At 62.5% G+C, this 461,373-nt stretch carries 419 protein-coding genes, 8 tRNA genes, 1 pseudogene and 2 riboswitches (2 of these 430 only partly in view); of the genes and pseudogenes, 293 read left to right on the top strand and 135 right to left on the bottom strand.

Going from position 1 to position 461,373, the window contains the following annotated elements:
* The 13 genes from mnmG to O0881_RS19325 form a co-directional block, all read left to right on the top strand.
* Positions 1-1,148 carry the 3' portion of a tRNA uridine-5-carboxymethylaminomethyl(34) synthesis enzyme MnmG gene (gene mnmG / locus O0881_RS19385; RefSeq protein ID WP_251349586.1) on the top strand. It extends 790 nt beyond the left edge of the window, so 1,148 of the gene's 1,938 nt are visible here — the last part of the coding sequence; its start codon lies off the left edge, out of view; it ends in the stop codon at positions 1,146-1,148.
* Complete coding sequence (gene rsmG / locus O0881_RS19380) at positions 1,145-1,789, top strand: 16S rRNA (guanine(527)-N(7))-methyltransferase RsmG (protein WP_289912566.1); 645 nt, start codon at positions 1,145-1,147, stop codon at positions 1,787-1,789. The genes mnmG and rsmG overlap by 4 nt, the downstream gene beginning before the upstream one ends.
* A 158-nt stretch (positions 1,790-1,947) precedes the next feature.
* Complete coding sequence (locus O0881_RS19375; RefSeq protein ID WP_034752687.1) at positions 1,948-2,718, top strand: AAA family ATPase; 771 nt, start codon at positions 1,948-1,950, stop codon at positions 2,716-2,718.
* A 64-nt stretch (positions 2,719-2,782) separates the two neighbouring features.
* A complete protein-coding gene (locus O0881_RS19370) occupies positions 2,783-3,667 on the top strand; it encodes a ParB/RepB/Spo0J family partition protein (RefSeq protein WP_289912565.1) in 885 nt (294 codons plus the stop codon).
* A 270-nt stretch (positions 3,668-3,937) separates the two neighbouring features.
* Entirely contained in the window at positions 3,938-4,306 is a 369-nt protein-coding gene (locus O0881_RS19365) for an ATP synthase subunit I (RefSeq protein WP_035823464.1), read from the top strand.
* 51 nt (positions 4,307-4,357) lie between these two features.
* Positions 4,358-5,167: a F0F1 ATP synthase subunit A gene (atpB, locus tag O0881_RS19360; RefSeq protein ID WP_046681851.1), complete on the top strand. Its 810-nt coding sequence runs from the start codon at positions 4,358-4,360 to the stop codon at positions 5,165-5,167.
* A gap of 59 nt (positions 5,168-5,226) precedes the next feature.
* Positions 5,227-5,505, top strand: coding sequence for a F0F1 ATP synthase subunit C (atpE, locus tag O0881_RS19355; protein WP_034752695.1), 279 nt, complete (start codon positions 5,227-5,229; stop codon positions 5,503-5,505).
* 43 nt (positions 5,506-5,548) lie between these two features.
* Positions 5,549-6,019 carry a F0F1 ATP synthase subunit B gene (locus O0881_RS19350; protein ID WP_034752697.1) on the top strand — a complete coding sequence of 157 codons (471 nt, stop codon included), beginning with the start codon at positions 5,549-5,551 and terminating at the stop codon, positions 6,017-6,019.
* A 2-nt stretch (positions 6,020-6,021) separates the two neighbouring features.
* Positions 6,022-6,567, top strand: a complete 546-nt coding sequence (locus O0881_RS19345; protein WP_034752699.1) for a F0F1 ATP synthase subunit delta — start codon at positions 6,022-6,024, stop codon at positions 6,565-6,567.
* 78 nt (positions 6,568-6,645) lie between these two features.
* Positions 6,646-8,187: a F0F1 ATP synthase subunit alpha gene (gene atpA / locus O0881_RS19340; RefSeq protein WP_034752701.1), complete on the top strand. Its 1,542-nt coding sequence runs from the start codon at positions 6,646-6,648 to the stop codon at positions 8,185-8,187.
* A 63-nt stretch (positions 8,188-8,250) separates the two neighbouring features.
* Positions 8,251-9,126: a F0F1 ATP synthase subunit gamma gene (atpG, locus tag O0881_RS19335; protein WP_034783836.1), complete on the top strand. Its 876-nt coding sequence runs from the start codon at positions 8,251-8,253 to the stop codon at positions 9,124-9,126.
* Positions 9,127-9,155: 29 nt separating this feature from the next.
* Complete coding sequence (atpD, locus tag O0881_RS19330) at positions 9,156-10,556, top strand: F0F1 ATP synthase subunit beta (protein WP_034752705.1); 1,401 nt, start codon at positions 9,156-9,158, stop codon at positions 10,554-10,556.
* A gap of 62 nt (positions 10,557-10,618) precedes the next feature.
* Positions 10,619-11,038 carry a F0F1 ATP synthase subunit epsilon gene (locus tag O0881_RS19325; RefSeq protein WP_077398374.1) on the top strand — a complete coding sequence of 140 codons (420 nt, stop codon included), beginning with the start codon at positions 10,619-10,621 and terminating at the stop codon, positions 11,036-11,038.
* A gap of 59 nt (positions 11,039-11,097) precedes the next feature.
* On the opposite strand, the gene rsgA is transcribed toward O0881_RS19325, so the two are convergent.
* The 7 genes from rsgA to O0881_RS19290 form a co-directional block, all read right to left on the bottom strand.
* Positions 11,098-12,165: a ribosome small subunit-dependent GTPase A gene (gene rsgA, locus O0881_RS19320; RefSeq protein ID WP_289912564.1), complete on the bottom strand. Its 1,068-nt coding sequence runs from the start codon at positions 12,163-12,165 to the stop codon at positions 11,098-11,100.
* Positions 12,166-12,429: 264 nt separating this feature from the next.
* The gene (locus O0881_RS19315; RefSeq protein WP_289905984.1) at positions 12,430-12,984 is read right to left on the bottom strand and encodes a hypothetical protein; all 555 of its coding nucleotides are present in this window, start codon (positions 12,982-12,984) and stop codon (positions 12,430-12,432) included.
* A gap of 63 nt (positions 12,985-13,047) precedes the next feature.
* Positions 13,048-13,419 (bottom strand): adenosylmethionine decarboxylase, encoded by a 372-nt coding sequence (gene speD / locus O0881_RS19310; RefSeq protein WP_289912563.1) that lies wholly within the window; start codon positions 13,417-13,419, stop codon positions 13,048-13,050.
* Positions 13,420-13,421: 2 nt separating this feature from the next.
* A complete protein-coding gene (locus O0881_RS19305; protein ID WP_157814714.1) occupies positions 13,422-13,592 on the bottom strand; it encodes a hypothetical protein in 171 nt (56 codons plus the stop codon).
* On the bottom strand, positions 13,589-15,052 hold the full coding sequence (locus tag O0881_RS19300) for a DUF4178 domain-containing protein (protein ID WP_289912562.1): 1,464 nt from the start codon (positions 15,050-15,052) through the stop codon (positions 13,589-13,591). Before O0881_RS19300 ends, O0881_RS19305 begins: the two co-directional genes overlap by 4 nt.
* Positions 15,053-15,062: 10 nt before the next feature.
* Positions 15,063-16,103: an SPFH domain-containing protein gene (locus tag O0881_RS19295; protein WP_289912561.1), complete on the bottom strand. Its 1,041-nt coding sequence runs from the start codon at positions 16,101-16,103 to the stop codon at positions 15,063-15,065.
* Positions 16,104-16,130: 27 nt separating this feature from the next.
* Positions 16,131-16,517 carry a DUF350 domain-containing protein gene (locus O0881_RS19290; RefSeq protein ID WP_034783828.1) on the bottom strand — a complete coding sequence of 129 codons (387 nt, stop codon included), beginning with the start codon at positions 16,515-16,517 and terminating at the stop codon, positions 16,131-16,133.
* 39 nt (positions 16,518-16,556) lie between these two features.
* On the opposite strand from O0881_RS19290, the gene O0881_RS19285 reads away from it, so the two are divergent.
* Together O0881_RS19285 and O0881_RS19280 are read left to right on the top strand one after the other, a co-directional pair.
* Positions 16,557-18,089, top strand: a complete 1,533-nt coding sequence (locus tag O0881_RS19285; RefSeq protein WP_289912656.1) for a polyamine aminopropyltransferase — start codon at positions 16,557-16,559, stop codon at positions 18,087-18,089.
* Positions 18,089-19,720 carry an NAD(P)-binding protein gene (locus tag O0881_RS19280; RefSeq protein ID WP_289912560.1) on the top strand — a complete coding sequence of 544 codons (1,632 nt, stop codon included), beginning with the start codon at positions 18,089-18,091 and terminating at the stop codon, positions 19,718-19,720. The genes O0881_RS19285 and O0881_RS19280 overlap by 1 nt, the downstream gene beginning before the upstream one ends.
* 48 nt (positions 19,721-19,768) lie before the next feature.
* On the opposite strand, the gene mmsB is transcribed toward O0881_RS19280, so the two are convergent.
* The 3 genes from mmsB to chvE all read right to left on the bottom strand — a co-directional run bounded on the left by mmsB (position 19,769) and on the right by chvE (position 23,704).
* Positions 19,769-20,983, bottom strand: a complete 1,215-nt coding sequence (gene mmsB / locus O0881_RS19275) for a multiple monosaccharide ABC transporter permease (protein ID WP_289912559.1) — start codon at positions 20,981-20,983, stop codon at positions 19,769-19,771.
* A complete protein-coding gene (mmsA, locus tag O0881_RS19270; protein ID WP_289912558.1) occupies positions 20,973-22,514 on the bottom strand; it encodes a multiple monosaccharide ABC transporter ATP-binding protein in 1,542 nt (513 codons plus the stop codon). The genes mmsB and mmsA overlap by 11 nt, the downstream gene beginning before the upstream one ends.
* A gap of 113 nt (positions 22,515-22,627) precedes the next feature.
* Positions 22,628-23,704 (bottom strand): multiple monosaccharide ABC transporter substrate-binding protein, encoded by a 1,077-nt coding sequence (gene chvE / locus O0881_RS19265; protein WP_289912557.1) that lies wholly within the window; start codon positions 23,702-23,704, stop codon positions 22,628-22,630.
* 376 nt (positions 23,705-24,080) lie between these two features.
* Between chvE and O0881_RS19260 the strand changes: the two genes are divergently transcribed.
* The 15 genes from O0881_RS19260 to gabD all read left to right on the top strand — a co-directional run bounded on the left by O0881_RS19260 (position 24,081) and on the right by gabD (position 41,178).
* Entirely contained in the window at positions 24,081-25,241 is a 1,161-nt protein-coding gene (locus O0881_RS19260) for a fumarylacetoacetate hydrolase family protein (RefSeq protein ID WP_289912556.1), read from the top strand.
* Positions 25,242-25,409: 168 nt separating this feature from the next.
* Complete coding sequence (locus O0881_RS19255; protein ID WP_289912555.1) at positions 25,410-26,177, top strand: SDR family oxidoreductase; 768 nt, start codon at positions 25,410-25,412, stop codon at positions 26,175-26,177.
* On the top strand, positions 26,174-27,961 hold the full coding sequence (locus O0881_RS19250) for an IlvD/Edd family dehydratase (RefSeq protein ID WP_289912554.1): 1,788 nt from the start codon (positions 26,174-26,176) through the stop codon (positions 27,959-27,961). The genes O0881_RS19255 and O0881_RS19250 overlap by 4 nt, the downstream gene beginning before the upstream one ends.
* A gap of 119 nt (positions 27,962-28,080) precedes the next feature.
* The gene (gene xylF, locus O0881_RS19245; protein WP_034752745.1) at positions 28,081-29,082 is read left to right on the top strand and encodes a D-xylose ABC transporter substrate-binding protein; all 1,002 of its coding nucleotides are present in this window, start codon (positions 28,081-28,083) and stop codon (positions 29,080-29,082) included.
* 110 nt (positions 29,083-29,192) lie between these two features.
* Complete coding sequence (gene xylG, locus O0881_RS19240) at positions 29,193-30,764, top strand: D-xylose ABC transporter ATP-binding protein (RefSeq protein WP_289912552.1); 1,572 nt, start codon at positions 29,193-29,195, stop codon at positions 30,762-30,764.
* Positions 30,761-31,903 carry a sugar ABC transporter permease gene (locus O0881_RS19235; RefSeq protein ID WP_034783811.1) on the top strand — a complete coding sequence of 381 codons (1,143 nt, stop codon included), beginning with the start codon at positions 30,761-30,763 and terminating at the stop codon, positions 31,901-31,903. Before xylG ends, O0881_RS19235 begins: the two co-directional genes overlap by 4 nt.
* Before the next feature lie 32 nt (positions 31,904-31,935).
* Positions 31,936-33,135 carry a DNA-binding transcriptional regulator gene (locus tag O0881_RS19230; protein WP_289912551.1) on the top strand — a complete coding sequence of 400 codons (1,200 nt, stop codon included), beginning with the start codon at positions 31,936-31,938 and terminating at the stop codon, positions 33,133-33,135.
* Positions 33,132-33,905, top strand: coding sequence for a hypothetical protein (locus O0881_RS19225; protein WP_289912550.1), 774 nt, complete (start codon positions 33,132-33,134; stop codon positions 33,903-33,905). Before O0881_RS19230 ends, O0881_RS19225 begins: the two co-directional genes overlap by 4 nt.
* 84 nt (positions 33,906-33,989) lie before the next feature.
* The gene (locus tag O0881_RS19220; protein WP_289912549.1) at positions 33,990-35,003 is read left to right on the top strand and encodes a 2-dehydro-3-deoxygalactonokinase; all 1,014 of its coding nucleotides are present in this window, start codon (positions 33,990-33,992) and stop codon (positions 35,001-35,003) included.
* The gene (gene araD, locus O0881_RS19215) at positions 35,000-36,730 is read left to right on the top strand and encodes an L-arabinonate dehydratase (RefSeq protein ID WP_289912548.1); all 1,731 of its coding nucleotides are present in this window, start codon (positions 35,000-35,002) and stop codon (positions 36,728-36,730) included. The genes O0881_RS19220 and araD overlap by 4 nt, the downstream gene beginning before the upstream one ends.
* A gap of 14 nt (positions 36,731-36,744) precedes the next feature.
* On the top strand, positions 36,745-37,638 hold the full coding sequence (locus O0881_RS19210; RefSeq protein WP_289912547.1) for an SMP-30/gluconolactonase/LRE family protein: 894 nt from the start codon (positions 36,745-36,747) through the stop codon (positions 37,636-37,638).
* 13 nt (positions 37,639-37,651) lie between these two features.
* Complete coding sequence (locus tag O0881_RS19205; protein WP_289912546.1) at positions 37,652-38,305, top strand: bifunctional 2-keto-4-hydroxyglutarate aldolase/2-keto-3-deoxy-6-phosphogluconate aldolase; 654 nt, start codon at positions 37,652-37,654, stop codon at positions 38,303-38,305.
* A 64-nt stretch (positions 38,306-38,369) separates the two neighbouring features.
* Positions 38,370-38,792, top strand: coding sequence for a CoA-binding protein (locus O0881_RS19200; protein ID WP_289912545.1), 423 nt, complete (start codon positions 38,370-38,372; stop codon positions 38,790-38,792).
* On the top strand, positions 38,789-39,631 hold the full coding sequence (locus O0881_RS19195) for a PPK2 family polyphosphate kinase (RefSeq protein WP_152257844.1): 843 nt from the start codon (positions 38,789-38,791) through the stop codon (positions 39,629-39,631). The genes O0881_RS19200 and O0881_RS19195 overlap by 4 nt, the downstream gene beginning before the upstream one ends.
* Before the next feature lie 92 nt (positions 39,632-39,723).
* Positions 39,724-41,178 (top strand): NADP-dependent succinate-semialdehyde dehydrogenase, encoded by a 1,455-nt coding sequence (gene gabD / locus O0881_RS19190; RefSeq protein ID WP_289912544.1) that lies wholly within the window; start codon positions 39,724-39,726, stop codon positions 41,176-41,178.
* A gap of 157 nt (positions 41,179-41,335) precedes the next feature.
* Here gabD and O0881_RS19185 read toward each other — a convergent pair whose 3' ends face one another.
* Complete coding sequence (locus tag O0881_RS19185) at positions 41,336-42,463, bottom strand: poly(3-hydroxybutyrate) depolymerase (protein WP_289912543.1); 1,128 nt, start codon at positions 42,461-42,463, stop codon at positions 41,336-41,338.
* A 180-nt stretch (positions 42,464-42,643) separates the two neighbouring features.
* On the opposite strand from O0881_RS19185, the gene O0881_RS19180 reads away from it, so the two are divergent.
* Together O0881_RS19180 and O0881_RS19175 are read left to right on the top strand one after the other, a co-directional pair.
* Positions 42,644-43,237, top strand: coding sequence for a glutathione peroxidase (locus O0881_RS19180; protein WP_289912542.1), 594 nt, complete (start codon positions 42,644-42,646; stop codon positions 43,235-43,237).
* Positions 43,238-43,353: 116 nt separating this feature from the next.
* Positions 43,354-43,713, top strand: coding sequence for a DUF1428 domain-containing protein (locus tag O0881_RS19175; protein ID WP_099665920.1), 360 nt, complete (start codon positions 43,354-43,356; stop codon positions 43,711-43,713).
* Positions 43,714-43,797: 84 nt separating this feature from the next.
* Here the strand turns inward: O0881_RS19175 and pabB are convergent, their stop codons facing one another.
* The 3 genes from pabB to O0881_RS19160 form a co-directional block, all read right to left on the bottom strand.
* Positions 43,798-45,642 (bottom strand): aminodeoxychorismate synthase component I, encoded by a 1,845-nt coding sequence (pabB, locus tag O0881_RS19170; protein ID WP_289912541.1) that lies wholly within the window; start codon positions 45,640-45,642, stop codon positions 43,798-43,800.
* Positions 45,643-45,663: 21 nt separating this feature from the next.
* Positions 45,664-46,239, bottom strand: coding sequence for a nucleoid occlusion factor SlmA (gene slmA / locus O0881_RS19165; protein WP_099665918.1), 576 nt, complete (start codon positions 46,237-46,239; stop codon positions 45,664-45,666).
* A gap of 102 nt (positions 46,240-46,341) precedes the next feature.
* Entirely contained in the window at positions 46,342-47,076 is a 735-nt protein-coding gene (locus O0881_RS19160) for a pyrimidine 5'-nucleotidase (protein WP_289912540.1), read from the bottom strand.
* A 95-nt stretch (positions 47,077-47,171) separates the two neighbouring features.
* Between O0881_RS19160 and O0881_RS19155 the strand changes: the two genes are divergently transcribed.
* Complete coding sequence (locus tag O0881_RS19155) at positions 47,172-48,041, top strand: TraB/GumN family protein (RefSeq protein ID WP_289912539.1); 870 nt, start codon at positions 47,172-47,174, stop codon at positions 48,039-48,041.
* Positions 48,042-48,186: 145 nt separating this feature from the next.
* Here the strand turns inward: O0881_RS19155 and O0881_RS19150 are convergent.
* Positions 48,187-48,261, bottom strand: a tRNA-Thr gene (locus O0881_RS19150).
* A gap of 65 nt (positions 48,262-48,326) precedes the next feature.
* A complete protein-coding gene (gene argB / locus O0881_RS19145) occupies positions 48,327-49,220 on the bottom strand; it encodes an acetylglutamate kinase (protein WP_010393729.1) in 894 nt (297 codons plus the stop codon).
* Positions 49,221-49,451: 231 nt separating this feature from the next.
* Here argB and O0881_RS19140 point away from each other — a divergent pair, with 231 nt between their 5' ends.
* From O0881_RS19140 to O0881_RS19130, 3 genes are all read left to right on the top strand, one after another.
* The gene (locus O0881_RS19140) at positions 49,452-49,649 is read left to right on the top strand and encodes a cysteine-rich CWC family protein (protein ID WP_289912538.1); all 198 of its coding nucleotides are present in this window, start codon (positions 49,452-49,454) and stop codon (positions 49,647-49,649) included.
* 95 nt (positions 49,650-49,744) lie between these two features.
* Entirely contained in the window at positions 49,745-52,801 is a 3,057-nt protein-coding gene (locus O0881_RS19135) for a response regulator (RefSeq protein WP_289912537.1), read from the top strand.
* A gap of 31 nt (positions 52,802-52,832) precedes the next feature.
* Positions 52,833-53,984, top strand: a complete 1,152-nt coding sequence (locus O0881_RS19130; protein WP_289912536.1) for a two-component system response regulator — start codon at positions 52,833-52,835, stop codon at positions 53,982-53,984.
* Here the strand turns inward: O0881_RS19130 and O0881_RS19125 are convergent.
* Together O0881_RS19125 and O0881_RS19120 are read right to left on the bottom strand one after the other, a co-directional pair.
* Positions 53,977-55,230 carry a PHB depolymerase family esterase gene (locus O0881_RS19125; protein ID WP_289912535.1) on the bottom strand — a complete coding sequence of 418 codons (1,254 nt, stop codon included), beginning with the start codon at positions 55,228-55,230 and terminating at the stop codon, positions 53,977-53,979. The genes O0881_RS19130 and O0881_RS19125 overlap by 8 nt on opposite strands.
* 54 nt (positions 55,231-55,284) lie before the next feature.
* The gene (locus O0881_RS19120) at positions 55,285-55,698 is read right to left on the bottom strand and encodes a CopG family transcriptional regulator (protein ID WP_034752801.1); all 414 of its coding nucleotides are present in this window, start codon (positions 55,696-55,698) and stop codon (positions 55,285-55,287) included.
* Positions 55,699-55,975: 277 nt separating this feature from the next.
* Between O0881_RS19120 and O0881_RS19115 the strand changes: the two genes are divergently transcribed.
* The 3 genes from O0881_RS19115 (at position 55,976) to O0881_RS19105 (ending at position 58,193) form a co-directional block, all read left to right on the top strand.
* Positions 55,976-56,209 carry a DUF1289 domain-containing protein gene (locus O0881_RS19115; protein WP_289912534.1) on the top strand — a complete coding sequence of 78 codons (234 nt, stop codon included), beginning with the start codon at positions 55,976-55,978 and terminating at the stop codon, positions 56,207-56,209.
* Between the two features lie 8 nt (positions 56,210-56,217).
* On the top strand, positions 56,218-57,141 hold the full coding sequence (locus O0881_RS19110) for an MBL fold metallo-hydrolase (RefSeq protein WP_289912533.1): 924 nt from the start codon (positions 56,218-56,220) through the stop codon (positions 57,139-57,141).
* Between the two features lie 98 nt (positions 57,142-57,239).
* Positions 57,240-58,193: a nitronate monooxygenase family protein gene (locus O0881_RS19105; protein ID WP_289912532.1), complete on the top strand. Its 954-nt coding sequence runs from the start codon at positions 57,240-57,242 to the stop codon at positions 58,191-58,193.
* Between the two features lie 48 nt (positions 58,194-58,241).
* On the opposite strand, the gene O0881_RS19100 is transcribed toward O0881_RS19105, so the two are convergent.
* The 9 genes from O0881_RS19100 to O0881_RS19060 all read right to left on the bottom strand — a co-directional run bounded on the left by O0881_RS19100 (position 58,242) and on the right by O0881_RS19060 (position 67,602).
* A complete protein-coding gene (locus O0881_RS19100; protein WP_099377742.1) occupies positions 58,242-58,823 on the bottom strand; it encodes a hypoxanthine-guanine phosphoribosyltransferase in 582 nt (193 codons plus the stop codon).
* A gap of 63 nt (positions 58,824-58,886) precedes the next feature.
* Positions 58,887-60,143, bottom strand: a complete 1,257-nt coding sequence (locus tag O0881_RS19095; RefSeq protein WP_289912531.1) for an AMP-binding protein — start codon at positions 60,141-60,143, stop codon at positions 58,887-58,889.
* Positions 60,140-60,499: an MmcQ/YjbR family DNA-binding protein gene (locus tag O0881_RS19090; protein ID WP_289912530.1), complete on the bottom strand. Its 360-nt coding sequence runs from the start codon at positions 60,497-60,499 to the stop codon at positions 60,140-60,142. The genes O0881_RS19095 and O0881_RS19090 overlap by 4 nt, the downstream gene beginning before the upstream one ends.
* Positions 60,500-60,514: 15 nt before the next feature.
* The gene (locus O0881_RS19085; protein ID WP_289899648.1) at positions 60,515-61,360 is read right to left on the bottom strand and encodes an ABC transporter ATP-binding protein; all 846 of its coding nucleotides are present in this window, start codon (positions 61,358-61,360) and stop codon (positions 60,515-60,517) included.
* Between the two features lie 68 nt (positions 61,361-61,428).
* Positions 61,429-62,748: an ABC transporter substrate-binding protein gene (locus O0881_RS19080; protein ID WP_289912529.1), complete on the bottom strand. Its 1,320-nt coding sequence runs from the start codon at positions 62,746-62,748 to the stop codon at positions 61,429-61,431.
* Positions 62,749-62,811: 63 nt separating this feature from the next.
* On the bottom strand, positions 62,812-63,870 hold the full coding sequence (locus tag O0881_RS19075; RefSeq protein ID WP_034752817.1) for a branched-chain amino acid ABC transporter permease: 1,059 nt from the start codon (positions 63,868-63,870) through the stop codon (positions 62,812-62,814).
* Between the two features lie 54 nt (positions 63,871-63,924).
* Positions 63,925-64,821, bottom strand: a complete 897-nt coding sequence (locus O0881_RS19070; protein ID WP_198521486.1) for a branched-chain amino acid ABC transporter permease — start codon at positions 64,819-64,821, stop codon at positions 63,925-63,927.
* 19 nt (positions 64,822-64,840) lie between these two features.
* Entirely contained in the window at positions 64,841-65,656 is an 816-nt protein-coding gene (locus tag O0881_RS19065) for an ABC transporter ATP-binding protein (RefSeq protein ID WP_251349535.1), read from the bottom strand.
* Positions 65,657-65,670: 14 nt separating this feature from the next.
* Positions 65,671-67,602: an AMP-binding protein gene (locus O0881_RS19060; protein WP_289912528.1), complete on the bottom strand. Its 1,932-nt coding sequence runs from the start codon at positions 67,600-67,602 to the stop codon at positions 65,671-65,673.
* Between the two features lie 255 nt (positions 67,603-67,857).
* Here O0881_RS19060 and O0881_RS19055 point away from each other — a divergent pair, with 255 nt between their 5' ends.
* The 7 genes from O0881_RS19055 to O0881_RS19025 all read left to right on the top strand — a co-directional run bounded on the left by O0881_RS19055 (position 67,858) and on the right by O0881_RS19025 (position 74,861).
* Complete coding sequence (locus O0881_RS19055) at positions 67,858-68,481, top strand: Crp/Fnr family transcriptional regulator (RefSeq protein ID WP_251349718.1); 624 nt, start codon at positions 67,858-67,860, stop codon at positions 68,479-68,481.
* On the top strand, positions 68,468-70,522 hold the full coding sequence (locus O0881_RS19050) for a DUF4132 domain-containing protein (protein WP_289912527.1): 2,055 nt from the start codon (positions 68,468-68,470) through the stop codon (positions 70,520-70,522). The genes O0881_RS19055 and O0881_RS19050 overlap by 14 nt, the downstream gene beginning before the upstream one ends.
* Positions 70,523-70,586: 64 nt before the next feature.
* Positions 70,587-72,410, top strand: a complete 1,824-nt coding sequence (locus O0881_RS19045) for an aminopeptidase P family protein (protein ID WP_289912526.1) — start codon at positions 70,587-70,589, stop codon at positions 72,408-72,410.
* Positions 72,410-72,664: a hypothetical protein gene (locus O0881_RS19040; protein WP_077398459.1), complete on the top strand. Its 255-nt coding sequence runs from the start codon at positions 72,410-72,412 to the stop codon at positions 72,662-72,664. Before O0881_RS19045 ends, O0881_RS19040 begins: the two co-directional genes overlap by 1 nt.
* Positions 72,665-73,405, top strand: coding sequence for an MgtC/SapB family protein (locus O0881_RS19035; RefSeq protein ID WP_099665898.1), 741 nt, complete (start codon positions 72,665-72,667; stop codon positions 73,403-73,405). It begins immediately after the preceding gene.
* 16 nt (positions 73,406-73,421) lie between these two features.
* Positions 73,422-74,009, top strand: coding sequence for a DUF924 family protein (locus O0881_RS19030; protein ID WP_289912655.1), 588 nt, complete (start codon positions 73,422-73,424; stop codon positions 74,007-74,009).
* 9 nt (positions 74,010-74,018) lie between these two features.
* The gene (locus O0881_RS19025) at positions 74,019-74,861 is read left to right on the top strand and encodes a Rossmann-like and DUF2520 domain-containing protein (RefSeq protein ID WP_289912525.1); all 843 of its coding nucleotides are present in this window, start codon (positions 74,019-74,021) and stop codon (positions 74,859-74,861) included.
* Between the two features lies 1 nt (position 74,862).
* Here the strand turns inward: O0881_RS19025 and O0881_RS19020 are convergent, their stop codons facing one another.
* Positions 74,863-76,320 carry a sensor domain-containing diguanylate cyclase gene (locus O0881_RS19020; RefSeq protein ID WP_289912524.1) on the bottom strand — a complete coding sequence of 486 codons (1,458 nt, stop codon included), beginning with the start codon at positions 76,318-76,320 and terminating at the stop codon, positions 74,863-74,865.
* Positions 76,321-76,585: 265 nt separating this feature from the next.
* Here O0881_RS19020 and O0881_RS19015 point away from each other — a divergent pair, with 265 nt between their 5' ends.
* Positions 76,586-76,948, top strand: a complete 363-nt coding sequence (locus tag O0881_RS19015; RefSeq protein WP_077398469.1) for a hypothetical protein — start codon at positions 76,586-76,588, stop codon at positions 76,946-76,948.
* Between the two features lie 143 nt (positions 76,949-77,091).
* Here O0881_RS19015 and O0881_RS19010 read toward each other — a convergent pair whose 3' ends face one another.
* On the bottom strand, positions 77,092-77,673 hold the full coding sequence (locus O0881_RS19010; RefSeq protein WP_289905939.1) for a molybdopterin-dependent oxidoreductase: 582 nt from the start codon (positions 77,671-77,673) through the stop codon (positions 77,092-77,094).
* Between the two features lie 225 nt (positions 77,674-77,898).
* On the opposite strand from O0881_RS19010, the gene O0881_RS19005 reads away from it, so the two are divergent.
* Positions 77,899-78,480, top strand: a complete 582-nt coding sequence (locus O0881_RS19005) for a porin family protein (RefSeq protein ID WP_099665893.1) — start codon at positions 77,899-77,901, stop codon at positions 78,478-78,480.
* A gap of 170 nt (positions 78,481-78,650) precedes the next feature.
* On the opposite strand, the gene ettA is transcribed toward O0881_RS19005, so the two are convergent.
* Both ettA and rarD read right to left on the bottom strand, forming a co-directional pair.
* Complete coding sequence (ettA, locus tag O0881_RS19000) at positions 78,651-80,318, bottom strand: energy-dependent translational throttle protein EttA (RefSeq protein ID WP_289912523.1); 1,668 nt, start codon at positions 80,316-80,318, stop codon at positions 78,651-78,653.
* Between the two features lie 97 nt (positions 80,319-80,415).
* Positions 80,416-81,300, bottom strand: a complete 885-nt coding sequence (gene rarD / locus O0881_RS18995) for an EamA family transporter RarD (protein ID WP_251349527.1) — start codon at positions 81,298-81,300, stop codon at positions 80,416-80,418.
* Positions 81,301-81,538: 238 nt separating this feature from the next.
* On the opposite strand from rarD, the gene O0881_RS18990 reads away from it, so the two are divergent.
* On the top strand, positions 81,539-83,416 hold the full coding sequence (locus O0881_RS18990; RefSeq protein ID WP_077398475.1) for a potassium transporter Kup: 1,878 nt from the start codon (positions 81,539-81,541) through the stop codon (positions 83,414-83,416).
* A 145-nt stretch (positions 83,417-83,561) separates the two neighbouring features.
* On the top strand, positions 83,562-84,038 hold the full coding sequence (locus O0881_RS18985) for an FKBP-type peptidyl-prolyl cis-trans isomerase (RefSeq protein ID WP_289912522.1): 477 nt from the start codon (positions 83,562-83,564) through the stop codon (positions 84,036-84,038).
* Positions 84,039-84,104: 66 nt separating this feature from the next.
* Here O0881_RS18985 and O0881_RS18980 read toward each other — a convergent pair whose 3' ends face one another.
* The 3 genes from O0881_RS18980 to O0881_RS18970 are packed head-to-tail and all read right to left on the bottom strand — an operon-like array spanning position 84,105 to position 86,198.
* Positions 84,105-84,776 (bottom strand): diphthine--ammonia ligase, encoded by a 672-nt coding sequence (locus O0881_RS18980; RefSeq protein ID WP_289912521.1) that lies wholly within the window; start codon positions 84,774-84,776, stop codon positions 84,105-84,107.
* Positions 84,773-85,249, bottom strand: coding sequence for a GNAT family N-acetyltransferase (locus O0881_RS18975; protein ID WP_289912520.1), 477 nt, complete (start codon positions 85,247-85,249; stop codon positions 84,773-84,775). The genes O0881_RS18980 and O0881_RS18975 overlap by 4 nt, the downstream gene beginning before the upstream one ends.
* A 40-nt stretch (positions 85,250-85,289) precedes the next feature.
* On the bottom strand, positions 85,290-86,198 hold the full coding sequence (locus tag O0881_RS18970) for a LysR family transcriptional regulator (protein ID WP_289912519.1): 909 nt from the start codon (positions 86,196-86,198) through the stop codon (positions 85,290-85,292).
* Positions 86,199-86,301: 103 nt separating this feature from the next.
* On the opposite strand from O0881_RS18970, the gene O0881_RS18965 reads away from it, so the two are divergent.
* On the top strand, positions 86,302-87,138 hold the full coding sequence (locus tag O0881_RS18965) for a type 1 glutamine amidotransferase domain-containing protein (protein WP_289912518.1): 837 nt from the start codon (positions 86,302-86,304) through the stop codon (positions 87,136-87,138).
* Between the two features lie 59 nt (positions 87,139-87,197).
* Here O0881_RS18965 and O0881_RS18960 read toward each other — a convergent pair whose 3' ends face one another.
* Entirely contained in the window at positions 87,198-87,623 is a 426-nt protein-coding gene (locus O0881_RS18960) for an organic hydroperoxide resistance protein (protein ID WP_034783746.1), read from the bottom strand.
* 286 nt (positions 87,624-87,909) lie between these two features.
* On the opposite strand from O0881_RS18960, the gene O0881_RS18955 reads away from it, so the two are divergent.
* Entirely contained in the window at positions 87,910-89,175 is a 1,266-nt protein-coding gene (locus O0881_RS18955; protein ID WP_289912517.1) for a histidine kinase, read from the top strand.
* Positions 89,162-89,944, top strand: coding sequence for a LytTR family DNA-binding domain-containing protein (locus O0881_RS18950; protein WP_289899635.1), 783 nt, complete (start codon positions 89,162-89,164; stop codon positions 89,942-89,944). Before O0881_RS18955 ends, O0881_RS18950 begins: the two co-directional genes overlap by 14 nt.
* A 6-nt stretch (positions 89,945-89,950) precedes the next feature.
* Here O0881_RS18950 and O0881_RS18945 read toward each other — a convergent pair whose 3' ends face one another.
* The 7 genes from O0881_RS18945 to O0881_RS18915 form a co-directional block, all read right to left on the bottom strand.
* Positions 89,951-90,994 carry a histone deacetylase family protein gene (locus O0881_RS18945; RefSeq protein ID WP_099665884.1) on the bottom strand — a complete coding sequence of 348 codons (1,044 nt, stop codon included), beginning with the start codon at positions 90,992-90,994 and terminating at the stop codon, positions 89,951-89,953.
* Between the two features lie 25 nt (positions 90,995-91,019).
* The gene (gshA, locus tag O0881_RS18940; RefSeq protein ID WP_289912516.1) at positions 91,020-92,621 is read right to left on the bottom strand and encodes a glutamate--cysteine ligase; all 1,602 of its coding nucleotides are present in this window, start codon (positions 92,619-92,621) and stop codon (positions 91,020-91,022) included.
* Positions 92,622-92,836: 215 nt separating this feature from the next.
* Positions 92,837-93,667 (bottom strand): peptide chain release factor N(5)-glutamine methyltransferase, encoded by an 831-nt coding sequence (prmC, locus tag O0881_RS18935; RefSeq protein ID WP_289912515.1) that lies wholly within the window; start codon positions 93,665-93,667, stop codon positions 92,837-92,839.
* 11 nt (positions 93,668-93,678) lie between these two features.
* Positions 93,679-94,149: a disulfide bond formation protein B gene (locus O0881_RS18930; RefSeq protein WP_077408913.1), complete on the bottom strand. Its 471-nt coding sequence runs from the start codon at positions 94,147-94,149 to the stop codon at positions 93,679-93,681.
* A gap of 185 nt (positions 94,150-94,334) precedes the next feature.
* Positions 94,335-95,411 (bottom strand): peptide chain release factor 1, encoded by a 1,077-nt coding sequence (gene prfA, locus O0881_RS18925; RefSeq protein WP_077398497.1) that lies wholly within the window; start codon positions 95,409-95,411, stop codon positions 94,335-94,337.
* A gap of 84 nt (positions 95,412-95,495) precedes the next feature.
* Entirely contained in the window at positions 95,496-96,770 is a 1,275-nt protein-coding gene (gene hemA / locus O0881_RS18920; RefSeq protein ID WP_077398499.1) for a glutamyl-tRNA reductase, read from the bottom strand.
* A gap of 81 nt (positions 96,771-96,851) precedes the next feature.
* A complete protein-coding gene (locus O0881_RS18915) occupies positions 96,852-97,541 on the bottom strand; it encodes a response regulator transcription factor (RefSeq protein ID WP_099665880.1) in 690 nt (229 codons plus the stop codon).
* A gap of 169 nt (positions 97,542-97,710) precedes the next feature.
* Here O0881_RS18915 and O0881_RS18910 point away from each other — a divergent pair, with 169 nt between their 5' ends.
* Positions 97,711-98,220 (top strand): hypothetical protein, encoded by a 510-nt coding sequence (locus O0881_RS18910; RefSeq protein ID WP_289912514.1) that lies wholly within the window; start codon positions 97,711-97,713, stop codon positions 98,218-98,220.
* 5 nt (positions 98,221-98,225) lie between these two features.
* Here the strand turns inward: O0881_RS18910 and ptuB are convergent, their stop codons facing one another.
* The 6 genes from ptuB to metE form a co-directional block, all read right to left on the bottom strand.
* The gene (ptuB, locus tag O0881_RS18905; RefSeq protein ID WP_289912513.1) at positions 98,226-98,858 is read right to left on the bottom strand and encodes a retron Ec78 anti-phage system effector HNH endonuclease PtuB; all 633 of its coding nucleotides are present in this window, start codon (positions 98,856-98,858) and stop codon (positions 98,226-98,228) included.
* On the bottom strand, positions 98,851-100,299 hold the full coding sequence (locus tag O0881_RS18900) for an AAA family ATPase (protein WP_289912511.1): 1,449 nt from the start codon (positions 100,297-100,299) through the stop codon (positions 98,851-98,853). Before O0881_RS18900 ends, ptuB begins: the two co-directional genes overlap by 8 nt.
* Positions 100,300-100,416: 117 nt before the next feature.
* On the bottom strand, positions 100,417-100,668 hold the full coding sequence (gene minE / locus O0881_RS18895) for a cell division topological specificity factor MinE (protein WP_034752886.1): 252 nt from the start codon (positions 100,666-100,668) through the stop codon (positions 100,417-100,419).
* A 1-nt stretch (position 100,669) separates the two neighbouring features.
* Positions 100,670-101,485, bottom strand: coding sequence for a septum site-determining protein MinD (gene minD / locus O0881_RS18890; protein ID WP_034783730.1), 816 nt, complete (start codon positions 101,483-101,485; stop codon positions 100,670-100,672).
* Positions 101,486-101,522: 37 nt separating this feature from the next.
* Positions 101,523-102,272 (bottom strand): septum site-determining protein MinC, encoded by a 750-nt coding sequence (gene minC / locus O0881_RS18885; RefSeq protein ID WP_035828495.1) that lies wholly within the window; start codon positions 102,270-102,272, stop codon positions 101,523-101,525.
* Positions 102,273-102,628: 356 nt separating this feature from the next.
* Positions 102,629-104,941: a 5-methyltetrahydropteroyltriglutamate--homocysteine S-methyltransferase gene (gene metE / locus O0881_RS18880; RefSeq protein ID WP_289912510.1), complete on the bottom strand. Its 2,313-nt coding sequence runs from the start codon at positions 104,939-104,941 to the stop codon at positions 102,629-102,631.
* Positions 104,942-105,059: 118 nt separating this feature from the next.
* Here metE and O0881_RS18875 point away from each other — a divergent pair, with 118 nt between their 5' ends.
* From O0881_RS18875 to O0881_RS18855, 5 genes are all read left to right on the top strand, one after another.
* Positions 105,060-105,968, top strand: a complete 909-nt coding sequence (locus O0881_RS18875; protein WP_099665877.1) for a LysR family transcriptional regulator — start codon at positions 105,060-105,062, stop codon at positions 105,966-105,968.
* A 128-nt stretch (positions 105,969-106,096) separates the two neighbouring features.
* Entirely contained in the window at positions 106,097-106,582 is a 486-nt protein-coding gene (locus O0881_RS18870; protein ID WP_077398509.1) for a phasin family protein, read from the top strand.
* A 222-nt stretch (positions 106,583-106,804) separates the two neighbouring features.
* On the top strand, positions 106,805-107,983 hold the full coding sequence (locus O0881_RS18865) for an acetyl-CoA C-acetyltransferase (RefSeq protein WP_034783723.1): 1,179 nt from the start codon (positions 106,805-106,807) through the stop codon (positions 107,981-107,983).
* Positions 107,984-108,122: 139 nt separating this feature from the next.
* Positions 108,123-108,863, top strand: a complete 741-nt coding sequence (phbB, locus tag O0881_RS18860; protein WP_035823615.1) for an acetoacetyl-CoA reductase — start codon at positions 108,123-108,125, stop codon at positions 108,861-108,863.
* A gap of 117 nt (positions 108,864-108,980) precedes the next feature.
* Positions 108,981-110,405 carry a hypothetical protein gene (locus tag O0881_RS18855; protein WP_289912509.1) on the top strand — a complete coding sequence of 475 codons (1,425 nt, stop codon included), beginning with the start codon at positions 108,981-108,983 and terminating at the stop codon, positions 110,403-110,405.
* On the opposite strand, the gene O0881_RS18850 is transcribed toward O0881_RS18855, so the two are convergent.
* Entirely contained in the window at positions 110,342-110,962 is a 621-nt protein-coding gene (locus O0881_RS18850; RefSeq protein WP_251349515.1) for a LysE family translocator, read from the bottom strand. The two genes, O0881_RS18855 and O0881_RS18850, sit on opposite strands and share 64 nt — an antisense overlap.
* A gap of 153 nt (positions 110,963-111,115) precedes the next feature.
* Here O0881_RS18850 and O0881_RS18845 point away from each other — a divergent pair, with 153 nt between their 5' ends.
* The 4 genes from O0881_RS18845 (at position 111,116) to O0881_RS18830 (ending at position 113,684) form a co-directional block, all read left to right on the top strand.
* Positions 111,116-111,598 (top strand): Lrp/AsnC family transcriptional regulator, encoded by a 483-nt coding sequence (locus O0881_RS18845; RefSeq protein WP_034752896.1) that lies wholly within the window; start codon positions 111,116-111,118, stop codon positions 111,596-111,598.
* A 78-nt stretch (positions 111,599-111,676) separates the two neighbouring features.
* Positions 111,677-112,633, top strand: coding sequence for a prolyl aminopeptidase (gene pip / locus O0881_RS18840; RefSeq protein WP_077398515.1), 957 nt, complete (start codon positions 111,677-111,679; stop codon positions 112,631-112,633).
* 112 nt (positions 112,634-112,745) lie between these two features.
* On the top strand, positions 112,746-113,186 hold the full coding sequence (locus O0881_RS18835; RefSeq protein ID WP_034783716.1) for a DUF2721 domain-containing protein: 441 nt from the start codon (positions 112,746-112,748) through the stop codon (positions 113,184-113,186).
* Between the two features lie 42 nt (positions 113,187-113,228).
* Complete coding sequence (locus O0881_RS18830) at positions 113,229-113,684, top strand: hypothetical protein (RefSeq protein WP_099408108.1); 456 nt, start codon at positions 113,229-113,231, stop codon at positions 113,682-113,684.
* 2 nt (positions 113,685-113,686) lie between these two features.
* Here O0881_RS18830 and O0881_RS18825 read toward each other — a convergent pair whose 3' ends face one another.
* Positions 113,687-114,268: an SRPBCC family protein gene (locus O0881_RS18825; RefSeq protein ID WP_289899628.1), complete on the bottom strand. Its 582-nt coding sequence runs from the start codon at positions 114,266-114,268 to the stop codon at positions 113,687-113,689.
* A gap of 160 nt (positions 114,269-114,428) precedes the next feature.
* Between O0881_RS18825 and O0881_RS18820 the strand changes: the two genes are divergently transcribed.
* The gene (locus O0881_RS18820; protein WP_289912508.1) at positions 114,429-116,474 is read left to right on the top strand and encodes an NADPH-dependent 2,4-dienoyl-CoA reductase; all 2,046 of its coding nucleotides are present in this window, start codon (positions 114,429-114,431) and stop codon (positions 116,472-116,474) included.
* Between the two features lie 57 nt (positions 116,475-116,531).
* On the opposite strand, the gene ybaL is transcribed toward O0881_RS18820, so the two are convergent.
* The 3 genes from ybaL to O0881_RS18805 form a co-directional block, all read right to left on the bottom strand.
* Positions 116,532-118,244, bottom strand: a complete 1,713-nt coding sequence (gene ybaL / locus O0881_RS18815) for a YbaL family putative K(+) efflux transporter (protein ID WP_176381492.1) — start codon at positions 118,242-118,244, stop codon at positions 116,532-116,534.
* Positions 118,245-118,454: 210 nt separating this feature from the next.
* On the bottom strand, positions 118,455-119,576 hold the full coding sequence (locus tag O0881_RS18810; protein WP_289912507.1) for a beta-ketoacyl-ACP synthase III: 1,122 nt from the start codon (positions 119,574-119,576) through the stop codon (positions 118,455-118,457).
* A gap of 187 nt (positions 119,577-119,763) precedes the next feature.
* Positions 119,764-121,206, bottom strand: coding sequence for a S41 family peptidase (locus O0881_RS18805; protein ID WP_099665870.1), 1,443 nt, complete (start codon positions 121,204-121,206; stop codon positions 119,764-119,766).
* Between the two features lie 324 nt (positions 121,207-121,530).
* Between O0881_RS18805 and O0881_RS18800 the strand changes: the two genes are divergently transcribed.
* The 3 genes from O0881_RS18800 to O0881_RS18790 all read left to right on the top strand — a co-directional run bounded on the left by O0881_RS18800 (position 121,531) and on the right by O0881_RS18790 (position 126,611).
* The gene (locus O0881_RS18800) at positions 121,531-122,118 is read left to right on the top strand and encodes a hypothetical protein (protein WP_289912506.1); all 588 of its coding nucleotides are present in this window, start codon (positions 121,531-121,533) and stop codon (positions 122,116-122,118) included.
* A gap of 153 nt (positions 122,119-122,271) precedes the next feature.
* Positions 122,272-124,347, top strand: a complete 2,076-nt coding sequence (locus tag O0881_RS18795) for a M13-type metalloendopeptidase (RefSeq protein ID WP_289912505.1) — start codon at positions 122,272-122,274, stop codon at positions 124,345-124,347.
* A gap of 188 nt (positions 124,348-124,535) precedes the next feature.
* Positions 124,536-126,611, top strand: coding sequence for a M13-type metalloendopeptidase (locus tag O0881_RS18790; protein ID WP_289912503.1), 2,076 nt, complete (start codon positions 124,536-124,538; stop codon positions 126,609-126,611).
* Between the two features lie 137 nt (positions 126,612-126,748).
* Here O0881_RS18790 and O0881_RS18785 read toward each other — a convergent pair whose 3' ends face one another.
* On the bottom strand, positions 126,749-127,312 hold the full coding sequence (locus O0881_RS18785; RefSeq protein ID WP_099665866.1) for a c-type cytochrome: 564 nt from the start codon (positions 127,310-127,312) through the stop codon (positions 126,749-126,751).
* Between the two features lie 199 nt (positions 127,313-127,511).
* Here O0881_RS18785 and O0881_RS18780 point away from each other — a divergent pair.
* Positions 127,512-127,587 (top strand) — tRNA-Arg (locus tag O0881_RS18780).
* A gap of 107 nt (positions 127,588-127,694) precedes the next feature.
* On the opposite strand, the gene O0881_RS18775 is transcribed toward O0881_RS18780, so the two are convergent.
* Positions 127,695-128,372, bottom strand: a complete 678-nt coding sequence (locus O0881_RS18775) for a type 1 glutamine amidotransferase domain-containing protein (protein WP_289912502.1) — start codon at positions 128,370-128,372, stop codon at positions 127,695-127,697.
* Positions 128,373-128,673: 301 nt separating this feature from the next.
* On the opposite strand from O0881_RS18775, the gene O0881_RS18770 reads away from it, so the two are divergent.
* From O0881_RS18770 to O0881_RS18690, 17 genes are all read left to right on the top strand, one after another.
* Positions 128,674-131,331 (top strand): TonB-dependent receptor, encoded by a 2,658-nt coding sequence (locus tag O0881_RS18770; protein ID WP_289912500.1) that lies wholly within the window; start codon positions 128,674-128,676, stop codon positions 131,329-131,331.
* Between the two features lie 113 nt (positions 131,332-131,444).
* Positions 131,445-132,797: an MFS transporter gene (locus O0881_RS18765; protein WP_289905915.1), complete on the top strand. Its 1,353-nt coding sequence runs from the start codon at positions 131,445-131,447 to the stop codon at positions 132,795-132,797.
* A gap of 24 nt (positions 132,798-132,821) precedes the next feature.
* A complete protein-coding gene (locus tag O0881_RS18760) occupies positions 132,822-133,769 on the top strand; it encodes a glycoside hydrolase family 43 protein (protein ID WP_289912499.1) in 948 nt (315 codons plus the stop codon).
* Positions 133,770-133,786: 17 nt separating this feature from the next.
* Complete coding sequence (locus O0881_RS18755; protein ID WP_289912498.1) at positions 133,787-134,857, top strand: aldose epimerase family protein; 1,071 nt, start codon at positions 133,787-133,789, stop codon at positions 134,855-134,857.
* Between the two features lie 196 nt (positions 134,858-135,053).
* Positions 135,054-136,796: an IlvD/Edd family dehydratase gene (locus O0881_RS18750; protein WP_289912497.1), complete on the top strand. Its 1,743-nt coding sequence runs from the start codon at positions 135,054-135,056 to the stop codon at positions 136,794-136,796.
* 12 nt (positions 136,797-136,808) lie between these two features.
* Positions 136,809-137,801, top strand: coding sequence for an AraD1 family protein (araD1, locus tag O0881_RS18745; RefSeq protein ID WP_289912496.1), 993 nt, complete (start codon positions 136,809-136,811; stop codon positions 137,799-137,801).
* 2 nt (positions 137,802-137,803) lie between these two features.
* Positions 137,804-139,375, top strand: coding sequence for an aldehyde dehydrogenase (NADP(+)) (locus tag O0881_RS18740; RefSeq protein WP_289912654.1), 1,572 nt, complete (start codon positions 137,804-137,806; stop codon positions 139,373-139,375).
* Between the two features lie 86 nt (positions 139,376-139,461).
* Complete coding sequence (locus O0881_RS18735) at positions 139,462-140,229, top strand: SDR family oxidoreductase (RefSeq protein ID WP_289912495.1); 768 nt, start codon at positions 139,462-139,464, stop codon at positions 140,227-140,229.
* A gap of 208 nt (positions 140,230-140,437) precedes the next feature.
* A complete protein-coding gene (locus tag O0881_RS18730; protein WP_289912494.1) occupies positions 140,438-141,988 on the top strand; it encodes an alpha-L-arabinofuranosidase C-terminal domain-containing protein in 1,551 nt (516 codons plus the stop codon).
* A gap of 67 nt (positions 141,989-142,055) precedes the next feature.
* On the top strand, positions 142,056-143,090 hold the full coding sequence (locus tag O0881_RS18725; protein ID WP_289912493.1) for an arabinan endo-1,5-alpha-L-arabinosidase: 1,035 nt from the start codon (positions 142,056-142,058) through the stop codon (positions 143,088-143,090).
* A 9-nt stretch (positions 143,091-143,099) separates the two neighbouring features.
* Positions 143,100-145,457 (top strand): glycoside hydrolase family 127 protein, encoded by a 2,358-nt coding sequence (locus tag O0881_RS18720; protein ID WP_289912492.1) that lies wholly within the window; start codon positions 143,100-143,102, stop codon positions 145,455-145,457.
* A gap of 162 nt (positions 145,458-145,619) precedes the next feature.
* A complete protein-coding gene (locus O0881_RS18715; RefSeq protein ID WP_077398584.1) occupies positions 145,620-146,594 on the top strand; it encodes an ABC transporter substrate-binding protein in 975 nt (324 codons plus the stop codon).
* Positions 146,595-146,603: 9 nt separating this feature from the next.
* Positions 146,604-148,157 (top strand): sugar ABC transporter ATP-binding protein, encoded by a 1,554-nt coding sequence (locus tag O0881_RS18710; protein ID WP_289912491.1) that lies wholly within the window; start codon positions 146,604-146,606, stop codon positions 148,155-148,157.
* A gap of 47 nt (positions 148,158-148,204) precedes the next feature.
* Complete coding sequence (locus O0881_RS18705; RefSeq protein WP_289912653.1) at positions 148,205-149,236, top strand: ABC transporter permease; 1,032 nt, start codon at positions 148,205-148,207, stop codon at positions 149,234-149,236.
* Positions 149,233-150,207: a galactofuranose ABC transporter, permease protein YjfF gene (gene yjfF, locus O0881_RS18700; RefSeq protein WP_251349493.1), complete on the top strand. Its 975-nt coding sequence runs from the start codon at positions 149,233-149,235 to the stop codon at positions 150,205-150,207. Before O0881_RS18705 ends, yjfF begins: the two co-directional genes overlap by 4 nt.
* Positions 150,208-150,211: 4 nt before the next feature.
* Complete coding sequence (locus O0881_RS18695) at positions 150,212-151,186, top strand: glycoside hydrolase family 43 protein (RefSeq protein WP_289912490.1); 975 nt, start codon at positions 150,212-150,214, stop codon at positions 151,184-151,186.
* Between the two features lie 93 nt (positions 151,187-151,279).
* Positions 151,280-152,221 carry a LysR family transcriptional regulator gene (locus O0881_RS18690; RefSeq protein ID WP_289912489.1) on the top strand — a complete coding sequence of 314 codons (942 nt, stop codon included), beginning with the start codon at positions 151,280-151,282 and terminating at the stop codon, positions 152,219-152,221.
* On the opposite strand, the gene O0881_RS18685 is transcribed toward O0881_RS18690, so the two are convergent.
* From O0881_RS18685 to O0881_RS18670, 4 genes are all read right to left on the bottom strand, one after another.
* The gene (locus O0881_RS18685; RefSeq protein WP_289912488.1) at positions 152,218-153,483 is read right to left on the bottom strand and encodes a DUF6445 family protein; all 1,266 of its coding nucleotides are present in this window, start codon (positions 153,481-153,483) and stop codon (positions 152,218-152,220) included. The genes O0881_RS18690 and O0881_RS18685 overlap by 4 nt on opposite strands.
* 219 nt (positions 153,484-153,702) lie before the next feature.
* Positions 153,703-154,434, bottom strand: a complete 732-nt coding sequence (locus O0881_RS18680; protein WP_289912487.1) for a hypothetical protein — start codon at positions 154,432-154,434, stop codon at positions 153,703-153,705.
* 35 nt (positions 154,435-154,469) lie between these two features.
* On the bottom strand, positions 154,470-155,291 hold the full coding sequence (locus O0881_RS18675) for a hypothetical protein (protein ID WP_289912486.1): 822 nt from the start codon (positions 155,289-155,291) through the stop codon (positions 154,470-154,472).
* 85 nt (positions 155,292-155,376) lie between these two features.
* Positions 155,377-156,759, bottom strand: a complete 1,383-nt coding sequence (locus tag O0881_RS18670) for a caspase family protein (protein ID WP_289912485.1) — start codon at positions 156,757-156,759, stop codon at positions 155,377-155,379.
* A 187-nt stretch (positions 156,760-156,946) separates the two neighbouring features.
* Here O0881_RS18670 and O0881_RS18665 point away from each other — a divergent pair, with 187 nt between their 5' ends.
* From O0881_RS18665 to O0881_RS18605, 13 genes are all read left to right on the top strand, one after another.
* Entirely contained in the window at positions 156,947-157,711 is a 765-nt protein-coding gene (locus O0881_RS18665; RefSeq protein ID WP_289912484.1) for a hypothetical protein, read from the top strand.
* Positions 157,708-158,742, top strand: coding sequence for a hypothetical protein (locus O0881_RS18660; RefSeq protein WP_289912483.1), 1,035 nt, complete (start codon positions 157,708-157,710; stop codon positions 158,740-158,742). The genes O0881_RS18665 and O0881_RS18660 overlap by 4 nt, the downstream gene beginning before the upstream one ends.
* A 27-nt stretch (positions 158,743-158,769) precedes the next feature.
* Positions 158,770-159,645 carry a hypothetical protein gene (locus O0881_RS18655; protein WP_289912482.1) on the top strand — a complete coding sequence of 292 codons (876 nt, stop codon included), beginning with the start codon at positions 158,770-158,772 and terminating at the stop codon, positions 159,643-159,645.
* Position 159,646: 1 nt separating this feature from the next.
* A complete protein-coding gene (locus O0881_RS18650) occupies positions 159,647-161,251 on the top strand; it encodes a hypothetical protein (protein ID WP_289912481.1) in 1,605 nt (534 codons plus the stop codon).
* Positions 161,226-162,137, top strand: coding sequence for a glycerophosphodiester phosphodiesterase family protein (locus O0881_RS18645; RefSeq protein ID WP_289905894.1), 912 nt, complete (start codon positions 161,226-161,228; stop codon positions 162,135-162,137). The genes O0881_RS18650 and O0881_RS18645 overlap by 26 nt, the downstream gene beginning before the upstream one ends.
* A 28-nt stretch (positions 162,138-162,165) precedes the next feature.
* Positions 162,166-162,753, top strand: coding sequence for a hypothetical protein (locus O0881_RS18640; protein WP_289912480.1), 588 nt, complete (start codon positions 162,166-162,168; stop codon positions 162,751-162,753).
* Positions 162,754-162,912: 159 nt separating this feature from the next.
* Complete coding sequence (locus O0881_RS18635; protein WP_289912479.1) at positions 162,913-163,938, top strand: LacI family DNA-binding transcriptional regulator; 1,026 nt, start codon at positions 162,913-162,915, stop codon at positions 163,936-163,938.
* On the top strand, positions 163,938-165,425 hold the full coding sequence (locus O0881_RS18630; RefSeq protein ID WP_289912478.1) for a sugar ABC transporter ATP-binding protein: 1,488 nt from the start codon (positions 163,938-163,940) through the stop codon (positions 165,423-165,425). Before O0881_RS18635 ends, O0881_RS18630 begins: the two co-directional genes overlap by 1 nt.
* Positions 165,406-166,431 (top strand): ABC transporter permease, encoded by a 1,026-nt coding sequence (locus O0881_RS18625; RefSeq protein WP_289912477.1) that lies wholly within the window; start codon positions 165,406-165,408, stop codon positions 166,429-166,431. Before O0881_RS18630 ends, O0881_RS18625 begins: the two co-directional genes overlap by 20 nt.
* An 88-nt stretch (positions 166,432-166,519) precedes the next feature.
* Positions 166,520-167,455: a substrate-binding domain-containing protein gene (locus O0881_RS18620; RefSeq protein WP_257219067.1), complete on the top strand. Its 936-nt coding sequence runs from the start codon at positions 166,520-166,522 to the stop codon at positions 167,453-167,455.
* A gap of 46 nt (positions 167,456-167,501) precedes the next feature.
* The gene (locus O0881_RS18615; RefSeq protein WP_289912476.1) at positions 167,502-168,554 is read left to right on the top strand and encodes a sugar phosphate isomerase/epimerase; all 1,053 of its coding nucleotides are present in this window, start codon (positions 167,502-167,504) and stop codon (positions 168,552-168,554) included.
* Positions 168,555-168,563: 9 nt separating this feature from the next.
* The gene (locus O0881_RS18610) at positions 168,564-169,715 is read left to right on the top strand and encodes a Gfo/Idh/MocA family oxidoreductase (RefSeq protein WP_289912474.1); all 1,152 of its coding nucleotides are present in this window, start codon (positions 168,564-168,566) and stop codon (positions 169,713-169,715) included.
* A gap of 9 nt (positions 169,716-169,724) precedes the next feature.
* Positions 169,725-170,021, top strand: coding sequence for a 2Fe-2S iron-sulfur cluster-binding protein (locus O0881_RS18605; protein ID WP_099665838.1), 297 nt, complete (start codon positions 169,725-169,727; stop codon positions 170,019-170,021).
* Position 170,022: 1 nt separating this feature from the next.
* On the opposite strand, the gene O0881_RS18600 is transcribed toward O0881_RS18605, so the two are convergent.
* On the bottom strand, positions 170,023-170,334 hold the full coding sequence (locus O0881_RS18600) for a hypothetical protein (RefSeq protein ID WP_070258491.1): 312 nt from the start codon (positions 170,332-170,334) through the stop codon (positions 170,023-170,025).
* Positions 170,335-170,426: 92 nt separating this feature from the next.
* Here O0881_RS18600 and O0881_RS18595 point away from each other — a divergent pair, with 92 nt between their 5' ends.
* Both O0881_RS18595 and O0881_RS18590 read left to right on the top strand, forming a co-directional pair.
* Entirely contained in the window at positions 170,427-170,696 is a 270-nt protein-coding gene (locus tag O0881_RS18595; protein WP_289912473.1) for a MoaD/ThiS family protein, read from the top strand.
* Between the two features lie 4 nt (positions 170,697-170,700).
* Entirely contained in the window at positions 170,701-171,807 is a 1,107-nt protein-coding gene (locus O0881_RS18590) for an exo-alpha-sialidase (protein WP_289912472.1), read from the top strand.
* Here the strand turns inward: O0881_RS18590 and O0881_RS18585 are convergent.
* Entirely contained in the window at positions 171,780-172,403 is a 624-nt protein-coding gene (locus O0881_RS18585) for a TetR/AcrR family transcriptional regulator (RefSeq protein ID WP_289912471.1), read from the bottom strand. The genes O0881_RS18590 and O0881_RS18585 overlap by 28 nt on opposite strands.
* A gap of 169 nt (positions 172,404-172,572) precedes the next feature.
* Here O0881_RS18585 and O0881_RS18580 point away from each other — a divergent pair, with 169 nt between their 5' ends.
* Entirely contained in the window at positions 172,573-173,616 is a 1,044-nt protein-coding gene (locus tag O0881_RS18580; protein WP_289912470.1) for an MBL fold metallo-hydrolase, read from the top strand.
* A 7-nt stretch (positions 173,617-173,623) separates the two neighbouring features.
* On the opposite strand, the gene O0881_RS18575 is transcribed toward O0881_RS18580, so the two are convergent.
* A complete protein-coding gene (locus O0881_RS18575) occupies positions 173,624-173,956 on the bottom strand; it encodes a hypothetical protein (protein WP_289912469.1) in 333 nt (110 codons plus the stop codon).
* 452 nt (positions 173,957-174,408) lie between these two features.
* On the opposite strand from O0881_RS18575, the gene O0881_RS18570 reads away from it, so the two are divergent.
* Entirely contained in the window at positions 174,409-175,419 is a 1,011-nt protein-coding gene (locus tag O0881_RS18570; RefSeq protein WP_077398629.1) for a substrate-binding domain-containing protein, read from the top strand.
* A 53-nt stretch (positions 175,420-175,472) separates the two neighbouring features.
* On the opposite strand, the gene O0881_RS18565 is transcribed toward O0881_RS18570, so the two are convergent.
* Positions 175,473-179,069: an indolepyruvate ferredoxin oxidoreductase family protein gene (locus O0881_RS18565; RefSeq protein WP_289912468.1), complete on the bottom strand. Its 3,597-nt coding sequence runs from the start codon at positions 179,067-179,069 to the stop codon at positions 175,473-175,475.
* Positions 179,070-179,263: 194 nt separating this feature from the next.
* Complete coding sequence (locus tag O0881_RS18560; protein WP_289912467.1) at positions 179,264-180,205, bottom strand: LysR substrate-binding domain-containing protein; 942 nt, start codon at positions 180,203-180,205, stop codon at positions 179,264-179,266.
* Between the two features lie 138 nt (positions 180,206-180,343).
* Between O0881_RS18560 and O0881_RS18555 the strand changes: the two genes are divergently transcribed.
* The gene (locus O0881_RS18555) at positions 180,344-181,570 is read left to right on the top strand and encodes an HD-GYP domain-containing protein (RefSeq protein WP_289912466.1); all 1,227 of its coding nucleotides are present in this window, start codon (positions 180,344-180,346) and stop codon (positions 181,568-181,570) included.
* Here the strand turns inward: O0881_RS18555 and O0881_RS18550 are convergent.
* Positions 181,567-182,613 carry a GGDEF domain-containing protein gene (locus O0881_RS18550; protein WP_099665830.1) on the bottom strand — a complete coding sequence of 349 codons (1,047 nt, stop codon included), beginning with the start codon at positions 182,611-182,613 and terminating at the stop codon, positions 181,567-181,569. The genes O0881_RS18555 and O0881_RS18550 overlap by 4 nt on opposite strands.
* A 481-nt stretch (positions 182,614-183,094) precedes the next feature.
* Here O0881_RS18550 and O0881_RS18545 point away from each other — a divergent pair, with 481 nt between their 5' ends.
* From O0881_RS18545 to O0881_RS18480, 14 genes are all read left to right on the top strand, one after another.
* On the top strand, positions 183,095-183,277 hold the full coding sequence (locus tag O0881_RS18545) for a Flp family type IVb pilin (protein ID WP_034752975.1): 183 nt from the start codon (positions 183,095-183,097) through the stop codon (positions 183,275-183,277).
* A 54-nt stretch (positions 183,278-183,331) separates the two neighbouring features.
* Entirely contained in the window at positions 183,332-183,865 is a 534-nt protein-coding gene (locus O0881_RS18540; RefSeq protein WP_289912465.1) for an A24 family peptidase, read from the top strand.
* Positions 183,866-183,958: 93 nt separating this feature from the next.
* Positions 183,959-185,332, top strand: coding sequence for an ATP-binding protein (locus tag O0881_RS18535; protein WP_289912464.1), 1,374 nt, complete (start codon positions 183,959-183,961; stop codon positions 185,330-185,332).
* Positions 185,329-186,186, top strand: coding sequence for a Flp pilus assembly protein CpaB (gene cpaB, locus O0881_RS18530; protein ID WP_289912463.1), 858 nt, complete (start codon positions 185,329-185,331; stop codon positions 186,184-186,186). The genes O0881_RS18535 and cpaB overlap by 4 nt, the downstream gene beginning before the upstream one ends.
* 38 nt (positions 186,187-186,224) lie before the next feature.
* On the top strand, positions 186,225-187,655 hold the full coding sequence (locus tag O0881_RS18525; protein ID WP_289912462.1) for a type II and III secretion system protein family protein: 1,431 nt from the start codon (positions 186,225-186,227) through the stop codon (positions 187,653-187,655).
* A 16-nt stretch (positions 187,656-187,671) separates the two neighbouring features.
* Positions 187,672-187,974 (top strand): hypothetical protein, encoded by a 303-nt coding sequence (locus tag O0881_RS18520; protein ID WP_251349467.1) that lies wholly within the window; start codon positions 187,672-187,674, stop codon positions 187,972-187,974.
* On the top strand, positions 187,964-189,391 hold the full coding sequence (locus tag O0881_RS18515) for a pilus assembly protein TadG-related protein (protein WP_289912461.1): 1,428 nt from the start codon (positions 187,964-187,966) through the stop codon (positions 189,389-189,391). Before O0881_RS18520 ends, O0881_RS18515 begins: the two co-directional genes overlap by 11 nt.
* Complete coding sequence (locus O0881_RS18510) at positions 189,388-189,870, top strand: TadE/TadG family type IV pilus assembly protein (RefSeq protein ID WP_289912460.1); 483 nt, start codon at positions 189,388-189,390, stop codon at positions 189,868-189,870. Before O0881_RS18515 ends, O0881_RS18510 begins: the two co-directional genes overlap by 4 nt.
* On the top strand, positions 189,860-190,468 hold the full coding sequence (locus O0881_RS18505) for a TadE/TadG family type IV pilus assembly protein (RefSeq protein WP_289912459.1): 609 nt from the start codon (positions 189,860-189,862) through the stop codon (positions 190,466-190,468). Before O0881_RS18510 ends, O0881_RS18505 begins: the two co-directional genes overlap by 11 nt.
* A 52-nt stretch (positions 190,469-190,520) precedes the next feature.
* On the top strand, positions 190,521-191,690 hold the full coding sequence (locus O0881_RS18500) for an AAA family ATPase (protein WP_077398652.1): 1,170 nt from the start codon (positions 190,521-190,523) through the stop codon (positions 191,688-191,690).
* Positions 191,691-191,740: 50 nt separating this feature from the next.
* Positions 191,741-193,087 (top strand): CpaF family protein, encoded by a 1,347-nt coding sequence (locus O0881_RS18495; protein WP_099668285.1) that lies wholly within the window; start codon positions 191,741-191,743, stop codon positions 193,085-193,087.
* Positions 193,088-193,099: 12 nt separating this feature from the next.
* Positions 193,100-194,077 (top strand): type II secretion system F family protein, encoded by a 978-nt coding sequence (locus O0881_RS18490; RefSeq protein ID WP_099665821.1) that lies wholly within the window; start codon positions 193,100-193,102, stop codon positions 194,075-194,077.
* Positions 194,078-194,196: 119 nt separating this feature from the next.
* Positions 194,197-195,135, top strand: a complete 939-nt coding sequence (locus O0881_RS18485; RefSeq protein ID WP_289899582.1) for a type II secretion system F family protein — start codon at positions 194,197-194,199, stop codon at positions 195,133-195,135.
* An 11-nt stretch (positions 195,136-195,146) separates the two neighbouring features.
* Entirely contained in the window at positions 195,147-196,229 is a 1,083-nt protein-coding gene (locus O0881_RS18480; protein WP_289912458.1) for a tetratricopeptide repeat protein, read from the top strand.
* Between the two features lie 69 nt (positions 196,230-196,298).
* Here O0881_RS18480 and O0881_RS18475 read toward each other — a convergent pair whose 3' ends face one another.
* Positions 196,299-197,288 carry a PEP-CTERM sorting domain-containing protein gene (locus O0881_RS18475; RefSeq protein WP_289912456.1) on the bottom strand — a complete coding sequence of 330 codons (990 nt, stop codon included), beginning with the start codon at positions 197,286-197,288 and terminating at the stop codon, positions 196,299-196,301.
* Positions 197,289-197,499: 211 nt separating this feature from the next.
* Positions 197,500-197,874 (bottom strand): hypothetical protein, encoded by a 375-nt coding sequence (locus O0881_RS18470; RefSeq protein ID WP_099665817.1) that lies wholly within the window; start codon positions 197,872-197,874, stop codon positions 197,500-197,502.
* A 162-nt stretch (positions 197,875-198,036) separates the two neighbouring features.
* On the opposite strand from O0881_RS18470, the gene O0881_RS18465 reads away from it, so the two are divergent.
* Positions 198,037-198,348 (top strand): hypothetical protein, encoded by a 312-nt coding sequence (locus tag O0881_RS18465; RefSeq protein ID WP_289912455.1) that lies wholly within the window; start codon positions 198,037-198,039, stop codon positions 198,346-198,348.
* A 40-nt stretch (positions 198,349-198,388) separates the two neighbouring features.
* Here the strand turns inward: O0881_RS18465 and O0881_RS18460 are convergent, their stop codons facing one another.
* The 7 genes from O0881_RS18460 to petA all read right to left on the bottom strand — a co-directional run bounded on the left by O0881_RS18460 (position 198,389) and on the right by petA (position 203,125).
* Positions 198,389-198,595, bottom strand: a complete 207-nt coding sequence (locus O0881_RS18460) for a dodecin (protein WP_071325761.1) — start codon at positions 198,593-198,595, stop codon at positions 198,389-198,391.
* 219 nt (positions 198,596-198,814) lie between these two features.
* A tRNA-Thr gene (locus tag O0881_RS18455) sits at positions 198,815-198,890 on the bottom strand.
* Between the two features lie 26 nt (positions 198,891-198,916).
* Positions 198,917-199,429, bottom strand: a complete 513-nt coding sequence (locus O0881_RS18450) for a ClpXP protease specificity-enhancing factor (RefSeq protein ID WP_034783599.1) — start codon at positions 199,427-199,429, stop codon at positions 198,917-198,919.
* Positions 199,430-199,568: 139 nt separating this feature from the next.
* Complete coding sequence (locus O0881_RS18445) at positions 199,569-200,180, bottom strand: glutathione S-transferase N-terminal domain-containing protein (protein ID WP_010394154.1); 612 nt, start codon at positions 200,178-200,180, stop codon at positions 199,569-199,571.
* A gap of 120 nt (positions 200,181-200,300) precedes the next feature.
* A complete protein-coding gene (locus tag O0881_RS18440; protein ID WP_099665814.1) occupies positions 200,301-201,065 on the bottom strand; it encodes a cytochrome c1 in 765 nt (254 codons plus the stop codon).
* Between the two features lie 36 nt (positions 201,066-201,101).
* Positions 201,102-202,514, bottom strand: a complete 1,413-nt coding sequence (locus O0881_RS18435) for a cytochrome bc complex cytochrome b subunit (protein WP_099668284.1) — start codon at positions 202,512-202,514, stop codon at positions 201,102-201,104.
* Between the two features lie 2 nt (positions 202,515-202,516).
* Positions 202,517-203,125, bottom strand: coding sequence for a ubiquinol-cytochrome c reductase iron-sulfur subunit (gene petA, locus O0881_RS18430; RefSeq protein WP_034783594.1), 609 nt, complete (start codon positions 203,123-203,125; stop codon positions 202,517-202,519).
* 414 nt (positions 203,126-203,539) lie between these two features.
* On the opposite strand from petA, the gene mscL reads away from it, so the two are divergent.
* From mscL to O0881_RS18410, 4 genes are read left to right on the top strand one after another with little or no spacing between them, the layout of a single operon-like run.
* On the top strand, positions 203,540-203,989 hold the full coding sequence (mscL, locus tag O0881_RS18425) for a large conductance mechanosensitive channel protein MscL (RefSeq protein ID WP_077398674.1): 450 nt from the start codon (positions 203,540-203,542) through the stop codon (positions 203,987-203,989).
* Between the two features lie 39 nt (positions 203,990-204,028).
* Positions 204,029-205,189, top strand: a complete 1,161-nt coding sequence (locus O0881_RS18420; protein WP_180278647.1) for a Do family serine endopeptidase — start codon at positions 204,029-204,031, stop codon at positions 205,187-205,189.
* A 21-nt stretch (positions 205,190-205,210) separates the two neighbouring features.
* Complete coding sequence (locus tag O0881_RS18415) at positions 205,211-205,903, top strand: DUF2461 domain-containing protein (RefSeq protein WP_289912454.1); 693 nt, start codon at positions 205,211-205,213, stop codon at positions 205,901-205,903.
* A 15-nt stretch (positions 205,904-205,918) separates the two neighbouring features.
* Positions 205,919-206,263: a cupin domain-containing protein gene (locus O0881_RS18410; protein ID WP_289899575.1), complete on the top strand. Its 345-nt coding sequence runs from the start codon at positions 205,919-205,921 to the stop codon at positions 206,261-206,263.
* Between the two features lie 14 nt (positions 206,264-206,277).
* Here the strand turns inward: O0881_RS18410 and O0881_RS18405 are convergent, their stop codons facing one another.
* From O0881_RS18405 to O0881_RS18385, 5 genes are all read right to left on the bottom strand, one after another.
* Entirely contained in the window at positions 206,278-207,318 is a 1,041-nt protein-coding gene (locus O0881_RS18405) for an NAD(P)H-dependent glycerol-3-phosphate dehydrogenase (RefSeq protein ID WP_289912453.1), read from the bottom strand.
* A 68-nt stretch (positions 207,319-207,386) separates the two neighbouring features.
* Complete coding sequence (locus O0881_RS18400) at positions 207,387-207,848, bottom strand: SH3 domain-containing protein (protein ID WP_099665810.1); 462 nt, start codon at positions 207,846-207,848, stop codon at positions 207,387-207,389.
* An 84-nt stretch (positions 207,849-207,932) separates the two neighbouring features.
* Positions 207,933-208,409 carry a protein-export chaperone SecB gene (gene secB, locus O0881_RS18395; protein WP_077398684.1) on the bottom strand — a complete coding sequence of 159 codons (477 nt, stop codon included), beginning with the start codon at positions 208,407-208,409 and terminating at the stop codon, positions 207,933-207,935.
* A gap of 160 nt (positions 208,410-208,569) precedes the next feature.
* Positions 208,570-208,836 (bottom strand): glutaredoxin 3, encoded by a 267-nt coding sequence (grxC, locus tag O0881_RS18390; protein WP_070220900.1) that lies wholly within the window; start codon positions 208,834-208,836, stop codon positions 208,570-208,572.
* 25 nt (positions 208,837-208,861) lie between these two features.
* Positions 208,862-209,278, bottom strand: coding sequence for a rhodanese-like domain-containing protein (locus O0881_RS18385; protein ID WP_251349454.1), 417 nt, complete (start codon positions 209,276-209,278; stop codon positions 208,862-208,864).
* 106 nt (positions 209,279-209,384) lie between these two features.
* Between O0881_RS18385 and gpmA the strand changes: the two genes are divergently transcribed.
* From gpmA to O0881_RS18300, 17 genes are all read left to right on the top strand, one after another.
* The gene (gpmA, locus tag O0881_RS18380) at positions 209,385-210,131 is read left to right on the top strand and encodes a 2,3-diphosphoglycerate-dependent phosphoglycerate mutase (RefSeq protein ID WP_176381555.1); all 747 of its coding nucleotides are present in this window, start codon (positions 209,385-209,387) and stop codon (positions 210,129-210,131) included.
* Positions 210,132-210,207: 76 nt separating this feature from the next.
* A complete protein-coding gene (locus O0881_RS18375) occupies positions 210,208-211,671 on the top strand; it encodes a peptidoglycan DD-metalloendopeptidase family protein (RefSeq protein WP_099665807.1) in 1,464 nt (487 codons plus the stop codon).
* Positions 211,672-211,722: 51 nt separating this feature from the next.
* Entirely contained in the window at positions 211,723-213,216 is a 1,494-nt protein-coding gene (locus tag O0881_RS18370) for a S41 family peptidase (RefSeq protein WP_289912452.1), read from the top strand.
* A gap of 8 nt (positions 213,217-213,224) precedes the next feature.
* Positions 213,225-213,986 (top strand): molybdopterin-synthase adenylyltransferase MoeB, encoded by a 762-nt coding sequence (gene moeB, locus O0881_RS18365; RefSeq protein ID WP_099665806.1) that lies wholly within the window; start codon positions 213,225-213,227, stop codon positions 213,984-213,986.
* 93 nt (positions 213,987-214,079) lie between these two features.
* Complete coding sequence (gene gspG, locus O0881_RS18360) at positions 214,080-214,532, top strand: type II secretion system major pseudopilin GspG (RefSeq protein WP_035823835.1); 453 nt, start codon at positions 214,080-214,082, stop codon at positions 214,530-214,532.
* A gap of 12 nt (positions 214,533-214,544) precedes the next feature.
* Positions 214,545-215,039, top strand: coding sequence for a GspH/FimT family pseudopilin (locus O0881_RS18355; protein ID WP_051959291.1), 495 nt, complete (start codon positions 214,545-214,547; stop codon positions 215,037-215,039).
* Positions 215,036-215,419, top strand: coding sequence for a type II secretion system minor pseudopilin GspI (gspI, locus tag O0881_RS18350; RefSeq protein ID WP_034783570.1), 384 nt, complete (start codon positions 215,036-215,038; stop codon positions 215,417-215,419). Before O0881_RS18355 ends, gspI begins: the two co-directional genes overlap by 4 nt.
* On the top strand, positions 215,419-216,042 hold the full coding sequence (locus O0881_RS18345) for a prepilin-type N-terminal cleavage/methylation domain-containing protein (protein ID WP_289912451.1): 624 nt from the start codon (positions 215,419-215,421) through the stop codon (positions 216,040-216,042). The genes gspI and O0881_RS18345 overlap by 1 nt, the downstream gene beginning before the upstream one ends.
* The gene (gene gspK / locus O0881_RS18340) at positions 216,039-217,013 is read left to right on the top strand and encodes a type II secretion system minor pseudopilin GspK (protein WP_289905859.1); all 975 of its coding nucleotides are present in this window, start codon (positions 216,039-216,041) and stop codon (positions 217,011-217,013) included. The genes O0881_RS18345 and gspK overlap by 4 nt, the downstream gene beginning before the upstream one ends.
* Before the next feature lie 19 nt (positions 217,014-217,032).
* The gene (gene gspL, locus O0881_RS18335; protein ID WP_289912450.1) at positions 217,033-218,262 is read left to right on the top strand and encodes a type II secretion system protein GspL; all 1,230 of its coding nucleotides are present in this window, start codon (positions 217,033-217,035) and stop codon (positions 218,260-218,262) included.
* Complete coding sequence (locus tag O0881_RS18330; RefSeq protein WP_251349449.1) at positions 218,259-218,792, top strand: type II secretion system protein M; 534 nt, start codon at positions 218,259-218,261, stop codon at positions 218,790-218,792. Before gspL ends, O0881_RS18330 begins: the two co-directional genes overlap by 4 nt.
* Positions 218,789-219,565 (top strand): type II secretion system protein N, encoded by a 777-nt coding sequence (locus tag O0881_RS18325; protein WP_289912449.1) that lies wholly within the window; start codon positions 218,789-218,791, stop codon positions 219,563-219,565. The genes O0881_RS18330 and O0881_RS18325 overlap by 4 nt, the downstream gene beginning before the upstream one ends.
* Positions 219,562-221,802, top strand: coding sequence for a type II secretion system secretin GspD (gene gspD, locus O0881_RS18320; protein ID WP_289912448.1), 2,241 nt, complete (start codon positions 219,562-219,564; stop codon positions 221,800-221,802). The genes O0881_RS18325 and gspD overlap by 4 nt, the downstream gene beginning before the upstream one ends.
* Before the next feature lie 10 nt (positions 221,803-221,812).
* On the top strand, positions 221,813-223,234 hold the full coding sequence (gspE, locus tag O0881_RS18315) for a type II secretion system ATPase GspE (protein ID WP_077398708.1): 1,422 nt from the start codon (positions 221,813-221,815) through the stop codon (positions 223,232-223,234).
* Between the two features lie 10 nt (positions 223,235-223,244).
* Complete coding sequence (gene gspF, locus O0881_RS18310; protein WP_099665799.1) at positions 223,245-224,465, top strand: type II secretion system inner membrane protein GspF; 1,221 nt, start codon at positions 223,245-223,247, stop codon at positions 224,463-224,465.
* A gap of 15 nt (positions 224,466-224,480) precedes the next feature.
* The gene (locus O0881_RS18305; RefSeq protein ID WP_289905855.1) at positions 224,481-225,038 is read left to right on the top strand and encodes a type II secretion system protein N; all 558 of its coding nucleotides are present in this window, start codon (positions 224,481-224,483) and stop codon (positions 225,036-225,038) included.
* Positions 225,039-225,096: 58 nt separating this feature from the next.
* A complete protein-coding gene (locus O0881_RS18300) occupies positions 225,097-227,355 on the top strand; it encodes a patatin-like phospholipase family protein (protein WP_289912447.1) in 2,259 nt (752 codons plus the stop codon).
* Here O0881_RS18300 and O0881_RS18295 read toward each other — a convergent pair.
* Positions 227,328-228,104, bottom strand: a complete 777-nt coding sequence (locus tag O0881_RS18295; RefSeq protein ID WP_180278646.1) for a helix-turn-helix transcriptional regulator — start codon at positions 228,102-228,104, stop codon at positions 227,328-227,330. The two genes, O0881_RS18300 and O0881_RS18295, sit on opposite strands and share 28 nt — an antisense overlap.
* 167 nt (positions 228,105-228,271) lie before the next feature.
* On the opposite strand from O0881_RS18295, the gene O0881_RS18290 reads away from it, so the two are divergent.
* Positions 228,272-228,886 (top strand): outer membrane beta-barrel protein, encoded by a 615-nt coding sequence (locus O0881_RS18290; RefSeq protein WP_099665796.1) that lies wholly within the window; start codon positions 228,272-228,274, stop codon positions 228,884-228,886.
* A gap of 68 nt (positions 228,887-228,954) precedes the next feature.
* Here O0881_RS18290 and O0881_RS18285 read toward each other — a convergent pair whose 3' ends face one another.
* From O0881_RS18285 to O0881_RS18250, 8 genes are all read right to left on the bottom strand, one after another.
* Positions 228,955-229,149: a hypothetical protein gene (locus O0881_RS18285; protein WP_099665795.1), complete on the bottom strand. Its 195-nt coding sequence runs from the start codon at positions 229,147-229,149 to the stop codon at positions 228,955-228,957.
* A 15-nt stretch (positions 229,150-229,164) separates the two neighbouring features.
* Entirely contained in the window at positions 229,165-230,517 is a 1,353-nt protein-coding gene (hslU, locus tag O0881_RS18280; protein WP_289912446.1) for an ATP-dependent protease ATPase subunit HslU, read from the bottom strand.
* 136 nt (positions 230,518-230,653) lie between these two features.
* Positions 230,654-231,190, bottom strand: a complete 537-nt coding sequence (gene hslV / locus O0881_RS18275) for an ATP-dependent protease subunit HslV (protein WP_289912445.1) — start codon at positions 231,188-231,190, stop codon at positions 230,654-230,656.
* 210 nt (positions 231,191-231,400) lie between these two features.
* A complete protein-coding gene (dksA, locus tag O0881_RS18270) occupies positions 231,401-231,853 on the bottom strand; it encodes an RNA polymerase-binding protein DksA (RefSeq protein ID WP_034753066.1) in 453 nt (150 codons plus the stop codon).
* Positions 231,854-232,334: 481 nt separating this feature from the next.
* Positions 232,335-233,417 (bottom strand): GTP-binding protein, encoded by a 1,083-nt coding sequence (locus O0881_RS18265; protein WP_289912444.1) that lies wholly within the window; start codon positions 233,415-233,417, stop codon positions 232,335-232,337.
* 135 nt (positions 233,418-233,552) lie between these two features.
* Positions 233,553-234,500: a tyrosine recombinase XerC gene (locus O0881_RS18260; RefSeq protein ID WP_289912443.1), complete on the bottom strand. Its 948-nt coding sequence runs from the start codon at positions 234,498-234,500 to the stop codon at positions 233,553-233,555.
* 7 nt (positions 234,501-234,507) lie between these two features.
* Positions 234,508-235,185: a DUF484 family protein gene (locus tag O0881_RS18255; RefSeq protein ID WP_099665791.1), complete on the bottom strand. Its 678-nt coding sequence runs from the start codon at positions 235,183-235,185 to the stop codon at positions 234,508-234,510.
* Positions 235,186-235,364: 179 nt separating this feature from the next.
* On the bottom strand, positions 235,365-236,432 hold the full coding sequence (locus O0881_RS18250; protein WP_289905849.1) for a porin: 1,068 nt from the start codon (positions 236,430-236,432) through the stop codon (positions 235,365-235,367).
* Between the two features lie 415 nt (positions 236,433-236,847).
* On the opposite strand from O0881_RS18250, the gene O0881_RS18245 reads away from it, so the two are divergent.
* On the top strand, positions 236,848-238,350 hold the full coding sequence (locus tag O0881_RS18245) for a hypothetical protein (protein WP_289912442.1): 1,503 nt from the start codon (positions 236,848-236,850) through the stop codon (positions 238,348-238,350).
* Positions 238,351-238,362: 12 nt separating this feature from the next.
* Here the strand turns inward: O0881_RS18245 and dapF are convergent, their stop codons facing one another.
* From dapF to O0881_RS18230, 3 genes are read right to left on the bottom strand one after another with little or no spacing between them, the layout of a single operon-like run.
* Complete coding sequence (dapF, locus tag O0881_RS18240; protein ID WP_289905847.1) at positions 238,363-239,226, bottom strand: diaminopimelate epimerase; 864 nt, start codon at positions 239,224-239,226, stop codon at positions 238,363-238,365.
* A gap of 11 nt (positions 239,227-239,237) precedes the next feature.
* A complete protein-coding gene (locus O0881_RS18235; RefSeq protein WP_077398734.1) occupies positions 239,238-240,113 on the bottom strand; it encodes a lipid A biosynthesis acyltransferase in 876 nt (291 codons plus the stop codon).
* Entirely contained in the window at positions 240,110-240,979 is an 870-nt protein-coding gene (locus tag O0881_RS18230; RefSeq protein ID WP_077398736.1) for a lysophospholipid acyltransferase family protein, read from the bottom strand. Before O0881_RS18230 ends, O0881_RS18235 begins: the two co-directional genes overlap by 4 nt.
* A 188-nt stretch (positions 240,980-241,167) precedes the next feature.
* On the opposite strand from O0881_RS18230, the gene metK reads away from it, so the two are divergent.
* The 4 genes from metK to metF all read left to right on the top strand — a co-directional run bounded on the left by metK (position 241,168) and on the right by metF (position 245,346).
* Complete coding sequence (gene metK, locus O0881_RS18225; protein ID WP_034783537.1) at positions 241,168-242,334, top strand: methionine adenosyltransferase; 1,167 nt, start codon at positions 241,168-241,170, stop codon at positions 242,332-242,334.
* 123 nt (positions 242,335-242,457) lie between these two features.
* Positions 242,458-242,526, top strand: a riboswitch (S-adenosyl-L-homocysteine riboswitch).
* Between the two features lie 27 nt (positions 242,527-242,553).
* Positions 242,554-243,978, top strand: coding sequence for an adenosylhomocysteinase (gene ahcY / locus O0881_RS18220; protein ID WP_034783536.1), 1,425 nt, complete (start codon positions 242,554-242,556; stop codon positions 243,976-243,978).
* A gap of 194 nt (positions 243,979-244,172) precedes the next feature.
* Positions 244,173-244,529, top strand: coding sequence for a phage holin family protein (locus tag O0881_RS18215; protein WP_099665786.1), 357 nt, complete (start codon positions 244,173-244,175; stop codon positions 244,527-244,529).
* The gene (gene metF, locus O0881_RS18210; RefSeq protein WP_034783533.1) at positions 244,516-245,346 is read left to right on the top strand and encodes a methylenetetrahydrofolate reductase [NAD(P)H]; all 831 of its coding nucleotides are present in this window, start codon (positions 244,516-244,518) and stop codon (positions 245,344-245,346) included. The genes O0881_RS18215 and metF overlap by 14 nt, the downstream gene beginning before the upstream one ends.
* Positions 245,347-245,361: 15 nt before the next feature.
* Here the strand turns inward: metF and O0881_RS18205 are convergent, their stop codons facing one another.
* Positions 245,362-245,889: a 5-formyltetrahydrofolate cyclo-ligase gene (locus O0881_RS18205; protein WP_289912441.1), complete on the bottom strand. Its 528-nt coding sequence runs from the start codon at positions 245,887-245,889 to the stop codon at positions 245,362-245,364.
* Between the two features lie 137 nt (positions 245,890-246,026).
* On the opposite strand from O0881_RS18205, the gene O0881_RS18200 reads away from it, so the two are divergent.
* The 4 genes from O0881_RS18200 to O0881_RS18185 all read left to right on the top strand — a co-directional run bounded on the left by O0881_RS18200 (position 246,027) and on the right by O0881_RS18185 (position 250,622).
* Complete coding sequence (locus O0881_RS18200; RefSeq protein WP_289912440.1) at positions 246,027-247,982, top strand: lytic transglycosylase domain-containing protein; 1,956 nt, start codon at positions 246,027-246,029, stop codon at positions 247,980-247,982.
* A gap of 12 nt (positions 247,983-247,994) precedes the next feature.
* The gene (locus tag O0881_RS18195) at positions 247,995-248,711 is read left to right on the top strand and encodes a glutathione S-transferase family protein (protein WP_289912439.1); all 717 of its coding nucleotides are present in this window, start codon (positions 247,995-247,997) and stop codon (positions 248,709-248,711) included.
* Positions 248,712-248,723: 12 nt separating this feature from the next.
* Positions 248,724-249,821 carry a multifunctional CCA addition/repair protein gene (locus O0881_RS18190; RefSeq protein WP_289912438.1) on the top strand — a complete coding sequence of 366 codons (1,098 nt, stop codon included), beginning with the start codon at positions 248,724-248,726 and terminating at the stop codon, positions 249,819-249,821.
* An 87-nt stretch (positions 249,822-249,908) separates the two neighbouring features.
* Positions 249,909-250,622, top strand: a complete 714-nt coding sequence (locus O0881_RS18185; protein WP_099665781.1) for a GNAT family N-acetyltransferase — start codon at positions 249,909-249,911, stop codon at positions 250,620-250,622.
* Here the strand turns inward: O0881_RS18185 and O0881_RS18180 are convergent.
* Positions 250,614-251,138, bottom strand: a complete 525-nt coding sequence (locus tag O0881_RS18180) for an Lrp/AsnC family transcriptional regulator (protein WP_034753092.1) — start codon at positions 251,136-251,138, stop codon at positions 250,614-250,616. The two genes, O0881_RS18185 and O0881_RS18180, sit on opposite strands and share 9 nt — an antisense overlap.
* 125 nt (positions 251,139-251,263) lie before the next feature.
* Between O0881_RS18180 and hppD the strand changes: the two genes are divergently transcribed.
* From hppD to kefC, 9 genes are all read left to right on the top strand, one after another.
* Complete coding sequence (hppD, locus tag O0881_RS18175) at positions 251,264-252,391, top strand: 4-hydroxyphenylpyruvate dioxygenase (protein WP_099665780.1); 1,128 nt, start codon at positions 251,264-251,266, stop codon at positions 252,389-252,391.
* A 196-nt stretch (positions 252,392-252,587) separates the two neighbouring features.
* Positions 252,588-256,184 (top strand): indolepyruvate ferredoxin oxidoreductase family protein, encoded by a 3,597-nt coding sequence (locus O0881_RS18170; RefSeq protein WP_289912437.1) that lies wholly within the window; start codon positions 252,588-252,590, stop codon positions 256,182-256,184.
* Positions 256,185-256,307: 123 nt separating this feature from the next.
* Positions 256,308-257,807, top strand: a complete 1,500-nt coding sequence (locus O0881_RS18165) for a S41 family peptidase (RefSeq protein WP_289912436.1) — start codon at positions 256,308-256,310, stop codon at positions 257,805-257,807.
* A gap of 163 nt (positions 257,808-257,970) precedes the next feature.
* Entirely contained in the window at positions 257,971-260,691 is a 2,721-nt protein-coding gene (locus O0881_RS18160; protein ID WP_289912435.1) for a TonB-dependent receptor, read from the top strand.
* Between the two features lie 125 nt (positions 260,692-260,816).
* Positions 260,817-262,637, top strand: coding sequence for a M14 family metallopeptidase (locus O0881_RS18155; protein WP_289912434.1), 1,821 nt, complete (start codon positions 260,817-260,819; stop codon positions 262,635-262,637).
* A 61-nt stretch (positions 262,638-262,698) separates the two neighbouring features.
* Positions 262,699-263,841: an ankyrin repeat domain-containing protein gene (locus O0881_RS18150; RefSeq protein WP_289912432.1), complete on the top strand. Its 1,143-nt coding sequence runs from the start codon at positions 262,699-262,701 to the stop codon at positions 263,839-263,841.
* A 99-nt stretch (positions 263,842-263,940) separates the two neighbouring features.
* Positions 263,941-265,083 (top strand): glycosyltransferase, encoded by a 1,143-nt coding sequence (locus O0881_RS18145; RefSeq protein WP_289912431.1) that lies wholly within the window; start codon positions 263,941-263,943, stop codon positions 265,081-265,083.
* A 10-nt stretch (positions 265,084-265,093) separates the two neighbouring features.
* On the top strand, positions 265,094-265,666 hold the full coding sequence (locus tag O0881_RS18140) for a dual specificity protein phosphatase family protein (RefSeq protein ID WP_289912430.1): 573 nt from the start codon (positions 265,094-265,096) through the stop codon (positions 265,664-265,666).
* Between the two features lie 63 nt (positions 265,667-265,729).
* The gene (gene kefC / locus O0881_RS18135) at positions 265,730-267,556 is read left to right on the top strand and encodes a glutathione-regulated potassium-efflux system protein KefC (RefSeq protein ID WP_289912429.1); all 1,827 of its coding nucleotides are present in this window, start codon (positions 265,730-265,732) and stop codon (positions 267,554-267,556) included.
* 43 nt (positions 267,557-267,599) lie between these two features.
* On the opposite strand, the gene pepF is transcribed toward kefC, so the two are convergent.
* The 4 genes from pepF to O0881_RS18115 all read right to left on the bottom strand — a co-directional run bounded on the left by pepF (position 267,600) and on the right by O0881_RS18115 (position 271,871).
* Positions 267,600-269,483, bottom strand: a complete 1,884-nt coding sequence (gene pepF, locus O0881_RS18130) for an oligoendopeptidase F (RefSeq protein WP_289912428.1) — start codon at positions 269,481-269,483, stop codon at positions 267,600-267,602.
* A 179-nt stretch (positions 269,484-269,662) separates the two neighbouring features.
* A complete protein-coding gene (gene ttcA / locus O0881_RS18125) occupies positions 269,663-270,625 on the bottom strand; it encodes a tRNA 2-thiocytidine(32) synthetase TtcA (RefSeq protein WP_289912652.1) in 963 nt (320 codons plus the stop codon).
* 5 nt (positions 270,626-270,630) lie between these two features.
* Complete coding sequence (locus O0881_RS18120) at positions 270,631-271,029, bottom strand: dihydroneopterin aldolase (RefSeq protein ID WP_046682033.1); 399 nt, start codon at positions 271,027-271,029, stop codon at positions 270,631-270,633.
* Between the two features lie 53 nt (positions 271,030-271,082).
* The gene (locus O0881_RS18115) at positions 271,083-271,871 is read right to left on the bottom strand and encodes an SDR family oxidoreductase (RefSeq protein ID WP_289912427.1); all 789 of its coding nucleotides are present in this window, start codon (positions 271,869-271,871) and stop codon (positions 271,083-271,085) included.
* A gap of 74 nt (positions 271,872-271,945) precedes the next feature.
* Between O0881_RS18115 and O0881_RS18110 the strand changes: the two genes are divergently transcribed.
* From O0881_RS18110 to rpoC, 17 genes are all read left to right on the top strand, one after another.
* Positions 271,946-273,097: an SAM-dependent methyltransferase gene (locus O0881_RS18110; RefSeq protein WP_289912426.1), complete on the top strand. Its 1,152-nt coding sequence runs from the start codon at positions 271,946-271,948 to the stop codon at positions 273,095-273,097.
* A 149-nt stretch (positions 273,098-273,246) separates the two neighbouring features.
* A complete protein-coding gene (locus O0881_RS18105) occupies positions 273,247-274,338 on the top strand; it encodes a DnaJ domain-containing protein (RefSeq protein ID WP_289912425.1) in 1,092 nt (363 codons plus the stop codon).
* Positions 274,339-274,401: 63 nt separating this feature from the next.
* A complete protein-coding gene (locus O0881_RS18100) occupies positions 274,402-275,997 on the top strand; it encodes a DUF3369 domain-containing protein (protein ID WP_289912424.1) in 1,596 nt (531 codons plus the stop codon).
* A 133-nt stretch (positions 275,998-276,130) separates the two neighbouring features.
* The gene (locus O0881_RS18095) at positions 276,131-277,777 is read left to right on the top strand and encodes a response regulator (RefSeq protein ID WP_289912423.1); all 1,647 of its coding nucleotides are present in this window, start codon (positions 276,131-276,133) and stop codon (positions 277,775-277,777) included.
* 222 nt (positions 277,778-277,999) lie between these two features.
* Positions 278,000-278,084: transfer RNA gene (locus O0881_RS18090), tRNA-Tyr, on the top strand.
* A 62-nt stretch (positions 278,085-278,146) separates the two neighbouring features.
* Positions 278,147-278,220: transfer RNA gene (locus tag O0881_RS18085), tRNA-Gly, on the top strand.
* Between the two features lie 43 nt (positions 278,221-278,263).
* Positions 278,264-278,338, top strand: a tRNA-Thr gene (locus O0881_RS18080).
* Positions 278,339-278,426: 88 nt separating this feature from the next.
* Positions 278,427-279,617: an elongation factor Tu gene (gene tuf, locus O0881_RS18075; protein ID WP_077398776.1), complete on the top strand. Its 1,191-nt coding sequence runs from the start codon at positions 278,427-278,429 to the stop codon at positions 279,615-279,617.
* 66 nt (positions 279,618-279,683) lie between these two features.
* Positions 279,684-279,759 (top strand) — tRNA-Trp (locus tag O0881_RS18070).
* A gap of 32 nt (positions 279,760-279,791) precedes the next feature.
* A complete protein-coding gene (secE, locus tag O0881_RS18065; protein ID WP_010394308.1) occupies positions 279,792-280,175 on the top strand; it encodes a preprotein translocase subunit SecE in 384 nt (127 codons plus the stop codon).
* The gene (gene nusG / locus O0881_RS18060) at positions 280,175-280,801 is read left to right on the top strand and encodes a transcription termination/antitermination protein NusG (RefSeq protein WP_077398778.1); all 627 of its coding nucleotides are present in this window, start codon (positions 280,175-280,177) and stop codon (positions 280,799-280,801) included. The genes secE and nusG overlap by 1 nt, the downstream gene beginning before the upstream one ends.
* A 115-nt stretch (positions 280,802-280,916) precedes the next feature.
* A complete protein-coding gene (rplK, locus tag O0881_RS18055) occupies positions 280,917-281,351 on the top strand; it encodes a 50S ribosomal protein L11 (protein WP_034753131.1) in 435 nt (144 codons plus the stop codon).
* On the top strand, positions 281,351-282,046 hold the full coding sequence (gene rplA / locus O0881_RS18050; RefSeq protein ID WP_034753134.1) for a 50S ribosomal protein L1: 696 nt from the start codon (positions 281,351-281,353) through the stop codon (positions 282,044-282,046). Before rplK ends, rplA begins: the two co-directional genes overlap by 1 nt.
* A 320-nt stretch (positions 282,047-282,366) precedes the next feature.
* Positions 282,367-282,906 carry a 50S ribosomal protein L10 gene (gene rplJ / locus O0881_RS18045; RefSeq protein ID WP_034753621.1) on the top strand — a complete coding sequence of 180 codons (540 nt, stop codon included), beginning with the start codon at positions 282,367-282,369 and terminating at the stop codon, positions 282,904-282,906.
* A gap of 67 nt (positions 282,907-282,973) precedes the next feature.
* A complete protein-coding gene (rplL, locus tag O0881_RS18040; RefSeq protein WP_070223390.1) occupies positions 282,974-283,345 on the top strand; it encodes a 50S ribosomal protein L7/L12 in 372 nt (123 codons plus the stop codon).
* 232 nt (positions 283,346-283,577) lie between these two features.
* The gene (gene rpoB, locus O0881_RS18035; RefSeq protein WP_077398780.1) at positions 283,578-287,684 is read left to right on the top strand and encodes a DNA-directed RNA polymerase subunit beta; all 4,107 of its coding nucleotides are present in this window, start codon (positions 283,578-283,580) and stop codon (positions 287,682-287,684) included.
* Between the two features lie 109 nt (positions 287,685-287,793).
* Positions 287,794-292,035: a DNA-directed RNA polymerase subunit beta' gene (rpoC, locus tag O0881_RS18030; RefSeq protein ID WP_034753138.1), complete on the top strand. Its 4,242-nt coding sequence runs from the start codon at positions 287,794-287,796 to the stop codon at positions 292,033-292,035.
* Between the two features lie 67 nt (positions 292,036-292,102).
* Here rpoC and O0881_RS18025 read toward each other — a convergent pair whose 3' ends face one another.
* A complete protein-coding gene (locus O0881_RS18025; RefSeq protein WP_289912422.1) occupies positions 292,103-293,548 on the bottom strand; it encodes an FAD-dependent oxidoreductase in 1,446 nt (481 codons plus the stop codon).
* Between the two features lie 80 nt (positions 293,549-293,628).
* Here O0881_RS18025 and O0881_RS18020 point away from each other — a divergent pair, with 80 nt between their 5' ends.
* From O0881_RS18020 to O0881_RS18010, 3 genes are all read left to right on the top strand, one after another.
* On the top strand, positions 293,629-294,279 hold the full coding sequence (locus O0881_RS18020) for a TetR/AcrR family transcriptional regulator C-terminal domain-containing protein (RefSeq protein ID WP_289912421.1): 651 nt from the start codon (positions 293,629-293,631) through the stop codon (positions 294,277-294,279).
* Positions 294,280-294,502: 223 nt separating this feature from the next.
* On the top strand, positions 294,503-295,183 hold the full coding sequence (locus tag O0881_RS18015; protein ID WP_289912420.1) for an ArsR family transcriptional regulator: 681 nt from the start codon (positions 294,503-294,505) through the stop codon (positions 295,181-295,183).
* 76 nt (positions 295,184-295,259) lie between these two features.
* Positions 295,260-296,099, top strand: coding sequence for an HDOD domain-containing protein (locus O0881_RS18010; RefSeq protein ID WP_099668278.1), 840 nt, complete (start codon positions 295,260-295,262; stop codon positions 296,097-296,099).
* Between the two features lie 73 nt (positions 296,100-296,172).
* Here O0881_RS18010 and O0881_RS18005 read toward each other — a convergent pair whose 3' ends face one another.
* From O0881_RS18005 to O0881_RS17990, 4 genes are all read right to left on the bottom strand, one after another.
* Positions 296,173-297,984 (bottom strand): DUF885 domain-containing protein, encoded by a 1,812-nt coding sequence (locus tag O0881_RS18005; RefSeq protein ID WP_289912419.1) that lies wholly within the window; start codon positions 297,982-297,984, stop codon positions 296,173-296,175.
* 260 nt (positions 297,985-298,244) lie between these two features.
* Entirely contained in the window at positions 298,245-299,342 is a 1,098-nt protein-coding gene (locus O0881_RS18000; protein ID WP_289912418.1) for a M48 family metallopeptidase, read from the bottom strand.
* Positions 299,339-300,505, bottom strand: coding sequence for an HPP family protein (locus tag O0881_RS17995; protein WP_099665761.1), 1,167 nt, complete (start codon positions 300,503-300,505; stop codon positions 299,339-299,341). The genes O0881_RS18000 and O0881_RS17995 overlap by 4 nt, the downstream gene beginning before the upstream one ends.
* Before the next feature lie 79 nt (positions 300,506-300,584).
* Complete coding sequence (locus O0881_RS17990; RefSeq protein WP_289912651.1) at positions 300,585-300,875, bottom strand: DUF3349 domain-containing protein; 291 nt, start codon at positions 300,873-300,875, stop codon at positions 300,585-300,587.
* 154 nt (positions 300,876-301,029) lie between these two features.
* Between O0881_RS17990 and O0881_RS17985 the strand changes: the two genes are divergently transcribed.
* Positions 301,030-301,542, top strand: coding sequence for a thioredoxin family protein (locus tag O0881_RS17985; RefSeq protein ID WP_289905824.1), 513 nt, complete (start codon positions 301,030-301,032; stop codon positions 301,540-301,542).
* Positions 301,543-301,558: 16 nt separating this feature from the next.
* Here O0881_RS17985 and O0881_RS17980 read toward each other — a convergent pair whose 3' ends face one another.
* Together O0881_RS17980 and O0881_RS17975 are read right to left on the bottom strand one after the other, a co-directional pair.
* Positions 301,559-303,559 carry a methyl-accepting chemotaxis protein gene (locus O0881_RS17980; protein ID WP_289912417.1) on the bottom strand — a complete coding sequence of 667 codons (2,001 nt, stop codon included), beginning with the start codon at positions 303,557-303,559 and terminating at the stop codon, positions 301,559-301,561.
* A gap of 189 nt (positions 303,560-303,748) precedes the next feature.
* Entirely contained in the window at positions 303,749-304,246 is a 498-nt protein-coding gene (locus O0881_RS17975; RefSeq protein ID WP_289912416.1) for an Lrp/AsnC family transcriptional regulator, read from the bottom strand.
* A 154-nt stretch (positions 304,247-304,400) separates the two neighbouring features.
* On the opposite strand from O0881_RS17975, the gene O0881_RS17970 reads away from it, so the two are divergent.
* Both O0881_RS17970 and O0881_RS17965 read left to right on the top strand, forming a co-directional pair.
* Positions 304,401-306,428: an aminotransferase class V-fold PLP-dependent enzyme gene (locus tag O0881_RS17970; protein WP_289912415.1), complete on the top strand. Its 2,028-nt coding sequence runs from the start codon at positions 304,401-304,403 to the stop codon at positions 306,426-306,428.
* 342 nt (positions 306,429-306,770) lie between these two features.
* Positions 306,771-315,461: a glucoamylase family protein gene (locus O0881_RS17965; protein WP_354670219.1), complete on the top strand. Its 8,691-nt coding sequence runs from the start codon at positions 306,771-306,773 to the stop codon at positions 315,459-315,461.
* On the opposite strand, the gene O0881_RS17960 is transcribed toward O0881_RS17965, so the two are convergent.
* The gene (locus O0881_RS17960; RefSeq protein WP_251349415.1) at positions 315,458-315,673 is read right to left on the bottom strand and encodes a hypothetical protein; all 216 of its coding nucleotides are present in this window, start codon (positions 315,671-315,673) and stop codon (positions 315,458-315,460) included. The genes O0881_RS17965 and O0881_RS17960 overlap by 4 nt on opposite strands.
* A 113-nt stretch (positions 315,674-315,786) precedes the next feature.
* The gene (locus tag O0881_RS17955; protein WP_034753160.1) at positions 315,787-316,362 is read right to left on the bottom strand and encodes a TMEM165/GDT1 family protein; all 576 of its coding nucleotides are present in this window, start codon (positions 316,360-316,362) and stop codon (positions 315,787-315,789) included.
* Positions 316,363-316,371: 9 nt separating this feature from the next.
* A riboswitch (yybP-ykoY riboswitch) is annotated at positions 316,372-316,553 on the bottom strand.
* 145 nt (positions 316,554-316,698) lie between these two features.
* Here O0881_RS17955 and O0881_RS17950 point away from each other — a divergent pair.
* The 4 genes from O0881_RS17950 to O0881_RS17935 all read left to right on the top strand — a co-directional run bounded on the left by O0881_RS17950 (position 316,699) and on the right by O0881_RS17935 (position 323,202).
* Entirely contained in the window at positions 316,699-319,092 is a 2,394-nt protein-coding gene (locus tag O0881_RS17950; RefSeq protein ID WP_289912414.1) for a M1 family aminopeptidase, read from the top strand.
* 118 nt (positions 319,093-319,210) lie between these two features.
* The gene (locus O0881_RS17945) at positions 319,211-321,070 is read left to right on the top strand and encodes a M1 family metallopeptidase (protein WP_289912413.1); all 1,860 of its coding nucleotides are present in this window, start codon (positions 319,211-319,213) and stop codon (positions 321,068-321,070) included.
* Positions 321,071-321,092: 22 nt separating this feature from the next.
* The gene (locus tag O0881_RS17940) at positions 321,093-322,730 is read left to right on the top strand and encodes a serine hydrolase (protein ID WP_289912412.1); all 1,638 of its coding nucleotides are present in this window, start codon (positions 321,093-321,095) and stop codon (positions 322,728-322,730) included.
* A gap of 277 nt (positions 322,731-323,007) precedes the next feature.
* Entirely contained in the window at positions 323,008-323,202 is a 195-nt protein-coding gene (locus tag O0881_RS17935; protein WP_289905813.1) for a hypothetical protein, read from the top strand.
* A gap of 56 nt (positions 323,203-323,258) precedes the next feature.
* Here the strand turns inward: O0881_RS17935 and O0881_RS17930 are convergent, their stop codons facing one another.
* Both O0881_RS17930 and O0881_RS17925 read right to left on the bottom strand, forming a co-directional pair.
* Positions 323,259-324,086, bottom strand: a complete 828-nt coding sequence (locus O0881_RS17930) for a methyltransferase (protein WP_289912649.1) — start codon at positions 324,084-324,086, stop codon at positions 323,259-323,261.
* An 88-nt stretch (positions 324,087-324,174) separates the two neighbouring features.
* The gene (locus tag O0881_RS17925) at positions 324,175-324,882 is read right to left on the bottom strand and encodes a pyridoxamine 5'-phosphate oxidase family protein (protein WP_305060586.1); all 708 of its coding nucleotides are present in this window, start codon (positions 324,880-324,882) and stop codon (positions 324,175-324,177) included.
* 60 nt (positions 324,883-324,942) lie between these two features.
* Here O0881_RS17925 and O0881_RS17920 point away from each other — a divergent pair, with 60 nt between their 5' ends.
* The gene (locus O0881_RS17920; RefSeq protein WP_289912410.1) at positions 324,943-326,415 is read left to right on the top strand and encodes a PLP-dependent aminotransferase family protein; all 1,473 of its coding nucleotides are present in this window, start codon (positions 324,943-324,945) and stop codon (positions 326,413-326,415) included.
* A gap of 10 nt (positions 326,416-326,425) precedes the next feature.
* On the opposite strand, the gene O0881_RS17915 is transcribed toward O0881_RS17920, so the two are convergent.
* From O0881_RS17915 to O0881_RS17880, 8 genes are all read right to left on the bottom strand, one after another.
* Positions 326,426-327,205, bottom strand: coding sequence for a spermidine synthase (locus O0881_RS17915; protein WP_289899536.1), 780 nt, complete (start codon positions 327,203-327,205; stop codon positions 326,426-326,428).
* 59 nt (positions 327,206-327,264) lie between these two features.
* Positions 327,265-327,789 carry an FxDxF family PEP-CTERM protein gene (locus O0881_RS17910; protein WP_099665750.1) on the bottom strand — a complete coding sequence of 175 codons (525 nt, stop codon included), beginning with the start codon at positions 327,787-327,789 and terminating at the stop codon, positions 327,265-327,267.
* A gap of 238 nt (positions 327,790-328,027) precedes the next feature.
* Positions 328,028-329,344, bottom strand: coding sequence for an ATP-binding protein (locus tag O0881_RS17905; protein WP_289905807.1), 1,317 nt, complete (start codon positions 329,342-329,344; stop codon positions 328,028-328,030).
* A 14-nt stretch (positions 329,345-329,358) separates the two neighbouring features.
* Entirely contained in the window at positions 329,359-330,711 is a 1,353-nt protein-coding gene (locus O0881_RS17900; RefSeq protein WP_289912409.1) for a sigma-54 dependent transcriptional regulator, read from the bottom strand.
* Between the two features lie 28 nt (positions 330,712-330,739).
* A complete protein-coding gene (locus O0881_RS17895) occupies positions 330,740-331,978 on the bottom strand; it encodes an FtsX-like permease family protein (RefSeq protein ID WP_289912408.1) in 1,239 nt (412 codons plus the stop codon).
* Positions 331,979-332,006: 28 nt separating this feature from the next.
* Positions 332,007-333,329: an ABC transporter permease gene (locus tag O0881_RS17890; protein WP_289912407.1), complete on the bottom strand. Its 1,323-nt coding sequence runs from the start codon at positions 333,327-333,329 to the stop codon at positions 332,007-332,009.
* A gap of 9 nt (positions 333,330-333,338) precedes the next feature.
* Positions 333,339-334,055 (bottom strand): ABC transporter ATP-binding protein, encoded by a 717-nt coding sequence (locus O0881_RS17885; protein WP_289912406.1) that lies wholly within the window; start codon positions 334,053-334,055, stop codon positions 333,339-333,341.
* A gap of 35 nt (positions 334,056-334,090) precedes the next feature.
* Positions 334,091-335,356 (bottom strand): efflux RND transporter periplasmic adaptor subunit, encoded by a 1,266-nt coding sequence (locus O0881_RS17880; RefSeq protein ID WP_289912404.1) that lies wholly within the window; start codon positions 335,354-335,356, stop codon positions 334,091-334,093.
* A gap of 207 nt (positions 335,357-335,563) precedes the next feature.
* On the opposite strand from O0881_RS17880, the gene O0881_RS17875 reads away from it, so the two are divergent.
* Entirely contained in the window at positions 335,564-337,129 is a 1,566-nt protein-coding gene (locus O0881_RS17875; RefSeq protein ID WP_289912403.1) for a DNA mismatch repair protein MutS, read from the top strand.
* A 9-nt stretch (positions 337,130-337,138) separates the two neighbouring features.
* On the opposite strand, the gene O0881_RS17870 is transcribed toward O0881_RS17875, so the two are convergent.
* Positions 337,139-339,064, bottom strand: coding sequence for a phosphoethanolamine transferase (locus tag O0881_RS17870; RefSeq protein ID WP_289912402.1), 1,926 nt, complete (start codon positions 339,062-339,064; stop codon positions 337,139-337,141).
* Between the two features lie 18 nt (positions 339,065-339,082).
* Here O0881_RS17870 and O0881_RS17865 point away from each other — a divergent pair, with 18 nt between their 5' ends.
* From O0881_RS17865 to O0881_RS17835, 7 genes are all read left to right on the top strand, one after another.
* Complete coding sequence (locus O0881_RS17865) at positions 339,083-339,277, top strand: hypothetical protein (RefSeq protein WP_289912401.1); 195 nt, start codon at positions 339,083-339,085, stop codon at positions 339,275-339,277.
* Between the two features lie 212 nt (positions 339,278-339,489).
* Positions 339,490-339,873 carry a 30S ribosomal protein S12 gene (gene rpsL / locus O0881_RS17860; protein WP_010394376.1) on the top strand — a complete coding sequence of 128 codons (384 nt, stop codon included), beginning with the start codon at positions 339,490-339,492 and terminating at the stop codon, positions 339,871-339,873.
* A 152-nt stretch (positions 339,874-340,025) separates the two neighbouring features.
* The gene (gene rpsG, locus O0881_RS17855; protein ID WP_010394377.1) at positions 340,026-340,496 is read left to right on the top strand and encodes a 30S ribosomal protein S7; all 471 of its coding nucleotides are present in this window, start codon (positions 340,026-340,028) and stop codon (positions 340,494-340,496) included.
* A gap of 108 nt (positions 340,497-340,604) precedes the next feature.
* Entirely contained in the window at positions 340,605-342,710 is a 2,106-nt protein-coding gene (gene fusA, locus O0881_RS17850) for an elongation factor G (RefSeq protein WP_077398827.1), read from the top strand.
* Positions 342,711-342,782: 72 nt separating this feature from the next.
* A complete protein-coding gene (gene tuf / locus O0881_RS17845) occupies positions 342,783-343,973 on the top strand; it encodes an elongation factor Tu (RefSeq protein ID WP_077398776.1) in 1,191 nt (396 codons plus the stop codon).
* A gap of 178 nt (positions 343,974-344,151) precedes the next feature.
* The gene (gene rpsJ / locus O0881_RS17840) at positions 344,152-344,469 is read left to right on the top strand and encodes a 30S ribosomal protein S10 (RefSeq protein WP_010394389.1); all 318 of its coding nucleotides are present in this window, start codon (positions 344,152-344,154) and stop codon (positions 344,467-344,469) included.
* A 213-nt stretch (positions 344,470-344,682) separates the two neighbouring features.
* Positions 344,683-345,528 carry a DUF817 domain-containing protein gene (locus O0881_RS17835; protein WP_077398829.1) on the top strand — a complete coding sequence of 282 codons (846 nt, stop codon included), beginning with the start codon at positions 344,683-344,685 and terminating at the stop codon, positions 345,526-345,528.
* Between the two features lie 18 nt (positions 345,529-345,546).
* On the opposite strand, the gene O0881_RS17830 is transcribed toward O0881_RS17835, so the two are convergent.
* Positions 345,547-346,095 (bottom strand): tetratricopeptide repeat protein, encoded by a 549-nt coding sequence (locus O0881_RS17830; RefSeq protein ID WP_099665741.1) that lies wholly within the window; start codon positions 346,093-346,095, stop codon positions 345,547-345,549.
* Between the two features lie 175 nt (positions 346,096-346,270).
* On the opposite strand from O0881_RS17830, the gene creB reads away from it, so the two are divergent.
* The 33 genes from creB (at position 346,271) to dsbD (ending at position 366,941) form a co-directional block, all read left to right on the top strand.
* A complete protein-coding gene (creB, locus tag O0881_RS17825) occupies positions 346,271-346,996 on the top strand; it encodes a two-component system response regulator CreB (protein ID WP_289905797.1) in 726 nt (241 codons plus the stop codon).
* Positions 346,993-348,414 (top strand): two-component system sensor histidine kinase CreC, encoded by a 1,422-nt coding sequence (gene creC, locus O0881_RS17820; RefSeq protein ID WP_289912400.1) that lies wholly within the window; start codon positions 346,993-346,995, stop codon positions 348,412-348,414. Before creB ends, creC begins: the two co-directional genes overlap by 4 nt.
* Before the next feature lie 86 nt (positions 348,415-348,500).
* Complete coding sequence (gene creD / locus O0881_RS17815) at positions 348,501-349,892, top strand: cell envelope integrity protein CreD (RefSeq protein ID WP_289912399.1); 1,392 nt, start codon at positions 348,501-348,503, stop codon at positions 349,890-349,892.
* A gap of 241 nt (positions 349,893-350,133) precedes the next feature.
* Positions 350,134-350,322: a hypothetical protein gene (locus O0881_RS17810; RefSeq protein ID WP_289912398.1), complete on the top strand. Its 189-nt coding sequence runs from the start codon at positions 350,134-350,136 to the stop codon at positions 350,320-350,322.
* A 366-nt stretch (positions 350,323-350,688) separates the two neighbouring features.
* Complete coding sequence (rplC, locus tag O0881_RS17805) at positions 350,689-351,345, top strand: 50S ribosomal protein L3 (RefSeq protein ID WP_010394393.1); 657 nt, start codon at positions 350,689-350,691, stop codon at positions 351,343-351,345.
* A gap of 3 nt (positions 351,346-351,348) precedes the next feature.
* A complete protein-coding gene (gene rplD, locus O0881_RS17800; protein WP_034753197.1) occupies positions 351,349-351,969 on the top strand; it encodes a 50S ribosomal protein L4 in 621 nt (206 codons plus the stop codon).
* A complete protein-coding gene (gene rplW / locus O0881_RS17795; protein WP_010394398.1) occupies positions 351,966-352,283 on the top strand; it encodes a 50S ribosomal protein L23 in 318 nt (105 codons plus the stop codon). Before rplD ends, rplW begins: the two co-directional genes overlap by 4 nt.
* Entirely contained in the window at positions 352,283-353,110 is an 828-nt protein-coding gene (rplB, locus tag O0881_RS17790; RefSeq protein ID WP_034753198.1) for a 50S ribosomal protein L2, read from the top strand. The genes rplW and rplB overlap by 1 nt, the downstream gene beginning before the upstream one ends.
* A 10-nt stretch (positions 353,111-353,120) precedes the next feature.
* Positions 353,121-353,396, top strand: coding sequence for a 30S ribosomal protein S19 (rpsS, locus tag O0881_RS17785; RefSeq protein WP_008444295.1), 276 nt, complete (start codon positions 353,121-353,123; stop codon positions 353,394-353,396).
* A complete protein-coding gene (gene rplV, locus O0881_RS17780) occupies positions 353,393-353,725 on the top strand; it encodes a 50S ribosomal protein L22 (RefSeq protein WP_170840583.1) in 333 nt (110 codons plus the stop codon). Before rpsS ends, rplV begins: the two co-directional genes overlap by 4 nt.
* A gap of 9 nt (positions 353,726-353,734) precedes the next feature.
* Entirely contained in the window at positions 353,735-354,559 is an 825-nt protein-coding gene (gene rpsC / locus O0881_RS17775; RefSeq protein WP_034753199.1) for a 30S ribosomal protein S3, read from the top strand.
* A 2-nt stretch (positions 354,560-354,561) separates the two neighbouring features.
* Positions 354,562-354,981, top strand: coding sequence for a 50S ribosomal protein L16 (gene rplP / locus O0881_RS17770; RefSeq protein ID WP_034753201.1), 420 nt, complete (start codon positions 354,562-354,564; stop codon positions 354,979-354,981).
* Between the two features lie 12 nt (positions 354,982-354,993).
* The gene (gene rpmC, locus O0881_RS17765; protein ID WP_010394412.1) at positions 354,994-355,185 is read left to right on the top strand and encodes a 50S ribosomal protein L29; all 192 of its coding nucleotides are present in this window, start codon (positions 354,994-354,996) and stop codon (positions 355,183-355,185) included.
* Positions 355,182-355,454, top strand: a complete 273-nt coding sequence (rpsQ, locus tag O0881_RS17760; protein ID WP_010394415.1) for a 30S ribosomal protein S17 — start codon at positions 355,182-355,184, stop codon at positions 355,452-355,454. The genes rpmC and rpsQ overlap by 4 nt, the downstream gene beginning before the upstream one ends.
* A gap of 253 nt (positions 355,455-355,707) precedes the next feature.
* Positions 355,708-356,076 (top strand): 50S ribosomal protein L14, encoded by a 369-nt coding sequence (gene rplN / locus O0881_RS17755; protein WP_008444317.1) that lies wholly within the window; start codon positions 355,708-355,710, stop codon positions 356,074-356,076.
* 9 nt (positions 356,077-356,085) lie between these two features.
* On the top strand, positions 356,086-356,400 hold the full coding sequence (gene rplX / locus O0881_RS17750) for a 50S ribosomal protein L24 (protein ID WP_034753204.1): 315 nt from the start codon (positions 356,086-356,088) through the stop codon (positions 356,398-356,400).
* A gap of 6 nt (positions 356,401-356,406) precedes the next feature.
* The gene (gene rplE / locus O0881_RS17745) at positions 356,407-356,946 is read left to right on the top strand and encodes a 50S ribosomal protein L5 (protein ID WP_010394421.1); all 540 of its coding nucleotides are present in this window, start codon (positions 356,407-356,409) and stop codon (positions 356,944-356,946) included.
* A gap of 2 nt (positions 356,947-356,948) precedes the next feature.
* On the top strand, positions 356,949-357,254 hold the full coding sequence (gene rpsN / locus O0881_RS17740; RefSeq protein ID WP_010394423.1) for a 30S ribosomal protein S14: 306 nt from the start codon (positions 356,949-356,951) through the stop codon (positions 357,252-357,254).
* Positions 357,255-357,268: 14 nt separating this feature from the next.
* Entirely contained in the window at positions 357,269-357,664 is a 396-nt protein-coding gene (rpsH, locus tag O0881_RS17735) for a 30S ribosomal protein S8 (protein ID WP_034753208.1), read from the top strand.
* Positions 357,665-357,674: 10 nt separating this feature from the next.
* Entirely contained in the window at positions 357,675-358,208 is a 534-nt protein-coding gene (gene rplF, locus O0881_RS17730; protein ID WP_034778281.1) for a 50S ribosomal protein L6, read from the top strand.
* A 13-nt stretch (positions 358,209-358,221) separates the two neighbouring features.
* Positions 358,222-358,584, top strand: a complete 363-nt coding sequence (gene rplR / locus O0881_RS17725) for a 50S ribosomal protein L18 (RefSeq protein ID WP_010394431.1) — start codon at positions 358,222-358,224, stop codon at positions 358,582-358,584.
* Positions 358,585-358,593: 9 nt separating this feature from the next.
* Positions 358,594-359,112: a 30S ribosomal protein S5 gene (gene rpsE / locus O0881_RS17720; protein ID WP_010394433.1), complete on the top strand. Its 519-nt coding sequence runs from the start codon at positions 358,594-358,596 to the stop codon at positions 359,110-359,112.
* Between the two features lie 10 nt (positions 359,113-359,122).
* Positions 359,123-359,302 (top strand): 50S ribosomal protein L30, encoded by a 180-nt coding sequence (rpmD, locus tag O0881_RS17715; RefSeq protein WP_010394435.1) that lies wholly within the window; start codon positions 359,123-359,125, stop codon positions 359,300-359,302.
* Between the two features lie 30 nt (positions 359,303-359,332).
* Entirely contained in the window at positions 359,333-359,764 is a 432-nt protein-coding gene (rplO, locus tag O0881_RS17710) for a 50S ribosomal protein L15 (RefSeq protein ID WP_034753211.1), read from the top strand.
* Positions 359,765-359,796: 32 nt separating this feature from the next.
* Positions 359,797-361,131, top strand: coding sequence for a preprotein translocase subunit SecY (secY, locus tag O0881_RS17705; protein ID WP_010394438.1), 1,335 nt, complete (start codon positions 359,797-359,799; stop codon positions 361,129-361,131).
* A gap of 18 nt (positions 361,132-361,149) precedes the next feature.
* Entirely contained in the window at positions 361,150-361,368 is a 219-nt protein-coding gene (gene infA / locus O0881_RS17700) for a translation initiation factor IF-1 (protein ID WP_005663428.1), read from the top strand.
* Positions 361,369-361,410: 42 nt separating this feature from the next.
* Positions 361,411-361,524 carry a 50S ribosomal protein L36 gene (rpmJ, locus tag O0881_RS17695; protein ID WP_010394471.1) on the top strand — a complete coding sequence of 38 codons (114 nt, stop codon included), beginning with the start codon at positions 361,411-361,413 and terminating at the stop codon, positions 361,522-361,524.
* 14 nt (positions 361,525-361,538) lie between these two features.
* Positions 361,539-361,904 (top strand): 30S ribosomal protein S13, encoded by a 366-nt coding sequence (gene rpsM, locus O0881_RS17690; protein ID WP_046681666.1) that lies wholly within the window; start codon positions 361,539-361,541, stop codon positions 361,902-361,904.
* Between the two features lie 17 nt (positions 361,905-361,921).
* On the top strand, positions 361,922-362,326 hold the full coding sequence (rpsK, locus tag O0881_RS17685; protein ID WP_010394475.1) for a 30S ribosomal protein S11: 405 nt from the start codon (positions 361,922-361,924) through the stop codon (positions 362,324-362,326).
* Positions 362,327-362,584: 258 nt separating this feature from the next.
* Entirely contained in the window at positions 362,585-363,208 is a 624-nt protein-coding gene (gene rpsD / locus O0881_RS17680) for a 30S ribosomal protein S4 (protein ID WP_010394478.1), read from the top strand.
* A gap of 106 nt (positions 363,209-363,314) precedes the next feature.
* Positions 363,315-364,292: a DNA-directed RNA polymerase subunit alpha gene (gene rpoA / locus O0881_RS17675; protein ID WP_008444343.1), complete on the top strand. Its 978-nt coding sequence runs from the start codon at positions 363,315-363,317 to the stop codon at positions 364,290-364,292.
* Between the two features lie 133 nt (positions 364,293-364,425).
* A complete protein-coding gene (rplQ, locus tag O0881_RS17670) occupies positions 364,426-364,818 on the top strand; it encodes a 50S ribosomal protein L17 (protein WP_034753219.1) in 393 nt (130 codons plus the stop codon).
* A 248-nt stretch (positions 364,819-365,066) separates the two neighbouring features.
* Positions 365,067-366,941, top strand: a complete 1,875-nt coding sequence (gene dsbD, locus O0881_RS17665) for a protein-disulfide reductase DsbD (protein WP_289912648.1) — start codon at positions 365,067-365,069, stop codon at positions 366,939-366,941.
* Between the two features lie 71 nt (positions 366,942-367,012).
* Here the strand turns inward: dsbD and O0881_RS17660 are convergent, their stop codons facing one another.
* Positions 367,013-367,546, bottom strand: a complete 534-nt coding sequence (locus O0881_RS17660) for a Spy/CpxP family protein refolding chaperone (RefSeq protein ID WP_289905793.1) — start codon at positions 367,544-367,546, stop codon at positions 367,013-367,015.
* A gap of 186 nt (positions 367,547-367,732) precedes the next feature.
* On the opposite strand from O0881_RS17660, the gene O0881_RS17655 reads away from it, so the two are divergent.
* From O0881_RS17655 to O0881_RS17635, 5 genes are all read left to right on the top strand, one after another.
* A complete protein-coding gene (locus O0881_RS17655) occupies positions 367,733-368,461 on the top strand; it encodes a response regulator (RefSeq protein ID WP_034753223.1) in 729 nt (242 codons plus the stop codon).
* The gene (locus O0881_RS17650; RefSeq protein ID WP_099665736.1) at positions 368,458-369,816 is read left to right on the top strand and encodes an ATP-binding protein; all 1,359 of its coding nucleotides are present in this window, start codon (positions 368,458-368,460) and stop codon (positions 369,814-369,816) included. The genes O0881_RS17655 and O0881_RS17650 overlap by 4 nt, the downstream gene beginning before the upstream one ends.
* 88 nt (positions 369,817-369,904) lie before the next feature.
* Positions 369,905-371,077: an efflux RND transporter periplasmic adaptor subunit gene (locus O0881_RS17645; RefSeq protein ID WP_099665735.1), complete on the top strand. Its 1,173-nt coding sequence runs from the start codon at positions 369,905-369,907 to the stop codon at positions 371,075-371,077.
* Complete coding sequence (locus tag O0881_RS17640; RefSeq protein ID WP_289912397.1) at positions 371,074-374,184, top strand: efflux RND transporter permease subunit; 3,111 nt, start codon at positions 371,074-371,076, stop codon at positions 374,182-374,184. The genes O0881_RS17645 and O0881_RS17640 overlap by 4 nt, the downstream gene beginning before the upstream one ends.
* 271 nt (positions 374,185-374,455) lie before the next feature.
* Positions 374,456-375,343, top strand: a complete 888-nt coding sequence (locus O0881_RS17635; protein WP_289912396.1) for a hypothetical protein — start codon at positions 374,456-374,458, stop codon at positions 375,341-375,343.
* 79 nt (positions 375,344-375,422) lie between these two features.
* Here the strand turns inward: O0881_RS17635 and yihA are convergent, their stop codons facing one another.
* Positions 375,423-376,166 (bottom strand): ribosome biogenesis GTP-binding protein YihA/YsxC, encoded by a 744-nt coding sequence (yihA, locus tag O0881_RS17630; RefSeq protein ID WP_289912395.1) that lies wholly within the window; start codon positions 376,164-376,166, stop codon positions 375,423-375,425.
* A 186-nt stretch (positions 376,167-376,352) separates the two neighbouring features.
* Between yihA and O0881_RS17625 the strand changes: the two genes are divergently transcribed.
* The 5 genes from O0881_RS17625 to O0881_RS17605 all read left to right on the top strand — a co-directional run bounded on the left by O0881_RS17625 (position 376,353) and on the right by O0881_RS17605 (position 382,338).
* Positions 376,353-377,024: a c-type cytochrome gene (locus tag O0881_RS17625; protein WP_289912394.1), complete on the top strand. Its 672-nt coding sequence runs from the start codon at positions 376,353-376,355 to the stop codon at positions 377,022-377,024.
* Between the two features lie 185 nt (positions 377,025-377,209).
* Complete coding sequence (locus tag O0881_RS17620; RefSeq protein ID WP_289912393.1) at positions 377,210-379,306, top strand: cytochrome c biogenesis protein ResB; 2,097 nt, start codon at positions 377,210-377,212, stop codon at positions 379,304-379,306.
* 49 nt (positions 379,307-379,355) lie between these two features.
* Positions 379,356-380,507 carry a c-type cytochrome biogenesis protein CcsB gene (gene ccsB, locus O0881_RS17615; RefSeq protein ID WP_034753239.1) on the top strand — a complete coding sequence of 384 codons (1,152 nt, stop codon included), beginning with the start codon at positions 379,356-379,358 and terminating at the stop codon, positions 380,505-380,507.
* Positions 380,508-380,697: 190 nt separating this feature from the next.
* On the top strand, positions 380,698-381,675 hold the full coding sequence (msrP, locus tag O0881_RS17610; RefSeq protein WP_289912392.1) for a protein-methionine-sulfoxide reductase catalytic subunit MsrP: 978 nt from the start codon (positions 380,698-380,700) through the stop codon (positions 381,673-381,675).
* A 9-nt stretch (positions 381,676-381,684) separates the two neighbouring features.
* Positions 381,685-382,338 (top strand): protein-methionine-sulfoxide reductase heme-binding subunit MsrQ, encoded by a 654-nt coding sequence (locus O0881_RS17605; protein ID WP_289912391.1) that lies wholly within the window; start codon positions 381,685-381,687, stop codon positions 382,336-382,338.
* Here the strand turns inward: O0881_RS17605 and O0881_RS17600 are convergent.
* Positions 382,335-382,559, bottom strand: coding sequence for a lipoprotein (locus tag O0881_RS17600; RefSeq protein ID WP_289912390.1), 225 nt, complete (start codon positions 382,557-382,559; stop codon positions 382,335-382,337). The two genes, O0881_RS17605 and O0881_RS17600, sit on opposite strands and share 4 nt — an antisense overlap.
* Between O0881_RS17600 and cyaY the strand changes: the two genes are divergently transcribed.
* Positions 382,558-382,887, top strand: a complete 330-nt coding sequence (gene cyaY / locus O0881_RS17595; protein ID WP_289912389.1) for an iron donor protein CyaY — start codon at positions 382,558-382,560, stop codon at positions 382,885-382,887. The genes O0881_RS17600 and cyaY overlap by 2 nt on opposite strands.
* 66 nt (positions 382,888-382,953) lie before the next feature.
* Here cyaY and O0881_RS17590 read toward each other — a convergent pair whose 3' ends face one another.
* Positions 382,954-385,299, bottom strand: a complete 2,346-nt coding sequence (locus O0881_RS17590) for a penicillin-binding protein 1A (protein ID WP_289912388.1) — start codon at positions 385,297-385,299, stop codon at positions 382,954-382,956.
* A gap of 302 nt (positions 385,300-385,601) precedes the next feature.
* Here O0881_RS17590 and pilM point away from each other — a divergent pair, with 302 nt between their 5' ends.
* The 10 genes and pseudogenes from pilM to O0881_RS17540 all read left to right on the top strand — a co-directional run bounded on the left by pilM (position 385,602) and on the right by O0881_RS17540 (position 399,550).
* Positions 385,602-386,234, top strand: coding sequence for a pilus assembly protein PilM (gene pilM, locus O0881_RS17585; protein WP_289912387.1), 633 nt, complete (start codon positions 385,602-385,604; stop codon positions 386,232-386,234).
* Complete coding sequence (locus tag O0881_RS17580) at positions 386,231-386,779, top strand: PilN domain-containing protein (RefSeq protein WP_289912386.1); 549 nt, start codon at positions 386,231-386,233, stop codon at positions 386,777-386,779. Before pilM ends, O0881_RS17580 begins: the two co-directional genes overlap by 4 nt.
* Positions 386,780-386,794: 15 nt before the next feature.
* Positions 386,795-387,826 carry a pilus assembly protein PilP gene (locus O0881_RS17575; protein ID WP_289912385.1) on the top strand — a complete coding sequence of 344 codons (1,032 nt, stop codon included), beginning with the start codon at positions 386,795-386,797 and terminating at the stop codon, positions 387,824-387,826.
* Between the two features lie 86 nt (positions 387,827-387,912).
* A pseudogene (locus O0881_RS17570) lies at positions 387,913-389,244 on the top strand (type IV pilus secretin PilQ family protein); the annotation flags it as partial.
* A gap of 55 nt (positions 389,245-389,299) precedes the next feature.
* Complete coding sequence (locus O0881_RS17565) at positions 389,300-391,537, top strand: Ig-like domain-containing protein (protein ID WP_289912383.1); 2,238 nt, start codon at positions 389,300-389,302, stop codon at positions 391,535-391,537.
* Between the two features lie 12 nt (positions 391,538-391,549).
* On the top strand, positions 391,550-393,196 hold the full coding sequence (aroKB, locus tag O0881_RS17560; protein ID WP_289912382.1) for a bifunctional shikimate kinase/3-dehydroquinate synthase AroKB: 1,647 nt from the start codon (positions 391,550-391,552) through the stop codon (positions 393,194-393,196).
* 1 nt (position 393,197) lies between these two features.
* Positions 393,198-394,346: a deoxyguanosinetriphosphate triphosphohydrolase gene (locus tag O0881_RS17555; protein WP_289912381.1), complete on the top strand. Its 1,149-nt coding sequence runs from the start codon at positions 393,198-393,200 to the stop codon at positions 394,344-394,346.
* A 145-nt stretch (positions 394,347-394,491) separates the two neighbouring features.
* On the top strand, positions 394,492-395,202 hold the full coding sequence (dsrO, locus tag O0881_RS17550) for a sulfate reduction electron transfer complex DsrMKJOP subunit DsrO (RefSeq protein WP_289905775.1): 711 nt from the start codon (positions 394,492-394,494) through the stop codon (positions 395,200-395,202).
* 3 nt (positions 395,203-395,205) lie between these two features.
* Positions 395,206-396,318, top strand: a complete 1,113-nt coding sequence (nrfD, locus tag O0881_RS17545) for an NrfD/PsrC family molybdoenzyme membrane anchor subunit (protein ID WP_289899517.1) — start codon at positions 395,206-395,208, stop codon at positions 396,316-396,318.
* Between the two features lie 10 nt (positions 396,319-396,328).
* Positions 396,329-399,550, top strand: a complete 3,222-nt coding sequence (locus O0881_RS17540) for a molybdopterin dinucleotide binding domain-containing protein (RefSeq protein WP_289912380.1) — start codon at positions 396,329-396,331, stop codon at positions 399,548-399,550.
* Here O0881_RS17540 and O0881_RS17535 read toward each other — a convergent pair.
* Genes O0881_RS17535 through mutM form a run of 5 tightly spaced genes read right to left on the bottom strand, consistent with a single transcriptional unit; the run spans position 399,547 to position 405,934 of the window.
* Positions 399,547-400,170: a response regulator gene (locus O0881_RS17535; protein WP_289912379.1), complete on the bottom strand. Its 624-nt coding sequence runs from the start codon at positions 400,168-400,170 to the stop codon at positions 399,547-399,549. The two genes, O0881_RS17540 and O0881_RS17535, sit on opposite strands and share 4 nt — an antisense overlap.
* Positions 400,167-401,972 (bottom strand): sensor histidine kinase, encoded by a 1,806-nt coding sequence (locus O0881_RS17530; protein ID WP_289912378.1) that lies wholly within the window; start codon positions 401,970-401,972, stop codon positions 400,167-400,169. The genes O0881_RS17535 and O0881_RS17530 overlap by 4 nt, the downstream gene beginning before the upstream one ends.
* A complete protein-coding gene (mutY, locus tag O0881_RS17525) occupies positions 401,972-403,135 on the bottom strand; it encodes an A/G-specific adenine glycosylase (protein WP_289912377.1) in 1,164 nt (387 codons plus the stop codon). Before mutY ends, O0881_RS17530 begins: the two co-directional genes overlap by 1 nt.
* 38 nt (positions 403,136-403,173) lie before the next feature.
* A complete protein-coding gene (locus tag O0881_RS17520) occupies positions 403,174-405,075 on the bottom strand; it encodes a dynamin family protein (RefSeq protein ID WP_289912376.1) in 1,902 nt (633 codons plus the stop codon).
* Positions 405,076-405,097: 22 nt separating this feature from the next.
* Positions 405,098-405,934, bottom strand: coding sequence for a bifunctional DNA-formamidopyrimidine glycosylase/DNA-(apurinic or apyrimidinic site) lyase (gene mutM / locus O0881_RS17515; protein ID WP_289912375.1), 837 nt, complete (start codon positions 405,932-405,934; stop codon positions 405,098-405,100).
* A gap of 167 nt (positions 405,935-406,101) precedes the next feature.
* Here mutM and O0881_RS17510 point away from each other — a divergent pair, with 167 nt between their 5' ends.
* From O0881_RS17510 to O0881_RS17415, 20 genes are all read left to right on the top strand, one after another.
* Positions 406,102-407,886: a tetratricopeptide repeat protein gene (locus O0881_RS17510; RefSeq protein ID WP_289912374.1), complete on the top strand. Its 1,785-nt coding sequence runs from the start codon at positions 406,102-406,104 to the stop codon at positions 407,884-407,886.
* 73 nt (positions 407,887-407,959) lie between these two features.
* The gene (locus tag O0881_RS17505; protein WP_289899511.1) at positions 407,960-408,598 is read left to right on the top strand and encodes an outer membrane lipoprotein LolB; all 639 of its coding nucleotides are present in this window, start codon (positions 407,960-407,962) and stop codon (positions 408,596-408,598) included.
* Positions 408,595-409,479 (top strand): 4-(cytidine 5'-diphospho)-2-C-methyl-D-erythritol kinase, encoded by an 885-nt coding sequence (ispE, locus tag O0881_RS17500; protein ID WP_289912373.1) that lies wholly within the window; start codon positions 408,595-408,597, stop codon positions 409,477-409,479. Before O0881_RS17505 ends, ispE begins: the two co-directional genes overlap by 4 nt.
* A gap of 78 nt (positions 409,480-409,557) precedes the next feature.
* Positions 409,558-409,634, top strand: a tRNA-Gln gene (locus tag O0881_RS17495).
* Between the two features lie 150 nt (positions 409,635-409,784).
* Positions 409,785-410,735 (top strand): ribose-phosphate pyrophosphokinase, encoded by a 951-nt coding sequence (locus O0881_RS17490; RefSeq protein WP_034753270.1) that lies wholly within the window; start codon positions 409,785-409,787, stop codon positions 410,733-410,735.
* 166 nt (positions 410,736-410,901) lie between these two features.
* Entirely contained in the window at positions 410,902-411,510 is a 609-nt protein-coding gene (locus O0881_RS17485) for a 50S ribosomal protein L25/general stress protein Ctc (protein WP_077408940.1), read from the top strand.
* A gap of 116 nt (positions 411,511-411,626) precedes the next feature.
* The gene (gene pth, locus O0881_RS17480) at positions 411,627-412,211 is read left to right on the top strand and encodes an aminoacyl-tRNA hydrolase (RefSeq protein WP_289912372.1); all 585 of its coding nucleotides are present in this window, start codon (positions 411,627-411,629) and stop codon (positions 412,209-412,211) included.
* 216 nt (positions 412,212-412,427) lie between these two features.
* A complete protein-coding gene (ychF, locus tag O0881_RS17475; protein WP_086145737.1) occupies positions 412,428-413,519 on the top strand; it encodes a redox-regulated ATPase YchF in 1,092 nt (363 codons plus the stop codon).
* A gap of 6 nt (positions 413,520-413,525) precedes the next feature.
* Entirely contained in the window at positions 413,526-414,554 is a 1,029-nt protein-coding gene (locus tag O0881_RS17470) for a glycosyltransferase family A protein (RefSeq protein ID WP_289912371.1), read from the top strand.
* A gap of 55 nt (positions 414,555-414,609) precedes the next feature.
* Positions 414,610-415,161 (top strand): dTDP-4-dehydrorhamnose 3,5-epimerase family protein, encoded by a 552-nt coding sequence (locus tag O0881_RS17465; RefSeq protein WP_289912370.1) that lies wholly within the window; start codon positions 414,610-414,612, stop codon positions 415,159-415,161.
* Between the two features lie 21 nt (positions 415,162-415,182).
* Positions 415,183-416,595, top strand: a complete 1,413-nt coding sequence (locus O0881_RS17460; protein ID WP_289912369.1) for an oligosaccharide flippase family protein — start codon at positions 415,183-415,185, stop codon at positions 416,593-416,595.
* A gap of 121 nt (positions 416,596-416,716) precedes the next feature.
* The gene (locus O0881_RS17455) at positions 416,717-417,235 is read left to right on the top strand and encodes a sigma-70 family RNA polymerase sigma factor (RefSeq protein WP_251349364.1); all 519 of its coding nucleotides are present in this window, start codon (positions 416,717-416,719) and stop codon (positions 417,233-417,235) included.
* Positions 417,236-417,238: 3 nt separating this feature from the next.
* On the top strand, positions 417,239-418,219 hold the full coding sequence (locus O0881_RS17450) for a FecR domain-containing protein (protein WP_289912368.1): 981 nt from the start codon (positions 417,239-417,241) through the stop codon (positions 418,217-418,219).
* Positions 418,220-418,322: 103 nt separating this feature from the next.
* On the top strand, positions 418,323-420,089 hold the full coding sequence (locus O0881_RS17445) for an ABC transporter ATP-binding protein (RefSeq protein ID WP_289912367.1): 1,767 nt from the start codon (positions 418,323-418,325) through the stop codon (positions 420,087-420,089).
* On the top strand, positions 420,083-421,876 hold the full coding sequence (locus O0881_RS17440; RefSeq protein WP_289912366.1) for an ABC transporter ATP-binding protein: 1,794 nt from the start codon (positions 420,083-420,085) through the stop codon (positions 421,874-421,876). The genes O0881_RS17445 and O0881_RS17440 overlap by 7 nt, the downstream gene beginning before the upstream one ends.
* A complete protein-coding gene (locus tag O0881_RS17435; protein WP_289912365.1) occupies positions 421,873-422,829 on the top strand; it encodes an iron chelate uptake ABC transporter family permease subunit in 957 nt (318 codons plus the stop codon). The genes O0881_RS17440 and O0881_RS17435 overlap by 4 nt, the downstream gene beginning before the upstream one ends.
* Positions 422,826-423,776 (top strand): iron chelate uptake ABC transporter family permease subunit, encoded by a 951-nt coding sequence (locus O0881_RS17430; RefSeq protein ID WP_289912364.1) that lies wholly within the window; start codon positions 422,826-422,828, stop codon positions 423,774-423,776. The genes O0881_RS17435 and O0881_RS17430 overlap by 4 nt, the downstream gene beginning before the upstream one ends.
* Entirely contained in the window at positions 423,773-424,543 is a 771-nt protein-coding gene (locus O0881_RS17425) for an ATP-binding cassette domain-containing protein (protein WP_289912363.1), read from the top strand. Before O0881_RS17430 ends, O0881_RS17425 begins: the two co-directional genes overlap by 4 nt.
* A gap of 1 nt (position 424,544) precedes the next feature.
* Positions 424,545-425,528: a siderophore ABC transporter substrate-binding protein gene (locus O0881_RS17420; RefSeq protein ID WP_289912362.1), complete on the top strand. Its 984-nt coding sequence runs from the start codon at positions 424,545-424,547 to the stop codon at positions 425,526-425,528.
* Between the two features lie 106 nt (positions 425,529-425,634).
* Positions 425,635-428,088 carry a TonB-dependent receptor gene (locus tag O0881_RS17415; protein WP_289912361.1) on the top strand — a complete coding sequence of 818 codons (2,454 nt, stop codon included), beginning with the start codon at positions 425,635-425,637 and terminating at the stop codon, positions 428,086-428,088.
* Positions 428,089-428,103: 15 nt separating this feature from the next.
* On the opposite strand, the gene O0881_RS17410 is transcribed toward O0881_RS17415, so the two are convergent.
* Together O0881_RS17410 and O0881_RS17405 are read right to left on the bottom strand one after the other, a co-directional pair.
* Entirely contained in the window at positions 428,104-428,940 is an 837-nt protein-coding gene (locus O0881_RS17410; protein ID WP_289912360.1) for a MipA/OmpV family protein, read from the bottom strand.
* Positions 428,937-429,431: a hypothetical protein gene (locus O0881_RS17405; protein WP_289912359.1), complete on the bottom strand. Its 495-nt coding sequence runs from the start codon at positions 429,429-429,431 to the stop codon at positions 428,937-428,939. Before O0881_RS17405 ends, O0881_RS17410 begins: the two co-directional genes overlap by 4 nt.
* Positions 429,432-429,564: 133 nt before the next feature.
* Here O0881_RS17405 and O0881_RS17400 point away from each other — a divergent pair, with 133 nt between their 5' ends.
* The 3 genes from O0881_RS17400 (at position 429,565) to O0881_RS17390 (ending at position 432,834) form a co-directional block, all read left to right on the top strand.
* On the top strand, positions 429,565-430,659 hold the full coding sequence (locus O0881_RS17400; protein ID WP_099665695.1) for a type II asparaginase: 1,095 nt from the start codon (positions 429,565-429,567) through the stop codon (positions 430,657-430,659).
* A gap of 128 nt (positions 430,660-430,787) precedes the next feature.
* Positions 430,788-431,639, top strand: a complete 852-nt coding sequence (locus O0881_RS17395; protein WP_289912358.1) for an MOSC N-terminal beta barrel domain-containing protein — start codon at positions 430,788-430,790, stop codon at positions 431,637-431,639.
* Positions 431,640-431,673: 34 nt separating this feature from the next.
* Entirely contained in the window at positions 431,674-432,834 is a 1,161-nt protein-coding gene (locus O0881_RS17390) for a DUF484 family protein (RefSeq protein WP_289912357.1), read from the top strand.
* Here O0881_RS17390 and O0881_RS17385 read toward each other — a convergent pair whose 3' ends face one another.
* A complete protein-coding gene (locus O0881_RS17385; protein ID WP_289905731.1) occupies positions 432,835-434,814 on the bottom strand; it encodes a monovalent cation:proton antiporter family protein in 1,980 nt (659 codons plus the stop codon).
* 108 nt (positions 434,815-434,922) lie between these two features.
* Here O0881_RS17385 and O0881_RS17380 point away from each other — a divergent pair, with 108 nt between their 5' ends.
* The 8 genes from O0881_RS17380 to O0881_RS17345 all read left to right on the top strand — a co-directional run bounded on the left by O0881_RS17380 (position 434,923) and on the right by O0881_RS17345 (position 441,611).
* On the top strand, positions 434,923-435,933 hold the full coding sequence (locus tag O0881_RS17380) for a KpsF/GutQ family sugar-phosphate isomerase (protein ID WP_289912356.1): 1,011 nt from the start codon (positions 434,923-434,925) through the stop codon (positions 435,931-435,933).
* Positions 435,933-436,466 (top strand): HAD hydrolase family protein, encoded by a 534-nt coding sequence (locus O0881_RS17375; RefSeq protein WP_289912355.1) that lies wholly within the window; start codon positions 435,933-435,935, stop codon positions 436,464-436,466. The genes O0881_RS17380 and O0881_RS17375 overlap by 1 nt, the downstream gene beginning before the upstream one ends.
* 42 nt (positions 436,467-436,508) lie before the next feature.
* Positions 436,509-437,120 (top strand): LPS export ABC transporter periplasmic protein LptC, encoded by a 612-nt coding sequence (gene lptC / locus O0881_RS17370; protein WP_289912354.1) that lies wholly within the window; start codon positions 436,509-436,511, stop codon positions 437,118-437,120.
* A 25-nt stretch (positions 437,121-437,145) separates the two neighbouring features.
* Positions 437,146-437,727, top strand: coding sequence for a lipopolysaccharide transport periplasmic protein LptA (gene lptA, locus O0881_RS17365; protein ID WP_099665690.1), 582 nt, complete (start codon positions 437,146-437,148; stop codon positions 437,725-437,727).
* On the top strand, positions 437,727-438,482 hold the full coding sequence (lptB, locus tag O0881_RS17360; RefSeq protein ID WP_077398949.1) for an LPS export ABC transporter ATP-binding protein: 756 nt from the start codon (positions 437,727-437,729) through the stop codon (positions 438,480-438,482). Before lptA ends, lptB begins: the two co-directional genes overlap by 1 nt.
* Positions 438,483-438,486: 4 nt before the next feature.
* Entirely contained in the window at positions 438,487-439,965 is a 1,479-nt protein-coding gene (locus O0881_RS17355) for an RNA polymerase factor sigma-54 (RefSeq protein ID WP_289912353.1), read from the top strand.
* 69 nt (positions 439,966-440,034) lie between these two features.
* Positions 440,035-440,397 carry a ribosome-associated translation inhibitor RaiA gene (gene raiA, locus O0881_RS17350; RefSeq protein ID WP_034778388.1) on the top strand — a complete coding sequence of 121 codons (363 nt, stop codon included), beginning with the start codon at positions 440,035-440,037 and terminating at the stop codon, positions 440,395-440,397.
* A 128-nt stretch (positions 440,398-440,525) separates the two neighbouring features.
* On the top strand, positions 440,526-441,611 hold the full coding sequence (locus O0881_RS17345) for an enoyl-CoA hydratase/isomerase family protein (RefSeq protein ID WP_289912352.1): 1,086 nt from the start codon (positions 440,526-440,528) through the stop codon (positions 441,609-441,611).
* Here the strand turns inward: O0881_RS17345 and rapZ are convergent, their stop codons facing one another.
* From rapZ to ilvA, 5 genes are all read right to left on the bottom strand, one after another.
* Positions 441,612-442,475, bottom strand: coding sequence for an RNase adapter RapZ (gene rapZ / locus O0881_RS17340; RefSeq protein ID WP_099665687.1), 864 nt, complete (start codon positions 442,473-442,475; stop codon positions 441,612-441,614). It lies immediately after the preceding gene.
* A gap of 220 nt (positions 442,476-442,695) precedes the next feature.
* Positions 442,696-443,631: an HPr(Ser) kinase/phosphatase gene (gene hprK / locus O0881_RS17335; RefSeq protein WP_034753337.1), complete on the bottom strand. Its 936-nt coding sequence runs from the start codon at positions 443,629-443,631 to the stop codon at positions 442,696-442,698.
* A gap of 36 nt (positions 443,632-443,667) precedes the next feature.
* The gene (locus O0881_RS17330) at positions 443,668-444,150 is read right to left on the bottom strand and encodes a PTS sugar transporter subunit IIA (protein ID WP_071079718.1); all 483 of its coding nucleotides are present in this window, start codon (positions 444,148-444,150) and stop codon (positions 443,668-443,670) included.
* 333 nt (positions 444,151-444,483) lie between these two features.
* On the bottom strand, positions 444,484-445,326 hold the full coding sequence (gene queF, locus O0881_RS17325; protein WP_289912351.1) for an NADPH-dependent 7-cyano-7-deazaguanine reductase QueF: 843 nt from the start codon (positions 445,324-445,326) through the stop codon (positions 444,484-444,486).
* A gap of 82 nt (positions 445,327-445,408) precedes the next feature.
* On the bottom strand, positions 445,409-446,944 hold the full coding sequence (ilvA, locus tag O0881_RS17320) for a threonine ammonia-lyase, biosynthetic (protein ID WP_289912350.1): 1,536 nt from the start codon (positions 446,942-446,944) through the stop codon (positions 445,409-445,411).
* Positions 446,945-447,145: 201 nt separating this feature from the next.
* Here ilvA and O0881_RS17315 point away from each other — a divergent pair, with 201 nt between their 5' ends.
* From O0881_RS17315 to aspS, 14 genes are all read left to right on the top strand, one after another.
* Positions 447,146-447,637, top strand: coding sequence for a YqaA family protein (locus O0881_RS17315; protein WP_077398959.1), 492 nt, complete (start codon positions 447,146-447,148; stop codon positions 447,635-447,637).
* Positions 447,638-447,906: 269 nt separating this feature from the next.
* Entirely contained in the window at positions 447,907-451,947 is a 4,041-nt protein-coding gene (locus O0881_RS17310) for a DUF3683 domain-containing protein (protein WP_289912349.1), read from the top strand.
* Positions 451,947-452,396 carry an HIT family protein gene (locus O0881_RS17305; protein ID WP_289912348.1) on the top strand — a complete coding sequence of 150 codons (450 nt, stop codon included), beginning with the start codon at positions 451,947-451,949 and terminating at the stop codon, positions 452,394-452,396. The genes O0881_RS17310 and O0881_RS17305 overlap by 1 nt, the downstream gene beginning before the upstream one ends.
* A 9-nt stretch (positions 452,397-452,405) precedes the next feature.
* Positions 452,406-452,858 carry a DUF971 domain-containing protein gene (locus tag O0881_RS17300; RefSeq protein WP_289905722.1) on the top strand — a complete coding sequence of 151 codons (453 nt, stop codon included), beginning with the start codon at positions 452,406-452,408 and terminating at the stop codon, positions 452,856-452,858.
* Positions 452,859-452,953: 95 nt separating this feature from the next.
* On the top strand, positions 452,954-453,298 hold the full coding sequence (locus O0881_RS17295; RefSeq protein ID WP_289912347.1) for a YciI family protein: 345 nt from the start codon (positions 452,954-452,956) through the stop codon (positions 453,296-453,298).
* A gap of 2 nt (positions 453,299-453,300) precedes the next feature.
* Positions 453,301-454,542 (top strand): sigma-70 family RNA polymerase sigma factor, encoded by a 1,242-nt coding sequence (locus O0881_RS17290; RefSeq protein ID WP_289912346.1) that lies wholly within the window; start codon positions 453,301-453,303, stop codon positions 454,540-454,542.
* A gap of 29 nt (positions 454,543-454,571) precedes the next feature.
* Positions 454,572-455,306 (top strand): bifunctional demethylmenaquinone methyltransferase/2-methoxy-6-polyprenyl-1,4-benzoquinol methylase UbiE, encoded by a 735-nt coding sequence (ubiE, locus tag O0881_RS17285; RefSeq protein ID WP_034753359.1) that lies wholly within the window; start codon positions 454,572-454,574, stop codon positions 455,304-455,306.
* Positions 455,307-455,348: 42 nt separating this feature from the next.
* The gene (locus O0881_RS17280; protein ID WP_289912345.1) at positions 455,349-456,293 is read left to right on the top strand and encodes a Tim44-like domain-containing protein; all 945 of its coding nucleotides are present in this window, start codon (positions 455,349-455,351) and stop codon (positions 456,291-456,293) included.
* A 152-nt stretch (positions 456,294-456,445) separates the two neighbouring features.
* Complete coding sequence (locus tag O0881_RS17275) at positions 456,446-457,084, top strand: SCP2 sterol-binding domain-containing protein (protein ID WP_289912344.1); 639 nt, start codon at positions 456,446-456,448, stop codon at positions 457,082-457,084.
* A complete protein-coding gene (gene ubiB / locus O0881_RS17270; protein WP_289912343.1) occupies positions 457,081-458,652 on the top strand; it encodes a ubiquinone biosynthesis regulatory protein kinase UbiB in 1,572 nt (523 codons plus the stop codon). Before O0881_RS17275 ends, ubiB begins: the two co-directional genes overlap by 4 nt.
* An 18-nt stretch (positions 458,653-458,670) precedes the next feature.
* Positions 458,671-459,273 (top strand): methyltransferase, encoded by a 603-nt coding sequence (locus O0881_RS17265; protein WP_289912342.1) that lies wholly within the window; start codon positions 458,671-458,673, stop codon positions 459,271-459,273.
* A 79-nt stretch (positions 459,274-459,352) separates the two neighbouring features.
* A complete protein-coding gene (locus tag O0881_RS17260; protein ID WP_077398979.1) occupies positions 459,353-459,661 on the top strand; it encodes an FmdB family zinc ribbon protein in 309 nt (102 codons plus the stop codon).
* 40 nt (positions 459,662-459,701) lie between these two features.
* Positions 459,702-460,343, top strand: coding sequence for a DUF502 domain-containing protein (locus O0881_RS17255; RefSeq protein ID WP_077398981.1), 642 nt, complete (start codon positions 459,702-459,704; stop codon positions 460,341-460,343).
* A gap of 63 nt (positions 460,344-460,406) precedes the next feature.
* A protein-coding gene (aspS, locus tag O0881_RS17250; protein WP_180278639.1) for an aspartate--tRNA ligase crosses the window boundary here: on the top strand, positions 460,407-461,373 show its 5' portion. 836 nt of this gene lie beyond the right edge of the window; the window shows 967 of its 1,803 coding nt (coding positions 1-967); it begins with the start codon at positions 460,407-460,409; its stop codon lies off the right edge, out of view.

Raw genomic sequence — 461,373 nt, 5'->3', positions numbered from 1 at the left:
CCATGTACACGGGCGTCATCGAAGGCGTGGGCCCCCGCTATTGCCCCTCGATTGAAGACAAGATCCACCGTTTTTCGGGCAAGGAATCGCACCAGATCTTCCTCGAGCCGGAAGGCTTGACGACGCATGAGTTCTATCCGAACGGGATCTCCACGAGCTTGCCGTTCGACGTGCAGATCGCTCTGGTGCAATCGATGAAGGGCATGGAAAACGCGCACATCCTGCGTCCCGGCTATGCCATCGAATACGATTATTTCGACCCGCGCGGCTTGAAGGCCTCGCTGGAAACGAAGGCCGTCGCCGGCCTGTTCTTTGCCGGCCAGATCAACGGCACCACGGGCTACGAGGAAGCGGCCGCGCAAGGCATGCTGGCGGGCCTGAATGCGGCCTTGCTGACGCAGGACAAGGAAGCCTGGGTACCGGGCCGCTCCGAGGCCTATCTGGGCGTGCTGGTCGACGATCTGATCACGCAGGGCGTGCAGGAACCGTATCGCATGTTCACCAGCCGCGCCGAGTACCGTTTGAGCCTGCGCGAAGACAATGCCGACATGCGCCTGACGGAAATCGGCCGCGCCCTGGGCTGCGTGGGCGACGCCCAATGGCAAGCGTTTGAAACGAAGCGCGAAGCGGTGGCGCGCGAGCTTGAGCGCCTGCGTTCCACGTGGGTCAACCCGCGCATCCTGGCAGCCGCCGAATCGGAACGCATCGTCGGCCAGGCCATCGAGCGCGAGTATTCGCTGGCGGACTTGCTGCGCCGTCCGAACGTCGCCTACGACACCTTGATGAGCATGACGGGTATCGAAGGCCAGGCCCTGGCCGGCCCCGGCGTGGAGGATGCGGCCGTGCGCGAGCAGGTGGAAATCCAGCTCAAATACGCGGGCTACATCGAGCGCCAGAGCAAGGAAATCGAGCGCCACGAACACTATGAAAACCTGGCCTTGCCAGAGGGTTTCAATTACCTGGACATCGGCGCGCTGTCCGTCGAAGTGCGGCAAAAACTCGACAAGCAGCGCCCGGAAACCCTGGGCCAGGCTTCGCGCATTTCCGGCGTGACGCCGGCGGCGATTTCGCTGCTGCTGGTCCACCTGAAAAAGCGCGGCTTCGGTGCCGCGCAGACCACCACTTTAAAGGACGAGGTTGTTGAATGAAGCAGTTTGACCGGGCCGCATTGGCCCAGATTTTGAATGACGGCATCGCCGCGCTGGGGCTGGACCTGAGCGCGGATCAGACGGAAAAACTGCTCGATTACCTGGCCTTGCTGGCCAAATGGAACAGCGTGTACAACCTGACGTCGGTGCGCGATCCGCTGCAGATGCTGACCCTGCACGTGCTCGATTCGCTGGCCGCCGTGCCGGCGTTCGCGCAGGCGAAAAACGTGCTCGACGTGGGCGCCGGTGGCGGCTTGCCGGGCATGGTGCTGGCCATCGCGCGGCCCGATGTGAAGGTGTCGATGATCGACACGGTGCATAAAAAGACGGCATTCCTGACGCAAGTGAAGGCCGAACTGGGCCTGGCCAACGTGACCGTGTACACGAAACGCGTGGAACAGTTGGAAGTGCAGCAGAAATTCGACGTGATCACCTCACGCGCCTTTGCCGACCTGTCCGACTTCGTCAACTGGTCGAACCACGTGCTGGCCGAGGGCGGGCAATTCATCGCCTTGAAAGGGGTGGCACCGCCAGACGAGCGCGAGAGACTGCCGGCAGACTGGCAAGTGACGGAATTGCGGCCTATCCAGGTGCCAGGGCTAAATGCAGAGCGTCATCTGGTTTTTATAGCAAGAATTTAAAAAACGGAAATTAAACGGTATAAATCATATAAACAGTTTATACGGTATAAACGATATAAATGATTTATATCGTATAAACGAAATAAATAATATAAATCGTTTCGGCCGGATGCCGGGGCGCACGATGAAGTTTGCATCTCTTTACAACTAGAAGATACATGGCCAAAATTTTTTGTGTAGCAAATCAAAAGGGTGGTGTTGGTAAAACAACAACAAGTGTCAACCTCTCCGCCGGTCTGGCCAAATTGAACCAGCGCGTGCTGCTGGTCGACCTCGACCCGCAGGGCAACGCGACCATGGGCGCCGGCATCAACAAGGCCGGCCTGAAGGCGTCGACCTATGAAGTGATGCTGGGCGAATCCGATGTCAAGACGGCACGCCAGCGTTCGGAAGCGGGGCGCTTCGATGTCTTGCCGTCGAACCGCGAGCTGGCCGGCGCGGAAGTGGAGATGGTCGAACTGGACAACCGCGAACGCCGCCTGAAGGATGCGCTGGCCGAAGTGGACGGCGAATACGACTTCATATTAGTAGATTGCCCACCGGCATTATCGATGCTGACCCTGAACGGCCTGTGCGCCGCGCATGGCGTGATCATCCCGATGCAGTGCGAGTACTACGCGCTGGAAGGTTTGTCCGACCTGGTCAATACCATCAAGAAGGTGCATGCCAACCTGAACCCGGATCTGAAGATCATCGGCCTGTTGCGCGTGATGTTCGATCCGCGCATGACATTATCGCAACAAGTGTCGGCGCAGCTGGAGCAGCACTTCGGCGACAAGGTATTCAATACCATCATCCCGCGCAACGTCCGCCTGGCCGAAGCGCCATCGTACGGCTTGCCCGGCGTGACCTTCGACCCCAGCTCGAAAGGTGCCCAGGCGTACATCGCCTTCGGCGCCGAGATGGTCGAACGCATCAAACATATGTAAACAAAGGGCGAGCGCCTGCACATTGTGATGTAAGCGCTTACTCTGAAAACACGATTAGGACAGCATGGCTACGAAAAAATTAAAAGGACTGGGTCGCGGACTCGACGCCCTGTTGGGCGGCGGCGGCGACTTTGCCAGTCCGGACACGAATCAACCGTCGAACTTGCCCGTGTCGCAAATGCAAGCCGGCAAATACCAGCCGCGCACGCGCATGGACGAGGGGGCCCTGAATGAACTGGCCGCCTCGATCAAGGCGCAGGGGCTGATGCAGCCGATCCTGGTGCGGCCGATCGGGCAGGATACCCTGAGCGGCATTATCAAATATGAAATCATCGCCGGCGAACGCCGTTTCCGCGCCTCGCAATTGGCCGGCCTGACAGAAGTGCCGGTATTGGTGCGCGACGTGGACGATCTGGCGGCCGCCGCCATGGCGCTGATCGAGAACATCCAGCGCGAAGACTTGAATCCGCTGGAAGAGGCGCAGGGCATCCACCGCCTGATCGCCGACTTCAGTTTTACGCATGAGCAAGCGGCCACTGCGCTGGGACGCTCGCGCAGCGCAGTGTCGAACCTGTTGCGTTTGATGAACCTGGCCAATCCAGTGCAGACCATGCTGATGGCCGGCGATATCGACATGGGCCATGCGCGCGCGCTGCTGGCCGTCGACGCGGCCAGCCAGATCACCCTGGCGAACCAGGTGGTGGCCAAGCGCCTGTCGGTGCGTGAAACGGAAAAGCTCGTTACCCGCACGGTCGAGGAAGCGGCCAACCCGGTCGAGCCGCGGCAGAAGGAAAAGTCTGGCGACATCGCGCGCCTGGAAGAAGAGTTGTCCGATGCGCTGGCCACGCCCGTGGTGTTCAAGATGGGGAATAAAGGCCGTGGCCAATTGGTGATTGATTTTGCCGATCTTGACGTGCTCGATGGTTTGTTGACCCGCTTGCGTGGTTAAATAGCAAGCTGCAAAGACAGGGGCCATGGGGGTGTGGACGATCCGGCCATGCTTTCCAGATGCACCACGTGATTCCTTGATAACACGGCTGGAAGCGGCCAGACAAGCGACTTTGCCATATAGTGGTGCAAAAGGCGGCGAATAGTCGGTAAAGCGTCAGTTTCACGCAGCAATTGCCCTGCTGCGGTGCAGCAACGTTTGACTCTATAGATCAAAGCCAACTATAATCCCGTGTCTTTGCGTGTGTAGATTTTTCTGGGAACTTGGCAATTGAGTGATTCACAACAAAGTATTGCCAAGCCAGTCTACAAAGTAGTTGCATTGCAGCTAGCAATCGCTATCAGCTTTGCCACGGTCACCCTGTTTTTTGGTGGCAATGTCAGAGGCTGGTCCGCCGCATACGGCGGCGCTATCGCAGTCATAGGTAGCCTGGTGTATGCCCTGTTGGTGGTTCGCGGTTCTAGCGACGCCAATAAGGCATTCCGGGCGCATTTGCGCGCAGAAGTGGTGAAAATATTTATCACAGCGGTGCTGTTTATATTGGCACTGGTGTTGTTTCAGTCGGCCGCCTGGTTATGGCTGATCTTGGGTTTCGCGGTGGCAACCTTAGCATACTGGTTTTCATTGCTCGCTGTTTAATCATTGGTTTTGGGGCCTGTTGAGCTCTGAAACGACAAATCTAAATTCATTATGACCACAGAACACGCTATTGAAGCGGGCCATGCTGCCCCGGCCAACGCCACAGAATACATCAGTCACCATCTGGCCCACCTGAGAAGTGCCGACGGCATGATCAATCTGGATACGTTCTGGATTTCGGCCATTCTGGGCTTTGTTTTCCTGGCTGTTTTCTATATGGCGTCGCGCCGCGCGACGGCTGGTGTCCCTGGCAAGTTGCAAAACTTCGTCGAAATGGTCATGGAAATCGTCAATGACACTATTAATGGGGCCTTCCACGCGAAAAGCAAGGTCATCGCGCCGCTGGCCATCACTATTTTTGTGTGGGTCTGGTTGCTTAACGCGATGGACTTCCTGCCGGTTGACCTGTTGCCGAAGATCCTGAGCTGGTTTGGCGTGCATAAACTGCGCGCCGTGCCGACCGCCGACGTCAACCACACCTTCGCCATGTCGCTGTCGGTCGTGCTGTGCGTGATCGCCTTCTCGATCAAGGCCAAGGGCCTGGGCGGCTGGATCAAGGAACTGTTCACGGCACCGTTCCATGCGAGCGGCCTGATCGGCACGATCGCCCTGGCACCTGTCAATTTCCTGCTGCAAATGGTTGAGCTGGTTGCAAAACTGATCTCCCTGTCGCTGCGACTGTTCGGCAATATGTATGCCGGCGAACTGATTTTCATCTTGATCGCGTTGTTGCCTTGGTGGGCACAGTGGGCGTTGGGTGGTCCATGGGCAATTTTCCATATCTTGATTGTAACTTTGCAAGCTTTTGTGTTTATGGCGTTGACGGTTGTGTATCTGAGCCTTGCGGTTGAGAAACATTAATCATTAACTTTATATTTTGTTTTTTTAGTATCTTTCGTTTTTAAATTTAGGAGAATTTTATGCAAGCTCTGATCGCACAAGTACAAAGCATGACCGTTCTGGCAGCAGCAATCATCATCGGCCTGGCCGCAATCGGCACCGCTCTGGGCTTCGCTATCTTGGGTGGCAAATTCCTGGAAGCTTCGGCACGTCAACCAGAACTGATGCCACAACTGCAAACCAAACTGTTCGTTATCGCTGGTCTGCTGGATGCTATCTCGATGATCGGCGTTGGTGTTGCTCTGCTGTACACGTTCGCTAACCCGTTCCTGTCCGCTCTGACGGCTGTTGCTCAGTAATTCGCTCCAACCCTAGGAGAAACTTTTAGTTAGGAGCAAAGGTATGGACATCAATATGTCGCTCATCGGCCAGATGATCACCTTCGCGGTGTTGGTCTGGTTCTCGATGAAGTTCGTATTTCCAGCGCTGAACAACGCGCTGGATGAGCGTGCCAAACGAATCGCGGATGGATTGGCTGCGGCCGATCAAGGTCAGGCTTCGATGGCAGTCGCTGAAAAGCGTGCGCAAGAGGCATTGAACAGTGCACGTGAAGAAGCGTCGCAACGCGTTGCGGACGCTGAAAAGCGCGCGCAGCTGGTTGCTGAAGAGATCAAGCAAAATGCACAAGCTGAAGCTGCGCGTATCATTGCGCAAGCCCAGTCGGACGCCGAACAGCAACTGTCGAAAGCACGCGAACAATTGCGCGCTCAGGTGGCTGACCTGGCTGTCAAGGGTGCCGAGCAGATCTTGAAGCGTGAAGTAAACGCTACGGCTCACGCCGAAATGTTGCAGCGTCTTGCTGTCGAGCTGTAATCATGGCAGAACTCGCAACCGTCGCCCGTCCCTACGCGGAAGCTTTGTTCCGCGTAGCCCAAGCTGGTAAGGAGTCAAGCAACCTCGCGGCGTGGTCCGAACTGGTGTCCGAACTGGCACAGATCGGTAGCCACCCCGAGGTACAGGCGTACGCGCGCAATCCGAAAGTTTCGGAAAGCGACGTCGCCGCCACCATCCTGTCGTTGTTGAAATCGCCGCTCAATGAGGAAGTGAAAAACTTCGTCACGATGTTGATCGAAAATGGCCGCATCAGCCTGCTGCCGGAAATCGGCGCGCAATTCCATGCCTTGAAAAATGGCCTGGAAGGTGCGGCTGACGCCGAGATCACGAGCGCTTTCGATCTGAGCGAAGGCCAAACGGCCGAGCTGGTCGCAACGCTGGAAAAGAAATTCAGTCGTAAGCTCAACCCTGCCGTCACAGTGGATCCATCGCTGCTCGGCGGCGTGCGCGTGGTTGTTGGCGACCAAGTGCTCGACACCTCGGTGCGCGCCAAGCTGCAGCAACTGCACGCTGCACTGGTGTCGTAAGACACGCGCTTCGGCAGGCCAGCTTAGACAGACCCTTACCCCTCGCGCAAGCTGAGAGAAACACTTTTAGGAGTTAGTATGCAACTCAACCCATCTGAAATCAGCGAGTTGATCAAGAGCCGGATCCAAGGTCTTGACGGCGGCGCTGAAGTGCGTAATCAAGGCACGGTTATTTCCGTCGCCGACGGTATCTGCCGCATCCACGGTTTGTCGGACGTGATGCAAGGCGAGATGCTGGAATTCCCAGGCAACACGTTTGGCCTGGCCATGAATCTGGAACGCGACTCCGTCGGTTCCGTGATTCTGGGTGCCTACGAGCACATCTCCGAAGGCGACACGGTGAAATGCACCGGCCGTATTCTGGAAGTGCCAGTTGGTCCTGAGCTGCTCGGCCGCGTTGTCAACGCGCTGGGTCAGCCGATCGACGGCAAAGGCGCCATCGAGACCAAACTGACGGCCGCGATCGAAAAAATCGCTCCGGGCGTGATCGCCCGTGAATCCGTTTCGCAACCGATGCAAACCGGCCTGAAGTCGATCGATGCGATGGTTCCAGTTGGCCGCGGCCAGCGCGAACTGATCATCGGCGACCGTCAAACCGGCAAGTCGGCTGTGGCGATTGATGCGATCATCAATCAAAAAGGCCAGGGCATGAAATGTATCTACGTCGCGATTGGCCAAAAAGCCTCGTCGATCAAGAACATCGTGCGCTCGCTGGAACAGCACGGCGCGATGGAATACACCATCGTTGTCGCCGCTTCCGCTTCGGAATCGGCCGCCATGCAATACATCTCGCCGTACTCCGGTTGCGCCATGGGCGAATACTTCCGTGACCGCGGTGAAGATGCACTGATCGTCTACGATGATCTGTCCAAACAAGCTGTTGCATACCGTCAAATCTCGCTGCTGCTGCGCCGTCCACCAGGTCGCGAAGCGTACCCAGGCGACGTGTTCTACCTGCACAGCCGCCTGCTGGAACGCGCAGCACGCGTGAACGCCGACTACGTCGAGAAGTTCACCGACGGCGCCGTCAAAGGCAAGACCGGTTCCCTGACGGCACTGCCGATCATTGAAACGCAAGCTGGCGACGTGTCCGCATTCGTTCCAACCAACGTGATTTCGATTACCGACGGTCAGATCTTCCTGGAAACCTCGCTGTTCAACGCCGGTATCCGTCCTGCAATTAACGCCGGTATTTCCGTATCGCGCGTCGGTGGCGCCGCCCAGACCAAGGTCATCAAAAACCTGTCCGGCGGTATCCGTACCGACTTGGCGCAATACCGTGAACTGGCCGCGTTTGCGCAGTTCGCTTCGGACCTGGATGAATCGACCCGCAAGCAGCTGGACCGCGGCGCGCGCGTAACGGAATTGCTCAAGCAAGCCCAGTACTCGCCACTGTCGATCTCGCTGATGGCCGTATCGCTGTTCTCGGTGAACAAAGGCTTCATGGACGACGTGCCAGTCAAGCAAGTGCTGTCGTTCGAAGCTGGTGTCCACGCTTACATGAAGACCAAGCAAGCTGCTCTGCTGGCCAAGATCGAAGAAACCAAGCAACTCGACAAAGACAGCGAAGCAACTCTGTCGGCGGCCATTGCTGATTTCAAGAAATCCGGCGCATATTAAGCGGCCAGGCGGTGCCCACCTTTGAGTGAGGCGCCGCCCTACGCGCAGAAGGAGTAAGGACTCATGGCATCAAGCAAAGAGATACGAGGCAAGATCAAGAGCGTAGAGAATACGAAGAAGATCACCAAGGCGATGGAAATGGTCGCCGCGTCCAAAATGCGCAAGGCGCAAGACCGGATGCGGGCCGCCCGTCCCTACAGTGACAAGATTCGGAATATCGCCGCCAATCTGGCGACCGCCAATCCGGAATACACGCACCCGTTCCTGGCAGCTGCCCAGGGTACGCAAGCGAAGGCAGTGGGTTTCATCGTTGTCACGACCGACAAGGGTCTGTGCGGCGGCATGAACACCAACATCCTGCGCCAGGTGACGTCGAAGTCGCGCGAGCTGGAAGCAGCTGGCAACCGGGTTGAAGCAGTTGCCATCGGTAACAAGGGTTTGGGTTTTTTGAATCGCATCGGCGTCAAGATCATTGCGCACGCCATTCAAACCGGTGATACGCCCCACCTGGACAAACTGATCGGACCCGTCAAGGTCATGCTCGAAGAGTTCCAGGCAGGCAAGATCGATGCAGTGTACCTGTGCTACACCAAATTCATCAACACGATGAAACAGGAACCAGTCGTGGAGCAATTGCTGCCCCTGACGGCCGACAAGATGGTCGCCGACAAGGGCGCCCACTCGTGGGATTACATCTACGAGCCGGACGCGCAAAGCGTGATCGACGAATTGCTGGAGCGCTATGTAGAAGCGCTGGTGTACCAGGCAGTCGCGGAGAATCTGGCGTCCGAGCAATCGGCACGGATGGTCGCGATGAAAGCTGCAAGCGACAACGCGGGTAGTGTGATCGGCGAATTGAAGCTGATCTACAACAAGACCCGTCAAGCTGCGATTACCAAAGAACTCTCCGAAATCGTCGCCGGTGCGGCTGCGGTTTAAACGAATTTAACTATATTGAAGGAACGAACATGGCTGATGGCAAAATCGTTCAGTGTATCGGCGCTGTGGTGGACGTTGAGTTTCCCCGCAACGCGATGCCTAAGGTATTTGATGCCTTGAAGATGGCAGGCTCGGAACTGACCCTGGAAGTACAACAGCAGTTGGGCGACGGCATTGTCCGTACCATTGCACTCGGCTCGTCCGATGGCCTGCGTCGCGGCATGATGATCCAGAACACCGGCAAACCAATCATGGTGCCAGTCGGTAAAGCAACTCTGGGTCGCATCATGGACGTGCTGGGCAACCCGATCGACGAATGCGGCCCAGTGTCGCACGAGCAGATCGCGTCGATCCACCGCACCGCTCCTGCATACGACGAACTGTCGCCATCGCAAGAACTGCTGGAAACCGGCATCAAGGTGATCGACCTGGTGTGCCCGTTTGCAAAAGGCGGTAAAGTTGGTCTGTTCGGCGGCGCTGGCGTAGGCAAGACCGTGAACATGATGGAACTGATTAACAACATCGCCAAGGCACACAGCGGCGTGTCCGTGTTCGCCGGCGTTGGTGAGCGTACCCGTGAAGGTAACGACTTCTACCACGAGATGGCTGACGCGAAAGTGGTCGATCTGGAAAACCCAGAGAACTCCAAAGTGGCGATGGTCTACGGTCAGATGAATGAACCGCCAGGTAACCGTCTGCGCGTTGCGCTGACCGGCCTGACGATCGCTGAATCGTTCCGTGATGAAGGCAAGGACGTTCTGTTCTTCGTCGACAACATCTACCGCTTCACGCTGGCCGGTACCGAAGTATCGGCACTGCTGGGCCGTATGCCATCGGCTGTGGGTTACCAACCGACCCTGGCGGAAGAAATGGGCCGTCTGCAAGAGCGTATCACGTCGACCAAGACCGGTTCGATCACCTCGATCCAGGCCGTCTACGTTCCAGCCGATGATTACACCGATCCGTCGCCTGCTACCACGTTTGCTCACTTGGATTCGACCGTTGCGCTGTCGCGTGACATCGCTTCCCTGGGTATCTACCCAGCCGTGGACCCACTGGATTCGACCTCGCGTCAGCTGGATCCGTTGATCGTTGGTCAAGAGCACTACGACACCGCGCGTGCCGTGCAAACGACCCTGCAACGCTACAAGGAATTGCGCGACATTATCGCGATTCTGGGTATGGACGAGCTGGCACCGGAAGACAAACTGCTGGTCGCCCGCGCACGTAAGATGCAGCGTTTCCTGTCGCAGCCTTTCCACGTCGCTGAAGTCTTTACCGGCGCGCCTGGTAAATACGTTTCGCTCAAAGACACGATCAAGGGCTTCAAAATGATCGCTTCGGGCGAACTCGATCACCTGCCGGAACAAGCGTTCTACATGGTCGGCACGATCGAAGAAGCAATCGAAAAAGCCAAGAAACTTAACTAAGTTAAGTCTGGGCCTAACCCCGCCCGTTACACGGCGGGGTTCTTCAACCCGATAGGACACACATGGCACACACAATTCACGTTGACGTGGTTTCCGCTGAAGAACTGATTTTTTCAGGCGAAGCAGAATTCGTCGCGTTGCCGGGTGAACAGGGCGAGCTGGGTATCTACCCACGCCACACGCCTTTGATTACCCGCATCCGTCCGGGCGCGGTCCGCATCAAGGTAGTCGGCCAGGCTGAAGAAGAGTTCGTCTTCGTTGCCGGCGGCCTGCTGGAAGTGCAACCGGATACCGTGACCGTCCTGGCCGATACCGCCATCCGCGGTCACGACCTCGACGAAGCGAAAGCGCTGGAAGCGAAGAAGTTGGCGGAAGAAAATATCCACAACAAGGATTCGGGCATCGACTACGCGCAAGCGCAAGCCGAGCTGGCCAGCGCGATTGCGCAGCTGGCAGCGATCCAGAAGCTGCGCAAGCTGTAATCAGCGAGCCAGCAACAAGAAAGGCAGCCTTCGGGCTGCCTTTTTTTATGCTTTGACGGCTATTCCTGGCGCTTCTGCCTGCTCCTTTCCTGCCCCGCCTTCAATATCGTCTTCCACTTGGCGCGCGCGGCGATGCGCTCGAGCGGCGTTTCCTCGCCGCGCCGGGCGTCGCGCAGCAGCTTGTGATAATTGCGCAGCCGATCCGCATCGACGGCGCCGCGCACCTGGCAGCCTGGTTCGCTGGCGTGCTGGCAGTCGCGGAACTGGCACGTCGAGGCGAGCGCCGCGATGTCGTCAAACGTGGCCGCCAGGGTCTGCGCATCGGCGTCGGCCTGCCAGCTGCGCAAGCCCGGCGTATCGATGATGCAGGCGCCGCTGGCGCACAGGTGCAGCGAGCGCGCCGTCGTCGTATGCCGTCCGCGCCCATCGCCATGGCGCACGCCGTTGGTGGCCTGCTGCGCCGCAGACAGGGTATTGGTCAGGCTGGACTTGCCGGCGCCCGATGAACCGAGCAGCACCAGGGTCTGGCCGGCACCCAGCCACGGTTCCAGGATGGCCACGTCATACGCATGGCGCGTATCGATGGCAAACAGGGGCACGTGGGACGGCAGGCGCTGTTTGAGCTGCGCCAGCTTGCCCGGCACGTCGTCGGCCACGTCGGCCTTGCTCAGCACCACCACGGGGCTGACCTGGGTCGCCAGCACGATGGCCAGATAGCGTTCCAGCCGGCGTGGGTTGAAATCCCCGTCCAGTCCCATTACCAGCAGGGCCGTATCGACATTGCTGGCGAGCACTTGCCGCCGGCCGTCATTGCCGCGTCGGGCGATTTGTGTGACTGGGGATAAGTGCGCCGTTATCCACAGCGCGCCGTGAGCATCGTGTTCGGCGGCGACCCAGTCGCCGACCGTGAGGACGGTGTCTTGCGCCAGCAGCTCGTGCAACAGGCGCGGCAGTACCTGCGCCGGGTGTTCCCGGCTGCCGTCGTGCACGAGAATGCTGTCGCGGTGGACGGCGCTCACGCGCAGCAGTTGTGCGGCAGGGGATGATAAGTCGAGTTGGGTGGCTGCGCCGGCGATGGCCTGCTGCAGCCCGATAAGGCGTAGTTGCGCAAAATCGAATGCGATCATGGTAGCGTGATTCCAAATTCTGTCGTCCGCGTGCGGACATGAAGCCTGCGCGTGCAGGCACCGCCAGTCGTTATGACTGGCACGAAAGAAAGGGAAGTCGGCTACGCGATCACGCGTATGGGCAATTGCGGGCTAAGGGTCTTAGCGGGGAAAGACCGTGATCAGGCAGCCGACAGCACGGCAGTATCCGAATGGCGCATGTTGTCTACTCCTGTTGTGTGAGGGAAAACGCCAGTGTGCCAGCGGCGCGCGCCGCCGTCAACATTAGCTGCACATGCCGTAAGCGCTGCGCTCGGGGAAATAGCGGTACGTAAACGTGCGCACCGGGTAGCGCTTGCCGGCGACGAGCATGTCGGGCATGGATAAATCAAAGCGCTGCGGCAGCTGGCGCGGCAGTTGCAGGCGCAGGCGCCACTGGGTTTCGGCGCTGGAACCGACGGCGGAAAACATGATGGGCAGCTGCTCGATGACGTCGACGATTTCCGCCTTGCGGTTCATGCCGCGCTGGTAGATGGTCAGCACCTTGGCTTCGGCGAAGGGCTGCTGTTTTGGTTCTTCCAGCAGGAAGGACAGACGCGTGAAGCTGGCTTGCGTGCCGATGGGAAGAGTAAAAATCAGCGCCAGCTCGGTGCCGCCATCCTTCAGGGTGACAGGCGGTGTGGCATATACGCTGATACCGCGCGGCAGCTCGAAGCGTGAACCCTCCGTCCACGTCTTGCACTCGGGCGTGGTGGCCTGGTACAGGCTGGGCGCCGTGTAGTCGTTGCAGGCGGAGACCAGCAGCAGCAGGGGCAGGGCAAGGAGGGCGGAACGGCGCATGGGAGTCACGGTTGGGATATGAGCCGACAGTGTAAGCGATCCCCCCGCGATCCACCAGCGGCGCTAGGAATGCCCGGGTGGCGCGCGCCGCACCGATTGCAGCTGGCAGTGCGTCGCCTGCAGCGCATCCTTGATGGCGTCGAGCGCCAGTTGCGGCCGGGCTGCGCCGCACATGAAGATATCGACGGCGGCAAAGCCGCATTCCGGCCAGGTGTGGATGGAGATGTGCGATTCGGCCAGCAGCACCACGCCCGTGACGCCCTGGCCGGCGCCAAAGCTGTGGAAATGGCTGTGCAGCACCTGGGCGCCGGCCGCGACGGCCGCGTCGCGCAACAGGCGATCGAGCGCGGCGCCATCGCGCAGGCGTTCCGGTGCGATGCCCGACAGGTCCGCCAGAAAATGGGTGCCTAGGGGCAGATGCGGTGTGGCTGTCATGCTTACTTGTGGCTGCCGCCGCTGGAGCCGCCGCCATAGCTGCCGCCGCCGCTGCCCGTACGCGAACTCCAGCTGCTGCCGCTGCTACTGCCGGCCACCTTGAACATGCGCACCCAGTTGGCGGCGGTGACACTGAAGGTCACCATCAGGGCGTAGATCACGTATTTACTCATGGGGGATTCTTTGCATTCTTGTCGAGAAAAGCGGCCGGTAGGAATAGCGCCAGGCAGCCCAGCAAACTCCACATCAGGGTGCTGGAGAATGAGACAAACATGGGGATCGCATTCAAGACCAGCACGATGACGATGAAGACCTTGGCGATGCCGCGATGACTGAGCTGGATATTCTGCACGTTGGCGCCGCCATGGAAGGCGCTGCCGAACCAGGCGGCCATCTGGTCATGGGCGACGGGCGCGGAGCGCGACCAGGTCATTTCCTCGCCGGTGAGCTCCGCCGCCAGTTTGGTCTGTCCCTGCTCGAATTCAAACACGCGCGTGCTGTCGCCGACGGCCACCTTCCAGTTGAAGGCACCCGCCGCATACACGACCTGCGAGCCGTAGTCATACAGTTTGCGGTAGGTGGCGCCATCGAGCGTGCAGGTATCGGCGTCCAATGAGGCCCAGTTGGGCCAGTTCGGCAGCACGTTCGAGCGCGACCAGCCATCGTCGGTTTCCACCAGCCAGAAGAAGCCGGCGCGCGCGCCATACAGCAGGTATTCGTTCCACTCGCTGCCTTCGTCGTCGGCGCGGCGCATCATGCCGATCACCGTGAAATCCACATTGTTGATCTTCGCGCTGGCGCCCAGCTCCAGGGTGAGGTCGGCGTTGTCGTGCACCTGCTTGCCGATGGCCAGCACCTGCGCTTCCGGACCGCTGGCGTCGAGTTGCGCATGGCAGGCGGGACACACCAGCTGCGCTGCAGCGCCGGGCACATATTGGATGCCGCTGCCGCAGGACGGGCAGTCGAGGGCATCGAGCTTGCCGCGGTACTTGCCAGCGCTCCTGGCGATGGTATCGTCGTCGCGCAGCAGCTGGCACTTCAAACTGTCCAGGGTGACGGCCACGCCCTGGTAGACGATGGGTTGCGGGCCATCCGTATAGTCGAGCGTGACAAAGCTGGCGTAGTTGCGGAAGTCCGCCACCTGGATGCGCCAGCCAGCGCCCACCTTGAAGGGCAATTCTCCCTGGCCGGCGATGCATTCGGCGCTGCGGATCTCGGCCGCCGTGTACGGTTCGCCGCAGATCGTGTAGCGCCTGCCCGGCGCCAGCTCGGCAAAGGCAGGCAGCGCGTCTTGCGTGCTGCGTACGCGCGTCAGGGTGTACAGGCCGGACGAGTCGCCCAGCCACGCCGTGCTGGCGTCGTCGAACAGCAGATACCACTCGTTCCACGTACCGGCGCTGTAGCGCTGCTGGATGCGCCCGACGACGGTGAAGTGCACGCCATCGTGCACGCCGGCCGTGCCGATCTGGATCGGCGAATAGTCTTCCAGGACGGCCGACATCTTGCCCACGTCCCTGACGGAATCGGCGTCCTTGAGGATGGTGCTGTGGCAGTACTCGCACACGGCGAGTACGGAAGCGTGCGAGCGGAAGCGGACTTCCGCGCCGCAGCTGGGACAGGAAACAGTTTGCATGCAGTCGCGCTTAGCCGATCAGTTTTTTCAGCAGTTCAGCCTTGGCGCCGTCGTAGTCGGCCGGCGAAATGAGCCCCTTGTCGAGCAGACCCTTGAGCTTTTCCAGGCGCGCCTCGATCGGTTCTTCCGCGGGGGCCGGTGGCGCTGCCGGAGCTGGCGCTGGGGCGGGCTGCTGCAGCGCATTGCCCATACTTTGCGCCATCACCTGGCCGATCGACAGTCCGGCACCGAGACCGGCGCCGATGCCGGCCATGCCGCCTTCGTTCTGCGCCGCCAGCGGGATCGCGTTGGCCACCTGGAATTTCGTGTAGCCGCTCATCTTGTCGGCGCCCAGGCCGCCCTTCATGCCGGCGGAAATACGTTCGTCGAGCGCCGCCTGCAATTCCTCGGGCAGGCTGATGCTGGCCACGTTGAATTCATCGAGGCCCACGCCGTAGCGGGAAAACGCCTGCGCTAGGCCATCCTTGACCTCCTGCGCCATCAGCGCCTGGTTGGCCGCCATGTCGAGGAAGGGGACATTCGCGCCGCCCAGCGAGCTGGCCATGCTCGACATCAAAATGCCGCGCAATTGATCTTCCACTTCGTCGCGCGTATACACTTCGCGCGTGCCGCTGATTTCGGTGAAGAAGGTGCGGGCGTCGGCGATGCGGTACGAATACATGCCGAAGGCGCGCACGCGGATCATGTCGAAATCCTTGTCGCGGATGGTGATCGGCTGTGGCGTGCCCCACTTGCGGCCCGTCTGCACGCGGGTGCTGAAGTAATACACGTCCGACTTGAAGGGCGAATCGAACAGCTTGTCCCAGTTTTTCAGGTTGGTCAGCAGCGGTAGGGTTTGCGTCGTCAGCTTGTGCGTGCCGGGACCGAAGACGTCGGCGATCTTGCCTTCATTGACGAAGACGGCCACTTGCGATTCGCGCACATTCAGGATGGCGCCGTTCTGAATCTCGAAATCCTGCATGGGAAAACGCCAGGCCAGCACGCCTTCCGTCTCTTCGTTCCACTGCAGTACGTCGATAAACTGCTTCTTGATAAAGCTGCCGAGGCTCATGATGGTGTCCTTGAATGAGGTAAAACGTCAGGAAATGCAAGCGGCGTTGATGGCGCCGATCGACAGGGAAATGGCGGCCAGCAGGCCGCCGAAGGCACTGTTGTTCGATTCGATCTGGTCTTTCGACATGCGCAGCAGGCGCGTGGTGACCACATAGGCGAGCAATTGCACCACCATGGCGCCGAAGGCCCAGGCGAAGAACTGCTGATAGTCGGCCGTGTGCATCAGGGACGAGGCGATCGTGGCGGAAAAGCCCAGCATGGCGCCGCCCAGCGACAGGGCTGCCGCCTGATTTCCTTGGCGGATCAGCAGCACTTCGTTATACGGCGTGACGCGCGTGTAGATGATAAAAAATACAATCAGCAGCCCGGCGGCCAGTAAAAGATGGATCAGATAGTTTAGGATGGCGGGCACGGCATTCCTTACAATGAGTATTTGATAACGTCAACGCATATTAGAACAAAAAAAAGCCCCATGAACAAAAAGATTCTGATTTTGTCCGTCTTCGTGGTCGCCTCCTGCGGCCTCGCGTATGAGCTGATCGCCGGAGCCATGTCCAGCTACCTGCTCGGCGACTCCATTCTGCAGTTTTCCACCATCATCGGCTGCTACTTGTTCGCAATGGGTGTGGGCGCTCACTTTTCAAAATATGTACGCGACGACGACGTGCTCTCGCGTTTCGTCGACATCGAACTAGCCGTGGGCTTGATCGGCGGCCTGTCGGCCGCCATCCTGTTCATGACCTTTTCGTGGATGGCCGCGCCATTTCGCACCTTATTGTATGTGATGGTGTTCCTGATCGGCGCACTGGTCGGCATGGAAGTGCCGCTGGTGATGCGCGCCCTGAACTCGCGCCAGACGGAGTTTTCTGAGCTGGTCAGCCGCGTGCTGACCTTCGATTACCTGGGCGCGCTGGCCGTTTCCCTGCTGTTTCCGCTGGTGCTGTCGCCGTACCTGGGACTTGTGCGCACGGGTTTCCTGTTCGGCATGCTCAACGTGGGCGTGGGCCTGTGGACGATCTGGGTGTTCCGCGCGGAACTGAAGAACCTCACGGGGCGCTTCCTGCGCGCTTGCGCCGTGATGCTGGTGCTGGTGGCCGGCTTTGCCATGTCGGACCGCATGGTGGCCTGGGGCGAGCACGGCCTGTTCGGCGACCAGATCGTGTACTCGACCACCACGCCCTACCAGCGCCTGGTGATCACGCGCTGGAAGGACGATACGCGGCTGTACATCAACGGCAACCTGCAGTTTTCTTCGCGCGACGAGTACCGCTATCACGAGGCGCTGGTGCACCCCGTGCTGGAAGCGTTGCCCTGGGCGCGCCGCGTGCTGGTGCTGGGCGGCGGCGATGGCTTGGCCCTGCGCGAAATTCTGCGTTATCCCCACGTCGAACACGTCACCGTCGTCGACCTCGACCCCGCCATGACGGCCGCGTTTACCACGCGCCCGGAACTGGCAAAGCTGAACAACAATTCGTTCTCGGACAAGCGGGTTACCGTAGTTAATGCCGATGCCGCCGTCTGGCTGCGCAACAACGGCGACATGTTCGACGCGGCAATCGTCGATTTCCCCGATCCGTCCAGCTTCGCGCTCGGAAAACTGTATTCGGTGCCGTTCTACGACCTGGTGAAAAAACACCTGGCCGCCAAGGGCTTGATGGTGGTGCAATCGACGTCGCCGTTCTTTGCGCCGCACGCCTACTGGACCATCAATTCGACCCTGCGCGAAGTGGGCATGCGCACCTGGCCCTATCACGCCTACGTGCCCTCGTTCGGCGAATGGGGATTTATCCTCGCTTCACCCCAGCTCGACTACAAACCGCCCACCAACTATCGCCTGCCCATGCGCTACCTGAATGCGGACACCACGCGCGAAATGTTCATCTTCCCGCCCGACATGCAGCCGTTGCCCATGGCGCCGAATCGCCTGAATACCCAGTCGCTCGTGCATGAATTCGAGCAGGACTGGAACCGGGTGATCCGCTGATGCAGCGCCGTTCCTTCATGCTGTGGGCCGCCGGCGGCACGGCAGCGGCCGTCGCTGGCATCGGCAGCATCGCCGCGTATCTGCGCTGGCAGGAAATCACGCCCAAGGTGCTGTATCCGGGCCGCAGCGAGGGGCATTATTTGCGCAAGCTGCTGCGCGAGCGCACGGCGCTGCCGGCGCCCTCGGCAACCGTCACCACCGACGTGGCGATTCTCGGCTCCGGTATCGCCGGCCTGACGGCCGCCTGGCGCTTGAATAAACTGGGTGACCAGGACTTCCTCATGATCGATGGTCCCCAGCCGTACGGCAACGCGGCCGGTGGGCAGTTCGGCGACCTGGCCTATCCGACAGGCGGCCACTATCTGCCGCTGCCTTCGCCCGAATCGACCCATGTGCGCGAGATCCTGTTCGACCTGGGTATCATCCAGCGCGACCCCATGGCGGAAAAGCCGACTTACGACGAGCGTTACATCCTGCACGCGCCCGAGGAGCGCCTGCTGTTCAACGGCCACTGGCAGGATGGCTTCATTCCCACCGAAGGCGTTTCTGCCGAAGAACTGGCGCAACACGAGCGTTTCTTTGCCGAGGTGCGGCGCCTGCGCCAGGCGCATGGCAACGACGGCAAACGCGTCTTCGTGTTCCCGACAGTGGCATCGTCGCAAGACCCGGCCTGGCAGGCGCTGGACAGCATCACCTTGAAGCAGTGGATGGAGCGCGAAGGCTATACCTCGCCCACTCTGCACTGGTATTTGAATTACTGCTGCCGTGACGATTACGGCACGCGCTACGACCAGGTCTCGGCCTGGGCCGGCCTGCATTACTACTGCAGCCGCTGGGGACAGGCTGCCAATGCCGGCAACGGCGCCTGGCTGACCTGGCCGGGCGGCATGCAACCGGTCGCCACGGCCATGGAGCAGGCGTCGGGTGTCAAACGTCATGCAGGCACGGTAGTTTCCGTGCAGACGACGGAACAGGGCGTGGAGGCGCTGTGCCTGGACCTGGTCGACGGCCAGCCGCGCACCTACCTGGTCAAGGCGCGCAAGGCCATCTGCGCCATGCCCTTGTATGTGGCGGCGCGCGTGGTCAACGACATCGCCAGCTATGGCTTCGACCTCAAACGCGATACGCCCGCGTATGCGCCGTGGTTGGTGGCGAATTTTTTACTGAAACGCTTTCCCGACGAATTGCCGCATGCGCCGCTGTGCTGGGACAACGTGGTGTACCAGGAACCGGGCCTCGGCTATGTCGTCTCCACGCACCAGGACATCCGCGTTCGCCCGCCCGAGAAAACCGTCTTCAGCGCCTATGTGGCCCTGTCCGACCGCACGCCGCAGGAAGCGCGCAAGTGGTTAGATGTGGCCACGCCCGAGCAATTGCTGGCGCTGGCCAGCATCGATTTGAAGACGGCGTATGGGCGCGACTTTGTCAGCTGCGTGGAACGTGTCGACATCACCGTGCGTGGCCACGCCATGGCGGCACCGTTGCCAGGATTTCGCAGCAATGCGGGCTTGAAGGCGCTGCGCGAGCACGATGGCGCAATTCTGTTTGCGCATGCGGATTTGTCGGGCTTTTCCGTGTTCGAGGAAGCGGCGTGGTGGGGGGACCGCGCGGCGCGCCTGGCGGCCAAATAAAAAGGCCGGCGCGAACGCCGGCCAGAGCCCCCTAAGGCTCGAACCGGTCTACTTGTTCTTGTTGATGACGTCGATGAACACGGCCGCCAGCAGCACCAGGCCCTTGATTACCTGTTGGTAGTCGATGCCGATGCCCATGATGGACATGCCGTTGTTCATCACGCCCATGATGAAGGCGCCGATGACGGCGCCCATCACCTTGCCCACGCCGCCCGAAGCCGAGGCGCCGCCGATGAAGCAGGCGGCGATCACGTCCAGCTCGAAACCTGTTCCCGCTTTCGGCGTGGCCGTGTTCAGGCGCGCCGCGAAGATCAAACCGGCCAGCGCGGCCAGCATGCCCATGTTGACGAAGGTGTAGAAGCTGACCCGTTCCGTCTTGATGCCGGACAGGCGCGCCGCCTTCTCATTGCCGCCCACCGCATACACGCGGCGTCCCAGTACGGTGCGGTTGGTAATGAAGGTGTAGGCGACGATGAGCAGCGACATCACGGCCAGCACGTTGGGAAAGCCGCGGTACGACGCCAGCAGGTAGCTGAAATACACCATCACGGCGGCGAAGATGGCGTTTTTCAGCAGGAAGAAGGCGCGCGGCTCGTTTTCCATGCCGTGTTTCAGTTGCTTGGTGCGGCTGCGCAGCGAGGTGATGATCAGCGCCGCTGCGGCGATCACGCCCAGCAGCAGGGAAAAGCCGCGCAGGTTTTCGCCGCCGAACGGGTCGGGCAGGAAGCCCGAGCTGAGCATCTGGAAGCCTTCCGGGAAGGGGCCGACCGACTGGCCAGCCAGCAGTGCCAGGGTCAGGCCCTTGAATACCAGCATGCCGGCCAGGGTGACGATGAAGGAGGGGATTTTGAAGAAGGCGACAAAATAGCCTTGCGCGCCGCCGATGACGGCGCCGGCCAGCAGGCAGATGATGCTGGCGGCGACAAAGTTCATGTTGTAGTTGACGATCAGGACGGCAGCCAACGCACCGACGAAGCCGACCACCGAACCGACGGACAAATCGATATGGCCGGCCACGATGACCATCAGCATGCCCAGTGCCATGATGACGATGTAGCTGTTTTGCAGCACCAGGTTGGTCAGGTTCAGCGGCTGCATCAGGGTGCCGTCGGTCATGTACTGGAAAAAGCCCATGATGACGATCAGGGAGAGCAGCATGCCGTAGTCGCGCATATTGTTCTTCAAAAAGCCGGCATAGCTTTTCACTTGCGGTGCGGCCGCTGGCGCGCCTGCCGCCGTTCCCGCTGTCAGTTTATTGTCCATTGTTTTCTCCGTGTGTAACGATCGCGCGCATGATTCGCTCTTGCGATGCTTCTGCTGCGCTCAGTTCTGCCGCGAAGCGGCCTTCGTTCATGACATAGATCCGGTCGCACATGCCCAGCAATTCCGGCATTTCCGACGAAATCATGATGATGCATTTGCCTTCGGCGGCCAGCTCGCTGATGATGCTGTAGATCTCGTATTTGGCGCCCACGTCGATACCGCGGCTCGGTTCATCGAGGATCAGGATGTCGGGGCGCGAAAACAGCCACTTTGCCAGCACCACTTTCTGCTGATTGCCGCCGGACAGGTTGACCACTTTCTGCGCCACGCTCGAGCAACGGGTCTTGAGCTTGCGGCGGAACTCCTCGGCCACGCTGAATTCACGCTGCTCGTCGATCACCATGCGCTTCGAAATTGCGTCCAGGTTGGCCAGGCTGGTATTCTTCTGGATGTCCTCTTCCAGGATCAGGCCCAGGCCCTTGCGGTCTTCCGTGACATACGCAAGGCCATGCGCGATCGCCTTGCCGATGGTGCTGACGTCGATTTCCTGGCCGTTCTTCAGCACCGTGCCGCTGATGCGCTGTCCGTAGGCGCGCCCGAAAATGCTCATCGCCAGTTCCGTGCGCCCGGAGCCCATCAAGCCGGCGATGCCGATGATCTCGCCCTTCCTGGCGTGCATGTTGATGCCCTTGATGACAGGGCGCTCGGCATGCTCGGGATGGAACACGCGCCAATCGCGCACTTCGAAAATGGTCTCGCCGATGGTGGGCGTGCGCGGTGGATAGCGGTCGGCCATCTCGCGCCCGACCATTTTTTCGATGATGCGGTCTTCGCTGACTGGCTCCATGCGGCAGTCGAAACTGTCGACCGTGTTCCCGTCGCGCAGCACCGTGATGGCATCGGCGACTCTGGAAATTTCATTGAGCTTGTGCGAGATCAGGATGGAGGCGATGCCCTGGGCTTTCAGGCCCAGCAGCAGGTCGAGCAGGGCTGCGCTGTCGCTCTCGTTCAGGCTGGCCGTCGGCTCGTCGAGGATCAGCAGCTTGACGTCCTTGCACAGCGCCTTGGCGATTTCGATCAGTTGCTGCTTGCCCACGCCCAGGTTGGTGATCAGGGTGTCCGGGGACTCTTTCAGGCCGACTTTGTGCAGCAGTTCGCGCGTCTTCGCTTGCGCGTATTCCCAGTCGATGACACCCATGCGGGCCGGCTCGTTGCCGAGGAAGATATTCTCGGCGATCGACAACTGGGGCACCAGCGCCAGTTCCTGGTGGATGATGATGATGCCGATTTCTTCGCTGTCCTTGATGCCGCGGAAGTGCCGCGTCTGGCCCAGGTAATCGATGTCGCCCGTATAGCTGCCATGGCCGTAGACGCCGCTCAGCACTTTCATCAGGGTCGATTTGCCGGCGCCGTTTTCGCCGACGATGGCGTGGATTTCGCCGCTGCGTACCCGCAGGTTGACATTGTCGAGCGCAACGACGCCCGGGAATGTTTTGCGTATCCCGCGCATTTCCAGGATAGTGTTCGTCATATAACCTCTCTGGCACGGCCGCGCTGGTCGGCGCCGGTCGTGCGGCAGTCTTGTTCTTGATCGTGCATGAAGCGAAAGGCCCGGCAGCGCCGGGCCTTCAGTACCGTCGATGCTTATTTCACTTGCGCTTCCGTGTAGTAGCCGCTGCCGGTGACGAGTACCTGCTTCCAGTTCGCCTTGTCGACGGTGACCGGTTTTAACAGGTAGGACGGCACGACTTTCACGCCGTTGTTATAGGTCTTGGTATCGTTGACGGTCGGGACTTTGCCCGACATCATCGCGTCGACCATGTTGGCCGTCACCTTGGCCAGTTCGCGCGTGTCCTTGAACACGGTCGATGCCTGTTCGCCGCGGATGATCGATTTCACCGACGGGATTTCCGCATCCTGGCCTGTCACGACGGGGAACGGTTGTTTCGGCGTGCCGTAGCCGACGCCCTTGAGCGACGACAGGATGCCGATGCTCAAGCCGTCATACGGCGACAGCACCGCGTCGACGCGCGCATTGCCGTAGTATGCGCTGAGCAGGTTGTCCATGCGCGCCTGCGCCACGGCGCCGTCCCAGCGCAGGGTGGCGACCTTTTCCATGCCCATCTGCTTCGAGCGCACCACCAGCTTGCCGCTGTCGATGTAGGGTTTCAGCACCGACAGCGCGCCGTTGTAGAAGAAGTGCGCGTTGTTGTCATCGGCCGAGCCGCCGAACAGCTCGATGTTGAACGGGCCCTTGCCTTCCTTGAGTTTCAGCGCCGATTCGATATAGCCCGCTTGCAGCACGCCGACCTGGAAATTGTCGAAGGTGGCGTAGTAGTCGATGTTTTTCGTGCCGCGGATCAGGCGGTCATACGAAATGACCTTGATGCCCTTGTCGGCCGCCTTTTGCAGCACGTTCGACAAGGTGGTGCCGTCGATGGCGGCGATCACCAGCACCTTGGCGCCCTTGGTGATCATGTTTTCCACCTGCGCCAGCTGGTTCGGGATATCGTCGTCGGCAAACTGCAAGTCCGTCTTGTAGCCGCGCTCCTTGAATACCTTGACCATGTTGTCGCCATCGGCGATCCAGCGCATGGATGACTTGGTTGGCATCGAGATGCCGATCGCGCCCTTGTCGGCGGCGCTTGCCATGGGCATTACGGCCATGCCGGAGATGGCCAGCGCCAGGCTCGCGGTCAGCATTTTCATTGTTGTTTTCATTTCAGGTCTCCACCGTCTTCGATAGTTGAATGTGCCAGGGCCGTCGTCCCAGTGGGCGGGCTCCGTGCGGATGGCCGATTGCAGGCCACGGCTGATACTAGTTTGTCCATCCATCCCTCACCAATCACTTTTTTCGCATTGGCGATATCCAAAACGATATCGATCGATCAATTGATGCAATGCGCCATAACCCTGCTTCCCGCCTGCTGACAGGGCAGAAACGGGGACCGCGCGGCGGCTTTTTTTGGTGCACTGCAATACCAATAATCATCATTCAATTTGGTGATTTTCGTAATTGCGGCGACACAGGGCGGCGCGCAGAATCGCTCCGAACTTGACCGATTGCCTTCCCATCACGTCCCTTTGAAAGCTTGCCATGCAGCCGATTTCCCCCGCCTCCCTGTTGCCCGCCGACCTGGCGCAGGCCCTCCTCATCGGCCGCATCTGGCGTGACGGCCCTTGCGTCGTCGTCGTGCGCGGTGGCGAGGTGGTCGACCTCACGCAAACGGTGGCGACGGTGGCCGAGCTGTTCGAGCGTAGCGATGCGCTCGATATCGCCCGCCATGCGCCCGGTATTGCGCTCGGCCCCGTGCAGGAACTGCTGGAGCAGGCACTGGCCGCGCCGGCCGGCGCGCCGCTGCTGTTGGCGCCGTGCGACCTGCAGGCTGTCAAGGCATGCGGCGTGACCTTCGCCGTCAGCTTGCTCGAACGGGTGATCGAGGAACAGGCGGGCGGCGACGCGGCACGCGCGGCGAGCCTGCGCGCCGCCCTGCAAATGACCCTGGGCGGCGACTTGTCCGCATTGAAGCCCGGCTCGGACGCGGCGCAGCGCTTGAAACAGCAGCTGCAGCAGCGCGGGGCCTGGTCGCAGTACATGGAAGTGGGCATCGGCCCCGATGCGGAAGTGTTTACCAAGGCGCAGCCGATGTCGTCGGTGGGCTGCGGCGCGCAGGTGGGCTTGCTGCCATCGTCCGCCTGGAACAACCCGGAGCCCGAGATCGTCCTGGCCGTCAACAGCCGCGGCGAGGTGCTGGGGGCGACCTTGGGCAATGACGTCAACCTGCGCGACATCGAAGGGCGCAGTGCCCTCTTGCTGGGCAAGGCCAAGGATAACAACGGTTCCTGCGCCATCGGCCCCTTCATCCGCCTGTTCGACGAACACTTCACGCTCGACACCGTGCGCCAGGCGGAAGTGTCGCTGCTGATCGAAGGCGCGGCCGATGGCTTTGTGCTCGAAGGCGCCAGCTTTATGCGCGAGATCAGCCGTGACCCACTGGACCTGGTGCGGCAAACGGCAGGCCAGTACCACCAGTATCCGGACGGTTTCATGCTGTTCCTGGGGACCATGTTCTCGCCCGTGAAGGACCGCGGCGCGCAGGGCGGCGGCTTCACGCACCACCTGGGCGACCGGGTGACGATTGCCAGCGCCGCGCTGGGCGCGCTGGTCAACGAAGTGCAGCGCTGCGATGCGATTCCTCCCTGGACGTTCGGCGTGCGCGCGCTGTACCAGAACCTGGCCCAACGCGGTTTGCTTTGATTATTTATTAACTAAGAACGCTTAACAAAACCGTAGCGAGCGGATGAGAGTTGTGGCTGAGTAGCGGAGCTGTGCGCATGCACGGGGACGCCGAGTCAGTGAGCATCGGAGGCCGCAAATCTCGACGCGCAGTAGGTTTGGTTATGCGTTCCTAAAAAGAGAGACACCATGCAACATGCAATCTACCCCAGCCTGGCAGGCCAGCGCGTCGTCATCACGGGCGGCGGCACCGGCATCGGCGTGGCCATCGTCGAGGCGTTCGCGCGCCAAGGCGCCTACGTCACCTTTCTCGACATCGCCCGCGAAGCGTCGCTGGCGCTGCAGGAAAAGCTGGCCGACCTGCCGCAGCCGCCCGTTTTCCGCTACTGCGACCTGACGGATCTGGGCGCCCTGGTCGCCACCTTCGCCGAGATCGAACACAGCGCGGGCGCTACGGATATCCTTATCAACAACGCGGCCAATGACGACCGCCACCAGCTGCAGGACGTCACGCCCGCCTACTGGGACGAGCGCATTGCCGTCAACCTGCGCCACCAGTATTTCTGCGCCCAGGCTGTGGCGCCGGCCATGCGCGCCAAGGGCGGCGGCGTGATCCTCAACCTGGGGTCGATTTCCTGGCACCTGGCGCAAGCGCGCCTGTCGATCTACATGACGGCGAAAGCCGGTATCGAGGGCTTGACGCGCGGTCTGGCGCGCGACCTGGGCGTCGACGGCATCCGCGTCAATTGCATCATTCCCGGCGCCGTGCGCACGCCGCGCCAGGAAAAACTGTGGCATACGCCGGAGGCGGAAGCCGTGATCCTGCAGGGGCAATGCCTGCAGCTGCGCGTGGAGCCGGAAGACGTGGCGGCGCTGGCGCTGTTCCTCGCGTCGGACAACGCGGCCAAGTGCGCCGGCCGCGAATACTATGTCGACGCAGGCTGGTACGGCGCATGAGTACCCCAAACAATCGCCAGTCGCGGCGCTTCCGCTCGCAGGACTGGTTCGACAATCCCGACCACATCGACATGACGGCGCTGTACCTGGAGCGCTTCATGAACTACGGGATCACGGCCGAGGAGCTGCGTTCGGGCCGGCCCATCATCGGTATTGCGCAAAGCGGCAGCGATATCAGCCCCTGCAACCGCATCCACCTGGAACTGGCCCAGCGCGTGCGCGACGGCATCCGCGATGCGGGCGGCATCCCGATGGAATTCCCGCTGCACCCGATCTTTGAAAACTGCCGCCGTCCGACGGCCGCGCTGGACCGCAACCTGGCGTATCTGGGCCTTGTGGAAATCCTGCATGGTTACCCGATCGACGCCGTGGTGCTGACGACGGGTTGCGACAAGACCACGCCGGCCCAGCTGATGGCCGCCGCCACGGTGGACATTCCCGCCATCGTGCTGTCGGGCGGGCCCATGCTCGATGGCTGGATGGACGGCGAACTGGTGGGTTCTGGCGCGGCCATCTGGAAGGGCCGCCGCCAGCTGTCCGCCGGCCTGATCGACAACGACAAATTCCTGCAGATCGCCGCCGCCTCGGCGCCGTCGGCCGGCCACTGCAACACCATGGGCACGGCATCGACCATGAATGCGCTGGCCGAGGCGCTGGGCATGTCCCTGACGGGCTGCTCGGCCATTCCCGCGCCGTACCGCGAACGGGGCCAGATCGCCTACGAAACGGGGCGTCGCATCGTCGGCATGGCGCATGACGACGTGCGCCCGTCGAGCATCCTCACGCGCGAGGCGTTTTTGGACGCCATCATCGTCAACGCCGCCATCGGCGGCTCCACCAACGCCCAGCCGCATCTGATGGCCATGGCGCGCCATGCGGGCGTGGAATTGGCGTCAAGCGACTGGATGGCGCATGGCTACGACGTGCCGCTGCTGTTGAACATGCAGCCGGCCGGCAAATACCTGGGCGAGCGCTTCCACCGCGCCGGCGGCGTGCCGGCCGTGATGTGGGAACTGCTGCAGGCGGGGTTGTTGCACGCGCAGCGCGCCACCGTCACGGGCCGGAGCATGGCGGAGAACCTGGCCGGGCGCGAAAGCGCGGACCGCGAGATGATCCGCCCGTTTGCCGCGCCGCTGAAGGAAAAGGCCGGTTTCATGGCCTTGCAGGGCAACCTGTTCGATTTCGCCATCATGAAGACCAGCGTGATTTCGCCCGCCTTCCGCGAGCGCTACCTGTCGCGCCCCGGCAGCGAAGGCGTGTTCGAGGCGCGCGCCATCGTCTTTGATGGTTCGTCCGACTACCACGCGCGCATCAACGATCCGGCGCTTGGCATCGACGACAGCTGCATGCTGGTCATGCGCGGCGCCGGTCCCGTGGGCTGGCCCGGTTCGGCCGAAGTGGTCAACATGCAGCCGCCCGATGCCCTTCTCAAGGCCGGCATTCTGAACCTGCCGACCCTGGGTGATGGGCGCCAGTCGGGCACCTCGGACAGTCCCTCGATTTTGAACGCCTCGCCGGAAAGCGCCGTGGGCGGCGGCTTGGCGCTGCTGCGCACGGGCGACATGATCCGCGTGGACTTGAATGGGGGCCAGTGCGACATGCTGGTCGATGCGTTTGAACTGGCGCGCCGCGCCAAAGAGCTGCCGCCGCCGGTCAACGACAGCGCCACGCCATGGCAGGAAATCTACCGCGCCAGCGTGGGCCAGCTGGAAACGGGCGCCTGCATGGAGCTGGCGCTGAAATACCGCGCCGTGGGACAGACCCTGCCCCGTCATAACCATTAGTCGCACGTAGGTCGGGTTAGCGCTTCGCGCGTAACCCGACAACACCAGCATCACCAAATTTTTCAGCAGTACCCCGTAGTGAAAAAACGTTGTTAATAAAATCCACAAGGAGACACACAATGAACAAGATCATCAGTGCAGCCATCATGACCGCCATGCTGGCATTGAGCAGCAGCGCCGCCCTGGCCGATGCAAAAAACCCGAAGATCGGCTTTTCCATCGATGACTTGCGCGTGGAGCGCTGGACGCGCGACCGCGATTTCTTCATCGCCGCCGCCGAAAAGCAGGGCGCCAAGGTCTTCGTGCAATCGGCCGACGCCAGCGAGCAGCGTCAGATTTCGCAAATCGAAAACCTGATCTCGCGCGGCGTGGACGTGCTGGTGATCGTGCCGTTCAATGCGACGGTATTGAACAACACCGTCAAGGAAGCGAAAAAGGCAGGCATCAAGGTGCTGTCGTATGACCGATTGATCCTGAACGCCGATATCGACGCGTATATCTCGTTCGACAACGAGAAAGTGGGCGAGATGCAGGCCGAAGGCGTGACCAAGCTGCAACCGAAGGGCAATTACTACCTGCTGGGCGGCTCGCCGACCGACAACAACGCCAAGATGCTGCGCGAAGGTCAGATGAAGGTGCTCAAGCCGTTCATCGACAAGGGCGATATCAAGATCGTCGGCCAGCAGTGGGTGAAGGACTGGAGCGCCACCGAAGCGCTGTCCATCGTGGAAAACGCGCTGACGGCCAACGGCAACAAGATCGACGCCATCGTCGCCTCGAACGACGGCACGGCCGGCGGCGCCATCCAGGCCCTGGCCGCGCAAAAACTGGCAGGCAAGGTGCCTGTTTCGGGCCAGGATGCCGATCTGGCGGCGGTGAAACGCGTGATCGCCGGCACGCAGTCGATGACGGTCTACAAGCCGCTGAAAACCATCGCCGCCGAAGCGGCCAAGCTGGCCGTGCAACTGGCGCGCAATGAAAAGCCGGCCTACAACTCCAGCTATGACAACGGCTTGAAAAAAGTCAGCACGGTGCTGTTGAAACCTACGCCCTTGACCAAGGCGAACGTGAACATTCTTGTCGACGACGGCTTCTATACCAAAGCTCAGTTGGGCAACTAAAAGCTGGGGTCAGGCCCGCCGGGGGAGTACGCCCCAATGGGGCGCACTCCGATCCCACAGGGACTGACCCCTGATTTCTCTTGCTTCTTGGTGAATGAATGTGAGCTCAGATGTCTGAATATCTGCTTGAAATGAAAGGCATCGTCAAACAGTTTGGCGGTGTCCGCGCGCTTGACGGCATCGACCTGCAGGTGCGGGCCGGCGAGTGCATCGGCCTGTGCGGCGAGAATGGCGCCGGCAAGTCGACCCTGATGAAGGTGCTGTCCGGTGTGTACCCGCATGGCACCTGGGACGGCGACATACTGTGGGATGGCCAGCCCCTGCGCGCGCAATCGATCCGCGACACGGAAGACGCGGGCATCATCATCATCCACCAGGAGCTGATGCTGGTGCCGCAGCTGTCCGTGGCCGAGAATATCTTCATGGGCCGCGAGCTGACCCTGCCGGGCGGACGCATGCATTACGCAGCCATGTACAAGCGCGCCGACGAGCTGTTGCGCGAACTGAAAATTCCCGAATTGAACGTGGCGCAGCCCGTGATGAATTACGGCGGCGGCCACCAGCAACTGGTGGAAATCGCCAAGGCGCTCAACAAGAATGCACGCTTGCTGATACTCGACGAGCCGTCATCGTCGCTGACGGCGTCGGAAATCGCCGTGCTGCTCGATATCCTGCGCGCGTTGAAAGCCAAGGGCGTCACCTGTATCTACATTTCGCACAAGCTCGATGAAGTGGCGGCCATCTGCGACACTATCGTCGTCATCCGCGACGGCAGGCATATCGCGACCACGCCGATGGCGCAGATGAACGTTGAACGCATCATCGCGCAGATGGTGGGCCGCGAAATGAGCCAGCTGTATCCGCAGCGCGCGCAGCCGCCGGCCATTGGCGAGGTGTTGTTCGAGGCGCGCCATGTGACTTGCATCGACGCCGACAACCCGCAGCGCAAGCGCGTCGACGATGTGTCATTCACCCTGCGCAAGGGCGAGGTCCTCGGCATCGCCGGTCTGGTGGGGGCGGGGCGCACGGAGCTCGTCTCGGCCCTGTTTGGCGCCTACCAGGGGCCGTGCGAGGCCGAAGTGTGGCTCGATGGCCGGAGAATCGATACCGGTTCGCCGCAAAAGGCCATCGCCAAGGGCCTGGCGATGGTGCCGGAGGACCGCAAGCACTACGGCATCGTGCCGGACCTCGACGTGGGGCAGAACATCACCCTGGCCGTGCTGGAGCAATTCGCGCGCGCCACGCGCATCGATGGCGAGGCGGAATTGACGGCCGTGCGCGGCGAGATCGCCCAGCTGGAGCTGAAGGCGGCCAGCCCGTCGCTGCCCATTACGAGCCTGTCGGGCGGCAACCAGCAAAAGGCCGTGCTGGCTAAGATGCTGCTGACGCGCCCGCGCGTCCTGATCCTTGACGAGCCCACGCGCGGCGTGGACGTGGGCGCCAAATATGAAATCTACAAATTGATGCTGGCGCTGGCCGACCGGGGCGTGGCCATCATTATGGTCTCGTCGGAACTGGCCGAAGTGCTGGGCGTGTCCGACCGCGTGCTGGTGATGGGCGAGGGCCGCCTGCGCGGCGACTTTATCAACGATGGCCTGAGTCAGGAAACCGTGCTGGCGGCGGCGCTGGACCAGCGCCCGGCACCCGCCGCCAACACCGCAAACAAGGAACCCGCAGCATGAAACCGCACAGTATCAAACAGCTGTTCACCCAATACAAGATGCTGGCCCTGCTGATCGCCGTGGCGCTGATCTGGGCCTTCTTTTCGTGGAAGACGGAGGGCAGTTTCCTTACGCCGCGCAACCTGTCGAACCTGCTGCGCCAGATGTCCGTCACCGGCATCCTCGCCTGCGGCATGGTGCTGGTGATTATCGCCGGCGAGATCGACCTGTCGATCGGCTCCCTGCTGGGGCTACTCGGCGGCATCGCCGCCGTGCTGGACGTGACGCAGCACTGGCCGCTGGCGTTGAACCTGGCGGCGGTACTCGGCTGCGGCCTGGTGATCGGTTTGCTCAACGGCTACCTGACGGCGTACCGGGGTATCCCGTCCTTCATCGTGGGACTGGGGGGCATGCTGGCGTATCGCGGCATTTTGCTGGGCATCACGGGCGGCATCACGATCGCGCCCGTCTCCGAGCCGATGGTCTACTTGGGACAGGGCTACCTGCCCGCGGTGCCCGGCATCGTGCTGGGCATCGGCCTGTTCCTGCTGGCCGCTTTCCTGACGTGGCGCGCGCGTGCCAGCCGCGCGCAGCATGGCTTGCCGCAGACGGCGCCCTGGGCCGACGGCTTGCGCCTGGCCGTCATCGGCGCCGTGCTGTACGCCTTCGTGCAAACCCTGAATGGCTATGAAGGCATCCCGCTGCCCGTGCTGTTGCTGCTGGCCTTGCTGGGGCTGTTCAGCTACATCACCAGCCAGACCGTGTTCGGCCGCCGCATCTACGCTGTCGGCAGCAATATGGAAGCGACGCGCTTGTCCGGCATCAATGTGAAAGCCGTCAAGCTGTGGATCTTCGGCATCATGGGCCTGATGTGCGCGCTGGCGGGTCTGATCAACACGGGTCGCCTGGCGGCCGGTTCGCCGTCGGCCGGCACCTTCAGCGAACTCGATGCCATCGCCGCCTGCTTCATCGGCGGCACTTCGATGCGCGGCGGCTCGGGCACCGTGTATGGCGCCCTTATTGGCGCGCTGGTGATGGCCAGCCTGGATAACGGCATGTCCATGCTGGACGTGGACACCTACTGGCAGATGATCGTAAAAGGCAGTATCCTCACCCTCGCCGTGTGGGTCGATGTCAGCACGCGTGCCGGACGCCGCTAGCCGTGAAACGATCTGGCACGGGAGGAGACACCATGAAGATGCCGACCGCGCACCGGATCGCGCTGCTGTTTAACGGGAATAAAATCTATGACCGCGACATCATCGCGGGCATCGCCGCCTACCTGAACACCACGCGTGTGTCGTGGGACCTGTTCCTGGAAGAGGATTTTCGCTGCCGCCTGCCGGGCATCGAACGCTGGCAGGGCGATGGCATCATCGCCGATTTCGACGATCCCGCCGTCTGCGCGGCGCTGGCACACAGCCGCCTGCCGGTGGTGGCCGTAGGCGGCTCGTATGCGCGTGCGGAGGATTATCCGGCCGGCATCCCGTACGTGGCGACCGATAATTTCAAGATCGTCAAGCTGGCCTATGAACACCTGGTGGAAGCGGGATTGAGCCGCTTTGCCTGTTTCAGCCTGCCCGAGGCCGATGTCAACCGCTGGGCGCAGGAGCGCGAAACGGCATTTTGCGCCTTGATGCAGCGCGACCACATGCGCGCCGACGTGTACCGGGGCGTCGCCACCAGCGCGCCGTCATGGGACGAAGCGGTGGAGCAGCAGATCGCCTGGCTCAACAGCCTGGAAAAACCCGTCGGCATCATCGCCGTCAGCGACGCGCGCGCGCGCCAGTTGCTGCAAGCGTGCATGCACGCGGGCATCGCCGTGCCGGAGCAGGTCGCCCTGATCGGCATCGACAACGACCCGCTGGCGCGCATGCTCACGCGCATTCCCTTGAGTTCCGTGATCCAGGGCACGGAGGAAATGGGCCGCACGGCGGCGCATCTGCTGCACCAGATGCTCAACGGCGCGCGCCTGTCCGGCACGCGCATCCTCGTGCCGCCGGCCGGCCTGAACGTGCTCGCCTCCACGCGCCACCAGCCCTTCCAGCATCCGCAGGTGATGCAGGCGCGCCACTTCATCCGCCAGTACGCCTGCCAGGGCATCAAGACGGAGCAGGTGGCCGATTACGTGGGCGTGTCGCGCTCTTCGCTCGAAGCGCACTTCCGCCACGAACTGGGGCGCAGCGTGCACGATGAAATCCTGCATTTCAAGCTCGATGCGGCCAAGACCCTGCTGGCGCGCGGGCCGGGGCAGGTGGCCGAGGTGGCCGTGCGTTGCGGTTTTACCACGGTGCAGTACATGCATGCCGTCTTCAAGCGCGAACTCGGTTGCACGCCGCGCGAATTCCAGCAGCGCAGCCGGCCGCCGCCAGCCCCCGGGCAGGCGCCATGATGCATCTGCTGCGTAACGCGCGCGGCATGCGCGTAGCCATCGATGCGCACGATGCCAGCGTGCGGGCCTGGTGGGCGCCCGACCGCTATGGCCGGCTGGCCGATGTGCTGGACGCGGCGCCCCCAGCGGCGCGGTCCTCCGCGGGCTGGCAGTGCGCATCGCCCGGCGACGGCCACTTGCAGTTGCAGCTGGCGCAAGACGGCCTGTCGGTACGCCTGACCTACCGGTTTGACGACGACGGCAGCCTGCACCTCGACTGCGACGCCACATCCGATACTGTTTCCCGTTTTGCGCTTGCCGCGCCCCGCTTCAATCTGCAGGGCCACCATGCCAGCGTGGGCGACCATGTGCTGCGCATGGCTGCCGACCATTACTGGCCTTGGCCTGGTGGCTGTGAGGGTGGCGCGCCGCTCGATGTGGCGGGCAGCGCCTTCGACTTCCGCCAGCCGGCGCCGCTCGCTTCGCGTCTGGCCTGGCCCGCGCTGGCCCACTTGCCGGGATTTCGGCATGACTTTTACTGGACGGGCAGCGGCCAGCTGCGCGAGGCGGCGCGGGTTGCCGACCCCGCGTCGGGCCGGGTCTTGCGTTTTTCCAGCACCCAGGACTGCTGCCATCTGTATTCCGATGCGCGCTGTTTTTCCCTGCTGGCGCAGGGTGTAGAAATGCAGCCGGGACAGGCGATGCGCTTCAAGCTCGCCTACCGTCTGGGCGTGCAGGATCTCGACGCGTTTGACATATCCGAACCGGTATCAATGATGTCAAATAAGTGATTGGTCAGATATGCGGGGCAGTTCTACCATGGGGTAGTTTTTCCCTCATTTATTTTTGTCCTGACCGACGCTGCGAACCCGCCCATGAACATACTCACCATCGATGCCGGCACCACCAATACGCGTACCTTGTTGTGGCGCGCAGGCGCCGTCGTCGCCCAGGCGCAGCTGGAAACGGGCGTGCGCAATACCGCCATCGATGGCCATAACGGCGCGCTGAAACAGGCGCTGCGCGACACCATTGCCTGCGTGCTGGCCAGCGCGGACATTGCGCCGTCCGAGGTGGACCTGGCGCTGGCGTCGGGCATGATCACCTCGCCCATGGGAGTGCGCGAAGTGCCGCATTTGCCGGCGCCCGCCGGCCTGGCCCAGCTGGCGCAAGGCATGCAGGCGGTGGACTTGCCCGACGTGCTGGCGCAGCCCTTGTGGCTGATTCCCGGCGTGCGTAACCAGCATGGCGCCGTCGGCCTGCATAACGTCGAGGCGATGGACATGATGCGCGGCGAAGAGACGGAAGTCGTCGCGTTGCTGGAACGCCTGCAATTGCGGGGCGCGGCAACCTTGATCATGCCCGGCTCGCATACCAAATTGATCAGTGTGGACGAGCAGCGCCGCATCCTCGGCTGCAGCACCACCATTGCGGGCGAACTGCTGCAGGCGATCACGCAGCATACCCTGATCAAGCAATCGGTCGATGGCGGTTTTGCGCAGACCCTGGTGCCGAAAATGCTGCTGGCCGGCGCGGCGGCGGCGCAAAAAACGGGGCTGGCGCGCGCCTGCTTCAGCGTGCGCACCCTGGGCCAGTTCAGCGCCGTCGAATGCAACGAGCGGGCCAATTTCCTGATGGGCGCCGTCCTCAGCGGCGACTTGCTGGCGCTGCGCAACAGCACCGCCATCCAGATGCGGCCCGATACCCCGCTCGTCATTACGGGCAAGCCCATGCTGCGCCAGGCGCTCGGGCTGCTGATCGAAGAACACGGATTTTTTTATGGCAAGCGCATCATCGTCGACGACCAGCAGCAAGCCAATCTGGCCGGTCACGGTGCGCTGCTGATCGCCGCCGCGCGCGGCTTGATTTCCCCGCAGGAGACAGTATGAGTGACAACAAGAACAAGCGTCCCTTGCGTTCGCAAGCGTGGTTTGGCGGCGACGACAAGGACAGTTTCATTCACCGCAGCTGGATGAAGAACCAGGGCTATCCCAGCGACGCCTTCGATGGCCGTCCCGTCATCGGCATCTGCAATACCTGGTCCGAACTGACCCCCTGCAATGGCCATTTCCGCGACCTGGCCGAGATGGTCAAGCGCGGCGTGCTTGAAGCGGGCGGTTTTCCCGTCGAATTCCCCGTGATGTCGCTGGGCGAGACGAACCTGCGCCCGACGGCCATGTTGTTCCGTAACCTGGCCAGCATGGATGTCGAGGAATCGATCCGCGCCAATCCGATCGACGGCGTGGTGCTGCTGACGGGCTGCGACAAGACCACTCCGGCCCTGCTGATGGGCGCGGCCAGCGTGGACTTGCCGACCATCGTGCTGTCGGGTGGTCCCATGTTGAACGGTAACTACCGCGGCAAACCGATCGGCTCCGGCACGGACGTGTGGAAGTTTTCCGAGGACGTGCGCGCCGGGCGCATGACCTCAAACGAATTCAAACAGGCCGAATCGTGCATGTCGCGCTCCGCCGGCCACTGCATGACCATGGGCACGGCTTCCACCATGGCCAGCATGGTCGAGGCACTGGGCGTGACCCTGCCCGGCAACGCGGCCATTCCCGCCGTCGATGCGCGCCGCAAGCTGCAGGCGCAGCTGACGGGCCGGCGCATCGTCGACATGGTGCATGAAGACCTGAAACTGTCGCAGATCCTCACGCGCGAAGCGTTTGAAAACGCCATCATGGTCAACGGCGCCATCGGCGGCTCGACCAATGCCGTGATCCACCTGCTGGCCATCGCAGGGCGCATCGGCGTGGACATGCGCCTGGGCGACTGGGACCGCCTGGGGCGCGACATTCCCTGCCTGCTGAACCTGATGCCGTCGGGCCAGTACCTGATGGAAGATTTTTACTATGCGGGCGGCTTGCCCGTGATCATCCGCGACTTGCTGGGCAAATTGCATGGCGAGGCGCTCACCGTCACGGGCGCCAGCATGGCCGTCAATGTGGCCGAAGCGGAAAATTTCAATCCCGAGGTGATCACGCCGCTGGCGCAGCCATTCAAGGACGAGGGCGGCATCGCCGTCCTGCATGGCAACCTGGCTCCGCGCGGTGCCGTCATCAAGCCTTCCGCTGCTTCGCCGGAACTGATGCAGCACCGTGGCCGCGCCGTCGTCTTCAACAGCATCGAGCATTATAAAAAGCGCGTCGACGATCCCGCGCTCGATATCGACGCCAGCTGTGTGATGGTGCTGCAAAATTGCGGCCCGCAGGGTTATCCGGGGATGGCCGAAGTGGGCAATATGGGATTGCCGAAAAAACTGCTGGAGCAGGGCGTGCGCGACATGGTGCGCATCTCGGATGCGCGCATGAGCGGCACGGCCTACGGCACGGTGGTACTGCACGTGGCGCCGGAAGCGGCCGTGGGCGGGCCGCTGGCGCTGGTGCGCGATGGCGACATGATTGAACTGGACGTGGCGGGACGGCGTTTGCACCTGGACGTCGACGAGGCCGAGCTGGCGCGCCGCCGCGCCGAGTGGACAGCGCCGCAGCCGGCTATGAAGGGCGGCTACCAGTCGATGTACATCAAGCACGTGACGCAGGCCGACGAAGGCGCGGACCTCGACTTCCTCGTCGGTTGCCGGGGCTCCGCGGTGCCGAGGGAATCACATTGAAAGAAGGAACAGACATGGGAACACGGGCCCAATTACTGGTCGATGCGCAGAATTTTCTCGGCGAGGGCGTGCGCTGGTGCGAACGCAGCGGCCGCGTTTTCTGGACGAATATCGAAGGCTGCCAGCTGCATGCGCTGGTGCTGGCCACGGGCGAGCGCCAGACGTGGGCCATGCCCGAGCGCCTGGCGTGCTTCGCGCTGACGGACAGCGACGACGTGTTGCTGCTGGGACTGGCTTCGCGCCTGGCCTGGTTTGATGCGCGCAGCGGGGCCGTCACGCCCTTGCACACGGTGGAGGGGGACTTGCCCATGACGCGCCTGAACGATGGCCGCTGCGACCGCCAGGGACGCTTTGTCTTCGGCACGCTCGATGAGCGCCCTTGCCGCGATGCCGTCGCCAGCTTCTACCGCCTCAACCTGGACTTGACCCTGGAACGCCTGCCGCTGCCGCAGATCGCCATCTCGAACAGCATCTGCTTCAGCGTCGATGGCACGGCCATGTACTTCTGCGACTCGATGAAGAAGGCGATCTACCGCTGGGACGATTATCTGGGGGGCGACGCCAGCCGGGTGCGCGTGTTTGCCGTGCTCGATCCGGGCCCCGGCGCCGCCGATGGCGCCACCATCGATGCGGATGACTACCTGTGGAGCGCGCAATGGGGGGCAGGCCGGGTCTTGCGCTTCGCGCCGGACGGCAGCGTCGAGCGCAAGATCAGCCTGCCCGTCTCGCAGCCCAGCTGCGTGAGCCTGGGCGGCCCGCGCTACGACGAATTGTTCGTCACCACGGCGCAGGAGAGCTTGAGCGCGGCCCAGCTGGCGAGCGAACCGCTGGCCGGGGGATTGTTTCATGCGCGCCAGGTGGACGTGCACGGTTTGCCGGAAGTGCGCTTTGGCGCCTTACCGGCCTGACAGGAGAGAGCATATGCAAAAACATACGGTTTTCGAGGGCATTATCGAGCGGGGTATGGTCGGCATCGTGCGTGACCCTTCGGCGCAGGCGGCCGTGCAGATTGCCGAGGCGTGCATTGCCGGCGGCATCACGGCGCTGGAAGTGGCATTCACCACGCCCGATACCCTGGGTGTGCTGCGCACTCTGCGCGAACGCCATGGCCATGACGTGCTGCTGGGCGCGGGCACGGTACTCGACACGGAGACGGCGCGCGCCGCCATCCTGGCCGGCGCCCAGTTCATCATCTCGCCCGGCGTGAACGTGGAGACCATCACGCTGTGCCAGCGCTACCAGGTGCTGTCCATGCCGGGGGCGATGACGCCGACGGAGATCGTCACGGCTCTGCAGGCCGGCGCCGACATCGTCAAGGTCTTCCCTGCCGAGATGTTCGGTCCCGCCTACATCAAGGCCCTGCGCGCGCCCTTGCCGCAAGCGCCGTTGATGCCGACGGGCGGCGTGACGGTGGAGAACTTGCATGAATGGTTTGCCAGCGGCGCCGTGGCCGTGGGCATCGGCAGCAGTCTGAGTGGTCCGGGCGCCACGGGAGACTACGCGGCCGTGACGGCGCGCGCGCAGGCCTTCGTGGCGAAGATGGCGGCCGTGCGGACGGCTAAGTCTTCTGGCTAGCTCCCACCGGGACGGGAATCTGCTACGCTAAAGGAGCAATGTCGCACGCCTCATAGACCAGAATATGTCCAACATCGCCCGCATCCTGCAAGACAGCCGCATCATCGCCATCGTCGGCATGTCCGACAAGCCCGAACGCGCCAGCCATGAAGTGGCAGATTACCTGCTGCGGCATGGCTATCGCGTGTTGCCCGTCAATCCGGCCCTCACCGGGCGCGATGTGCTGGGGCAGCGCGCTTACGCCACCCTGACGCAGGCCGCGGCGGCTGTCGCGCCGGCGCGCATCGACATCGTCGACTGCTTCCGCAAGTCAGAAAATATTCTGCCCATCGCCGAGGAAGCCATCGCCGTCAAGGCTGGCTGCCTGTGGCTGCAGCTCGACGTAGTCAACGAGCAGGCGGCGCAGCTGGCGCGGGCGGCGGGCCTGGAGGTGGTGATGGACCATTGCACAAAAATCGAGCACCGCAAGCTGGCGGTGGCGGCATGAAGGCGCGCACGCAGTTCCGTGCCGGGAAGGACTTCGACCTGAACGAGGATTTCGCCGGCAAGCGCCTGCTGGGCGCCGCCACCAAGGCGGCGAACAAGAAGCTGACGGCAGCCCAGTGCAAGGCCCTGGACCGCGAGGAAACCGTGGCCCTGACGGCGCAGATCGCCGAGTGCCAGAGCATGCTGTACGCGCAGCACAAAAAGAAGGTGCTGCTGGTCTTGCAGGGCATGGACACGTCGGGCAAGGATGGCACGGTCAAGGCCATCTTCAGCAATATCAACCCGATGGGCATCCGCGCCGTGGCGTTCAAGGGACCCACCGATATCGAACTGGCGCACGATTACCTGTGGCGCGTGCACCAGCACGTGCCCGTGAAAGGCGAAATCGCCATCTTCAACCGCAGCCATTACGAGGATGTGCTGATCACGCGCGTGCAGGACATGATCGACAAGGCAGAATGCCAGCGCCGCTATGCGCAGATCCGCGATTTCGAGCGCATGCTGAGTGAAACGGGCACCGTCATCCTGAAGGTCTTCCTGCATATCTCGAAGGATGAACAGCGGGGACGGCTGCAGGAGCGGCTCGATGATCCCGACCGCCAGTGGAAGTTCGATCCCAACGATATCGCCCAGCGCAAGAAGTGGGATGGCTACCAGCGCGCCTATGAAACGGCGATCCGCGAGACGGATGCCGACCACGCGCCGTGGTACGTGGTGCCATCGAACTCCAAGACGCAGCGCAACCTGGTGGTGGCGTCCCTGCTGCTGGAAACCCTGCAGGGCATGAAACTGGAATACCCGGCACCGGACCCGAAACTGTCGTCTTTCAAGGTCGAGTAGAGCTTGGGGCAGTTCAGCGCCGCGCCTGCGAAATCTGCCGCGCTGTGGCATAGTATCCCTCGTCGATAATTCAAACCAGACCGGAGATGCATATGCTGCAGTTGAAAGATCCTACCTTGTTGCGTCACCAGGCTTACGTAAATGGAGCCTGGGTCGATGCCGATGGTGGCCAGACGATTAATGTGAGCAATCCCGCCACGGGCGAGCATATCGGCACGGTGCCCCTGATGGGCGCCGCCGAGACGCGCCGCGCCATCGAGGCGGCCAATGCCGCCTGGCCTGCCTGGCGCAAGAAGACGGCCAAGGAGCGCGCGGCCGTGCTGCGCCGCTGGCATGACCTGATTCTGGAAAACGCCGACGACCTGGCGCTGATCATGACCACCGAGCAGGGCAAGCCCCTGCCGGAAGCGAAGGGCGAAGTGCAGTTCGGTGCCTCGTTCATCGAGTGGTTTGCCGAAGAAGGCAAGCGCGTTGCGGGCGATACGCTGCAGTCGCCGTGGCCGGATCGCCGCCTGGTCATCACCAAGGAGCCGATCGGCGTGTGCGCCGCCATCACGCCGTGGAACTTCCCCGCTGCCATGATCACCCGCAAAGTCGGCCCGGCCCTGGCCGCCGGCTGCCCGATGGTCCTGAAACCGGCTGAAGCAACGCCGTTTTCCGCGCTGGCGCTGGCCGTGCTGGCCGAGCGCGCAGGCGTGCCTGCTGGCGTGTTCAGCATCGTCACGGGTGCGCCGAAAGAAATCGGCGGCGAAATGACGTCGAACCCGATCGTGCGCAAGCTGACGTTTACGGGTTCGACCCAGGTGGGCCGCCTGCTGGCGGAGCAGTGCGCGCCAACGATCAAGAAACTGTCGCTGGAACTGGGCGGCAATGCGCCGTTCATCGTCTTCGACGACGCGGACCTGGATGCGGCCGTGGAAGGCGCCATCGCCTCGAAATACCGCAACGCCGGCCAGACCTGCGTGTGCGCCAACCGCCTGTACGTGCAGGACAGCGTGTATGACGCGTTTGCCGACAAGCTGGTGGCGGCCGTGGCCAAGCTGAAGGTGGGCAATGGCATCGAGGTGGGCGTCACGCAAGGCCCGCTGATCGACGCCAAGGCCGTCGCCAAGGTGGAAGAACACGTGGCCGACGCGCTGGGCAAGGGCGGCCGCCTGCTCGCTGGCGGCAAGCGCCATGCGCTGGGCAACGGCTTCTTCGAGCCGACCATCATCGCCGACGTGACGAACGACATGCGCGTGGCCACCGAGGAAACCTTCGGCCCGCTGGCGCCCCTGTTCCGCTTCAAGACGGACGATGAAGTCATCGCCCTGGCCAACAACACGGAATTCGGCCTGGCCGCCTACTTCTATTCGCGCGACATCGGCCGCATCTGGCGTGTGGCCGAAGGCCTGGAAACGGGCATGGTCGGCGTCAATACGGGCCTGATCTCGAACGAGATCGCCCCCTTCGGCGGCGTCAAGCAATCGGGCCTGGGCCGTGAAGGGTCGACCTACGGTATCGAAGACTATCTCGTCATCAAGTACATCTGCATGGGCGGTATCTAGGATGCTTGATTAAATCTACTGCGCGGCGCGCTTTCCGGCCTGCGATGCGCGCTGCCTCGGCGGCCCCGTACTCAGTACAGCTGCGCTTCTTAGCCAGATGGGGGCGCCGAGCCTCGTTGCCGCTCGCTACGATTTTCTTAAGCATTCGTGACGTCCGTTATCGACGGCTGTTACGAACCGATCCTAACCTGTCCAGCATGCCCTTGACCGCTTCCATCTGCGTGCCGCTCTTGCGGTAGAAGTCCGGGTCGATCGGATTGATGCTGGTGTAGCCCCAGAAATCCCAGCAGCCTTTCGGGTTGTACGGGTAGACGGGGCTCGGTTCGGCCTGCGGATACAGCACGATGATCTTGTTGGCGTCCGCCACCTGGTTGTAGCCGGTGCTGGTATAGAAACGGTCGCCGATGGCTTGCGTCGTTTGCAAGCAGCCGTGGAAGACCACGTGCACGCGGCAGCTCTCGCTGTCGCAGGCTTTCGGGATGTAGGCGTAGCCCGTATTGTTCATGCTCGAGTACGCGTTCTGGATGAAGCTGCGCTGGTTGAAGGCAATCAGCTTGCCCGTCAGCGTGGTCGACGCGGGCTGCAGGTCCGGATACAGGTGCTGCAGGATGTCGCGCGCCTGCACGAAGTCGCAGTCATTGATGAAGGGCGACGCCGTTACATCGCAAGCCTTGTCCTGATTGTTGTCCGTGATGATGGCATGGCCTGCGCCGATATTGTCGACGAAGAGGATCTGCTCGGCCGGCGTGCCCGCCAGCGCATAGAATTTCCCTACCTGTTCCACTACCGGCCGCGTCACGGTCTGGTCTTTTGTTCCGCTGAACAGATACACGCGCTGGCGTTTCAGGTTGGCCGTGTCGTCGATGAGGCGGGCGCGCGCGAAGTCGTTCGCCGCGCGCAGCAATTCGCTGGCGACAGGCGGCGCCACCTGCGCGCTGCCCGGATTCATGCAGGTGGTCAGGGCATTCGTCAGATAGGGGATGTAGGGGAAGCGGCCCGGCTGGCCCGAGCAGAAATACGGGCCGCCCGCGATGATGCCGGCGCCGGCCACCGTGGCCGAGTAGGCGACGGCAAACTGCGCCGCCATGAAGCCGCCCGAGGACAGGCCGGACACGGTGGTCTGGCTCAGGTCAGCCTGGTAGCCGGGCAGGGCGGGAGCATCCCTGGTCGCGGCGGGCTTGGCAGCTTTGGCGGCCGTGGCGGCGAGCGCGCCGCCTGGCGCCAGGGTGAGCAGGCTGGCGGCCAGCAGGGCGGTGGGTAATGCGGTCAGGTGCGGGAAGGGCATGGCGACTCCACAAGGCAAGAAATGGGATAGGAAGGCCGAGCATAGGTAAAAAAACTGTGCGATGGGCAAGTACTGCACTATCGTTGATGTCGCTCAAGCAATTGCTGTTCTTGTGGCCCTTATGCGCGCGCGCGGCGTTTGACATAGAATGGTTTTTTCCGTTCAACCATGGTGCCCTTCATGTCCAAGACTCTTGCCCAGCTGTTTGCGCTCACCACCCTTGCCGCCGGCGCCAGCCTGGCCATGCCGGCCCATGCCGCTGAAACCGCTACAGCTGCCGTCGCGCCTGCCGCCTGCCCCGCGATTCTCAAGCAGACCTTCAACCGCCTGCAGGATGAAGCGCCGCAAAACCTGTGCCAGTACGCGGGCAAGGTGGTGCTAGTGGTCAATACGGCAAGTTATTGTGGTTTTACCAATCAATATGAAGGGCTCGAGGCGCTGTACGCCAAGTACGGCAGCAAGGGCCTGGTGGTGCTGGGCTTCCCGTCGAACGATTTCGGCAAGCAGGAGCCGGGCAACAGCAAGGAAATCGCCGATTTCTGCTACAACACCTATGGCGTGAAGTTTCCCATGTTCGCCAAATCGGTGGTCTCCGGCCCTGCGCCGAATCCGCTGTACGTGGACTTGATCAAGCAGACGGGCAAGACCCCGGCCTGGAATTTCCACAAATACCTGATCGACCGCCACGGTAAAGTGGTGGAAAGCTTCCCCAGCAAGGTGACGCCGGACGACAAGAAACTCGTTGGCGCGGTGGAAAAAGCGCTGGCGCTGTAAGTTGCCGACACGCAAGCAGGCTTGATCGCCTGCTTTTTTTTTAATGCCGCGCTTGTCGTCTTGCCATCATTGTCCTAAGCTGGTTGTTCGCGTTTGTCACAACCAAGGAGAACATCATGGCGTATGTCGATGGATTTGTGGTGCCCGTACCGAAAGCCAAGCTCGAAGCCTACCTGGCCATGTCGCGCAGTTGCGGCGCCATCTGGCGCGAGTACGGCGCGCTGGAATTTCGCGAATGCGTGGGCGACGATGTCAAGCCAGGCAAGCTGACGTCGTTCCCGCAAGCGGTGGACTTGCAGGATGGCGAAGTGGTGGTATTTTCCTGGATCGTGTATGCGTCGCGCGCCAAGCGCGATGAAATCAACGACAAGGTCATGAAAGACCCGCGCCTGGCCGAGATGATGGATCCGGCCAAGCTGCCGTTCGATGGCAAGCGGATGATTTACGGTGGTTATGAAATGCAGGTGGATCTCTAGCGGCTGAAACAGTCCATGGTGGCGTTGCAATGCCTCGTCGTGCAGTTGCACTGCCTTCGGCAATGCGCCTTGCCTTGAACTGTTTCAGGCGCTAGCGATAATATGCGCCGGTAACGCCCCGCGCAGCGCATTGCACACGACGATCGCTTCGGCCTGTGCCAGCATGGCCCGCGTGATGATGGTTTCCTGCGCATCCCAGGCGGGATCGGCCAGCATGGCGGCGCGTTGCACGCCGGGCAGCAGGCCGCAGGACAGGTGCGGCGTATGCCAGCGGCCATCGAGGCGGACGAAGACATTGCTGCGCCCGCCTTCCGTCAGTTCGCCCCGTTCGTTAAAGAACAGCATGTCGAAGCTGCCTCGCGCCTCGGCTGCGCGCCAGGCCGCGTCGTAGCGTGCGCGCACGCTGCTCTTGTGACGCAGGAACAGGTCGCCGGCAGTCGTGGCGTCGGGTGCCAGCAGGATGGTTACCGTGTCCGGCAGGGCGGTGAGGGGGCCGCTTTGCGTCGTGCACTGGCCATCCTGGCGTAGCGCCAGGCGCAGGCGGAAGGGCGCGTCGTCGGGGCGCGCCGCGCAGGCCGCCTGCAGCGCGGTGCGCGCGGCACTCTCACTCCAGGCAAAACCGAAATACGCGCAGGAGGCGGCCAGGCGTGCCAGGTGGCGCTCCTGCTGGCGGCAGCCGCCGGTGCGGCTGGCGTGCAGGGTCTCGAACAGTTCGAAGTCGTTGGCCAGCCCCGTCAGGAAGCGGGCCTTGAGCTGGCACTCCGCAAATTCCTCGTGCGGGTCGCTGTCGAGCACGATGCCGGCACCCACGCCCATCTCGCCGCGCCGGATGCCGTCAGGGCCAGCCGGCTGCAAGGCCAGGGTGCGGATCGGCACGGACATGCAAAAGTCGCCCACCGCGTGGGTAGCGCCGGCGGCAGGAGGGTCGAACCAGCCGATGGCGCCCGTATAGATGCCGCGCGGCGCCGGCTCCAGTTCGGCGATGATTTCCATGGTACGGCGTTTCGGTGCGCCCGTGATCGAGCCGCACGGATACAAGGCCTGGAAGATGTCGGCCAGGCTGGCGTCGTCGCGCAGGCGCGCCTGCACGGTGGAGGTCATTTGCAGCACGCTGCTGTAGCGCGTCACCTCGAACAGGGCCGGCACCTTGACGGAGCCGGTGACGGCGATACGGCCGATGTCGTTGCGCAGCAGGTCGACGATCATCAGGTTTTCCGCGCGGTTCTTCGAGTCATTGGCCAGGGCACTGGCGCGGCGCATATTTTCTGCCGTTTGGTCGGCAGGGGCGGCAGGCGCGGTGCCTTTCATGGGGCGCGCCATCAACTCGCCCTGTGCATGGCGCACGAACAGTTCCGGCGACAGCGACAGCAAGGCGCCGCCATCGGGCAGCATCACCAGCGCGCCGTAGGGCACGGGCTGACGCGCGCGCAGCCGCGCATACAGGGCCAGGGGCGAGCCGAAGGCGTCGAAGCGCAAGCGATACGTGTAGTTGACCTGATAGGTGTCGCCGGCCACGATGTAGTCGTGGATGCGGTCAAGCGCGCGCGTGAATTCGGCTTGTTCCACATTCGCGCGGATATCGGCCACGCCGGCTGGCGTGGCGTCGGCGTGGACGCGCGCCCCCAGCCACTGCGCCACCTCGTCCTGCGACAGCTGCGTGCAATGGTCGAAGACAAGCACTTGCGCCAGCGGCGGCGCGTCGATGCCTGCCGCGCGCGGCGGCATGGCCAGCAAATGCGCCCCCAGCTCGTAGCTGCACACGCTGACGGCGTACTGGCCGCGATGTAAGGCGTCTTGCAGGCCTTCCAGCAACTCGGGCCAGGCCTGCCCCTCGGTGCATTGCAAGACCGCCGCCAGGCCCGTGTACAGGCGCGAACCGGCGCCCGGGGTGCTGGCGTCGTCGAGCAGGGCGAAACAGTCGGTATGCATGGGGACAGCCGCGGCGGTGACTTACCCCAGCAGCATGGCGATTTGCAGCGCCGCTTCCTGGGAGGGATTGATCTTGAAGCCGCTCTTGGCGTAGCGGTGCCAGCGTCCGATGACGAAGCCGACGATCAGGGTGGCGCGCGCCGCCACTTCGCTTTCCTTGCCATGGCCTTCGGCGGCAGCCACGCGCAAGGCCTGCTTGAGCGCCAGTTCCACGCGGTCGTAGAACTGGTTCATGCGCACTTGCAGGCGCTCGTCCTCATTGACCAGCGCATCGCCGATCAGCACGCGTGTCATGCCCGGATTGCTGATGGCGAAATTGAGCAGCATGCCGACGATGTCGCGCGTTTGCGTCATGCCGTCGCTGTGCTTTTCCGCGATCTGGTTGATCAGGCCGAAAACGCTCGACTCGATAAATTCGATCAGCCCTTCGAACATTTGCGCCTTGCTGGCGAAATGACGGTACAGGGCCGCTTCCGACACGGCCAGTCTGGCCGCCAGTGCGGCAGTGGTGATCTTTTCGCCTTTCGGCTGCTCCAGCATTGCGGCGAGGGCCTGAAGAATTTGTAGCCTGCGTTGGCCCGGCGGTGTGCTTGCCATATTTTCTCTTGTCGTTAAAAAAAATGCTGCCTTGATGGGGAGGTCCGTCACCGCCGCTAGCGGTGCGGCTTCCGGCGTCAACCGGAAGCCCAGGAGTCCCCTTCAACGCAGACGGTGAAGGCGGCGTGCCAAATGCCGGACAGATTTTACTTTGACATCGACGTAAGCGGGGCGATTTAACGCCTTGGGCAACTTCGCCACGCCGATCGGATCCGCCATTTTCAGGTATTGCGTGACCCATGCCGTGCGCAGGCCCAGTTTTTTCGCACCCTTCAGGTTGGCCAGGGTGTCTTCCACCAAGATGCAGCGGCCAGGGCGGATCTGGTGCTTGCGCATCAGTTTGCGCAGCATCAGGGTCGATGGCTTGGGCCGCAGCTGGCGGTGCACATGCATCGCCTCGATGGCGATATGCTGCGAAAAATGCTGGCGCAAGCCCAGGTGGCGCATCACGTCGCTCGAATAGCGCAGCGGCGCGTTGGTGAGTAAAATTTTACGGCCAGGCAGGCGTTTGAGTAAAGCCCCCAGCCCCCGCTCGGCGCGGATCATGGCGCGCAAATCGTCGAACGCGTGCGTCTCGTGCAAAAAATGCGCTGCCTGTACCTGATGGTGCTTGACCATGCCCAGCAAGGTGGCGCCATAGCGGCGCCAGTAGGCCGCGCGCGCCGTATTGACGATGGCGTCGTCGGCCGGCGTCACGCCGTCGCCCAGCACGCGGGCAATATACGTGTTCATATTGGCCGTGATGGCGGGGAAGATGGCGTGCGAGGCATTGTGCAGCGTGTTGTCGAGGTCAAACAGCCAGACCGGCGACGAGCGGTTAAGATGGGACACAGGCACAGGAGTCTTTAGGCAAGATGATAAGCAAGATGAAAAATTCAACAATCAGGAAAACCATGCGACGCCAGATTATAGTGATGTTTTGCGGATTATTCTTGCTGCCGTTGCCGGCGGCCTTTGCCGAAGCGCCGCCCGCGGCGCAAAACCGGGGTGCCCTGTTCAAGGTGCAGGACGCCAGCCATACCCTGTATCTGTTCGGTACCATCCACGTCGGCGCGCCCGATTTTTATCCGCTCGAGCCGACCGTGACGCAGGCGCTGCACCAGGCTGGCGCGCTGGCGCTGGAGATCGATCCCGGCGCCGACCCGCGCGCCGCCCTGGGCGCCGTGCTGAAGTACGGCATGGAGGCGCCGGGCAGCCAAGTACCGCTTGATTGCCGCCAGACCCTGGCCCCGCGCCTGGCGCCGCTGTTGCAAAAATACGGCATTCCAGCCGAATCGGTGGCGCCGATGAAGCCGTGGATGCTGGCCAGCATGCTGGCCATCGGCGAGTTTTCCACCCTGGGCTACCGTTCCGACCTGGCCGTCGACAGTTATCTGTCGCAGCAGGCCAAGGCGCGCAAGATCCCCGTGGTGGAACTCGAGTCGATGGAAGGCCAGATGGCGCTGTTCGGCGCCATGTCGCCGGCCGACCAGTGCCGCTTCCTGGAAGACGGCGTGGCGTCGATCGAGGACCAGGAACAAAGCCAGGAAGCGCGCGAGATCGCCAACGCCTGGCGCACGGCCGACGCGGCCGCCTTCGACAGGTTGGCCGCCAAGGCAGCGACAGACCCGTCGTTCGCCGCCCAGTTCGTGCAAAAGGTGTTGCTGGATGGCCGCAACCCCGCCCTGGCCGACGGCATCGCCAGGTTGCTGGCGCGCGAAAAGTCCAGCCTGGCCGCCATCGGCGTGCTGCATTTGGTGGGCACGAAAAGTGTTCCGGATTTATTGCGTCAGAAGGGCTTGAAGGTCGAGCGGGTGTATTGAACTGGTGGCTTAGCCGCGCAACAAACGGCGGCAGAGCAGATGGAAAAGTGTTCAGGGCAAGGCGTACTGACGAAGACAGTACGCATGTACGGCGAGGCAGTACAACGCCGCCATGGAAATTTTTTCAGCTGCGGGGAAAGGATACTGGTGCCCTTGACGTGGATCGAACACGTGGCCTCTCCCTTACCAAGGGAGTGCTCTACCACTGAGCTACAAGGGCAAATTAAAAGCGGCGCCAGGTGATCTGCGCCGCCAAACTACTCGCTGTGATGCATTGCGATTTTTTTAGTGCGAACGGATCATAGTACCAAAAGCTTGCTCGGTCAACACTTCCAGCAATAATGAGTGTTCGATGCGGCCGTCGATGATGTGCACCGTGTTCACGCCGGACTTGGCGGCGTCGAGTGCGGACGAGATCTTCGGCAGCATGCCGCCCGAGATCGTGCCGTCGGCGAACATCTCGTCGATTTCGCGCGCCGACAGGTCGGTTACCAGGTTGCCCTGCTTGTCCTGGACGCCGGCGATGTTGGTCATCATGATCAGCTTTTCCGCTTTCAGGATTTCCGCGATCTTGCCGGCTACCACGTCGGCGTTGATGTTGTAGGCCTGGCCATCCTGGCCGAAACCGATCGGCGAAATGATGGGAATGAAGGCGTCGTCCTGCAGCGCCTTGACGACGGCCGGGTTGATCGCGTCGATCTCGCCGACGAAGCCGATGTCGAGGAATTCGCCCGGATGTTCGCGGTCCGGCATCTGCATCTTGCGCGCGCGGATCAAGCCGCCATCCTTGCCCGTCAGGCCCACGGCCTGGCCGCCGTAATGGTTGATCAGCATGACAATATCCTGCTGCACTTCGCCGCCCAGCACCCACTCCACCACTTCCATGGTTTCTTCATCGGTGATGCGCATGCCTTGCACGAAGGTGCCTTGCTTGCCGATTTTTTTCAGCGCGTTGTCGATCTGCGGTCCGCCGCCGTGCACCACGACCGGGTTCATGCCGACCAGCTTGAGCAGGATGACGTCGCGCGCGAAGCCGTGCTTCAGGCGTTCGTCCGTCATGGCATTGCCACCGTACTTGATGACGATGGTCTTGCCATGGAAATTGCGGATGTAGGGCAGGGCCTCGGCCAGAATCTGCGCCTTGATTTGTGGCGACACCGCCGTCAAGTCGTCATTCATGTCCAGGTTCAAGTTAGCTAGTTGATTCATGGCGAGTCCGGAAAATAGATTTGTGAGATTTTACAGGGAAGAAGAAAATCTTGGAGGCATTATAGGGCGATCTTGTTGTATTTTCCCTGATGATCCTATAGTCTGGCCCGATATGTCCCCCAGCCAGCCCTTTTACTGCCCGTTACATCTGCGTCGCATCCCGGCGCGGCAGGACACATACTTGCCAATTCAAACACAGCCATGAGCGTATGCAGCCTGTGCGGCGCCACCTTCCAGTGTGGTCAGCTTGATCCGGACGCCAAGGAGCCCTGCTGGTGCGTGGACCTGCCGCCTGCCGTTCCCGTGCCCGGCAGCACCGCCGTGGGCTGCTGGTGCCCCGCCTGCCTGCAAGAGCGCATCGCCGTCTTGACCCCTCCGGCAGCAACGCCGGCCAAATAAGCGCATCGGCGCGCTTTTTCCTTTGCAAAAGACCTTGCATTTTGTAGGGGAATACGTTCAGACTTCGATTTTTAAGAATTTCTTACAGGAAAGTTATGCGCTTCAGGGATATCCGCATCGGCGTGCGCATCAATGCCGGTTATGCCATTTTGATCGTGCTGATGCTGGTCGTCATCGTCCTGGCGGGGAGCCGCATCTATGCTATCCGCGCCGAGACCGACGATATCCTGCAGCGCGACTGGGTCGCCGCCAAGGCCACCAGCAAGATCCACGGACTGGCGCGCGAGGCGGCCACGCGCATCGGCAACCTGCCGAGCCAGCACGAGCCGGCGCTGCGCCAGGCGAACCAGGCGCGCCTGGAGGTGATCAAGCAGGGCATCGATGAGCAGGTGCGCATCCTCGACGGTCTCGATGCGCGGCCGGAGGAGCGGCGCTTGCTGGAACAGATGCACCTGGCGCGCGCCGACTACTACGTGTCGCTCAAGACGATGTTCGAACTGGTCGAGCGCGGCGAGGATGCCCGCGCCGAGCAGGCCATGCAGACGCAGACCTTGCCGGTGCTGGAAAAAGTGCTGCTGTACGTGAGCCAGCTCGATGACTTGCAGCAGCAACTGATCCGCGACAGCGCGGCCCGGATACGCAACGACATCGATACCTCGCTGCTGCTGATGGGCGGCATCGGCCTGGCAGCCCTGCTGACCGGTCTCGCCTTTGCCTGGTCGGCGCGCTCGATCACGCGTCCGCTGGGCGAGGCGGTGGCGATCGCCACGCGCGTGGCCAATGGCGACCTCAGTTCCGTCATCGAAGTAACGTCGCGCGACGAGACGGGCGAATTGCTGCAGGCGCTCAAGGACATGAGCACCAGCCTGGCCGTCGAGCAGGACCTGCGCCACGCCGTCGAAGTGGCCGAGGATGCGACCAAGATGAAGTCGGACTTCCTGGCGAATATGTCGCACGAGATCCGCACGCCGATGAACGGCATCATCGGCATGACCCACCTGGCACTGCAGACGGACCTCACGTCGACCCAGCGCAACTATCTGGAGAAGGTGGAATCGGCTTCGAAGAACCTGTTGGCCATCATCGACGACATCCTCGATTTCTCGAAGATCGAGGCGGGCAAGATGGCCTTTGAAAAAGTCGATTTCTTCCTCGAGGACGTGCTGGCGCAGATCGCCGACCTGTCCGTGATGCGCGCCCAGGACAAGGGGCTCGAACTGCTGTTCGACATCGCCCCCGATGTGCCGAACGCCTTGCAGGGCGACCCGCTGCGCCTGGGCCAGGTGCTGATCAACCTGACCAACAACGCGATCAAGTTTACGGACAAGGGCGAGATCGTCGTCAGCATCCGCCTGCAGCAGCTGGAAGAACATGCGGCTGTCTTGCGCGTCGATGTGCGCGACACGGGCATCGGCCTCACGCCGCCCCAGCGCAGCAAATTGTTCCAGGCCTTTACCCAGGCCGACACCTCGACCACGCGCCACCATGGCGGCACGGGCCTGGGACTGACCATCAGCAAGCGCCTGGTGGAAATGATGGAAGGCGAGATCGACCTGGTCAGCGAAGCGGGCGTGGGCAGCACCTTCTTCTTCACGGCCCGCTTCGGCCTGGCCGCCGTGCCGCGCGACAGCCTGTCGCAACTGCAGCATCAGCAGCAATTCCAGGGCCTGCGCGTGCTGGTGGTCGATGACAACCCCAGCGCGCGTGAAATCTTCGTCAGCATGCTGACGGCGCTGGGCTTCGAGGCGCGTGCCGTGTCTGGCGGCGTGCTGGCCATCGGCGCCGTGGCGCAGGCGCGCGCCGAGGGGCGAGGGTACGGACTGGTGCTGATGGACTGGAAAATGCCGGGCATGAACGGCCTCGATACCCTGGCCGGCATCCGCGCCGATGCCGCCGGCATCGATGCGACGCCGGCCTGCATCATGGTCACGGCCTTCCATCGCGAAGCGCTGCTGGAGGCGGCGCGCCAGCGGGACTTGCCGTTCGACGGCGTATTGAACAAGCCGGTCAGCGCCTCGACCCTGCTCGACCAGATATCGTTCGTGTTTGGCGGCGTGACGGGGCAGAGCCGCAAGACGCAGCGCCAGAGCAGCTACCGCGACGACGAGCGCGCCTTGCGCGGCGCGTGGCTGCTGCTGGTGGAGGATAATGAAGTCAACCAGGAAGTGGCGCAGCATATTCTCAACGACGCCGGCATCCGCGTCGACATCGCGGGCAATGGTGCCATCGCGCTGGCGAAGATCGAGGAAAACGCCTATGACGGCGTGCTGATGGATTGCCAGATGCCGGTGATGGATGGCTACCAGGCGACGCGCAAGCTGCGCCAGGATCCCCGTTATTCGAATTTGCCCGTGATCGCCATGACGGCCAATGCCATGGTGGGCGACAAGGAAAAATGCCTGGATGCCGGCATGAACGATTTCATCGCCAAGCCGATCGACGTGGCGCAGTTGTTCGGTACCCTGGCACGCTGGATCGCGCCGGCCACGCCGCAGGCAATGACGGCGGTGGTGGCGCATCCGGAAGCGGAGTTGCCCGTGATCGCCGGCCTGAAAATGGCGGAAGCCATGCGTCGCGTGGGCGGCAATGCCGTTTTGATGCGAAAATTGCTGGACCGTTTTGTGGAAACCCAGTTCGACGCCATGCAGCGCATCGTTGCCGCCATCGAGAACAACCAGCTCGAGACGGCAATCCGCGAAGCGCATACCCTGAAGGGCCTGGCCGGCAATATCGGCGCCGGCGGCCTGGCCGACAGCGCCGCGCGGGTCGAGCACTTGCTCAGCCTGGGTTCGCACGACGGCTTGCCGCAGGCGCTGGCCGCATGCACCCTGGCGCTCGACGAGCTGGTGCCGAAGATCGTGCTGGCCATGCAGTCGCGCGGCAATGTGGCCGAGGCGGGCGGCGCGGCGGTGGCGCCAGTGGCGGCGGTGGATCGGGCGCACCTGGAGGCGGGCTTGCGCGAATTGTCGCAGCTGCTGCTGCAGGACGATGCGCAGGCCGTCAAGCACTTGGACGGTATCGGCCCGGTGCTGGTCGCGGCCGGGCAGGCGGAACACGCGCGCCAGTTGAAGCGCATGCTGGGACAATACGATTTCGAAGGTGCGCTGGCGCAGCTGGGCGAGGTGGCCGATGCGCTGGAGCTGACACTGTGACAAGGATAATTATGCAGAGCGAAGGACGGGCATGAGAGCGCCGGCAAGCAAGCCAACCATTCTGGTGGTCGACGACACGCCAGACAATATCGACCTGCTGCGCGCGGTGCTGGAAGACGATTACCGCACCAAGATCGCCGTCAATGGCGAACGCGCCCTGAAGATCGCCGCCGGCAGCGACCAGCCCGACCTGATCCTGCTCGACATCATGATGCCGGGCATGAGCGGCTACGATGTGTGCCGCGCGCTGAAGGCCGATCCCGCCACGGCCGGCATCCCCGTGATTTTTGTCACCGCCATGAGCGAAGTGGCCGACGAGCAGCTGGGTCTGGCGCTGGGCGCCGTCGACTACATCACCAAGCCGATTTCGGCGCCCATCGTGCTGGCGCGCATCAGGACGCAGCTGGCGATGAAGCAGATGCAGGATTTCTTGCGCGACCAGAACCAGTATTTGGAAACGGAAGTGGAGCGCCGCGTGCAGGAAGTGGCGGCGCTGCAGGACGTCACCATCCACGCCATGGCCTCGCTGGCCGAGACGCGCGACAGCGAGACGGGCAACCATATCCGCCGCACCTCGCATTACCTGAAAGCGCTGGCCGAGAAAGTGCGCGGCCTGCCGCGTTTCCGCGATTTTCTGACGGACAAGAATATCGAACTGCTGTTCAAGACGGCGCCGCTGCACGACATCGGCAAGGTGGGCATTCCCGACCATATCCTGCTCAAGCCGGGACGTTTCGAGCCGCACGAAATGGCCATCATGAAGACGCATACCACGCTCGGGCGCGACGCCATCCTGGCGGCCGAGCACGAGCTGGGCATCGAAGTCGATTTCCTCAAGTACGCCAAGGAGATCGCCTACAGCCACCATGAAAAATGGGATGGCAGCGGCTACCCGCAAGGCCTGGCTGGCGAAGACATCCCGATTTCGGCGCGCCTGATGGCGCTGGCCGACGTGTATGACGCCCTGATCAGCCGGCGCATCTACAAGCAGGGCATGGACCATGCGCAGGCCGTGCAGATCATCGTCGAGGGGCGCGGTTCGCATTTCGACGCCGAGATCGTCGACGCTTTCCTGGAAATCCAGGACCAGTTCATCGCCATCTCCCACCGCTATGCCGACGGCGTGTGCGAGATCGCCGACAAGCAGCGGCAGATCGCGCCCTTCGCCGAGAACATCAGCTGACGGTCTTGAAGAAGCGCAGCATCTCTCGGCTGGCGTCCGGCCCTTTGCCGTCCGTGTAACTGCCGTTATCGCTGCCGCCGGACCAGGCATGGCCGGCGCCGTGGATGACCCAGTGTTCGCCCAGTGGCGAGCCATCGGCCTGGCTGTGCGTGGTGCGCGTGTAGCGGTGGCCATTCGGCACGCTGCCATCGACGGAAGCGGCCTTGGCCGCCTTGCCGCCCGCCTGGCTGCGCACGCCCTGGGCGATCAGTTCATCGCCATTGCGCGGGTTGACGGTGGTGTCTCGGTCGCCGTGGAAGACGATGATGGGCACGCCGCCCGCTGGCGCCTTGCGCTGGGCATTGGGCATGGCGCCGCCCTTCATGGCGGCCAGCGCCGACGGCAAGTCCTGCGCCGAAGCGAAAGGCAGACCCGAATGCACGCCGACGGCGGCGAACAGGTCGGGGTACAGGGTGCCGACGATCACGGCCATGGCGCCGCCCGCCGACAGGCCGGCGACAAACACTTCGCGCTCGTTGACCGGGTAGTCGTCGATGACTTGCCGGGCGATGCCGGCGATCAGCGACGGTTCGCCCTGGTCGCGCTGCTGGTCGATGGCGTTGAACCAATTCCAGCAACGCGAACTGTTGGCGCCCTGCGTCTGCGCCGGGTAGACGACAAAACACTCCTTTTCTTCTGCCAGCGCATTCATTTGCGTGCCGGCGGCGAAATCGTCGGGGTTCTGCGTGCAGCCATGCAGCATGACGATCAGCGGCATGGCCTGGCCATGATAGCTGCTGGGGATATACAGCTTGTACGAACGCGTGCCCGCATGGTTGCGGTACACGCCGTCGATGAATTGCGCGCCGGCGGGTATGTCCGCCGGCGTGGCGGCCGGCGCGTTGAAGCCGGACGGGTGGAAGTTTGGCAGCTCGAAGCTGGGCATGTCGAAGCTGTGCTGGCCCAGGCCTGCCGGCACGCCCAGGCGCGCCATGAAATCCTGCGCGAAGTCCTGCGCCGCCTGCGCGGGTGTGGGGGGCGCGGCGTCAGCTTGCGGTTGCGCTGCCGCAGATGGTTGCGCCGGTGGTGGCGCAGGTGGCTGATTGATATCGCGCATCGGCGGCTGCTGTGTGGACGCCGCCTGCGGCGCCAGGCCGGCGGCGGACAGCGCCTGCTGGATCGCTTCGGTGGCGGCGGCGGGACCGCTGCCCAACAGATTGCGGGTTGCGGCGCGCATCTGCGCCAACATGTTGAGAGGTAGTTTCATGACCATCCTTAACGGTGCCGCGCATCGGCCGGGTCATCGCCGCGAACCAATACGCTAGTGAATTCGCCCTGCGAGCGCCGTCTTGACGACGGTGCTGGCGTGCAGGGCACCTAATACGAAGATCGACTCGATGGTGGCCAGTGCCAGCTCCACGGAGACGTCGCTGGCGATGCTGGCCAGTCCCAGCACCTGTATCTGCAGACGCTGGCCGGCTGCCTGGATCGCTTCCAGGTCGGCGCGCGAATAATGCTGCATGCCCAATACCAGGCTTTTGCGGGCGACGGTCTGTTTCACCACGTCGGCGTGCGTACCCAGTTGGTTGCGTATGGCCGTACGGATCAGATCCGTGCGGTTGGAATAAAATCCCTCCTGGACCAGCAAATCGATCTGCCCCAGGTCGATCAAGCCGAGGTTGATCGTGATTTTCTCGGATTCCCCAATTTTGGGCTTGCTGTCTTGCTTGGCCATATCTCTCCAAAAACTCCACGTGGCATCCAATTGCCATCTGTATGGATGGTAGTATAGTTCTGAAATATCTCAAGTCAAGCAGGATCTGGCCTGATCACGCTGTAGGACGGGCTCCCGCAGAGTGAGACGGGCCGTAAAATAAATTTTCAAAAGATATATTTTTGGTTACTTTTTAGTCGGAAAGTATGTTGAAAGTGTCATTGCAGGGCGATGCCGCCGACTCGCCGGCGCGGTTTCGCGGCATAATGAATGCCTTCACGTTTACCGATGCCGCTCCATGATGGTCGCTACCCCACCTCCGCCAGCCGCTCCGCTCACTTTGCCGTCGCCGGTGCCGTCGCCCTGCGTCAGTCTGTGCAAGATGAACCGCAACAGCGGCTTGTGCGAAGGCTGCTTGCGCACGCTCGACGAGATCATCGCCTGGAGCAAGGCCGACGACGACTTTAAGCGCGCCGTGTTGGCCGAATTGCCTGGACGCGAATCCCTGCTCGACTTCGAGCCCGATTACTGAGGAAGCCCATGCCGCGATCGCCAGCGCTGTTCCCCGATTCCATTCAGGTGTTCGAACGCGGCTGGCTGTCGTCGAATAACATCCTGTTCCAGGGCAGGGACGACACGGCCCTGATCGACAGCGGCTATGTCACGCATGCGCCGCAAACCCTGGCGCTGCTGCGCCACAGTCTGGCGGGCCGGCCGCTGGACCGCTTGTTCAATACGCACCTGCACTCCGACCATTGCGGCGGCAACGCGCTGCTGCAAGCCGAATACGGCTGCCATACGGCCATTCCCGTATCGGAAGCGGACAAGGTGCGCGCGTGGGATGTGGATGCCCTCAGCTTCCAGGCCACGGGCCAGCAATGCCCGCGCTTCGGCTTTGATGCCACCGTCTCGCCCGGAGACACCTTCACCCTGGCCGACATGCGCTGGCAGGCGCTGGGCGCGCCCGGCCACGACCCGCACTCGCTGATTTTTTACTGCGCCCAGGAGGGCATCCTGATTTCCGCCGACGCTCTGTGGGAAAACGGCTTCGGCGTGATCTTTCCGGAACTCGATGGCGGCTCCGGCTTTCTGGAGGCGCGCGCCACCCTGGACCTGATCGCCAGCCTGGACGTGCGCGTGGTGATCCCCGGCCACGGGCGGCCATTCACGGATGCCGCCGGCGCCCTGCAGCGCGCGTATTCGCGCCTCGATTACCTGGCGTCCGATCCCGTGCGCAATGCGCAGAACGCCGTGAAGGTGCTGCTGAAATTCCTGCTGCTGGAACGCCAGCGCATCGCCCTCGCCGATATACCGGCCCTGTTGCGCGGCATGCCCGTCTTCGAAGAAGCCAACCGGCGCTTCCTGCGCCAGGAGGCGGCCGCGCTGGCCGAGTGGGCCGTGTCCCAGCTGGTGAGGGCCGTAGCGGCGCGCGTCGAGGGTGAGTACTTGCTCAACGAGGGTTGAAGCGTCGGCGCGATAAATTCAGCACGATCGTACTTTTTCTGCACTATAATCAACGTTCAGTGTTTTTTACGTCCGATCAACTTTCCAGCGAGTCCGCCATGGCATTGCCTGTTGCGTTGCAAAACCTCTCCTTACCCGTTATCGCCTCGCCGATGTTCATCGCCAGCGGCCCGGCCCTCGTCGCGGCGCAGTGCAAGGCCGGCATCGTCGGTTCCTTCCCGGCCCTGAATGCGCGTCCCGCCGAATTGCTCGACACCTGGCTCACGGACTTGCAGGCCGAGCTGGCCGCTTTCCAGGCCGCCAACCCGGACAAGAAAGTCGGGCCGATCGCCGTCAACCAGATCGTGCACCAGTCGAACGACCGCCTCGCGCATGACGTGGCAGTGTGCGTGAAACACCAGATCCCCATCATCATTTCCTCGTTGCGCGCGCCGCCCAAGGAAATGCTCGATGCCATCCACAGCTATGGCGGCATCGTGTTGCATGACGTGATTTCGATCCGGCACGCGAAAAAGGCGCTGGAAGCGGGTGTCGATGGCTTGATCCTGGTGGCCAGCGGCGCCGGCGGCCACGCGGGTACCCTGTCGCCGTTCGCGCTGGTGGGCGAGGTGCGCAAATTCTTCGACGGCCCGCTGGCGCTGTCCGGTTCCATCGCCACGGGCGACGCCGTGCTGGCCGCGCAAGCGATGGGCGCCGATTTCGCCTACATCGGTTCACGCTGGCTGGCGACCAAGGAATCGAACGTCAGCGACGGCTACCGCGACGCCATCGTCGATTCCAGCGCGGCGGACATCGTCTACACGAACCTGTTTACGGGCGTGCACGGCAATTACCTGAAAAAATCGATCGAAGCGGCCGGACTCGATCCGGAAGCCTTGCCCGAAGCGGACAAGAGCGCGATGAATTTCGGCTCGGGCAGCGCCAAGGCCTGGCGCGACATCTGGGGCGCGGGTCAGGGCGTGGGCTTGATGGACGACGTGCCGAGCGTGGAAGAGATGGTGGCGCGCCTGAAGGCCGAATATGATGCGGCGCGCGCGCGGTTGAAGCTGTAACTCTGCTGCTGCCGGATGACGCGGCATGCCGCGTCATCCAAGCCATCCTTATTCCTGCTTCAAATCCTCAGGCTTGATGGCCCACAGGCCCGGCAGGTTGCGCCAGTAGCCATAGGCATCCATGCCGAAGCCGACGACGAAGCGGTTCGGGATCACCAGGCCGACGATGTCGGCTTGAACCGGTTTTTTCTTGCCGATGGCCTTGTCGGCAAACACGGCCAGGATCACTTCCGAAGCGCCCATGTCCAGCAGGCGCTGCTTGACGTGTGCCAGGGTTTCGCCTTCGTCGAGAATATCGTCGAGCACGATGACGGTGCGGCCCGCTACATTCGAGCGGGGGATGACTTTCCACACCACTTCGCCACCCTTGTCGTCGTCGCCGTAGCGGCTCACGTGGATGTAGTCGAATTCGAGCGGAAAGCTCAGTTGCGGCAGCAGGTTGCCCGTAAAGACGACGGCGCCGCCCATCACGCCCAGCACCAGCGGGAACTCTTTCGAATCTTCGGCGTTGAAGCGCGTGTTGAGCACATCGGCCATGCGCGTGATCGACGCCTGCACGGCGTCTTGGTCGAACAGCAGTTCCGCGTTCTTGATCAGGTCACGGGCACGGTTGTGATGAAATTCTTGCATGGACTCTTGCATGGCGATGAATGGGGCTGATGGTCAATGCCGGTATTATCCCGCAAATCGGCCTTATTTGTAATCGCGCATGTCGTCGATGATTTTCCCATCCTGCGCCAGGCTGCCCACGGCCACGAGCACCACGTCGCCGCGCAGCTTGGTCAGTTCGCGGATCGAGCCGATGATGGCTTCGGTGCCGCTGGTGTCGAGCGGATCGTCGACTTCGCAATGTAAAGTCATCTCGTCGTTGGCCATGCGCCCCGATACCACCAGCCGTGCTTTTTTGATGTGCGGGTGGCGGCGTGCAATCTCATGCACCTGCGACGGATGCACGAACATGGCGCGCACCTTGGTGGTTTGATCCGCGCGCCCCATCCAGCCCTTGATGCGGGTATTCGTGCGGCCGCACGGCGACTCCGGCGCGTTCGTCAGCACGGCGGACAAGTCTCCCGTGGCGAAGCGGATCAGCGGGTAGTCGGCATTGAAGACGGTGACGACCACTTCGCCTACTTCGCCCGGCGCGACGGGAATGCCGCTGCCCGGATGGACGATTTCCAGCAGCACGTTTTCGTCAACGACCATGCCGGGATTGAGCTTGCCATTGCTGGCCGTTTCATAGGCGATGCTGCCGATGTCGGCCGAGGCATAGGTCTGGAACACGTGCGGCACGCCGTTCTCCGCAAACCAGCTGCGCAGCGATTCGGGCAAGGCTTCCGCACCCATCACGGCCTTGGTGACGCTGCTGATGTCGGCGCCCATTTCGCGGGCCTTCTCGATGATCAGTTTCAGGAATGACGGCGTGCCGATATACGTGTCGGGCTTCAGGTCGACCATCGCCTGCACCTGCATTTCCGTCTGGCCGATACCGGCCGGGATGACGGTGCAGCCGATGCGCGCGGCGCCGCCTTCGACCATGAAGGCGGCCGGCGTGAAGTGGTACGAAAAACAGTTCTGCAGCAGGCCGCCGGCGCGCACGCCGGCCGCATACATGGGGCGCGCGAAGCGCCACCAGTCGGGGCCGCGGCCTTCGGGATCGAAGATGGGGCCGGGCGAGACGAACACGCGCGACAGGGCGTTCTTTGGCGTCGTGTTTAAGCCGCCGAACGGCAGTTGCGTGTGCTGCAATTGCTTGAGGTCGGACTTGCGCGTCACGGGCAGCTGCGCCAGCGCGGCGCGGCTGGTGATGTCGGCTGCATTGACGCCATCGAGGATGCGGGCCCAGCCCGGCGCCTGTTGTGCGCGCGCGATCAGCTGCGGCAGGCCGGCCATCAATTCGCGTTCGCGCGCCTCGGGGGCGCGTGCTTCCAGACTGTCGAGCGTATCGGTCATGTTGCGGATTCTCCAATGTCACGTTGCATTTTTTTCGTCAGCCCCGCAATAATCAGGCTGTATGAGCGCTGCAGCAGGGCGGCCATTTCGTCGTCGTCGAGGGCGTCCGGGCTGGCGACCAGCACCCATTTGGCCCGCGCCAAGTAGGGCGCCGGGCGAAAACCGGGGCGGTCCGTCAATTCCAGGAAGCGTTCCGCATCGACCTTGAAGCTCATGCCGCGCGTGCTGTGCGCTTCCGCGCCGCACAGCGCGAACATCCGGCCGCCGACGCAAAACGCCAGCACGTTGCTCCATTTGATGTCTTGCGTTGCGCCGCGAAAGCTGCGGCACACTTGCTTCGCCCGTTCCAGGTCCATGACTTGCCTCCTGCGTCAGGCCAGCCAGCGCTTGCGGCGGCGGTAGAACTTCATGTCGCGGAAGCTCTTGCGCCCGGCGCTGGACACGCCCAGGTAAAACTCTTTGACGTCTTCGTTGCTGGCCAGTTCCTGGGCCTGCCCTTCCATCACGACGCGGCCGTTTTCCAGGATGTAGCCGAAGTCGGCGTAGCGCAGCGCCACGTTGGTGTTCTGTTCGGCCAGCAGGAAAGACACGTTTTCCTTGTGGTTCAGGTCCTTGACGATGCCGAAGATCTCTTCGACGATCTGCGGCGCGATGCCCATCGACGGCTCGTCCAGTAAAATCATCGATGGCTTGGCCATCAGCGCGCGGCCGATGGCGCACATCTGCTGTTCGCCGCCCGAGGTGTAGCCGGCCTGGCTGCTGCGCCGCGTTTTCAGGCGCGGAAAGTAGTGATACACCTTGTCCAGCGCGTCTTTCAGCTCGCCGCGCGACAGGCTGCGCGTGTAGGCGCCCGTCAGCAGGTTTTCTTCGATGGTGAGGTGACCGAAACAGTGGCGTCCCTCCATCACTTGCGACAGGCCCCGCTTCACCAGTTCATTCGGCGTCAATTGATCCACGCGCTCGCCCTTGAACTGGACTTCGCCCTTGGTGACGTCGCCCCGTTCGCCGCGCAGCAGGGTCGAGATGGTTTTCAGGGTGGTCGACTTGCCGGCGCCGTTGGCGCCCAGCAGCGCCACGATCTTGCCTTGCGGCACTTGCAGCGACACGCCCTTCAGGACCAGGATCACGTGGTCGTAGATGACTTCGATATTGTTCACCGACAGGTAGGGCGGCGGCGTTTCCGCCTGGGGCGGGGCTTGCGTGGCAGTGTGGGTCATGGCTGCTTCTTTAAAAATGTTCAACACGGGACCGGCGTTGGCCGGTCCGGTTCCTCTCGCCTACGGCATTACTTCATGCACGCCGGCGTGATCTTTTTCTCTTCCGCGTACTTGCCAGAGGATTCCTCGACCAGCTTGCGCACCAGGGCCTTGTCGCCGACGATCCACTTCGGTGTGATGGCGGTCCACTTCTTGCCATCCCACTGCTGCACTTTTACGGCGCCCGAGCCTTCATGGTCGTCGCAGCTGGTCTTCACGGTGGGGAACATGCCCAGCGCGCCCACTGCTTTTTGGCGCGCATCGTCGACGTTCAGGTTTTCCAGGCCCCAGCGCATCTGCTCACCCGTGATCGGTTTGCCCTTGCCGAATTTTTCCTGCGCCGTGCGGATCGCTTCCACCCACAGGATGCCGGCCGTCACGCCGCGCATATGGTAGACGGAGCCGATGCGCGACTGGTCGGACAGGTTGCCCTTGCCGGACGCGTAGAGCTTCTTGCGGATGTCGTCGAGCACGGGGTAGTTGCCCGGCGTATTGAACGTCATCGCCGTGTAGCCCTTGGCTGCGTCGCCCGATGGAATCGTGTCTTCCTCGGAGCCGGCCCACCAGACGCCCAGCATTTTGTCGCGCGGGAAGCCGTTGCGCTGCGCCGTCTTGATGGCGACGGAATTCATCACGCCCCAGCCCCACAGGATCACGTGGTCCGGCTTGGCCTGGCGGATCTGCAGCCATTGCGATTGCTGTTCGCTGCCTGGCGGCGCGACGGGAATTTTCACCAGTTCGAAGCCGTACTGTTTCGACAGCGCTTCGAGCACGGGCAGCGGCTCCTTGCCGAAGGCCGAATCGTGGTACAGGTGGACGATTTTCTTGCCTTTCAGCTTGTCCATGCCGCCATCCTTGTCGCCCAGGTACTTGATCATGGCGGCGGCCTGGCTCCAGTAGCTGGAGATCAGCGGATACACGTAGGGGAAGACTTTGCCGTTGGCGGCGTCCGAGCGGCCGTAGCCGATCATCGTCATGGGGATCTTGTCTTGCGCTACGCGGTCCAGGATGCCGTAGGCGACGCCGGTGGACAGGGTTTCGACCAGGGTGGCGCCGCCCTGCTTGGTTTTCAGGCGTTCATAGCACTCGACGCCGCGCGAGGGGTTGTATTCGGTTTCGCATTCTTCCCAGCTGATCTTCACGCCATTCACGCCGCCGGCCTGGTTGACCAGGTTGAAGTAGTCGATGATGCCGCCGTAGAAACCGGAGCCGCCGGCCGCGTAGGGACCCACGCGGTAGGATGGCAGGGCGATGTACTGCTCCTTGTCCTGCGCCTGCGCGCTGCCGGCCATAGTGAGTGCGGTACTGGCGATGGCGGCGGCCAGCATGAGCGATTTGATGTGTTTCATTGTGTCTCCTCTTGTTTTATTTGGTATTCAAGTGAACCGACATCCAACTGCGAAGTAAAACCGTTAATGGGGGAAGGGCCAGAGTCTCAACTTTTCCTTCGCGATCTGCCACAGCCTGGCCAGGCCGTGCGGCTCGACGATCAGGAAGAAGATGATCAGCGCGCCGAATACCATCAGTTCCAGGTTCGAGGCCACGCTGGTCGGCAATGCCAGCCCATGCGCGATGGTGTTCAGGAAGACGGGCAGCAGCACGATGAAGGCCGCGCCGAGGAAGGAACCGAGGATCGAACCGACGCCGCCGATGATGATCATGAACAGGATGCGGAAGGACAGGTCCAGGTTGTACGCTTCCGGTTCCACCGTGCCCAGGTAGGCGTATGCATACAGCGCGCCGGCCACGCCGCAGTAGAACGAGCTGACGGCAAACGCCAGCAGCTTGGTGCGCATCAGGCGGAAACCGATCACCTCGGCCGCCATGTCCATGTCGCGCACGGCCATCCACGAGCGGCCCACGTTCGAGCGGATCATGTTCTTGGCCAGCAGCGCCATGCCGGCCACGATGGCCAGCACCAGCAGGTATTTGCTTTGCGGCGTATCGAACTGGTAGCCGAGGATGGTCATCTTCTGCACCGTGATCACGCCCGAGGAGCTGTAGTTGGTGAGATACGGGATCTTGGTCAGGCACCAGACGACAAAAAACTGCGTCGCCAGGGTGGAGGCGGCCAGGTAAAAGCCGCGGATGCGCAGGGAGGGCAGACCGAAGGCGATGCCCACCATGGCCGCGCACAGGCCGCCGAGGATGAACGACACGAGCAGCGGCAATCCCGGCAGGCGGGCCATGAAGTTATACGAGGCGAACGCGCCCACGGCCATGAAGGCGGCCGTGCCCAGCGACAGCTGGCCCGCGTAACCGGTCAGGATGTTCAGGCCCAGCGCCGCCAGGGCGAAGATCAGGAAGGGGATCAGGATCGCCGACAGCATGTAGGGCGAGGCGAAATACGGCAGGAGGAAGACGGCGACGAGGAGCGTGGCCGTCAGCGCCAGGCGGTCTTGTCGGATCGGGAAAATCTGGTTGTCAGCCTGGTAGCTGGTCTTGAATTGTCCTGCTTCACGGTAAATCATGGAGTGTCCTTTGTGATGGGTGCGTCGTATGCATCATGCGGCGGCGGTGCGGCGTCAGATGCGCCGGATGATCTTCTCGCCGAACAGGCCTTCCGGACGCACCAGCAGGAACAGCAGGGCCAGCACATACGGGAACCAGCCTTCGATGCCGCCGCCCACCATGGGGCCCAGATAGACTTCGGCCAGCTTTTCCGACGCGCCGATGATCAGGCCACCGACGATGGCGCCCGGCACCGAGGTAAAGCCGCCGAGGATCAGCACGGGCAGCGCTTTCAGGGCGATGAAGGTGAGGGCGAATTGCACGCCGTTGCGCGCGCCCCACAGCAAGCCGGCCACCATGGCCACCAGGCCCGCCACGCCCCACACCACAGCCCAGATGCGCTGCAGTGGGATGCCGACCGCCAGTGCCGCCTGATGGTCGTCGGCGACGGCGCGCAGGGCGCGGCCCACCTTGGTTTTCGAGAACAGCAAGGCCAGGCAAATCACCAGCAGCGCGCAGATGCCGGCCGCCATCAGGTCGAACTGCGAGATGTTGATGTCGAAGCGGTCCATCAGGAATTGCATCGGCACGTCTTCGATGGGCAGGTCCAGCTTGTGCACTTGCGAACCCCACATCAGCTGCGCCAGGCCTTCGATGAAAAAGGTCAGGCCGATGGTGGCCATGAACAGCGTGATTTCGGGCTGGTTGACGAGCGGGCGCAAGACCACGCGCTCGATGGCCATGCCCAGTACGATCATGGTGAGCATCGTCAGCGGGATCGCCAGCCACAGCGACAGGCCGAACTTGTCCATGATGCCGACGCAGGTGAGGGCGGCGAAAAACACCATCGCTCCCTGCGCAAAATTGAATACGCCCGAAGCCTTGTAGATCAGCACGAAGCCGATCGCCACCAGCGCGTACATGACGCCCGACAGCAGGCCGCCGATCAGCACTTCAAAGAAAAAATTGATATTCATGGCTATTCCTCGTCTAGTGCGCCACGCCGAGATAGGCGTTGATGACATCCTGGTTGCTGCGCACCTCGTCGGGTGTGCCGTCGCCGATCTTCTTGCCGTAATCGAGCACCACGACCCTGTCGGAGATATCCATCACCACGCCCATGTCATGCTCGATCAGCACGATGGTCGTGCCCAGCTGGTCGTTGACGTCGAGGATGAAGCGGCACATGTCCTGCTTTTCTTCCACGTTCATGCCGGCCATCGGTTCATCGAGCAGTAAAATCTCGGGCTCGGCCACCAGTGCGCGGCCCAGCTCCACCCGTTTTTGCAGGCCGTAGGGCAGGCGCCCCACGGGCGTCTTGCGGATGGCCTGGATTTCCAGGAAGTCGATGATTTCCTCGGCCTTTTTGCGGTGCTCGATTTCCTCGCGCCGCGCCGGGCCCCAGTACAGGGCTTGCAAGAGAAAATTCGACTTCATCTTCAGGTTGCGCCCCGTCATGATGTTGTCCAGCACCGTCATGCCCTTGAACAGGGCGATGTTCTGGAAGGTGCGCGCGATGCCGGACTTGGCAGCCTGGTAGCAGTCCATGCCGCGCCGGTGTTCGCCCCGGTAGATGATTTCTCCCTGCTGCGGACGGTACACGCCATTGATCACGTTGAGCATCGAGCTTTTGCCCGCGCCGTTCGGGCCGATGATGGCGCGGATTTCATGCTGCTTGACGTCAAACGAGATGTCGGTCAGGGCTTTCACGCCGCCGAACGACAGCGAGATGTTCTTCAGGTCGAGGATCACGGGACCCGTCTTGCGGGCCGTGCCGAAATGGGCGTCGGGTTCATTCATTTGCATCGTGCTGTGCTCCATCATGCGGCCAGGCCCTGGGGCCGGTACGTTTTGCTGTCCCAGATCTGCAGGTTGGCGCTGGTCGAGCCAAGGCGGCCATCCTCGAATTTCACCTGGGTCTCGATGTATTGCGTTGCCTTGCCCTCATACAGGGCGGAAATGAGCACTGCGTACTTTTCGGCGATGAATTTGCGGCGGACCTTGCGCGTGCGCGTCAGCTCGTCGTCGTCCGGGTCGAGTTCCTTGTGCAGCACCAGGAAGCGGTGCACCTGCGTGCGGTCCATCAAGGGATCGGCTGCCAGTTCCGCGTTGACTTGCTCGATGCAGTCGCGGATCAGGCCATAGGTTTCTGTGCGCGCCGCCAGGTCGGTGTAGCCGGAGTAGGCGATGCCGCGCCGTTCGGACCAGTTGCCCACCGCTTCGATGTCGATGTTGATGAAGGCGCACACCTGGTCGCGCGCATGGCCGAAGGCCACCACTTCCTTGATGAAGGGGAAGAACTTGAGCTTGTTTTCGATGTAGTTGGGCGCGAATATGGCACCGCAATTCATCTTGCCGACGTCGGCCGCGCGGTCGATGATTTTCAGGTGGCCTTCGCCGTCGAACACGCCCGCATCGCCCGTATGGAAATAGCCGTCGTCGTCGATCACTTCGGCGGTGGCGTCGGGCCGCTTGAAGTAGCCGCTCATGGTGGCGGGCGACTTCACCAGCACTTCGCCATTGGCCGCCAGCTTGACTTCCACGCCCGGCGCCGGCAAGCCGACGCTGTCGAACTTGATATTGCCGTCCGGTTGCAGGCATACATAGGCGCAGGTTTCGGTGGAACCGTACAATTGCTTGAGGTTGACGCCGATGGAGCGGTAGAAGCGGAACAGGTCGGGACCGATGGCGGCGCCGGCCGTGTAGGCGACGCGCACGCGCGACAGTCCCAGCACGTTTTTCAGGGGGCCGTAGACGAGCAGCTCGCCCAGCTTGTAGCTGAGGCGGTCCGCCAGCGAGACTGGCTTGCCATCCAAGATCTGCGCGCCGCAGCGCTTGGCCACGTCCATGAAATGGCTGAACATGTGGCGCTTGATGCTGCTGGCGTCTTCCATGCGTATCATCACGCTGGTGAGCATGTTCTCGAACACGCGCGGCGGCGCAAAGTAGCAGGTGGGGCCGATTTCGCGCATGTCGATCATCACCGTGTCGCCCGATTCGGGGCAGTTGACGGTGAAGCCGGCCACCATGGCTTGCGCCAGCGAGAACAGGCAGTCGCCTACCCACGCCATGGGCAGGTAGGACAGGATGTCTTCCTCGTCGGTGAGCTGGTCGAAGGCGACGCCGCCAACGCCTGCGGCCAGCAGCGCCGTGTGGCTCTGGCACACGCCCTTCGGCTTGCCCGTGGTGCCCGAGGTGTACAGGATCACGGCGGAGTCGCTACCTTGACCCGCTGCCACGGCGGCGTCGAAAAAGCCCGGATGTTCGCGGTCGTACGCGCGGCCCAGCGTCTGCAGTGCGGCAAACGACATCAGTTCCGGCTGGCGGTAATGGCGCATGCCCCGTTCATCGTCATAGGCGATGTGGGCGACGTGCGGATACAGGGCCTTGAGTTCGAGCAGCTTGTCGACCTGCTCCTGGTCTTCGACGATGGCGTAGCGGATTTCCGCATCCTGCAGCACATAGGCCATGTCGGCGGCCGGCGCGTCCTGGTACAGTGGCACGGGCACGCCGCCGAGGCTTTGCGCAGCCAGCATGGCCCAGTACAGGCGGGGACGGTTGTCGCCGATGATGGCCAGGTTCATACCGCGCTGGAAGCCGATGGCGGCCAGGCCGCAGGCTAGCGCGCGCACCTCGTCGTTGACCTCGCGCCAGGTCCAGGTTTGCCAGATGCCCAGGTGTTTTTCGCGAAAGGCGGGCTTGTCGGATCGTACTGTCCCGTGTTGCAATAAGCGCCGCGGAAAAGTCGGCATTGTTGCTGTGGTATTCGTTTGCACCAGTGTCTCCCTGTTGCTTGTCTCAGGCCCCACCTCGTTGGATGGCGCTCTGTGTTTTTTATGTGTAAGGCGTTTGTGCAATGATAGTAGCTTGCGTTAGTTTGCCAAGTTGTCTTTTCGGGGACATTTACCCACTTTTCGATGGTGCATCGCACAATGACCTACCCTGATATCAGTCTCAAGGATGCCGTGCGCGCGGCCAACTGGGCGCAGCTGCTCGACCCCGTGCAAATGGCCCGGGTCGAGGCGGATGTGTTCGAGACTTTCGTGCCGAAAGGCGGCTTTGTCTGCCGCAAGGGCGAGCCGGTGGATAACTGGATCGGCGTCATCAGCGGCATGGTCAAGATGAATAACTTTTCCGCCTCCGGCAAGGCCATGACCTTCATCGGCGTGCCGCCCGGCAGCTGGTTCGGCGAAGGTTCATTGCTGAAGAATGAAATCCGCAAATACGACACCATGGCCCTGCGCGACACGCGCGTGGCGCGCCTGCCCGGCGCCACCTTCCACTGGCTGCTGGAAACGAGCTTGCCGTTCACGCGCTTCCTGCTGATGCAGCTCAACGAGCGCCTGGGGCAGTTCATCGGCATGGTGGAAAACGAACGCTTGCTGGACCTGAACACGCGCGTGGCGCGCTGCTTGGCGTCGATGTTCAACTCGCACTTGTACCCTGGCGTGGAGACGCTGGTGCAGCTGTCGCAGGAGGAAATCGGCCTGCTGTCGGGCTCTTCGCGCCAGCGCGCCAACCAGGCCTTGCAGGTGCTGGAAAAGAAAGGCTTGCTGCGCCTCGATTACGGCGGCATCCGCGTGCTGGACCTGGAAGGCTTGCGCCGCTACGAGGCCGATGATGCCATCTGAGACCACGCGTGCCGCAGCCCTGCGCGTACGCCTCGATGGCGGCTTTGTCGAGCATGCGCGATTCGCGGGGCCGCCCGTCGATTTCAACGACTGGACACCGGAAGAACTGGGCGCCATCTGGGGGGCGTTGCATCGCGCGGCGCGCTTCGGCCATGACGATACGGCGCGGCGCGAGCTGGCGACGGCGCTATTGGCACAAGCGACCAGCATGAACCTGGCGCCGGCGCTGGCAGGCGACATGTTCCTCGATGCGCTGAACGCGGCCGGCGATTACAACCGGGAATGGGAGTATGTCATCGGCTGTCTGGCTTGCCTGCAGGGCGAGGCACCGGCAGGCACGGCGGGGCAGGCGCGGCGCATTCTCGGCAAAACCTCGGGCTGGGCCGAGTGCCCCTACCAGGCCTACCTGCTGGCGCGCCTTGCTGGCGGCGACGCCCCTGCGCAATTTGCGCAGGCAATGGAGGAGCGTCACGCCCATTATCCGATGCCATTGACCTTGCATGAATTGGAATTGCTGCCGCAGCTGGCGCAAGCGTCCCTGTTGGCGCTGGCCGGCTCGCGCTACAGCGGCCACTGGAGCCGCGACAGTATCGGCGAGGCCGATCCCGCCGTCGTGCTGGCCGACGATGCGGCGTATGTCGAATTTGCGCGCACGATACTGGAACAGGCGGCACGCCATATCGCCGCCATCCATGACGGCGGCGTGCCGTATGCGGCCGATGCCGCCTTTGCCACGGCAGACTCTCAAGTGCTGGCGCGCGCCGCGCGGGTCGCCGCCTATCGCGATGATGCATGGTTCAGGCCCGTGATCACCGTCTTGCTGCCCTTGGTATGCGTCGCGCCCGGCACGGCCAAGAGCGCGCCGTCGCAGTCGTTGGCGATGGCGCTGGGCCATGCGGTGGAAACCATCCCCACGCCGGAAAGTTTGCTGGCCCTGCGCACGGCGCTGGCGCAGGTGCGCCATGCGGGCATCCGCAAGAAGCTGGAACGCAATCTGAAACCGGCCGAACGGGCGCTGGCCGAACGGCCCGATATCGCCTGGCGGATCGGCATGCCCGGCCCCATGGGCAAGCGGCGCCAGGCCATGCTGGCGCGTCGCCTGGAAGCGGGCTATGCCAGCGACGTGCGTCTGGGGCTGGATCAATGGCGCGCCTTGCGCGACGATGCCGATATCGATACGGTGGTGCGGGCGCTGGTGTGGCGCACGGGCGACGGCCAGGCTTTCATGCTCGATGGCGAGGGTGCCATCGATGCATGGGGGCAGCCGGCGGATGTGCCGCTGCAGGGAGAAGGCGAGATCGGCCTGTGGCATCCCCTGCACGGCAGCGGAGAGCAGCGCGCCGCCTGGCAGGCGCTGGTTACACAGCGGCGCGTGCGCCAGCCGCTGCGCCAGGTGTATCGTGAAATATATGCACCGCCCGGCGACGGCAGCGCCCCCTTTTCCGGTTACCAGCTGTCGCTGCCTACCTTGCTGGGACTGGCCCGCCGCGAAGGCTGGCGGCTGGACGACGATGAAGGCTTGTCGCGCGGGTTCGGCGCCTGGCGCGTATTGCTGCGCCTCGAGGGACGCGTCTATCCAGGCGCGGGCGGCGCCTGCACGTCCAACGGGCTGGCACCCGGGCAGATGCTGCCGCTGGCGCCTGTGGCTTATTCGGAAGCGTGCCGCGCGGTGGATCTGCTGGTCAGCGCCAGCGCGTTGGCGCTGGTGGAAGAAGAGCAAAGCATGCAGCGCGAAGAGCGCTTGTCTTACCTAGCCAACTTGTCCCCGGGGCCGATGGCGGGCATGCGGCGCACCGTGCTGCGTCAGGTGTTTGCGCAGCAGATCGAAGCAGGGCGCATGGCGCTCGAGCCCCGTCACCTGATGGTGGGCATGCACGCGATCCACCTGACCACCGGAAGGGTCATGCTGGACGGCGCCGAGGTGGCGACCGAGGTGGTCGCGAAGGGGAACAAGCTGGGCGCCGTGCCGTGGCTGCCTTACGACGAGGTGCTGCTGGAAAAAATCGCCGCTACCGCCGGGGTGTTGCTGGCGCTGCACTGAGTGCAGCCCGGCTGCTAATCGCGGTATCATAGGCACTTCCCAGCACCGCTCCATTTTCGCACCCATGCAGACACCTGACCAAGCCACTCCCGCCTCCCGTTTGTCGCAACTGCGCAGCGCCATGCGCGCGCAGCATATCGACGCCTGCATCGTGCCCTCGGCCGACCCGCATTTGTCCGAGTACCTGCCGGCCCGCTGGCAGGGCCGTGAGTGGCTGTCGGGCTTTACGGGGTCGGTCGGCACCCTGGTCGTGACGCAGGAGTTTGCCGGCGTATGGACCGATGGCCGCTACTGGGAACAGGCGGAAGACGAACTGGCCGGCAGCGGCATCGTCCTGAAGAAAATCCCATCCGGCGCCAGCGTGCTGTATATCGACTGGCTGGGCGAAACCATGCGGCCGGGGCAAACGGTGGCCGTCGATGGTGCCGTGCTGGGCCTGGCCAATGCGCGCCTGCTGCAGCAGGCGTTGGGCGCGCAAGTCACCCTGCGCACGGACACCGATGTGCTGCAAGCCGTGTGGCCGGATCGCCCGGCCATGCCCGCCGCCCCCGTGGTTGAACATGCGGCCGCGTATCCCTCGCTGTCGCGCGCGCAAAAACTGGCGGCCCTGCGCGCCAGCATGGCGGCCCTGGGCGCCAGCCACCACGTGATTTCCACCCTCGACGATATCGCTTATCTGTTCAACCTGCGCGGCGCGGACGTCAACTACAACCCCGTCTTCCTCGCGCATGCGCTGGTGGGACCCGAGCGCGCCACCCTGTTCGTTGCCGACGGCAAGGTGCCGGCGGCCCTGCGCGCCATCCTGGAGAGCGAAGGCGTGGACGTGGCCGCCTATGACCGCACGGCTGCCGCGCTGGCCGCTTTGCCGGCCGGCGCCACCTTGCTGCTCGACCCGCGCCGCATCACGTTCGGCACGCGCCAGGCCGTGGCCGATGGCGTGCAGGTGGTCGAATCCATCAACCCGACCACCCTGGCCAAGTCGCGCAAGACGGATGGCGAAGCGGCGCACGTGCGCGCCGCCATGGAGCAGGATGGCGCCGCCCTGTGCGAGTTTTTCAGCTGGTTAGACAGCACCCTGGCCGACCCGCAGCGCGCGCCGTTGACGGAAATCGGCGTCGACGAGCACCTGACGGCTGCCCGCGCCCGCCGCGCCGGGTTTGTCAGCCCCAGTTTCGGCACCATCGCCGGCTTCAATGCGCATGGCGCCATCATGCATTACCACGCCCATGCGGATTCGGCCGCCACTATCGAAGGCGACGGTTTGCTGCTGATCGATTCGGGCGGCCAGTACTGGGGCGGCACCACGGATATCACCCGCGTGGTCCCCGTCGGCGCGATCACGGCCGAGCACAGGCGCGATTTCACCCTGGTCTTGCGCAGCATGATCGCGCTGTCGCGCGCGCAATTCCCGCGCGGCGTGAAGTCGCCCATGCTCGATTCCATCGCCCGCGCGCCCCTGTGGGCCGAGGGCATCGACTTTGGCCACGGCACGGGCCACGGCGTGGGCTTTTTCCTTAACGTGCATGAAGGGCCGCAATCGATTTCGCAGTCCGCCATGCCGGAGCCGCAGACGGCCATGGAACCGGGCATGATCACTTCCGTCGAGCCGGGCATCTACCGTCCCGGCCAGTGGGGCATCCGCATCGAGAACCTGGTGCTGAACGTTCCCGCGGGGACGACGCCCTTCGGCGAATTCCTGCGCTTCGAAACCTTGACCCTGTGCCCGATCGACACGCGCTGCGTGGAACGTTCGCTGCTGCGCGATGACGAAGCGGCCTGGCTGAACGACTATCACGCCACCGTGCGTGCGCGCCTGGCGCCGCACCTGGCCGCGCCGGCCGATGCGCCTGCGCTGGCGTGGCTGGAACAGCGCACGGGAGCCATCTGATGCGCTCGACCCGCGCCACGTCTGCCATCGAGCGGCTCAAGGAACGCACCGGCCACCGCCTCTACACGATGGCGCGCACGGGCGATGAACTGTTCTTTCTCACGGAAGGCCCCGGCTTGCCGCCCCTGTGCCCGCCGCTGGAACTGGACGCCTTTGTCGCCTTCGTGAATGGCCTGGGACCGCAAAAGGCGCGCCGCGTCAGCAAGCTCGACGTGGCGTTTGAAAAGCAGTTGACGAAAAAGCCCCAGGACTAAATGCCGACCATCGACTTCCTGCGCGCCTACTGGTCGCCGGCCGAGCTGGCGACGAATGGCGTGATCCTGCTGAACCTGCTTGGCGCACTGCTGCTGGGCTTGCTGGTGGGGTATGAGCGCTCGTATCACGGGCGCGCGGCCGGCATGCGCACCTACAGCCTCGTGTGCATGGCCTCGGCCGCGCTGACGGTGCTGGGCGGCTATCCGGAGTTCTGGTACGGCGGCCATGGCGCCATCGTCGGCAGCGACCCCACGCGCGTCATCCAGGGCATCGTCACGGGCGTGGGTTTCCTCGGCGCCGGCGTGATCATGCGCGAGGGCTTCAATATCAGCGGCCTGACGACGGCTGCCTCGATCTGGGCCTCGTCCGTGATCGGCATCATGGTCGGCATCGGTTTTTATCTGTCGGCCATGGGCCTGGCCTTCCTGTGTGCGATGGCGATGATTTTCCTGTCAAAACTGGAGAACTGGCTGCCGTCGCGCCACGCGGTGGCCATCACCATGCGCTTCAAGCGCGATTTCATTCCGCGCGAAGATGCGCTGCGGCGCATGGCGGCCAAGCGCGGCTACGACATCGCCGGCGGCTCGCTGACCATCGGCAGCACGGACGGCATGCAGGAATGGCGTTTTGTTGCCATCGCGCATGGCAAGAACACGGGCGCCAGCCTGTCGGCCATGTCGGCCGAACTGGCCGCCTTCGAAGGCATTGCCGGCTTCCAGCTGTCGCATGCCCGCAACTGATACGGATGCCGAGAGGATGGACATGGATGCACAGGCTCAAGAGGTACTCGATTTCTGGTTCCTGCCGCCGGATAACCCCGACTACGGCCAGTCGCGCGTGGAATGGTTCCGCAAGGATGACGGCTTCGATGCGCAGATACGCGCGCGTTTCGGCGTGCTGATCGATGCCGCCATCGAGGGCGGCTTGTGCGCGTGGGATGTCACGCCGCACGGCGCGCTGGCGCGCCTGATCGTGCTCGATCAATTCGCGCGCAATGTGCATCGCGGCACGCCGCGCGCCTTTGCCGGCGACGCCCGGGCGCTGGCCCTGGCCGTCGCCTTGACGGACGCGGGGCAGGACCGCCAGCTGCCGCCGATGCTGCGCGCCTTCGCCTACCTGCCGTTCGAACACGCGGAAGACCTGGCCATGCAGGCGCGCGCCGTCGAGCTGTTCCAGCTGCTGTCGCAGGCGCAGCCCGGCTTTGACGGCATGCTCGATTACGCCGAGCGCCACCAGGAAGTGATCGCCCGCTTTGGCCGCTTCCCGCACCGCAACGCCATCCTCGGCCGCGCCTCCACGCCGCAAGAGCTGGAATTTTTGCGCCAGCCGGGATCGAGCTTCTAGAAAACCGCCATGAACGTTACCCTGAATATCATCGGCGCCGGCCACGTGGGCCGTGTGCTGGGCCGTTTGTTCGCCCGCGTGGATGGCACGCAGGGCGGAGCAATCCTGGTGCAGGACGTGCTGACGCGCTCGATGGCGTCGGCGCAGGCGGCCGTCGATTTCATCGGCGCCGGCATTCCCGTCGCCAGCTATGCGGCCTTGCGGCGCGCCGACGTCACCATGCTGGCCGTCTCCGACGACCAGATCGGCCCGGCCTGCGCGGCGCTGGTGGCCGAGGGACGCCAGGCGGGCGCCATCGTGTTCCACTGCAGCGGCGCGCTGGCCTCGAACGTGCTGCTGGCCGCCACGCAGGCGGGCGCCTCTGTCGCCAGCGCGCACCCGATCCGCAGCTTTGCCGACCCGCAGCAGGTGGCCGCCACCTTCGACGGTACGTTTTGCGGCGTCGAAGGCGATCCGCTGGCGCTGGCCTTCCTCACGCCGGCCTTGAACGCCATCGGCGCGCGTCCCGTGCCCATCGATCCGGCCGCCAAGACCCTGTATCACGCGGCCGCCGTCTTCGCCAGCAATTACCTGGTGACGGTGCTCGATGCCGCCTTGCGCGCCTACCAGGCGGCCGGCATCCCCGAACCCGTGGCGCGCGAACTGGCGCAGCCCCTGGTGACGGAAGCGGTGGCGAATGTGTTCCGCCTGGGCGCCGCTCCCGCGCTGTCCGGCCCCATCGCACGGGGCGATTCGGCCACCGTGCAACGCCAGCAGCTGGCCGTGCAAGCCTGGGATCCCGCCACGGGCGAGTTGTACCGCGCGCTGGTGGCACCCACGCAGGATCTGGCCAGGCGCAAGCGCGGGCAGTAAATCAGTCGGCGGCGTGCACGCCGTTGCGTCCGTTCTGCTTGGCCTGATACAGCGCGCTGTCGGCGCGCGAAAAGAAGGCCGATTCGCTTTCGTCCGTCCGGTACTCGGCCACGCCCAGGCTGATCGTTACGGGCAGTTGCGGCGCGGGCAGGCCGAAATCGTGGCGTTCGACGGCGGCGCGCAGGTTTTCCGCCACTTCCGCCGCTTGCGCCAGGCTGCAGTTGTTCAGCAGTACCAGGTATTCCTCGCCGCCCCAGCGCGTGATGACGTCGCTTTCACGCACGGTGGCGCGCGCCACGTCGGCCACGCCACGGATCACCTTGTCGCCCCACAGGTGGCCGTGGGTATCGTTGACGCGCTTGAAGAAGTCGATGTCGAACAGGATGGCGGACATCGGTTGTTCGTTGCGTTTGGACAAGAGCATGGCGCGCTGGAACAGCAATTCCAGCGATTGGCGGTTCAATAGCCCCGTCAGCGCATCCGTCGAGGCGATGCGTTCGATGCGGCGCTGGTAGCGGTTCACCGTCAGCAGGGTCAATACCAGCACCAGCAGGGTGACGCCAAAGCTGATGGCCAGGTTGAAGATGAAGACGCGCTGCAGCGACTGGACTTCGTCGCTGACATTCTGCTCGACCACCAGATACCAGCCCAGTTCGGGAATGAAGCGCGAGTTGACGAGGATTTGCGCGTGCCCCAGCTGGTACGACAGGTGCGTCGGTTCGCTCTGGTGGTTGATGATTTGCTCGGCAATGGCGTTTACGCCGGGCAGGCTGCGGATATTGCCATGCCCGTTGCGCATGGTCTTGCCTGCCAGCACCAGGGCGCCGGCGCCGTCGACAAAATAGATGTTGCGGTGGAAGCGCGCCTGGTAGCGGTCGATGATGTGGCTCATGGTGGCCAGGGTCAGGCCGATGCCGGTGGCGCCGATGAACTGGCCGTCGTAGTCGTAGACGCGGTGGTTGATGAAGATGGTCATGCTGTCGCGGTTGGCCATGTCCACGTCGACATTCGTTTCATAGTCGGTGGTGTCCATGGCGCGCACGCGGTAGTACCAGATGTCGCGCGTCGCTTGCGGGCTGACGGATTTCAGGGTGCCTTCCGCATAGTAATATTTGCTGCTCTTGTCCGAGACGAGAAAGCTGGTGATGGCGCCGTACTTCTTCTTGACCTCGGCCAGGTAGCGCACGATCTGTTCCGGCTTGTTTTCGCCGGCGAGTATCCAGTCGCGCACGAAGGTGTCGTGCGCCATCAGCGAGGAAATGAAGACGGGACGCAGCATGTCCTTCTGGATTTCGGAGTAGATATTGTCGCCCGTCAATGGCAAGGTCTGGTCGGCGATGCCGTGCTCGATGGCTTGGCGCGAGGCCAGGTAGCTGGCCAGGCTGGTGGCCATGAAGCCCGCCCCCAGGATCAGGGTCAGGAGTATGAGCAGGCGGTACTTGATCGACAGAAGACGCATGGAGACGAGGGGTGGCCGGCGGGAAGGCAATCGTGACGCAAGCCAAAAGTATGCAGCAGGCCGGGTATTGGCGCAATGATAACTGGCTTTATTGACAATTTACATTGGCGAACGCAACAAGATAACCACGACTTACCAAATAAAAGTGCCGATTTGTCGACAAAGATGCAAATTAGCAATAAGATTTGACGAGGGGAATCATTGCGCACCGCCCCTGTCTTGCCGCCCGTTTCAGGCGCGGGACATTACGCGCAGGGAGTGTTGTATGTTATTTTTAAAGAGTACGTCCGTCAGCAAGGCCCCCGGCATCTACGAGGTCGACATCGCCGCGAAACCACCGGGCAAGACCTTCGGCATTTTTCTCGCCACCGATCCCGACCATCCACCGCATGCCTTGCTGGGACAATTGAAGGCGCTCGGCTTCGAGAACACCTATAGTTCACCCTACCTGCACAAGGATGCGGGCAAGGTGCTGGACCTGCATTTCCAGAAGGATGGCACGGACATCTTCAAGGGTTGGAAAACCGAGGAATGCACGCACAACCTGGCGGCCATCACGGCGCTGTTCGAGGAACACGGCATCACCATCGCCCCACGGGTCATGTCGATGGCGGAAGCCTACGCCTAAGCGCATATCAAAACCTACTGCGCGTCGGTATAGGCGGCCTGCGATGCTCACTGCCTCGGCGGCCCCGTGCATTAGCACAGCTCCGCTTCCCAGCCACCTCTTCCTTCCGCTCGCTACGGTTTTGTTTGGCGTTTTAAGTAGCGTCAACCCGCCTCCACGCCGATGTGATACAGCGCCCACGGGCAGCTGGCGAACCGTTCGGCCAGGGGCAGGGCCGCCACGGCGGCGATGCGGTCCGCATCGTGGATCGCCCATAGGGGCCCCAGGCCGCCCAGCGCCATCGCCTGGCCGTCCAGGTGGGTGGCGACGATAAAACGCTGCGCGCGCGCCTGCGCCATGGTCAGCGCCGCCGCATAGCCATCCACGGCCCGTAGCAGTAGCCGCACGGCATCGTCCTCGGGCGCGCCGGCCGCCTTCAATACCTCGACCAGCAGCGGCCCGCGCAGGGCATGCGCCTTGCCATCGTATTCCAGGGTGGGGTGGATGGTGCGCGCCGGCAAGTTCGCCAGCGCCGCAAAGTCGAAGGCCCGCGCCCGCTCAAAACTGATCTTTTGCTTGTGCATCATCTGGTCGCGCACGGCGTCGAACGGACCCCGATTCGGCTTGTCGATGCTGCCCGTGATGGTCAGCAGGGCAGGACCGCGCAGGCCGGCGGGCGCCGCCCGGGCGATGGCCGGCAGGGCCGCGGCGGCCATGCCGGCGGCGAGAAACTGGCGTTTGTGCATGCACTTCTCCTCTGGACTGAAAATAGCTAATGCTCTTAAGTCTATCTTAAGTTCGCTCAACGGTGCGCATTTTACGGTTATTGTCAGTTTGCAATGTCAGCTTACATCTTGTCACAGTTCTTACGGAATGGAGAAAGACGTAGCTTTTTTCGGCTGTTATTGTGTAGTCATCGCACTTCGCTGAACTGCGAATCCAGGCACCATTCACTAATTGAGAGAGAGAACATGATGAAGAAGAAAATCCTGTTTGCAATGATCGCATCCGTTACCGCACTGACCGGCATGAGCGCCGCCCACGCCGAAGGCGCGTATGTGGGTGCCGGCGTCACGGGCAACCGTTATAATTTCGATATTCCTGGCGCCACCAGCGCCGATAATCACAGCGGCTACAAGGCTGGCGCCAAGATCTTCGCCGGTTACGATTTCGATAAAACCTGGGCAATCGAAGGCGGCTATGCCGATTTCGGCAGCAAGGATTACAGCTACGTCACCGGCGCCGGCAACGGTTCCGTGAAAAGCGATTCGCACGGCTATTACCTGGCCGGCAAGGCCACCATGCCCGTGACCGACAAGGTCGGCGTGTTCGGCAAGCTGGGCGTGGCCAAGGTCAAGAACAGCTTGAGCGGCACCGGCCTGTCGACCGGCATCAGCGGCAACGACAAGACGGGCGTGTACGCTTCCGTCGGCGCCCAGTACGCAATCAACGAGAAAGTCTCGCTGACGGCGGAAGTGGAACACTTCGGCAAGAGCGCCGACCAGGGCCGCAAGGCTACCGGCCTCGCTTTAGGCGCACGCTACAACTTCTAAAACCTACTGCGCGGCACGCTTTGTAGCCTCCGATGCTCACTGTGCTACGGCACAGCTCCGCTTCTCAGCCACAATTCGTTGCCGCTCGCTACGGTTTTAAAAACTGGAAGTATGCTGAAAAAAAGGCAGTTACCGCGAGGTAACTGCCTTTTTGCGTTGCCGGACCGAAATTACGTGGTCAAGGGCTTGTAGCGGATACGTTTTGGTTTCGCGCCTTCTTCGCCCAGGCGTTTCTTCTTGTCGGCTTCGTATTCTTGATAGTTGCCGTCAAAGAAGGTGACCTGCGAGTTGCCTTCGAAAGCGAGGATGTGCGTGGCGATACGGTCGAGGAACCAGCGGTCATGGGAAATGACCATGACGCTGCCGGCAAATTCCAGCAGGGCGTCTTCCAGCGCGCGCAAGGTTTCCACGTCCAGATCGTTCGACGGTTCATCGAGCAGCAGGACGTTGCCGCCCATCAACAGGGTTTTCGCCAGGTGCAGACGGCCGCGTTCACCGCCGGACAGGTTGCCCACTTGCTTTTGCTGGTCCGAGCCCTTGAAGTTGAAGCGGCCCAGGTAGGCGCGCGACGGCATTTCGAAGCGGCCCACCGTCAGCATGTCGGCACCGCCGGACACATCTTCAAAGACGGACTTGTTGTCGGCCAGCGAATCGCGGTTCTGGTCGACGATGGAGACGCGCGCCGTCTGGCCGATGGCCACTTCGCCGCTGTCCGGTGTTTCCTTGCCGGTGATCATCTTGAACAGGGTCGATTTACCGGCGCCGTTGGGGCCGATGATGCCGACGATGGCGCCTGGCGGCACGGTGAAGCTCAGGTTATCGATCAGCAGGCGGTCGCCGAACGCTTTCGACACGTTCTTGAACTCGATGACTTCATTGCCCAGGCGTTCGGCCACGGGAATGAAGATCTCCTGCGTTTCGTTGCGCTTCTGGTATTCGTGCTCGGACAGCTCGTTGAAGCGGGCCAGGCGGGCTTTCGACTTGGCCTGGCGCGCTTTCGGGTTCTGGCGCGACCATTCCAATTCCTTCTGCAGCGCCTTTTGGCGCGCCGATTCCGTCGCTTCTTCCTGCTTCAGGCGGGCCTGCTTCTGGTCCAGCCAGGTCGAGTAGTTACCCTTCCATGGAATGCCGTGGCCGCGGTCCAGTTCCAGAATCCACTCTGCCGCGTTGTCGAGGAAGTAGCGGTCATGGGTGATGGCCACCACTGTGCCGGGGAAGCGTAGCAGGAATTGTTCCAGCCAGTCGACCGATTCCGCATCCAGATGGTTGGTCGGCTCGTCGAGCAGCAGCATGTCGGGTTTCGACAGCAGCAGCTTGCACAGCGCGACGCGGCGCTTTTCACCGCCGGACAGCACGCCGATGGTGGCGTCCCATGGCGGCAGGCGCAGCGCGTCGGCGGCCATTTCCAGCTGCAGATTCAGATTGCCGCCGTCGGAGGTCGAAATGATCGCTTCCAGGCGTGCCTGTTCCGTGGCCAGGGCGTCGAAATCGGCGTCTTCCTCGGCATACGCGGCGTACACGGCTTCCAGCTTGGCTTGCGCTTCAAACACTTCGCCCAGGCCCGACTCGACTTCCTGGCGCACGGTTTTTGTCGGGTCCAGCTGCGGTTCCTGCGGCAGGTAGCCGATGTTCAGGCCCGGCATCGGCACGGCTTCGCCCTGGATGTCGGTGTCGATGCCTGCCATGATTTTCAGCAGGGTCGATTTGCCGGAGCCGTTCAGGCCCAGCACGCCGATCTTCGCGCCTGGGAAGAAGGACAGGGAAATATCTTTCAGAATCTGGCGCTTGGGCGGGACGATTTTGCCCACGCGATTCATGGTGTAGACGTAATTTGCCATTAGAAATCTCGGGTGATATACAAAGACGGACAGGATACGGTAAACGCCCGCTTCCGGCCAGCGCTGCGCGTTGCGGAAACGGACGCCAGGGGCAGGACTAAGCGGCGGCGCGCGCCTTGCGGGCCGTCCACAGCCCTTCGGCCGCATACAGGGCCAGCGCCGTCCAGATGACGAGGAAGCCCAGCATGCGCTCGGGCGTGAACGATTCGTGGAAGACCCACACGCCGATCAAGAGCTGGCCTGTGGGGGCGATGTATTGCAACAGCCCCAGCACGGCCAGCGGCAGGCGGCGCGCGCCGGCGGCAAACAGCAGCAGGGGAATGGCCGTGATGGGGCCGGACGCCAGCAGCAGCGCGCGCGTGGCGGTGGAATCCGTGTTGACGAAGCCGCTCTGGCCATGCCAGGCCAGCCACAGCATGTAGGCCAGCGCCAGGGGAAATAAAATCAGTGTTTCGAACGACAGGCCTTCCAGCGCACCCAGCGCGGCCGTCTTGCGCAGCAAGCCATAGCCGCCGAAGGTGGCCGCCAGCAGCAGGGCGATCCACGGCACTTGTCCCGCCTGCCAAGTGAGCCAGGCCACGCCGCAGGCGGCCAGGCCGATGGCCAGCCACTGCAGGCGGCGCAGGCGCTCGTGCAGCAGCAAAAAGCCCAGCATGACATTGATCAGGGGCGTGATGAAGTAGCCGAGGCTGGCGTCGACTACGTGGCCGTTGTTGACGGCCCAGATATAGATGAACCAGTTGGCGGAGAGCAAAAACGCGCTGGCGACGAAGCTGGCCACGACCCTGGGCTGCGCCTTCAGGCTGCCCAGCCAGCTCCACTGCCGGCGCACGGTCAGCACGACGCCCAGGAACAACAGCGACCAGACCATGCGGTGCGCCAGGATTTCCTGCGGCGCGATCTCGCCGATGGCGTGGAAGTACAGGGGGAACAGGCCCCAGCACAGGAAGGCGAGGGAGGCGTACAACATGCCTGGATTCATGATGGGCTTCGCTGGAGAGTAGACAGTCTGTCATTATGGCTGAAAACACCGGGGGCTGCCCGGCGCCGCTGGCGAGGCGTAGAATGGCAACAAATCAATGGCCGCATGTCCGCGCAGCAAGGCGGAGCGGCACAAAACCACGACCTTGGGGCAGCTGCGGAACCATGCAAAAATACTCTTGCTATTTGCTAATACCTATCATATTGTGCGATGCAACAAAACAAAAACGGGTGCAACCTTGACGTCGGAACATAAAAAAAGCGGCCTTGCCGGCTTGACGCTGGCGGCCGTCGGCATCGTTTACGGCGATATCGGCACCAGTCCGCTGTACACCCTGAAGACCGTCTTCGACCCGGCCCACGGCCTGCTGCTCTCGCACGAGAACCTGCTGGGCATCGTCTCGCTGATTTTCTGGGGCCTGACCCTGATCGTCTCGCTCAAGTACGTGACCCTGGTGTTGCGCGCCGACAACCGCGGCGAGGGCGGCATCATGGCCCTGATGGCGCTGGTGCTGTCGTCTGTCAGCCGCCTGTCGCGCTGGCATTTCCCGCTGATGGTGATCGGCGTCTTCGGCGCCACCCTGTTCTATGGCGACAGCGTGATCACGCCGGCCATTTCCGTGCTGTCGGCGATCGAAGGCCTGGAAGTGGCCACGCCCGCCTTCAGTCCCTACGTGGTGCCGCTGACGATCGCCGTGCTGGTGGGCCTGTACTCGGTACAGTCGCACGGCACGGCCGGCATCGGCCGCTATTTTGCCCCCGTCATGGTGCTGTGGTTTGCCGCGCTGGCCGGCATGGGCGTGGTCAACATCATCAAGTCGCCGGCCATCCTGGCCGCGCTCAATCCCCTGCACGCGGCCACTTTCCTGATGAATAACGGCTTCGTCGCCTTTGTTGCCCTGGGCGCCGTGGTGCTGGCGCTGACGGGCGCCGAGGCGCTGTACGCCGACATGGGCCACTTCGGCAAGAAGCCGATCCGCCTGGCCTGGTTCCTGATCGCCTTTCCCGCGCTGGCGCTGAACTACCTGGGCCAGGGCGGCTTGCTGCTGGCCCATCCGGAAGCCGTCTCGAATCCGTTTTACCAGCAACTGGGCGCGTGGAGCGTGTATCCGCTGGTGATCCTGTCGACCATGGCCACCGTGATCGCCTCGCAGGCGACCATTTCCGGCACCTTCTCGATGACCAAGCAAGCGATCGCGCTGGGCTTCCTGCCGCGCATGCGCGTGCGGCACACGTCGGAAAGCGAAATCGGGCAGATCTACATCCCCGCCGTGAACTGGCTGCAACTGGCCGTGGTGCTGCTGGCCGTCATCGGCTTCGGTTCCTCGGAAAACCTGGCCGCCGCCTACGGCATCGCCGTGACGGCCACCATGCTGTCGACGACGATCCTGACCTTCTTCGTCATCCGCTACCGCTGGAAGATGAACCTGGCCCTGTGCTGGGCCGCCACGGGCTTTTTCCTGATCATCGACGTCAACCTGGTGTCGGCCACGGCCCTGAAACTGTTCCACGGCGGCTGGTTCCCGCTGCTGCTGGGTTCGATTTTGTTCATCGTCATGCTGACCTGGAAGCGGGGCCGCCAGCTGGTGTTCCAGAACCTGGAAAAGCATGCGATTCCGCTCGACGATTTCCTCTCGTCGCTGTTCATCGCGCCACCGCTGCGCGTGCCCGGCACGGCCATCTTCCTGCGCGGCGAAACGGATGGCGTGCCGCACGCGCTGCTGCATAACTTGCTGCACAACAAGGTGTTGCATGAACGGGTGATCTTCCTGACCGTCTTCATGCATGAAGAGCCGTGGGTGGCGCCATCGGAGCGCGTGCGCGTGGTGGACCTGGGCCACCAATGCTACCAGGTCAACGTGCATTACGGCTTCAAGGATGAACCGGACATTCCGGCCGCGCTGGCGCAGTGCGCCCAGCAGGGACTGGACTTCGAGATGATGGAAACGTCGTTCTTCATCGCGCGCCAGACCATCATCTCGACGCCGGGTGCCGGCATGATGCCGTGGCGCGAGCACCTGTTCGTCACCATGTCGCGTAATGCGCGCACGGCGGCCGACTACTATCAGATTCCGAGCAACCGGGTGATCGAACTGGGCACGCAGGTAGAAATATAGATATTGTGTCAACGTTGCATTTAGGCACATTTATTGCCCTGCTTACGTCTGCTTACAAATGGGCTACGCGAGTCCTGTTAAACTCCAGCCCGTACCGGTCCGCACCGTACGGGCTTAGCCACACACCAATATTTAAAGGGAAACCATGAAATCGGTATTTCAAATGATCGCCACCCTCGCTTGCGCCGTGGCCCTGACCGCTTGCGGCGCTGCTGCCAACACCCAGAAGCCGGTCGTGCTTGACCCGAATACGCAAGTGAAGGAACTCCTCTTTCCCGACCTGGTGAAAGGCACCGGCACGGCCGCTGCGGCGGGCGATACCTTGACGGTGGCCTATACGGGCTGGCTGTATGACGCGAGCAAGCCGGACGGCAAAGGCGTGCAATTCGAAACGTCGCTCCCTCTCCAGCCTTTTACGTTTATCCTCGGCATCGGCAGAGTGATTCTGGGCTGGGACCGCGGCCTGGTCGGCATGCAGGAAGGCGGCACGCGCCGCCTGGTCATTCCGTATGACCTGGGCTATGGCGTGAGCGGCACCCGCGACAAGTCGGGTGCGGTGGTGATCCCGCCTTACGCCGGCCTGGTGTTCGACATCACGCTGCAAAAAGTGGAAAAAAAGTAAGCACGCGCAAGGTGCACGGACAAAGGGCGACTCCATGGAGTCGCCCTTTTTGCTTTTGCGGCCAATTCAAACTGGCGCCAGTTCCTGGAAGTAATACGTGGCGCCGCCCAGATTGGCCGGCGCGTCATATTGCAGCACTTGCGTGCGGCGCAGCGCCACCGGCGTGCTGAAGGCGGGGCCGTCGTAGACGAAGGTGTGGAATTCGCCGTTTTCGCCGCAGGCGTCGACGCCGGGCGGCAGGTCGGCCAGGAAGGCGGCGTCGAACTCGCGCCCGCAAAATTCGCGCGGCAGGTGCTGGCCATTGATGCAGACGACGATGGCCTTGAAGCCGGCGGCAAGGAACTCATCGACCAGCGCGCGCCGTTCCCCGCCCCACAGGGGCAAATGGGCCGTCAGGCCGGCCGCGGCGCAGACTTTTTCTTCCCAGTCGCGGTGCGGCTGCAAGTCGATGTCGCCGAAGATGGCGTGTTCTATGCCTGCGTCTTTCGCCGCGCGCAGCATGGCGATGAATTGCTCCTCGTAGCTGGCCCAGCTGGCGTGATAGCGCTGCAGGCGCGCGCCCAGGCTGGCTGCCTGCGCCTCGAGCAGCTCCGGCGGCACGCCGTGCGAGCGCGATTTTCGGCCATCTTCATCCATGGCCGTGATCAGCAGCGGCACGCTCGTGCCGGCGTTGCGCGCGCGCCACAGGGCCAGGCAGGAATCCTTGCCGCCGCTCCAGGAAATCAGGGCCGTCGTCATGCCGCCGCGCCCGGCTGCACGGCGCGCAGCATGTCGACGTGCTGGATGCCGTCTTCGTCGTAGGGCGCGCTGACGGTGACAAAGCCGAAGGACTGGTAGAAGCGCTCCAGGTAGTGCTGCGCGCCGATGCGGATGGCGTGGCCCGGGTGCTGGCGTTCGGCGCGCGCGATGCCCTCAAGCAATAGCTGCTTGCCCGCGCCCGTGGTGCGCGCCTCGGGCGCCGTCAGCACGCGGCCCAGCGACATTTCCACATACTTGGCGCCCGGCGCCAGCACGCGCAGATAGGCGGCCAGCCGGCGCTGGCCGTCGACCGTTTGCCAGCCCAGCAAATGCATGGCTTGCTGGTCATGGCCATCGAGGTCCGGGTAAATGCACTGCTGTTCGATGACGAACACGCGCTGGCGCAAGGCCAGCACCTGGTACAAATCGTGGGGGCCGAGTTCGTCGAACGTGTTCCATTGCCAGCTGATCATGGGTCATCCTTGATTGAGAGTGGCCATGATTTTACCGGCTTCACGCCGCCGGCGCGGGATAGCGCTGCGCATACCACTGCTTCAGGTGCTCGATGCAGCGCGTCACGCGGGGCGCCACCAGCTGGCGCGACGGGTAGATGGCAAACAGCGCCAGGCTGGGACGCTCCACCTCGGGAAACAGTTCGACCAGCGCGCCGCTGGCCAGTTCTTCGCGGCAGACAAAGGTGGGCAGGATGCCGATGCCCAGTCCCCGCAGGATCAGGCTGCGCATGAACAGGGTGTTATTCGTGCGCACCCAGTTCGGCACTTCGATGTCGCTGTGCGGCCCCGCACGGCGCAGCGGCCAGCGGCTGCCGAACAGGGCGTGGCTGTAGATGAAGCAGCGCTGGCGCGTCAGGTCCGTGGGGGCCAGCAGGGGACCGTGGCGTTCCAGGTAGGCGGGCGCGCAGCAGATGTGCAGGCGGTAGTCGTGGATGTGGCGCGCCACATAGCTCGAATCGGTGAGCGCCGTGGTGACGCGGAAACCCAGGTCGTAGTTGGCCGCCGCCAGGTCCACGTATTCATCCTTCAGGTCGACGTCCAGGCGCAAGGCCGGCCACTCGGCCATGAAATCGGCCAGGCCCTCGGCCAGCTCGCCCACGCCAAGCGATAATGGCGCGTTGATGCGCAGGCGGCCCGTCACGTGGGCCGTCGAGTGGGCCACCATGTCCTCGGCTTGCGCCAGTTCGTCGAGCAGCTTGCGGCAGTGCTCGAGGTAGGCGGCGCCCGTTTCCGTCAGGGCCAGCTGGCGCGTGGTGCGCGTCATCAGGCGACCGCCCAGTTCCTGCTCCAGCTGGCCGATGCGCCGGCTCACATACGAGGCCGACAGGTCCAGTTCATCGGCCGCGCGGCGAAAGCTGCCCAGCTCGGCCACGCGGCGGAACAGCTGCATCGCCTGCAATTTATCCATTTCATTCCAATTCGGTCGTATTCAGCATTAGTCAGCTGCATTATTCATCATTTTTCTTCATTTTGATTCGGAATATGCTGGCGGCTTCTCTACTGGAATCCTCATGATGAAAAAATTACTCTTAAGCAGTGTGCTGCTCGCCGCCTTTTCCACCGCCCAGGCGGCCGACGTTCTCGTCGTGCTGTCCGACGCGAACCACCTCGAATTGCGCGATGGCAAGGTCTTCGCGACGGGCTTTTATCTGAATGAACTGATGCAGCCCGTCAAAAAGCTGCTCGACGCGGGCCACACGGTGACGTTTGCCACGCCGCAGGGCCAGGCGCCCACGCTGGATGCCGGCTCGGATACGGCCGCCTACTTTGGCGGCGACGCGGCCGCGCACGCGGCGCACAAGGCGCTGCTGGACCAGCTGGCGCTGACGGTGCCGGGCCGCTCGCCCGTGATCAGCCTGAAACGGGTGGCGCAGATCGGCTATGGCCACTATGCGGCCGTGCTGGTGCCGGGCGGTCACGCGCCCATGCAGGATTTGTTGAAGGATGCCAGCCTGGGCGCCTTGCTGCGCCAGTTCCACGCGGACGGCAAGCCGACGGCGCTGCTGTGCCACGGCCCCGTCGCCCTGCTGTCGGCCCTGCCGCAGGCGGTCCAATTTACGGCCGCGCTGGAAGCGGGCCAGACGCCGCCCGCGCCGGCCGGCTGGATCTACAGCGGCTACCGCATGACGGTGATCAGCAACCAGGAAGAGGCGGCGGCGCAGGGCGCGCTCGGTGGCGGCACGATGAAGTTCTATCCGCAGTCGGGCTTGCAGGCGGCCGGCGCGCAGTATGTGCAGAACCAGGCGCCGTGGAGCAGCAACGTGGTGGTCGACCGCGAACTGATCACGGGGCAGAATCCCGCCTCGGCGCCGGCCCTGGCGGACAAGCTGCTGCAGGCGCTGCGCTGAAAAAAATCCCCGGCGGCGCCTGGGGGCGCGGCCGGGGATGCGCCCCAAGGCGGTGGGGATTACACGATCGTCAGGGTGACGTCGATGTTGCCGCGCGTGGCGTTCGAGTACGGGCACACGATGTGGGCGGCGGCGACCAGCGCTTCGGCGGCGGCGCGTTCCATGCCTGGCAGCGAGATCTTCAGTTCCACTTCGATGCCGAAGCCCGTCTCGATGGCGCCGATGCCGACGTTGCCTTCGATCGACAGGTCCGCCGGCAGGGCGATCTTGTCGCGGCCGCCGACGAATTTCATGGCGCCGATGAAGCAGGCCGAGTAGCCTGCAGCGAACAGTTGTTCCGGATTGGTGCCGACGGCGCCATTGCCGCCCAGTTCTTTTGGCGTGGTCAGCTTGACGTCCAGCACATTGTCGGACGACACGGCACGGCCTTCGCGGCCTCCGGTGGCGGTAGCTTGAGCGCGGTACAGGACTTGTTTGATCGACATGATGGTTTTCCTTGAGTTGATTAAATAGTTGACTACTAAATAGTGTGCTACTTGTTTCGTGGGCTGGTGCCCCAGGATGCCCGTCTGAAGAAGCGGTATGCGGCGTCCATGTACACAATATATATCGCGCACTATTTAATTGCAAGCGATTTTATTTGCGCGTGGCGCGGATTGAAGCTTTATTTTCTTGCCTTTGTCGCCAGTATTGCCCTTCCATCGCATAATGGCCACCGCCGCTGGCGCCGATAGTTATGCTTGGCCCCACTTCACTCCCCAAGGAAAAATCATGACTAGCCTTTTCTTTATCCTGCGCATCGCCGTGGCCACGATGGTCGCCTACATCATCGCCACGGCGATTCTGGTCGAGAATTTCCTGCGCCATGTCTTCGGGCAGACGGAAGGCTTTTTTGTCATCGTCGGCGCGCTGCTGGCCAGCGCCGTCGTCACGAATGCGTTTTCGCACGTGCGGCGCGTGCGCCTGATCGCCGGCGCCGTCAATGCCGGCACCCTGTCGAGCCGCCAGCGGCGCCAGATCGAGATTCCGTTCGAGGCAGGCGAGGCGTTCGACATGATCGACGCGGCCATCCGCGAACTGCCGGGCAGCGAAGTGGTCGAAAGCGCGCGCGACAGCCTGCAGGTGCAGGCCCGCGTGCGCCGCGCCGCGCCCTACACGCACACGGGCTTGCCGCGCATGCGCCTGCTGGGCTTCCTGGAGCCGCGGCCGAACCAGATTCTCGCCACCGTCACGCCGAATGGCGAAGCGGGCAGCGTCACGCTGATCTGCGAACCGGCGCGCAACGCCTGGACCGACTGGTTCCTCGTCGACCATGGCAGCAACCTGGAAAACGCGGAAGCGGTGACGCGGGCGATGACGCGCCGGGTGGCGCAGCGCCGTCGCGGCGAGCAGGCCGAGGCGCGCCAGACGGTGACGGAAAAGGAACTCACGGTGGCCAAGCTGAGCCTGCTGCATGCGCAGGTCGAGCCGCACTTCCTGTACAACACCCTGGCCAGCGCGCAGTTGCTCACGCGCAGCGACCCCGTGCGCGCCGACGAAATGCTCGGCAACCTGATCCTGTACTTGCGCCACTCGCTGCCGCGCACGGAGCAAGCCATGTCGACCCTGGGCACGGAGCTGGAACGGGCGCGCGCCTACCTCGATATCCTGAAAATCCGCATGGGCGCACGCCTGAACCTGCAGATTGAGGTGCCGCAATACCTGCGCCAGGCGGAACTGCCGCCGATGATGCTGCAAACCCTGGTGGAAAACGCCATCAAGCATGGCCTGGAGCCGAAAAGCGGCGGCGGCACCATCTGGATCATGGCGCGCAGCGGCAACGGTACGGTGATCGTCACGGTGGCCGATGACGGCAAGGGGCTCAGCGACGACGGCGCCGGCACGGGCATTGGCTTACGCAATGTGCGCGAGCGCCTGCGTTTGACCTACGGCAATGCCGCCGCGTTCGCCATTGTCGCCAATTTCCCCGATGGCGTGACGGCCACCATCACGGTGCCAGACAGCACGGCGCAAGGAGTTTCCTATGCATCAGCCTGAGATGACTTGCGTCATTGCCGAAGACGAAGCCCTGCTGCGCGACGCGCTGGTGGCCCTGCTGGCCGAAGAGTGGCCCAGCTTGCGCATCGTCGCCGCCTGCGACGACGGCGGCGCGGCGCTCGAGGCCATCGCCACCCTGCGCCCCGACATCGCCTTCCTCGATATCCGCATGCCGGGCTTGACGGGGCTGGAAGTGGCGGCCGGCGCGCTGGAAGCGAGTCCCGCCACGCAGGTGGTGTTCGTCACCGCCTACGACCAGTACGCGATCGACGCCTTCGATAACGGCGCCGTCGATTATTTATTGAAACCGATAGCCCGCGAGCGCCTGCAGGCGACCGTGCAGCGCGTGCAGGCCCGGGCCGGCAAGACCCAGGCGGGCGACGGCGCGCTGGCCGGCCTGCTGCAGCAATTGAGCAGCGCCTTGCCGGCGGCGGCCAAGTCGCCGCCGCTGGTGTGGCTCACGGCCAGCAGCGGCAAGGATACGCGGCTGATCATGGTGGAAGACATCGCCTATTTTCAGTCCGACACCAAGTACACGGCCGTCATGACGGCGGAAGGCGAGGCGCTGTTGCGCAAGCCGATCCGCGAACTGCTCGACGTGCTCGACCCGGCCATCTTCAAGCAGATCCACCGCTCCACCATCGTCAACATGAAGATGGTGGCCTCGGTCACGCGCGACGAGGTGGGGCGTGGCGCTTTGCGCCTGAAAACGCGGCCGGAAACCCTGGCCGTGAGCCAGCCGTTCATGGCGCTGTTCCGGAATATGTAGGCTGGCTTAATCGGCCGTTTCAAAGCCTTCGAGCACGTTGACGACATTGATGCCGATTTCCTTCACGGCATAGCCTCCTTCGAGGATGAAGGCGGTGGGCAGGTTCAGATGCGCGAGGCGCTCGCCCACGCGCAGGTAGTCGCCGCTTTGCAGGGCGAAGTGCGACAGCGGGTCGCCGGCAAAGGTGTCCACGCCGAGCGAGACCACCAGCGCATCGGGCGCATACATATTGATGCGCAGGCAAGCCGTTTCCAGCGCGGCGAACCAGCTGGCCGTGGACGTGCCGGGGGGCAGCGGCAAGTTGACGTTGTAGCCGAGACCCGCGCCGCTGCCCGTTTCATCGGCGTGGCCCAGATAAAACGGATATTCGCTGCGCGGGTCGGCGTGCAGGGAGGCGAACAGCACGTCGTCGCGCTGGTAAAAGATGCTTTGCGTGCCGTTGCCGTGATGGTAATCGATATCGAGGATGGCGACCTTGCGGGCGCCGTCGTCGAGCAGATGCTGCGCGGCCAGCGCCGCGTTGTTCAGAAAACAGTAGCCGCCGAAGAAATCGCTGCCCGCATGGTGGCCCGGCGGGCGCGTCAGGGCGAACGTGGCCCGCTCGCCCAGGCGCAGCGCATGGGCCGCGTTGACGGCGCAGTCGGCGCCCGTCTTGGCCGCCGTCCACGTGCCGGCCGTCAGCGGCGTGCCATTGTCCATCGAGTACAGTCCCAGCTTGGCCGTGAAGTCATCCGGTTCGATATCGCTGCGCAAGGTGCGCACGGGCCACACGGATGGCAAGGCGTCCTTGCCCGCGTTGTCGGGATCGAGCGCCAGCCAGTCGTGCCAGGCGTGGCGCAAAAAATGCAGGTAGCGGGGCGTGTGGATGCGCTCGAGCGACGTCAGCGGCACGCCGTGCGGCGTGACGATGCGGCCCAGGTTACGCCGTCCCAGTTCGGCCACCACCATGTCGGCCCGCTCGGGCGTCTCGAAGCAGGGTACCAGGGTGCCGCGAAACATTTCGAAGCGGCCCCGGTGCTGGCTGTGCAATTCATTGTAGAAGGTCAGCATGGGGGCGCTTTGCGCAAGGTCAGACTCAGGTGTGCGAGCACAGGGTGCTGGCGCGGTAGGCGGCGACGAAATCGTCGAAGCTGCCGGCCGGTGCCGCTTCCATGGCGCGCTGCTCGGCCAGCGAGCTGGCGGCCATCTCGTCGAAATACGCGCTTTGTTCCTGCGTTGCCGGCTGCGCGCGGAAATAGGCGGCGTGGCGTTCGCTCTGGCGCAAGCCGAAGGCGGCAAACGAGCCGCCGTTGGCGCGCAGTTCGGCCAATACCTTCGCCGATGGCGTCGCATCCGGGTCGGCCAGTTTGCGGGCTTGCGCGGCCAGGCTGTCCGCGTGCTGCGTGCCGCCAAGGCGCGCGTCGAGCAAGGCCGCCACGGGCGCGATGCGCGCCAGCAACTCTTCGCCCCAGGCCTGCAGGGTGATCTCTTCGCCGTCGCGGCGCAGGGTCAATCCAGGCTTGCGGCCTTCCTTGACGGTGCGGGCGAAATTGTTCGTATAGCACGCGCTTTGCTCGGCCGAGATGGGGCCGCTGTCGTCGAGCGCGCAGAACAGCAGGAAGGCGTCCAGGAAGCGGCCCGTTTCCAGGCTGATGCCGACCGGTTCGAACGGGTCGACATCCATGCAGCGCACTTCGATGTATTGCACGCCGCGCAGGCACAGGGCCTGGATCGGGCGCTCGCCCGTGCGGATCACGCGTTTCGGACGGATGGTCGAATAGTATTCATTTTCGATCTGCAGCACGTTGGTGGACAATTGAATCCACTCGCCATCCTTCTTTGTGCCCAGCGCAGCATACGGCGGATACGGGTCGTTGACGGCGTGCGTGAGCGCGTTGACGTAGTCGTCCAGGCTGTTTTCGTGCGGGCGCAGGCCGGACTGGGCATCGTTCTGGTAGCCGAGGTCGCTCATGCGCAGGCTGGTGGCGTACGGCAGGAACAGGGTGTCGTCGGACAGGGTGTCGAGCTTGTGCGCGCGGCCGCGCAGGAAACCGCTGGATAGGGCAGGCGAAGCGCCGAACAGGTACATCAGGAGCCAGCTGTAGCGGCGGAAATTGCGGATCGTCGCCAGGTAGCTTTCCGACTGCACGTCTTTCGGCGTGGCCGCCGCGTGGGTGGGGCTGGCGCTGGTGTCCGGATTGCCGGCCAGCGCTTGCCACAGCTGCTCGTCGAGCGAGTAGTTGTAGTGGATGCCGGCGATGCATTGCATGGCTTTGCCATAGCGCAAGGCCAGACCGCGCCGGTAGACGTGCTTGAGCATGCCCATGTTCGAGCTGCCGTAGTTGGCGATTTCGATGTCCGCTTCGGGCGGCAGCTGGCATGGCATCGACTGGCTCCACAGCAACTCGTCGCCGAGGCGGCTGTAGGCGTAGCGGTGCACGGTGTCCAGTTTGCTTAATGTCGTGGCGATGTCCTGTTCCGCCGGCGTGATGAATTCGAGCAGCGCTTCGGCGTAATCGGTGGTGATTTCAGGGTGCGTCAGCGCCGAGCCCAGGGCGGCGGGGTGGGGCGTGGAAGCCAGATGGCCGGCATGGTCGACGCGCAGGGTTTCACGCTCGATGCCGCGCAAGCCGCCCAGCAGCGCGCGGTTGGCATCTTCGGTCAGCAATGCCAGGCGGCGAGTCAACAGGTTGGGCAATTTGAGCTTCCTTTCTTGTGCAGCATATAAATAATTTGTGCTGAGATTAACCGAATTTTGGCAAATGCGTCGGCGCCGGCCCAAAAAACGCCGCGTCGCCAGCGTCCGCCCCGGGTAACGGGGACGGCGCTTCGGTCAGGAATTCGCTTGATATTTTAACAAACTGCGGGGGATCTGGCGCGCCGCCGGATCAAGCTTTGCGCAGCTTGTCGTGCTCAGCCGTGGCGGGCGCCGCTGACCCGTTCGATGCCGGCCAGGTCGCGCCAGCTTTGCACTTTGTTGTAGCCGGCGTCGGACAGCAAGCCGCGCACGGATGCCGCCTGGTCGTAGCCGTGTTCCATCAGCAGCCAGGCGCCTGACGCCAGGTGGCGCGCGGCGCCGGAGACGATGGTGCGCAGGGCCGACAGGCCATCCGCGTGGTCGGTCAGCGCGCCGGCCGGCTCGAAGCGCAGATCGCCTTCGGCCAGGTGGCGGTCGCCGCTGGCGATGTAGGGGGGATTCGAGACGATCAGGTCGAACTTTTCCGTGCCCAGCGCTTCGAACCAGTCGCTGGCCATGAAGGTGATGTTGACGCCGTTGGCGCTGGCGTTGCGGCGCGCCACGGCCAGCGCCGTGCTGCTCACGTCCAGGGCCGTGACGACGGCGTCCGGCCGCGTATGCGCGAGGGCGACGGCGATGGCGCCGCTGCCCGTGCCCATGTCGAGCACCCGTCCGCCGGGCGGCAGGCGTTCGAGCGCCAGTTCCACCAGCACTTCCGTGTCGGGGCGGGGGATCAGCACGGCGTCGTTCACTTCGAACGGCAGGCCGAAAAACTCACGCTGGCCGACGATGTAGGCGATCGGCTCACCCTGCAGGCGGCGTGCCAGCAAGGCCGACAAACGGGCCGCTTCGTCGGAAGTGAGGACTCGCTCCGATTGTGTGATCAGGCTCACGCGCGACAGGCCCAGCGCGTGGCCCAGCAGGATGCGGTTGTCGAGCGGATCGAGCAGAGGACGGATTTGCAGGGCGCCGACAGTGCTGCCGGCGGGGATCAGTGTTTCTGGCATAGTGCTTTCAATTATTTCTGACGGCGCAGCAAGGTCCACAGCAAGGTGAGGGCGAAGATGGCGAACCAGATGAACGCCCATTGCGGGATCGACAGGCCGAAGAATGGCTCGCCCGCGTTTTCGCAGGCGCCATACGATTCAAACATGAAGGGCATGAGTTCGGCCGTGAAGACCTTGTTCAGCGCCGTTTCCACCGGGTCGATGCCGCACGAAAAGCCGGGGTTGGCCAGCACGTACAGGTGCTTGGCGCCGACGCCCAGGCCGCCCAGGGCCGCCAGCACGCCGACGCCCGCGCCGATCTTCGGCCGGTTGGCCGCCGCGCCGGCCAGGCAGGCGATGCCGATGGCGAGGAACAGGTAGCGCTGGATCACGCACAGCGGGCACGGCGCCATGTTCATGGCATGCTGCAAATACATGGCCACGCCCAGCATCAGGAAACACAGGGCGGCGGTCAACAGGAGGACGGTGCGTGAATTTTTCATGGGCGACACGGTGAGGTGGATGGAATCGAGCTGGTCATTTTCGCACAAGGCCGGATTTTTATTGCTTAGCCGCTACTTAAACCCTTGATTTGGCTGAGCGCGTTAAAAAGTGTTCAGGGCAAGGCGCAGCGCCGCAGGCAGTACGAATGTACGGCCAGGCGCTGCAACGCCGCCATGGACGCTGTTTAATCGCCCAAGGCTGCCAGCAGCTCCGCCTGGTGCTCTGCCGCCAAGGCATTCGTCAAGTCCGTCAAATCCCCATCCATGATGAAGTCCAGCTTGTACAAGGTCAAATTGATGCGGTGGTCCGTCAGGCGGCCTTGCGGGAAATTATACGTGCGGATACGCTCGCTGCGGTCGCCCGAGCCGATCAGGCTCTTGCGGGTGGCCGCTTCCTTCGACTGCTGTTCGCGCAGCTGCACGTCCTTGATGCGCGCGGCCAGCACTTTCATCGCCTGCGCCTTGTTCTTGTGCTGGCTGCGGTCATCCTGGCATTCCACCACGATGCCGGTCGGCAAGTGGGTGATGCGCACGGCGGAATCCGTTTTATTGATGTGCTGTCCGCCCGCACCCGAGGCGCGGTAGGTGTCGATGCGCAGGTCGGCCGGGTTGATGTTGACGTCTTCCACTTCGTCCGCTTCCGGCATCACGGCTACCGTGCAGGCCGACGTGTGGATGCGGCCCTGCGTTTCCGTGGCCGGCACGCGCTGCACGCGGTGGCCGCCCGACTCGAATTTCAGTTTCGAATACGCGCCATTGCCGACGATACGCACGATCACTTCGCGGTAGCCGCCCAGGTCGGAGTCGGACGAGGACACGAGTTCCACCTGCCAGCGGTTGCGCTCGGCAAAGCGTGTGTACATGCGCAATAAATCGCCGGCGAACAGGGCCGATTCATCGCCGCCCGTGCCGGCGCGAATTTCCAGGAAGATATTGCGCTCGTCGTTGACATCCTTCGGCAGCAGCATGGTTTGCAATTCGCGTTCCAGCCGCGCCATGGTGGTCTTGGCCGCCTCGATTTCTTCCTGGGCGAATTCCTTCATGTCGGGATCGCCCAGCATCTCTTGCGCTGTCGCAATATCGTTGCCCGCTTCCTGGTAGGAATGGTACAGGGCCACCAGCGGGCCCAGTTCGGCGTGCTCGCGCGTCATCTTGCGGTAGCTGTCCATGTTCGACGTGGCGTCCGGATGCATCAGCAGTTCGTCGAGTTCGACCAGGCGGTTCGCCAGTTGATCGAGTTTGGCCAGCATGGATGGTTTCATAGCGATTCGCGGTAAAAGGTGTAGGGATGATACGGGCCCGGCAGGCGGGCAGGGGCGGCCGCGCGGGCGGCCAGCGGGGCTGCGCTAACGGCGGGGGCGGAACAGTTTCGGCAGCAGGGTGACCAGCTGCTTGCGCTCGTCGCCTTGCGCGTGGTGCAGCGCTTGCTGCGGGCCGTGCAGGAACTTGGCCGTCAAGCCTTTCGACAGCGCTTCCAGGACGGCGTCGATGTCGGCGCCCTTGGCCAGCATCTTGCGCGCCCGTTCCACTTCCATCAGGCGCAAGGATTCGCTGTTTTCATGCAAATGCTGGATGACGGGCACCATGGCGCGGTCGTCGACCCAGCTCATGAACGATTGCACGCGCGTCTCGATGATGGCTTCGGCTTGCGCCACGGCCGCTTGCCGGCTTTCCAGGCCCGTCTGCACGACCTTGCCCAGGTCGTCGACCGTGTACAGGAAGACGTCGTTCAAACGGCCCACTTCCGCTTCGATGTCGCGCGGCACGGCCAGGTCGACCATGAACATGGGCTTGTGGCGGCGCGCCTTGATGGCGCGCTCGACCAGGCCCAGGCCCAGCAGCGGCAACGACGACGCCGTGCACGAGATGACGATGTCGAACTGGTGCAATTGCTCCGGCAAGTCGGCCAGGCGGATGGCCTTGCCGTTGAAGCGGTGCGCCAGTTCCTCGCCCCGCTCCATGGTGCGGTTGGCAATGGTGATGCTTTTCGGGTTTTGCGCCGCGAAGTGCGTGGCGCACAATTCGATCATTTCGCCGGCGCCGATGAACAGCACGTTCTGCTCGGCAATCTTGTCGAAGATGCGCTGCGACAGGCGCACGGCGGCGGCCGCCATGGACACGCTGTGGGCGCCGATTTCCGTGCTGCTGCGCACTTCCTTGGCGACGGAAAAGCTGCGCTGGAACAACTGGTGCAGATATGTGCCCAGGCCGCCCGCCTCGTCGGCCGTGCGGATGGCGTCCTTGATCTGCCCCAGGATCTGCGTTTCGCCCAGCACCATCGAATCGAGCCCGGAGGCGACGCGGAAGGTGTGGCGCACGGCATCGTGCTGCGGCAACATATATAAGTGGGGGCGCAGCTCGCTGTAGTTGAGCTTGTGATAATCGGCCAGGAAATGCGCGCCCGCGTCGAGCGGATTGGGCACGTGGCTGGCCGCGTACAGCTCGGTGCGGTTGCAGGTCGACAGGATGGCCGCTTCGTCGTTGTCGCGCAAGTCGATGCGCTGGAACCAGGTGCGCGCCGCCATCACCGCCTGGCCCAGGTGCTCAGGCGCAAACGCCAGCTGTTCGCGGAGCGACACTGGGGCGGTGGTATGGTTGAGGCCTACGGCGAGCAGTTGCATTTCAGGGCTGTTGGGATGGCTTATGCCGACATTATAACGCTTTGTGCCCGTGCTTTGAGCAGGTCAGCCGTTTGCCGCCGTTCAGCCGCCCAGTTTTTCCAGGCGATAACCGTAACTGTAGACGGGTACCAGCCTGTAGCCGTGTTCCGGTTTCAGCTGCAGCTTGTTGCGCACGCGCGAGACGTGGGTATCCATGGTGCGCGAGGGCAGGGCCGTGTCGCGCTGCCACACGGCTTCGTGGATGTAGGCGCGCGACAATGGACGGCCCAGGTTGCGGAAAAACAGCAGCGCCAGGGCGAATTCCTTGTGCGTCACGTCGAGCACTTCGCCATCGCGCAGCAGGCGGCCGGGACGGGTTTCAAACGTGTAATGACCGAATTGCAAGGTTTCGGCGCCATTCTGGGCCGGGTACGCCACGCGCAGCAGCGCCTGGGTGCGCAAGGTCAGTTCGCTGCGCCGCAAGGGCTTGATCATGTAGTCGTCGGCGCCGGCCGTCATGCCCGCCACCACGTCGTCTTCGCCGGAACTGTTGGTCATAAACAACACGGGCGCCTTGGGCGCCAGTTTTTCCCGGGCGCGGCGCAACACTTCGGCGCCGTCCAGATCGCTCACATGCCAGTCGAGGATGAGCATGTCGCAACTGTCCTTGCGCAGTTGCCCCAGCATGTCCTTGGCACTCTGAAACTCGTGGCAAGCGTGGCCGGCGGCGGTGAGCACCTGGCAGATCAGTTCTGCCTGGCTATGGTCGCTATCGAGTACGGCAATTCGCATAATTGGCTGGAGTGTGTAGCAACAAACAGACGGTCCGCTCTGCTTATCGTAATGTTAAGGAATGCTCAAGTGAAATATAACAGAGATTGCAACTGTGTCCAGTGAAATCGGCAGCTGAGGCCTTTACGTTACACTTGTTCATCTACCCATCACTCGCGGAGAAACGGCCATGGCAGACAAGAGCACCACCGATTGGACCCTGATACCGGCCAGCCGTGCCGACATCGAGCAAGTGCGCGAGCGTTGCCGGCGCCTGGTACAGCGGCGTGCCATGATGTCGGCGGGCGCCTCGGCCATCCCCATTCCCGGCATCGACCTGATGTCCGACGTGGGTCTGTTTTCCATGCTGATCAACGATATCAACCACGAATTCGGCCTCACGCCCGAGCAGATCGAGCGCCTGAACCCGCAGTTCAAGATGATGGCCTACCGCGCGGCGGTGGGCATGGGCGGCATGCTGGTGGGAAAGTTGGTGTCGCGCGAACTGATCCTCCAGCTGCTCAAGCGCAGTGGCGTCAAGATTGCCACCAAGCAGGTGGCGCGCTTCGTGCCGTTTGCCGGCCAGGCGGTGGCGGCAGCCATCGGCTACGCCGTGTTCCGCCAGATCGGCAACCAGCACGTGAACGCCTGCGCCGCGGTGGCGCAGGAATTGCTCACGGTCAGGCCGGATGAAAGCTGATTTCTTTAAGCAGAAATCAAAGTGTGCTTGATGGCGGTCGAAAATGGCAGATATGCTGTCGCTGCCAGTTCGTCTTTATATAATTCGATGCATTGTTCGCGGGTCAAATCACCAGACTCCACTATCTTCATGAACTCCATTCCCAAGTCGGTATAACCGGCGATGGCGCTGCGCCGCATTTCACGTAAAGCGCCATTAAGATTGAAAATGCGTATGGTTTCCATGGCACGTTTTTTATCCTCGGGGTTCAATCCTTCGCGCACGGCCACGCTGCCGTCGCTGACGAACAGGAAAAAGTATTCTGGGTCTTCCTCGTCTGGTTTGATGAGGTCTGCAGGATCGTAATGCGGCAATTCATCCTTGAATTTGCCGCAGTTGTCGACGCGGTTGCATGATCCGAATAAATTAGACCATAGAAAGGTTACTTTCGGATCGCGTCCCTTTTGACGAAAGTGATCGATATGTTTCTTGTTGTCGCGCAAGGTATCTTCGCAATAGGCGCAGCGATGTTGTTGCATCTCATCAAGTTTTTCCCAAATCGCTTGCTTGTCTTCGACAGTGACGGTTTTCCAATTGTCCCGGCCATGCTGATATCTTGATAAGCATGTCGGTGCTGCACGGCGTTGCAGCTTATGCATCACCAGTCTCGCGCAACGGCAATTTGCGTTTGAAGGCTTGCAGGCGTATCAGGCGGTCACATTCAAGCATCTTTGGATGGCTGGCACCAAAATGCGTGTTCAGTTCTGCTCGTAACGCCGCGCCACTCGGCTCGTCATGCAAATTCTGCTGAATTAATGCCATGTAGTGACTGAGTTGGCGTGCCGGCTCGACATCGGGCACCGGATCGATACCCATGACATTGGCCAATACGTCCGAGCTGGCCACGCCCATGGTTTGTTGATAGATCTTATTGACCACCATGCGCTTGCGTCCGCTTTCTTCGTCCAGTTCCCAATCCAGCCGGCGTATGCAGTGCGAGTCGATGCTGCTGAGCACCTGAGGGCTGTGGGTGGTCACGATGAACTGGATATTCGGAAAGGCCTTTTGTAGGTCTGGCAGGACGGTTTGCTGCCATTCCGGATGCAAGTGCATGTCCACTTCATCAATCATGACGATGCCATGCGTGAGCAGGGCTGCCTTGTCGCCATGGTGGGTATTGAGTTTATAGCAGCGGTAGGCAATGTCACCGACGAGCGCCAGCATGTTGCGTATGCCGTCACTGAGCTGGCTTACCTTGAGCTTGCCCTGATCAGGATGTTCCAGTACCAGATCGTCGTGCTCGGCGCTGTATTCCAGCCAATGCCAGCCTGTATGCGGTTCCAGAATCACGTCGATGGCCTGCTGGACGGCGCGTACTGGCGCAAGCAGATCGTCTGCGACCTCCGCATCGGGCCCGAGTCTCTTTTCGAGATTGCGGATCTGTGCATCCCTGAGTGCCTTGAATACGCGCGTGTACCACTGGGAAAAGTCTTTATAGCTCGATGAAGGAGCGAGGCAATCGCGATAGGCCCAGGTGCGTGAAAAGGATGCCTGGTCTACTTTATCCGATTTGCCGGCCAGTTTTTTCTGGCTCCACAATCGGCCTGTGCCGTAATAACCGAGCATGGGCAATTCGTCTGCTTCAACCTGACCATTGGCAAAGACGCGCCTTTCCAGCACCTGCGCATGGCTATATAGCGCTATTGCATCGGAGAAAGCATTGTTTTTTGTTTTGCTGGATCTTTTGACGCTGTCGCGCAAGCGTCTCCCATGCCATTCCAGATCAGTACGATCTGCGTCATGGACCATCGGCTCAATAGTGCCAAATGACTCAATCACACAAGGCAGGCGCCATTCCATCTGATGTGCCGCCAGTTTTTCGCGCAATACATCGTCAATATTGATACCGGTGGTATCGAGCGACATGCTGCCCAGGTCAAAACCGGCAAGATACGGCCATAAGGCAATCTTGATCGCGTCGAGCAGGGACGATTTTCCTTGGCCGTTGAGTGCGACGATGACGGTCAACTGGGGATCGAAGGTGAGCTGCACATGTTCAAAACAACGGAAATTCTGCAGAGTGATCCGTTCGATTTTCAATGTTGGCTCCAGTGCAGCATAAGTGTATATCGTCGGGGACAACGCGAAAAGGGCTGACTGAATGTCAACCCTTTGATTATAGTACTGTTTTTGCCCGCTTTGGTTGCTTGGCCAGCCTTACGCGTCCGGCAGCACCACGTTGACGTCGAGTACTTCCAGGTTGCCCTGGCGGTCCAGCGAAATCTTGATGTCGTCGGCATTGACCTTGGTGTATTTGGAAATGACGGCGATCAATTCCTTGTGCAGGGCGGGCAGGAAGTCCGGACCATCGCGTCCGCTGCGTTCGCGGGCGATGATGATCTGCAGGCGTTCCTTGGCCGCGGTGGCCGTCTTCGGCTTGGGGGGGAACAGGAAAGAAAGCAAGGCCATATCACTTCGCCCCAAAAATGCGCTGGAGTAATCCAGGCTTTTCATAGTTGGTAAAGCGCAACTCGACATCTTCGCCGAGGAAACGCGACACCACGTCTTCATAGGCTTGCGCCACGTCCGTACCCGTGAAATGGATGGCCGGGTTGCCCTGGTTCGAGGCGGCCAGCACTTGCTCCGATTCCGGAATGATGCCCACCAGCGGGATGCGCAGGATTTCCTGCACGTCCTGGTAGGACAGCATTTCATCCGATTCCACGCGTTTCGGCGAGTAACGGGTAATCAGCAAATGTTCCTTGACGGGCTCGCCGCCCGTCTGCGCGCGGCGCGACTTGGCTTGCAGGATGCCCAGGATGCGGTCCGAATCGCGCACCGACGACACTTCCGGGTTGGTGACGATGATGGCTTCATCGGCAAACGTCAGCGCCATCAGCGCGCCATGCTCGATGCCGGCCGGCGAATCGCAGATGATGAATTCGAAGCCCATGTTGATCAGGTCGTTCAACACGCGTTCCACGCCTTCTTCCGACAAGGCATCCTTGTCGCGCGTTTGCGAGGCTGGCAGGATGAACAGGTTGTCGCAGTGCTTGTCTTTGATCAAGGCCTGGTTCAGGGTTGCTTCCTTGTTGATCACATTGATCAGGTCATAGACGACGCGGCGCTCGCAACCCATGATCAGGTCGAGGTTACGCAGGCCCACGTCGAAGTCGAGCACGGCTGTCTTGTGGCCGCGCATGGCCAGGCCAGTGGAAAAACTGGCGCTAGAGGTCGTCTTGCCGACACCGCCCTTGCCGGACGTCACAACAATAATTCTTGCCACAAATAATCCTTTTCAGATATCTCTTGAATTGTGCAGCTTAAGAGCGGTTCACGGGAGTGACCGGATTGACAGAGTGTATATCGATTCTGTCTCCAGCCAAACGAATTTGCGCGGGTCCGCGCGCCATTTCTGCGGGGAAACCATCCTCGAACGTGCGGTACACGCCGGCGATCGAGACCAGTTCCGGTTCCATGGCCAGCGCGAAGATGCGCGCCTGGGCATTGCCCGAGGCGCCAGCCAGCGCGCGGCCGTACAGCGAGGAATATACGTGGATGCTGCCGTCGGCGATGATTTCGGCGCCATTGTTGACGACGGCGGTGATGATCAGGTCGCAGCCGCGCGCATAGATGCGCTGGCCGGCCCGCACGGGCGTGTCGATCACCATCACCTGTGCGTCGGCGCCCGACTGGGCGGCGGCAGTGGGGGTATCCTTGGGACCATCCTTGGGCGGCGCATCGTCGCGCGTCTTGCCGCTGTCGAGGCTCAAGCCTTGCGCCAGGATGGCGTCATGCATGTCGGCCGGCGCATTGCGCACGGCCACGGCATTCAAACGGTATTTTTTCAGCAGGGCCACGAGGGCGGCCCAGTCGATGGGCACGCTGCCGGGCGGCAAGGCCGCCACGTCCAGCACGGCCAGGTCGTCCTCGAAAAAGTCCGCCACGCCTCCCGTCATGTCGCGCAAGGCGGCATCGAGTGCCTGCGTATCGGCGCTATGCAGAATGGCGGAGACGGCAACGACGGTGGAAATCTTGATTTCGATAGGCTTCTGCGACGGGCTTTTGGACATAAACATTTATCAAAGTGAAACTGCGGCAGGCCAGATGTTCCGTACGGCAACAATGGGAGCAGTAAATTTCTTGCATTCTACTGCAAAAAAATCGGCATCAGGGGCCTGGCGCGTGCTATTCCGCAGGGCAACACCTACTTCATGTCAAAAAAAACGGACGGCGCCCCGGAAAACCGGTGCGCCGCCCCGAAAGCAGCCGAGAATGCGGCTTGAGTCCGCCTATCAAAACCTGCTGCGCGTCGTAATTTGCGGTCTGCGATGCTCACTGTACCTTCGTACAGTTGCGCTTCTCAAGCACAACTGTCTTCCGCTCGCTACGGTTTTGTCAGGCCTTGCATGACCTTGTCATATTTTCATCACGCCGCGCGCATCTGCCGTGCCGCCGCGACCATGTTTTGCAAGGCCGCCTCCGTTTCCGCCCAGCCCCGCGTCTTCAAGCCGCAATCCGGGTTGACCCATAAATGCGCCGGGGGAATGACGGCGCTGGCCTTTTGCAGCAGGCGCACCATGTCGACGGTCGTGGGAATGCGCGGCGAGTGGATGTCGTATACGCCGGGGCCGATTTCGTTCGGATACTGGAACTGGCCAAAGCCCGCCAGCAGCGCCATGTCCGAGCGGCTCGTCTCTATCGTGATGACGTCGGCATCCATGGCGGCGATCTGCGGCAGGATGTCGTTGAACTGCGCATAGCACATGTGGGTGTGGATCTGCGTCGTGTCGTTGACGACGCAGGCGGCGATGCGGAAGGCGCGCGTGGCCCAGCCCAGGTAGGCGTCCCACTGGCCGCGGCGCAGCGGCAAGCCTTCGCGCAGGGCCGGCTCGTCGATCTGGATGATGCCGATGCCGGCCGCTTCCAGGTCGGCTACTTCGTCGCGGATTGCCAGGGCGATCTGCAGCGCCGTGGTGGCGCGCGGCTGGTCGTCGCGCACGAACGACCATTGCAATATCGTCACCGGACCCGTCAGCATGCCCTTCATCGGTTTATTGGTCAGGCTTTGCGCGTGCACCGTCCAGGCCACCGTCATGGCGGCCGGGCGCTGCACGTCGCCGTAGATGACGGGCGGCTTGACGCAGCGCGAGCCGTACGATTGCACCCAGCCGTGGCGCGTGAAGATAAAACCGTCCAATTGTTCGCCGAAGTATTCGACCATGTCGTTGCGTTCCGCTTCGCCATGCACGAGCACGTCCAGGCCCAGCGCTTCCTGGCGCCCCACGGCGCGGGCGATTTCGGCGCGCATCTGCCGTTCATACTCGGCGCTCGCCAGTTCGCCCCGCTTGTGGCTGGCGCGGGCGGCGCGGATGGCTGGCGTCTGCGGGAAGGAACCGATGGTCGTCGTGGGGAAATCGGGTAGTTGCAAGCGCGCGCGCTGCATGGCCTGGCGCTGCGGGAAGCTGGAATCGCGGCGGTCCACGGTGGGAGACAGCGCCTGCAGGCGCTGCGCCACTTGCGGGCGGTGCACGCGGGGGCTGGCGCGCCGCCCGGCGACAGCCCGGCGGGACTGTGCCAGTGCGGCGTCATCGGGGTGGCCGGCGAGTGCGCCCTTGAGGATGGCGATCTCCGCCAGTTTTTCCGTGGCGAACGCCAGCCAGCTCTGGATGTCGGTGTCGAGCTCCGTTTCCGCTTCCAGGCTGAACGGCACGTGCAGCAGCGAGCACGACGGCGCCAGCCACAAATGGCCGTCGCGCCTGGCTGCCAGCGGCCGCAGCACGGCCAGGGCCGCGTCGAGGTCGGTACGCCAGATATTGCGCCCGTCGACGATGCCAATCGACAAGACTTTATGCGCGGGCAGCCAGTCCGTCACGCTGATCAATTCATGCGGCGCGCGGATGCCGTCGACATGCAGGCCGGCTACGGGCAGGCGGCACGTCAGGCTGAGGTTTTCTTCCAGCGGCGAGAAGTACGTGGCCAGCAGGATATTCACGCCCACCTGGTTCAACTGCCAATACGTGCTTTCGAAGGCGCTGCGCCACGCATTGGGCAAGTCCAGGCCCAGGATCGGCTCGTCGAGCTGCACCCACGTCACGCCTTGCCGCTTCAGGCGGTCGAGCAGGTCGCCGTAGACGGGCAGCAATTGTTCCAGCAGGGCCAGGCGATCGAAGCCTGGCGTCTTTTCCTTGCCCAGCCACAGGAAGGTGAGGGGGCCGATCAGGGCCGCCTTGACCGGGTGGCCCAGGGCCTGCGCCTCGGCGACTTCCGCCAGCAGGCGCTCGCAAGCGAGCGAAAAGCGGGTCTGCGGCGACAGTTCGGGCACCAGGTAATGGTAATTGGTGTCGAACCACTTGGTCATTTCCAGCGCGGCAGTGCCTGCGGCGTGTGCATGGTGCGCGTGGCCGCAGCCGGCATGGGCGGCGTGCGTGTCTGCGCCGCGCGCCATGGTGAAATAGCGCGCCAGCGGCGATTGCTCTGGCGCAAAGTGGAAACGGGCCGGTTCGCAGCCCAGCAGCTGGATATGGCTGGCCACCTGGTCGTAAAAGGCGAAGTCGCCCACGGTGACGTAATCGAGGCCGGCGTCGCGCTGCTGGGCCCAGTGGCGCGCGCGCAGTTGCCGGCCCGTCGCTTCCAGGTCCGCCTCGGACAGCTCGCCACGCCAGTGGCTTTCCAGCCCCAGTTTCAGTTCGCGCGCGGCGCCGATACGGGGAAAGCCAAGGACGTGGGTACGAATGGTCATGATGTCATCGAGATTTAATGTGAATGCGCTAGAGTGTGCGGCAACTTGGTCTATAATCAAAACGAAACATTTTGCCGAATAACATGAAAATAATTCACGCACAGAATCCATTTCTCCGATGCTAGAAATCCGTCACCTGCGCACCTTGAGTGCCCTGCGTTCGTCCGGCAGCCTGGTGCGCGCCGCGCAGCTGCTCAACCTGACCCAGTCGGCCCTGTCGCATCAGATCCGCCTGCTCGAAGAGCGCTACAAGGCGCCATTGTTCGAGCGCAAGTCGATGCCGATCGCGTTTACGGCCACGGGCAGCCGGCTGCTGGCCCTGGCCGACAAGCTGCTGCCCGAGATCGAACTGGCCGAGCGCGACGTGGCGCGCCTGTCGCAGGGCGACAAGGGACAGCTGCGCGTGGCGCTCGAATGCCATACCTGTTTCGATTGGCTGATGCCGGTGATGGATGCCTTCCGCCAGCGCTGGCCGGAAGTGGAGATCGACCTGGTTTCCGGCTTTCACAGCGAACCGGCGGACTTGCTGCGTTCGGGCGAGGCGGATCTCGTGATCGGCTCGCCGTACGGCCCCGATTTCACCGTGTTTCCCCTGTTCCGCTTTGAAATGCTGGTGGTGATGGCGCAAAAGCACCGGCTGCAGGCGCAGCGCCGGCTGGCGGCGGCCGACTTTACGGGCGAAACATTAATTACCTATCCCGTGCCGGAAGAGCGCATCGACCTGATCCGCGAAGTGCTGCGGCCGGCCGGCATCGCGTTTGAACGCCGCACGGCCGAATTGACGGTGGCCGTGCTGCAACTGGTGGCGAGCCGGCGCGGCATTGCCGCCTTGCCGAACTGGGCGATCAAGAATTACGTCGATTACGATTACGTCGTGGCGCGCCCGGTGGGCGAACACGGCTTGTGGAGCGACTTGTACGTGTCCGTGCCCGAGCATCTGCAGGACAAGGCGTATGTGCGCGATTTCGTCAGCGTGATACGCGAGCAGTGCGCGGCCTCGCTGGACGGTATCAAGTTGTTGTCCTGACCAGCGTTGGGTTGGAAACAAACCAACAGCAAAGTTTGATAAATATCAAGGTTCAGCAATGAACCACCGCTTACAGTTGAGCACTGTGCGGCGCAACATGCGCTGCCTACTCTTTGGGGAGGAACACGATGTTTTCATTTTCCGAACAATGGGCACGGGCCGGCAAGGCCGTGGTGGAAGCACAATTGATCAGCGCGCAAGCGTATGCCCAGGCCGCTGTCGACAGCGGCGCCAGCGTGCTGGAATTGCAGCTCGATGCGGCCCGCACGGCGCTGGCGGCCGCTACTGTGGCGGGCAATCAGCTGCTGTCCGCGAAGGACCCGCAAGCGCTGCTGGAACTGTCGCGCACGCAGTCGCAACTGGCCATCGAACGCATCGGTGCATATAGCCGCCAGGCAAAGGATGTTGCTCAAGAAACCCAGGAGAAATTCGACACTGTGACAAAGGGTGAGTTTGCTGCATCGCGTCAAAAATTTGGCGAGCTGTTGCAGGTGGTAAAGCAAACCCCCGTACCCCTGATTATTCCCTTCAATAATTTTCTAAAAACCACTTTCGGCGGCGCCGATGAAGGGTATGATAAAAATAAAAACACGCGTCCTGCTCGCCAGGCGTAAGCGCGTTGCGGCCCGGCAGCGGCTATCCGCCGCGCCAGGCCGCCCGCCGCCACCGCAGGCAGGCTGTCATCGCCGCCGCCTGCGGTGCGGCGCTGGAACTGCGGCGCATGCCGCGCTAGAATGAAACACAGCTTGCTGTGTCTTCCCGGATTCACAGGATTCCAATGGGATTCTATTAGCACCTTGACCTTGGCCCTCGTGGCCAGCATATCGGAGAAATAAATGGATGATGTCGTAATCGTGGCCGCCGGCCGTACCGCAGTCGGCAAATTCGGTGGCAGTCTGGCCAAGATTCCTGCGTCCGAACTGGGCGCGCATGTAATCAAGGGCTTGCTGGCACAAACCGGCATCGACCCGAACCTGATCGGCGAAGCGATCCTGGGCCAGGTGCTGACGGCTGCCGTCGGCCAGAACGCCGCGCGCCAGGCCGTCATCAAGGCTGGCCTGCCGAGCAGCATCCCGGCATTCACCATCAACAAGGTATGCGGCAGCGGCTTGAAGGCCACGCACCTGGCGGCGCAAGCGATCAAGTGCGGCGACGCCAACATCATCATCGCCGGCGGCCAGGAAAACATGAGCGCTTCGCCGCACGCGATGAACGGCTCGCGCGACGGTTTCCGCATGGGCGACTTCAAGATGATCGACACCATGATCGTCGACGGCCTGTGGGACGTGTACAACCAGTACCACATGGGCATCACGGCGGAAAACGTCGCCAAGAAATACGAAGTGACGCGCGCCGAGCAAGATGAATTCGCGCTGCAGTCGCAACTGAAGGCGGAAGCGGCGCAAAAGGCGGGCAAGTTCAAGGATGAAATCCTGCCGCTGGAAATCGCCAACAAAAAAGGTACCGTTGTCTTCGACAGCGACGAATACATCAAGCCCGGTTCGACCCTGGAATCGCTGGCCGGCCTGCGCCCCGCGTTCGCCAAGGACGGCACCGTCACGGCCGGCAACGCCTCGGGCCTGAACGATGGCGCCGCCGCCGTCATCATGATGTCCGCCTCGCAAGCGAAGGAACTGGGCTTGAAGCCGCTGGCACGTATCAAGGCCTACGCCTCGTCGGGCCTGGACCCGGCCGTCATGGGCATGGGGCCCGTCTCCGCATCGCGTCTGTGCCTGAAAAAAGCCGGCTGGACGCATGAAGAGCTGGACTTGATGGAAATCAACGAAGCGTTTGCCGCGCAAGCGATTGCCGTCAACAAGGAAATGGGCTGGGATACCAGCAAGATCAACGTGAACGGCGGCGCGATTGCCATCGGCCACCCGATCGGCGCGTCCGGCGCGCGCATCCTGGTCACCCTGATCCACGAAATGATCCGCCGCGACGCCAAGAAAGGCCTGGCAGCACTGTGCATCGGCGGCGGCATGGGTGTAGCTTTAGCCATCGAGCGGGATTAATCGCTAGAGCGCCGCACCCAAGCCGTCGCGCGCTGTGCGTGACGACTGGGTGCGGTACGCCGCCGTCACGCGGCGGAGCTGGATTGCTTTCATTAAATTATTAATTTTTTAGCAACAGAACGACACTGAGGGGATGAAAATGGCAAGAGTTGCATTGGTAACTGGTGGCATGGGTGGTCTGGGCGAAGCGGTGTGTTTCAAGCTGGCGGCGCTCGGCTATCGCGTGGTGACCACATATTCCCCAGGCAATCCGAAGGTCGCGGAATGGCTGGCGACGACCAAGGACATGGGCTACGACTTCAAGGCGTATCCGTGCGACGTGGCCGACTACGATTCGGCGGCGGCTTGCGTGGCGGCCGTGGAAGCGGAAATCGGTCCTGTCGACGTGCTGGTGAATAACGCCGGCATCACGCGCGACATGACGTTCAAGAAGATGGACAAGCCGAACTGGGACGCCGTGATGGGCACCAACCTCGATTCCGTCTTCAACATGACCAAGCCCGTCTGCGACGGCATGGTGGAACGCGGCTGGGGCCGCATCATCAATATCTCGTCCGTGAATGGCCAGAAGGGCGCCTTCGGCCAGACCAACTATTCGGCCGCGAAAGCCGGCATGCACGGTTTCACCAAGTCGCTGGCGCTGGAAGTGGCGCGCAAGAACGTCACCGTCAACACCATCTCGCCAGGCTACATCGGCACCAAGATGGTCATGGCGATTCCGCAGGAAGTGCTCGACAGCAAAATCATCCCGCAAATTCCGATGGCGCGCCTGGGCAAGCCGGAAGAAGTGGCCGGCCTGGTGGCTTACCTGGCTTCCGATGAAGCAGCCTTCGTCACGGGCGCCAACATCTCGATCAACGGCGGCCAGCACATGTCGTAATCGTTGTTGAGGTAAAACAAAAAGACAGCTGCGGCTGTCTTTTTTTATGCTTGCAAGCAAAACAAGGGAATCGCCGGATTTGCCTTAAAATCAGTATTTCTCCACTGCATCATCTCCATGACCCTAGTTCCCGCCTTGCGCCGCGCCAGCGTGGCCGCCATCCTTTTCCTGGGCGCCAGCGCGGCCCAGGCCAGCGTCGCGTTCCACGTCACGGTGGTGACCGAACGGGTCGTCAAACCCGGCGTGAAAACCAGCCTGCCCGCGCGCGAGACGCAGGAAAGCGATGTCGTGCTGGGCCCCCATTACCTCAGCGTGCGCGATGGCATGAGCTTGTCCATGTTCGATTTTGCCACGCGCCGCCGCTACCTCATCGATACGGCGGCGGGAACCTATGACGGTTATTCGCTGTTCGACGCCGTCGGCTTTCGCGCCATCGAGTTGCGCCACCGGCAGGGCATCGCCGGCATGCTGCAGGCCGGCAAGCTGGAACAGCATGCGACCTTGCCCGTGTATGAAGAGCAGACTTTATCGGTGCTGGCGCCAAGGCGGCGCGGGCCGCTGACCCCCCAAGTGCTCGACGGCGCCGTGCTGTGGTCGCTCGACGGGCAGCCCCTGCTGCGCCTGGGGATAGCCGGCAGCCCCGTCAGCGGCGCCGATGCGACGGCGTTTGCCCAGTTTCTGCGCTACACCTGGGGCGGCCACCCGCTGGTGCTGAAGATGCTGGCCGATGGCAAGCGCATTCCCGCCGACTTTACCTTGCATTACCAGGAGGTGGGCGGCACGGCCACGCGCCATTTCCGCATCGGTGCCATGACGGCGGGGGCGCCCGCCACGTATTCCCTGGCCGCGTACCGGCCACGCCCGCTGGCGGCCGGCGCATCGCCGCTCGAGCGCGTGCTGGCGCAAGCGGCGCTGTTGCCGCCGCTGAGTCCCCAGGCGCATCCGGCGTTGCGCACCGAGGCGGAGCGCCTGTTTGCGGCAGAAAAACCCTTCGAGGCTTTCTTGACCTTGCTGGAAGACCATTTTTCCACGGGTGCGCTGGTCGACAAGCTGTCGCGTGAGCAACAGCGGGCCATGCAGGAGTGCCAGCCCATCCACGACTTGACGCGCGCGCTGCTGGCCAAGGATAAAGAGGGTGTCGCGGCCGCGCTGGCCGCCGTGCAGGAAGCCAGGACGCAAACGGGGATGCAGCAGCCCGTCCTGGCCCTGTTCGAAGGAAATTTGCGCGCCAAGCTGGGCCAATGGCCGGAAGCGACGGCCCTGTATCTGCAAGTGTTGCAAGCCAAGCCGCACATGGCGGCCGTGTACCAGGACCTGGGCGACGCCTTGCTGGCGCAATTCGATGCGCCGAATGCCTGGCGCAGCTGGGATGCGGGCCGGGCCATGGCGCCAGGTCTGCGGCAATTTCGCAAGGTCAACGACTTTGAGCGCAGCCTGCTGGCCGATTACCCGGCCTTTTTCATGGATGCGATGGCCGATCAGCCCAGCACCAGCCGCCCGGCCAGCAGCACGAACACGGCAGGCAGCACGAACTTGCCGTAAGGCGAAGGCTTGCCGCGCAGGCGGCGCGCCAGGCGCGCGGCCAGCACGGCGTACAGGGCGTCGAACAGCAGGCCTACCAGCACCAGGACGGCGCCCAGGCGCAGGTATTGCATGCCGACCTGCTCGCTGCCGACGACGAACTGCGGCAGGAACATGCTGCAAAACAGCAGTGCCTTCGGATTGAGCAGATTCGTCAGGAAGCCGCGCACCAGGCTGGCGCGGGCGCCATGCGCCGTGGCGGGGGCGGCCGCTTCCTGTGCCGTTTTGCTCGACAGGGCCGACTGCAGCAGGCGCAGCGCCAGGTACAGCAGGTAGGCGGCGCCCGCCCATTTGACCCATTGCAAGGCTTGCGGATGCGTCACCATCAGCGCCGCCAGGCCCGCGCCCGACAGCGCCACGTGGACGGCGCGCGCGCCGGCGATGCCCACGGCCGTCACCAGCGCCGTGGCCACGCCGCGCGCGGCGCCCGTCGCCAGCACCAGCGCCATGTCGGGGCCCGGTAATAAAAAGGCGCCGGCCAGTGCCAGCAGGTACATCAGGAAGGTAGAATCGGACATGGCTCGGTCGAAAAGAAAAGCGGGAGCATGCACACGGTGCGGCCTGCTCGCCGGGTCCCATTATGTTCTTGCAGCGATGAAATGTGCTTGCTTTTCCTGCCCTGCATGCCCTAGTATTCGGGTAGATTCCACTCGTATAAAAACAAAAAATAGATGAAAATTTCAGAAGTTAGCCTCGACGCCACCGATTTGCAGATACTCAGGCTGTTGCAGGATGAAGGACGGCTGTCGAATGCGCGCCTGGCCGAGCGCTTGAAACTGAGCGAAACCCCCGTCTGGCGCCGCTTGCGCCGCCTGGAAGAGGAAGGTTTCATTACCGGCTACCAGGCTTTGCTTAACCGCAAGAAGCTGGGCATCGGCCTGGTGGCGTTCGTACGGGTCGTGTTTGCCAACCATGGCGGCGAGCAGCCTTCGCAGTTCGAGCAGGCGATCGCGACGATTCCCGAGATCTTGTCGTGCCACAATGTGGCGGGTGAAGCCGATTATTTCCTGCAAGTGGTGGCGCGCGACCTGGAAGCGTATGGCGAATTCGTTTCGACCGTGCTGCGCCGCCTGCCTGGCGTGGCGGAAATCCAGTCCAGCCTGTCGATGCGCGAAATCAAGTCGTCGAACCGCCTGCCCTTGCTGCTGGCCTGAGGCGCCGGCGGCGCACTATAATTGGAACAGTTGCCAGGACTCGTGCCTGGCGCCCCGACTGCCATTCTGAGGACCGCCATGCCCGATTCTTTGTCCCCCCTGTTTCCCGTCCTGTCGCCAAACCGGCACGGCATGCTGGCGGTCGATGACATCCACACCATTTATTGGGAAGAGTGCGGCAATCCCGACGGCATTCCCGTGCTGTTCCTGCACGGCGGCCCGGGAGCGGGCCTGTCGCCGCAGCACCGCCGCTTTTTTGACCCGCAGCGCTATCGCGTGATCCTGTTCGACCAGCGCGGCGCGGGCAAGTCCACGCCGCTGGGCGAATGGCGCAACAATACGACGCAGCTGCTGATCGCCGATATCGAACGCTTGCGGGCCCAGTTCGGCATCGACCAATGGCTGGTGTTTGGCGGCTCGTGGGGTTCGACCCTGGCGCTGGCGTATGGCCAGGCCCACCCCGAGGCTTGCCTCGGTTTCGTGCTGCGCGGCATTTTCCTGTGCACGCAGGCGGAAATCGACTGGTTCATCGAGGGCGTGCGCTGGTTCTATCCGGAACTGTATGCGGAATTCGCCGCGCCTATTCCCGCAGAGGAACGGGGCGACTTGCTGGCGGCCTACGTGAAACGCATTCTCAGCAGCGATCCCGCCGTGTACTGGCCCGCCGCGCGCGCCTGGAGCCGCTTCGAAGGCCGCCGCGTCTACCTGATGCCGCAGCCGGAAGATGCGCCGAACGATGCGCTCGACCTGGGCGTGGGCCGGCTCGAATCGCACTACATGGCCAACCTGGGTTTCTTCGAGGAAGACCAGCTGATCCGCAACATGGCGCGCATCGCGCATTTGCCGGCCGTCATCGTGCAAGGCCGCTACGACGCCATCTGCCCGCCGCTGTCGGCCTACCGCCTGCAGCAAGCCTGGCCGGGCGCGCAGCTGGAAATGATCCCGGATGCGGGCCATGGCGCGCTCGAGCACGGCATCGCTTCGGCGCTGGTGCGCGCCACCGAGCGCTTCGTGCCGGGGCGCGGTTTCGCATGACGCCAGAGCCCGCCGGTTGGCAAAGCGGCCAGCCGGTGGGCGCCACCTGCTACACTATGGCCTGTGCTGGCGCCACGGTCGGGCGCCGGTGTAAACCCACGACTTTTTATCCATGAACATACAGATCGGCGACATCGGCCATATCATCCAGCTGGCGATTGCGCCGGTTTTCCTGTTGACCGGTATCGGCACCATGCTGGTGGTGCTGACCAACCGCCTGGGCCGCATCATCGACCGCACGCGCGTGCTGGAAGACCGGCTCGACATCGGCTATAACGATTTCTATATGGATGAGCTAGATACCTTGTATCGGCGTACCCATCTGATCAATTACTCGATTTCGCTCAGCACGGCGTGCGGTTTCTTCGTCTGCGTCATCATCGCCATGCTGTTTTTGGGCGATATTCTGAACCTGACCCTGGACAAATACATCGCGGCCTTCTTTGTGCTGGCCGTGATTTGCCTGATCGGCTGTTTTATTTATTTACTGCGCGAAATTTATCTGGCCGCGACGGCCCAGCGCATCCGGCGCCATATCCGCCCGCCACGTTAAGCGGCGCGCCGGTTTACCCTACTATTGAAGAACGAGTCCAGCATGCACGATTACAAACGTCCCCCCACCCTGCACCGCTACGGCCAGCGCAGCGAACTTGAGCTGGCGCTGAGCCTGGGCCAGTTCCGCCTGATGCCTGCGGGCAATTGTTTGACCCTGAGCTTTTCGCAAGTGTGGGACAAGCAACTGTTCGACCTGTTCGCCCCGGCCGACGCCTGTTTGATCATCCACAATACGGAAGAATTCGGCGAACGCCTGCACCGCGCCGTGCAGCGCACCTTGCCCAGTTGGGCCGGCATCGATGGCCTGGTCGAGTATGGCCAGCGCGCCGCCCTGGGCGCCGCCTTCACCAAGACGCGCGCCGAGGCGCCCGAGCAGGAATGGCTGTTCGCCTGGCGCTCGATGCAGCCGCAGGCGAGCCTGAATCCCGTCACGGTAAAGCTGGGCAGCCTGGAAAACTTCGCGGAAATCCGCGACCGCGATACCTATTTGGCGTAGTTTTATCCGGATTTATCGGCGTACTGGCTGTCGATGCGTGCGAGCACGGCCGCCATCATGCGCTCGATATCGCCGCGTATCATGGTCGTGCCCAGCATGCCGGGCACGTAGAAGCCCGGCATCAGCCGGCTGGAAAAGACGATGCGCGTGCCGCCCGTCTCGGGGATGGGGTACAGATTCCAGCGCGATTCGTAATGCCGCATGTCGCCCGAGATCAGGGCGATGTCGATGGCCGTGAACGGCGTTTCCGTGGCCCGCACCACCAGGTGGATGGGGTGGTTCATGAACAGGAAGCGCGCCATGCCCTGCTGTTCGATGATGACTTCATTGCCGTTGCGCGACAGCACGCGGCAGGAACTCAAGTCCGGCACGAATTCATGCATGCGCTCGTAGGTGGTCAGGGTCTTCCAGACGGACGCCGGCGGCGCCTGCACGCTGCCGCTGGCATCGACTTCATACATGCGCTGCCCGTCGACCTCGATGCGCTTGACGTCGACCTTGAGCTTGTCCAGGCGTATCGCCTGCGCCAGCGCGGTAGCGGGGACGGCGCACAGCATCAGCAGGCAAAGGAAGAGTCGCGTCATGCACCTAGCCTACGGGAAACTTGCGCCCGGCACAAGCTGTACGCATCGCCGGCCCGTGCGCCGGGCGATTTAGAACTCCCGGTCTAGAGAAATACGCTGCGGCGAGCGGCAATGCTTGCTACCGTACGGCCTGCATACCACCTCTACCGGACCGATCACCATGACTGCCTATCCCCACCTGCTGGCCCCGCTCGACCTGGGTTTTACCTCTTTGCGCAACAGAGTCATCATGGGGTCCATGCATACGGGCCTGGAAGACCGTTTTTATCATTATGGCAAGCTTGCCGCGTTTTACCGCGAACGGGCGCGCGGCGGCGTGGGGCTGATCGTCACGGGCGGCATCTCGCCGAACCGCCAGGGCTGGCTGCTGCCGTTTGGCGGCACGCTCAATTTCCTCGGCGACGTGCCAAACCACCGCAAGGTGACGCGCGCCGTGCACGAGGAGGGCGGCAAGATCGTCATGCAGATCCTGCATGCGGGCCGCTATGGCTATCAACCGTTCGTCGTCTCGGCGTCGCCGAAGAAATCGCCGATCTCGCCATTCCGCCCCCGTCCCCTGAGCGAACGGGGCATCGAGCGCACCATCTGCGACTACGTGCGCTGCGCGCGCCTGGCGCAAAAGGCCGGCTATGACGGCATCGAAGTGATGGGCAGCGAAGGATACTTATTGAACCAGTTCCTGTGCGCGCGCACGAACCTGCGCCAGGACCGCTGGGGCGGCAGCATCGAAAACCGCATGCGCCTGCCCGTGGACATCGTGCGCCGCATCCGCGCCGCCGTCGGCCCCAACTTCATCATCATGTACCGCCATTCCCTGCTCGACCTGGTCGAGGGCGGCAATACCTGGGATGACGTGGTGGCGGTGGCCAAGGCCCTGGAACACGCCGGCGTGACGATTCTCAATACGGGCTTCGGCTGGCATGAGGCGAGGGTGCCCACCATCGTCACGTCCGTGCCGCGCGCCGCCTTCGCTTCCGTGGCGGGCCGGCTGCGCCGCGAAGTCGGCATTCCCGTGGTGGCGTCGAACCGCATCAACATGCCGCACGAAGCGAATGCCATCCTGGAGCGGGGCGACTGCGACCTGGTGTCGATGGCGCGCCCCTTCCTGGCCGACCCCCATTTTGTCGCCAAGGCCGCCTCCGGGCGCACGGACGAGATCAACACCTGCATCGGCTGCAACCAGGCGTGCCTGGACCACACGTTCGCCAACAAGCGCGCCAGCTGCCTCGTCAACCCGCGCGCCTGCCATGAAACGGAACTCGTGTACGCGAAAAAGGCCGTGCCGCGCCGGGTGGCCGTCGTCGGCGCCGGCCCGGCCGGCCTGTCCGCCGCCTGCGTGGCGGCCGAATGCGGGCACGAGGTGACCCTGTTCGACAGCAGCGACAGCGTGGGCGGCCAGTTCAAGGTGGCCATGCAAATTCCCGGCAAGGAAGAATTCACGGAAACCATCCGCTATTTTGCCCGCCGGCTGGCGCTGCTGGAAGTCAAGCTGCGCCTGGGCCAGCGCGTGACGCGGGAGCAATTGCTGGCCGGCGGCTATGACGACGTCATCGTCGCCACCGGCATCAAGGTGCGCCTGCCGGCCATTCCCGGCATCGACCACCCGAAAGTGTTGTCGTATCTGGATGTGCTGCAAAGCAAGAAGCCTGTCGGCGCGCGCGTGGCCATCATCGGCGCGGGCGGCATCGGCTTCGACGTGGGCGAATACCTGCTGCACGACCCGGCGCACCCGCTACCGCTGCCCGTGGCTACCTGGGCGGGCGAGTGGGGCGTGGACCTGGATGCGGCCACCGGCGGCGGCCTGGTGCCGCCCGTGGCGCCTGCGCCCGTGCGGCAAATCTTCCTGTTGCAGCGCAAGACCTCGAAAGTGGGCGCGGGACTGGGCAAGACGTCGGGCTGGGTGCACCGCGCGGCGCTGGCGAGAAACGGCGTGGCCATGCTGGCCGGCGTGAGCTATGACAAGATCGACGAGCAGGGCTTGCACATCACCGTGGGCGGCGAGCAGCGCCTGCTGGCGGTGGACAACGTGGTCATCTGCGCGGGCCAGGACAGCTTGACGGAGCTCATGCCGGACATGGGCAAGGATGGCAAGCCGCTGGCGGCGGGCGGCCCCCGCTTCCATAAGATCGGCGGCGCCGCGCTGGCGGCCGAACTCGACGCCAAGCGGGCGATACGGGAAGGCGCGGAACTGGCCGCCAGCCTGTAAAAAGAAAGCCTGCCGGCTGGGGCGCGGGCAGACTTGCTGGACGGAAATGGCGCCGGCTTAATGCCCGCCATGCCCCTTCTTCGCCGCATCAAAACTCTGCAGCACGTGCTCGGCCATGCCATTGGCCAGCTCGTGCTCGCCAATGAACACCTTGCCCGCGTTTTCCGCGCGCAGCAATTCCGCCTCTTCCTCGCTGTGCGTGCGCACCACCGTCATGATGTTCGGGTTCAGCGCGCGCGCCGTCTCGATCATGGCGCGCACGTGGAAGGTGTCCGGCGTGGCGATGACGAGCATGGTGGCGTGCGTGATGTGCGCCTGGATCAGCACGGCCGGTTCGCCCGCATTGCCGGCCACGGCCGGAATGCCCTGCTTGCGCAGCTGGTCGACGATTTCGCGGTTTTCCTCGGCCACAACGAAGTGGATGCCCCGCTCCATCAGGGCGGCGGCGATGCGCCGGCCCACGCGGCCATAGCCGACCAGGACGATCTGGCCCGACAGTTTTTCTTGCGGCACCGTCATCGGCAGTTCGGCCAGCGGGTCGGTCGTGCGTTCGAACTTGCGCGCGAAATCGCTGTTGCTCATCACGCGCAGCAGCGGCTTGGCCATGCTGAACACGAGCGGATTCAAGGCGATGGACAGGATGGCGCCGGCCAGGATCAGGCTTTGGCCTTCCTGCGGCATCAGGCCCAGCGACAGGCCCAGGGCGGCCAGGATGAACGAGAATTCGCCGATCTGTGCCAGGCTGGCCGAGACGATGATGGCCGTTTTCGGCGGGTAGCGCAGCGCCATCACCAGCAGGAAGGCGGCAATCGACTTGCCGAAGATAATGATGGCGCACACGGCCAGCACTTGCAGGGGCTTCTCGATGAGGATGTTCGGCTCGAACAGCATGCCGACGGACACGAAGAACAGCACGGCGAACGCGTCGCGCAGGGGCAAGGACTCTTCCGCGGCGCGGTGGCTGAGTTCCGATTCGCGCAGCACCATGCCGGCGAAGAAGGCGCCCAGCGCGAAGGACACGCCGAACAGCTTGGTCGACGCATAGGCGATGCCGACGGCGGCGGCGATCACGCACAGGGTGAACAGTTCGCGCGAGCCGGTGCGCGCCACTTGCCACAAAATCCACGGGAACAGCTTGCGGCCGACCACCAGCATGAAGACGATGAAGCCGGCTACTTGCCCCAGGGTAATAGCCAGGGTTTGCCACAGGCTGACGGCCTCGGCATCCGGTGCGACCTTGCCGCCCAGCACGCCGGCAAACGCCGGCAGCAGCACCAGCACCAGCACGGTGACGAGGTCTTCCACCACCAGCCAGCCGACGGCGATGCGGCCATTCAGGGAATCGAGGATGCCCCGTTCTTCCAGCGCGCGTAGCAGCACCACGGTACTGGCGACCGATAGGGCCAGTCCAAAGATCAGTCCGCCACCGAGGGTCCAGCCCCACCAGTGGGCCAGGCCCATGCCCATCGCCGTGGCGACGCCGATCTGCAGGATGGCGCCGGGCAGCGCGATCTTGCGCACGTCCCACAAGTCTTCGATGGAAAAATGCAGGCCGACACCGAACATCATCAGCATCACCCCGATTTCCGCCAATTGTCCCGCTATTTCCGCATCCGCCACAAAACCGGGCGTGGCCGGTCCGATGATGATGCCGGCGGCCAGATAGCCGACCAGGGCCGGCAGTTTCAGGCGCGCGGCGATGAAGCCGAAGATGAGGCCGAACCCGAGGGCGGCGGCGATGGTGGTGATCAGGCTGATGTCATGGGGCATGCGTGTGGGGTTCCTTATGGGGACGTGCGGATGGAAAAAGATGTTGCTCAGCGACCAAGTATAAACGCATCAAAGCCCCTGCCGGAAAATTTCCTGCGGCTTTATTGCAAAAAACCTGTGCTATATCTTCGTCCAGGTGGCCACGAACGCATGTTATCCACCCGGATCTTCGCCTAATTCAAGGACTCCACCCTATGCCACCCCGCGTCTTTACACCTTGCGCACGATCACGCAGCCGATGGAATAACCGGCGCCGAACGAGCAGATGACGCCCGTGGCGCCCGCCGCCATGTCATCCTGATACTTATGGAAGGCGATGATGGAACCGGCCGACGAGGTGTTGGCGTAGGTGTCGAGGATCACGGGCGCTTCGTTGGCTTCCGCGTCGCGGCCCAGGATCAGGCGCGCGATCAGCAAGTTCATGTTCAGATTCGCCTGGTGCAGCCAGTAGCGGGAGACTTGCGCCACTTCCACGCCGGCCTTGGCCAGGGTCGTCTTGATCATTTCGGCAGCCATCGGGCACACTTCCTTGAACACCTTGCGGCCTTGCTGGCGGAACAGTTTATCCGCCTTGCCCATGCCGGATTCGTCAAAACGGTTGAGGAAGCCGAAATTGTTGCGGATGGCGTTAGAAAAGCGCGTTTTCAGTTCCGTGCCGATGATCTCGAACTGGTGCTGCGAGACGGCCGTGTCTTTCGCTTCGACGATGATGGCGGTGCAGGCGTCGCCGAAAATGAAATGGCTGTCGCGGTCGCGCCAGTTCAGGTGGCCGCTGGTGATTTCGGGATTCAGGACCAGCACGGCGCGCGCCTGGCCGCTTTGCACGGCGGCGACGGCTTGCTGGATGCCGAAGGTGGCGGACGAGCACGCCACGTTCATGTCAAAACCATAACCGTCAATGCCCAGCGCATCTTGCACTTCCACGGCCATGGCCGGGTAGGCGCGCTGCATATTGCTGCAAGCGACCAGTACCATGTCGATATCGGCCGGCGTGCGGCCGGCGCGCGCCAAGGCATCGCGCGCAGCGGCGACGGCCATTTCCGCCTGCAGGGACAGTTCGTCATCGCCCCGCTCCGCAATGCGCGACACCATGCGGGCCGGATCGAGGATGCCTTCCTTTTCCATCACGAAACGCGACTTGATGCCGGACGCCTTTTCGATGAAGGCCACGCTCGACAGGTCCAGCGCCGTCACCGTGCCCGCGGCGATCGCGTCGGCATTGTCGGCATTGAATTTTTCCGCGTAGGCATTGAAGCAGGTGACCAGCTCTTCGTTGGAGATCGAAAATGGCGGCGTGTACAGTCCGGTACCGCTGATGACGACTTGTTTCATGGTTAAACTTTCAAATTTGGCAATCGGCGCGATGCCGATAAGTGAAGCAAATTTTACACAAACGGGCTCGACTGTAGAGAGTTTCGTGTTGCGGGGCAGGGGGAAGTGTGGCGGAAGATTGATTTTTGTCGCGTGGACGGGGTAACGGGGGGCATGGCGCCCCCCGCTGTGCTGCTGGCGCTGCTGTTTACTTCTTCTGTTCTTGCTTGACGTCGGCTTGCACCACCACCGGTTCGGCCTTGGCCAGTTGCACCGGCAAACCTTTCAGGTGGTTCAGCGCCTGGTGCAGCTGGAAATCGTCCTGGCTGCCGAATTCCAGCGGTTTGCGGGTCTTTTCCAGGGCGATGATGCGCAATTGCTCTTCCATCTCGTCGTTGACGGGGGCGGCCTTGGCGCTTTCCTTGTCGCGGTCGTTGCTCAGGTGCTTGGAGAGGTCCGCTTCGCGGATGCGCAAGCCGTTCAAGCCGTCGCCGTCCGCATTTTCATCGACCAGCAGGTCGGGCACGATGCCCTTGGCCTGGATCGAGCGCCCGTTCGGCGTGTAGTAGCGGGCCGTCGTCAGCTTGACGGCCGTGTCGGCAGTCAATTGGCGGATGGTTTGCACGGAACCCTTGCCGAAGGTTTGCGTGCCGATGATGGTGGCGCGCTTGTAATCCTGCAGGGCGCCGGCGACGATTTCCGAGGCCGAGGCCGAACCCGTGTTGACGAGCACCACCAGCGGCACTTTCTTGATGGCGGCCGGCAATTTCGCCAGGGCGTCGCCTTCCGAGCGGAACGTATAGTATTCGGCGCGGCCGTAGAACACCTGTTTCGAGTCCGGCAACTGGCCGTTGGTCGAGACGATGGCCGCGTCCTTCGGCAGGAAGGCGGCCGAGACGCCGATGGCGCCCTGCAGCACGCCGCCCGGATCGTTGCGCAGGTCGAGCACCATGCCCTTCAGGTTCGGGTCTTGCTTGTAGAGCGCCGTGATCTGCGCGGCCATGTCGTCGACGGTCGGTTCCTGGAATTGCGACACGCGCAGCCAGGCGTAGCCCGGCTCGACCATCTTCGCCTTCACGCTCTTCTGGTGGATTTCCTCGCGCGTGATGGTGAAGGCCAGCGGCTGCGGTTCATCCTTGCGGGCAATGGTCAGCGACACCTTGGTGCCCGGTTCGCCGCGCATGCGCTTGACGTTGTCGTCCAGGCTGACGCCTTTCACGGGCTGGCCGTCGAGGCGGGTAATCAGATCGCCTGCCTTGATGCCGGCGCGGTAGGCGGGCGAATCCTCGATGGGCGAGACGATCTTGATGTAGCCGTCTTCGCTGAGGCCAATTTCAATGCCCAGGCCGACGAACTTGCCTTCGGAGCCTTCGCGCAGTTCGGCGTAGGCTTTCTTGTCCAGATAGGCGGAATGGGGGTCGAGCGAGGCGACCATGCCGGAAATGGCGTCTTCCAGCAATTTCTTGTCTTCGACGGGTTCCACGTAATCGGACTTGATCAGGCCAAACACATCGGCCAGCTGGCGCAGCTCTTCCAGCGGCAGGGGCGGCTCGACGTTTTTTTGCGCCATGGCGGAAAATTGCAGCGACACGGCGACGCCGGCCACCACGCCCAGGCCGATCAAGCCGGTATTTTTGAGTTTGCCCATCATTGCACCTTTGCAGCTAGCGTGTCTTGCACAAGCGCCAGTCCCCGTGGAGCGGCGCTTTCCTGAAAGTATAGACCTGAATCTCTGCCGGCGTGGGCCGGCCGTGGAAAAAGCATGCCTGGGCCCAGTCTACGCGCGAAAACGGGCTCGCCAGCTTGCCATATGTTGCGGTTTTGTATGCGATGTATAGTTACTCTTGAGGGGAGTAAGCATTTGTAAGAGTCGAAAAAAAGCGTGTGCCGCGGCCCTATAGTGGACTCGCATTCTCGACCCGAAGTGGTTTTGCCTGCGTCTGCGGACGCAGGCTTTTTTTTATCCGGAGCCCCCATGACCTCGTTGACCTTTCTCCCCGCCGTGCGCCGTTTCAGCCTGGCCTTGCTGCTGGGCACCACCGCCTTGACCGCCTCGGCCGTGCCGATTGCCGAGATGCGCCTGGAAGACTTGCTGCCGATGGCGCCCGATTTCAGGACGGAATTGAAGCTCAATGCGAATCAGACCACCTTGTGGCAGCAGGTGGAAGGGAAATCGCGTCAACTGTTGCGCGAACGCAAGGCGCGCCGCGAACGCCTGCAAGCGGGTGTGGCGCAGGGTTTGCAAACGCCCCGGCTGGAGCTGCGCGACCTGCTCGCCGGCCTGGACACGGAAAGCACGCAGAGCCTGGCCGAAGAAAAGCAGCTGCGCGAATGGTGGCTGAGCGTCAACGATGCCCTGGACGAGAACCAGCGCCAGATGGTGGCCCAGTTCATCGCCGGCCAGATGGCGCGCGTGATGGACGCCGCCGCGCCCCGCAGCGAGTCGCGCGGCGCGCCCGGTGGCGAGCACGGCGGGCGCAAGGGCGGTGGCAAGGGGGGCATGGGCGGCGCGGGCGTGAGCATGGGCAGCGGGGGCGCTGGTATCACCTTGCCCGGCAACTAAGGGTAAGCAGGGGGCAGGCGCGGGGGGCAACCAAGGGGCAAGGATGGCCAAAAGGCATGCTTGCGTGCTACATTCCTGCAGCGCCTGGCGCGGCAGGCTATCCGCCCGAAGCTATCCGCCCGGTCTTTTTGACATGCCCCATAAGGACAATCCGTGAATCGCTATCTCTTGAGCAGTCTGACCCTGACCCTGTTGGCTGCGTTTGCCCATGCCGCCGAACCCGCATCCGCCGTTGCCGCCCCGACCGTGGCGCCAAGCGCCGCACCTGCCGCCGCCGGCGTCGTTTCCGGCATCGATGTGCAGTACATCGACCCCGCCGTGCGCGTGCAGGACGACTTCTTTACCCATTTGAATGGCAAGTGGCTGGCCACGGCCGAGATCCCTGCCGACAAGTCGAGCTGGGGTTCGTTCGCCAAGCTGCGCGATGACACCACGCCACAGTTGCGCGGCATCATCGAAGCCACGCAAAAGGACAAGAACAGGAAAGCCGGTTCCGAAGCGCAGAAAATCAGCGACCTGTACGCCAGCTACATGGATGAAGCCAAACTCGAGGCGCTGGGCACGAAGCCGCTGGCCGGCGAACTGAACCGCATCCGCTCGCTGCGCGACAAGAAGGGCGTGCCCGCCCTGATCGCCCACCTGAGCCAGACGGGCGTGGCCACGCCGTACGCCGTCTACGTGGGCCAGGATGCCCGTGCTTCGACGAAATATGCAGCCTACGTGAGCCAAAGCGGCTTGGGCATGCCGGACCGCGACTACTACCTGGAAGCCAAGCAGGCTGGCGTCAAGGAAAAATACCAGGCGCACGTGGAAAAAATGCTGGCCATGGCCGGCGACAAGAATGCCGCCGCCCGCGCCAAGGCTGTCGTGGCGCTGGAAACGGCCCTGGCCGAAGTGCAATGGACCAAGGTCGAGAACCGCGACCCTGTCAAACGCTACAACAAGACCGACATCAACAAGCTGAACGATCTGACTCCTGGCTACGACCTGAAGTCCGGCCTGGCCGCGCTGGGCATCGCCAACAAGGTCGATTACGTCATCGTCAACCAGCCAAGCTACCTGGCCGGCTACAACAAGGTGCTGGCGTCAAGCGACCTGGACACCCTGAAGGCGTATTTCGAATGGCAGTTGCTGCGCAGCTATGCCAGCTACCTGTCGAAAAACTTCGTCGATGAAAGCTTTGCCTTCTACGGCACGGTACTCAGCGGCGTGACGGAAAACCAGCCGCGCTGGAAGCGTGGCGTGGGCGCCGTCGAAGGCGTGCTGGGCGAAGCCGTCGGCAAACTGTACGTGGCGCAATATTTTCCGGCAGAACGCAAGGCGCACATGCAGGAACTGGTGAAAAACGTGCTGGCCGCCTACAAGGACAGCATCGATACGCTGGACTGGATGAGCCCGGAAACCAAGAAGGAAGCGCAAGCCAAGCTGGCCAAGTTCACGCCGAAGATCGCGTATCCGAACAAATGGCGCGATTACACGAAGCTGCAGATCGTCCAAGGCGACCTGGTGGGCAACATGATGCGCGCCGCCAACTTCGGCTCCGCGCGCCAGGTGGCCAAGCTGGGCAAGCCGATCGACCGCGAAGAGTGGGGCATGACGCCGCAGACGGTGAACGCCTATTACAGCTCGACGATGAATGAAATCGTCTTCCCGGCCTCCATCCTGCAGCCGCCGTTCTTCGACGCCAACGCGGACGACGCCGTCAACTATGGCGCCATCGGCGCCGTCATCGGCCATGAAATCAGCCACGGCTTCGACGACAAGGGCAGCCAGTCCGATGGCGACGGCAACCTGCGCGACTGGTGGACCCCGGCCGATCGCAAGAATTTCGCCGCCAAGGCCGACGCGCTGACCAAGCAATATGACGGTTACAGCCCATTGCCTGGCTACCACGTCAACGGCGCCCTGACCCTGGGCGAGAACATCGCCGACAACTCGGGCGTGGCGATCGCCTACAAGGCCTATAAAATCTCGCTGGGTGGCAAGCCGGCGCCCGTGCTCGACGGCTTGACGGGCGACCAGCGCTTCTACATGGGCTTTGGCCAGGTGTGGCGCAGCAAGATGCGTGAAGCGCAGCAGATCGTGCAGATCAAGACCGACCCCCATTCGCCGGGCCAGTACCGCGCCAATGGCACCATGGTCAACCAGCCTGGCTTCTACGAAGCGTTTGGCGTGAAACCGGGCGACAAGATGTATGTTGCGCCGGAAAACCGCGTCATCATCTGGTAAGCGCATGCGCGTCGTCGTGAAAAACGTACTACTGTAACAACAGAAAAGGCCACCTCGCGTGGTCTTTTTTGCATTCCGGTCAAAGTTGTTTCTGTCGTTTCGGCCGGTATGCTACAGTCAAAAACCGGGCCAGAAGCCTTGGGCCTTCTGACCCTTATATTTCACACAATACAATATAGAGGACAACCGTGAATCGTTATTTGTTAAGTGCATTGACCCTGAGTTTGCTGGCCGGCGTGTCCGGCATGGCTGGCGCCGCTGATACGGCCAAGAAAGCCGCCGCCGCTCCCGCCACGGCCGTCGCCGCCGCCGCGCTGACGTCCGGCATCGCCGTCGAATACGTCGACCCTGCCGTGCGCGCGCAGGACGACCTGTTCCAGCACCTGAATGGCAAATGGCTGGCGGAAACGGTCATTCCTGCCGACAAGTCGAGCTGGGGCAGCTTTGCCAAGCTGGCTGACGATACGCAAACGCAGCTGCGCGGCATCGTCGAAGGTGCGGCCGCCGACAAGGCCCGCGCGGCCGGTTCGAATGCCCAGAAAATCGGTGATTTTTATAACAGCTTCATGGATGAAGCCAAGCTGGAAAGCCTGGGCTTGACACCGTTGAACGCGGAGCTGGCGAAGATCGCCGCGCTGCAGGACAAGGCGGAATTGCCGGCTGTAATCGCCCACTTCAGCAAGCTGGGCGTGACCTCGCCTTACGACTTCGGCATCCACCAGGACGCCAAGGATTCCACCAAATACGTGGCCGACATCGTGCAAAGCGGCCTGGGCTTGCCTGACCGCGATTACTACCTGGAAGCAGGCAAGGCCGATACGCGCGCCAAATACCTGGCCCACGTGGAGAAAATGCTCAGCCTGGCCGGCGACGCGAACGCTGCCGCGAATGCGAAAGCCATCCTCGCGCTGGAAACGGAGCTGGCCAAGGCGCAATGGAGCAATGTGCAGAACCGCGACCCCGTCAAGACCTACAACAAGGTGGAACTGGCGAAACTGGCCGCCGTGGCGCCAGGTTACGACTGGGCCCGCTACCTGAAGGACACGGGCATCGCCGGCAAGGTCAATTATGTGATCGTCAGCCAGCCCAGCTACCTGAAGGGTTTTGCCGAGATCGCCAACAAGACGCCGCTGGAAACGTGGAAAGCCTACTTCCAGTGGCACTTGCTGCACGCCAACGCCGGCTACCTGCCGAAAGCGTATGTCGATGAAAACTTCGCGTTTTATGGCACCACCCTGACGGGCGTGACGGAAATGCGTCCGCGCTGGAAACGCGGCGTGGGCGCCGTCGAAGGCGCGCTGGGCGAAGCCGTGGGCCAACTGTACGTGGAGCAATATTTCCCGGCCGAGCGCAAGGTGCGCATGGAAGCGCTGGTGAAAAACCTGATGACGGCCTACCAGCAAAGCATCGACAAGCTCGACTGGATGAGCCCCGTCACCAAGAAACAGGCGCAAATCAAGCTGGCCAAGTTCACCACCAAGATCGGCTATCCGAACAAATGGCGCGATTACTCGGGCCTGGACGTCAAGTCGGACGACCTGGTGGGCAACATCCAGCGTTCGCACTTGCTCAACTACAATCGCGAATTGAACAAGCTGGGCCAGCCTATCGACCGCGATGAGTGGGGCATGACGCCGCAGACCGTGAACGCCTATTACAACCCGGAACTGAATGAAATCGTCTTCCCGGCCGCCATCCTGCAAGCGCCATTCTTCGACGCCAACGCGGACGACGCCGTCAACTATGGCGCCATCGGCGGCGTGATCGGCCATGAAATCAGCCACGGCTTCGACGACCAGGGCGCCCAGTACGACGGCGACGGCAACTTGCGCGACTGGTGGACCAAGGCCGACCATAAAAACTTCGCCAAGAAAACCAAGCAGCTGGTGGCGCAGTACAACAGCTTCAGCCCCGTCAAGGGCCACTTCGTCAACGGCGAACTGACCCTGGGCGAGAACATCGCCGACAATTCCGGCGTGGCGATCGCGTATAAAGCGTACAAATTGTCGCTGAACGGCAAGAAAGCCCCCGTCATCGACGGTTTCACGGGCGAGCAGCGCTTCTATGCGGGCTTTGCCCAGGTCTGGCGCATGAAGATGCGCGAAGCGCAGCAACTGGTCTTGCTGAAAACGGACCCGCACTCGCCAGGCCAGTTCCGCGCCAACGGCACCATGCGCAACCAGCCCGGCTTCTACCAGGCGTTTGACGTGAAACCGGGCGACAAGATGTATCTGCCGCCGAAAGACCGCGTCATCATGTGGTAAGACGCTAGTCCCAGGCATAAGTTGCCAGCCGCCCCGCGCAAGCCGGGCGGCTTTTTTACGCCGTGTGATCTGGCGCAAACGATGGGTAAAAAAAAACCGCCCTGGCGGGCGGTTCCTGGAAACGGGTGTGACGCTGCTTACTTGGCCGGTTCCGCGGCTGGTGCGGCGGCGCCATCAGCGGCAGCGGCCGGTGCCGGCACTTCCGGTTCCTTGAACTTGCCGCCCGACGCGTTGGCGATGTAGACGACGGCGCGCGCCACTTCCACATCGTCGAGGTCGGGATTGCCGCCTTTGGCCGGCATCGCGCGCAAGCCTTCGATCGCGTGTTTCAGGACCGTATCGTAGCCCTGGGCCAGGCGGGCCGACCAGCTGCCTGCATCGCCAAACTTCGGTGCACCGGCCACGCCGGCGCCATGACACGCCACGCAGGTGGCCGTGTACACGGCTTCGCCGCTTTGCAGCACTTTCGGACCGCTGGCATCCTTGAAGGTAAAGCCGGCATTGGCCACTGGGCTCAAGCGCTCGGCGATGGCTTCCGGCGACTGGCTGTCCGTACCGGCGCCCGTCAGTTTTTGCGCCGTGACGAACTGCACCAGCAGGATGATGCCGATGACGGTGATGAGGAAGAAGCCAGCTACGGCGGCAAGCAATTGTTTAGGCGTTTTGATCGCTGATTGTTGTTCGTTATGTGCGTCGCTCATGATGTCCTTAGTCCAGATTTGAAACTGATGGCCGTGTAAGGTAGCATTTTTACATGCTTGGATGTAAACCTTTATGAAACCCACAATTATAGGCACAAAAATTGAGCAGTGACATGCAATTGCCAGCGATACGACAGTTTCCGTAGACGTAGGTAAAGAAAAACGGTATCCTTCGCATCACTTCAAAAATTCCCCCTACGCGGCTGTAGCTCAGTGGATAGAGTATTGGCCTCCGAAGCCAAGGGTCGTGGGTTCGATCCCCGCCAGCCGCACCAGACAAATCAAGACTTGCCGTTTCTTTCGCTAGCATTGTGCGCATTGCCGTGCGTGATAGTTAGGGCTGCGCCTGCCGCTGCGCAGCCACCCGTCTCAGCCACTAGCCTTACTTCAGCAATTTCAGCAACGCCTGCGCCGCCGCCTCCGATGAGGCCGGATTCTGACCGGTGATCAAGATGCCGTCCGTCAGCACATATGGCGCCCAGTCCGCGCCCTTCGAGTAGATGCCGCCGTTTTCCTTGAGCATGTCTTCCACCAGGAAGGGCACGACTTTCGTCAAGCCCACGGCGTCTTCTTCTGTATTCGTGAAACCCGTCACCTGCTTGCCCTTCACGAGAGGCTGGCCATCGCCGCCTTTGACGTGGCGCAAGACGCCGGGGGCGTGGCAGACGGCGGCGACGGGCTTGCCGGCTGCCTGCAGCGCTGCGATGAGGGCGATCGAGTCCCTGTCTTCGGCCAGGTCCCACAGGGGGCCGTGGCCGCCCGGATAGAACACGGCGTCATAGTCGGCCGCTTGCACGCTGGACAGCAGGACGGTGGAAGCGAGCGCGGCTTGGGCGGCCGGGTCGGCCTTGAAGCGGGCCGTGGCGGCCGTCTGCGATTCGGGGGCGTCGCTCTTCGGGTCCAGCGGCGGCTGGCCGCCCTTGGGCGAAGCCAGGGTCAGGTGCGCGCCCGCGTCTTTCAGCACATAGTACGGGGCGGCGAATTCTTCCAGCCAGAAGCCGGTCTTGTGGCCCGTGTCGCCCAGCTGGTCGTGCGAGGTCAATACCATTAAAACGTTCATGCGAACTCCTGTGCAAGCGGTGGGGGGAGTGTTACGCCATCAGCTTAGTCCTGTTCGCACTTTCATGCTGCACGCCAGTGCTGCCTGTTTTTTTGTGCACGTCTGTGATGAAAACGCCCGCGACGCCCCTGCCGTTGTCCGTTTGCAACCTCCAAAGTCCTCCTGCCGCCGATATCAAAATTGATATCGAAACAGTGGAAAAATTGATTGGAGAGATTATCGCCCAGCCCCTAAGATAAACGCCGAGCATGCGAACGACATGCAAGCAGTGCAAAAATATCAATACAATATCTGGAGATTCATGATGCGCAACGCCACCGGTCCGCTCGCGGCCACTTCCCCTCGTCCATTCACCTTGAAGGCAGCCGTTGCGGCATTGGCCGGTATTGGCTTGCTGAGCACGGCTTCGGTATGGGCGCAGGAGGCGGTGGTGGCCGATGCCAGTGCAGAGCCTGCTGCAGAAGTGTCGGTCGTGACCGTCAGCGGCGTGCGCCGCTCGGCGCAAAATTCGCAGCAGATCAAGATGCGCTCGGACCAGGTCATCGATTCCATCGTGGCCGACGACATCGGCAAATTCCCTGATAACAATGTTGCCGAAACCCTGGCGCGCATTTCCGGCATCCAGATCCGCCGCGATTCGGGCGAGGCCAGCGCCGTCATGATCCGCGGCTTGCGCGACGTCACGACCCTGCTCAATGGCCGCGAACTGTTCACCACCACGGGCCGCTACGTCAACCTGGCCGACATTCCCGCCACCATGCTGCAGCGCGTGGACGTGTACAAATCGCAGGGCGCGGACCAGGTCGAAGGTGGCGTGGCCGGCATCATCGACGTGCGCACGAATCGCCCGTTCGACTTCAAGGAGTTTACGGCCAGCGTGAATACGCGCGCCGTCTACAGCGACAAATCGAAAGCCACCGACCCGAACATCAGCGGCATGGTGGCCAACCGCTGGAAGACGGGCATCGGCGAAGTGGGCGCGCTGCTGGGCTTGTCGCAGCAGCAGCACCGTTACCACGAAGAACGCGCATTCAATACGGCGCCCGTGGATAAAAGTTTCCTGTTGCCCGGTTTGACGGGGCCGGACCAGGTGGGTTTGCTGCCGATCAAGGGCGACCGCCGCCGCACGACCGCCAATGCCGTGCTGCAATGGCGTCCGAACGCCGACGTCGAGCTGTACGCGGAGGGCATGGCCACGCGCTTCCTGCTCGATGCGGAGTCCGATTACTTCGTCGGCTTGCCATGGTGGGGCACGCCCGTGTCCGCCACCAAAATTCCCGGCACCAACCAGCTGCAAACCCTCACCTCGACCAACGTGAACACCATCATGTCGACGCAGGCGAACAAGAACGAGACGAAGACGCACCAGTTTGCCGTCGGCGGTTTGTGGGATATCAACTCGGAATGGCGTTTCACGTCGGAGGTGGCCAGCACCAGAAGCACCTTCAAATGGCGCAATCCCATCCTCGACGCCATCACGCAAGTGCCGAACGCCACCATCAATACCAACCAGAACGGCACCTTGCACGTCGATTACACGGGCATCGACTTGCAAGACCCGTCGAATTACTATTTGAAGGGCTTCTTCGACCGCTATGGCCAGGATCAGGGCAGCTCGAACGATGTGCGCGCCGACCTGGCCTACACGCCGAGTGCCGGCGGCATCTTCAAGGAAATCAGCGTCGGCTTGCGCGGCGTCAAGCGCGAAGCCGAATCGATCAAAAGCTATGAAGGCAATGCGGAAGCACCGGACGTGTCCGCCGCCGCATTTCCATTCAGCCGCCAGGGCGTGACGTCGATTCCAGGCCTCAATTGCTTGTCGGAATCGATGTCCAGCGGCGGACCCGACTACGGCTTGAAGCAGTGGTACACGCCATGCGCCAGTTTCTTGCTCAATAACACGGGCACCGTGCGCCAAGCCGTCACGGGCAGCAGCGCGGCGCGCGCCATGGACCCGGGTTCGTTCTTCAAGGACACGGAAAAGACGTATTCCATCTACACCAAGGCAAAGGTCGCCTTCAAGCTGGCTGACTATCCCGTCGACGGCACCCTGGGCGTGCGCGTCGTGCGCACGGAGCAAAGCTTGCAGGGCAACAGCTCGCAGGACGGCGTCTACACGCCCGTCATCAGCGACACGTCCAGCACCGATGTGCTGCCGAGCGTGGCCCTGAAAATCAAGCTGCGCGCCGACCTGGTCGGCCGCTTTGCGGCGGGCCGCACCATCAGCCGTCCCGGCTTTGCCCAGCTGAATCCGGGCGTGGCCCTCGTCAACTCGACGGAAACGGTGAAGGCGACGGGCGCGGGCGGCAATCCGAATTTGAAACCGGTCGTGGGCGACAATGTCGACGCGGCACTGGAATGGTATTTCGCACCGGCCGGTTCCGTCACCGCCACCGTGTTCCACCACAAGTTCGATGGGTATATCCAGCAGCGCATTTCCAGCGAAACCATTGCCGGCAAGACGTATGACGTGGACCGCCCGTACAACACGGCGGCCGGCAAGCTGCAAGGCCTGGAAATCGGCTACCAGCAATTCTATGACGGCTTGCCCGGCATCTTGAGCGGCCTGGGCTTGCAAGCGAACGGCACTTACATGAGCGGCACCACCGACGACGAGACGGGCAGCCATGCGATCACGGGCGTGTCGCGCTACGCCTACAACCTGGTGCTGCTGTACGAAAAGGACGCCTGGTCGGGCCGCCTGGCCTACAACTGGCGCTCGAAATTCATCGACAGCTACAACCAGGGCGGCCCCGGCCTGGACTTGAAGGTGGCGCCGACGGCCCAGCTCGACGGTTCGCTGTCGTACAAGATCAACGAGCAGTTCACCGTGACCCTCGATGGGAATAACTTGCTCGACACCAAGTTCAAGGATTACTGGAACGAACCGGGCGTGTATGCGCGCGATACGCGGCGCTATGACCGGACAGTTGGTCTCTCTTTACGCTGGAAAATGTAAGCCGAGCATCACGCAGTAGTCAGATCAAGGGCGTTGCCATGGTTTCGGCCGGCAACGCCCCTGTCAGTTGGACAGTCACGCACGATTCATCATAAAAAGAATGGACGGAAAGCATGGAGACGCAAAAATTATCCACCGTTGAAAAGGTCGGCTTCGGCGCCGGCGACATGGCGCTCAATGTCGTCATTTCGTCAATGATGTTGATCATCACCTTTTTCTATACCGATATCTATGGCTTGAAAACCACGGACCTGGCCCTGCTGTTCGTGGCCGTGAAAGTCATCGGCGCCATCGCCGACCTCGTCATGGGCCAGATCACGGACCGCTACAGCTTTGCCTCGGGCCGCTACCGTCCGTATCTGCTGTGGCTGGCCGTGCCGTATGGCGTCAGCGTCTTCTTTGTCTTCAGCACGCCCGAGTGGCAGTACGACGCCAAGCTGATCTGGGCATATTCCACATATATCCTGATGACGATCATGACGGCTGGCGTGGGCATCCCGTATATTTCCCTGATCAGCGGCTTGACCAGCGACCCGCAGGACCGCCTGTCGGCCAACGGCTACCGTTTGTTCTTCGCCAAGATCGGCGCCTTCATGGTGACCATCGTCGTGCCGGTCCTGTCGCAGCGCTGGGGCGGCGGCAACCCGGCCGTCGGCTACCAGGCAGCCATGGCCGTGATGGCCGTCATGGGCGTGGCCCTGTTCCTGTTCTGCTATTTCTCCACCACCGAGCGGGTCGTGCACGTAGTGGAAAAGCAACCGCTGCTGGCGCAATTGAAAGTGCTGCTGCAGAACGACCAGTGGCTGGTGCTGTGCGGCGTGTGCGTCACGGGCACCATCGGCTACGTGGTGCGCGGTTCCGTCGCCATCTATTACGCGAAATACTATCTGGGCGGCAGCACGGAAACGGTGGCCGCCTTTTTGACCACGGGCGTGGTGGCCGCCATCCTGGCCATGATCGCCTCGACCTGGATCACCAAGTTCTATTGCAAGGTGAAACTGTTCCGCTACACGCAGATCGGCGTCGCGCTGATCAGCCTGGCGATCTATTTCTTCGTAAAACCGAGCGATACCGTGCTGGCTTTCGCCCTGTATTTCCTGCTGTCCTTCGTGGTGGACTTGCATGCGCCCGTGTTCTGGTCGGCCATCGCGGAAACCATCGACTATGGACAGGTGAAGACGGGCAAGCGCGTTTCCGGCTTCGCCTTTGGCGGCATTTCCGTCTGCCAGAAGGCGGGCATGGCGGTGGCGGGCGGCCTGGTGGGCGTGCTGCTCGCGTATTTCGACTACCAGCCCAACCATGAGCAAACGCAATTCGCCCTGAACGGCATCGCCCTGATGCTGTCGATCATCCCCGGCTTTTTCCACTTGCTGATGGGCTTGCTGATGTTCAAGTACCGTATCAGCGATGCGTACTACAGCGGCGTCAAGTCGGAAATGCACAAACGCGGTTTTGTCGCCGCGTAAGAATAACTGAATGGAGTAAGCAACATGGCAGACGTCTTGAAACCGCTGATCGAACAACGGGCCGACCCGCATATCTACCGTCACAGCGACGGCTATTATTACTTTACGGCCTCCGTGCCCCAGTACGACCGCATCGAACTGCGCCGCGCCGACAGCATCGCCGGGCTGGCCGACGCGCCCACGGTCGACGTGTGGCACAAGCCGGACACGGGTCCGTACAGCGAACTGGTGTGGGCGCCGGAATTGCACTTCAACCAGGGCGCCTGGTATGTGTATTTCGCCGCCGCGCCGAGCCGCGAAATCAAGCATAAGCTGTTCCAGCACCGCATGTATGCGATCCGCAATACGAATGCCAACCCCCTGGAAGGCGAGTGGGAATTCATGGGCCAGATCGATACGGGCATCGACACCTTTTGCCTGGACGCCACCACGTTCGAGCACGACGGTGTGCTGTACTACCTGTGGGCACAGAAAGATGTGGCCATCGAAGGCAATTCGAACCTGTATATCGCGCCGATGGCCACGCCATGGCAGCTGGCCGGCCCGCCCGTGATGCTGAGCAAGCCGGAATTCGACTGGGAAATCCGCGGCTTCTGGGTCAACGAGGGGCCGTCCGTGTTGAAACGCAATGGCAAGATCTTCATCAGCTATTCGGCCAGCGCCACCGATGAAAATTATGCGATGGGCTTGCTGTGGGCCGATGCGTCAGCCGATTTGCTCGACCCGTTCTCGTGGAGCAAGTCGCCCGAGCCCGTGTTTGCCACCTGCTACGAGCACGGCATCTACGGCCCCGGCCACAACAGCTTCACGACGGCCGACGATGGCGACGGCGTATTGCTGGTGTACCATGCCCGCACCTACACGGAAATCGTCGGCGACCCGCTGTGGAACCCGGATCGCCACACGTTCGTCAAACCGCTGCGCTGGGATGCGCAAGGCATGCCCGTGTTTGGCCGCTCATCGACCCTGTAAAACCTGGACCCGACGCCATGACCCCAGTTGATTCTGTTTCAGTGACGCAAGCGCCGTTCGGCATCCTGCCCGGTGGCCAGCACGTCAGCGTGTTTACCCTGACGAACCGCCAGGGCATGCAAGTCAAAGTGCTCGACTTTGGCGCCATCATCAGCGAAGTCCACGTGCCGGACCGCGACGGCACGTTGGCCGACGTGGTGCTCGGTTTCGAGCGCCTCGAACCCTATCTGGCCAATGGCGCTTTCCTGGGCGCCGTCATCGGCCGCTTCGGCAACCGCATTGCCGAGGGACGTTTCAGCCTCGACGGCAAGGATTACCAGCTGGCCGTCAACAATGCACCGAATCACTTGCATGGCGGCAACCAGGGCTTTCACCAGGTCATGTGGCAGGCCGAGCCGTTCACGCGGGACTATGCCGCCGGCGTCACGTTCACGCGCAGCAGCCCGCACGGCGAAGATGGCTATCCGGGCAAGCTGGACGTGACCGTCGTGTACGAACTGGACAACGACAACGCCCTGAGCCTGCGCTACCACGCCGTGACGGACCAGGCCACGCCCGTCAACTTGACGAATCACAGCTATTTCAATCTGGCGGGGCAGGGCGATATCCTCGGCCACGAGGTGACGATCAATGCGGATCGCTACCTGCCCGTGGACGCGGGTTCGATTCCCACGGGCGAACTGGCGGACGTGTCCGGCACGCCGTTCGACTTGCGCCAGAGCACCGTCATCGGCCACAGCATAGCCTTGCCGCACGAACAGCTCCGCATCGGCCGTGGCTACGATCACAACTTTGTGCTGAATCAACAGCCCGGTCAGCTGCTCAGCCTGGCCGCCACCGTGCGCGATCCGCAATCGGGCAGGATGATGCAGGTGTACACGCAGGAGCCCGGCGTCCAGTTTTATTCCGGCAATTTCCTCGACGGCAGCCAGCCCGGCAAGCTGCGCGCCAACAGCTACCGCAGCGCGCTATGCCTGGAAACCCAGCATTTCCCGGATTCGCCGAACCAGTCCCACTTCCCGAACAGCATCTTGCGTCCGGGCGAGGAGTATCGGACGCACACCGTGTACCGCTTTTCCGCCGGGTAAGTACCCCTGCGAAAACAGCCCACGCCCTGCCGCCACGCGCCCGCAGGGCGTTTTCATTACGGCATGCTGATACCGTTTTCGGTATCGGAACGCATTAAAAATTGATTGGAAAGGCATGGCAGGATTCTTTAGTATTCCAACATCGCTGCCCGGGCCGACGACATTAGATCCGGCATAGCACAACCAGGAGAATGGCATGTCTGAGACAAAAAAGAAGGTTGCCCTGCGCTCTGCCGAGTGGTTCGGCTCGCAGGACAAGAACGGCTTCATGTACCGCAGCTGGATGAAAAACCAGGGCATACCTGACCACGAGTTTCACGGCAAGCCCATCATCGGCATCTGCAATACCTGGTCCGAACTGACTCCCTGCAACGCCCATTTCCGCCAGCTGGCCGAGCACGTCAAGCGCGGCATCCTGGAAGCGGGCGGTTTCCCCGTGGAATTCCCCGTCTTCTCGAACGGCGAATCGAATCTGCGCCCGACGGCCATGCTGACGCGCAACCTGGCTTCGATGGACGTGGAAGAATCGATCCGCGGCAACCCGATGGACGCCGTCGTGCTGCTGGTCGGCTGCGACAAGACGACGCCGGCGCTGCTGATGGGCGCGGCCAGCGTCGACATCCCCACCATCGTCGTCAGCGGCGGACCCATGCTGAACGGCAAGTTGAATGGCAAGGATATCGGTTCCGGCACCGCCGTATGGCAGTTGCACGAGCAGATGAAGGCCGGTTCCATCACCCTGCACCAGTTCATGTCGGCCGAATCGGGCATGTCGCGCTCGGCCGGTACCTGCAACACCATGGGTACGGCCTCGACGATGGCCAGCATGGCTGAAGCGCTGGGCACGTCGCTGCCGCACAACGCCGCCATCCCCGCCGTCGATTCGCGCCGCTACGTGCTGGCCCACATGTCGGGCATCCGCATCGTGGAAATGGTGCACGAAGACCTGCGCCTGTCGAAAGTGCTGACGCGCGAGGCATTTGAAAACGCCATCAAGGTCAACGCCGCCATCGGCGGTTCGACCAATGCCGTGATCCACCTGAAGGCGATTGCCGGCCGCATCGGCGTGCCGCTGGAACTGGAAGACTGGACCCGTGTAGGGCGCGGCACGCCGACCATCGTCGACTTGCTGCCGTCGGGCCGTTTCCTGATGGAAGAGTTTTACTATGCGGGCGGCTTGCCTGCCGTCATACGCCGCCTGGGCGAAGGCGACTTGCTGCCGTACAAGAATGCCTTGACCGTCAACGGCAAGTCGATCTGGGACAACTGCGTCGAAGCGCCGATCTACAACGATGAAGTGGTGCGCACGCTGGACAACCCCTTGCTGGCCGATGGCGGCATCTGCGTCTTGCGCGGCAACCTGGCGCCGCGCGGCGCCGTGTTGAAACCGTCTGCCGCTTCGCCGCATTTGATGCAGCACCGGGGCAAGGCCGTCGTGTTCGAGGATTTCGAACACTATAAATCGCGCATCCTTGATCCGGATCTGGACGTCGATGCCGATTCCGTGCTGGTGATGAAGAATTGCGGCCCGAAAGGCTATCCGGGCATGGCGGAAGTGGGCAACATGGGCTTGCCGCCGAAACTGCTGGCGCAAGGCATCACGGACATGGTGCGCATCTCGGATGCGCGCATGAGCGGCACGGCCTACGGCACAGTCGTGCTGCACGTGGCGCCGGAAGCGATGGCGGGCGGCCCGCTGGGCATCGTGCGCGACGGCGACATGATCGCCCTCGATTGCCACAACGGCAGCCTGAACATCGACATCAGCGACGGGGAAATCGCCGAACGCCTGGCGGCCCGCGAACTGGGCAGCGCGCCCGGTCCGAAGAGCGGTTACCAGCAGCTGTACATCGAACACGTGTTGCAGGCCGACGAAGGCTGCGATTTCGACTTCCTGGTCGGCAATCGCGGTTCCGCCGTGCCGCGCCACTCACACTAAGCGGAGAATTCCATGCTGTTGCTGCAATTTACGAATGAACATGGCGGCCGCCTCGTCGGCCTGCTGCAAGACGACGTGATCCGCGTCATCGAAGGCTACAACACGACATATGCGCTGGCGCAAGACGCCATCCGCAAGCGTATCAATCTGGCGGACCTGGTGAACGCCACCGTCGGCAACGCCACGCATTCCTATGCGGACGTGGCCGCTGCCGGACGCGTGCTGCCGCCGCTCGATCACGCCGATGAAGCGCACTGCTACGTGACGGGCACGGGCCTGACCCATCTGGGCAGCGCCGGCGCGCGCGACGCCATGCACAAGAAGATCGGCGGCGACGCCGAGTCGCTGAGCGACTCGATGAAAATGTTCCGCCTGGGCGTGGAAGGCGGCAAGCCAGCCGCTGGCACGGCCGGTGCCCAGCCGGAATGGTTCTATAAAGGCGACGGCTCCATCGTGCGCGCGGGCGGGCAGCCGCTGCGCATGCCGGACTTTGCCCTCGATGGCGGCGAGGAGCCGGAAATCGCCGGCCTGTACGTGATCGGCGACGACGGCCAGCCCTACCGGGTCGGCTACGCCATCGGCAATGAATTCTCGGACCACGTGACGGAGCGCCAGAACTATCTGTACCTGGCCCACTCGAAGCTGCGCGCCTGCAGCGTGGGCCCGGCCCTGCTGGTGGGCGAATTGCCCGCGCACATAGCCGGTACTTCGCGCGTGCTGGACGCGGCCGGCAAGGTGCGCTGGGAAAAGGCCTTCGTCAGCGGCGAAGAGAATATGTCGCACACGATTGCCAACCTGGAACACCATCACTTCAAGTATCCGCTGTTCAAGCGCCCAGGCGACGTGCACGTGCATTTCTTTGGCACGGCCACCCTGAGCTTTGCCGATGGCGTGAGCGTGGCGCCGGGCGAAACCTTTGAAATCGAAGCGCCGGCCTTTGGCCCTGCCTTGCGCAACCGCCTCGACGTCTTCCCAACCGAATTTGCGAAAGTGAGCACATTATGAGCTTGAATATCACCGGTGATGCATGGATCGGCGGCGTGGCCGTCAAGGGCAATGGCGGTTCCTTCGAAGCGTGGGACCCGGCCGCGCGCGCCCACATCGCGCCCGCCTTCCACATGGTTGACGTAGCGCAAATCGACGAAGCGTGCCGTCTGGCGCAAGCCGCGTTCGACCCGTTCCGCGCCACCACGGATGCGGAGCGCGCCGACTTCCTGGACACCATCGCCGCGCAAATCGGCGAACTGGGCGACGACTTGATCGTGCGCGCCATGACGGAAAGCGGCTTGCCGCGCGTGCGCCTGGAAGGCGAACGCGGCCGCACGGTGGGCCAGTTGAAACTGTTCGCCGGCTTGCTGCGCGAAGGTTCCTGGACGGATGCGCGCATCGACAGCCCGCTGCCGGACCGCGTGCCGCCCCGTCCTGACTTGCGCTTGCGCATGATCGGCCTGGGCCCCGTCGCCGTGTTTGCGGCCAGTAATTTCCCGCTGGCCTTTTCCGTGGCGGGCGGCGATACGGCCTCGGCCCTGGCGGCCGGCTGCCCCGTCGTCCTGAAAGCCCATTCGGCCCATCCGGGCACGTCGGAACTGGTGGCGCGCGCCATCGTGAAAGCGATTGCCATCTGCAAGCTGCCGGCCGGCGTCTTCGCCTTGCTGACGGGCACGGGCAATGGCATCGGCCAGGCGTTGGTCGCCCATCCGGCCATCCAGGCCGTCGGTTTCACGGGTTCGCGTTCGGGCGGCATCGCCCTGATGAAGGTGGCGGCCGAGCGTCCGCAACCGATTCCTGTCTATGCGGAGATGAGCAGCATCAACCCCGTGTTTGTGCTGCCGCAAGCCTTGGCCGCCCGTGGCGCGGCGATCGCCAGCGGTTTTGCCGCCTCGCTGACGATGGGCGTGGGCCAGTTCTGCACCAATCCCGGCCTCGTGCTGGGCCTGGAAGGCGCAGATTTCACGGCCTTTGCCGCCGCTGCCGCCGAAGCGCTGGCGCCCGCGCCGGCCGCCACCATGTTGACGGCCGGCATCGCCAGCAGCTATGCCAAGGGCGTCGCCGCCCTGGCGCAGCACGCGGATGTGACGCCGCTGGTGCAAAACACGGGAGAAGAGGGCAAGGGCGCCGCCGCCCTGTTCGTCACGTCGGGCGAGGCTTTCCTGGCCAAACACGACTTGCGCGACGAAGTCTTCGGCCCCGCCTCGCTGCTGGTGGCTTGCCGCGACATGGAACAATTGCTGGCGATTACGGAAAGCCTGGAAGGCCAGCTGACGGCCACCCTGCAGATGGATGCGGGCGACCTGGCGGACGCGCGCCGCTTGCTGCCCGTGCTGGAACGCCGCGTGGGCCGCATCCTGGCCAACGGTTTCCCCACGGGCGTGGAAGTGTCGACGGCCATGGTGCACGGCGGCCCGTTCCCGGCCACGTCGGACGGCCGCAGCACCTCCGTCGGCACGGCGGCCATCAACCGCTTCCTGCGTCCCGTGTCCTACCAGAACCTGCTGCAGGACTTGCTGCCGGAGTCGCTGCGCGACGATAATCCGCTGGGGATCTGGCGCCGCAAGGATGGCGTTCTCGGCAGGGAGTAAAAAGCTGCTGCGCGGCGGGGCCGATGGCCTTGCCGCGCCAGCTTGCGTTGCACGTTGTACATAAAAAATAAACAGGTGGAGACAAGATGAAGCAATTGGCGAAATATGGCAGCTTGCAGGGCAAGCGCGTGTTCATCACGGGTGGCGGCAGCGGCATCGGCGAATCCCTGGTGGCGGAGTTTGCCGCCCAGGGCGCCGTGGTGGCGTTTGTCGATATCGCCGTGGAAGCGAGCGAGGCCCTGTGCCGCCGCCTGGCCGAAGCGGGCTGGACGGCGCCCGTGTTCCGCCATTGCGACATCACGGATATTGCCTCTCTGCAAGCCGTCATGGCCGAACTGGCCGATCAATTGGGCGATTTCGATATCCTCGTCAACAATGCCGCCAACGACCAGCGCCACCAGGCGCAGGATGTCACCCTGGAATACTGGAACGAGCGTATTGCGATCAATCAACGTCCCATGTTCTTTACGTGCCAGGCCGTCTTCGAGGGCATGAAGCGCCAGGGCGGCGGCTCCATCATCAACGTCAGCTCGATTTCGTGGCACATGAAGTCGGGCGGCTACCCCGTGTATGCCACCACCAAGGCGGCCGTCGTGGGCCTCACGCGGGGCCTGGCGCGCGATTACGGCGCGCACAATATCCGCGTCAACACGGTCACGCCCGGCTGGGTCATGACGCAGCGCCAGATCGACCTGTGGGTCGACGAGGCAGCGGAAGTGGAAATCAAGAAAAGCCAATGCTTGCCAAGCAAGCTGATGCCACAGGACATCGCCGCCATGGTGCTGTTCCTTGCCTCCGATGACGGCGCGATGTGCTCCTCCCAAGAATTCATCGTCGACGCCGGCTGGGTCTGACAAAACGTCCAGGGCGTTGTTGCCTTGCCTAGCCGTACTTTCGTACTGTCTTCGGCAAGGCGCCTAGCCCTGGGCGTTTTGTCGGCCGCGTGCCTTCCCGCCTTACCCCATTCGTGTATGCCTCCCACTCCGTAGCAGGAGAGGCATCGCCACATCCATTGCCGGGTCGATCCCGGCCCTTGCTTTTCACTTAAAAACAGGAGACAGCATGAAATGTATCAACACCAGCATCGTGGCCCTCAGCCTGGCCATGGCCGTCGGCAGCGCCTTTGCCGCGCCCGTCAGCGTCACCATCGACGTGGCCAAGCCCGGTTCCGTGATCAATAAAAACATCTACGGCCAGTTCGCCGAACACCTGGGCACGGGCATCTACGAAGGCATGTGGGTGGGGCCGGATTCGTCCATTCCGAACACCAAAGGCTGGCGCAATGACGTGCTGGGCGCGCTGAAACAGTTGCACGTGCCCCTGGTGCGCTGGCCGGGCGGCTGCTTTGCCGATGAATACCACTGGAAGGATGGCATCGGCGCGCGCGCCCAGCGTCCGACCAAGGTCAACACCAACTGGGGCGGGGTGGAAGAGTCGAACGCCGTCGGCACGCACGAATTCTTCGACCTGGCCGAGTTGCTGGGCGCACAGACCTATATCAACGGCAACCTCGGTTCCGGTACGCCGCAGGAAATGTCCGAATGGCTGGAATACATGACGTCGGACAGCAAGTCCACCCTGGCCGAGCTGCGCCGCAAGAATGGCCGCGCGCAGCCGTATAAAGTCGATTACTTTGGCATCGGCAATGAAGCCTGGGGTTGCGGCGGCAATATGCGCCCGCAGTACTACGCCGATCTGTACAAGCACTATCACACCTTCATGAAGACGCCGGAAAGCGCGCGCCCGAAATTCATCGCCAGCGGCGGCAATGACGACGACATCAGCTGGTCCAGCACCCTGAGCCGCGAAATCAAGCCGAACATGATGGACGCCATCAGTTTCCACTACTACACGGTACCGACGGGCGTGTGGGAAAAGAAGGGCGCGGCCACGGGTTTTGGCGAAAATGAGTGGATTTCCACCTTGAGCCGTACCCTGCGCATCGATAGCTTGATCAAGAACAATCTCGCCGCCATCGACAAGAACGATCCCTCGAAAAAGACGGGCTTGTACGTCGATGAATGGGGCACCTGGTACGACGTGGAGCCGGGCACCAACACGGGTTTCCTGTTCCAGCAAAACAGCTTGCGCGACGCCCTCGTCGCCGCCTTGAATTTCAACATCTTCCACGCCCATGCAGACCGGGTGCGCATGACGAATATCGCGCAAATGGTCAACGTGCTGCAGGCGATGATCATCACGGACAAGGATAAATATTTCCTCACGCCCACGTATCACGCGTTTGAAATGTACGTGCCGTTCCAGGATGCCACGGCCTTGCCGGTCGCCATCAATGGCAATGGCAAGTACAGCCTGGGCAAGGTCAGCATTCCTGAAGTCAGCGCCTCGGCCGCGCGCGCCAAGGATGGCAAGGTGTACTTGTCCTTGGTCAACACGAATCCGCACAAGGCCGTCGACGTGAGCGTGGCGCTGGCGGGGCAAAAAGTGACAGCCGTGACTGGCCGCGTGCTGACCGCAGGCAAGATGGATGCCGTTAACAGCTTTGCGCAACCGCAAGCCGTGCAGCCCGTGGCGTTCACTGCCAAGGCGCAGGGCGGCAAGCTGACCGTGTCGGTGCCCGCCAAGGCCGTCGTCGTGGTGGCGGTCGACTAGCCTGCCCCCCTTGTCATTCATCAAGCCGGCCCGCATGATGGGCCGGCTGACCATTTTGGAGAAGACGATGCACATGTTGACGCGCGGCGCGGCCGCCATCCTGAGCACCCTGGCGATCATGGCTGCCGCGCACGCGGCCCAGGTCAGCGTGCACGACCCCGTGATGGCCAAGGAAGGAGACACCTATTATCTGTACAGCACGGGCCCCGGCATCACGTTCTACAGCTCGACAAACATGGTCGACTGGCAGCCGGAAGGGCGCGTTTTTGCGGGCCAGCCGACCTGGGCCAGGACGGCCGCGCCATCGTTTGACGACCATATCTGGGCGCCCGACGTGCAATTTCATGATGGAAAATATTACCTGTACTACTCGGTGTCCGGCTTCGGCAAGAACACGTCCGGCATCGGCGTGACCGTCAACACCACCTTGAATCCCCGTTCGCCCGATTACCGCTGGGTGGACCAGGGCATGCTGCTGCAATCCGTGCCCGAGCGCGACGAGTGGAACGCCATCGATTCGAACATCATCACGGACAAGCACGGCACGCCGTGGATGTCCTTCGGCTCGTTCTGGAACGGCATCAAGCTGGTGAAATTGACGCCCGACTGGACCCGTATTGCGGAACCGCAAGAGTGGCACTCGTTGGCGCGCCGCGCACCGCTGCCGCCAAGGGCCGGCGAATTCAAGCCCGCACCCGAGGAAATTGAAGCGCCGTTCATCTTCCAGCGCGGCAATGAGTATTTCCTGTTTGTTTCCTGGGGCTTGTGCTGCCAGAAGGAAAAAAGCACGTATCACCTGGCCGTGGGCCGCTCGACCAGCGTGACGGGCCCTTACCTGGACAGGGATGGCCGCGACATGGCGCAGGGCGGCGGCACGGTGCTACTGAAAGGCGACAAGGATTGGCAAGGCCTGGGCCACAACAGCGCCTACACGTTTGACGGCAAGGATTACCTGGTGCTGCACGCGTATGAAACGGCGGACAATTACTTGCAGAAGCTCAAGATCCTGCCCATGACGTGGGACAAGGACGGCTGGCCGCAAGTCGATCCCCGCGACTTGAACCGCTATCGCAGCCGCCAGTTGCCGGCCGCCAAACCGTAAGGACGCATCGTGAAAAGAACCGTGTTGACGCTGGCGCTGGCCGCCGGCGGCCTGGCCACGCCTGTCCTGCAGGCAGCGGAGCTGTTTCCCCTCTCGTCCGTGCGCCTGGGAGCGGGACCGTTCCTCGATGCGCAGACGACGGACTTGCACTACCTGCTGGCCTTCGAGCCGGATAAATTGCTGGCGCCGTTCCGCCGCGAGGCGGGCTTGCCGCAGGTGCAGCCCAGCTATGGCAACTGGGAATCGACGGGCCTGGATGGCCACCTGGGCGGGCATTATCTGTCCGCGCTGGCGCTGATGGTGGCGTCCACGGGCGATGCGCAGGCGCGCGAACGGCTCGACTACATGCTGGCGGAGCTGAAAAAATGCCAGGACGCCAATGGCAACGGCTACCTGGGTGGCATTCCCGACGGCAGCGCCGCCTGGCAAGCCATCGCCAAGGGAGACATGCAGGCCGACACCTTTTCCGTCAATGGGCGCTGGGTGCCGTGGTACAACCTGCACAAGGTGTTTGCCGGCTTGCGCGACGCGTATCAGCAGGCGGGCAGCGAGCAAGCAAAAACCATGCTGATCGCCTTGTCGGACTGGGCCGTGAAACTGTCGGCCTCGCTCACGGATGCGCAGATGCAAGCGATGCTGCGCGCCGAGCACGGCGGCATGAATGAAGTGCTGGCCGACGTTTACGCCATGACGGGCGAGCAGCGCTACCTGGACCTGGCCGTGCGCTTTTCGCACCAGGCCATATTGCAACCGTTGGTGGCGCAACAGGACAAATTGACGGGCTTGCATGCGAATACGCAAATCCCGAAGGTGATCGGCTTCGAGCGCATCGGTGCATTGACGGGCCGGCGCGACTGGCAGCAGGCGGCGCAATTCTTTTGGCAAACCGTGCACGACAAGCGCACGGTGGCCATCGGCGGCAACAGCGTCAAGGAACATTTCCACGACGAGCACGATTTTTCCTCGATGGTGGAAGAGGTCGAAGGGCCGGAAACGTGCAATACCTACAATATGCTCAAGCTGACGGAACAGCTGTTCCAGCGCGACGAACAGGTGCGCTACGCGGATTACTACGAGCGCGCCCTGTACAACCACATTTTGTCGTCGCAGCGCCCCGGCACGGGCGGCTTTGTCTACTTTACGCCCATGCGGCCGAACCATTACCGCGTGTATTCTCAAGTGGACAAGGGCATGTGGTGCTGCGTGGGTTCCGGCATCGAAAGCCAGGCCAAGTATGGCGAGTTCATCTACGCCCATGAGGGCGACGCGCTGTACGTGAACCTGTTCATGGCGTCCACCCTGGACTGGAAAGAGCAGGGCGTCAAGATTATTCAGAGCACGCAGTTTCCTGACCGGGACACGACGCGCATCACGGTGCAAGGAAGTAAAACGTTCAGCCTGAAGATCCGCTACCCGCAGTGGGTAGCCAAGGGCAAGCTGCGCGTCAAACTCAACGGCAAGGCGCTGCGCGTGAATAGCGTGCCGGGCGAGTACGTGACCATCGCGCGCGCCTGGAAGTCGGGCGACAGCGTCGATGTCGTGCTGCCGATGACGACGCGCCTGGAACAGATGCCGGACCAGTCGAATTATTACGCCGTGCTGCATGGTCCCATCGTGCTGGCCGCCAAGACGCAGCCGTTCGCCCATGAACAACTGAACTATTTTGCCGACGACACGCGCATGGGGCATATCGCCCAGGGGCAAGTGTGTCCGCTGGAATCGTCACCGCTGTTCGTCAGCGACGAGCAGGATTTCATGCGCAAGATCAAACCCGTGAAGGGCCAGCCGCTGACGTTTACGGCGCCCGGCTTGATCCAGGGCAAGGATGCGGCCACCTTGCGGCTGATTCCCTTCTTCCGCCTGCATGACTCTCGCTACATGCTGTACTGGCCCGTATCCACGCCGGCCAGGCTGGCGCAGTTGCAGGAAAGCACGCGCCAGGCGGAATCCGAGCGTCTGGCGCTCGACGCGCTCACCATCGACCAGGTGGCGCCGGGACAGCAGCAGCCGGAGTCCGACCACAACTTTCAGGCGGAAGGGGGAGAAAACGGCGCCAACAAGGGCCGGCACTGGCGCCATGCGACGGGCTGGTTCAGCTATGTACTGAGCGACCCGCAAGCCGAAGCGAAAACCCTGCGACTGCCCCTGTCCACACTCGATGCGGGCCGCGTATTTGACGTCTTGCTCAACGGCACGAAACTGCAAACGGTCGCCGTGGCGGCCGATGCGCCGCAAGAGCTGCACACGCTCGATATCGCCATTCCCCAGGCCCTGGTGGCGGCTGGCAACGGCAAACTCAGCGTGAAATTTGTCGCCGGCAAGGATTCCGTGGCGGGCGGCCTGTACGGGCTGCGCCTGTTGCGCTGAGGGAAGAAGGACCCGGCTCGTTCTACCGATACGCAAATCGGTATCGCAAGCGAAAAAGAATTGATTGGATGGCTATGTTGCTTTCTCCTACCATGGGTTCATAAAAAACCGCCCATCCGGCATCCGGCTGTGATGGTATTCCAAAAAAAACTGGAGACAAGAATGACATTGACACGCCGCACACTCCTCGCCAGCGCCATGCTGCTGGCCGCTTCTGCCACCACCTTGGCTACTTCTTCCGCCTTCGCCGCCAAGCCCCTCGTCATGGGCTTTTCGCAGGTGGGCGCCGAAAGCGAATGGCGCACCGCCAATACCGTCTCCATCAAGGATGCCGCCAAGAAAGATGGCGTCACCCTGAAATTTGCCGATGCCCAGCAAAAGCAGGAAAACCAGGTCAAGGCGCTGCGTTCGTTCATCGCGCAAAAAGTCGACGTGATCGCCTTCTCGCCCGTCGTCGAATCGGGTTGGGATACCGTCTTGCGCGAAGCCAAGGCCGCCAAGATCCCCGTCATCTTGACGGACCGCGCCGTCAACGTGGCCGACAAATCGCTGTACGTCACCTTCATCGGTTCCGACTTCGTGGAAGAGGGCCGCCGCGCGGGGCAATGGCTGCTCGAACATGCCAAGAAAACGCCGGATGCGACGCTGAACATCGTCGAACTGCAGGGCACGGTCGGCTCCGCGCCGGCCATCGACCGCAAGGCGGGCTTCCTGGAAGTGGTGGGCAAGAATCCGAAGATGAAGATCATCCGTTCGCAAACGGGCGACTTTACGCGCGCCAAGGGCAAGGAAGTGATGGAAGCGTTCCTCAAGGCCGAAGGCAAGAAGATCAACGTGCTGTATGCGCACAATGACGACATGGCCATCGGCGCCATCCAGGCCATCGAAGAAGCGGGCATGAAACCGGGCAAGGACATCATCATCATCTCCATCGATGGCGTCAAAGGCGCGTTCGAGGCCATGATCGCCGGCAAGCTGAACGTGACCGTCGAATGCAGCCCGCTGCTGGGCCCGCAATTGATGTCCATCGCCCGCGACGTGGTGGCCGGCAAGCCGGTGCCAGCGCGCATCACGACGGTGGAAGGCGTGTTCCCTGCCGAGGTGGCCGCCAAGGAATTCCCGAACCGTAAATACTAAGCTTGCCGCATGATGAAGACGCAAGCGCATCACACTGCCGCGCCAGCTCCCTTGCTGGAGTTGCGCGGCATCAGCAAGTCCTTTCCCGGCGTCAAAGCCCTCAGCGATGTTGCCCTGCGCCTGTATCCGGGCGAAGTGCACACCCTGATGGGGCAAAACGGCGCGGGGAAGTCGACCCTGATCAAGGTGCTGACGGGCGTCTATACGCCCGACAGCGGCCAGATTTTGCTCGATGGCCAGCCCATCGCCCCCGCCTCCACATCGGATGCGCAGTTGCTGGGCATCAGCACGGTGTACCAGGAAGTCAATCTGTGCCCGAACCTGTCGGTGGCGGAAAACATTTTTATCGGCCGCTATCCGCGCCGCTTCGGCGGCCGCTTTGGCCCTATCGACTGGCGTTCCATGCAGCAACAGGCGCGGGCCTTGCTGCAGCAATTGCAGATCGATATCGATGTCACGGCGCAACTGTTCAGCTTTCCGCTGGCCATCCAGCAAATGGTGGCCATTTCGCGCGCGCTGAACATTTCGGCCCGCGTGCTGATCCTCGACGAACCCACGTCCAGCCTGGACGAGGCGGAAGTCAATCTGCTGTTTTCCGTGCTGCGCCGCCTGCGCGAGCAGGGCATGGCGATACTTTTCGTGACCCACTTTCTCGACCAGACCTACGCCATTTCCGACCGCATCACCGTCATGCGCAACGGCGAGCGCGAAGGGGAATACGCGTGCAGCGAACTGTCGCGCCTGGCGCTGGTGAACAAGATGATCGGCGTGGCGGCCGACACGCAGGCGCAAGAGCTTGATCTGGCGCAAGAAGCGGGCGCCGCCAGTTTCGGTCCCGCCGTGCTGGAAGCGACGGGACTGGGCCGCAAGGGCGCCTTGCTGCCCATGGATTTCCACATTCGCCAGGGTGAATTGCTGGGCCTGGCCGGCTTGCTCGGCTCGGGCCGCACGGAACTGGCGCGCCTGCTGTTCGGCGCCGACAAGGCCGATTCCGGCAGCATCACCATGCAAGGCAAGCCGCGCCAGTTTCACGTGCCGCGCGACGCGATTGCCCGGGACATCGGTTTTTGCTCGGAAGACCGCAAGCACGAGGGCGCGATCCTGTCGCTGTCCGTGCGCGAAAACATCATCCTGGCCTTGCAGGCCCGCACGGGCTTGCTGCGCGCCATTCCGTTCAAACGCCAGCAGGCGCTGGCCGACGAATATGTGAAAGCGCTGGGCATCAAGACGGCCAGCATCGAGACGCCCATCGGCAGCCTGTCGGGCGGCAATCAACAGAAGGCCTTGCTGGCGCGCTGGCTGGTGACGTCGCCGGCCATGCTGATTTTAGACGAGCCGACGCGCGGCATCGACGTGCGCGCCAAGCAGGAAATCATGAGCTATGTAAGCAAGCTGTGCCGCAAGGGCATGGCGATTCTGTTCATTTCGTCCGAATTGCCGGAAGTGCTGCGCTGCAGCGACCGCATTCTCGTCATGCGCGACCGCAAGGCCTGCGGCGACTATGCGCGTGGCGAGCTGGACGACAGTTCCGTGCTGCAAGTGATCGCCGGAGACGTCACATGAGTTTATCCACGCCATCGAGCGCGCCGCTGGCGCGTCCGGCTTCCACTATGGGTACGTCCGCCTTGCATACCGTTTTACATCACCCCCTGAGCCGGCCCCTGGCCGCGCTGTGCTTGCTGCTGCTGGTCGATTTCTTCGCCATCCCCGGCTTTTTCCACTTGGAAATCCGTGACGGCCATCTGTACGGCAGCGTGATCGACATCGTCAACCGCGCCGCGCCCCTGATGCTGGCGGCGCTGGGCATGACCCTGGTCATCGCCACGCGCGGCATCGATATTTCCGTGGGCGCCGTTGTGGCCCTGTCCGGCACCGTGGCCGCCATGCTGATCGGCGGCACCATGGTGATGGACAACGGCGTGCCGACCTATGTAAGCAACATTCCCATGGGCTGGGCCCTGGCGGCGGCCCTGGGCGCGGCCCTGCTGTGCGGCGCCTGGAATGGCGTGCTGGTGGCGGGCCTGGGCTTGCAGCCCATCGTCGCCACCCTGATCCTGATGGTGGCGGGGCGTGGCCTGGCGCAATTGTTGACGGATGGACAGATTGTCACCGTCTACTATCAACCGTTCTTCTTCATCGGCAGCGGTTACCTGTTCGGCTTGCCGTTCTCGCTGTTCCTCGTGGCGTTGGTGTTCCTCATCACGGCCGTGCTGATGCGCAAGACGGCCCTGGGCCTGTTCATCCAGGCCGTCGGCATCAATCCCGTCGCCGCGCGCCTGGCCGGCATCAGGACGGCGACCTTGATTTTCTTCGTGTACGTCTTTTGCGCCGCCTGCGCGGGCTTGTCGGGGCTGATGATCAGCTCGAACATCAAGAGCGCCGACGCGAACAATGCGGGCCTGATGCTGGAACTGGACGCCATCCTGGCCGTCACCCTGGGCGGCACCTCGCTGGCCGGCGGCAAGTTCAGCTTGGTCGGCAGCATGATCGGCGCCCTCATCATCCAGACTTTGACGTACACCATCTATTCGCTGGGCGTGCCGCCCGAAGTGAACATGGTCGTCAAGTCCGTCGTCGTCTTCCTGGTCTGCCTGTCGCAATCGTCGGAATTCAAGCAATTGCTGCATCGGAGAAAAGCATGAAGGGCTTGCTGCACACCCCGTATTTCACCTCGCTCGTCACGGTCCTGCTGCTGGTGGTGATGCTGGGCCTGGGCGGTGCCGCCTACCCGGGCCTGCTGTCGACGCAAGTGATCTTTAACCTGTTGATCGATAACGCCTTTTTGCTGGTGATCGCCGTCGGCATGACCTTCGTCATCGTTTCCGGCGGCATCGATCTGTCCGTCGGTTCCGTGCTGGCCCTGTCGACCATGATCGCCGCCTGGCTGCTCAACGTGGCGCACTGGCCGCCGCTGCTGGTGATCGTCACCGTGCTGGCGCTGGGCACGGTATTTGGCGCCAGCATGGGCGCGCTGATCCATTACTTCAAATTGCAGCCGTTCATCGTCACCCTGGCCGGCATGTTTTTGGCGCGAGGCTTGTGCTATTTGATCAGCATCAATTCCATCACCATAGCCGACCCGCTGTTCGTGGCCATGTCGCAGACCCAGCTGGGATTCCTGGGCGGCTTCGTCTCGCCCGGCGTCGTGATCGCCGTGGCGACCTTGCTGCTGGCCATCTGGCTGGCGCACGCGACGCCATTCGGCCGCGCCGTGTATGCGATCGGCGGCAATGAACAGTCGGCTTTGATGATGGGGCTGCCTGTCGGCCGCACCAAGGTCTTCATTTACGCCTTCAGCGGCTTTTGCGCCGCGCTGGGCGGCGTGCTGTTTTCGTTCTACATGTTGTCCGGCTATGGCTTGCATGCGCAAGGCACGGAGCTGGACGCGATTGCCGCCGTCGTCATCGGCGGCACCCTGCTCAGCGGCGGCTACGGCTACGTGGCGGGCGCGCTGTCGGGCGTGCTGGTGCTGGGCACCATCCAGACCCTGATCGCCTTCGACGGCACGCTCAGCTCGTGGTGGACCAAGATCGTCATCGGCGGCTTGCTGTTCGTCTTTTGCGTCGTGCAAAGACTGATGGCCATGGGCCAGAAAAATACCAACGGGAGTTAATCTGATGTTCAAGCAACACAAACGTGCCGCAGCCATCGGCATGGCGGCGGCGCTCGCCTGCGCCCCACTCGGCGCGCAGGCGGCCAACCCCATCGTCAAGGATATCTACACGGGCGACCCGGCCGCGCTGGTCGACAATGGCAGGGTGTACCTGTACGTCGGCCACGATGAAGCGAGCGCCACGGACACGGATTACCGCATGCACGAGTGGCGCGTGTATTCCTCGTGCGACATGGCGAACTGGACGGATCACGGCTCGCCCGTGCGCTTTTCCACCTTCGCCTGGGCCGGCAAGGATGCGTGGGCCGGCGACATCGTCAAGCGCGACGGCAAGTATTATTTTTACTCGACCGTCGACCACAAGACCATCCCCGGCAAGGCCATCGGCGTGGCCGTGTCCGACAGCCCGACGGGACCGTTCGTCGACGCGCGCGGCAGCGCCCTGATCACGAACGACATGACGAAGCAGACGGCGATCCCGTGGGACGACATCGATCCGGCCGTCTTCATCGACACGGATGGCCAAGCCTACATTTACTGGGGCAACACGGTCTTGAAGTACGCCAAGCTGAAAGCGAATATGACGGAGCTCGACGGCCCGATCCTGACCTTCGGCATGGATGCGTTCACGGAAGCGGCGTATATGCACAAGCATGCGGGCACGTATTACCTGTCGTACTCGCGTAACTTCCCCGAGGAAACGGCATACTCGACAGGGCCGACGCCGACAGGGCCATGGCATTTCCGCGGCACCATCATGGACAAGAATGCCATCGTAAAAACCATTCACCAGGCCATCATCGAATTCAACGGCAAGTCCTATATCTTCTATCACAACGACAAGTTGCCCGGCGGCGGTGAATACCGGCGTTCCGTGGCCGTGGAAGAGCTGAAATACAAGCCGGACGGCACCATCGAATTCATCCCGCAAACGGCCGGTCCGGCGGCCAACCCCAGCGCCGCTTGCAAGGCATCCTGAACGCTGCTTAACGATACACAAAAAGGAGACACACCGATATCTATAACATCGATATTGAGTTAAAAGCGATATCGATCATGATATGATTTATTCATGGATACCCTCAACCCCAACTGGTTCTTGCGAGCCCGCCTGAAGACGCGGCAATTGCTGCTGTTGATCGCCCTTGACGAGCAGCGCAACATCCACCGCGCGGCGGAAGAATTGCACATGACGCAGCCGGCCGCGTCCAAGCAAATCAAGGACCTGGAAGAGATGCTGGACGTGCGCCTGTTCGACAGGCTGCCGCGCGGCATGGAGCCGACCATCTACGGCGAAACGATGATACGCCACGCGCGCATGGCCTTGACGAGCCTGTCGCTGGCGCATGACGACATCGTCGCCCTGAAGTCGGGCCTGACGGGCCAGGTGGAAGTGGGCGTCATCATGACGCCGGCCATGGCCTTGCTGCCGCGGGCGATTGCCCGCATCAAGCAGCAGGCGCCCTTGATGCGCATCGGCGTGCACCTGGAGCACAGCAATACCCTGATGGACATGTTGCAGCATGGCACCCTGGACTTCATGATCGGGCGCATCCTGGAAAAGGAAAGCAGCGCCGGCCTCATCTACGAGGAATTGACGGAAGAGCCGGCCAGCGCCGTGGCCCGCAATGGCCATCCGCTGCTGTCGCGCAAGAATTTGCAATTGAAAGACTTGGCGGGCCAGCCATGGATCTTGCCGCCGCAAGGCAGTATCCTGCGCCACCGCTTCGACATGATGTTCCGCCGCGCGGGCCAGGAACCGCCCGTGGACGTGGTCGACACGACGGCCTTGTTGTTGATCACGTCCTTGCTGCAGCAAACGGATTCGCTGCACGTGATGCCGACGGAAGTGGCGCATTACTACGAATCGTTGAACGTGCTGAGCATCCTGCCCATCGAGCTGCCGTGCAAGATGGATGCGTTCGGCATCATCCGCCAGCAGGATCATCTGTTGTCGCCGGGCGCGGACATGCTCTTGAAGGCAGTACGCGCCACGGCACAGGATATGTACTAGTCGGGCACTTCAAAGAAAAACAGCTGCACCAGCCGGCCATTTTCCGGCGTATCGCCAAACACATTGCTGATCGAGTGAAAGTAATGGCCCTTGTAGACGATCAGGCGGTTGTGGCGCATCGGCACTTCCAGCAGCGCTTGCCAACTGTCGCGCTGTTCCTGTAAGTCGTTGAATTTCTGTACTTTACTGTTCGGCAGCCAGCGTTTCTGGAAGTCCTTGAAGCTGGCGTAGCCGCCCGCCTTGACGTCCGCCTCGGGGAGTCTGCGGTACCAGCCGCTGGGCTGGTGGCGCCAAAAGGTGGTGCCGCCCTGGCACTGCTCGGGCGGGTTCAAATACAGCACGCCCGCATAGAAATTGAAATTGTTGCCCGTCTCATTGTCCACGTGGATATCCGTGCGCGCCATGGCGTCCGCATAGCTGAGGCGGTACGAGCCATTGTCGGGCGAAATAAAACGGATGGGGCGGCCCAGGGCCGTGGCGATGCGCTCCATGATGGCTTGGCTGGGCTGGCCCGCCGTCTGGCTGCCCGGATAGTTTTGTCCCGCATAGCGCTGCTGCTCGAACGGCAAGGCCAGCGCCTGCGCGCGCCAGGCGGCCGGGTCGGGCAGGAAATCGTCGAGGATGTGCAAGTCCGTTTCGCGGATAAAATCGTGCAGGGTGTCCGCGACATTGAGCGGCGTCAATGTTTCTGCCTGTTCCGCTTGCGGGTTGGCAAAGCCGATGCAGCACGTTTGCGCCAGCGCCGGATGCAGCGCCAGGCCTTGCGCGTAGCGCGCCAGCGCCAGTTCCTGCTGTCCCGTGCGGTAATACAGCTCGGCCAGTCCCTGCAGGGTTTGCCAACGCTGCGGACGCAGGGCGTGGGCCCGTTCCAGTTCGGCGATGGTCCCCAGCAGACGCTGTTTTCCCATCAGAAGTTCGGCATGGCTGATGGCGAAATCGTGCTCGTGCGGCGCCAGCCGCGCCGCCGTGGCGTAGCTGGCCAGCGCCGCCTCGCTATCCGTGCCGCGCAGCACGTTGCCCAGGTTGTAGTGGAACAGGGCATTGTCGGGCTGTTGCTTGAGCGACAGTTTCAGCAAGCCCAGGCCGATGGCGCCCTGGCCCAGCTCCAGCATGGCCAGGCCCTGGAAATGCTGCGCTTCGGCCAGGGCCGGGTCTTGCTTGTACGCGGCCTGGTAGGCATTGATCGCTTCGATCAGCTTGCCCGCCTGTTGCAGCCGTTGCCCGTTTGCCAGATGTTGTTCCGCCAGTGTCTGTTCGCCCATGTCGCTATCCCGATGCAATGTGGCGAACAGTGTAACCGAGGCCGTACTAAGTAACCCCCAATAAATTATTGTGATTTCTGACTTCCATAAGCGGCGCTCTGCAAGGTGGCCGACGAGGCTTGCCCGCTGCTAGCAGTGCTCGCACTGCGTCGCAGCGGGCGCCTTGCATAGCATCCGGTTCTGTTCGTCATAAATTCACAATAATTTCCTGAGGATTACTTAGCGCGCCTGGTTGACGGGAATTTCTTCCCCGTTCAGCTTGATCGCCACCTTGACGATCTGCGCCTTGACCTGGTTGCTGGCCATGTCCGCTTCCTGGGCGTAGGCGTACACGACGATGGCGAAGTCCTTGTAGCCGCTGCGCGCCGCCTCGATCTTGCGGGCCGCCTCCTGGTCCACCTTCAGCAGCGAATAGCCGTCGCCATTCGTAAATGCCAGCTTGTAGTCGCCGTTGTCGTACATGTAGTAATACGTGCCCGCGTCGGCGAACTTGGCCGGGAAGGCGGCCTTGTCCATCGCGTACGGCGACAGCGCGCCCTGGCCATTGATCTGGTAGCGCAGGTAGCGCCGGGTTTTCGCCTCATTGACCTTGGCGTCGATCTGCGGTTTCAGGGCGTCGAGCACTTCCTGCTTGCGGAAGGCGTCGTTGCTGCCCGCATATTCGCGCGAGATGCGCTGCGCCACGGCCGCGTAGTCGGGCGGCACGCCGGACAGGGCGATGTAGCTGTACATCAACTGGTTGCCGCTGGTGATGTCGACATAGCTGGACGTCGGCGTGGCAGCGTCCGCTTGCGGCAGGCTGGCGGCCGCCGCCTTCACTTGCGCCTTGGCGGCCAGGTCCGCGACATTCGCGGCGACGGGGGCAGAAGCGGCTGGTGTGGCGTTATCCGTCTTGCCGCAGGCGGACAGGATCACGGCAATGGCGAGCAGGGCGGGGAAAGTGCGGTTCATGGTATTTCCTTCAGTATGGGTGTGTAAGAGGTGACTTAGCCGACGGTTTTGCGTTTGTATTCGCCATAGCCGTAGGCGGCCAGGACAATGCTGGCGGCCAGCACCAAATAAAAGCCGATGCCGAACGAGAGCCCTTGCCACACCTGGCCCAGCATTTCGCTGGCCATCTGCTCGGCCATGCGGGTCGCGCGGCTGCCCATGATGCCGCCCATGGCATTGCCCGCGTCGCTGACGGCGCCCTTGATCTTGATGAACAGCAAACTGCTGTGGATGACGATGAACAGCAGCGGCGCGCACTTGCCCAGCGCCGCTTTCGGGTGATTGCTGGCCATGGTGGCGCAGCAGGCGGCAATGGCCAGCAGGAAGAAAAATTGCGCCGAAGTAAAACCGCCGCCGCCATCGCGGGCAAAGCTTTCCAGGCTGTCGGCGGACAGGCCCAGCAACTGCCAGTAGGTGCGCGAGACGGAGGCGAACAAACGGATGCCGATGGTGTTGAAGACAAAGGAGCCGGCGATCAGCACGCCCAGGCTGGCCAGCACCTTGATGCCCAGTGCCGAGACGGCCTGACCCCACAGCTGCTGGCCCTTGTCGCGCGCCAGTTTCGCCGCGCCGGCCATCTCTTCCTGCGCCAGTTGCTGCGTCGCCACGGCGCTGACCGTGTCGAGGCCGCCTGACTCGTTGAAACGCACGTCGACGACGGCGTTGATGGCGGGCGCCACGTCGGAGCGCCAGTGGGTAGTGACGTCGAAGGCATGTTGAATGCCGGCCACGCTGACGGAACCTTGTCCGCTGGCTTGGTAGGCGAGGATGCGGCCCCGTTGGCCGGTGGTGATTGCTGCTGGGCTGGATGCTTGCATGGGATTTCCCTGGTCACTGTCATGCTGTATTGCATGTACCCACGGATAACGGGGGCAGTTCCGGGAAATCCAAAATTATTTGAAATTATTTTTTGGGGGGCTGCATCAGGTCTTTGGCGGCGCCCTGGTAATCCTTCATCAAGCCCATGAACGCGTCCTGCAAATGCCGGGCCGCATCCTGCGGCGGCGCGCCCGTGCGCCGCGCCAGGTCGAATTTATACGCATGGGCGGCCGTGTAGCCCGCCTGCGAGGCGGCGTCCAGCAGCGCGCCCGCCCGCTTCAGCGAGGCGGGGTCGCCCTTGACCATCAGCAATTCGGCCAGATAGGTCTGGGCAATCGGAAAATCCTTGGCGGCCGCCTTTTCCAGCCACTGCATGCCCGCCTTCGGCTGTTTGATGCCCGCGTCGCCGCCGCCGATGCCATAGCCGAGGGCCGTCAGCGCGACCAGGTCGCCGCCCCGCGCGCGCTTTTCCAGCTGCTGGCGGGGAAACGGGCGGGCCGCGATCTGCATGCGGATTTCATAGTTGATGTCTTGCAATACGTTGCCGGGCCACACCTTGACGCCCGGTACGGCCGGCTTTTCCATGGCTGGCGCTGGCGCTGGCGCGCGCATGCCGCTGTTGCCCGAGGCCAGCACGCCGGCGGGGGGCGGGCTGACGCCCTTGCCGCTGCCCATGTTCAGCACCAGGCGCGCCGACGTTTCGCCGAACGACACGCGGGGCTTTTGCACGTCGTGCGTCATGGCCGCGACGCGTGCCGCCACTTGCGAAAACACGTCGCCCATGGGCAAGCCCGGAGCGTCCAGCGCGTCGAGCAGGGCGCTCGTGTAGGGGCTGTTGCGCGAATCGGGCGACCAGAAATCGCGGGCCAGGGCGCCGGGACCGGCCGAATAGGCGATCACCACGCCGCGTGGCGCGGCCGTATCGGCAAAGCCGTGGCTGGCCGCGTTGCCGCCGGGAACCACCACCGCGCCGCCGCGCGTATATTCCTGGCGGCAAGCGTCGAGGATCAGCACGGCGCCGCGCGCGCCCGTGCGCTGCAAGTCGCCCGCCAGGCTGGAAACGGACACGCCCTGCGCGGCGATGGCGGACGCGCTCAGCGCATTCATGTTGGCGCCCAGCGGCAATACATAATTGGCTTCGCCCGCCTGCGCGCCGTGGCCCGCGTAAAACACGAGGGCGATATCGGCGCCGCGCGCCTGCGTGGAAAACTCGGCCGACGCCTTTTGCAGCTGCGCCGCATTGATGTCCGTGCGCAGCAGCACTTCAAAGCCCAGGCGGCGCAGGCGTTCGGCCATGGCGCGCGCGTCATTCACGGGATTTAACAGGGGCTGCGGATAGGCCGCGTTGCCGATCACCAGCGCGATGCGCTTGCCGGGACCGCTGGCGACATTCCCCGTGGCCGCTTGCACGCCGTTACCGCAGAGTAAAAAGATGAGGCTGAAAAACAGGGAAATCAGGCGATGCATCGGCGTCTCGGGAATTGTCGTGAAAGTAACAAAAGTTAGCGATTTTGACGGTGATATGAGAAAATTGCTTAAATGCATTTTACCTTACTGACAAGTTTCTCTTGTCTGGCCAGCGTATTGCTTGTTTGCCGGTGCGCGTCGCCGCCGGCCAGTGGCGCGTGGCGCCCAACACACGATCGGACCGGCTGTGCAATCGGAACAATTTGAACGGATTCATGCTTTCTGGACCCGCCGCCCGCAGCTGACACAAGGCGAACTGGGCGAGTTTTACCAGCGCGTCATCGCCGCGCTGACCCCGTGCCGTCCGCGCGAAGCGGCGTCGCTCGGCGATTCCCTGACCGATCTGCGCCACCAGTTCTTCATCGAAAAAGTCTTGCACAGCGACAGCGACGCCGCGCCCCACCACGTCGGCGCCCTGTTTTTATACTTCAAGCGCTTCATCATCGACCAGCGGCGCAAGCAGCGTGACGACGACGATGCGGATGCGCAAGAGGGCTGCGAGTTGCGCGCGCCCGACGCCTATGCGGAGCCGCTGCGCGACTACCAGCTCACGCCGCAGCAAGTGCGCGAGGCGGCCGACAGTTTTATTGCGACCTTGCCCAGCGATTTGATTCTGCTGCTGCGCCATTGCGGCTGCGGCGGCATGCCCGTCAAGGAATTGGCCGAGCAGATTGCCTCCGCGCACTACCACGGCGGCAAGCTGGGCCTGGTCCACAGGCAGAAGGGCGAGCCTGCCAGCGCGGGGCGCCAGGTGGTCGAGCCGGCCCACCGCGCCACCTTGCTGGGCAGCTGGGTCTTGAGCCTGCTCAAGCTGCGCGTGGGCGATACCCTGGCCGCGCGCGACATGCAGGCGGCGCAAATAGTTTTGGATATCTTGTGCGTGGCCGCGTTATCCCTGCACCTGGACCCCGCGTCCCCTCCCCCGAACCCGGATGAAAGGCCACCGGCATGAATGCATTGACGCCCACCCTGGCCATCGTTGCCGCGCGCCTGCCGTCGCCCCCGTCTTCCATCGACGTGCTGGACGACGAGGTGGCGGGCGCCACCCCCGACTGGCGCGGCATCGCCGTGCCGGAACACGTGATGCAGCGCTTCGCGCGCCGCAGCGACGCCGCGCCGCTGGCCGGGCGGCCCATCGCGGGCGGACAGATCCACCTGCTGGCGCGCCGCCCCGGCTTCGGCGCCGTGCTGCTCGACGCCTGGGACAGCACGCGGCAGCGCTGGCGCGGCTGGCTCGTCACGCCGGACACATCGTATGCGGACGCCTGCGGCCTCGTGGTCGAAGAGCGCGACGCGCCCGCCGACCCGCGCGCGGGCCTGGTGCTGTGCGACATGCCGGTGACCTTGGCCGTGACGGACCTGGGCGCCTGCCTGGGCGTGTTCAGCCAGGAGCGCCTGCAGGCGGCGCGCTGGCTGGAGCTGCATGGCCGCGCCAATGGGGCTGCAGCCGCGCCGGGCGTGATCGCCCGCGTGGCCTTGCCGGGCGACGATTACGCCTTGACGGGCACGCCTTTGTCGAGCGAGCTGGGCAAGGATGGCCGCGTGGCGTACCGGCAATTGCTGCGCCAAGGGCTGCAGCAGTTGCAGATCGCTTCGGCCGATGCTACTGCGCCACCGGTGAAGGTGCCAATGCAGGCGGCAAATTCCAGCCGCTGGCTCAAACTTGTCACGGCCGTGGCCGCCAGCGTGATGGTGGTGCAGTCGGCGTGGCTGTTCCTGCCGAAAGAGGGCGCCGTCGTCGGCAATGCGGAATTCCGCAATGGTGCTCCACAGGGCAGCGGCGTCGAGACGGGCGTGCGCACGCGCGTGCTGTTCCGCGCCGAGGCCACGGAGGCGGAAATCCGCACCTGGCTGCAGCGCGAGCAGTTGGAAATCGTCGCCGGACCGGACACCCTGGGCGCCTTCACCGTGCTGTCGCGCAACCGCCAGAAAGTCTTGCCGCCGCCAGGTCCGGGCAATCCGCTGGCCGTGATCAATCCCTGACCCCGAAATAAGAGAAAGTTATCAAGTATGGCAACGTATAAGAATTTTGCATCTGCGCACTGGCGCAAACTGGCCATGGGCCTGGCCGCCGGCGTCCTGTTGACGGGCTGCGCCATGACGCCGAATGGCCGTGGCGGCGTGTTGATGGGCCTCGATACGGCCGAGCTGTTCGGCACGCCGATTTCCACCTTCCGCTTGCGTGATGGTACGGAAGGCACTTTGCGCAAGGATCCGAAGGGCAAGTATTCGATCAAGCTGTCGCAGGCGTTCCGCGTCGTGCCGCTGGACAAGGCCATCACGGCCCGCGTGGCGCGCGTGGAAAACGTGGGCGAGCGCACCGTGGTGATCGTCGAAACCCAGGAGCGCGGCTGCGCCTACCGCTATGAAGTGCTGGCGTTCCAGGGCACGGACGTGCTGCAGTGGACGGTCGGCAATTGCAACGACCGCCCCCGCGTGGAACTGGCGGCCGATGGCCGTTCGCTCAATATCGACTTCCCCAATTACAACCGCCTGGCGCGCATGATTTACACGGACAGCCGTTTGCTCAACGCCAGCGTGCCCGTGCCGCCCGGCGTCGATACGCGCGCGCAGCCGTTTGCCGACGACGCCTTGCGCGCCGCCGGCCCCGTCATCGCCACCGTGCCGGGCAGCGACAGCGGGCGCGTGATTCCTGCCGCTCCGGCCGCCGCACCGGCAGCCGCCACCAAGCCCGCCACGCGCGCCACCAGCCGGAACCGCCGCCAGGTGGCGCAGGAAGCGCCCGCGCCAGCCCGCACCGTGCCAAGCGCCCCGGCAGCGGCAGCTCCGGCCGCGCGTGCCGGCGACAGCGCTTCGCGCGTGCCGGCCGCCATGAGTTTCCAGACGGAAGAAATCAAGCCCGTCGTCATCGATTTGAGGAAATAGGATGGCCGCCAGCTTGCGCAGTCTGCAAATCCGGCAGACCTTGATCCTGATCGTCCTCACCATTATGTATCTGTGCTTCGAGCTGGGCTTCAATGCCCGCCTGCTCGACGTGGTGGGGGGCAACGTCAAGCCGGAAGACGTGGAAGGGGTGGAATTCTATGGCCGCAGCCTGTCGGGCATCGCCGCCGCGCTGGTGGTGCTGCAGCTGATGTGGCGCCGCCGGCTGAGGAACAATGGCAGCGGGCCGGGCTGGACCAAGATCCTCGTCTGCTGCGTGGTGACGGCCGGCGTCGTCTTCGGCGTGCTGAAAACCACGGTGAATGTGCTGGTCAATACGCGCGACGCGGAATTTCGCCGCATGGCCTTCAACACCACCCTGCTGCAGCGTTCGCTGGTAGGCGGCAGCTTGCAGCTGCAGGGCCTGGTTGACGATCCCACCCTGTTCGCCAAGCCGGAGGGGAAATCCTTCCTGGCCCTGTTCCCCTTCCTGGCCGTCTCGGTGCGGCATCTCGACGAGCGCATGGGACCGGCCAAGGAGCAGCTGGTGCGCGCCAACGTGCGCCAGGTGGCAGGCGGCCCGTCCGGCTACTATGACAAATATCAAGAGGCCATGCGCGAGCTGGCCGGCAAGTGGGAATTGTATGCGGGCATCATCCCCGACAGCGATGCCGGCTTGCGCGCCAAGCAGCAATCGTCGTGGCAGGAATACGTGAGCAGCCTGTCGCGGCGCGGCTGGCAGCCGCATTCGGTGCCGATGCGGCGCCAGGCTGCCGTCGTCAACAATGTACGCAAGAAAGTGCCCGTGCCCGCCAACTGGCGTACCGACGACGAGCTGGGTTTCCGCGCCGCCGTCAAGCGCCGTTACGCGGCCGAGGCGGCCAGCAAGGGCGTCTCCGTGCGCGGCGAGCGCATCCCGCCGGGCTTGCCGTTTGCCGCTTTTGTCGCGCGCCCCGGCGTGCAGGCGGAATTGCGCGAAGCGTTGAAGTTGCCGGCCAGCGCCACGGTGCAGGCCGCGTATGCGAGTCCGGCCGAGTTCGGCCGCCTGTTCGACCAGTTCCTGGATCGCCAGACGGCGGAAAAACTGGTGGAATACCGTGCCAGCCGCACGGATTTTGAAGCGGGCGGCAGGTTCTTTCACGAAGGCAAGGAAGCGGCGCGCGCCGCCATCGTGCCGCCCGTGGCCCTGTTCTTCTCGCTGCTGGGCGCCATCGGCCACTTTTCCAAATTGCTGTATCTGATCGCGACCGTCGTATTATTGCTGCTGGCCATGCGCCGTGGCGAGCAGGCGGGCGCCGATGGACAGCTGAGCCGGCGCTCCGCCTGGATCGCCACGGGCGTGCTGGCGACGGCCTTTGCGGGTACCTGGGGCATGCTGTCGGTGCTGGACAACAATGTCACGCGTAGCGAGCTGTTCCGGCAAATGCTGGACTGGACGCGCCAGGGCGAGCCCGACAGCACGCGCTGGAATCTCGCCGGCAAGGCCATCCTGGCCAATATCACGCACGTCGTGGCGGTGGGGCAGGGCTACAGCTACCCCGTCAACGAAGCGATCCGCATCCATGTTTTGCAGGGAATTCACTATGGCTATCACCCGCAACAAAAATAAGGCGGCCGCGCTGGCCTTGCTGTTCTCCATGTGCAGCACGGCCGCGCAAGCCGATTGCCTGGGCATGAAGATGCATGCGCACCGCGGCGCCGGCAATGCGCCGGAAAACTCGCTGAGCGCGCTGCGCAACACGTATTTCGGCACCTGGGACGGCGTCGAGACGGATTTGCAGCTGCTGGGCGACGGCAGCTGGGTGGTGCACCACGACTTGCTGACGGGAAGGGTCGTCGACACGGGCTCGCCCCGCACCGTGAAACAATTGACGGCCGACGACTGGCGCGCCGCCAGCATGAAGAACCGCGGCGTGGCCACGCCGGAAACGCCGCCGTTCGTCACCGATGTCGCCGACCTGGCGACGGCTTTCCCGGCCAAGACCCTGAATGCGGAAATCAAGGATGTGGTGTCGTCGTGCGCGCCGATCGCCACCCTGGTGGGACAGTTGCGCGCGAACATCAAGCACGGCAACTGGTTTTTGACGTCGGGCGTGCCGAACAACCTGGCGTGCGCGCGCCGCGCCGATCCGCAGGGTTACCTGGGCCTGCTCGTGTTTGACGCGCGCAATGCGCAGGCGGCCGGCGCCAACCGGGTCAGCCGCTATATCGCGAAAAATGCCCGCCCGCCCAAGCTGGACAAGCCATGGCTGCAGCGCGTGCAGCAACAGATCGGCATGCCCACCGGCGTGCATGTGGATGCGCGCAGCCTGGACGCCAATCCGAATCTGCTGGCTGATGCCGCCAGCCTGAACATGCCCGTCTTCGTGTACGCCGTCGATGGCGACTCGGCCCTGGCCGCGTCCCTGCTGCGCGCCCAGCAGCGCAGCCACCGCTGGCCCAGCGGCGTCATTCTTGACGGCAATCCCGAGACGTTTTGTGCGATGATGAAGTAAGCATTTTTACTTGCCGAGAGACCATGCCATGACCCTGCCGCAACCCGACCCCGCCGCCGCGCTGGCCCGTAGCGCCATCGGCGCCATGTTCTTTTCCCTGTTTGGCGGCCTGTGGGTGGCCGCCTGGTGCGTGCAGACGTATGGCGCGCATCCGCTCAGGCTGCTGCCGGTTGCCGGCGTCACCGTCCTGCTGTTCATGCTGGCGTGGCGCCAGTTCCGCCGCCACCGCGCCGCGCATGCGGCGGCGGAACAATCGCCGGAAGCGAAACGCGTGGGGCGGCTGTTCAATATTGTGAACGCCGGGCAATGGATCGCCATCTTCATCGTCGGCAACGTCCTGAAAAACATGGGCTTGCAGGCGTGGTTCATTCCCGCCGTCATTCTCATCGTGGGCCTGCATTTCTTCCCGCTGGCCTGGCTGTTCAAGGCGCGCCGCCACCTGGCCATCGGCATGGCCCTGTGCGTGTGGGCCATCGGCTATCCGCTGACCGCGCGCCATGGCCCCATGCACCCCATCGGCTGTCTCGGTGCCGGCCTGATCCTGTGGGTGGCGGCCCTGTCCGCCGTGCGCGCCGGTTTTGCCGTGCAGCAAAGCGCCTTGCAAGCCCAGAAATAGCTGTATCCGACGGCCCGCGCAGGGCCGTTTTTGCCCCGTTTTTGCCTTTTTCCTGCCGCATTCCTGCCTCTTTTTTGCGCATCGCAGCATCGATAATGTTTGCATCGCGCGCGCGACTGGCCTATAAATGTAATCGATTACATTTTATTGAGCACCTTCATGCCGCCAGCCGTTCCATCACCTTTGCCGACAGAAACCGTCTCCATCAGCGCCGTTGCCGCGCATGCGGGCGTGTCGGTGGCCACCGTGTCGCGCGTGATGAACGAGCAAGCGGGGGTGCGGGCGCCCACGCGCGACAAGGTGCTCGCTTCCGTGGCGGCCCTGGGCTACCGCATGAACCATCTGGCGCGCAGCCTGCGCACGGCCGAGAGCCGCATGCTGCTGACCATGGTGCCTGACGTGGGCAACCCCTTTTATGCGCAGATCGTGCGCGGCATCGACACGGTGGCGCGCGAACACGGCTATTTCGTGTTGCTGTGCGACACGGGCGCCGACGCGGGCCGCGAGCGCTCGTATTTCGACTTGCTGCGCATGCACCGCGCCGACGGCGCCATCTGCCTCGATCCGGACACGGTGCAGCATGCCTTGTCGCATGAATCCGTCAGCCTGCCATGGGTGGCCTGCTGCGAATTCGACCCCGCCGTGGCCGTGCCCTATGTCGGCATCGACAACCACCGCGCCGCGTCCGACGCCGTCGCGCATCTGCTGGCGCGCGGCCATACGCGCATCGGCCTGATCAACTCGGATGAACGCTATCTGTACGCGCGGCAACGCCAGCAAGGCTATCTGGACACCCTGGCGGCGGCCGGCCTGCCCGTGCAGCCGCAGTGGGTGCACACGGTGCAAAGCCTCGATTACGAAGCGGGCACGGCCGCCACCTTGCGGATGATGGCGGGGCCCGACGCGCCCACGGCCATCTTTGCCGTCTCCGATACCCTGGCCATCGGCGTCTTGAGCGCGCTGCGCCAGCTGAACAAGCGCGTGCCGGAAGACGTGGCCGTCATCGGCTTCGACGATATCGCCATCGCCGCGCAGATCGATCCGGGCCTCACCACCATCGCCCAGCCCATGCGCGAGCTGGGCGAGACGGCGGCGAGACTGTTGCTGCAGCGCTTGGCGGACCCGGCGGCACAGGTGCCGGGCGTGTTGCTTAACCATAACTTGGTCTTGCGAGGGAGTGCATAGTGAGCGTTGCCGTCGGTTTCGAGGGGGTGTGCAAGGATTTCGGCCCCGTGCGCGTCTTGCATGGCGTCAGTTTCAACCTGGCGCCGGGGCGCGTGTATGGCTTGCTGGGCGAAAATGGCGCCGGCAAGTCGACCCTGATGAAAATCCTCGCCGGCTACGAGGCGGTGAGCGAAGGGCAGCTGCTGATCGATGGCCAGCCCCGGCGCTTTGCCAGTTCGCGCGCGGCGGAATCGGCCGGCATCGTGCTGATCCACCAGGAATTCAACCTGGCCGAGCACCTGACGGTGGCGCAAAACATGTTCCTCGGCCACGAGCAGACGCGCGGCTGGCTGCTCGACGAGCGCGCCATGCGCGAGGAAGCGTCGCGCTATTTGAAACAGGTGGGCCTGGATGTCTCGCCCGACACCAAAATCCGCGACTTGATTGTGGCTGAAAAGCAACTTGTGGAAATCGCCAAGGCCCTGTCGCGCCGCGCCCGCTTCCTGATCATGGATGAACCGACGGCCACCCTGACGTCGTCGGAAACCCAGCGCCTGTTCGCCGTGATGGCGCAGCTGAAAGCGGACGGCGTGACGATTTTGTACATTTCCCACAAGCTCGATGAAGTGGAGCGCAACACGGACGAGGTCATCGTCATGCGCGACGGGCGTTTCGTCACGCGCGAACCGACGGCCAGCCTCACGCGCCAGCAGATGGCGAACCTGATGGTGGGGCGCGAACTGTCGGACATGTTCCCCGCGAAAGTGGCGCTGGCGAAAGAAGCTCCTGTGTTGCTGAAAGTCGAGGGGCTGACGGTGCCGGGTTGGTCCAGGGACTTGTCCTTCGAGGTGCGGGCCGGCGAAGTGCTGGGCTTTGCGGGCCTGGTGGGCGCGGGGCGCACGGAATCGTTCGAGGCGCTGCTGGGCTTGCGTCCGCGCAGCGCGGGGTTGATCCATCTCAATGGCCAGCCCGTGGACATCCGCACGCCCAAGCAAGCCATGCAGCACGGCATGACGTATTTGAGCGAAGACCGCAAGGGCAAGGGCTTGCACGTGAACCTGGGCTTGCGCGAAAACCTCACCCTGATGACGATGGAGCGCTATGCGCGGCCGTGGCTGGACGTGAAAGCGGAAAAGGAGGCGCTGGCCAAGGCGGTGCTGGACTTCAATATCCGCACGGGCGACCTGGACAGCCGCGCGCGCATGCTGTCGGGCGGCAACCAGCAAAAGCTGGCGCTGGCGAAATACCTGCATTCGGACCCCCGTGTCGTCGTGCTCGATGAGCCGAGCCGCGGCGTGGACGTGGGCGCCAAGCGCGACATTTACTTTTTGATCCACCGCCTGGCCGCCGAAGGGCGCGCCGTGATCGTGATCTCATCCGAACTGATCGAATTGATCGGCCTGTGCCACCGGGTCGCCGTGATGCGCGCCGGCACCTTGCAAGCCACCCTGTCTGCTGACCACCTGACCGAAGAGGAGTTGATTGCCCATGCAACCGGCACGCACTGACACCACTGTCTCCACCGGCGCCCCAGGCGCCAGCATCGCCAGACTGGGCGCGCGCATCAAGGGCTTTGGCCCCGTGCTGGGCCTGTTGGCCCTGTGCATCGCGGGCACCTTGCTCAATGGCGACTTCGCCACCCTGGACAACCTGATGAACGTGCTCACGCGCACGGCTTTTATTGGCATCATCGCCGTCGGCATGACCTTCGTCATCATTTCCGGCGGCATCGATCTGTCCGTCGGCTCCATGGCGGCCCTGATCGCCGGCTGCATGATTTATTTCATGAATGCGCTGGCGCAAGGGGCGGGCGGCGACCTGGCGCCCATCACCATGCTGGTGCTGGGCATCGCCATGGCGCTGATCCTGGGCGCCGGCTTTGGCCTGATGCATGGCTTGTTAATTAGCAAGGGCAATATCGAGCCGTTCATCGTTACCCTGGGCACCTTGGGCATCTTCCGCGCCGTGCTCACGTACCTGGCCGATGGCGGCGCGCTGACCCTTGACGCCACCCTGTCCGAGCTGTACAGCCCCGTCTACTACACGAGCGTGCTGGGCGCGCCGATCCCCATCTGGACTTTCCTCTTCGTCGCGGCGGCCGGCGCCATCATTTTGAACCGCACGACGTTCGGTCGCCACGTGCAGGCGATTGGTTCCAACGAGCAAGTGGCGCGCTATGCGGCCATCAACGTCGACAAGGTGAAAATCGCCACCTACATGCTGCTGGGCGTGTGCGTGGGCATCGCCACCGTGCTGTACGTGCCGCGCCTGGGCTCGGCCACGCCCACGACGGGCTTGCTGTGGGAACTGGAAGCCATCGCCGCCGTCGTCGTGGGCGGCACGGCCCTGAAAGGGGGCGAAGGGCGCATCGTCGGCACCGTCATCGGCGCGATTTTATTGTCCGTGATCAGCAACATCCTGAATTTGACCAGCATCATCAGTGTCTACCTGAATGCCGCAGTGCAAGGCGTGGTGATCATCGCCGTCGCCTTCCTGCAGCGAGGCCGCAAATAAAACAAGAGCGGCGTTCTGAAAGGGCGGCCACCGGGCGCCCACAACCTTGGAGGAGAGCAGCATGAAGAGCTTTATACGGGTAGCAGGGATGGCAGTGCTGGTGATGCAGGCGTGGGCGCTGCCGGGTGCGCAAGCCGCAGAAAAGCTGGTGGTCGGCGTGGCCATTCCCACGGCCACGCACAGCTTTACCTCGGGCATCGTGTGGTGGGCCAACCAGGCCAAGGCGGAACTGGAAAAAGCCCATCCGGGGCTGAAGATCATCGTCAAGACGGCCGCCACGGCACCCGAGCAGGCGAACCAGCTGCAGGACATGTTGACGGTGAACAAGATCAACACCCTGGTCATCTTCCCCATCGAGTCGGCCTCGCTGACGCAGCCCGTGGCGCAAGTGAAAAACAAGGGCGTGTACGTGACGGTGGTGGACCGCGGCTTGACGAACACGCAGTCGCAGGATGCGTACATCGCGGGCGACAACACGGCCTTCGGCAAGCTGCCGGCCGAATACCTGGCGAAAAGCCTGAATGGCAAGGGCAATATCGTCGCGCTGCGCGGCATGCCGACGACGCTCGACAACGAGCGCTATGACGCATTTTCCGCCGTGATGAAGGGTCATCCCGACATCAAGGTGCTGGACGCCAAGTATGGCAACTGGAACCGCGACGACGCCTTCAAGGTCATGCAGGATTACCTGACCCGCTTCAAGCATATCGACGCCGTCTGGGCCGCCGATGACGACATGGCCATCGGCGTGCAAAAGGCCATCGCGCAAGCGAAGCGCACGGACATCAAGCAAGTGTTCGGCGGTGCGGGCGCGAAGGGCGCCGTGAAGAAGATCATGGACGGTTCCGACCCGCTGATCGTGGCCGACGTGTCGTACTCGCCCAAGTTCATGTACGACGCCATCAAGCTGACGACGGAAGCGCGCCTGAAAGGTGATAAATTGCCGGCCAACACCATCATCCCGTCGGTGCTGATCACGCGCGAGAACGCCAAGCAGTTCTACTTTCCGAACTCGCCTTTTTAAACTGAACCTCCCCCGGGGCCAGATTCCCGGGGGCCAAAGGATACCCATGAAAACCATCCAGGGCCCGGCCATCTTCCTGGCCCAGTTTCTCGGCGACGAGCCGCCGTTCGACTCGCTCGAGCACCTGGCGCAATGGGCGGCCGGCCTGGGCTACAAGGGCTTGCAGCTGCCGACGGCGCCGCGATTGTTTGATCTGGAACAAGCGGCTGCCAGCCAGCAGTATTGCGACGACGTGGTCGCCCTGCTGGCGCGCCACGGCTTGCAGGTGACGGAATTGTCGACGCATTTGCAGGGCCAGCTGATCGCCGTGCATCCCGCCTACGACGCCCTGTTCGACGGCTTTGCGCCGGAACAGGTGCGCGGCGATCCCGCCGCCCGCACGGCCTGGGCCACGCAGCAGCTGCTGTGGGCGGCCAGCGCCTCGCAGCGCCTGGGCTTGCAGGCGCACGTGACGTTTTCCGGCGCGCTGGCCTGGCCGTACCTGTATCCATGGCCGCAGCGCCCCGCCGGCTTGGTGGAAACGGCGTTCGCGGAATTGGCCAGGCGCTGGCTGCCCATCCTCGACGCGTTCGACGCGGCGGGCGTGGACCTGTGCTACGAATTGCATCCGGGCGAGGACTTGCACGATGGCGTGACGTTCGAGCGTTTCCTGGCCGCCGTCGATGACCACCCGCGCGCATCCATCTTGTACGACCCCAGCCACTTCGTGCTGCAGCAGCTCGACTACCTGGCCTTCATTGACATCTATCATGCGCGCATCAAGGCCTTTCACGTCAAGGATGCGGAATTCCGGCCCAACGGGCGCCAGGGCGTGTATGGCGGCTATGGCGACTGGCAAGACCGGGCCGGGCGCTTCCGCTCGCTGGGCGATGGGCAGATCGATTTCAAGGCCATCTTTTCCAAGATGGCGCAGTATGACTTTCCGGGCTGGGCCGTGCTGGAGTGGGAATGCTGTCTGAAACACCCGGAGGATGGCGCGGCCGAAGGGGCGCGCTTCATCCGCGAGCACATCATCCACGTGGCGCAGCACGCGTTCGACGATTTCGCGGGCAGCGCGGTTGACCAGGATCAAATCCATCACTTGCTAGGCTTGAAATAGGGAGACGACATGCAGCGACGGATACGCTTGGGCATGGTAGGGGGCGGGCAGGGCGCATTCATCGGCGCCGTGCACCGCATCGCGGCGCGCATCGACGACCAGTATGAACTGGTGGCGGGCGCCCTGTCGTCCGATCCGCAACGCGCGCGCGACAGCGGCGCCGCGCTGCACCTGGCGCCGGAGCGTTGCTACAGCGATTACCGCGCCATGGCGCAGGCGGAGGCCGCGCGCGCGGACGGCATCGAGGCCGTCGCCATCGTCACGCCGAATCATTTACATGCGCCCGTCGCCACGGCCTTCCTGGAAGCGGGCATCCACGTGATCTGCGACAAGCCGCTGGGAATATCTCTGGCGGAAGGCCGGGCGCTGGCGGCGCTGGCGCAGCAGAAAAACCTGCTGTTTGCGCTCACGCATACCTACAGCGGCTACCCGCTGCTGCGCCACGCGAAAGCCATGGTCGAGGCGGGCGACATCGGCGAGCTGCGCCTCGTGCAGGTGGAATACTCGCAGGATTGGCTGGCCGATGCCATCGCGGCGGGCGGCATGAACGAGGGCAACTGGCATAACGACCCGCAGAAGGCGGGGCCGGGCGGTGTGCTGCTCGACGTGGGCTTGCACGCCTATCATTTGGCGCAATTCGTCAGCGGACTGACGCCGCAGCAGGTGCTGGCGGAATTGTCGACTTTTGTTCCCAACCGCACCCTGGACGACCACGTGCAGGTGATGTTGCGCTACGCCAATGGGGCGAAAGGCACCCTGTGGGCCAGCCAGGTGGCGACCGGTTGCGAAAACACGGTGCGCCTGCGCCTGTTCGGCAGCAAGGCGCAGCTGGACTTTGATCAGGAACAACCGAACGAGCTGTGGTTCACGCCGCAGGGCGGCAACCGCCAGCTGCTGCGCCCGGGCCGGGTCGACAGCGCCGCGGCGCGCCACGCCACGCGCGTGCCGGCCGGCCATCCGGAAGGGTATCTGGAAGCGTTCGCCCAGTTGTACCTGGACGCGGCCTTGCGCATCCGCGCCCTGCAAGCTGGCTTGCCCGTGCCCGAGGAAGCGGGCTGGCTGCCCACCGTCACCGATGGCGTGGCCGGCCTGGCCTTTGCGGAAGCCGTGCTGAGCAGCCATGCGGATGGCGGTCGCTGGACCGCGCTGCCGGACTGTTAAACTGGAGGCATGAGCGCGCTTCCCTTTACCATCACGATCGTCCCGCAAGGCTGGCAATTCCCGGCCGATGCGGGCAGCACCATCCTGGCTGCCGCCGAACTGGCCGGCATTCGCCTGCTCAGCTCCTGCCGCAACGGCACCTGCCGCACGTGTATCTGTCACATGCCCGAGGGAACGATACGCTACACGGTGGACTGGCCCGGCATCAGCCCCGATGAACGGCTCGACGGCTACATCCTGCCCTGCGTGGCCGTGGCGGACAGCGATGTCACCATCCAGGCGCGCGCCGTGCGCACGGGCAATTAGTTCACGACGGCTTGCCACCCTTGAGGCGCTGCAGCAGCGCGTCCACGCTGTCGCTGACGGGCAAGCCGTGGCGGCGCAGCAACTGCACGTGCAAGACGAGGTTTTCCAGCACCAGCTTGGCCGCCACGGCCAGCAAGGCCAGGTTGCGGTCTTCCGGGCTGAAACTTTCCATCGCGTCGGCCATCTCGCACAGGTGATTGGCGATCAGCCCGCGCAATTCCTGCTCGTCGAAGGGCAAGTCGGCAAAATCGATGGGATCGGCCACTTCCACTTCCTGCATCAGCACCGCTAGTTCTTCCGGGGTAATCGTCATGCCTGGCCTCCTTGTGTGCTTGCCTCTATTTTAATTGTATTGGCCGCAAAGGGGACTAGAATGAGGACCAGGCCGATGACGTCGAAGGCAGCATGGCGAAATTGCACTTTACGCAACAACTGGCGCGTTTCCTCGACGTTCCTGCCGTGGAGGTGGATGCGCCACGCCTGCGCGCCGCCCTCGATGCCGCGTTTGCCCGGCAGCCGCGCCTGCGCGGCTACGTGCTCGACGAGCAGGGTGCCTTGCGCCCCAATGTGGTGATCTTCATTGACGGCGCCCGCTGCCGCGAGCGGCGCGTGCTCGACGACGCCTTGCGGCCCGACAGCCAGGTGTATATCTTGCAGGCACTTTCCGGAGGTTGACGCCATGACAGCAGTCCCGCAGCGCGCGTATCTCGGCACCCGCAAGGGCCTGTTCCAGTTCGATGTCGATGCAGCCGGCGCCTGGCAGCTGGCGCTGGTGCAGTTTGCCGGCGATCCCGTCTCCATGCTGCTGCACGACGGCCGCGACGGCACCCTGTATGCGGCCCTGAACCTGGGCCACTTCGGCGCCAAGCTGCACCGGCGCGACGCGGGCAGTGGCGAATGGAAAGAAGTCGCCGTGCCCGCCTATCCCGCCAAGCCGGAAGGCAGCAGCGATACGGTGGACTGGACCTTGCGGCAAATCTGGTCGCTGGCGGCCGGCGGCGCGGACCAGCCTGGCGTGCTGTGGGCGGGCACCCTGCCTGGCGGCCTGTTCCGCTCCAGCGACCGCGGCGACAGCTGGCAACTGGTGGAATCCCTGTGGAACGTGCCGCAGCGGGCGCAGTGGTTTGGCGGCGGTTACGACGTGCCCGGCATCCACAGCATCTGCGTCGACCCGCGCGACAGCGACAAGGTGCTGGTAGGCGTGTCCTGCGGCGGCGTGTGGCAAACGGTCGATGGCGGCGCCAGCTGGGCCTTGAGCGCGACGGGCATGCGCGCCGATTACATGCCGCCCGAACTCGATGAAAACGAAGCCGTGCAAGACCCGCACCGCATCGTGCGCAGCGCCGGCGCGCCCGAGGCGCTGTGGTGCCAGCACCATAACGGCATCTGGCGCTCGGACGATGCCGGCTGGCACTGGCAGGAAGTCACGACGGCGCCGCTGGCGCATTTCGGCTTTGCCGTGGCCGTGCATCCGCGCGATGGCGACACGGCCTGGTTCGTGCCGGCGCAGGCGGACGTGCTGCGCATTCCCATCGATGGCGCGCTGGCCGTGACGCGCACGCGCGATGGCGGGAAAACCTTCGAAGTCTTGCGCGCGGGCTTGCCGCAGCAGCATTGCTACGACCTCATCTACCGCCACGGGCTGGCGCTGGCCGACGATGGGCGCAGTCTGTTGATGGCGTCGACGACAGGCGGCGCCTGGTTTTCAGGCGACGAGGGCGAGCATTGGCAGACCATTTCCGCCCACTTGCCGCCCGTTTATGCCGTCTGTTTTGCCACGCCGTAATAGCACAGGAAGATATCGATGGCCAGTTCCGTCACTTCGCGCCGGCGTGCCGGGCCCAGCAAAGGCTCGCCCAGGGTGATCTGCGGCCAGAAGGCAAAGGTTTTCAAGGGCGACATCAGCAGGTGCGCCACTTCCACCGTCTCGCCCGCCTTGATGCGCCCGTCCTGCTGCGCCGCGCGGATCCAGATATTCAAGCCCGTTTCCTTTTCATTCAGGCGCGTCACCATCGCTTGCGCGCGCGCGGGCGAGTGGATGGTTTCGCCAAAGATCACGCGCGCCAGGTCGATGAAGGCCGGATCGCACAGCAAGTCCATCTTTTGCTCGACCAGGGCCAGCACTTGCGGCCGCAGGGGCTGGTCGGCAACATAGGGCACGGCAGGCTGGGCCATGCTGCTTTCCCACATGCGCTGCAGGATTTCCGCGAACAGCTCGTCCTTGCTGGGGAAATGGTTGTATACGGTGCGCTTGGATACGGCGGCCGTGGCGGCGATCTTGTCCATGCTGGTCGCATCAAAACCGTGCTCGCGGAACTCGGCGATGGCGGCATCGACGATGGCGACGCGCTTGCGGTCGGTGAGGCGTTGCGGTGCGGCCATGGCGGGAAATCTCCTTTGAAAACAATATTTTACACCTCTTGGTTTACTTTGCCAGAAATAGGAACTACACTGTGTAGTGTAATTTAACCCTTGTTAATTCTTTGCCGGGCCGCATATGCACTTGCACCGAGTCGCACGTCGTCTCTTATCCTTGGGAGTCTTGATTATCATGAGTTCTTGCACCTTGCGCGCCGCGCCTGCCGCGCCCATAGAATCGCCACAACGCCTCGACGGCAAGTTCCGCAACCCCGTGCAAATGCACAAGCTGGGCACGGCCGCAACGCTCAAGCTGATGTGGACGTTTTTCTTCGATAAGCCCGACAGCACCGTGCCGGCCGCAGCCGTGCCCGTGCAAGCCTTGACCCGGGCGCAACTGCTGGCCGCGCCCGACAACAGCTTGTTTCGCCTGGGCCACTCGACCCTGCTGTTGAAACTGAACAATGAATTCTTCCTCACCGACCCCGTGTTTTCCGAACGCGCGTCGCCGGTGCAGTGGGCGGGACCGAAGCGTTTCCACCAGCCGCCCATCAGCATCGCTGACTTGCCGCCGATCAAGGCCGTCATCCTGTCGCACGACCATTACGACCACCTCGACCATGCGGCCGTGCTGCAACTGGCCGCCAAGACGGAGCATTTTGTGACGCCGCTGGGCGTGGGCGATACCCTGGTTGCATGGGGCGTGCCGAAGGACAAGGTACGGCAATTCGACTGGTGGCAAGGCACGACGATTGCCGGTGTGAAACTCGTCGCCACGCCGTCGCAGCATTTTTCGGGACGCGGCTTGTTTGACGGCAATCAAACCCTGTGGGCGTCGTGGGTCATCGACGCGCCGGACGTGCGCGTGTTTTTCAGCGGCGACTCCGGCTATTTCGACGGTTTCAAGCAGATCGGCGACAAGTACGGCCCGTTCGACGTGACCATGATCGAGACGGGCGCCTACGACAAGCTGTGGCCGGACGTGCACATGCAGCCGGAACAGACCTTGCAAGCCCACCTGGACTTGCGCGGCAAATGGCTGATGCCCGTGCATAACGGCACCTTCGACCTGGGGCTGCACGCCTGGCATGAACCGTTCGACCGCATCGCGGGGTTGGCGGCCAAGCAGGGCGTGAACCTGGCCACGCCGCAGATGGGCGAGGCCGTCGACCTGGCGCAGCCGAAGAAGGGCGAAAAATGGTGGCTGGCGATGCTGGAAGAGGAAATGGCGAAGTAGGCTCGCCCTACGTCGTCACGTCGATCAGGCGTCCCACCGTCTGGCCATAGCCGTTCAGCTGGGGCGTGCTTTTCGGTGCGGCGGGGATGGCTTGTTGCGGCACGGCCACCTTGATCGCCTGGTCCAGCTGCGGCGCCTTGACGGCGGTGGGGGCATCGGCCTGGGCTTGCTGGCTGCTGCGCTGGGTCTGGCTCAGCGATTCCCGTTCCCGTGCCAACAGCTGGCGGCTTTGCGCCAGCTGTTCGCTGTCGCGCTGTACCTGGTTCTGGCCTTGTTCGACCCGGCGTTGCGCCGTGGCCAGCGAGGCTTGCAAGTTGTTGACGGAGCTTAGCGTGACCACATTGTTCACCTTTGAGAGTATGTCCAGGCGTGCAGGGATGGGGGAAGCCCGGACCGATGTGCTGTGCCAGGCATCATTGTCCGAACATGCCAGGCGGTAATCTTTACCTGAATCAAGAGTAGGACAAATTCTCGCACAGTTCCAGTGAATTATGTTTTCTTGATAATGCTATCGTGCGCGCTGTGTGTTGCCGCAGCGGCATGCCGGCGCTGGCGAGACACTTGTCAAAGTGAGTACCCGCTGTCGCCTGTGGCCCTTGTTTGTCTGCCATCACGGATGCCGTGCCGGGAAGAAGAAAAAATGGTCGCATTTAAAACGTTGCTTTTTAAATAGTCAATGTGTTGTTGTTTTTCTACCGTGTCTGCGCACGCGAATGCGCGGTCTGTTTGGCGCTCTGGGCTATAATTGACGGTCAGAGTTGGTTTCTTTTGCCATACAGACAGGTAGTTAACATGAATCTCAAGAGCCTCGCAATTGCCCTCGGCATGTCGAAAACGACAGTCAGCAGGGCGTTGAACGGCTATCCGGAAGTCAATTCCCGCACCCGTGAAATCGTCCTGGCCGCCGCCAAGAAAGTCGGCTACCGGCCCAACCCGCTGGCGCGCAGCCTGGCCGTCGGCCGCACCAATGTGCTGGGCATGATCTATCCGCTGCTGCCCAGCGACCTGGGCGACAGCGTCTTTCTTTCCGTGGTGAATGGCATGTCGGATGCCGTCGAAGCGTCGAAGATGAGTTTGATCATCGCCCCCGTGTCGCCGCAGAATGAACAGCCCTCGTATGAAACCATGGTGCGCGGGCGCCAGGTCGATGGCCTCGTGGTGGGCCGCACCAAGGTGGTCGACGAGCGCATCGCGTATTTGACGAAAGTGGGCTTTCCCTTTGTCGCGAATGGCCGCACGCGCATCGACGCGCCGTATGCGTATTTTGATTACGACAACGACACGGGCATCGACCTGGCCGTGTCGTTCCTGGCCGCGCACGGCCACCAGCGCATCGCCCTGCTGAGTGCGCCGCTGGAGCTGCATTTTGCTTATGAGCGCAAGGAAAGCTTTATCCGCTGCATGGCGCAAGCGGGCTTGCCGGTCGATCCCCACTATTTGCTCGACAATACTTTTGATCGCCGCAGCGGTTACCAGGCCATGCAGCAGTTGCTGGCTTGCTCGCCCCGTCCCACGGCCGTCATCGTCGACAATCACTTGTCCGGCGTGGGCGTGGTGCGCGCGCTGATGGATGCGGGTATTGAGATCGGCAAGGAAATCTCCGTCATCGTCTGGGGCAATGTGGAAGACACCTTGATCGGCATCAACGTCACCACCATCGACCAGCCCGACCTGCGCCGCGCCGGCGCGAAGATGGTGGAAATGCTGCAATCCCTGCTGGCCGGCACGCCGCCGGAACGGCTGCAGGAAATCTGGCAACCGGTGCTGTTGCCGGGGGCGACGGTGGGGCGCTGCCCTGAATGAAAAAAACGCAGAGCCGAGGCTCTGCGTTTTCATTTCAAGCCCAGCTGACCGGCTTACGCCGCGTGCTTGCTGCCGTCCGCCAGCTTGGCCAGCAATCTCGCCTTGTCCTGGCGATACGTGGCGACGGCCGCTTCCTTGACGTGGCCGAAGCCGCGGATTTTTTCGGGCAGGGTCGCCAGTTCCACGCAAGTGGCCAGGTTGTCCGCCGTCAGGTTGGCCAGCATGCCGGCCAGCAATTCGCGGTATTCGACGATCAGCGCGCGTTCCATCTTGCGCTCGGCCGTGTAACCGAAGACGTCGAAGGTGCCGCCGCGCAGACCCTTGGCTTTCGCCAGCAGCTTGAAGGCGCGCCACATCCAGGAACCGAACTCCGCTTTCACGAGGTGGCCCTTGGCATCCTTTTTCGCAAACAGCGGTGGCGCCAGGTTGAATTTCACGGAGAAATTGCCTTCGAACTGCTGTTGCAATTGCTCCACGAAACGGCCATCCGTGTACAAACGCGCCACTTCGTATTCATCCTTGTAGGCCAGCAACTTGAAATAGCTCTTGGCGACAGCCGTCGACAGCTTTTGGCCCAGTCCCAAGGTGTTTTCGCGGTCGCGCACCTGTTTGACCAGGGTCAAATAACCATCCGCATACGGGGCATTCTGGTAAGCCGTGAGGAACTCCACGCGTTTTTTGATGACGCTATCGAGGCTTTGCGGCATTTGCATGATGATCGCTTGTGACGGCGTGGCGATCTGCGTGACACGGCGTACGTCGACGGCGGCGCGGCGGCCCCACAGGAAGCTTTTCTTGTTCGACTCGATGCCCACGCCATTGAGTTCGATGGCGCGCAGCAAGGCCGCTTCCGTCAGCGGGATGCGGCCTTTTTGCCACGCGTAGCCGAGCATGAACAGGTTGGCGGCGATCGAATCGCCCATCAGCGCCGTGGCCAGTTTCGTCGCGTCGATGAAGTCGGCCGCGTCCGCGCCGCCCACGGATTCCTCGATCAGCTGGCGCACTTCCGCCGTCGGATATTGCCAGTCGGCATTTTGCGCAAACGTGCCCGGCGGCTGCTCGTGCAGGTTGACGACGGCCAGGCTGCGGCCAGGACGCATTTTCGACACGGCATCCTGCGCGCCGGCCGTCAGCATGTCGCAGCCCAGGATCAGGTCCGCTTCGCCCGTGGCGATGCGCTGGGCGCGGATGTGCGCGGGGGAGCGGGCGATTTTCACGTGCGAGGTGACGGAACCGTTCTTTTGCGACATGCCCGTCATGTCCAGCACGGATGCGCCCTTGCCTTCCAGGTGGGCCGCCATGCCCATCAGCGCGCCCACGGTGATGACGCCCGTGCCGCCGATGCCGTTGATGAGGATATTGTACGGCGCGTCGCAGCCGGGCAGGACCGGTTCCGGCAACGGGCCGAAGTTGTCCGTCTCGCCCGCTTTACTCGCTCCCGTCTTGGTTTTTTTCAGGTTGCCGCCTTCGACGGTGACGAAGCTGGGGCAAAAACCCTTGGCGCACGAGTAATCCTTGTTGCACGAGGATTGGTCGATGGTGCGCTTGCGGCCAAATTCCGTCTCTTTCGGCAAGATCGACACGCAGTTCGATTGCACGCCGCAGTCGCCGCAGCCTTCGCAGACGGCGTCGTTGATGACCATGCGTTTAGGCAAATCCGGATATTCGCCTTTCTTGCGGCGCCGGCGTTTCTCGGCCGCGCAAGTCTGGTCGTAGATCAGCACGGACACGCCTTGCACCTCGCGCAACTCGCGCTGCACGGCATCCATGTCCTTGCGGTCGTGCAAGGTCAGGTGGGCGGGCAGGTTGCTGCGGTCGCTGTAGCGGCTCAAGTCTTCCGTGACCAGCGCGATGCGGGCGATGCCTTCGGCCGCCACTTGCTGCGCCATCATCGGTACGGTGATGAGGCCGTCCACGGGCTGTCCGCCCGTCATGGCGACGGCGTCGTTGTAGAGGATCTTGTAGGTAATGTTCACCTTGGCGGCCTGCGCGGCGCGGATGGCCAGGTAGCCGGAGTGGAAATACGTGCCGTCGCCCAAGTTCTGGAACACGTGCGGCAATTCGGAAAACGCCGCTTGCCCGATCCACGGCGCGCCTTCGCCGCCCATGTGCGTGGTCAGCTTGTTCATTTCCGGGTAGATCGACGTGGCCATCACGTGGCAGCCGATGCCTGCCAGCGCCAGGCTGCCGTCCGGCACCTTGGTCGACGTGTTATGTGGGCAGCCGGAGCAGTAGAAGGCGGGGCGGAACGGCGTGTTCACGGCCTTTTTCAATACTGCGTCCTTGGCGTCGAGGAAACTCAGTCGTGCCTTGATCAGGTCGCAGGTGACGGGGTCGGAAATCAGGCGCGCGATGCGGCTGGCGATGACTCTTGCCACTTGCGAGACGGAAAAGTCGGCCTTGGACGTCAGCAGCCATTCGCCGCGCGGCGCCACCCATTCGCCTTTTTCGTCGAACTTGCCGATGACGCGTGGGCGCACGTCGTCGCGCCAGTTGTAGAGTTGCTCTTTCAACTGGTATTCGACGATCTGTCGCTTCTCTTCTACCACGAGAATTTCATCGAGACCTTGCGCAAACTCACGTACGCTATCCGGTTCCAGCGGCCACGGCATGGCCACCTTGAACAATCGCATGCCGACGTCGGCCGCCATCTGCTCATCGATGCCCAGCTCTTCCAGCGCTTCGAGCACGTCCAGGTAGGATTTGCCGGAGGCAATGATGCCCAGCTTGGCGTTCGGGCTGTCGATGGTGGTGTGGTTGAGCTTGTTTTCGCGCGCGTAGGCGAGGGCCGCATAGATCTTGTAGTCCTGCATCAGCGCTTCCTGGTTGCGCGCCTGCTGGCCCAGCGGGATGCTCGACAGGCGCGCGTTCAGGCCGCCTTCTGGCATGACGAAATCCTGCGGAATCTTGACTTCCACGCGGAACGGGTCGGCATCGATGGAGGCCGACGATTCGACCGTGTCGGCCAGCGCCTTGAAGGCCACCGTGCAGCCGGAAAAGCGCGACATGGCCCAGCCGTGGATGCCCAGGTCCAGGTATTCCTGCACGTTGCACGGATACAAGACGGGGATCATCGAGGCGGAGAACAGATGGTCGGACTGGTGCGGCAGGGTCGATGAATACGCGCCATGGTCGTCGCCGGCCACCAGCAGCACGCCGCCCAGTTTTGACGTTCCCGCATGGTTCATGTGCTTGAAGACATCGCCGCAGCGGTCCACGCCCGGACCCTTGCCGTACCACATGGCGAATACGCCGTCATACTTGGCCGGGCCGATCAGGTCGACTTGCTGCGAACCCCAGACGGCCGTGGCGGCCAAGTCTTCGTTGACGCCAGGCACGAACTGCACGTGGTGCGCTTCCAGCTGTTTCTTGGCTTTCCACAGGTTTTCATCGAGGCCGCCCAGGGGCGAACCCCGGTAGCCGGAGATGAAGCCGGCCGTGTTCAGTCCAGCGGCCTGGTCGCGCAGGCGCTGCATCATGGGCAGGCGCACGAGGGCCTGGATGCCGGACAGGAAGATGGCGCCGGAAGTGGCCGTGTATTTGTCGTCGAGGCTGACGGTGGTCAAACGGGAAGTGTCGGGGGGCGTAGATGGCGCGGCACCGGCGTTTCTAGCGAACGCTGCGGAGCCGTTTTCCGTGGTCACGGACATGGCTGTCTCCAAAAGGGTGTTTCAGATATCGGCTGTACAAGGGACGCGCCCGGTAAGGCGCGCACTGTGCAGACGGGATGGCCGCGTGTGGGCGGCACATAACTATTTTAAATTTAAAATAGTTAATGTGGTCAGTGTAGAACGAGTCAGGAAAGGGGGCAAATACGCTTTGCCGATGGGGGTATAAGAAATACTTATGCCATGGGCGCGAGCACATGCGCCCCCACCCAGCGCCCGCTGCCGCACAGTTCGGCGGCCACTTGCAGCACGAGGTTTTTCACGGCGTTGCCCGCATTGGTGAGGGGAATGTTTTTCGAGGCGCACAGGGCCACCGTGCGCGACAGGACGGGGCTGTGGATGGCGTAGCTGCGCATGGCGCCGCTGTCGAGCTCGGCCAGCAGGGGGGCGGCCGGCAGGATGGTGGCGCCCATGCCGGCCAGGATGGCCGATTTCAGGATGGCGATCGAGTTGATCTCGATCACGTTCGCCGTTTCCAGGCCCAGCTCGCGCGCGCGGCTGTCGATGCGCGGGCGCACGCCATGCTGCAGGCCCGGCAGGATCAGGGTGGCGCTCAAGGCTTGCTGGAACGACACGGCATGGCTGGCGGGCGCGAACGGCGAATCGTTGCGGCAGATAAAACGCATCTCCTCTTCCACCAGCGGGCTGCAGGCAAAGGGCGTGAGCTGGCCGTCGTCGAACAGCACGGCCAGGTTGATGCGGCCCGATTTGAGCTGTTCATTGAGGTTGCCCGTGATTTCTTCCGTCAGTTGCAGGGTGATTTCGGGATAGCGTTCGCGCGCGGCCAGCAGCAGGGGCAGGGCCAGGGCGCCGGATATGCTGTGCGGCAAGCCCAGGGTGACATTGCCGGACGGCCGCGTGGCGCTTTGCGTGACGGCCGAGCGGGCGTCGGCCACCTGTTTCAGGATCGCCTGCGCATGTTCGTAAAACACCTTGCCCGCATCCGTGCTGAGCACGCCCTGCGCCGAGCGGTGCAGCAGCTGCACGCCCAGTTCCTCTTCCAGCTGGCGCAGCTGCTGCGTCAGGGCTGGCTGCGCCACGTGCAGGATCAGGGCTGCGCGCGACAGCGAGCCGTGGTCGACGATGGCAACAAAGTAGCGTAATTGGCGCAGTTCCATGGGTCCCAGAAGCGGTGCGTTGAGCGGAAAAAACCGGGTGTTGCGCCACAGCGCCGAACGCGGCCAGCAGAATAACAATTTTGTTATACTCATTCTAGCGCCTTCGGTGCTCCAGCCGTGTATTTGTGGGATGACAGCATGCTCAAGAAAGTTGATTCGTCTCAATTAAAAGTGGGCATGTACATCCATGACCTCAGTTGCGACTGGATGACGCATCCATTCGTGCGCAACCGTTTCCTGTTGCGCAGCGACGATGAAATCCGCAAGATCATGCAGGCCGGCATCCACGACGTGGTGATCGACAGCGGCAAGGGCCTCGACGTGCAGGACGCGCCCACCGTGGCGCAGGCGCGTGCCGAGACGGAGCGCGAACTGGTGCAGATCGCCGCGCCGCTGCAAGTGGTCACGCGCGTGTCGCTGGGCATGGAACTGGCGCGCGCCACGCAGGTGCGGCGGCAGGCGACCAGCCTGGTGCGCACGGTGATGGCCGATGTGCGCCTGGGCAAGGCCGTCGAGCTCGACCGCGTGCAGCACACGGTGCAAGACATCACCGAATCGATCCTGCGCAATCCCGGCGCCCTCGTCGGCTTGTTGCGCATCAAGACCAAGGATGATTACACCTTTTTGCATTCCGTCAGCGTGTGCGCGCTGCTGGTGGCGTTTTGCCGCTCGCGCGGCATCGATGCCACGACCACGCACCAGGCGGGCCTTGGCGGCTTGCTGCACGACACGGGCAAGGCCCTGGTGCCCGACAGCGTGCTGAACAAGCCCGGTCCGTTGACGCCGGAAGAATTTGCCCTGATCAAGCGCCATCCGCGCGACGGCTACGACATCCTGCGCCAGTCGCCCGAGGTGGGCGCGATACCGCTCGATATCGCCCTGCACCACCACGAACGGCGCGACGGCAGCGGCTATCCGGACCAGCTGGCCGGCGACGCCATCAGCGAACTGGCGCAGATGGCCGCCATCGTCGACGTGTATGACGCGCTGACGTCGGACCGCAGCTATCACAAGGGCATTCCCGCGGCCGAAGCCTTGCGCAAGATCTACGAGTGGAGCAAATTCCACTTCAATCCCGTGTTCGCGCAGGATTTCATGCGTTGCGTGGGTATCTATCCGGTAGGCACCATGGTGATGCTGGAATCGGGCCGCCTGGCCGTCGTCATCGAGGCGCACGAAAGCAATCTGCTGGCGCCGAAGGTGAATGTGTTTTTCAGTACGAAGAGCAAGACCTACATCAAGCCGGAAACGGTCGACCTGTCGCGCGGCTTCGGCTTCGGCGGCGCCGACAAGATCGTCGGCCATGAGTCGGCGGCCAAGTGGCAAGTCGATCCTATGCGCTTTTTATCGCTGGCGGATGCCTAGAAAAATTCCGCCGTATCGTTCGAGGTAATGGTAGTTAACAGGCCCTTGGCGACCAGTTCGTCATAGTGGCACGCCAGGTTGCGGCCATGGCTCTTCGCGTAATACAGGGCCTGGTCGGCGCGGCCGAGGATGATGACGGGCGCCTCGTAGGCGTTGATGCTGACGAAACCCACGCTGACGGTCACCCTGCCCACTTGCGGGAAGTCGTGCGCCTCGACATTGGTGCGGAAGCGGTCGATGATTTTCTGCGCATTTTCCAGGGTGATCGAGCGCAGCAGCACGACGAATTCCTCGCCGCCGAAGCGGAAGATGCGGTCTTGCGAGCGGAACGACGATTGCAGCTGGTTGGCGATCAGGATCAGCACTTCATCGCCATACAGGTGGCCAAATTTATCGTTGACCAGTTTGAAATGATCGACGTCGATCACGGCCAGCCATTGCCGTTCCGTATCCGTATGGTGGCGCCGTTCTTCATCCACGGGACGCGGCTTTTCCGCTTCCGGTTCGCCGCGGCTTTGCAGGATTTTTGCCAGCTGGTCGTCGAAGGTCTTGCGATTCAACAAACCGGTGAGCGAATCGCGTTCGCTGTAGTCGAGCAGGTTCTGGAAATTGCGGTACACGCTGACGATGCCGCCGATCACCTGGATGGTGGCGCCCGTGTAGGGCGTGGGATTGGTGATTTCCAGGCAGGTGGTGACCTGGTCGCCGATCCAGATGGGCAGCCACAGCAGGTGGCGGCCGTCGGCGCACAGGGTGTCGGCGCTCGCTTCATGGCGCTTGATGCAGGCGGCCAGGGCCGGGTAGTCCGACAGCGGTTCGCCCGGCAGGGTAGGATCGGTATGCTCTTCCATGCGGGCCACGCTGCCCGCCACGATGATGGCCCGCGACCGCACGAACACCTGGCCCCGCACGGTGGTCAGGGCCAGCACACGGGTCTGCGATGCGGCAGCGAGTTCCTGGACCGCCGAGATCACGGAGATGTCGAGCATCGTGTGGTCGCGGTGCCCGGTCATGTCCACCATGTGTTTCAGTAGGGAATCCATTGTCGATCTCTGGAAAGTAGTCACACAAGTGTCGTCATACCAGCATTGCATCAAGCAAGAGCATGTTCGCGTCCGTCTACAAGAAGCCAAGATTTATTTGGTGGCATGACGCTCTGTACCGCCGGGCGAGAGGCCTTTCCAAAGAAGAGCTAAGCAGGATAATGTCTTTTTGCCTAATAGGCAATTAACGTATGCAATATTTCATGTAAATACATGAGATTCATGCACTGCATTGCAAAAAACTTGCCCTGACGAAGGCTTTCAATCCAGATCGCAACATTTGTTTGCGTCAGCCGACATGTCGACAGGGTTTGATAATTTCCATATGGAAACTTGTGGCGCGTCAATTTGCCAAAACGTGGACGCTTTATAGTCAATGCAATGGCGCAGAAATTTACGGCAGGAAACATATTAGCAGGAATGGGCAATGTTTCACACCCGATTGCGCCAGGGACTTGTGATTCACTTTTGGGAGCTTGTCATGCATACCTTCCTGTCGGCAGTACAGCAGTTTGTCAAGGATGAGGATGGCATTACGGCAATCGAATACGGCTTGATTGCGGCCTTGATGGCTACCGCCATCACGGCCGGTTTCTTGCTGATCAAGACCAACTTGCTGGCCGTCCTCACCGACATTTCGTCGAACCTGGTGTTGACGCCCTAAGCGGGTGCCCGCCGCTGGCCGGCCAGTGGCGGGTTTTTTTTCGGGAGGTGTGCCATGCCAGCGTATGCCTTGTGCGATTTGCTGTTGTTGTGCTTTGTGACGGGGGCCGCCGTCAGTGATTTGATCCGCCGCAAGATACCGAATGGTGTGGTGTTGTCCGGCATCCTCGCCGCCCTGGCCCTGCATCTGTGGCTGTGGCCGCACAGCGTGCTGCCCGTGTGGCTGGGCGGCATGGCGACGGGCTTTTTCCTCTTTTTACCCTTGTATGTGCTGCGCGGCATGGCCGCCGGCGACGTCAAGCTGATCGCCATGGCGGGCGCCTTTGCCGGCCCCTGGCCCGTGCTGCAGATCTGTTTCGCCACGTTCGTCCTGGGCGGCGTGATGGCCGTGCTGATGATCACCTGGCAGGGAAAGTGGCGCGCCTGCCTGGGCAATCTGCGCCAGCTGCTGTGGCCGATGATCGCGCGCATGGCCGGCATTCCCCTGGCGCCAACTGCACTCGGCAGCCAGGCCAGCGTGGGCAACATGCCGTACGGCCTGGCCATTGCCCTGGGCTGCCTGGCGGTGCAGGGGCGTCATTATTTCTGATTGGTATTCATTGCTCTTGATCAATGGGCGCCAGTCTCCGCTCGCTAGAATGAATTCTGTTGAATGCCCTCTTAACCGGCTTGGAGACGCAGCATGACCGAGGTCGACTATTCCCTGAGCACCGAGAGTGCGCCGCGCCCTGCCGACGCGAACCTGATGCCGCCCCTGCCTCCGCAGCCGAAGAGCTTGCGTGAAACGGGACTCGAGCGGCCGCTGGTGGTCGAGCTGATCGCCAAGCTGATGTTTGTGGGCGGCAAGACGCACCTGTCCGCGCTGACGACGCGCTTGCGCCTGTCGATCAATGTCTTGCGCGAAGTGCTCGATTTCATGGTGACGGAGCAGATGGCCGAAGTGGCCTGGCGCGGCGAATCCGATATCGACGTGCAGTACCAGTTGACGGGCGCCGGCAAGCAGCGCGCCAGCGCCTTCCTCGAGCGCTGCGCGTATATCGGTGCCGCTCCCGTCACCCTGGAAGCGTACCGCGCCATGGTGGCGCGCCAGTCGTGGCTGGCGCAGGAACAGCGCGTCGGCAGCGACGATCTGGCCGCCGTGCTGGGAGGTGCCCATGCGGGGCCGGGCATGCTCGACGTGGTCGGCGCAGCCCTGCATTCGGGACGCTCGCTGCTGCTGTACGGTCCGCCCGGCAGCGGCAAGTCGACCCTGGCGCTGCAGCTGGGACAATTGCTGCACGGGCTGGTCGCCGTGCCCTACGCCATCGTCGTCGGCCAGGACATCATCCAGTTGTACGATCCGGCCCAGCACCTGCCGCCCGCGCCGCAGCACGTCAGCCATGCGCGCCAGGCGCTGGAGCGGCGCAGCACGGACATCCGTTGGGTGCTGTGCCAGCGTCCCGTGATCCACGTGGGCGCCGAGCTCGACGCCGGCATGCTGGAGCTGCGCCATGACGCCAGTGGCGGCTGCTACCAGGCGCCGCCCCATGTGCGCGCCAACAATGGCATGCTGATCATCGACGACCTGGGCCGTCAGCGCCTGGGGGCGCAAGAACTGCTGACGCGGCTGATGCAGCCGCTGGCGCGCGGCAGCGACCAGCTGGGCTTGCCCGGCGGCGTGCAGATCAGCGTGCCGTTCGACAATGCCCTCGTGCTGGCCACGAACGTGCCGCCGGACGAGCTGTTTGACGCCGCCTTGCTGCGCCGCATCGGCTACAAGGTGCAGGTGGGGCCGCTGACCGAGAGCGCCTATCGCGCCCTGTTCCGCCAGCAATGCCGGTTGGCCGGCATGGCCATCGACGAGCAGGTCCTGAACCATCTGCTGCAGCTGCATGGCGCGCAGGGACGGCCCTTGCTGGCCAGCTATCCGCAGGAATTGCTGGCGCGCATAGGCGACTTCGCCGGCTTTGCCGGCAGCGAGGCGCGCCTGACGGTGGCCGCCCTGGAACAGGCATGGAGCAGCCTGTTCGCCAGCTGCGACATGCCGGCCGCCAGCCTGTGCGAGCGCATCGCATGAAGAACCGGCGCGCCCTCCTGATGATGGGCCTGGCGGTCGTGCTGGGCCTGCTGGCCGTGCTGCTGGCCTCGCACTGGCTGCTGCGCCAGACGCCGGCCGGCAAGGGCAAGATCGTCGTGGCCGCCAGCGATGTCAACCTGGGCCAGCGCCTGACGCCCGAGATGCTGCGCCTGGCCGAGTGGCCGGCGGAAAGCTTGCCGCAGGGCGCGCTGCAAGACCCGGCCACACTGGCGGGAAGGGTGCTGAAAACCAGCGTGCTGCGCGGCGAGCCGCTGAGCGAGGCCAAGCTGGCGCCGGCCGGCACCCTGGGCGGCCTGTCGGCCCTGATCACGGAAGGGCGGCGCGCCATCACCGTGCGCGTCAACGATGTGATCGGCGTGGCCGGCTTCGCTTTGCCGGGCAACTATGTCGACATCATCGTGAGCACCCAGCAGGATGCCGGCGACCGCGCGTTTCCGCAAAGCCGCAACATTTCCAAGATCGTGCTCGAACGCATCCTCGTGCTGGCCGTGGCGCAGGAAGTGGGGCGCGACGAGACCAAGCCGCGCGTGGTCAATGCGGTGACCCTGGAAGTGACGCCGGAACAGGCGGAAAACCTGGATCTGGCGCGCAGCGTGGGCAGCCTGTCGCTGGTGCTGCGCAACCAGGTCGACCCGCAGCCAGGTGTGACGGCGGGCGCCACCAAGCTGACCCTGCTGGGCGGACCGCATGACGCCGAGCCGGCCCCTCCTGCCGCCGCGCCCGTGCAGGCCGCCGCGCCGCGTCCCGTGCGCGTGGCGAAGGCGCCGCCGGCGCCGCAGCGCCTGTGCAGCGGCGTCATCGACGGGACGCGCCAGTCGCGCGAATGTTTTTAGTCTTTTGGCCTTTGCCTTGCTCAACCATGGACACGCTCATGAACCGCGCCCTGCTGATAATGTTCTGCCTGCTGTCGCCGCTTGCCGGCGCGGCGGCCGATCCTGGCCCGCGCTGCGGCGGTGAAGCGGCTTCGCCCGGCCACTTGCAGCTGCAGGTGGGCAAGTCGAGCATGCTGCGCCTGCCCGAGGCGGTACAGCAGCGCAGCGTCGGCAATCCGGCCGTGGTGCAAGCCATGCTGGTCGCGCCCGACACCTTGTACGTGGTCGGCGTCGACGTGGGCAGCACGAATATGATCATCCAGGGACGCAGCGGCGTGTGCAGCGTGGTGAACGTCAGCGTCAGCATGGACCCGGCCGGCCTGCAAACGACCCTGGCGGCGCTGATGCCGGAAGAAAAAGCCATCCGCGTCACGGCCGTGGCCGACACTCTTGTACTGTCGGGCACGGTGCAAGATGCGGGCGCCGTGCTGCGCGCCGTCGAGCTGGCGCACGCCTACGTGCGCCGCGCCACGGTAGCGCTGGCGCTGCCCAAGCCGGCCGATGGCGCCGCCATGCCGCCCGCCGCCACGGCGCCCGCCAGCGGCGCGGGTGGCGCGCACAGCCGCATCATCAACATGCTCGACGTCAGTGCGCCGCAGCAGGTGATGCTGGCCGTGCAGATTGCCGAAGTGTCGAAGTCCCTGCTGGAGCGGCTGGAAGTGGGCGCCACCCTGCGCCTCGCGTCCGGCAGCTGGGCCACCACCTTGCTGTCGAACTTCCTCAGCGGCACGGCCAATGGTTTACTCGACGTGCGCAAGTCGAATGGCCGCCAGCAGCTGACCATCGAGGCGCAGAAACAGGATGGCCTGGTGCGCATCCTGGCCGAACCGACGGTGATGGCGATCAGCGGGCAAGAGGGCAGTTTTCTGGCCGGCGGCAAGATCTTCATTCCCGTCGGCCAGGACAACAACAAGATCACGCTGGAAGAGCGCGAATACGGCGTCGGCCTGCGCTTTACGCCCACCGTGCTGTCGGGCGGGCGCATCAATTTGAAGGTGGCGCCGGAAGTGTCGGAACTGTCGCGCGAGGGCGTGGGCATTTCCGCGGCCGGCGTCAGCGGGCGTTCGATCTTGCCTGTCATCACCACGCGGCGCGCCTCGACCACGGTGCAGCTGTTCGACGGCCAGAGCTACGCCATCGGCGGCTTGATCAAGAATAACCAGGTGAGCAACATCACGGGCGTGCCCTGGCTCAGCGAAGTGCCTATCCTCGGTGCGCTGTTTCGCAGCACGGATTTCCAGCACGACCGCACGGAATTGCTGTTCGTCATTACCGCGCACCTGGTCAAACCCTTGCCGGCCGATGCCGTGCTGCCGACGGCGCAACTGGCGCCGCCTTCGCGCATGGACTTGATGTTGGGCGGCAAGATGGAAGGCACGCCGCCGTCCGTGCCGCCGCCGCGCGCAGCCAACGGTTTCGAGTTGAAATGAGACGGGGAGATACGCCATGCCGAACTCGCTCTTGACGTCGCTGCGGCGCTGCGCCGCCCTGGCCCTGGCCGTGCAGCTGGCCGCCTGCGCGCACGGCAGCACGCCGCAGCTGGACCGGCGCTTCGGCGACGCCGTGCGCCTGTCCATGGCGCAGCAGGTGCGCGATCCGGCCGGCGCGGGCAATCGCGCGCCGGCCGATGGCCTCGACGGACCCAGTGCGCACGCCGTCATGCAGCGCTACCGCGCCTCGTTTGCCGAACCGAATGCCCAGGCGCCGCAGCCGGTGCAATTCATGCTGGGAGGCGGCAGTGGCAAATAGACGCCAGGGCCAGCGCGGGGCGATGCTGATCGCCTTTTCCATCCTGCTCATCGTGGTGCTGGGCTTTGTCGGCCTGGCGCTCGATGTGGGGCAAGTCATCGGCCGCAAGACGGAACTGCAGAACCTGGCCGACAATGCGGCGATGGCGGCGGCCGCGGAACTGGTGGGCACGCCCGAGGGCTTGCTCGTCGCCGTGGAAAAAGCCAAGGGTAGCGCGGCCGACCGCAGCGCATGGCGCCGCCGCATGCAGGGCGCCATCCTGTCTGACGCCAGCATCCGCTTCGCCAGCGCGCCCGACGCGCCTGCCAGCGGCTGGCATGCGGCTGGCGCCGTGCCCGACGCCGCCACGGCGCTGTTCGTGCGCGTCGATACGCAAGCCAGTACCCCCTCGCTGGGACGGGTGGCGACGGCGTTCCTCGGCGCCTGGTCGCCGGCGCTGCGCACCCTGGAGACGGGCGCGCGCGCCGTGGCGGGTCGCACCAGCTTGTACCTGACGCCGCTGGCCATCTGCGCGCTGTCGGCCAGCGCGGCCAGCCCGCGCACGAATGCGGCGCTGCTGCCGGCCGTCGAGTTGCTGGAATATGGCTTTCGCCGCGGCGTGGCGTATAACCTGTTAAAACTCAATCCGCATGGCCCCGCGGCCGAACACTTCGTGCTCAATCCGCTGGGCCAGCCGGGCGTGCTGGGGTCGTCGCAGCAGGTCGGCGAAGCGAGCGTGCTGCCGTTTGTCTGCAGCGGCACGGTGCTGTATCCGCGCATCGGCGGCGCCCAGGTGCATGTGCACCGGCCTTTTCCCGCCGCGCTGTGGACGGCCTTCAACGCGCGCTTCAACCAGCATGCGGGCAGCGGCTGCCATGCCGTCACGGCGCCGCCCGACACGAATATCCGCGCCTATCCGAATACGGCCGCGAGCTGGTGGATGATGAACACGCCCGACGCGCCGAGCGCCCTGAGCACGGGCAATCCGCTGCTGTCCGTGGCCGATCCGGAATCGAATGCGACGCCGCCCGCCGTCGGCAGCTATGGACCGCTGTGGTCGTTTTCCCGGGCGGCCAGGTACAGCAACCCGAAGCCGGCCGGCGGCTATCTGCCGTTTGCCACCAGCGACTGGCCCAGGCTGTATCCGGCCAGCCCGGCCGCGCCGGCCGCCAAGTCCGGCTACCCAGCCACGCCGCCCTACCAGACGCTGGGCTTCCAGACGGCGCCGGCCAGCAACACGGGCGTGGCGCAGCGGCGCCTGCTGCATATTCCCCTGCTGGCTTGTCCCGTGCCGGCCGGCAGCGACGTGCTGGCGCGGGTGCGCGGCATCGGCCGCTTCTTCATGACGGCGCCGGCCAGCAATGGCGTATTGAGCGCCGAATTTGCCGGGCTGGTGGACGAGGGCGCGCTGGCCGGCCCCGCGGAGCTGCTGCAATGAGGCCGCCTTGCCGTGCTGCGCGCCGCCAGGGCGGCGTCGCCGCCATCGAGCTGGCGCTGATCCTGTTGTTTTTCATGGCGCTGCTGCCTTTCGTGCTGCTGTTCGGCCGTGCGCTGCTGGTGTACACGGCCCTGCAAAAAAGCGCGCACGATGCGGCGCGCTACATGGCGACCATGCCGCTGCCGCAGATGGGCAAGTTCGACGCGGCGAGCCAGGGCGCCGCGCTGGCCCGGGAGATGGTGGCCGAGGCGATGGCGGAAAGCTGGCCGGGCATCAATCCCGCATGGGTCAACGTGGAATGCGTGTATGCCGACGATTCCTACGCCTGCGGCAGCTACGCGACGGCGCCGCTGCAGGTGCGCATCAAGGTCACCGCCGACATGCCGGTCGATTTCCTGCCGGGGCTGACCCGCAAGTGGCTGCCGCAACTGGCGCCGATCCCGCTGCGGGCCAACGCGACGTTGCGCTATGTCCATTAACCCGCGCCTCCGCCGGCAGCGCCAGCGCGGCGTCTTCGCCGTCGAATTCGCCATGCTGGCGCTGCTGTTCTTCCTGTTCCTGTTCGCCATGCTGGAAATGGCGCGCGCCGTGTACATGTGGAACATGGTGCATGAAATTACCCGGCGCGCGGCGCGCGCGGCCGCCGTCACCGATTTCAGCAATGCCGGCGCCTTGCAAGCCGTGCGCACGCACGCCGTGCTGCGCGCCACGCCGGGCACGCTGCCGCTCGGCGGTGGCCTCGGCGACGCGCATGTGCGCATCGATTACTTGTCGGAGAGCGGTGGCGGCGCCGCGCTGGCGGCACTGCCGGTGACGGTGTTGCCGGGTTGCCCGCAGCGCAACCGCATCAATTGCCTGGACGATCCGCACGGCGCCAGCTGCATCCGCTTCGTGCGCGCGCGCCTGTGCCAGCCCGGCGTCGGCGCGCGCTGCGAGCGCGTGCCGTACCGGCCCATCCTGCCGCTGCTGGGGATGATGTTTCCCTCCGGCGCAGGCGCCATACGTTTGCCCAGCGGGACCACCATGGCGGTGGCCGAGTCGCTGGGCTACGCGGACAATCCCGGCTTTTGTCCATGAGCGCCAGTGCGTCGGCGCAGCCGAATGTAGTGCCTTGAATGAAGGAGGGGGGATGAAAGCCTTGATGATTACCCGCGACGCCAGCCTGCACGATGAAATCGCGGCGCAAGGCGCGGCCCGCATGCCCGTGCTGCGGCTGCTGGACCGGCGCAGCGGCTTGCGCGACGCCGTCGAGCGCATGCTGCCCGAAGCGCCCGAGCTGGTGATCGTCGACGCCAGCGGCATCGATGCCGACGAAGCCGACCTGCTCGAGCGCCTGGCGCGCCAGTATCCGCTGGCCGTGCTGATGCTGCTCACGCGCGGCCAGCAGCAGGATGTGCTGATCCGCGCCATGCGCGCCGGCATGCGCGAAGTGCTGCAGCTGCCGCTGGTGCACAAGGCCTTCCACGAAGCGATGGACCGGGTCGATATCCAGGCCGGCGTGACGCAGATGCGCGACGGCAAAGTGCTCGCCTTCATCTCGTGCAAGGGCGGCAGCGGCGCCACCTTCCTGTCGACGAATTTTTCCTACGCGCTGGCCAGCCTGGCCGGCTGCAAGGTGCTGCTGATCGACCTGCACGGCCAGTTCGGCGACGCCACCCTGTATGTCTCGGACCAGAAGCCGGCCATGACCTTGTCCGACATCTGCGCGCAGATCGCGCGCATGGACGGCGCCTTTCTCGCCTCGTGCCTGGTGCACATCACGCCGAACTTCGGCGTGCTGGCGGCGGCCGACGACCCGGCGCACAAGGTCGACATGCAGCCCGAGCACATGGACCGCATCCTGGCCGTGGCGCGCCAGCACTACGATTACATCGTGCTCGACGTGGGACGCCAGATCGATGCGCTGTCGCTGCGCGCGCTCGACAACGCCGACGCCATCTATCCGGTGCTGCAGCTGGCCTTGCCCGACATCCGCGACGGGCGCCGCCTGCTCGATATCTTCCGTTCGCTCGGCTATCCGGGCGAGCGCTTGCGCCTGATCGTCAACCGCTATGAAAAGGGCGGGCGCCTGCGCCTGGCGGACCTGGAGCAGGCGCTGGGCGCGGAAGTGGTGCACACGGTGCCCAACGATTACATCGCCGCCACCGATTCCGTCAACCAGGGCATTCCGCTGCTGCAGCTGTCGCGCACCAGCGCCGTGGCGCGCAGCCTGGCCGAACTGGTGGAACTGGTGACGGCGCGCCGCGTGACGGAAAGCCGCGGCCTGTTCGACCGCCTGTTCAGCCGCAGCGAGGCTTAGGACGGGGATGGATGTCAAGGCTCCCGCCGGGAGCCATCATGGGAGCCGAGATGACTTTACGCGAACGCCTGGCGGCGAATGAAACGGTGCGCCCCGCCACGAATGGACAAGGGGCGCTGGCGCTGCACGCCTACCAGGAACTGAAAAAGACCATGCACCAGACGATACTCGACCGTATCGACCTGGAGCGCCTGAAACGCCTGACGGCCGAACAGTTCAAGCACGAGCTGGCGCTGCTGGTGCAGCGCGTGATCGAGGAAGAGCGCATCGTCCTGAACCAGCACGAGCGGCATAGCCTGGTGCTCGACATCCAGCACGAGATGCTGGGCTTCGGCCCGCTGGAACCCTTGCTGGCCGATGCCAGCGTGTCCGATATCCTCGTCAACACCTGCGACAAGGTGTATGTGGAGCGGGGCGGGCGGCTGCAGTTGACGGACGTGACCTTCCACGACAATGCGCACCTGATGAAGATCATCGAGAAGATCGTCTCGCGCGTGGGACGGCGGGTCGACGAATCGAGCCCGATGGTCGACGCGCGCCTGCCGGACGGCTCGCGCGTCAACGCCATCATTCCGCCGCTGGCCGTCGATGGCCCGATCCTGTCGATCCGGCGCTTTGCCGTGCAGCCTTTGAGCATCGCCAATCTGCTCGACTACAAAAGCCTGACGCCGCCCATGGTGCAGGTGCTGCAGGCGCTGGGGCAGGCCAAGGTCAACATCCTGATCTCGGGCGGCACGGGCAGCGGCAAGACGACCCTGCTCAACGTGCTGTCCGGCTTCATTCCCGGCAGCGAACGCATCGTCACCATCGAGGATGCGGCCGAACTGGCGCTGCGCCAGCCGCACGTGGTGCGCCTGGAAACGCGCCCGCCGAATATCGAGGGCAAGGGCGAAGTGAGCCAGCGCGCGCTGGTGCGCAACGCGCTGCGCATGCGGCCCGACCGCATCATCCTGGGCGAGGTGCGCGGCGCCGAGGCGCTCGACATGCTGCAGGCGATGAACACGGGGCATGAGGGTTCGCTGGCGACCATCCACTCGAACACGGCGCGCGACGCGCTGGCGCGGCTGGAAAACATGGTCGGCATGGCCAGCGTGAACCTGACGCCGCGCGCCACGCGCCAGCAGATCTGTTCGGCCGTGACGGTGGTGATGCAAGTGTCGCGCCTGACGGACGGCGCGCGCAAGCTGGTCAGCCTGCAGGAAGTGACGGGCATGGAGGGCGACATCATCGCCATGCATGAAATCTTCCGCTTCGAGCAGACGGGCGTCGATGCCGCGGGCAAGGTGCTGGGCCACTTTTGCGCCACGGGCGTGCGGCCCCGTTTCACGGAACGCCTGCGCATGTTCGGCGCGCCGGTGCCGGACACGGTGTTCGACCCGGATCGAATTTATGAGTAAGGGGGAGGAATCATGGACCTGGTGTTCTACGGCTTTGCCGTGCTGCTGTTCGCCGCCTGCATCCTGATGGTGGAAGGGGCCTGGCTGTGGTGGGCGGGAACGCACGGCAGCGCGGCGCGGCGCATCAACCGGCGCTTGCGGCTGATGGCGGCGCGCGGCGAGGCTGGCGGCGAGCGGGTTTCCATCCTCAAGCAGCGCCGCTATGCGCGCTCGCCTGGCCTGGAGCGCTGGCTGCGGCGCCTGCCGCAGGCGGCAAAGCTCGACCACCTGCTGCTGCAATCGGGCTTGTCCTGGTCGGTGGCGCAGTTCCTGGGCGGCGCGGGCGGCTTGCTACTGCTGGCACTGCTGTGGCTGGCCATCTGGCCCATGCCGCTGCCGGGCGCCTTGCTGCTGCTGGGCGTGGCGGGCGGCGGGCCGTGCATGGTCGTGCTGCGCGCGCGCGCGGCGCGGCTGAAAAAGATCGAGGCGCAATTGCCGGAAGCGGCCGATTTCCTGGCCCGCGCGCTGCGCGCCGGGCACTCGTTTTCGAACGTGCTGCAGATGGTGGGCGATGAGCTCAATGAGCCGATCAGCGGCGAATTCAAGATGGCGCACGAAGAGATCAATTACGGCGTGCCGATGAACGAGGCGCTGCAAAACCTGGCCGCGCGCATTCCGCTGACGGACTTGCGCTACCTCGTCATCGCCGTGCTGGTGCAGCGCGAATCGGGCGGCAATCTGGCCGAAGTGCTGGTCAGCATCGCGCGCATCATCCGCGCCCGTTTGAAGCTGCTGGGGCAGGTGCGCGTGCTGTCGGCCGAGGGGCGCATGTCGGCGTGGGTGCTGGGGCTGATGCCGGTGGTGATGATCGGCGTGATGGCGCTGGTCAACCCGCAATACATCAGCCTGCTGTGGACGGATCCCAGCGGCATCAAGCTGCTGTGGTACGCGGCCGGCATGGTGGCGCTGGGTGTCGTCTGGATGCGCAATGTCATCCGCATCCGCATCTAAGAGATCGCCTGAAAAAAAGTCCATGGCGTTGTTGCGTCGCCTTGTCGTACTGTCGTACTGCCTTCGGCGACACGCCTAGCCCTGAACGTTTTGTCAGTCGATCAATCGGAGGAAATGCCATGACTGGCCCGCAACTGCTGTTTCTGTTGATCGTTTTCGCCGTGGTGGTGGCGCTGGCCTTGCTGGCGTGGCTGATCTTCTTTCCCGGCGCCTTGCGCCAGCGCCTGTTCGGTTCCATGGCGCCGGCCGCCAGCGAGGCGGTGGCCGACACGGGCTGGGTGGAGCGCGTGGCGCGCGTGGCGCAGCCGTTCAGCAAGCTGTCGCTGCCGGAAGAGGGCTGGGAGCGCTCGCCACTGCGCACGCGCTTCATGAACGCGGGCTGGCGCCAGGCCAGCGCGCCGGCCCTGTACTTTGCGGCCAAGACCGTGCTGGCCCTGCTGTTTCCCACCGTACTGGGGCTGTATGCGGCCAGCGCCATGGCGGCGCAGCTGCGCAGCGTGCTGCTGTTGCTGCTGTGCGTCAGCGCCACCGTCGGCTATTACCTGCCGAACCTGGTGCTGGCCAGCACGGCCAAGCGGCGCCAGCGCGACATCTTTGAAAACATCCCCGACGCGCTCGACTTGCTGACCGTGTGCGTGGAAGCGGGCCTGAGCCTGGAGCGCGCGCTGGTGAAGGTGTCGGGCGAAATCCACATCAAAAGCGTGGTGCTGGCGCAGGAATTGCAGCTGGTGCTGATGGAAATGCGCGCCGGCTTTTCCAAGGAAAAGGCGCTGCGCAACCTGGCCTTGCGCAGCGGCGTGGAAGATGTCGACACCCTCGTCGCCATGCTGATCCAGTCTGAACGCTTCGGCACCAGCATGGGCGACTCGCTGCGCGTGCACTCGGAAAATCTGCGCGGCAAGCGCAGCCTGCTGGCCGAGGAGGCGGCCGCGAAGATCGCCTTGAAACTGCTGTTCCCGCTGATCTTTTGCGTCTTTCCCACCCTCATGCTGGTACTCATGGGGCCGGCCGTGATCGAAGTCTATCGCGTGCTCGTGCCGGCCATGGCCAACCGCTGAAAGGAGCTACCATGCGCTTGACGATTTCCCGCCTGGCCACCGCCTGTGCCTGCCTGGGCCTGGCCGCCTGTACCACGCCGCCGGCCCACGCGCCGCTGCCGCAGTGGCCGGACGCCGATGCCGCCTATGCGGCGGGGCGCCAGCATTTCGAGCGGGGCGACTTGCCGGCCGCGCAAGCGGCCTATGCGCAAGCCTTGCGCGCCGCGCCGCGCCATGTGAATGCGCGCAACGGCCTGGCCGTGCTGTACGCGCAGCGGGGCGAGCACGATGCGGCGATCGCCCAATGGCTGGCCCTGACGCAGGAGGCCGGTGCGCCGCAGCCGTGGCAGGCGTATCTGTTCAGCAATCTCGGTCGCGCCTACTATTTGCGCGGGCGCGATGCACAAGCGTTGACTGCGCTGGAACAGGCGTGTCTGCTCGATCCGCTCAATGCGCTGGCCTGGCAGCACCTGGCGCAAGTGCTCGAACGGCTGGGACAGCACGCGCGCGCGGCCGTCATGCGGCGCCAGGCGCAGAGCCTGCAGGAACATGATTTACGGAGCGACATGGCCGTCTTGCGCAACGCGGCGCCGCCGCCGGGCGCGCCCGCGGCCGCGGCCGCGCCGCTGCCGGATGCGCCCGCCATGGCGCGCATCGAGATCACGCAAGGCGACGGCATGGCCCGCTTGCAGCGCGTGCCGGCCGCCGTGCGCAGCGTGCCCGCTGTCACGGCCGGGCGGTCCATGCCGGCTCCTGTCTCGCCCCGCCCGCGCCTGGAAATTGTGAATGGCAACGGCGTGCCTGGCCTGGCCGCCGCCCTGGCGCGCAGCTTGGCCGGCGCTCCCGTGCAAGTGGTGCGCCTGGCCAATGAAACCGGCTTCCAGGTGGCGCGCACGCGCGTCGAGTACCGGCCCGCGCAGGAGCAGGCGGCGCGCCAGCTGGCGCGCCAGTTGGGAACGCAGGTGCAAACCCAAGTAGAAACCCAGGCCGGCGACTGCCCCGCCAGCGAGCTGCGCCTGGTACTGGGGCGCGATTTGAGCGATCCGGCCATGCTGCACCGTTACTATGTGCAGCAATTGCAGCTGGCGCGCCAGGCGCTGGCACGGCTCGGTTAAAACGTCTTGAGCGGCATAGAAAAACGCGGCGCCTTGGCGGGCGCCGCGTGTTTTTCATGCTGCGGATGATTACGGCTGGCGGCGCCGCGTAAAAGCCAGGGCCGCCAATCCCATGCCCAGCAGGAACAGCGTGCCCGGCTCCGGTACCGCAAGCGGCGGATCGATGACGACGATATCGGTGCGCGTGGACTTGGAAAAATTCAGGGTGTAACTGCCGGCCGGCAGGGCGAAATTCGAGGTCAGGGAAAACATCGCGAAGCCATTCGTGAAGGCGCGCCCCGTGGCGGGGTCGTTGGTGCCGGCCGTCATGTTCAGGCTGAACGGGTCGAGGCTGCCGGCGCCATGGTTGCCATTGATGTCGCTGCCATTGTTGGCATCGCCATCGGGCGCGAACTGGAAGATCACGCCATCGGCGTTCGCGTGCGACAGGCAGCCGGCGGGGCTGGAACTGTTGCACGAGATATTGAAGATATCCATGATCGACACGTTCGACTTGTCGCCCATGGTCGTCACGCTGGTGCGCAGGTCGCGCCGTCCCATGAAGCTGAAGGTGATGAAGCCGGCGCTCGACAGGGTCAGGTTGACGGAGCCGGTCAGCGTGTCGCCGGCCGTGGCCGTGGCGGCGCCGATCGTGTTGCGCTGTGCTTCCGCCACGGCGCTCACGCTGGCGCCGCCATTGAGCATGTTGCCGAAGGCATGCGCATCGCCGCGGGCAAATTCCAGGGTGGAACTGGGGCTGGGCGCGTAGTGGTTTTGCGGCAAGCCGCTGCAGCCGCCGCCCGAGCACACTTGCAGCACGTCGGCGTTGGCGGCCGGGCCCGTATTGACGGCGCGCGGATTGACGGCCACGCCGCCTTCGAAAAAAGCGCTGTCGCTGGCATTGCGGTTGGCGCCGGCCAGCGACAGCGCACCGGCGCTGGTGGTGATGCGGAAATTGTTCAACTCATTGACGGCCAGGCCGTACGCGCCGGCCTGTGCCTGGCCGCTGGCCAGCAGGCTCGCCGCCGCCAGTGCGCCCAGCCAGCCCAGGGTCTTGCTTCGTGTGTGATCAACGTTCATCGCAGCCTCTTGTCGTGGTCAGTCTCGGAAAATCCGGGGGACAAAGAATCCAGAATGACTTGCCTGGATTCATCTCGTAGACAGGGATAAGCAGCTTGCGTGCCACACAAAAATATCACAAGAAATCAAGTGCTTGCGCAAAGCGGACTGAGCTGGATGAAGTGAAGTGTAAGAAAGGCCGACGCCGCTTGGCGGGCGCCGTCGGCCAGCCTCAGGTGCCCCGGTGATAGCCCAGGTGGCCGCCCGAATTGCGTGCGCAGCCGCAACCGATGCGCGCCACTTCCTCGCCTTCCGTCAATTTCCAGTTGGTAATCGTCGTGTGATTCCAGTCGATGTCGCTTTTCTTGACAGGTTTGACCGTCAAGATGCGTGCTTCCGCATCCGTGTACTCCATCAGCTCTTCGTCGTCGGCGATGTCGAAATGGCGGTGGATCAGGGAAATGCCGAAGCGGTCGAGCGCGCCGTAGCGTTGCAGCACGTCGCGCAGCTCGCGAAAGCAGGCCAGATCGTCGGGCAGCAGCGGATTGACGGCGGAAATATCGGCGACGGGTTGCCATTGCATGGCGTGGATGTTCAGGCTGTGCATGATAGGCTCCTGTGCCCCATGATGATAGGCCCAGGCTGCCGGAGGGGCGCCGGCACGCCTGGCGAAATGCCCATCGTGGACGCAAAGCCGCTGCGGCGCTTGCGCCGTATCAAAGGTGCGGCACATCGCCTCTCGTCCGATCATTGCCCGGTAAAATAGGCCATGGCAAACAAAACCCCCACCTTCCCCGGCGCGCGCACGGGCCGCGGCCAGGTCCTGGCCGTGCTGCTGTCGAATCGCGACCAGTCCGGCGCCGAACCGCTGCAAGGCCGCGTCTCGCTGGCCGCCATCGTCAAGGCATTGAAACGCAAATATCACTGGCCGATCGAGACGCACAGTTTTCCCGCCAACACGCAGGATGGCCGCGCCAGCTGGGCGACCGTCTACAGCTTGCCGGACAAGGTCATCGAAACCGCGCTGGAGGCCGGCGGCCGGGAGTGGCTGGAGAGCCGGGGAACGGCCGGGCGGCGCTGAGCGCGCCGCCTGCCTTACTCGATCCCTTTACTCGATCCCTTTATTCGAGCCGGAAGCCGACCTTGAGCGTGACCTGGAAGTGCGCCACCTTGCCATCGACGATATGGCCGCGCGAATCGGTCACTTCATACCAGTCCATGTGCTTGACCGTCAGCGCCGCCTTGGCAATGGCATCGCGTATCGCCTGATCGCTGCTCTCGGTCGACGTGCCGACCAGTTCGATCAGCTTGTAAGTGTGTGCGGACATGATATTTCCCCAGGTAGGCAAGCCAGACATCGGGAGCCTGCTTTGCGCAAGCACGTGCTCATCTTGCGCCTAAATGTGCGGGACGTCATGGCGCGGTGCAGCAATGCGTCAGCCTGGATGACGATGCGTGCCAGTGTTCCGGATGGCTTCCGCGGGCGTGGGAAAAGAAAAAAGGGCTACCAGCCGAAGCGGGTAACCCTTTGATTTACTGCTGAATTCTGGTGCCGACTGCCGGTTTCGAACTGGCCACCTGATGATTACAAATCAACTGCTCTACCAAATGAGCTAAGTCGGCAAAAACTGCGCGTTGCGAATTATACGCTATTTAATGCGTGTCAGGGTCGGACGGCCGCCTTTTTTTGGTGGCTCGTCGTCGCCAGGCGTGGCGTTGTCGCGTTGTTCGGGGGAGCTGGTCGGCACGGACGACAGGGTGGGACCGCTGGCGGCGGGGGCGAGCACGGGCGGCGGGACGTCGGCGGAGGCCGGGCTGTCCGTCGGTTGCGCGTCCGGGTCATCGTTGCCCAGCACGGGCTCGAAGGCCATGCCCTGGCCGTTTTCGTTGGCGTAGATGGCCATCACGTTGTCGACCGGCACGTAGATTTCGCGCGAGACGCCACCAAAGCGGGCGTGGAAGCGGATGGCGTCGTTGTCCATCTTCAGGCCGCTGGTGGCGCCGAAGCTGATGTTGAGCACGATTTCGCCCTTTTTCACGTATTCCATCGGTACCGTGGTGCGCGAATCGACTTTGACCGCGAGATAAGGCGTGTAGCCGCTGTCGGTGCACCATTCGTAGATGGCGCGCAGCATATAAGGTTTGGTTGAGATTTCAGACATGGTAGGCACGGTGAGGCGGGAGCGCCCCCGTCAGCATGAGGCGGGCGCACCGGTAGTTCAAAAGACTGGGACAGCGCAAAAAGCAACTTTAACATATGCCCCAAGATATCCCGGCAGGCGCGGCCTGCCGGGATTATCTTTAGCGGCGCATGACCTTTTCGGAAGGGGTCAGCGCTTCGATGTACGCAGGACGCGAGAAGATGCGTTCGGCGTATTTCATCAGCGGTGCAGCCGTCTTCGACAGTTCGATGCCGTAGTGGTCCAGGCGCCACAGCAGCGGCGCGACAGCCACGTCGAGCATCGAGAATTCGTCGCCCAGCATGTACTTGTTTTTCAGGAACAGCGGCGCCAGGGTCGTCAGGCGGTCGCGGATTTCCGCGCGTGCCTTGTCGTGGGCCTTGTCGTTGCTCTTGGCGCGTTCGCTTTCCAGCACGTGCACGTGCACGAACAGTTCTTTTTCGAAATTGAACAGCATCAGGCGCGCGCGGGCGCGCATCAGCGGATCGGCCGGCATCAGTTGCGGATGCGGGAAGCGCTCATCGATGTACTCGTTGATGATGTTCGATTCATACAGGATCAGTTCGCGTTCGACCAGGATAGGCACCTGGCCATACGGATTCATGGTCGAAATGTCTTCCGGTTTGTTGAACAGGTCGACGTCGCGCACTTCGAAGTCCATGCCTTTTTCAAACAGGACCAGGCGGCAGCGTTGCGAAAATGGGCAGGTTGTACCCGAATAGAGAACCATCATTTTTTATAGTTCCTTAGAAACAAAGGGGGTGAAGCCGCGAACGGCTCACCCCAGGTCGCTTGTCCACTCATGCGGACAACGCAGAAACAGGCATAAACCGGCCTATGGCCGGCGCCTCACTTATTTGACTTCCTTCCAGAACGACGCGTTAAGGCGCCATGCCAGCAGAGCAAAGACCGACAGGAACAGCAGCACCCACACGCCCAGGCGCTTGCGTGTCTGCTGTGCCGGTTCGGCCATCCACTCCATGTAGCCGACCAGGTCGGCTACCGCATTGTCATACTCGATCTTGTTCAACGTACCTGGCTTGACCTGCTCGAAGCCGGCAAATTTGTGGATCTTCTTGCCAGCTTCGTGCGGATCATTCTCTTCCACGAACTTGGCAGACTGGACACCTTGCAATTCCCATAATACATGCGGCATGGCAACATTCGGCACGACCATGTTGTTCCAGCCGGTCGGACGAGTGTCGTCTTTATAGAACGTACGCAGGTAAGTATACAGGTAGTCGCCGCCTGTGCCAGCGGAAGATGATTTCGCGCGCGAAATTACCGACAAATCCGGTGGTACGACGCCAAAGAAGGCCTTGGCGTCCTGCGGTGCCAGGCTCGTCGTCATCAAGTCGCCGACTTTATCGCCGGAGAACAACAGATTCTGCTTGATCTGGTCTTCCGTCAAGCCCAGGTCGCGCAGGCGGTTGTAGCGCATCGACACGGCGGCGTGGCAATTCAGGCAATAATTGACGAACAATTTGGCGCCATGTTGCAGCGCTGCCATGTTGGTCTGGCGGTCAGGAGCCTTGTCCAGCGGAAAGCCGCCTTCGCTGGCGAGAGCCATGGCGGGCACGAAGGCCAGGATGGCGAGCAGTTTTTTTGCAATCTTCATATGATGTATGTCCTTTGAGCGTGGCGTGAGAGCGGCTTAGTGCGGGTGAAACGTCACACGCGACGGCACGGTCTTGAACTTGCCCATTGCACTCCACCATGGCATCAACAGGAAGAAGCTGAAGTAAATCAGGGTGCACACTTGCGACACGATGGTCTTCGTATCCGTTGGCGCCTGGGTCCCGAGGTAGCCGAGGATCAGGAACGACAGGCCGAAGATGGCGTACACATATTTGTGCCAGTTCGGACGGTAGCGGATCGATTTCACAGGGGAATGGTCGAGCCATGGCAGGAAGGCCAGGATCACGACGGAACCGCCGAAGAACACCACGCCCCAGAATTTCGCGTCCAGCACCTGCGGCAGCATGCCGATGATGGCGACGATGGCGATGCCGGCGATGGCAGACTTGACCGTCGTCGACAGGCGCGACTTGAGCCAGATGAACACCACGTAGGCAGCCACGACACCCATCAGCACGTACATGAAGTCGGCCGTGGTGGCGCGCAGCACCGAGTAGAACGGCGTGAAGTACCAGGTTGGCGCGATGTGCAGCGGGGTCTTCAGCGAATCGCCTGGCAGGAAATTGTTGTATTCCAGGAAATAACCGCCCATTTCCGGCGCAAAGAAGACGACGGCGCTGAAAATGACGAGGAAGATCGAGACGCCGAACAAATCGTGCACGGTGTAGTACGGGTGCGAAGGAATCGAATCGACCGGGTGGCCGTCGGCGCCCAGGTTTTCCTTCACTTCGATGCCGTCCGGATTGCTCGAACCGACTTCATGCAGGGCGATCAAGTGCGCTGCAACCAGGCCCAGCAGTACCAGCGGGATGGCGATCACGTGGAAGGCGAAGAAGCGGTTCAGGGTTGCGTCGGAGACGACGTAGTCGCCGCGGATCCACAGCGACAGGTCAGGGCCGATCAGCGGGATGGCGCCAAACAGGTTGACGATCACTTGTGCGCCCCAGTACGACATCTGGCCCCATGGCAACAGGTAGCCGAAGAACGCTTCGGCCATCAGGCACAGGAAGATGGCGAAACCGAACAGCCAGATCAGTTCACGTGGCTTGCGGTACGAGCCGTACAGCAGGCCGCGCGTCATGTGCAGGTAGACGATGATGAAGAAGGCCGAGGCGCCCGTCGAGTGCATGTAGCGCACCAGCCAGCCCCACGGCACTTCGCGCATGATGTACTCGACGGAATTGAAGGCCAGGGCCGCATCCGGTTTGTAGTGCATGGTCAGGAAGATGCCGGTGACGATCTGCAGTACCAGCACCAGCATGGCCAGCGAACCGAAGATGTACCAGAAGTTGAAGTTTTTCGGGGCGTAGTACTTGCCCCATTGATCGTTCCACAGCTTGGTCAGGGGAAAGCGGTCATCGACCCAGCCCAGCGCTTTTTCGGCGACGGGAGCGTCTGCCGGGAATTTCGTTTCTTTGAAAGCAGCCATGATCAAGCCTCGCCTTTCTCGTCTTTACCTATCAGCAATTTGGTGTCGCTCAGGTACATATGGCGCGGCACTTGCAGGTTGTCCGGCGCCGGCTTGTTCTTGAACACGCGGCCAGCCATGTCGAAGGTGGAGCCGTGGCAAGGGCACAGGAAGCCGCCTTCCCAGTCATCGGGCAGCGACGGTTGCGGGCCGGGGGTAAATTTCGAGGAAGGGGAGCAGCCCAGGTGGGTGCAGATGCCGACGGCGACGAGAATTTCAGGCTTGATGGAACGCGCCTCGTTCATGCAGTATTCGGGCGTGAATTCGGCGGGATTGCGTTGGGAATTGGCATCGGCGACCTTGCCATCGGTTTGCTTGAGCGACGCGATCATTTCCGGCGTGCGCTTCAGGATCCAGACCGGCTTGCCGCGCCATTCGACGGTGCGCATTTCGCCGGGTTGCAAGGTGGTGATGTCTACTTCGACCGGCGCGCCAGCCGCTTTCGCGCGCTCCGACGGCTGGAAGGTGCTTACCAAGGCTCCCGCGGTTGCCAATCCAACTACACTGCCCGCCGCGCACGTGGCGACGAGCAAGCCGCGACGGCCTGAATCGACCTGCTTTTCGTTACTCATGCAAACCCCAATCAGTCAAAATGCGAATCTTTATTATGAGTGGCAGCCGCGAAAAACCCGTCGCCGAAGCTCTTTCCCACTGATTGCCGCAACCCGCATCTTTGTACGGTAAAGTGGCAACATCCCTGCGGAACTTCGGACTATGGCGCAGCCCATGCCAGTTTCTTGTTGATTATCCGGAAGCGAAAAAGCCGCTTCTGGCAACCGCAAATTATAAGTGAAGCAAACAACGAATAAAACAAAAACGTTGCTTGTACCATAATTTATATACTTTTGCAGGAGGTGGCTAGTTCTTTCGAACTAGATGCGCGCGGCTGTGCCGGAATTGGTCTCGCCGGCAACCACAAGTTGGTGTGCCCGGGAATCAATAGTATGATCGGCATGTTTTTTATACATATCCGAAGGAGAAATTTCATGGCAATGATGCAAGAATTTAAAGAATTTGCAATGAAGGGTAACGTCGTCGATCTGGCGGTCGGTGTCATTATCGGTGGTGCCTTCGGCAAGATTGTCGATTCCCTGGTGCAAGACGTGATCATGCCGCCCATCGGCCGCATTTTCGGCGGCCTCGATTTCGCCAATTACTACCTGCCCCTGAATGGCCAGGCGACGACCCTGACCCTGGTGGAAGCGAAAAAGGCGGGCGCCGTGCTGGCCTACGGCAATTTTCTGACCATTTTGCTCAATTTCGTCATTCTGGCTTTCATCATCTTCCAGATGGTGCGCCTGATGAACAAGGCCCGCCGCAGCGAACCGGTCGCGCCGGCGCCGGCACCGGCCACGCCGGAAGACATCGTGCTGCTGCGTGAAATCCGCGACTCCCTGCAGCAGAACGCACGCAACAGCAACAATCTGGCAAAATAAGTCGTTCCGGCACCGGCCGGCTGACCTGGGTGGAGTGTTATGCGACGATTCTGGTTATTGTTTGCGCAAACCGTGACGATCGCGTTGGCGCTGTACTTTGTGTACGGCGCGCTGCGCCCGGCCAGCCGGGTACAGCAACTGGGCTCTCCGACTAAACCGGTGCCCGTGGTGGAAACGGCGTCCAGCAGCCTGGCGCCCGGTTCCTACCGCGACGCGGCGGCGCGCGCCATGCCCGCCGTCGTCAACATCCTCACCCTGCAAGTACCCAAGCGCGGCGCCCATCCGCTGGCGCGCGATCCCTTCTTCAAACGTTTCTTCGGCGACCGCGACCCGGACGGCGAGGATGACGACGACTTGAAAAACAGCCTCGGTTCGGGCGTCATCGTCAGCCATGAAGGCTATGTGCTGACCAACAACCACGTGGTCGAAGGCGCCGACGAAATCGAAGTCGTGCTCACGGATGGCCGCAAGGCGCCCGCCAAGGTGGTGGGCCTGGATCCGGAAACGGACCTGGCCGTGATCAAGATCAACCTCGACAAGCTGCCCGTCATCGTGCTGGGCCAGTCGGAACTGGCGCGCGTGGGCGACGTGGTGCTGGCCATCGGCAACCCCTTCGGCGTGGGCCAGACGGTGACCATGGGCATCATCTCCGCCCTGGGCCGCAACAATCTGCACATCAACAGCTTTGAGAATTTCATTCAGACGGATGCGGCGATTAACTTCGGCAATTCGGGCGGCGCCCTGGTCGATACGCGCGGCAACTTGATCGGCATCAATACGGCGATCTACTCGCAAAGCGGCGGCTCCGTCGGCATCGGCTTCGCCATCCCCGTCTCGACGGCGAAAACCGTGATGGAAGCCATCATCAAGGATGGCCACGTGGTGCGCGGCTGGATCGGCGTGGAAACGCAGGACATCACGCCCGAGCTGGCGCAAAGCTTCAACTTGCAGCGCAGCAGCGGCGCCATCATCGCCGGCGTGGTGCGCAACGGCCCGGCCGACAAGGCGGGCATCGTGCCCGGCGACATCCTGCTGACGGTGGAAGGCAAGCCCGTGGGCGACACGACGGAAATGCTGAACCTGATCGCCCAACTGCCGCCCGGCGGAAAAGCTAAAATGACGGTGCTGCGCAAGAATCGCGAAGCGGCGCTCGACGTGATGGTGGGCAAGCGCCCCCTCCCGAAAGAGCTTTCCAAATAGTTGCTGATCGGAATTTGACACATGCATGTGCGTGATTTGACCCAATTTTTACGTGAACTGAGCGACAACAACAACCGTCCCTGGTTTGTCATGAACAAGCCCCGTTACGACATCCTGCGCGAGGAATTCCTCGCACTGGTGACGTCACTTATTGCTGAACTCGGCAAGTTCGATCCGGCCGTGAAGTACTGCAATCCGAAGAAGGCCTTGTTCCGCATCAACCGCGACGTGCGTTTCGCGCACGATAAAAGCCCGTATAAAACGCGCTTTTCGGCCGCCATTGCGCCGAACGACATGCGCCGTCCCAGCAAGGCGGGCGGCCCCACGTATTACCTGCAGATCGATGGCCAGGGCAACTTGCTGTTCGGTGCCGGCGAATACATGCCGCCGCCCGGCCGCCTGAAGGCGCTGCGCGAGCATATGCTCAACGACGCGCCAGGGTTTTCCAAAGTGCTGAAGAATAAGCGCTTGAAGGCCCGTTTCGGCACCATCCAGAACGAGGGCAAGTTGCAGCGCCCGCCCAAGGGCTTCGAGGCGGATGCCGAACATATCGAATTCATCAAGCTGAAGAGCTTTTTTGTCTGGACCGAAATACCGCTGCCCGTGAACGACCCCGAGAAACTGCTGCCGACCCTGGCGGAAGGCTTGAAGGATGCGTGGCCGCTGGTCGAGTGGATGCGCGGCGCGAAAGAGCCGGAGGAAGTCACCGAGTAATTGCGGAAGGAGCACATGATGGCACTGGAACACGCAAGTTCAGGACAGGTGATCGAGGTGCTGCGCAGGGACGGCGACGACCTGTCGCAGTTTTCCGCCATCGCGCTGGCCAAGACGGATGAGCTGGAATTGATCCGCATGTGCATGCCCAAGGGCAAGACCATGCCCGAGCATCATGTGCTCGGCGAAATCACCTTGCTGTGCCTGCAAGGGCAGGTGGCGGTGACGGCGCATGGCGGCGTGCACCTGCTGGGGCCGGGGCAGATGCTGTACCTGCTCGGCGGCCAGGCGCACGCCCTGGAAGCGCGCGAAGACAGCCTGTTATTACTGACCATACTCATGCACAAGGCGGGACGTTAGGTTTTTTCTGGCGCTCAAGCCGCCTCGGCGCGCGGATCGCGCGACAGCAGCTGCTGCACCATTACGTGCGGCAAATCGCCATCGAACAGCACGCCGGCCACCGCGTTGGTGATCGGCATCTCGACGCCCATGCGGAGCGCCAGTTCGCGCACGGCCTTGGCGCACGGCACGCCTTCGGCCACATGACCCAGCTCGGCCACGATGGTCTCCAGCGCCTTGCCTTGCGCCAGGCCAAGGCCGACGCGGCGGTTGCGCGACAGGTCGCCCGTGCACGTCAGAATCAGGTCGCCCATGCCCGTCAAGCCCATGAACGTTTCCGTCTGGCCACCGAGGGCCGTGCCCAGGCGCGTGATTTCCGCCAGGCCACGCGTGATCAGCGCGGCGCGCGCATTCAAGCCCAGGCCCAGGCCGTCGGCCACGCCCGTGGCGATCGCCAGCACGTTCTTGACGGCGCCGCCCACTTCCACGCCCACCAGGTCGTCGCTCGCATACACGCGGATGGTGCCGCCATGCAAGGCCGAGACGACGGCGCCGCGCAAGGCCGCGCTGTGCGAGGCGATGGTCAGCGCGCACGGCAAGCCGCGCGCCACTTCCTGCGCGAACGAGGGGCCGGACAGGGCGCCGCCGGGGATATTGTCGCCCAGCACTTCCTGCACGATCTGGTGCGGCAGCAAGCCTGTGCCGCCTTCAAAGCCTTTGCATAGCCACACCAGGTTGCCGATGGCCTTGTCTTTCAATTGCTGCAGCATGGGCCGCAAGCCCGCCACGGGGCAGGCGGCGATCAAAATGCCGTGTTCGCCACCGGCATGCGCGACGGCGGCGTCGAAATCGGCGCTGATGCGCAGTTGCGGCGGCAAGGGGAAACCGGGCAAATAACTGTTTTCGCCGCTGGCGGCCATGGCGGCCATGGCGTCGCCGTTGCGGCCCCACAGCAGCACGTCGTGGCGGCCGGCCAGGGCCATGGCCACGGCCGTGCCCCAGGCGCCGGCGCCGAGGATGGTGATCTTGCGGGGGAGCGCCGTGGCGGCGGGAGATGTATCGGGAGAAACTTGCATGCGACCTCAGTCTGGCAGGGGGAGGGGCGCGGCGCGGCTGGCCGCTGCCCGGATGAATCTGGCGGTGCTTACAGGCCCCACACTTCGCTGGTCTTGACGTAGCCGCTCTGGCCATCCTTGTGGCGGACCTTGACCCAGTTGGAGCTCGGCTGCTCGCTCATTTCCAGCAGCACGCCCTTGTCGACGAGGATGATGGGGGAGGCGGTGTCGTCTGGGCTGGCGCGAACCTTGAGGTTCGCGGCGCGCGCCACGACGTTGCGCTTGGCGGACAGGCCCTTGGCTTCCGTCCAGGCCATTTCGCCGCTGGCGTCGCGTACCTTGACCCATTCGCCGTAGCTGAGCACGATTTCCAGCGGCATGCCGCGTGGCGCCACGTACAGCTTGCCGCCCTTGGCGGATGGCGCGTCGTACAGGATCACGGGAGCCGCGCCCACCGTTTTGAAATCGACGGCGTGACTGGCGGCGGTCGCCAGCAGCAGCACGGCGCCGGCCATCCAGCGGAACTTGCTCAAGAGCGCACTTTTCAACATGATATTTTTGAACCTTAACGAAACACGGCGGCCAGGCCGCCGTGTCAGGCCAGCCTTGACGGCTGGCGGGGTCTTGCCTGAAGCTTAGTGCGTCGTCGCGTCGGCTGCCGGGGCAGCTGCTGCGGCGTCAGCAATAGCTTGCAGACGTTGTTGGTAGAACACTTCGAAGTTGATCTCGGCCAAGTGCACTGGCGGGAAGCCGGCACGGGTGATCACGTCGGCGATGTTGGCGCGCAGGTAAGGGTAGATGATGTTCGGGCAGCCGATTCCCAGCAGTGGATCGAGTTGATCAGCAGGAATGTTGCGTGCTTCGAAGATACCGGCTTGCTTGCCTTCAACCAGGAAAGCGACTTTTTCGCCGACTTTGGCGGTGACGGTGATGGTCACGGTGGCTTCGAAGATGCCGTCGGCCAGAGGCGCAGCGCCCACGTCCAGTGCCACTTCGATGGCTGGTGCTTCTTGTTCCAGGAAAATAGCTGGGGAATTTGGTTGTTCCAGCGACATGTCTTTCAGGTAGACGCGTTGGATTTGGAAGACTGGTTGCAGATTTTCGTCAGACATGGAACGCTTTCGTTGTAAAGGACAAGAACGGCACACCGTTCAAATATGGTGCTTGCGGTATTCAAACCGCGCCGGATAGGCGCGGCCAGATCAGGTGCGAGGGCAATTGTATCAAAACAATACGACAAAAAACCAAGCAATTTCTCGAACCCGCTTTATATCAGGCTGCCGTGCCATTTAACAAGGGGTCCAGCTTGCCAGCTTGATCGAGCGCATACAAATCGTCGAATCCGCCCACGTGGGTATCGCCCACATAGATCTGCGGCACCGTGCGGCGGCCCGTGCGTTCCATCATCTTGATGCGCTCTTCCGGGTCGAGGTCGACGCGGATCTTTTGCACGGCGACGCCCTTGGCTTCCAACAGGCGCTCGGCGCGCACGCAATACGGGCACACGGCGGTGCTATAGACAATTACTGGTACGGTCATGATGATTCCTTCAGTTAAGGCCGGCTTATTTCGCCAGCGACAAGGTTTTCAATGGCAAACCTTGCTTTTTCCATTCGTCGAGGCCGCCTTCCAGGCTTGTTGCCTCAGCGAAACCGGCTTTGCCCAGCAGGCCGACGGCGGTTGCCGAACGCGAACCTTTCTGGCAAACCACTACAATGGGGCGCGTTTTGAATTTTTCCAGCTCGCCCACGCGTTTTGCCAGTTCCGGCAGCGGAATATTTTTTGCGTCAGGCAAGTGGCCCGTGGCGAATTCTTCCGCGTTGCGCACGTCGACGATGACAGTCTTGCCACGGTTGATCAGTTGCGTGACTTCCAGCACGGTCGCGCGCTTGCCGCGCATCGACAGCAGTGGCCAGAGGAGGGCGCCGCCGGAAATAATGACGATGGCAAACAGAAAAATGTGGTCGATAATGAATTTCACGTAGGGTCCAATGGTTTAAGTCAATCCGCGCATTATAAAATAGAAGCTGGACGAGGTCTTTTTACGTTTTGCTTTTTTGATTTGAACCCCTTGAGAAGATAGAACTATGTACAAAATCGTTTTCATGCGTCACGGCGAGTCCACCTGGAACCTCGATAACCGCTTCACCGGCTGGACCGACGTCGATCTGACGGAAAAGGGCGTCAACGAAGCCAAGGCCGCCGGCCAGATCCTCAAGCAGGAAGGTTTTACGTTCGACGTGGCCTACACTTCCGTCCTGAAGCGCGCCATCCGCACCCTGTGGCTGGCGCTCGACGAGATGGACATGATGTATTTGCCGATCAAGAACGACTGGCGCTTGAACGAGCGCCACTACGGCGCCCTGCAAGGCCTGGACAAGGGCGAGACAGCCGCTAAGTATGGCGACGAGCAAGTATTGGTATGGCGCCGTAGCTACGATACCCCGCCGCCTCCGCTGGAAGCGAACGATGACCGCGCCTCGTTCAACGATCCGCGCTACGCCGGCTTGCCGCAAGCATCGATTCCCCTGACCGAATGCCTGAAAGACACCGTGGCGCGCGTGATGCCGGCCTGGGACGAGGAAATCGCCCCGGCCATCCGCGCCGGCAAGAAAATCATCATTTCGGCCCACGGCAACAGCTTGCGCGCGCTGATCAAGATGCTCGACGGCATCAGCGACAGCGATATCGTCGGCCTGAACATCCCGAACGGCCAGCCGCTCGTGTATGAACTGGACGCCGACCTGAAACCGATCCGTCATTACTACCTGGGCGACCCGGCAGCGATTGCGGCTGCGCAAGCTGCCGTGGCGAACCAAGGGAAGGCCAAGTAACTTGTCGTCTTTCTTCCGCGGCACAGCCATCGCCCCCTCTGCTGAACGACCCCTGCCGGCGTGGCGCGCCGGTGCCATGCTGTGCCTGGCGCTGCTGCTTTCCAGCGGTGCCGCGCAGGGCGCCAAGCCCACCGAACGCAGCAAGCAGAAGGCGGCCGCGGAAGCACAACGTGCTGGATTGCAACAAAAGCTGACGGCGCTCAAGCGCGACATCAGCCGCACGGAAAGCGCCAAGGATGACGCGGCCGATACCCTGGCCGAGTCGGAAGAGGCCATTTCCAACGCCAACCGCGCCCTGCGCGACTTGGCGCAGGAGCAAAGTGAGACGGGCGTGAAACTCAATGCGCTGGGGCAAGAGCACCAGCAATTGACGGCCACCGTCGAAAAACAGAAGACGCAGCTGTCGAAGTTGCTGCGTGAACAATATGTCGCCGGCAACGAAGACCGCATCAAGCTGCTCTTGTCGGGCGATAACCCGAACCGCATCAACCGCGACTTGCAATTGATGGCGTATGTGTCGCAGGCGCAGGCGCGCCTGCTGGAAGCCTTGCGCGCCAACTTGCTGGCCGTGGAGAAAAACCAGGCGGAGGTGCAGAACGCCAAGGATGAGCTGGAAGAAATCGCACAGGAAGAGCGCGACCAGAAGGCCCTGCTGGTGCAGGAGAAGGCACGCCGCGCCGCCTTGCTGACGAGCTTGTCGCAGCGCCTGGTGGCGCAGCGCAAGGAAGTGGGCAATGTCGAGCGCGACGAACAGCGCATGGGCAACCTGGTCGACAAGCTGGCAAAACTGATCGAAGAGCAGGCCGCCGCCGCCGCGGCTGAAAAGAAACGTCAGCAATTGCTGGCCGAACAGCGCGCCGCCGCCAAAGCGGCCGCCGACGCCAAGATCGCGGCGGAAAAACGCGAACGCCTGCTGGCCGCGCGCGCCAAGGCCGCCCAGGCGCAGGCCGAGCGCGAACGACTTGCGAAAGAACAACAAAACAAATCTGGCAAGATCAAGCCGCAGACTCCGCCACCGCCGCCCGTGAAACTGGAACCGATCGACGACGACGAGCCGCCGCAAGTGGCCAAGGTGACGCCGAAACCGGAACCCAAGCCGGAACCGGAGCCGGACCGCCCGAGCCTGGGCCCGGCCGCGCCAGCTGGCGCCTTTGCCAGCATGAAAGGGCAGCTGCGCGCCCCCGTGGCGGGCAAGATCGCCGCCCGCTTCGGCAGCAAGCGCGGTGACGGCCCCAGCTGGAAGGGCGTGTTCATCCGCACGGGCGAAGGCAGCGAGATCCACGCCATCGCCGGCGGCAGGGTCGTGTTTTCCGACTGGCTGCGCGGTTTCGGCAATCTGATCATCGTCGACCACGGCGGCCAGTACATGAGTATTTATGGCAATAACCAGTCGCTGCTGAAACGCGTGGGCGATGCCGTCAAGGGCGGCGACGCCATTGCCAGCGCGGGCAACAGCGGCGGCAACGAGGAATCGGGGCTATACTTTGAATTGCGTCATCAGGGCCGCGCCTTCGACCCCGCCACCTGGGTGAAGTTTTAATTCAGTTCCCACCATTGCTGCGGCAGCGAATTTGTAGATTGCGAAGAATACATGGGTATCAAAGTCAAAAGTATCGGCCTGATCGGTCTGGGCGTCCTGGCCGGCATCGGCATGTCGCTGCAGTTCCCGGCCGTGGCGCAAAAAATCACGAATGCCCCGCTGCCGCTCGACGAGCTGCGCCAGTTGTCCGACGTCTTCGGCTTGATCAAGTCCGATTACGTCGAGAAGGTGGAAGACAAGAAACTGCTGACGGAAGCCATTTCCGGCATGGTCTCGTCGCTGGACCCGCATTCTGTCTATCTCGATAAAAATGCCTTCAAGGAAATGCGCGAAAGCGTGCAGGGCAAGTTTGTCGGCATCGGCATCGAGGTGAGCATGGAAGACGGCTACGTGAAAGTCGTCTCGCCCATCGAGGACAGCCCTGCCGCCAAGGCCGGCATCCTGGCGGGCGACCTGATCACCCGCCTCGACAATATCCCGCTGAAAGGCTTGCAGCTGGAAGAGGTCATCAAGAAGATGCGCGGCCAGCCGGGCACCAAGCTGGTGCTGACGATGTCGCGCAAGGGCGAAAGCAAGCCGCTGGTCTTTCCCATCGTGCGCGAGGAAATCCGCGTGCAAAGCGTGAAGGCCAAGATGGTCGCGCCCGGCTATGCCTGGCTGCGCATCGCCCAGTTCCAGGAACCGACCGTCGATGACATGGTCAAAAAGATCAACGCGCTGTATGCGCAAGACCCCAAGCTCAAGGGCCTGGTGCTGGACTTGCGCAACGATCCCGGTGGCGTCGTGCCGGGCGCCATCGGCGTGGCGACAGCGTTTCTTCCGGGCAATTCCGTGATCGTTTCCACCAAGGGTCAGTTGCCCGAGTCGAAACAGGTGTTTTACGGCCGCCGCGAATTCTATGCCGCACCGGGCGCCAGGGCCGACCCGCTGGCCAAGCTGCCGGCCGCCCTGAAAACCGTGCCGCTGGTGGTGCTGGTCAATGCCGGTTCCGCGTCCGCCTCGGAAATCGTCGCCGGCGCCCTGCAGGATTACCAGCGCGCCACCGTCATCGGCACGCAGACGTTCGGCAAGGGTTCCGTGCAAACCTTGCGCCAGATCACGGCCGACACGGCCGTCAAGCTGACGACGGCCCGCTACTACACGCCGAAAGGCCGGGCCATCCAGGCGCGCGGCATCGTGCCCGACTTGCTGGTCGATGAAACGGCCGAAGGCGATGGCTGGAACAGCCTGCGCATCCGCGAGGCGGACCTGGAAAAACACTTGAGCAGCAACGATGGCAAGCCGGAAGCGGCCAAGCCGACCATGGAAGGCATGCAGGATCAGCTGGAAGAAGAGCAGCGCCTGATCGCCACGGCGAAAAAGCGCAAGCCGCTCGAATACGGCGCCAAGGACGATTTCCAGCTGCAACAAGCCTTGAACCACTTCCAGGGCTTGCCGGTGCAGCTGGCCAAGGCCGATGCGAAGGTGGAGAAGATCGGCGCCAAGCCGGAAATCGCTTCCGACATCAAGGTGGACGACAAGAAGATTCCTGTGCAAAAACCGTAGTCGCCGCCATGAACGACAATCAGCTGCTGCGCTATTCGCGCCACATTCTGCTGGACCAGATCGGCATCGAAGGCCAGCAAGCCTTGCTGGACGCGCATGTGCTGGTGATCGGCGCGGGCGGACTCGGCTCGCCCGCAGCCATGTATTTGGCCGCCAGCGGCGTCGGCAAGCTGACCCTGGTCGATGACGACACGGTCGACCTGACCAATCTGCAGCGCCAGATCGCCCACACTACGCAGCGCGTGGGCCAGCCGAAAGTGCTGTCGGCGCGCGAAACCTTGACCGGGATCAATCCCGAGATCGATATCGTCGCCTTGCAGGAGCGCCTCGACGGCGCGCGTCTGGCCGAACTGGTCTGCTCCGCCACGGTGGTGCTCGACTGCACCGACAACTTCGCCACGCGCCACGCCGTCAACCGCGCCTGCGTGGCGGCCAGGGTGCCGCTGGTGTCGGGCGCCGTGATCCGTTTCGACGGGCAAGTGAGCGTGTTCGATCCGCGCACGGGCACGCAACCGTGCTATTCCTGCCTGTTTCCGCAGGAACAGCAGTTCACGGACGAGGCGTGCTCGACCATGGGCGTGTTCGCGCCGCTGGTGGGCGTGGTGGGCGCCATGCAGGCGGCCGAGGCCTTGAAGCTGATCATGCGCGTGGGAGAGTCCTTGGCCGGACGGCTGCTGCTGCTCGACGGCTTGCACATGGAATGGAGCAGCATGCGCGTCGCGCGCGACCCCGGCTGCGCCGTTTGCGGCGAAGTGGTCTTGCCGGCTTGACAGCCCCCGCACAAATTTTTCCCTATATGACAGGCTTTGTCATATTTCCGCTTTATACTCTGCACTCATTACTCACCTTCTTCTCTCTTTCTTATGCAAAACGCAGCAAACCATCCGATACGCCAGCGCCGCGCGCGCGGCTTCACTTTGATCGAAATCATGGTCGTGGTGGTGATCATGGGTATCCTCGCGTCGCTGGTGGTGCCCAAGCTGATCGCCCGCACGGGCGAGTCGAAAGTGGCGGCGGCGAAAGTCGATATCGCTACCGTGATGCAAGCCTTGAAACTGTATCGCCTGGATAACCAGCGCTACCCGACGACGGAACAGGGCTTGCAGGCGCTGATCGAGAAACCGACCACGGGACCGGCCGCGAATGGCTGGAAAGCGGGCGGTTACCTGGAAAAGATGCCGAAGGATCCATGGGGCAACCCGTACCAGTTCCTGTCGCCGGGCGTGAAAGGCGAAGTCGACATCATTTCGCTGGGCGCCGACGGCCAGCCTGGCGGTAGCGGCGACGATGCCGATATCGGTTCCTGGGAACTGTAAGTTTTCCATTGCATGCCAGCCATGACCACCGGTCGCGCACCGCCCCGGCCACGCGCCAGCGGCTTCACGCTGATCGAATTGCTGGTGGTGATGGTCATCATCGGCGTGACCCTGGGCCTGGTGTCGCTGAACGCCATGCCGAATGGCCAGCAAGCCTTGCAAAAGGAAGCCGAACGCATCGCCCTGCTGCTGCAGCTGGCGCGCGATGAAGCCATCGTGCGCAGCCGGCAGGTGGCGTTCGAGGCTGACGAAAATCAATACCGTTTCCTGGTCCTCAATGAAAAGCTGTGGCAACCCGTGACGCAGGACGATTTGCTGCGCGAGCGCGCGTTTGCCAACACGCCCATGCTGCTCAGCGTGCAGCCCTCGAACAGCGTGGCCCAGCCGCTGCGCATCATCTTCGGCCGCGAACCGGTCGACAAGCCTTTCGTGCTGACCCTGGCCAGCGGCGAGCGCAGCGTGGCCATCCGCGCCGACGGCATTGGCCACTTCACGGTCGAGCAATGATGCGGCTCCCACGTCATGGCCGTCAGCGCGGCTTCACTTTGCTGGAAGTCCTCGTCGCCCTCGTCATCGTCGGCACGGCCCTGGGCGCGTCCTTGCGCGCCGTCGGCAGCCTGACGCAAAACAGCGACGGCTTGCGCAGCGCCATGATGGCCACCTGGTCGGCGGAAAACCACCTGGTGCGGCTGCGCCTGGCAAAAACCTTTCCGCAGACGGGCAAGCGCACGGTCGACTGCCCGCAGGGCGATTTAAAACTCATTTGCGAGGAGGAAGTGGTGGCCACGCCGAATCCCCGCATCCGCCAAGTGCGCGTCAACGTGTATGACGCACAGTACCCGGCCCGGCGCATCGTGCGCCTGGTCTTGCTTTCCTTTAACGACTGATGGCGCGCCGTCCTCTCCCTGCCGCGGGTTTTACCCTGATCGAGCTGCTCGTGGCGATCGGCATCCTGGCCATGGTCGCCGTGCTGGGCTGGCGCGGCCTGGACAGCATCATGCGCTCGCGCGAAGTGCTGACCAGCCAGCTGGAGCAGGCGCGCGGCATGCAGCTGGCGTTTGCCCAGATGCAGAGCGATTGCGACCACCTGGCCGGCGCCGGGCTGAACAACAGCCTGCTGAACGGCCGCATCAACCTGTCGGCGGAAAACGACCGCCTGACCCTGGTGCGCCTGGCCGCCTCGGAACAGGAGCCGCAACAGTTGCAAGTGGTCACTTACCGGCTGCGCGGCGGCGTGCTGACGCGGCGCGAGTCGAACGGCACGCGCGACCTGGCCGTGCTCGACACCCTGTGGCAGGCGGCGCGCGACGATACCGATACCTCCAGCGCCGACGTGGCCCTGATGCAGGGCGTCGACAGCATGGTCATGCGCGGCTGGAGCAATGGCGCCTGGAACGTGCTGACGGCGGGCGCCACCATCTCCACGCAGGTGCCGGGCCTGGAAGTGACCTTGCAAATGCCGGGCCAGGACGCGGGCCTGTCCAAAGTCTTTTTATTGGGACCGGGATGACGCGCTTCAAGTTCCCCTCGCGCCAGCGCGGCGTGGCCGTCATCACGGCCTTGTTGCTGACGGCGCTGGCCATCACCGTCGTCGCCAGCCTGTTCTGGCAGCAGCAGGTGCAGGTGCGCTCGATGGAAAACCAGCGCCTGCGCCTGCAGACGCAGTGGGCCATGCGCGGCATGGTCGACTTCGCCCGCTTCTGGTTGCGCCAGGACAATCCCATGCTGACGGCGCTTGATGGCGTATGGGCCACGCCCATCGAGGAAGCACGGCTCGACGATTACGTGGACCGCGAAAAGGTCGACACGGAAAAATTCGACGCCACCGTTTCGGGCCGCGCGCTCGATGCGCAGGCGCGCTTCAATATCACCAACCTGGTCGACGTCACGGGCGCCATCAATCCGAAGCAGGTGCTGGCCTACCAGCGTTTATTGTCCAACATGAAGCTCGACAGCGGCCTGGCGCAAGCGACGGCCGATGCCGTGCTGCGTGCGCGGCCGAAGCCGCGTACCGCCAGCGGCACCGACGGCAAGACGCCCGCTGCCACGCCCGCCACGGGTGGCAGCAGCGAGCCGGTGGCGTTCACGCAAGTCGAGGATTTGCTGGCCGTGCCCGGCTATACGCCGCAAATGATCGAGCAGCTGCGCGATGTCGTCATCATCTTGCCCGAAATCACGGGGGTCAACGTGAACACGGCGCCGGCCGAGGTGCTGGCGGCCGTGACGATGATGTCGCTGTCCGAGGCCAGCGCCCTGACTTTGAGCAATCCGCGCAAAAAATTTGTTGATTTGGCAAACTTCAAGAATAATATTGATGCGAAGCAAGTGATTGAAGGTATCGAGCTTGATGTGAAGAGCCGCTATTTCCTTACCGTCATCCGCGTGCGGCTGGATCGTGCCGCCCTTGATGCCGTGGCGCTCATCAATCGAAAAACGGATCCGCAGCGCACCACCAGCCTGGTCTGGTTGCGGGAAAATTAACAGCTGAAAGCGAGTCACTTTGACAATATTGTATATCCGTCACCCGGCCAAGGCCTCCACCGACAGCGCGCCGGCCTGCTCCTTCGTGCTGGCCGGCGACGGCGGCGCCCTGTTGCAGCAGGGCAGCGCGCCGCTGGGCAGCCTGGGCCAGCTGATCGCTGGCGCGAAGCAGGTGGTGCTGCTGCTGGCGGCGGCCGACGTGACCCTGCTGCGCCTGAAAACGCCGCCGCTGGCCGGCGCCCGCTTGCGCGCGGCCTTGCCGGGCCTGGTGGAAGAACACATCCTCGGCGACACCCAGGATTGCCTGCTGGCCGCCGGCGCGTCCGACGCTGCCGGCATGCGCACGGTGGCCGTGGCGCAGCGCGCCTGGGCCGAGGTACTCGTGAAAGCCTTGCTGGCGCAGGGTGCGCGCAAGGTGGCGCTGCTGCCATCGCAGCTGTGCCTGCCCTTGCAGCCGGGCAGCGTGACGGCTGCCCTGCAAGCCAGCGGCGATGGCCTGGAACTGGCCTTGCGCCAGGCGCCGCAAGAGGGCCTGGGCCTGGTGTTGCCGGCCCAGCCGCAGCAGGCCTTGCTGACGACGCGCGCGTTTGCCGGCGATGTGCCCCTGACGGTCTACGTGGCGCAGGCCGAGCTTGCGCAATATCAACAACTGGCCGCCGGCATGGACGGCGTGACGGTGGAAGCGGACCACTGGGCGCACTGGATCGCCGGCGCCAGGGGTGCGGGACTGGACCTGGCCGCTGCCATGGGCACGGCGACGGGCTCGGCCACCGAATGGCGCCGCTGGCGCTGGCCGCTGCGCCTGGCGCTGCTGGCCGTGATCGTCAACTTGGCCGGCATGAATATCGAATGGATGCGCTTGAAGCGCGAGGCCGCCACCGTGCGCACCTCGATGCAGCAAACCTTCAAGGCCGCGTATCCGAATGAAACGCCCGTGTATGGCCTGGAAGCGGAGCAGATGCGGCGCAATATCGCCGCCGCCCGCCTGCAGGGCGGGCAAGCGAGCATGGATGACTTCACCAGCATGAGCGCGGCGCTGGGCGAGGCGCTGGGCGGCCTGGCCGGGCGCGGCGTGGTGGCCTCGCTGGAATACCGCGAGCGCAGCCTGATCGTCAAGCTGAAACCGGACATGGTCGACGCCAGCGCCCAGGCGCAGGTGCGCGACGGCCTGGCCGCGCGCAAGCTGGCCTTGAATGAAACGGCGCCGGGCGTGTGGAAGATCACGCCGGCCACGGGAGCAAAAACATGAGTGCAGCAGTCAACAAGGCGCGCGCCGCCTGGGCGGGGCAGCAGCAGGCCGTGCAGGCCTTCTGGGCCGAGCGCACGCCGCAGGAGCGCAAGCTCTTGAGCATCGGCGGCGTGGTGGCGGGGCTGGCCCTCGTCTACGCCGTATTCTTCGAGCCGGCCTGGACGGGCCGCATCGCCTTGCAAAAGAGCTTGCCCGAGCTGCGCCAGAACGCGGCCCAGCTGCAGGCGCTGGCGCGCGAAGCGGGCGAGCTGGCGCGCCAGGCGCCCGTGCAGGTGGCAAGCATGAGCCGTGACAGTCTCGACGCGTCGCTGAAGGCGCGCGGCCTGGCGCCGCAATCGCTGTCGCTGACGGGAGAGTACGCGCGCGTGCAGCTGAACGGCGTGCCGTTCGCCAGCGTCATGCTGTGGCTGGACGGCTTGCGCCGCGAAGGCCGCGTGGCGGTGCAGGAAGCGAAGATCACGGCGCAGGGCAAGGCGGGGCTGGTCGACGCCAGCCTGACCCTGCACCAGAGCCCGGGCGCGGCGCGATGATGCGCCTGCTAGGCTGGCTGCTGGCCATCATCGTCAGCGTCTGCGTCACCCTGCTGGTGTTTTTCCCGGCCGGCTGGGTCGCCAGTCTCGTGGAAAAGCAGACGGGCGGACGTTTGACCTTGGGCGACGCGCAAGGTACCCTGTGGCGCGGCTCGGCCTTTGTCGGCGGGGCGGCCAGCGCGAATGGCGCCGTGACGCCGCTGCTGCCGGGGCGCTTCAGCTGGCGCATTTCGCCGTCCGTGCTGTGGGGATCGGTGGACGTGGAATTGCAGAATGCGCAGGCGCTGTCGCAGGCCGTCAATTTGCGCGGTTCGTGGTCGCACTGGCAAGTCAGCCCGGCGGCCCTGCTGCTGCCGGCCGACGGCTTGGGCGGCCTGGGCGCGCCCTTGAATACCGTGGCGCCGACGGGCAGCATGCGCCTGTCGTGGAGCACCTTGCAGCTGGCGCTGGAAAAACAGCAGTTTTCCGCCATCGGCCGCACGACCCTGCAGATGACGGACATGGCTTCGCGCCTGTCGTCCTTGCGTCCGCTGGGCAGTTACGAGCTCGATTTCGATTGGCAGGGGCAGCAGGCGACGTTGACCTTGCGCTCCATCAAAGGACCGCTGCTGCTCGACGGCAGCGGCAGCCTGCAACAGGGGCGCATGCAGTTTTCCGGCCAGGCCCAGGCCGCAGCAGGATATGAAGAGACCTTGGCGAGTTTGTTGAATTTGCTGGGACAGCGCCGTAGCAATAGCGAAAAAAACATCATCGCCTTAGAGTTCAGACAATGAAAAAACCATCCGTGAGCCCCCATACCTTCTCCTTTTCGCTGCGCCGCCTGTCGGCCGCCGCCTTGCTGTGCTGTTCCGTGGCCGGCATGCCGGCGCCCGTCTGGGCCGCGCCCGGCGATGAAGCGGCGCTCAATTTCGTCGGCGCCGACATCGAATCCGTGATCAAGGCCGTGGGCCATTACACCAACATCAATTTCGTCATCGACCCGCGCGTCAAGGGCACGATCACGCTGGTGTCGGAAAAATCGATCAGCAAGACGCAAGCCTTCGCGCTGCTGGCCTCGGCCCTGCGCCTGCAGGGCTATGCGGTGGTTTCCGGCGACGGCTACGCGAAAGTGGTGCCGGAAGCGGACGCCAAGCTGCAATCCGTGCCGACCCAGGTGGGCAACGGCAGCAGCCAGGTGAAGGGCGACCAGATCGCCACCCAGGTGTTTTACCTGAACTACGAATCGTCGGCCAACCTGCTGGCCGTGCTGCGCCCCCTGATTTCGCCGAACAACACGATCAATGCCAACCCGGGCAACAACTCGCTGGTGATCACCGATTACGCGGATAACCTCAAGCGCCTGGCGAAGATCATCGCCGCGCTCGACGTGCCCGCCTCGACGGACCTGGATGTGATCCCCGTGCGCTATGCCATCGCTTCCGACCTGGCCTCGATGGTGAATAAACTGATGGAAGGCGGTAATGCGGGCGCCGCCGCAGGGGCCGACGCGGGCAAGGTATCCGTGCTGGCCGACCCGCGCACCAATTCGCTGGTGCTGCGCGCGCCGTCGGCGGCGCGCGCCAACCTGGCCAAGTCGCTCATTTCCAAGCTGGACCAGCCCACCACGCAGCTGGGCAACGTGCACGTGGTGTACCTCAAAAATGCGGACGCCACCAAGCTGGCGCAGACTCTGCGCTCGGTGGTGACGTCGGACGGCACGGCCGCTTCGGCGCAGCAGCCGGGCAACAACAGCCTGAATACGAATAACCAGAACAACCAGGGCGGCGGCATGAACACCACTGGCCTGGGCGGCAATACGCAAAGCGGCACCACGGGCGGTGCTTCGCTGAGCAACGGGCCGCAGCAGCTGTCCTCGGGCGGCGCGGCAGGCTTCATCCAGGCCGACGCTTCCACCAATACCCTGATCCTGACGTGCAACGAGGCCGTCTACCGCAACCTGCGCGCCGTGATCGACCAGCTCGACGTGCGCCGCGCCCAGGTCTACATCGAGGCGCTGATCGTCGAAGTGACGTCGGCCAAGGCCTCCGAGTTCGGCGTGCAGTGGCTGGGGCTTTCCGGCGACAGCAGCAGCAGCTACCGCGTGGGCGCGCTGCAGTCGTTCGCCGGCGGCACCGACAACAATATCGCCAAGCTGGCGCTGGGCGGCGGTAAGGTGCTGCCGACGGGCGGCCTGACGCTGGGCATCTTCAAGCAGATCAACGGCGCGCTGGGCCTGGGCGCCGTGGCGCATGCGCTGGAATCGGACGGCAACGCGAACATCCTGTCGACGCCGAACCTGATCACCCTGGACAACGAGCTGGCGACCATCAAGGTGGGCCAGAACGTGCCTATCCTGACGGGCCAGTACACCAGCACGGCCGGCACCAACACGAACCCGTTCCAGACCATCGACCGCAAGGAAGTGGGCCTGACCCTGAAGGTGCGTCCGCAGATTTCCGAAGGCGGCACGATCAAGCTGGGCATCTATCACGAGACGTCGAGCGTGGACAAGTCCACGTCGACGGCCGTCAGCGGCATCACCATCAACAACCGCGTGATCGAAAACAATGTGCTGGCCGACGATGGCCAGATCATCGTCCTGGGCGGCCTGATCGAGGACAGCACGGGCGACAACGCGGAAAAAGTGCGCGGCCTGGGCGACATTCCCCTGATCGGTAACCTGTTCAAGTACCAGACGCGCGAGCGCAAGAAAACCAATCTGATGATCTTCCTGCGCCCCGTCATCGTGCGCAACAAGGAGCAGAGCGGCAGCCTGGCGGCCGACCGCTACGACTACATGCGTTCGGCCGAGACGGCCGCCGTGCCGGCGTCGGGCAATCTGATGCTGAAAGACCTGGGCACGCCGGTGCTGCCGGCCCTGCAGGATGGCCAGCCGGTGGGCGGCAGCATGGTGACGCGCCCCGTGCCGCCGGCGCCGACGCCGCCGCCAGGCGCGCCGGCCAACGCGGCCACACCGCCGCAGTCGCTGTTGCAGCAATATCAGCAACAGCCGCAGCAGCCGCAGAAGTGATGGGACAGTCATGAGCAATCTGCTTCCCTACGCCTACGCGCGCGATTTCGGCTTGCTGGCCCGGCCCGGCGCCGTCGACGGCGCCCCCGTCGAGGTGCTGGTGGCCGCGTCGACGGCGCCGGCGGCGATTGCCGAAGTGTCGCGTCGTTTCGGCCAGATTCAGCTGACGGTGCTGCCGCGCGGCGACCTCGATGCGGCCATCGCCGGCGCCTACGCGGGCGGCGGCGGCGACGCGTCGCAGATGGCCGATGAATTCGACGCCGACCTGGATTTGACAAAACTGCTGCAGGACGTGCCGGCCATCGAGGATTTGCTCGAATCGTCCGACGACGCGCCCGTCATCCGCATGATCAACGCGCTGCTCACGCAGGCGCTGCGCGAAGGCGCGTCCGATATCCACATCGAGCCGTTCGAGCAGACCTCCGTCGTGCGCTTCCGCATCGACGGCAGCCTGCGCGACGTCGTGCGTCCCAGGAAAGCCATCCACGGTTCGCTGATTTCGCGTATCAAGATCATGGCGCAGCTCGACATCGCCGAAAAGCGCTTGCCGCAGGACGGCCGCATCACCCTGCGCGTGGGTGGCAAGCCTGTCGACGTGCGCGTCTCGACCCTGCCCACCGGGCATGGCGAACGGGCCGTGCTGCGTTTGCTGGACAAGGAAGCGGGGCGCCTCGACCTGCAGCACCTGGGCATGAGCGCGCCCATGCTGGGACAGTTCGACGGCCTGATCACGCAGCCGCACGGCATCGTGCTCGTCACGGGCCCCACCGGCTCGGGCAAGACGACGACCCTGTACGCGGCGCTGTCGATGCTCAACGCCACCACGACGAACATCCTGACGGTGGAAGACCCGATCGAGTACGACCTGGCCGGCGTCGGCCAGACGCAGGTCAATCCGCGCATCGACATGACATTTGCCAAGGCGCTGCGGGCGATTTTGCGGCAAGATCCAGATGTGATCATGATCGGCGAGATCCGCGACCTGGAAACGGCGCAGATCGCCGTGCAGGCATCCTTGACGGGTCACCTGGTGCTGGCGACCCTGCATACGAACGACGCCTCGGCAGCCGTCACGCGCCTGCTCGACATGGGCATCGAGCCGTTCCTGCTGTCGTCGTCGCTCCTAGGCGTGCTGGCGCAGCGCCTGGTGCGCAAGCTGTGCGGTTCCTGCAAGACCTTCGACGGCCAGTACTGGCAGGCGGTCGGCTGCGAGCATTGCGGCCAGACGGGCTACCAGGGCCGCGTGGGCGTGTACGAGCTGCTGCGCACGACGGAGCAGATCCGCGCGCAGATCCACAACCGCGCCTCGGAAGCGGAAGTGCGCGCCGTGGCCCTGCAGGACGGCATGACGAGCATGCGCGACGACGGCGAACGCTGGCTGCGCGACGGCACCACCACGCAGGCCGAGTTGCTGCGCGTGACCAAAGACTAGGCCCGCCACCATGCCCGCATTCCGCTATGAAGCCGTCGACGCGCAAGGCGCCACCCGCAAGGGCGTGCTCAATGCCGACAGTCCCCGTTCCGCGCGCGCCGAGTTGCGCGTGCAAGGCCTGGTACCGCTGGCCGTCGAGCCGATCGCCGCGCAGGTCGACGCCGCCGGCGTGACCAAACGGCGCGGCTTCGGCGAGCGCCTGTCGAGCACCGAGCTGGCCCTGTTTACGCGCCAGCTGGCCAGTTTGCTGGAAGCGGGCCTGCCGCTGGAGCAGGCATTTTCCGCGCTGCTGGAACAGGCCGAGCGGCCGTATCTGCGCGATTTGATCGCCTCGATCCGTTCGGAAGTGATTGGCGGCGCCGCGTTTTCCGACGTGCTGGCGCGCCATCCGCGCGATTTCGCGGAAATTTACCGGGCGCTGGTGGCGTCGGGCGAGCAGATCGGCCATTTGTCGCGCGTGCTCTCGCGCCTGGCCGACTATATCGAGCGGCGCAATGCGCTGGTGCAGAAGGTCAAGCTGGCATTCACGTATCCGGCCATTGTCACGGTGGTGGCGTTTTCCATCGTGATTTTCCTGCTCACCTATGTGGTGCCGCAGATCGTCTCCGTATTCGCCAATACCAAGCAGAAGCTGCCCATGCTGACGGTGATCATGCTGGCGCTGTCGGACTTCGTGCGCAACTATGGCCTCGTCGTGGCCGTGATCCTGGCCGGCGCCTGGTTCGCCTGGCGCCGCGCGCTGCAGCAGCCGGCCCTGAAGCGGCGCTGGCATACCTGGCTGCTGACGGCGCCCCTGTACGGGAAATTCGAGCGTAGTCTGAACACGGCGCGTTTCGCCAGCACCCTGGCCATCACCACGGGGTCCGGCGTGCCGATCCTGCGCGCGCTCGACACCAGCCGCGACACGCTCACCAACGTGGCGATGCAGGAACTGGTGGCTGACGCCAGCGGCGCCGTGCGCGAGGGCGTCAGCCTGGCGCGCGCGCTGTCGGCGCAAAAGCATTTTCCGCCCATGCTGATCCACATGATACGCGCGGGCGAAATCACGGGCGAGCTGCCGGCCATGCTGGAACGCGCCGCCAGCGCGCAGGAGCAGGACCTGGAACGCCGCACGCTCACCATCGCCGGCCTGCTGGAACCGGCCCTGATCCTGGCGATGGGCGTGGTGGTGCTGCTGATCGTGCTGGCCGTGCTGATGCCGATTATCGAAATCAATCAGCTTGTAAGATAAGTATCCAAGGAAGCCATGAAGCGTTTGCCTCAAGTTACAAGTTTGCTCGCCGTCGTGGCGCTGTCCGTGTCGCTGGCCTATTGGGCCATGCAGCTGTTCAAGGCGCCGCAGCGTCCCATCAATCCGCCCCCCAATCCGGTGGTGCAGGATGCCAGTGTGGAGGCGGGCGCCTCGCTGTTCGGCGGCCAGGTCAGCGTGGCCACGGCCAGCAACTACCAGCTCAAGGGCGTGGTGGCCGCCGGCAATGGCCGCGGCAGCGTGGCCATCATCTCGACCGATGGCAAGCCCTCCGTCGCCTTGCCGGAAGGCGCCGAGGTGGTGCCCGGCGTGACGGTGCTGGAAGTGCATGCGCGCCACGTGCTGCTGCGCGACGGCGGCGTGAGCAAGCGCATCGACCTGGTGGCCGACGACAAGGCGCTGGCCTTGCCGGGGCAGGTGTCCGCCACCCCGACGCCGGCCGCGGCCCCTGCGCCGGTCACGAACCTGGTGCCGCCGCCGCTGCCGATGGAGCAGCAGCGGCCGGCGACCATGATGCCGGCGCCGCAAGTGAGCAGCGTGCCGCCGCCGAATTAACGCTGTTTTTATCGTATTTTGCCGATGGCGCCATGCCGCCATCGCCACAGGAGTATTCATGTTCTCGATTCGTGCCGTCCTGGCGGGCTGCGTGGCGGCGCTGTGCGCCTTGCCGCCGGCTGCCGCCGCCGATATTCCCGCCGCCACTACCCCCGCCTCCACCGCCACGCCGGCCGTTTCCGCACCCGTCGCGGCGCGTCCGCGCATCGCCCTGGTGCTGTCGGGCGGCGGCGCGCGCGGCCTGGCGCATATCGGCGTCTTGAAAGTGCTGCAGGAGCTGCATGTGCCGATCGACATGGTGGTCGGTACCAGCATGGGCGGCGTGGTGGGCGGCGCGTATGCGGCCGGCGCCTCCGTGGCGGACCTGGAAAAGATGGCGCGCGAGACCAACTGGGCGCGCGTGGTGGCCGACCGGCCGCCGCGCGACGAACTGGCGTTCCGCCGCCGCGAGGAAGATTTGTTGCTGCCGTCGCGCATCGAGTTTGGCACCAGCCGCAACGGCATTTCCACGCCGCCGTCGGCGGCCAGCAATGCGGCGCTGGAAATGGCCTTGAACCGGCTGCTGCCGGCCGGCATGCGCGACCGCCCCGCCAGCCAGCTGCCGCTGCCTTTCCGCTCGGTGGCGTCGGACCTGGTCAATGGCGAACTGGTGGAACTGGTCGATACGCCCCTGTTCCTGTCGATGCGTGCTTCGCTGGCCGTGCCGGGCGTATTTGCCCCCGTGCGCGTGAATAACCGGCTGGTGGTCGATGGGGGTCTGGTGCGCAACCTGCCCGTCGACATGGCGCGCGCCATGGGCGCCGACATCATCATCGCCGTCAACGTGGGCACGCCGCTGGCGCCGGAAAAAGAGCTGGGCAGCGCCATCGGCGTGGCGCAGCAGATGCTGCAAATCCTCACGGAACAGAATGTGCAGCGCTCGCTCAAGGAGCTGCAGCCGCAGGATATCCTGGTGGCGCCGGATTTGACGGGCGTCAGTTTCCTCGACTTTGAAAACTATGCGCGTGCCATGCGCGCCGGCGAGCAGGCAGCGCAGGCCCTGGCCGCCCGCCTGGCGCCGCTGGCCCTGCCGCCGGAACAGTATGCGGCGCGCGAGCAGCTGCGCCTGGCCGCGCCGGCCCTGCTGGACGTGGCCCTGCCGCTCACGCGCCTGGCCGTGGAGAGCGAAGGCGATATCAATCCGCGCATCCTGCAGGCGCAATCGGGCCTGGTGGAAGGGCAGTCGATCAGCCAGGAAGATGTGCTCAAGGCGGCGGCCAAGCTGTATGGCCGCGGCGACGTGGCGCGCGTGGAGACGGAAGTGGTCGATTCCGGCGACCAGCGCGCCGTCACCATCAAGGCCGTCGAAGCGCCGTGGGCCAGCAGCCGCCTGCGCGTGGGCCTGGAAGTGGGCAGCGATTTCAGGGACAGCAATACCTTTGCCCTGAAGCTGCTGCATGTGCGCTCGAATCTGAACAGCTGGGGCGGCGAATTGCGCAGCATGGCGCAGATCGGCACCACGCGCAATTTCGGGGTGCAGTACTGGCAGCCGCTGGGCGCCGGCAACCCGTGGTATATCGCGCCGTCGATCCAGTACAGCTCGCAGGCGGTCGACCTGTTCGACAAGGGACGGCGCAGCGCGCGCGTCGCTTACAGCGGCCAGGGCGCCAGCCTGGTGCTGGGACGCCAGTTCGGCTTCTGGGGCGACCTGCAGTTCGGTGTCTCGCGCAGCGAAGTCAAGGCCGGTGTCAGCATCCCGGCCGACCCGGCCTATCCGCAGGAGCGGGCGCTGGGCACCAACCAGTTCGTCCAGTTCCGCGTCGATACGCTCGATTCGCCCGGTTTCCCCACGCGCGGCGTGCTGTTTGACGCCACCTGGACGCGCGCCTCGACCACGGGTTCGGGCGAGACGGGCCTGGGGCGTTCCGCCATCACGGGCTTGAAGGCCTTTGGCCGCGGCAATTGGGCCGGCCATGTGTATGGCGAATGGGCGCGCGCGCAGCGGGGCGAGGCGCCACTCAGCCTGGGCGGCTTCCTGCGCCTGTCCGGCACGCAGTTCGAATCGGTGACGGGGCGCAGCGTGGCCCTGGCGCGCTTCGTGATGGCGCGTCGCATCGGTTCCCTGCCCAGCACCCTGGGCGGCGCCGTGCGGGCCGGCTTTTCGCTGGAAATGGGCGGCGGCTTCGATCAGAGCGAGCACTGGAAATCCACCAAATTCACGCAGGCCAGCAGCGCCTTCATCTCCGTCGATACGCGCTTCGGTCCGGTGTACGTGGCGTCGGGCGCATCGAAGGGCGGCGAGAGCACGCTCTACCTGTTCCTGGGGCCGGTCTGGTAGGGCGCGGCGGACGCCGTACTGCGGCGCAGGGCCGTGAAGGCGGCAAATTCCCATGAGCGAAAGCCCAGCAGCAGGGTAAAGCCGTCGCGCTCGGCGGGGGCCAGGCGGCGGTCGTTCTGGTGCAGGCGCGCCAGTTCCTCGGCCAGCTGGCGGATCTTTTGCACCAGCTCCTGCGCGCTCGACAGCGACAGGCGCGCCGGGATGCACATCAGGGTTTCGCCGGCGCCGTCAAAATGCCCGCTGAAATAATCGGCCACCACGTGTTCGCGGAAGTACTGCTGCACCGGGCCGTCGGCCAGCCAGTGGAAGGCGTTCGAGACGCGCAGGCTGTAGCGGTTCAGCGGCTTGAGCTCGATCAAGCCCAGGCGATCCAGCTCGGCCAGGCAGCCGATGCATTCGGCTTGCGTCAGCGCATACGTTTCCACCACCTGCTCCAGGCTCCAGTGGCCGAGGCAGCAGATCGCCACCAGCAGCAGGCGCGGATGCGCCACCAGCGACTTTTCCTGCACCAGGGTGAGCGTGTCGGCATGCGGCGTGATGTCGGCCGCGCCGCGCAGCACGTCTTCCATGGCGATGCCCGAGGCCTTGCAGATCAGGGCCAGGCGCGACAGCGACATGTCGTGCTGGCCAAACATGCGCTTGACGCTCGATTCGCTCATGCCGATGCGTTCGGCCAGCACTTTATAGGTGATGCCGGCGGCGCGCAGTTGCGTGCGCAGCACGCGCAAAACCAGTTCGGGTGAACTCACGGATATCCTTTTTGATAAGTTTGGTAGCGGGTAACGGTACCGAATGTAGCCCTTAATGGCACTTTGCACAAGGTGATAGTACTTTACGGCAAAAGAGATGACACTCCCGCTTGTGGCTCGCACGGCGCGCTACAACCAGGCAACTCATCCACTTGTAGAGGTTATTCATGTCCTTCAAATTACGTTTCCCCGCAGCGCTGCTGGCGCTGGCCGCCATCGCTCCCTTGCATGCATCGGCAGCCGATCCTGCGCCGGGCCCCATCTACATGGGCGCCAGCTATGGCTTTCGCGCCAGTACCGGCCTCGACTGCGTGCCGGGACAAAACGATTGCGACAAAAGCAGCAAGCGCAACGGCAAGGCCTACGTGGGTTACAGTTTCGACGCGCTGCCGTTTCAGGGCGGCGTGGCCCTGCCTTCGATTGAGCTGGTGGGGTATATGGGCGGCGAAGTGAAGTCCGGCTTCGACACGGGCGCCGGCCGGCGCGCGGGCCGCGGCAAGTTCACGGGCCTCGGCATGCAGGGCGTGCTCGGCTACCAGTTTGACGCGTTCACCCTGAGCGGCCGCCTGGGCGCGGCTTACACGCAGGGCAAGGTCGATTATCTGGGCGGCGGTTCGGACAAGAAGGACAAGATCGGCCTGACCTATGGCATCGGCGCGGCGTATGCGCTGAACAAGAACTGGGCGCTGCACCTGGACTGGGACCGCGTGCCGGTCAAGTACAGCAGCAAGCAGACGACCAAGGTCGACATGTTTTCGCTGGGCGCGTCCTACCGTTTCTAAGGGGATGCTGCTGCGGCAGAGAGTGGCCTGATGGCGGACGCCCTATGAAAAGGGTGTCCGCGGGCGGCCTATTTGTCTATTTCGACTTTCAACAGCAATTTCGCCAGCAGCCGCTTTTCCTGCTGGCGCTGGCCTGACACGGTCTTGACGTGCGCCCCGGCGGCGCGCTGCAGGGCAGCAGTGGCGACGGGGTTGCGCGGTTTTTGCGAGGGTTCGACGCGGAACTGCATTTTCTGCCGCGTCGCCAATGCCTTGTTTGCCATCGGTCCCCTCCCTGATTACAGCACGTAGCGCGACAGGTCTTCGTTGACCGACAGCGCTTCGAGGCGTTCGTTGACATACGCGGCATCGATCACCAGCAGGTTTTCCGTGCTGCTGCTGCCTTCGCTGGCCGCAAATGACACTTCTTCCAGCAGTTTTTCCATCACCGTATGCAAGCGGCGCGCGCCGATGTTTTCCGTGCGCTCGTTTACCGAGTAGGCGATTTCCGCCAGGCGCGTGATGCCTTCCGGCGCAAATTGCAGCTTCAGGTTTTCCGTCGCCAGCAAGGCTTCGTACTGCATCGTCAGGCAGGCGTCCGTGCTCGTCAAGATGCGCTCGAAGTCCGAGATCGACAGCGATTCGAGTTCCACGCGGATGGGGAAGCGCCCCTGCAGTTCCGGGATCAGGTCCGACGGTTTCGACAGGTGGAACGCGCCCGAGGCGATGAACAGGATGTGGTCCGTGCGGATCATGCCGTACTTGGTATTGACGGTGGTGCCCTCGACCAGCGGCAGCAGGTCGCGCTGCACGCCCGCGCGCGAGACGTCGGCGCCGCCGGACTCCGAGCGCGAGGCGATCTTGTCGATTTCATCGAGGAAGACGATGCCGTTCTGCTCGACGTTCTGGATGGCTTTCTGTTTCAGCTCATCTTCGTTGAGCAGCTTCGCCGCTTCTTCCTCGACCAGCAGTTTCAACGCTTCGCGGATCTTGACCTTGCGCGCCTTCTTGCGCTGTCCGCCCACGCCCGAGAACATGGATTTGATCTGCTCCGTCATTTCTTCCATGCCCGGCGGCGCCATGATTTCCATCTGCGGGCCCGCCTCGGCCAGCTCGATCTCGATTTCCTTGTCATCGAGCTCGCCCTGGCGCAAGCGCTTGCGGAAGGTCTGGCGCGTGCTGTCGCCGCTGCCCGTGTCCACGGCGGCGGCCGTATTCGGCGTGAAGCCGAAGTCGCGCGCCGGCGGCACGAGGATGTCGATCACGCGGTCTTCGGCCGCATCTTCGGCGCGCGCGCGCACTTTCTTCATTTCCAGCGCGCGCGTCTGCTTGATGCCGATGTCGATCAGGTCGCGGATGATGGTGTCGACGTCGCGCCCCACATAGCCCACTTCCGTGAACTTGGTCGCTTCGATCTTGATGAACGGCGCCTCGGCCAGCTTGGCCAGGCGGCGCGCGATTTCCGTCTTGCCGACGCCCGTGGGGCCGATCATGAGGATGTTCTTGGGCGTGATTTCATGGCGCAGGGGCTCGGCCACCTGCTGGCGGCGCCAGCGGTTGCGCAGGGCGATGGCGACGGCGCGCTTGGCCTTGGCCTGGCCCACCACGTGCTTGTCGAGTTCGGTGACGATTTCCGACGGGGTCATGTTCATGATCATAGTTGGCTTTCTATCTTTCTTTTGCGTAGAGTGCCCGAAAAACGTTCAGGGCAAGGCGCTTGGCCGCAGGCAGTACCTTTTTGTACGCCCAGGCCATGCAACGCAGCCATGGGCGTTTTCTCGGGGACTCTTAGTCCAAGGTCTCGATGATGTGGGACATATTCGTGTAAATGCACAGTTCCGCGGCGATGGTCAGCGATTTCTTGACCACCTCGGCCGGCGAGAGCTCCGTGTTTTCCTGCAGCGCCTTGGCGGCGGACTGGGCGTAGGTGCCGCCCGAGCCGATGGCGCCGATGCCGTCTTCCGGTTCCAGCACGTCGCCATTGCCCGTGATGACCAAGGTCGATTCGCTGTCGGCCACCAGCAGCATCGCTTCCAGGCGGCGCAGCACGCGGTCGGTGCGCCAGTCCTTGGCCAGTTCGACGGAGGCGCGCAGCAGATTGCCCTGGTGTTTTTCCAGCTTGCCTTCGAAGCGGTCGAGCAGGGTGAACGCGTCGGCGGTGCCGCCGGCAAAGCCGACCAGGACCTTGCCCTGATACAACTTACGCACTTTGCGGGCTGTGCCCTTCATGACGATGTTGCCCAGCGTTACCTGGCCGTCGCCGCCCAGGGCGACTTGCCTGCCGCGCCGGACGCAGAGGATGGTGGTGCCGTGAAATTGTTCCATAGTGACCTCAAAAGATTCGTGCCGATGCGTGCAAGGCCATGCGATTGCGCGCCCATGGCTCAAAAGTGGGGATGGAAAAGGCAATTGCAAGCGGCAGTGTTTGCTTCAGTGTAGTCGGCGCGGGACGAAAAAAAAGCACGCAACCGGAGGTCGTGTGCTTTTTTATTCGCCATCGCGGGCCGCCGGGGCGGCCGCGCAAGGGGAGGGAGATCAGTCGCCGTACAGCTTTTGCTTCAGTTCGCGCCGTTGCTGGGCTTCCAGCGACAGGGTGGCGGTCGGACGGGCGATCAGGCGCGGGATGCCGATAGGCTCGCCCGTTTCTTCGCACCAGCCATAGTCGCCGGCGTCGATGCTGGCGATCGATTGCTGCACTTTCTTCAGCAATTTGCGTTCGCGGTCGCGCGTGCGCAGTTCCAGCGCATGCTCTTCCTCGATGGTGGCACGGTCGGCAGGATCCGGTACGAGCACGGTTTCACGCAAGTGTTCCGTGGTTTCGCCGGCGTTTTTCAGCAAGTCTTTTTCGAGCTGCTGCAGGCGCGCCTTGAAGAATGCCAGTTGTGCCGGATTCATGTAGTCATCTTCGCTCATGGCGCGAATTTGGTCTTCGCTGATGAGAGGGATGTCTTGGTTGGCGGCCGGGGTCGATTTATTAGTTTTGGTCATAACTTCGCTTACCTTCGATACGACAGAGTTTTCAAATTGATCAGTTGATGCGGCGATACCGAGCAACTGTACAGGTTCCGCTTGGCATTGCTGTCCCGCTGTACTGCGTGCGACCTTGGCTTGCCGGCGAAAGCCAGGACTACCGGCCGGCTAAGGTGCCATGTTGGTAACTTTTTACCGCTCTATGCCAGTCGCGCTATGCGCGCGTCAACAGGCGTGTTGGGTGGATCGGTTGCATGCCTGGCATGCGGCCAGCGGCAGTTTGCCAGCATTTCATGACAGGCGAACGACATGGGCCGTTTTCGTCGCTGATTTTGGCACGCTTTGCTTTATATTGCCATCCCGATTTGTTGACTAGCCGATCAGAAACGGCTACTTGTTGGTTTATGCCAGCAAGACGGGTGTCAGACAGCGGGAAAGCGTGCTTAACTTTCCCTTTTGTTTCTGCTTTGCAACGGATACTTTGCAAAACCCGGCTAGTTTATACCAAACATTGTTCGAGTCCGCGAATAAAAATGTCTTTTGGTAGATTCTTGCCAATAAACACCATTTTGCTGCCGCGCACTTCATTTTCGCCCCATTTGGCGCCCAGGTCGCTGCCCATCAGCTGGTGCACGCCCTGGAAGACCACCTTGCGCTCGGCGCCCTGCATCAGCAGCACGCCCTTGTAGCGCAGCATGCGTGGACCATACACTTGCACCAGGCCGCCGAGGAACTCGTCGAGCTTGGCGCTGTCGAACGGTTGCGTGCTCTTGAAAACAAAGGCGGCGATATCGTCGCTGTGCTGCGCATGGTGATGGTCGGCATGGCCGCAATCGGTGGCGCAGGCGTCGCTGTGTTCGTGTTTGTGCTCGTGGCCGTGCTCCTCCGCATGCGCATGGTCGTGGTCGTGGACGTGCGCCGTTTCGGTTGCCAGGAAATCCGGGTCCAGTTCCAGCTTTTCATTCAGGTTGAAGCCGCGGATGTCGAGCACCTCGGCCAGCGGCGCGCGGCCGAAATCGACCTTGGCGATGGGCGCGCGCGGGTTGATGCGTTTCAGGCGGCGCGTCAGGATGGCCACGTCGTCTTCACTGACGAGGTCGGTTTTCGACAGCAGCAGCTTGTCGGCAAAGCCCACTTGCCGCTGGGCTTCCTCGTACTCATCCAGTTGCTTCATGGCATGACGGGCATCGACTACCGTGATAATAGCGTCGAGCATGTAATGGCTGCCCACTTCTTCGTCGACAAAGAAGGTTTGCGCCACGGGGCCGGGATTGGCCAGGCCCGTCGTTTCGATGACGACGCGGTCGAACGCCAGCAAACCGGCGTCGCGCTTGCGCGCCAGTTCCGTGAGGCCCACGATCAGGTCGCCCCGCACGGTGCAGCAGATGCAGCCGTTGTTCATCTCGATGATGTGTTCGTTGCTATCCTGCACCAGGATCTCGTTATCGATGTTTTCCTGGCCAAATTCGTTTTCGATCACGGCGATGCGCATGCCGTGCTCTTCCTGCAGTATGCGGTTGAGCAAGGTGGTTTTGCCTGCGCCCAGGAAACCGGTGAGGATGGTGGTTGGAATCAGTGCCATGAGAGATGCCTTGTAATCGGTGGTGCCGCCGCGCAAGCGGAAGAATGCGGACGATTATGCCGGAATTTTGCAAAAGCTTGCAAATGCGCGCCCATCCGCTTGATATGGATCAGGCTGCCCCACCGGCGCCGCTGCCTACTTGAGCTTGGCGCGCGGGTGCGCCTGGTCGTACACGTGCGCCAGGTGCTGGAAGTCGAGGGCCGTGTAGACCTGGGTCGAGGTGATGCTGGAATGGCCCAGCATTTCCTGCACGGCGCGCAAGTCGCCCGACGATTGCAGCACGTGCGAAGCGAACGAGTGGCGCAGCACGTGCGGGTGCACGTTGGCGGGAATGTCCGTCGCCAGCGCGTGCGCCTTCAGGCGCAGCTGCAGCACGCGGGGCGAGATGCGCGTGCCGCGCGTGCTTAAAAACAAGGCAGCGCTGCAGTCGCTTGCCGGCGGGCGCACGCCCAGCCAGGCGGTCAGGGCCACGAGGGCCGCCTTGCCGACAGGCACCTTGCGCATCTTGTTGCCCTTGCCCGTGACGATGACTTCGAAGCTGGCCATGTCGAGCCAGCCCAGCGAGGCGGGCTGGCCGCCGTCGGCCTTGCAATAGTGGGTGTCCAAGCTGGTCAGTTCGGACACGCGCAAGCCGCTCGAGTACAGCAGTTCGAACATGGCGCGGTTGCACAGCTGTTCCGGTTCCCCGGCGCCTTGCTGGTGTTGCGCGGGCGCCACGAGGCGCACGGCATCGTCCACCGACAGGGCTTTCGGCAAGGTCTTGGCCCGCTTGGGGGCGCGGATGCCGTCGACGGGATTGGCGTCGAGCGGGGTTTCCCCGCTGAGCCAGTTGAAAAAGCCCCGCCACGACGACAGCTTGCGGGCAATCGAACGCGGGTCGAGGCCGCCGGCGTGCAGCTTGGCCGTGTAGCGGCGCACTTCATTGTGCGCCAGCGCCGTCCAGGGCGTACTGCCGCTCAGTTCCAGCAAGGCGCGCAAGTCGCGCCCGTAGGCGTCCAGCGTATGTGGCGACAGCTTGCGCTGCGTGGCCAGCTGCGCCAGATAGGCGTCGAGCCAGTCAGCCTTGCCGCGCGCCTCCTTCATGGCGTGTTCAGGCAGGCGTGCCGGCGCGCAGCGCGGCCAGGGCGGCGCTGGCCGTGGCGCCGATATGCACGAGGAAGTCCGTGCCCATGCTCGAGGTAAAGCGTTCGCTGTCGGGCGAACCGAGCACCAGCAAGCCGAAGGTGCCCGTGGTGTTCGGCGCGCGCAGGGCGATCATGACGGTCGATTCGATCTTGTCGGCCTGCAACCAATGCACGGCTTCGAAATCGCGGTTGCTGCCGCAGTACGGCGCTTGCAGGCTGTTGGCGAACATGCGCACGTCGGCCGTCACATCTTCCGTGAACCAGCCGTTGGCGTGTTCCGGCAACACTTGCCACAGGCGCAGGCTGACGCAGGGCACGTCGAAATTGCTTTGCAAGGCGTCGACCAGCACGCGCGGCATGTCCGCATCGTTGCGCACTTGCAGCATGGCCTGGTTCCAGCCGTGGAATTTGCTGGCGATGTCGCCATTTTCCTCGGCCAGGCGGCTCAGCTTGGACATGCGCAGTTCCAGCGCCTTGTACTTGTCGCGCATCACTTCCATCTGGCGCTCCTGCAGCGAGATGGTGCGTCCCGTCAGCGGGCTGCTCAGCTTGACCTCACCGAGCAGGGCGGTATGCTCTTCGAAGAAATTCGGGTGCTCGCTCAGGTACTGGGCGACGGTGCTGGAATCGAGTGTGGCGGTCATTGAGAATATCTGTCAGTGAAAGTTGAACACTTCATTCTAACCGAGAGTGCGGCGGCATAGGCGCAAAGGGGACGGCGTCGATGCATTTTCCGCGCGCGCATGAAAAAAGCGGCATGGTTGCCCATGCCGCCTTGCATTCTTAGCTCAGCAATCACCCGTGAAGGGTGACCGGCCGGCCATTAGAAGTTGTGGTGTAAGCCCAGGCCGATGTAGCTGACCGAGGTGGTGTTGTTGTAGTTGGTGAGGCTGGCCGATTTCTTGTTCGAAATATCTGCGTACAGGTAGGTACGCTTCGACAGATTGTAGTCGTAGCCCAGCGATGCTTGCTTGGTCTTGGCGACGCCATCCGGCGTTTTTTGACCGTAGCCAGCGCGGATCTTGCCTGGGCCGACGTCATAGTTGGCGCCCAGCACCCACGATTTGGTGTCGGTGTTGACGATTTTGAAATTGCCGTCATCCTGATGTTGGTACGTTGCCATCAGTTTCAATTCCGCGATCGGATTGAACGATGCGCCGACCGACCACAGCTTGGCTTGCAGGCCGTTACGCTCGTAGGCAGCCATGGCGGCGAACTGGGCATTGTTGTACGTTGCCGACACCGAGTACGGATTCGATTCTGGCACCACATTGGCTGGCAGGGCGAAGTTGCCGGTGGCATTCGTCGTCAGGTTGCGCACGGTGGCGGTAACGGCGGCGTTGTTGTTCGCTTCCTTGGCAGCCACGGTGGCGTTGAACTGGAAGCCGCTGATGACTGGCGAGTTATAGAACACGGCGTTGGAGAAGCGGTTCTGCGAGTTACCCGGTGCGCTCAGCGGATCGCTGGTGTAGCCGGCGACGGTCAGGTCGGTCTGGAAACCGGCTTTCGTCGGCATGCCCGACCATGGTTCGAATGCGGTGCTCGTTTCCTGGAAGGCGGTCAGGCCACGGCCCAGGCGTACGGTACCGAAGTCGCCTTGCAGGCCGACGCGGCTTTGACCCTGGAACAGCGGACGGGCGTTGTTTTCCAGCGTGCCCGTGTCGGATTCATAGCGAATTTCCAGTTGGAAAATAGCTTTCAAGCCATTGCCCAGATCTTCCGTGCCCTTGAAGCCCAGTTTGTTGTTGTCGCGCTTGGTAACGGCGGTGGTCGAACCCGTCGTTTTGCCCAGACCTGCATCGATCGTGCCGTAGATTTGGACGGACGACTGCGCTTGTGCTGTGGCGGCAAAGGCGCCGAAGAGTGCGAGGGCAACGAGTGATTTTTTCATGTCTTATTCCCTATTAAAAGTGAGTTCCGTCCGAGATCCGAGCAGATTGAAATGCGCTAACTGTCGCGTTTCGATGAATGAACCTTAATTCGTCGGCGCGCAAGACGTGCGGGATTGGTCAAATGTGCGTGAAAAGATTGGTGAAAAGCGGCATAACTGCATGCCCCTGTTGTATTTTTGTAACGCGCGGTTTTTGCCGAGCCCGCGCCGAGGGGCAGCGTTCTCCCACCGCCACGCTAGCGATGCCTTGCCATATTGGCATGTCCGCGCCAGGTCATTGTTGCGTTGAATCAAGTTCTTGAGGCCGCTTTGGCGGATTTATGACACAAGGACGGTACACTAAGGGACGGCCTGCGTTGATGGGCCTGGAGACGGCTCACTATTATTAGAATCATTGACTCAATATCGAGAATCGATGGCAAATCGCGAAACATTAGGATTGATCAAGGGCGCACGTGCGGGCGATGTCGCTTGCCAGTTGGCGTTGGGACGGGTGTATCTGTTTGGACAGGGTGTGCCGCAAAGCTTGCCCACGGCCTTGCACTGGCTGGCGCGGGCGGCCCAGGAAGATAGCGAGGAGGCGTGCTTGCTGATTGGCACGCATGTGCCGTTCGAAGTGGCGCAGCCGGCAGCCAAGGCGCTGATTCCGTATTACGCGCAGGCGTTCGATGCGGGCCTGGTGCAGGCGGGCCTGGTGCTGGCGCAACTGGTGCTGGGCAATGCCGGCAGCCACTGCGAAGCCTTGCGCGCCAAGGCGCGCGTGGCGCTGGACGCGGCCGTGCGGGCCGGCTTGCCCGATGCGCAATGGTTGTTGTCCATGCAAGAAGGATCGCTTGCCGCTGCCGGGGCGGACACCAGCCTTGCTGGCGAGCAAGTCCTCGATGGCGACGCGCCGCTGTACTCGTGGCTGGAGCAGGCCTGGAGCCAAGGCAACCATGCGGGCTTCCTGTCGCAAGGCTTGCCGCTGGCGCGTGAGCTGCTGCAGCGCCAGGCGGCCGCCGGGGCGCGCACCATCGCCCTCGACGCGCAGCAGGTGCTGTTGTTGTCGCGTTGCGCCCAGGCCCTGGCGCCTGGCGGCGATGCCGAGGGCTGGCAGTGTTGCGAGCTGGCCGCGCATGGCGGCGACCGCACGGCGCAGCTGGAGCTGGGACTCGGCTATGCGCGCATGGATGCGCATGGCCAGCGGCTGGCCACGCGCAACGGCGCGGCCAATTTCAAGCGGGCCGTGCGCTGGCTGACGCAGGCTGGCGAGCAGGGACTGGCCGAAGCCTGGTTCGTGCTGTCGCGCATCTATACGAAACCGGAATTCTCCCAGCGCAATGTGGTCGAAGCCCATTCCTGCCTGGAGCGTGCCGCCGACCTGGGGCATGGCCCGGCCCAGCTTGAGTGCGGCATGCATGCCTGGCGTAATCGCCGCGACGGCGTCAACAACGATGTGCGGGCCGCGTACTGGCTGCTGCAGGCGCAGGCGCAAGGCAGCCGTGAGGCGGAGGCGGCGCTGGCGAAGATCGCGCCGCAAGGCGAACCCGGCGACTGGGGCCAGTGCGCCGCCATGCATGCCGATGGGCATTTGCGGCAATTGGGCCAGAGCCACCCCCTGCTGGCGATGCGGCTGGCCCTGGCGCGCTGCTTTCATCTGTCGCGTGCCGAGGCATTGCTGCTCGATATACACGCGGCCGACCAGGGGCATTGTTTGTTGATCGATATCAGCGCCACGCATGGACGCGGCAAGCGGCGCCTGGCATTGATCCGCACGGCGCAGGAGCGCCAGTTGCTGGACCAGGCGGTGCGCCTGTTCGAGCGCGTCGATTGCGGCGTGGCGGGGCCGGAAGGCAATTACCGGCAGCGCCTGTACCGCCTGAAGTGCTACCTGGCGGAACTTGATGTTGCGCAGGAACAGCAGTTCCTGGCGGCCTGACTTTTCATTCGCTTACAGTTCGATCGTGCCTTCGAACACGGTCACGGCTGGGCCTGTCATCAGGACGGGATGGCCGGGGCCTTGCCAGGCGATCGACAGTTCGCCGCCGCGCGCGCTGATGCGTACGGGGGAATCGAGCAAGCCGCGCAAGATGCCGGCCACGGCGGCGGCGCAGGCGCCCGTGCCGCACGCCAGGGTTTCGCCCGCGCCCCGTTCAAACACGCGCAGTTTCACGTGCTGACGGTCGACGATCTGCATGTAGCCGGCGTTGACCCTGCGGGGAAAGCGCGGGTGGTGCTCGATGCGCGGGCCCGTCGCGTCCAGGTCTTGCGCATCGACATCGTCGACCACTTGCACGGCGTGCGGATTGCCCATCGAGACGACGGACACCAGCACGGGCGACGTTTGGCCCGGCAGCGCCAGGTCCAGCGGCCACACGGTGTCCTTGCCTTGCGCTATGCCGTCCAGGCCGCTGGCATCGAACGGCACCAGCTTTGGCTCCAGCACGGGCGCGCCCATGTCGACCGTGATGCTGCCGTCGATCTCCAGGCGCGGCGCGATGATGCCGGCCATGGTTTCCACGCGGATGCTGGTCTTGTCGGACAAGCCTTTTTCGCTGACGAACTTGACGAAGGCGCGTGCGCCGTTGCCGCATTGCTCGACTTCGCCGCCATCGTTGTTATAGATGCGGTAGCGGAAGTCGCAGCCGGGCAGGCGCGGCTTTTCCACCACGAGGATCTGGTCGGCGCCGATGCCGAAACGGCGGTCGGCCAGGCGCTGCCATTGGGCCGGCGTGAAGTCGATCTCTTGATGGATGGCGTCGATGACGATGAAGTCATTGCCGGCGCCATGCATTTTGGTAAATTGGAGTTTCATGGTCTGCCGTATCACTTGTGCTGGTTATAGAACGACGCTTCGCCTTCCGGACGCGTCTTGAAGCGCTTATGCGTCCAGAAATACTCGGCCGGCGCTTCGCGCACGCGCTCTTCGATGAATTCGTTCATGCGGCGCGTGGCGGCCGTGATGTCGTCGCCCGGATAATCATCCCACGCCGGGTAATACGTCACTTGCCAGCCCTGGTAATTGGGCAGGAAGGTGGCGATGACGGGAATGACCTGCGCCTTGGCGGCCAGCGCCAGGCGCGCCGTGGCCGTCAGGGTGGCGGCGGGCACGCCGAAGAAGGGTACGAATTCCGCATCCTTTTCGCCGAAATCCATGTCCGGCAGCATGAAATACGGCAAGCCGTCACGCAGTGCGCGCAGGATCGTCTTGATGCCGTCCTGGCGTGTAAACAGCTTGGGCGGCTTGAAGCGCGAACGGCCGTTGCGCAAGGCCTGGTCGAAGGCGGCGTTCTTTTGCTGCACATACATTGACGAGGCGGAAATTTCCATGGCCGTGGCGGCGCCGGCCACGTCGAGGCAGACAAAGTGCGGGCACAGCAGGATGGTCGGCTTGGCCGCGATCTGCTGGCCGGGGAAGGCGGGCACCTTTTTGATCAGGCGGTTCAGGCGCGCTTCCGACGACCACCACAGGATGCTGCGTTCCCACACGCTGCGCGAATACGCCTGGAAATGCTGGCGCGCCAGCGCCACGCGCTGGGCTTCCGTCAATTCCGGCATGCACAGGCGCAGATTCGTCAGGGCAATCTTGCGCCGCGTGGGCATGGCGATGAACAGCAGACTGCCGACGGCCACGCCGAAGCGGCCCAGGATGGGCAAGGGCAGCCAGTGCAGCAGCCACATGAAGGCGATCAGCAGTCTCATGCCTGCTCCCCGGCGGCATCCGGCGCGGCGGGCGTGGGCGGCGGCGCGCCGCGCGGCACTTTATAGCGATTGTAGCTCCACAGGTATTGCGCCGGGCTGCGCGCGATCAATTGTTCCATGGCCGCATTGATGGTGCGCGCCTGTTCCGCCGAGGTGCTGTCGAGGGACTCGGTGAAAGGCACGAAATGCACGACATAGCCGCGCCCGCCCGGCAGGCGTTCCGCGTAGGTGATGATGACTTCGGCGCCGCCCATCTGTGCCAGCTTGGCGGGCAGGGTCATGGTGTAGGCGGGGCGGCCGAAGAAATCGGCCCACACGCCTTCGCCTTCCTGCGGCACCTGGTCTGGCAGCAGGCCGATGGGCTGGCCTTTTTTCAGGCATTTGGCGAAGATGCGCACGCCCGACATATTGGCCGGCGCCAGCATCAGGTTTTCGCGCGCGCGCGCGCCTTCGATCAGCGGCTTCAATGCGGCGCGCTTGGGCGGGCGGTACATCACGGTGAGCGGCGTGCGCAGCGCGATTTGCTGGGCGACGATTTCAAAGCAGCCCAGGTGCGGCGTCAGGAAGACGATGCCGCGGCCATGCTGCAGCGCTTTTTCCACCAGTTCCCAGTTTTCCACCGTCGCATGGCGCGCCACGCGTTCGGCTGGCGCGCACCAGATGAAGGGCAGTTCCAGCACGCTCTTGCCCGCTTCGGCCACGGCCGTGTGCAAGTGTTGCGAAAACCCCGCACCTTGCATGTTCTCGCGCATGCGGCGGCGGTAGGACGGGGAAATGGCATAAATTACCCAGCCGAGCGCAGCGCCCAGGCCATGCAGGACGGGCAGGGGAAAGATCGATAAGAAGCGGAAAATTGGGACTAACATGTATAAGCGGTTTCCAGGAATGGCGTGTTGCCGTGCCAAAATTTTTTAAGAAGCGTAAAATACCACGTATGCAGTAACCGCTGAGTTAATAGACAACTTGCGATGCGGAATATAAATCTCGCTAAAGCGTCGCAGGCAAAATCCTCTTTACTGCGACAGAACATTCACATAGTAAACAGGAGCTTGCAATGTCAAACGACTATCTCTTCACTTCCGAATCCGTTTCGGAAGGCCATCCCGACAAGGTTGCCGATCAAATTTCCGACGCCATCCTTGACGCCATCCTGACCCAGGATCCAGCCGCCCGCGTGGCTGCCGAAACCCTGTGCAACACCGGTCTGGTGGTGCTGGCTGGCGAGATTACCACGCACGCCAATGTGGATTATATTCAAGTTGCGCGCGAAACCATCAAACGCATCGGCTACGACAACACGGAATACGGCATCGACTACAAGGGTTGCGCCGTGCTGGTGGCCTACGACAAGCAATCGCCGGACATCGCGCAAGGCGTCGATGAAGGTGCGGGCATTGACCTGGATCAAGGCGCTGGCGATCAGGGCTTGATGTTCGGTTACGCCTGCGATGAAACGGCCGAGCTGATGCCTGCCGCCATCCACTATGCGCACCGCCTGGTCGAGCGCCAGTCGCAGCTGCGCAAGGATGGCCGTTTGCCATGGCTGCGTCCGGACGCGAAATCGCAAGTCACCCTGCGCTACGTCGATGGCCGCCCGGTCGGCGTGCACACGGTCGTGCTGTCGACCCAGCATGCGCCGGAAATCTCGCACAAGCAGATCGAAGAAGCCGTCATCGAAGAAATCATCAAGCCGATCTTGCCGCGCGAATGGCTGACGGAGACCAAATTCCTCGTCAACCCGACGGGCCGTTTCGTCATCGGCGGTCCGCAAGGCGATTGCGGTTTGACCGGCCGCAAGATCATCGTCGACACCTACGGCGGCGCAGCCCCGCACGGCGGCGGCGCGTTCTCGGGCAAGGACCCGTCGAAAGTCGACCGTTCGGCAGCCTACGCGGCCCGCTACGTGGCGAAAAACATCGTCGCGGCCGGCCTGGCGCGCCAATGCCAGGTGCAGGTCAGCTACGCCATCGGCGTGGCCAAGCCGATCAACATCACCGTCTACACGGAAGGCACGGGCGTGATTCCCGACGCGGAAATCGCCAAGCTGGTGCTGGCGCACTTTGATCTGCGTCCAAAAGGCATCGTGCAAATGCTGGACCTGCTGCGCCCGATCTACCAGAAGAGCGCCGCCTACGGCCATTTCGGCCGCGAAGAGCCGGAATTCACGTGGGAACGCACGGACAAGGTCGCCCTGCTGCGCGACGCTGCCGGCCTGAAGTAATCTAGTCGGATTTGCAAGAAAAGCGCCCCGGCCTGCTGGCCGCGGGCGCTTTTTTTATGTGTTGTTACGTGGCAATGCCGTGCAAACAGGCTGGCGCGGCGGCCTTGACAATGATAAAATCCCGTGTCCGAGGAGCGTTGCGACGAAGAAATTCGCCAGGCTCGGAATATCCTGCAACTGCGCTCACGTACCTTTTTCAACAACTGAAAGGAGGGCGTGATGAACGCCGTACTCAAATCGCAACACGACTACACCATCGCCGATATCACCTTGGCCGCATGGGGCGACAAAGAAATCAAGATTGCTGAAACGGAAATGCCTGGCCTGATGGCCATCCGCGAAGAATTCGCGGCAGCGCAGCCTCTGAAAGGCGCGCGCATCACCGGTTCCATCCACATGACCATCCAGACCGCCGTGCTGATCCAGACCCTGGAAGCACTGGGCGCGCAAGTGCGTTGGGCATCGTGCAACATTTACTCCACGCAAGATCACGCCGCCGCCGCCATCGCCGCCGCCGGCACGCCTGTGTTCGCCGTCAAGGGCGAGTCGCTGGACGATTACTGGGAATACACGCACCGCATCTTCGAATGGCCGAACGTGGACGGCAAGGCCGTCTACTCGAACATGATCCTCGACGATGGCGGCGACGCCACCCTGCTGCTGCACCTGGGCGTGCGCGCGGAAACGGACCTGTCGGTGCTGGCCAATCCCGGCTCGGAAGAAGAAATCTGCCTGTTCAACTCGATCAAGAAGCACTTGCTGGCCGACCCGACCTGGTACTCGAAGCGTCTGCCGGAAATCCTGGGCGTGACGGAAGAAACCACCACCGGCGTGCACCGTTTGTATCAAATGCACAAGGAAGGCAAGCTGGCTTTCCCTGCGATCAACGTGAACGATTCCGTCACGAAATCGAAATTCGACAACCTGTATGGCTGCCGCGAATCGCTGGTCGACGGCATCAAGCGCGCCACCGACGTGATGATCGCCGGCAAAGTGGCCGTCATCGCCGGTTACGGTGATGTGGGTAAAGGTTCGGCCCAAGCCATGCGCGCCCTGTCGGCGCAAGTATGGGTGACGGAAGTCGATCCGATCTGCGCACTGCAGGCGGCGATGGAAGGCTACCGCGTCGTGACCATGGATTACGCTTGCGAACACGGCGACATTTTCGTCACCTGCACCGGCAACTACCATATCCTCACGCACGATCACCTGACGCGCATGAAAGACCAGGCCATCGTCTGCAACATTGGTCACTTTGACAATGAAATCGACGTTGCTTCGTTGAAACAATACGAGTGGGAAAACATCAAGCCGCAAGTCGACCACATCATCTTCCCGTCGGGCCGCCGCATCATCCTGCTGGCCGAAGGCCGCCTGGTCAACCTCGGTTGCGGCACGGGCCACCCGTCGTACGTGATGAGCTCGTCGTTCGCGAACCAGACGATCGCCCAGATCGAGCTGTACGCGAACACGGCCAACTACCCGGTCGGCGTGTACACCTTGCCGAAACACCTCGATGAAAAAGTCGCTCGTTTGCAACTCAAAAAGTTGAATGCGCAGCTGACGGAACTGACGCAAGAGCAAGCCGACTACATCGGCGTGCGCACGGAAGGCCCATACAAGCCCGACCACTACCGCTACTAATCGGTTGCTTGCCTCGGGAACCTACTGCGCGGCGCGGGGCGCGGCCGGCGATGCTCGCTGTACCTTCGTACAGCTGCGCTTCTCGGCCACGCCGCGCATCCGCTCGCTACGGTTCGCGAGGCAACAAGGCTCACTTGTGTAATTTAAAAGTCCGGCCGTCGCCGGTCGATTATCACTTTTGACAGGCTAGAGAAATGCGCTTGCTACTGATTTGGTTTATCAATGCGGCGGCCCTGTTTGCCGTCCCTTACCTGATGCACTCGGTGACGATGAGCAGCGGCTGGACCGCGCTGCTGGCCGCTGCCGTGCTGGGGCTGGTCAATGCGCTGATCCGTCCCTTGCTGATCCTGCTGACCCTGCCCGTGACGTTCTTGTCGCTGGGCCTGTTCATTTTGATCATCAACGGCTTCATGTTCTGGCTGGTGGCGCAGATGATCGCTGGTTTCCATGTCGCCAGTTTCTGGTCTGCCGTGGGCGGTGCCATTCTGTACAGCATCATTTCCTGGGCCTTGTCGACATTACTTTTGAGCAACGACGATGGAAAAGCATAACTTCAGTATTGAGTTTTTCCCGCCGAAAACCCCGGAAGGGGCGGAAAAGCTGCGCGCCACGCGTGTCAAGTTGTCTGAATTGCATCCGAAGTATTTCTCGGTGACCTTTGGCGCCGGCGGCACGACGCAGCAGGGTACCTTGGACACCGTGCGCGAGATCCTGGCGGCCGGCGAGCAGGCCGCGCCCCATCTGTCTTGCGTGGGCGGTTCGCGCGAATCGATCCGCGCCGTGCTGGCCGACTTCAAGGCGGCTGGCGTGAACCGCATCGTGGCCTTGCGCGGCGACTTGCCGAGCGGCTATGGTGCCTCGGGCGAGTTCCGCTACGCCAACGAGCTGGTGGAATTCATCCGCGCCGAGACGGGCGACCATTTCCATATCGAAGTGGCTGCCTATCCGGAAGTGCACCCGCAAGCCCGTTCGCCGCAGGACGACTTGAACGCGTTCGCGCGCAAGGTGCAGGCCGGCGCCGATGCCGCCATCACCCAGTACTTCTACAATGCCGACGCGTATTTCCAGTTTGTCGAGCAGACGCAGAAGATGGGCATCAACGTGCCCATCGTGGCCGGCATCATGCCGATCACGAATTACACGCAATTGATGCGCTTTTCGGACATGTGCGGCGCGGAAATTCCACGCTGGGTGCGTCTGAAACTGGCCAGCTTTGGCGACGACAGCGCGTCCATCAAGGCTTTTGGCCTGGACGTGGTGACGGGCTTGTGCGAACGCCTGCTGGAAGGCGGCGCGCCAGGCTTGCATTTCTACAGCATGAATCAGGCGGCGCCCACGACCGCACTGTGGCAGCGCCTGGTCAAGTAATCCCCATCTGATCCGTCAGAGCAGATCGCCCTCGGTCACGATGTGATCGAGGGCGATGTCGTATTCGCCGTTGGGAAAGCTTGCCGCCAGGCAGGCATAGGCGATGCCCACGGTGCGCGGACGGGGCAGTTGCGCCAGGGTGCGGTCGTAATACCCGCCGCCATAGCCGAGGCGGAAACGTTGCTCATTGAATCCCAGGCAAGGCACCAGCAGGGTGGCGGGCGCCGGGCGCAGGCGCAATTCGGCGGGCACGGCCACGCCCATGCCATCCTTGACCATCGCTTCTCCGGGCCGCCAGTCACTGAATGCCAGCGGCGCATGCTTTTCCAGCACCACCGGCAAGCTTAAGTGCACGCCGCGCGCGGCCAGCTGCGCATACGCGCCGTGCAAGTCCGGCTCGCCATGCAGGGGCCAGTACACGCCCAGTTCCTCGACGTTTTCCTGCGCGCACCAGTCCAGCAGGCGCTGCGCGATGGCCGCATCCCACTGCGCGCGCGTGGCGTCGGGCAGGGCGCGCCGGGCCGCCAGCAAGGCTTTGCGCAAGCCGGCTTTTTCCTGTGGCGCAATGGGTGGCCGTGCAGCCGGATCGCATGTTATTCTAGGGTCGCTATTCATATCACCATCAAGTTAAGATTGAGAGTCGTACATTGATTTCCCCACTGAAATGGATTGCCGGCACGATGCTGTGTGTTGCATCGGCCTTGTCTCCCCTGGCCGCCCTGGCCCAGGTGTCCGCCACCGTAACGCCCGCCGCTCCCGACACGCGCAGCGAGGACGATGCCTTCCTGCTGCTGCGCGACGCCGCGCGCAAGGATGACGTCGAAAAAGCCGACTTTTATGCGGGGCGCCTGACGAATTACCAGATTCCCTCGTATGTCGACTATTATCGGCTGAAACCGCGCATCAAACAGTTGACCGAGGCACAATTTCGCGATTACCTGAACCGCTACAAGGGCAGCGCCATCGCCGACCGGTTCCGCAACGACTGGCTGCTGGAATTGGGCCGCAAGCGCGACTGGGTCGTGTTTGATGAACAATACCCGCAATTCGCCCTCGACGACGATACCCAGCTCAAGTGCTACGCGCTGATGTCGCGCGCCGCCAAGGGGCAGAACGTGGCGTCCGAGGCGCGCAACCTGCTCGTCTCGCCGCCCGGCTATGGCGAAGCGTGCGGCAGCCTGATCGCGGCATTGGCGCAAAATGGCCAGTTCGACACGAACGACCTGTGGGCGCAGATCCGCCTGGCGGGCCAGACCAACGCTACCGGCCCGGCCCGCCGCATCGCGCTGCTGCTGGGCGCGTCCGATGCGAAGATGGCGCAAGCCATCGACTTGCCGGCGCTGGTGCTGGCCAAGGGCGCGGGCGCCAGCCGTGCCGACCACGAGATGTACCTGGTGGCCGTTGGCCGCATGGCGAAAAGCACCTTGAAACTGGGCGTCGTGGCCCTGCAAAAGGCGAGCGCGCAATTGACGCCGCAGGAACAGGCCATCGGCTGGGCCAGCCTGGCCCTGCAAGCGTCGTATGCGCTGGCGCCGGAAGCGTTCGAATATTGGCAAAAAACCAATGGCGCACCTCTGACCCAGGAGCAGATGCAATGGAAGGCGCGTATCGCCTTGCGTGAAGGCAACTGGCCACTGGTGAAGGCCGCCATCCAGGCCATGCCGGCCTCGCTGCGCACGGATCCCACCTGGGTGTACTGGCTGGCGCGCGCGCAGCAGGCGGAAACGCCGGGCCGCCCGAATGCGCAGGCGGACGCCCTGTACCGCACGATTGCCGACCAGTCGAATTTCTATGGTTTGCTGGCCAATGAAGAACTGGGCAACCATCTGGTCTTGCCGCCGCCGGGCCAGCCCGTCAGTCCGACGGAAATTGCCGCCATGGCCGCCAATCCGGGCTTGCAGCGCGCCTTGAAATTTTTCAATATGCGTCTGCGCTTCGAAGGCACGCGCGAGTGGAACTGGGAATTGCGTTCGATGACGGACCGCCAGCATCTGGCGGCCGCGGAATTTGCGCGCCAGAACAATGTGCTCGACCGCATGGTCAACACCTCGGACCGCACGCGCCTGGAAGTGGACTATACGCAGCGCTACCCGACGCCGCACGACGACGTCATGCATCCGGCCACGCAAACCCTGGGCCTGGACAAGGCCTGGGTGTATGGCTTGATCCGCCAGGAATCGCGCTTCATCATGGATGCGCAGTCGCACGTGGGCGCGTCCGGTTTGATGCAGGTCATGCCGTCGACGGCCCGTTATGTCGCCAAGAAGATCGGCCTCACCGATTTCGTCACGGAAACCTTGAGCGATGTGCGCACCAACGTCTTGCTGGGCACGAATTACCTGAACATGGTGCTTGGCGGTCTTGACGGTTCGCAAGTGCTGGCCAGCGCCGCCTACAACGCGGGACCGGGGCGCCTGCGCATCTGGCGCGCGACCATGACGCGTCCGCTGGAAGGCGCCGTCTTTGCCGAGATCATTCCGTACACGGAAACGCGCGGTTACGTGAAAAACGTGATGGCCAACGCCACCTATTACGCTGCCCTGTTCGAGAAGAGCCCGCAGTCGCTGAAGGCGCGCCTGGGCACCGTGGGACCGAAAAACAGCGCCGTTTCCGCCGATTTGCCATCATCCAACTAAAGTCCGCCGACCATGCAAACGACCATCCTTGATCCCAGCCTGACGCAAACCCTGGCCGCCGCGCGCGAGCCGGGCCTGACCCTTATCATCGGCAACAAGAATTACTCATCGTGGTCGATGCGCCCATGGGTGGCCATGACGGCCTTCGGCATCCCGTTCCAGGAAGTGCGCGTGCTGCTCGACCAGAGCGACACGGCCACCAAAATCGCCGAGTATTCGGCCTGCGGCCGGGTCCCCGTGCTGCTGGCGGGCGAGATCACGATCTGGGACAGCCTGGCCATCTGCGAATACCTGGCCGAGCAGTTTCCCGATAAATACATGTGGCCGCAAGACGTGGCCGCGCGCGCCATGGCGCGTTGTATCTGCGCGGAAATGCATTCCGGCTTTACCGGCTTGCGCACCGATATGTCGATGAATATCAAGGCAAAATTGCCGGGACGTGGCCGCACGGCCGCCGCGCAGGCCGACATTGGCCGCATCAGCGAAATCTGGGAAGAGTGCTTGTCGCGCTTTGGCCACCACCAGTTCCTGTTTGGCGATTTTTCCATCGCCGACGCGTATTTCGCCCCCGTCGTCATGCGTTTCCGCACGTATGGCGTGAGCCTGGCGCCGGCCCTGAACGCGTATTGCGAGCGCGTGCAGGCGCACCCGGCCGTGGCCCGCTGGATCACGGAAGCGCTGGCGGAAACGGAAGTCGCTGCCAAGCACGACGCGGAATTACCTGAATAAGAAAAGAGTGTTATGAAGATTTACACGGTCGGTGGCGCGGTGCGCGACCAACTGCTGGGCTTGCCCGTGAAAGACCACGACCACGTCGTCGTGGGCGCCACGCCGGAAGACATGCTGCGCCAGGGCTTCCGGCCCGTCGGCAAGGATTTTCCCGTGTTTTTGCACCCGAAGACGCAGGAAGAATACGCCCTGGCCCGCACGGAACGCAAGACGGCGCCCGGCTACCGGGGCTTTGTCTTCCACACGGCGCCCGACGTCACGCTGGAAGACGACCTGGTGCGCCGCGATCTGACCATCAACGCCATCGCCCGGGCCGAGGACGGGACGTTGACCGACCCGTTCGGCGGCATAGCGGACATTCGCAACAAAATCTTCCGCCACGTCTCCGACGCCTTTGGCGAAGACCCCGTGCGCATCTTGCGCCTGGCCCGCTTTGCCGCCCGCTTTCATACTTTTACTGTCGCGCCCGCCACCCTGGAGCTGATGCGCCGGATGGTGCAGGACGGCGAAGTCGACGCCCTCGTGGCCGAGCGCGTGTGGCAGGAAGTGGCCAAGGGGCTGATGGAAAGCCATCCTTCGCGCATGCTGACGGTGCTGCACGAATGCGGCGCCCTGGCGCGCATCATGGGCGAAATCACGCTGAGCGAGCGCTTGCTGCAGGTCGTCGACCATGCCGCCGCGCAAGGTCATGACTTGCCCGTGCGTTTCGCCGCCCTGATGCTGCATATGAGCAAAGATGCCATCGAGCAACTGAGCGAGCGCTTGCGCGTGCCCAATGAGTGTCGCGAGCTGGCCGTCATGGCGGCGCGCGAGCGGGACCATATCAATGGCGCGCTGGCGCTGAGCGCCGAAGCCGTGGTGAGCTTGTGCGAACGCTGCGACGGCTTGCGCAAGCCGCAGCGCTTTGCGCAACTGCTGCAAGCCGTGGCTTGCGACGGGCTGGTCACTGGCGATTTCCCTCAGGCGGCGCGGCTGCAGGGCGGATTGGACGCGGCGCGCGCCGTGAATGCGGGCGCGCTGGCGCAAGGCTGTGCGGAGCCGAAAAGCATCCCCGAAGTCATCCACGCGGCGCGGGTGGCGGCCGTGCAAGCGTTCCTGGCCCAGGCTTGAGTGGCGGGAATAGGCTACAATGGCGCCACAATGTTGCACTGCACAATGCCGGCCTGACGCGCCGCAGCACCGCCCCCAGGAGTCGACGTGACCTTACCCAAGCTGTTTCAAAACCCGTTTCGCCGCTGGCTCAGCCGTAGCGGTGGCGGGCGTCCGACCGTGCTCGTCAAGCAATTGCATGAGCGCGACCGGCGCCGCATGATGAAGCATTTCCTGTCGCTCGAGAAAAGCGACCGCCTGCTGCGCTTCGGCAGCGCCTTGCCCGATGAACTCGTGGCCCAGTACGTGCAAAAGATGGATTTTTCGCGCGACATGATCTACGGCGTCTACAACAGCCTGTTCAAGCTGGTGGGCGTGGGGCACCTGGCGTTTGCGCCGAAGGACCAGTCGCCGGCGAAAAGCGTGGTGACGGACAAGGAACAGGTGGCGGAGTTTGGCGTATCCGTGTCGAAATCCATGCGCGGCATGGGCGTCGGGTCGAAATTGTTCGAACGGGCGGCGATTCACTGCCGTAACAACGATGTCGATACCCTGTATATGCACTGTTTGTCGTCGAACAAGACGATGATGCATATCGCCAAGAAAGCGGGCATGGAAATCCAGCGCGACTATGGCGAAGCCGATGCATATCTGAAACTGTTGCCGCCGAACCCGACCAGCATGCTGCAGGAAGCCGTGCAGGAACAGTTTGCCATGTTCGACTACACGTTCAAGGCCAATGCGCGCGCCGCGTTCAAACTGTGGGATCGCTTGCCGGGGCGCAAGAAGAAGCCCGGACCGCCGTCACCGCCGTCACAGTAAGGGCAGGGCCGTCGTATCCTTGATGCGCTGCAGGGCAAAGCTCGATTTCACGTCCAGCACGGCCGGATGGCGCAGCAGGGTCGCCATCATGAAGCGCGAAAAGTGCTCCATGTCTTCCACGTGCACGCGTAGTAAATAATCCATTTCGCCCGTCATCGCATAGCAGGCCACCACTTCCGGCCATTGCGCCACGGCCACGGCAAAGTCGGCGCGCGGCGAGGTATTCGTCACCAGATTCGGCGCCAGCACGCGCGCCGTGCTGTGGGCCGTGGCGTCGCTGTGCTTTTCCAGCCGCACGTTGACGTAGGCGAGCAAGCCCAGGCCGATCTTTTCCGGGTCCAGCAGGGCCACGTACTGGCGGATCACGCCCGCTTCTTCCAGCCGTTTGACGCGGCGCAAGCATGGCGACGGCGACAGGCTGACCTGCTCGGCCACGTCCTGGTTCGACAGGCGGCCATCGGCCTGCAGGACGGCGAGGATCTTGCGATCCGTTTTATCCAGCGTAATTTTGCTCATGCTTCCTCCGGTGGTTCGACTTTCACGCAATATTATTGCGCAAATCATGATTGTTCGGGAGATCTTTGGCATTTAATGCCCACAGACCGCGCCTATACTGTGCGCTACTTCTTGGAGGAGACATCATGCAATTTCAGCCTTGGGATAACCCGATGGGTACCGATGGTTTCGAGTTCGTCGAGTATGCAGCACCAGACCCAAAAGCATTGGGCAAGCTGTTCGAGAACATGGGCTTCACGGCCATCGCGCGCCACCGCCACAAGGATGTGACCCTGTACCGCCAGGGCGACATCAATTTCATCATCAATGCCGAACAAGATTCGTTCGCGCAGCGTTTTGCCCGCCATCACGGCCCGTCCGTGTGCGCCATCGCCATCCGCGTCGACGACGCGGCCTTCGTGTACCGCCGCGCGCTGGAGCTGGGCGCCTGGGGTTTCGACAATAAGACAGGTCCGATGGAGCTGAATATCCCCGCCATCAAGGGCGTGGGCGATTCCCTGCTGTACTTCGTCGACCGCTGGCGCGGCAAGGGCGCCGACAAGCCGGATGCGGCCGCGCCGGGTGGCATCGGCGACATCAGCATCTATGACGTCGATTTCGTCGCCATTCCCGGCGCCGTCGCCAACCCCGTCGGCCATGGCCTGACGTATATCGACCACTTGACGCACAATGTGCACCGTGGCCGCATGAAGGAATGGGCGACGTTCTATGAAAGCCTGTTCAACTTCCGCGAAGTGCGCTATTTCGACATCGAAGGCAAGTTGACGGGCCTCAAGTCGAAGGCCATGACTTCGCCGTGCGGCAAGATCCGCATTCCGATCAATGAATCGTCGGACGACAAGTCGCAGATCGCCGAATACCTGGACCAGTACCATGGCGAAGGCATCCAGCATATCGCGCTGGGTACGGACAATATCTACGCGTCCGTGCAAGGCATGCGCGATACGGGTATCGATTTCCAGGATACGATTGAAACTTACTATGAGCTGGTCAACCGCCGCCTGCCGAACCATGGCGAGCAGCTGGAAGAACTGCGCCGCCTGCGCATCCTGATCGATGGCCACAGCACGGAAAACGAACGCGAACTGTTGCTGCAAATCTTCACGCAGACGGTGATCGGCCCGATCTTCTTCGAGATCATCCAGCGCAAGGGCGACCAGGGCTTCGGCGAAGGCAATTTCCGCGCCCTGTTCGAATCGATCGAGCTGGATCAGATCAAGCGCGGCGTGCTGAAAGATACGAACGCGGCGTAATGTTGCTTTGTAACAAATAGTAGTAAAAAAGGCAGCAGCACCGGAGTGCAGCGCAGCAAAGAACTGCGCGCATTCCTGTGGTAGTCTACGACAAACAAGTCATTTTTCCGCACCGGCATTGTCCACAAGGCACAGCCGGTACGTGTGAGTTCAACCGACTTTGCACGCGTAGCACAGAGAATAATGGAGACAAGTAATGAATGCACCAATCAAGGGCTCGAGTCTTGAGCCGGGCGCGCACGCGTCCGAAATTTCCCTGAACGACAAATACACGCTGGAGCGTGGCCGCGCCTTCATGACGGGCACGCAAGCGCTGATCCGCCTGCCCATGCTGCAGCGCGAGCGCGATTTGAAGGCTGGCCTGAATACGGCCGGCTACATCACCGGTTACCGCGGTTCGCCTGTGACGTCCGTCGACATGACGGCGATCAAGGCCAAGAAATACCTCGATGAACACCACGTCAAATTCCATCCGGGCCTGAACGAAGACCTGGCCGCCACGGCCGTCTGGGGCACGCAGCAAACGAATCTGTTCGAAGACGCGAAATACGACGGCGTGTTCGGCATGTGGTATGGCAAGGGCCCTGGCGTCGACCGCTGCGGCGACGTCTTTAAACACGCGAATAACGCCGGCTCCGCCAAGCATGGCGGCGTGCTGGTGCTGGCCGGTGACGACCATGCGGCGAAATCCTCGTCCACGGCGCACCAGTCCGACCATATCCTGAACGCCTGCGGCATCCCCGTGCTGTACCCGTCGTCGGTGCAGGAATACATCGACTACGGCTTGCACGCGTGGGCCATGAGCCGCTATACGGGGCTATGGGTGTCGATGAAATGCGTGACCGACATCATCGAGTCGGGCGCCGCCGTCGATTTCGACCCGGACCGCGTGCAGATCACCCTGCCGACCGACTTCGAAATGCCGGCCGGTGGCTTGAACATCCGCTGGCCCGACACGGTGCTGGAACAAGAAGTACGCATGAATAGCTACAAATGGTATGCGGCGCTGGCGTATGCGCGTGCCAACAAGCTCAATAAGATCATCTGGGACAGCCCGAAGGCGCGCATCGGCATCATCACGGCCGGCAAATCCTACCTGGACACGCGCCAGGCGCTGGCCGACCTGGGCATCGACGAACAGACGGCGTCCGACATCGGCATCCGCCTGTACAAGATCGGCATGACCTGGCCGCTGGAAGCGGACGGCGTGCATGAATTTGCCAAGGGCCTCGACGAAATCCTCGTGGTGGAAGAAAAGCGGCAAATCCTCGAATACGCGTTGAAGGAAGAGCTGTACAACCTGAAGGACGGCGAGCGTCCGCGCGTGGTCGGCAAGTTCGACGACACGGGCGAATGGAGCAACCAGAAGGGGACGGGGCACGGCGACTGGCTGCTGCCGGCCACCTATGAACTGAATCCGGCCATGATCGCCCGCGCCATTGCCAGCCGCATTTCGCGCTACTACGCCGGCCACCCGGTCGAGCAGCGCGTGAAGGAGCGCATCGCCTACCTGGAAGCGAAGGAAAACGTCCTCAAGGCCATCAGCGTGAAACCGGATCCGCAAAAGGACCGCACGCCGTTCTTCTGCTCCGGCTGCCCGCACAACAGTTCGACCAAGGTGCCGGAAGGCTCACGCGCGCTGGCCGGCATTGGCTGCCACTACATGGTGCTGTGGATGGACCGCGAAACGTCGACCTTCACCCACATGGGCGCCGAAGGCGTCACCTGGGTGGGGCAGGCGCCGTTCACGAATGAAAAGCACGTATTTACCAACCTCGGCGACGGCACGTATTTCCACTCGGGCATCCTGGCCATCCGCGCGGCCGTCTCGGCCAAGGTGAACATCACTTATAAAATTCTGTTCAACGATGCGGTGGCCATGACGGGCGGCCAGGAATTCGACGGCCCCCTGTCGCCGGCCATCATTTCGCGCCAGATCGCCGCCGAAGGCGTGGGCCCCATCATCGTCGTCACGGATGAACCGGAAAAATACCCGGACGATTACGCCTGGGCGGAAGGCGTCACCGTGCGCCACCGTTCGGAATTGATGGACGTGCAGCGCGAACTGCGCGACATGCCCGGCGTATCGGCCATGATCTACGACCAGACCTGCGCCTCGGAAAAACGCCGCCGCCGGAAACGCAATGAATACCCGGATCCGGCCAAGCGCGCCGTCATCAACGAAGCCGTCTGCGAAGGCTGCGGCGACTGTTCCGTGCAATCGAACTGCCTGTCGGTGGAACCGCTGGAAACGGAACTGGGGCGCAAGCGCCAGATTAACCAGTCGTCCTGCAACAAGGATTTCTCGTGCACGACGGGTTTCTGCCCCAGCTTCGTGACGGTGGAAGGCGGCGGCTTGAAAAAGCCGAAGAAGGCGGCTGCCGCCGACAAGGACGCGCCAGCGGCGCCGGCCTTGCCGACGCCCGTCATTCCGTCGACGGCCGAGCCGTTCGGCATCCTGGTCACCGGCATCGGCGGCACGGGCGTCGTTACCGTCGGCCAGATCCTGGCCATGGCGGCCCACGTGGAAGGCAAGGGCTGTTCCGTGCTGGACATGAGCGGCCTGGCGCAAAAAGGCGGCCCCGTGATGTCGCACGTGCGCCTGGCAGACCGCCAGGAAGATATCCACTCGACGCGCGTGGGTACCGGTGCGGCCGACCTGGTCATCGGCTGCGACTTGATCGTCACGGCCAGCCGCGACGCTCTGTCGCGCATGGGAGAGGGCCGCAGCTGGGCCATGATCAACTCGACCAGCTCGTCGACGGCGGCCTTCGTGAAAAACCCGGACTGGCAATTCCCCGGCGCCTCGGCGCGCATGGAAATCGAAAAGGCCTGCGGCAGCGACCACGTGGACTTCATCGACGCGGGCCAGATCGCCACGGCGCTGATGGGCGACTCCATCGCGACGAACATGTTCATGCTCGGCTACGCCTGGCAAAAGGGCAAAGTGCCGCTGTCGGAAGCTGCCATCATGAAGGCCATCGACTTGAACAACGTCTCGGTGGCGTTCAACAAGGCCGCCTTCAACTGGGGCCGCGCGGGCGCCCACGATGCGGCCAGCCTGGTGCGCATGACGACGCCAGCCAAGGTGGTGGAATTCAAGCGCATCGAAACGCTCGACGACCTGATCGAAAAGCGCGTGGCCCTGCTGACGGCTTACCAGGACCGCGCGTATGCGCAGCAGTACCTGGACTTCGTCGGCCAGGTGCGCGCCGCCGAAAGCGCCCTGAATGGCCCGCACCTGCGCCTGACGGAAGCCGTGGCCCGCTACTTCTACAAGCTGATGGCCTACAAGGACGAGTACGAAGTGGCGCGCCTGTACACGGACGGCGCCTTCCAGGCGAAGATCGCCGCCATGTTCGAAGGCGACATCAAGCTCAAGTTCCACCTGGCGCCGCCGATCATGGCGAAAACGGATGCCCATGGCCATTTGATCAAGAAGGAATATGGCCCGTGGATGCTGAAGGCGTTCGGCGTGCTGGCCAAGTTCAAGGGCTTGCGCGGCACGGCCTTCGATGTGTTCGGCCATACGGCCGAGCGCAAGATGGAGCGCGCGCTGATTCTTGAGTACCGCGCGACGGTGGGCGGCTTGCTGCCGAAACTGACGACGGCCAAGCTGGCGCAAGCCGTGGCGATTGCCAGCATTCCGGAAGATATCCGCGGCTATGGCCACGTGAAGGAGCGTCATTTGAAGGCGGCGAAAGAGAAGGAAGCCAGTTTGCTGATCGCCTTCAACGCCCCGACGCCGCTGCCGCCCGTCGTGGCGGCACCCGTGGCGGCCACTGTGGCGTGATGGGGTGAATTTCACGTTGTAGCAATGGCGCCTGCGGGCGCCATTTTTTTGTATCAAAGAAAACAACGCCTGTTTGTAAAACGTCTTATAATTTTTCGATAATTTCTTTTCGGAAAGTTCGTCATGTCTTCCCTGCGCTTTTCCGCCCTGGCGGTTCCTCTCGTATTGTTGTTGAGTGCCTGCGGCGGAGGTGGCGGCGGCAGCGACAGCGCGCCCGTCGTGCCGCCCGTGACGCCGGCGGGTCCGGCGGCGCTGGTCGCTTCGTCCACGGTCGAGAACCGCTGCGCTGCGCCGCGCGGCGGCAGCAGCATCGACAAGCCGGGCACCTTGCTCGATGAACTGACGTGGGTGCGCAGCTGGATCGATGAAACGTATCTGTGGTACCGCGAAGTGCCGACGACCTACCAGGCGCAGAGCTTCGCCACGCCCGTCGCGTACTTCGATGTGCTGAAAACAAGGGCCACGACGGCATCCGGCAAGCCGAAGGACCAGTTCCATTTCACGTACACGACGGCCGAATGGGAAGCTTCGCTCAATGGCGTGGAACTGGGTTACGGCATGCTGCTGGCGCTGACGCGTACCACGCCGCCGCGCAAGGCGGTGATCTCGATCGTCGAGCCAGGCTCGCCGGCGGCACTGGCGGGCTTGCGGCGCGGTGACGTGCTGCAAACCGTCGATGGCGTCGATTTCGTCAATGTTCCCGACGCGGCCAGCGTGGCTATCCTCAACGCCGGCCTGTTCCCCAAGGCGCAAGGCGCGCACACGCTGGGATTCAGCCGTAACGGCGCGCCCCTGTCGGTGAGCCTGACGGCGGTGGACGTGAGCACCAGCGCCGTGCAGAACGAGCGCATCATCGATACGCCCACGGGCAAGGTGGGCTATCTGACCTTCAATACGCATAACAACGTGGCCGAACGCCAGTTGGTCGAGACCATGGGCCGCTTCCAGGCGGCCGGCATCAGCGACCTGGTGCTCGATGTGCGCTACAACGGCGGCGGTTACCTCGATGTCGCCAGCGAACTCGCTTACATGATCGCCGGTCCGCAAGTCACCACCGGCAAGACCTTCGAGCAGGTGCTCTTCAATGACAAGACGCGGCCGGAAGCGCCCGTGCCATTCCATGCGCAAAGCCAGGGCTTTCCCGCGCAGAATCCCCTGGCCAAGGGCACGCCGCTGCCCTCGCTGGGGCTCAAGCGGGTGACCTTATTGACAACGGGCAACACCTGCTCGGCCAGCGAAGCGATCATCAACGGCTTGCGCGGCGTGGACGTGCAAGTCAACCTGATCGGCGGCACGACATGTGGCAAGCCCTACGGTTTCTATCCCGCGCCGAATTGCGGCACCACGTATTTCGCCGTGCAATTCCAGGGTGTCAACGCCAAGGGCTTTGGCGACTTTGCCGATGGCATGGCGCCGACCTGCGACGTGGCGGACGATTACCAGCATGCGCTGGGCGACGCGGCGGAAGGCATGCTGGCGGCGGCGTTGCGCTACCGCAGCAGCGGCAGCTGCACGCCGGCCATGGGGGCCACCAGGCTGCTGAGTTCGATGGAGAGTCCGGCCGACACGGCCGCGCGCCTGTTGCGGCCGTCCTACAAGGAAATTGCCATCAGGCGCCGTTAACGCGCATGTTCCTGCCATGAGCTAGCGAGGACGCCTGGCGTTTTCCTGCTCATGAATCTTTCTATATAACAATTTTGATATATAGAAAGATGAATCCATTCGTTCTGGAATGACTGACATTTTGCTATCTTGCCGCTTTTCTCCCACCTTGAGAAGCGCAACGATGTCGAAACAGTTCAAGTTAACACCGCTCAGCCTTGGCGTACTGGCCATCCTGGGCGGCACCGCATGGCAGGCGCACGCGCAAACGCAAGCGCCCGCAGCGGATCAGCAGGCGGCGGTCACCCCGCCAGCCGTCGTGGTCACCGGTTCGCGCATTCCCCGCGCCAGCCTGGAAGGCCCGTCTTCCGTCACCGTCCTGACCGGCGACGAAATCACCAAGCAGGGCTACAAGAACGTCTTCGACGCGCTGACCAGCCAGGTGCAGAACAGCGGCTTTACGCAGGGCGAGGATTACGGCAATACCTTCACGCCATCGGCCAATACCATCAGCCTGCGCGGCCTGGGCCCGAACCATACCTTGATCCTGCTGAACGGCCGTCGCCTGGCCGACTTCCCCATCGCCTATGACGGCGCCGTCAACTTCACCAACCTGGCGAACATCCCGTCGAGCATTGTCGACCGCATCGAAATCCTCAACGGCGGCGCCTCGGCCATCTATGGCTCGGACGCGATCGCCGGCGTGGTCAACGTGATCCTGAAAAAACAGGCGGAAGGCTTCGATATCAACGTCAAGCTGGGCGGCACCTCGCGCGGCGGCGCCGGCAACCAGCGCGTGCAGCTGACGGGCGGCGGCAATTTCGACAAGCTGCATACCCTGTTCAGCGTGGAACTGAGCCAGCGCGACCCGCTGTGGAGCATGGACCGCGACTTCATGACCAGCCGCTCCGGCGTGCCGACGACGATCGCCGCGCGCCGCACCCTGGTGAAAGGCAAGGCCGGCAACTATGTCGACCTGGGCGACACCTGCGGTCAGTTCGGCGACATGTTCGGCGGCAGCGTCAGCAAGTACACGGCGGCAAACGGCAGCTATTGCGCCAGCCCGAAAGCCCGCCCGACCTTCTGGACCACGCAGACGAAGAACCAGAGCCAGAACGTGTTCGGCAGCGCCAATTACGAGCTCGATGCCGACACCACCCTGTTTGCTGATGTCCTGATCGGCAAGAACAAGACCGTCAACAATACGCGCGGTCCGTCGTGGACCTCCGCTTCGCTGAACGGCAATTCCTTCCTGAACCAGAACAGCGGCGCCTACGAAGAGTGGACGCGCTTTATCTCGCCCGAGGAAATCGGCGGCGTGCAGCGCTATAACCGCAGCTGGGACGACCTGGCCACGGCCATCTCGCTGGGCGCCAAGGGTCGCATTCCGGGCAGCGCCTGGCAATATGAGGCGAACTACAACGCCTCGGTCTACACGAGCGAAGCCCACCGGCCGCAGTTGCGCTCGAACATCGACAGCTTCTTCCTGGGACCGAAGCTGGGCACGGACGCGAATGGCGTGGCCATCTACGCACCCGATCCCGCGCGCCTGTCGCAGCGCCTGACGCCGGCCGAATTCGACAGCATCAGCGGCTACAGCGACAGCAAGGACAAGGCCTGGACGAATACCCTGAGCCTGGCCACGAATGGCGACCTGTTCCAGCTGCCCGCCGGTACGGTGAAAATCGCCACGATTGCCGAAGCGAGCAAGCAGGGCTTCAGCAACGAACCCGACGCGCGCATCGACCAGGGCTATTTCAATGTCGCCACCGGTTCGGGCGTCACGGCCGGTACCCGTTCGCGCTATGCGCTGGGCGCGGAGTTGAATGTGCCGCTGCATGAAAAGCTGACCGCTACCGTCGCCGGCCGCTATGACCGCTACAGCTTTGCCGGCCGCAAGGAAGGCAAGTTCACCTACAACGGCGGGCTGGAACTGCGCCCGGCGCCGGACCTGCTGTTCCGCGCCAACTACGCCACCAGCTTCCGCGCGCCGGACATGAACTACATCTACCAGGCACGCGGCAAAGGCTATTATTCGAGCACCACCGACTATTACCGTTGCGATGCTGCGGGCAAGGCCATCGACGGCTGCGAGTATGCGAATAAATCGCCGGGTGCCGATTACGTGCAGAATGGCAGCCGCGACCTGCAGTCGGAAAAGGGCAAGTCCTTCGGCGTGGGCGCCGTCTGGTCGCCGAGTTCCAATTTCGACGTTTCGGTCGACTACTGGAACATCAAGATCGACGACCTGGTGACGAATCTGGACGCCGACAAGCTGCTGCGCGACGAATCCGATTGCCGCCTCGGCATGGCCGACATCGGCTCGCCGACCTGTATCGATACCCTGGGCCGCATCGAGCGCTACGCGGCGAATGCCTTGAACAAGGCGGGCGAGATCAAGACCATCACCGTCAACCCGATCAACGCGGCCAAGAAAAGCAGCAGCGGCATCGACGTCAGCCTGAAATACTTGCTGCGCACGACGGACTATGGCCGCTTCGCCTTCAAGGCCAACTACGCCCGGGTGCTGAGCAAGAAATCGCAGCAATTCGCCGGCGATGCAGAGACCGATGAAACCAAATCGATGACCAACATGGATTGGCCCGACAAGCTGAACCTGAGCGTCAACTGGGCTGCGGGCGACTGGTCGAATACCTTGCTGGTCAGCCGCTACGGCAAGCTGCCGAATGCCGCCGGCAAGGCTTACCTGACGCCGACGGCGCTGGCCAACATCAGCACCGTCTACCGCATCAACGACCGTGCCACCGTTTCGCTGATCGTCAACAACGTGTTCGACAAGATCAAGCGCGACGCCAGCAACGGCTGGCCGTACTACCCGATCGGTAACTACAGCCCGCAAGGCCGCCAGGGGTGGATCGAGTTCAACTACCATTTTGGCCCGTAATTCACGCTTGCCAGAGCAAGGCCGGAGCAGCTGACGTTGTTCCGGCTTTTTTATTTTCCGGCGCGTTTTTATCCGACCGCCACTCTATAATTGCCCGCTTGTCCTCTCTCGATGGAGTTTGACCCATGCTACGCCACGCCCTGCTGTCCACCGCCCTGTTGACCGTGTTTGCCGCCAGCGCACACGCCGCTCCCGTCCTGACGACGGTGGCCGAGCGCTCGGGCTTTTTGCATACGGGCCGCTACGCGGAAGTGGAAGCCCTGTGTCGCCAGTTCCAGGCGCGCTATCCGAAGCAGGTGCGCTGCGTGGAGTTCGGCCGCACGCCTGAAAACCGCCCCATGCTGGCGCTGGCCGTGACGAATACGGGCGCCCTGACGCCGGCCGAAGCGGCGCGCCGCAAGCTGCCCGTGCTGCTGGTGCAGGGCGGCATCCATGCGGGCGAAATCGATGGCAAGGATGCCGGCTTCCTGGCCTTGCGCGAAATCCTGGAGGGCAAGGCGGCGCCCAGCGCGCTCGACAAGCAGGTGCTGCTGTTCGTCCCCGTCTTCAATGTCGATGGCCATGAGCGCTTCGGCCAGTGGAACCGTCCGAACCAGCGCGGTCCCGTGGAAATGGGCTGGCGCAGCACGGCGCAAAACTACAATCTCAACCGCGAATACATGAAGGCCGATACGCCCGAGATGCAGCACATGCTGGCGCTGGTGAACGCCTGGGACCCGCTGGCCTACGTCGACCTGCACGTCACCGACGGCGCCCAGTTCGAACCCGATATCTCGATCCAGGTCGAACCCGTGCATGCGGGCGATGCGGCCCTGCGCGTGGCGGGAACGGCGCTGCGCGACGGCGTGCTGGCCGACCTGGCAAAGCAGGGTTCGGACCCGAAACCATTCTATATTTCGTTTGCCGAGAACGACAATCCGCAATCGGGTTTTGTCGATTCGGGGCCGAATCCCCGCTTCTCGCATGGCTATTTCCAACTGCGCAACCGCTTCGGCATGCTGGTGGAAACCCATTCGTGGAAGGATTATCCGACCCGCGTGCGCATCACCCGCAACACCATCGTCTCGCTGCTGTCGCAAGTGGCGCTGCATGGCGCGCAGTGGCGGCAAACGGCGCTCGAGGCGGATGCGCGCGCCGCGCAGCTGGCAGGCAGCACCCTGCCGCTCACCTACAAGACGACGGAGAAGAGCCGCATGATCGCGTTTCGCGGCTACGCCTACACGCGTACGCCGTCCGAAGTGTCGGGCGCGCTGATGACGCGCTACGATGAAACCACGCCGCAGATCTGGAACGTGCCGCTGCGCGACGAAATCGTGCCCGACCTGCAGCAGGCCGCGCCGCATGCCGGCTATCTGGTGCCCGCCGCGCAGGCGCAGATGGTGGCGGCCAAGCTGCGCCAGCATGGCGTGTCGTACCAGGTGCTGGCTGGCGCACCGGGCAAGCTGCCGGTTGAAGCCTTCCGCGCCACGCAGGTGAAATTCGGCGCGCAGTCGTTCGAGGGACGCCAGACGGCGGCCGTGCAGGGCGAGTGGCAGAAAGAGGCGCGCGTGGTCGGTGCGGGCGCGCTGTACGTGCCCGTCAACCAGGCCAAGGCGCGCCTGGTCGTGGCCCTGCTCGAACCGCGCGCGCCCGATTCCCTGCTGGCCTGGGGCAGTTTCAATACGGCCTTCGAGCGCAAGGAGTACATGGAAGAATACGTGGCCGAAGACGTGGCGCGCGCGCAGCTGGCGGCCGACCCGGCGCTGGCAGCGCAGTTCCAGCAGAAGCTGGCCAGCGATCCCGCATTTGCCAAGAGCCCGGCCGCGCGCCTGGAATTCTTCGCCCGCCGCCACGCGTCCTGGGATGAGCGCCTGAACCTGTATCCGGTGCTGCGCACGGATGTGGCGCCGGCCGGCCTGGCATTGCCGCCGACGCGCACACCGAAGTTGTCAAATCGCACAGATTAATCGGAAGAAAATGCTATTCTCCGCTCGATGATGGCGCCGCCACCACGAGCAGAGAACATGCATGGTCAACAAGACACTCTACAACCAGCACCGCGAGACGTTTTTTCGCCTCTGCGATGCAGTCGGCGAAAATCAGGTGGAACAGGTGCGCAGCCTGCTCGAGGCCACGCCGCTGCTGTTGACCTTTCGCCGCTACAACATGGATGACGGCGAATCGCTGCTGCATCTGGCCGCGGCCGGCGGTAGCCGCGACGTCTGCGTCCTGCTCGTGTCGCTGGGCCTGGACATCGACCTGCCCTTGCCCGGCTACCGCAACCATACGCCGCTGGACGCGGCGGCAAGCCATGGCCATCTGGATACCTGCCGCTGGCTGCTCGAGCAGGGCGCTGCCGTCGACGGCTTGCCGGACAATATACTGTCGCCGCTGGACAGCGCCTGCGTGGGCGGCCACCAGGACGTGGTGGCATTGCTGTTGCAGTCGGGCGCCAATCCGAACCGCCTGCATACGCGCTGGAACCAGGCGCCGGTCGATATCGCCAGCGGCTGGGGTTTTCCCGCGATCGCCCAATTGCTCGCTGCCGCCGGCGGCGTCAGCATACTCGACGTGCCGCAGCAAGCGGCCGCCTCACCGCAGGAATCGATCCGCACCTTCATGCACAACAGCGCCGGCTGGGTATTGCCGGCCGTGTTCAGCCCGGACAGTGGCGACGCGCGCTTTTCGCTGGGCATCAGCTGCATCGGCGGCAAGCGCGATTTCAAGCTGCTGTTTACGGCCGGCCTCTTCCAGCAATCCCCGATGACCGAACTGGCCATCTGCCTGCCTGGCCGCTGGCCGCTGACCGTGCACGGCTTCGCGCAGCACAGCCCCTGGCGTTTTCCGGTGGCGCTGCTGGCACGCCTGGGACGGCGCACGCTCGACCAGGCCAGCCTGGCGGCGGGCGAGCTGCTGCGGCGCGACGCTCCGCACCTGGCGGACCTGGCCTGGCCGGATGGCGTCGACGCGCTGCTGGCCATCGACAAGCGCTGGAATCCGGAGCCGGAGGAGGACATTGCCGACGATGACAAGGTCACCATCTATCTGCTGGTGCCGGTGAAGTTCACCAAAAAAGGCGCGCCCGACGCCAGCACTTTGCCGGCCTTGATCGAACGCAAGCTCAAAGGCAGCTGGAAAGTGTCTGCTTTGCCTGTCCCCGTCATTGGCTAGCGCGCGCGTGGCCAGATCAAGCCGGCCAGTTTGCAGCGATGTTATCCTGCCAATGCATCTTCCGCGTCCGCGCGCAACCTGTTCACGCATCGGTTTTTCATGACACAAAAAATTCTTCTCCTGAGCGTCTCGGCCGGCGCCGGCCACATGCGCGCGGCGCAAGCCATCGAGGCGTATGCGGCGCGCGATGGCGGCGGCCCAGCGGCGCTGGCCCTGCATCTCGACGTGATGGATTTCGTCACGCCCGCCTTCCGCAAGCTGTACACGGATTTGTATATCAAGCTGGTCAACAAGGCGCCCGCGCTGTGGGGCTATCTGTATCACGCCACCCACGATGCGCCGCGCGACAGCTCTATGCAGCGCCTGCGCCGCGCCGTCGAGCGCCTCAATACGCGCGCGCTGATGGCGCGGATCGCCGCTTTCCAGCCCGATGCCATCATTTGCACGCATTTCCTGCCGGCCGAATTGCTGTCGCGCGCATTACGCCAGCAGCAGCTGGCTTGCCCCGTGTGGGTGCAGGTCACGGATTTCGACTTGCACCGCATGTGGGTGCACGAGCAGATGCAGGGCTATTTCGCCGCCACTGACGAAGTGGCGTTCCGCATGCGCCACGAAGGCATCCCCGCCGGGCGCATCCACGTGACGGGCATTCCCATCATGCCCGCGTTCGCGCAGGCGCCCGACCGCGTGTCGTGCGCGCAGGCGTTTGGCCTCGACCCGCGGCGCACGACGATCCTGCTGATGGGCGGCGGGGCGGGACTGGGCAGCCTTGAAACGGTCGCCGCGCGCCTGCTGGCGCTGCCGGGCGACTTCCAGCTGATCGCGCTGGCGGGGAAAAACGCCGCCGCGCTGGCGGCGCTGCAGGCATTGGCCGGCCAGTATCCGGGCCGCCTGCTGGCGCAAGGCTTTACCAGCGAAGTCGAGCGCCTGATGGCGTGCGCCGACCTGGTGATCACCAAGCCGGGCGGGCTGACCACCTCGGAATGCCTGGCGCTGGGCTTGCCCATGATCGTCAACTCGCCGATTCCCGGCCAGGAAGAGCGCAATGCCGACTATCTGCTGGAGCAGGGCGTGGCCCTGAAGGCATTCGATGCCGTCACCCTGGAATACCGGGTGCGCCTGTTGCTCGAGCATCCCGAGCAGTTGCAATCGATGCGCGCAAAGGCGCTGGCCCTGGGCCGCCCGCGCGCCGCCCTGGACGTGCTGGCGCAGGTGCTGCGCGCCGGCGCCGTTCTTCAATAACCAGGAAACCATGATGCTGCATGTCGTACTGTTGACCCTCGCCCTGGGGCTGGCCGCCGCGCCGGCCGGGGCGCAACCATCGCCGCCACGCCAGCCGGACTGGGCCACGCCGCTGCCGCAGGTGTCGAACCTGCACCAGGTCACGCCCGTCCTGTACCGCAGCGCCAGGCTGGATAGCGCCGACGTGGCCCAGCTGCAGGCGCTGGGCGTGAAGACGGTGATCAGCCTGCGCTCCTTCCACTCCGATACGCAGGTGCTGGAAGGCAGCGGTATCCGCGCCGTCCGCATCCCCATCAATACCTGGGCTATCCGCGATCGCCATGTGATCGACACCATGCGCGCCATCCGCGCCGCCGGACAGCAGGGTCCCGTGCTGCTGCATTGCCTGCACGGCGCCGACCGCACGGGCATGATGGCCGCCATGTACCGCATGCTGTACCAGGGCTGGCCGCGCGAGAAGGCGATCGACGAGCTGAAAAATGGCGGCTACGGCTACCACGCCGTGTGGAAGAATATCGAAAGCTACCTCCAGCGCGTGAATGTCGACGAACTGCGCGCACGTATCGAGGCGCGGCAACCCTGATACCCCGCTGGCGCGCCACTTCAGGCATGATTGCGATTCCAGTCACGTTTTTCCGGAATCCGCATGGAACACCACAGCTTTCTCATCAACATACTGTTTTACCTGGTCGCCGCCATCATCATGGTGCCGCTGGCGAAGCGCCTGGGCATGGGCGCCGTGCTGGGTTACCTGGTGGCCGGCGTCGTCATCGGTCCCTGGGGCCTGGGCCTGATCAAGAATGTCGAGGTGATCCTCAGCTTTTCCGAATTCGGCGTGGTGCTGCTGCTGTTTTTGATCGGCCTGGAGCTGGAGCCGAAGCGCTTGTGGCTGCTGCGCCGTCCCATCTTTGGCTGGGGCGGGGCGCAGGTGGGCGTCGTCAGCGCGGGCTTGTGCGCCGTGGCCATGGCCTTTGGCGTGGACTGGCGCACGGCGCTGGTCGGCGCGCTGGGCCTGTCGCTATCGTCGACGGCCATCGTGCTGGCCACCCTGGGCGAACGCAAGCTGATGAGCACCCCGGCCGGTTCCGCCGGCTTTTCCATTTTGCTGTTCCAGGATATCGCCGCCATTCCCATGATCGCGCTGGTACCGCTCTTGGGCGGCCTGGTCACGCACAGTGGCGAACCGGGCTGGCTGCGCGTGGCCAAGCTGGCCGCCGTGCTGGCGGCCTTGGTGATCGGCGGTCGCTTCCTGGTGAATCCCATCCTGCGCTTCATCGCCAGGACGGACTTGCGCGAAATCTTCACGGCCTTTGCCCTGCTGCTGGTGATCGCCATCTGCGTGCTGATGGAATCGGTGGGCCTGTCGATGGCGCTGGGCACCTTCATGGCGGGCGTGCTGCTGGCCGATTCCGAATACCGACATGAACTCATTTCCGACCTGGAGCCGTTCAAGGGACTGCTGCTGGGCCTGTTTTTCATCGCCGTGGGCATGTCCGTCGATTTCGGGGTGCTGCGCGCCCAGCCCTTGCTGATCCTGGCCCTGGTGGCGGGCCTGCTGGCGGTCAAGGTCGCCTTGCTGTACGTGCTGTCGAAGTTTGTCGACATTCCCCGCGGCCAGCAACTGTTCTTTGCGCTGCTGCTGTCGCAAGGGGGCGAATTCGCCTTCGTCGTGTTTGCCGCCGCCGAGGCCGCGCACGTGTTTGCGCCGGAGACGGCCGCGCTGCTGGTCGTGGTGGTGACCCTGTCGATGGTGGCCACGCCCTTGCTGCTGCTGTTGCACGACAAATTCGTCGCGCCGCGCCTGCAAGGCGAGAAGAAGCGCCGCCCCGACGACCATATCGAGGCGCAGGACAATCCCATCGTCATCGCCGGTTTCGGCCGCTTCGGCCAGATCATCGGTCGCCTGCTGGCAGCCAATAAGATCGGCGTGACGGTACTTGATCACGACCCGGACCAGATCGACCTGCTGCGCAAGTTCGGCTTCAAGGTGTTTTATGGCGACGCCACGCGCGTGGACCTGCTGGTGGCGGCCGGCATCGAGAAGGCCAGGGCGCTGGTGATCGCCATCGACAATGTGGACGACAGCCTGGCCCTGGTCGACGCCGTGCGCCTGCGCCTGCCGCAACTGACGATTCTGGCGCGTGCGCGCAACGTCACGCATTACTATGAATTGATGAAGCGGGGCGTGACGCTGATCGAACGCGAAACGTTCGCCGCGGCGCTGCTGCTGGGCGAGCAGACCTTGCAGCAGGTGGGCTTCAGCCCGGAGCGGGCGCAGCGCGCGGCCGGCATCTTTGGCCGGCATAACCTGAAAACCCTGCTGGAAGTGGCGCCGCACTTCCAGGACCAGCAAAAAGTCATGTCCCTCACGCGCCAGGCGCGCGAGGAACTGGAAGACATGTTCGAGAGCGATGCGGCGGCGTTTGCCTCGGAGCAAGCGGGAGAACCGGGGTCAGACCCTCAACACCGTTAACGCGAAGGCTTGTGCTAACAATCGAGGGGGTCTGACCCCAGCATTATTTCCCCCGCTTCGCTTCAATCGTCTCGATCTGGTCCATGATGCCGTTCATGCGCGCCGCCAGCGCCTGGTACGGTTTCGGCGAGGCCAGATCGACGCCGGCCGCCTTCACCAGCTCATACGGATACGCGGAACCGCCGGAGCTGAGCATCTTCAGGTAGGCGGCCAGCGCGCCCGGCTCCTTGTCGAGGATGCGCTGCGCGAAATCCTGCGCCGCGGCGATCGAGGTGGCGTACTGGAACACGTAGAAGCCGTGATAAAAATGCGGCACGTAGGCCCATTCCAGCGCGTAGGCGGGATCGATGGTCATGACGCCTTGCGCCTCGCCATGGTAGCGTTTGAGGATGCCGGCATAGATGGCCGTGATCTCTTCGCCCGTCAGCGACTCTCCTTTATCCACCTTGCCGTGGATGGCCGCTTCGAATTCGGCGAACATGGCCTGGCGGAAGTAGGTGCCGCGCAGGTTTTCCAGCGCCGCGCCCAGGTACAGCAGGCGCTCGTCATCGTCCTTGGCCTGCTTCAGGCGCGCGTCGAGCAGCAGCGCCTCGTTCGTCGTCGAGGCGATTTCCGCGACAAAGATGCTGTACGGCGCATAGATCGATGGCTGCGCCTTGTTGGCCAGCACCGAGTGCATGGCGTGGCCCCATTCGTGCGTCAGGGTGCTGACGGCTTCGTAGTTGTCCGTGTAGTTGAGCAGCACGAACGGGTGCACGTCGTACGCGTCGCCATTCATGTAGGCGCCCGCCACCTTGCGCGGGCGCGGGTACACGTCCATCCAGCGAGCGTCCACGGCGGCGGTGAGGGCCTTGACGTAGTCGTGGCCCAGCGGCGCGACGGAATCGAGCATCATCTGCTTGCCGTCGGCCAGCGGGAAGGTGCGGTCGCTTTTCAGTAGCGGCGCATAGATGTCGTAATACGCGAGGTCCTTGACGCCCAGCATGCGCGCGCGCAGCTTGAAGTAGCGGTGCAAGGTGGGCAGATTGGCGTTGGTTTGCGCGATCAGGGTCTGGTAGACGGCCGGCGGCAGATGGTCGGCGTCGAGCGCCGCGCTTTGCGAATCGGCATAGCGGCGCACTTTCGCATACGCGGCGTCCGTCTTCAGCTGGCCGTACAGGGTTTCGCCGAACGTGCGTTCATATTCCTTCCACTTGCCGAAAAAGGCGTCGAACACCAGCTTGCGGTCGGCGCGCTGGTCATCGCCCCGGTATTTCGTGTACGCCGCCTGGTCGAGACGTACTTCCTTGCCGTCCGACAGTTTCACGGTCGGCCACGGGATTTCCGCATTGGCCAGGGTGCGGTAGACGCTGGCGGCCGAGCTTGTTGCCAGGCCGAACTGTGCCACCAGCTGTTCGCCAGCCGCGTCGAGCGTGTGCGGCGCGCTGCGCAGCATGTTGCTCAATTGAAAACGGTACAGCTGCAAACCCTTGTCTTTCGCCAGCATGGCGTCGATGCGCTTGCCGCCCAGGGCGAGGATTTCCGGCTGCAGGAAGGTTGACGCCTGGGAGAAGTCGTTGCCCAGCAGGGCGGCGCGCTGGTTCAGCTGGTTGCCCTTGCTGTCGCCCGTATCCTGGTCGTAATACTGCGCCGCATAGGTGGTGAGCGTGTTGACGCGCTTGCGCGCCTCGGCGTACAGGTCCAGGCAGCTTTTCAGGCGGGCCGGCGACGCTTTCAACTGCCCCTTGCAGGCGCCCAGTTGCTGCAGCTGCGCCGACAGCTTTTTCGCGTCGGCGTCGAAGGCGGCGTCGTTTTGATACAGCGCCGTCAGGTCCCAGCGGTCGGCCTGGCGGTCGGTGGGCGCAGCGGCAGGCGCGGCGAAGGCAGAGGAGAGGCCGAGAGCGAGCAGGGAAAACAGCAGGGGGCGCTTGAGCGCGGATGGCGTCATGGTTCATTCCAGTGAGGTTGTCGGAAGAATGCTTGCTGACCGCCGTGCAGGGATGCGCGCGTGACGCACCGCGTACCGGCAGAGCTGACTACGGTACCTCAAATGGACGCGGGGGGAAAGAGGCGGAGGGAAGATACCGCGCGCCACCTGGACGGTGGCGGCGGAACAACAGGAGGTTTTTACAGAGGTTGCAGCGCGATGGTGCCGAACGTGGTCGGCGTCGAGCATGGCTCTTCATCGAAGGCGATGTCGCCCATGGGGTTGGCCACGCCGTCCGCCTTCAAATCCTTGAAGCCGAACAATTTCGGGTCCATCAGGTGGGACGGCGCCACGTTCGACAGGGCCGAGAAGATGCTTTCCACGCGGCCGGGGAATTTCTTGTCCCATTCGCGCATCAAGCCCTTGATCTGCTTGCGCTGCAGGTTTTCCTGCGAACCGCACAGGTCGCATGGAATGATGGGGAAGCCCTTGACTTCCGCATAGCGCTGCGTGTCTTCTTCCTTCACGTAAGCCATCGGGCGGATGACGATGTGCTTGCCGTCGTCCGACTGCAGCTTGGCCGGCATGCCTTTCAATTTGCCACCAAAGAACATATTCAGGAAGAAAGTTTCCAAAATATCATCGCGGTGGTGGCCCAGGGCGATCTTGTTGGCGCCCAGCTCGTCGGCCACGCGGTACAGGATGCCGCGGCGCAGGCGCGAGCACAGCGAGCAAGTCGTCTTGCCTTCCGGGATCAGGCGCTTGACGATGCTGTAGGTATCCTGGTTTTCGATGTGGAAGGCGACGCCCAGTTCCGTCAGGTAGGCGGGCAGGATTTCCGGCGGGAAGTTCGGCTGCTTCTGGTCCAGGTTGACGGCCACGATATCGAAGTGGATCGGCGCGCGTTCGCGCAAGGTCATCAAGATGTCCAGCAGCGCATAGCTATCCTTGCCGCCGGACAGGCAGACCATCACCTTGTCGCCGTCTTCGATCATGTTGAAATCGCCGATGGCTTGTCCCACCAGGCGGCACAGGCGCTTGTGCAGCTTGTTGTTTTCCAGGGCGATCTTTTCCGCCTTCTTGCGCGCCAGTTTCTGCGCTTCGACATTGGCCGGCACTTCCACGGCGGCCGTCATCGTTTCCAGTACGGCGCTGTCATTCATGTTGTTCATGCTTCATCCTTGATCTTGAATACTTCCACGCCCACGCCTTCGCAGTCGGGATACACGTCCGGTTTCATGCTCGATACGCGCGCGGCGCGCACGCGCGGGTGGGCCAGCATGGCGGCCAGCACGTCGTCGACCAGGCTTTCCTGCAGCTGCACGTGGCCTTGCGCCATGCGTTTGGCGATGGTTTCGCGCATGAAGTCGTAGTCGACCACTTCTTCCAACTGGTCATCCTTCGGCGTCGACAGGGCCAGGGGGATGTACAGGTCGACGTTGATGAGGACGCGCTGCTCGCCCTTTTTTTCGAAGTCGTAGACGCCGATGTTGATGAGGACTTCGTAATTGCGCAGGAACAGGCGGCGGCAATCGGCCAGGCGAGGGTGGGACAGGGCGGACGACATAGTTTTACCTTTTAGGGAATGCTGGAGTGCTGGTTGTTTGGTAGGGCTGCTGATTATTTGGTCAAAAACATGACGTCGCGCGGCAAGCCGATCAAATGCTGGCCGCCATCGACCAGCAGGGTCGTGCCCGTCAGCGCGCGCGCGCCGGCCACGTAGCAGACGCTGTCGGCCACATCCTCAGGCGTGCTGGAGCGTCCCAGCGGCGTGTTTTCATGCGCCTTGGCAAAGTTCGCTTCCGTCTGCTCGCCGGAGACCATGGTGATGCCGGGGGCAATGCCCACCACGCGTACTTTCGGCGCCAGCGCCTGGGCCAGCATGGTGGTCGCCGACAGCAGCGCCGCCTTGGACAGGGTGTACGACAAAAAATCAGGATTGAGATTGTACAGTTTTTGGTCCAGCAAGTTGATGACCACGGCTTGCTCGCCTGCCGGGGTGGCCTGGTACAGCGCTTGCGCCAGCAGGATGGGGGCGGCCAGGTTGGCGTGCATGTGGGCGTCGAGCGCGGCGACGGAAAAATCGCCCGCATTGTCGTATGCAAACAACGATGCGTTGTTGACCACGCAAGTAACCGGCCCCAGCGCCGCCTGTGCCTGCGGCAACAGCTGGCGTACGGCCTCTTCCTGCGCCAGGTCGCAGGGGAACGCTTGCGCGCGGCGGCCCAGCGCGGTGATTTCCGCGACCAGGCTGAGCGCCTCGTCGCGCGAGTCGCGGTAATGGACGGCGATATCCCAGCCGTCGCGCGCCAGGCCCAGCGCGATGGCGCGGCCGATGCGCCGCGCGGCGCCCGTGACGAGGGCGACGCGGGGTGTGCTGTCGAATGGCGTTGTCGTTGCTTCTGTCATGTCTTTGCTATGGTTGAGATATTCGGTGGACGCCACACTGGCGGCATGCGCCGCCGATTCGCTACAATGCGGGAATGTCTCTTCCCGCACCCGATAGCGACGCGCTGGCCGCGTCCCATGCCTTGCAGCACCAGATTGCCGCCGAAATCGCGCGCAATGACGGCGCCATTCCCTTTGTCCGCTTCATGGAACTGGCGCTGTATGCGCCTGACCTCGGCTATTACAGCGGCGGCGCCGCCAAGCTGGGCAAAGATGGCGATTTTACAACCGCGCCGGAGATTTCGCCCCTGTTCGGCGCCACCCTGGCCCATGTGGCAGCCGCTATTATGGCGCAAACGGCCCCGCGCATCCTCGAATTCGGCGCCGGCACGGGCAAGCTGGCCTGCGATATCCTGACGGAAGCGGCGAATGCCGGCATCCATGTCGAACAGTATGCGATCGTCGAATTGTCCGGCGAATTGCGCGCGCGCCAGGAGCTGGCGCTGGCAGCCTTCCCGCAAGTGGTGTGGCTCGACGGCTTTCCCGACAGTTTCGAGGGCGCCGTGTTCGGCAATGAAGTGCTGGACGCCATGCCTGTCAACCTGATCAGCAAGACGCCCGCCGGCTGGTGCGAACTCGACGTCAGCATCGCCGACGGCCAGTTCGTGTTTGTCGAGCGTCTGGCCGGCGCTGAGGTGGCTGCGCAGATCGCCGCCCAGGTGCCGGACGCCGATGCCTTGCCGGTCGGCTATGTCACGGAAATTCATGGCGTTGCCTGCGGTTTCATGCGCTCGCTGGCGCGCATGCTGACCAATGGCAAGGGCGGCGCGGCCGTGCTGTTCGACTATGGTTTCCCTGCGCATGAGTATTACCTGGACTTGCGCGCCACGGGCACCCTGATGTGCCATTACCGCCATCACGCCCACGCGGAACCGTTTTATCTGCCCGGCTTGCAGGACATCACGGCCCACGTGGATTTTACGGCGATGGCGGTGGCGGCGCAGGAGGCGGGCCTCGATGTGCTTGCCTACATGAACCAGGCGTCCTTCCTGCTGGGCGCGGGTCTCGGCGACTTGCTGCTGCGCACCGATCCGGAGCAGGTCAAGACCTATTTGCCGCAGGCGAGCGCCGTGCAAAAGCTGGTGTCGCCCGCCGAGATGGGGGAATTGTTCAAGGTGCTGATAGTGGGGCACCGCGTGGAGTTGCCGGAAGCGCTGTTGTCCAGCGACCGCAGTCACCGCTTGTAAGCGCCCGCAATATCAAGGCAGGGCAGTATCGCCCTGCAATTTCCTGTCCGCCGGTGGTTATTATCTTGTCATATCGTATATGATGACCGACACAGCACGGTTCCATCCTGCAAGAACCCGTCGCCGCGCACCGATTTCAAGATAGAACGATGGGAAAGATACATACACACTATGACAACCTGAAGGTGGCGCGCCTGGCGCCGCAGGAAGTCATACGTGCCGCGTACAAAGCCCTCAGTCAGAAATACCACCCGGACAAGAATCCCGGCGATGAAAAGGCCGCCCGCATCATGGCGATCCTCAACAGCGCCTATGGCACCTTATCCGATCCACAACGCCGCAAGGAACACGACGAGTGGATCGCCGCCGAGGAGTGGGAAATCGAATGGCTGGAAAGCACCCACCAGGAAGAAGGCAAGAGCCGCGATGGCCGCGCGAAAGGCCATGCCCAGCCGCATGAACACGCCTGGGCGCAGGATGTGCCGCCGCCGAAGGGCAAGCCGCGGCGCGGCCTGCAACCCGTCTGGCGCAACTGGCGCTGGTGGCTGAGTTTGTTTATCTGCCTGTTGCTGGGCTGGCTGGGCGCCTTGCTGATGCTCGACACGTCGCAGCCCGTGCCTGCCGCGCTGGCGTCGGCCTGGAGCGGCCTGGCCCGCGACGGCGCCAAGCCCCATGCGGAAGCGGCCACGCCGGCGGCCGGTGCCGTGTCGTCGTCGAAAGGCGAGGCGGTGGCAGTCGACAGCTGGGCCGTGGGCAAGCCGTATGCACCCGAGCCGCCGCAAGCGAAGACGCCGGAGATCCGCGTGCTGGCCGTGTCCCAGCTGAGCCTGAAAGGCATCCAGCCCGCCTGCGATGGGGCTGGCAAGGCCGAGTCCCCATCGCTGGTGGCGCCGAATGGCGAACCCTGGCCGGCCCATTCCGGCTATGTCGATGGATTCCCGATCGGTAACAAGGGCGATGAGCTGGCCGTGAGCATCGACAACAGCGGCAATGCGGCGCCCGTGTTCGTCAAGCTGTTTGACACGGAGCGGCGCTCGAACGTGCGCTACCTGTACATCCTCGCGTACGACAAGCTGCTGGTGGAGCAGCTCAGCGCGGGCAAGTATGAAGTGCGCTACCAGGCCGTCGGGCCGGGCCAGGATAGTTGTGGCGGCGCCACGCGCAGCGGTACCTCGGCGCCGGCGTCATCGCCGTCCGCCAGCGAAGGCGGTACGCAGAATCCTGTTGTAAGCAGCATCTAATCTGATTATGCTTGATATGCGTCAACGCAGCGTCCACATCGAACTTATCCATTAGGAGTATTCATGACCGACCTCAAGGCCGATGCAGATGATAACTGGCTGCTCGACGAAGATGAGCCGGTGGCCAGTCCTGCCGGGCTGGCCGCGCCCGACCAGCGCCTGTGGCGTGTCCTGATCGTCGATGATGACGTCGACGTGCATGCGGTCACGCGGCTGGCGCTGCGCAATGTCAGTTTCAAGGGCCGCGAACTGGAACTGTTTTCCGCCTACAGCGGCCGCGAGGCGTACGACATCCTGCGCGACACGCCCGATATCGCGCTGGTGCTGCTCGACGTGGTGATGGAAACGGATGACGCCGGCCTGATCCTCGCCAAGCGCATCCGCGCCGACCTGAACAACTCCATCGTGCGCGTCGTGCTGCGCACGGGCCAGCCGGGCCAGGCGCCCGAGCAGCGCGTCATCATCGAATACGACATCAACGATTACAAGGCCAAGACGGAACTGACGACGCAAAAGTTGTTTACCACCGTCATCTCGGCCCTGCGGGCCTACGAGAGCCTGATGATGCTCGAACGCAGCCGCATCGGCCTGGGCAAGATCCTCGCCGGCGCCACCAATCTGTACCAGATCCATTCCCTGCGCGAATTCGCTTCCGGCGTGCTGAACCAGGTCAGCGCCATCCTCGACGTGGGCGCCGACGGCGTGCTGTGCCTGATGCAGGGCGGCGCCGGACGGCCCGAGGTGGTGGCCGCCACGGGCACGTATGCCGTGCTGGCCGAGTCCGAAGCGATGCCGGCCGACCATGCCCTCACGTCCACCATCGACAAGGCGTTTTCGGAAAAGCGCAGCCAGTTCGAGCATCCGGCCAATGTGCTGTTCATCCACACGGAAGGCAACCGCGAGCTCGCCATTTCCGTCACGCCGCCGTGGCCGCTGGCGCAGATCCAGCGCGACTTGCTGGAAGTGTTTTGCCAGCGTATCGCCGCCGCTTTCGACAACCTGTACATGTTCGGCCAGCTGCGCAAGGCGCAGGAAGCGACCGTGGTGGCGCTGGCCGACCTGGCCGAGTTCCGCGACAGCGACACGGGCGGCCACGTGCGGCGGGTGCAGTTGTTGTCCGACGCCATCGCCCGGCGCATGCAGCAGCGCGGCGTCTATGCCGACGAGCTGACCCCGCAGCTACTCGACATGATCGGCCTGGCCAGCATCCTGCACGACGTGGGCAAGGTGGCCACGCCGGACGCCGTGCTGCTCAAGCCCGGCAAGCATACGGACGAGGAGCGGGCGCAGATGCAGCTGCACGCCAGCGTCGGACGCACCATCCTCGAGCGGGCCGCCAACATGGTCGACGGCGTCAGCTATCTCACGTATGGCGCGCAGATCGCCGGCGGCCACCACGAACACTTCGATGGCGCCGGTTATCCGAATGGCTTGAAAGGGCGCAACATTCCCGTGGCCGCGCGCATCGTTGCCGTGGTCGACGTCTTCGATGCCTTGCTGCACGAGCGGCCCTACAAGGAGCCGTGGCCGTATCCGCAGGTGCGCGAATACATCGAGCAGCGCAGCGGCAGCCAGTTCGATCCGGAAGTGGTGACGGCGCTGCTGGAACTGATCGACCATGAGCCGCAACTGTGGCATCCGGAGCGCGTCGTCGCTTGAGCAGCAACGTCGTCGGCATTTTTCGGCACGCCGCCATTCCCTTGCGCGCGGCGCCGTCATATACTCGGCAGCCTCATGCTGGCTGGCGCCACGCACCAGTGTGGCGCGCCGCGGAGTTTTCGGACATCACGACATGAAAGAACTCAAGGGTCTTAGCGCACTGATCATCGAGCCGCATCCGGGCATGCGCGCCAGCCTGCACAATATGCTCAACCTGTGCGGCCTGGCGAAGATCGATGACGCGGCCAGCTCAGGCCAGGCGATTCGCATGCTGGGCAGCAAATCGTATGATTTGATCCTGTGCGAATACGATCTCGATGGCGGGCAGGACGGCCAGCAGATGCTGGAAGACTTGCGCCACCACAAACTGATGCACGCGTCGACCATGTTTTTCATGGTCACGGGCGAAGGCAGCTTCGCCAAGGTGGTCAGCGCCGTCGAGCTGTTGCCCACCGATTACATCCTCAAGCCCTTCACCGCTGACAACATGCTCGAGCGCATCGGCCGCGCGCTGGACAAGCGCAATGCCTTCGTGCCCGTGTACGAGTTGATCGACGTGGGCAATGAGCGCGCGGCGATTGCCGCCTGCGCCGAGGGCGCCAGCCTGTATCCCCGCTACGCCACCGATTTCCTGCGCTTGCGCGCGGAATTGCACCTGCTGTTGGGCGAGGCGGCCGACGCCGAGCCGATCTACGCGGGCCTGTACGCAGCCAAGTCCATCGGCTGGGCGCGCCTGGGGCAGGCCAAGACGCAGTTCCTGCTGGGCGAGTACGAAGCGGCGCAAGGCACCCTGGAGGGATTGCTGGAAAACAACAAACGTTTTCTCGACGCGTACGACTGGCTGGCGCGCACGCATCTGGCGCAAGGCAAGCCGGAGCTGGCTCAGGCCGCCCTGAGCGAAGCGGTGGCCCTGTCGCCGCACGCCGTGCGCCGCTTGCGCCGTCTGGGCGAGGCGGCCCTGGCGGCCGACGATATCGAGATGGCGGAAAAATCCCTGAAGTTGGTCGTCAGCAAGGCCAAGTATTCGGAATTCCGCGATCCGGAAGACCATGTGCGCCTGGTGCAGACCCTGGTGCGCAAGGGCGACCCGCTGCAGGTGGGCGCCGTGATCCGCGACCTCGACAAGTCGATGGGCGGGCAAAAGAATGCAGAACTGTGCAGTGCGCTGTGTAGCGCCATGCTGCACGCGCATACGGGCAACGAGGAGCGCTTGCAGCAATCGCTCGACGTGGCGCTGGCCGCCAACCGCCACAGCGGGGGCGGCTCGAACATGCTGAAAACCGAGCTGGCGCGCCACTGCCTGGCGCATGGGCGCGAAGACGGCGCCGCCGAGGTGATGCGCGAAGTCATGCGCAATGCGCCCGACAGCGCGGCCATGACGCGCGCCATGGCCGTGTTCGAGCATGCCGGGCGCGAAGAGCTGGCCAAGGCGCTGGCGCGGCAAAGCCGCCAGGAAGTGGCCGACATGGTGGCGGCCGGCGCCGCCAGGGCGGGAGAGGGCGATTTCCGCGGCGCCGTCGATTTGATGGCCGAAGCCGTCACGCGCCTGCCCGATAATCCGCAAGTGGTGTTCAATGCGGCCGTGGCCGTGCTGAAGTGCCTGGAACACGAAGGCTGGGATGAGCGCATGGGACAGCAGGCGCTGACGTTTATCGCCGGCGTGCGCCGCCTGGACCCGCGCAATCCCAAATTGCCCGTGCTGTCGGGCCTGCATCAGCAGTTGTTGCGTAAATATAAGCCCCTCGGCAACTCCTGGATGCATCCACCTGACGCCCGGTAAAAGGGAAAAATGACGGGAAAATGCGGCTTCCCGGCAGGGGGGATAAAAAAAATCCAAAAAAAGCAGACTTTTTCGCGCCAACCCTTGCACATTCTCAAATCGGGAGCTTATAATCACGCCCCGAAGCAGCCAACTTCTTCTTTATAAGCAAATGCAGTAGTCAGGCATCAGTAAATAAGGTTGACAGTTGTGAGTAGATGCTTCATACTCTGCGGTTCCCGCGGAGGGGTGGCCGAGTGGTTAAAGGCGACAGACTGTAAATCTGTTCTCTATGAGTACGCTGGTTCGAATCCAGCCCCCTCCACCAAGTTTTTGCAAGGAAAACTGGGTAGTAGCAAAAGTAAGTGAAGATAAAGTGAACGATACCTCGCGGGTGTAGCTCAATGGTAGAGCAGAAGCCTTCCAAGCTTACGACGAGGGTTCGATTCCCTTCACCCGCTCCAGTTTCCGTTCAGATGCTTGATGCATCGCATGCAACAAATTACAGCCCTTGTAGCTCAGTGGTAGAGCACTCCCTTGGTAAGGGAGAGGCCACGTGTTCGATCCACGTCAAGGGCACCAGAATTCGCAGCAGGCAGCACAGAAGCAATTCAAACCAGACCGTCGGGCGTGTGCCTGAGCAATCTAATCAAATCATTAGGAGTTCAAAATGGCAAAAGGTAAATTCGAACGGACCAAGCCGCACGTCAACGTCGGCACCATCGGCCACGTCGACCACGGTAAAACCACGCTGACCGCTGCAATCGCAACGGTTCTGTCGAAGAAATTCGGCGGCGAAGCTAAAGCATACGACCAGATCGATGCAGCTCCAGAAGAAAAAGCGCGCGGTATCACGATTAACACCGCCCACGTCGAGTACGAAACGGAAACGCGTCACTACGCGCACGTTGACTGCCCAGGCCACGCCGATTACATCAAAAACATGATTACCGGTGCTGCCCAGATGGACGGCGCGATCCTGGTGTGCTCCGCAGCTGACGGCCCAATGCCACAGACCCGCGAACACATCCTGCTGGCCCGCCAAGTTGGCGTTCCATACATCATCGTGTTCCTGAACAAGTGCGACCTGGTCGACGACGCAGAGCTGCTGGAACTGGTTGAAATGGAAGTGCGCGAGCTGTTGTCGAAGTACGAATTCCCAGGCGACGACCTGCCAATCATCAAAGGTTCGGCACGTATGGCGTTGGAAGGCAAAGAAGGCGAAATGGGCGTTGACGCAGTGCTGCGTCTGGCCGATGCGCTGGATGCATACATCCCAACGCCAGAGCGCGCTGTTGACGGTGCGTTCCTGATGCCAGTAGAAGACGTGTTCTCGATCTCGGGTCGCGGTACCGTTGTGACCGGTCGTATCGAGCGCGGCATTGTTAAAGTCGGCGAAGAGATCGAAATCGTTGGTATCACCGATACCGTCAAAACGACTTGCACCGGCGTGGAGATGTTCCGCAAGCTGCTGGACCAAGGTCAAGCAGGCGACAACGTTGGTCTGCTGCTGCGCGGCACCAAGCGTGAAGACGTGCAACGTGGTCAAGTTCTGGCAAAGCCAGGCTCGATCAAGCCGCATGCTCACTTCACCGGCGAGATCTATGTTCTGTCGAAAGACGAAGGCGGCCGTCATACGCCATTCTTCAACAACTATCGTCCACAGTTCTACTTCCGCACGACGGACGTAACCGGTTCGATCGAGTTGCCAGCAGACAAAGAAATGGTCATGCCAGGCGATAACGTGTCGATCACCGTCAAGCTGATCAACCCGATCGCGATGGAAGAAGGTCTGCGCTTCGCTATCCGCGAAGGCGGCCGTACCGTCGGCGCCGGCGTGGTTGCAAAAATCATCGCATAAGGAAATGTTATGCTTCCACCCGGGGCGTCCTGGGTGGTAGAATAGCACTCCTCGAAAGTTTTACGTAGGGACGTAGCTCAATTGGCAGAGCGTCGGTCTCCAAAACCGAAGGTTGGGGGTTCGATGCCCTCCGTCCCTGCCACCGTCAAGGTGCAGGGCACCGAAAGTAGAAAAATGTCAAATCAATCCGTGCAAACCGTTAGCACGTCGAGTGACAAGATAAAAGTCGCGCTGGCAATAGTGGCTGCGATTGCAGGAGTAGTCGGGTTTTATTACCTGGCAGGCCAACCAGCTCTGGTGCGTGCAAGCGCGCTTGTGGCTGGTTTGGTTATTGCTGTTGCGCTCTTGTATGTCTCGACGACCGGCCGTGAATTTCTCAATTTCGCCAAAGAAGCTGTGCGCGAAACCAAGAAAGTCGTTTGGCCTACCCGCAAAGAAGCCACGCAGATTACTGCGATCGTGTTTGCCTTTGTGCTGGTCATGGCGATTTTCCTGTGGGGCACGGATAAATTGCTCGAGTTTTTGTTGTATGACGTAATTCTGGGTTGGAAAAAATAATGAGCGAAAATGTGCATGATGAAGCGGCGAACGAGTCCGTTCCGGGCGACGCTCCGGTAGCGGACACTGGTGCAGCGCTGAGCGTGCCAGTGAGCAGCAAGCGCTGGTATGTCGTGCATGCTTATTCCGGCATGGAAAAAAGCGTCATGCGCGCACTGACCGAGCGCATCGAGCGCGCGGGCATGCAAGACCAGTTCGGCCAGATCCTGGTGCCGATCGAAGAAGTTGTCGAAGTCAAGAATGGTGTCAAGTCCGTCACCGAACGTCGTTTCTATCCTGGCTATGTGCTGGTTGAAATGGAAATGACGGACGAAAGCTGGCACTTGGTCAAGAACACCAGCAAGGTTACCGGTTTCATTGGTGGCAAGTCGAACAAGCCGACGCCGATCTCCGCGCGCGAAATCGACGGCATCATGAAGCAGATGCAGGAAGGTGTTGAAAAGCCCCGTCCGAAAACCTTGTACGAAGTGGGCGAGCAAGTACGCATCAAGGATGGTCCGTTTACCGACTTCAACGGCAATGTCGAAGAAGTCAATTACGAGAAATCCAAAGTGCGCGTCTCGGTCACCATTTTCGGTCGCGCTACTCCGGTAGAGCTCGAATTCGGCCAAGTCGAAAAAGTCTAAGTATTATCAAGCGCCACCAGGAGCGTCGCGGCAGTCTCAGCGAAATCCGGTCAGAGGAGCCCCGCCAGGGTAGGATCGGCGGGGCGCTACTACTCAATCCAAGATAGGAGCCATCATGGCAAAGAAAATCATTGGTTTTATCAAGCTGCAAGTGCCAGCTGGTAAAGCAAACCCATCCCCACCAATCGGTCCAGCTCTGGGTCAACGTGGTCTGAACATCATGGAATTCTGCAAGGCCTTCAATGCACAGACCCAAGGTCTGGAGCCAGGCATGCCGATTCCAGTCGTGATCACCGCATTTGCGGACAAGTCCTTCACGTTCGTGATGAAGACGCCTCCAGCAACCTACCTGATCAAAAAAGCTGCTGCGATCACCAAAGGTTCGCCGAAGCCACATACCGACAAAGTCGGTACGCTGACCCGCGCACAAGCTGAAGAAATCGCTAAATTGAAAACCCCTGATCTGACCGCTGCCGACATGGATGCTGCTGTACGCACCATCGCTGGTTCCGCTCGTTCGATTGGTATCACGGTGGAAGGTGTTGTATAATGGCTAAGTTATCCAAACGTATCAAGGCTTTGAAAGCCAAAGTCGACCGTACCAAAGTGTACGCTTTCGACAACGCTGTCGCTCTGATCAAAGAGTGCGCAACGGCCAAGTTCAATGAATCGATCGACGTATCGGTACAACTGGGTGTTGATCCTAAGAAATCCGACCAAGTGGTGCGCGGCTCCGTCGTGCTGCCAGCTGGTACCGGCAAAACCGTACGCGTGGCAGTATTCGCGTCGGGCGAAAAAGCTGAAGCTGCTAAAGCAGCTGGCGCCGACATCGTTGGTATGGAAGACCTGGCTGAGCAGATCAAAGCCGGCGACATGCCTTTCGATATCGTTATCGCTTCGCCAGATACCATGCGTATCGTTGGTACCCTGGGTCAGATCCTGGGCCCACGCGGCATGATGCCTAACCCGAAAGTTGGCACTGTTACTCCTGACGTCGCTACCGCCGTGAAAAACGCGAAAGCCGGTCAAGTTCAGTACCGTACCGACAAATCCGGTATCATCCACGCTACCATCGGCCGTAAATCGTTCGCTGACGCAGATCTGAAGTCGAATCTGGTCGCACTGATCGACGCACTGAACAAAGCCAAGCCAGCATCGAGCAAAGGCGTGTACCTGCGCAAAGTTTCGCTGTCGTCGACCATGGGCGCTGGCGTCCGTGTTGACCAGGCTAGCCTGGCAGCTTAAGTAACAGAATCAAGTCCTGTAGCGCCTTCGGGCGCTGCGGGCGTATCTTTGGGCTGTCTGCCCGGTGTTCGCACTAGGCAGGCAGACAATCAAAGACCGTTGGGCCGACTGCGATTGCACATGCAGAAGGTTAATAGGCTTGCCGGCAACGGCAAGTGCCCAACGCAGATGGTGTACCCGAACAAGTTTTGTAGTCCTCATGCTGCGTGAATCCATCCGCTCAGTTTAGTACTTCTTGACTTCGGACGCCGTGTTCGAACCGATGCAAGGCGCTCAACCACTCGGTTGTGATTGCCGAACATCATTTAAGGAGGTTGACCGTGAGTCTCAATCTGAATGACAAAAAGGCCGTCGTCGCCGAAGTTTCCGCACAAGTAGCAAATGCGCAAACGATCGTCGTGGCCGAATATCGTGGCATCCAGGTTGGTCACTTGACGCAACTGCGTGCTAAAGCGCGTGCCCAAGGCGTGTACCTGCGTGTGTTGAAAAACACTCTGGCTCGTCGCTCCGTTGAAGGTACCGCATTCGCCAGCCTGGCAGATGCCATGACCGGCCCGTTGATCTACTCGATCTCGGCCGATGCCGTTGCAGCAGCTAAAGTCATCGCTGACTTCGCTAAAACCAACGACAAACTGGTCATCAAAGCAGGTAACTACGCAGGCAAGCCGCTGGATACAGCTGCTGTCACCGCGTTGGCGAGCATTCCTAGCCGTGAAGTCCTCATTTCGCAGTTGTTGGGCGTTATGCTGGCTCCGGTTTCGGGCTTTGCACGTGGTCTGGCTGCCCTGGCAGCGAAAAAAGGCGAAGGCGCCGAAGCTCCTGCAGAAGCAGCAGCAGAAGAAGCCCCAGCAGCCGCTTAATTGCGCGCGCTTTTTTCTCTCAGTACCAATCTGATGTAACTAACGTAATAAATTTAGGAGTTTCAAAATGGCAATTAGCAAAGACGATATCCTGGAAGCAGTTAGCGCCATGTCCGTAATGGACCTGAACGACCTGGTTAAAGCATTCGAAGAAAAATTCGGCGTGTCCGCAGCAGCGATGGCTTCGGCCGGTCCTGCAGCAGGCCCAGCAGCAGCTGCTGAAGAGCAAACCGAGTTCAACGTTGTTCTGGACACCTTCGGCGCAAACAAAGTTGGCGTCATTAAAGCAGTTCGCGAAATCACCGGCCTGGGCTTGAAAGAAGCTAAAGACCTGGTCGATGGCGCACCAAAAACTGTGAAAGAAGCAGTGTCGAAAGCTGATGCTGAAGCAGCAGTTAAGAAACTGGTAGAAGCCGGCGCAACCGCTTCGATGAAGTAATATCTGTACCGGCGTCAGTTAGCGCCCGAGTCAAAGTCTGAGGTTTCCCCTCGCAAGGGGGGAAATCCGACTTTGGCTCCTTTGTCGTCTGTATCGTATTTGTAGCAGCAGTTTTGTTCGATTCAAGCCGGAAAGCAGAGCCTTGAGGTTTCGTCTGTGTCACACGCAGCGGTGCAAACGAACACTTGCAAAACCTGAATTTTCTATCCTTTCTGTCACTCACGGAGTGTCCATGCACTACTCATTTACTGAGAAGAAACGCATTCGCAAATCATTCGCGAAGCGCGCCAACGTTCACCACGTTCCGTTCCTGCTGGCGACCCAGCTCGAGTCTTATCATAGTTTCTTGCAAGAGGACATAGCACCGTCCGGCCGCAAGAATGATGGCCTGCAGTCGGCTTTCACTTCGATTTTCCCTATCGTTTCGCACAATGGTTTTGCGCGTCTCGAATTCTTGTCGTACGTTCTGGGCGATCCTGCCTTTGACGTCAAAGAATGTCAACAACGTGGCCTGACGTTCGCGTCGCCGCTGCGCGCGAAAGTGCGCCTGGTGATCCTGGACAAGGAATCGCCAACCAAGCCTGTCGTCAAGGAAATGAAAGAACAGGAAGTCTACATGGGCGAATTGCCGCTCATGACGACCACCGGTTCGTTCGTCATCAACGGCACGGAGCGGGTTATCGTTTCCCAGCTGCACCGTTCGCCTGGCGTGTTCTTCGAGCACGACCGCGGCAAGACCCACTCGTCGGGCAAGCTGCTGTTCTCCGCGCGTATCATTCCTTACCGCGGTTCGTGGCTGGACTTCGAGTTCGACCCGAAAGACATCCTGTTCTTCCGCGTCGACCGCCGCCGCAAGATGCCAGTGACGATCCTGCTCAAAGCCATCGGCATGTCGCACGAGCAAATCCTGGCGAATTTCTTTGTCTTCGACAATTTCAACCTGCGCTCCGAAGGCGCGGAAATGGAATTCGTCTCCGAACGTCTGCGCGGCGAAGTGGCGCGCTTTGACATCGTCGACAAGTCGGGCAAGACCCTGGTGCTGAAAGACAAACGTATCAACGCGAAACACGTGCGTGATATCGAAGCTGCCGGCATCAAGCACATTTCCGTACCGGAAGACTACCTGCTGGGCCGCGTATTGGCGAAGAATATCGTCGATGGCGACACCGGCGAAGTCGTCGCGTCCGCGAACGATGAGCTGACGGAAGACTTGCTGGGTCGCTTGCGCGATGCCAACATTTCCGAAATCCAGACCTTGTACACCAACGACCTGGATCAGGGCGCCTACATCTCGCAAACCCTGCGTATCGACGACACCGCCGACCAGATGGCTGCGAAAGTGGCGATCTACCGCATGATGCGTCCAGGCGAACCGCCAACGGAAGATTCCGTTGAAGCGCTGTTCAATGGCCTGTTCTACAACTCGGACCGCTACGACCTGTCGGCCGTGGGCCGCATGAAGTTCAACCGCCGCATTGGCCGCGATGAACTGACCGGCGCCATGACCCTGTCGAACGAAGACGTGCTGGCCGTGATCAAGATCCTGGTGGAACTGCGCAATGGCCGCGGCGAAGTCGACGATATCGATCACCTGGGTAACCGCCGCGTACGTTGCGTGGGCGAACTGGCCGAGAATCAATTCCGCGCCGGCCTGGTGCGTGTTGAACGCGCCGTCAAGGAACGCCTCGGCCAAGCCGAAGCGGACAACCTGATGCCGCACGACCTGATCAACTCGAAGCCGATTTCGGCCGCGATTCGCGAGTTCTTCGGTTCGTCCCAGCTGTCGCAGTTCATGGACCAAACCAATCCTCTGTCGGAAATTACCCACAAGCGCCGCGTATCGGCTCTGGGACCCGGCGGTCTGACACGCGAACGCGCCGGCTTTGAAGTGCGCGACGTGCATCCGACCCACTACGGCCGCGTCTGCCCGATCGAGACACCGGAAGGTCCGAACATTGGTCTGATCAACTCGCTGGCTCTGTATGCCCGCCTGAATGAATACGGCTTCCTGGAAACCCCGTACCGCAAGGTCGAAGGTTCCAAGATTACCGATCAGATCGACTACCTGTCCGCCATCGAAGAAGGCCGCTACATCATCGCTCAGGCGAATGCGACCATCAACGACGAAGGCATGCTGTCCGATGAACTGGTCTCGGCCCGTGAAGCCGGCGAAACCATTCTGGTCTCTCCAGAGCGCATCCAGTACATGGACGTGGCTCCAGGCCAGATCGTTTCCGTCGCTGCCTCGCTGATTCCGTTCCTCGAACACGATGATGCGAACCGTGCATTGATGGGCGCCAACATGCAACGCCAGGCTGTGCCTTGCTTGCGTCCGGAAAAAGCGCTGGTCGGTACCGGTATCGAACGCACCGTTGCGGTCGACTCGGGCACCACCGTGCAAGCGCTGCGTGGCGGTATCGTCGATTACATCGATGCGGGCCGTGTCGTGATTCGCGTGAACGATGACGAAGCAACCGCTGGTGAAGTGGGCGTCGACATCTACAACCTGATCAAGTACACCCGTTCGAACCAGAACACCAACATCAACCAGCGTCCTATCGTGCAGGTGGGCGATCGTGTTGCCAAGCGCGACGTGATCGCCGACGGCGCATCGACCGACCTGGGTGAATTGGCGCTGGGCCAGAACATGACCGTGGCCTTCATGCCATGGAATGGTCTGAACTTCGAAGATTCGATCCTGATCTCGGAAAACGTCGTCAAGGACGACCGCTACACCTCGATTCACATCGAAGAGTTGTCGGTGGTGGCGCGTGACACGAAACTGGGCGCGGAAGAAATTACACGCGACATCTCGAACCTGGCTGAAAACCAGCTGGCTCGTCTGGATGAGTCCGGTATCGTCTACATCGGTGCGGAAGTGCAAGCCGGCGACACCCTGGTCGGTAAGGTAACGCCTAAAGGCGAAACCCAGCTGACCCCGGAAGAGAAGCTGCTGCGCGCGATTTTCGGCGAAAAAGCGTCGGACGTGAAAGATACCTCGCTGCGCGTGCCTTCGGGCATGATCGGTACCGTGATCGACGTGCAAGTCTTCACCCGTGAAGGCATCGTGCGCGACAAGCGTGCCCAGCAAATTATCGATGACGAACTGAAACGTTTCCGTCTGGACTTGAACGACCAGATGCGTATCGTTGAAGGCGATGCCTTCCAGCGTCTGGAAAAAATGCTGATCGGCAAAGTCGTCAACGGTGGCCCTAAAAAGCTGGCCAAAGGCGCCAAGATCACCAAGGAATACCTGGCCGATCTGGACAAATACCACTGGTTCGACATCCGCCCTGCGGACGACGATGCAGCGGTAGCGCTGGAAGCGATCAAGGAATCGATCAACGAGAAGCGTCACCAGTTCGATCTGGCCTTCGAAGAGAAGCGCAAGAAACTGACGCAAGGCGATGAGCTGCAACCAGGCGTGCAAAAAATGGTCAAGGTGTACCTGGCCGTGAAACGCCGCCTGCAGTCGGGCGACAAGATGGCAGGTCGCCACGGTAACAAGGGTGTGGTTTCCCGTATTGTTCCTGTGGAAGATATGCCATACATGGCCGACGGCACGCCAGCCGACGTTGTGCTGAACCCGCTGGGCGTTCCTTCGCGGATGAACGTTGGTCAGATTCTCGAGACTCACTTGGGCTGGGCTGCCAAGGGTCTGGGTATCCGCATCGGCGAAATGCTGAAGGCGCAAACCAAGGTCGAGCAAGTGCGCAAGTACCTGACGACGATCTACAACGACAACGGCCGCGCGGAAGAGTTGAATGACTTCGACGACGAAGAGATCATGAAGCTGGCGGAAAACCTGAAAAAAGGTGTTCCATTCGCCACGCCAGTGTTCGACGGCGCCAATGAAGAAGAGATCCGCCGCATGCTGGACCTGGCGTATCCGGACGACATCGCCAAGAACCTGGGCATGACCGCTTCGAAAAACCAGGTGACCATGTATGACGGTCGCACCGGTGAAGCGTTCGAGCGCAAGGTTACTGTCGGCGTCATGCACATGCTGAAACTGCATCACTTGGTTGATGACAAGATGCATGCGCGTTCGACCGGTCCTTACTCGCTGGTGACGCAACAGCCACTGGGCGGTAAAGCCCAGTTCGGTGGTCAGCGTTTCGGTGAGATGGAAGTCTGGGCACTGGAAGCGTATGGCGCGTCGTATGTCTTGCAAGAGATGTTGACCGTCAAGTCCGATGACGTGAATGGCCGTACCAAAGTGTACGAGAACCTCGTCAAGGGCGACCACGTGATCGACGCCGGCATGCCGGAATCGTTCAACGTGCTGGTCAAGGAAATCCGTTCGCTGGGTATCGATATCGACCTCGAACGCAACTAAAAGACAGCCACCTGTCATTTGGTTTGGGAAACACAAAGCCCGGCTGGGAAACCACGCCGGGCAATGTAGTCTCAGGAATATAGAAATTTAATCACCTCTGGAGTGATACATGAAAGCACTGCTCGATCTATTCAAGCAAGTACAGACCAACGAGACCTTCGATGCAATCAAGATCGGTCTCGCTTCGCCTGAGAAAATCCGTTCGTGGTCCTACGGCGAAGTCAAGAAGCCGGAAACCATCAACTACCGTACCTTCAAGCCTGAGCGCGACGGCCTGTTCTGCGCCAAGATCTTTGGCCCGATCAAGGATTACGAATGCCTGTGCGGCAAGTACAAGCGCCTGAAACACCGCGGCGTGATCTGCGAAAAGTGCGGCGTCGAAGTCACCCTGGCCAAGGTGCGCCGCGAGCGCATGGGCCACATCGAGCTGGCCTCGCCTACCGCGCACATCTGGTTCCTGAAGTCGCTGCCGTCGCGTCTGGGCATGGTCCTGGACATGACCCTGCGGGACATCGAACGCGTGCTGTACTTTGAAGCATACGTCGTGACCGATCCAGGCATGACCCCGCTGAAGAAGTGCCAGATCATGTCGGAAGACGACTACGCCGCCAAGTACGAAGAGTACGGCGACGACTTCACCGCCTTCATGGGCGCCGAAGGTATCCGTGAACTGCTGCGCTCGATCGACATCCACCGCGATGCCGAAACCCTGCGCGTGGAACTGAAGGAATCGAAATCCGAAGCCAAGATCAAGAAATACGCGAAGCGCCTGAAAGTGCTGGAAGCGTTCCAACGTTCGGGCATCAAGCCTGACTGGATGATCATGGAAGTGCTGCCAGTGCTGCCGCCGGAACTGCGTCCGCTGGTACCGCTGGATGGCGGCCGTTTCGCGACCTCGGATCTGAACGATCTGTATCGCCGCGTCATCAACCGTAACAACCGTCTGAAACGCCTGATGGAGCTGCGTGCTCCAGAGATCATCACGCGCAACGAAAAGCGCATGCTGCAAGAAGCGGTCGATTCGCTGCTGGACAACGGCCGTCGCGGCAAAGCGATGACCGGCGCCAACAAGCGTCCGCTGAAATCGCTGGCAGAGATGATCAAGGGTAAGGGCGGCCGTTTCCGTCAAAACTTGCTGGGCAAACGCGTCGATTACTCCGGTCGTTCGGTCATCGTCGTGGGCCCGCAATTGAAACTGCATCAGTGCGGCTTGCCGAAACTGATGGCGCTGGAACTGTTCAAGCCATTCATTTTCAATAAACTGGAACTGATGGGTCTGGCGACCACGATCAAGGCAGCGAAAAAGCTGGTCGAGATTCAAGAGCCGGTCGTGTGGGACATCCTGGAAGACGTGATCCGTGAACATCCGATCATGTTGAACCGTGCACCTACCTTGCACCGTCTGGGCATCCAGGCGTTCGAGCCAGTCCTGATTGAAGGCAAGGCCATCCAGCTGCACCCGCTCGTCTGCGCCGCATTCAACGCCGACTTTGACGGTGACCAAATGGCGGTCCACGTTCCTCTGTCGATCGAAGCGCAGATGGAAGCACGCACTTTGATGCTGGCATCGAACAACATCCTGTTCCCATCGAACGGCGAACCATCGATCGTTCCTTCCCAGGATATCGTGTTGGGTCTGTACTACGCGACCCGCGAAGCGATCAATGCGAAGAACGAAGGGATGATGTTCCCTGACGTATCGGAAGTGATCCGCGCCTACGACAACAAGGAAGTCGAACTGACGACCCGCGTTACCGTGCGTATTACCGAATACCCGAAAAACGCCGAAACGGGCGAATTCGAGAAAACGGTTACCCGCTACGAAACGACGATCGGCCGTGCGATCCTGTCGGAAATTCTGCCTAAAGGCCTGCCGTTCTCCGTCCTGAACCGCGCGCTGAAAAAGAAAGAAATTTCCAAGCTGATCAACACGTCGTTCCGCAAGTGCGGCCTGCGCGCCACCGTGGTGTTCGCAGACAAACTGATGCAATCGGGTTTCCGTCTGGCGACACGCGCCGGCATCTCGATCTGCGTCGACGACATGCTGGTACCGCCTCAAAAAGTTACCCTGATCGCGACGGCCGAATCGGAAGTCAAGCAGATCGAACAGCAGTACGCCTCGGGTCTCGTGACCGCCGGCGAGCGTTACAACAAGGTAGTCGATATCTGGGGCAAAACCTCGGATGAAGTCGGCAAGGCCATGATGGACCAGCTCAAAGTCGAAGACGTGATCCGCCGCGACGGCACCAAGTCGACGCAAGAATCGTTCAACGCCATTTACATGATGGCCGACTCCGGCGCGCGCGGTTCCGCAGCCCAGATTCGTCAGTTGGCCGGTATGCGTGGTCTGATGGCCAAACCGGATGGCTCGATTATCGAAACGCCGATTACCGCGAACTTCCGCGAAGGTCTGAACGTTTTGCAGTACTTCATTTCGACCCACGGTGCGCGTAAAGGTCTGGCCGATACGGCGCTGAAAACGGCTAACTCCGGTTACCTGACGCGTCGTCTGGTTGACGTGACGCAAGATCTGGTGGTGATCGAGGACGATTGCGGCACCATGAACGGCGCCGTCATGAAGGCACTGGTCGAAGGTGGTGAAGTCATCGAACCGTTGCGTGACCGTATCCTCGGCCGCGTGGTGGTGCATGACGTCGTCAATCCTGAAACCCAGGAAACGCTGTACGAAGCCGGCACCTTGATGGACGAAGACATGGTCGAAGAGATCGAGCGTCTGTCCATCGATGAAGTCAAGGTTCGCACGCCACTGACTTGCGACACGCGCTTCGGCCTGTGCGCCAAGTGCTATGGCCGCGACCTGGGCCGCGGCATGCTGGTCAACGCCGGCGAAGCCGTCGGTGTGGTGGCAGCGCAATCGATTGGTGAGCCTGGTACCCAGCTGACCATGCGTACGTTCCACATTGGTGGTGCGGCATCGCGTGCAGCAGTGGCATCGTCGGTGGAGGCCAAGTCGAACGGTACCATCCGCTTCACGGCAACCATGCGTTACGTGACGAACGGCAAGGGCGCGCAAATCGTCATTTCCCGTTCCGGCGAAGTGCTGATCACCGATGACCATGGCCGTGAGCGTGAGCGTCATAAAGTACCGTACGGTGCGACCCTGATCGTCAAGGACGGCATGGTCATCAAGGCCGGTACTGCCCTGGCAACGTGGGATCCGCTGACCCGTCCGATCATTACCGAATACGCCGGTCAAGTGCGTTTCGAGAACGTCGAAGAAGGCGTCACCGTAGCCCGTCAGGTCGACGAAGTGACCGGTCTGTCCACCCTGGTGGCGATCGATGCGAAACGTCGCGGTTCGCTGACGAAAACGCTGCGTCCGCAAGTCAAGCTGATCAACGACGCGAACGAAGAAGTCAAGATCGCCGGCACCGAACACTCGGTGGCGATCGGCTTCCAAGTCGGCGCGCTGATCATGGTCAAGGACGGTCAACAGGTATCGGTTGGTGAAGTGCTGGCACGTATTCCTACCGAATCGCAAAAAACGCGCGATATTACCGGTGGTCTGCCACGCGTTGCGGAACTGTTCGAAGCGCGCTCGCCGAAAGATGCCGGTATGCTGGCGGAAGTCACGGGTACGGTTGCGTTCGGTAAAGAAACCAAGGGCAAGCAGCGTCTGGAAATCACGGACATGGACGGCAACAAGCATGAGTTCTTGATCACCAAGGACAAACAAGTGCTGGTGCATGACGGCCAAGTCGTGAACAAGGGCGAGATGATCGTGGACGGCCCGGCCGATCCGCAAGACATCCTGCGCCTGCTGGGTATCGAAGCGCTGGCACGTTACATCGTTGACGAAGTGCAAGACGTGTACCGTCTGCAAGGCGTGAAGATCAATGACAAGCACATCGAAGTGATCGTGCGTCAGATGCTGCGCCGTGTTCAGATCGTCAATGCCGGCGACACCAACTACATCGTTGGCGAGCAGGTAGAGCGTTCGGAACTGCTGGACGAGAACGATCGCATGGCTGTTGAGAACAAGATTCCAGCGACCTACGAAAACGTTTTGTTGGGTATTACCAAGGCATCGCTGTCGACCGATTCGTTCATCTCGGCCGCATCGTTCCAGGAAACCACCCGCGTGCTGACCGAAGCGGCGATCATGGGCAAGCGCGATGGTCTGCGCGGCCTGAAAGAGAACGTCATCGTCGGCCGTCTGATTCCTGGCGGTACGGGCCTGGCCTTCCACCGCGCACGCAAAGAGAAAGAAGCGTGGGAAGTGGAAGAGCGTCAAGCGCTGCTGCTGGCCGAGAAAGCCTCGATGGCTGGCGAAGCTGCCGAAGCGCTGCAGGATATCGAAACCCAGCAACACCACGGCGACGAAGCGTAATCTGCGCTGCTAGCTGACAAGAACGGCACCTTCGGGTGCCGTTTTTTTTCGTCTTGAGATAAGTCAATCAGACCGCGTGGTCCGCATAGCCGTCGGGCCGGATCAGCAGGCTTTTGATGCCAGCCAGTGGCTGGCAGCCGGGTTTGATGGTCAGCGAAGTGAGCCAGGCCGCATCGAAACGGTACGGTTGTACTGCGTGCGCGGCATTGCCAACGACCAGCCGCAGCCATTTTCCCGCGTGCAACAGTTCATGGATGCCCACGGCCGTGCCGTCGTCCAGGCGCAGCAGCCAGTCGGGCACGCGCCGGCCGATCCAGTCTGCGCTGCCGGCGCTCGCGTCAGAGCTCAGCGAGATGGGATAGCGCACGCCAAAGCCGGACAACTCGCTGGCCAGCGCGCGGTTGACGTCCGGTTGCGCCAGCATGTCGCTGATGGTGGCGCGCAGGGCCAGGGTGCGCGCGTCAAAACGCGTCAGCATGGCCGTTTGCGCGAGAGTATTGTGCTGCAACGACACGCCAACGGGATGGCGCTCCGCATGGTAGCTGTCGAGCAGGCTGTCCGGCGCATAGCCCTTGAGCACGCCGGCCAGCTTCCAGCCCAGGTTCATGGCGTCCTGCATCCCCACGTTCATGCCCTGGCCGCCTGCCGGCATGTGGATGTGGGCGGCATCGCCGGCCAGGAAGACGCGTCCCTGGCGATAGCCTCGGGCCAACCGTGTTTCGTCGTTGAAGCGCGACAGCCAGCTGGCGTCATGCAGGCCGAAATCGTAGTCCGCGATGGCCGTGCTGGCCTGCGACAACTCCTCCAGGGTGGCCGCTTCCGCCGCCGCAACCTGGGGGCGGCGCGCATTCAGGGTGATGACGCGGTAGCGGCCTTGCCCCAGCGGCACGATCATCAGGCTACCCGCTGCGTTCGTCAGGGACAGCATCGGTGACGCGGGCGGATGGCGCAGCCGCACATCTCCCATGAGCATGCTGCACGTGGCCGCCACGCCGTCGAAGGCGATGCCCGCCTGCTGGCGCACGAGGCTGCGAGCGCCATCGGTGCCGATCAGGTAACGGGCACGCAGGCAGAATGGGGCGCCATCGTGCGTGCCGGCGACCGTGACGCCATCGTCATCCTGCTGTGTCTGTTCCACGAGCGCGCCGCGAACAATTGCCACGCCGTCTCCCAGCAATTGCTCTTCCAGCAGGCGTTCCGTCGTATTTTGCGGCAGGAACAAGGTATAGGGATGGGGCGTGTCGAAGCCGGAAAAGTCGAGCCGGGTATCGAGGCCCGCATAGTGGCCGCTGGACAAGGATGTACCCAGCGCAACAAAGCGCTGGTCCAGGCCCCGCAAGCCCAGCATTTCCAGGGTGCGGCCATGGATGGTCAGCGCACGCGAATGCGCGCCGCGTTGCGGCCGCCGTTCCAGGATGGCCACGCGGATGCCGGCCAGACGCAATTCGCAGGCCAGGGTCAGGCCGACGGGGCCGGCTCCGACGATGATGACTTCGATATCGCTATTGTGCATGTCGCTCTCAATCTAACGTTGTTAGTCTGTGCAAAATGGTAAACTAACGACGTTAGAGTTTCAAGGGAAATGACAGGAAAATGAAAATTCAACGCGAAGCCGTGGTGGCCAGGGCGCTCGAGCTGCTGGACGAAGTGGGCATCGAAGGCTTGACCATGCGCCGCCTGGCCGACGCGATGGGCATCAAGGCCGCTTCGCTGTACTGGCATTTTGCGAACAAGCAGGCTTTGCTTGATGGCATGGCCGACGTGCTGATCGAAGACGTGGCAAGGAACGTCGATGCGGATGCGGGCTGGGAAGCGCAGTTGCGCCAGGTGGCGGCGCAAATGCGCGCGGCGTTATCGGCCCGCCGCGATGGCGTGCGCGTCTTTGGCGGTACCTATGTGATATCGGAAAACGTGTTTCGCGTCGCCGAAGCGTTAATCGGTCCGATGCGTGCAGCCGGGGCATCGGAGAAACTGGCCAGCTGGAGCGCATTTACGCTGCTCTATTATGTGCTCGGTTTTGTCATGGAGGCGCAAGGCACGGGACCGGGAAGCGCCGCGATGCATGCATTATCGAACCGGCGTGCCGCTTTCGCCGCCATGGCGGCCGACCATTATCCGCACGTGCTCGCATCCATGGATGCCATCTTTAATGCGGAAATCGACGACCGTTTTAATGCGGGGCTCGATTTGATTGTGATCGGCTTGCGGGAAAAAATTAAAACGAATCAAGGTATATATAATTAATCTGTCCGGCATCCATATATTTTGATGATCGGGCATATTCAATCACCTTCTTTTTTATCGCGCATTTTGATGTTGCGTTGTTCGCTTTGTAGTAAGCACTCACATTGATTTCCCTCCTCGGCGCCGTTACGGGACGTGCCGTGGCGTGTCCGGCGATACCGAGTGCCGTCAGCACGGCCGCCACTGGTCGCGGCCGGCACACGTGTTGCGCAAATGTCCGGGCATGGCGGGCCACGCCAATTATCAGTTTATTCATGCTAAGATTTGGCGCATGATTGCCCAAGCCCTGTTTACTCCCGCCCAGCAGAAACTGCTGGGATTGCTGTTTGTCCGCGTGAATGAAGGCTTTCACTTGAACGAGATCATGCGCCTGACCGGCCTTGGCAGCGCGTCGGCGCAACGGGAACTGCGCCGCTTGCATGAGTCCGGCCTGATCACGTCGGAGCGGATCGGCAATGTGCGGCGCTTCTGGCCCAACAAGGAAAGCCTCGTGTATCCGGAATTGAGCGGACTGGTGCAGAAAACTTTCGGCATCGTTGGCGTCCTCAGCATGACTCTGTCGCCCTTGCGTGCCCAGTTGCACCTGGCATTCGTGTCGGGTGCCACGGCGAAGGGACAGGACATGCCTGGCAGCGCCATCGATTTGCTGCTGGTGGGCGAAGAAGCCAATTATGGCGATCTGTTGACGGGATTGGCGCCGGCCGAGCGAACCTTGAGGCGTAAAATCAATCCCAACTTATATACGCTGGCCGATTATCGCCGGCGTCTGCGTGAAGGCCAGCCATTTCTGCTGCAGGTATTACAGCAGCCGAAGTTGTTTGTCATCGGCGATGAATCGCAATTGCATGCGCTGGCATTGCCAGATTCTTCCATGCAGGCGAATGACACGCCATCTGTATTCTAAAGGCCGGGCCTGGCATTCAATTTCTGACATATGAAATTTTGGGCTGGAAAAATATCTGAGGCGGATTGATCGTATGATGAATAAACTACAGGCTTTCGGTTTAATTGTTTCCCAGGCAGTACGGGGAGAATTAACTTTTCCCACGAGTGTTAATTCCGCATTGCAATTGCAATTGGCCCTGGCTGAACCGGACTGTCATATCGACCATGCGATCAAGCTGGTTCTGGGCGAACCCTTGCTGGCGGCGCGCACGGTCGCGCTGGCCAACTCGGCCGTGTACAGCCGCGGCGATGCGGCGCCCGTGACCAGCGTGCGCGCCGCCGTGATGCGCATGGGGTACCGCAATCTGTACGCGCTGGTGGCGGCCATGGTGGTGCGCCAGTTCGGCAGCAAGATCATCGACCCCGTCCTGCGCCAGAAGGCGACCCAGCTGTGGGAGCACACGGCCCACGTGGCGGCGCTGGCGCACGTGCTGGCCCGCCGCGTGACGCACGTCGATGCCGACACGGCGCTGTTCGCCGGTATCGTGCATGAGGTGGGCGGCTTCTATTTGCTGTCGCGTGCCGATGAGTTCCCCGGCTTGCTCGACGATGATACGGATCACTGGATGGAGTCCGCCGAAGAGATCATTTCCCGCGAAGTCATGAAGAAGCTGCTGATCCCGCTGGCCGTGAGCGAAGCCATCGAAGGCTTGCGCGATGGCTTGCTGTCCATCCCGCCCGACTCCCTGCTCGATACTTTGTTGTTGGCCAAGCAACTGTCGCCCGTGCCGTCGCCCTTGCAGCTGACGTACGTGGAAATGCTCACGCCGTCCGATTCCGTCATCGATTTCATTATCGACAACGAGACCCTGCAAAGCATCCTGGCCGAATCGGCCGAGGAAGTGCACTCGATGAGCGCCGCGCTGCTGGTGTAGCTGGAAACGCCCGCGGCAAAAAAAAACGGCAGCGCCATCGAGGTGCTGCCGTTTTGTTTTCAGGCGCCGCCGCTTACTTCTGCTGCGCGATCCAACGGTCGACCTTGGCTTCCAGCAGCTTCAGGGGCAGGGTGCCGTCGCCGAGTACCACTTCGTGGAACTTCGGCAGGCTGAACTTGTCGCCCAGCGCCTGCTGCGCGCGCTGGCGCAGTTCGACGATTTTCAGCGAACCGATCTTGTAGCCCAGCGCCTGGCCCGGCCACGCCATGTAGCGTTCCGTTTCGCTTTTCGCCACGGCGTCATAGCCGAGGGTGTCGCGCATGTACTTGATCGTCTGCTCGCGCGTCCAGCCCTTGGTGTGCAAGCCCGTGTCGACCACCAGGCGCACGGCGCGCAGCATTTCGTCGTTCAAGTGGCCGAAATACTGGGCCGGATCGTCGAACAGGCCCATTTCCTTGCCCAGGGTTTCCGCATACAGAGCCCAGCCTTCCGTGAAGGCATTGTTGCCGCCGAAACGGCGGAAGTTCGGCAAGTCCATCTCTTGCACCAGCGCCAGGTGGAAATGGTGGCCGGGCTTGCCTTCGTGCAGGAACAGCGTGGTCATGCCTGTGTCGCCATACAGTTTCGGATCCGTGACGACGGACCAGAACACGCCCGGGCGCGAACCGTCGGCGGCCGGCGCCGTGTAGTGGTCGGCGGCCGTGTCGCGGCTCAGTTCAGGTTCCAGGCGCAAGTCCAGCGGCGCCTTCGGCACCAGGGTGAACAGGGCTGGCAATTTACTGTCCAGCAGCACGTTCAGCTTGCGGTAGACGTCGAGCACTTCCTGCTCCGTCTTGAACGGGCGGTATTTCGCCTGTTCCGACACCCACACGGGCAAGCCGGCCGCCGGGCCGTTGTAGCCCATCTTCGGGCCCACGATCGCGTACTGTTCCTGGATGCGCGCCACTTCCTTCAAGCCGATGGCGTGGATTTGCTCCGGTTTCAAATCCGTGGTGGTGCTGCTGGCCACGCGTGCCTGGTACCAGCTGGCGCCATCGGGCAGGGCGCTCCAGCCGCTGCTCGTGCGGCCGGCCGGCAGGTAATCGCGTTCCATGAAGGTGGACAGACGCTGCAGCGCAGGCATCAGCTTGGCCTCGATGATGACGGTGTAGGTTTGCGTCAGGCGCGCCTTGTCCGCGTCGGAAAAGCTGGCCGGCAAGTTCTTGATGGGCGTGTAATAGACGCTGTCCTGCGGCGTGGCGCTGACGAGTTTCTTGAATTGCGGCAAGGCCGATTCCGTCAGCGCCTTCGGCAGCACGATGCCTTTTTGCATGCCGACTTTCATATTGGCGATGGCCTGGTCTATCCAGCCCGGCAATTGGCCAATACGGCTCAGGTAAGCGTCATACTCCTTGACCGTGGTCAAAGGCTGCGATGCCTCTCCGCCCGCATAATTGGCCAGAGTGACGGGCATGCTGTCCATCTGGTTCAGGGGCAACAGGTATTCGGGGAAGCGCTCGAAGCTCAGCGCCGTGGCCAGTTCATAGTCGAGGATATCGTAATTGATCTGGTCCTGGTGCGACAGCTGCGCGCGGGCAATGCTGCGCAGGGTCTTCTGGTACTGGCGGTACAGGGCGAATTGTTTTGCGCGCGCGGCGGGCACGATGGCTGAACCGATCTGGTCGTCAAAACGGTTGTCGCCGCTCTCGGTGGCATTGATCGGCTCGAAACGGGCCAGCGCATCGTAGTATTGGTCGGCCAGCACTTGCAGCTGCTGCTTCGCTTTGGGCGCGCTGACGGCCACGGTTTTGGCTGCGGGCTGGGCCGCTTGCGCCATGGGCGCATGGGCGAGCAACAGGGAGATGGCCAGGGTGCCGAGGGTGCCGGCGGCAAAACGATGCTTCATGCGCGAGATCCTTTGTAAGGAGGGAATGAACGGAGGCTTACAACGCCTAATAAAACCGTAGCGAGCGGAAGGAAGTTGTGGTCGAGAAGCGCAACTGTACGAAGGTACAGTGAGCATCGCAGACCGCAAATTACGACGCGCAGTAGGTTTTGATAGGCGTTCTTGGCGGGGTCGGGGTGGCCGTTCAAGATGGAACAGCCGGGGCGTAAGCATACGCCATTGCCCAGTGCGTTTGGATAAATTGTGCGGGAGAAATGTTGCTATTTGTCCGCTGGCGCGACCAGGGCTTTCATCGCCTGCCAGCGCTGGCTGGTCAAGGGGGCGCAGGCAGGGCAGGGCGTGGCGGCGATCAGGCTGCGGATCTGCTGTGCGCGCGCCGCCGTTTGCGGGTGTGAGGAAATCCATCCCGGTACGCTGGCCTTGTCCTTGTCGTCGAGCTTCTGGAAAAAGCGCAGCATACCGTCCGGGCGGATTCGCGCGCGCTGCAAGGCCAGCAAACCCAGGCGGTCCGCCTCTTCCTCCATGTCGCGGCTGAAATACAGGGTGCCGGCCTGGTGCGCCAGCATGGCGGCCACGGCGCTGATGTCGCCGATGGTTACGGCCACCAGGGCGCCCCAGCCCAGGCTGCTGATCATTTGCCGCAGCGAATGGCGCTGCTCCACGTGCTGCACTTCATGCGCCAGCACGCCGGCCAGCTCGCCCGGATCCCCCGCCTGGCGCAGCAAGCCCGTATGCACAACGATGATGCCGCCCGGCATGGCAAACGCGTTGACCGTGTCGTCCTGCTTGACGAGCCAGCGGTACTGGTAGCGCGAACCGGTCGTCAGCTGGCGGCCGATTTCCTGCACTGTTTGCTGTGCCACGCCGCTCTCGCTGATGCCGCCTTGCGCGCGTACTTGCGCCAGGGCCAATTCGCCCAGCTGCTTTTCCGTCGACAGGGGAATCAGCCCCGCCAGCGCGCCGACGGCATGGCCGCCTTGCCACCACAGCAGGGCCGTGGCGACGACGGTGGCGCCCGTCAAACCGAGCAGCCAGCCCGATACCTGCCGCTGGTTGCGCTGGCGCTCGCCCCACAAACGCTGCAGTTGCGGCTGCAGCGCCGCCGGCGCTTCGCGCAAGACGATGGCGATGTCCTGCGCGCCGAGCGGCTTCAGCGACGCTTGCCGTCCTTGTTCGTCGAGCCAGTTCAGGAACAGTTCCGGTCCGTCGACGCCGCCCACGCTGACGACCACTTGCGCGATATCCATGCTGAGCCCTGGCGCGTCGATGGCCAGCTGGGTGCCAAAGAAATGTGCGCTGACGGGCGTGCCAGCCGGGCCGCCATCGGGACCGGTCAGCAGTGCCTGGAATGGCGTCATGCGGCGGCCTCGGCAAAGCGACTTTCGTACAGGGCCGCCATCAGGTCGGACTGGCTGATGATGCCGGCCAGGCGTTCATCCTCGTCGAGGATGGGAATATGGTGGTAGCCGGCGTCGGCCATCAGGGGCACGAGGTCGATGATGGGCGTGCCCAGGCGGGCCGTGTGCGGTGACGGCGTCATCAGCTGGCCCACCACTTCCGGCTTGTCGCCGTGGGACAGGCCGCTGCGCTGCAGCAAGCCGCGCAGGCGCTGGCGCATGCCTTGATAATCGTCGAGGCCGCCATGGCGCAGGAAATCCGTCTGCGTGATGATGCCGATGACGCGGCGCGCCCGGTTCAGCACGGGCAGGGCGCCCACCTGGTGCTCGCGCATGGTACGCCAGGCAACATCGAGCGGCGTGCCGAATTCCACGCTGAGCACATCCTTCGACATGATGTCGGCGCAGGTGACGACGCCGAAACGGCGCTGGTAGGCGCGCATTTCCGTTTGCAGGAAGATGGCTTGCAAATCGTCGCGGCTGATGTCGAGCACTTCGCTGTGCTGGCGCAAGACGGCATCGAGGTCGTCCGGCGAAAAGCCCAGGCGGTTGCTGGGCACGTCATCCCTGGTGGCGTGCGGATGCGGTGCTACCAGTTGCTGGATGTGCGGGTAACGACGCCCCGTCAGGTTGTTGTACAGCACGGCGCAAGCGACCAGCACGGCGGAATTGAACAGCACGGTGATGAAGACGAACTCAAAGCCGGCCGCATGCACGCTGGCGCCGCCGACCACGGTGGTGAGCGCCACGGCCCCGCCCGGCGGATGCAAACAGCGCAGGGCAAACATGGCGCCGATGGCCAGGCAGGCGGCCAGCGCCGCCACGCCCACGCTCGATCCCAGCCACTTCACGCAAGCCATGCCCACCAGGCCGGAGACGACATTGCCGCCCACCACGGACCACGGTTGCGCCAGCGGGCTGGCCGGCAGGCAGAACAGCAGAACGGCCGAGGCGCCCATGGGCGCGATCAGGTAGACACTGGCGCTGTCGGGGGCCAGCAGGAAATGGCAGATGAGTCCAGTGAGCAACAGACCGCAGATGGCGCCCGCGCAGGCGCGCAATTGTTCGCGGCGGCTGCCGTTGTTTGGTTGCGGCAGCCAGCGTGCCAGGAAAGAAGTCGTCATGGTGAGGGCGCGTTCGGGCCGCGTTGCTCTGTGTGAGCCCGATATTATCCCATGCGTTCCATTTCGCTGCCTGCGGGGATTAATCCCCGGCGCAGACGGCGTGCAGGCCGTGCCGCGCCAGCAAGTTTCTGGCCGCCGCGATGGCGTCCGGCTCCCGCTTGCTGCTGGCGCAGGCATGGATGTCATTGAGGACCGTCGCCGCATCTTTGACCGTGACGGCGGCCATCAGCTCGGCCAGGTTGCGGTCGGAAAAGTGTTCATGCAGCAGGGCCAGCACTGCGAAATATGCCGTGTCTGGCATGCCGCTGGGATAGGCGCTGTGCAGCATGCGCGCGGCGCCGGATAGCGTTGGGGGCAGGCTGTCTGGCATGTTCAAGCGGCTTATCCTTGGCGTGCTTATACGTTTTTCGCATAAGCACAGTGCAATTAAATGGTGGATATTTCCTACAGGTACGCATATTCTAGACAATCACGCCCGCTGGCAGCTGTTCAGCTGGCTTCACGATCTCTCTCAGGAGTCCCGCATGCGCGTTTCCCGTTTCGTTTCCCTTTTCTTTGCCAGCCTGCTGCTTGCCGGCACCGCCGTTGCCGCCGCCCCCACACCGGCCAACCCTGTCGCCACGCCGCATTTGCCGTACAACGCGGCGGCCGACGCCAAGGCCGACGTGGCCCGCGCGCTGGCCGAGGCCAAGGCGGCGCACGTGCCTGTCCTGCTGATCTTTGGCGCCAACTGGTGCGAGGATTGCCGCGCGCTCGATAAGGCCTTGAAGGAAGGCAAGAATGCCGAACTGATGCAACAGCAGTTCAAGGTCGTCAAGGTCGACGTGGGTAACTTCGACCATAACCTTGATGTGGCGCAAGCCTATGGCAATCCGCTCAAGAAAGGCATTCCCGCTGCCGTGCTCGTATCGAGCGACAACAACCAAGTGCTGTACGCCACCAAGGGCGGCGAACTGGCGAATGCGCGCCGCATGAGCGAGAGCGGCATTTATGATTTCTTCAAGCAAGCGGCGAGCGTGAAAGCGCCGGCGATTTAAGCGTTTTTCAGCACCCTTAAAATTCTTCCCACGCATCGCTGGCCGGCACTGTCGGGCGCGCTGCGGGTGCCGCTGCCTTGGCCAGTGCCGGACGGGCCGGCTTGGGCAGCGCCGGCTTGCCGGCCGGCTGCTGCGCGGCATGCCCGGTTTCTTCCAGCTTGAACACGCTGACCACCTGCGCCAGCCGCCCGGCCTGATCCTGCAGGGACTGGGCCGCCGCCGCCGCTTCTTCCACCAGGGCCGCATTTTGCTGGGTGGCGTCATCCATCTGCGTGACCGTGGCATTGACTTGCGCGATGCCCTGGCTTTGCTCCTGGCTGGCCGAAGCGATTTCTCCCATCAGGTCGGCGACTCTTTGCACGGAGACGACGATGTCCTGCATGGTGGCGCCGGCCGAGTCGACCAGCTTGCTGCCCGCGTCCACCTTGCTGCCCGAGTCGACAATCAAGTCCTTGATTTCCTTCGCCGCCTGGCTTGACCTCTGCGCCAGATTGCGCACTTCCGTTGCCACCACGGCAAAGCCGCGTCCCTGTTCGCCCGCGCGCGCCGCCTCGACTGCCGCATTCAGCGCGAGGATATTGGTTTGGAAGGCAATGCCGTCGATCACGCCGATAATATCTGCTATCTTGCGTGAACTCTCCGTAATCGCACCCATCGTTTGCACGACTTGTCCGACTACTTCGCCGCCCTTGACGGCGTGGCTTGAAGCCGACACCACCAACTGGTTCGCCTGACGCGCGTTATCCGCGTTCTGTTTCACGGTCGATGTCAGTTCTTCCATGGCCGCCGCCGTCTCTTCCAGGCTTGACGCCTGGGCTTCCGTACGCGCCGACAGGTCCAGGTTGCCCGACGCGATCTGGCTCGATGCGCTGGCAATCGCCCCGGTACTGTCGCGAACTTCGCGTATCGTCACGTTCAGCGACGCGACGAAGCGGTTGAAGGCGGCGGCCAGGGCGCCGACCTCGTCTTCGGATTCGACGGGCATGCGGCGGCTCAAGTCGCCGTTCCCGCTGGCGATTTCGCTGAGCATGTCGGCCGCGCGCGCGACGGGGGCGGCGATGGCGCGGCTGATGACATAAATGATGAGCAGGGCGATGCCGCCGCCCACCAGGCCGGCGATCAGCGCGGCGATCAGGGCCGAACGCGTGACATTGCCCAGCACTTCCGCTTCCGGCACTTCGGCCATCACATACAGATTCAATTCCGGCACGAAGGAGGCGGCGACGAACTGGCGTCCCGCCGGCGCGTCGTAGATGGCGTACGCGTACTTGTTGCCCGTCAGCAGGCTCTTGCTCAGGGTGTCGCTAAAGCCGGGCAAATCCTTGAGCAGATGCTTGCCGTCGGCCAGGGCCGTGTCGCGGTGCACCAGCAGCACGCCGTTGGCGCGCGCCAGGTAGACATGGCCCGTCTGGCCGATCTTGTAGCTGCGGATGGTGTCGGCCAGTGCATTGATGGACAGGCCCAGGCCGGCCGCGATCTGCTTGCCGCCCGCCGTCTGGCCGCGCGCATTCAGGTATAGCATCAGGTCGCTGGAGTTTTCCGCTTTGTCGATGTCGAGCGTATAGGCCTTGTCGCCGGCCAGCAAGCCATAAAACCATTGGTCGGCCGCCTGGTTCTTGTCCAAGGTGCGCAGCAAGCCTTCCGTGGTGAAATACTTGCCCGTGCTGGCCGACGCCCAGTTGATCGAGACGGCCTTGTTCTTTTCCTTGACCACGGTGGCGTAGCGCTGGAAGGTGGCGATACCGCTGTCGGGCAAGCCGGCGTCTTCCCAGTCTTGCAGGTAGACATCGTTGGCCATGGTCTGCACCACGGACAGGGGCTGGCTGATCTGGCGCAGCACATCGTTGCGGATCTCGCCCACCTGCGCCGGCAATTCCTGGCCGACGACGCGTTCGCGCACGTAATCGCTGCTCATGCGCACGCTGAGGAAGGACGAGATCGCCATGAAGAGCAGCAGGCACAAGCCCATGCTGAACAGGAGTTTTTTCTGGATGGAGAGACGGCGGAGCAGTGACATGGAAGACCTTGAATGATGGCCTGCACAATCGGCAGAAAAGCGGGCAGGCAAGCCTGCAGTATACCGGCCGGGCCGTGCGTTTCACGGCACCATTGCTGCTTTCAGGCTATTTATGTTGCAATGCAGCAACGCAAAAAGCAGGCAATCATGCCGATTTTTCATGCTTGTTCGCCATGCGGGGAAAATGGGTCAGGCAGGCAAGCCGTGGGCGATCAATTCCAGCGGCAATTCCGTGCTGCACTTGATTTGTTCCATGGAGAAGGCAGACGACACGCCCGTCAGCTGCACCGCCTTGATGAGCTTTTTATAGAAGGTGTCGTAGCCCTTGATGTCGGTGGTAACGACTTTCAGCAGGTAGTCGATATCGCCGCTCATGCGGTGAAATTCCTGCACCTCGGGCAAGACGATGACGGCGGCGGCGAAACGGCGCAGCCATTTTTCATCGTGCTGGCCAGTGCGCACGCTGACGAAGACGGTCACGGGCAAACCCACTTTTTGCCGGTTGACGATGGCCACGCGGCTCTCGATATAGCCCTCTTCCTCCAGGCGCTTGACCCGCTTCCAGCACGGCGTGCTCGACAAGCCGATCTTCTCGCTGAGGGCGGCGATCGACAAGGTGCCATCCTGCTGCAGGGCGGCCAGGATGGCGCAGTCGAATTTGTCGAGCGGGCTGTTTAGTGAATTCATTTTATTATTCCTGTTTTTATAGCATGAACATGCTGCATAGTACCGTGTTTGCAGTGTCTTTTGGTATATCTTCACGGGCGGGTGCCGGTAGACTGTTCATACGTTCCAGCCGCCAGCGCTGCCCCTTTATTTATAGAATCCCCAGACTGCCATCATGAAAGAAATCTACCTCGACAGCAATGCCACCACCTGCGTGCTGCCCGCCGCCGTTGCCGCCGCCCGGCAAGCGATGGAGCAGGGCTATGGCAATCCCAGCAGCACCCACGCGACGGGATTGCAGGCCAAGGCCATGATGGATGGCGTGCGCCAGCGCGCCAGCGGCCTGCTGGGCGTGGGCGACGGCCGGTTGATGTTCAACAGCGGCGCCACCGAAGGCATCCAGACGGCCGTGCTGTCGGCCCTGTGCGCGCTGCGCGAACGGCGCGACGCAGGCAAGCGCATCGGCAGCCTGCTGCTGTATGGCGCGACCGAGCACAAGGCCGTGCCGGAAAGCCTGGCGCACTGGAACCGGCTCCTGGGCCTGAACCTGGAAGTGCGCAAGCTGCCTGTCGATGCGCAGGGGCGCCACGATCTGCAGGCGCTCGATGCGCTGATCGGCGACGCGGCCATGCTGTGCACGATGGCGGCGAATAATGAAACGGGCGTCGTCAGCGACTTGTCCGCTATCGCCCAACTGCTGCAGGAACGGGGCGCCGATGCCTACTGGATGGTCGATTGCGTGCAGGCGCTGGGCAAGCTGAAGCTGAACCTGGCCGCCACGCGCATCGATTACGCGCCGTTTTCCGGCCACAAGCTATATGCGCCCAAGGGCATCGGCATGTTGTATGTGCGCGCCGGCGCGCCGTTCACCCCTCTGATGATGGGCGGCGGCCAGGAAGCGGGCCTGCGCTCGGGCACGGAAAACATGGCGGGCATCGCCGCGCTGGGCGCCGTGCTGGCCGCGCTCGACGATGGCAAGACCTTCCGCAGCCACGCCGACCTGGCTGCCTTCCGCGAGCAGCTGGTGGCCAGCCTGGAACGCGCTTTCCCCGGCATCGTGTTCAATATGCCGTTCGACTTGTCGCTGCCGACGACGCTCAATTTTTCCGTGCCCGGCTTGTCCTCGAAAGAGCTGCTGGACCTGTTCGACGCGGCGCGCGTGCGCGTCAGCTCGGGCAGCGCCTGTTCCGCCGCCAAGGCGCTCCCCAGCTATGTGCTGGAAGCGATGCGCGTGCCGCAATGGCGTGCCAGCTCGGCCATCCGTTTGTCGTTTGGCCCCCTGATCGACGCGGCGACGGTGACGGCCGCCTGCGCGCGCATCGAGCGTTGCGGCGAAGCGCTGCGCAGCAGCTGTTTGCTGCCATCGGCGCTGGCGCCATCGCCGCAGGACGGCATAATCCAGTTGAGCGTCAATGGCCAGTGCACCTGGCTGTTCAGCGACGCTGCCAGCGCCAGTTGCGTCGTCATCGATCCCGTCGCCGCCCTGGTGCCGCGCCTGGCCGCCTTCATCCGCTGCCAGCATCTGGCCTTGCGCGCCATCGTGCACACGGCCGCCCCGGCCGACCATGGCGTGGCGCGCCTGGCCTTGCTGCAGGAACTCGCCATCGAACAGGTGGGCCGCATCGATATCGACGGTGAGCTGGCACTGGGCCAGCAGCGCCTGCGACGCGTCGAGTGTGGCGAAAACCATGTATATCTGCTGGAGCAGCGCTTTGCCTTCATCGGTGCCCTGGCGCCCGAGGCGCTGACGCCCTTGCTGGATGCGGCGCTGGTGACGCAAGACACCGTGCTGTGCGCGTCAAGCGATGATGGCGGCATTTGCGGTACCGTGCGCACCGTACGGGACGGTATCGTGCCGAGCGCCGACCTGCAGCTCGATGCGGCCGCTTTGCCCGCCTTCCTGCGCCAGCATCCCGAGGCCATCCTCGTCGACGTGCGCGAAGCGTATGAACACGCGGCGTGCGCCGGCACGGTATTCGAGGGTTGCGCCGTGCACAGCGTACCGCTGAGCCGCCTGGCGGGACAGGTGGCTGAATGGTTGCAGCAGCCGCAGCGCCCGCTGGTCTTTTTCTGCCGCAGCGGTAACCGCAGCGCGCGCGCCGCCGCCTGTCTGCGCCGCCTCGGTCACGGCGCGGCATGGCAGCTCAACGGCGGCATGGCGATGGCGGAGGCGACGCGTCACCCGCTGGCCATCGCTGCCTGAGCGGCTTGAACTTTCTTCCGTGAAATATTGCACCGTGCCATCATTGGCACGGTGCCGCTACTCCTTTCCCTCTATTCATTTCCTCCAGGAATCTTTCTCCCGTTTCACTCGCTGATTTCTTTGCCGGCACGCCCCTAAAGCGCCGGGTATGTACGCTAGCGCACGGTCTTGCGCGCAGGGCGCCCCTACGATGAAGTTCAGAAAATCTCCCTACACCCTGAGATTCGTCGCAACGCTCCGGCGCTTCGCTTTCCGTCTTCGCCAGTGTCCGATCGTGTTCTTCCAGACTGGGCCAGCGTGACGGCGGCCGCTGGCTGCCTGCGCGCACCTAGCGAGGCCAAGTTGAAAGAGTACACAGCAGTTGTCACGCAGCAGATCAAGGAACAGATTTCCAAAGTTAAAGAAATCTTCCGCGACCATTCCCTTGCACCGAAAACCTTCGACGCCGCGCGCGACGATGCCTTGCCCTTGCGTTCCGAATTATTCAGCGCCATGCAGATGGCTGCCCACGGCAAGCACGTGGCCGCCGGCCATGCGGTGGGACGGCATCATGGCCGCGACCGCCTGCTGGCGCGCCTGGCCGACAATGCGGCCCTGATCACGGCCACCGTCAACGAGCTGACGGCGACCGTCAAAAGCGGACGCCAGGTCACGCCCGCCTCGGAATGGCTGCTCGATAATTTTTATCTGATCGAAGAGCAGATCCGCACCACGCGGCGCCACCTGCCGAAGAACTACAGCAAGGAGTTGCCACGCCTGACTTCCGGCGCGGACGCTGGCTGCCCGCGCGTGTACAAGATTGCGCTGGAAATCATCTCGCACGGCGATGGCCGCGTCGACCTGGAAAACCTGTGCCACTTCGCCGAGGCTTATCAGGACGTGGCCACCTTGACCCTGGGTGAACTGTGGGCCGTGCCCATCATGCTGCGCCTGGCCCTGATCGAAAACCTGCGCCGCGTCGCCGCGCGCGTGGCCGACGACCGCATGCAGCGCGACCTGGCCAATACCTGGGCCGACCAGATGACGGAGATCGCCGAGCGCAATCCCAGCGGCTTGATCCTGCTGGTGGCCGACATGGCCCGTTCGAACCCGCCCATGACCAGCGCCTTCGTGGCCGAATTGTCGCGCCGCCTGCAGGGGCAAAGTTCGTCGCTGACCCTGGCGCTGTCGTGGCTGACGCATAAGCTGGCCGAGTCGGGCCTCACGATCGAGCAGCAGATCCAGTCCGAAATCGGGCAACAGGCGGCCGACCAGGTGTCGATCGCCAACAGCATCGGCAGCCTGCGTTTTCTCGGCACCATGGATTGGCAGGAATTCGTCGAGACCATGAGCGTGGTCGAGCAGACCTTGCGCCTCGATCCGGCCGGCACCTATGGCTTGATGGATTTCGCCACGCGCGACAGCTACCGCCACGCCATCGAACGCATCGCCAGGCGCAGCGCGCGCAGCGAAGTGGAAGTGGCCGAGATGGTGGTACAGCTGGCGCACACGCACGGCAACGGCAATGATGCGCGCCGCGGCCACATCGGCTTTTACCTGGTGGGGCGCGGCGTGCTGGTGCTGGAAAAGCAGGCCGGCGCGAAACTGCCCTTCATCGAGGCGCTGCAGCATACGGCGCGCGCGGCGCCGCTGGCCGTCTACCTGGGCGCGATCTCGTTCCTGACCCTGGCGACGAGCGCCTTGCTGCTCGAGCGCGCCGTGCGCCATGGCGTGCAGGGCTGGTCCCTGGCGGCGCTGGGCGCGCTGGCGCTGCTGGGCAGCAGCCAGCTGTCCGTGGCCGTGGTGAACTGGCTGGCGACCCTGATGACGTCGCCGCATCCGCTGCCGCGCATGGATTACCAGGCCGGCATTCCATCGGATGCGCGCGGCATCGTCGTCGTGCCGACCCTGATCTACAGCGAGGACAACGTGGCGGCCCTGTGCGAGGCGCTGGAAGTGCGTTATCTCGCCAACCGCGACCCGAACCTGCGTTTCTGCCTGCTGACGGACTTTGTCGACGCACAGGCGCAAACGATGCCGGGCGACGACGCCCTGCTGCGCCAGGCGCAGGAGACCATCCGCGGCTTGAACGAGAAATACCGCGTGGAGGGCGTCGCGTTCAAGGAAAACGGCGATCCGGCCGACCACGAAGAGCTGGGCCATGTGGGGCCGTTCCTGCTGCTGCACCGTCCGCGCCTGTGGAATTCGCAGCAGAATGCGTGGATGGGACAGGAGCGCAAGCGCGGTAAATTGTCCGACCTGCACGCGTTTTTGCGCGGCGGCGCGCGCGACAAATTCTCGCTGGTGGAAGGCGAATTGCGCGGCCTGCGCACGATTAAATACGTGATCACGCTCGACACGGATACGCAGTTGCCGCGCGATGCGGCGCGCGAATTCATCGCCACCATGATGCACCCGCTGAACCGCCCCGTGCTGGACGCGGCCGGCACGCGCGTGGTGGCCGGTTACGGCATCCTGCAGCCGCGCGTGGCCGTGGCGCTGCCCAGCGCGAACGCTTCGCGCTACGAGTTGCTGTGCGGCGGTGAGCCGGGCATCGACCCCTACACGCGCACCGTGTCGGACCTGTACCAGGACGTGTTTTATGAAGGCTCCTTCATCGGCAAGGGCATCTATGACCTCGACATGTTCGAGCGCGTGCTGGGCCAGCGCCTGCCCGACAATAAAATCCTCAGCCACGATTTATTGGAAGGCTGTTACCTGCGCGCCGGGCTGCTCAGCGACTCGCAACTGTATGAGGAATACCCGGCCCGCTACGACGCCGACGTGAGTCGCCGCCAGCGCTGGATACGCGGCGACTGGCAGCTGCTCGGCTGGCTGCTGGGCCGGGTGCCGGGCCGCGCCGGCAAGCGCGAACGCAATCCCCTGTCGATGCTGTCGCGCTGGAAGCTGTTCGACAACCTGCGCCGCAGCGTCGTGGCGCCGGCCACCACCTTGTCCCTGCTGCTGGTGTGGGGCTTTTTGCCGCACGTCGCTTTCTGGAGTGCAGCGGTGCTGGCCATCATCTTCCTGCCGCCCGTGTTCTCCGCCCTGTACGATTTGCTGCGCAAACCGCGCGACACCCTGTGGCGCCAGCACCTGGCCGCCTTCGAGCGGCGCTGCGGCGTGCAGTTTTCGCATGCCATGCTGACCCTCGTCTTCCTGCCGTACGAAGCGTGGATCAGCCTGGACGCCATCGCGCGCACCCTGTGGCGCCTGGGCGTCTCGCACAAGCACTTGCTCGACTGGCGCGCCTCGAATTTGCACAGTTCTTCCGGCTCGCAGGCCGACAGCTGGCGCGCCATGTGGTGCTCGCCCGCGCTGGCGCTGGCTACCTTTGGCGCCTTGCTGGCCTGGCGCCCGCAAGCCTTGCCGGCCGCCGCCGTGGTACTGCTGCTGTGGCTCGTCGCACCCGCCATCGCCTGGTGGATCAGCCGCCCCATCGAGCGGGCCGTGGCGCGCCTGTCGGCCGAGCAGGGACGCTTCCTGCACGGCGTGGCGCGCAAGACCTGGGCGTATTTCGATACCTTCGTCGGTCCCGATGACCACTGGCTGCCGCCCGATAACATGCAGGAGCATCCGAACCTGGTGGTGGCGCACCGCACCTCGCCGACGAATATCGGCCTGGCGCTGCTGGCGAATTTGACGGCCTACGATTTCGGTTACCTCACCCTGGGGCAGTTGATCGAGCGCAGCCGCGCCACCCTGCACAGCATGGGCGAACTGGAACGCTTCCAGGGCCACTTCTATAACTGGTACGACACGCAAACGCTCAAGGCGCTGCAACCGATGTACATTTCGACGGTCGACAGCGGCAACCTGGCCGGCCATCTGCTGACCTTGCAGCCGGGACTGGTGGAACTGTACGACGCGCCCATCATCGGTGTGCAGGTGGTGCAGGGCATCCGCACGACGGCGCAGGTGCTGCAGGAATTCATCGCCGCCGAAGGCGAGGGCAAGGCCATGCGCGACAGCATGAGCCTGCTGCAGGCAGCGGCAAATCCCGCCACTCTGGGCGAATGGCATGCCTACCTGGGCACGGTGAATGGCGCGGCCGACGCGCTGCTGTCGCTGACCCTGCAAAGCGAGGATGGCGAACTGTCCATGTGGGCGGGTGCGCTGGCGCGCCAGTGCCGCGCGGCGCTGGCCGAATTGCTGCAACTGGCGCCGTGGGCGGGGCAGGCGGATGTCGATGCGGCGCTGATGCGCGTGCCGACCCTGCGCGAACTGGCTAACCTGGAAACACCGGAAGGCCTGCCTGCCGAGCTGGCGGCCTTGCTGGCGCAAGGCCGCGACCAGGCGGGACGCCACATGCGCGACATCGCCCACGCGGCGGGCCAGGCGCGCGACTTTGCGCAGATCGAATACGCGTTCCTGTACAACCCCTCCACAAAGCTGCTGGCCATCGGCTACAACGTCAGCGAACGGCGCCTGGACCCCAGCTACTACGATTTATTGGCCTCCGAAGTGCGCCTGGCCAGCTTCATTGCCATCGCCCAGGGGCAGCTGCCGCAGGAGCACTGGTTCGCCCTGGGCCGCCAGCTGTGCATGGTGGCGGGCCAGCCCGTGTTGCTGTCGTGGAGCGGCTCGATGTTCGAGTACCTGATGCCGCTGCTGGTGATGCCGAATTATCCGAACACCCTGCTCGATCAGACGTATCACTCCGTCATCGAGGCGCAGATCGATTACGGACGCCAGCGCGATGTGCCGTGGGGGATTTCCGAGTCCGGCTACAACACGGTCGACGCCAGCCTGAATTACCAGTACCGAGCGTTTGGCGTGCCAGGGCTGGGCTTGAAGCGGGGCCTGGCCGACGACCTGGTGGTGGCGCCGTACGCCAGCATGATGGGCTTGATGGTGCAGCCGGAAGCGGCGTGCCAGAACCTGCAGCGCATGCAGGCGGCCGGCTACATGGGCCGCTACGGCTTCTTTGAAGCCATCGATTTCACCACGGCGCGCCTGCCGCGCGGGCAGGGCAGCGCCATCATCCGCTCCTTCATGGTGCACCACCAGGGCATGGGCTTTTTGGCCCTCAGTTACCTGCTGCACGACCGCCCGATGCAGCGCCGTTTCGAGTCCGATCCGCTGCTGCAATCGGCCTTGCTGGTGCTGCAGGAACGCACGCCGCAGGCCGGCGCGTTTTACTCGAACACGGCCGAACTGGCGGTGCTGCGCAGCGGCGTCGCCGAACAGGCCATGCCGATGCGCATCCTCACGCAAGCCAACAGCGCCGTGCCCGAAACGCAGTTGCTGTCGAATGGCCGCTACCACGTCATGGTGAGCAATGCGGGCGGCAGCTACAGCCGCTGGAAAGACCTGTCCGTGACGCGCTGGCGCGAAGACAGCACGCGCGATAACTGGGGCAATTTCTGCTATCTGCGCGACCTCGACGACGGTGCCGTCTGGTCCACCATGTACCAGCCGACCCTGGCAGAACCGAAGAAATATGAAGTGATTTTTTCGGAGGGGCGGGCTGAGTTCCGCCGCGCCGATCACGGCCTGGACCTGTACACGGAAATCGTCGTCTCGCCCGAGGACGACATTGAAATCCGACGCACGCGCATCAGCAATAATTCGAACCGCCAGCGGCGCATTGAGATCACCAGTTTCGCCGAAGTGGTGATGGCGCCGGCGGCGGCCGATGCGGCCCACCCCGCGTTCAGCAAGTTGTTCGTGCAGACGGAAATCCTCGCGCATGAAAAGGCGATTTTATGCACGCGCCGGCCCCGCTCGAAGGATGAGCAGATGCCGTGGCTGCTGCATGTGATGACCGTGCACGATATCGAGCGCTACGAAGTCTCGTTCGAGACGGACCGCGCGCGCTTCATCGGCCGCGGCAACACGGCGCAGCTGCCGCAGGCGCTGCAGGAAAGCGGTCCATTGAGCGGCGGCCACGGCTCCGTGCTGGACCCCATCGTGGCCATCCGCTACGTCATCACGCTGGCCCCCGACCAGGCCGTGACGGTCGACAGCGTGACGGGCATGGTGGAGCAGCGCGAGGCGGCGCTGCACCTGATCGACAAATACCAGGACCGCCACCTGGCCGACCGCGTGTTCGAGCTGGCCTGGACGCACAGCCAGGTGGTGCTGCGCCAGCTGAATGCCAGCGAAGCGGACGCGCAGCTGTATGCGCGCCTGGCCAATGCCGTGATCTATCCGAATGCGGCCCTGCGCGCCGAGGCCAGCATCCTGATCAAGAACCAGCGCGGCCAGTCCGGCCTGTGGGCGTATGCCATTTCCGGCGACTTGCCCATCGTGCTGCTGCAGATACGCGATTCGGCCAATATCGAACTGGCGCGCCAGATGGTGCAGGCGCATGCCTACTGGCGCTTGAAAGGCCTGATCGTCGACCTGGTGATCTGGTATGAAGAGCAATCGGGCTACCGCCAGCTGCTGCACGACCAGATCATGGGCCTGATCGCCTCGGGCATCGACGCGCAGGCGATCGACCGCCCGGGCGGTATCTTCGTGCGCCTGGCCGAGCAGATCGCCAACGAGGACCGCATCTTGCTGCAATCGGTGGCACGCGCCATCATCAGCGACTTGCGCGGCACCCTGGCAGAGCAGGTCAAGCGTCCGCCCAGCCCCGTGCTGCGCATGCCGCCGCTGCTGCAAGACCCGGCCCGCGACCACGGCGGCGTGCCGCACCGGGCACCAAAGCGCGAGCTGATCCTGGAAAATGGCTTGGGCGGTTTCACGCCCGATGGCCGCGAATACGTGATCACGACGGGAGACAATAAACAGACGCCGGCGCCCTGGTCGAACGTGCTGGCCAATGTGCAATTCGGCACGGTGGTGTCCGACGCCGGCCAGGCGTATACGTGGAGCGAAAATGCGCATGAATTCCGCCTCACGCCATGGCAGAACGACCCCGTCTCCGACCTGTCCGGCGAAGCGTTCTATGTGCGCGATGAGCAGAGCGGCCAGTTCTGGTCGCCCTCGTCCCTGCCCGCGCGGGGCAGCGGCGATTACGTCACGCGCCACGGTTTCGGCTACAGCGTGTTCGAGCACAGCGAAGGAGGCATCGCCACCGAATTGTGCACCTATGTGGCGCTGGACGCAGCCGTCAAATATTCCGTCATCAAGGTGCGCAACGACAGCGGCGTGCCGCGCCGCCTGTCCGTCACGGGCTATGTGGAATGGGTGATGGCGGACCTGCGCGCCAAGTCCGGCATGCACGTGGCCACCGAAGTCGACACGATCAGCGGCGCCCTGTTCGCGCGCAATAACTACAACACGGAATTTTCGGGCCGGGTCGGCTTTTTCAATACGGATGCCAGCATCCGTTCCATCACCTGCGACCGCAATGAATTCATCGGCCGCAATGGCAGTCTGGCGCAGCCAGCCGCCTTGCGCCGTGTGCGCCTGTCCGGCAAGGCGGGCACGGGATTGGACCCGTGCGCGGCGATCCAGGTGCCATTTGAACTGCAGCCGGGGCAGGAGCGCGAAATTGTCTTCCTGCTCGGCGTGGGCGGGCGCCGCAATGCGGACGCCAGCACCATGGTGCAGCGCCATGCGGGCAAGGAAGCGGCCCGCATGGCGCTCGACGCCGTGCGGGCGCACTGGGACAGCACCCTGGGGGCCGTGCGCATCGAGACGCCCGATCCATCGCTCGATGTGATCGCCAATGGCTGGCTGATGTACCAGACCATCGCCTGCCGCCTGTGGGCGCGCAGCGGCTATTACCAGTCGGGTGGCGCCTACGGCTTCCGCGACCAACTGCAGGATGCGATGGCGATGATCCACACAGCGCCGCAGCTGCTGCGCAAGCACTTGCTGCTGTGCGCGGCGCACCAGTTCGTCGAGGGCGACGTGCAGCACTGGTGGCATCCACCGTCGGACCGGGGCGTGCGCACGCACTGTTCCGACGACTATCTGTGGCTGCCGCTGGCTACTTGCCGCTACGTGATCGCCACGGTCGACGTCAACGTGCTGTCGGAAGTGGCGCCCTTCATCGAGGGGCGCGCCGTCAAGCCGGAAGAGGATTCGTATTACGACCTGCCCGTGCGCTCGGGCGAGTCGGCGGACCTGTACGAACACTGCGTGCGCGCCATCCGCCACGGCTTGCGCCTGGGCGTGCACGGCTTGCCGCTGATCGGTTCCTGCGACTGGAATGACGGCATGGACAAGGTGGGCGAACATGGCAAGGGCGAGAGCGTGTGGCTGGCTTTCTTCCTGTATGAAGTGCTGCAGCGTTTCGCCGAAGTGGCCGTGCTGCGCGGCGATGTGCCGTTTGCCCAGTTCTGCCGCGATGAAGCCGTGAAGCTGGCGGCCAACGTCGAGGAACATGCGTGGGATGGCGAATGGTACCGGCGCGCGTATTTCGACGACGGCACGCCATTGGGTTCGCACACGAACGAGGAATGCCAGATCGACTCGATTTCGCAAAGCTGGGGCGTGCTGTCGGGCGCGGCCAACAGGGAAAGAGTCGCGGGCGCCATGCGCCAGGTCGATGCGCGGTTGGTGCGCCGCGATTCGGGTGTGATCCAGCTGCTCGATCCGCCGTTCGATAAATCCAGCCTGAATCCTGGCTATATCCGCGGCTATGTGCCGGGCGTGCGCGAGAACGGCGGCCAGTACACGCATGCGGCCATCTGGACGGCGATGGCGTTTGCCCGCCTGGGCGATGGCGAAAAAGCGTGGGAGTTGCTGCGCATGATCAATCCCGTGCGCCACGGCGTTGACGCGCAGGCGGTGCAGCGCTATAAGGTTGAGCCCTACGTGGTGACGGCCGACGTGTATGCCGTGGCGCCCCACGTGGGACGGGGCGGCTGGAGCTGGTACACGGGGTCGTCGGGCTGGCTGTACCGGCTGATCGTCGAATCTCTGCTCGGTTTGACGCGCGAAGCGGACGTGCTGCGCATGGTGCCGGTCATGCCGGCAGAGTGGAACAGCTTCAAGCTGCATTACCGCTTTGGCGCCAGCAGCTATGCCATCACGGTGGAACAGGCGCAGGGACGGCCTGCGGGCTTGTCGCTCGATGGCGTGGCACAGGGTGGCAACAGCATCGCCCTGCGCGACGAGGGCCGCGAGTACGCAGTGCTACTGCTGGTTTAGTCTTGCCGCCGTACCTGCCACGTATCGTATTCGGGCCGGCGCCTGCCAAGCAGCAGGATCAGGCCGGCGCCCAGCAACAGCAGGTCGCGCGTGCGTACGGCGGGCTCGGATTGCGTTGCGAGCTGAGGGGGCGTAGGTGCCGCCGTGGCAGCGGGCAACTGGCTTGCGCAGGCGGCCAGGCACAGCGCTGCCATCTTTCCATTCAAATGCATAGATTCCTCAAGAAAGCGCGGTGACCACCAGGTGGCACCGCGCCAGTATTCATGTCGGCGACATTGTAATTATAGACATGAACATTGTAAATGAGAAATTATTTAAGATTGAGTCAAAACCCCAGGGCCGCGCCCGCGCCCAGCAGGGTGGCCACGCCCAGCACGGCAAAGACCAGCGCCGCGATGCCATGCACGAGGCGCAGCGGGACGCGGTTGGCGATCCTGTCGCCGAGGTACACGGCCGGCACGTTGGCCAGCATCATGCCGAAGGTGGTGCCCAGCACGACGGAAACAATGTCGTGATAGCGCGCCGCCAGCGCCACCGTGGCGACCTGCGTCTTGTCTCCCATTTCCGCCATGAAGAAGGCGATCAGGGTGGTCAGGAATACGCCGTACTTGGCCAATTTGGTTTCGTCTTCATCGAGCTTGTCGGGGATCAGGGTCCAGGCAGCCATCGCCAGGAAGGAGACGCCCAGTACCCAGCGCAGCACGTCGGGCCCCAGCATGCTGGTGATCCAGGCGCCGACGGCGGCGGCGAACGCGTGGTTGGCGATGGTGGCGACGAAAATCGCCAGCACGATGGGCAAGGGCTTGCGGAATTTGGCGGCCAGCAAAAAGGCCAGGAGTTGGGTTTTGTCGCCGATTTCAGCGAGACCGACGATGCCGGTGGAGATGAGGAATGCTTCCATGAGATTGCAAGAGGTACGCGGGCCGGACGAATTAACCAATGATCCACGGGCGACTCCGGCCCATGCGGCCGCCCTGGATCAATGGTCTCGTCAAGTTTTGCAACCACCTGCACCATGGCCTGCGGGCCAATTATGTTGATACAGGTTCCCGCGGCAGGACCGCAGGACGACTACTCCCCAATGTTCGAGGCGCATCATACGCCAATGCCTGCGCCGGCGCCAGTGCCGGCGGGGGATGTTGCGGCCTGGTGTGTGGGACTTCGACAACAATGATCGATTTGCAAACAGACTCGACTTAGAATGCAGTCTGTCCACGACTCCCAGATGGAATGCGCCATGCCGGTCCTTGTCCGCTTGCTTGCCTTGTGTTTGACCTTGTTTGCTCCCTTGTCCGGCCTGTGCGCCGCCGCGCCTTTCGACGACAAGTTCCGCCAGCTCGAAGAATTGCTGCCCACGCCGAATAGCTACCGCACGGCGTCCGGCGCGCCGGGCCACGCCTACTGGCAGCAGCGCGCCGATTACGTAATCCGCGCTACCCTGGACGAAGCGCGCCGCGAAATCACGGCCAGCGAGCAGATCACCTATCACAACCGCTCGCCCGACAGCCTTGCGTATCTGTGGCTGCAGCTGGACCAGAATGGCTTGCGCAAGGATGCCGACCAGCGCCGCGTCCTGAGCGCGCCGTCGCACCAGGCCTGGCTCAGCAGCAGCGAAGAGGAGGCGCTGAAATTCGAGGACTTGCGCGCCATCCATGCGGGCCGCGAATTTGACGGCGGCTTCAAGCTCACCGCCGTGAAAGCGGCCAGCGGCAAGCCGCTGCCGTATGTGGTCAACCAGACCATGCTGCGCATCGATTTGCCGGTGGCGCTAGCGCCCGGCCAGAGCATCACGTTCAACATCGACTGGTCGTATCAGATCAATGACCAGAAGGTGCTGGTCGAGCGCTCCGGCTATGAATATTTTGAAGACGACAAGAACGCGATCTTCCAGGTCGCGCAGTGGTTTCCGCGCATGGCCGCGTATTACGACGCCGTCGGCTGGCAGCACAAGCAGTTCCTCGGCTCGGGCGAATTCACGCTGGAATTTGGCGACTACGAGCTGTACCTGACGGTGCCGGGCGACCATGTGGTGGCCGCCACGGGCGAATTGCAGAATCCTGCCGCCGTCCTGAGCACGGTGCAGCGCGAGCGCCTGGCGCGGGCGAAGAACAGCGATACGCCGCTGCTGGTGATCACGCCCGCCGAAGCGCTGGCGGCGGAAAAGGGGAAAGCCACGGGCATGAAAACCTGGCACTTCAAGGCGACCAATGTGCGCGACGTGGCGTGGGCTTCGAGCCGCAAGTTCATCTGGGATGCGCAGGGTTTGAATAGCGGCGGCAAGCGCGTGATGGCCATGTCCTACTATCCGAACGAGGGCAATCCGCTGTGGCAGCAGTACAGCACGCGCGCCGTCGTGCACGCGATCGAGCAGTACAACAAGTACAGTTTCGACTATCCGTATCCGAACGCGATGTCCGTCAATGGCGCCGTGGGCGGCATGGAGTATCCGATGATTTCGTTCAATGGTGGGCGCCCCGTGAAGGACAAGAAGACGGGGGAACGCACGTATTCGAAGACGACCAAGTATGACTTGATCGGCGTGATCATCCACGAAGTGGGCCATAATTATTTTCCCATGATCGTCAACTCGGACGAGCGCCAGTGGACGTGGATGGACGAGGGTTTGAATTCCTTCCTGCAGTACCTGGCCGAGCAGGCGTGGGAAGAGCATTTTCCGTCCTGGAATGGCGAGCCGCGCAAGATCGTCGACTACATGCGCAGCCAGAACCAGGTACCCATCATGACCAACTCCGAGTCCTTGCTGCAGTTCACGGCGAACGCCTACGACAAGCCGGCCACCGCCCTCAACATCCTGCGCGAAACCATTTTAGGGCGCGAATTGTTCGACTTCGCCTTCAAGCAGTACGCCTTGCGCTGGAAGTTCAAGCGCCCCACACCCGCCGACTTTTTCCGCACCATGGAAGACGCGTCCGGCACGGATCTGGACTGGTTCTGGCGCGGCTGGTTCTATACCACCGACGCGGTCGACATCAGCATCGACGGCATCAGCGAATATGGCGTGAGCACGAAGAATCCGGAAGTCGAGAAAGCGTGGAAGAAGGCGCAGAAGGCCGCGCAGCCCATATCGATCTCGGACCAGCGCAACAAGGCGCTGCCGAAGAAGGTCGACCTCGATCCTGCGCTGAAGGATTTCTATAACCGGCACGATGAATTCACGGTCACCAACAAGGACCGCAACAGCTATGCGGAGGAGCAGGAAACGCTGGAGCCATGGGAGAGAAAGCTGCTGGAACAGCACAACATGGGAAAGCATCTGTACCTGGTCGATTTTTCGAATCTCGGCGGCCTGGTGATGCCGCTGATCCTGGAAATCGAACTGAAAAGCGGCAAGAAGATCATCGAGCGGGTGCCGGCCGAAGTGTGGCGCTACTCGCCGCACAAGATTAGCAAGGTCATCATCACGGACGAGCCGATGGTGGGGCTGGTGCAGGATCCGTACTGGGAGACGGCCGACATCGACATCAGCAATAACGCCTGGCCGAGAAAAATCACGCCATCGCGCCTGGAGCTGTTCAAGCAGGACCGCGATAAGAACAACTTGATGAAGGATTTTAATGTGCCGCTGAAGGCACCCGAGGCCAAGGCCGAAGCCAGGCCGGAGGCAAAATAGGGAAACAGCGCCGGCCAGTCCGGCGCTTTTTCTGCCAGGTCTGCGCCGGAAGTGCTATTCTGCGCGACGCCCCGGCGCACACGGACCGGGGCTTTCGCAAATCATTCAAAAGACGACCATGCAAACTTTGACCTTCCTGCGCGCGCTGGGCTGTGCGCTACTTTGCCAGGTGACCCTGGCCGCGCACGCCGACCCCCTCAGCTATGCGCGCTACGACCAGGTGCGCACGCGCGACCTGCAGCTGGACCTGAAAGCGGATTTCAAGCAAAAGACGCTCTCTGGCTATGCCGAGTTGTCCTTGAGCTGGATCGACCCGGCGGCGCGCACCCTGGTGCTCGATACGCGCGACCTGTCGATCGCGAAGGTGCAGGTACAGGACAAGCGTGGCGCATGGCAGATGGCGCCGTACCAGCTGGACAAGGCCGACCCGGAAAAGGGCCAGGCGCTGCGCATCACCACCACGGGCCAGCCGGGCAAAGTGCGCGTCTACTATCACACGGCCCCCAATGCCATCGCGCTGCAGTGGCTCACGCCGCAGCAGACCATGTCGGGCAAGCTGCCTTTCATGTTCAGCCAGTCGCAAAGCATCAACGCCCGCTCGTGGGTGCCGTCGCAGGATACGCCGGCCGTGCGCTTTACGTACAGCGCGCGCATCGATGCGCCAGCGGGCATGCGCGTCGTGATGAGCGCCGAGAATGACGAAAAGGCGACGGGCAAGGGCGGCTGGAAATTCAGGATGCCGCAGCCGATTCCTTCGTACCTGCTGGCCATCGCCATCGGCGAACTGGAAGTGCGCAAGCTCGGTCCCCGCTCCGCCGTATATGCCGAACCGCCGCGCATCAAGGCCGCCGAGTACGAGCTGGCCGACACGGAAAAGATGATCCAGGCAGCCGAAGCACTGTACGGTCCGTATGGATGGGGCCGCTACGACATGATCGTGCTGCCGCCATCGTTCCCCTACGGCGGCATGGAAAACCCGCGCCTGACCTTTCTCACGCCGACCATGATCGCGGGCGACCGCAGTTTGGTCGACCTGATCGCGCATGAACTGGCCCACTCGTGGTCGGGCAACCTGGTCACCAACGCGTCGTGGAAGCACATGTGGCTCAACGAAGGCTTTACCACCTACGTCACGACGCGCATCGTCGAGCAGCTGTATGGCAGCGAAGTGGCGCAGATGGGAGTGCAGGTCGACCAGGAAGAACTGGCCGCCTCGATCAAGGAATTGCCGGCAGCGAAGACGGCATTGATCACGCGCGATGCGGACGCCAATCCGGCGGAAACGTACACGGACGACGGCATCATCTACCCGAAAGGCGCCTGGTTCCTGGCCACCATGGAGCGCCGTGCCGGCCGCGCCGTATTCGACCCCTTCCTGCGCGGCTGGTTCGACCAGCATGCGTTCCAGAGCGTGACGACGGAGCAGTTCATCGCCTACCTGCGCAAGAACCTGCTGGCGCAGCATCCGGACGTGATGCCGGAAGCGGAACTCGATGAATGGCTGTATGGCACCGGCGTGCCGGCCAGCGCGCAGCGCGTCGTCTCGCCGCGCCTGGCGCTGCTCGACCAGCACCGCGACGCCTGGCTCAAGGGCGAGCTGGCGACGAAGGACCTGGGCATGGACAAGTGGATCGCCATCGAAACGATGCACTTCCTGAACGATATCAACAACAAGGCCAGCGCGGCGCAATTGCGTGAGCTGGACCAGGCCTACGGTGTGGGCAAGAGCGGCAACAACGAAGTGGCGTACCGCTTTTATCTGGCCTCCGTGAACGCCGGCTACGATGTGCGCCAGCCATTGCAGGCATTCCTGATGAGCGTGGGCCGCCAGAAGTTCGTCGTGCCCCTGTACAGCGCCTTGATGAAGACGCCGCAAGGCCATGTCTGGGCCAAGGACGTATATGCGCAGGCGCGCGAACGCTACCACCCGGTGACGCAGGAAAGCGTCGATAAATTGATGGCCGCGCAAGCGCATTGAACCTTATTGGGAAATCCTGACCATGCATACCATGAACCGTCTCGCCGCCGCCATCGTGCTGGCGTTTTCCAGCATCACCGTGCCGGCGCTGGCTCTTGACGCCGCACCCGTCGCTTCCGCCGCATCCGCGCCGGCGCCCGCCTTCGACCTTGACCGCGACGTCGCCACCGCCTTGAAAGTGTTCGACGTGCCCGGCATGGCGATCGCCATCGTCAAGGACGGCAAGGTCGTCACCGCCAGGGGCTTTGGCGTGCGTAAACTCGGCGAGCCGGCCGCTGTCGATGCGCAGACCCTGTTCGAGGTAGCATCGAACTCGAAGGGTTTCACGGCCGCCGCGCTGGCCATGCTGGTCGACGATGGCAAGCTGGCCTGGGACGATCCCGTCACCAAGCACCTGCCCGGCTTCCAGATGCACGATTCCTACGTGACGGGCGCCATGACCGTGCGCGACCTGCTGACGCACCGCAGCGGCCTGGGTCTGGGCGCGGGCGACTTGCTGTGGTGGCCGACCACCACCTTCAGCACCGACGAGATCATCGAGAAGCTGCGCTACATCCGCCCGGCCACGAGTTTTCGCAACAGCTATGCCTACGATAACCTGCTGTATATCGTGGCCGGCAAGATCATCGCCGACAAGGCGGGCATGAGCTGGGGCGAGGCCATGCATGAGCGCATCCTGGCGCCGCTGGGCATGACGGGCACCACCACCAGCCTGCTTGAAAACGCGGGCAAGTCTGACGTCGCCAGTGCGCACAGCAAGATCGACGGCAAGATCGCTGCCGTCAAGTCGATGCCTGTGCCGAACGCCGTGGGCGCCGTCGGCATCAACACGAATGCGGAAGATATCGCCAAGTGGATGATGGTGCTGCTCGACGGCGGCAAGATCGCCGGCGTGAAGGACAAGGACGGCAAGGAGGCGCGTTTGTTCAGCGAAAAGCAGGGCCGCGAAATGTGGACGGCGCAAACGCCGATCAAGATTTCCGAGCCGAAGCCGGCGCTGGCCGCGACCAAGCCGAACTTCAGCGCATATGGCCTGGGCTTCCAGCTGCGCGACTATAAGGGCATGAAAGTGGCCATGCACGGCGGTGCGCTGCAGGGATTTTATTCGCGCGTGGTGATGGTGCCGGAAGCAAAGCTGGGCGTGGCCATTCTGACCAATGCGGAAAATGGCGGTTCCATGACGGCGCTGCAATGGCGCATCCTCGACCATTATCTGCAGGCGGCGCCGTCGGATTGGCTGGCGCTGGTGGCCAAGGTGGAGCAGGACCAGCATGCCGAGGAAGTCAAGAAGCAGGGCAAGGCGTCGAGCGCGCGCGCGGCGAAATCGCAGCCATCGCTGCCGCTGGCGGCATACGACGGCGAGTACGAGGACGCCTGGTATGGCAAGGTCGTGATCAAGCCGGAAGGAAAAAAACACATCCTCAGCTTCACGCGCACGCCGGACCTGACGGGCGAGCTGGAACACTGGCAGCACGACACTTTCATCGTGCGCTGGAAAGAGCGCAACTTCAACGCCGATGCCTACGTGACGTTCTCGCTCAATCCCGATGGCAGCATCGACCGCGTGAAGATGGCGCCCGTGTCGGACGAGACGGATTTCAGCTATGACTTCCAGGACTTGAGCCTGGTGCCGGTGAAACCGAAGGAAGCGAAGAAATAAGGTGTCGATACAAAAACCGCAGCCTGTGCTGCGGTTTTTTTTTCGCCTGTTCCCATGCAAATGCGCGGCAGGAAAGCGGCGAGCCGGTTTTTATTCCCTGAAATGGAATGAAAAAGAAACGTTATCTTGTTTTCTTATTTGCGTATTTAATAACTCTTTAAGGTGCTACTATTTCTGGGCGCCATAGAATTCGTCTGTCGACAGGCGGTTTCCGGCGGCTGAAGCCTGTGTCTTCAGTGGTTTTTATAACGACTCAACTCTTGGGAATGGGATAAAAATGATCAATGTGAAAAAAGCCGTCTTTGTCTTTTGCGCCGCCGTCGGTTTTGCCGGCGCCATCAGTTCTTCCGCATATGCGCTGCCAACGCGCGAAACCTGCGAGGAAGCCTATACCTCGTGCGTGACGGACGGCGATGCCGGCGCCTGCACGCTGGTCAAGCGCCTGTGCGGCGTGTACGGCATCTACCTGTAAGGCGGCAGTCAACCCGGCTGGCAGGCGGCGCGCCGGATCGGCCCGCCGCCGTTTTTTTACGGCTTGACGAACTTCAGGGTCATGCGGTCGCTCTCGCCGATGGCCGTGTACTTGGCCCGATCCACATCCTTGTTGGCGTAGGTGGGCGGCAGTGCCCAGACGCCGCCCTCATGGTCCGCCGTATCCTTGGGATTGGCGTTGATTTCCGACTTGGCCGCCAGTTTGAAGCCTGCGCCTTCGGCCAGCTTGATCACATACGCTTCGTGCATGTAGCCGCTGCTGGCCGTGGCATCCTGCGCCTTGTTCGCCGGCAGGCGGTGTTCGACGACGCCGAACACGCCGCCCGGTTTCAGGCTGTCATACACTTCCTTGAACAGGGTTTTCATGCCCTCGTCGCCGATGGGTATCCAGTTGTGGATATTGCGGAAGGTGAGCACCATGTCGGCCGTGCCCTTGGGCGCGATGCGGTAGGTGGTGGGGGGCGCGAAGGCGCCGAGTTCCACCTTGCCGAAAGCGCTCGGGTTGGCGTCGAGTTTTTGCCGGAAGCGCACCGCGCCACGGCGTGCACCTTCGCTGCTTGACTGCGGGTCGTTGCCGGCGGCGATCAGCTTGCCGTGGTCGCGCAGGTAGGGCGCCAGGATTTCCGTGTACCAGCCGCCGCCGGGCGCCAGCTCCACCACCGTCATGGTCGGCTTGATGCCGAAAAACGTCAGCGTTTCATACGGGTGGCGGGCGCTGTCGCGCAGCGCGTTGGCCGGCGTGCGCGCACTGCCGGTGATGGCCGCCTTCAGGGCCGCGTCGCCCGCATCGGCGGCCAGCGCCGCGTCGCTGCCGCCGCAGGCCAGCATGACCGTCAGGGCCGCGGCCAGGGATACTCGCTTCATCATCATATGCTCCATGCGTGATTGGATCGGTTGGTCAATTGGTGGCGATCGCCATCAACGCCGATCATCGGGCAAGCACGCTGGCCGGTCAAGCGGATTCCGTACCCCAGGTTGCGGCATACGCGGGTATGTCGCAGGTGTTGAGCGCATCGGCGATGGCCGCGCCACGGCCGTGCGAAAAAGGTAGTTCGCCCGTCCAGACGGCATGCGCCATATCGCCCGCATCGTCGAGCGGACCGCCCGTGCGCTGCTTGACGGCGCATTCGTCGAGCGCGATGCGCAGCACGGTGGTGGCCGCGTATTCCTTGGCGCTGCCGCCGCGCACGTGCGCCAGACGTCCCGGTGCCAGCTTCTCCATCAGCGCATCCATGGCCACATGTTGCTGGCCGATGTCGCTTACTTTCTCAAACTGCCCATACACCATCGCCGAGCGGTAGTTCATGGTGTGATTGAAGGCGGAGCGCGCCAGCACCAGGCCGTCGAGATGGCTGACCGTCACGCACGCGTCGCCGTCGAGCAAGAGCTGCTTGAGCATGCGGCTACCGTTCGAGCCATGGATGTACAGGTGGCCGCCGATGCGCCAGCAGGCGGTCGGGATGCAATGGCTGCCCTTATCGTCGCGAAAAGCGATATGGCACAGATAGGCGGCATCGAGGATGGCGTAGAGGGAGGTCTGTTCATAGCAGGCCAGTTCGGCGACGCGGCGCACGCGGGTACGGGGGCTGGGGGGCAGGGCGGTAGCGGTCATGGTCGAAGTCCCGTTGGTTGAAGAAGCAGGCCGCACTATAATCGGCATCTGGCTCTGAAAAAAGATCCAGAACTGACAAATAATTTAGAGCCACAATGAAGGAGAAGCATGGACTTCGCTTTGCTGCTGAACGCGTTCGAGCGCACGCACCGCGGGCGGGGCTGGTCGCGCCAGCGCCTGTTGCATGAATGCCTGCGCGCGGCGATCCGCGGCGGCCAGCTGGCGCCCGGCACGCGGCTGGCCGCGACGCGCGTGCTGGCGGCCGAACTGGGACTGGCGCGCAATACCGTGCTGTACGCCTACGAGCAGCTGGCCAGCGAAGGATTTGTCTTGCCGGACCGGCGCGGCACCGTCGTCGCCGGCAGCGCCGGTGTGCCTGCGGCTGCGCCTGCGGCAGGGGGCAACGATGGCTTGTCGCGCCGCGCGCAGCATTTGCGCGGCGTGGCGGGACAGGATGTGAATGCCTCGGTAGTGTTTCCCGCCGACGCCATGGGCGCGTTTGCGCCTGGCGTGCCGGCGCTCGATGAGTTCCCGCTGGCGCAGTGGCGGCGCATGCTGGACCGCGCGTGGCGCGCGCTGACGCCGCGCCAGCTCAATTACGGCGACCCGGCCGGCGAGCCGTCGTTGCGCATGGCCATTGCCGAGCATTTGCGCGCCGCGCGCGGCGTCGTCTGCGATGCGGGTCAGGTGTTCATCACGGACGGCACGCAAAGCAGCCTCGATGTCTGCCTGCGCGCCTTTGCCGACCAGGGCGACACCTTGTGGATCGAGCATCCAGGCTATGGCGGCGCGCTGGCGGCGGGCCGTGGCGCGGGCTTGCAGGTGACCGGTATCGCGGTCGACATGGACGGCATCGCACCGACGGATGACGACTGGCGCGACACGCCGCCGCGCCTCATCTACACCACGCCGTCGCACCAGTATCCGACGGGCAGCGTGCTCAGTCCCGCGCGCCGCATGGCGCTGCTCGAACGCGCCCGCGTGGCCGGCGCCCTGATTATCGAAGACGATTACGACAGCGAGTTTCGCCATGGCGGCCCACCCCTGGCCGCGATGCAGGGACTGGTGGCCGACGCGCCCGTCGTGTACCTGGGGACCTTCAGCAAGACCATGTTTCCCGCCTTGCGCATCGCCTTTATCGTCGTGCCGGCCGCGCTGGCCGGGGCCTTCGCGCAGATGCAGGCGCAGGGTGCCGCACGGGGGAGGGTGGCGGAACAGCTGGCGCTGGCCGAGTTCCTGCGCAGCGGCCTGTTTGCGCGCCACGTGCGGCGCATGCGCCGGCTGTATCGCCAGCGCCGCGATGCCTTGAGCGAGGCGCTGCAGCGCCATGCGTGCGCGGGCGCATCCATCCATGGCGGCACGGCCGGCATGCACCTGGCGCTGCGTTTCCATGATCGCGCATGGGATGACCTGGCGCTGAGCCGCAGCGCCGCGCAGGACGGCATCGTGGCTCTGGCCCTGTCCGCGCATGGCACGGGAGATGCGGGGGGCTGGAACGGTTTCCTGCTCGGTTATGCCCAGGTGCCGGCCGAGCACATGGATGGCCTGGTGCGCCGCCTGGGTGGGCTGCTGCCGGCGTGATGCAGCTAATTTATTGCTGGTCCTGCATCCACTGCTTCAGGCCGTTGACCCAGTTCTTGGCGGGCAGGTTGAACTGCTTCTTGATGGTGGCGGCGCGTTCGTATAAATCGCTGAAGTCGAGCGATGGGGATTTTTTGAAGGCCAGCACGACGATGTTTTCATCTTCCATTTCCGGCACCCAGACGACGGCGTCGAAAACCAGCTCCATCGCCTGCAGATTCTTGTCGTAGTTGGGGAAGTCGCCGAAGACATTCGTGCACATGATGCCGTCGTCCGTCAGGCAGTCGAAGCAAGCCTGGTAGAACTCGGGCGTGTCGAGCACGGGGCCGCGCGCGTCTTCGTCGTACAGGTCCACTTGCAGCGCGTCGACGGTGCCGTGATTGGCCGGATCGAGCACGAAGTCGAGCGCATTCATTTCGCGCACGTCGAGGCGCGCGTCGTTCGGCGGCAGCGCGAACTGGGCGCCGCAGATGGCGATCACGTTCGGATTGAGTTCGATGGCCGTGACCGTGGCGTCGGGGAAGCGGCGGTAGCTGAATTTGGTCAGCGCGGCGCTGCCCAGGCCCAGCTGCACGATGCGTTTGGGCTGCGTCTTGAACAGCATCCACATCATCATCATCTGCACGTATTCGAGCTCGATGGCGTCGGGTTTGTCCAGGCGCATGGCGCCCTGCACCCACTTGGTCCCCAGGTGCAGGTAGCGGATGCCGCGGTGTTCGGTGGTGGTGGCAGGCGGGTGGCCCGGGTGGCTGAAAGCGGTATGGCTGGTGGAGGTGAAGTCGGTCGTCATGGCGCCAGTTTAGCAGCCGGCTGAAAAAAAGACGCCGCAGCGTCTTTTTGGTGGGGAGCTCAAGATTGCTTGCGGCGTCGTGCCAGGAAGCCCAGTACGCCCAGGCCGGCCAGCAGCATGCCATAGGTTTCTGGTTCAGGAACGGGGGCCAGGTTCAGGTTGAAGGTGCCGCCATAGCTGCCGCCATTGCTGTTGCCCATCACGGTGAGGACCATCGGGCCGTTGAACAGCAGGTTGGTTGGCGCTAGCACCTCGCCCTGGGCATAGCCGAAGACGGTGGGTCCGCCAAAGCCCGTCAGGGCGATGCCGTTCAGGTTGGCACTGCTGAAGTTGATGGACGAAGCATCGCTGCCCGTGACCGACAGGTTGGCCAGGAAGGCTTGCGCGGTCGAACCGAACGTGGCGTCGGGCGTGAAGGTGAAGGTGTCGGTAAAGGCGCCGAGCGGATCGGGCGTGGCGTTGAAGCCGCCCGTCCACAGGTTGCCGGTGGTGTTGATCAGGTCCACGTTGTACGCTGTCGCCTGCGCTACGCCGATGGAAGCCGCGCTCAAGAGTGCTACTGCGATGAGTGATTTCAGTTTCATTTTTATCCCCGCGAAAAAACGATTAATGTTTCAAAAAAACCGTACCGCTCAGATAAATTATCGCCAGGACATTTCATTGTCAATGAGCTATTTTTATATCATTATGCAAACTTAAATAGCTTATTTCTAATACACGGGCATGGCGCTCGTTATGTTGCAATATTAAAAACTCTAATTATCAATATAATACTGAAAAATAATTGCGCAGCATGTGATGGAAAAATCGTTGCGCCAGTAACTAATTTCTGTCCAGCAAGGGAAGAATTAGAGTTACCGCCAGGCCGCCGTCCTCGCGGTTGGCCAGCGTGATGCGCCCGCCATGGGCTTCGGCGATTTCGCGCGCCAGCGCCAGGCCAAGTCCCGTGCCGCTGCGCTTGGTGGAATAAAACGGCACCAGCGCGTTTTCCAGCACGGCGCCGCTCATGCCCGGGCCGCGGTCGCGCACTTCGATGCGCAACTGCCCTTGCGCCTGGCTGACGTGCAGGCCGATGTGCTCTTCCCGCGAGCCCGATTCCAGCGCATTCTTGAGCAGGTTCAGCAGTGCCTGCTGCATTTGCGCCGCATCGAACACGGCCGCCTGCGCGGGCGGCGGGCAGTCGAGCCTGAAGGGCGCTTGCGAGGCCAGGCCATCGAGGAAAGGCTGCCACTCGCACGGCGCCAGGCGCGGTGCGGGCAGCTTGGCAAAGCGCGCATAGCCGAGGATGAAGGTTTCCAGGTGGCGCGTGCGCTCTTCGATGGTGGCGAGGATTTGCGGCAGGCGTTCCGTCTGGCCGCGGCGTACCAGTTCGGCACCGGAATGGGCCAGCGAGGCCAGCGGCGCCAGCGAGTTGTTGAGTTCATGGCTGATGACGCGGATGACTTTTTTCCAGGTCTGCACTTCCTGGCGGCGCAGTTCCAGTGTCAGCTGGCGCAACAGCAGCAGTTCGTGCTTGCGCCCGTTCAGGCTGAAGCTGCGCCGCGCCAAGTGGTACACCTCTTCCTGTTCCCCCTCGCCGCTGGTAAACAGGCCGTCGTTGCGGCGCGCGAGCGCCTCGGCCAAGGCCGGTGCCGCCTGCTGCACGATGTCGGCCAGGTGATGCCCTTCGAGCCGGCGGCCATGGTGCAGCAGCTGGCGCGCGGCCAGGTTGGCGTAGACGATGGCGCTGCCCTCGGCCACCAGCAGCATGGCCACCGGCGTGTTTTGCACCATGGTGTCGAGCAGCAGTTCGCGCTGCACCAGGTCCAGGCGCTGCTTGCGCAGCACGTCGCCGAGCGCATTGTGGGCCGCCACCAGGTCGGCCAGTTCATCGTTCTGCGGCCAGCGCAAGCTGAAGCCGAAGTCGCCGTCCTGGTAGCTGGCGACCGTGCCGCTCAGGGCGCGAAACAGCGACAGCATCGCCTGCAGCTGGGCGCGGATGGTGATGACGGCGACCGGCAACACACACAGCAGGGTACCCGCCAGCACCAGCAGCGGCTGGTCGGGTAAAAAATGCGCGAGCAGCAGGGCGATGACGATGCCCAGCACCAGCAAGGTGACGATCAGCGCCGTCCAGCGCGTGAGCAGGGAGAGGCGCATGGGACGGTAGGCCATCAGCCGCGCGCGATGCCCAGGCGTTCCATGCGCCGGTACAGCGCCTGGCGCGACAGTCCCAGTTCCTGCGCCGCCTGCGCCACCACGCCGTGTGCACGTGCGAGCGCCGCGGTGACGCTGTCGCGATCCGGTTCCGTCGCGGCGGCATCTTGCGGCGCGCGCAGCGATGGCAGTCCCGCCAGGGGCAAGCCCGTTTCCTGCGCGCGGATCAGCGGACCGGCCGTCAGCAGGCTGGCGCGCTGCATGACGTTTTTCAGTTCGCGCACATTGCCTGGCCAGCCGTGCGCCAGCAGGGTGGCCTGCGCCTGGGCGTCTAGGGTTTTTTCACTGCCCAGGAAATGCTGCGCCAGCACCAGGATGTCAAGCGGGCGCTGGGCCAGCGGCGGCAGGCGCAGTTCGATCACGTTCAGGCGGTAGAACAGGTCTTCGCGGAACGTGCCGGCCTTGATCATCGCCGGCAGGTCGGCGTTGCTGGCGCTGATGACGCGCACTTTCACCTGCCGCTCGCGGTTCGAGCCGAGGCGCTCGAAGCGTCCCGTTTCCAGCACGCGCAGCAGCTTCATTTGCCCGGCCAGCGGCAGGTTGCCTATCTCGTCGAGGAACAGCGTGCCGCCGTCGGCTGCGTCGAACTTGCCATCGCGCGCGCGGGTGATGCCCGTGTACGCGCCGGCCTCGGCGCCGAACAGTTCCGCCTCGATCAGGTCCACCGGCACGGCGCCGCAATTGAGCACCACGAAAGGACCGCTGGCGACCTGGGAATTGGCTTGCACGATGGCGGCGATGCGTTCCTTGCCGCTGCCGTTCGGCCCCGAAATGAGCACGGGCACGTCGGCGCGCGCCACCTGGCACGCCAGGTGCACCACGCGTTCGGTGGCCGGGTCTTGCCACACCATGCCGCGCAAGTCGAAGTCGTGTTCCAGCGCGTGGCGCTGGCGCTGCTCGGCCACCACGCGCTGGCGCAGCGCGCGGTTGGCTTGTCCCAGCTCCAGCAGGTTCTGCACGCTGGCGATCAGGCGCCGGTCGTCCCATGGCTTGGCCAGGTAGTCGGCCGCGCCGGACTTGATCAGGTCGACGGCCGCGTCGAGCTGCGTCCAGGCTGTTAGCAGGACCACGGGCAGGTCCGGGTAGCGCGCGCGGATGGCGTGGAACAGCGCGCTGCCTTCCTCGCCCGAGGTGGTGTCGGCCGTGAAGTTCATGTCCTGCACCACCAGGTCGATGGCGTGGCGTTCGAGCAGCTGCAGGCCTTCCTCGGGCGAGGCGGCGCGCACGGCGTCGATCTCGTGCAGGGAGAACAGCACGTCGAGCGCGATGGCCACGGCGGCATTGTCGTCAATAATCAGTACGGTAGGCATGCGCGCAGCATATCACTCAGGTGCCGGCTCAGGTACTGCGGGTGGCAGTGGCCGGTGAAATACTGGCCGCGCGCCATGCCGGGCCGTACACGGCGCCCACGCCCAGCAGCCAGAACACCAGCGCGCCGGCCAGCAGATAGCCGGGCGGCAGGCGCGCCATTTCCAGCTGGCTTACCAGCAGCTGGTTCAGGCCCAATGCCAGCAGCACGCCGCATGCCACGCCGACGCTGGTGATCATGAAATTCTCGGTCAGGAAATAGCGCAGGATGTCGATGCGGCGGGCACCGAGCGCGCGCCGCACGCCGATCTGCTTCCTGCGCTGCGTCACCCACAGGCTGGCGATGCCGACGATGCCGCTGGCCGTCACCAGCAGCAGCAAGGTCGACACGGCGATCAGCATCCATGACAGGCCGCGGTCGGCGCGATAGCGCAACTGGCGGTGCTGTTCCAGAGTGTCGATACGCACCAGCAGGCGGTCGCTGCTGGCGCTGCGGATGGCCTGTTCCGCTTCCCTGATCACGCGGTCGCGCTGGCCCGGTTCGGCGCGTACCGCGTAGAGCAGTGTATCGCGTCCTCCCGTCAGGCGCGCCGGCAGCAGGATCGAGTATTCGCCTTCGGCCCTGACCTGGCCGACCTGCGTTTGCAGACGCTCGACGACGCCGACCACGCGCAGCTCTGGATCATCGGCGCCGGTGCCCTTGTACAGCGTCTTGCCGACAAAGCTCGTTTCGCCGGGCCAGATTTTTTGCGCTGCGGCGAGCGTCACGATGGCCACCTTGGGGTAGCTGTCGTCGACATCTTCATCGATCTCGGGTACCTCCTCAGGCAGGAAGTCGCGTCCTTCCACCAGCTTCAAGCCATAGGTCTTGACCAGGGCATCGGGGGTGACGTAGGTCGATATGTTGGCGCTGGGCGTGACCTGGCTGCGCTTGGCCGACACGCTGGTGGAGTTGCCGGAGCGCGACAGCACCGCCTGCGACGTTTGCGCCACCGACAGCACGCCCGGCAAGGCGCGCAGCAGGGCCGCCTGGCGCTTCTGCTCGGCCAGTTGGCGCTGGTGGCTGCCGCGGTCCATGTTCTGGATATTGACATAAAAAATGTCGTTTTCAGCGGCCACGCCGGTGGGCCGTGCGGCCACGGCCTGGCGCAGGTTGACGATGTGCAGGGCATTGGCCAGGATGGCCAGGCTGATGGCGATCTGCACGGCCACCAGGATGGCGCCGGTTTTGCTGCGCATCAGCGCCGACAGGATGGGACGGATTTCCATGCTGGACCTCATAGTGAATAAGTGAATGTCATTGGGACTTGAGCTGGATCGCCGGCGTCACCTGGCAGGCGCGCCAGGTGGGCAACAGGCCGGCCAGCAGGGCTGCCAGCACCGACATGGCAAACGTCAGCAGCAGCATCGGCACATCCATGTGTGCCACGGTGCCCAGTTCCTCCGACTGCTTGCTGACCACGGCCAGGGCGCCAAACGCCAGCAGCAGGCCGATCACGCCGCCGGCCAGGCCGATCACGCCGCTTTCGATCAGGAACTGGCGAAAGATGTCGCGCCGCGTGGCGCCCAGCGCACGGCGGATACCGACCTCGCTGGCACGCACGGAAAACTTCGCCAGCAGCAGGCCGATGGTGTTCACCAGGCATAGCAACAGAAAGCCGAAGGCTAGCCAGGCTGCCAGTTTGTTGTCGTTGTCGACCACCTTCAGGAAGGCCATCCATTCGTTCAGGTCGTACAGCTTGTTGGGCGCATTGCGCATCATGCGTCCCAGCTTGCGCTGCTCGCCCGCGTAAGCGTCCAGGTATTGCTGCAGCTGGCCACGTTCGCCGCTGCTGGCCATTTCGAACCAGAACTGCAGCCAGGTGCAGCTGGAGTCGAGCCGGCCCTGGAAGCCGGGGGCTGTCTGGTCGCCATGGCAGCTCATGCCGCCGTCATGCTCCGCCTCGTGGCGAATCGCGCTGGCAAACGGGATGAAGAATTCGTCTTCCGCGCCGAATGCACCCTTGCTGCCGATGATGTGGTGCGGGCGTGGCACCACGTCCCAGGTCGCCAGCACGCCCGTCACCATGTAGGGGCGGCCCAGCACCGTGACGCGCTGGCCGACGGGGTTGTTCGTGCCCACCAGTTTTTCGGCCAGCGCCCGGCTCAGGACAATCACGTCGGCGCCGCTTGCGTCATCGGCTTCGCTCCACGGCTGGCCGTACAGGAATGGGGCGTCGAACATGCTGAAGAAATCGCGCGTGGGCGCCATGCCCTGGGAGTTGAACGATCCGATATCCTTGCGCGCCGGCTCGACCGGACCGGCCACGCCGTACATGACGGTGCGGCGCACGCCCACCTTGCTGGCCATGAAATTGCGCGCATCGATATAGCTCATCTGGACTTGCGCGAAGCCGGGTTTTTCTCCGGGAACGTAGCCTTTGACGGGCAGGATGTCGATCATCGGCACGAACAGGCGGTCGCTCTTGTGCGGCAGCGGATCGCCCGACATGGCGTGCAGGATGGTGACGGTGGAGACGCTGGCGGCCACGCCGACGGCCAGGGTCAGCACCATCAGCGCGGTCAGGGCGCGGTTGCGGCGCAGGTTGCGCAGACCCAGCGTGAAATAGTAGCGGAACATGTTCTCTCCTTACGCGGTCACGGGGTGCTGCAGCTTGGCCGACAGCGAGGCGCTGTGCTGCACCAAATCCGACACCTGGCCGTCGATGATGTGCACATTGCGCTGGCTGCGCAGCGCCAGTTCCGGATCGTGCGTGACCATCAGAATGGTGGTGCCTTGCGCATTGATCTCTTCCAGCAGCTCCATCACGCCACGCGCCATCTGGGTGTCCAGGTTGCCCGTCGGTTCATCGGCCAGCAGCAGCTTGGGCGAGCCGGCCAGCGCGCGCGCGATCGCCACGCGCTGCTGCTGGCCGCCCGACAATTCGGCCGGATAATGCTTCATGCGCGATGCCAGACCGACCTTGGCCAGCGCTTCCTCGATGCGCTCCTTGCGCTCGGCGCGGTTGAAACCGCGGTAGCGCAGCGGCACATCGACGTTGTCGAACAGCGACAGGTCGGGAATCAGATTAAAACCCTGGAAGATGAAGCCGAGTTTTTCATTGCGCAGGCGCGAGCGGGCATTGTCGTCCATGCCCTTGACGTTGACGCCGTCAAGGATGTATTCACCGTCGGTGAATTCCTCGAGCAGACCGGCGATGTTCAGGAAGCTCGTCTTGCCCGAGCCGGACGGCCCGGTGACGGTGACGAATTCACCTTGTTGCACATGGATGTCGAAGCCGCGCAGCGCGTGGGTTTCGATCATGTGGGTGCGGTAGACTTTGCTCAGGTTTTGCATGCGCAGCATGGCGGGGCCTCTCAGGATATAAGTTGAATGATGTGTCAGTTGAGCGAGACGCGGGCAGCGTTCTCGAAATTTTCCGTGCCGGCGACCACCACCTTGTCGCCCAGTTTCAAGCCGTCGAGGATTTCCACTGCCGCGACGCTGGTCGCACCCAGTTTGATCGGCGTGCGAATGGCCACGCCGTCGCGCACGACGTAGGCGAAGCGGCCACCTTCGGCTTCGACGAAAGAGCCGCGCGCCAGCATCAGCACATTCGGTTTTTCATCGATCAGCAAGCGCGCCGCCACGCGCTGGTTCTGGCGCAGGCCGGCCGGTTGCGCGCCATCGAAACGCACGCGCGCCAGCACCTGGTTTTTGACCACCTCGGGCGACAGCGCCGACAGCTTGCCGGTCGCCCGGATGACGCCCGTTTCGATCTCGGCGCGCATGCCCAGGCCCATGTCGGCCACATAGGTTTCAGGCACCTCGAGCTCGACTTCCAGCTGCGACAGGTCGACCAGGGTCATCAGGGCCGTATTGGCTTGCACCACGCTGCGGTTGGCCACCGACAGGGTGCCGATAAAGCCGTTGACGGGCGCGCGCACGGTCAATTCATCGACCCTGCGCTGGGCGTTGTCGCGCACCAGGCGCTGGCGTTCGAGTTCATTGCTTTTTGTTTTCAGGGCCAGGGTTACGTCTTCGCTTTCCAGGCCTGCCGCCTGGGACGCGTGCTTGCTGCGGATATCGGCCGAATTCAAGGCATCCTTGGCCTTCTGGTAATCGATCTTGGCGATGATGCCCACCTGCGCCACGCTTTCATAGCGTTCGAGCGTGCGCTGTGCGGACAGGCGCTCGATTTCGGCCGTATCGGCTTCACGGCGCGCCAGCAGTTTCTGCTTCTTGGCCAGGATCTGCTGGCGCGCCACTTCCGCTTCCAGCTGCTGCACGCTCGATTGTTCGCGCTTGAGGGCGTCGGACAGGTCGGGCGACTCCAGCACGGCCAGGATGTCGCCCTTTTTCACCGTGTCACCCGCCTTTGCCTTCAGCGTGACGGTGGCCACGGTGGTCGAATACAAGGTCGGGCTGATCGAGGCCACCACGCGGCCAGTGACGGCCGCGTCACGGATCAGGGTGCCGCGCGTGACGTCGGCCATGCGCAGGCGGCTGCTGTTGACGGAATGTTCGCTGTTGCGCCAGCCGGCAACGACAGCGATGCCGGCGCCGATGATGATGACGGCGCCGGCCAGCAGCAGGGCGCGTTGCTTGTGGCGCTGGCCCGGCGGGGCGGACAGGACGGCGTCTTGGGAGGAAGTATCGCGGATCATGGTCAGGTCTCGTGAAGGATACCTTTCTCAATGCACAATCCGTGCCATTTGTTAAGTATTTGATTTAAATGGGAAAAATATTTTGCGTCCGGCTGTCCGCCGTGTCCGCGTTGTCCAGCATGTCCGTCCGCTCAGGTTGCACTTGATAAATTGGCAATCGCCTGCATCTGCTGGTACATACCTTTCATAGACTCCTCCCCAGGCGCCATGCATCCGTTCTTCCAGCAACTTTTCCCTGCCCGTGTCTTCGCGCCGGCGCTCGATTATCCTTTTGCGCGCAGCGACGTGGCAATGCTGCAGCGGCTGGCGGGCGAGGCGCCAGCGCTGGACGGCCAGACCTGGGACGAACTGCTGCTCGACCAGTATGCGGCGCAGCTGGCGTGCGAGACCAGCATCTTCGGCCAGCAGGAGCTGCACCGGCGCCTGAGCGGCGGCCAGGCCGATCTGGCCTCCATTGCCCGCGTCCGGAGATTGCTGGACGATCCGGCCCAGGCGGCCAGCCTGCAGCGCGCCTGCTTGCCATTGCGTCAGGCCGACACGGAAGTGAGCGAGACCCTGTTTGGCGCGGCGCTGGCGCCGGCGCCCTGGTGGAGTGCCTGGCTCTGGCTGGTGCCGCTGGCCTTGTTACTGGCCATCGCCGCCACCTGGCTGGTAGGGTGGCCGGCCCTGTTTGGCATGCTGGCCGCCTGTGTGGCGCTGATGACCGTGCAGGTGCGTTTTTACGAAAGCGCCAAGGCGTGGGAGCGCACGCTCGATACCTTGCGCTATCTGCTGAAAACCCGCACCGCGCTGGCGCGGCTCGATGTGCCGGCAGTCTTGCCATTGGCTGCGGAGGGTGCGCAGGCGGCAAAACTGACGCGCGCCATCGAGCGTTCGCTGTTGCATTACGTGCCCTTCATCGATACGGTACTGGTCGAATATGGCGACTGGCTCCTGCTGAAAAACGTCAAGCGCTATTTCCGCACGCGCCAGCTGGTGGCGGGGCAGCTGCCCTTTTTGCGCGACAGCTTTACCCGGGTGGCCCAGCTGGAAGCGGACCTGGCCCTGGCGCGCCACCTGCGCGGCCGTGCGCAGCTCTGCTGGGCGCAGGAAGCGGGCGCGTGCCAATTGTCGCTCGACGCGATGGTGCATCCACTGCTGGACGGCGCCAAGCCCCTGTCGCTGCGGCTCGATGGCCGCGGCGCCTTCATTTCGGGGCAGAATGCGGTGGGTAAAAGTACTTTGTTGCGCGGCGTGGGGCTCAACCTGATCAGTGCGCGCGCCTTCGGCTTTTGCTATGCGCAGGCGGCCCGGGTGCCCCTGCTGCCCCTGTATTCGAGCATGCAGAATGAAGACTCGCTCGATGGCGGCGAAAGTTTGTACATCGCCGAATTGCGGCGCGCGCGCGAATTGCTGGCGCTGGCCAGGGAGGGCGCGCCGGCCTTGTTCCTGATCGATGAAATCTTCCGCGGTACGAACCACCTCGAATCGGTGGCCGCCGCTGCCGCCGTGCTGCACAGCCTGGCGGCCCAGCACCTGGTGCTCGTCTCGTCGCACAACCTCGTACTGGGACCGCTGCTGGAAGACTGCCTGGCGCCGTGGTGCGTGCGCCGTGATGATGCCGGCGCGCTATTGCTGGCGCCCGGCGTGCTGCAGGCCACGAATGGCATCGCCCTGCTGGCGCAGCGCGGTTTTGACGCCGGCATCGCGGTCAAGGCCGGGCGCGTCTTCGACTGGCTCAGCACGCACATGGCGCAGCCGGCCGATTGCGGCGGCGTCCTCGAACAGGCCTGATGGCCGCGCTTACTTTTCCTGTTTCTCCGGCGTGCTCTTGTCGATCACTTCGCGGCAATCGCCGCGGATGATGGCGTTGTCGTAGTTGGTCCAGCCATAGCTGTCGACGTAGCGCTTGTGCTGTTTGAAGCGGGGGCTGGCGATGCTCCATTCGGGTTGTTCGCCGGCAAAACGGATGTCGCCCAGGTCGAGCAGGGTGTGGAACATGTTTTCCGTCGACAGGCGCGCCTTTTGATGGCGCCGCAGTTGCGTCACCTTGTCCGGATAATGCTGCTGGAATTGCGGCGAATACCAGACGAAGGCGGGCACGTGGAATTCGAACTGCGTGTTGTGGCCATGGAAGGCCAGGCGGCAGGTGCCGTCGTACAGGGTCTGGCCGTGATCGGCCACGTAGACGAGCGAGCTGCGCAGGGCCGTGCGCTGGCCATCGTCCTTCAGCATGCCGATCACGTTCGACAGGAACCAGTCCGTGTACAGGATGGAGCTGTCGTAGCTGTTGTTCAGCTGCGGCTTGATGGCCGTGTCCGTGTAGACGGGCTTGTCGACGCCGAACAGCGACGGCTGCCACTTGTCGAATTGTTTGGGATAGCGCTGGCTGTAGTTCCAGTGGCTGCCCAGCGTGTGCAGCACGATTAGTTTTTTCGGCGCCGGGTCGGCCAGCGCGTTCTTGAACGGATCGAACAGGATCTGGTCGAAGTTCGAATTGTTGGTAAAGCCGCCCAGGTTCAGAAATTGCACCACGTCCGCTTCCTTGGCAAACACGGACACGGGCGTGTCAAACTGGCCGAAGGAAATTTGGTTCGATAGCCAGTAGGTCTTGAAGCCCGCTTCCTTGTAGGCGGTGAGGAAGGATTTTTCCGAGAAGCCATCCTTGAGGCTTTGCGTGGCCGGCTTGCGCGAGATGATGACGGGCACGGACAGGCGCGTGGCGGAGACGGCCGTGATGACGTCGGCCAGCGGCACCAGGTTGCTTTCCTGTTTCAGCAGGGGATTCGTGTCGCGTTCGTAGCCGTTCAGGCTCCAGCGGTCGTAGCGCGACGATTCGCCGATCACCATGACCACCACTTCCGGATGGGGATCGGGTTGTTGCTGGTGCGCGCCGAAACGGAAGCTGCTGCTTTTCTGTCCCAGTTCGGCCAGGTATTTGCGTTCCTTGTAGAAATCGAAGCCGCGCGCGGCCAGGCCGAAGGGCCAGGAATTGCTGACGGTGTCGAAGGCGTAGGGCAGGCGCGCCCAGTGGGGCAGGCTGGGCCAGCCCAGGCCCGTCTCGTCGGCGCCGGCGATGCTGGCGTTCTCCGGCTTGCTGCTTTCCTCGTCTTCCTCGGCCGTTTCGTCATCGGCCGAGCTGGCGTCGCCGAAGCCGGAGGCGCCCGCCTTGCCGTTGGCCGTCGAGTTGCTGGCCTTGGCCGATACGGGGGCGCTGTGCAGGACTTTGGCGTCGAAACCGAATTCGTAGCCATACCACCAGAAGCCGCCCAGTAGGAGCAACAGCACAAAGGCGACCGGGCGCGTCTTGCCGCGCCAGTCGAGGTCGCGCGTGCGCGCGGCCGCAAACCAGCTGGCAGCGCACCAGGCGATCACGCCCAGCATGACGGCGCCCATCAGCCATACTTTTTGCCCGAGGAATTCCATCGCTTCCTTGGGGCTGGTTTCGAAGATGATACCCAGGTGGTGCGTGGAAATGCCCTGGCCATAGAAGATGAACAGGTAGATTTCTGTTGGCAGGGCCAGGAAGGCGGGCACCAGCAGCCAGTGGAAATATGCGGGGCGCTTGAACACGCTCCAGACGGCAAGCCAGGCCAGCAGTTCGAACGTGAGCATCTGCCAGGGATACTCGAGCGGACGTCCCAGCAGCGCGGGGATGAAGGGCACGGCCGTCAGCAAGGCGTAGGTCAGCAGCAGGAACAGAGTGGCGGGGCGAAGCAAGGAGCGCATAAAGGAGGGCAGCGAAAAATGTCCGCTATTATCAATCCTTTTGTTGTCTTGCGGTCATACAAGAATGTGCGCGCCCGAAGCTTGGTTACAGAGAAAGAATGCCAAATCATCAAGCGCCGCGAGGTGCCGGCACCCGCGCGCCGCCCCAAAAAGTTAGTCAAAATGCCACAAAAGTGCCGCTTTTTTGCCTTTTTTTATAGCAAAAAGCGGTAAACTGATTGACCCCCTGTAACACAAGGTCTAAACTAGCGAGTTCTCGATTTTATTCTGCTCATCGTTTACGTATTGCTTGGCATTTCATGGCCGCTCCTTATCGAGTGGCTGCGGGCGCCTCCGGTGCGCAGTAGATGAAAGCGGGACGAGGTTTTAGTCGCCGGGCATCTTGCCCGGGTTATTAATCGTAGTTTTTTGTTGGATTTATAACGATGCCAACCATCAATCAATTGATTCGCAATCCACGCGTCGCTTTGACCGTGAAGAGCAAATCGCCGGCGCTGGAAAACAGCCCGCAAAAACGTGGCGTCTGCACACGTGTTTACACCACGACTCCAAAGAAGCCTAACTCGGCTCTGCGTAAAGTCGCTAAAGTTCGTCTGACCAATGGTTTCGAAGTCATTTCGTACATTGGCGGTGAAGGCCATAACCTGCAAGAGCATAGTGTTGTGCTGTTGCGCGGCGGCCGCGTTAAGGATTTGCCGGGTGTGCGTTACCACATGGTTCGCGGTGCCCTGGATACCCAAGGCGTTAAAGACCGTAAGCAATCGCGTTCGAAGTACGGTACCAAGCGCGCTAAAGCAGGCAAGAAGTAATAAGTTGTACGCAGCAAACCCAAGTTTCGCTCAGTGGCAACTAGCTAAGTGAATGTAGTCGACCGCATCTGGTCGAGTAAGTGGAGGACTATGATGGTCGTCCGCGAGTGTGCGAAGAACGCGCGCTCAACTGAAGATTGAAAGGAATTGATATGCCACGTCGTCGTGAAGTACCCAAGCGCGAAATTTTGCCAGATCCAAAATTCGGCAACACTGATGTCGCTAAATTTGTAAACGTGCTGATGCTGTCCGGTAAGAAATCGGTTGCAGAAAACATCATCTACGGTGCTTTCGAGCATATCGCAGCAAAATCGGGTAAAGATCCACTCGAAGTTTTTGCTACCGCAATCAACAACGCCAAGCCGTTGGTTGAGGTGAAATCCCGTCGCGTCGGTGGTGCAAACTACCAGGTGCCGGTCGAAGTTCGCCCAGTCCGTCGTATGGCTCTGTCCATGCGTTGGTTGCGTGAAGCTGCTAACAAGCGCAGCGAAAAATCGATGCCACAACGCCTCGGCGGTGAGCTGATGGAAGCGGCTGAAAGCCGCGGCGGCGCGATGAAAAAACGCGACGAAGTCCATCGTATGGCTGAAGCGAACAAAGCGTTCTCGCATTTCCGCTTCTAATATAAAGCCAGCTACCGCAAGGCGGCTGTCAAGCATCTGTTGTTCGAGGCCGGGCTCATTTTTGCAAAAAAATGCTGCTCGGTTTTGTCCATTCATTTAGGATTAATTATGGCCCGCAAGACCCCCATTGAGCGCTATCGTAATATCGGTATCTCCGCTCACATCGATGCAGGTAAGACGACCACGACCGAGCGCGTCCTGTTCTACACAGGCGTGAACCACAAGCTGGGCGAAGTCCATGATGGCGCTGCCACCACCGACTGGATGGCACAGGAGCAAGAGCGCGGTATCACGATTACCTCGGCTGCTGTTACGTGCTTCTGGAAAGGCATGGCTAACAACTTCCCAGCTCACCACATCAACATCATCGACACCCCAGGCCACGTTGACTTCACCATTGAAGTGGAACGTTCGATGCGCGTGTTGGATGGCGCCTGCATGGTTTACTGTGCAGTCGGCGGCGTGCAGCCACAATCGGAAACGGTATGGCGTCAGGCTAACAAGTACAAAGTGCCACGTCTGGCCTTCGTGAACAAGATGGACCGTACCGGCGCCAACTTCTTCAAGGTCTACGATCAGATGCGTTCGCGTCTGAAAGCCAACCCAGTACCTATTCAGATGCCTATCGGCGCTGAAGACGTCTTCACCGGTGTTATCGATCTGGTCAAGATGAAAGCGGTTATCTGGGACGACGCTTCGCAAGGCATGAAGTTTGAATACGAAGACATTCCTGCACACCTGGCCGCTGATGCTGCCAAGTGGCGCGAGAACATGGTTGAAGCCGCTGCTGAAGCGTCGGAAGACCTGATGAACAAGTACCTGGAAGAAGGCGACCTGTCGGAAGCCGAGATCAAGGCTGCTCTGCGTCAACGTACCATCGCCAGCGAAATCGTTCCAATGCTGTGCGGTACCGCCTTTAAAAACAAGGGCGTACAAGCCATGTTGGACGCGGTCATCGAGTACCTGCCATCGCCAATCGACATTCCGCCAGTACCTGGTCTGGATGAAGATGAACAGCCTGTCGAGCGTAAAGCTGACGACGACGAGAAATTCTCTGCGCTGGCATTCAAAATCGCAACTGATCCGTTCGTGGGTCAGCTGTGCTTCATCCGTTGCTACTCGGGTACCCTGAATTCGGGCGACTCGGTGTTGAACTCCGTGAAGCAGAAGAAAGAGCGTATCGGCCGTATCGTGCAGATGCAAGCGAACGAACGCGAAGAAATCAAGGAAATGCGCGCTGGCGACATCGCCGCCGTTGTGGGTCTGAAAGACACCACCACTGGCGATACGCTTTGCGACGACAAGGCAAGCGTGGTTCTGGAGCGCATGGTCTTCCCTGAGCCAGTGATTTCGCAAGCGGTTGAGCCAAAAACCAAGGCCGACCAGGAAAAAATGGGCTTGGCGCTGAACCGTCTGGCAGCAGAAGATCCATCGTTCCGCGTGCGTACCGATGAAGAATCGGGCCAGACCATCATCGCCGGTATGGGCGAGTTGCATCTGGACATCATCGTTGACCGCATGAAGCGCGAATTTAACGTTGAAGCCACCGTCGGCAAGCCACAAGTGGCTTACCGCGAAACGATCCGTAAAGTGTGCGAAGAGTCGGAAGGCAAATTCGTCAAGCAATCGGGTGGTCGTGGTCAATACGGTCACGTGGTTCTGAAGATCGAACCGCAAGAACCGGGCAAGGGCTTTGAATTCGTTGACGCGATCAAGGGCGGTACCGTTCCTCGCGAATACATCCCTGCAGTTGAAAAAGGTGTGCGCGACACGCTGACTTCGGGCGTGATGGCTGGCTACCCAGTCGTTGACGTGAAAGTCACGCTGTTCTTCGGTTCGTACCATGATGTTGACTCGAACGAAAATGCATTCCGCATGGCCGCTTCGATGGCATTCAAAGATGGCTGCCGCAAAGCATCGCCAGTCATCCTGGAGCCGATGATGGCCGTGGAAGTGGAAACGCCGGAAGACTACGCCGGTACCGTGATGGGCGATCTGTCGTCGCGTCGCGGCATGGTGCAAGGTATGGATGAAATTGCTGGCGGTGGCGGCAAGATCATCAAGGCCGAAGTGCCTCTGTCGGAAATGTTCGGCTACGCTACGTCGTTGCGTTCGTCGACCCAAGGTCGTGCGACTTACACGATGGAATTCAAGCACTATGCTGAAGCACCTAAGCATGTGACTGAAGCAATCGTAAGCTCGAAAGCTAAGTAATAGAAGTTCCGGGCCGGCTTTCACGAGAATGCCGGTCCCTACATTTAAATCATTGTTCTAAGGAAGAATAAAATGGCAAAAGGTAAATTCGAACGGACCAAGCCGCACGTCAACGTCGGCACCATCGGCCACGTCGACCACGGTAAAACCACGCTGACCGCTGCAATCGCAACGGTTCTGTCGAAGAAATTCGGCGGCGAAGCTAAAGCATACGACCAGATCGATGCAGCTCCAGAAGAAAAAGCGCGCGGTATCACGATTAACACCGCCCACGTCGAGTACGAAACGGAAACGCGTCACTACGCGCACGTTGACTGCCCAGGCCACGCCGATTACATCAAAAACATGATTACCGGTGCTGCCCAGATGGACGGCGCGATCCTGGTGTGCTCCGCAGCTGACGGCCCAATGCCACAGACCCGCGAACACATCCTGCTGGCCCGCCAAGTTGGCGTTCCATACATCATCGTGTTCCTGAACAAGTGCGACCTGGTCGACGACGCAGAGCTGCTGGAACTGGTTGAAATGGAAGTGCGCGAGCTGTTGTCGAAGTACGAATTCCCAGGCGACGACCTGCCAATCATCAAAGGTTCGGCACGTATGGCGTTGGAAGGCAAAGAAGGCGAAATGGGCGTTGACGCAGTGCTGCGTCTGGCCGATGCGCTGGATGCATACATCCCAACGCCAGAGCGCGCTGTTGACGGTGCGTTCCTGATGCCAGTAGAAGACGTGTTCTCGATCTCGGGTCGCGGTACCGTTGTGACCGGTCGTATCGAGCGCGGCATTGTTAAAGTCGGCGAAGAGATCGAAATCGTTGGTATCACCGATACCGTCAAAACGACTTGCACCGGCGTGGAGATGTTCCGCAAGCTGCTGGACCAAGGTCAAGCAGGCGACAACGTTGGTCTGCTGCTGCGCGGCACCAAGCGTGAAGACGTGCAACGTGGTCAAGTTCTGGCAAAGCCAGGCTCGATCAAGCCGCATGCTCACTTCACCGGCGAGATCTATGTTCTGTCGAAAGACGAAGGCGGCCGTCATACGCCATTCTTCAACAACTATCGTCCACAGTTCTACTTCCGCACGACGGACGTAACCGGTTCGATCGAGTTGCCAGCAGACAAAGAAATGGTCATGCCAGGCGATAACGTGTCGATCACCGTCAAGCTGATCAACCCGATCGCGATGGAAGAAGGTCTGCGCTTCGCTATCCGCGAAGGCGGCCGTACCGTCGGCGCCGGCGTGGTTGCCAAAATCATCGCTTAATTATTAAGCGATAGAAAAGAAGACGCGTCGTCGCCCGGCGCCCTTCTTTTTATTCAACTGCCGGGGTTGGCAAGCATTTTGCTGCTATCATGTCGACCCTGACGGTTGTAGCGTCAGAAATTCCCGTATGACCTCATTGCCGTGCAGACCGCGCGGTTCGTTCTTTTAAGGAAATATCATGTCGGCACCAAACCAAAAAATCCGTATCCGCCTGAAGGCTTTCGATTACAAGCTGATCGACCAGTCCGCTCTGGAAATCGTTGAAACCGCGAAGCGCACCGGCGCTGTCGTCAAAGGCCCAGTACCACTGCCTACCCGTATTCAACGTTTCGATGTGCTGCGTTCCCCGCACGTCAACAAAACTTCGCGCGATCAGTTCGAGATCCGTACGCACCAACGCCTGATGGACATCGTTGACCCAACGGACAAAACCGTTGACGCGCTGATGAAGCTGGACCTGCCAGCTGGTGTTGATGTCGAAATCAAACTGCAATAAGAGTTTTCAGGGCAGCTGACAACACCGTAGCATCAGGTATTGACAGCTGTTCCAGGCCGGCGGGGTGTCCCGCTGCCTGATGATGGGGCCGGGCCTGCTCACGATCGTGAGTGCGCCCGGCCCCATTGCTATTGGTGCCTGCCCAGTACTGGCGCCACCTGCCTGCGTGCAAAATCGCTTTACAGTGCTGCAGCCCGTCGATAAAGTTGCTGCATGCTCAATGCCCTCGATACCCACCTGTTAAATGCGACTCCACGCCAGCGCTTGCGCGGCTGGCCGCGCTTCCTGACCGAATTCCTGTATTTCGGCATTAAGGAGGCGAGGTCGTGCCTGTTCGTGGGGCTGTTTTTTGCTGCCGTGTTCCTGGTGCCGCGCGCCGGCCTGTTCGGCCTGCCGCGCTATGACGTGCTGCTGCTGGTGGCGCTGGCGATCCAGGCCGCAATGGTCTGGAGCGGACTGGAAACGTGGGATGAGCTGAAAGCCATTTGCCTGTTCCATGCGGTGGGCTTTGCGCTGGAAGTATTCAAGGTATCGGGGACGATCCAGTCTTGGAGCTATCCCGACTTTGCCTATACCAAAGTGTTCGGCGTTCCCCTGTTTTCGGGATTCATGTATGCGGCGGTCGGCAGCTACATCATCCAGACCTGGCGCCTGCTCGACATGCGGATTCGCCACCATCCGCCATACTGGATGGCGGTGCTGATCGCTGTGCTGATCTACGCCAACTTCTTTACTCACCATTACATCGGCGACTATCGCTGGTACCTGGCCGCCTGCGCGCTGGGCTTGTATGCGCGCACCACTGTGGTGTTCCGTCCGCTCGACCGCGACCGCAGCATGCCCTTGCTGCTCGGTTTCGTGCTGGTCGGTTTCTTTATCTGGCTGGCTGAAAACATCAGCACTTTCTGGGGCGTGTGGCGCTATCCGAACCAGCTTGGCGCCTGGTCGGTGGTGCATGTCAGCAAATGGAGCTCCTGGTCGCTGCTGGTGGTGATGACGTTCACCATCGTGGCCCACCTCAAGCACATCAAGGCCAGCATCCACGTCGCCCAGCCCTAGGCCGGGCCCGGGAGTTGCTTATTGCAGGCTGGCCGCCACCGCGTCGAAGCGCGCGCCCAATGCGGCCTGCGGACCGCCTTGCAACTGCCTGGCGTACTGGCGCAGCACTTCCGCCGAATACGTGCGCGACGCGGACGACAGCTTCGGCAGCAACGGCAGCACGCGTTCCAGGTAGCCCGTGCCTTCCTGCCACTTGCCTTGCGCGGCCAGGGCCGACGCCAGTTCCACCATGCGGCGGCCGACGCGCGCATCGCTGCGTGGCTGCGCCGCTTCTTCCGTGGCCAGCGCTTGCCGGTACAGTTGCTCCGCTTCGGCATTCTTGCCCTGCAAGCGCTTGATGCGGCCCAGGTTGTATTGGCGCTGCGAGAGGATGTCCGCGCTGGCTCCGGCCTGCTCGGCGCTGCGCAGCGCCTGTACGCAAGCCAGTTCCGCTTCGCCAAACTGGCCCTTGAGCTCGGCCGCGTTGCAGGCGTCTTGTTGTGCGTTGGAGGTGGTGATCGTCGCTGGCGCCGCGCAGGCGGCCAGCAGGCTGACAGCGCATAGCAGGCTGATGGTATGGTTCTTCATAGTCTCCTCGGACGGGTGTCAAACACGGTGTATCGGTGGAGTCATGCTGCGATAAATATACTATAAGTTTTTTGGGGCGGGTGGCTTTTTGCCGGTGCGCGGCAAGGTGTGCGATTGACGCCGCTTGCGTGCTTCAGGGATACTCCGGGTCTGTCCACTACTGCGTGCCGCCGCCATGTCCAAGACTGTCCTGATCGTGGAAGATGAACAGGCGATTGCCGACAGCATCGCCTATGCCTTGCGCACGGACGGCTTTGCGCCGCGCCATGTGATGTTGGGTGAGCAAGCCCTGGCCGCGCTGCGTCCAACGCCCGGCGAAGCCGCGCAGATGCCCGTTCTGGTGGTGCTCGACGTGGGCTTGCCCGACATGAGCGGACTGGAAGTGTGCCGCCGGCTGCGCCAGTTTTCCGAGGTGCCGGTGATCTTCCTGACGGCCCGCAGCGATGAGATCGACCGTATCGTCGGCCTGGAAATCGGCGCCGACGATTACGTCACGAAACCGTTTTCGCCACGCGAACTGGTGGCGCGCATCCGCGTCATCCTGCGCCGCGCAGGTGTCGCGCAAGCTCCTCGCGAGACTGGCATGACGATAGTCGCGCCTGTCGCCGCGCCGGCGCGCTTCGAATTGCGCGCGCTGGAGGCGAAGGTGCTCTTTCACGGCCAGCCGCTGGACCTGACCCGCTATGAATACCTGTTGCTGAAAACCCTGCTTGCGCATCCCGGTCACGTGCTGTCGCGCGCGCAGCTGATGGAGCGCGTGTGGAGCGGGGCGCCGGACACGCTCGAGCGTACCGTCGACGCGCACGTCAAATCGCTGCGCGCCAAGCTGCGCGCCATCGATGCGCAAGTCGACCCCATCCACACCCACCGTGGCCTCGGCTACAGCCTGGCCGGCGCATGAAGATCGGCCTGCGCATCCTGCTCGGCTACTTCCTGATCGTCGGGCTGGCCGCATGGTTCCTGCTGAACGTCTTCATGGAGCAGGTCAAGCCCGGTGTGCGCTCGACCCTGGAAGACACCCTGGTCGATACTTCGCAGCTGTTGGCCAGCCTGGTGGCGCCCGACGTGAAGGCGGGCAGCCTGGCGCAGTCGCCCGTGGCAGAACGCATGCAGGATTACGCGCGCCATGGCGTGGACGTCAATATCAACGGTGTGCGCAAGCGCACGCTCGATTACCGCATCACCATCACGGACCGGCATGGCATCGTGTTGTTCGATTCCAGCGGGCGCGACGTGGGGCGCGACTATTCGCGCTGGAATGACGTGTACCTCACCTTGCAGGGCAAGTATGGCGCGCGCAGCACGCGCAGCCGGCCAGACGACGAGATGTCGACGGTCATGCACGTGGCCGCGCCGATTCGCGACGGCAATGAGGTGATCGGCGTGCTGACGGTGGCCAAGCCGAATGCCAGCGTGCAGGCGTTTGTCGAACGCAGCCAGCGCAAGATACTGCAGCGCGGTGCCGTGCTGTTGCTGCTGTCGCTGCTGATCGGCCTGGCATTCGCCTGGTGGCTGCACCATGCGCTGGGCAAGCTGATGCATTACATCGGCGATGTGGACGCAGGGCGCAAGGTGGCGCTGCCGGCGCTGGGCCAGAACGAGATCGGCACCCTGGGGCGGGCGCTGGAGGCGATGCGCACGCGCCTGGAGGGCAAGGAGTATGTGGAGCAGCTGATGCACACGCTGGCGCATGAATTGAAGAGCCCGATCGCCGCCATCCAGGCTTCGGCCGAGTTGCTGCAGGAAGACATGCCGCCGGCCGAACGTCGCCAGTTCCTTGCCAGCATCCTGGAGCAGAATGCGCGCCAGCGGCAACTGATCGACAAGCTGCTGGCCCTGGTGCGCGTGGAAAAGCAGCAGCGCCTGGATAACCCCGAGCGTATCGCGCTGGCGCCCCTGCTGGCGCAAGTGGCGCAGGATGCGGCCGCCACCCTGGCGGCGCGCGGCGTGCGTCTGCAGCTGCAGCACGACGAGGCGAGCGTGGCGGGCGACCCCCTGTTGCTGCGCCAGGCGCTGGGCAACTTGCTCGATAACGCGGCCGGCTTTGCCCCGCCCGGCAGCTGCATCGACCTGACGGCGCGGCGCCAGGGCAGCCAGGTGGAAATTGCCGTGCGTGACCGCGGCGCGGGCATCCCCGCATATGCGCTCGAACGCGTCTTCGAGCGCTTCTATTCCTTGCCGCGCCCGAGCGCCGGCAAGAGCACGGGATTGGGCCTGCCCTTCGTGCGCGAGGTCGCTTCCCTGCATGGCGGCACGGTCGAGGTGCTCAATCATGCGGAAGGCGGTGCCTGCGCGTGCCTGTGTCTGCCGTTGGCCTAGCGCACTTTATTTACAGGCTTCACACAGACTGCATCGTCAGCGCATACAGCTTCCCTACACTGGCCGCCTTACTTCAAGGATGCGCCATGCAAAAAACTCTCTTAGTCAAAGCGTTGATCGTGTTCGGCCTGATGTTGCTGATCGGCCTGCCTTTGCTGATGATTCAGGAAACGATCAAGGAGCGGATGGAATTCCGCCAGGAAGCCGTCAATAGCATCGCCGCCGATTCGGTGCGCGAACAAACCATTATCGGCCCCATCCTCGTGATTCCCTACACGGAGCAGTACGACGAGCGCGTGGAAGTGGCCAAGGGCGATGACAAGGAAGCGAAAGCGCCTGTGCGCACGGAGTTGCTGCGCCGTTTGGTGCAGCGCCGCCTTATCGTGTACCCGAACGATTTGCAGATCAACGGCAACATCGAGACGGACCGCCGTTACCGCGGCATCCACCAGGTGCTGGTCTACAGCGGCCAGCATGCGTTCAAGGGCGACTTCACGGTGCCGGCCAGCAGCCAGTTGCCGCGCAAGTCGCCGGACTCGCGCTTGACCCTGGGTCAGCCTTTCGTCGCCCTCTCCATCGAGGACGTGCGCGGCATCCGCAATATCCCGAAAATCGACTGGGGCGGACAAAAGATCGAGTTCGAGCAGGGTACCGACCTGTTTGCCTTCCGCAGCGGCTTGCATGCGCCGCTGGGCGCCATGCCTCTGGCGGCACCGCAGCAGGTGCGCTTCAGCTTTGACCTGGGCCTCGATGGCATCGAACGCCAGCATTTCGTGCCGGTGGCCAAGAACAGCCAGATCCAGATCAAGTCGAACTGGCCCCATCCGCAGTTTGGCGGGCGCTTCCTGCCGTCGCCGAAGAATCGCCAGATCGATGCCCAGGGTTTCAATGTAGCGTGGAACATCTCGTCGCTGGCCACCAATGCGCAAACGCAGCTGAGCACGATCGAAGGGGAATTCAAGGTGCCCGACAGCGCCCCGTTGGGCCAGATTGACCGCTTCAGCGTGGGCTTCATCGAGCCGGTCAATGTGTATTCGCAATCGGACCGGGCCACGAAATATGGCTTGCTGTTCGTGGCGCTGACCTTTGCCGCCTTCTTCATCTTTGAAATCCTGAAAAGCCTGCCGATCCACCCGGTGCAATATTTGCTGGTGGGCCTGTCGCTGGTGATCTTCTTCCTGCTGCTGGTGGGCCTGGCCGAGCATATCGCCTTCCTGGCCGCCTATCTGATCGCCAGCGCCGCCTGTATCGTGCTGACCAGCTTTTACCTGGTGCACGTGCTGCACAACGCCTGGCGCGGCATCGGCTTCGGCGTGGCGCTGACCTTGCTGTATGGCGCCCTGTATGGTTTGCTGAGCTCGGAAAACAATGCGCTGGTAATGGGCAGCATCCTGCTGTTCGCCGTGCTGGCCGTCATCATGGTGGCGACGCGCAAGGTGAACTGGTATCAGATTGGCAAAGGAGCGCCGCAAGAGTAAGGACCACTCGGGCGCCATGCGTTGCCTTGCAGTCAGCCCGGACGGAGATATGTCCGGGCTGACTTTTTTATTTGGCGCCGGAAAAACGCGGCGCCGTTAATTGGTAGCTGGTTGGTATTGTTTACGGTATTCTATTGGCATTGCTTTTTAAGTAATGGCGGTGCCGCGGCGCCTGCCCGGGGCGGTGCGAGGGTGGCGTGTCGTCCTGGTTGTTCTTCCATCTGATAAACGGAGATGAACTATGATCAAGAAGACGATGGCTTTCCTGTTTGCGCTGGGTATGAGCGCCTCGTATGCCATGGCTGGCAATGATTGCACGCTGGAGTGCGCCGTTCGGGCCAATACGTGCTCGGGCGGCATGCCCGGTTCGGCGTCGAGCCCCATCTGCGAGATGATCTACAAGCATTGCATCGAGCAGTGCAAGGTCTGAGCTGAGCTGCCCACAAGGGGACGCCAAGCCTGATTCATGAGGGAAAGAGGGCGCGTACGCCGTGTACGCGCCCTTGTTGTTTCTGCGGCCGCCAGTGACTTGCCGCCAAGGGCACCCGGTGGGGCAGGCCGCATGCCGCAATGCTTTGCGTTCGTTAAGTTGCCTTATGGCAGGGTTTTTCAGGCGCTCCGACAACTCCTGCAGGGGCGTCGCGCAACACTTTGACATACCTCGTGTTAACTTGTTGCGTCAAGGGTTTTTGTGCTATATACTAGCCGGCTTCGGTATGGATTCGTCTTTTTTGAGTCCTACGTTACTTTGTAGTTAAACAAGCCCCGCCCAATCGCAGGTGGGAATGGAGAAAAAATGAGCCTAGGCCTTCTCGGTCGCAAGGTTGGTATGATGCGCATTTTCACGGATGAAGGGGATTCGATTCCTGTCACCGTGTTGGACGTATCGAACAACCGTGTTGCGCAAATCAAAACCCCTGAAACAGATGGTTACTCCGCTGTTCAGGTCGCATTCGGTCAACGTCGCGCTTCCCGCGTGACCAAAGCTGTTGCTGGTCATCACGCTAAAGCTGGTGTTGAAGCCGGTACTCTGTTGAAAGAGTTCCGCGTTGACGCTGCTAAAGCCGCTGAACTGAAAGCTGGCGATGTTGTCGCTGCTTCCCTGTTCGAAGTCGGTCAAAAGATCGACGTGCAAGGCGTTACCATCGGTAAAGGCTATGCAGGCGTTATCAAACGTTACCACTTCGCTTCTGGCCGTGCAACGCACGGTAACTCGCGTTCGCATAACGTTCCAGGTTCCATCGGTATGGCGCAAGATCCAGGTCGCGTTTTCCCTGGTAAGCGCATGACCGGTCATCTGGGTGACGTTAACCGTACGATCCAGAACCTCGTGATCGCCCGTATCGATGCCGACCGTCAGCTGTTGCTGGTCAAAGGCGCGATTCCAGGTGCGAAAAATGGCCAGGTAGTTGTCTCGCCAGCCATCAAAACCAAAGCCAAGAAGGGAGCTTAAACGATGGAACTCAAGCTTCTGAATGCGCAAGGTCAAGCCGCCTCGAACGTTGCTGCAGCCGATACGATTTTCGGCCGTGACTACAATGAAGCGCTGATCCACCAAGTCGTCATCGCTTATCAAGCGAATGCACGTAGTGGTAACCGCAAGCAAAAAGACCGTGAAGAAGTTCACCACACGACGAAAAAGCCATGGCGCCAAAAAGGTACCGGCCGCGCTCGTGCTGGTATGTCGTCGTCGCCACTGTGGCGCGGCGGTGGTCGGATTTTCCCGAACTCGCCTGACGAAAACTTCACCCACAAAGTGAACAAAAAAATGTATCGCGCAGGTATCTGCTCGATCCTGTCGCAGCTGGCTCGCGAAGAGCGCCTGATCGTCATCGACGATCTGACGATCGACGCGCCAAAAACCAAGCTGCTGTCGCAAAAATTGAACGGCCTGGGCTTTGATTCGGTTCTGATCATCACCGACGTTCTGAACGAAAACCTGGAACTGGCATCGCGCAACCTGCCTAACGTACTCGTCGTTGAGCCACGTCACGCAGACCCGATGTCCCTGGTGTTCTACAAGAAGATCCTGGTCACCAAAGCTGCATTGGCCAAGATTGAGGAGATGCTGGCATGAGCGCGATTTTGAAACATAGCGAAGAACGCTTGATGAAGGTGCTGTTGGCGCCCGTGATTTCCGAAAAGGCCACCATGGTCGCGGAAAAGAACGAGCAAATTGTATTCCGCGTACTGCCGGATGCAACCAAGCCTGAAATCAAGGCAGCGGTCGAACTGCTGTTCAAGGTTGAAGTTCTGTCCGTGCAAACTGCAAACCGCGAAGGTAAGCAAAAGCGCACCGGCAAGTTCAACGGTCGTCGTAACCATACCAAGCGTGCTTTCGTGTGCCTGAAGCCTGGCCAGGAAATCAACTTCTCCGAGGAGGCTGCATAATGGCACTCGTTAAGATGAAACCAACCTCGCCAGGCCGTCGCGGCATGGTAAAGGTGGTGAATGCCGACCTGTACAAAGGTCGTCCGTTCGCTGCCCTGGTTGAAAAGAAATCCAAGACCGCTGGTCGTAACAACAACGGTCACATCACCACCCGTCATATCGGTGGTGGTCATAAGCAACACTATCGCTTGATCGACTTCAAGCGCACCAAAGATGGTATTCCAGCGAAAGTGGAACGTATCGAATACGATCCAAACCGCACCGCGAATATCGCTCTGTTGTGCTACGCCGACGGCGAACGTCACTACATCATCGCAACCAAAGGCATGGCCGTTGGCGACAGCGTGATGAACGGTTCGGAAGCACCGATCAAATCGGGTAACTGCTTGCCAATCCGTAACATCCCAGTCGGTACCGTGATGCATTGCGTCGAAATGCTGCCAGGTAAAGGTGCCCAAATGGCACGTACCGCCGGCGCTGGCGTTGTGCTGATGGCGCGTGAAGGTACCTACGCTCAAGTGCGTCTGCGCTCGGGCGAAGTACGTCGCGTGCACATCGAGTGCCGTGCAACGGTTGGTGAAGTCGGCAATGCCGAGCACAGCCTGCGTAAAATCGGTAAAGCTGGTGCGATGCGCTGGCGCGGTGTTCGTCCTACCGTTCGCGGTGTGGTCATGAACCCGGTCGATCACCCGCACGGTGGTGGTGAAGGTAAAACAGCAGCTGGTCGTCATCCAGTTTCGCCTTGGGGCCAACAGACTAAGGGTAAGAAGACACGCAGCAACAAGCGTACTACTTCCATGATCGTCTCGCGCCGCGGCAAGAAATAAGGGGTAGCACATGACACGTTCATTGAAAAAAGGGCCGTTCTGTGACGCCCACCTGGTGAAAAAAGTTGAAGCCGCGCAAGCAGCCAAAGACAAAAAGCCAATCAAAACCTGGTCGCGTCGTTCGACAATCATGCCTGACTTCATCGGCCTGACGATCGCGGTGCATAACGGCAAGCTGCACGTGCCGGTTTATGTTTCCGAAAACATGGTTGGTCACAAGCTCGGCGAATTCGCACTGACCCGTACGTTCAAGGGCCATGCAGCTGACAAAAAGGCTAAGAAATAATGGAAACTAAAGCTATCCTCAAAGGTGTGCGCCTGTCGGACCAAAAGGGCCGCCTGGTTGCTGACCTGATCCGTGGCAAGAAAGTTGACGCTGCACTCAACATCTTGCAATTCAGCCCGAAAAAAGGTGCTGCGATCATCAAACGCGTTCTGGAATCCGCTATTGCGAATGCCGAGCACAATGATGGCGCGGACATCGACGAATTGTTCGTGAAAACGATCTACGTCGAAAAGGGCCCCGTCCTGAAGCGCTTCACCGCGCGTGCAAAAGGCCGTGGCGACCGTATTTCGAAACAATCCTGTCACGTTTACGTGACTGTCGGTAACTAAGGAGCCACGATGGGTCAGAAAATTCATCCAACCGGTTTCCGTCTGGCGGTCACCCGTAACTGGGCTTCGCGCTGGTATGCAGGCAACGGTAATTTCGCTGCCATGCTGAACGAAGACTTGAAAGCACGTGCTTACCTGAAAAAGAAACTGAAGAACGCTTCCGTTGGCCGCATCGTTATCGAGCGCCCAGCCAAGAACGCGCGCTTCACGATCTACAGCTCGCGTCCAGGCGTGGTCATTGGTAAAAAAGGCGAAGACATCGAAGTACTGAAGTCCGCGCTGACCAAGATCATGGGCGTGCCTGTTCACGTGAACATCGAAGAAATTCGCAAGCCAGAAATCGACTCGCAACTGATCGCCGACTCGATCGCTCAGCAGCTGGAAAAACGGATCATGTTCCGCCGCGCCATGAAGCGTGCAATGCAAAATGCAATGCGCCTGGGTGCTCTCGGTATCAAGATCATGTCGTCCGGCCGTCTGAACGGTATCGAAATCGCACGTAAAGAGTGGTACCGCGAAGGCCGCGTGCCTCTGCATACCCTGCGCGCCGATATCGATTACGGTACCAGCGAAGCGTCGACCACCTACGGCATCATCGGTGTCAAGGTGTGGGTATACAAAGGTGACCGCGCGCCTAACGGCGATGCACCAGTCATCGATACCCCAGCTGACGAGAAGAAAAGCCGCGGCCCACGCCGTGACGATGGCAAGCCAGCTGGCCGTCCACGTCCAGCCGGTGCCGGTGCGAAACCATCCACAGCACCAGGTGCACGTGTGCGTACCGCCGCTAAACCGGCCGCCGCAGCAGCACCAGCTGAGAAAGCAGGAGAATAATCATGCTGCAACCAGCACGCAGAAAGTATCGTAAAGAGCAGAAAGGCCGTAATACCGGTATTTCGCACAGCCGCGGCACCGCCGTGTCGTTTGGCGAATTCGGTCTGAAGGCAGTTGCGCGCGGTCGTATCACTGCGCGTCAAATTGAAGCGGCGCGTCGTGCAATGACGCGTCACATCAAGCGCGGTGGCCGTATCTGGATCCGTATTTTCCCGGACAAACCGATTTCGAACAAACCGGCTGAAGTCCGTATGGGTAACGGTAAAGGTAATCCTGAGTACTACGTCGCTGAAATTCAGCCAGGTAAAGTACTGTACGAAATGGATGGCGTTGATGAAGCGCTGGCACGGGAAGCATTCCGTCTTGCCGCCGCTAAACTGCCACTGGCGACGACGTTTGTCATCCGCCAAGTCGGCCAATAATTGGAGTTGTATATGAAAGCATCTGAACTCCGCGGCAAGGACCAGCCAGCTCTGCAAAAAGAGCTGAATGACCTGTTGAAGGCACAGTTCGGCCTGCGCATGCAAATCGCTACGCAGCAGCTGAGCAACACTTCGCAGCTCAAGAAGGTACGCCGCGATATCGCGCGTGTGAAGACGGTAATGAATCTGAAGGAAGCCAAATGAACGAACCAGTGAAACAGTCGCTCAAGCGCACGCTGATCGGTAAAGTGGTTTCGGACAAGATGGACAAGACCGTTACCGTTCTGATCGAGCGCCACGTAAAACATCCTTTGTATGGCAAGATCATCATGCGTTCGAACAAGTATCACGCGCATGACGAGACCAACCAAGTCAAGGCCGGTGACACGGTCGAGATCCAGGAAGGTCGCCCGATCTCCAAAACGAAGGCATGGACGGTGACACGTGTGGTTCAAGCCGCACCAACCGTTTAAATAAAAACCACCGTTTCGGCGGTGGCTTTTAATTAGTACTTGCAGGCCCGCAAATTGTATGTAATACTTGCGGGCTTCGTTCATGTAACGCCGCAAAGTGTCTGGCCACAGACAGTAGCATTCGCGGTCAGTTGATGTATGAAGGTCATGCACCCAAACAGTGAAGCCCAGCAGGGCGGCTCTGGCGGGACCAAGACTGACCGTGGGTCTACATTGTGTGGATTCTTCGGCTTAAGTTGGGAAAGAGAATACTATGATTCAAACTGAAAGCCGGCTCGAAGTGGCTGACAATACCGGTGCCAAAGAAGTAATGTGCATCAAGGTATTGGGCGGCTCCAAGCGCCGTTATGCTGGCATTGGCGATGTGATCAAGGTAACCGTTAAGGTTGCTGCGCCACGTGGCCGTGTCAAAAAAGGTGAAATTTATAACGCCGTGGTTGTGCGCACCGCTAAAGGTGTTCGCCGCCAAGACGGTTCCCTGGTGAAGTTCGACGGCAATGCCGCCGTTCTGTTGAACGCCAAGCTGGAACCGATCGGTACCCGTATTTTTGGACCTGTCACGCGCGAACTGCGCACTGAGAAGTTCATGAAAATCGTGTCCCTGGCACCGGAAGTCCTGTAAGGAGTCGTAATGGATAAGATTCGTAAAAACGACGAAGTCATCGTTCTGACCGGGAAAGACAAGGGCAAACGTGGTGTGGTACAGCAGCGTATCGATGCTGAACATATCGTGGTTGACGGCATTAACATCGCTAAAAAAGCGACTAAGCCAAACCCGATGACTGGCGTAACTGGTGGTATCGTCGATAAGACCATGCCAATTCACGTGTCCAACGTTGCATTGTTTAATGCAGCGACTGGCAAGGCAGATCGCGTGGGTTTCAAAGAAGTGGACGGCAAGAAAGTTCGCATCTTTAAATCCTCCGGCGAAGTAGTGAAGGCTTAAGAAATCATGGCACGTCTCCAAGAATTCTATAAAGAAAAAGTCGTTGCCGACCTGACCAGCAAGTTTGGTTACAAGTCGGTAATGGAAGTTCCACGCCTGACCAAGATCACCCTGAACATGGGTGTTGGTGAGGCTATCGCGGATAAAAAAGTTCTCGAGCACGCAGTTGCTGACTTGACCAAGATCGCCGGCCAGAAGCCAGTGACCACCAAGTCCCGCAAAGCGATCGCAGGCTTCAAAATCCGTGAAGGTTACCCGATCGGTACGATGGTCACCCTGCGCGGCGCTCGCATGTACGAGTTCCTGGATCGCTTCATTACCGTGGCTCTGCCGCGCGTGCGCGATTTCCGTGGTGTGAACGGCCGTGCATTTGATGGTCGTGGCAACTACAACATCGGTGTCAAGGAACAGATCATTTTCCCTGAAATCGAATACGACAAGATTGACGCGTTGCGCGGTATGAATATCAGCATCACGACAACCGCTAAGACCGATGACGAAGCCAAAGCTTTGCTCGCCGCCTTTAAATTCCCTTTCAGGAACTGATCATGGCCAAACTGTCACTGATTAATCGTGAGATCAAGCGTGCTGACCTGGTGGCGAAATTCGCCCCTAAGCGCGAAGCTCTCAAGGCCATCGTCGATGACCAATCGAAATCGGAAGAAGAGCGCTACGAAGCTCGCCTGAAATTGCAGGCGCTGCCACGTAACTCGAATCCGACGCGTCAACGTAACCGTTGCGCCATCACTGGTCGTCCGCGCGGCACATTCCGTAAATTCGGTCTGGGTCGTATCAAGCTCCGTGAATTCGCCATGCGTGGTGAAATTCCGGGTATGACAAAAGCAAGCTGGTAATAGGAGAATATGCAATGAGTATGAGCGATCCTATCGCCGATATGCTGACCCGCATTCGCAATGCACAAGGCGTGCAAAAGACGACCGTGGCCATGCCATCGTCGAAAGTCAAAATTGCGATTGCCAGCGTCCTGAAGGACGAGGGTTACATTGAAGATTTCGCTGTTGCCGAAGCTGGTGGCAAAGCGGAACTGAAAATCGGTTTGAAGTATTATGTTGGCCGTCCCGTCATTGAGCGCTTGGAGCGCGTGTCCCGTCCGGGTCTGCGCGTCTACAAGGGTAAAGACGAGATCCCTGTTGTGATGAATGGCTTGGGTGTGGCGATCGTGTCGACTCCGCAAGGCGTCATGACTGACCGCAAAGCACGCGCTACCGGTGTCGGCGGCGAAGTTATTTGCTACGTGGCTTAAGGAGTTACACATGTCTCGAGTAGCTAAAATGCCTATCGTAGTGCCAGCTGGCGCCGAAGTCGCCATCTCCGCACAAGCGATCACCGTAAAAGGCCCGCTGGGCGTACTTTCCCAGGCCCTCACCGGCCAGGTCAAAGTGGAAAACAATGCAGGAACCCTGAGTTTCGACGTGGCGAACGACAGCCGCGAAGCCAATGCCATGTCCGGCACGCTGCGCGCACTGGTCAACAACATGGTTGTTGGCGTCACCAAGGGTTTCGAGAAAAAGCTGAACCTGGTAGGCGTGGGTTACAAGGCGCAAGCTCAAGGCGACAAGCTGAATCTGTCCCTGGGTTTCTCGCACCCTGTAGTGCATGACATGCCAGCTGGCGTTACCTGCGCAACACCAACCCCGACCGAGATCCTGATTAAAGGTATCGACCGTCAACAGGTTGGCCAGGTAGCCGCTGAAGTTCGTGCTTACCGCGCTCCTGAGCCTTATAAAGGCAAGGGCGTTCGCTATGCGGACGAAGTGGTTAAGCTTAAAGAAACCAAGAAGAAGTAATTAGGGGCTGACGATGGATAAGAAAGAATCACGGCTTCGCCGCGGACGCCAAACCCGCATCAAGATTGCGGAATTGAAAGTAAATCGCTTGTCGGTGCATCGCACCAACCTGCACATTTACGCCAACCTGATCAGCCCGGACGCTAAAGTCCTGGTTTCGGCCTCGACGGCTGAAGCGGAAGTTCGCGCTGAACTGGCAGGCCAATCCGGCAAAGGCGGCAATGCCGCTGCTGCAGCCTTGATCGGCAAGCGCGTCGCTGAAAAAGCGTTGAAAGCAGGGATTACCGAAGTTGCGTTTGACCGCTCCGGTTTCCGTTACCACGGCCGTGTGAAAGCGTTGGCAGAAGCCGCACGCGAAGCCGGTCTGAAGTTCTAAGGATCAATCATGGCAAAAATGCAAGCAAAAATGCAAAGCGACAAGCCGGATGATGGCATGCGCGAAAAAATGATCGCGATCAACCGCGTGACCAAAGTGGTCAAGGGTGGTCGTATCATGGGTTTCGCCGCGCTGACCGTAGTTGGTGATGGCGATGGCCGCGTCGGCATGGGCAAGGGCAAATCGAAAGAAGTGCCAGTTGGCGTGCAGAAGGCAATGGAAGAAGCCCGTCGCAACCTGATCAAAGTACCGCTCAAAAACGGTACCTTGCATCACACGGTTGTTGGTCGTCACGGCGCCTCCAAGGTCCTGATGAACCCAGCTAAGCCTGGTACTGGCGTTATCGCTGGTGGCGCAATGCGCGCTATCTTCGAAGTGATGGGCGTGACGGACGTGGTGGCGAAATCCACCGGTTCGAACAACCCATACAACCTGGTACGCGCTACGCTGGACGGCCTGTCGAAAATGAGCACTGCTTCCGATATCGCTGCCAAACGCGGCAAGTCGGTCGAAGACATTCTGGCTTAAGGTGGACAAAATGACAAACACAGTCAAAGTGCAATTGGTCAAGGGCTTGATCGGTACGCGCGAATCGCATCGCGCTACCGTGCGCGGTCTGGGTCTGCGTCGTGTAAATTCGGTTTCCGAATTGCAAGACACCCCATCCGTACGCGGCATGATCAATAAAGTATCGTATCTCGTTAAAGTTGTCGGGTAAGCCTTCGGGCTTACACGAACGGAGCAAATCATGGAATTGAATACTATTGCACCAGCCGAAGGCGCTAAGCACTACAAGCGTCGCGTCGGTCGCGGTATCGGCTCCGGCCTGGGTAAAACCTCGGGTCGTGGTCACAAAGGTCAGAAATCGCGTTCGGGCGGCTTTCATAAAGTCGGTTTCGAAGGCGGTCAGATGCCTCTGCAACGCCGTCTGCCTAAGCGCGGTTTCAAATCGATGCACGCAACCTTCAAAGCTGAAGTGCGCCTGTCCGATCTGAACAACCTGGCTGTTGGCGATGTCGACATTCTGGTCTTGAAGCAAGCTGGCGTTCTGGGCGTGTTGGCCCGTGACGTGCGCGTGATCTTGTCCGGCGAAATCACCAAAGCGGTGAATTTGAAGGGCTTGAAAGTGTCCGCTGGCGCGAAAGCAGCCATCGAAGCAGCCGGCGGCTCGGTAGCCTGAGTTGACCGCTAACAGCTTGATCGGAGCGAAAATTGGCGACTAATCCACAACTTGCTAAAAGTGCAGCGGCCGGTTTCCCTTGGGGACGGCTCTGGTTTTTGCTTGGCGCATTGGTGGTTTATCGTATCGGTGCTCACGTCCCGGTTCCCGGGATTGACCCGACACAATTAGCCTCGCTGTTCAAGGAGCACGAAGGCGGCGTCTTGGGCATGTTCAACATGTTCTCGGGCGGTGCCTTGTCTCGTTTTACAGTGTTTGCGCTGGGTATCATGCCTTATATCTCGGCCTCGATCATCATGCAATTGCTGTCGATCGTGTCACCGCAGATGGAAGCGTTGAAAAAAGAAGGCGAAGCAGGTCGTCGCAAGATCACCCAGTACACCCGGTATTTCACGGTTGCCCTGGCACTGTTCCAAGCGTTAGGCATTGCAGTCGCACTGGAGTCGCAAGCTGGTCTGGTGTTGGAACCTGGTCTTGCATTCCGCTTCGTGACGGTCGTCACTTTGTTGACCGGAACAATGTTTTTGATGTGGTTGGGTGAGCAAATTACCGAGCGTGGCTTGGGGAATGGCATCTCGATCATCATTTTTGCCGGGATTGCAGCAGGTCTGCCGTCGGCGTTGGGTGGCTTGTTCACTCAGGTGTCGAATGGTTCGATCGGCAGCTTCAGCGCGATTTTCATCGTGATCCTGGTAGCACTGGTAACGTACTTCGTTGTATTCGTCGAACGTGGTCAGCGCAAAATATTGGTCAATTACGCGAAGCGCCAGGTAGGCAACAAGATTTATGGCGGTCAAACCAGCCATTTGCCGTTGAAGCTGAACATGGCCGGCGTGATCCCGCCGATCTTTGCTTCTTCGATCATCTTGTTCCCGGCCACTATCGTGGACTGGTTTTCAAAGGGCGCCGACAACGCTAACCCTGCGGTGCGGTTCTTGAAAGATTTGGCAGCATCGATGGGGCCTGGTGAGCCTATCCATGCGCTGTTGTACGCAGTGGCGATCGTGTTTTTCTGTTTCTTCTATACAGCGCTGGTCTTTAACAGCAAGGAAACAGCGGATAACTTGAAGAAAAGCGGTGCGTTCATTCCCGGGATCCGTCCAGGCGAACAGACAGCCCGTTACATTGACAAGATCCTGACACGCTTGACACTTGCCGGCGCAGTCTACATCACCCTGGTGTGTTTATTGCCGGAATTTATGCAAGCCCAGTGGAAAGTACCATTCTATTTCGGCGGTACTTCTTTATTGATTATTGTAGTTGTCACCATGGATTTCATGGCGCAAGTACAGAACTACGTGATGTCGCAGCAATATGATTCACTGCTGCGCAAAGCAAATTTCAAGGGCGGAATTCCGACGCGTTAAGCGCGGTAAACATACCGAATGGCAAAAGACGACGTCATACAGATGCAGGGCGAGATTCTTGAGAATCTCCCAAATGCAACATTTCGAGTGAAGCTGGAGAACGGACACGTGGTGCTCGGGCATATTTCAGGTAAAATGCGGATGAACTATATTCGCATTCTCCCTGGAGACAAGGTGACGGTGGAGTTAACGCCGTACGACCTGAGCCGAGCCCGCATTGTGTTCCGTACCAAGTAACACACTGAATCAAACCAAAGAAGCGAAAGAAAGAGCCCAAAAATGAAAGTTCTCGCATCAGTCAAGCGGATCTGCCGCAACTGCAAGATCATCAAGCGCAAAGGCGTAGTCCGCGTTATCTGCGTGGAACCACGTCACAAGCAGCGTCAAGGTTAATCGAGGAATAACAAATGGCACGTATTGCAGGGGTTAATATCCCAAATCATCAGCATACCGTTATCGGCCTGACGGCCATCTACGGTGTGGGCCGTCCACGCGCAGAGAAAATCTGTGCATCGACCGGTGTAGCAACCAACAAAAAGATCAAAGATCTGGATGACAGCGAACTGGAAAAGCTGCGCGATGAAGTAGGTAAATTCATCGTCGAAGGCGATCTGCGTCGTGAACTGTCCATGAACATCAAGCGTTTGATGGATCTGGGTTGCTACCGCGGCATGCGTCATCGTAAGGGTCTGCCTTGCCGTGGCCAGCGTACGCGTACGAACGCACGTACCCGCAAGGGACCGCGTAAAGCCGCTCAATCGCTGAAAAAATAATCCGCTAGGGAATAATTATGGCTAAGTCGCAAAATAACGCCGCATCAGCACGCGTGCGTAAAAAAGTTAAAAAGAACGTCGCTGAAGGCATCGCACATGTCCACGCTTCGTTCAATAACACCATCATTACCATCACCGATCGTCAAGGCAATGCCTTGTCGTGGGCTACCTCCGGCGGTGCAGGCTTCAAGGGTTCGCGTAAATCGACCCCATTCGCAGCGCAGGTCGCCGCGGAAGCCGCTGGTAAAGTGGCTGTTGAGTGTGGCGTGAAGAACCTGGAAGTACGTATCAAGGGCCCAGGTCCTGGTCGTGAATCCGCCGTTCGCGCGCTGAACAACCTGGGCATCAAGATCACCGAGATCCAGGACGTGACGCCGGTACCGCACAACGGTTGCCGTCCACCGAAACGTCGTCGTATCTAAGATAGTGTTGCAGAGGGCGCTTCGGCGCCAGCTGCTTTGCTGTCTGTTGTAACTCAGTACAGTTGTGTGAAAACGCTGGAGCAGGGAGCCGGAAACGGTTATACTGCCCGGCTGTTCTTGCCTGTCAAATTCTGTTTGACGGGTTTTTCGTTTTCAGCCACCGTCTGATTGAAACCAAATCAGACTAGCGCCTAACCGCATCAGTGTGTTTGATCATGCATGTGGCTGGGGCGTTATCATTTAAAAAAAGGAAGTATCGTGGCACGTTATATCGGACCTAAAGCAAAACTTTCCCGCCGTGAAGGTACAGACCTGTTCCTGAAGAGCGCACGTCGCTCGCTGGACAGCAAGTGCAAACTGGACGTCAAGCCAGGCCAGCACGGTGTCAAATCCGGCGCCCGCACCTCGGACTACGGTAACCAACTGCGCGAAAAGCAAAAAGTCAAGCGCATGTACGGCGTGCTGGAACGTCAATTCCGCCGCTACTTCGCTGAAGCAGACCGTCGTAAAGGCAACACCGGCGAAACGCTGTTGAAGTTGCTGGAAACGCGTCTGGACAACGTTTGCTACCGCATGGGCTTTGGCTCGACCCGCGCTGAAGCGCGTCAATTGGTCAGCCACAAAGCGTTCACCGTGAACGGTATCGTTGTGAACATCGCTTCGTACGCAGTCAAAGTTGGCGACATCGTTGCTGTTCGTGAAAAATCGAAAAAGCAAGTGCGTATCGTTGAAGCACTGTCGCTGGCTGAACAAGTTGGTATGCCTAGCTGGGTTTCGGTTGATGCCAAGAAAATGGAAGGCACCTTCAAGTCCCTGCCAGAGCGTAACGAAATCGCTAACGACGTCAACGAATCGCTGATCGTCGAGCTGTACTCGCGTTAATAGTAGTTAGCAAGACTCCCGCCCACTCACTTTCTTGAGTGGGCGTTTTACTAATGCCATCAGCCTTATCGGTGTAATGAGCCGAGGGTATTGAAAAGGACATTTCATGCAAAACAGTTTGTTGAAGCCACGTATTATCGATGTTGAAGCTCTCGGTGCAGGTCACGCCAAGGTCGTGATGGAACCGTTCGAGCGCGGCTATGGCCACACATTGGGTAACGCGTTGCGCCGCGTTCTGCTGTCGTCGATGGTAGGCTACGCGCCGACCGAAGTGACGATCGCCGGCGTCGTCCACGAATATTCCTCCCTCGATGGCGTGCAAGAAGACGTCGTCGATCTGTTACTGAACTTGAAGGGTGTGGTTTTCAAAGTCCACAACCGCGATTCGGTAACCCTGACCCTGAAAAAAGAAGGTGAAGGCGCGATCCTGGCCTCCGATATCGACCTGCCGCATGACGTCGAACTGATCAACCCTGACCACGTGATCGCCCACCTGACCGCTGGTGGCAAGCTGGACATGCAGATCAAGGTTGAAAAAGGCCGCGGCTACGTTCCTGGTAACGTGCGTCGTCTGTCGGAAGACACGAACAAGACCATCGGCCGCATCATTCTGGATGCGTCGTTCTCGCCAGTGCGCCGTGTATCGTACTTCGTTGAATCGGCCCGCGTTGAACAGCGTACCGACCTGGACAAGCTGATCATCAACATCGAAACCAACGGCGTGATCTCGCCGGAAGAAGCGATCCGCCAGTCGGCCCGCGTCCTGGTGGACCAGTTGAATGTGTTCGCTGCCCTGGAAGGCACGGAAGCCGCCGCCGAAGCGCCATCGCGCGCTCCGCTGGTCGATCCTATCCTGTTGCGTCCAGTCGACGACCTGGAGTTGACCGTGCGTTCGGCGAACTGCCTGAAAGCGGAAAACATCTACTACATCGGCGACCTGATCCAACGTTCGGAAAACGAACTGCTGAAAACGCCAAACCTGGGCCGCAAGTCCCTGAACGAAATCAAGGAAGTGCTGGCATCGCGCGGCTTGACCTTGGGCATGAAGCTGGAAAACTGGCCGCCTGCCGGCCTGGAAAAGTAATTCGTAGTTGTAGCAAACTGCCTGGGACAGGTGTCCCAGGCTTTTATTTTGTAGCACCAAACCGGCCCGCGATGAAGCTTCTGCCTCATTGATCGAAGAGCTGGAATTTAAACACTCACCGAAAGGATTTATCATGCGTCACGGTCACGGCCTCCGTAAACTGAATCGTACCTCGTCCCACCGTCTGGCAATGCTGCGCAACATGACAGTATCGCTGCTGCGTCACGAAGCGATCAAAACCACCCTGCCAAAAGCAAAAGAACTGCGCCGCGTTGTCGAGCCAATTCTGACCCTGGGCAAAACCGACTCCCTGGCAAACAAGCGTCTGGCCTTCAACCGCCTGCGCGACCGTGAAATGGTCGTCAAACTGTTCGCTGAACTGGGCCCACGTTTCGCCAACCGTAACGGTGGTTATGTACGTATCCTGAAAATGGGTTTCCGCGTCGGCGATAACGCTCCTATGGCGTTCGTTGAACTGATGGATCGTCCAGATACGACCGAAGCAGTTGAAGTTGCTGGCGAGTAATCCCAGTAATTGCATCTAAGAAAGCCAGGCCTAGCCTGGCTTTTTTGTTTTCTGCTGCAGCTATCCTTGCTGCGGTGTACTATTCTTCTTTCGCGCCGGCCCGGCACAAGCGCTGCCTGCTCCGCGCGACTCTTGTCGAATGGCACAGCTGATGCCGCAGAAAAAGGTTGTTCATGTCCCGTTTCCCTTCCAGCGCCACCGCGCGCGCCGCTCCCCTACATCAACTGCTGATCTGGCTTGCCACCTGTATGCTGCTGGCCATGGCCGTCTTTGGCAGCAATCATGCCCGCGCCGACGATGAATTCCTCGACCCCGAGCTGGCGTTTAAATTTTCCGCCCGCATGCAGGATCCGTCCACCATCGCCGTCACGTATGTGATTGCAGATGGCTACTATATGTACCACGAGCGCTTCAAGTTCGAAGCCGTGGGCGCCAAGCTGGGTACGCCCGTGTATCCGAAGGGCAAGGTCAAGTTCGACGACACTTTCCAGAAGAACGTGGAAACCTTCCGCAAGACCCTCACCATCACCATTTCCGTGGAAGCGGGTGGCGCGTTCACCCTGAAGGCGACGGGCCAGGGCTGTTCGGACAAGGGCCTGTGCTATGCGCCGCAGGATGCCACGGCCCAGCTGGTGGGCGGTGGCGGCGGCCAGAGCATGGCGCCGGGCGGCTTGCCGTCGAAATTCGCCTTGCCGGCCGCGCCGGCAGTCGACACGGCCGCCGTCAACGGCCCGCAGGCGCAGGCGTCGCCTGGCGTGTCCGTGATGAGCATTCCCCAGGCCGATATCACCAGCACGCCCGAGCCGGTAGCAGCAGCGCCTGTGGCGGCCAGCCCTGCGCCCGCGCAAAGCGAGACGGGCAAGATCGAAGCGGCCCTGAAGGGCGGCAAGCTGCTCGTCATCGTGCCCCTGTTCATGCTGCTGGGCCTGGGCCTGGCATTTACGCCGTGCGTGCTGCCGATGGTGCCGATTTTGTCGTCGATCATCATCGGCGATGGCGCCAAGGTCAGCCGTTCGCGCGGCTTGCTGCTGTCGCTGACGTACGCGCTGGGCATGGCCATCGTCTACACGGCGCTGGGCGTGGCGGCCGGCCTGGCAGGCGAAGGCTTGGCGGCCCAGCTGCAAAACCCGTGGGTGCTGGGCTTCTTTGCCCTGCTGATGGCGGGCCTGGCGCTGTCGATGTTCGGCTTGTATGAGCTGCAAGTGCCGGCTTTCCTGCAAGGCAAGCTGACGTCCGTGTCGAACCAGCAATCGTCGGGCCGCCTGGCGGGCGTGTTCGTCATGGGCGCCATTTCCGCCCTGATCGTGGGGCCCTGCGTGGCCGCGCCGCTGGCCGGCGCCTTGCTATACATCAGCCAGACGCGCGACGTCGTCATCGGCGGCAGCGCCTTGTTTGCCATGGCGGTGGGCATGAGCGTACCTCTGCTGTTGGTCGGCGTGTCGGCCGGCACCTTGCTGCCCCGCGCCGGCGCCTGGATGGATGCCGTCAAGCGCTTCTTTGGCGTACTGCAACTGGGCGTGGCCTGGTGGCTGGTCTCGCCCGTGCTGCCGGGCGCCGTGCAGATGCTGGGCTGGACGGTGCTGTTCGTCGGCTACGGCATGTATTTGCTGGTGGGCAAGAGCGGCGCGAAGAACGCCTGGATTGCCAAGGCATTCGGCCTCGTGTTTGCCGTGCTGGGCGCGATGCAACTGGTGGGCGTGGCCAGCGGTGGCCGCGATCCGCTTGCGCCGCTGGCCCACCTCGGCGGTGGGCAAGTGCACGCGCAGCCGTTTATGCGCGTAAAGACCGTGGCGCAGCTCGATGCGGCGCTGGCGCAGTTGAACGGCAAGCCGGCCCTGCTGGACTTTTATGCGGACTGGTGCGTGTCCTGCATCGAAATGGAAAAACTGACCTTCGTCGATCCCGCCGTGCGCGAGAAGATGGGGCAAGCCGTGCTGCTGCAAGTGGACGTGACGGCCAATGATGCTGACGACAAGGCCATGCTGAAACGTTTTCAGCTGTTCGGCCCGCCGGGCATCATCATGTTCAACCCGCAAGGGCAGGAAATCGCCCAGTCGCGCGTGATCGGCTTCCAGAACGCCGCCACCTTCCTGACCTCGTTGCGCAAGCTCGACGGGCAGTAAGCGGTCACTTGTCTCGCCAATAAGAAAAAGCCTGCATTGCAGGCTTTTTCTGTGTTTGCACCCGCTACAACTTAGCCGGCTTTGGGATGCTGCTGCATGCCGTCGTGACCGCCATGGTGCCCACCGCGGTGGCCGCCGTGCTTGCCGCCAGGCACGCTGTCGTCAAACACTTTCTTTTGCTCCGGGGTCAGCACGGCATAAAAGGTTTTCAGCGAGGCCAGGCGGCTTTCTTGGTTCGCGATGCGCTCCTTCGACATGGCGATCCATTGCTCCATGCGTTCCGGCGCCGACAGCTTGGCCATCGCTTCGCGCTTGGCTTTCCAATCGCCCATCGGTTTTTTCGGCGCATTGGCGGCCGTGAAAGTGGCCCAGGCCGGTTCCTGCGCGGCCGTCAGCTTCAGTTTGTCGTGCAGGCGGGCCTGGTACTTGGCCATGCGCTCGGCCGGGTTGCCGCCGCGGTGGCCTTCATGTTGCATCTTGGTGCTGGCGGCAGGCGCGCTGGCGGCCGCTTCCTGGGCGTGGACGGTCAGCGATGCCGCACCCATGCCGAGTACGCTCATGGCGATGATCAAATTCTTGCGCAAGGTTGTCATTGAGGCGTTCATCTGGATTCCTTTGTAAAAGTGAGGGATGTACATGTTGCTGCACATGAATCCATGTTGGACGCGCCATGTTTCCCCGAAGTGTCCGCTGCCAGACAGTTTGTATCTATATGTTTCTTCGGGTCTCCTATATACAAGACGATACAAATGCGCTGTGCAAGGCCGGGGGAAGTGGGGATAATTCGTACCATGGAACCCACTTCTACAATTCTCATCGTCGACGATGACCGCGATATCCGCAGCTTGCTGGCGGACTACCTGGAAACGAACGCCTACCGCACCCTGGGCGCGGCAGATGGCACGGCCATGTGGAAAATCCTCGACGAAACGCGGCCCGACTTGATCGTGCTGGACTTGAACCTGCCCGGCGACGATGGCCTGACCCTGTGCCGCAAGCTGCGCGCCCAATCGACGGTGCCGGTGATCATGTTGACGGCGCGCAATGAGCCGCTGGACCGCATCCTGGGCCTGGAAATGGGCGCCGACGATTACTTGCCGAAACCGTTCGAACCGCGCGAATTGCTGGCGCGCATACGCAGCGTGCTGCGCCGCAGCCATGCCATGCCGTCGAACGTGCCTTCGGACAAGGCGCAGCAAATCCGCTTTTCCGGCTGGACCCTGGACTTGACGGCGCGCCACCTGCTCAATCCCAGTGGCCTCGTGATCATGTTGTCGGGGGCGGAGTTCCGCTTGCTGCGCGTGTTCCTGGAACACCCGAACCGCGTGCTCAACCGCGACCAGCTGCTGAACCTGACGCAGGGGCGCGACGCCGACCCGTTCGACCGCTCGATCGATATCCAGATCAGCCGCCTGCGGCAAAAGCTCGGTGAAGATGCCCGCTTGCCGCAAATCATCAAGACCGTGCGCAACGGCGGCTACGTGCTGGCCGGCCAGGTCAATGTGGAGCCGCACGCGTGAAGGCCTTCCTGGGGTCGATGACGGGCCGCGTCTTCATGTTCCTGCTGATCGGCATCGTCGCATCGGCCGCGCTGACGCAGTGGCTGGCCGTGGGCGAACGCCAGCGCGCCATCGAGCAATACCGCGACTACCACGCCGTCGAGCGGGCCGAGCAGCTGGTGATGGCGGCCGACGTGGTGCCGCTGGCCTCGCGCGCCGCCTACCTGAAAGTGGCCAACAAGGGCAGCGTGCGCCTGGAACTGCGTCCTGAAACGGAACATACGCCCGGCGCGCCGACGGAGTTTTCCACCGCGCTGCAAGCCAAGCTGGGCGAAGGTTTCAAGGTCAGCGCGCTGGCCGAACGCCCGGCCGCCTGTGTCAAACCGCGCCAGACGCCGGGCATGTTTGCCGCCAAGCCATGGGGCGGCACGTGCGAAAACCTCGATGTGCGCATGCAGGATGGCCACGTGCTGCGCCTGATGGTTTTGCCGCCGCGCCAGCAGCCGCCGTTCAACGAACACAACGACTGGATGACCTTGCTGCCTTTCCTGATCAGCATCGCCATCCTCGCCTACCTGGTCACGCGCATGACCATGCGCCCGCTCAAGCAACTGGCGCAGGCGGCGAAAGACCTGGGCAACGATATCAACCATCCGCCGCTGACCCTGTCGGGCGCCAGCGAGATCCGCCAGGCCAGCGCCGCCTTCAATGCCATGCAGGCGCGCATCCGCCAGCATATTTCCCAGCGCACACAAATGCTGGCAGCCATCACGCACGACTTGCAGACGCCGCTGACGCGCTTGCGTTTGCGCCTGGAAAAAGTGGCCGATACGGAATTGTATGACCGCCTCGTGGGCGATTTGTCGGCCATGCAGAGCATGGTCAAGGAAGGGCTGGATCTGGCCCGTTCGATGGATAGCACGGAAGCGATGCAGGCGCTGGATCTCGATTCCCTGTTGGATAGCGTCTGTTCCGACGCAGCTGATGCCGGCCAGAAAGTCACCCTGAATGGGCAGGCAGGCATGGCCTTGATGGCGCGTCCGATCGCCATGCGGCGCTGCCTGGTGAACTTGATCGACAATGCCGTCAAATATGGCCTGTACGCGCAAGTTGCCGTCGAGCGCATCCCGGGTGCCGCGCGCATCCGCATCCGAGACGGGGGGCCAGGCATTGCGCCAGATCAATTGGCTAAAGTGTTCGAACCGTTTTACCGCATCGAGACTTCGCGTTCGCGCGAATCGGGCGGCACGGGCCTGGGCTTGACCATCGCGCGCAATATCGCCGAACAGCATGGCGCCACGGTTTCACTGCTCAATCATGTCGACGGTGGACTGGAAGTCACCCTGATCGTGCCTGAGTATTACGCAGGAAAGTGAGCATTTCCGTGCGACAATATTGTGCTTTATGCCCCCCTGGCAACTACCTTCAACCTGCAGCCCTGCGCTGCGACAGCGTGACAGAACAATGAAAAAGACTAGTCTGGCAATCCTCGTGGGTGCGGCCCTGTGTATCGGCGGCGGCATCTGGTATTTCAATCATCAGCCCGGCGCGGCGAGCGGTGGGCAGGATGGTAAAGGGGGCAAGGGCGGACAGGCGCCGACGACGGTGAGCGTGGTCGTTCCGGTGCGCCAGGACGTGCCGATGGTGCTGCAAGCCAATGGCAGCGTGATGCCGATCAGCAGCGTCGACTTGCACCCGCAGACGACCAGCACGATTACCAAGGTGCATATCCGCGAAGGCCAGTTCGTCAAGCAGGGCGAGCTGATGTTCACTCTCGATGCGCGCAGCGAGCACGCGAATGTCGACAAGGCGCAGGCGCAGGTCTTGCGCGACCGCGCCTCGGTGCAGGACTTCGAGCGCCAGCTCAAGCGCAGCCAGGATTTGCTGAGCAAGAACTTTATTGCTCAGGGCGCCGTCGATACCCTGCAAAGCCAGCTCGACGCGGCACGCGCCTTGCTGGCTGCCGACCAGGCCGCCTTGCGCGCCGCCCAGGTCGATTCCAGCTACACCGTCCTGCGCGCGCCGCAGGCGGGCAGGGTAGGGGCCATCAATGTCTATGCGGGCAGCCTGGTGCAGCCGACCACGTCGCTCACCAGCATCACCCAGCTCGACCCGATCGACGTGTCGTTCACCTTGCCGGAAAGCAGCCTGTCGGGCTTGCTGGCGGCGCAAAAGGCGGGTGAGGTGCCTGTCACGGCGCTGTTGTCCGATGCGGGCGGCAAGCAGCTCGACGGCAAACTGAACTTTATCGACAATGCCGTCGATTCCGCCACCGGCGTGATCCGGATCAAGGCGCGGTTCAATAATGGCGGCACCGATTTGTGGCCAGGCCAGTACGTGAATACGCAGCTGACCGTGCGCACCCTCAAGGATGCGCTGGTGATCCCGCAAAACGCCATCATCACGAGTACTTCCGGCACCTTCGTGTACTCGATGGAGGCGGACAGTACGGCCAAGATGCGCAAGATTACCCGCGTGTACGCGTTCGGGCCGAGCGCCGTCGTCACCGGCCTGGCAGGCGATGAAAAAGTCATCGTCGATGGCAAGCAGAACTTGCGTCCAGGCAGCAAGGTGCGTCTGGCGGAAAAACACAAGGCCGCCGATGGCGCCGCCGCACCGCAGGGCAAGCCAGCATGAACCTGTCCGAACTGAGCATCCGCCGCCCCGTCATGGTGGTGCTGCTGTCCCTCTCCGTCATCCTGGCCGGCGTGCTGGCCTATCTGCAAATTCCCGTGGCGGCCTTGCCGAGCTACAACACGCCCGTCATCAACGTCAGTGCCGACCTGGCCGGCGCCAGCCCGGAAACCATGGCCTCGTCGGTGGCCTTGCCACTGGAAAAACAATTTTCCACCATTTCCGGCCTCAGCCTGATCACGTCCACGAGCACGCTGGGCAATACCTCGCTGACCCTGGAATTTGACGCCAGCATCAATGTCAACGAGGCGGCCGTCGACGTGCAAGCCGCGCTGCTGCGCGCGCAGCGCCAGTTGCCGACGGAAATGACGGATTTGCCATCCTATCGCAAGGTCAATCCCGCCGATGCGCCGGTGCTGTTCATCCAGATGACGTCGCCATCGCTGAACTTGTCGGATCTCAACGATTATGCGGAAAACCTGATCGCCCCGAGCTTGTCGACCCTGCCTGGCGTGGCCCAGGTGATCGTGAATGGCCAGAAGCGCTTTGCCGTGCGCGTGCGCGCCCGTGCCGACCTGATGAATGCGCGCAACCTGACGATGGACGAGTTGGCCACCGCCTTGCGCACTTCGAACACGAATTCCCCGCTGGGCATCCTTGACGGCCCGAGCCAGACCCTGACCATCCAGGGCAATCCGCAAATGATGAAAGCGGCCGATTTTGCCGAATTGATCGTCGCCAGCCGCAACGGCCAGCCCGTGCGCCTGAAGGACGTGGCCGAGGTGGAAGACAGCTTTCAATCGATCAAGGCCGTCGGCAGTTTCAATGGCGAGCGCTCGATCAGCCTGATGGTGCAGCGCCAACCGGATGCCAACACCGTGCAAGTGGTCGATGGCGTGCGCCGTTTGTTGCCTGGGTTCAAGGAACAATTGCCGCAATCGATACAGATCAGTCTGGTTAACGACCGTTCGCTGTCGATACGCGAAGCTATCCACGACGTCAATTTGACCTTGGCCCTGACGGTGGTGCTGGTGGTGCTGGTGATCTTCCTGTTCCTGCACCGCGCGGCCGCCACCTTCATTCCTGCCGTCACCATGCCGATTTCCCTGCTGGGCGCCCTGGCCCTGCTGTACTGGCTCGGCTACAGCCTCGACAACGTCTCGCTGCTGGGCATTACCCTGGCCGTCGGCTTGGTTGTCGACGATGCCATCGTGGTGCTGGAAAACATCGTGCGCCATATCGAGATGGGCAAGAAACCGATACGCGCGGCCCTGGAAGGGGCGAAAGAGATGGGCTTTACCATCATCTCGATTTCCGTCTCGCTGGTGGCCGTGTTCATCCCCATCTTCTTCATGCCGGGCGTGATCGGCTTGCTGTTCCATGAGTTCGCCGTTGTCGTCTCGCTGGCCGTGCTGGTGTCCGCCATCGTCTCGCTGACCCTGGTGCCGATGCTGGCCAGCCGCTTCCTGCCGGCCGATTCGCGCGAGCACAATGGCAGCGACCCCAGCCATGGCGAAAAAACCTTCATCGGCCGCCATTTCGAAGCGGGTTTCACGAAATTGCGCAACGGTTACGTGCATCTGCTCGACAAGGCCCTGGCGCACCGCAACGTGGTGCTGTTCGTTGCCGTGTGTACCTTTGCGCTGACGGTGCTGTTGTACGCCACGATACCGAAGGGTTTCTTCCCGGAAGAAGATCTGGGCCAGATCCAGGTCAATACGGAAGCGTCGGAAGACATTTCCTCGGCGGCACTGCAGGATTTGCAAGCCCGCGTGGCGGCCGTGCTCAAGGCGGACCCCAGCGTGCAGGATGTGACCTCGTTCGTCGGCGGCGGCAACACGGGCCGCATGTTCATGGTCTTGAAACCGCGCAACGAGCGGCCGAAAATGCCCGTGGTGCTGGAAAACCTGCGCCGCGCGACGAGTACCGTGCCCGGCATGGCCGTGTATTTCCGCCCCGTGCAAAACTTGCAGCTGGGCGGACGCCAGAGCAAGAGCCGCTACCAGTACACCTTGCAAAGCGTCAGTCCCGACGCCTTGAATGACTGGGCGGAAAAGTTTATTGCCGGAATGCGCACGGATCCGGCCTTCCGCGACGTCACCAGCGATTCGCAGATCAAGGGCTTGCAGGCGTCGCTCAGGATAGACCGCGACAAGGCCAATTTGCTGGGCGTGCAAATGTCCGACATCCGCACGGCCCTGTACAGCGCTTTTGGCGAGCGGCAAGTGTCGACCATCTATTCGTCGGCAGCCAGCTATTACGTGATCCTGGAGGCGGCCACGGCAGACCGCCAGTACGACGATGCGCTCACACGCGTGTCCGTGCGCAGCAAGACGGGCGAACTGGTGAAACTGTCGAGTATTGCCTACGTGGAACGCACGATCGGGCCCACGTCCGTGAATCACCAGGGGCAGTTGCAGGCTGTTACCATCGCCTTCAACCTGGCGCCGGACGTGCCGCTGGGCATCGCCACGGGCAAGATCGACGCGATGGCCAAGGACATGAGCTTGCCGGCCTCCATCATCACGCGCTACGGCGGCGACGCGGCCGTGTTCCAGAGCTCGCAGTCCAGCCAGATCATCCTCATCATTGCCGCGCTGGCCGTGATCTACGTGCTGCTCGGCGTGTTGTATGAGAGCTATATCCACCCGCTGACCATCCTGGCCGGCTTGCCATCGGCGGCCGTGGGGGCGCTGCTGACCTTGCGCCTGTTCGGCATGGACCTGACCATGATCGCCATCATCGGCATTTTGATGCTGATCGGCATCGTCAAGAAAAACGCCATCATGATGATCGACTTCGCCCTGCATGCGCAGCGCAACGACGGTCTGGCGCCGGCGGAGGCCATCCGCCAGGCTTGCATCCTGCGTTTCCGTCCCATCATGATGACGTCGGCGGCGGCCTTGATGGGCGCCTTGCCGATCGCCCTGGGCCTGGGCGCCGGTGCCGAACTGCGACAGCCGCTGGGCCTGGCCGTGGTCGGTGGCTTGCTCTTTTCGCAAGTCATTACCTTGTTCATCACCCCCGTGATCTATCTGTTCCTGGACAAGTACAGCGGCACGGGACCGTTGACGGACGAGCAATTGGTGGCGCTCGATAACAAGGCCTGATCCGCCGCACGGCCAGCACCGGCGCCCCGTTCCTGAGTGAATGCGGCGCCGGTTTTGTATGGGCCGTGATACATACGGTAACAACCGTCAAGGGACGGCTAGGGTACGCTGATACCGCTGCAAGGAATGTCGCTATCCTGTACGCTTCGGGTTGGAAATGCCGAGGAAGTGTTCCCAAAAGCAAGGGACTCTGGCACTATGGCTGCCCTGTAAGATTACTTTTGTCGCTACACAGAAAGCACGATTCATTTTGCATGACACGACCCATTTGATGGCTGCCGATTCCGATGTTTGCCCCACCTGCGGGCAAGTCATCCAGCCACCACCGGCCTACGGGTCCAAGACCAGCACCATGCGCAAGGTGGCGCTCGGCGTGTCCGTCTTGCTGCACGTGCTGCTGGCGGCGTATGTCCTATTTCGTAGCGACAAGATCGAAAAGATCCCGCCGCCGAAGAAGGAAAGCGCGATGGTCTACATTGCGCCGCTGAAAGACAAGCCGCAACCGAAGCCGCAACCGAAACCCACGCCGAAACCGAAGGACACGAAAGTGGCCAAGGTAAAACCGCCACCGGCGCCGAGCAAGCGCGTGGTCACGAAAGACGTGCCGCGCGACAAGCCGAAACTGGAAACCTTCACGCCGCCGTTAGTGTCGAAAGTGCCGTTGCCGCCGCCGCCCGCTGAAGACATGAGTTCGATGATCGAGCAGCGCCGCAAGCAGCGTCAGGCGCAAAATCCCGCGCCGCAGGCCGAGGAAAGCGAAAACGACCGCGCCATGCGTGTGGCCAAGGCGAATATCGCCGGCGCCCAGGGACGCAATTCCGGCAGCGACCGCGAGGATTCGGGCGGCGTGTTTTCCATCGTCAACCAGACCTCGTTCAGCGCGGAAGTCAAGTTCAAGGGCTGGAACGGCAACTTCAAGCGCAACTGGCTGAAGCAGGAAAAAGTGGAGCTGGGCAATGAGCCCGATATCGAAACGGCCATCCTGAAGAAGATGATCCAGCTGATCCGTGCCGAAAAACCGGGCGACTTCGTGTGGGAGTCGCGCCGCCTGGGGCGTAACGTCAACCTCAGCGCCCGCGTGGAAGACACGGCCGAGCTGATGGCCTTCCTGCGCCAGGAATTCTTTTCGGAGAAACGGCCAGGGCCGGGACGGCGCTAAGCGGTCGGGAAACTGAGGGCAATAAAAAAGGCTGCACCGTGTGAACGGGCAGCCTTTTTTTATGCAGCGTTGATGTCGATCAAGCCGGTTTGTCGCTTCCCGCTTCCGGCTCGACGTCATCTTCCATGTCGATCAGTTCGACCATCTGGGCCGCGCCGTCTTCGCTGATGCCGGCCAGTTCCATGATCTTGTCATTGGCTTCGTCGATGCCGACGCGTTTCAGGGCCGAGAACAGTTGCACGGTGAACGGGAAACCGACGCCGTCCTCATCCACGTAGCTGTCGAGCTTGGCTTTCGCCTGGCGCAGCGCGTTGACCGATTCATTGCGATTCAGTTTGTCGACCTTGGTCAGGATGCAGTGGATCGGCTTGCCCGTCGGGGCGAACCATTCCAGCATCTGGATGTCCAGGTCGGTGAACGGGCGGCGCGAATCCATGATCAGAATCAAGCCGGCCAATTGCTCGCGGCGCTGCACATAGTCGCCCAGCAGGCGCTGCCAGTGCAATTTGGCCGAGCCCGAGACTTCCGCATAGCCGTAGCCCGGCAAGTCGACCAGCAGGCATTCGATCTCTTCGACGATGGTGGCATCCTTGCGGTGCTGCGCCACGTGGGCGCCGCCGATGGAGAAGTAGTTGATGTGCTGGGTACGGCCAGGTGTCTTGGAGGCGAACGCCAAGCCTTTCTGATTACACAAGATGTTGATGGCGGTCGATTTACCGGCATTGGAGCGGCCGGCAAAGGCGATTTCCGGCACCGTGGTATCGGGCAGGTCACGCAATTGGTTGACGGTCGTAAAGAAGCGGGCTTGCCAGAGTTTTGACATGGGAGTAGTAAAGCAACAAAAGGGAGCGATAAGAGAGCGATAACGCCAAGAAGCTATTGTACAATAAGGAGTTGTTTATTGTTGCCGGCGTAGCAGCGATGCGGCTTGCGGCCCTGAAAATAAAGCAAAAATCCACAGGGCGCGGCAATGTCCACCACTAATTTCTCACTGTCTCAGGGTGCCTGAATGAATCGTGCGTTTTCACCGTTTATCAAATCCATGCTGCTCGCTTTGCTGGCTGTATCGGCAACTGCCTCTGCGGTCGAAGCACCGAAACCGGCTGTCAAGGCCGACGCTGCCAAGGGCGCTACCCTGTACGCCGATGGCGATGCGGCACGCGGCTTGCCTGCCTGCGTATCTTGCCATGGCGCGGCTGGCAATTCGACCATCACGGTCAATCCGAAGCTGGCCGGCCAGCACGAAAGCTATATCTACAAGCAACTGGTCGACTTCACCACGCCGGAGCGCAACCAGCCCGTCATGACGACGTACGCAAAGATGCTCAGCGACGCCGACAAGAAGAATATCGCCGCCTACCTGGGCGCGCAGCTGTCCAAGCCGGGCGCCGCGAAAAACAAGGATACGATTGACCTGGGCAAGAAAATCTACCGTGGTGGCATTGCTTCCAAGCAAGTTGCCGCCTGCGCCAGCTGTCATGGCGCGACGGGCAATGGCATTCCCGTCCAGTATCCGCGCATCGCCGGCCAGCACCAGGACTACACGGTGGCCCAGCTGGCCATGTTCCGCAGCACCAAGGCCGATGCTCGCAAGAACAGCGCGCAAATGCACACCATCGCCGCCCGCATGTCGGATGACGAAATCGCCGCCGTTGCCGATTACATCGCCGGCCTGAAGTAAGTTTTCATAGTGGCAAGAGATTGCCAGGCGCACCAGCGCGCATGAACCAGGGCGGCCGTCTCAACAGGCTGCCCTTTTTTATGGCAGGGGCGAAACAGGAGTATGCTGCCGCCTTGCGCGGAGAAACTATCTGCTCCATGCCTAAATTTTCTTGAAGATTGCATATCCCGTATGAGTATCAACGTATGAGCACAGGCACGACCGGAATCGAGTTAAAGACCCAACGCCGCAGCCTGGCTGAATTCGTCGAGCTGGTCTCGTCGATGCGCTTTGCCATCAGCCTGCTGACCCTGATTGCCGTCGCCTCCATCATCGGCACCGTGCTCAAGCAAAACGAGCCCATGCCCAATTATGTGAACCAGTTCGGTCCGTTCTGGTTCGCCGTCTTCGACAAGCTGAGCCTGTATTCCGTGTACTCGGCCTGGTGGTTCCTGGTGATCATGGGTTTCCTCGTCGCCTCGACCTCGCTGTGCATCGTGCGCAATGCGCCGAAGATGCTCAAGGATATGCGCAGCTGGCGCGACAACGTGCGCGAGCAATCCCTGCGCAATTTCCATCACAAGCTGGAATGGCAGGTGCCGCTGCCGCGCGCCGTGCTGGCGCAGCAGATGGTGATGCGCCTGAAAGACGCCGGCTACGCGGCCAAGGTGGTCGAGAAGGACAACGCCACCCTGGTCGCCGCCAAGCGGGGCGCGGCCAATAAATGGGGCTATATCTTTGCCCACGGCGCCATCGTCATCATTTGCGTGGGCGGCTTGCTCGATTCGGAAATGCCGATCCGCGTACAGCAATGGTTCTTTGGCAAGACGCCGTTTTCCGGCAGCGGCGTGATCGCCGACATTCCCGCCCAGCACCGCCTGAGCCTGTCGAACCCCACTTTCCGCGGCAATACCATGATCCCGGAAGGCTCGTCGAGCAACACGGCCATCATTCCCCAGGCCGATGGCGTGCTGATCCAGGATCTGCCCATCACCATCTTGTTGAAGAAATTCCACATCGATTTCTACAGCACGGGCATGCCCAAGCTGTTCGCCAGCGATGTCGTCATCACCGACCATGCGACGGGTGAAAGTTTCCCTGCAACCATCAAAGTCAACCAGCCGCTGCTGTACAAGGGCCTGGCCCTGTACCAGTCCAGCTTTGAGGATGGCGGCAGCAAGCTCAAGTTGACGGGTTATCCGATGACGGGCAAGACGACGAAACGCTTCGATATCGGCGGCGAAGTGGGCGGCAGCACGCCGCTCGAGCGCAGCGATGGCAATTCCTACACGGTGGAATGGTCGGGTTTCCGTCCCTTCAACGTGGAAAACCTCAGCGCCGGCCAGGATGTGCGCGCCGTCAACAAGGCGGAAAGTTTTAACGATAAATTCGCCGTCGGCCTGGACAAGCGCCTCGGTTCCGCCGCGAAGAATGCGAACAACAAGGATCTCAAGAACGTGGGCCCCTCGGTGCAATACAAATTGCGCGACAAGACGGGCCAGGCGCGCGAATACCAGAACTACATGCAGCCGGTCGCCGTGGATGGCACGACGGTGTTTCTGGCAGGCATGCGCGTCAACCCCAGCGATCCGTTCAGCTATCTGCGCATTCCCGCCGATGACAATTACAGCGTGAACGAATGGATGCGCTTGCGTGCCGCGCTGCAAGATCCCGCGCTGCGCCAGCAAGCCGCCACGCGCTATGCGGCGCGCGCCATGCCGCAGGCGGGCGCGGAAGCCTTGCGCAGCCAGTTGCAGGAATCGGCGGCGAAGAGCCTGGGCATCTTTGCCGGCAATGGGCAAGAGGGCGGTTTCCTCGCCATTTCGCGTTTCCTGGAGAAAATTCCTGCCGCCGAGCAAGAAAAAGCGGCCGACATCTTCATGAAGATCTTGAATGGCAGCCTATGGGACTTGTGGCAGGCGGCGCGCGCCCAGGATGGCTTGAAGGCCATCGAAGCCGATGACAAGCACGGCCGCTTCCTGCAGCTGGCCACGAATGCGCTGTCCGACAGCTTCTTCTATGGCGCGCCCGTGTATCTGCAACTCGACGACTTTACGGAAATCAAGGCGTCCGTGCTGCAAGTGACGCGTTCGCCGGGCAAGAGCGTCGTCTACCTCGGTTGCCTGTTCCTCGTGATCGGCGTGTTTTCCATGTTTTATATCCGCGAGCGCCGCCTGTGGGTGTGGATCAAGGATGGCGAGGGCGGCAGCGAGGCCTTGATGGCCATGAGCACGCAACGCAAGACCCTGGATTTTGAAAAAGAATTTGAGAACTTGAAGGCAAAGCTGCCGCAATCGGCGTAAGCTGCGCTGTGTCTGGGACGCTTGCGCGTCGCCGGGAATGGAGAAAATGATGGAATTGGCAAACAAGCAAATATATACGCAGGAACCAGGATTTTTCAAGCGCCTGAGCCTGATCGATTGGCTGTACGGCGCCGGCTTGCTGGCAGCCTCCCTGTTCGGTCTGATGCGCTTTGGCGCCTTCATGGATATCTATGAAAAAGCCATCTTGCTGGCCGCGGCGCCCACGTTCGCGTGGCTGGGCTGGTACTGGAAGCCCGTGCGCTGGCTGATCCCCGTGGCAGCCGTGCTGTCGCTGTTCGCCATCGAGCTGTACGCGGGCCACCTGGAGATGGCGAATCAGAAATTCTTCCTGAAATACATCTTGTCGAGCCAGTCCGCCATCCTGTGGATGGGCACCCTGTTCGTGCTGTCGACCCTGTTCTACTGGATCGGCCTGGTGGCGCGCTCGGAATTCGGCTCGTCCGTCGGCTCCCTGCTGTGCTGGGCCGGCGTGGTGCTGGGCCTGACGGGCATGCTGGTGCGCTGGTACGAGTCTTACCTGATCGGCGCCGACGTGGGCCATATTCCCGTGTCGAACCTGTATGAAGTGTTCATCCTGTTTTCCTTGATCACGGCCATGTTCTACCTGTATTACGAGCAGCATTACGCGACGCGCCAACTGGGCGCCTTCGTCATGCTGGTCATTTCGGCGGCCGTCGTGTTCCTGATGTGGTACACGGTCACGCGCGACGCGGCCGAAATCCAGCCGCTGGTGCCGGCCCTGCAAAGCTGGTGGATGAAGATCCACGTGCCGGCCAACTTCATCGGCTACGGTACCTTCGCCCTGTCGGCCATGGTGGCTGCGGCCTACCTGCTCAAATCGAGCGGCTACCTGGTCGACCGCCTGCCGTCGCTGGAAGTGCTCGACGACGTGATGTACAAGGCCATTTCCGTGGGCTTCGCTTTCTTCACGGTAGCGACCATCCTGGGCGCCCTGTGGGCGGCCGAAGCATGGGGCGGCTACTGGTCGTGGGACCCGAAAGAAACGTGGGCGCTGATCGTCTGGCTCAACTATGCAGCCTGGCTGCACATGCGCCTGATGACAGGCTTGCGCGGCCGCGTCGCCTCGTGGTGGGCGCTGGTGGGCTTGCTGGTGACGACCTTTGCCTTCTTGGGCGTGAACATGTTCCTTTCCGGCCTCCATTCTTACGGGAAATTGTAAAAGTGCCCGAGAAAAAGCCCATGGCGGCGTTGCCTTGCCTGGTCGTACTATGCGTACTGCCTGCGGCAAGGCGCCTTGCCCTGAACTTTTTTCGGACACTTTAGTAACGATTTTTTCATGACAGAAGCGTCATGAACGGCCCGGGAAAACTGGTGTAAGGTACAAATAATCACCTTTTCCCGGAGCCGCCATGTTGATCAAGCGCAGTCCCAACGGCATTGAGTTGCCGTATTCTTCCGAAATCACGCCGCGCGCCGTGTTCGAATCGCGCCGCAGTTTCATCAAGCAAGTGGCGCTGGGCACGATGTCCAGCGCGGCCTTGCTGGAAATGGCCAGCCGCGAAGCCTTCGCGCAGGGCACCAATCCCAAGCTGGCTGCCAAACTGAATCCCGCCTATTCGGCGCTGGAAAAGCAGACGGCCTATAAAGACGCCACCAGCTACAACAATTTCTACGAATTCGGCACGGACAAGAGCGATCCGGCGCAAAACGCGGGCACCCTGCGCACGCGTCCGTGGATGGTCAGCATCGAAGGCGAAGTCAAGAAACCCATGACCCTGGACCTGGATGCGCTGCTGAAGCTGGCGCCGCTGGAAGAGCGCGTTTACCGGCTGCGCTGCGTGGAAGGCTGGTCGATGGTGATCCCGTGGGTCGGTTATTCCTTCTCGGAAATTATCAAGAAGGTCGAGCCGACGGGCAATGCCAAGTATGTGGAATTCATCACCCTGGCCGACAAGAAACAGATGCCGGGCGTGGGCAGCCGCGTGCTGCAGTGGCCGTATACGGAAGGCTTGCGCATTGACGAGGCGAACCATCCGCTGGCGCTGCTGACCCTGGGCATGTATGGGGAAACCTTGCCGAACCAGAATGGCGCGCCCGTACGCATGGTGTTGCCGTGGAAATATGGTTTCAAGTCAGCCAAATCCATCGTCAAGATCCGTTTCGTCAAGGAACAGCCGCGCACGTCCTGGAACTTGTCGGCGCCGTCCGAATACGGTTTTTACTCGAATGTGAACCCGAACGTCGATCATCCGCGCTGGTCGCAGGCTTCCGAGCGGCGCATCGGCGAAGACGGTTTCCTCACGCGCAAGCGCAAGACCCTGATGTTCAATGGTTATAACGATGTGGCCTCGCTGTACGCGGGCATGGACCTGAAGAAGTTCTTTTAAGGAAATACTATGGCCATCAACCCCACGAGCAAACAGCTGTCGCTGCTGAAAAGCCTGATCTTCTTGCTGGCGCTGCTGCCGTTTGCCCGCATGGTCTGGCTGACGTACACGGGGCAACTGGTGGAGCCGCTGGAATTCATCACGCGCGGCACGGGCGACTGGACCCTGTATTTCCTGTGCATCAGTCTGGCGGTCACGCCCTTGCGGCGCTTCACGCAATGGAATTGGCTGATCAAGCTGCGGCGCATGCTGGGCTTGTTCGCGTTTTTCTACGCGGCATTGCACTTCACCACCTTTTTATGGTTCGATCACTTTTTTGATGTGCAGGAAATGTGGAAGGATGTACTCAAGCGGCCGTTCATCACCGTGGGTTTCATCGCTTTCGTACTGCTGATCCCGCTGGCCGTGACGAGCACGAACGGCATGGTGAAACGCCTGGGGGGCAAGCGCTGGCAGTGGCTGCACCGCTTGATCTACATCATCGCGCCGCTGGGCATCCTGCACTTCTGGTGGATGAAGGCGGGCAAGCACAATTTCGCGCAACCGATACTGTTCGGCTCCATCGTCGCGCTACTGCTGCTAATTCGCGTGTATTTCGCCTGGAGCAAGCGAGTCAAAAGCGCCAGGGCGGCCAAGGCAGCCACCCCGGTGCGTGCCGTTTAGGCGGCTGGCACGATGACCGGTGGCGGCGGCACGGGCGCCGGTTCGACCGGGCCTTTGGCTGGCGCACCCTTGGCCGCGGGCGGCTTGGGCAGGTACAGGGGGCCGGGCTGGCCGCAGCCGGCCAGGACGCTAGAAACCACAATGGCGGTGCCGATATAAAACGCTGAGGATGACTTCACGATTAGAATCACGGTTTGATTAAGATCTTTGGAGTGTAGCATGAGCGAATCGGAATTCCTGGCCCTGGCCGAAGCCACCCTGACCCAGATCGAGGCGGCGCTGGACCGGCTGAACGATGAAGACGTGCTCGACGTCGAATGCAGCCGCAGCGGCAATGTGCTGGAAATCGAATTCATCGATAACGGCACGAAAATCATCGTCAACAGCCAGGCCCCCATGCGCGAGATGTGGGTAGCGGCCCGTTCCGGCGGTTTCCACTACAAGCGCGTGGATGGCGAATGGCGCAACACGCGCGACGGCTCGGAACTGTTTGCGGCCCTGTCGGCCATGGCCAGCGAGCAGGCAGGCACGGCAGTCGTATTGACGTAATTGTCTTAGCCGTGCGTCATAAAAAAGGGCAGCCTCTTCAGGCTGCCCTTTTTGCATCAAACGATCTTAAAACAGTTCGTTCTTGACGGCTTCTTTCGCCTTTTCTTCCTCCGGCGTGCCGCGCGCCGCGCCTTCCAGGCTGCCTAGGCCCGTGCCCGGCGGATTTTCCGCATAGTAATATTCGTCGCCCACGTGGATCAGGCCTTCCGGCACGGCGCGTTCCTCGACGGGAATGCTTTTCAGGGCTTTCGCCATGTAGCTGATCCAGATCGGCAAGGCCAGGCCGCCACCCGTTTCCCGGTTGCCCAGGTTGCGCGGCTGGTCGTAGCCGATCCAGGCGATGCCCACCAGCTTGGCCTGGTAGCCGGCGAACCAGGCGTCGATGGAATCGTTGGTCGTGCCCGTCTTGCCGGCCAGGTCGGGGCGCTTCAAGGCCATGGCCTTGTTGGCCGTGCCGAAGCGCACGACGTCGTTGAGCATGCTGTTCATCATGAAGGCGTTGCGCTCGTCGATGACGCGGTTGGCTTCCTCGCCTGCCAGGTCCGGCTTGGCTTGCGACAAGACATTGCCGTCGCTATCGGTCACCTTGGCGATCAGATACGGGTTGATCTTGTAGCCGCCATTGGCGAACACGGCATACGCGCCCGCCATCTGCAGCGGCGTCACGTTGCCGGCGCCCAGGGCCAGGGTCAGGTAGGGCGGGTTCTTGTCCGCGTCAAAGCCGAAGCGCGTCGCGTATTCCTGGCCATACTTGGCGCCGATCTTGTGCAGGATACGGATGGAAATCATGTTTTTCGATTTCATCAAGCCCTTGCGCATGGTCATCGGGCCATCGTATTTGCTGTCGTAGTTCTTCGGTTCCCACGCCTGGCCGCCCGTCTGGCCCGCGTCGAACGAGATCGGCGCATCGTTGATGATGGTGGCCGGCGACAGGCCCCGTTCCAGCGACGCGGAGTAGATGAAGGGCTTGAAGGCCGAACCGGGCTGGCGCCACGCCTGCGTGACGTGGTTGAACTTGTTGCGGTTGTAATCGAAGCCGCCCACCATGGCGCGGATGGCGCCGTCCGTGGTGCTGGCCGAGACGAACGCCGATTGCACTTCCGGCATCTGCGTCAAGACCCAGGTATTGCCTTCCTGCATGACGCGGATCACGGCGCCGCGCTTGATGCGGCGGTTCGGCGCCGCTTTTTCCGACAGCCAGGCCGCGCCGAACGTCAGGCCGGGGCCGGTAATCGTGATTTCCTCGCCGGCCGAGGTGACTGCCTGCAACGATTTGGGCGACGCTTGCAGCACCATGGCGGCGATGATGTCGTCGCTGTCCGGATGGTCGGCGAGTTCCGTCTCGATCGCGTCATCGGCTTCGGCCTTGGTTTTTGGAATCTCGATATACGCTTCCGGGCCGCGGTAGCCGTGGCGTTTCTCGTAATCCATCACGCCCTTGCGCAAGGCGATGTAGGCGGCGTCCTGGTCGGCCTTGGTGATGGTGGTGTAGACGTTCAGGCCGCGCGTATAGGTATCTTCCTTGAATTGCTCGTAGACCAGCTGGCGCGCCATTTCCGACACATATTCCGCATGCACGCCAAAGGCGCTGCTGTCGGTTTTCACTTTCAGCTCTTCATTTTTCGCTTCTTCGTACTGCGCCGGCGTGATGTAGCCCAGCTGGGCCATGCGTTGCAGGATGTATTGCTGGCGCATGCGCGCGCGTTTCGGATTGACGACGGGGTTGTAGGCCGACGGCGCCTTCGGCAAGCCGGCCAGCATGGCCGCTTCCGCCACGGTGAGATCCTGGATGTTCTTGCCGAAATAGATTTGCGCGGCCGAGGCGAAGCCGTAGGCACGCTGTCCCAGATAAATCTGGTTCATATACACTTCGAGGATCTGATCCTTGCTGAGGTTTTTCTCGATCTTCCAGGCCAGCAAGACTTCATACGCCTTGCGTTTCAGGGTCTGTTCGCTGGACAGGAAGAAATTGCGCGCCACCTGCTGCGTGATGGTCGAGGCGCCTTGCTTGGCACCGCCCGTCAGGTTGTGCAGGGCCGCACGCGTGATGCCCAGGTAATCGACGCCGCCATGCTCATAGAAGCGGTCATCCTCGATGGCCAGCACGGCTTTCTTCATGACATCGGGAATATCCTTGATGTGCACCATGTTGCGCCGTTCCTCGCCGAACTCGCCGATCAGCACACTGTCGGACGTGAACACGCGCAGCGGCATCTTTGGCTTGTAATCGGTCAAGGTATCGAGCGCCGGCAGGTTCGGATACGCCATGGCCAGGCCAAAGACCACCAGCAAGACGCCGACGATGCCCAGGCCCAGCAGCGATACCAGGGCCATCAGCAGGAAACGTTTGGGTTTGCTGCCCTTGGTGGGCGGCTTCGAGCCAGCGGGGCCAGCGGATTTTGAAGATGTCATGCGTCGTATGTCTTTCGGTTAATTATGCCGGCCAATTATAAGCGAGCTTGCCGGGGTGGCAGCGCGCCGTGGCGCTTGCCGGGGGAGAGTGTTGAAACTTGCCGATACTCTATATAAGCGTGTATTGGCCCGCTGGCAACCAGGATTTGGTAACAATTATTCTGCGCCAGATCACGGCTTGGCCAGATAGGTGCCGCGCGCCGCAGACTCCGGCCTGAAATCCATTTACAAGCCAGCGCCGCCGGGACTAGGCTGTCGGATGGCAGGAACCTCTTCCACGCTGACGTTTCTCTATGAAAAACATGTCCATCAGCAATTTTCTTGGCATCGGCTTGCTGGGCGTCGATATCGCGGACGATGCCGTGCGCGTGGTCGAGTTGAGGCGCCGGCGGGGAAGACTGTCGTGCCGGCATTGCGGCGCCGCCGCGCTGACGCCCGGCGTGATACTGGAAGGCAATGTCGAGGACATGGAGGGCCTGGCCGATGCCTTGCGCCAGGCCCACCGCGACAGTGGCAGCGCCTGCACGCGGGTGGCGCTGGCCATGCCGGCCACGGCCCTGATCACGCATGCGATCCGCCTGCCTGCCGGATTGCCGGAGGAACAGCTGGAAATCCTCGTGGAACTGGAAGCGGCCCAATACATGCCGTTTGCGCTGGAAGACGCCAGCCTGGATTTTTTCATACTCGGCCCCGCGCCGCCGCTGGCTGGCGCAACAGGCAAGGAGGTCGACGTGCTGCTGGTTGCGGCGCGGCGCACCAGCGTGCAGCGCCGTCTCGATGCGGCCACGGCGGCGGGCTTGCAGGCCGTCGTCATGGATAGCGAGGCAATGGCCATGCAGGCGGCGCTCGCGCACGGTGGCTGGCAAGCTCTGCCCGACGGTGGCGTGGCCTACCAGCTGGCCTGGGGCCTGGCCCTGCACAGGTACGCCCGATGACGGTCCGGGCGCAAGTACAGCGCATCAACCTGTTGCCGTATCGCCCCGCGGCGCGGCGCAGGCGTATTCAGTTGCTGCTGTGGCAACTGGCGGGCGGAGCGCTGCTGGGACTGCTGCTGGCCGTGGCGACGGGCGCCTGGCTGCGGTACCAACTCGACGCGCAACTGCGCCGCCAGGAGGGTTGGCGCAGTGCCATACAGCAAGTCGATGCCGTGCTTGTCGCTGGCCAGCGGGTGCAGGGCGAGATGGCGGCGCTGCTGCTGCGCCAGCAAACCATGGGCAGTTTGCAACAGCAACGCAATGCCTGGGTGCGCATGCTGGACGCGCTGGCGCGGGCGATGCCGGCTGGCGTAGCCTTGCACAGTGTGCGCCAGGAAACAGCGATGGTGCGCTTGCAGGGGCAGGCTGCGTCGCAGGACAAGGTCGCGGCATTGCTGCTGGGGCTAGAACAGGCGGCGCCCTGGTCCCGGCCGGAATTGGTGGAAGTGCGCGGCGCGGCCGATGGCGCCGTGGAATGGACGGTACGGCTGGCTTTGGCACCCTAGTCCTGGAGGTTGATCATGCTGAGCTTGAAGATCGCGTCGCTGTGGCCACTATCCGCGCGCCTCGCTTGCGCCGCCCTGGCCGCGACGCTGGCGGCGGCCCTGCTGCACCTTGCGTGGCTGGATGGACTGTTTGCGGCCATGCAGGCGGGGCAAGACGAGGAGGTCCGCTTGCGCACCGCTTATCTGTCGGCGCAAGCCAGGGCACAGCAGTTGCCGCATTGGCGCGCACAGCAGCGCCAGGCCGGCGCCGAGCTGGCCTTGCTGGAACAGCAACTGCCCGACCAGCAGGCGATGGCGCTGCTGTTGACGCAGATTAATGCCGCAGGGCATTCGCGCGGCCTGCAATTTTCCCTGTTCAAGCCCGGTGCGGCCCAGCCGCAAGCGCCGTATGTCGCCTTGCCGATCGCCATACAGTTGCGCGGCGGCTACCACGCCATGGGCGCGCTGCTGGCGGACCTGGCGCGCCTGCCGCGCATCGTCACGGTGCATGGGCTGGCCTTGACCCTCGGCAAGGATCGTCTGCTGACCCTCGATGCCGTGCTGCACGCGTATCGCTTGCCTGCAGCGGGGGAGCGGGCCCCGCAAGAGGCCTTGGCGCCCAAGGCGGGCGCAGCCGCTGCGGCATGGCGTCCGCTTGCCGCTGTCGCGCCGCAGCCGTACGCGGCCGCCGTCCTGGCCGATCCTTTTGGCGCCTTGCCGCCGGCCGGCGCGCCGGAGCAGCGGGGCGCCGTGGCGGGACCCGATCCGCGGCGCGTGCGCGAACCGCTGGAAAGCGTGGCCTTGCCGGCCATTAGCATGGTCGGCAGCGTGCAACAGGACGGGCGCCTGAGCGCGCTGCTGCTGGCGGGCCAGCGCGTGTACCGGGTAGCGGTGGGCCAGTATCTGGGGCAAGACCACGGCGTGGTGACGGATATCAGTGAACAGGCGCTGCAGTACCGTGAACTGCTGCGCGAGGCGGATGGCCCCTGGCGCGAGCGGCGCGGCAGCCTGGCCTTGCAGGCGGCGGGGGCGGCTGCGAAGGCCAGCCTGCCCGAGGCGGCGCCATGAGGCCGCGCCGCGTGCTGCTGGCCGCCATGCTGTGTCTGCATGCCAGCAGTCTTGCCCAGGAAGCCGTGGTGCACGTGTCGGCGCCGCGTTTGTATGCCGGCGAGAAAATCTCCGTCGACTTCCAGAACGTGGGCGTGCGCGCGGCCCTGCACATCCTGGCCGATGCGTCGGGGCAAAATATCGTCGCCAGCGACAGCGTGGCGGGCAACGTGACCTTGCGCCTGCGCGACTTGCCGTGGGACCAGGCGCTCGACGTGCTGCTGCAGGCGAAAGGGCTGGACATGCGGCGCAATGGCAACGTGCTGTGGATCGCGCCGCGCGAGGAAATGCTGGCGCGCGAAAAGCTGGAGCTCGAAACGCGCGCGCAGATCGCCGAACTGGAACCCTTGCAGTCAGCCATCTTCCAGCTCAATTACCAGAAGGCCGAAGCGTTCCGCACGGTGTTCGCCCTGGACGCGGGAGAAGGGCGCAGCCGCCTGCTGTCGCGCCGTGGCAGCGTGCTGATCGAGCCGCGCACGAATCAGCTGTTCGTCACCGACGTGCCGGCGCGCCTGGAGCAGATCCGTCAGCTGATCGCCAAGACAGATATTGCCACGCGGCAGGTGATGATCGAGGCGCGCATCGTCGAGGCGAATGACAGCTTCAGCCGCAATCTGGGCGCGCGCCTGGGTTTTACGGACCAGCGCCTGGCGGCAGGCCAGGTGCCCGGTTTTTCCCTGGGCGGCAGCGGGCGCCGCGCGGCCATCGGCGGCAGTTACCAGGGCGTGGGCGAGGCGACGGGGCAAACGGTGGCCGGCGCCGGCGCCTTCGTGCCGAACACGCAATTTGTCAACTTGCCGGCCGCCAGCATCAATGGCTTGCAGCCGGCCAGTTTCGCCCTGAGCCTGTTTTCGGCGGCTGCCAACCGTTTTCTGAACCTGGAATTGTCCGCACTGGAAGCGGACGGCCGGGGCAAGATCATTTCCAGCCCCCGCGTGGTGACGGCCGACAAGGTGCTGGCGCTGATCGAGCAGGGCATTGAGCTGCCATACCAGGTGGCCACCAGCAGCGGCGCCACGTCGATCACGTTCCGCAAGGCGAATCTGCGCCTGGAAGTGACGCCGCAGATCACGCCGGACGGCAACGTGGTGCTGGAAGTGGACGTCAACAAGGATAGCGTGGGCCAGGAAACCCGCTCCGGCTTCGCCATCGACACCAAGCACGTGCGCACGCAAGTGATGGTGGAAGATGGCGGCACGGTGGTGCTGGGCGGCATTTATCAGCAGTCCGAACGGGGCACGGACAGCAAGGTGCCACTGCTGGGCGACATCCCCGTGCTCGGTGTTTTTTTCCGCAGCACGGGCCGCAGTCAAGAAAAAACCGAACTGATGGTGTTTATTACGCCGAAAATAGTGGCAGATCGGCCAGCAACACGTTAATGTCACATCTTTACGTTTAAGTAACAATGCAAACGAAAGCGGACTGATGGCGACTATGCGGAATGTATCTTGGAGCAACACTTATTGGAGTCGGGTATCGAATTGGCTGGTCTTGCTGGCGCTGGGCGCCTTGCTGGCCGCCTGTGGCGGCGGTGGCGGTGATCCGACCCTGGGCGTCAAGGATGGCGCGAATGCCGGCGTTGGCAGTGTGGTATTGGTTGCTGGCGCAACAACGATTGTTGCCTCGGGCGCGGATGGCACGGAAGTCGTACTGACTGCCGTGGTAAAAAATCCTGGTAATAATGCCATGACAGGCCAGACGGTGACCTTCACTGCCAGTTCCGGCACCATCAGCAATACCAACCGCGTGACGGATGCCAATGGCACGGTGACGGAAAAACTCAGCGTGAAAGGCGATGCGAGCTTGCGCGACATTACCATCAAGGCCAGCAGCGGCGGTGTTGAATCGGCCCCCGTGGTGGTGAAAGTGGTGCCCGTCACCTCCGGCATTGCCAGCTTGCTGCTGACCTCTTCCGGTGGCACCCTCGCTTCATCGGGCGGTACCGCCGTCAACATGATCGCCTTTGTCAAGGATGCCAACAATGCCATTGTGCCCAATGCCAGCGTGACGTTCAGCGCCGACTCGGGCGCGCTGGGCGCGACCAAGGTCAATACCAATGCGCTGGGACAGGCGCAGGTCAGCCTGAATACGGGGGGCGATGCCAGCTTGCGCACGATCAAGGTCACGGCCAGCGCAGGCGCGCAAACGGCCAGCACGGACATCGGCGTCAGCGGCACCCGGCTGGTCATCAATGCCTTTTCGACGGTGAACCTGAAGACGAGCACCGACATGGTGGTCAAGCTGGTCGATTCGAGCGGCAATCCCCTCGTCGGCAAGCCGGTGACCTTTAGCGCCCGCAGCAATGCCCTCACGGTCAAGGGCGGCGGCGCCAGTCCCGCACTGACCGACAACAACGGCCAGTTGGTGTTGAGCTACAATGCCCAGGTGGGCAGCAGCGACAGCATCAGCGTCAAGGCGCAGGGGGATAGCGTCGTGTTGCCAATTGCAATTAATGCATCAAATTTCACGATCAATGCCGTGTCGGGTAACAATGTTGCGTTGAGCACCTTGAACACGAACACCTGCTATGCGGTGACGGTGCATAGCGATGTGGCGGGCGTGCCACAAACGGGCAATGTGCGTTTCAGTACATCGCGCGGCGCCATCTATCAGGATGCCGCCTGCGGCACGCCATTGCAGGCGCCGCTGGCGCTGGTGGGAGGCAATGCCATCGCCTACGTACAGGCCAGCGGCGCCGGCCTGACCGCCCTGACGGCGAAGTACGAAGGCAGCGGCGCCTTGGTGCAGTCGGAAGTGGAGTTCGTTGCGCCATTGACGGCCCAGGCCACGATCAGCTTGCAAGCCGACCCGGCAGTCATCGGCGCCAATACGGCCGGCAGCACGGCGCAGCGCAGCGCCTTGCGCGCCGTCGTACGCGATGGCTCGGTGGAAAACAACTTGGTCAAGAATGCACAGGTGAGCTTCTCGATCCAGGCCGACGCCAGCAATGGTTCCCTGAGTTCGCCTTCGCTGGTCACCACTGACAGCGATGGCGTGGCCACGGTCAGCTACATCGCGGGGCAGGGGACTACCGGTGTCGATGGCGTCGTTGTCAAGGCGCAACTGCAGGGCGTATCGAGCAATGCCGCCACGGTCAAGCTGACGGTGACGAAGAAATCGCTGTTCATCAGCGCCGGCAGCGGCAATGCGCTTGACGCCTCCGACAGCAGCACCTATCGCAAGACGTATAGCGTGTTTGTGACGGACGCCGCCGGTAACCCCGTGCCGGACGTGATCATCACGGCCGCTGCCTGGCCCCGCTATTATTACAAAGGCTATCTGCAATATTCCCAGATTGCCGAGTCGTGGATAGTCGTGAGGACAGCGAACGCCTGTGACAATGAAGACCGGGACCGCAGCGGCACCTTCAATCCGAATAACGACTTCAACCTCAATGGCCGTCTCGACCCGGGCATTCCGCTCAATCTGTCGACCGGTGGCAAGACCGACAGCTCGGGAACGGCGATCGTTACCCTGACTTATCCGCGCGACAGGGCCAACTGGCTGGACGTCGAATTGACGATTCGTGGCAATAGTTCCGGGACGGAGGCAACTTATGTCGGTTACACTTTGCTTCCGGGGCTGGCTACGGACTTTAACCGCGTGGATGTTTCACCTCCAGGCGTCCTGAGTCCGTATGGGCAAGCCACTGATTGTCGTAATCCAAATTAACTGTCGCAGCACATGCAAAATCTGTTTTTAGTAGGCCTCATGGGCGCAGGCAAAACCACGATCGGGCGCATCCTGGCCCGCAAGCTGGGCTTGCGCTTTGTCGATTCCGACCACGAGATCGAGGCACGCACGGGAGCGACCATCCCGTGGATCTTTGAAATCGAGGGCGAGGCCAGCTTTCGCCGGCGCGAGGCCGAAGTCATCCGCGACCTGAGCGCCCAGGAAGGCATCGTCATGGCCACGGGCGGCGGGGCCATCCTCAACGCCGACAGTCGCGCCTACCTGAAGGAGCGGGGCACGGTCGTCTACCTGCGCGCCAGCGTCAGCAACATCCTTGCGCGTACCAGCCATGACAAGAACCGCCCCCTGCTGCAGACGGCCGACCCGCGCCGCAAGCTGGAGGAATTGACGTCCCAGCGCGAGCCCCATTACATGGAAGTGGCCGACATTGTGATCGACACGGGCCGTCCTAACGTACAATCGATGGTTCAGACCATCCTGATGCAGCTGGCCAGCCTCGAATGCGAGGCCTCGCCCAATTGCGTCATTCATGCAGAGCCTTCGATGAACGAGCAATCCAAAATGTTGTTGAGCGTAGACCTCGACGAGCGCAGTTATCCGATCGCCATCGGTCCCGGCCTGCTGGCCGACGCCGATGCGCTGCTGCGCCATATCAGCGGCCACAAGGTGGCCATCGTCACCAATACCACTGTCGCGCCCCTGTATCTGGGCCGCCTGCAAGCGGCGCTGGCCAGCGATGGCCGCGAAGTGATCAGCATCGTCCTGCCGGACGGCGAAGAATATAAAAACTGGGCCAGCCTGATGCAGATCTTCGACGCGCTGCTGGCCAATAAATGCGACCGCAAGACCACCCTGGTGGCCCTGGGCGGCGGCGTGATCGGCGACCTGACCGGCTATGCGGCGGCCAGCTATATGCGCGGCATCGGTTTCGTGCAAGTGCCCACCACCTTGCTGGCGCAGGTCGATTCCTCCGTCGGCGGCAAGACGGGCATCAACCACCCGCTGGGCAAGAACATGATCGGCGCCTTCTACCAGCCGCGCGCCGTGATCGCCGACACCTCGACCCTGGAAACCCTGCCGGCGCGCGAGCTGTCGGCCGGCCTGGCCGAAGTGATCAAGCATGGCGCCATCATCGATGCGGCCTTCTTCGACTGGATCGAGGCGAACATGGCCAAGCTGATGGCGCGCGACAAGGGTGCGCTGGCTTACGCGATCGCCCGCTCGTGCGAAATCAAGGCCGACGTGGTGCGCCAGGACGAGCGCGAAGGCGGCTTGCGCGCCATCCTGAATTTCGGCCACACCTTCGGCCACGCCATCGAGGCGGGCCTGGGCTATGGCCACTGGCTGCACGGCGAAGCCGTCGGCTGCGGCATGGTGATGGCGGCCGACCTGTCGTGCCGCATGGGCTATATCGACCAGGCGGCCGTCGAGCGCGTGCGCGCGCTGGTGGCCGCCGCCGGCCTGCCGGTGAAGGCGCCGGACCTCGGTGTCGAGCGCTGGCTGGAGCTGATGGAAGTGGACAAGAAGAACGAGGGCGGCGCCATCAAGTTCATCCTGTTGCAACCCCTGGGCTGCCCGAACATCACGTCCGCACCGCATGAACTGGTGCTGGCCACCCTGGCCGCCGGAGTGCAATAACATGCTACCCGAAGACTTCCTCGCCCCGTACGCGGCCCATTCGGCACAGGGGCAGGGACGTCGCTTTGCCGAGGCGCCGCACGCCTCGCGCAGCCAGTTCCAGCGCGACCGCGACCGCATCATCCATTCCTCGGCCTTCCGCCGCCTCGAATACAAGACCCAGGTGTTCCTCAATCACGAGGGCGACCTGTTCCGCACGCGTTTGACGCACAGCCTGGAAGTGGCGCAAGTGGGGCGCTCGATTGCGCGCAACCTGCGCCTGAACGAAGACCTGGTGGAAGCCATCGCGCTCGCGCATGACCTGGGCCATACGCCGTTTGGCCACGTGGGCCAGGACGTGCTCAACGAGTGCATGCAGGCGCACGGCGGCTTCGAGCACAACCTGCAAAGCCTGCGCGTGGTCGACACCCTGGAAGAGCATTACGGTGCCTTCGATGGCTTGAATCTGATGTTCGAGACGCGCGAAGGCATATTGAAACACTGCTCCCTGGCGCATGCGCGCGAACTCGGTCCCGTGGCCCAGCGCTTCATCGACCGCACGCAACCGACCCTGGAAGCGCAGCTGACGAACCTGGCCGATGAAATCGCCTACAACAGCCACGATATCGACGACGGCCTGCGTTCCGGCCTGATCACCATCGCCCAGCTGGAAGAGGTGGAATTCTTCGGTCGCCTGTGGCGCGAGGTGCAGCAGGCATTCCCCGGCCTGTCCGGCCGGCGCGCCATCTACGAAACCCTGCGCCGCCTGATCACGGCCTTGGCCGACGATCTGATCGTCACGTCGACGTCCCTGATTGCGGACGCCGCGCCGCGCGACGTCAGCGAAGTGCGCGCCAGTCCTCCGCTGATCCGTTTTTCGGACGCCATGCGCAAGGATGCGACGGAGCTCAAGCGCTTTTTGCGCGCAAACCTGTACCGCCACTACCAGGTCAACCGCATGCGCGTGAAGGCCAGCCGCATCGTGCGCGAACTGTATGGCAGCTTCATGGCCGAACCAGCCCTGCTGCCGCCCGACTATCAGCTTATTGGCGATGACAGGGATGGCACCGTCACGCGGCAGGCGCGCAAGATCGCCGACTACATCGCCGGCATGACGGACCGCTACGCGATTCGCGAGCATCGCCGGCTGTATTCGCTCGACGAGCTGTAAGGGCATTACCCCCATTCCTCTCCTCTGTCAATTGGCATGATCATCTAGGTCTCCACCCGATCACCCCAATACCCCCGTAGCGCCTTCTTTTCTATCATGGCAGCAAGTCAACAAGGGCTTGCCGCCCATAGTCAAGGAGAGTGTCATGATTGAATCGCGCCGCAGTTTCTTGCGCGCCTTGCCAGCCGTAACCATCGGGGCGGCCATCGCGCCGCTGCCAGGCAAGGCGGCCACCAAGGGCGAAGGCGGCCAGCGCTGGGCGATGGTGGTCGATGTGCAGAAATGCATCGGCTGCCAGGCTTGCACGGTCTCCTGCATCATGGAAAACGCCGTGCCGGAAAACAGCTTCCGCACCATCGTCTCGACCTATGAAGTCAAGGAAGAGAACCGCTGCGGCACCTACATGCTGCCGCGCCTGTGCAACCACTGCGCCAATCCCCCCTGCATACCCGTCTGTCCAGTTGGCGCCACCTTCCAGCGCAAGGATGGCGTCGTCGTCGTCGATGGCGACCGCTGCGTGGGCTGCGCCTACTGCGTGCAAGCCTGCCCGTACGATGCGCGCTTCATCAACCACGAAACGGGCAAGGCCGACAAATGCACGTTCTGCGCGCACCGGGTCGACGAAGGCTTGCTGCCCGCCTGCGTGGAGACCTGCGTGGGCGGCGCGCGCATCTTCGGCGACCTGAATGACCCGGACAGCGTGGTGCACCAGCTGCTGACCGAGAACAAGGTGAAGGTGCTGAAACCCGAGCAGGGCACCCAGCCCCACGTGTTTTACCTGGGACTGGACACGCGCTTCGCCGGCCACGTCGAGGGCGAAGCGACTCTTTGGCAACCGAGCAAACACGGGAAATAAACCATGGACAGCCACATCACCGAAATTCTCAACGTCACGCGCGAAGCGGCATGGCTGCCGTGGGCGGTACAGTATTTTTTCCTCATCGGCCTCAGTTACGGCAGTTTCATGCTGACCCTGCCGTACTTCGTCTTTGGCCGCAAGGCGTATGAACGCCTGGGGCGCATTGCGCTGCTGGCGTCCCTCGTGTGCGGCATGACGGCGCCAGTGGCGCTGCTGGCCGACTTGCACGGGCCGGGCCGCTTCTACCACTTCTATATTTATTTCCAGCCGCAGTCGTGGATGTCGTGGGGTTCGTTCTTCATTCCCCTGTACCTGGGCTGTTTGATGCTGTACGCGTGGCTGGCGCTGCGCGTGGATTTCGCCACGCGGGGACAGGGCCAGGACCGCCTGGCCTTCGCCTACCGTTTGCTGGGGCGCGGCGGCGCCGCATCCTTGCGGGCCATTCGCGTCGCCGCTGCCTTCACCTTGTTGGCCGCCTTCGTCGTGGGCCTGTACACGGGCATGGAAGTGATGGTGGTGCGTGCCCGTCCCCTTTGGTTCACGCCTTTCCTTCCGGCGCAATTTGCCGCCACGGCCTTTGTCGGGGCCGTGGGCCTGGCGCTGCTGTTCAACCGCTTCCTGCCGGGCCGCGACCAGGCCCTGGAAGTGTCCTTGAACCGCGCGCTGGCCCTGTCGCTGGCGCTGGTGCTGGCACTGGGCGGCGGCTGGCTGTTCGTCAGTCTCTCCGGCGTGAGCGCCAGCCACAGCATGGCCTTTACGCAGGTGGCGGGCATGCCGCAATGGCAGTTCACGGCCGTCTGGGCCGTGCTGTCGGCCATCGTGCCGATGGCGCTGGCCATCTGGCGTCCGGCCACGAGTGGCCTGGCCAATGGCCTGATCGCGCTGCATAGCGCCTGGATGATGCGCTGGACGATTTTTATCGGCGGCCAGACGATTCCGAAGACCGGCGCAGGCCTGTACGACTACCACCTGCCGATGGGGAACGATGGCTTGCTGGGCATTATTGGCACGGCCGGCCTGTGGATCGCGCTGCTGTTGCTGATGCTGGAATTTTTGCCATGGGCGGGACGCGTCGTCGCTGGTCGCAGCCGTCCCGTCATGGCCACGCACTGAGGAGTTAACGATGAACGATCAAATACACAACAACGCACACAACGACGTCCCTGACGACGAAAACGAAAAACGCCGCAAGCTGTTGCGCTACGGCGCCATCGGCGGCGGCCTGGCCGCGTTTGCCGCCAGCTTTTCCACCACGGCCGGCCGCATGGTCGACCATGCGCTGGGCAAGGATAAACCCGTGCAGAAACTGCATGGCAATTCCCTGCCGCCCGAGTTTTCCGTCGATACGGCCACGGGCAAGCTGACGGTCAATCCGGACCAGCAAGTGAGCTACACCATGTGCATGGGCTGCACCACGTTTTGCGGCGTGCGCGTGCGCCTCGATAAAAAAAGCGGCAAGGTGCTGCGCGTGGCGGGCAACCCGTACAGCCCCCTGTCGGCCGATCCGGCGCTGCCTTACCAGACCTCGATCCGCGACAGTTTTGTCTCGCTGTCGCGCTTCCAGGAAAAGGGGCTGAAGGGCCGTTCGACGGCTTGCGGCCGCGGCAACGGCGTGCTGGAACAGATGGAGTCGCCGTTCCGCGTGCTGGCGCCTATGAAGCGTGTAGGGCCGCGCGGCGGCGGCCAGTGGGAACCGATCGCCTTCGACCAGTTGGTGAAGGAAGTGACGGAAGGCGGCGACCTGTTTGGCGAAGGCCACGTGCAGGGACTGCGCTCCTTGCGCGAGCTGGAAAAGCCGATCGATCCGGCGCAGCCGGAACTGGGCCCGCAAGTGAACCAGGTGGGCCTGATGTGCAGTACCGACGATGGCCGCCTGGCGTTCGGCACGCGCTTTTTCAAGCAGTCGTACGGCAGTTTGAACCTGGTCAACCACGGCTCGTATTGCGGCGGCGCCTACCGTAGCGGCTCGGGCGCCATGTTCGGCGACATGAAGAAAATGCCGCACGCGAAAGTGGATCTGGAAAACACGGAATTCTGCATGTTCGTCGGCACGGCGCCCGGCAACGCGGGCAACCCGTTCAAGCGCCAGGGCACCCTGATCGCCAAGGCCCGCTCGGGCAAGCGCGAATTCAGCTACGTCGTCGTCGACCCCGTGCTGACAAACGCGGACAGCCTGGCCGCGGGCGACCGCAGCCGCTGGGTACCCATCAAGCCGGGCACGGACGGCGCGCTGGCCATGGGCATCATCCGCTGGATCATCGAGCACGAACGCTATGACCGCAACTTCCTCGTGCAGCCGAACCTGAAGGTGGCGGAAGCGGCGGGCGAGGCCGCCTGGTGCAATGCCACGCATTTGATCATCAACGAGAAGGGCCATCCACGCGATGGCCGCTACCTGCGCGCGTCGGATATGGGCGCGGTGGAGTTGTCGGAAGAAGAGCGCTACAAGGAGAGCGACCCGTTCTGCGTGATCGACGCCGCCACGCAAGCGATCGTGCCACACAATGCCGCCAAGGGTGAGGCGCGCCTGTTCTTCGACGGCCCGCTGGACGTGGCGGGTGCACCACTGCACCTGAAGACGGCCATAACGATGCTCAACGAGGAAGCGCAGCGCCACAGCATGGATGAATACGCGGCGGCCTGCGGCATTTCACGCGACATCATCGAAGGCCTGGCGCAGGAACTCACCAGTCATGGCAAGCGCGCTGCCGTCAATGCGCACGGCGGCATGATGTCGGGTGCGGGATTCTATAACGCGTATGCGCTGGTCATGCTCAATACCCTGATCGGTAACCTGAATCGCAAGGGCGGCACCCTGGTCAACGGCGGCAGCTTCAAGGATGCGGGACCCGGTCCGCGCTATAACCTCGAGAGTTTCGATGGCGAGATCAAGGCGGCCGGCATGCCGATCGGGCGCAATGTGCCGTATGAAAAAACCTCGGAATTCAAGCTGAAGAAAGAAGCGGGCAAGGCGTATCCGGCGAAGGCGCCGTGGTATCCGAATGCACCCGCGCTGGCCACCGAGTGGCTGACCAGCGCCATGAACGGCTACCCGTACACCTTGAAGGCGCTGATCCTGTGGAGCTGCAATCCCGTCTACGGCATCACGGGTTTGCGCGCGCAGATCGGCAAAGAGCTGGCCGATCCGAAGAAGATACCCCTGATCGTCGCCATCGACCCCTTCATCAATGAAAGCTCGGCGTTTGCCGACTACCTGCTGCCCGATACCTTGCTGTACGAAAGCTGGGGTTGGGCTGGCGCCTGGGGCGGCATGCCAGTCAAAATGAGCACGGCGCGCTGGCCCGTGGTCGAACCGCGCGTGCAAAAGACGCCGGACGGCCAGACCATCTGCATGGAATCGTTCTTCATCGCGCTGGCGAAAACGATGGACTTGCCCGGTTTCGGTCCAGAGGCCTTGCAAGACATGGATGGCCAGCGCTTCCCCTTGCAGCGCGCGGAAGACTGGTATCTGCGGGGCGGCGCCAACATCGCCTGGCAAGGGAAAACATCCGTGCCGGAAGCTAGCGACGACGATATCGAACTGTCCGGCGTGGCGCGCATCCGCACAGAACTGGAGCGCACCTTGAAGCCGGAAGAGTGGCGCAAGGTGGCTTTCATGCTGGCGCGGGGAGGGCGCTACCAGAGCTATGGCGAGATGTTCGGCCTGCGCCTGCCGCCACCGGCGAATCCCAAGGCGCCGGCAGCTCCTGCACCCGTGATCGACGAGACGCCGTATCCGCAGGACTGGTCCACGCACCGCTATCTGAAACCGATGATGCTGTACAACGAAGGCCTGGGTGTGAGCAAGAACAGCTTGAGCGGCAAGCGTTTCCCCGGCACGCCCGCGTGGCGAGTGGCGGCGTTTGCCGATGGGACGCCCGTGCGCAAAACCTATCCAGCCAGCGAGTGGCCGTTCGAGTTGATCAGCTTTAAATCGGCGCTGCAGAACTCCTACAGCATCGGTGCGCGGCGCTTGCGCGGCATCCATCCGGATAACCCGGTCGCCGTGCATCCCGACGATGCGGCCCGCTTGAAGCTGGAAAATGGCGATGCCATTTACCTGGAAACGCCGGGTGGCAGGGCCAGGGCCACGGTGATGCTGCGCCATGGCGTGCAGCGGGGCGTGATTGCCGTCGAACACGGTTTCGGCCACAAGGAGCACGGTGCGCGCGCCCACCGTATCGGCAAGCTGCGCCAGCCAGATGAACCGACCATCGGCGCGGGCATCAACCTGAATGACCTGGGATTGACGGACCCGAGCCGCGGCGACAAGAACGTGTTCGTCGATCCCGTTTCGGGCACGTCGGTGCGGCAGGGGCTGCCGGCGCGTATCGTGCGGGCTTAAATCTCGCCGCTGGCCATCAGCAACCGGGCTACCTCGGCTGCTGAATGCAGGCCCAGTTTTTCCATCGTGTTATGGCGGTGCACCTGTACCGTCTTGTCGCTGATGCCCAGTTCGCGGGCGATGACTTTCGAGGCTTTGCCTTCGGCCATCAGCAACGCCACTTCGCGCTCGCGTGCGGTGAGCCTGGCCAGCGCCGATTGCGCCGTATTCGTGCTGGCGGCGCTACGGCTTTCTTCCACGCTGCGGGCCACGGCCCGGCTGACGGCATCGAGCAATACCTGGTCCTTGCACGGCTTTTCCAAAAAATCGCAGGCGCCTGCCTTCATCGTCTGCACGGCCATGGCCAGGTCGCCGTGACCGCTGAGGAAAATCACGGGCAGGGAGATGGCGTGCCCGGTCCTGTTGTTCAACTCCTGTTGCAGTTCCAGTCCGCTCATCAAAGGCATGCGCACGTCGAGCAGCAGGCAGCCCGGCACATGGCCAGCGTAGCGCTGCAGGAAGTCGCGCGCCGACTCGAACGTCTCCACTTGCCAGCCGGCCGAATCGAACAGATAGGCCAGCGAGCGGCGCATGGCGGCGTCGTCGTCGACGACAAAGATAATCGCATCGCTTTCGTTCATGGTGTTTCCTCGTGTCTTTTCTGGTCTGCTTCCATGCCGCTATCTTCGGGCAGGCGGAACCAGACCGTCAAGCCCGGCGCATCGGCGTTGGCGTGCGCCGACAGGCTGCCGCCGAACGATTCGATGATGCTTTTGCTGAGCGACATGCCCAGGCCCAGGCCTTCGGCCTTGGTGGTAAAGAAGGGTTCGAACAGGCGCGCCATCTGCGCCGCTTCCAGGCCGCAGCCGGCGTCGCGCACGGCCACCGTGCAGGCGCCGTTTTCGCGGTGCAGCAGCACGCCGATGGGGTGCTGCGGATTGCCGTTTTCCAGCTGCGCATCGAGCGCATTTTTCAGTAAATTGAGCAGCACCTGCTGCACTTGCTGCGGGTCGGCCAGCACGCGCGGTGCCGCGCTGACCGCCTCGTGGCGCCAGCTGATATTGGCTTGCGGATGGGCCGCGCGGAACAGGGCCACGGCTTGCTCCACGGCGTCGGCCAGGGCGAAGGCCGTGCTGTGCGCGGGACGCTTTTGTGCCATCGCGCGAATGTGACGGATGATGGCGCCCGCGCGTTCGCTTTGCGTGGCGATTTCCTGCGCGCCGTCGAGCAGGGGCGCCGCATCGAGCCGACCCGCCGTGATGCGGCGCGCCATGCCGCGCGCGAAATTGCCGATGGCGGCCAGCGGCTGGTTCAATTCATGCGCGATGGCGCTGGCCATTTCGCCCAGAATCGCCAGGCGCGCCGTGTGGTCTAGCGTGGCCTGGCGCTGGCGCGCCTGCTCTTCCAGCGCGCGCTGCTGGTGCTGGGCGGCGCGCAGTTGCTCCGTGCGCCGGCTGACCAGGTATTCCACGCGCACCGTGTGCACGGCCCAGGCCACCAGCAGGGCCAGCACCAGCAGCATCCAGCCCCAGTAGCGGCGCAGCGCCGTTTCGAACGTCAGCTTGTCCAGGTAGGCGTAGGGACCGATGTGCAGGTCGCGGAACAGTTCATCGACGATCTGGTAATCGCTGGGAACCGTCCAGCTGTAGCCTTCCTCCGTGCGGGGCATGGCCAGCAGGGCTTGCGCCACTTTTTTCGCCAGCGCGGGCGGCGTCTGGCGCAGGGCCACGAAGGGCCAGTCCGGATACAGCCGCGACGAGCTGGCGCAGCGAAAACCGGGAATCGGGCGCGTGGTGATCACGCGCAGTTCCTCGGCCCGTACTTCGCCGCGCGCCACCATCTGTTCGAGCAGACAGGTGCGCACGATGCCCGCATCCATGCGCCCCGCACGCACGGCGTCGATGATCTGCTGCGACGGGAAACCGCTATAGCGCAGGCTGGCAAAATCATGCGCGAGGTCGATGCCCGCTTCGCGCAGTTCGCGCGCGGCGATCTGGTAGCCGCCAAAGGCGTCGGGCGCCACGGCCATCACGTTCTTGCCAGCCAGGTCGGCCAGGTCATGCAGTGGCGACGCGCTGCGCACGACGATGGCCGAGCCGATGGCCTGGCGCGGCGACTCCGTCCATGGCGATTCCAGGGTGGCGATGCGGCTGGCGCCATCGCTGTGCTCGAGCGCCACGTAATGGCCGCTGCTGGTGATGGCGAAGGCGATGGCCTGCGACTGCACGGCGCGCGTCAGGCCCGCCTGGTCGTAGTCGGCCAGGATGAAACGGATGCCGGGGATGCTGGCCTGCAGGTGACGCGTCACGTACGACCAGTCTTGCTGCACGGCGTCGCCGCCCTTGTAGGCCAGTACGCCAATTCTTACCTCGGGCAGGTCGTTCGCCGCGTGGGCGTCGTGCAGACACAGCGCCGCCAGCGCGAGCAGTACAAAACGCCGCACTAGAACATGCTGCGCTGCGCCGAACGCGCATCGCCGAACAGGTCCAGCAGCAGTTTCTTGATGGGCGCGGGCAGCGGCGCATCGGCGATCTTCGCACCGTCGTACCAGACGTGCGTGCCTTCCCCGGCCAGCGCCAGGCGCCGCGCCAGGGTGATGCGGCAGGGAACGATGTGCAGTTTGTAGTGGGTAAACACGTGCACGATGGGCAGCAGTCGTTCCTGCGTTTCGATTGCGCCAAACGGCGCCACGGCGTGCGCCAGCAGCTCCTGATCGATGTCGCGCACACAGTCCTCGCCGGCCAGCACGTGGCCATCGAGTTCCGGCAGCGACAGCAAGCCGCCCCAGATGCCGGAACCGGGACGCTGTTCCAGCAGCACTTGGCCATCGTCGATGATGACCAGCATGACGGCGTGTTTTTCCGGGCTGGTTTTCTTCGGTTTGCGCACCGGCAGATCCTTGGTGCGGCCCGTAGCGTAGGCCACGCAGCGCGGCTGCAGCGGGCAGCGGCCGCAATCGGGGCTGCTGCGCGTGCACAGGGTGGCGCCGAAGTCCATCAGGCCCTGCGTGTAGGCTTCGATACCTGTCTCTGGCAGCAGCGCTTCGGCACGGCGCCACATGGCTTCCTCGACCCGTTTTTCGCCGGGATAGGCATCGATGCCGAAGGTGCGCGCGAAGACGCGTTTGACGTTGCCGTCCATGATGGCTGCGCGTGTGCCGCTGGAAAAAGCGGAGATGGCGGCCGCCGTCGAACGACCTATGCCGGGCAGGTCGGCCAGCAAGGCCGGGTCGCTGGGGAAGACGCCGTCGTATTCGGCCACCACGCGCTGCGCGCACTTGTGCAGGTTGCGCGCCCGCGTGTAGTAACCGAGGCCGCTCCACTGCGCCATCACGTCTTCCACCGGGGCGCTGGCCAAATCGCGCAGGGTGGGGAAGCGTTCGAGGAAGCGCGTATAGTAGCCGAGTACCGCGGTGACCTGCGTTTGCTGCAGCATGATTTCGGACAGCCAGATCAGGTAGGCGTCGCGCGTGTTTTGCCATGGCAGCGCATGGCGGCCATGCTGCTTTTGCCAGGCGATGACGGTGGCGGAAAAAGTCGGGTCGATATAATCTTCAATGGGGGCCACGCCCGTGGCGGGCGAGAGCGGATGCAGCAGACGTTTCATGCAGGGTTCCAGTATCTTGTGGCGTGTTGTTGCGTGTTTTATGTGGCGCTGGCCGTGCGCAAGGCAGCGAGCAATTGCGCCAGCTGCGCCTTGTCGCGTTCGAGCGCCGCCAGGCTGGCTTCGAAGCCGGCGATTTTCTGTTCCAGGCTGCCCGTGGCGTCGTGGATGCGCTGGATCGAGGCAAAGCGCAGTTTCAGCTGTTCCTTGTATTCGACGATCTGCGCTTCGAGCGGGGCCATGATGACTTTCAGCCAGGCGCTGGCGTCGTCGTTGGCGTTGGTGAAACTGCGGCGCACGCGCGAGGCGATGGTGTCGAAGAATTTCTCCATCAGCACGACCCGGCTGGTGGTGAGCAGGATGGCCGTGCCGAACTGCTTGTGATATACGGCTTCGATATCGGCGATCTCCTGGCGGTAGCGGGCCAGCGAAAACGGCATCGGCAAGGCCAGCGCCAGGCCATGTTCGGTGGCGAATTTGCGGTACATCACGTTCATCATTTCCGTGATCTCGGCCGTTTTGCCCTCCGAGCGGTCCAGATTCCGGGTGATGCGCTCGAAATACTGGCGCACGGCTTCGCGCAAGCCCGTGAAAAAGCGGCTGCGCTGCATGGCGGCGCGCACGCCATCGATATCGTCGCGCACGATGTCCATGCCCAGGCTCGTGTACAGCTCCGTCGACAACCGGGTAAACACGGCGCGCGTGGCCTGCAGCTTGAACAGGCTGCTGTCGAATTCCTTCTTCTCGATATCGACGCGGCGCATCATGTGCGCGATCACGCTCTGGTTCTTGCCGCGCAGGCTGTGCAGCTCGTGCAGCTGCTCGGCGATGCCGCGCGCGCGCGCCGCCGCCTGCACCTGCTGCGCCGCCTCGATGGCGTCCAGGTCGAACGCCAGCTGGCGCCGGATGATGTCCTTGCGCGCGGGGATCAGCTCCTCGAACAGGGCCGTCTCCAGCGGCAGCAAACGGCTCTTTTCCAGCAGCGTGGCATCGTGGTTGATCTTGCCCACCAGGGCCTTTTGCGCCGAGACGGGAAACACCTGGCCCGCGTCCAGTGTCAGCAGGTGCGCCACGCTGGCCTGCTGGCGTTCGATGGCTTGCGCCACCTCGGCATCGCCGCGCAATTCGTCCCACATGCTGTCGATCTTGTTGAGCACCACCAGGCGCCCCGCGCCGGCGCCGATATGGTTGCGCCATACTTCGATATCGCTGCGCGTGACGCCCGTGTCGGCCGCCAGGATGAACAGCACCGCGTGCGCATTCGGGATCAGGTTCAGGGTCAGTTCCGGTTCCGTGCCGATGGCGTTCAGGCCGGGCGTGTCGAGAATCACCAGGCCCTGTTTCAGCAGCGGATGGGGGAAGTTGATGATGGCGTGGCGCCACATGGAGATTTCCACCTGGCCGTCCTCGTCCAGCATGGCGGGCGCGTCCGCATCGTCGGCGTCGTACAGGCCGTAGCGCGCCGCTTCTTCCTGGCTGACTTTCTTTGTCAGGCTGACCTGGCGGATGGCTTCCTGCATGTCGCCGCCCGCCTCGATGTTCAGGGGCAGGACGGTCCAGGCGGCGGGCAGGTCGCGGTAGTCGCTGGTCGACAGGTTCTGCGCGCGCGTCTCGATGGGCAGCAGCCGGATCGATGGCGGCCAGGCCGCGTCGTACAATAGCTCGGTGGGGCACATGGTGGTGCGGCCCGCGCCCGAGGGCAGGATGCGCTGGCCATAGCCGGCAAAGAAGATGGCGTTGATCAGCTCGGATTTTCCGCGCGAGAATTCCGCCACGAAGGCGACGGACAGGCGGTCGTCAGTCAGGCGGGAGCCACAGCGCGCCAGGCGCAGCGCGGAGGCGCCGTCGACCAGGCCCGCCGCGCTGGCGGCTTGCCGGTATGCCTGCAAGGCGGCCTGCACGTCCTGCCGCCATGCGCTGTATTGTTCCAAGTCTCTGACCATCGGGCTCCCTCCGTGAGTGTGGCTACTTTTGGCAATTCACGCAGTAAAACGTGGAACGCTGTCCCTGCACGATTTGGCGGATCGGCGCGCCGCACACGCGGCATGGCTTGCCTGCGCGGTTGTACGTGAAGTACGTCTGCTGGAAGTAGCCGGACTGGCCGTTGACGCCGATGAAGTCGCGCAAGGTGCTGCCGCCCTGCACGATGGCTTCGGCCAGCACGTCGCGGATCGATTGCGCCAGTTTCTCATAGCGGGCCAGGCCGATGCGCCGGGCTGGCGTCTTCGGGTTGATCCCCGCGCGGAACAGGCTTTCGGAACAATAGATATTGCCCACGCCGACGACGATGTCGCCCGCCATCAGCACTTGCTTGATGTTGGTGCCCTTGTTGCGCGTTTTCTCGAACAGCAACTGGCCCGTGAAGCCGCCTTCCAGCGGTTCCGTGCCCAGGCCGCGCAGCAGCGCGTGGCTATCCAGCGGGCCGTCGGCCTCGTCATGCCACAGCACGGCGCCGAAGCGGCGCGGATCCGTCATGCGCAGCACCTGGCTGCCGCCGTCCGCGTCTTCCACGACGAGGTCGAAATGGTCGTGCTTTTGCGCCTCGGTCCCCGTGGGCAGCACGCGCAAATGGCCCGACATGCCCAGATGGATAATCAGGGTGCCGTGGCGGAAGTGGATCAGCAGGTATTTGCCGCGCCGTCCCGTCAGACCGATGGTTTGCCCCGACAATTGGTCGCCCAGGGCAGGGGGGAAGGGCCAGCGCAGGCCGTCGCGGCGCAGCACGACGGCACGCACGGCGCGCCCTTCGATGTGGGGCGCGACACCGCGCCGTGTGACTTCGACTTCTGGCAATTCTGGCATAGGGCTCGAATGGTGGAAAACCGGGTAAAAAACAGGCGGGTCGCCGGCCGATGGCTGGCCCGGGCACGTTACGCCGCCACGACGTATATATTTCGTTACATACGTGAAGTACGCGATAGCCGCGTTGGGCGTAGAATCAAACTTTGCCGTTTAGCCAGGATCAGCCTTTGAAAAACGCTTTCGCCATTGTAACCTTGTCCGCCCTGATGGCCACGCATGCCATGGCACAGACGCCTGTTGCCCCCGTCGATGGGGCGGCCAGTCCCGCTGCGGCCGCTGCGCCGCCAGCGCCCGGTATCGAGTCCGGCGACGACGCCAAGGGCGAGAAGCTGCCCAAGGTCGAGTTGAGCAGCGATTTGCTGTACAAGCTGACCAAGGCTGAAATGGAATTCAAGAGCGGCCAGTGGCAAGGGCCGTACGTGACGATGATGGTGGCGGCGCAGCAGACGCGCGATCCGCGCCTGGCGCGCCGCGCCTCCGAAATGGCGCTGGCTGCCAAGCAGGGCGGCGAAGCGCTGGCGGCCATCCGCCTGTGGCGCGAGTTGGCGCCCGAATCGGATGAGGCGACCCAGTTCTTCCTCGGCTTCGTCGTCTTGACGGACAAGATCGAAGAAGCGGAACCGATTTTTGCCGAGCGCCTGGCCAATGCGCCGCCGGGCGCGCGCGGCGTGGCCCTGTTCCAGATGCAGCAGATCCTGTCGCGTTCGAATGACAAGCTGTATGCCTATTCGATGGTGACGCGCCTGGTGCAGCCCTACCTGGACATGTTCGAAGCCCACCTGGTGCTGGCGCAGGGCGCCTTGTCGCTCGGCGAGCGTGAACGCGCCATCGGCGAAGCGAACAAGGCGTTGGCGATCAAGCCGAACTCCGAGCTGGCCGCGCTGACCCTGGCGCAGGTGACGGGCGAGCCCGAGGCGGCGGGCAAGGTGCTGGCTGCCTTCCTGCAAAAGAATCCGGACGCCGTCGAAGTGCGCGGCGCGTATGCGCGCCTGCTGGTTGAGCAAAAACAGCTGGAGCCGGCACGCGACCAATTCCTGCTGCTGCTGAAAAGCCAGCCCGACAACCTGGGCGGCCTGTATGCGCTCGGCATCGTGGCGTTGCAGCTGGAAGACACCAAGGGCGCGGAGCAATACTTCAAGCGCTTCCTGGCCGTGCTCGACAAATCCCCTGGCGACGCGCGCGATCCGTTCAAGGCCCTGATGATACTGTCGCAGATCGCCGAAACGCGCGGCGACACGGCCGGCGCCATCGCCTGGCTGGACAAGATCGACAACAGCGCGTCCGCCGGTTATGTCGAGGCGCGTTTGCGCCGCGCCCAGCTGATCGCCCGTGGCGGCAATCTCGATGCGGCGCGCAAGGCGCTGACGGAAATCGAAACGGACGATCCGGCAAGCCAGGCGCAGGTGCTGCTGGTCGACGCGCAATTCCTGCGCGATGCCGGCTACGTGCAAAGCGCCTATACGGTGCTGGAAAATGCCTTGCTGCGCTTCCCCGATAATCCGGAATTGCTGTACGACTACGCCTTGCTGGCCGAGCGCCTGGATAAACTCGAACTGATGGAAGCGAGCCTGCGCCGCGTGATGGCGCTGGCGCCCGACAATCAGCACGCGTATAACGCCCTCGGTTACTCGCTGGCCGAACGGGGCATCCGCCTGCCGGAAGCCCATGCACTGATCGAAAAAGCCTTGCAGATGGCGCCGGGCGACCCGTTCATCATGGATAGCATGGGCTGGGTACAGTTCCGCATGGGTAACCTGGCTGCCGCGGAAAACGCGCTGCGCCGCGCCTATGCCGTGCGCAGCGACCCGGAAATCGCCGTCCACCTGGGCGAAGTGCTGTGGCAGAAGGGCGACAAGGCCGAAGCGCAAAAGCTGTGGCGCGAGGCGCAAGGCAAGGATCCGAAAAACGATGCGCTGAAAAGCACCCTGGCGCGCTTGAATGTCAGTTTGTGATTGAACCGATTAACTCAACTATGAGAAACCAGCGCCATGGCGCTGGTTTTTCCTTGTGCCCATGTCCAAACCCATGTCCAAACATTTCCTGCCCCTGACGGTCCTGTGCCTGGCCCTCTCGGCCTGCTCGACCCTGACTTCTCCCTTTTCATCCGGCGCCGCGCCATCGGGCGAAGCCGTCGCGCCCTACCGGGAACAGGTGGAGCTGACGGGCCGTTTGAACGTCGTGTACCAGAAGGATGACAAGCCTGAATCGGCCACCGTCAATTTCAACTGGCTGCAGACGGCCGCGCGCACGGATGTGACCCTGTATACGCCCGTCGGCAGCACCTTGGCGACGATCGCCGTCACGCCGCAGCAGGCCGTGTTGACGCAAAGCGGCAAGGCGCCGCGCAGCGCGCCCGATGTCGATACCCTGAGCGCGCAGATGCTGGGCTGGTCCCTGCCCGTGTCGGGCTTGCGCGACTGGCTGCAAGGCTATGCCGTGGGGGCCGATGGCAAGCGCTTCGTCGCGTCACCGGCCAATGACAGCGTGACAACCAAAGACGGCTGGCGCTTGCGCTATGTGTCGTGGCAAGATGCTGCTGAGAATACACCGGGCGCCTTGCCCCAACCGCGGCGTATCGATGCCGAACGCACCACCAGCGCGCAGGCCGATGCCGTCTCGCTGCGTATCGTGCTCGATGCCGCCCCATCCACACCTGCACCATGACATTGACGACCCTGAATCATTGCCCGGCTCCCGCCAAGCTGAACTTATTTCTGCACGTTAACGGTCGCCGCGCCGATGGCTACCATCTGCTGCAGACGGTATTCCAGTTGCTCGACCATGGCGACACCTTGCACTTCGCGCTGCGCGACGATACGCTGATCCGCCGCGTGACGGCGCTGGCCGGCGTGCCGGAAGAGCAGGACCTGATCGTCCGTGCCGCGAAACTGCTGCAGGCGGAAGTGCTGCGCCGCACGGGCGCCTTGCCGCGCGGCGTCGATATCGCCATCGACAAGGTGCTGCCCATGGGCGGCGGCCTGGGGGGCGGTTCGTCCGACGCGGCCACGGCCCTGATGGCCTTGAACCGCCTGTGGCAAGCGGGGTTGAGCCGCGAGGAATTGATGGCGCTGGGCTTGCCGCTGGGGGCAGATATCCCGTTTTTCATCTTTGGCGAAAACGCCTTTGCCGAAGGCGTGGGCGAGGCCCTGCAGCCCGTCGCCACGCCCGAATGCTGGTATGTGGTGATCGAGCCGGGCGTGCAAGTACCTACCGCCGCAATTTTTTGCGCGGAAGGCTTGACGAGAAATACCGAACCCGTCACAATAGCGGACTTTTCCAGGCACCTCGCAGAAGGAAACGATGCGGGCGGGTTTGGTAAGAATGATTTACAGCAAGTGGCATGCAGTCTTTTCAAGCCGGTAGCAGATGCGGTAGAATGGCTGGGTGCTTACGGTGAGGCCAGGATGACTGGTTCCGGTGCTTGTGTGTTTAGTGCGTTTGGCAGTCAGGAAGAAGCGGATGCGGTGCTCAGCAATGTGCCACCAGTCTGGATCGCCTGGAAGGCAAAAGCGCTGAATCGCCACCCGATGCTCACGGTGTTGTAAAGAGCAAAAAAAGATTTTGCTTAGCGTCAAATAGTCGGTATAATACTGGCCAACATGACGGCAAGCAGTCAGTAACGTAGGGGAATCGCCAAGCTGGTTAAGGCACTGGATTTTGATTCCAGCATGCGAAGGTTCGAATCCTTCTTCCCCTGCCACCATTTCACCGTAGTCTGTCGATGCGAAGTTGGCGTCCAGTACGGGAAAAAGCAGATATGTCGCCACGCGGCATATTCTAAACAATGACTGACCGGGCCTATGCCCGGTTAGTGCTTTTCAAGACTTCTATATCACCTCTTGGGACTCCCATGGCTTACGAAAACCTGATGGTTTTTACCGGCAACGCGAATCCAGCGTTGGCAGAGGGGGTCGCAAAAAACCTCGGCATCCCTCTCGGTAAAGCAAACGTTTCGAAATTCTCCGACGGCGAAGTAATGGTCGAGATTAACGAAAACGTACGCGGCAAGGATGTTTTTGTTTTGCAATCCACCTGTGCTCCAACCAACGACAGCCTGATGGAAATCATGCTGATGGTTGATGCCTTGAAACGTGCTTCCGCTGGCCGCATCACCGCCGCGATTCCTTACTTCGGCTACGCCCGCCAAGACCGTCGTCCACGCTCCGCGCGTGTGGCAATTTCGGCCAAGGTGGTGGCGAACATGCTGGAAGAAGCCGGTGTCGAGCGCGTCCTGATCATGGACTTGCACGCTGACCAGATTCAAGGTTTCTTCGATATCCCAGTCGACAATATCTACGCTTCGCCAATTTTGCTGGGCGACCTGCAAAAGAAAAACTACCAGGATCTGCTGGTGGTGTCGCCGGACGTCGGCGGTGTGGTACGTGCGCGCGCTCTGGCAAAACGCCTGGGCTGCGACCTGGCCATCATCGACAAGCGTCGTCCAAAAGCGAACGTGTCCGAAGTGATGAACATCATCGGTGAAGTCGAAGGCCGCAACTGCGTGATCATGGATGACATGGTCGACACGGCAGGCACCCTGACGAAGGCTGCCGAAGTGCTCAAAGAGCGCGGCGCGAAAAAAGTCGTGGCGTATTGCACGCACGCGGTGCTGTCGGGCCCGGCGATTGACCGTATTTCGGCCTCGCCACTCGATGAACTGGTCGTGACCGATACGATCCCCCTGTCCGAAGCGGCCCTGGCCTGCGGCAAGATCCGTCAATTGACGTGCGCGCCGCTGCTGGCCGAGACGTTCAAGCGCATCATCAAGGGCGATTCGGTTATTTCCCTCTTTATCGATTAATTCGACAAGAGCAGCAACAGACGTCACCTGCGGCGCGACCGGCTTTTTGCCTGTTGCGCCGTAGTATTTTAGTTTTCGGGGCGCGTATGCGCCCATTTTCGAAGATTCCTGGTCGCGGGAATCTTCATAACACAAGGCGCAAGCCTTGTTCTTCTTGGAGTTTCACATGAAAGTTATCGCATTTAAACGCGAATTGCAAGGTTCCGGAGCGAGCCGCCGCCTGCGCATTTCCGGCCAAACCCCTGGTATCGTCTACGGTGGCGCTGAAGCCCCAGTGCTGATCTCGCTGGATCACAACGCCCTGTACCACGCGCTGAAAAAAGAAGTGTTCCACTCGTCGATCCTGGACCTGGAAATCGACGGCGTTTCCCAGCAAGTTCTGTTGCGCGACTTCCAAGTCCACGCATACAAACAACTGGTTCTGCACGCTGACTTCCAACGCGTTGACGCTAAGCAAGCTATCCACGTGAAAGTTGCTCTGCACTTCACGAACGCTGACGTTTCCCCAGCAGTCAAACTGCACGGCGCGACCATCAGCCACGTAGCCAACGAAATCGAAGTTTCGTGCCTGCCAGGCCAACTGCCAGAATTCATCAACGTTGACCTGTCGAACATCGACGTCGGTCACTCGCTGCACGTTGGCGACCTGGTCCTGCCAGCTGGCGTGACCGCTGTCACCCACGGCGCCAACCTGACCATCGCTACCGCTTCGGTACCGGCTGGCCACGTTGCTGCTGAAGCCGCAGCTGCTGAAGTTGTTGCTGACAAGAAGTAATTTTGCCGCCGCAGCAATGCGGTAGTCGCAAGGAAAAACCCGTCCGGTTCGCTCCGGACGGGTTTTTTTCTGCCTGTTTTCACCGATAATACGTTTTTTGCACTGCAGACACAGCCATGCCCATACGCCTGATCGTCGGCCTCGGCAACCCGGGACCCGAATACGAACAAACCCGTCACAATGCCGGCTTCTGGCTGGTGGACAACCTCGCCAACAGCTTGCCCGGCACGCGCTTGCAGCGCGATTCGCGCTACAACGCCATGCTGGCCAAGACCTCCATCGGCGGCAACGAAGTCTGGCTGCTCGAACCGCTGACCTTCATGAACCGCTCGGGCCAGTCCGTGGGCGCGCTGGCGCGTTTCTTCAAGATCGCCGCCGATGAAGTGCTGGTCGTGCACGACGAACTCGATCTGATGCCCGGCATCGCGCGCCTGAAGAAGGGCGGCTCGGCCGGCGGCCACAATGGCTTGAAGGACATCACGGCCGCGCTGGGCACGCAGGATTACTGGCGCTTGCGCCTGGGCATCGGCCATCCGCGCACCCTGAGCCTGCAGCAGCAGGTGGCTGACTTCGTGCTGCACCGCCCGCGCCGCGAAGACCAGGAGCTGATCGAGCAAGCGATAGAAAAATCCTTGCAAGTCATGCCGCAGATCGTCGAAGGCAAGTTCGAGGCGGCGACCATGAAGCTGCATACGGTCTGAGAACAGGGCCTGATGGCGTCACGATACGACTGTTTTGGCGTCATTTGCCCATCATCGGACTGTTGAAGCGCGCGGGACACGGGTACAATTGACCCCTTGAAATGCAGCACACGCACTATCCCCGGAAAAGGGTGAACAATCGCCCCGTTTTCCCTAACAGCACGGCAAGCACGCCGATAGACGGCGCCATGTGCTTTGATTATTAAAGGTTTTCCCATGAGTCTCCAATGCGGTATCGTCGGCTTGCCGAACGTCGGCAAGTCCACCCTGTTCAATGCACTGACGAAAGCCGGCATTCCGGCTGAAAACTATCCGTTCTGCACCATCGAGCCGAACGTCGGCGTCGTCGAAGTGCCGGATCCACGCATGGATGCGCTGGCCGCCATCGTCAAGCCGGAACGCATGGTCAACGCCATCGTGGAATTCGTCGACATCGCCGGCCTGGTGGCGGGTGCATCGAAGGGCGAGGGCCTGGGCAACCAGTTCCTGTCGCACATCCGTGAAACGGATGCCATCGTCAACGTCGTGCGCTGCTTCGAAGATGACAACGTCATCCACGTGGCAGGCAAGATCAACCCGCTCGACGATATCGAAGTTATCCAGACCGAACTGGCGCTGGCCGACATGGGCACCGTGGAAAAAGCCATCCACCGCGAAAACAAGAAAGCCCGCTCGGGCGACAAGGATGCGGCCAAGCTGCTGGCCATCATGGAACGCATGATGCCGTACCTGAACGACGCGAAACCCGTGCGCGCGATGGGCCTGGACGCCGACGAAATGGAACTGATCAAGCCGCTGTGCCTGATCACGGCCAAGCCGGCCATGTTCGTGGCCAACGTGTCCGATTCGGGCTTCACGAATAACCCGCTGCTGGACCAGCTGACAGCCTATGCGCAATCGCAAAACGCTCCCATCGTCGCCATCTGCGCGGCGCTGGAAGCGGAAATCGCCGACCTGGACGACGCCGACAAGGGCGCTTTCCTGGCCGACATGGGCATGGAAGAGCCAGGCCTGGACCGTCTGATCCGCGCCGGCTACAAGCTGCTGGGCCTGCAAACCTACTTCACGGCAGGCGTGAAGGAAGTGCGCGCCTGGACCATCCCTGTCGGCGCCACGGCACCGCAGGCGGCCGGCGTGATCCACACCGACTTCGAACGCGGCTTCATCCGCGCGCAAACCATCGCCTATGACGACTTCATCGCCTACAAGGGCGAAGCGGGCGCCAAGGAAGCGGGCAAGATGCGCGCCGAAGGCAAGGAATACGTCGTCAAGGATGGCGACGTGCTGAACTTCCTGTTCAACGTCTAAGGACAGATGCTTGCTGGCGAGCGCCAGCAACATACTGCATTCGTCCATCGCGAAATGCCGCTCAATGTATTTGAGCGGCATTTTTTGTTTGTCTATTTGAAAAGGCCTGCCATGCAGCCGGAGAAACAACCGCTCGTTTCCATTGTCATGGCCACGTATAACCGGAGCAATATCCTCGGGTACGCTATTCAGTCGGCACTCGCCAGCACCGTGCAGGATTGGGAACTGATTATTGTCGGCGATTGCTGCACCGACGATACCGCCGAGGTGGTCGCCGCGTTCGGCGACGCGCGTATCCGCTTTGTGAATCTGGAAACCAATTACGGCGAGCAGACGGGACCCAACAATCTCGGCGTCAGCCTGGCACGCGGCACCTATCTGGCATTCCTGAACCACGACGACCTGTGGTTGCCCGATCATTTGCAAAGCAGTATTGAAGTCCTCGAGCGTACCGCGGCCGACCTGGTCTTTGGCCTGGGACTGGTGGTTTTGCCGGTCGGGTATCACATGGTGGGGGCGCTGGCAGACGGCGTGCAACCGTACCGTCCGTGGATGGATGTGCCCGCTACCCTGTGGGTCATGCGGCGTGAGCTGGCCCTGCAGATCGGCCCATGGCAGCCCTCATGGGAAGTGCGCTGCTGGCCGTCGCAAGCCTGGCTGCACCGCGTATATCGCGCGGGGCGGCCGATGCTGGCCCATCCTCGCATCGGCGCCATCCTGATCCAGTCTGGTACCCGCAGCAATGCCTACCTGGACCGGCAACACGCCGAGCATGCGTTCTGGTGGACGCACATGCAAGATCCGTTGAATATTCTGCAGGCAGTCACCACGCTGTATGGCAAGGTGGGGCGTGAGCGTCTTATCGCACCGCTACAGTCCGCGATAACGGCCATGAAAGCATTGTCACGCCGTCTTTGCTATATGTTGGGGCTGTGGCCGCCGCATCCCGGCTTCTGGCTCAAATATTGGCGCAAAGGCACATTTTTACGTGAATTACGCCGCCGCCGGGGATTGAAGGACATGTCGCGGCGATAGATAATACGGTTGCAATATATAAGAGCATTTTTATAAAATTCTAGGGGTAGATCTGGTGGTTGAGAAAGATAACTGGTTGTTGGTTGGCGCGAAGCAGGATGGTGTCAGTATTACCAAGGAATGGAAGCCGACAACGCCTTCCTTGATCGATGGCGTGATCTTTCAGGAAATCAAGCCTGTCTTGACGGCGTACGGTAGCCTGACTGAAATTTTTCGCACCGAATGGGTGCCTGATGCAACAGCGCAGATTGGCCAGATATTCGCCTCGACCCTGGAGCCGGGCGGACTGAGCGCCTGGCATGCGCATGCCATCACGACGGACCGCCTGTTCGTGGCGGCAGGCCAGATGCGCGTGGTGCTGTACGACGCGCGCGAGGATTCGCCCACCTTTGGCATGCTCAACGAATTCAAGCTGGGCACCAGGCGTCCCGGCCTGCTCGTCGTGCCGCCGCGCGTCTGGCATGGCGTGCAAAATTACTGCAGCACTCTTGCCATCCTCGTCAATGCGGTGGACCATGCGTATCGCTATGATGCGCCGGACCACTGGCGCGTGCCGGCCGATTCGGACACGGTGCCCTATCGCTTCTCCAACGATAGGCATGGCTGAGATGCCCGGCCCGGCTGAACGATGCGCCTGAACCGTCTCGCGGGTTTTTCAGCCGGCCCCATCTTGTCGCTGCTGTGCAGCCTGGCCATCGTGCCTGCCGTGGCCTGGCTGTTTCCGCCTGCCGACATCGGCAAGCTGGATTTCTTCATGACCGCATGCACGGTGGCCGGTTTGCTGCTGTCGCTGGGGCTGGATAAGGCTTTCCTGCATGAATACCATTACAGCATCGCGCGTAGCGGCTTGCTGAAAGCGTGCCTGCTGCCGGCCGTGCTGCTCGCGCCCGTGGCGCTGGCCGTGATACTCGTGTTTGCCGCGCCCGTAGCGCAACTGTTATTTGATGTGGCGCAACCTGCACTGGCTGTCCTGTTCGCTGCCGGCATGCTGAGCGCCCTGGCCAATCGCCTGATCGCGCAGCTGTTCCGCATGCAGGAGCGCGCCTGGGTATTCAGCCTGGCGCAGGTCTTGCCGAAAATATCGCTGCTGTTGCTGCTGCCTGTCCTGTGGTGGGATCCGCAGCGCAATTTCGTGCACCTGGCAAGCCTGGTCGTGGCCACCACCTGGCTGGTCACGCTATGGCTGTTGTGGCATGCGCGCGTATCGCTGGCGCAAGCCTGGAACACCGCCGTGGACCGGGTGCTGCTGCGGCGTTTGTTTTCCGAGGCGGCGCCCCTGCTGGTGAGCGGGATCTTTTATATGTTCATGTTGTCGGCCGGCATGGGCTTGCTGCGTTTCTTTGCCGGCTTTGACGAGCTCGGCATTTATGCGCTGGCCACGCGCGTGGCCGCCGGCGCCTGGCTGGTGCAATCGATTTTTACGATTGTCTGGATACCGCAAGTGCACAAATGGGCCGCGGCCGGCGGCGGCCTGTCGAATATTGCGGCCATTTGCCGCCATGCGCAGGCCATCGTGGTGGTGGGCTTTTGCCTGGCGGGCGCCCTGGCCTGGCTGATCGGCTGGGTCTTGCCTTCCAACTATCATGGCGTCGCGTACCTGGCGGTGGCTACCGTCGGCCAGCCGCTGTTGTATGCCCTGGCGGAAGTGACCGGCGTCGGCATCAATCTGGCCCGCCGTCCGGCATTTTCCATCGCCGCCTTTGCGGCCGGCTTGCTGGGCACCTTGCTGGCGGGCGCCGTGCTGGTGCCGGGCCATGGCGCCACGGGCGCCGCCGTGTCTCAACTGCTGGGCTTCCTCGTGTATTTTGTCGTCAAGACGGAGCTGGGCATGCGCGTCTGGCGTCCGCTGCCGCGCCGTTCGCTGTACCTGAGCACCGTCCTGCTGTCGCTGCTGGCAGCGGGCCACGCGTTTTTTGCCCAGCGCCTGGGGGGGCTTGCTCCGCTGGCGTGGGGCGTGCTGCTCGCTGCCGCATTGCACGTCTACCGGCCTTCGTTGTGGGCCGCTTTCAGGCTGTTCAGGCCCGTCCGGCAGCAGGGCTGAGGGCGTTTGCTGCTCGTTGCCGTATTGCGTTTTCCTCGTCACTCCGCGTACAATGAGAATAATTCTCATTTATAATCCGATGCGCCTGTTCTTGCCGGCCGTTGGCGACAGGAAGGGTATCGTGAGCACCGCCGAGTTAGCGCTTCAGCAGCAAGTCAGCAGTCTGTACACCGACCACCATCACTGGCTGCGCGGCTTGCTGCGCCGTAAACTCGGCAATGCCTTCGATGCGGCCGACCTGGCGCACGATGTGTACCTGCACCTGATGAAGACGGGGCGCATGCCGCCGGCCGGGGAGTCGCGCCGTCACCTGACGCAGATCGCCAACGGCATGGTCATCGACCTGTACCGCCGCCGCCAGATCGAGGCCGCCTACCTGGAAGTGCTGGCCTTGGTGCCCGAGGCGCTGGCGCCGTCCGAGGAAGAGCGCGCGCTGGTGATCGAGGCGCTGACGGAAATCGATGCGGTGCTGCACCAACTGCCCGCCAAGGCGCGCAAGGCCCTGTTGCTGTGCAAACTCGATGGCCTCAGCTATCGCGACATCGCCGCCGAATTGCAGGTGTCCGTCTCGTCCGTCGAAAAATACATCGCCGCCGGTTTGCTGGCCTGCTACCAGGCCATGCACGCGCCGGACGCCTGAGCCATGGAGGTGGTGATTGCGCCCGCCGTCGTGCAGCAGGCTGCCCAGTGGATGGCGCGCCTGTGGTCCGATGACGCCAGCGACGAAGACCGGGCGGCCTGTGCCCGCTGGTGCGCGGCCCATCCGCACCACGCCATCGCCTGGCAGCGTTTGCAAGCGTTCGAGGGCAAGCTGCACAGCGTGCCGCGCGATGCGGCCCGGCAAGCGCTGCGCGAACCGGCGCCGGCCGCCTACCTGAATCGCCGCCGTGCCCTGAAGCTGCTGGCCGTGCTGCTGCCCGTGGGCGGCATGGCGTACATGCTGCGCGGCACGGAGGCCTGGCAAGTGGCCACGGCCGGCTACGGCACGGCCACGGGCGAGATCCGCGAGATTATCTTGCCTGACGGTACGCGCGTGATGCTCGCTTCCGCTTCCGCCATCGACGTGCGTTTCGACGCCAGCGAGCGCTTGCTGATCCTGCGCAGCGGCGAAATCCTCGTTACCACGGCGCACGACCCGGACCCGGCACAGCGGCCGTTCCGCGTGCAGGGCCGCCACGGCACGGTGCAGGCGCTGGGCACGCGTTTTACCTTGCGACAAGACGAACACACGTCGCGCGTGGCCGTCTTCGAGGGCGCCGTCGAAATACGCCTCGCGCATGCGCCCGGCCACGCCGTGGGCATCGCCACGGGCTACAGCGCCATCTTCTCGGCCGACATCGTGCAATCGGCCGCCCCCGTGCCGGCCAGCGCGGCGGCCTGGACGAAGGGCGTGCTGGTGGCCGACAACATGCGCCTGGACGAGCTGCTGGCGGAACTGGCCCGCTATCGCCCCGGCCTGCTGCGCTGCGACCCGGCCGTGGCCAGCCTGAGCGTCAACGGCGTGTTTTCCCTGCGCGACACGGATCGCGCGCTGCATAACCTGGCGCTGGCCTTGCCCGTACAAATCCTCGCGCGCACGCGCTACTGGGTGACGGTGCAAGCCATACCCCAGGCCGCTGCCTGACAATTTTTCGGGCCCGATTGAGGGTTTTGCATTCTCGTTCGGGATATAGGGTGAGAGCCACCCTTATTCATTGACCTTATGCACGTTTTTTCCCGTTTTTCCCATGCGTAGCCAACGCCGCCAGCCCGGCCCAATCAGCCGGATACTGCACCCCATCCGCGGACGCCTGATCGTCGCCGCCGTGCTGGCCGGCACGGGGTCCATGCTCACCCTGGTGCCCTTGGCGGGCATCGCGCAGATCGCGCAAATCGCCATGGCCCCCGCGCTGGCGCCGGACGCTGTGTGGCCGATCATCGTCGCCAGCGTCGCCTGCCTGTTCCTCGGCATGGTCCTGATGTCGCTGGGCGAACTGGCCGCACACCTGGCCGACAACCACCTCACGCATCGATTGCGCCTGCAAGCCATGCAGCGCCTGGGGCAGGTGCCGCTGGGCTGGTTCACCAGCCGGGCCTCGGGCGAGGTCAAGCAGGCGATGCAGGACGACATCAATACCCTGCACAGCCTCACGGCGCACTTCTATACGACGACGGGGCGCGCCGTGGGCGCCATCGCCATCTCCGTCGTGTATCTATTCGCCATGGATTGGCGCCTGGCCCTCATCGCCATCCTGCCGTTTCCCGGCTTTTTCCTGTTCTTCGGCCGCGCCATGAAAGCCAGCGGCGGCAATATGGAGCAATTCGTCGCCGGCATGGGGCGCATCAACAATGCCGTGGTGGAATTCGTCAACGGCATTCCCGTGGTCAAGGCGTTCGGCGCCACGGGACGCGCGCACGGCAGCTACCGCACGGCCGTCGATGCGTTTGCCGATGCGTTTTCCGCGTTTACCCGTCCGCTGGTCGGTTCCATGGCCAACGCCAACGCGCTGATCGCGCCGGCCGCCGTGCTGGGCGTGGTGGTGCTTGCCGGCACGGCCTTCGTGGCCCTGGACTGGATTGCGCCCGTCGATATCCTGCCGTTCGCGCTCGTGGCGCCCGGCATTTCCGCGCCCATGCTGCTGCTGCATTACCTGACGCATGACCTCAACAACGCCACGGGGGCGGCCCAGCGTGTGCAAGCCTTGCTCGACACGCCCGTGCTGGCGCAGCCGGCGCCGGATGAGCAGCAGTTGCCCGACGGCACGGAGATCCGCCTGGAAGGCGTCGGCTATGCCTACGATGGACACAACAAGGTGTTGTCGGATATCACGCTGACTTTGCCGCCCGGCACGGTGACGGCCATCGTCGGCGCTTCCGGTTCCGGCAAGTCGACCCTGGCGCGGCTGCTGCTGCGCTTTTTCGACCCGACCGAGGGGCGCATCACCCTGGGCGGCGTCGACCTGCGGCACATCGCCACGCCCGAGCTGTACCGGCGCATCGGTTTCGTGCTGCAGGAAGTGCGCCTGATCCACGCCAGCGTGCGCGAGAACATCGCGCTGGGACGGCCATCGGCCAGCATGCACGAGATCGAACAGGCGGCGCGCCTGGCGAACATCCATGAACGCCTCCTGGCCTTGCCGCGCGGCTACGATTCCGTCATCGGCGAGGATGCGCAATTGTCCGGCGGCGAGTTGCAGCGCGTTAGCATCGCGCGTGCCGTGCTGCTCGACCCGTCCGTGCTGGTGCTCGATGAAGCGACGGCCGCGGCCGACGCGGAAAACGAGGTGGCGATCCAGGACGCGCTGTCGCGCTTTGCCCGGGACCGCACCCTGCTCATCATTGCGCACCGGCTCGACACGGTGATGCATGCCGACAACATCGTCGTCGTCGAGAACGGCGCCATCGTCGAACAGGGCAGCCATGCCGGCTTGCTCGCCGACAAGGGCCGCTATGCGCAACTGTGGGCGCTGGGCGGCTATCAGGATTTCCAGGAAGACACGGTGCTCCCATGCTGAAAACGTTTATTCAACTGCTGGGTGATGACGCGCCCGTGTTCCGCCGCTACTGTGCCATGGCGCTCGCGTATGGCGTGCTCAGCGGGCTGACCATCACGGCGCTGGTGCTGGCCCTGGGCCGCCTGCTGGGTGGCGACGTGGGCGGCGCGGCCCTGTGGCTGCTGGTGCTGCTGGCCGGGCTGGTCGCCTGCTGGGCCTGGCGGCGCCAGGTGGAAAAGGCCGGCGTGCGCGTGGGCGTGACGGTGCTGCAAGGGGCGCGCCAGCGCCTGGGCGACCACGTGGCGCGCCTGCCCGTCGGCTGGTTCACGCCGGACAACACGGCAAAACTGGGGCACGTCATCACGCAAGGCATGATGAATGTGGCCCAGCTGCCCGCCCACGTGTTGACGCCCGTCATTTGCGGCGCCGTCACGCCCGTCGTGATGGTCATCGCGCTGTTCGCGCTGCACTGGCAGCTGGGTCTCATCGCGCTGCTGGCGCTGCCCCTGCTGGTCGGCGCCTTGCGGCTCACCGCGTACCTGGGCCAGCGCGCCGACGATGCCTATCACCACCATTTTGCCCAGACCAGCCAGCGCCTCGTTGAGTTTGCGCAAGCGCAATCCGTCTTGCGCGCATTCAATGGCAACGGCAGTGGTGCAGCTGACGGCGGCACGCGTTTCCTGCAGCAAGCGATCGATGCGCAGCGCCAGGCGGGCACGCGGCTCATTTACCTGTCGGCGCTGTCGTCGGTGCTCAACGCCTGGACCGTGCAAGCCATCTTCGCCGCCTTGCTGGCCGCCGCCGCGCTGTGGCTTGACAGCCTGGCGGGCGGTGCTGCCGGCGCGGGCGACGCCATCGCCGTCATCGTGGCCTTGCTGCTGGTGGTGCGCTTGGTCGACCCGCTGCAGGAAGTGGCTAGCTATGGCGAAGTGCTGCGCGGCGCGCGCGGCCCGCTCGACGCGGCGCGCGATATTTTCGCCGTGCAGCCGCTGCCGGAAGCAGACAAGCCGCAGGCGCCGCGCGACGGCGCCGTCGAATTGCGCGGCGTGGCTTTCCGCTATGCACAGGATCAGACCGACGTCTTGACGAGCATCAACCTGCAGATTGCGCCGGGCAGCATGACGGCGCTGATCGGCGCGTCCGGCTCCGGCAAGACGACCCTGGTGCGCCTGATCGCGCGCTTCTTTGACGCCAGCGCAGGCGCGGTGCTGGTGGGCGGCGTCGATGTGCGCGATATGTCCAGCGAGCAATTGGCTGGCCAGATCAGCCAGATATTCCAGGACAGTTATCTGTTCCAGGGCAGCATCGGCGACAACATTCGCATCGGCAAGCCCGGCGCCACCGATGCCGAGGTGCGGGAAGCGGCGCGCCAGGCGGGCGTGGCCGAGATCATCGCCCGCCTGCCGCAGGGACTCGATACCCTGGTCGGCGAGGGCGGCGCGCGCCTGTCCGGCGGCGAACGCCAGCGCATCGCGATTGCCCGCGCCCTGGTCAAGGATGCGCCGATTTTGCTGGTCGATGAGGCGACGGCCGCGCTCGACTCGGAAAACCAGGCGGCCATTGCCGAAGCGCTGGCGCGGCTGCGCGGCAAGCGCACGGTGATCGTCATCGCCCACCAGTTGTCGACGGTGGCCATGGCCGACCAGATCGTCGTGCTGGACGGTGGCGTGATCCGCGAGCAAGGCGCGCCAGCCACCTTGCGCGCGCAGCACGGCCTGTACGCGCACTTCCTGGCCCAGCGCCAGGCGGCCAAGGGCTGGCGCATCGCCGCACCCGCCCGCCAGGCAGGCACGGAGTCCCGCATTTGACACGCGCGCGTCTGTTCTTCGTCTTCTTCCTGCTGTGCTGCACGTCCTTGCTGGTCGGTGCGCGGCAGATGGAGTGGGCGCAGTTGTTGTCCTCGTCCGACGCGCTGTCCGCCGACGCTTGGCTGACCCTGACGGCCAGCCGGCTGCCCCGCCTGGCGGCATTGGTGCTGACGGGCGTGGGCCTGTCCGTGTGCGGCGTCATCCTGCAGCACATCGTGCGCAACAAATTCGTCGAGCCGGCCACGTCGGGCGGTCTCGACGCGGCCAAGCTGGGCATTCTCGTGGCGCTCACCGTGGCGCCCGCGGCGGGCACGGCCGGCAAGATGGCGTTCGCGCTGGCCTTCTGTTTTGCCGCCAGCCTCGTGTATGTGGCCCTGATCCGCCGCATCCGCTTCAAGAATACGATACTCGTCCCCGTCATCGGCCTCGTGTATGGCGGCGTGCTGAGCGCCGTGGCCGAGTTTTATGCTTACCGCAACAACATCCTGCAAAGCATGCAGGGCTGGCTGCTGGGCGATTTCTCGAAGATCGTGCAGGGCAACTATGAAATCATTTATCTGATCCTGCCCATCGTTGCTCTGACGTATCTGTATGCGCAGCGCTTTACGGTGCTGGGCATGGGCGAGGGCATGGCCACCAGCCTGGGCTTGAACTACGGGGGCACGGTGGCGCTGGGCCTGATGCTGGTGGCCGTCACGGTGGCGGCCACGGTGATCACGGTGGGGGCGATCCCGTTTGTCGGGCTGGCCATTCCCAACCTGGTGGCCTTGCGCTACGGCGACAAGCTGGACCGCACCCTGCCCATTGTCGCGCTGGGCGGCGCGTCGCTGCTGCTGGCCTGCGACATCGCGGGGCGCTTGCTGATCTATCCATTCGAAGTGCCCATCGGCCTGACGGCAGGGGGCGTGGGGGGCGTGCTGTTCCTCATATTGATCATCCGGGGGCGGCGATGAGGCGCCGTTTGAACCAGCGCATGCTCTGGCTGGCCGCGTTGGCCCTGGCGCTCGCTTTCCTCTTCATCGGCGCAAATCTGGATGTCGATTACGTCATTCCCAAGCGCATGTCGCGCCTGGCCGCCATCGTTATCGGCGGCGTTTGCGTGGCCGTGTCGTCGATTGTGTTTCAGACCATCGCCGGCAACCGCATCCTGACGCCGGCCGTCATGGGTTACGAAGCCGTGTATTTGCTGCTGCAATCGCTGCTGATCCTCGCGATGGGCATGCACAGCGTGGTGCTGCTGGGGCAGAACGGCAATTTTGTCGTGTCGATTGCGCTGATGCTCGCGTATTCCTGGGCCATCCACTATTGGCTGTTTCGTGATGGAAAGAATAACGTGTATTTCCTGTTGCTGCTGGGATTCGTGCTGACGATGGTGATCGGCACATTTACCCAGTTCATCCAGCTGCGCATCAGTCCCGGTGAATTTGCCATCTTGCAAGGATTCAGCCAGGCCTCGTTCAACAAGGCGCAGCCCGTGCAGTTGCTGTACTCGGCCGTGCTGGCGGGCGCCGCCTGCGTGGCCGTGCTGAAAACCTTGCCGGCGCTCGACGTGCTGGCGCTGGGGCGCGAACAGGCCATCTCGCTCGGTATCGATTACCGGCGCATGGTGCGGCTGCAGCTGGCGCTGATCGCCGTGCTGGTGGCGGTGTCGACGAGCTTGCTGGGACCGACGGCCTTCATGGGCATCTTTGTAGCGAACACGACTTACGCCCTGGCCCGCACGGCGCGCCATCGCGTCACCTTGCCGCTGGGCTGCGCCATCGCCATCGTCATCTTCCTGGCCGCCCAGTTGCTGGTCGAACACGTTTTCAATTACCGGACCACGGTTGGCATCCTCGTCAACCTGGTGTGTGGCGCCTACTTCCTCGCGCTCATGGTCCGCACCCGAGGCACAGCATGATCCACGTCAAACAGATTGAAAAAAACTACGGCGAAAAGCGCGTGCTGGCCAAGGTCAGCGCGCAGTTTCCCAGGGGGAAAGTGACATCCTTGATCGGCCCGAACGGCGCCGGCAAGACGACCTTGCTGATGCTCATCGCGCGTCTGCAGGAAGCGCATGGCGGCGAGATTCTGATAGACGGGCGCAGCATTGCAACCATCCAGATCCGGGACTATGCACGACTCGTGGCCACCCTGCGCCAGTCGCCCGATTTTCACTTGCGCCTGACGGTGGAAGAGCTGGTCGCCTTCGGCCGCTTTCCCTACAGCCGTGGCGCGTTGACCGAACAGGACCGGCAAGCGATCGATGACGCCATCGCCTTCCTGTCGCTGGAGCATCTGCGCCTGGCGTATGTCGATGAGCTGAGCGGCGGCCAGCGGCAGATGGCCTTCCTGGCCATGACGATCGCCCAGCAGACCGATATTCTGCTGCTCGACGAGCCGCTCAACAACCTCGACATGAAGCATGCCGTGCAAATCATGCGCGCGCTGCGGCGCCTGTGCGACGAGCAGGGCCGCACGGTGATCCTGGTGATCCACGACATCAATTTCGCCGCCAACTATTCGGACCACATCGTCGCCATGCAGGGCGGCGCCGTGCGCTTTTCCGGCCCCTCGCACGAGGTCGTGACGGAAGAGCGCTTGCGCGCGCTGTACGACATCGATTTTCACATCGTGCGCAACGAGCGCGGCTGCGTCTGCAATTACTTTACCCCCACAGGAGCTTGAGATGATCTGGAACAAATCCCGCTGCGCGCTGGCCGTGCTGCTCGCCGCCATGGCTGCCCTGCAAGGCTGCACCGACAAGGCAGCCACGACGCCGCCAGCGCCTGCCGCCTCCGCGCCACCGCAGGCGTTTGCGCCCATCACCATCGAGCACAAGCTGGGCACGACGGTGCTCAAGCAGCGTCCCCAGAGGGTGGCCGTGCTCGACATGAACGAAGTCGATTTCTTCGACCAGCTGGGCGTGCCCGTGGCCGGCATGGTGAAGGATTACGTGCCGCATTTCCTCACCCGCTACAAGGAAGACCAGGGCATCCGCGACCTGGGCGCCATCGTGCAGCCGAATCTCGAGCATATCCACGCGCTCCAGCCCGACCTGATACTGATGACGTCGATCCAGGCCAACCATTACAAGGAACTGAGCCAGATCGCGCCCACCTTGCATTTCGACGTGGATTACCAGAACAGCGAGAGCAAGCACATCGAAGTGGTCAAGCAACACTTGCTCACACTGGGACGCATCTTTGGCAAGGAAGACATTGCTAACCAGAAAGCCGCGGAGCTCGACGCGAAGGTGGCGGATGCGCGCAAGGTGACGCAGGAGCGTCCCGAGAAGGCGCTCATCGTGCTGCATAACAACGGCGCCTTCAGTTCCTTTGGCGTGCGGTCGCGCTACGGTTTTGTGTTCGATGCGCTGGGCGTGAAGCCTGCCAGCTCGGCCATCGAGGCGGGCTTGCATGGCCAGCCCATTTCCAGCGAATTCATCCAGCAAGCCAATCCCGACATCATCTACGTGGTGGACCGCACGGCCGTGATGGAACACCGTCCCGTCATGACGGCCGAACAGATGGCCAATCCGCTGTTGCGCCAGACGAATGCCTGGAAGAACGGCCGCGTGGTCTTCGTCGATGCGGACGCCTGGTACATCACGGCGGCCAGCGTGACGTCTCTGAAGCGGGTGATCGACGACGTGCTCAAGGGTTATCAGTGAGATAAATTATTTTCGTAATGAGTCGTATTTGCATTGAGGGTTTTGCCTTTTCGTTCGGGAGATAGGGTGAGAACAAGCAATCATCCCTTCTGAAAGGATTTACTTTATGACCCAACGCATGGCAACCCGCCATCTTCCCGCCTTGAACCTGAGCCGTATCGCCACCGCCGTGCAACTGGCGCTCATCACGGGCTTGACCGTGGGGGCGCTGGGCGTGGCGGCCCCGCCAGCCTATGCGCAAGCGGGGGCGGGCCAGGCCCGGCAAGCGTTCAGCGTGCCGGCCGGTACGCTGGGCTTGGCGCTCAACACTTTCGCGGCCGAGGCGGGCGTCGAATTGACGGTCGAGGCTAGCTTGCTGCAAGGCAAGAACAGCGCCGGCCTGTCCGGCAGCTACAGCGTGCCCGAAGGCTTTTACGAATTGCTGCGCGGCCATGGCTTGCAAGCCGTGCGCGAGGGCAATGGCAGCTACACGGTGCGCCGCGAACCGGCGCACAGCGCCGCCGCCGAAGCCGCCGCCACTATGCCGGCCGTAACGGTGTGGGGCAAGGGCAACAGCGTGACGGATGCCTATGCAGGCGGACAAGTGGCGTCCGGCGGCCGCGTGGGATTTCTTGGCGACAAGGATTTCATGGAAACGCCGTTCAACACCATCAGCTATACGGATAAATTCATCGAAGACCGGCAGGCGCGCGACATCACCGACGTGATTTCCGCCGCCGACCCTACGGTCTTCAGCAGCGGCATGACGGGCATCATCGGCGAGAATTACTCGATACGGGGCTTCAGCTCGAATATCGGCGATGTCGCGTTTGGCGGACTGTACGGCATCTCGCCCTACTACCGTACGTCGCCTGAAATGTTCGAGCGTATCGAGGTGCTGAAGGGGCCATCGGCCTTGCTCAACGGCATGCCACCGGGCGGTTCCGTGGGCGGCAGCATCAACCTCGTGCCCAAGCGCGCGGGCGATGCGCCGCTGGCGCGCGTGACGGCGTCGTACATGTCGGATTCGCAATGGGGAGGGCATATTGATCTGGGTCAACGTTTTGGCGAGAATCAGCAATTCGGCATCCGGGTCAACGGCGTCTACCGCGACGGCGACGGCGCCATCGACCACCAGAAAAAGAAGACCCGGCTCGTCTCGGTCGGCCTGGACTGGCGTGGCAATGGCGCGCGCCTGTCCGCCGACCTGTATCACAGCGAGGACCGCGCCGATGGCTTGAACCGGGGCGTCAACCTGGCCCCCGGCTTGCCCGTGCCGCGTCCGCCGAAAGCGGAAACCCTGCTCAATCCCAGCTGGGCGTTTTACGACACCAAGGACAAGGGCGCCATGCTGCGCGGCGAACTGGACTTGAACGCGCAAGTGATGGCGTACGCGGCCGTGGGCGCCAGCCGGGCCGACTACCAGTCGACGGGCGCGTATCTGATCCAGGTATTCAACACGGCTGGCGATTACCGCACCAACGTCGCCGACCTGGGCTTCGACGTGGAAAAACAGTCGGCGGAAGCGGGTTTGCGGGGCAAGTTGCGCACGGGCGACATCGGCCATCAATGGGCCGTCAACGCCACGTATTATCACCACACGGACAAGCAGTACGGCCGCCGCAATACCCTGGCGAAAGACTGGATCACGAACATCTACCATCCCGTCTGGGGCCCGGCGACGCGCTTTGACGCGCCGCAAATTTCCAAGGCGGAACTGCGCCTGGCCAGCTTTGGCCTGGTCGATACACTTTCCTTTGCGCAAGACACCGTGCAGCTGACGGTGGGCTTGCGCCGCCAGGAAGTGCTCAGCGATAACTTCAACATCAAGACGGGCGCGCGCACCTCGCGCTATGACGAAAGCGCCACCACGCCCGCCGTCGCCCTGCTGGTCAAGGCCAGCAAGACCATCTCCTTGTACGGCAACTACATCGAAGGCTTGAGCCAGGGCGCCACGGCGCCGTTGACGGCCGCCAACTCGGGCGAGGTCTTTGCTCCATACAAATCGAAGCAGGCGGAGCTGGGCGTCAAGGTCGACCTGGGCGAGTTCGCGCATACGCTCAGCGTGTATGAAATCAAGCGCCCTAGCAGCTATGTCGATCCTGTCAGCAATATCTTTTCTTTTGGCGGAGAACAGCGCAACCGCGGCATCGACTGGGGCTTCTTCGGCTCGCCCCTGCGCGACGTGCGCCTGATGGGCGGCGTGGCGTATGTCGACCCGGTCTTGAGCAAGACCATGGGCGGCGCCAATCAGGGCAAGCAGGCGACGGGCGTGCCCAAGCTGCAAGCCAAGCTGGGCGTCGAGTGGGATACGCCCGCCATCCCTGGCGTGACCCTGACGGCGAATGCGACGGCGGCATCGAAGCAATACATCAATGCCGACAATTCGATGTCCGTGCCGGGCCGCACCGTGTTTGACCTGGGCGCCCGCTATGCGACGAAGGCGGCGGGCCGGCCCCTGACCGTGCGCGCCAGCGTGACGAACGTCGGCAACAGGGCGTACTGGGCGTTGCCGCAATGGACCAGCCTGGGCCTGGGCGCGCCGCGCACGGTCATGTTGTCGGCCACGACGGAGTTTTAAGCCGTCTCGCTGTTATTACTCGTCCGGGCCTCGCGCCTGGCTGCTTGAACGTTGCCACGTCCACATCAGGCCGATGCCGGCCGAGGTGCCGCTGTTTTGGCGCAGCAGGGGGCTGGCGCGGTTGGCGGCGCCTGTGTAAGTGTCGTAGCGTACAAAGGCAAAGGCGCGCCAGTCACGCTGCAGCCGGTAGGAACCGCCCAGGCCCAGCCGCGTGAGCATCAGCCCGCTTTTTGCCGCATACGCGGGGCGCTGGCCGGTGGCAAATGCGGGACTGACGCCATACAAGTAATCGTTGATGGCGGCATTGCCCAGCACGGCGCCCAGGCTGGCGTCCACATGCCAGGCCTGTTGCCCGCCTTGCAGCCCATACACGAGGCGCGGCTCGAAGGTGGTGCCTTGGCGGCGCAGGCCGCCGCGCGCTTCGATGACGGCGCGCAAGGGCAGCTCCAGCCCCAGGCGGCTGTGCTGCGTCGGCTCGGCCAGCCTGATTTTCAGGCGCGGGCCAAATTCCACCAAGGTACCCAGGTCCGGCATGCCGCGCCGGGCCGGCACGTCGCTGGACCTGGCCGGCAAGGACAGGGCAAAACCGATATCGAAATCGAATCGCTCCGTATCGAGCAGGCGCGCTCCCACGCCGGAGCGGTCGGCGCGCAAGACTTTCCCGCGATAAATCAGATAGGGCAGGGCCAGGCTGCGCGTCGAGCGTTCGCTGGCGCCCGGATAGGCGGGCGTGACGGCCGTGCCGCCAAACACGCCCGCTTCCCATAAGGGCAGCGGTGCTTCGACGGCGCGCGCCGGCGCCATGGTGGCGCAGAGGGTGGAGGCGGCCAGCAAGGGACGTGCGAGATTCATCGAGCAACTCCGCAAGGTTTGCCCACAGGCAGTGATTCCAGGTCGGCAAAGGCGCCCAGTGCCCACGATTGATGAAACCCCAGTTCATTGCGCACGGCCAAGGCTTCTGTCGCCTTGCCCTGGCGTTCATACAGGTCGATCAGGGCCTTGTAGCCGAGGGCGCTCGATTGTTTGCTGCTTTTCGCCAGCGCGATGGCCTGGCGGAAATGAAATTCGGCCGCATCGTAGCGGCAGGCCCCGCTGGCGGCGCGTCCCGCCTGGTGGTGCAGCCGTGCTTGCCAAGCGAGATCGCCGTGGCCCAGTTCGACATTCCCGACGGCGTCCGCGTAGTTGCGCATGGCTTGTGTCCAGTCGCCCTGGCTGGCCGCTTCTCGCCCCCATTGTTCCTGTTGCGCCGCCGTGCGCAGTTCGATTTGCGTGGCGCAGGCATTGAGCGCCATCAAGACGAACGGCAGGAGGAGGCAAGACCGGATGGGCGGCAGTGTGGACATGGCGCCACTGTAGCGTAAGGGAAGGCGCGCACGTTTGCGCGATACGCATGAATTCGGGATTTGCCCCGGCATGGATGACATATAATTTGCACACGACTTTGTTATTTTTGACAGTACACCTCACGGGAGCACCATGTTTTCACGCAAATTCCATTCTTGTGCACAGCTGATGCTGGCTACCATGCTGATGGGCTTTATCGCCGCTTCCCCCGCGCGCGCGCAGCAGGCGGCCGTCAAATTGCCGAATGTGGTGATCCTGGCCACGGGCGGCACCATCGCCGGCAGCGGCGCCGACAGCACCACCACCGTCGGCTACACCTCGGCCACCGTGGGTGTCGAGCGCCTGATCGCGGCCGTGCCGGAATTGAAAAAAGTGGCGAACGTGAAGGGCGAGCAAGTGTTCCAGATCGCCAGCGAAAGCATGGGTAATAGCCACTGGCTGGCCCTGGCCAAGCGCATCAACGTGCTGCTGGCCTCGAGCGATGTCGATGGCGTGGTCGTCACGCACGGCACCGACACCATCGAGGAAACGGCGTATTTCCTGAACCTGACCGTGAAGAGCCATAAACCGGTGGTGGTGGTGGGCGCCATGCGTCCGTCGACGGCCATCTCGGCTGACGGCCCCATCAACCTGTACAACGCCGTGATGCTGGCGGGCAGCAAGGAAGCCGTGGGCAAGGGCGTCTTGGTGGCCTTGAACGACCAGATCAACGCCGCGCGCGAAGTGACCAAAACCAATACATCGACCACCGACACCTTCAAGTCGCCGGAACTGGGCATGCTGGGCTACATCCAGGGCAGCAAGGCCTTTTTCTACCGCCAGTCGACGCGCAAGCACACGCTGGAGTCGGAATTTGACATCAGCAAGCTCGATGCCCTGCCGCAAGTGGACATCGTCTACGGCTACGCCAACATGAACCGCGTCGGCATGGACGCGTTCATCGCCGCCGGCGCCAAGGGCATCATCCACGCAGGCGTGGGCGATGGCAGCGTGGCCGCGCAAATGAAGCCGGCCCTGGTGGAAGCGCGCCAGAAGGGCGTGCTGATCGTGCGTTCGAGCCGCGTCGGCCAGGGCATCGTGGCGCGCAATGGCGAAGCCAACGACGATGAACTCGACAGTGTCGTATCCGACACCCTGAACCCGCAAAAAGCCCGCATCCTGCTGATGCTGGCCTTGACCAAAACCAATAGTACGCAAGAAATCCAGCGTATTTTCTACACGTATTGATCGCCGTCACGTCGGCCCGGCCACTGCGGCTGGGCTTGGCGGATTTACGCTTGCCCGCTTTGCTGCCATACTTCGTTTTTGAATAACTTCCTGGCTGAAGCAGCAACACTGTTCCTTCTCCCCTGTCCATGGCTATCCTGTCCGACATCATCCTGTATCCGATCAAATCGTGCGCCGGCATCCATTTGCGCGAGGCGGTCCTGACGCGCTCAGGGCTGATGAGCGAGCACGTGTTCGACCGCGAATGGATGGTGGTGGACGAGCAGGGCCGCTTCCTGACGCAGCGCGAACATCCGCGCATGGCGCTGATCGTGCCTTCCATCAAGGCCACCACCCTGGAATTGCGCGCGCCGGGCATGTTGCGGCTGGAAATCGAGCTGGGCTTGCCGCATCCGCAACTGGCGCCCATGCTGGACGTGCAAGTGTGGGACGATACCGTGCGCGCCTACGATTGCGACGACGTCACGGCCACCTGGTTTTCCAACGCCGTCGGCGTACCGTGCCGCCTGGTGCGCTTTCACCCGGACGTGGTGCGCGCCACCAGCACCAAGTGGACGGATGGCGTGGCCGCCTCGACCATGTTTGCCGATGGCTACCCGGTGCTGATCGCCGGCAGCGCTTCGCTAGCCGACGTCAATGACAAGCTGCGCGCCGCCGGCCGCGAGGCCTTGCCGATGAACCGTTTCCGTCCCAATCTCGTCATCGGCGATATCGGCGCCTTCGAGGAAGACTACGCCGACTTCCTGCAATTCGGCGCGACCGTGTTAAAACCCGTCAAGCCGTGCTCGCGCTGCCCGATTCCGTCGGTGGACCAGGCCACGGGCGTGCCCGGACCGGACCCGCTCGACGTCATGCATGGCTACCGCGCCAAGCCCGAGCTTGACGGCGCCATCTGCTTCGGCATGAACGCCATCGTCACCGAAGGCGGCGATGAGCGTATCGTAGTGGGGCAGGACATCGGTTTCGAACTGGCATTTTAAGCATGGCGCCCGCACAGAAGGGTTTAAGGTTTCTATGAATCAAGCAATACCGCCGGACCCGCGCATTGCCAGCCTCGAAGCCGAAAACCAGGCCTTGCGGGCGCGCATGGCTTTCCTGTTGGAACAGGTCGAGCGCAACCACGACATCATGTGTCGCCACCAGGCGTTTGACCTGGAAATCGTCGGCGCGTCCACGTTTCCCGAACTGATCGGCACCATTTTCCGCACCTTGCCCGTGATTTCCGACCTCGACGGCGTCACTTTGAGCCTGCTCGACGAGGATGACGATATCGTGCTGGTGATGGAAAAGCTGGGCGTCGATTTCAGCGCCTTCCCGCAGTTGCTATTCGTGCATGCCGTGGCGGAGCTGGGTTTTGCCCCGTCGGCGCCCGTGGCCGAGGGCGAAGCGGCCTTGCCGCCGCTGCCGCTGCTGGGCGCCTTCGATGCCGCCGTGCATGGCCCGCGTTTCCCGGGCATCGGCTCGCCCCTGCGCAGCGTGGCGCTGGTGCCCTTGCTGCGCAACAAGCGCCTGATTGGCAGCCTGAACCTGGCCAGCAGCGACGTGACGCGCTTTACGCCCGTGCTGGGCACGGATTTCATCAAGCACATGGCTTCCATCATCGCCATTTGCCTGGAAAACGTGATCAGCAATGAAATGCTGAAATACATCGGCTTGACCGATTCCTTGACGGGCGTCTACAACCGCCGTTATATCGACCGCCGGCTGCTGGAAGAAATCGCCCGCGCGCGGCGCCAGAATTATTGCATTTCATGCATGTATATCGATATCGACCATTTCAAGCTGGTCAATGACACCTATGGCCACCAGGGCGGCGATGAAGTGCTGCGCGAAGTGGCCACGCGCATCCGCACGGAATTGCGCCGCTCCGATGCGCTGGGCCGCTTCGGCGGCGAGGAATTCGTCGTGCTGCTGATCGACGCCGACCTCGACAGTGCGACGTTCGTTGCCGAACGCATCCGCGCCAGCATCGCCGGCACCATGTTCGACTTGCCGGGCAGCGCGCAAGCGTGGGTCAGCGTCTCGATCGGCGTGGCCAGCCTGGAAGCGGACGCGGCGCTGCTACCGATCGAAACGGTGGCGCAGCAGCTGGTGGCGCACGCCGACCAGGCCCTGTACCAGGCCAAGGCCGATGGCCGCAACAAGGTCATCAGCTGGCAGGCACAACCTAGCTAATTATTTCAATAGCAATGTTTCCGCCTTGGCCACGGCGTCGGCCGTGCCGCGCAGCACCACCACGTCACCGCTGGCCAGCTGCGTCTCGGGGGTGACGTCGAGGCGGCCGCGGCCGCGGCGGATGGCCGTGACAAACGCGCCGCAGCCGGCCACGTCGATCGCACTCAAGGGCAAGTCCACGCAGTGTGCGCCGTCGCTGACGGTGACCGTATGCAGGCGTTCCAGCTCGGCATCGTCGCCCGCGTCGCTGGAACCGTGGAAATAGCCGCGCAGCGAGGCATAGCGCTCCTCGCGCGCGGCCTGCACCCGGTGCACGACGCGGCGCAGGGGCACGCCCATCATGATCAGCGCGTGCGAAGCGAGCATCAGGCTGCCTTCCATCAATTCCGGCACTACTTCGGCCGCGCCCGCCTTCTTCAGCTGGTCGAGATCGGTATCGTCGTGGCTGCGCACGATGACGGGCAAGGTCGGTGCCATTTCGTTGAGTAAATGCAATAATTTCAGTGCCGAAGGCGTGTTGGCGTACGTGATTACCACGGCGCTGGCCCGGTAGATACCGGCCGCCACCAGGCTTTCGCGCCGGCCCGCGTCGCCATACGACACGTGGGCGCCGGCCAGCTGCGCTTCCTGTACCCGTTCCGGGTCCAGGTCCAGCGCGTGGTATTCGATCTTTTCTTCCGCCAGCAGGGTGGCCAGGCTTTGCCCGCTGCGTCCGAAGCCGGCAATCAGCACGTGTTTCTGTGACGCCATGGTGCGCGTGGCGATCTTCGTCAGCGCCAAGGATTGCATCATCCAGTCGTTGGCCGCCAGTTTCATGACGATGGCGTCGGACTTGGCGATGAGGAAGGGCGCCACCAGCATCGACAGCACCATCGACGCCAGCACCACCTGCACGACGAACGGATCCATCAGCTTGATGCCGCCGGCCAGGTTCAGCAGCACGAAGCCGAATTCGCCCGCCTGCGCCAGGCCCAGCCCCGTGCGCAAGGCCACGCCGTTGCTGGAGCCGAACAGCCGGGCCAGGCCCGCGATCAGGGCGAATTTCAGCAGCACGGGGCCGCACAGCAAGAGCAGCACGAGCCACCAGTTGTCGAGCACCACGCGGATATTGAGCAGCATGCCGACGGTGATGAAGAACAGGCCCAGCAGCACGTCGCGGAAGGGCTTGATATCCTCTTCCACCTGGTGCTTGAATTCCGTCTCGGAAATGAGCATGCCGGCAACAAAGGCCCCCAGGGCCAGCGACAATCCTGCCCGTTCCGTGATCCACGCCGCCCCCAGGGTAATCAGCAGCAGGTTGAGCATGAACAACTCTTGCGAGCGGCGCTTGGCGACGATGGTCAGCCAGCCGCGCACCATCTTCTGGCCGATGAACAGCAGCAAAATGAGCACGACCAGGGCCTTGCCGCCTGCCCAGGCCAGGGTTTCGGCCAGGTTGTCCGAATCGCGGGTGAGGGCGGGAATCAGGATCAGCAGGGGCACGACGGCCAGGTCCTGGAACAGCAGGATGCCGATGATCTTGCGGCCGTGTTCGCTTTCCAGTTCCAGCCGCTCCGTGAGCATTTTCGAGACGATGGCCGTCGACGACATGGCCAGCGCGCCGCCCAGGGCGAAGGCGGCTTGCCAGCTCAGGTGGATATAGGCGGACAGGTAGCGGGCGACAAACCAGCCGAAGACGACGGTGGCGATGATGGTGGTCACCACCTGCGCCATGCCGAGGCCGAAGACGATGCGCCGCATGGCGAGGAACTTGGGTAGAGAGAATTCTAGCCCGATGGAAAACATCAGGAAGACGACGCCGAACTCGGCCAAGGTGTGGCTGGCCTCGTTTTCCGCCGCCAGGCCCAGCGCGTGGGGGCCGATGACGATGCCGACGGCCAGGTAGCCCAGCATGGGCGGCAAATGCAACATTCTGAAAGCGACCACGCCCAGCACGGCGCTGCCGAGTAACATCAGGGTCAGTTCAAGCGAGGAAAACATGGGTTGCCCGGTACGGTCAATGGAAATCGTTGTTTGTTGTGACTGGCAAGTTTTTTGCTTTCCTAATTCGTTTATACTTTGGGCATGAGTGTAACCCATGAAAAAACAATGCTGAAAGCTTTTGATCGAATTGACATGCAAGCGACGACCGAGCGCGCTGTCGCGCTGGCCCGCACCACCTTGCAGATCGAGTCCGACGCCATCGTTGCGCTGCATGCGCGCCTGGCCACGGACGACAGCGTGGGCCGCGCCGTGGCGATGTTGCTGCAATGCAAAGGACGAGTCGTCGTCTCCGGCATCGGCAAGTCCGGCCATATCGCGCGCAAGATTGCCGCCACCCTCGCTTCCACCGGCACGCCGGCCCTGTTCGTGCATCCGGCCGAAGCGGCCCATGGCGACCTGGGCATGGTCACCTCGGACGATGCTTTTATTGCAATATCGTACTCCGGCGAATCATCGGAACTGATGGCCATCATGCCCGTCGTCAAGCGCATGGGCGGCGTGCTGATTTCCATGACGGGCAAGCCCAATTCGAGCCTGGCCCAGCTGGCCGACGTGCACCTGGATATTTCTGTTGAGAAAGAAGCCTGTCCGCTGAACCTGGCGCCGACGGCCAGCACCACCGTCACCCTGGCCCTGGGCGACGCGATCGCCGTGGCCTTGCTCGACTTGCGTGGCTTCAAGGAAGAAGATTTCGCCCGCTCGCACCCGGGCGGCGCCCTGGGCCGCCGTTTGCTCACGCACGTGCATGACGTCATGCGCAGCGGCGAACGCGTACCCAAGGTGCCCGTGGACGCTTCCTTGCTGCAGGCGCTGGAGGAAATGACGAAGAAGGGCATGGGCATGACGGCCGTCGTCGACGCGGACAACCGTCCCGTGGGCGTGTTTACGGATGGCGATCTGCGCCGCATGTTCGAGCGTGTGCAGGATTTCACGCAAGTGGCGATCCGCGACGTCATGCATGCGCAGCCGCGCAGCATCGCGCCCGAACGCCTGGCCGTCGACGCCGTGGCCGTGATGGAGCAGTTCCGCATCAACCAGATGCTGGTCGTCGATACCAACGGCAAGCTGGTGGGCGCGCTGCATATCCATGATCTGACGCAAGCGAAGGTGATCTGATGGACAGCGTGGCGGACAACCTGGCACGGGCGGCCAAGGTCAAACTGATGATCTTTGACGTCGATGGCGTGCTCACCGACGGCAGCCTGCATTTCGGCCCGGACGGCGAGATGATGAAAACGTTTAATGTGTATGATGGCCTGGGCATCAAGCTGCTGCAGGAATCGGGCGTGCAGACGGCCATCATCAGCGCGCGCCGCTCGGCCATCACGGCGCGCCGCGCGCAAGACCTGGGCATTACCCATGTGCACCAGGGCGGCCACGACAAGCTGACGCCGTTTCGCGAATTGCTGGCGCTGACGGGCTTGACGGAAGAGCAATGCGGCTATATCGGCGACGACGTCATCGACGCGCCCATCCTGAAACGCGTGGGCTTTGCCGTCAGCGTGCCGGGCGGACGCCCGGAAGTGCAGGGCATGGCCCACCATGTGACGCAGGCCGGCGGCGGCCGCGGCGCGGTGCGCGAGATCTGCGAATTCCTGCTGCGCGCCCAGGACAACTATGCGCGCGTCATGGCGCCGTTCCTGGAGTGAGGCGCGCCGCCTCGCCAGTGACCTTTGAAAGAGTGAAGCCCTATGCGTAAGCCAGGAGGCGCCCATCGCTGGCGCATGATTTTTACCGTGCTGGGCGCGGTTGTCGTCGCGCTGGGCAGCTTTTGGCTGCTCGAGGTGATGAACAAGAATGGCCAGGACATCACGGCCAGCAAGCATCTGGATGAGCCCGACTATTTCATCACCAATTTCAGCATGGTGCGCATGGACTTGACGGGCAAGCCCAGCTATATCGTGTCGGGCACCAAGCTCACGCATTATCCGCTGGACGACTCGTCCGATATCGACCAGCCCTTCGTGCGCAAGCTCACGCCAGGCATGCCGCCGATGAACATGAATGCGGAATTGGCGCATATCGACCAGGACAATACCCGGCTGCAACTGCACCGCAAGGTCGTGATCGACCGCGTGGCCAGTCCGAAGGCGCAGAACCTGACGGTCAAGACGGAAGCGCTGACGGTGTTCCCGGACGAGGAAAGAATGGAAACGGACGTGCCTGTCGATATCCTGACGGGCGCCTCGCGCATCAATGGCATCGGCATGAAGGCGAATAACGCCACCGGCGTGGTGGAAGTGCAGAATGCGCTGCGCATGGTCCTCCCGCCGAAACCGCGCCCGGCCGCGGCGGCAAAATGACAGAATGAAACAAGGAAACTATACTATGAAGAACATCTTGCTGTTGACCGTATTTTCGCTGGCCATCATGGGCGTGGCGCATGCCGAGAAGGCCGATTCCGAGAAGGAAGCCGTCATCACGGCACGCAGCGGCCACGTCGATGACGTCAAGCAGGTGCGCACCCTGACGGGCGACGTCGTGCTGGTCAAGGGCACCCTGACCATGAAGGCGGGCCGGGCCCTGATCACGGAAGACCCGCAAGGCTACCAGTTCATCACCTTCTGGGCCGATCCCGGCAAGCTTGCGACCTTCCGCCAGAAGCGCGATGGCGCGGGCGACCTGTGGGTCGAAGGCGAGGCGGAGCGCGTGGAATACGACAACAAGACGGAAGTGGTGAAACTGTTTTCCAGAGCCAAGCTGACGCGCCTGGAAGGCGCGAAAGTCACCGATGTGGCCAATGGCGCTTTCATCTCGTATGACAGCCGCAAGGAAGAATTTGCGATGGAAAATTCCAACAGCGGCACCAGCACCGCCGATGGCGGCAGCGTGCGCATGGTGATCCAGCCGAAGACCAAGGCGCCGGCAGCGGAGAAAGCGCCGGCCACGCCCGCGCCAGGAAAGAAATAATGGAAAATACACGTTGCGGCAGCACCCTGATCGTTCGCGGGCTGCAAAAAACCTATGGCAAGCGGCAAGTCGTGCATGATGTTTCGCTGCAAGTCGAATGCGGCGAAGTGGTGGGCTTGCTGGGCCCGAACGGCGCCGGCAAGACCACCTCGTTCTACATGATCGTCGGCCTGGTGCCGTCCGATGGCGGCAGCATCGATATCAGCGGCGTGGATATCTCCAGCCTGCCGATCCACCGCCGCGCGCAGATGGGCCTGTCCTACCTGCCGCAGGAAGCGTCCGTCTTCCGCAAGCTGACGGTGGAAGACAATATCCGCGCCGTGCTGGAAATCCAGACCGTCGAAGGCCGTCCGCTGACGAAGGCCGAGATCGAGGAGCGGCTGGATAAATTGCTGGCCGACTTGCAGATTGAAAAGCTGCGCGAGAACCAGGCGCTGTCCCTGTCCGGTGGCGAACGCCGCCGCGTGGAAATCGCCCGCGCGCTGGCCACCGATCCCCGTTTCGTGCTGCTCGACGAGCCGTTCGCCGGCGTCGATCCGATCGCCGTGATCGAGATCCAGCGCATTGTGCGTTTCTTGAAGGAGCGCAATATCGGCGTGCTGATTACCGATCATAATGTGCGTGAGACGCTGGGTATTTGCGACCGCGCCTACATCATCAACCAGGGCTCGGTGCTGGCGTCGGGACGCCCCGACGACATCATTGCGAACGAGTCGGTACGCCGGGTCTATCTGGGCGAACACTTCCGCATGTAAGCCAATGAAACAATCATTGCAGCTGCGCACTTCGCAGCACCTGGCACTGACGCCGCAGTTGCAGCAATCGATACGCCTGTTGCAATTGTCTACCCTGGAATTGCACCAGGAACTCGAGCAATTGCTGACGGACAATCCCTTGCTCGAACGCCTCGATGATCCGCTCGACCGTTCGCTGCGCCTGCTGTCCGACGGGGCCTTGAGCTCCACGGCCGCACCGGCCGAAGCGCCGCCCCAGCCGCCAGGCCAGGAGGCGCCCGCAGCGCCGGCCGAAGCGGAAGCGTTTGACGGCGAGGGGGGCGACAGCCCGGCCGCCGCGGATGGCGGCGACAGCGACTGGAGTGAGGCGAGCCGGGGCAAGGCGCCCGACGACGACGATTCGCGTCCGCAATTGGAGGCCCATCACTGCACCCTGCGCGAACACCTGATGGAGCAGATGCGCGTGACGGTGCTCGAATTGCGCGACCGCGCACTGGTCGAGCTGATCATCGACGCGCTCGACGACAATGGCTACCTGGAAGAGTCGCTCGACGACATCCTGGCGCGCCTGCCGGAAGAGCTGGAAATCGACGCCGACGAGATGCGCACGGCCTTGTCGCTGCTGCAAAGTTTCGATCCGCCGGGCGTGGGCGCGCGCAACGCGTCCGAATGCCTGGCCCTGCAAATCAAGCGCTTGCCACACATCGCCATGGTGACGCGGCGCATGGCCCTCGTCATCGTGGAAAAGCACCTGGCCTGGTTTGCCCAGCGCGATTTCAACAAGCTGAAAAAAGCCCTCGATTGCGACGATGAAGACTTGCGCGAAGCGCAGACGGTGATTCGCCAGTGCAATCCGCATCCGGGCGCCGTGTTCGCCTCGGACGTGTCCGATTACGTGGTGCCCGACGTCGTCGTCAAGCGCGCGCGCAATGGCTGGCAAGTGACCCTGAACAACGACGTCATGCCGCGCCTGCGCGTCAACGCCATGTACGCCAACTTGCTCAAGCAAGGCAAGGGGGAGGGCGCCATGGGCGCACAGTTGCAGGAGGCCAAGTGGCTGATCAAGAACATGCGCCAGCGCTTCGACACGATCCTGCGCGTGGCACAGGCGATAGTAGAAAGACAAAAGAACTTTTTCTCGCATGGGGCCGTTGCCATGCGCCCCCTTGTGCTCCGTGAAATAGCTGATACACTGGGTTTACACGAGAGTACTATCTCGCGGGTAACAACTCAAAAGTACATGCTGACCCCGCACGGCATGTTCGAGTTGAAATATTTCTTTGGTAGCCACGTCGCCACCGAAGCGGGGGGCGAAGCGTCATCGACGGCGATACGGGCATTGATCGTGCAACTGACAGGAGCAGAAGACCCTAAAAATCCTTTATCCGACAGTAAGATTGCGGACATGCTGGGGGAACAAGGCATGGTGATTGCGCGACGTACTGTTGCCAAATACCGGGAAGCATTAAAAATTCCGCCAGTGAGCCTGCGTAAGTGTTTGTAAGTTTTTTTCGGTTCCTCTGCGGGCCGGATAGGATGGACCGCACGAACCCGATCATCTTTAGGAGTGTGTATGAATCTCACCATCAGCGGACATCATCTCGAAGTGACACCAGCCATCCGTGAATACGTACAAACGAAGCTGGAGCGCGTGAAACGTCATTTCGATCAAGTCATCGATATCGCCGTGATTCTGACCGTGGATAACCTCAAAGAGAAAGAAAAACGTCAAAAGGCTGAAGTCAACCTGCGTTTGAGCGGCAAGACTGTCTATGTGGAAAGCTTGGCGCACGACCTGTACGCCGCGATCGATACGCTGATCGACAAGCTCGATAGGCAAGTGATGAAATACAAAACCAAAGTGCAAGGGCACGGTAAAGAGGCGATCAAGCATCTGCCAGACAACTCCGAGGAAGAAGCCGTCGTCGCCGTCTAAGGCCACCCGCTTCCAGCAGTTGTGATCAATTAAGGGCGCACATTGCGCCCTTTTTTGCGCCCAGCGGAACGCAATGTTCCCCGCGCAGGCATTAGAATATTCGCACTTTCACTTCTTTCCTGCCTGCCATGAGCGACTTCGTCCAGACTTCCATCCGCAACCGCACCGGGCACATCGTGCTCGACCGTCCGAAAGCCTTGAATTCCCTGTCGCTGGAGATGGTGCGCGCCCTGAGCGCGGCCCTGCTGGCCTGGCGCGACGATCCGCAGGTGGACGCCGTCGTGATCCGCTCCAGCAGCGACAAGGCCCTGTGCGCCGGCGGCGACATCCGTTTCTTTTACGATGCGGGCCTGGCCACGCCGCAAGGCGGCAGCGCCCTGCTGGAAGATTTCTTCACAGAAGAATATGCTTTAAATCATTTAATTCATTTCTACCCGAAACCGTATATCGCCGTGATGGATGGCGTGGTGATGGGCGGCGGCATGGGCGTGGCGCAAGCCGGGCCCGGCAACCGCTTGCGCATCGTGACGGGCCGCACGCGCATGGCCATGCCGGAAGTCAATATCGGCCTGTTTCCGGACGTGGGCGGCAGTTATTTCCTGTCCCGCCTGGCCGGCCAGCTGGGCCTGTACCTGGGCTTGACGGGCTTGACGATCAACGCGGCCGACGCCCTGTACACGGGCCTGGCCGATGTCTACCTGCCCGAAGCGCAGATGGGGGCGCTGCTGGACCTGTTTGAATCGACGCCGGGCGAGGCCTTGCCTGTGGCCATCAAGGCGCTGGCGGCGCCATTCCAGGCCGAGGCGGGGGTATCCCCCCTGGCCACGGCGCGCGCGGCGCTGGACCGCCATTTCAGCGCCGGCTCCGTGGCGGCCATCATGGCCTCGCTGGCGCAGGACGACAGTGCGTTCGCCACCAAGGCGCTGGCGGCCATGCGCCTGCGTTCGCCCTTGATGATGTCGGTGACCCTGGAATTGCTGCAGCGGGGCACCCACCTGGGCGTGGCCGATTGCCTGCGCCTGGAGCGCACAGTCGTGCGCCACAATTTCGAACATGGCGAAGTGCTCGAGGGCGTGCGCGCGCTGGTGGTCGACAAGGATAATGCGCCCCGCTGGAATCCCGCCAGCCTGGACGAAGTCGACGCGGCCATGGTGGCGCGCTTCTTTGCGCCCGTCTGGCCGGCTGCGGCGCATCCGCTGCGCCACCTCGATTAACTAGCTGCGCTCGCGGTGGCGTAGAACCACGCGCTCGTTGGGTCCGAAATATTGCGCCAGCCGCTCCGCCATGTACACGGAGCGGTGCTGGCCGCCCGTGCAGCCGAGGGCTACCGTCAGGTAGCTGCGGTTGTCGGACTTGAATGACGGCAACCATTTCTCGATGAAGGCGCGGATGTCGGCCAGCAGTTCCAGCGCGCTGGGCTGCGCGTCGAGGAAGGCGATCACGGGCGCGTCGCGGCCGTCGAGGGGGCGCAAGGCCAGGTCGTAATAGGGATTCGGCAAGGCCCGCACGTCGAAGACGAAATCGGCGTCCAGCGGCACGCCCAGCTTGAAGGCGAACGATTCGAAGAACAGGGTCAGCGGCGCGCGTTCGGAGGCGACGATATCCTTGATCCAGGCACGCAGCTTGTTGGCGCTCAGTTCCGACGTGTCGATCACATGGCCCAGCTGTTCGATGGTCGAGAGGCGTTCGCGCTCTTCCGAAATGCACTCGATCAGGGTGCGGCGGCTGGCCGGATTCTGGTTCGGACGCAATTCGTGCGACAGCGGATGGCTGCGCCGCGTTTCCGAGAAGCGCGCCACCAGCGAATGCGTGGTGGCTGTCAGGAACATGACCTTGACGTCGTGCCCCTGGTCGCGCAGCAGGGCCACATTGTGCGGCAGGCTGGTCAGCGACTCGGCGCTGCGCGCATCGACGGCGACGGCCAGTTGCGGTGTACCTTCGTCGAGCAGGGTCTGCACCAGGCTGGGCAGCAAGGCCGGTGGCAGGTTGTCGACACAATAGTAACCGGTATCTTCCAGCACATTGAGCGCGACGGATTTACCGGAGCCGGATATTCCGGTGATAAGGACGATATGCATAACCCGATCATACAATAAAGGCCGGCGCTCCGCTCCCAAGGCAACTATCTTTACAAATTATTGCAATTTCGACTGTAGTATTGGTTAAACAAAAGAGGGCGTGCTTCTTGCAGATTAATCCCCGCTAATTGCCAATCTCTGGTGTAGCAGGGAATTCACGCAGCACTGCTGCGTGCCTGCACAACGGTTCGCCCTTGCAAGGGCGAACTCCTTGGCAACGCTAGTCGCCGCTCATTGCCAAACGTTGCCGTTCCATGAACTCCTGCAAGGTATCGATGCCGCGCAGTTGCAAAATCGTATTGCGCACGGCCGCTTCCAGCAGTACGGCGATGTTGCGGCCGGCGGCGACGGGGATGACGACCTTGCGCACGGGCAAGCCCAGCACGTCTTCCGTGGGGAACAGGAAAGGCAGTCGCTCGACTTCTTCTTCCAGCGCGTTGCGGCGCACGAGGTGCACGATCAGCTTCAAACGCATCTTGCGGCGCACGGCCGTTTCGCCAAAGATGGCCTTGATATCGAGCAAGCCCAGTCCCCGCACTTCCAGCAGGTTTTGCAGCAGGGGCGGGCAGCGGCCTTCGATCATATTGGGCGCGATGCGGGAGAATTCGACGGCGTCGTCGGCCACCAGGCCGTGGCTGCGCGAGATCAGCTCCAGCCCCAGCTCGCTCTTGCCCAGGCCCGAGTCGCCCGTGATCAGCACGCCCACGCCCAGCACGTCCATGAACACGCCATGCATGATGATGCGCTGCGCCAGTTTTTTCGACAGGTAGACGCGCAGGAAGTCGATCACTTGCGCGGCCGGCAGCGGGGTGGAGAACAGGGGAATGTTTTGTTCGTCGCAGATGGCGAGGATGTCGGGCGGCGTTTCCAGCCCTTGGGCGATGATCAGCGCGGGCGGGCCGCCGGCGATCAGTTCGCCGATCACGTGGGTGCGCGTGTTGACCTTCAGGCGTTGGTAGTAATTGATTTCCTGGTGGCCGAAGACCTGGATGCGGCCCGGATGGATCAGGTTCAAGTGGCCCACCTGGTCGGCGGCCGACGAGACGTCGCCCGAGATCAGGCGCTCGCCGCCGGGGAAGCCGGCGAACCAGCCCAGTTGCAGACTTTCACGATTATCGTCGTACAGGCGTTGTATCGTCAGCGGCGTTTGCAACATGGCAGTCTTCTTCAGGAGTGGAGGAATACCTGAAGTTTAACCCGCCGCTTGCAGACTGGGTTGCCAATTGACGATGCGCGAATGCACGGATTTCGGTTCCGGATCCGTGGCCAATGCCGTGCGGAAGGCGTCGTCGGAAAACATTTCGGCGATTTCCGACAGGATTTCCAGATGTTGCTGGGTGACATGATCTGGAATCAGCAGGAAAAACAGCAGATTGACGGGCTTGCCATCGGGCGATTCGAATGGAATCGGCTCGGCCAGGCGCACGAAGGCGCCCAGGGGCGCTTTCAAGGTTTTGCTGCCCTTGACCCTGCCATGCGGCACGGCCACGCCATGACCCAGTCCGGTCGAGCCCAGGCGTTCGCGGGCAAACAGATTGTCCGAGACGGTAGAGCGGGCGATGCCGTAATTGTTTTCGAAGATCAGGCCGGCTTGCTCGAAGGCGCGCTTTTTACTGGAGACTTCCAGGTCCAGCAGGACGTTTTCGAGGGATAGTATTTTGCTAAGATTAGTCATGACACTCAATGAAATGGTGCAATGCGCAGAGGGCTTGCGAGCCGAATTATAGGCCTGTTTCGGCGGCCTGTAACGCCAATTCTCAACAGTATACGCCCGCTGCGGGCGCAGTGGGCGCTACAGCCCACGTGGTCATCATTTTAGCAAAAAAATAACATCGGCGTGTATCGGCTATTTCTTGATTAAAAACACGCGGTGCGCCGGTTTTTCCGCCGCCGAATGCCGATTTTCCGATTTTTCAGCGTCTTTGACATGCTCTGCGGCACTACTGCAACGTTGTTTTAAAACACAGCCAACATTCCTGTTGGCATGGTTGCGGAGTGTTGTTTGGCGTTACTGGCGCGCATTGCGCAGATTGCCCGGCATCGCCCCGGTGCTGAAGTTGCTGCGCCAGGGATTGATGTCGAGGCCGCCGCGGCGCGTGTAGCGCGCATACACGGACAGTTTTTGCGGCTTGCACTGACGCAAGATATCGACAAAGATGCGCTCCACGCATTGTTCGTGGAATTCGTTGTGCTCGCGGAAACCGATCAGGTAGCGCAACAGGCTTTCCTGGTCGATCTGCGGTCCCGCGTACTCGATCTGCACGCTGCCCCAGTCGGGCTGGCCCGTCACCAGGCAATTCGATTTGAGCAAATGCGAGACGAGTTTTTCTTCCACCGGCGCTTCATCGAGCGCCGCCTTCAGGAGCAGCGGCGAGGGCGTATATTGCGTGATTTCCAGGTCCAGGCGGTCGAGCAGCACGCCGTCGAATTCGCCCATTTTCAGCTTGCCGAAATCGTCCTGCAAGGTCAGCTCCACTTGCACGGGCGCGCCGAAGCCCTTCGATAAATCCTGCTTGAGCAGGGCCAGCAACGCATCCGGGCTGTCCAGCCTGGTTTGGTTGAACGAATTTAAATAGAGCTTGAACGACTTCGATTCGATGATGTTCGGCGAATCGGCCGGCGCGCTGACCTTGGCAATGGCCACTTGCGGCTTGCCGCGCTGGTTCAGCCACGACAGCTCATAGGCATTCCAGATATCGAGGCCGAAGAACGGTAATGTGCCGTGCAATTCCAGCTCGTCGCGCTTGCCCTGGCGCGGAATGGAAAACAGCAGTTCCGGCGCGTAATCGGTGCGGTAGGCGGAGCTTTTGCCCAGCGGGGATTGTTCGGCGAGGTCGTTGGTGGTGGTCATGGTCGTGTGGCGTGAATTCAGTCAAGCACGCATGGTAGCCTAATTCTCCCGACGGCGAGTAGCCGCCGCCGGGAGGTGATGCTTACCCCAGGAACAGCTTATAGACGGGATTGCTGCTTTCATCCCAGTAACGGTAGCCCAGGGTATCGAGGAAGCGGGCGAATTCTCCCATTTCATCGGGCGGCACTTGCAGGCCGATCAGGATGCGGCCCACGTCGCCGCCCTGGCTGCGGTAGTGACATAGGGAAATATTCCAGTTCGGCGCCATGCTGTCGAGGAAGCGCATCAGGGCGCCCGGGCGCTCCGGGAACTCGAAGCGGTACAGCAGCTCGTCCTGCGCCAGCCGGCTCTTGCCGCCCACCAGGTGGCGGATGTGCGACTTGGCCAGCTCGTCGTGGGTCAGGTCCAGGGTCTTGAATTCGTGTTCCTCGAAAGTCTTCGCCAGCACGCTTGATTCATGTCGGTCGGCAATTTGAATGCCGACGAACACGTGCGCGGCTTTTTCATCGCTGATGCGGTAGTTAAATTCCGTCACGTTGCGCGCGCCGATGAGCGAGCAGAAACGCTTGAAACTGCCCCGCTGTTCGCGCATGGTGACGGCAAACACGGCTTCGCGGAATTCGCCCAGTTCGGCCCGTTCCGCGACAAAGCGCAAACGGTCGAAATTCATGTTCGCGCCGCTGGCGATGGTGACCAGGGTTTCATTGTTGACAGGGTGCTTGGTCAAGCTGGCCCGTTCCACATACGCCTTGGCGCCGGCGATGGCCAGCGCGCCGGACGGCTCCAGGATGCTGCGCGTATCCGTAAACACGTCCTTGATGGCGGCGCAGATGGCGTCCGTGTCGACGGTGATGATTTCATCGACATACGCCTGCACCAGGCGGAAGGTTTCCTCGCCGGCCAGGCGCACGGCCGTGCCGTCGGCAAACAGGCCCACGTCGGTCAGGGTCACGCGCTCGCCTGCTTTCAGCGAACGGGCCATGGCGTTCGAATCGACGCTTTGCACGCCGATGATCTTGATGTCGGGACGAATCTGTTTCACATAGGCAGCAATGCCGGCGATCAAGCCGCCGCCGCCGATGGGCGCGAAGATGGCGTGGATGGGGCCGGCGTGCTGGCGCAGGATTTCCATGCCGATCGTGCCCTGGCCGGCGATCACGTCCGGATCGTCGAACGGGTGCACGAAGGTCAGCTTCTGTTCCTTTTCCAGGGTCAGCGCATGGTTGTAGGCATCCGTGTACGACTCGCCGTGCAGCACCACTTCCACGTGCACGCCGCCGCGTCCCTTGACCGCCTCGACCTTCACCAGCGGCGTGGTGGTCGGCATGACGATGACGGCGCGGCAACCCATGCGCGCGGCCGACAGGGCCACGCCCTGGGCGTGGTTGCCGGCCGAGGCGCAAATCACGCCCCGTTTACGGTCCGCTTCGCTCAGCTTGGACATCTTGTTGTAGGCGCCACGAATCTTGAAACTGAACACGCTTTGCATGTCTTCGCGCTTGAAGTAAATCTGGTTGTTCAGGCGCTGCGACAGGGCAGGGGCCAGTTCCAGCGGCGTTTCGGTAGCGACGTCATAGACGCGGGCGGTCAGGATTTTCTTGAGGTAGTCGATGTTCATAGTCTGCAAGCAAGTGATTCTGGGCCAGAAAGGGTCTGGAGCGTGTCGGGCGATAGCGGCGGCGCCGCGGCGGATAGCCTGGCGACAATAATGCTCTGTGGAACTGCGGGCGGGTAGGCCTGTGCCGGCCGGCGCGGATTGTGCGGCGCGCAAGCTGCTCTTCATTATAATGGAGAGCCTTACTGCATCGCGAAGTGTTCCATGATCGAATCCGCAATCGCCTGGCTGCTGCAGCTGATCGCAGCACCGGAAGTCGGGCTGACATCGGTCTTTCTGATCAGCTTTATTTCCGCCACCCTCTTGCCGCTCGGCTCGGAACCGGCCGTGTTTGCCGTCATCAAGGCCAACCCCGCGTTGTTCTGGGCCACCATCGGCGTCGCCACCCTGGGCAACACCCTGGGCGGCGTCGTCGACTACTGGATGGGCTACCGGGCCAAGCAGGCGTTTGCCAAGGAACGCGACACGCGCTGGTTCCGCTGGCTGGCCCGCTATGGCGCCAAGACCATGCTGCTGGCCTGGCTGCCCATCGTGGGCGACCCGCTGTGCACCCTGGCCGGCTGGCTCAAGCTGCCGTTCTGGCCCAGCGTGGCCTACATGGCCGTCGGCAAGTGCGCGCGCTACCTGACCATGACGGGCTTGCTGCTGTATGTGCCCGATGGCGTATGGCACCGGATTGGACAAATGCTGGCGTAAAGTGGGCGCAAACGGGGCGTAATGCAACGCCGTTTTGCCCCATTTTTGGGCAGTTCGATAGTTTGCAGCAGACTCTGATTCTTGGCATTTTTGCGTCGAAAAATGATTAAAGCTGGTTTTTTATTCATGCAAAATAGGGCTTTTCCGTATTTGCTATGGTGACGGATGCGGTGCTTAAACCTTGGGCGGCATAAGGCTGTTCCCGCATGGTGCGGCGCAATAAGATAAAATGGGCCTTTAGGGTCCAGTCCACATCGTCACCACACTCCATGAACGCTCCCGCACATATCCAAGCTTTACTGGCAGAAACGCCGAATGGTCCCGCAGCAAGCCGCCTGCGCGAAATCCCGTATAACTACACGTCGTTTTCCGATCGCGAGATCGTCATACGCCTGTTGGGGGAGGACTCCTGGCGCCTGCTCGACGAGCTGCGCGGCGCCCGCCAGACGGGCCGTTCGGCCCGCATGCTGTACGAGGTGCTGGGCGACATCTGGGTCGTGCGCCGCAATCCCTACCTGCAGGATGACTTGCTCGACAATCCGAAGCGCCGCCAGGGCTTGATCGATGCCTTGCATCACCGCCTGGCCGAAGTCGACAAGCGCCGCCTGTCCATCGACGCAGCCGGCGGCGACGTGGCCGCCAGTGGCGAATCGCCCGAAGTGGCGCAAGCGCGCAGCGCCAATGTGGAGCTGCTGCTGAAAGCGGCCAGCAAGGCCGTGGCCGACTTTGGCGACGAATTCCGCAAGACCTACGACTTGCGCAAGCGCACGGTCAAGGTGCTGGGACGCTATACGGAAAAGCATAATGTGCGCTTCGACGGCATGACGCGCGTGTCGCACGTGACGGACGCCACCGACTGGCGCGTGGAATACCCGTTCGTCGTGCTCACGCCCGACACGGAAGAGGAAATGGCCGGCCTGGTGAAGGGCTGTATCGAGCTGGGGCTGACCATCATCCCGCGCGGCGGCGGCACCGGCTACACGGGCGGTGCGATTCCCCTGACGCCGATGTCGGCCGTCATCAACACGGAAAAACTCATCACCCTGGGCGCCGTGGAAATGACGGTCTTGCCGGGCCTCACGCACGAATACGCGACCATCAATTCGGGCGCCGGCGTGATCACGAATAAAGTGTCGGAAGCGGCGGAAAAGGCTGGTTTCGTGTTTGCCGTCGACCCGACGTCGGCGCACGCCTCTTGCATTGGCGGCAACGTCGCCATGAATGCGGGCGGCAAGAAAGCCGTGCTGTGGGGTACGGCGCTGGACAACCTGGCCTCGTGGCGCATGGTCGACCCGAACGGCGACTGGCTCGACGTCACGCGCCTCGACCATAACCTGGGCAAGATCCACGATATCGCACTGGCACGTTTCCAACTGGAATGGCGTCACCCGAGCACGCGCGACGCCACGAAACCGAACGCGCCGTTCAAGACGGAAATCCTGGAAATTCCTGGCCGCAAGTTCCGCAAGGAAGGCCTGGGCAAGGACGTCACCGATAAATTCCTCGCCGGCTTGCCGGGCATCCAGAAGGAAGGCTGCGACGGCCTGATCACGTCGGCGCGCTGGATTCTGCACAAGATGCCGAAGTTCGCCCGCACCGTCTGCCTGGAATTCTTCGGCCAGGCGCGCGACGCGATCCCGTCGATCGTGGAAATCAAGGATTACCTCGACGGCTTGCCGGCGAAAGGCGAGCAATACACGACCATCCGCCTGGCGGGCCTGGAACACCTGGACGAGCGCTACCTGCGCGCCGTCGGTTACGCCACCAAGTCGAAGCGGGGCGTGCTGCCGAAGATGGCCCTGTTCGGCGACATCGTCGGCGACGATGAAAATGCTGTCGCGCAAGCGGCGTCGGAAGTGGTGCGCATCGCCAACACCCGCGTGGGCGAAGGCTTTGTCGCCGTCAGTCCGGAAGCGCGCAAGAAATTCTGGCTCGACCGTGCTCGCACGGCGGCGATCGCCAAGCACACGAATGCGTTCAAGATCAATGAAGATGTCGTGATCCCGCTCAATCGCATGGGTGAATACACGGATGGTATCGAACGCATCAATATCGAGTTGTCGATCAAGAATAAACTGCAATTGGCCGAGGCCCTCAGCGAATTCTTTGGCAAGGGTAATTTGCCAGTAGGCAAGAGCGACGATGCGTCCGACGACCGGGTCGACGATGCGGAAATGCTGGGCGACCGCGCCGAGCAGGCGCAGCAGCTGTTGGCGCAAGTGACGAGCCGTTGGACCTATCTGCTGGCCCAGCTGGACCGTCCGTTGGCGGACGTGAAGGGTGAATTGGCCGAACTGGGCATGGAGCGCTTGCTGCCCGTGTTCGATGCGCGCCTGGAAACGCAGCCGGACGCCACCCTGTTCGACGTGGTGCAGGACCGCACCGTGCGCATTACCTGGAAGCAAGAGATCCGCGCCCAGCTGCGCCAGATCTTCAACGGCGCCGCGTTCAAACTGATTTTGGACGAGGCGACGGCCATCCACGCGCGCATCTTGCGTAGCCGCGTATTCGTCGCGCTGCACATGCATGCGGGCGATGGCAACGTGCACACGAACTTGCCCGTCAACTCGGACAATTACGAAATGCTGCAGGACGCCCACGAAGCCGTGGGCCGCATCATGATCCTGGCCCGCTCGCTCAATGGCGTGATTTCCGGCGAACACGGTATCGGCATCACCAAGCTGGAATTCCTGACGGAAGAAGAGATCGGCGAATTCCGCAGCTACAAGCAGCGCATCGATCCGGAAGGCCGTTTCAACAAGGGTAAATTGCTGAACCTGCCGGGCATGGGCGCCGACTTGCGCAATGCCTACACGCCATCGTTCGGCCTGATGGGGCATGAGTCCTTGATCATGCAGCAAAGCGATATCGGCGCCATCGCCGACAGCGTCAAGGATTGCTTGCGTTGCGGCAAGTGCAAACCCGTGTGCTCGACCCACGTGCCGCGCGCCAACTTGCTGTATTCGCCGCGCGACAAGATCTTGGCGACCTCGTCCCTGATCGAAGCCTTCCTGTACGAAGAACAGACGCGCCGCGGTATTTCCATCAAGCATTGGGAAGAGTTCGAGGACGTGGCCGACCACTGCACGGTCTGCCATAAATGCGTGACGCCTTGCCCCGTCAACATCGACTTTGGCGATGTGTCGATGAACATGCGCAATTTGCTGCGCAAGATGGACAAGAAGAGCTTCAATCCGGGCACCAAGGCCACGATGATGTTCCTCAACGCCACCGATCCCGTGACCATCAACGCCACGCGCAAGGTCATGATCGGCTGGGGTTACAAGGCGCAGCGCCTGGGCCATGACTTGCTGAAGAAATTTGCCAAGAAGCAAACCAAAGCGCCGCCGCCATCGACGGGCAAGCCGCCCGTCAAGGCGCAGGTGATTCATTTTATTAACAAAAAGATGCCGGGCAACCTGCCGAAGAAATCGGCACGCGCGCTGCTCGATATCGAAGACGATAAAGTCATCCCGATCATCCGCAATCCGAAGACGACGACGGCCGATACGGAAGCCGTGTTCTACTTCCCAGGTTGCGGTTCGGAACGTTTGTTCTCGCAAGTGGGCCTGGCTACGCAAGCGATGCTGTGGGAAGTGGGCGTACAGACGGTCTTGCCGCCGGGCTATTTGTGCTGCGGTTATCCGCAACGGGGCGCGGGCGAGTTCGACAAGGCCGAGAAGATGATGACGGATAACCGCGTCCTGTTCCACCGCATGGCCAATACGCTCAATTACCTGGACATCAAGACGGTGCTCGTGTCGTGCGGCACTTGCTACGACCAGCTGGCCACGTATCAGTTTGAAAAGATTTTCCCCGGCTGCCGCATCATGGATATCCATGAGTATTTGCTGGAGAAAAACGTCAAGCTGGAAGGCGTCAACGGCACCCGTTATATGTACCACGAGCCATGCCACAATCCGATGAAGCTGCAGGAATCGGGCAAGACCATCAATTCCCTGATCAGCACGGTAGACAACGTGAAGATCGAGAAGAATGACCGTTGCTGCGGCGAATCGGGTTCGCTGGCCGTCACGCGCCCGGACATCTCCACGCAAGTGCGTTTCCGCAAGGAAGAAGAGATGGTCAAGGGCGCCGACAAGCTGCGCGGCGACGGTTTCACGGGCGACGTCAAAATCCTCACCAGCTGCCCGTCGTGCCTGCAAGGCTTGTCGCGCTACAATGACGATTCGGGCACGACGGCCGATTACATCGTCGTCGAAATCGCCAAACACTTGCTGGGAGAGAACTGGATGCCGGATTATGTGAAACGCGCCAATGACGGCGGCATCGAACGGGTGCTCGTGTGATGTCCGCGAGTTGCGATCTGTGCAACTTGTTGGACGGCTATGCCAACAAGCAGGGTCTGGAGGCCTTGCTGTGGCGCAGCGAGCGCCTGTCCGTCGTGGCCGTCGACGATCCTGCCTATCCCGGCTTTTGCCGCGTGATCTGGAACAAGCACGTGAAGGAAATGACGGACTTGACGCCCGGCGAGCGCAATTACGTCATGGAAGTCGTGTGGCAAGTCGAACTGGCCGTGCGGGAAGTGATGCAGCCGGAAAAGGTGAATGTCGCCAGTTTCGGCAACATGACGCCGCACGTGCACTGGCACGTGATTCCCCGCTACCGCGACGACGCGCATTTCCCGAACCCCAGCTGGGCGGTGATCCAGCGCGAAACGGCGCCCGAGGTGCTGGCCGCGCGCCGCGCCCTGCTGCCGGCCTTGCGCGACGCCATCCTTCAACGTTTATCCGCATAAAGTATTGTCATGACTGAAAAAGCAGCAACACCCCAACCCACCGGCTTGACCGTGCACAACCAGTCGCGCGTGCTCGACGTGGCGTTCGACGACGGCAGCGAATTTGCCTTGCCGTTCGAATACCTGCGTGTGTACTCGCCGTCGGCCGAAGTGCAGGGCCATGGCAAGGGCCAGGAAACCTTGCAATTAGGTAAGCGCCTGGTCGGTATCACGGGTCTGGAGCCGGTCGGTAACTACGCCGTGCAGCCCACCTTCAGCGATGGCCACAATTCCGGCCTGTACACCTGGGCCTATCTGTACAAGCTGGGCGCCGAGCAAGCGACCCTGTGGCAGGATTACCTGGATCGCCTGGCAGCCGCCGGCTACCCGGGCGACAGCGGCCGCGATGCCAAGGCGGACATGACGGTCAAGCAATCTTCCGGCGGTCATGTTCATGGACCCAGTTGCGGTCATAAGCATTAATTAAAAATAATGCGGTAATCTTGTCGGATTGCCGCCGCCCCGTTCGTCGTATGGATGCCCGCGCTTGCGGGCATTTTTCTTTTGGAGAAGAGACTATGGAATACATGATCCTGATCTACGCCGACGAGGCGCGCTATGCCGCCATGGAGGAGGGCCAGATGGCCAGCCTGATGGCCGACTTTGCCCGCTATACGCAGGACCTGGAGGCGGCGGGCGTGATGCGCGGCGGCGCCGAGCTGGCGCCTGTGCGCAGCGCCACCAGCGTGCGTGTGCAAAACGGCAAGCCTGTCATCACGGATGGGCCGTTCGCGGAAACCAAGGAGCAGCTGGGCGGCTATTACCTGCTGGACTGCGCCCACCTGGACGAGGCGCTGGCCTGGGCCGCGCGTTGTCCGGCGGCTTCCCTGGGCACCATCGAAGTGCGGCCTGTCACGGCATAAACATGGCCGGTGACGCCATTGCGGCCGTCGAACACGTCTTTCGCCAGGAAAAGGGCAGGGTGCTGGCCGGCCTGATGCGGCGTTTCGGCGACCTGGGCCTGGCGGAAGATGTGTTGCAGGAGGCGTGCCGCAAGGCGCTGGAACTGTGGCCGCAGGCGGGCATCCCGTCCAATCCCGCGGCCTGGCTCAGCTCGGTGGCGCGCAACGCGGGCCTCGATCACGTGCGCCGCGCGGGCAAGAGCGTCAGCGAGGCCGAGGCCGTGCTGTCCTGCCTGCCGGCCGCCATGCTTGATGAAACGCAAGCCATCGAGGACGACCGCCTGCGCCTGCTGTTCATCTGCTGCCATCCCGCGCTGGCGCCCGAGGCGCAGGTGGCGCTGGCCTTGCGCACCCTGTGTGGCCTGTCCACGGGCGAGATCGCGCGCGCCTTCGGCTTGGCGGAAGCGGCCCTGTCGCAGCGGCTATTGCGCGCCAGGCGCAAGATCGCCGAAGCGCGCATCCCTTTCGAGTTGCCGCCGGCCCAGGATTGGCCGCAACGGCTGGCGCAAGTGCAGCATGTCATTTATCTGGTGTTTAGCGAAGGCTATTGCGCCAGCGGCGGCGATAGCCTGCTGCGCGCCGACCTGTGCGCGGAAGCGCTGCGCCTGGGGCGGCTGCTCGACAGCCTGCAGCCCGGCCAGCCGGAAGTACAGGGGCTATTGGCCTTGCTGCTGCTGCAGGCGTCGCGCGGCCCGGCCCGCCTCTCGCCCGAAGGCCAGTTGTTGACCCTGGAAGAGCAGGACCGGCGCCTGTGGCAGGGCGACCTGATTGCCGAAGGGCTGGCCGTGTTGGAGCAAGCCTTGCCGGCGCGCACGCCGGGCCCATACCAGTTGCAGGCGGCCATTGCCGCCTTGCACGCCAAGGCCGTCACGGCCAGCCAGACGGACTGGCGCCAGATCAGCGCCCTGTATGGCGCCTTGTTGCGGCACAAACCGGAACCCTTGATTTTGCTCAATGCCGTGATCGCCTGCGCGATGGCGCATGGCGCAGAGCACGGCCTGGCGTGGCTTGAACGCCTGGAAGCCGTGCCCAGCCTTGCCAATTCGCATTATCTGCACGCGGCCCGGGCCAACTTGCTGCGCCGCCAGGGCGACCGGCGGGGGGCGCTGGCGGCATATGCCCGGGCGGCCATGCTGGCCGCGAATGCGGTGGAAAGGCAATACCTTCTCCGGCGTCACGGGGAAATGCGCCTGCCGCTTGTATAATGCTCCCAAGTTCAAACAGACTGCCTACCATGACCAATACGACCCATTTCGGATACAAAACAGTTGCAGAAGACGACAAAGTGCGCGAAGTCGCCAAGGTGTTCCATTCCGTCGCTGCCAAATACGACGTGATGAATGACTTGATGTCGGGCGGGCTGCACCGTCTGTGGAAGACGTTTACCATTGCCAACGCGGGCGTGCGCCCCGGTTTCAAGGTGCTCGACATCGCCGGCGGCACGGGCGACCTGTCGAAGGCATTCGCCAAGCAGGCGGGCCCTACCGGCGAAGTCTGGTTGACCGATATCAATGAATCGATGTTGCGCGTAGGCCGCGACCGCCTCTTGAATCGCGGCTTGCTCACCCCCACCTTGTTGTGTGACGCGGAAAAACTGCCATTCCCCGACAATTATTTCGACCGGGTCAGCGTGGCCTTTGGCTTGCGCAACATGACGCACAAGGATGTGGCGCTGGCGGAAATGCGCCGCGTATTGAAACCGGGCGGCAAGCTGTTGGTGCTGGAGTTTTCCAAGGTGGCGGCGCCCCTGCAAAAGCCGTACGACCTGTATTCGTTCTCGGTCTTGCCGTGGTTCGGACAGAAAATCGCCGGCGATGCGGAAAGCTATCGCTACCTGGCAGAATCGATCCGCATGCATCCGGACCAGGAAACGCTGAAGACCATGATGGAAACGGCGGGCCTGGAGCGCGTGCAGTACTACAATTTGACGGCAGGCATTGCGGCTTTGCATACCGGCATCAAGATGTAACTCAAGCTGTAACTCACCAAGCCGGTGATTTTAGGAGATGGAATGAAATTGAAGAAATTTATGGTCGGCATGATGCTGGCCGCGACCACGGTATCCATGCTGGGCGAGGCGCTGGCCCGTCCCATGGGCGGTGGCCGTTCGTTTGGCCGCCAGTCGCAAAACGTGGGCCGCCAGGCGCCTGCGCCGGCACCAACCCCGGCGCCGGCCGCCGCGCCACGCCAGGCACAACCTGCGCCAGCCCCCGCACCGGCCCCTGCCGCCAAGGCACCGAGCCGCTGGAAGGGCTTGCTGGGCGGCGCCTTGCTGGGCCTGGGCCTGGGCGCGTTGCTGTCGCACTTTGGCCTGGGCGGCGCCCTGGCCAGCATGATCAGCACCCTGCTGATGGTGGCCTTGCTGGCCGGCGTGGCGTTCTTCATCTACCGCATGGTACGTGGCAAACGCGACAACAATGCAGGCGGCAATGCGCCGTTCGCCGGTTTTGGCGGCAACCAGCCTGCGCCAGCGGGCAACGTGCCTGACATCGGTTCGCGCATCCCGCCGCTGCCGCCGCTGCAACCCGTCTCGTCCGGCGTAGGCCTGGATAAGCCGGTCCCGGCTGCCGCGCCATGGGGCGTACCAAGCGACTTCGACAAGGACGCCTTCCTGCGCCACGCGAAAAGCAATTTCATTCGCCTGCAAGCGGCCTGGGACAAGGCGGACGTCAACGATATCCGCGAATTCACGTCGCCGGAAGTGTATGCGGAACTGCGCATGCAAATCCAGGAACGGGGCGCGCAGCCAGACTTTACGGATGTCGTCACCATCGATGCCGAACTGCTGGGAATCGAAACGAGCGTCAACGACTACCTGGCCAGCGTGAAGTTTACGGGCCTGATCCGTTCGGCGCCGGGCGCCGCAGCGGAACCGTTCGCGGAAGTGTGGAATATGTCGAAACCCGTCAGCGGCAATAGCGGCTGGGTTCTGGCAGGCATCCAGCAATTGAATTAATTGTAAAAACTTGCTGAATAATGGCTTAAGTCCATGCGGAATGCAGGATGCTTGACAGATATTTCCTGCTGAACTGGTAAGATCGAAACCGCCCACCTTGTTTGATGGGCGGTTTTTTCTTTTTGGGGGCGCGCGCGGCGCGCAGTATATAGATGGCACCACTTTCCGATCTCTCCCTGATGACGCCCGTCATCGCGACAATCAACCACTTGCTGGCGCAGGAGCCGTGGGCGCGCCAGCAACTGGCCGTGCACGCCGGCAAGCTGGCCTGCATCGACACGGGTGCCGTGGCCCTGCGCCTGCGCGTCGACAGCGCCGGCATGCTGGAGGCGGCGCCGGCCGACATGCCGGCCAACGTCACCATCCGCGTGAAATTGTCCGACGTGCCGCTGATCCTGCAAAACCGCGAGCGGGCGTTTTCCTACGTCAAGATCGAAGGCGATGCCGAGTTTGCCAATGCGATTTCCCAATTGAGCAAGGGCTTGCGCTGGGAAGCCGAGCACGACCTGGAAAAGGTCGTCGGCCCCATGCTGGCCACGCGCCTCGTTTCCGGCGCGAAGGATGCGGCCGCCTTTGTGCGCACGGGCCAGCAAAAGCTGGCGGAAAACGTGGCCGAATATTTTCTCGACGAACAGCCGATGCTGATCCGTCCTTCTACCCTGCAAGAGTATTCCGCTGGCGTGACGCGCGTGCGCGATGACGTCGAACGCCTGGCCAAGCGCCTTGCCCGGCTGGAAAAGGCGGCCGCCGCCGTCCAGCCGCAGCCCTCCTCACCGGATTTGTCTACATGATATTGAAATTCCTGCGCCTGTTTAAAATCATCCGTGTTTCCATCAAGTACGGCCTGGATGAGATAGCGATTTCTGGTCTGCAAGTTCCCCGCACCGCCAAATTGATCGACACCCTGATTTTCTGGCGCGACCTGTCGTCGCCACGGGGCTTGCGCCTGCGCTTGGCGCTGGAAGAGCTGGGCCCGATTTTCGTCAAATTCGGCCAGGTGCTGTCGACCCGGCGCGACCTGATGCCGCTCGACATCGCCGAAGAATTGGCGCGCCTGCAAGACCGGGTGCCGCCGTTCGATTCCGACCTGGCCATCGCACAGATCACCAAGTCCCTGGGCGCGCACCCGGACCAGCTGTTTGCCCGCTTCGAGCGCGAACCGGTGGCGTCCGCCTCGATTGCCCAGGTGCACTTCGCCACCCTGAAAGACGGCCGCGAAGTGGCCGTGAAGGTCTTGCGTCCAGGCATGAAAAAGCTGATCGACGAAGATGTGGCCCTGATGCACATCGCCGCCGATTGGACCAGCCGCCTGTGGGCCGACAGCAAGCGGCTGAAACCGAAAGAGGTGGTGGGCGAGTTCGACAAATACCTGCACGACGAGCTGGACCTGATGCGCGAGGCGGCCAACGCCAGCCAGCTGCGCCGCAACTTCGCCAACTCGGACTTGCTGCTGGTGCCGGAAATGCACTGGGATTACTGTTCCAGCAGCGTCATCGTCATGGAACGCATGTATGGCATTCCCGTGTCGCAGACGGAGCGCCTGGTGGCTGCCGGCGTGGACTTGCGTAAACTCTCCAGCGATGGCGTGGAGATTTTCTTCACGCAAGTGTTCCGCGATGGTTTTTTCCATGCGGACATGCATCCGGGCAATATTCTCGTGTCGATCGCGCCTGAGTCGTTTGGCCGCTACATCGCGCTGGACTTCGGCATCGTCGGCACCTTGAACGACTACGACAAGGATTATCTGTCGCAAAACTTCCTCGCCTTCTTCCGCCGCGACTACAAGCGCGTGGCCGAGGCGCATATCGAATCGGGCTGGGCGCCGAAGGATACGCGCGTCGATGAGCTGGAAGCGGCCGTGCGCGCCTGCTGCGAGCCGATCTTCGACCGTCCGCTGAAAGATATTTCCTTTGGGCAAGTGTTGCTGCGCCTGTTCCAGACCTCGCGCCGCTTCAATGTGGAAGTGCAGCCGCAACTGGTGCTGCTGCAAAAGACCCTGCTCAATATCGAGGGCCTGGGCCGCCAGCTGGATCCGGAACTGGACCTGTGGCAAACGGCCAAACCCTACCTGGAAAAATGGATGAGCAACCAGGTGGGGCCGCAAGGCTTCATGGAGCGCCTGCGCGCCGAGGCGCCTCGTTATGCGCACATCTTCCCGCAACTGCCGCGCTTGCTGCATCAGGCCTTGACGGTGCATGGCGAACCGCGCGAAAACGAGGTGGAACTGATGAAAACCTTGCTGGCGGAGCAACGCCAGACGAACCGCCTGCTGAGCTTTATCGTCTACTTCGTGGGCGCCTTTGCGCTCGGCGCGCTGGGCTTGCAAGTGTTCATGCGCTGGCATCAACTGCCGTTTTAAAGGCTGAGGACGTAAGTGATGGCTGACTTCCATACCCGTGACCCGCTCTCGCCCGCCTTCTGGGACGAGCGTTTCGAGAAGCAATTCACGCCCTGGGACCACGGCGGCGTGCCTGCGCGCCTGCGCAGCTTCGTTGCCGGCAGCCCGGCGCCGCTGCGCTGCCTGATTCCCGGCTGCGGCTCGGCGTATGAGCTGGTCTTCATGCTGGATCACGGCTGGGATGCCACGGCCATCGACTTTTCGCCAGCCGCCGTGGCCGCCGCGCGCGCCGTCGTCGGTGCGCGGGCAGGGCAGGTGGTGGAAGCGGATTTCTTTGCCTGGGAACCCGTTGCGCCGCTGGACCTGATCTATGAACGGGCTTTCCTGTGCGCCATGCCGCGCGCCATGTGGCCGCAAGTGGCGGCCCGCTGGGCGCAGCTGCTGGCGCCCGGTGCCATGCTGGCCGGTTACTTCTTCTTTGACGACAATGCCAAGGGGCCGCCGTTCGGCATATCCCGTGAGACACTGCAGGAATTGCTGGCGCCGCATTTCGATTGCCTGGCTGACGACGCCGTCGACGATTCCATCGCCGTCTTCGCCGGCAAGGAGCGCTGGATGAGCTGGCGCCGCCGGGCAGACTGAGGCGGGCGGGGCAATTTCCGCTGGCGACAAAGGAAAAGCTTTATAATTCAGGGTTTTTGATGATTTTCTCGGAGTAGAGATGCCGATTTACGCTTACCGTTGTGACGAGTGTGGTTTTGCCAAGGACGTCTTGCAAAAGATCTCCGATCCAGTACTGACGGTGTGCCTGTCGTGCGGCAAGCCCAGTTTCAAGAAACAATTGACGGCCGCCGGTTTCCAATTGAAGGGCACCGGCTGGTACGCGACCGATTTCCGCGGCGGCACGGCGCCTACCACGGCCATTCCGACGGGCCCCGCCGATAACGCCAAGCCTGCCCCGGCAGCAGAGAGCGCGCCTGCCGCGGCCCCTGCGCCCGCCCCGGCTGCCGCTGCGCCGAAAGCGGACTGAAAAGCGCGCCGCGCCGATACGATCCCTTACCGAGAAACCGATGCGTAAATACTTTATTACCGGATTACTGATTTTGGTGCCCCTGGCCATTACGGCCTGGGTCCTGAATCTGGTCATCAGCACGATGGACCAGTCGCTGTTGCTGGTGCCCGGCAGTACGCAGCCCAGCGTCTGGTTCGGCCGCCAGATTCCCGCGCTGAGCACCATTCCCGGCCTGGGCACGGTCTTGACGGTACTGATCGTGTTCTTCACGGGCTTGCTAACGAATAACCTGGTCGGCAATTACGTGGTGAAACTGTGGGAAAAATTGCTGCAACGCATACCCATCGTCAATTCCCTGTATTCGAGCGTCAAGCAAGTGTCGGATACCCTGTTTTCCCCGTCGGGCAATGCCTTCCGCAAGGCCGTGCTGGTGCCGTATCCGCACCAGAACTCCTGGACCATCGCTTTCCTGACCGGCGTGCCGGGCGGCGATGCGGCGAACCACCTGGTGGGCGACTATGTCAGCGTGTACGTGCCGACGACGCCGAATCCGACATCGGGCTTTTTCCTGATGATGAAGCGCAGCGATGTCGTCGAACTCGACATGAGCGTCGATGCGGCGCTCAAATATATCGTCTCGATGGGCGTGGTGGCGCCTGCGGAAGTTGTTGCTGTACCGGCCCCGGCAGCCAAAGAATAAAGGCAGGCGTCCCATGCGGGACGTGGCCGGATTGAACACTCACTAACCTGAACTGAGAATTTTATGTCTATGCGTACTGAATACTGCGGCCTCGTTACCGAAGCCATGCTGGGACAAACCGTCAGCCTGTGCGGCTGGGTACATCGCCGCCGCGACCACGGCAGCCTGATTTTCATCGACTTGCGCGACCGTGAAGGCCTGGTGCAAATCGTTTGCAACCCGGAACAAGCGGAGATGTTCAAGGTCGCCGAAGCCGTGCGCAACGAATTCTGCCTGCGCGTGACGGGCGTCGTGACCAACCGTATCGAAGGCACGATCAACAACAACTTGAAGTCGGGCAAGATCGAAGTGGTCTGCTCGGAGCTGGAAGTGCTAAACCCTTCCGTGCCCGTGCCGTTCCAGCTGGACGACGACAACCTGTCGGAAACGACGCGTCTGACGCACCGCGTGCTGGACCTGCGCCGCCCGCAAATGCAAAACAACCTGCGCCTGCGCTACAAGGTGACGATGGAAGTGCGCAAGTACCTCGACGCGCTGGGCTTCATCGACATCGAAACGCCGATGCTGACCAAGTCCACGCCAGAAGGCGCGCGCGACTACCTGGTGCCGTCGCGCGTGAACGCGGGCAGCTTCTTCGCCTTGCCGCAATCGCCACAGTTGTTCAAGCAACTGTTGATGGTCGCCAACTTCGACCGTTATTACCAGATCACCAAGTGCTTCCGCGACGAAGACTTGCGCGCTGACCGCCAGCCTGAATTCACGCAGATCGATTGCGAAACCTCGTTCCTGACGGAACAGGAAATCCGCGACCTGTTCGAAGACATGATCCGCGTCGTCTTCAAGAACACGCTGAACATCGACTTGCCGAACCCGTTCCCGGTGATGGATTTCGCCGAAGCGATGGGCCTGTACGGCTCCGACAAGCCGGACATGCGCGTCAAGCTGGCCTTCACGGACTTGACCGAAGTCATGAAGTCGGTCGAATTCAAGGTCTTCAACGGCGCCGCCAACATGAAGGGCGGCCGCGTGG

The sequence above is a fragment of the Janthinobacterium sp. SUN100 genome (assembly GCF_030397705.1).
Taxonomy (GTDB): Bacteria; Pseudomonadota; Gammaproteobacteria; order Burkholderiales; family Burkholderiaceae_D; genus Janthinobacterium; species Janthinobacterium kumbetense.
This window is presented reverse-complemented; position numbering and strand designations above follow the sequence as displayed.

Bases quoted from the DNA above. Each gene is read 5' to 3' on its own strand.
- cpaB (WP_289912463.1), top strand. From the start codon at position 185,329: ATGAAGAACCGGCGCGCCCTCCTGATGATGGGCCTGGCGGTCGTGCTG.
- rpsJ (WP_010394389.1), top strand. From the start codon at position 344,152: ATGTCGGCACCAAACCAAAAAATCCGTATCCGCCTGAAGGCTTTCGAT.
- O0881_RS18930 (WP_077408913.1), bottom strand. From the start codon at position 94,149: ATGAAAAATTCACGCACCGTCCTCCTGTTGACCGCCGCCCTGTGTTTC.
- O0881_RS19235 (WP_034783811.1), top strand. From the start codon at position 30,761: ATGAAACCGCACAGTATCAAACAGCTGTTCACCCAATACAAGATGCTG.
- O0881_RS18120 (WP_046682033.1), bottom strand. From the start codon at position 271,029: ATGTCGTCCGCCCTGTCCCACCCTCGCCTGGCCGATTGCCGCCGCCTG.
- O0881_RS17450 (WP_289912368.1), top strand. From the start codon at position 417,239: ATGGAGGTGGTGATTGCGCCCGCCGTCGTGCAGCAGGCTGCCCAGTGG.
- O0881_RS17330 (WP_071079718.1), bottom strand. From the start codon at position 444,150: ATGACTAATCTTAGCAAAATACTATCCCTCGAAAACGTCCTGCTGGAC.
- O0881_RS18710 (WP_289912491.1), top strand. From the start codon at position 146,604: ATGATGAAGACGCAAGCGCATCACACTGCCGCGCCAGCTCCCTTGCTG.
- O0881_RS18460 (WP_071325761.1), bottom strand. From the start codon at position 198,595: ATGTCCGCACACACTTACAAGCTGATCGAACTGGTCGGCACGTCGACC.
- argB (WP_010393729.1), bottom strand. From the start codon at position 49,220: ATGAATGACGACTTGACGGCGGTGTCGCCACAAATCAAGGCGCAGATT.
- O0881_RS17950 (WP_289912414.1), top strand. From the start codon at position 316,699: ATGCCGGTCCTTGTCCGCTTGCTTGCCTTGTGTTTGACCTTGTTTGCT.
- O0881_RS17620 (WP_289912393.1), top strand. From the start codon at position 377,210: ATGAGCACAGGCACGACCGGAATCGAGTTAAAGACCCAACGCCGCAGC.
- O0881_RS19065 (WP_251349535.1), bottom strand. From the start codon at position 65,656: ATGCAAATGAATGAACCCGACGCCCATTTCGGCACGGCCCGCAAGACG.
- O0881_RS18140 (WP_289912430.1), top strand. From the start codon at position 265,094: ATGATGCTGCATGTCGTACTGTTGACCCTCGCCCTGGGGCTGGCCGCC.
- ispE (WP_289912373.1), top strand. From the start codon at position 408,595: ATGACATTGACGACCCTGAATCATTGCCCGGCTCCCGCCAAGCTGAAC.
- O0881_RS18170 (WP_289912437.1), top strand. From the start codon at position 252,588: ATGAATGCACCAATCAAGGGCTCGAGTCTTGAGCCGGGCGCGCACGCG.
- O0881_RS19090 (WP_289912530.1), bottom strand. From the start codon at position 60,499: ATGGACCTGGAACGGGCGAAGCAAGTGTGCCGCAGCTTTCGCGGCGCA.
- O0881_RS18770 (WP_289912500.1), top strand. From the start codon at position 128,674: ATGATGCGCAACGCCACCGGTCCGCTCGCGGCCACTTCCCCTCGTCCA.
- O0881_RS18650 (WP_289912481.1), top strand. From the start codon at position 159,647: ATGGCCGCCAGCTTGCGCAGTCTGCAAATCCGGCAGACCTTGATCCTG.
- queF (WP_289912351.1), bottom strand. From the start codon at position 445,326: ATGACCACCACCAACGACCTCGCCGAACAATCCCCGCTGGGCAAAAGC.
- O0881_RS17955 (WP_034753160.1), bottom strand. From the start codon at position 316,362: ATGGAAGCATTCCTCATCTCCACCGGCATCGTCGGTCTCGCTGAAATC.
- O0881_RS18490 (WP_099665821.1), top strand. From the start codon at position 193,100: ATGGACCTGGTGTTCTACGGCTTTGCCGTGCTGCTGTTCGCCGCCTGC.
- O0881_RS18420 (WP_180278647.1), top strand. From the start codon at position 204,029: ATGCGACGATTCTGGTTATTGTTTGCGCAAACCGTGACGATCGCGTTG.
- O0881_RS18660 (WP_289912483.1), top strand. From the start codon at position 157,708: ATGAATGCATTGACGCCCACCCTGGCCATCGTTGCCGCGCGCCTGCCG.
- O0881_RS18605 (WP_099665838.1), top strand. From the start codon at position 169,725: ATGAGCGCGCTTCCCTTTACCATCACGATCGTCCCGCAAGGCTGGCAA.
- O0881_RS17410 (WP_289912360.1), bottom strand. From the start codon at position 428,940: ATGAATCTCGCACGTCCCTTGCTGGCCGCCTCCACCCTCTGCGCCACC.
- rplP (WP_034753201.1), top strand. From the start codon at position 354,562: ATGCTGCAACCAGCACGCAGAAAGTATCGTAAAGAGCAGAAAGGCCGT.
- O0881_RS19055 (WP_251349718.1), top strand. From the start codon at position 67,858: ATGGCCCGGGTCGAGGCGGATGTGTTCGAGACTTTCGTGCCGAAAGGC.
- O0881_RS18235 (WP_077398734.1), bottom strand. From the start codon at position 240,113: ATGAGACTGCTGATCGCCTTCATGTGGCTGCTGCACTGGCTGCCCTTG.
- O0881_RS18330 (WP_251349449.1), top strand. From the start codon at position 218,259: ATGAGTGCAGCAGTCAACAAGGCGCGCGCCGCCTGGGCGGGGCAGCAG.
- O0881_RS18195 (WP_289912439.1), top strand. From the start codon at position 247,995: ATGCAAACGACCATCCTTGATCCCAGCCTGACGCAAACCCTGGCCGCC.
- O0881_RS17900 (WP_289912409.1), bottom strand. From the start codon at position 330,711: ATGCCTACCGTACTGATTATTGACGACAATGCCGCCGTGGCCATCGCG.
- O0881_RS18855 (WP_289912509.1), top strand. From the start codon at position 108,981: ATGACCCTAGTTCCCGCCTTGCGCCGCGCCAGCGTGGCCGCCATCCTT.
- minE (WP_034752886.1), bottom strand. From the start codon at position 100,668: ATGGCCTTGCTTTCTTTCCTGTTCCCCCCCAAGCCGAAGACGGCCACC.
- O0881_RS19375 (WP_034752687.1), top strand. From the start codon at position 1,948: ATGGCCAAAATTTTTTGTGTAGCAAATCAAAAGGGTGGTGTTGGTAAA.
- O0881_RS18255 (WP_099665791.1), bottom strand. From the start codon at position 235,185: ATGACCGCCACACTCGATTCCAGCACCGTCGCCCAGTACCTGAGCGAG.
- O0881_RS17925 (WP_305060586.1), bottom strand. From the start codon at position 324,882: ATGCCGATTATAGTGCGGCCTGCTTCTTCAACCAACGGGACTTCGACC.
- O0881_RS19210 (WP_289912547.1), top strand. From the start codon at position 36,745: ATGGGAACACGGGCCCAATTACTGGTCGATGCGCAGAATTTTCTCGGC.
- O0881_RS17345 (WP_289912352.1), top strand. From the start codon at position 440,526: ATGAGCGACTTCGTCCAGACTTCCATCCGCAACCGCACCGGGCACATC.
- O0881_RS17310 (WP_289912349.1), top strand. From the start codon at position 447,907: ATGAACGCTCCCGCACATATCCAAGCTTTACTGGCAGAAACGCCGAAT.
- O0881_RS18555 (WP_289912466.1), top strand. From the start codon at position 180,344: ATGCTCAAGAAAGTTGATTCGTCTCAATTAAAAGTGGGCATGTACATC.
- O0881_RS17635 (WP_289912396.1), top strand. From the start codon at position 374,456: ATGGCTGCCGATTCCGATGTTTGCCCCACCTGCGGGCAAGTCATCCAG.
- infA (WP_005663428.1), top strand. From the start codon at position 361,150: ATGGCAAAAGACGACGTCATACAGATGCAGGGCGAGATTCTTGAGAAT.
- gspD (WP_289912448.1), top strand. From the start codon at position 219,562: ATGAAAAAACCATCCGTGAGCCCCCATACCTTCTCCTTTTCGCTGCGC.
- O0881_RS18190 (WP_289912438.1), top strand. From the start codon at position 248,724: ATGAAGATTTACACGGTCGGTGGCGCGGTGCGCGACCAACTGCTGGGC.
- O0881_RS18300 (WP_289912447.1), top strand. From the start codon at position 225,097: ATGTTCTCGATTCGTGCCGTCCTGGCGGGCTGCGTGGCGGCGCTGTGC.
- hslU (WP_289912446.1), bottom strand. From the start codon at position 230,517: ATGAACATGACCCCGTCGGAAATCGTCACCGAACTCGACAAGCACGTG.
- speD (WP_289912563.1), bottom strand. From the start codon at position 13,419: ATGACAGCCACACCGCATCTGCCCCTAGGCACCCATTTTCTGGCGGAC.
- O0881_RS18565 (WP_289912468.1), bottom strand. From the start codon at position 179,069: ATGTCCGTGACCACGGAAAACGGCTCCGCAGCGTTCGCTAGAAACGCC.
- O0881_RS18835 (WP_034783716.1), top strand. From the start codon at position 112,746: ATGAACATACAGATCGGCGACATCGGCCATATCATCCAGCTGGCGATT.
- O0881_RS19250 (WP_289912554.1), top strand. From the start codon at position 26,174: ATGAGTACCCCAAACAATCGCCAGTCGCGGCGCTTCCGCTCGCAGGAC.
- O0881_RS18645 (WP_289905894.1), top strand. From the start codon at position 161,226: ATGGCTATCACCCGCAACAAAAATAAGGCGGCCGCGCTGGCCTTGCTG.
- O0881_RS18755 (WP_289912498.1), top strand. From the start codon at position 133,787: ATGACCCCAGTTGATTCTGTTTCAGTGACGCAAGCGCCGTTCGGCATC.
- O0881_RS18475 (WP_289912456.1), bottom strand. From the start codon at position 197,288: ATGAACGTTGATCACACACGAAGCAAGACCCTGGGCTGGCTGGGCGCA.
- dapF (WP_289905847.1), bottom strand. From the start codon at position 239,226: ATGAAACTCCAATTTACCAAAATGCATGGCGCCGGCAATGACTTCATC.
- O0881_RS17975 (WP_289912416.1), bottom strand. From the start codon at position 304,246: ATGAATTCACTAAACAGCCCGCTCGACAAATTCGACTGCGCCATCCTG.
- xylG (WP_289912552.1), top strand. From the start codon at position 29,193: ATGTCTGAATATCTGCTTGAAATGAAAGGCATCGTCAAACAGTTTGGC.
- O0881_RS17640 (WP_289912397.1), top strand. From the start codon at position 371,074: ATGAACCTGTCCGAACTGAGCATCCGCCGCCCCGTCATGGTGGTGCTG.
- rplX (WP_034753204.1), top strand. From the start codon at position 356,086: ATGGATAAGATTCGTAAAAACGACGAAGTCATCGTTCTGACCGGGAAA.
- O0881_RS18820 (WP_289912508.1), top strand. From the start codon at position 114,429: ATGACTGCCTATCCCCACCTGCTGGCCCCGCTCGACCTGGGTTTTACC.
- O0881_RS19105 (WP_289912532.1), top strand. From the start codon at position 57,240: ATGGCATTGCCTGTTGCGTTGCAAAACCTCTCCTTACCCGTTATCGCC.
- secE (WP_010394308.1), top strand. From the start codon at position 279,792: ATGTCAAATCAATCCGTGCAAACCGTTAGCACGTCGAGTGACAAGATA.
- O0881_RS18585 (WP_289912471.1), bottom strand. From the start codon at position 172,403: ATGGCCGCACCGCAACGCCTCACCGACCGCAAGCGCGTCGCCATCGTC.
- rpoC (WP_034753138.1), top strand. From the start codon at position 287,794: ATGAAAGCACTGCTCGATCTATTCAAGCAAGTACAGACCAACGAGACC.
- rplO (WP_034753211.1), top strand. From the start codon at position 359,333: ATGGAATTGAATACTATTGCACCAGCCGAAGGCGCTAAGCACTACAAG.
- O0881_RS19075 (WP_034752817.1), bottom strand. From the start codon at position 63,870: ATGATTTACCGTGAAGCAGGACAATTCAAGACCAGCTACCAGGCTGAC.
- rpoA (WP_008444343.1), top strand. From the start codon at position 363,315: ATGCAAAACAGTTTGTTGAAGCCACGTATTATCGATGTTGAAGCTCTC.
- O0881_RS19255 (WP_289912555.1), top strand. From the start codon at position 25,410: ATGCAACATGCAATCTACCCCAGCCTGGCAGGCCAGCGCGTCGTCATC.
- atpE (WP_034752695.1), top strand. From the start codon at position 5,227: ATGCAAGCTCTGATCGCACAAGTACAAAGCATGACCGTTCTGGCAGCA.
- O0881_RS18845 (WP_034752896.1), top strand. From the start codon at position 111,116: ATGAAAATTTCAGAAGTTAGCCTCGACGCCACCGATTTGCAGATACTC.
- rplR (WP_010394431.1), top strand. From the start codon at position 358,222: ATGGATAAGAAAGAATCACGGCTTCGCCGCGGACGCCAAACCCGCATC.
- kefC (WP_289912429.1), top strand. From the start codon at position 265,730: ATGGAACACCACAGCTTTCTCATCAACATACTGTTTTACCTGGTCGCC.
- O0881_RS18690 (WP_289912489.1), top strand. From the start codon at position 151,280: ATGGATACCCTCAACCCCAACTGGTTCTTGCGAGCCCGCCTGAAGACG.
- O0881_RS18805 (WP_099665870.1), bottom strand. From the start codon at position 121,206: ATGATGGGCAAACTCAAAAATACCGGCTTGATCGGCCTGGGCGTGGTG.
- gpmA (WP_176381555.1), top strand. From the start codon at position 209,385: ATGTACAAAATCGTTTTCATGCGTCACGGCGAGTCCACCTGGAACCTC.
- O0881_RS17535 (WP_289912379.1), bottom strand. From the start codon at position 400,170: ATGAACGAAAGCGATGCGATTATCTTTGTCGTCGACGACGACGCCGCC.
- ettA (WP_289912523.1), bottom strand. From the start codon at position 80,318: ATGGCAAATTACGTCTACACCATGAATCGCGTGGGCAAAATCGTCCCG.
- hprK (WP_034753337.1), bottom strand. From the start codon at position 443,631: ATGTTGCAAACGCCGCTGACGATACAACGCCTGTACGACGATAATCGT.
- O0881_RS18110 (WP_289912426.1), top strand. From the start codon at position 271,946: ATGTCTCTTCCCGCACCCGATAGCGACGCGCTGGCCGCGTCCCATGCC.
- O0881_RS18405 (WP_289912453.1), bottom strand. From the start codon at position 207,318: ATGCAAGTTTCTCCCGATACATCTCCCGCCGCCACGGCGCTCCCCCGC.
- O0881_RS17385 (WP_289905731.1), bottom strand. From the start codon at position 434,814: ATGTTTTCCTCGCTTGAACTGACCCTGATGTTACTCGGCAGCGCCGTG.
- O0881_RS19140 (WP_289912538.1), top strand. From the start codon at position 49,452: ATGAGCGTATGCAGCCTGTGCGGCGCCACCTTCCAGTGTGGTCAGCTT.
- O0881_RS19315 (WP_289905984.1), bottom strand. From the start codon at position 12,984: ATGCGCCGTTCCGCCCTCCTTGCCCTGCCCCTGCTGCTGCTGGTCTCC.
- O0881_RS18850 (WP_251349515.1), bottom strand. From the start codon at position 110,962: ATGTCCGATTCTACCTTCCTGATGTACCTGCTGGCACTGGCCGGCGCC.
- O0881_RS17625 (WP_289912394.1), top strand. From the start codon at position 376,353: ATGAATCGTGCGTTTTCACCGTTTATCAAATCCATGCTGCTCGCTTTG.
- rpmD (WP_010394435.1), top strand. From the start codon at position 359,123: ATGACAAACACAGTCAAAGTGCAATTGGTCAAGGGCTTGATCGGTACG.
- nrfD (WP_289899517.1), top strand. From the start codon at position 395,206: ATGGACAGCCACATCACCGAAATTCTCAACGTCACGCGCGAAGCGGCA.
- O0881_RS18325 (WP_289912449.1), top strand. From the start codon at position 218,789: ATGATGCGCCTGCTAGGCTGGCTGCTGGCCATCATCGTCAGCGTCTGC.
- O0881_RS18765 (WP_289905915.1), top strand. From the start codon at position 131,445: ATGGAGACGCAAAAATTATCCACCGTTGAAAAGGTCGGCTTCGGCGCC.
- pth (WP_289912372.1), top strand. From the start codon at position 411,627: ATGCCCATACGCCTGATCGTCGGCCTCGGCAACCCGGGACCCGAATAC.
- O0881_RS18485 (WP_289899582.1), top strand. From the start codon at position 194,197: ATGACTGGCCCGCAACTGCTGTTTCTGTTGATCGTTTTCGCCGTGGTG.
- O0881_RS18150 (WP_289912432.1), top strand. From the start codon at position 262,699: ATGGTCAACAAGACACTCTACAACCAGCACCGCGAGACGTTTTTTCGC.
- rsmG (WP_289912566.1), top strand. From the start codon at position 1,145: ATGAAGCAGTTTGACCGGGCCGCATTGGCCCAGATTTTGAATGACGGC.
- O0881_RS18435 (WP_099668284.1), bottom strand. From the start codon at position 202,514: ATGGCTGCTTTCAAAGAAACGAAATTCCCGGCAGACGCTCCCGTCGCC.
- O0881_RS17415 (WP_289912361.1), top strand. From the start codon at position 425,635: ATGACCCAACGCATGGCAACCCGCCATCTTCCCGCCTTGAACCTGAGC.
- O0881_RS17920 (WP_289912410.1), top strand. From the start codon at position 324,943: ATGGACTTCGCTTTGCTGCTGAACGCGTTCGAGCGCACGCACCGCGGG.
- O0881_RS18245 (WP_289912442.1), top strand. From the start codon at position 236,848: ATGGCAAATCGCGAAACATTAGGATTGATCAAGGGCGCACGTGCGGGC.
- O0881_RS18695 (WP_289912490.1), top strand. From the start codon at position 150,212: ATGTTCAAGCAACACAAACGTGCCGCAGCCATCGGCATGGCGGCGGCG.
- rpsE (WP_010394433.1), top strand. From the start codon at position 358,594: ATGGCAAAAATGCAAGCAAAAATGCAAAGCGACAAGCCGGATGATGGC.
- O0881_RS18570 (WP_077398629.1), top strand. From the start codon at position 174,409: ATGAATCTCAAGAGCCTCGCAATTGCCCTCGGCATGTCGAAAACGACA.
- rplA (WP_034753134.1), top strand. From the start codon at position 281,351: ATGGCTAAGTTATCCAAACGTATCAAGGCTTTGAAAGCCAAAGTCGAC.
- O0881_RS18550 (WP_099665830.1), bottom strand. From the start codon at position 182,613: ATGGATTCCCTACTGAAACACATGGTGGACATGACCGGGCACCGCGAC.
- petA (WP_034783594.1), bottom strand. From the start codon at position 203,125: ATGAGTAACGAAAAGCAGGTCGATTCAGGCCGTCGCGGCTTGCTCGTC.
- O0881_RS17960 (WP_251349415.1), bottom strand. From the start codon at position 315,673: ATGCATTTGAATGGAAAGATGGCAGCGCTGTGCCTGGCCGCCTGCGCA.
- dsbD (WP_289912648.1), top strand. From the start codon at position 365,067: ATGCTGCTGGCCATGGCCGTCTTTGGCAGCAATCATGCCCGCGCCGAC.
- O0881_RS17810 (WP_289912398.1), top strand. From the start codon at position 350,134: ATGATCAAGAAGACGATGGCTTTCCTGTTTGCGCTGGGTATGAGCGCC.
- O0881_RS17835 (WP_077398829.1), top strand. From the start codon at position 344,683: ATGCTCAATGCCCTCGATACCCACCTGTTAAATGCGACTCCACGCCAG.
- mmsA (WP_289912558.1), bottom strand. From the start codon at position 22,514: ATGACGAACACTATCCTGGAAATGCGCGGGATACGCAAAACATTCCCG.
- pilM (WP_289912387.1), top strand. From the start codon at position 385,602: ATGTCCATCAGCAATTTTCTTGGCATCGGCTTGCTGGGCGTCGATATC.
- rpsQ (WP_010394415.1), top strand. From the start codon at position 355,182: ATGAACGAACCAGTGAAACAGTCGCTCAAGCGCACGCTGATCGGTAAA.
- ptuB (WP_289912513.1), bottom strand. From the start codon at position 98,858: ATGCATAAGCTGCAACGCCGTGCAGCACCGACATGCTTATCAAGATAT.
- ccsB (WP_034753239.1), top strand. From the start codon at position 379,356: ATGGAATTGGCAAACAAGCAAATATATACGCAGGAACCAGGATTTTTC.
- O0881_RS18355 (WP_051959291.1), top strand. From the start codon at position 214,545: ATGCCAGCCATGACCACCGGTCGCGCACCGCCCCGGCCACGCGCCAGC.
- ubiB (WP_289912343.1), top strand. From the start codon at position 457,081: ATGATATTGAAATTCCTGCGCCTGTTTAAAATCATCCGTGTTTCCATC.
- O0881_RS17875 (WP_289912403.1), top strand. From the start codon at position 335,564: ATGCATCCGTTCTTCCAGCAACTTTTCCCTGCCCGTGTCTTCGCGCCG.
- lptC (WP_289912354.1), top strand. From the start codon at position 436,509: ATGCGTAAGCCAGGAGGCGCCCATCGCTGGCGCATGATTTTTACCGTG.
- O0881_RS17660 (WP_289905793.1), bottom strand. From the start codon at position 367,546: ATGAACGCCTCAATGACAACCTTGCGCAAGAATTTGATCATCGCCATG.
- O0881_RS18830 (WP_099408108.1), top strand. From the start codon at position 113,229: ATGCACGATTACAAACGTCCCCCCACCCTGCACCGCTACGGCCAGCGC.
- ybaL (WP_176381492.1), bottom strand. From the start codon at position 118,244: ATGCCCCATGACATCAGCCTGATCACCACCATCGCCGCCGCCCTCGGG.
- fusA (WP_077398827.1), top strand. From the start codon at position 340,605: ATGGCCCGCAAGACCCCCATTGAGCGCTATCGTAATATCGGTATCTCC.
- O0881_RS18100 (WP_289912424.1), top strand. From the start codon at position 274,402: ATGACCGACCTCAAGGCCGATGCAGATGATAACTGGCTGCTCGACGAA.
- O0881_RS18625 (WP_289912477.1), top strand. From the start codon at position 165,406: ATGCAACCGGCACGCACTGACACCACTGTCTCCACCGGCGCCCCAGGC.
- O0881_RS17445 (WP_289912367.1), top strand. From the start codon at position 418,323: ATGCGTAGCCAACGCCGCCAGCCCGGCCCAATCAGCCGGATACTGCAC.
- mmsB (WP_289912559.1), bottom strand. From the start codon at position 20,983: ATGGACAATAAACTGACAGCGGGAACGGCGGCAGGCGCGCCAGCGGCC.
- tuf (WP_077398776.1), top strand. From the start codon at position 278,427: ATGGCAAAAGGTAAATTCGAACGGACCAAGCCGCACGTCAACGTCGGC.
- O0881_RS17520 (WP_289912376.1), bottom strand. From the start codon at position 405,075: ATGGTCAGAGACTTGGAACAATACAGCGCATGGCGGCAGGACGTGCAG.
- O0881_RS19015 (WP_077398469.1), top strand. From the start codon at position 76,586: ATGTTATTTTTAAAGAGTACGTCCGTCAGCAAGGCCCCCGGCATCTAC.
- O0881_RS19200 (WP_289912545.1), top strand. From the start codon at position 38,370: ATGTCCAACATCGCCCGCATCCTGCAAGACAGCCGCATCATCGCCATC.
- O0881_RS18870 (WP_077398509.1), top strand. From the start codon at position 106,097: ATGTTTTCATTTTCCGAACAATGGGCACGGGCCGGCAAGGCCGTGGTG.
- O0881_RS18915 (WP_099665880.1), bottom strand. From the start codon at position 97,541: ATGCGAATTGCCGTACTCGATAGCGACCATAGCCAGGCAGAACTGATC.
- O0881_RS19005 (WP_099665893.1), top strand. From the start codon at position 77,899: ATGATGAAGAAGAAAATCCTGTTTGCAATGATCGCATCCGTTACCGCA.
- O0881_RS18875 (WP_099665877.1), top strand. From the start codon at position 105,060: ATGCTAGAAATCCGTCACCTGCGCACCTTGAGTGCCCTGCGTTCGTCC.
- O0881_RS19295 (WP_289912561.1), bottom strand. From the start codon at position 16,103: ATGAGCCTCGGCAGCTTTATCAAGAAGCAGTTTATCGACGTACTGCAG.
- O0881_RS19010 (WP_289905939.1), bottom strand. From the start codon at position 77,673: ATGCACAAACGCCAGTTTCTCGCCGCCGGCATGGCCGCCGCGGCCCTG.
- O0881_RS18510 (WP_289912460.1), top strand. From the start codon at position 189,388: ATGAGGCCGCCTTGCCGTGCTGCGCGCCGCCAGGGCGGCGTCGCCGCC.
- mutM (WP_289912375.1), bottom strand. From the start codon at position 405,934: ATGCCAGAATTGCCAGAAGTCGAAGTCACACGGCGCGGTGTCGCGCCC.
- hemA (WP_077398499.1), bottom strand. From the start codon at position 96,770: ATGCAACTGCTCGCCGTAGGCCTCAACCATACCACCGCCCCAGTGTCG.
- ychF (WP_086145737.1), top strand. From the start codon at position 412,428: ATGAGTCTCCAATGCGGTATCGTCGGCTTGCCGAACGTCGGCAAGTCC.
- atpD (WP_034752705.1), top strand. From the start codon at position 9,156: ATGGCTGATGGCAAAATCGTTCAGTGTATCGGCGCTGTGGTGGACGTT.
- O0881_RS18620 (WP_257219067.1), top strand. From the start codon at position 166,520: ATGGCAGTGCTGGTGATGCAGGCGTGGGCGCTGCCGGGTGCGCAAGCC.
- O0881_RS18375 (WP_099665807.1), top strand. From the start codon at position 210,208: ATGCTGTGCCTGGCGCTGCTGCTTTCCAGCGGTGCCGCGCAGGGCGCC.
- O0881_RS18950 (WP_289899635.1), top strand. From the start codon at position 89,162: ATGCATCAGCCTGAGATGACTTGCGTCATTGCCGAAGACGAAGCCCTG.
- rpsS (WP_008444295.1), top strand. From the start codon at position 353,121: ATGACACGTTCATTGAAAAAAGGGCCGTTCTGTGACGCCCACCTGGTG.
- O0881_RS17600 (WP_289912390.1), bottom strand. From the start codon at position 382,559: ATGCTACACTCCAAAGATCTTAATCAAACCGTGATTCTAATCGTGAAG.
- O0881_RS17865 (WP_289912401.1), top strand. From the start codon at position 339,083: ATGTCCGCTATTATCAATCCTTTTGTTGTCTTGCGGTCATACAAGAAT.
- O0881_RS17645 (WP_099665735.1), top strand. From the start codon at position 369,905: ATGAAAAAGACTAGTCTGGCAATCCTCGTGGGTGCGGCCCTGTGTATC.
- rplK (WP_034753131.1), top strand. From the start codon at position 280,917: ATGGCAAAGAAAATCATTGGTTTTATCAAGCTGCAAGTGCCAGCTGGT.
- O0881_RS18985 (WP_289912522.1), top strand. From the start codon at position 83,562: ATGAAATCGGTATTTCAAATGATCGCCACCCTCGCTTGCGCCGTGGCC.
- O0881_RS18825 (WP_289899628.1), bottom strand. From the start codon at position 114,268: ATGACGCGACTCTTCCTTTGCCTGCTGATGCTGTGCGCCGTCCCCGCT.
- rpmC (WP_010394412.1), top strand. From the start codon at position 354,994: ATGAAAGCATCTGAACTCCGCGGCAAGGACCAGCCAGCTCTGCAAAAA.
- O0881_RS18155 (WP_289912434.1), top strand. From the start codon at position 260,817: ATGCTACGCCACGCCCTGCTGTCCACCGCCCTGTTGACCGTGTTTGCC.
- O0881_RS18440 (WP_099665814.1), bottom strand. From the start codon at position 201,065: ATGAAGATTGCAAAAAAACTGCTCGCCATCCTGGCCTTCGTGCCCGCC.
- rapZ (WP_099665687.1), bottom strand. From the start codon at position 442,475: ATGCATATCGTCCTTATCACCGGAATATCCGGCTCCGGTAAATCCGTC.
- O0881_RS18230 (WP_077398736.1), bottom strand. From the start codon at position 240,979: ATGTTAGTCCCAATTTTCCGCTTCTTATCGATCTTTCCCCTGCCCGTC.
- O0881_RS18675 (WP_289912486.1), bottom strand. From the start codon at position 155,291: ATGCAAGCATCCAGCCCAGCAGCAATCACCACCGGCCAACGGGGCCGC.
- O0881_RS18670 (WP_289912485.1), bottom strand. From the start codon at position 156,759: ATGCATCGCCTGATTTCCCTGTTTTTCAGCCTCATCTTTTTACTCTGC.
- O0881_RS19110 (WP_289912533.1), top strand. From the start codon at position 56,218: ATGCCGCGATCGCCAGCGCTGTTCCCCGATTCCATTCAGGTGTTCGAA.
- mutY (WP_289912377.1), bottom strand. From the start codon at position 403,135: ATGAAACGTCTGCTGCATCCGCTCTCGCCCGCCACGGGCGTGGCCCCC.
- O0881_RS19040 (WP_077398459.1), top strand. From the start codon at position 72,410: ATGCGCTCGACCCGCGCCACGTCTGCCATCGAGCGGCTCAAGGAACGC.
- O0881_RS17255 (WP_077398981.1), top strand. From the start codon at position 459,702: ATGCGTAAATACTTTATTACCGGATTACTGATTTTGGTGCCCCTGGCC.
- pepF (WP_289912428.1), bottom strand. From the start codon at position 269,483: ATGACGCCATCCGCGCTCAAGCGCCCCCTGCTGTTTTCCCTGCTCGCT.
- yjfF (WP_251349493.1), top strand. From the start codon at position 149,233: ATGAAGGGCTTGCTGCACACCCCGTATTTCACCTCGCTCGTCACGGTC.
- O0881_RS19305 (WP_157814714.1), bottom strand. From the start codon at position 13,592: ATGAGTAAATACGTGATCTACGCCCTGATGGTGACCTTCAGTGTCACC.
- lptA (WP_099665690.1), top strand. From the start codon at position 437,146: ATGAAGAACATCTTGCTGTTGACCGTATTTTCGCTGGCCATCATGGGC.
- lptB (WP_077398949.1), top strand. From the start codon at position 437,727: ATGGAAAATACACGTTGCGGCAGCACCCTGATCGTTCGCGGGCTGCAA.
- O0881_RS19345 (WP_034752699.1), top strand. From the start codon at position 6,022: ATGGCAGAACTCGCAACCGTCGCCCGTCCCTACGCGGAAGCTTTGTTC.
- rplE (WP_010394421.1), top strand. From the start codon at position 356,407: ATGGCACGTCTCCAAGAATTCTATAAAGAAAAAGTCGTTGCCGACCTG.
- rpmJ (WP_010394471.1), top strand. From the start codon at position 361,411: ATGAAAGTTCTCGCATCAGTCAAGCGGATCTGCCGCAACTGCAAGATC.
- O0881_RS17490 (WP_034753270.1), top strand. From the start codon at position 409,785: ATGGCTTACGAAAACCTGATGGTTTTTACCGGCAACGCGAATCCAGCG.
- O0881_RS18955 (WP_289912517.1), top strand. From the start codon at position 87,910: ATGACTAGCCTTTTCTTTATCCTGCGCATCGCCGTGGCCACGATGGTC.
- rpsG (WP_010394377.1), top strand. From the start codon at position 340,026: ATGCCACGTCGTCGTGAAGTACCCAAGCGCGAAATTTTGCCAGATCCA.
- O0881_RS17275 (WP_289912344.1), top strand. From the start codon at position 456,446: ATGGCACCACTTTCCGATCTCTCCCTGATGACGCCCGTCATCGCGACA.
- O0881_RS18095 (WP_289912423.1), top strand. From the start codon at position 276,131: ATGAAAGAACTCAAGGGTCTTAGCGCACTGATCATCGAGCCGCATCCG.
- minC (WP_035828495.1), bottom strand. From the start codon at position 102,272: ATGTCCAAAAGCCCGTCGCAGAAGCCTATCGAAATCAAGATTTCCACC.
- dksA (WP_034753066.1), bottom strand. From the start codon at position 231,853: ATGACCAAAACTAATAAATCGACCCCGGCCGCCAACCAAGACATCCCT.
- rplN (WP_008444317.1), top strand. From the start codon at position 355,708: ATGATTCAAACTGAAAGCCGGCTCGAAGTGGCTGACAATACCGGTGCC.
- O0881_RS17295 (WP_289912347.1), top strand. From the start codon at position 452,954: ATGGAATACATGATCCTGATCTACGCCGACGAGGCGCGCTATGCCGCC.
- O0881_RS19325 (WP_077398374.1), top strand. From the start codon at position 10,619: ATGGCACACACAATTCACGTTGACGTGGTTTCCGCTGAAGAACTGATT.
- O0881_RS19225 (WP_289912550.1), top strand. From the start codon at position 33,132: ATGATGCATCTGCTGCGTAACGCGCGCGGCATGCGCGTAGCCATCGAT.
- O0881_RS19195 (WP_152257844.1), top strand. From the start codon at position 38,789: ATGAAGGCGCGCACGCAGTTCCGTGCCGGGAAGGACTTCGACCTGAAC.
- O0881_RS17580 (WP_289912386.1), top strand. From the start codon at position 386,231: ATGACGGTCCGGGCGCAAGTACAGCGCATCAACCTGTTGCCGTATCGC.
- O0881_RS18265 (WP_289912444.1), bottom strand. From the start codon at position 233,417: ATGGCACTGATTCCAACCACCATCCTCACCGGTTTCCTGGGCGCAGGC.
- O0881_RS19020 (WP_289912524.1), bottom strand. From the start codon at position 76,320: ATGCGTCTTCTGTCGATCAAGTACCGCCTGCTCATACTCCTGACCCTG.
- O0881_RS18785 (WP_099665866.1), bottom strand. From the start codon at position 127,312: ATGAGCGACGCACATAACGAACAACAATCAGCGATCAAAACGCCTAAA.
- O0881_RS19125 (WP_289912535.1), bottom strand. From the start codon at position 55,230: ATGAAACTACCTCTCAACATGTTGGCGCAGATGCGCGCCGCAACCCGC.
- O0881_RS19100 (WP_099377742.1), bottom strand. From the start codon at position 58,823: ATGCAAGAATTTCATCACAACCGTGCCCGTGACCTGATCAAGAACGCG.
- O0881_RS18105 (WP_289912425.1), top strand. From the start codon at position 273,247: ATGGGAAAGATACATACACACTATGACAACCTGAAGGTGGCGCGCCTG.
- O0881_RS18800 (WP_289912506.1), top strand. From the start codon at position 121,531: ATGACCTCGTTGACCTTTCTCCCCGCCGTGCGCCGTTTCAGCCTGGCC.
- gabD (WP_289912544.1), top strand. From the start codon at position 39,724: ATGCTGCAGTTGAAAGATCCTACCTTGTTGCGTCACCAGGCTTACGTA.
- O0881_RS17940 (WP_289912412.1), top strand. From the start codon at position 321,093: ATGCATACCATGAACCGTCTCGCCGCCGCCATCGTGCTGGCGTTTTCC.
- O0881_RS18750 (WP_289912497.1), top strand. From the start codon at position 135,054: ATGTCTGAGACAAAAAAGAAGGTTGCCCTGCGCTCTGCCGAGTGGTTC.
- hppD (WP_099665780.1), top strand. From the start codon at position 251,264: ATGCAATTTCAGCCTTGGGATAACCCGATGGGTACCGATGGTTTCGAG.
- creD (WP_289912399.1), top strand. From the start codon at position 348,501: ATGCAAAAAACTCTCTTAGTCAAAGCGTTGATCGTGTTCGGCCTGATG.
- cyaY (WP_289912389.1), top strand. From the start codon at position 382,558: ATGAGCGAATCGGAATTCCTGGCCCTGGCCGAAGCCACCCTGACCCAG.
- O0881_RS18145 (WP_289912431.1), top strand. From the start codon at position 263,941: ATGACACAAAAAATTCTTCTCCTGAGCGTCTCGGCCGGCGCCGGCCAC.
- rpsL (WP_010394376.1), top strand. From the start codon at position 339,490: ATGCCAACCATCAATCAATTGATTCGCAATCCACGCGTCGCTTTGACC.
- O0881_RS18465 (WP_289912455.1), top strand. From the start codon at position 198,037: ATGGCAAACAAAACCCCCACCTTCCCCGGCGCGCGCACGGGCCGCGGC.
- O0881_RS18165 (WP_289912436.1), top strand. From the start codon at position 256,308: ATGTCTTCCCTGCGCTTTTCCGCCCTGGCGGTTCCTCTCGTATTGTTG.
- O0881_RS18290 (WP_099665796.1), top strand. From the start codon at position 228,272: ATGTCCTTCAAATTACGTTTCCCCGCAGCGCTGCTGGCGCTGGCCGCC.
- O0881_RS17470 (WP_289912371.1), top strand. From the start codon at position 413,526: ATGCTTGCTGGCGAGCGCCAGCAACATACTGCATTCGTCCATCGCGAA.
- O0881_RS17655 (WP_034753223.1), top strand. From the start codon at position 367,733: ATGGAACCCACTTCTACAATTCTCATCGTCGACGATGACCGCGATATC.
- O0881_RS18560 (WP_289912467.1), bottom strand. From the start codon at position 180,205: ATGGAACTGCGCCAATTACGCTACTTTGTTGCCATCGTCGACCACGGC.
- rplW (WP_010394398.1), top strand. From the start codon at position 351,966: ATGAGCGCGATTTTGAAACATAGCGAAGAACGCTTGATGAAGGTGCTG.
- rpsM (WP_046681666.1), top strand. From the start codon at position 361,539: ATGGCACGTATTGCAGGGGTTAATATCCCAAATCATCAGCATACCGTT.
- O0881_RS18520 (WP_251349467.1), top strand. From the start codon at position 187,672: ATGCCGAACTCGCTCTTGACGTCGCTGCGGCGCTGCGCCGCCCTGGCC.
- rplC (WP_010394393.1), top strand. From the start codon at position 350,689: ATGAGCCTAGGCCTTCTCGGTCGCAAGGTTGGTATGATGCGCATTTTC.
- rpoB (WP_077398780.1), top strand. From the start codon at position 283,578: ATGCACTACTCATTTACTGAGAAGAAACGCATTCGCAAATCATTCGCG.
- O0881_RS19260 (WP_289912556.1), top strand. From the start codon at position 24,081: ATGCAGCCGATTTCCCCCGCCTCCCTGTTGCCCGCCGACCTGGCGCAG.
- O0881_RS18965 (WP_289912518.1), top strand. From the start codon at position 86,302: ATGATGAAAAAATTACTCTTAAGCAGTGTGCTGCTCGCCGCCTTTTCC.
- raiA (WP_034778388.1), top strand. From the start codon at position 440,035: ATGAATCTCACCATCAGCGGACATCATCTCGAAGTGACACCAGCCATC.
- rplB (WP_034753198.1), top strand. From the start codon at position 352,283: ATGGCACTCGTTAAGATGAAACCAACCTCGCCAGGCCGTCGCGGCATG.
- aroKB (WP_289912382.1), top strand. From the start codon at position 391,550: ATGCAAAATCTGTTTTTAGTAGGCCTCATGGGCGCAGGCAAAACCACG.
- O0881_RS19095 (WP_289912531.1), bottom strand. From the start codon at position 60,143: ATGACCGATACGCTCGACAGTCTGGAAGCACGCGCCCCCGAGGCGCGC.
- O0881_RS18705 (WP_289912653.1), top strand. From the start codon at position 148,205: ATGGGTACGTCCGCCTTGCATACCGTTTTACATCACCCCCTGAGCCGG.
- O0881_RS19185 (WP_289912543.1), bottom strand. From the start codon at position 42,463: ATGCCCTTCCCGCACCTGACCGCATTACCCACCGCCCTGCTGGCCGCC.
- nusG (WP_077398778.1), top strand. From the start codon at position 280,175: ATGAGCGAAAATGTGCATGATGAAGCGGCGAACGAGTCCGTTCCGGGC.
- O0881_RS18810 (WP_289912507.1), bottom strand. From the start codon at position 119,576: ATGAAACAAGTCGTCATCAGCGGTACCGGACTGTACACGCCGCCATTT.
- dsrO (WP_289905775.1), top strand. From the start codon at position 394,492: ATGATTGAATCGCGCCGCAGTTTCTTGCGCGCCTTGCCAGCCGTAACC.
- O0881_RS18200 (WP_289912440.1), top strand. From the start codon at position 246,027: ATGCTGTGTGTTGCATCGGCCTTGTCTCCCCTGGCCGCCCTGGCCCAG.
- mscL (WP_077398674.1), top strand. From the start codon at position 203,540: ATGGCAATGATGCAAGAATTTAAAGAATTTGCAATGAAGGGTAACGTC.
- O0881_RS17280 (WP_289912345.1), top strand. From the start codon at position 455,349: ATGAAATTGAAGAAATTTATGGTCGGCATGATGCTGGCCGCGACCACG.
- moeB (WP_099665806.1), top strand. From the start codon at position 213,225: ATGAACGACAATCAGCTGCTGCGCTATTCGCGCCACATTCTGCTGGAC.
- O0881_RS17990 (WP_289912651.1), bottom strand. From the start codon at position 300,875: ATGCCAGACAGCCTGCCCCCAACGCTATCCGGCGCCGCGCGCATGCTG.
- O0881_RS19080 (WP_289912529.1), bottom strand. From the start codon at position 62,748: ATGAAACACATCAAATCGCTCATGCTGGCCGCCGCCATCGCCAGTACC.
- O0881_RS17970 (WP_289912415.1), top strand. From the start codon at position 304,401: ATGAAAGAAATCTACCTCGACAGCAATGCCACCACCTGCGTGCTGCCC.
- O0881_RS17880 (WP_289912404.1), bottom strand. From the start codon at position 335,356: ATGATCCGCGATACTTCCTCCCAAGACGCCGTCCTGTCCGCCCCGCCG.
- rpsK (WP_010394475.1), top strand. From the start codon at position 361,922: ATGGCTAAGTCGCAAAATAACGCCGCATCAGCACGCGTGCGTAAAAAA.
- O0881_RS17590 (WP_289912388.1), bottom strand. From the start codon at position 385,299: ATGACATCTTCAAAATCCGCTGGCCCCGCTGGCTCGAAGCCGCCCACC.
- O0881_RS18945 (WP_099665884.1), bottom strand. From the start codon at position 90,994: ATGCTGACCTTCTACAATGAATTGCACAGCCAGCACCGGGGCCGCTTC.
- O0881_RS17995 (WP_099665761.1), bottom strand. From the start codon at position 300,505: ATGACGACTTCTTTCCTGGCACGCTGGCTGCCGCAACCAAACAACGGC.
- O0881_RS17460 (WP_289912369.1), top strand. From the start codon at position 415,183: ATGCGCCTGAACCGTCTCGCGGGTTTTTCAGCCGGCCCCATCTTGTCG.
- O0881_RS17380 (WP_289912356.1), top strand. From the start codon at position 434,923: ATGCTGAAAGCTTTTGATCGAATTGACATGCAAGCGACGACCGAGCGC.
- O0881_RS18540 (WP_289912465.1), top strand. From the start codon at position 183,332: ATGCCAGCGTATGCCTTGTGCGATTTGCTGTTGTTGTGCTTTGTGACG.
- O0881_RS18590 (WP_289912472.1), top strand. From the start codon at position 170,701: ATGACAGCAGTCCCGCAGCGCGCGTATCTCGGCACCCGCAAGGGCCTG.
- O0881_RS17400 (WP_099665695.1), top strand. From the start codon at position 429,565: ATGTTTTCACGCAAATTCCATTCTTGTGCACAGCTGATGCTGGCTACC.
- metE (WP_289912510.1), bottom strand. From the start codon at position 104,941: ATGACCATTCGTACCCACGTCCTTGGCTTTCCCCGTATCGGCGCCGCG.
- O0881_RS18215 (WP_099665786.1), top strand. From the start codon at position 244,173: ATGCGCTTGCTACTGATTTGGTTTATCAATGCGGCGGCCCTGTTTGCC.
- gspI (WP_034783570.1), top strand. From the start codon at position 215,036: ATGATGCGGCTCCCACGTCATGGCCGTCAGCGCGGCTTCACTTTGCTG.
- O0881_RS18115 (WP_289912427.1), bottom strand. From the start codon at position 271,871: ATGACAGAAGCAACGACAACGCCATTCGACAGCACACCCCGCGTCGCC.
- O0881_RS18525 (WP_289912462.1), top strand. From the start codon at position 186,225: ATGAACCGCGCCCTGCTGATAATGTTCTGCCTGCTGTCGCCGCTTGCC.
- O0881_RS19300 (WP_289912562.1), bottom strand. From the start codon at position 15,052: ATGCAAACTGTTTCCTGTCCCAGCTGCGGCGCGGAAGTCCGCTTCCGC.
- O0881_RS17420 (WP_289912362.1), top strand. From the start codon at position 424,545: ATGATCTGGAACAAATCCCGCTGCGCGCTGGCCGTGCTGCTCGCCGCC.
- O0881_RS18655 (WP_289912482.1), top strand. From the start codon at position 158,770: ATGGCAACGTATAAGAATTTTGCATCTGCGCACTGGCGCAAACTGGCC.
- O0881_RS18015 (WP_289912420.1), top strand. From the start codon at position 294,503: ATGGCGGGCCACGCCAATTATCAGTTTATTCATGCTAAGATTTGGCGC.
- secB (WP_077398684.1), bottom strand. From the start codon at position 208,409: ATGTCTGACGAAAATCTGCAACCAGTCTTCCAAATCCAACGCGTCTAC.
- O0881_RS18760 (WP_289912499.1), top strand. From the start codon at position 132,822: ATGGCAGACGTCTTGAAACCGCTGATCGAACAACGGGCCGACCCGCAT.
- O0881_RS19120 (WP_034752801.1), bottom strand. From the start codon at position 55,698: ATGGCCAAGCAAGACAGCAAGCCCAAAATTGGGGAATCCGAGAAAATC.
- O0881_RS18180 (WP_034753092.1), bottom strand. From the start codon at position 251,138: ATGAGCAAAATTACGCTGGATAAAACGGATCGCAAGATCCTCGCCGTC.
- metF (WP_034783533.1), top strand. From the start codon at position 244,516: ATGGAAAAGCATAACTTCAGTATTGAGTTTTTCCCGCCGAAAACCCCG.
- rarD (WP_251349527.1), bottom strand. From the start codon at position 81,300: ATGAATCCAGGCATGTTGTACGCCTCCCTCGCCTTCCTGTGCTGGGGC.
- O0881_RS18345 (WP_289912451.1), top strand. From the start codon at position 215,419: ATGGCGCGCCGTCCTCTCCCTGCCGCGGGTTTTACCCTGATCGAGCTG.
- ilvA (WP_289912350.1), bottom strand. From the start codon at position 446,944: ATGAACATCGACTACCTCAAGAAAATCCTGACCGCCCGCGTCTATGAC.
- O0881_RS17425 (WP_289912363.1), top strand. From the start codon at position 423,773: ATGATCCACGTCAAACAGATTGAAAAAAACTACGGCGAAAAGCGCGTG.
- O0881_RS17870 (WP_289912402.1), bottom strand. From the start codon at position 339,064: ATGCGCTCCTTGCTTCGCCCCGCCACTCTGTTCCTGCTGCTGACCTAC.
- O0881_RS19230 (WP_289912551.1), top strand. From the start codon at position 31,936: ATGAAGATGCCGACCGCGCACCGGATCGCGCTGCTGTTTAACGGGAAT.
- O0881_RS19060 (WP_289912528.1), bottom strand. From the start codon at position 67,602: ATGCCGACTTTTCCGCGGCGCTTATTGCAACACGGGACAGTACGATCC.
- O0881_RS18715 (WP_077398584.1), top strand. From the start codon at position 145,620: ATGACATTGACACGCCGCACACTCCTCGCCAGCGCCATGCTGCTGGCC.
- O0881_RS19180 (WP_289912542.1), top strand. From the start codon at position 42,644: ATGTCCAAGACTCTTGCCCAGCTGTTTGCGCTCACCACCCTTGCCGCC.
- O0881_RS18725 (WP_289912493.1), top strand. From the start codon at position 142,056: ATGCACATGTTGACGCGCGGCGCGGCCGCCATCCTGAGCACCCTGGCG.
- ahcY (WP_034783536.1), top strand. From the start codon at position 242,554: ATGAACGCCGTACTCAAATCGCAACACGACTACACCATCGCCGATATC.
- O0881_RS18775 (WP_289912502.1), bottom strand. From the start codon at position 128,372: ATGAACGTTTTAATGGTATTGACCTCGCACGACCAGCTGGGCGACACG.
- O0881_RS18010 (WP_099668278.1), top strand. From the start codon at position 295,260: ATGAATAAACTACAGGCTTTCGGTTTAATTGTTTCCCAGGCAGTACGG.
- O0881_RS19220 (WP_289912549.1), top strand. From the start codon at position 33,990: ATGAACATACTCACCATCGATGCCGGCACCACCAATACGCGTACCTTG.
- ttcA (WP_289912652.1), bottom strand. From the start codon at position 270,625: ATGAATGACAGCGCCGTACTGGAAACGATGACGGCCGCCGTGGAAGTG.
- prfA (WP_077398497.1), bottom strand. From the start codon at position 95,411: ATGAAACCATCCATGCTGGCCAAACTCGATCAACTGGCGAACCGCCTG.
- gspG (WP_035823835.1), top strand. From the start codon at position 214,080: ATGCAAAACGCAGCAAACCATCCGATACGCCAGCGCCGCGCGCGCGGC.
- O0881_RS18635 (WP_289912479.1), top strand. From the start codon at position 162,913: ATGCCGCCAGCCGTTCCATCACCTTTGCCGACAGAAACCGTCTCCATC.
- phbB (WP_035823615.1), top strand. From the start codon at position 108,123: ATGGCAAGAGTTGCATTGGTAACTGGTGGCATGGGTGGTCTGGGCGAA.
- O0881_RS18975 (WP_289912520.1), bottom strand. From the start codon at position 85,249: ATGATCAGCTGGCAATGGAACACGTTCGACGAACTCGGCCCCCACGAT.
- O0881_RS18400 (WP_099665810.1), bottom strand. From the start codon at position 207,848: ATGTTGAAAAGTGCGCTCTTGAGCAAGTTCCGCTGGATGGCCGGCGCC.
- yihA (WP_289912395.1), bottom strand. From the start codon at position 376,166: ATGTCAAAACTCTGGCAAGCCCGCTTCTTTACGACCGTCAACCAATTG.
- rpsH (WP_034753208.1), top strand. From the start codon at position 357,269: ATGAGTATGAGCGATCCTATCGCCGATATGCTGACCCGCATTCGCAAT.
- rpsC (WP_034753199.1), top strand. From the start codon at position 353,735: ATGGGTCAGAAAATTCATCCAACCGGTTTCCGTCTGGCGGTCACCCGT.
- O0881_RS17930 (WP_289912649.1), bottom strand. From the start codon at position 324,086: ATGAAGCGAGTATCCCTGGCCGCGGCCCTGACGGTCATGCTGGCCTGC.
- O0881_RS17905 (WP_289905807.1), bottom strand. From the start codon at position 329,344: ATGCGCCTCTCCCTGCTCACGCGCTGGACGGCGCTGATCGTCACCTTG.
- O0881_RS17565 (WP_289912383.1), top strand. From the start codon at position 389,300: ATGCGGAATGTATCTTGGAGCAACACTTATTGGAGTCGGGTATCGAAT.
- O0881_RS17505 (WP_289899511.1), top strand. From the start codon at position 407,960: ATGTCCAAACATTTCCTGCCCCTGACGGTCCTGTGCCTGGCCCTCTCG.
- O0881_RS18595 (WP_289912473.1), top strand. From the start codon at position 170,427: ATGGCGAAATTGCACTTTACGCAACAACTGGCGCGTTTCCTCGACGTT.
- rsgA (WP_289912564.1), bottom strand. From the start codon at position 12,165: ATGATCGCATTCGATTTTGCGCAACTACGCCTTATCGGGCTGCAGCAG.
- atpB (WP_046681851.1), top strand. From the start codon at position 4,358: ATGACCACAGAACACGCTATTGAAGCGGGCCATGCTGCCCCGGCCAAC.
- O0881_RS17390 (WP_289912357.1), top strand. From the start codon at position 431,674: ATGAATCAAGCAATACCGCCGGACCCGCGCATTGCCAGCCTCGAAGCC.
- pabB (WP_289912541.1), bottom strand. From the start codon at position 45,642: ATGCATACCGACTGTTTCGCCCTGCTCGACGACGCCAGCACCCCGGGC.
- creC (WP_289912400.1), top strand. From the start codon at position 346,993: ATGAAGATCGGCCTGCGCATCCTGCTCGGCTACTTCCTGATCGTCGGG.
- O0881_RS17915 (WP_289899536.1), bottom strand. From the start codon at position 327,205: ATGACGACCGACTTCACCTCCACCAGCCATACCGCTTTCAGCCACCCG.
- O0881_RS17540 (WP_289912380.1), top strand. From the start codon at position 396,329: ATGAACGATCAAATACACAACAACGCACACAACGACGTCCCTGACGAC.
- slmA (WP_099665918.1), bottom strand. From the start codon at position 46,239: ATGGCAAGCACACCGCCGGGCCAACGCAGGCTACAAATTCTTCAGGCC.
- creB (WP_289905797.1), top strand. From the start codon at position 346,271: ATGTCCAAGACTGTCCTGATCGTGGAAGATGAACAGGCGATTGCCGAC.
- ubiE (WP_034753359.1), top strand. From the start codon at position 454,572: ATGACCAATACGACCCATTTCGGATACAAAACAGTTGCAGAAGACGAC.
- atpG (WP_034783836.1), top strand. From the start codon at position 8,251: ATGGCATCAAGCAAAGAGATACGAGGCAAGATCAAGAGCGTAGAGAAT.
- O0881_RS19280 (WP_289912560.1), top strand. From the start codon at position 18,089: ATGCAGCGCCGTTCCTTCATGCTGTGGGCCGCCGGCGGCACGGCAGCG.
- O0881_RS17260 (WP_077398979.1), top strand. From the start codon at position 459,353: ATGCCGATTTACGCTTACCGTTGTGACGAGTGTGGTTTTGCCAAGGAC.
- O0881_RS18500 (WP_077398652.1), top strand. From the start codon at position 190,521: ATGAAAGCCTTGATGATTACCCGCGACGCCAGCCTGCACGATGAAATC.
- O0881_RS18640 (WP_289912480.1), top strand. From the start codon at position 162,166: ATGACCCTGCCGCAACCCGACCCCGCCGCCGCGCTGGCCCGTAGCGCC.
- O0881_RS18910 (WP_289912514.1), top strand. From the start codon at position 97,711: ATGGCAGACAAGAGCACCACCGATTGGACCCTGATACCGGCCAGCCGT.
- O0881_RS18025 (WP_289912422.1), bottom strand. From the start codon at position 293,548: ATGCACAATAGCGATATCGAAGTCATCATCGTCGGAGCCGGCCCCGTC.
- O0881_RS18615 (WP_289912476.1), top strand. From the start codon at position 167,502: ATGAAAACCATCCAGGGCCCGGCCATCTTCCTGGCCCAGTTTCTCGGC.
- O0881_RS18730 (WP_289912494.1), top strand. From the start codon at position 140,438: ATGAAATGTATCAACACCAGCATCGTGGCCCTCAGCCTGGCCATGGCC.
- O0881_RS18535 (WP_289912464.1), top strand. From the start codon at position 183,959: ATGACCGAGGTCGACTATTCCCTGAGCACCGAGAGTGCGCCGCGCCCT.
- O0881_RS19370 (WP_289912565.1), top strand. From the start codon at position 2,783: ATGGCTACGAAAAAATTAAAAGGACTGGGTCGCGGACTCGACGCCCTG.
- O0881_RS18160 (WP_289912435.1), top strand. From the start codon at position 257,971: ATGTCGAAACAGTTCAAGTTAACACCGCTCAGCCTTGGCGTACTGGCC.
- O0881_RS19030 (WP_289912655.1), top strand. From the start codon at position 73,422: ATGGACATGGATGCACAGGCTCAAGAGGTACTCGATTTCTGGTTCCTG.
- O0881_RS17935 (WP_289905813.1), top strand. From the start codon at position 323,008: ATGATCAATGTGAAAAAAGCCGTCTTTGTCTTTTGCGCCGCCGTCGGT.
- O0881_RS17485 (WP_077408940.1), top strand. From the start codon at position 410,902: ATGAAAGTTATCGCATTTAAACGCGAATTGCAAGGTTCCGGAGCGAGC.
- O0881_RS18960 (WP_034783746.1), bottom strand. From the start codon at position 87,623: ATGTCGATCAAACAAGTCCTGTACCGCGCTCAAGCTACCGCCACCGGA.
- O0881_RS19205 (WP_289912546.1), top strand. From the start codon at position 37,652: ATGCAAAAACATACGGTTTTCGAGGGCATTATCGAGCGGGGTATGGTC.
- rplL (WP_070223390.1), top strand. From the start codon at position 282,974: ATGGCAATTAGCAAAGACGATATCCTGGAAGCAGTTAGCGCCATGTCC.
- O0881_RS18305 (WP_289905855.1), top strand. From the start codon at position 224,481: ATGAAGCGTTTGCCTCAAGTTACAAGTTTGCTCGCCGTCGTGGCGCTG.
- O0881_RS18600 (WP_070258491.1), bottom strand. From the start codon at position 170,334: ATGACGATTACCCCGGAAGAACTAGCGGTGCTGATGCAGGAAGTGGAA.
- O0881_RS18495 (WP_099668285.1), top strand. From the start codon at position 191,741: ATGACTTTACGCGAACGCCTGGCGGCGAATGAAACGGTGCGCCCCGCC.
- O0881_RS18980 (WP_289912521.1), bottom strand. From the start codon at position 84,776: ATGACGACGGCCCTGATTTCCTGGAGCGGCGGCAAGGATTCCTGCCTG.
- gspF (WP_099665799.1), top strand. From the start codon at position 223,245: ATGCCCGCATTCCGCTATGAAGCCGTCGACGCGCAAGGCGCCACCCGC.
- atpA (WP_034752701.1), top strand. From the start codon at position 6,646: ATGCAACTCAACCCATCTGAAATCAGCGAGTTGATCAAGAGCCGGATC.
- chvE (WP_289912557.1), bottom strand. From the start codon at position 23,704: ATGAAAACAACAATGAAAATGCTGACCGCGAGCCTGGCGCTGGCCATC.
- O0881_RS17300 (WP_289905722.1), top strand. From the start codon at position 452,406: ATGACTGAAAAAGCAGCAACACCCCAACCCACCGGCTTGACCGTGCAC.
- O0881_RS17355 (WP_289912353.1), top strand. From the start codon at position 438,487: ATGAAACAATCATTGCAGCTGCGCACTTCGCAGCACCTGGCACTGACG.
- O0881_RS19025 (WP_289912525.1), top strand. From the start codon at position 74,019: ATGAACGTTACCCTGAATATCATCGGCGCCGGCCACGTGGGCCGTGTG.
- O0881_RS19135 (WP_289912537.1), top strand. From the start codon at position 49,745: ATGCGCTTCAGGGATATCCGCATCGGCGTGCGCATCAATGCCGGTTAT.
- O0881_RS18000 (WP_289912418.1), bottom strand. From the start codon at position 299,342: ATGACGCCATTCCAGGCACTGCTGACCGGTCCCGATGGCGGCCCGGCT.
- O0881_RS18545 (WP_034752975.1), top strand. From the start codon at position 183,095: ATGCATACCTTCCTGTCGGCAGTACAGCAGTTTGTCAAGGATGAGGAT.
- O0881_RS17395 (WP_289912358.1), top strand. From the start codon at position 430,788: ATGGCTATCCTGTCCGACATCATCCTGTATCCGATCAAATCGTGCGCC.
- rplQ (WP_034753219.1), top strand. From the start codon at position 364,426: ATGCGTCACGGTCACGGCCTCCGTAAACTGAATCGTACCTCGTCCCAC.
- O0881_RS18505 (WP_289912459.1), top strand. From the start codon at position 189,860: ATGTCCATTAACCCGCGCCTCCGCCGGCAGCGCCAGCGCGGCGTCTTC.
- gspE (WP_077398708.1), top strand. From the start codon at position 221,813: ATGAGCAATCTGCTTCCCTACGCCTACGCGCGCGATTTCGGCTTGCTG.
- O0881_RS18370 (WP_289912452.1), top strand. From the start codon at position 211,723: ATGGGTATCAAAGTCAAAAGTATCGGCCTGATCGGTCTGGGCGTCCTG.
- O0881_RS18680 (WP_289912487.1), bottom strand. From the start codon at position 154,434: ATGAACCGCACTTTCCCCGCCCTGCTCGCCATTGCCGTGATCCTGTCC.
- O0881_RS19035 (WP_099665898.1), top strand. From the start codon at position 72,665: ATGCCGACCATCGACTTCCTGCGCGCCTACTGGTCGCCGGCCGAGCTG.
- O0881_RS18005 (WP_289912419.1), bottom strand. From the start codon at position 297,984: ATGAAGCATCGTTTTGCCGCCGGCACCCTCGGCACCCTGGCCATCTCC.
- O0881_RS18250 (WP_289905849.1), bottom strand. From the start codon at position 236,432: ATGAAAAAATCACTCGTTGCCCTCGCACTCTTCGGCGCCTTTGCCGCC.
- O0881_RS19085 (WP_289899648.1), bottom strand. From the start codon at position 61,360: ATGACCCACACTGCCACGCAAGCCCCGCCCCAGGCGGAAACGCCGCCG.
- O0881_RS18865 (WP_034783723.1), top strand. From the start codon at position 106,805: ATGGATGATGTCGTAATCGTGGCCGCCGGCCGTACCGCAGTCGGCAAA.
- O0881_RS18580 (WP_289912470.1), top strand. From the start codon at position 172,573: ATGAGTTCTTGCACCTTGCGCGCCGCGCCTGCCGCGCCCATAGAATCG.
- araD1 (WP_289912496.1), top strand. From the start codon at position 136,809: ATGCTGTTGCTGCAATTTACGAATGAACATGGCGGCCGCCTCGTCGGC.
- rplD (WP_034753197.1), top strand. From the start codon at position 351,349: ATGGAACTCAAGCTTCTGAATGCGCAAGGTCAAGCCGCCTCGAACGTT.
- O0881_RS17605 (WP_289912391.1), top strand. From the start codon at position 381,685: ATGGCCATCAACCCCACGAGCAAACAGCTGTCGCTGCTGAAAAGCCTG.
- O0881_RS17430 (WP_289912364.1), top strand. From the start codon at position 422,826: ATGAGGCGCCGTTTGAACCAGCGCATGCTCTGGCTGGCCGCGTTGGCC.
- O0881_RS17945 (WP_289912413.1), top strand. From the start codon at position 319,211: ATGCAAACTTTGACCTTCCTGCGCGCGCTGGGCTGTGCGCTACTTTGC.
- O0881_RS18410 (WP_289899575.1), top strand. From the start codon at position 205,919: ATGATGGCACTGGAACACGCAAGTTCAGGACAGGTGATCGAGGTGCTG.
- rpsN (WP_010394423.1), top strand. From the start codon at position 356,949: ATGGCCAAACTGTCACTGATTAATCGTGAGATCAAGCGTGCTGACCTG.
- O0881_RS17555 (WP_289912381.1), top strand. From the start codon at position 393,198: ATGCTACCCGAAGACTTCCTCGCCCCGTACGCGGCCCATTCGGCACAG.
- O0881_RS19175 (WP_099665920.1), top strand. From the start codon at position 43,354: ATGGCGTATGTCGATGGATTTGTGGTGCCCGTACCGAAAGCCAAGCTC.
- O0881_RS17575 (WP_289912385.1), top strand. From the start codon at position 386,795: ATGCTGAGCTTGAAGATCGCGTCGCTGTGGCCACTATCCGCGCGCCTC.
- O0881_RS18020 (WP_289912421.1), top strand. From the start codon at position 293,629: ATGAAAATTCAACGCGAAGCCGTGGTGGCCAGGGCGCTCGAGCTGCTG.
- gspK (WP_289905859.1), top strand. From the start codon at position 216,039: ATGACGCGCTTCAAGTTCCCCTCGCGCCAGCGCGGCGTGGCCGTCATC.
- prmC (WP_289912515.1), bottom strand. From the start codon at position 93,667: ATGCCAGAAACACTGATCCCCGCCGGCAGCACTGTCGGCGCCCTGCAA.
- O0881_RS18610 (WP_289912474.1), top strand. From the start codon at position 168,564: ATGCAGCGACGGATACGCTTGGGCATGGTAGGGGGCGGGCAGGGCGCA.
- O0881_RS19350 (WP_034752697.1), top strand. From the start codon at position 5,549: ATGGACATCAATATGTCGCTCATCGGCCAGATGATCACCTTCGCGGTG.
- O0881_RS17985 (WP_289905824.1), top strand. From the start codon at position 301,030: ATGCGCGTTTCCCGTTTCGTTTCCCTTTTCTTTGCCAGCCTGCTGCTT.
- O0881_RS18285 (WP_099665795.1), bottom strand. From the start codon at position 229,149: ATGGCAAACAAGGCATTGGCGACGCGGCAGAAAATGCAGTTCCGCGTC.
- O0881_RS19050 (WP_289912527.1), top strand. From the start codon at position 68,468: ATGATGCCATCTGAGACCACGCGTGCCGCAGCCCTGCGCGTACGCCTC.
- msrP (WP_289912392.1), top strand. From the start codon at position 380,698: ATGTTGATCAAGCGCAGTCCCAACGGCATTGAGTTGCCGTATTCTTCC.
- O0881_RS18415 (WP_289912454.1), top strand. From the start codon at position 205,211: ATGCATGTGCGTGATTTGACCCAATTTTTACGTGAACTGAGCGACAAC.
- rplF (WP_034778281.1), top strand. From the start codon at position 357,675: ATGTCTCGAGTAGCTAAAATGCCTATCGTAGTGCCAGCTGGCGCCGAA.
- O0881_RS18445 (WP_010394154.1), bottom strand. From the start codon at position 200,180: ATGATGGTTCTCTATTCGGGTACAACCTGCCCATTTTCGCAACGCTGC.
- O0881_RS18260 (WP_289912443.1), bottom strand. From the start codon at position 234,500: ATGAAGGAGGCGCGCGGCAAGGCTGACTGGCTCGACGCCTATCTGGCG.
- tuf (WP_077398776.1), top strand. From the start codon at position 342,783: ATGGCAAAAGGTAAATTCGAACGGACCAAGCCGCACGTCAACGTCGGC.
- O0881_RS17980 (WP_289912417.1), bottom strand. From the start codon at position 303,559: ATGTCACTGCTCCGCCGTCTCTCCATCCAGAAAAAACTCCTGTTCAGC.
- O0881_RS17305 (WP_289912348.1), top strand. From the start codon at position 451,947: ATGTCCGCGAGTTGCGATCTGTGCAACTTGTTGGACGGCTATGCCAAC.
- O0881_RS17830 (WP_099665741.1), bottom strand. From the start codon at position 346,095: ATGAAGAACCATACCATCAGCCTGCTATGCGCTGTCAGCCTGCTGGCC.
- O0881_RS17910 (WP_099665750.1), bottom strand. From the start codon at position 327,789: ATGAAACTGAAATCACTCATCGCAGTAGCACTCTTGAGCGCGGCTTCC.
- O0881_RS19045 (WP_289912526.1), top strand. From the start codon at position 70,587: ATGCAGACACCTGACCAAGCCACTCCCGCCTCCCGTTTGTCGCAACTG.
- O0881_RS18480 (WP_289912458.1), top strand. From the start codon at position 195,147: ATGCGCTTGACGATTTCCCGCCTGGCCACCGCCTGTGCCTGCCTGGGC.
- O0881_RS17885 (WP_289912406.1), bottom strand. From the start codon at position 334,055: ATGCTGCGCATGCAAAACCTGAGCAAAGTCTACCGCACCCACATGATC.
- O0881_RS17290 (WP_289912346.1), top strand. From the start codon at position 453,301: ATGGCCGGTGACGCCATTGCGGCCGTCGAACACGTCTTTCGCCAGGAA.
- O0881_RS17265 (WP_289912342.1), top strand. From the start codon at position 458,671: ATGGCTGACTTCCATACCCGTGACCCGCTCTCGCCCGCCTTCTGGGAC.
- O0881_RS17440 (WP_289912366.1), top strand. From the start codon at position 420,083: ATGCTGAAAACGTTTATTCAACTGCTGGGTGATGACGCGCCCGTGTTC.
- O0881_RS18450 (WP_034783599.1), bottom strand. From the start codon at position 199,429: ATGTCTGAAATCTCAACCAAACCTTATATGCTGCGCGCCATCTACGAA.
- O0881_RS17890 (WP_289912407.1), bottom strand. From the start codon at position 333,329: ATGTTCCGCTACTATTTCACGCTGGGTCTGCGCAACCTGCGCCGCAAC.
- araD (WP_289912548.1), top strand. From the start codon at position 35,000: ATGAGTGACAACAAGAACAAGCGTCCCTTGCGTTCGCAAGCGTGGTTT.
- xylF (WP_034752745.1), top strand. From the start codon at position 28,081: ATGAACAAGATCATCAGTGCAGCCATCATGACCGCCATGCTGGCATTG.
- O0881_RS19130 (WP_289912536.1), top strand. From the start codon at position 52,833: ATGAGAGCGCCGGCAAGCAAGCCAACCATTCTGGTGGTCGACGACACG.
- hslV (WP_289912445.1), bottom strand. From the start codon at position 231,190: ATGGAACAATTTCACGGCACCACCATCCTCTGCGTCCGGCGCGGCAGG.
- O0881_RS19115 (WP_289912534.1), top strand. From the start codon at position 55,976: ATGATGGTCGCTACCCCACCTCCGCCAGCCGCTCCGCTCACTTTGCCG.
- O0881_RS17895 (WP_289912408.1), bottom strand. From the start codon at position 331,978: ATGGAAATCCGTCCCATCCTGTCGGCGCTGATGCGCAGCAAAACCGGC.
- O0881_RS18470 (WP_099665817.1), bottom strand. From the start codon at position 197,874: ATGCACAGCCTGAACATCCACGCCATGCAATGGCAACCCGTCGCCGAT.
- O0881_RS17405 (WP_289912359.1), bottom strand. From the start codon at position 429,431: ATGTCCACACTGCCGCCCATCCGGTCTTGCCTCCTCCTGCCGTTCGTC.
- O0881_RS17375 (WP_289912355.1), top strand. From the start codon at position 435,933: ATGGACAGCGTGGCGGACAACCTGGCACGGGCGGCCAAGGTCAAACTG.
- O0881_RS18970 (WP_289912519.1), bottom strand. From the start codon at position 86,198: ATGGATAAATTGCAGGCGATGCAGCTGTTCCGCCGCGTGGCCGAGCTG.
- grxC (WP_070220900.1), bottom strand. From the start codon at position 208,836: ATGACCGTACCAGTAATTGTCTATAGCACCGCCGTGTGCCCGTATTGC.
- pip (WP_077398515.1), top strand. From the start codon at position 111,677: ATGCCCGATTCTTTGTCCCCCCTGTTTCCCGTCCTGTCGCCAAACCGG.
- metK (WP_034783537.1), top strand. From the start codon at position 241,168: ATGTCAAACGACTATCTCTTCACTTCCGAATCCGTTTCGGAAGGCCAT.
- O0881_RS18735 (WP_289912495.1), top strand. From the start codon at position 139,462: ATGAAGCAATTGGCGAAATATGGCAGCTTGCAGGGCAAGCGCGTGTTC.
- O0881_RS18685 (WP_289912488.1), bottom strand. From the start codon at position 153,483: ATGGGCGAACAGACACTGGCGGAACAACATCTGGCAAACGGGCAACGG.
- O0881_RS17315 (WP_077398959.1), top strand. From the start codon at position 447,146: ATGATCGAATCCGCAATCGCCTGGCTGCTGCAGCTGATCGCAGCACCG.